Origin of the sequence: Xanthobacter sp. 126, assembly GCF_000526175.1 — a bacterium.
Lineage (GTDB): Bacteria > Pseudomonadota > Alphaproteobacteria > Rhizobiales > Xanthobacteraceae > Xanthobacter > Xanthobacter aminoxidans.
On the sequence record NZ_JAFO01000001.1, the window covers coordinates 4264192 to 4717639 of the forward strand.

The following is a 453448-nucleotide window of genomic DNA, read 5'->3' on the forward strand; positions in this document are numbered from 1 at the left end:
ATGACCGTCGATCCGATCCACCAGTTCGAGATCAAGCGCTACGTGGACCTGCTGAACCTCAGCAGCGTGCAATTCTCGTTCACGAACGCCGCCGTGTTCATGTTCGGCATCGTGGCGATCATCTTCTTCTTTCTCACCTACGCCACCCGCGGCCGCACGCTGGTCCCGGGCCGCGCTCAGTCGGCGGCGGAGATGAGCTACGAATTCATCGCCAAGATGGTGCGCGACAGCGCCGGCAACCAGGGCATGGTGTTCTTTCCCCTGGTGTTCTCGCTGTTCATGTTCGTGCTGGTGGCGAACGTGGTGGGCCTCATCCCCTACACCTTCACCGTCACGGCGCACCTGATCGTCACCGCCGCCCTGGCGCTGCTGGTGATCGGCACCGTCATCATCTACGGCTTCGTCAAGCACGGCACCCACTTCCTGCACCTGTTCGTGCCGTCGGGCGTCCCGGGCTTCCTGCTTCCCTTCCTGGTGGTGATCGAGGTCGTCTCGTTCCTCTCCCGCCCCATCAGCCTGTCGCTGCGTCTGTTCGCCAATATGCTGGCCGGCCATATCGCGCTGAAGGTGTTCGCCTTCTTCGTGGTGGGCCTCGCCTCCGCCGGTGTCGCCGGCTGGTTCGGCGCGACGCTGCCCTTCCTGATGATCGTGGCGCTCACCGCGCTGGAGCTTCTGGTGGCGGTGCTGCAGGCCTACGTGTTCGCAGTGCTCACCTCGATCTACCTCAACGACGCGATCCACCCGGGTCACTGACCCGGACCTCGCCTCGCCGTTCCGCCGTTTCCCCAACACTCGAGTTTTTGAAGGAGCAGTCCATGGATCCCGCAGCTGGTAAGTTCATTGGTGCCGGTCTCGCCTGCCTCGGCATGGGTCTCGCCGGCGTCGGCGTCGGTAACATCTTCGGTAACTTCCTCTCCGGCGCCCTGCGCAACCCGTCGGCTGCCGACGGCCAGTTCGCCCGCGCGTTCATCGGCGCGGCGCTCGCGGAAGGTCTCGGCATCTTCTCGCTCGTCGTCGCCCTCGTCCTGCTGTTCGTGGCCTGATTTCAGGTTCGCGACGGAAGAGGTCTCCCGGGCGCCAGGCGCCCGGGCGCAGTGATTGACTACCTGTGCTTGAGACACCCATGTCTTGACAGGTGCGAAGGCGGGCAAGCCATGATGAAGTCGTGGAAAGTGACTGTCGCGCTGGCGTTTGCGGGTGCGGTCCTGATGGGCGCTCCCGTTTCGGCGGCGAGCGATCCTGTCGGCAAGCCGGCCGTGGTTGCGCAGGCGGCTCCTCCCACCGGCGCCGCCGGGCACGGGACCCACGAGCCTGCCGCCGCAGCTCCCGGCACGGGACATGCGGATGCGGCCGGAGAGCACGGCAAGAAGAGCCACTTTCCGCCCTTCGACGGCACCACCTTCGCCTCGCAGCTGCTGTGGCTCGCCCTGAGCTTCGGCCTGCTCTATCTCCTGATGAGCCGTATCGCCCTGCCGCGCATCGGTCGCATCCTGGAAGAACGCCACGACCGCATCGCCGACGACCTTGAGGAAGCGGCGAAGCACAAGGCCGACAGCGAGGCCGCCCAGGCGGCCTACGAGAAGGCCCTCAACGAGGCTCGCGCCAAGGCCAACTCCATCGCCGGCGAGACGCGCAACCGTCTCAACGCCGAGCAGGATGCCAACCGCAAGTCGCTCGAGGCGGAGCTCGCCACCAAGCTCGCTGCCGCCGAGGAGCGCATCGCCTCCACCAAGACCGAGGCCCTCACCCACGTGAAGGGCATCGCCGTGGACGCCACCGGCGCCATCGTCTCCACGCTCATTGGCACGAGCCCTGCTCAGCACGAGGTGGAACAGGCCGTCGACGGCGCCCTCGCCAAGAAGGACGCGGCCTGAGTGTCGCGACACCCGCGCGCCTTCAGGGCAGCCGGGTTCTGGAATTTTGAACGCGCCTGACCGGTTCGCGTTCTCGACGAGACCCTGACGTTTCAACGTCGCGCAGGCCCGGACCGGGCGGACGCAGACGGACCCGAGGACCACGTTATGAACGAGATGTCACTGGCTGAACTTTGGGTCGCCATCGCCTTCGTGGTCTTCGTCGGCATCCTCATCTATGCCGGCGCCCACCGCGCCATCGCTTCCGCGCTCGACAGCCGCGGCCAGCGCATCTCCGCCGAGCTTGAAGAAGCGCGCCGGCTGAAGGAAGAGGCGCAGAAGCTCGTTGCCGAGTTCAAGCGCAAGCAGCGCGAGGCCGAGGCCGAGGCCGAATCCATCGTCACCGCCGCGAAGGCTGAGGCCGAGCGCCTCGCCGCCGAGGCGAAGGCCAAGCTTGAGGACTTCGTGTCCCGCCGCACCAAGATGGCCGAGGACAAGATCGCCCAGGCCGAGCACCAGGCCGTGGCCGATGTGAAGGCCATCGCCGCCGAGGCAGCCGCCAAGGCCGCAGAGGTTCTGCTGGGTCGTGCCGCTACCGGCGATGTCTCTGACCGCCTGATTTCCCACGCCATCGGCGAGGTCAGGACCAAGCTGAACTGAGCGCAATCAGCTCCGTTCCTCCGGAAGGCCGCCACTGGCGGCCTTTTTCGTTTTCGAAAGGCTCGGCGACGCGACCGATTTCGACGACGCCTCGCCATCTGCCCCGGCGGGGCGCCCGCTGCTCCCGGCCGCGAACCTGCCCCGGCGCCTCCCCGCTCCGCGGACGCCTTGATTGAGCCGCCGCGCTGGTCCATTGCTAGGATATGTGGCGCGCAGCGGAAACACGTTCTTCCCAGACCGGGCCGAGCCGGAGGCGAGGCCGTTTGTCCGTGCGGCTCAATCCCCTCGCCCTGCTGCTGCTCGCACTCCTCACGGGGATGGCGCTGGCCGCCGATTCGGCCCGCCCCGCCTTCGCGCAGAACGACTTCTTCTTCTTCCTGCGCCCCCCGGCCAACGTGCCACGCGGCAATCCCCAGCCCCAGCAGCGGCAGCAACAGCGCCCCCCGCAGAATTCCGGCTGGTGGCCGTTCCAGCCCCAGCCCGAGGTCCTTCCTCCGCCCCAGCAGGCCAAGCCCCAGGCGCCGGCCGAGCCGACTGGCGTCGTCTATGGCTCCGCCGATGCCGCGAGCCAGGGCAAGCGCGTCCCGCCCAGCCAGTTCGTGCTGGTACTGGGCGACCGCATGGCCGGACAGTTGGCGCAGGGCCTCGCCGATTCCTACGTGCCGGAACGCCAGCGCATCGCGATCATCGACAACACGGTTGACGAGAGCGGCTTCCTGCCGACGCCGGTGGACTGGCTCGCCCGCCTTCCCGATGCGATCGCGGTCGCACGGCCGTCAGTGACCGTGGTCGCACTCGGCGCCGACGACCTCCAGCCCATCAAGGATGGCGATGGCCAGGCCCAGCCGCTGACTGAGCGGTGGAGCGAGCTCTATGGCAAGCGCGTCGACGAGGTGCTCGCCGCGCTTCGCGAAAAGGCGGGCCGGGTGATCGTCGTCGGCCTTGCCCCCGTTGCCAACGGCCAGCTGTCCGATGACTACGCCAAGCTGAACGAAATCCTGCGTGCCCGCGTCGCCCGCGCGGGGCTCACCTTTGCCAACGTCTGGGACGGCTTCGTCGACGAGGACGGGAAATACATGGCGAACGGCCCGGCGGTGGACGGCCAGCGCAGGCGCCTGAGATTCAACGATGGCGTGCGGTTTACCCGCGCCGGCGGGCGAAAGCTGGCCTTCTTCGTGCAGAAGGACATCAACCGCATGCTGGAGGAGAGCGGCGGCGCCAAGGCATCTGCGACGCCGGACGCGACCAGCGGACCGGAGCGGCCCTCCGCCCTCGCCGGTGCGCCGGCGACAGGCCGCGAAACGCGCCCTGATGCGGTTCAGGTGTCCACCAGCGCTGCTTCCGCCGCGAAGGTGCTGAAGGACGGAGTCGCGCCGCCGCCCGTTCGCGGACGGGCCGACGATTTCACCTGGCCGCCCCCCGGCGCCGAGCCGGCCGCCGCTCCGCCGGCACGCTGACGCCTCCCGTCTTCCGGCGGCCTGACCACCTCTGCCGCAGCGCGGCAAAATCCGCTTTGCAAAGCCGGAGCGGCGCTTTACCGATTTCAGGGAAGAAATGCGGGCGCCGCCCGCTGCATCGGTCGAGGAGCCGTCATGTCCGAGGGAAATTCCGCCGCGTCCATCCGTCCGCGCCGCAGCGTCCTCTACATGCCCGGCTCCAACGCCCGCGCGCTGGAGAAGGCGCGCACCCTTCCGGCCGATGCGGTGATCTTGGACCTAGAAGACGCGGTTGCGCCCGACGCCAAGGTCGAAGCCCGCGGCCGCATCGTCGAGACGGTGAAGGCCGGCGGCTTCGGGCCGCGCGAGGTGGTCATCCGCATCAACGGCCTCGACACGCCGTGGGGACCGGATGATCTGGAAGCCGCCGCATCCGCCACACCCGACGCGATCCTGCTGCCCAAGGTGCAGTCGGTGGAACAGCTCGTCACGGTGGGCCGCCGCCTCAAGGCGCTCGACGTTCCCGCCACCACGCGGGTATGGGCGATGATCGAGACGCCGCTGGCGATCCTCGACATCAAGGCCATCGCCGCCGCCGCGCAGGACCCTCTGACGCGGCTTTCGGTGTTCGTGCTCGGCACCAATGACCTCGCCAAGGAAACCCGCGCCGCGCTCGTGCCCGGCCGCGCGCCCATGGTCGGCTGGCTGAGCCTCGTCATCGCCGCCGCCCGCGTCTATGGCGTGAACGTGCTGGACGGCGTGTGGAACCAGTTCCAGGACCTCGAAGGCTTCAAGGCCGAATGCGCCCAGGGCGTTGAATTCGGCATGGATGGCAAGACGCTGATCCACCCCAGCCAGATCGAGCCCTGCAACATCGCCTTCAGCCCCCCGGAGGCCGATGTGGCGCGCGCCCGGGCGATCATCGCCGCCTTCGCTTTGCCGGAGAATGCGGGCAAGGGCGTTATCACGCTGGACGGCCGCATGGTGGAGCTGCTCCACGCCGAGATGGCGAAGCGCACCGTCGCGCTGGCCGACGCCATCGCTGCCCGAAGCTGACCTCGCCATGACCACGCCCGCCGCCCCGACCGCACCCGCGCCCCTGCACATCGTCATGGTCGCCTATCCGGACATGACGCAGCTCGACCTCACCGGCCCGTTCGAGGTGTTCGCGCGGCTGCCCGGCGCGAAAATCGACATTGTCTGGAAGACGAGCACCAGGCCGGTGAAGGACGTGGCGGGGCTTTCCATCATGCCCACCGCCGCCTTCAAGGAAATCCACGACTGCGACGTGCTGTTCGTGCCCGGCGGGCCGGGCCAGCTCGAGTTGATGGAGGACCGGGAAACCCTCGGCTTCCTGCAGGAGATGGCGGCTGGCGCGCGCTACGTGACGTCCGTCTGCACCGGCTCGCTGATCCTTGGCGCTGCGGGGCTGCTCAAGGGCTATCGTGCCACCTGCCACTGGCTGTCTTTGCCGCAGCTGGCCCATCTCGGTGCCATCCCGGTGGAGGAGCGGGTGGTGATCGACCGCAATCGCCTCACCGGCGCCGGCGTCTCCTCCGGCATCGACCTGGCGCTGGCACTGGCGAGCGAGATCGCCGGCGAGGACGAGGCGCGGCGCATCACCCTCGCCATCGAATACCAGCCCGAACCGCCCTTCCCGCCCCGCGACAAGGAGGATCCCCGCCTCGTCGAGGAGGTCCGTGGCCGGACGCAGGGCTTCCAGGACAAGCGCGACGCCGTCGCCCGTCGCATCGGCGCGCGGCTCTGACACCCCGGGGGGAATGAACCATGAAGCTCTATCGCTATCTCACCGGCCCTGACGACGCCGCCTTCTGCAAGCGCGTGTCCGCAGCCCTCAACCGGGGCTGGCAGCTCCACGGTGCGCCCACGCTCACCTTCGACACCGTTCAGGGCCGCGTCATCTGCGGGCAGGCCATCGTGAAGGAAGTGGAAGGCGAGTGGTCGGACGAGGTGGTGCTCTCCGAGCACTGAGCCCGCGCCAAGGGAGCGCCGATCGGGGATCACCGATCGGAGATGCGCGACGGCGGATCAGACCGCCTTCGCCTCGGCAGAAGCGGCGTGGCCGGGCATGAGGACGATGGACACGTCCACCTCGTCGCCGGCCTCGCGGAACTCCCGCTTCACCGACTCGGTGAGCTTGGCCACCACGGTGCGGGCCCGGGCGACCGTCCAGTCGCTCTCGAAGCCGAGATGCAGCTCCACGAACATCTTGCCGCCGAACTGGCGGGTGCGGATGTCGCCCAGCTCGTCGAAGTCGTCGAAATGGGTGGTGAGCACCTTGAGGATGCGCAGCTGCCCCGCCTCGTCGATGGCCTGGTCGAGCAGGGAGGCCACCGAGTTCGAGAGCATGGCGTAGATGTTGTAGATCATGAACCCGATGACCACGAACGAGCCCAGCGGATCGAGGTAGTACAGGATCGGGATGTTGTTGAAGATCGACAGGATCACCGTGACCGTGAACACCGAGCCCGAGGCGATGGCCGAGACGAGGTGAACGCGGGCCTGGGCGGCCAGCACCGGGGAATGGGTCTCGTGGGCGAGGCGGGTCGCCTTGCGGTTCAGGATCACGTTGCCGATCACCGCCATGGCCGCCACGAACAGGCCCAGCTCGGCGCCATCCACGCCCTCCGGGTGCATCACGCGGATGATGGCGCGGGTGCCGGCGATGACCACCAGGATGGTCTGCAGCAGCGCGATCATCAGTTCGGCGAGATTTTCCAGCTTGCCGAGGCCGTAGGCATATTTGCCCGCATGGGCCTTGTGGGCGAGCTTCAGCACCAGCCAGCAGGCGGTGAGCGCCGTGAGGTCGAAGGAGGTGGCGAGGAGGTCGGTGAGGATCGCCGCCGAATTGGTGAGCGTCGCGGCGAGGATGTAGAAGGGAAACAGGCAGGCCGTGAAGATCATGGCCTTGAACGACAGATTCTGGCTCGCCGAACCCGACACGAATGCCCCCTCTTGCCCGCTGCGTTTTCCCGGAGCGGCCCAGCACCGCCTCGGAACGCCCCCATGAGGACTATTAGGGGGGTATGCGTCAAGCCGATCCCGCATCGCGGCCGAGATTCGGCACGTTCTCCCTTCGGCCTGTTGCGTCGCACCCACGGGCTCTGCAACATGCGGCGACGAATTGGGGGACCCTAGATGAGCAAGACCAACCGGGGCAATTTCTTCGAGGATTTCAGCGTCGGCCAGGTGATCCGCCACGCGACGCCGCGCACCGTCACGGTGGGCGATGTGAGCCTCTACAGTGCCCTGTATGGCACCCGCTTCGCGGTCCAGTCGGCCGACACCTTCGCCCAGGACATCGGCTATCCCGCCGCTCCGGTGGACGACCTGCTCGTGTTCCATACCGTGTTCGGTAAGACGGTCCCGGACATCTCGCTCAATGCCGTGGCCAATCTCGGCTATGCCGGCGGGCGCTTTCTTGCCCCGGTCTATCCGGGTGATACCCTCACGGCCGTCTCCGAGGTCATCGGCCTCAGGGAGAATTCCAACGGCCAGAGCGGCGTCGTCTATGTCCGCTCCGTGGGCTTCAACCAGGATGGCACCGAGGTGCTGGACTATGTGCGCTGGGTGATGGTGCGCAAGGCCGACCCGTCCCTGCCCGCGCCGGAGCCCGTGGTTCCCACCCTTCCGGCGGCGCTGGCGCCCGATGCCCTTGGCGGCGCCGTGCCCGTGCTCGACCTCGCCGGCTGGCGCGATGACCTGTCCGGCTCCGCCGCCCGCTTCAGCGACTATGCGGTAGGCGAGCGCATCGACCATGTGGACGGCATGACCGTGGAGGAGGCGGAGCACATGATCGCCACCCGCCTCTACCAGAACACGGCGAAGGTGCACTTCAACCAGTTCACCGAAGGCCAGGGCCGCTTCGGCCGCCGTCTCATCTATGGCGGGCATGTGATCTCCATCGCCCGCGCGCTCTCGTTCAACGGCCTCGCCAACGCCTTCCACATCGCCGCGATCAACGGCGGCCGGCATGTGGCGCCGCTGTTCGCCGGCCTCACCGTCCATGCCTGGAGCGAGGTGCTGGACGCGCAAGAACTGCCGGGCCGTGACGATGTGGGCGCGCTGCGCCTGCGTACCGTCGCCACCAAGGACCGGCCGACCGCCGATTTCCCATTCAAGGCGGAGAACGGCGATTACGACCCGAGCGTCATCCTCGATCTCGACTACTGGGCGCTGATCCCGCGCTGACCGGTCGCACCTGACGCCGCCGCCCCGGCAGAGGTCGCGGGCGGTGCAGCGCTCGCCCCCTGGGGCTTGGCAGCCGGCGACTTCGCTTCCGACGGCTTGCTTCCGTCGGCCGGCCCAGAGGTCGGTGCCGGCGGCTTTGCCGCTGCGCCTGAGGTGGCCGGCTTGGGCTTCGGCTTGCGCGGCGGCGCGGCCGGCGCCGCCGGTGCTGGAAGCCCGCCATAGACCGACATGAAGCGCCAAACCTCTTCGCCGGCATCGATGTCGTGGCTGCGCAGGCCGAGAAACGGCGTGGCGAGATCCGGCTTGGTCTCCACCATGGCCGGCGACTGGTGGCCACCGCGCTCGATGGTGATGAGCTCCACCGCGCTGCCATCCCGGCAGCCTTCCCAGCGGCGCAGCTCGGCGGTGGTGCCGTCGTCCGGGGCAAGGTCGGGCAGCTTGGTGCTGGTGGCCGGCCCGCATCCGTCCAGAGCGGCATAGAGGCGGGCGCTGTCGGGCGCGGAGAGGGTCGAGCCCAGCGGGGTCCAGAAACCGGCATAGCCGATCACCGAATCCGCCGTGCCGTGGATGAACTGGATGGAGACCGGCTTCGACGGCTGGCACTCCTCCTTATAGTTGGCCGGGGCGGTGGACATGATGGCCGAGTAGGCGGCGAACAGCTCGCTGTATTCGCAGGCCATGCGCTGCACCATGAAGCCGCCGTTGGAAATGCCGGTGAGATAGATGCGGTTCGGATCGGCGATGCCGTCCGCCGCCAGACGCCGCGCCAGGGCCACGAGGAACGCCACGTCGTCGCCCGGCCGCAGCATCATCTTGAGCCGCATGGCCGCCGGGCGGCCATCGTTCCACGTCCTCCCCTCCCCTTCCGGATAGACGGCAACGAACCCGTGCTTTGCCGCCGCGGCGTCGAGCCCGAAATAGGCGCGGAAGCTCTCCGGCGTCTGCGCCGCGCCGTGCAGCGCGATCACCGTGGGCGCCGGCGTGGTGATGCCGTCGGGTGTCACCACCACATAACGGCGGGTCTCCCCGTTGACCGAAAGCCTGAGGTCCTTGACCGATTCCGCATGGGCCGGAGCAAAAACCGACCAAAACAGGAACAAAAAGAGACTCGCAAGGAACATCCCGCTGCCAGCGGCGCCCCGCCGCAGCCACGATTGCCACACGTCTAAAGTCGAAGCGTCGGGGGCCGGGCGGCGGCGGACAAGGGCGGCAAGGACCGTCATGAGCGCAATAAGCCTCTTGAAACAAATAGAATTTAGCGCGAGGGCCGCCCCTGCCATCGCATCCAGGCTTGCCCTGCGAATACGGCGGCGGCGAGGCGGTGGTGTGTCATTGCGGCCACACACGCGGCAGCTCCGCCGCCAATTTGATCTAGATCAAACTGAACATCGCCTCGCAGGAGGAAGTGTTTCCTATCAGTTATCTCAAAGGGCTTGTGGGAGCGGGGCATGTCGAAGCTCGGACTTGGTATCATTTTCGCGGCGGGGCTCAGCGCCCTCGTTGCCGGCAGCGCAACGGCCGCCGATCTTTCCACCCCGGTCTACAAGGCCCCGGCGGTCGAAGAGCCGCTGAGCCCGTGGCAGATTCGCGTGCGCGCCCTCTACGTGCTGCCCGAGAACGGCGGCTCGGTGACCGGCGTCTGGGGGTCGGACCTGACCTATTCGAGCTCCGTCGTTCCCGAGCTCGACATCTCCTACTACTTCACCAAGAACATCGCCGCCGAGCTCATCCTCGGCGTGACGCCCCACAACATCTACGGCGCCGGCACCCTTGCCGGTCTCGGTCAGGTCGGCAAGGTGTGGCTGCTGCCCCCCACCCTCACCCTGCAGTACCACTTCACCGACTTCGGCCCGTTCAAGCCCTATATCGGCGCCGGCGTGAACTACACCGCCTTCTTCAGCCAGGAGTCGACCAACCCGGCCTTCTCCTCGCTGAAGGTCAACGACGCGTGGGGCCTGGCCCTGCAGGTCGGCTTCGACTGGATGATCGACCGTCACTGGGGCTTCAACGTCGACGTGAAGAAGATCTTCCTGCAGCCCGACTTCATGCTGCAGACCGTCGGCGGCGCCTATCTGCAGGGCGGTGCGGACCTCAATCCCTGGATCTTCGGTACGGGCGTGACCTACCGCTTCTGATCGACCGATCCAGTCGCGACCTATAGAAGAAGACGCCGGGCTTGCCCGGCGTTTTTTTTCGCCCGCCAGCCGGCACGCCCGCAACAGTTCTGCGTCGCGCCGATCCGCGAAGGCGTCACATTTCCTTGCGCGCGGGCCGATCCGGCCCCCGGTGGGGCGTTGGCACCGCAGCAATCGGCCGCTACAAGCGCGGATATAGGACGATCATCCAATTGCCGGCCACTGCGTAACGGTCTTTAAAGCGGCCCAAGGTGCTTTGGAATCGTTGCGAAGAGACGACGATTGAGATACCTGATCGATCGATTTTTCAGGAGGAGGCCCCATGGCCGACAGCCCTCAGCGCATTGATCGCCCCCTATCGCCACACCTACAGATCTACCGTCCGCTGTTCACGATGATGATGTCCATTGTGCATCGCATCACGGGCGTCGGCCTGTATTTCGGCATGGCGATCCTCGTATGGTGGCTGCTCGCGGCCGCGACGTCCCCCTCGGCCTACGCCACCTTCGCCGCGGTTGCGGGTTCGCCCATCGGCCTCCTCGTCCTCTTCGGCTTCACCTGGGCGCTGCTGCACCATGCGCTCGGCGGCATCCGGCACTTCATCTGGGACTTCATCCACGGCTTCGGTCCGGAGCGCGTTCTGCTCGCCAAGGCCACCCTGGCCGGCTCGGTGGTGCTCACCGTGGTCGTCTGGATCATCGGCCTCGCGCTGAAGGGCTGAGGAGAACGCCATGAGCACCCCCCATTCCGGCCCCGCGCCCGCACGTACCACCATGCGCACGCCCCTCGGCCGCGTCCGCGGCCTCGGCGCTGCGAAGTCGGGCACCGAGCACTTCTTCACGCAGCGCCTCACCGGCGCCGCGAACCTCCTGCTCTCCATCGCCTTCATCATCATCGTGATCTCGGTAGCCGGCCAGAGCTACGCCGCGGCCCGCGCGACGCTCGGTCATCCGCTGGTGGCGGTGATCATCCTTCTGACGCTGCTTTCCGTTACGACGCACATGCGCATCGGCATGCAGGTGGTCATCGAGGACTACGTGCACACGGAAGGCCTCAAGGTGCTGCTCATCGTGGCCAACACCTTCTTCAGCATTGCCGTTGCCCTCGCCGGCGCCTTCGCCGTGCTCAAGATCAGCCTGGGAGGCTGACACATGGCCGATACCGCAACGAACGGGGCCGCCGCGCCCGGCATCAACGGCGCCGCCTACCCCATCGAGGATCACACCTACGACGTGCTCGTGGTCGGCGCCGGCGGCGCGGGCCTGCGCGCCGTGGTGGGCTGCTCCGAGGCGGGCCTCCGCACCGCCTGCATCACCAAGGTGTTCCCCACCCGCTCACACACCGTCGCTGCCCAGGGCGGCGTCGCCGCCTCGCTCGGCAACATGGGCGACGACAAGTGGGAATGGCACATGTACGACACCGTCAAGGGGTCGGACTGGCTGGGCGACCAGGACGCCATCGAATACCTCGTGCGCAACGCGCCGGCGGCCGTCTACGAGCTGGAGCACTGGGGCGTGCCCTTCTCCCGCACCGAGGACGGCAAGATCTACCAGCGCCCCTTCGGCGGCATGACCACGCATTTCGGCAAGGGCACCGCCCAGCGCACCTGCGCCGCGGCAGACCGCACCGGCCATGCCATGCTGCACACGCTCTACGGCGCGGCGCTGAAGCACCAGGCCGAGTTCTTCGTCGAATATTTCGCCATCGACCTCATCATGGATGAGGAAGGCCGCTGCCGCGGCGTGGTGGCCATCAAGCTCGACGACGGCACCATCCACCGCTTCCGCGCGCACCTCACCGTGCTCGCTACCGGCGGCTATGGCCGCGCCTACTTCTCCGCTACCTCGGCCCATACCTGCACCGGCGACGGCGGCGGCATGGTGCTGCGCGCCGGCCTGCCCCTGCAGGACATGGAATTCGTGCAGTTCCACCCGACCGGCATCTACGGCTCGGGCTGCCTGATCACCGAAGGCGCCCGCGGCGAGGGTGGCTACCTGACCAATTCCGAGGGCGAGCGCTTCATGGAGCGCTATGCTCCCTCGGCCAAGGACCTTGCCTCGCGTGACGTGGTCTCGCGCTCCATCACCATGGAAATCCGCGAGGGCCGCGGCGTCGGCAAGAACAAGGACCACGCCTTCCTCCACCTCGACCATCTCGATCCCGCCATCCTCCACGAGCGCCTGCCCGGCATCTCGGAGAGCGCGAAGATCTTCGCCGGCGTGGACCTGACGCGCGAGCCGATCCCGATCCTGCCGACCGTGCACTACAACATGGGCGGCATCCCCACGAACTATTACGGCGAGGTGCTGGACAAGCGCCAGGGTGACCCGGACAAGGTGGTGCCCGGCCTGATGGCCATCGGCGAGGCCGCCTGCGTCTCGGTGCACGGCGCCAACCGCCTCGGCTCCAACTCGCTGATCGACCTCGTGGTGTTCGGCCGCGCCGCCGGCCTGCGTGCCGCCGAGCTGGTGAAGCCCGGCGAGAAGCACCGGCCCCTACCGGAAAACAGCGCCGAGCTGGCACTGGGCCGCCTCGACAAGTACCGCTACGCCTCCGGCGGCACACCCACCGCCGAGCTGCGCCTGTCCATGCAGAAGGTGATGCAGAACAACTGCGCCGTCTTCCGCACCGGCGAGGTGCTCGAAGAGGGCAAGAAGCTCATCCACGACGTGTTCAAGGCCTCGAGCGACATCGGCGTCACCGACCGCTCGCTGGTGTGGAACTCCGACCTCATAGAGACGCTGGAATACGAGAACCTCCTCTCGCAGGCCATCGTCACCATGGAGAGTGCGGCGAACCGTCAGGAAAGCCGTGGCGCCCATGCCCGCGAGGACTTCCCGGACCGCGACGACGTGAACTGGATGAAGCACACGCTGGCCTATTTCGACCCGGCCTCCGGTGCCGTTCGGCTCGACGACCGCCCCGTGCACACCTACACGCTGTCCAACGACATCCAGTACATCGAGCCGAAGAAGCGCGTGTACTGACGCCCCACTCGACCGCGCGCGCCGGGGGGAACGCCCGCCGCGCGCGGCCATGGCAAGAATTCCTGCGGGCGGTCACCGCTCCAGCGCTTCAGGACGTCCCATGGTTGAGCTCACTCTTCCGAAGAACTCGCAGGTCACGACCGGCAAGACCTGGCCGAAGCCCGCCGGCGCCAAGAAGCTGACCGAGTTCCGCATCTATCGCTGGAATCCGGACGACGGGAAGAATCCGCGCATCGACACCTATTACGTCGATCGCGAGGATTGCGGCCCGATGGTGCTGGACGGCCTGATCTACATCAAGAACAAGATCGACCCGACCCTCACCTTCCGCCGCTCCTGCCGCGAAGGCGTGTGCGGCTCGTGCGCCATGAACATCGGCGGCACCAACACCCTCGCCTGCACCAAGGGCATGGACGAGGTGCTGGTGAAGGGCATGGTCAACATCTATCCCCTGCCGCACATGCCGGTGGTGAAGGATCTGGTGCCCGACCTCACCAATTTCTACGCCCAGCACGCCTCCATCGAGCCCTGGCTCCAGACGGACACCGCCGCCCCCGAGAAGGAGTGGCGCCAGTCCAAGGACGACCGCGAGAAGCTGGACGGCCTCTACGAGTGCATCCTGTGCGCGTGCTGCTCCACCTCCTGCCCGAGCTACTGGTGGAACGGCGACCGCTATCTCGGCCCCGCCGCCCTCCTCCAGGCCACCCGCTGGCTGAAGGACAGCCGCGACGAGCGCACCGGCGAGCGGCTCGACTATCTGGAAGACCCCTTCCGGCTCTATCGCTGCCACACCATCATGAACTGCGCCCAGGCGTGCCCGAAGAGCCTCAACCCGGCCAAGGCCATCGCCGAGATCAAGAAGATGATGGTCGAGCGCCAGATCTGACGCTCACCGCATCTCCGGCCATTTCCGGGACCGCCCGCCTGATCGGCGCGGCGGTCCTTTTGCTTTCCGACGTGTCGCGCCCGCTTGCGGCCCTCCGGGACATCTGAGGCCTCGCACTCCGCCTGACGGGGCGGACCTGCCCGCATCTCCGGCTGAACCGGAGCGCTGCTGTCCGGCGTTGCGTACGCGCGATCCAGAGCTCCCTGCCCCCAAGAATTACGCCCGCGAATCACGTGCCCTTCAGGGCGCGGGACCGCAGACCCGCGCGCTTCTCAAAACGGTAAAATATATGTTAACGTTAATTCTATCTGTGACGAAAAGCCCCCGGACAGGTTCAGTCGGAGAAGCCGCCATGTCGATCGTTCGCGCCGTCTTTCCCGCCCTTATCGCCTTTGCGCTACTGTTCGGGGTTGTTACACATCCGTCCGAGATGTTCGTCGCGCTGGGCAGCCTCGTGCTCACGCTGAGCACCGCCAGCAGCATCGTCTTTTTCGGCTTCGTGCTGATGGCCGTGATCTTCGGCTTCGAGCGGACGTCTGGTCGTCACATGGTCCCTGCCGCCGCCGTCCACGTGCACCGCTCGCTGCGCGACGAAGTGGCGGCCTGATTTACGGTCAGGCCTCATCCTGGAAAGAACGTGCAGAGCGCGCCGCGATCCGGCGCGCTTCCGGACCGCGGGGCCGAGCGCGATCGGCCCGCATTCCGCCTCACGCGCGGGATAAGGAATGCGGTTCCCTATCCGGTAGGAAAGGCGCGCCGCATGCCGTCAAGGCCTGCAAGTGACGTAGGGCCAGGTGGCATGCCGATAGAACGGATAAAGATCGATCGCCTTCAGGCGACGCCACAGGTGACTATCCGGGGGCGGACACAGGCGCAGCATCGCGCCTGAAGGATTGCCGCTCCAGGAGTCCGGAACGAACACCTTCACCGAGAACACACCATCCTGCAGGAAGGGATCCGGCGCCCACCAGCCTTGAGGCAAATTGTCCCTCATGTAGGTCTTGATCGATTGGTAGGCGTCGAAAGGATAGGGGTCGGTATCAGGCCGCATGATCGGCCGTGCGCCCGGCAGCGAGTCCAGCCCCTGCATCGGCGACTGAGCCATGGCGCTCCCGCCCGAGATCAGGAACGTGGCAAGCTCAAGCAGGAGCAAGGCGCGCCGCCCCGCTGGGCCGGCCCGCCGCGTGGCGTTGCGTGGCGCGGGAGACGCCATCGCCTCCTCCCGTGCACTCCTCCCGCCGTGATCCATCCGCACCATGAATCGTCTCCCGAGCCAGTCCTGAAAGAGGTAGACGATTTGCTGGTGCTCGGGATATGCGGAAACATCTGGCCGTCGCCGCATGCGCGCGGCCTGCGAAGGTACGGGCACGTTTTGGCAACTCCTGGCGTGGTTCAATCCGGTGTCGCCGGGCGCGACCGATCTTCGGCATGATCGCGATGGATGAACTTCATCCGGCGCGATCTGGGCGAGCTGCAATGGCTGGTGCGGTGGTCCGGCCGAAGCTTGCTCTGCTCGTTTTCTGCCGGGAGATCGCGCCTGTCCTGATTGGGGTCCCGCCGTTTGGGCTTCTGGGACGGGACCCGCGGTTCGGCCTCGTCGCTTCCTCCCGCGGATCTCAATGACCACGATCTCCCTGCGCAACTTCAGGTCGCTCGCAGCCACCTATGGCGCCTATGTCGGCTCCATGTCCTCCCGCGGGCTCGAGCTCGTCGGCAAGCTCGGCCTCTACATGTTCGGCGCACGCGCGCTGGGCTTGCATGATTCCGGCTATTTCTTCCTGTGCCTCACCTGGATCGGGCTGATCTCGACGGTGGCGCGGGGCGGCTTCGACAAGGCGGTGCTGCGGCATATGGCGGCCGAGCTCGCGGTGGGGCGCGGCCAGGAGGCGCGCAGGGCGCTGCTCACCGGCTCCGCCATCGTCACTGCCGGCGGCACGCTGGCGACGTTGCTCACCGTCGCCCTCGCCGAGCCGCTCGCGGTCTATCTGTTCCACGATCCGCAGGTCGCGCATGCGCTGAGGCTCTCGGCCTACGCCATCCTGCCGCAGACCCTGTGCATTTTCGTCGGCTATGCGCTCGTGGGCTTCCATCGCGGGGCGGCGGGGCAGTTGGTGCAGAACGGCATCTGGCCCGTGCTCACGCTCGGCGCGCTTTTCGCCGGGGCCAATACGCTGGACAGCCTGCTCTATGCGCTGGCGGCCTCGCTCCTGGCTGCGACCGTGCTCGGCCTCGTCATGTTGGTGTCGGACCGGCACCGCCTCCTCGCCACCCCGTCTCCCGATGCCCCGGCCGACGCCCTGCCGGCCCTCTGGCGCACCGCCATGCCGCTGAGCGTCGTGGAGGTGGTGCAGATCTTCCTCAACTCGCTGCCGGTGCTGCTGCTCGCCGTGTTCGGCCAGCCTTCGGCGGTGGGCGCCTTCTCCGTGGCGAACCGCATCTCCATGCTCATCTGGGTGGTGGCGAACTCCATCGGCACGGTCGCGGCACCCTCGTTCGCCGCCCGTCACCGACAAGGACAGTGGGACGAGTTGCGCGCGCTCAACCGCCGCGTACGCCTCGCCGTCGCGCTGTTCGGCACGCCGGTGGTCGCCGTCATGGTGTTCTTTCCCAAGTCGATCCTGAACCTGGTGGCACCGGGATTCGAGGTGGCCGCGCCCGCGCTCATGGTCATGGGCCTCGGCCAGTTGGTGAACTGCCTCCTGCCTTGCCAGGACTTCATGCTGTCGATGACCGGCTATGGCAGCGTCCATCGCTGGCTGAACATCGCCCAGCTCGTGGTGTGCAGCGCGCTGTGCGCCGCTCTCATTCCCTTCTTCGGAATGATGGGGGCGGCGATCGCCACCGCCGTGTTCATCGCCCAGGGCGCCATCGGCACCACGCTCGCGGTGCGCCATCTCATGCCAAAGGCGCTGTGAGCGGGTGCCAGCCGGCTGGAACGCCTGAATTGACGTTGCGGTTAAAGCAAAATCAATTTCGCCAGTCGATTTTGATGACCGGCTGCGAAAACTTCACGGACGTGCCAGGGCTCGGCAAGGTGTCCGGGAAGCGGATCTGCCGGGCCAGCGGGCAAGCAAGGTGATGCTGAGATGAGTATGGCGCCGGCTTCGGGGACACCGGAGCAGTCGGAGAAGTTCATGGTGGTGCGCCAGGCGGACCCGAACGACGTGGACGTCGCTTCGGACGCGGGTTCCGGCACGGCCAACTTCACCCTGCGCGACTTCCTCATCGCCGCCTTCTACCACTACCGGATCATCCTGCTCGCCGCGGCCCTGCCGGCGCTCGTCGGCATCGTCGGCGCGCTCAGCGCCCGCACCGAATATACCGCCAGCAGTCTGCTGATGGTGATCGTGAGCCGCGAGGTCTCGACCGCGCAGAACGTGACCGACAGCGGTCCGAGCGTGCTCAGCATCGAGGGGCTCAAGCAGGTCGAGGCGGAAGTCCAGATCCTGCAGAGCGCGGAAGTGGCCCGCGCCGTGGTGGAGCAGATCGGCATCGACCGGCTGTTCCCGAAGGGCCGGCTTGCGACCCTGCTCGGCCTCGGGGGCTCAGACGATGATCTCGATCGCGCGATCGAGCGCCTGCAGGGCAGCATGCGCGCCGCCGTGCAGGCGAACTCCAACGTCATCAAGGTGAGCTACACCAACGCCGACCGCGCCCTCGCGGTGGAAACCACCAACGCCATCGTTCACAGCTATCTGGCGGTGCGCCGCCGGACGCTGGAGAACCCCACCTCCAAAATTCTCGTCCAGGAAGTGCAGCGCTTCAGCAACGACCTGTCCACCGTCGACAAGCAGATCGAGAGCCTGAAGAGCAAGGCCGGCATCATCGATTTCGCGCAGGACGCCGTCCTCGCCGCCAATCAGGTCGACAGCATCATCCAGCGCCAGCGCCAGGTGGGCGAGCGCGAGGTCGCGGTGACGGCGCAGCTCACCGAGGCCGAGAAGCAATTGGCGGCGTTGCCGAACTCGGTGTTCGAGTTCGCCGAGAACACCAATGCTGTGCCCGGTGACGAGGATCCCAATACCCTCACCAAGCTGTTGATGGAGCGCGACCGCATCGCCGCCCAGTACGCCCCCGGCAGCGTGCTGCTGCGCGAGCTGGACAAGCAGATCGCCACCGTCCGGGCCAAGATCAAGGTTCGCGAGGACCGACGCTACGTGACGGACCGGGCCTCGCGAAACCCGCAGATCAATTACGTGCAGACCATGGTGCTCAGCCTCCGGGTCGAGAAGGATTCGCTCTCCCGCCAGCAGGTGGAACTGGTGGAGCAACTCAAGGTAGCGCGCGAGCGTCTTGCCACCCTGCGTGCGGTCGAAACACCCCTCATCGAGCTGAACCGGCGGCGCGACGCGCTCAACGACGGCTTCCGCGAATATCAGCGGCGCGCCGTGGCGGCCTCCATCGAGGAAACGGCTGCGCAGTCGCGCCAGTCGTCGGTCCGCGTCGTGCAGGATGCCGGTGCGGCAGTGGTGAAGCGCTCACTCACCTTCCCGATCCTCGCGGGTGGCCTGTTCGCCGGCCTGCTCTTCGGTGCCGCCGCCGGCGCGCTCGCCTCCGCCATGCGGACCACGATGGTCACGCCGCACGAGGTGGAGAACCGGCTCGGCGTGCCCGTCGTCGCCGTCTTCGACATGGACCCCGACGAGATCGAGATCGATCTGTCGGAACGCGCCATCGGCACCTGCGCGACCGTGCTTCTGGATGCCCGAGTGGACGGCGAGCCGGTGCGCGTCTTCCACGTGCTCTCGCCGGACTTCGATGATTCGCTGCCGAAGTTCTCGCGGGACCTCGCCGAGGAATTCGCCCGCCAGCGCGGCCGCAGGACGCTGCTCATCGATCTCACCACTCCGCCTCCGCCGATCCCCTCGATGCGCGACGTGGAGGTGCGCGGTGGCGTCGCCATGATCGGTACGCCGGTTCCGAACCTGTGGATGTTCACGGACGTGCAGCCCTCGCCCCTGCTCGACCTGCGCATTCCGATCTCGGATGCCCTCAGGATGACCATGGAGCTGAAGACCAGCTTCGACCACGTCCTGATCGCCTCCAACCCCACCGTGGCGTCGCTGCTGAGCCAGCGATTCTGCCAGGTCGCCGATGGCAACCTCGTCGCCATCCAGGCGGAGAAGACGCGCACCCCCGCCGCGTCCCACCTTGTTGGCCAGGTCACCGAGTGCGGCGGATTGCTGCTGGGGGCGGTCCTGTTCGGCCGGCGGTACTACCTGCCCGACTGGCTGTATCACCGCACCTGATTACCGAATTTCAGGGATCGTCCCATCCCCCGGCACCGCGTATAAGCTGTCGTTAACCCTAACGAATTATAGCTTCCTTTGAAGTGTGGCGCTGCAACAGCCACATCTGCCTCCGCTTCGCTGGGGAGAGATGTGCTGGGGCATCGCCCGCCTCACGCGGATTTTTTACTTTGCCAAGGGTCGGTTGATGCCGCGAGCTGGGGCCAAAGGGCGGATGAGGATCGGGCGTCCCGCGTGGTGCTTCCACGCAGACAGTTGCCGGCCGGCCGCACACGCCGGAGCCATGCTTCGGCGTGTGTCTGCCCTCCTCCTCATCGTGCCTCTCGCACTGAATGGCTGCGCCGCCATCGCGACGTCGCAGAACACCGGCACGCCGCCCTTCACCACGGGTCACGAGCTGCGCTTCACCGAGACCAACAGCGACCGGTTCAAGCCCTGGACCGACCAGACCCCGTCCTATCGCCTCGGTCCCGGCGACAAGATCAAGATCAAGTATTTCCTCACCCGCGAAATGGACGAGGACTTGACGGTGAGCCCGGACGGCTCCATCGCGCCCCGCGCCATCGGTCAGATCCGGGTGGAGGGCTCGACGCTCTCCAGCGTGGAAAGCTACATCCGCACCGAATCCCGCAAGGAACTGGCGGACCAGAAGGTGGTCGTGGCGCTTGAGGAAGCGGTGTCGGCCAAGGTCTATGTGGGCGGCTCGGTGCCCCGGCCGGGGGCCTACAAGATCACCGACATGAACCTGAGCGCGCTCAAGGCCATCCTCCTCGCCGGCGGCTTCACCGACGAGGCGCGCACCGGCCAGGTGGCGCTGATCCGCCGGGGGCCGAAGAACGAGCCGATGCTGCGCCTCATCAACGTGCGCGACACCATCGAGACCGGCTTCGATGCCGACGACGTGCCGCTGATGAGCGGCGACATCATCTACGTTCCGAAGAGCTCCATCGCCGAGGTGGACCTGTGGATCGACCAGTTCATCAACAAGGTGGTGCCGTTCCAGCGCAGCTTCAGCTACACGCTGGGCAGCTATTCGACGACCACTGCGGGCGGCATTGTGCCGTAAGATCGAAGCGGGCGCGCCAGCGACTTCGCGGCGGCCGTTTCTCCGATGTAGGCGTCCGGGCGCAACAGCGCACCGCCCGGGGCCATGCGGGATCAACGCGCGCTCCTGAAGCGAAGCCATGACGTCCTCCTCACTGTCCCCCGATATCCCGCCCGGCCAAGAAGCGTCCACGACGCTGCCGTCCGTGACGGCTCCAGAGAAGCCGTTCGAGGAAATCGTCTTCCTGCGCGTTCCCTTCTCCATCATCTCGCTCGACGAGGCGTGCCGCCTCATCGCCGCGCGGCCGCCCGGCGCGCCGCTCGCCTATGTGGTGACGCCCAACGCCCAGAACCTGGTGCGTCACAGCCACCTTGAGGATCCCCGCTTCATCGCCTTCTATGAGAAGGCCTGGCTCCACCTCATGGATGGCAAGGTGCCGCGCGCCCTGGCGCGGCAGGTGTTCGGGCTCGACATCCCACTGGCGGCCGGCAGCGATCTCACCGCCCACCTGTTCGAGACCTACATCCGGCCGGACGATGCCATCACCATCATCGGCGGAGAGGTGGAGATGGTGGACAGCCTGAAGGCGCGCTTTCACCTGACCAACCTGGCCCACCACAATCCCCCCATGGGCTTCATCAACAAGCCGGACGAAGTGGAAAAATGCGTCCGCTTCATTCTCGACCATCCAGCCCGCTACATCTTCATGGCGGCCGGCTCGCCGCGGTCGGAATATGTGACGCAGTTGGTCGACCGGCGCGGTGGCGCGGTCGGCACGGCGCTGTGCATCGGCAGCTCGCTGAACTTCCTCACCGGCCACGCCAAGCGCGCCAATCCGGTGTTCCGCAAGCTCGGCCTCGAATGGCTCTACCGCCTCATCGTGAGCCCGCAGACCCATATCCGCCGGGTGTTCGTCGAATCCATGCCGGTCCTGCTGATGGTGGCCAAGGCTCGGATGAACCCCGCCCAATACGGCATGGACCGGGGCCAAGCCGGCACGGGGACGCAGAGCCGCAAGTGAGGAGCGCCATGGTGGACCGGTCATGACGGCTCAGGATGGCTTGCCTGCCCCGCGCGGCGTGCTGCGGCGCGTGACCATTCCGGCCATGGCCGCGAAGGTCCGCAGGACCCGGCTCAACCTGGGCGAGCGGTTTTCGCCCGGCCTCACCATGGCGGTGCTGCTCTTCATCCTGCCGGTCTTCGCCGAGTGCTTCCATTATTATTCGGAATTGCTGCCGCTCTACGCCTTGTCGAAGGCGTGGCCGATCCTCACTTTGCCGCTCACCATCCGCGGGCTCGCCAAGCTCGACCTGCCCTGCAAGTACATCTACGTGATCTTCCTAGCCTATGGCCTCGGCATCACGCCGCTCGTGTCGATCATGCAGCTGGGCAACGACTTCTTCGGCTCCATCGCCACGACCGTGAAGATCTGGCCGATCACCTATTATTTTGGCCTGTCGGTGATGCTCCTGTGGATCAGCCCGGTGCCCGACCGCGTGCGGCGCGCCTGCGTCATACTCGGCATCGCCACCTACGTGCTGATGCTGATGTTGTGGATCCTCATTCCGGATGCCTGGTACACGGACAATTCCTCCCAGGGAAAGCTGCTACTGACCGACGACGAGCGCGGCAACCGCATCTACATGCCCATGTTCTTCGGCATTCTCCTCGTCTTCTACCTGACGCGCTCCTTCATGCAGAAGCCGCACGTGGTGAAGGCGATCGGGATCGTGCTGGCCTTCGCGCTGATGCTGTGGATATACAAGCAGCGCGCCGCGATCGGCTGCAGCATTCTGATCTGCGGCTATGCCGCCTTCAGCTCGCTCTCCCCGCGGTGGAAGCGGGCGGCGCTCGCCGGCGTCCTGGTGCTGTTGCCGTTCGCCGTCATCGCCGCCGTCAGCCTGGGCGGCAATGCCGCCCAGGATCTCGGCGGCTCCCTGTCGGTGCGGCAGACGTCACTCGCCCAGGCCTTCGGCTTTCTCGGCGACCAGCCGCTGCGCTGGCTGTTCGGCGTCGGCGCCACCACCCGCTTCGGCACGGTGACGCTCGCGGACATTTTCCAGAATGCCGACTTCTACGTCTCGGACCTCGGCTGGGCCGGCGTCGCCTTCGAGTATGGTCTCGTCGGCTCCATCCTCATCATGACGCTTTTCATCACCGGCTTCCTCGCCGCGCGGACGGCGGCCAAGCGCACCGGGCACTGCCTCGACCTCGCCCTCAGCGACTACATCCTCTACATGCTGGCGACATCGGCGGTGTATCCGCTCACCTTCACCCCCGGCGAACTCTGCGTCGCCATGGGCCTCGCCATCTACATGAGCCGCTGGAAGCCCCCCGGCGAGGCACTGGCGAATGGAGGCGGCCGGCGCGTGGCCTTCCGCACCCATGTGGTCGAGATCGGCGGCAGCCGCCGGCGGCGACAGGTCGCCATCGGCAAGCTCAACGGGTGATGCGCGTCAGGCCGTCGCAGCCGCGCTGGCCGAGGGCGTCGCGGCAAGTCGGCCGGTGAGGTGCTTGGCCAGCCGCACGCCGAGAGTCACCGCCGTGAGGGTGGGATTGGCCTGGCTGGAGGTGGGGTAGACCGCCGAACCCGCGACGAACAGGTTGGACGAGCCGAACACCCGGCAGTCGCTGTCCACCACGCCGGTCCGTTCGCTCGCCGCCATGCGGGCGGTGCCGATCTGGTGGTGGCCGTCGTAGCACTGCTTGAGGATGTAATCGACGCGCTCCTCCGGCGGGACGAGCCACTCCATCCGGCCGGTCCCCGTGCGCTGCAACCAGTCCGCGAAGGCGTCGTGGGTGCGCAACAGCGGCTCGACGTCCGCCTTGGTGTATTTGAGATCCACCTTGAGGCGCGGCAGCCCGGTGACGTCGCGCGCGCCGGAAAGCGTCACCCGCGAGGTGGGGTCCGGCAGGTGCTCGGCGTGGAAGCGCACAGCGTAGCGCCGCCCGGCATTGCGCTGGAAAAAGCCTGGCTTGCGCGGGCGCGCGAAGTAGCGGCCATAGAAGAACGACGGCACGAAGGCGGCCGTCGACGGCAGATCCCGCAGGATGTTGAGGATGTGCGGCAGGCGGCGCACATCATGCCCCACATAGTGCTGGCGGATCGACTCGGCGACGATCTGGCGCCCGAGCGGAGGAACCGACAGCGCGAGATAGGCGAGCGACAGAATGCCGTTGCGGTGGATCGGGTCGCGGATCAGCGGATAGTCCGGCCACAGCGCGACATTGGTCAGCCCCAGACGCCGCTGCAGATCGGCGCTGGGCATGAAGCGCCGGCGCACGTAGTTCACGCCGTTGCGGAAGTAATCGATGCCTCCATCCACAGCGTCCGACGTCAGGGTCATCTCGGCGGCGATGGCGTAGAGGTGGCCCATGTAGAAACGGCCGAGCGGGCCCTCCTCGCCGCCGAACCGCGCCGGCGCATCGGCCTGGGCTGCGAGCAGCAGGCGGGTGCTCTCCAGCGCGCCGGCGGCCAGAACAACTGTCTTCGGCGCGAGCGCGGCGCGAGCCCCGCCGGGGGCCTCCACGTTGACGCGGGCCACCGATCCATCCTCGGCGAAGTCGATGCCAGTGGCGGTGGCGTTGAAGCGCAGATCGATGTTCCGCTCCGCCTTCAGCGTCTCGGCATACATCAGGTCGAAGCGCGGCTCGAGGCTCCAGCGCTCCAGGCGGCGGAAGGAGAAATCGTCGTCCTTCGGATCGAACCCCGGCAGATCGACGTCGAAGAGATTCTGCCCGCAGCCGATCAGGTCGCAGGCATCCTGCATGTGGGGCGCAATATCGCTGAAGGAGATGGGCCAGCCGCTGTGCGGGATGGCCGGACGGGTCTCGAAGTCCTGCGGGTCGAAGCTGACACAGCGGCCACCCCACAGGTTCGAGGCGCCGCCGAGGCTGCGCTGCACGCCGATTGCCATGCTGACGTGGGTGTTGGGATCGACGATCTCGGCGTCCGAGAGGGCCTGCGCCACCGGCTCCGGTGCCGGCCCGCCCGATTCGAGGAGGACCACCGAGCGGCCGGACCGCGCCAGCACCAGCGCCATGGAGATGCCCACCGGCCCCGCACCCACGATCAAGACGTCGGGGGTGGCTCCATCAAGTCCGGCAAGGCCCGTGGTAATCACGTGAAACTCCGTAAGCAAAAGGGGAGTGGAAACAGAACCCGGCCCCGCGACGGCGTTCCGGTGCGGGCGATCCGCCTGTCCCAGGCCGCGGACGGGAGGACAACCCAGATGTCGGGCGAAGAGGCGTCGAGCGAATTGATTTCAGGCAAACGAGGCGCATGGTTCGCGCCGGTCGAAAAGCGGCCGGGGAGGACGCCCAACGGCAAAAGCTGCCCGCGTACCCCGGCAGACATCCCGGACACGCCGTTCTCCCGCATTGCGCGGAGCGCCCCCGAAGCAGCGCCCCCGTCCCCCGACACGGCCAGAAATAGCAGACGAACCGTCCAGCACAAGGCCGCCCAATGTCTCGGTCGCAGTGTTCGCCAGCCTTCCGCGGCGAGGACTTACAACTTGTCGCAGGTGCGCGAAAAAGCCGACGTCCTGAGCGCGATCAACGGCCATAGTCACGTCTTGGTAAGAAGAATGACCTTCTAGATAGCCGCGCTCGTCCAGCCCATTTTGCGAAGGGGGTCGCGTACCATGGCAATCGGCGATGCGTTGAATGTGCGCGCCCGCGCACCTCTGCGCCTAGGTCTTGCGGGAGGCGGCACCGACCTCTCCCCTTATTGTGACGACCACGGCGGCAACGTGCTCAATGCCACCATCGACCGCTTCGCCTACGCCCATATCCGGGTGAACCGCATCGGCGCCCTGGTGCTGCGCGCCCGCGATGTCGGGACGGAGGAGGTGCTCGAGCCGAGCCTCGACCATCCGATCACCGAAGGCCTGATGCTGCATCGGGCCGTCTACACCCACATGATGAAGACCTATTGCGACGGCGTGGCGCTGCCGCTCACCATGTCCACGACGATCGACGTGCCGGCGGGCTCCGGCCTCGGCGCGTCCTCGGCCCTCGTGGTGGCGCTGATCGAGGCCTTCACCTACGCCCTCGGCCTGCCGCTCGGCCCCTATGACGTGGCGAAGCTCGCCTTCGACATCGAGCGCAAGCAGCTCGGCCTCGCCGGCGGCCGCCAGGACCAATATTCGGCGGCCTTCGGCGGACTGAACTTCATCGAGTTCCTGCCCTCGGACCGGGTGATCGTGAACCCGCTGCGCATCCGCCGCGAGCATCTCAACGAGTTCGAGGCGTCCCTCGTCATCTGCTTCTCCGGCCAGTCGCGCCGCTCCGACACCATCATCAAGGAGCAGGTGGCGGGGCTGAAGCAGATGGACGCCAAGACCATCGAGAACATGCACAAGCTGAAGCAGGACGCCATCGACATGAAGCTGGCCCTGCTGCGCGGCGACATCCGCGCCACGGCCAACATCCTCGGCCGCTCCTGGGTCTCCAAGAAGGCCACCGCCGCCGGCATCGCCACCGAGCAGGTGGACAAGCTCTACGACATCGCTCTCGCCTCGGGGGCATGGGCCGGCAAGGTCTCTGGCGCGGGTGGCGGCGGCTTCCTGATGTTCCTCACCGACCCGGAAACCCGGTACCAGCTCATCGGCGCCCTGAACGAGGCCGGCGGTCTCGCCAGCGCGGTGAAGTTCTCCATGGAGGGCGCCGAGGGCTGGCCCATCGGGATCTGATCCCGAACATCCCCGAGCATCCACGCACCGGCGCCCTTCGTCACCGCGGCGACACCCGCGGTGGCTTCCGCCGTGCTATGAGCCCCCAACGGAATTGCTGTGAGAGGAGCCGGCGTGACCGAGCAATGCGTCATCCTGCTGGGCGGGCTCGGCACCCGCCTCGGCGCGCTCACCAAGGACACGCCGAAGCCACTGCTGAAGGTCGGCGACGTCCCGTTCGTGGAGGTGCTGATCGCCGAGGCCCGGCGCCGCGGCTTCCGCAAGTTCCTGCTGCTCGCCGGCTACCGGGCCGAGGTGGTGGAAAACTACATCACCGGCACGGACGTGCCCGGCCGCTTCGACTGCACGGTGGACATCTCGCTGGAGGAGACGCCGCTCGGCACCGGAGGCGCGCTGGTCAACGCCCTGCCGCTGCTGGACGAGAGCTTCCTGCTCGTCAACGGCGATACCTGGTTCGACTTCAACTGGCTCGATCTCGTCGCCACGTCGCGGAAGAACGGCGCGGCCTTCGGCATGGGCCTGCGGCTCGTTCAGAACCCGGACCGCTACGAGACCATCGCGCTCGACGGCACCCGCGTCGCTGCCGTCCGCCCGCGCGGGGCGGGGCTGCCTGAGGCGCTCATCAACGGCGGCGTCTATTATGTCCGCCGCGACGTGATCGAGGGGCTAGGCATGCCCTCCTCGCTGGAGGGGGACCTCCTGCCGCGCCTCGTTGCGGAAGGCCGTGTGACCGGCGTCGCCTATGACGGCTTCTTCATCGACATCGGCATCCCCGAGACCTTTACGGCGGCCCAGACCAGCGTGCCCGCGCGCCGCCGCCGGCCGGCGGTGTTCCTAGATCGCGACGGCGTGCTCAACGTGGACACGGGCTATGTCCACGCCGCCGAGGACTTCACCTGGATCGAGGGCGCGAGGGAAGCGATCAAGCTGTTCAACGACCTCGGCTATTATGTCTTCCTCGTCACCAATCAGGCCGGCGTTGCACGTGGCTATTACGAGGAAGAGGCCATCCACGTCCTGCATGCCTTCGTGCAGGCGGAACTGCGCGAGATCGGTGCGGAACTGGACGACTGGCGCTACTGCCCGTTCCACCCCGAAGGCACGGTCGAGCGCTACCGCGGCTCCCATGCCTGGCGCAAGCCCGAGCCGGGGATGATCCTGGACCTGATGGCGAACTGGCCGGTGGACACCGCGCACAGCTTCCTCATCGGCGACAACCCAACCGACATCGCCGCAGCCAAGGCCGCCGGCATTGCCGGCCACCTGTTCCCGGGCGGCGACCTTCTCGCCTTTTCCCGCGCCATCCTCGCCACCTCCGCCGCGGAGCCACAGACATGACCGGCCAGACTACTGGTGCCGCGTCCCACCCTCTCGCCGACCTTGCGGCCGACGCCCGCGCCTGGATGTTCGGCGCCGCGGCGCCGCTCTGGTCGCGGGTCGGGCGCGATCCCAAGGGCCTCTTCGCCGAGCGGCTCGATGTGGCCGGCCAGCCCGACGACGCGCCGCGCCGCCTGTTCGTGCAGGCGCGCCACACCTATTCCTTCTGCGAGTTCGGCCGTCTCGGCTGGGACGGCCCGTGGCGGACGCTCGCGGGCGAGACGGTGGATTATCTCCTTGCCCACGGCCGGCGGCCGGACGGGCTGTTCATCCACCGCTTCACCACCGATGGCGCGGTGCTGGACGCGCGCGCCGACCTCTACGATCAGGCCTTCATGCTGTTCTGCCTCGGCCATGCCGGCAAGGCGCTGGAGCGGTCGGACCTCTATGACGTCGCCGACAGCCTCGCCGACGCCCTGGAGGCGGGTTGGCGACATCCGGCCGGCGGCTTCGTCGAGCACGACATTCCCCGTCCGCACCGCCACCAGAACCCGCACATGCATTTCTTCGAGGCCTTCTCAGCGCTCTATGCGGTGACCGGCGCGCCGCGCTGGAAGGCGCTGGCGGAAGAGATGGCGACGCTCTGCCGCGACCGCTTCATCGATCCCGCCACCGGCGCGCTGCTCGAATACTTCACCGACGACCTGAAGCCCGCGCCCGGCGTGGACGGCACCATCGTGGAGCCGGGCCACTGCTTCGAATGGGCGTGGCTGTTCGAGGGCCTCTCCGCCTGGGGCTGGCCGGGCGCTCAGGTGTCCGACCGCCTGACCGCCTTCGGCCGGCGCACCGGCATCGATGCGGTGAACGACGTCGCCATCAACGAGGTGCTGACCGACGGCACCGTCCACAAGCCCACAGCGCGCCTCTGGCCGCAGACCGAGCGGCTGAAGATCGCTCTCGCCCGCCTGCGCCGCACCGGCAGCGCCGAGGAGGCGGACGAGGCACGCAACGCCTATCGCGGGCTGAAGCTCTATCTCGACATGCCGGTGCCCGGCACCTGGCAGGACGTGCTGAACCCGGACGGCAGCTTCGTGCCCATGCCGGCGCCCGGCTCCTCGCTCTATCACATCACCTGCGCCATGGCCGAGCTGATGGACACGGTGGAGGGAAGGCGCTGAGCTCCTCAGGGGATCGTCGCCGCGCAGTCGGCGAGATCGAGGGTGACGCAGATCGCCACCATCATGGAGCGATAATCGGGATTGTCGGGGCCGGGTGGCCCCGGCGGCACCTCGGCGATCGCATAGAGCATGCCGCCGGCCTGCGGATCGTCCTTGATGGCCGACAGCAGGCGCGCCGTACGCTCTAGCGTGAAGCGCGCATCGCCGGCTTCTGACGGCATCACCTGGATGCCGAGGGCGAGCGGTCCCTTCCACACCCGCCGGTAGGCACGGAACGCCTGATCCGGGCGATATGTCGGGCCGCCGTCATAGGAGACGACGGACACGAGATCGATAGTCTGGGCCGCAGGCGAGCGCAGCATGGCCAGCATCATGCCCACATAGGGTCCGTTGCGCGGCTCGGCGCCGGCGAAGGCCCCCTCCCCGTATGCGCCCACATTCCAGCCCGCGAGCGAGAGAACCGCCGGGCGTGGAACGGCGCGGCGCAGGTCCGCCAGCACAGCCACCGAGCGTGCGTCGTCGGCGCATGCGACACGGCCATCGGCGCGGGTGCATCCGGGATTCTCGGTCTCGTAGTCGAGATCGACACCATCCGCGCCGAGGTCGGAGACGAGCCGGGCGAGGGCATCGAAATTGCGGGCATCCCAGCCGAAATGCTTCCAGCCGCCGACCGAGACCAGGACACGCAGGGCCGGATGCCGGCTCTTCAGGAGCGCGATGGCGTCCTTCAGCACCGGCCCCGAAAAGGGAAAGAGCAGCCCGGTGCCGGAAAGGTCGAGATTGCCCGTATAGGTGAGGTCCGGCCTGGCGAAACCCAATGCCACATGGGTGATGTAGCCGGGCAGCCGGGCAAGCCGCGTCTCGGCGGGATCGGTTGTCGAGACCTCCGTCCAGGAGGCGTGGTAGACGAGGAACGGGCGGCCCGCGCCGGCCGCCGGAGAGGCGGCTGGGCCCAGGACGGCCAGAGCGAGGGCCAGGAGAAGGGTCAGAAGACCGACGGACCCGCCATGCCCTTGGTGACGGTGAGCAGCATGATTCTGATGTCGAACCATATGGACCAGTGCTCGATATAGAAGAGATCGAGCTCGACGCCGCGCTCGGCCTTCTCCAGGGTGTTGATGCCCCCGCGCATGCCGTTGATCTGCGCCCAGCCGGTGATGCCCGGCTTCATGCGGTAGCGCGCCACATACTGGCTGATGGCCTCGTAGCGGACGTTGGTGGCGACCTTCATGTTCGGGACGTGGGGGCGGGGGCCGACGACGCTCATCTCGCCGCGCAACACGTTGATGAGCTGCGGCAGCTCGTCGATGGACGTGGAGCGCAGGAAGTTGCCGACCTTGGTGATGCGCGGGTCGTTCTTGCTGGTGCCCTTGGAGCCGTCGTCGCTGGGATCGACCCGCATGGTGCGCATCTTGTAACACTGGAACACGCGATTGTTCAGCCCCACGCGCGGCTGGCGGAACAGGATGGGCCCGGGGGAATCCAGCTTGATCGCGATGGCGGCGCCGATGAGGATCGGTGCCGTGAGCATGAGGCCGATGCTTGCCACCACATAGTCCTCCACCCCCTTCAGCAGGCCGAGCGAGCCCTTCAGCGGCTGCTGCTGCACCTGCAGGGCCGGCTCGCCGGCGATGCGGGTGAGGTTGGCGTAGTTGAGCGTGAAGCGGTCCGGATCCAGCTCGACGATGACGTCGGCCGCGATCTGGTACATCTGGTTGGCGATGGCGCTGATGGCGGCCGGGTCGTTCCAGCTCTTGGCGACAACCACGATGTCCACGGGGTTATGCTTCACATACTCCAGAAGGTCCTTCATGCCGCCGAGCACCGGCAGTCCGTCGGGACCGGGCGGCGGCAGGGGCGCGCCGTCCACGTGGCTGTCATCGAACAGGGCGGCGAAGTTGAGCAGGCCGGTGCCGCCCTCTTCCTCGCCATAGCGCCGGACGAGGTCACGGGCGCGGCCGAGATCGCCGATGGCCACCACGTTCCTGCGCAGCACCTCGTGGGTCTGCACCAGCGCCATGCCGATGCGCACCACCACGAGGCGGCCGAAGATGAGCATAAGGGTGGTGACAACGCCCCAGCCGAGAAGCGCCCACAGGTTCGTCTGCCCGATGGGGATCAGCGCGTAGTAGCAGATGGCGATGACAGCACCCGCGGGCACAACGCCGACGCCGATATGGCCGATCTGCCGCAATGGCCGGACATAGTGCTCGACCCGGTAGCCGCGGCCGATCTGCAGCACCTGCACATAGATGAAGATGCCGAACGCCCAGAGGATGGCGACTTGGCTCCAGGACAGGAATTCCCAGCGCAGATGCGCGATAATCGCGCCGAGCGCCGCCATGACGACGTCGCACGACTGGACAAGCCGATTGACCAGTCCATGGGTCCAGCGTGTCATCGTCCCCCGATCCCCCGGCCGCCGTCAGAATCCCAGGCTCCACGGTATGTGCTTCTGGTTAAGAAGTGGTGGGCAGTCAAGGATATGGCGCAAATTGTGGCGTGATGGATGTGCTAGTCGCCTTCGGATCGGGTGGCCTCGCGGTGCCACAACGAAAAAGCCGCCGGACCTTGCGATCCGGCGGCTTCGATCTCGTTCAAAATAATGGGCTCGTCAGTGGCCGAAGGCCTTCACCACATCCTCGGTGACCTTCTTGGCGTCGCCGAAGAGCATCATGGTGTTGTCCTTGAAGAACAGCTCGTTCTCCACGCCCGCGTAGCCTGCCGACATGCCGCGCTTGATGAAAAGAACGGTCTTGGCCTTCTCCACGTCGAGAATGGGCATGCCGTAGATCGGCGACTGCGGATCGGTCTTGGCCGCCGGGTTGGTCACGTCGTTGGCGCCGATCACGAAGGCCACGTCCGCCTGGGCGAACTCGGAGTTGATGTCCTCGAGCTCGAACACCTCGTCGTAGGGCACCTGGGCCTCGGCGAGCAGCACGTTCATGTGGCCCGGCATACGGCCCGCTACCGGGTGGATGGCGTACTTGACCTCGACGCCCTCCTCCTTGAGCAGGTCAGCCATCTCGCGGAGCGCGTGCTGGGCCTGGGCCACCGCCATGCCGTAGCCGGGCACGATGATGACCTTCTCGGCGTTCTTCATGATGTAGGCGGCGTCATCCGCCGAACCCTGCTTCACCGGGCGGGCTTCCGCCTGACCAGCCGCACCGGCCGCCGCGGCCGCCGCGGCGTCACCGCCGAAGCCGCCGAGGATGACCGAGATGAAGGACCGGTTCATGCCCTTGCACATGATGTAGGACAGGATGGCGCCCGAGGAGCCCACCAGCGCGCCGGTGATGATGAGCGCGGTGTTGCCCAGGGTGAAGCCGATGCCGGCCGCCGCCCAACCCGAGTAGGAGTTCAGCATCGACACCACGACGGGCATGTCCGCGCCGCCGATGGGGATGATGAGCAGGCCGCCGAGGATCAGCGCCAGCAGCGTGATGATCCAGAACAGCGTGATCGAACCATTGATCACGAAGGCGACGATGAGGATCAGCAGCAGCAGCGCTAGGCCGCCATTGATGAGGTGGCGCGACGGCAGCATGATGGGCTTGCCGCTCATGTTGCCGTTGAGCTTGGCGAAAGCGATGATCGAGCCGGTGAAGGTGATCGCGCCGATGGCGACGCCCAGCGACATCTCCACGAGGCTCGCCCCGTGCAGGTGGCCGGGATCGCCGATGCCGAAGGCGCGCGGCGCATAGAGCGCGGCCGCGGCCACCAGCACGGCGGCGAGGCCGACGAGCGAGTGGAAGGCGGCGACGAGCTGCGGCATCTGCGTCATGGCGATGCGCTTGGCCACCACCGCGCCGACGCCACCGCCGATACCGATGCCGGCCAGCACCAGCACCCAGCCGATCCCGTCGGACGGCGGGGAGAGCGCGAGCGTGGTGAGGACGGCGATGCCCATGCCCACCATGCCGAACAGGTTGCCCTGCCGCGAGGTGGTGGGGTGGGAGAGGCCCCGCAGGGCCAGGACGAAGAGAATGCCTGCAACCAGATAGAGCAGGGCGGCGAGGTTCGCGGTCATGTGCCTCGCCTCACTTCTTCTTGGAGTACATGGCGAGCATTCGGCTGGTCACCATGAACCCGCCGAAGATGTTCACCGAGGCAAAGACGAGCGCGACGAAGCCGAAGATGCGCGCGCCCCAGGCGTGGCTGGAATCGCCCACCGTGGTCACGCCGACGGCGAGCAGCGCGCCCACCACGATCACCGACGAGATGGCGTTGGTGACGCTCATCAGCGGGGTGTGCAGCGCCGGGGTCACCGACCACACCACGTAGTAGCCCACGAACACCGCGAGCACGAAGATGGAGAGGCGGAACACGAAGGGGTCGATGGCCCCTCCGGTCGCCGCATGTGCCGCCGCGCCGAGGGCGGAGGCCGCCTGGTCGGCATAGAGCTGCGCGGCTTCCGCTGCCTGCCGCGCGATCTCGGCGGCGGTGCGGGCCTGCATTGCGGCATCCGCCGCGGTCTGGGCTGTGGCGGGATTCATCAGGCCGCTCCCTCGCTGGTCGCTGCGGGATTCTTGGGTGCGAAGTTCGGATGCACGACGGCGCCGTCACGGGTGAGGAGCGTGGCCTTCACCAGCTCGTCGTCCCACTTGACGGCCAGCGCCTTCGACGCCTTGTCCACCATCGTCTCGAAGAAGTTGAACAGGTTCTTGGCGTAGAGCGGCGAGGCCGAGGCGGCGATGCGGCCCGGCACGTTGAGATGACCGACGATCTTCACGCCGTTCACCTCGACCACCTGCCCCGCCACTGCACCGGCGACGTTGCCGCCGCGCTCGACCGCGAGGTCGACCAGCACGGAACCCGGCTTCATGGAGGCCACCATCTCCGCCGTCACGAGGCGCGGCGCAGGCCGGCCCGGGATCAGAGCGGTGGTGATGACGATGTCCTGCTTCTTGATGTGCTCGGCGACGAGGGCAGCCTGCTTGGCCTGATACTCCGCCGACATGGGCTTGGCGTATCCGGCCGCGGTCTCGGCCTGCTTGAACTCCTCGTCCTCGACCGCGACGAACTTGGCGCCCAGCGAGGCGACCTGTTCCTTGGCGGCGGGCCGCACGTCGGTGGCGGTCACGATGGCGCCGAGGCGGCGGGCCGTCGCGATGGCCTGGAGGCCCGCGACGCCAGCGCCCATGACGAAGACGCGCGCGGCCGGAACGGTTCCGGCGGCGGTCATCATCTGCGGCAGGGCGCGGGTGAACTCGGCGGCCGCGTCGATCACCGCGCGATAGCCGGCGAGGTTCGCCTGCGAGGAGAGTACGTCCATCACCTGCGCACGGGTGATGCGCGGCATCAGCTCCATGGCGAAGGAGGCGATCCCGGCACTGGCCATGGCGGCGAGCGCCGCGTCATTGCCGTAGGGATCCATGATGGCGAGGACCAGGGCGCCGGGCTTGTACGACGAAAGTTCGGCTTCCGTCGGCCGGCGAACCTTCAGTACGACTTCGGCGCCGTTCAGCGCATCCGCCGTCGACGGGGCGATGGTGGCCCCTGCGGCCACGAAGTCGGAGTCGAGAATGCCGGACTTCACGCCCGCGCCGCTCTCCACGGTCACGGATGCGCCCAGTGCGACGAGACGCTTCACCGTATCCGGGGTCGCGCCAACCCTCGGCTCGCCGAGATCGATCTCGGCGGGAACAGCGATTTTCATTTCTTGATGTCTCCGGTGCTCCGGCCGCTCAGCGGGTCAGAGGAGGAAAATCCACATCAGGACGAGGATGGCAGCAACGCCGATGGTGCCCCACTTGGCGAGGGCAGTGAACATGGCGTAGGTGCGCTCGTGCTCGGGATAATCGTTACCGTCTGCCGTGGCGTATTCGATCGTGGCGTGTTCAGCCATCTTATCCCCCTGCTCCTAAGCGTCTTCTGACGCCTTTACCGGAGATGGGAATGTCTGGCAACTGCCTTCTGGTGTACAGTATGCCAGATTGAACGGCGCGGCCCGCGAGCCCTTTGCGTCGCACCACATGTTCTTGTTATGTTCCGTTTTCGGTGCTAGCTTTTTAAGCATGAGCCCCGCATCCGATTCCCACGGCCCGCGCACAGCCGCCCCGCCCGTTCCGGGGGGACCAATTGCCGCGCCGATCGCTCCCGCCCTGAAGGCCACCAGGACGGCATCGCCCAAGGCCGTTTCTGCCAAGGCTGTTCCTGCCAAGGCAGCTCCCGCCAAGGCGGCACAGCCCAAGACTGCATCCGGCGACGCCCGCATCGCCTCGCCGCCGGTGAAGACCCGGAGCGATCGGATCATGGGCCGGCTCGCCGAGGAACGCCGAGCGCCGCCCCCTGCCCTGCCGCCGCCGCTGGACGGCGAGGTCGGGACCGGCGTGGAGGCGGACCGGCGGCGCGGCCGGGGCGCGGTCTCCAACGCTGCTGGGCGCTTCGAGCCTGCCGCCCGCGTGCTGTTCGACGACGGCTGGCAGACGCTGGAAGACCTGCCGCCCTTCCGCACCGAGGTGACGGAGGAGCGGGCGCGCACCATCATCACCCGCAACCAGTCCCCCGACATCGCCTTCGATCGCTCCATCAACGCCTACAGGGGCTGCGAGCACGGCTGCATCTATTGCTTCGCGCGGCCCACACACGCCTATCAGGGCCTCTCCGCCGGCCTCGACTTCGAGACCAAGCTGTTCGTGAAGCCGGACGCGCCGGAACTGCTGGCTCGGGAGCTGTCGCACCCCTCCTACAAGCCGCGCGTCATCGCCATGGGGACCAATACCGATCCCTACCAGCCCATCGAGCGGCGCTATGAGCTGACGCGGCGAATCCTGGAGGTACTGGCGGACTTCGGCCATCCGGTTGGCATCGTCACCAAATCGGCGCTGGTGGTGCGCGACATCGATATCCTCGGGCCGATGGCGGAAAAGGGCCTCGCCAAGGTCGCCATCTCCATGACCACGCTCGACCCGCACCTGTCCCGCACCATGGAGCCGCGCGCCGCCAGTCCCCATGTGCGCCTCGGCACCATCCGCCGGCTCGCCGACGCCGGCATTCCCACCGCGGTCCTCACCGCGCCGCTGATCCCGGCGCTGAACGACATGGAGATCGAGCGCATCCTCGACGCCGCCAAGGCCGCCGGGGCATCCGAGGCCGGCTATGTGATGCTGCGCCTGCCGCTGGAGATCGCCGACCTGTTCCGGGAATGGCTGGTGGCCAATTTCCCGGACAAGGCCCGTCACGTGCTGAACCTCATCCGCCAGATGCACGGCGGCAAGGATTACGACTCCACGTTCGGCAAGCGAGGGCGGGGGGAAGGCCCATATGCCTGGACGGTGGGCCGTAGGTTCGAGATCGCCGCCCGCCGCCTCGGCCTCGCGGGGCGGGGACTGAAGCTGACCACCGCACACTTCCGCCACCCCAAGCAGGCGGGCGAGCAGCTCGACCTGTTCGCTTGAAGAGCCCAGCATGACTGCACCCGATCTCAGGCTCCACCTCGTCACGCTCGGCGTGTCCGACCTGTCGCGCGCCGCCGCCTTCTATCGCGCCCTCGGCCTTGTGGAGAGCAAGGCCGGAGAAGGAGAAGCCAGCAACGTCGCCTTCTTCCATGCGGGCAATGTGGTGCTGAGCCTTTTTCCGCGTGGGCGCCTCGCCGAGGATGCGACGCTGGCGGATACCCCGCCGCAGCCCTTCGCCGGCCTCACGCTGGCCTGTAATGTGGGATCGCCGGAGGAGGCCGAGGCCCTGATCGCTCGGGCGGAGGCGGCGGGCGGGCGCGTGGTGAAGCCGGCGCAGAAGGTGTTCTGGGGCGGAACGAGCGGCTATTTCGCCGACCCCGACGGGCATCTGTGGGAGGTCGCCCACAATCCCTTCTTTCCGTTCGATGCCGAGGGCCGGCTGATGCTGCCCGGCGCTTGACCTTCAGGGCGCCGTGCGGCGGTCGCTGCCATAGGCGCGCAGGAACACGCGGACGGCGCCGCGCACCGACTTCTCCACCACCGCCGGATCGGGCGCATCCGGTGCGCCGACGAGGACGGGAATGGTCACGCCATCCTTGCAGAGGGTGAGAAACTGGCTCGCCGCCTGGTTCACATCCTCGATGTCCAGCAGCCCCTGTTCCACCTTGGCCTTCAGGAACACCGAGAGACGGGTAATCCCCTCGCAGGGCCCCGCCTCGAAGAAGCGGCGGCCCACGTCCGGAAACTTGCCGGAGATGGAGATGACGGTCCGCAGAAGGGCGATGCTGCTGGGCCGCAGGATGGCGGTGACAAAGGAGCGGCCGATCTCGGTGAGCGCCGCCTCGATGTCCGCTTCGTCGGGATTCACCACGAACATGCGCTCGGCAGTCTCGCCGCATTCGCTGGAGACGAGCTCGGCGAACAGGTCTTCCTTGTTCTCGAAATAGACGTAGAGCGTGCCCTTGGAGACGCCGGCCGCGCGGGCGATGTCGCCCATGCTGGCGGCATCGAAACCGCGATCGAAGAACACCTGCCGCGCGCCGGAGAGGATCTGGCTGCGCTTCTCGGGGTCCTGGCCCGCGCCGGAGCCGGCTTCATGCGCATCACACGGGCCGCAATCCTCCCGGCCGGCCGCCTGTTGCGGCTTGAGTGCGATATCGCCTTCGCTGTCCGTCATTCCGCCGATCTCTTCCTCTTGTCTTCGTTCTCCGCGATCGCGCGGGCTCTGCGCAAGCACGTTGACGCCCTCCCGGCGCCTTCAGCCGCGGCCATGGCAACGATGACACACGCTGCCCTCCGCGAAGGCCCCGCCTTCCCTCGGGGAGGGGCGGGACACAACTTTTCTGACCGAACCGTTCAGTTCGTTCTTGCATGACCGAAAGCGGTGCGCTATGTCAATATTCATCGAACCAAACCGTTCGGTCATCGCTTGGAACCGCAACCCGCGCGCTGAACGAACCGAGGGAGGAGAGCAACGCCCCCGCTCTCCTCCCTTCCTTTCCCGCCGATCGGTTCGGTCATGACCCGGTGCCGCAACCCCGGTCCTGGCTGATGCGAGAGGGAGGAGAGCAACGCCCCCGCTCTCCTCCCTCTGTTTCCATCGGCCCCGCCTCCCGAATGTCCCGCCGGCCGCCCTTCCGCCCGAGCCGAAGCCGCCCCACCGCGACATTCCGCCACATCCCCTTTGGTGAACGAGCTAAAGCCCCTATTTCCTCGCTCACCGGTCCGGGCCCCTCTGGCGCAGGTCTCCTGCGTGATGTCGGATCAGGCGTGATCTACGCGCTCCGTCCAGAGGCCCCATGGTTCCCTCCGCATCGCCGAGACCCGTTTGACCATGACCGCACAAGGCCCGAAGAGCCGACGGCGTGCGCTGTTCATGGTCAATCCGCACGCCCGCAACGGCGCTCTGCCGCTCGATGCCGTGCGCGCCGTCCTTGAGACCGGCATCGATCTTCTCGAAGCCCCGCTGCCACCGACCGGCGAAGTCTCGGATGTGCTGCGCGCCCGTGCGCCCGAGGTCGATCTCGTCATCCTCGGCGGTGGCGACGGCACGCTCAATGCAGCGGCGTCCGGCCTCTACGACACCCAGCTTCCCCTGGGAGTGCTGCCGCTCGGCACGGCGAACGACTTCGCCCTCACCCTCTCCATTCCCACCGATCCGCTGGCGGCGGCGCGGGTCATCCTCGACCACGCGCCCCGCTTCATCGACCTGGGAGACGTGAACGGCCATCCCTTCCTGAACGTGGCAAGCATCGGCTTTTCCGCCGATCTTGCCCGCGCGCTCACGCGGGAGGCCAAGCGCTATTTCGGCGTGGTGGGCTACGGCATCGTCGCCGCCCGCCTGCTCATGCAATCGCGCCTGTTCACCGCCTACATCGAGCATGATGGGACGGCCGAAGCCGTGCGCACCCTTCAGGTATCAGTGGGAAACGGCCCGCCACTACGGCGGCGGCCTGACGGTGGAGGCGAGCGCCACGGCCGATGACGGCCAGCTCGATTTCTACAGCCTGGAGGTGGACCACTGGTGGCGCCTTCTGGCCCTCCTGCCCTCGCTCCGCGAAGGCACGCAGGGCCAGTGGGACGACGTGCGCGCCTTCCGCACGAAGAAGGTCGTTGTGCGCACCAGCCGTCCGCGCCCTGTGAATACCGACGGCGAACTCGTCACCTTCACCCCGGCGCATTTCAGCATTCGGCCCGCCGCCATCCGTGTCCACGCGCCGCCCCAGACCTGGCCCCAGACCGGCGGCCTCCAGAATTCATCGCAACCCCTCGCTGAAGGCACCCCCTAGATGGACTACCTCCTCCAACTCGCAGCCGATCCCGCCGCGTGGGTCGCCCTGGTGACGCTGGTGGCCATGGAAGTCGTGCTCGGCATCGACAACCTGATCTTCATCTCCATCCTCACCAACAAGCTGCCGGAGCAGTATCGCAGCAAGGCGCGGCGCATCGGCATCAGCCTCGCGCTCATCATGCGTCTCGCCCTGCTCGGCACCATCGCCATCATCGTGCGGCTGACGGCGCCCATCTTCGAGGTGTTCGGCCATGGCTTCTCGTGGCGCGACCTCATCCTCATCGCCGGCGGCCTGTTCCTGGTGTGGAAGGCCACCACCGAGATTCATCACAACGTGGACCCGCAGACCCATGCGGAAGACGTCAAGGACAGCAAGATCACCATCGGCTTCACCGCCGCCATCGTGCAGATCCTGATGCTCGACATCGTGTTCTCCATCGACAGCATCATCACCGCCGTGGGCATGACCGAGCACATCCCGATCATGGTCATCGCCGTGATCGCCGCCGTGACCTGCATGCTGCTCGCCGCGGACCCGCTGGCCCGCTTCATCGAGGGGAACCCCACCGTGGTGATGCTGGCGCTGGGCTTCCTCATCATGATCGGCATGACGCTGATCGCGGAAGGCTTCGGCGCACACGTCCCCAAGGGCTACGTCTACGCCGCCATGGGCTTCTCCACGGCCATCGAAGGCCTGAACATGCTGGTCCGCCGCCGCCGCACGGCCGGCGCAGGGCACTGAGCCGGGAAGGCCCCATGCAAGATGCGGCGCGCGCCGCGCCATCCGGTCGCGCCACCGCATTCCAACGCGCCGCGGGCATGGTTATGCTCGCGGGGCGGGCGGATCGGCCCGCGACTCAAAGGGGCGTCGCCGGCAGTCCGCCGCCCCGCATCCTGTGGCCGAGGTCGAGAATGGCTCATTTTTCCGCGTCCCGTTTCGCCGTCGCGCTGGTGCCGGCGCTGGTGCTGATCGCGTCTGCCGCCCCGGCGCGCGCGCAGGCCTGCCTGGAGCAGATCGTTACGGTTCAGGCAGCGCTCAAGGAGCGCCTGCCCCACCCCAAGAAGCCGCCGGAGCAGGACCAGTCCATCGCGGCGCAGACCGACCGCCAGGCCACGCCGGGCTCGCTCGCCGCGGCGGGCCTGACCCAGCCGGACTCCGGCGCCCTCGGCGCGCTCAACCAGGCCATCAACCTGCAGGCGGCGGGCGACGAGGCCGGCTGCCTCAAGGCGCTCGCCGAGGCCAAGCGGCTGGGTGGCCTGAACTGAGGCCGGGCGGGCTCAGAGCCGGTCGCGCAGGGCGTAGTAGCTGAGGCCCGCCATCATCAGCGGGGTGCGCAGCAGGGTGCCGCCGGGAAAGGGCGGCACCGGCAGGCGGCCGAGCAGATCGAACCGCGAGAGCTGGCCCTGCACCGCCTCGGCGAGAATCTTGCCGAACAGCGGCGCCAGCGCCACGCCCTGGCCGCTGTAGCCGGCCGAGACGAGGACGTTCGGGGAAACCCGCCGCACGAAGGGCAGGCGCGTCATGGTGATGGCCAGCACGCCGCCCCAGGCATAGTCGATGCGGGCTTCGCCGAGCTGCGGGAAGATGCGCAGCATGAAGGGCCGCACGAAGTCCGCCACGTCCGGCCGCAGCCCGCGGCGATAGCTTTCGCCGCCGCCGAACAGCAGCCGGCCGTCGGCGGAGAGGCGGAAATAGTTGATGACGAATCGGCTGTCCGCCACCGCCGCGTCGTTGGCGATGATCTCCTGCGCCAGCTCCCCCAGAGGTTCGGTGGCGGCGATATAGTTGCAGATCGGCATGACATGGGCGTCCACCCGCCGGTCGAGCCCGTCCATCAGTCCGTTGCCGCATTCGAGCAGGAAGTCGGCGACCACGCTGCCGCCGCCGTCGGTAGTGACGGTCACGCCGGCCTCGTCCGTGACCTTGACCGCGCGCGTCCCCTCGTGGATCTCGACCCCGGCCGCGATGGCGGCGGAGCCGAGGCCGAGAGCGAAGTTGAGCGGGTGCAGGTGGCCCGCGCCCTTGTCCAGCAGGCCGCCGTAATAGGCCGAGGTGCCGACCAGCGCGCGGATTTCGTCGCGTGAGAGCGGCTGGAGGGCATCGTAGCCGTAGTTCGCCGCGAGGAAGCGGGCATAGTCGTAGCTGTCCGGGACGTAGCGTGCCTTGTGGTCGGCGAGGATCAGGCCGTCGCGCAGGTCGCAGGGGATGTCGTGCCGGGCGATGAGGCTGCGCACCAGCGCCTTGCCCTCCTCCGCCAGGTCCCACAGCTTGCGGGCATCCTCGGTCCCCACGGTCTTTTCCAGGAAGTCCTGCCCGCGGCGCTGGCCGCTGTGGAGCTGTCCGCCGTTGCGCCCCGAGGCGCCGGAGCCCACCCGCGCGGCCTCCAGCACCACCACCTTGAACCCCGCCTCAGCCAGATGCAGCGCGGCGGACAGGCCCGTATAGCCGGCACCGATGATGCAGACGTCGGCCCGCACAGCGCCCTTCAGTGGCGAGAAGGCGGGGAATGCCGTGGCCGTCGCGGTATACCAGGACCGGGCGTGGCCGGCCGGATTGAGTGGCGCGGCGACCCGGTGCATGGCGCTTTCCTTCTTCTTGTTCTCTTGGTGCACCGGGGCGGCCTCACACGTTGAGCAGAAGGTACTCCCGCTCCCAGGGCGAGATCACCCTCATGAAGGTTTCGAACTCGGCCTGCTTCACCGCCGCGAAGGCGGAGACGAACCGCGCACCCAGCACCTCGGCCAGGGCCTCGTTGTCCTGGAACGCCGCAACCGCCTCGAGCAGTCCGCGGGGCAGGTCGAAATCAAGATTCTTCGCGTCGCCCTCGATCGGGTCCGTGGCGCGCAGGTTCTCGGTCAGGCCGAGATAGCCGCAGGCGAGGGAGGCGGCGATGGCGAGGTAGGGATTGGCGTCCGACGACGGCACCCGGTTCTCCAGCCGCCGCGCCTCGGGGGTGGACGGCGGCACGCGCAGCCCGGCGGTGCGGTTGTCGTAGCCCCATTGCAGGTTGATGGGCGCCATGGAGTCGCGCGTCAGCCGGCGATAGGAGTTCACATAGGGCGCCATGATGCACATGACCGCCGGCAGGTACTTCTGGTGGCCGGCGATGAAGGAGAAGAATTCCGGCGTCGGGTTCCCGTCCTCGTCCGAGAACAAATTGCCCCCGGTGGCGGTGTTGAGGATCGACTGGTGGATGTGCATGGCGCTGCCCGGCTCGTTGGCGATGGGCTTGGCCATGAAGGTCGCATAGATCTTGTGCGCGAGCGCCGCCTCGCGGATGGTGCGCTTGAACAGGAACACCTGGTCCGCCAGCACCAGCGGATCGCCATGGCGCAGGTTGATTTCCATCTGCGCCGCGCCGTCCTCGTGGATCAGCGTGTCGATCTCCAGCCCCTGGGCTTCGGAATAGTCGTAGATGTCCTCGAACAGGGCGTCGAACTCGTTGACCGCCTGGATGGAATAGGACTGGCGGCCGATTTCCGGCCGGCCCGAGCGGCCCACCGGCGGCTTCAGCGGGTAATCGGGATCGGTGTTGGGCTCGACGAGATAGAACTCGATCTCCGGCGCCACCACCGGCTTCCAGCCCTTCTTCTCGTAGAGCGAGATGACGTGCCGCAGCACCTGCCGGGGGGCGAGTTCCACCGGGCGCCCGTCGCGGTGGTAGGCATCATGGATCACCTGGGCGGTGGGGTCCTGCGCCCACGGCACCGAGCACAAGGTGGCGAGGTCCGGCTCCAGCACGAGGTCGCTGTCGGCGATCACCGAATCGACCAGCCCTTCGTAATCGGGATACTCGCCGGAAATGGTCTGGAAGAAGACCGATAGCGGCAGGTTCATCACGGGCGAGGAGAAGAACTTGGAGGCAGGCATGATCTTGCCGCGGGCGACGCCGGCCAGATCGGGAACGGTGCATTCGATCTCGGTGATGCCCCGGCTGGCCATCCAGGCCTTGGCTTCCGTCAGCGATGTCACACCCCGCGGGGCCGTTGCCTGAGCCTTCTGCGCACCCTTGCTGCGTTTCGACATGATGTCCTCGGGCGTGAACCGCTCACGCCCGATCAGGGAACACCTGCGCCGCCGTCAGTGTCAACGCGACGCGGTAGCGGCAAGGCTCACGTTCGGGAAAGATGCAGGAGCGGCGGCCATGTTCCGGTCTGGGACAGGCGCGCGGGCCGCCCCGGAACAGCCATCGAACGAATCACGATCGAATCGCAGCGCCGGCCGTGTTCCCGCTTCTCCCCCTACGAGATGTTGGGCCTCGGCCTCAGCGGTAGCGGATTCGGGGGGACCGCTCAGCGCGGCGCGTTCACCGGCACGGTGCCGGCCTTCGCCTCGGTCTCCAGCGAGGTGGCTTCCAGCAGGGCGGTGCCGATCATGGTCGCGACGGACACCCTGAACGGCGCCATCAGGCGCGTGCCGGCGATGGGCACCAGCCAGACGTAGATATCCTTGTTTTCTGCCATGTATTTGACCGTGTAGCGGGTAGGCCGGTGGCCGGCGACCGGCTGGTAGCGCACGGAACACACCACGGCCGAGCCGGCGTATCCCGCCACCTTCACCGTCTCGGTGCGCTGATAGGTCAGGACGAGATCGTAGCGCTGGCGGCCATCGAACACGGGGACCGAGCGGGCGCAGGCCGCGGCGGACACCATGTCGCCGGTGCCGGGCACATAGACGAAGGCGCCGCTCATGGGGTCGAGAATGTTCTGCAGCACCGCCTGCTCGATGGGGACGCGGTCGGCGGCCGGCTTGAACGGCGGCTCCACCTCCATCTCCTTCACCGCCCCCGAGGCCATGGCGAGGCGCGCGGTCTCCGCCTTGCCGTCGGCCTCGGCGTTGAGCGCGTAGACCTTCGGCACCAGCTTGCCGCCGGAGATGGTACCGCGCGAGGCGGCAACGCCCTTGCCCGACGACACGGCACGCAGCACGCCCGTGACGCGGGCGGAGCCGGAAATCTCGTAGGTCTGGTCCCCGGCCTCGACCTTGATGGACCCACGGCCAAGCTCGACCCCGCCCACGGAGAGCACATATTTGGCATTGAGCTGCCCGTCCGCACGGGCGGGACCGGCAAGGCCTGCGGCAAGGAAAAGGCCGGCCATGGCGGCACCGGCGCGGTGCCGGAAACGGAGCAAAGGAGTGGTCATCGGGGGCGTCGTCATTGCAGAATCCGGAAGGAGACGTCCGGGGGGCCGGCGGACCCGTGTCCCAGAGGCATGCACAGGGAAGGCGGCTGAACTGTGGCCCATCGCCGGACCGGCTGGCAGCCCCGCCGGACCGCCCGCGGGCGGAACCCGCCGGCAGCCGCCTCGGCAATGCCGCGCGAATCCGCATGGGTCATTGACTTTACGGCGGTTTGTCACGATCTTTCCAGCCTACCCTGAGAGGCGGGTTGCGCAGACGACGGCAAGGACCGGCGCCGCGGCCTGTCTACCTCGGGGGATCGTGTTGATTGCCAAGGAGCTGAAGCCATTCGCCGCCCTATGAGACCCGTCGCGCCGGAGAAGGATGGACCGCGCGTCAATGAGGAAATCCGCATCCGCGAAGTCCAGCTGATCGACCAGGACGGTCAGAACCGCGGCGTGGTAGCAATCCGCGATGCGCTGACATTGGCGCAGGAAGCCGGGCTCGATCTCGTGGAGATCTCCCCCAATTCCGCGCCCCCCGTCTGCAAGATCCTCGATTACGGCCGCTTCAAGTACCAGAACCAGAAGAAGGCCAGCGAGGCGCGCAAGAAGCAGAAGGTGGTCGAGGTCAAGGAGATCAAGCTCCGTCCCGGCATCGACGATCACGATTACGACGTGAAGATGCGGGCGATGCAGCGCTTCTTCGAGGAAGGCGACAAGGTGAAGGTCACCCTGCGCTTCCGCGGTCGCGAGATGGCGCATCAGGACATCGGCTACAAGCTGCTGCAGAAGCTCAAGGAAGAAGTTTCGACCGTCGCCAAGGTCGAGGCCGAGCCCATGCTCGAAGGCCGGCAGATGATTATGATTCTCGCCCCGCGTTGATGCGGGGGCACTAAAGAAAAAGCCCGGCGCAGTGCGCCGGGCTTTTCTCGTTTAGGCACCGGGTTTGCGACCCTTGGGCCGTCGGGATCGCGGCCGACAGTGCGGCCGCGCGTCCCTCACGGACAGGGGTGCTGGTACCCGTCGTAGCCGGTGTAGGTACCGGTCGCCGGGTTGTACGAGCGGAACCGCGACATGCAGTAGGCCACCGCATCGTTGGTGTAGACCGGCTCCGCATTGGCCGCCGCCACGGCGCCCAGGGCCAGACCGCTGGCGACGCCGAGTGCAATCCACGCGCCGGTATTGTTGTAGTAGCCCCAACCCCAGCCGGGACGATACCAGCCCCAGCCCGGACGCCACGGCCCCGGACCCCACGCGCCCGGCGGCGGGCGCCAGCCCGGATGACCCCAACCGGGACCACCGGGTCCCCACCCCGGACGGCCGGGACCCCAGCCGGGACGGCCCGGTCCCCAACCGCCCGCATAAGCGGGACGTACATAGCCGGGACGACCCACATAACCCGGGCGCCCCACGTAGCCGGGACGGCCGACATAGCCGGGACGACCGACGTAACCGGGGCGGCCCACGAAGCCAGGGCGGCCGACATAACCCCGACCACCATAGCCGACGCGAGGCCCGCCCATGCGCACGGCGCCCACGCGCGGGCCACCGCCGCCGCGCCAGGCCACCTGTTCCACTGTGCCCACATTGGCCATTGCGGGATTGGCAAGGCCAAGCCGCAGCGCTTGTGCATTCGCGACGGGAACCGAAAGCGAAAGCATGCCTCCCGCGACAGCCGCCGCGGCAAACAATGCCACCCTTCTTGTGCCGAACATGATCTTCACTCCCTCAACACTTTCTATCTTCAGCGGCCTTTGTGTCGAATGTTTCGCGGACGTAGCGGAACTTGCGGCTGGAAAGCGGCGAACTGGTGCATTTCCACGCACATCTGCCGTCGACGATCACGCATGCGTGACAGAAGGCATCCCTCCGTCCTCTGGGGCGTTGACCTGACATCACAAGGAGTTCGGTATGCCCCATCTGCTACGCAAGACCTTCCGGCGGATCACCGTCGGCCTCACCTCCGCGGCCCTCGTCGCTTCCAGCGTCGGTGTGGCCGCCGTGGCGACGGCACCGGCCGCTTCTGCCCAGGCGTTGCGGGCCGGTGCCGCATCGATGAACGTTCAGGCCGCCGCACCGGACGAAGTGCAGGCGCGACGCGGCGGACCCCACCGGGGCCCGGTTGTGCGTGGCCCCGGACGCGGTCCGGGACACGCCGTGCGCGGCCCGGTTCGGGGTCCGGGCTATGGTCGGCCCGGTTACGGCCGGCCCGGCTGGCATGGCCCCCGGCCCGGCTATCACGCCCGCTGGGGGCGGCCCTATTGGCGCAACGGCGGCTGGTACTATCGCAACAACAACGGCGCGTGGATCGCGGCCGGCATCGCGGGCCTCGCCATCGGTGCGGCGGCCGGCGCGGCAGCGGCGAATTCCGGCGGAAATGACGCGGTGTCCTACTGCGCCCAGCGATTCCGCTCTTACAACCCGGCGACCGGCACCTACACCGGCTATGACGGGCTTCAGCATCCCTGCCCCTGAGGCGATCGGCATGTGATAGAGAAGGTCGCCCGCCCAGCGCGGCGGCCTTTCAGGGCTCCCCTCCCCCCGCTTCGGCGGCCCGGCCCTTGCCTTTATGCTCCCGCTCCTGTAACGACTGCCGCCTTCGAACTCGCCGGCGATTAAGGGCTGCCGCGCGGGTTCATACCGCTCAACAGCAACAAGAGGCTGAGCGTCCACCGCCCTCGCGGGCGAGGACCCATGCCACGGAGAGCCAAATGCCCAAGATGAAGACCAAGTCGGGAGCGAAGAAACGCTTCCGTCTGACGGGTACGGGAAAAGTGATCGCGGGTCAGGCCGGCAAGCGCCATGGCATGATCAAGCGGACCAACAACCAGATCCGCAACCAGCGCGGCACGACCATCCTCGCCGAGTGCGACGGCAAGGTCATCCGCAAGTCGTTCCTGCCGAACGGCTGACGCCACTGCGATCTGAAGGAGCTTTTCCATGGCCCGCGTGAAACGTGGCGTTACCTCACACGCCAAGCACAAGAAGGTCTACAAAGCCGCAAAGGGCTTTTACGGCCGCCGCAAGAATACCATCCGCGCTGCGAAGTCGGCCGTCGAACGGTCGATGCAGTATGCCTACCGCGATCGCAAGGTGAAGAAGCGCAACTTCCGCGCGCTCTGGATCCAGCGCATCAACGCCGGTGTGCGCGCGCTCGATCTCGACCTGACCTATTCGCGATTTATCGATGGTCTCGGCAAGGCCGGGATCGAGGTCGATCGCAAGGTGCTCTCGGATATCGCCATCCACGAGCCCGACGCGTTCAAGGCCCTGGTGGAGAAGGCCAAGGCCGCTCTCGTCTGAGAGGCGGCACTCGCCTGAAACGCTGCCTTCGCTTGATCGGCGACAGCGCAGCGCTTTCTCCTCCCGTCTTTTCCGAGACCTTCAAGAGCCCCGTGCGGATCATCCGTCCGGGGCTTTTGCCATTGGGCGCGGCCCGTCTATAAGCGGCGCGACCCGACGCCGGCCCCTCCGCCGGCCTTTTCGTTTTCCGGGATAGGCCCATGTCCGCGACACCATCCGCCACCGATCCGAGCGCCCTTGAAGATCTTCAGGAGAGCCTCTCCGCCGCCATCCTGCGTGCGCAGGACGAGGCCGGCCTTGAGGAGGTGCGCATCGCCGCCCTCGGCAAGAAGGGATCGGTCTCCGAACTGCTGAAGTCGCTGGGCGGCATGAGCCCGGACGAGCGCAAGGTGATAGGCCCCGCCATCAATGGCCTGCGTGACGCGGTGCAGGGCCTCCTCTCCCACCGCCGCGCGGCGCTGAAGAGCGCCGCTCTGGAAGCGCGCCTCGCCACCGAGCGGGTGGACGTGACGCTGCCAGTGCGCGAGGCCCCCGCCGAGATCGGCCGCGTCCACCCCATCGCGCAGGTGACCGAGGAACTGGTCGCCATCTTCGCCGACATGGGCTTCTCGGTGGCGGAAGGCCCGGACATCGAGGACGACTTCCACAATTTCACCGCGCTGAACTTCCCCGCCGGCCACCCGGCCCGCGAGATGCACGACACCTTCTTCCTGCCCCCCGGCGCGGACGGCGAGCGCAAGGTGCTGCGCACCCATACCTCCCCCGTGCAGGTGCGCACCATGCAGGCGAAAAAGCCGCCCATCCGCGTCATCTGCCCCGGCCGCACCTATCGCTGCGATTCGGACCAGACCCACACGCCCATGTTCCATCAGGTGGAAGGGCTGGTGATCGACAAGGGCGCGCACCTCGGCCACCTCAAGTGGATCCTCGAGGAGTTCTGCAAATCGTTCTTCGAGGTGGAGGGCGTGAAGATGCGCTTCCGCCCCTCCTTCTTCCCCTTCACCGAGCCCAGCATGGAAGTGGACATCCAGTGCGATCGCTCCCGCCCTGGCGAGATCCGCTTCGGTGAGGGCAATGACTGGCTGGAAATCCTCGGCTGCGGGATGGTGCATCCCAACGTGCTCAGGAATTGCGGCATCGACCCGGACGAGTACCAGGGCTTCGCCTGGGGCATGGGCATCGATCGCATCGCCATGCTCAAGTATGGCATGAGCGACCTTCGAGCCTTCTTCGAGGCCGACGTGCGCTGGCTCTCCCACTACGGCTTCCGCCCGCTGGACTTCCCCACCCTCGCCGGCGGCCTGAGCGCGTAAGGAGCAGGACCCATGAAATTCACCTACTCCTGGCTCAAGGATCACCTCGAGCCCACCGCCAGCTTCGACCAGATCGTGGAGCGCCTCTCCCTCATCGGCCTTGAAGTCGAGGGCGTGGAGGACAAGGCGAAGCAGCTCGCGCCCTTCGTGGTGGGCGAGGTGCTGACCGCCGAGAAGCACCCGAACGCGGACAAGCTGCGCGTCTGCACCGTTTCCATCGGCAAGAGTGATCCCATCCAGGTGGTGTGCGGCGCGCCGAACGCGCGGGCGGGGCTGAAGACCGTCTTTGCCGCGCCGGGCACGGTCATCCCCACGTCGGGGCTGGAACTGAAGATCGGCAAGATCCGCGACGTGGAAAGCCGCGGCATGCTCTGCTCGGCCCGCGAGATGGGCCTGTCGGAGGAGCATGACGGTATCCTGGAGCTGCCGGAGGACGCCCCAGTAGGCGCGCCCTTCGCGGAGGTGCTTGGGCTGAACGACCCGGTGATCGAGATCGCCGTGACGCCCAACCGCGCCGACTGCCTCGGTGTCTCCGGCGTCGCCCGCGACCTCGCGGCCGCCGGCCTCGGCGAATTGATGGCGCCGCGGGTGAAGCCCGTCGAGGGCACGTTCCCCGCCCCGCTGAAGGTTACGCTGGAGTTCGGCGAGACCTCTCCCCTTTGCCCGGCCTTCGCGCTGCGCGTGGTGAAGGGCGTGAAGAACGGCCCCTCCCCCCAGTGGCTGCAGGATCGCCTGCGCGCCATCGGCCTGCGCCCCATCAACGCGCTGGTGGACGTCACCAATTTCATGACGTTCGACCGCAACCGGCCGCTGCACGTCTTCGACCTCGCCAAGGTCTCGGGCAACCTCGTGGTGCGCCGGGCCAAGGGCGGCGAGACGCTGCTGGCGCTCGACGGCAAGACCTACACGCTCGACGAGAGCATGTGCGTCATCGCCGACGACAAGGGCGTGGAGAGCCTCGCCGGCATCATGGGCGGCGAAGACTCGGGCTGCGATGAGAGCACCACCGACGTGGTGATCGAATCGGCGCTCTGGGATGCCATCAACATCGCCCAGACCGGCCGCAAGCTCAGCATCAATTCCGATGCCCGCTTCCGCTTCGAGCGTGGCGTGGATCCGGCATTCACCCTGCCGGGCCTCGACCTCGCCACCCACCTCATCCTTGAGCTGTGCAGCGGCGAGCCGTCCGAGATGGTGCTGGCCGGTGCCATTCCCGATCCCTCCCGTACCATCGCCTTCCCCCTCACCGAGGTGAAGCGGCTGACCGGGCTGGAAGCCTCCGAGGACGAGATTCGCGGCGTGCTGGAGAAGCTCGGCTTCGCCGTCTCCGGTGCGGCGCCGGTGCTCGATGTGGTGCCGCCCTCCTGGCGCGGCGACATCGAGGGCAAGGCGGACCTCGTGGAAGAGGTCGTGCGCATCCTCGGCCTGGAGCGCGTGCCCTCCACCGAGCTGCCCCGCGGGGCGGATGCCCGCAAGGCGGTGCTGACCACCCTCCAGCTGCGCGGCCGCAAGGCCCGCCGCGCGCTGGCGGCGCGCGGCATGGTGGAAGCGGTCACCTGGTCCTTCGTGTCCAAGGAGGCCGCCAGGCTGTTCGGCGGAGGCGCAGACGCCCTCGCTTTGTCGAATCCCATCGCCTCCGACCTCTCGGACATGCGCCCGAGCCTTCTGCCCGGCCTCATCAAGGCGGCCGGCGCCAATGCAGCGCGCGGCGCGGGCGACGTGGCCCTGTTCGAGGTGGGACAGGTCTTCCTCGGCGACGGCCCCGGCGACCAGCGCCAGGCCGCCTCCGGCATCCGCCGTGGCACGGCCAAGACCTCGGGCGGCGGACGCCACTGGGCGGGCAATGCGGCGGCGGTGGATGCCTTCGACGCCAAGGCAGACGCCCTCGCCGCGCTTGCCGCCTGCGGGGCGCCGGTGGCGAATCTGCAGGTCACCACCGATGCCCCCGGCTGGTACCACCCCGGCCGCTCCGGCACGCTGCGCCTCGGCTCCAACGCCATGGCCCATTTCGGCGAGATCCATCCCGCCGTGCTGGAGGCCCTGGACGTGACCGGGCCACTGGTCGCCTTCGAGATCGTGCTCGACAAGATCCCGGAGCCCAAGGCCAAGGCGACACGGGTGAAGCCGAATCTCGACCTCTCGCCGTTCCAGGCGGTGAAGCGCGACTTCGCCTTCCTCGTGGGCCGGGACGTCGCGGCGGCGGACATCCTCAAGGCCGCACAGGGGGCGGACAAGAAGCTCGTCACCGGCGTCGGCGTGTTCGACCTCTACGAGGGCAAGGGCATAGATCCCGACAAGAAGTCGGTGGCCGTGGAAGTCACGCTCCAGCCGCGCGAGCGCACGCTCACCGACAAGGAGATCGACGAGGTCGCCGGGCGCATCGTCGCGGAAGTGGCGAAGAAGACCGGCGCCACGTTGCGCGCCTGACGAGAAGTGCCGGCGACGCGTGTTGTCCCCATGCTTTGGATTGACGCGCGCCGCTGCTGCCCCTATAAGCCGAGCCCGAACTCAGGCGGCTGCGGCGGCCGGAGCCCAGCCTTCATTGCCGCTTGATCCTTATGGATCGGGCCGCAAGCCAGGCAGCAGCGAACCATCGCCGTCGCAGCGCCGCTGCTGGGGTCCGATCCGCAAGACGGCCTCAAGACATCTGGAGATTTGACCGTGAAGCGCACCTATCAACCCAGCAAGCTCGTGCGCAAGCGCCGCCACGGCTTCCGTGCGCGCATGGAGACCCGCAACGGCCGCAAGATCATTGCCGCCCGCCGCGCCCACGGCCGCAAGCGCCTGTCCGCCTGAGGGTGGACCCTCGCGGAGCTGCCCGACTTCGGGAGCCGTCCAACGTGGAACGCCCCTCGGACTTCAATCCGGATCGTCTCCGCCGGCTGGACCGTCTCAAGAAACGCCGTGATTTCCTCGCTGCGGCCAAGGCCGAGCGTGCCGGCGTCGCCTCCTTCCTCATGCAGGGCCGCGATCGCGGCGATGGGGCAGGTGTGCGCGTCGGCTTCACCGTGACCAAGAAGACCGGCAATTCCGTCGTGCGAAATCGCATCCGCCGCCGCCTCCGCGAGGCCGTGCGGCAGGTGCTGCCGGAAGCCGGGCGACCCGGCTTCGATTATGTGCTGGTGGCCCGCGAGGCCTCGCTGCGCACCCCCTTCGACAGCCTCGTGTCCGAGATGGAGCGCGCCGTGCGCAAGCTGCACGCGCCCAAGGCCCCCAAAGATAGGGCTCCAAAGGACAGGGCTTCCAAGGATACCCCCCCGAAAGACAAGGCGCGGTCCCGACAGGGCGCGCCGCGGGTCTTAAAAGAGTCGCTGCCGGCGTCTAAGGACGCGGCACGCTCCGCTGGCGATGCCGGCTTGCACACTCCCGATTTGACGATGCCGCCGACGGAGACCCTCCGGCATGAGTGAAAACCGCAACATGTTCATCGCCATCGGCCTGTCGATGGCGATCCTCATCGGCTGGCAGTTCTTCTTCGGCATTCCGCAGGCGGAAAAGCAGCGGCAGGCCGCCGAGCAGCAGCGAATCGTCCAGCAGGCGCAGCAGCAGGCCCAGTCCGACACCACGCCGGCACCGGGTGCCGCTCCGGGAACGACCCCCGCGGGCCTGCCCCAGACGGGCGCGCCGGGCGCAGGCCGGGCCCTGACCCGCGCCGAGGCCATCGCTGCCTCTCCCCGCGCGCCCATCGCCACCCAGCGCCTCAGCGGCTCGATCTCGCTGCGCGGCGCCCGCGCGGACGACCTGCTCCTGACCGAGTATCACGAGACGGTGGACCCCAAGAGCCCGAACATCGTGCTCCTGTCGCCGTCCGGCGGTCCCAATCCCTTCTATGCGGAATTCGGCTGGACCTCGGCCGCCGGCGCCGGCGTCGCCGTGCCCGGCCCGGACACGCTCTGGACCGCCCAGCCCGGCGCCACCCTGACCGAGAAGACCCCTCTCGTCCTCACCTGGGACAACGGGCAGGGCCTGACCTTCCGCCGTACCTTCACCATCGACGACCACTACATGTTCGCGGTGAAGGACGAGGTGGAGAATAAGGGTTCCGCCTCGGCCACCCTCTATCCCTACGCCCTCGTCTCGCGGCACGGCGTGCCGCACGTGGCCGGCTTCTACATCCTGCATGAAGGCCTGATCGGCGTCCTCGGCGACAACGGCCTGCAGGAAGTCACCTACGCCAAGATGGACAAGGAGAAGCCGCTCGCCTTCTCCGCCACCGGCGGCTGGCTCGGCATCACGGACAAATACTGGGCGGCGACCGTCATTCCCGACCAGAGCGTGAAGGTGGACGCCAAGTTCTCCTCCGCCATGATCAACGGCGTGCAGACCTTCCAGACCGACTATCTCGCCCAGCCCCTCACGGTGGAGCCGGGCAGCAAGATCGCCTCCTCCGGCCAGCTCTTCGCCGGCGCCAAGGTGGTTCAGGTGGTGGACGGCTACGCCGAGTCCTACAAGATCGACCGCTTCGACCGGCTGATCGACTGGGGCTGGTTCTATTTCATCACCAAGCCGCTGTTCCTCGTCATCGACTGGATCTATCGCGTCGTCGGCAATTTCGGCGTCGCCATCCTGGTGGTGACGGTGCTGCTGAAGGGCATCTTCTTCCCCCTCGCCAACAAGTCCTACGCCTCCATGGCGAAGATGAAGGCGGTGCAGCCGGAACTCACCTCCATCCGCGAGCGCTACGCCGACGACAAGGTGAAGCAGCAGCAGGCGATGATGGAGCTGTACAAGAAGGAGAAGATCAATCCGGTGGCGGGGTGCCTGCCCATCCTGATCCAGATCCCGGTGTTCTTCGCCCTCTACAAGGTGCTGTTCGTCACCATCGAGATGCGGCATGCGCCGTTCTTCGGCTGGATCCGCGATCTCTCGGCGCCCGACCCGACCACGGTGTTCAACCTGTTCGGCCTCATCCCGTGGGATCCCGGCTCCGTGCCGGTCATCGGCAGCTATCTCCTGCTCGGCGCCTGGCCGCTCATCATGGGCGTGACCATGTGGGTGCAGATGAAGCTGAACCCGGCCCCGCCGGACCCGACCCAGCAGATGATCTTCAACTGGATGCCCATCATCTTCACCTTCATGCTGGCGCACTTCGCCGCCGGCCTGGTGATCTACTGGGCCTGGAACAACACGCTCTCCGTCACCCAGCAGGCCGTCATCATGCGGCGCAACGGGGTGAAGATCGAGCTGTGGGACAACATCAAGGGCGCCCTCGGCTTCGGCAAGAAATCGGCGGCCAAGGGATAGCCTCCCGTCACCGCCCGGACATCAGGACGCCGCGCCCCGCAAGGAGCGCGGCGTCTTTCGTTTCGGGGCGCTCTCAAATCGGGTCGCGGGCTACAGCCTTCGCGGGGGTGCTGCCGGAGACGTGGTCCGGCAGATAGCAGCGGCCGCCCTCCCCGCCCGGCATCTGCGGCAGGAAGCTCGCCCCTTCGCGCTCGAGGAAATCCATCAGCGCCTGACCGGCCGGCAGCAGGCGCTTGTCGCGGGCGCGCACCGCCAGCCACTGGCGCACCACCGGCAGCCCCTCCACCTCCAGCACCCGCAGCCGGCCGTCAGCCACCTCCGCCGCCACCGTATGGGCGGAGATGAATGCGAGGCCGAGGCCGGCCATCACCGACTGCTTGATGGTCTCGTTGGAGCCGATCTCCATGGCGATGGGCGGGTTGGGCGCCCCCGCCTCCTCGAATACCCGCTCCATGAGGATGCGCGTGCCCGATCCCGGCTCGCGCACCAGAAGCGATTCGCGGGTGAGATCGGCCGGGGTGATTCGCTTGCGCCGCTTGAACAGGGGATGGTCGACGGGCGCCACGACGATGTGCGGATGGTCGCCGATCAGCCGCGTCTCCGCCTCGAGCGCCGGCGGTGGACGGCCCATGATGGCCACGTCGAAATCAAGGCTCACAATGCCCCGGATGATGTCCTCGCGGTTGCCGATGATAAGCCGAAGCTCGATTTCCGGCCGGCGGCGGCGGAAGGCGGCGAGCGCCATGGGAGCGAAATATTTGGCGGTGGAGACCACCCCCACCACCACAGAACCGCGCTCGGGGCTCTTCAGCGCCGCTATGGCCCGCTCCGCCTCCGACAAGGCACGCGCGATGCGCTCCTGAGCAGAAAGAAGCTCCTGTCCAGCGGCGGTCGGTCGCAGACGCCCGTCCACCCGCTCGAACACCGGGACGCCGATGTCCTCCTCCAGCGCCTTCATCTGAGCGGTGACGGCGGGCGGGCTCAAACCCATGTCCTGCGCGGCTTTGGCATAGGAGCCGGAGGCCGCGGCGAGGGCCACGAGGCGGAGCTGTCGAAGGGTCCAGTGGGGCGCCACTTCAGATTTCCTGAATGCCTACTTCATATCATTTAAATTTACCTGAAATCGGTGCGGGGGCAAGGTCACCTCAACAAACAGGAGGGCCGCCATCATGGGTGCCGACGCCGCCATCGGGCAGATCAAGGACGCCAAGAAGAGGTACGCCGCAGGCGTGCTGAAGTATGCCCAGATGGGCTATTGGGATGGCGACTACCAGCCCAAGGACACCGACATCCTCGCGCTGTTCCGCGTCACCCCCCAGGACGGCGTCGACCCGGTCGAGGCCGCCGCGGCCGTCGCCGGCGAAAGCTCCACCGCCACCTGGACCGTGGTGTGGACCGACCGCCTCACCGCCGCCGACATGTACCGCGCCAAGGCCTACAAGGTGGAGCCGGTGCCGGGCCAGCCGGGGCAGTATTTCTGCTGGGTCGCCTATGAGCTCGACCTGTTCGAGGAAGGCTCCATCGCCAACCTCACCGCCTCGATCATCGGCAACGTCTTCTCCTTCAAGCCGCTGAAGGCCTGCCGCCTGGAGGACATGCGCCTCCCCGTCGCCTACGTGAAGACCTTCCGCGGTCCGCCCACCGGTATCGTCGTGGAGCGCGAGCGCCTCGACAAGTTCGGCCGTCCCCTTCTGGGCGCCACCACCAAGCCGAAGCTGGGCCTGTCCGGCAAGAACTACGGCCGCGTGGTCTACGAAGGCCTCAAGGGCGGCCTCGACTTCGTGAAGGATGACGAGAACATCAATTCTCAGCCCTTCATGCACTGGCGTGACCGCTTCCTCTACTGCATGGAAGCCGTCAACAAGGCGCAGGCCGAGACCGGCGAGGTGAAGGGGCACTACCTCAACATCACCGCCGGCACCATGGAAGAGATGTACCGCCGCGCCGACTTCGCCAAGGAGCTGGGCTCCGTGGTGGTGATGGTGGACCTCATCGTCGGCTGGACGGCCATCCAGTCCATCTCCAACTGGTGCCGCGAAAACGACATGCTGCTGCACATGCACCGTGCGGGCCATGGCACCTATACGCGCCAGAAGGGCCACGGCATCTCGTTCCGCGTCATCGCCAAGTGGCTGCGCCTCGCCGGCGTCGACCATCTCCACACCGGCACCGCGGTGGGCAAGCTGGAAGGCGACCCCATGACCGTGCAGGGCTACTACAACGTCTGCCGCGAAGACGTGACGCGCACCGACTATACCAGGGGCATCTTCTTCGATCAGGACTGGGCGGGTCTGCGCAAGGTCATGCCGGTCGCCTCGGGCGGCATCCATGCCGGCCAGATGCACCAGCTCATCGACCTGTTCGGCGAGGACGTGGTGCTCCAGTTCGGCGGCGGCACCATCGGCCATCCCGACGGCATCCAGGCCGGCGCCATCGCCAACCGCGTCGCGCTGGAAACCATGATCCTTGCCCGCAACGAGGGCCGGGACATCAAGAACGAAGGCCCGGAAATCCTGGTCGAGGCCGCCAAGTGGTGCCAGCCGCTGCGCGCCGCCCTCGATACCTGGGGCGAGGTGACCTTCAACTACGCCTCCACCGACACGTCCGACTTCGTGCCCACCGCGTCCGTCGCCTGAGGAGAAGAGACATGCGCATCACCCAAGGCACCTTCTCCTTCCTGCCCGACCTCACGGCGGCCCAGGTCAAGGCCCAGATCCAGTATGCGCTGGACCAGAACTGGGCGGTCTCGGTGGAGTACACGGACGATCCCCATCCCCGGAACACCTATTGGGAGATGTGGGGCCTGCCCATGTTCGACCTGCGCGATGCCGCCGGCGTCTATGGCGAGGTCGAGGCCTGCCGCACCGCCCATCCCGGCAAGTATGTGCGGGTGAACGCCTTCGACTCCAATCGCGGGTGGGAGACGGTGCGCCTCTCCTTCATCGTCCAGCGTCCGGAGAAGGAAGACGGCTTCCGCCTCGACCGCACCGAAGGGCCGGGCCGCACCCAGCGCTACGCACTCCAGCACCGGTCCTACGCGGCCGGCTGATCTGACCACCCTTTTCGAGCTTCACCAGCGCGGCCGTTCCCACCGCGCCACTTAACGCCGAGGTTCGAGTCATGCTCGATGTTGCCACATCCGCACCGTCCGCCGCGTTGCCGGCTGAGGCTGCCGAGGGCAGGCTCGACCTCGGCGCTCTCTTCACCGAGAGCGAAGTCCCCGAATTTCTCGCCGAGCTGGACGAGGGCCTGATCGGGCTCAAGCCCGTCAAGCGGCGCATCCGCGAGATCGCCGCCCACCTCGTCATCGGCCGGGCCCGCGAAAAGCTGGGCCTCACCTCCGGCGCGCCGACGCTGCACATGGCGTTCACCGGCAATCCCGGCACCGGCAAGACCACGGTCGCCCTCAAGATGGCGCAGATCCTCCACCGCCTTGGATATGTGCGGCGGGGTCATCTTGTCTCGGTGACGCGGGACGATCTCGTGGGTCAATATATCGGCCACACGGCACCGAAGACCAAAGAGATTCTTAAGAAGGCCATGGGCGGCGTCCTGTTCATAGACGAGGCTTATTATCTTTACCGGCCCGAGAACGAGCGGGATTACGGTCAGGAAGCCATCGAGATTCTGCTCCAGGTGATGGAAAACCAGCGGGACGATCTCGTGGTGATCCTCGCGGGCTACAAGGACCGCATGGACCGCTTCTTCGAGAGCAATCCCGGCTTCCGCTCCCGCATCGCCCACCACATCGACTTCCCGGACTATGAGGACGCCGAGCTGGTGGAGATCGCCAAGACCATGGCGGCCGATGCCGACTACACCTTCAGCCCGGAGGCCGAGGTCGCGATCGAGGAATATGTGGCCAAGCGCCGGCTCCAGCCGAACTTCGCCAACGCGCGCTCGATCCGCAACGCCCTAGACCGCATGCGGCTGCGCCAGTCGCTGCGGCTGTTCGAGAGCGGCGGGCTTGCCGACCGCGCTGCCCTGTCGACCATTTCCGAGGGGGATGTCCGCGCCAGCCGGGTGTTTGCCGGCGGCATCGACGCCCCGGACTACAAACCCCAGACGGAATAATCCGCTTCGGGGACCGGAAGACGACCAAAAATAAAACCTGTGACGGCCCGCTGAACGGGCCGCGCGGAGGAGCCCTCAGGGAGATCTGCCATGTTGGAGCCGAACGCAGACCATCGGGCCGCAGTTGCCCAGGCTGCAGGTGTCGCAGCCTCGCGTATCACGCTCACCGTCATGCTCGACGAGTGGGCGGGTGCGGATGCCCGCCGCCGTGCCGTCGCGGATACCGTCTGCGCCCTCGCCACCGGTTGCGCGTCGCTGGCCGCAGCCATCGCCGAGGGGCCGCTCGCCGGCGATCTCGCCCGCACCCTCTCCTCCGGCGAGGCCGGCGAAGGCCAGAAGGCGCTGGACGTCATCTCCAACGACATCGTCATCGGCGCGCTGAAGGCGGCGCCGGTCGCGGCGGTCGCATCCGAGGAGAACGACGCCCCGGTCCTGCTCGATCCCACCGCGCCGCTGCTCGTCGCCATCGATCCGCTGGACGGCTCGTCCAACATCGACACCGACATCTCGGTCGGCACCATCTTCGCCGTCTTCCCGCGTCCCGAAGGCGCCGACGCGTCCGAACCCTCTGCCTTCCTGCAGAACGGGCGGGACATGCTGGCCGCCGGTTATGTGATCTACGGCCCCCACACCGCGATGATGCTGACGCTCGGCGCCGGCACCTGGCACTTCGCCCTCGACCGCGCCGGCCTCTTCCGCCTGGTCGATGCAGAGGTGAAGGTGAAGGAGGGCGCGGCCGAGTTCGCCATCAACATGTCCAACTACCACCACTGGGACGTGCCGGTGCGTGACTATGTGGATGACTGCCTCGCCGGCAAGAAGGGGCCGCGGGAGCGCGACTTCAACATGCGCTGGGTGGCCTCCATGGTGGCGGACGCGCATCGCATCTTCCAGCGCGGCGGTATCTATCTTTATCCGGGCGATGGCCGGAAGGGCTACACCCACGGCCGCCTGCGCCTGCTCTACGAGGCCTTCCCGGTCGCCTTCCTGATGGAGCAGGCGAGCGGTTCGGCAACCGACGGCCGGGGCGCCATTCTGGACCTTTCCGCCACCGGCCTGCACCAGCGCGTGCCGTTCATCTTCGGCTCCCGCGACGAGGTGGCCCGGGTCTCCCGCTATCACCTGGAGCCGAACGGCCATGGCGAGCGCTCGCCGCTGTTCGCGCGGCGCGGACTGTTCATCTGAACCGCGCCCCCTGATCTCCGAGATTCGAGCACACCATGTCCATCAAGCACCCCATCATTGTCGTCACCGGTTCCTCGGGCGCGGGAACGACCTCCGTGAAGCGGACCTTCGAGCAGATCTTCTATCGCGAGAAGGTCAAGGCGGCCTTCGTGGAAGGCGACAGCTTCCACCGCTACGATCGCTATGAGATGCGCGAGCTGATGGCCGCCGAGGCGGCCAAGGGCAACAAGCACTTCAGCCACTTCTCGCCCGAGACCAACCGGCTCGACGATCTGGCCCAGCTGTTCAAGGACTATGGGGCGACCGGCTCCGGCCGCTTCCGCCACTATGTCCACGATGCCGGCGAGGCGAAGCTCTACAACACCGAACCCGGCCGCTTCACCGACTGGGAAGACCTGGAGCAGGGCACCGACATCCTCTTCTACGAGGGTCTGCACGGGGCGGTCGTCACCGACGAACTGAACCTCGCCCAGCATGCCGACCTGAAGATCGGCGTGGTGCCCGTGATCAACCTGGAGTGGATCCAGAAGATCCACCGCGACAAGGCCACACGCGGCTACACCACCGAGGACGTGACCGACACCATCATGCGGCGCATGCCCGATTACGTGCGCTACATCTGCCCGCAGTTCACCGAGACCGACATCAACTTCCAGCGCGTGCCGACGGTGGACACCTCCAACCCGTTCGTCGCCCGCTGGATCCCGACGCCGGACGAATCCATGGTCGTGATCCGCTTCCGCGACCCGCACGGCATCGATTTCCCCTATCTGCTGTCGATGATCCACAACAGCTTCATGTCGCGGGCGAATTCCATCGTCATCCCGGGCAACAAGCAGGATCTCGCCATGCAGCTCCTTCTGACCCCGCTCATCATGAAGCTGATGGACAGGAAGCGCCGCGCCGGCTGAGCCGGGCGCGAAGCTCCCCTCCCCCGCGCCGGGGGGAGGGTGAGGGGGGAGGGCGGCACGTTCTTGAGCCCCGAAGCCCGGGCGACCTTGGACGCGTGGCTGCTGCCCTCCCCCCACCCTTTCCGGACCGGAGCCGAGCGCTTCTTCCGGCACGAGATGGCGCGCGTTTTGCGTAACTGACAATTGGCAGGCCCTTCCGACCACCCGGCGACGCCCGGGGTGTTGCGCGGGGTCACGAGCCGGAGGGAGAAAACAATGACCGCCCACGCCGCTGCACTCGCCGCTGCCGACGCTCCGGCGCCTGTCGACCGTTCTCCCGGCGCGCTCGGCTGGCCGGTTACGGCGGCCCTGCGCGCCCTCGCCATGGACGGCGTGGAGCAGGCGAAGTCAGGCCACCCCGGCGCGCCCATGGGCATGGCCGAGATCGCCGCCGTGCTCTGGCGCGAGCATCTGCGGCATAATCCGGCAGATCCCTCCTGGCCCGACCGCGACCGCTTCGTGCTCTCCAACGGGCACGGCTCCATGCTGATCTACGCGCTGCTTCACCTCACCGGCTACGATCTGCCCATCGCCGAGCTGAAGCGCTTCCGCCAGCTGCATTCGCGCACCCCCGGCCATCCCGAACTCGGCATGACGCCGGGCGTGGAGACCACCACCGGTCCGCTCGGCCAGGGCCTTGCCAATGCGGTGGGCATGGCCATCGCCGAAAAGACGCTGGCCGCCCAGTTCAACCGGCCGGGCCTCTCCATCGTCGATCACCGCACCTTCGTCTTCCTCGGCGACGGCTGCTTGATGGAGGGCGTGAGCCACGAGGCGTGCTCGCTGGCCGGGCGCCTCGGCCTCGGCAAGCTCGTCGCCTTCTATGACGACAACGGCATCTCCATCGACGGCAAGGTGGAAGAGTGGTTCCCGGACGACACCCCCGCCCGCTTCGCCGCCTATGGCTGGCACGTGATCCGCAACGTGGACGGCCACGATCCGGCCATGCTGCGCGATGCGGTTGAGGCGGCTCTGTCCGAGACCGGCAAGCCGACGCTGATCTGCTGCAAGACCACCATCGGCCGTGGCGCGCCCACCAAGGAAGGCCACCAGGACACCCACGGCGCCCCGCTCGGCGCCGAGGAGATCGCCCGCACCCGCGCCGCCATGGGCTGGGACCACGCGCCCTTCGAGGTGCCCGAGGACATCTACGCCCTGTGGGATGCCCGCCGTTCCGGCGCGGCCCGCCAGTCGGCCTGGGACGCGCGCATGGAAGCCTATGAGCGCGCCTATCCGGCGGAAGCGGCCGAATTCCGCCGCCGGCTCAAAGGAGACCTCTCCCCCGCCTTCGCTGCGACCTACGCGGCGGCCCTGAAGGCCACCGTGGAGAAGGCCGAGACGGTGGCGACCCGCAAGGCGAGCCAGCTGGCCCTTGCCGCCCTCGCTCCGGCGGTGCCGGAATTCCTGGGCGGCTCGGCGGACCTCGCCCACTCCAACCTCACCACCTTCCCCGGCGCCGTGCCGATCACCCGCGATCCCGCCGGCAACCAGATCTTCTACGGCGTGCGCGAATTCGGCATGTCAGCCATCGCCAACGGCATCGCCCTGCACGGCGGGTTCATCCCCTTCGTCGCCACCTTCCTCGTGTTCTCGGATTACGCCCGCAACGCCATGCGCATGAGCGCGCTCATGGGCCAGCGGGTCATCTACATCCTCACCCACGATTCCATCGGCCTCGGCGAGGACGGCCCCACCCACCAGCCGGTGGAGCATGTGGAGAGCCTGCGCCTCATCCCCAACCTCGACGTGTGGCGCCCCGCCGACACGGTGGAGACGCTGGCCGCCTGGCACGCCGCCTTGACACGCACGAATGGCCCGAGCGCCTTCATCCTGTCGCGGCAGAACCTGCCGTGCTGGCCGCGTGACGCGGCGCAGATCGAAGGTATCGAGGCCGGGGCCTACGTGCTGCGCGAGAGCGAGGGCCTCGCCCGTGCCGTGCTCGTCGCCACCGGCTCGGAAGTGAAGCTGGCAGCGGCGGCGGCGGACCTGCTCGACACCGCGGGCATTCCCACCCGCATCGTCTCCATGCCCTGCCGCGAGCGTTTCGAGGCGCTGACCGAGACCGAGCGCGCGGCCCTCTTCCCCAAGGGCGTGCCGGTGGTGGCGGTGGAAGCGGGCGTCACCCGCGGCTGGCGCGGCCTCTCCGGCACCCGCGCCGACGGCATCATCGCCATCGGCATCGACCGCTTCGGCGAATCGGCGCCGGAAAAGGACCTGTGGCCGCTGTTCGGCTTTACACCGGAAGCTGTGGCCGACGCGGTGCGCCGCGCGGTAGGGTGAGCGCCAATGAAGGCCTCTCCCCTGCGGGGGACGGCTGGGCGGGGCGCCACCGTACGAAGCTAGACCCGGCCCGCGCCGGGTCAGCCGGAGCGGTGAAGGGTATCGAACAGCAGCCAAGCGGCACCGTACATCCTCTGGACACTGCGGAGGACGACGGAGCGGACGGAACCATGGCGCGCGCATCGCGGCGCCGACCTGAACTTTGAAGAGGAGAGGACTATGGCCCTCGTTTCCATGCGCCAGCTGCTCGACCATGCGGCGGAGCATTCCTACGGACTGCCGGCCTTCAACGTGAACAACATGGAGCAGGTGAAGGCGATCATGGACGCCGCCCGCGCCACCTCGTCGCCCGTCATCCTCCAGGGCTCGGCCGGCGCCCGCAAATATGCCGGCGAGCCCTTCCTGCGCCATCTCATCGCGGCCGCCGTAGAGGCCTATCCCGAGATTCCGGTGGTGATGCACCAGGACCATGGCGCCTCCCCGGCCGTCTGCATGGGCGCCATCAAATCCGGCTTCTCCTCGGTGATGATGGACGGCTCCCTGAAGGAAGACGGCAAGACCCCGGCGGACTATGACTACAACGTCTCCGTCACCGCCAAGGTGGTGGAGCTGGCCCATGCGGTGGGCGTGTCGGTGGAAGGCGAACTCGGCTGCCTCGGCTCGCTGGAGACCGGCAAGGGCGAGGCCGAGGACGGCCATGGCGCCGAGGAGGCCCTCGACCATTCCAAGCTGCTGACCGATCCGGACGAGGCGGCCCAGTTCGTGAAGGCGACCCAGTGCGATGCGCTGGCCATCGCCATCGGCACCTCCCACGGTGCCTACAAGTTCACCCGCAAGCCCACCGGCGACATCCTCGCCATCGACCGCATCAAGGCGATCCACCAGCGCATCCCCACCACCCATCTGGTGATGCACGGCTCGTCCTCGGTGCCGCAGGAGCTGCTTGAGGAAATCCGCACCTATGGCGGCGACATCAAGGAGACTTACGGCGTGCCGGTGGAGGAGATCCAGGAAGGCATCCGCTACGGCGTGCGCAAGGTGAACATCGATACCGACATCCGCCTCGCCATGACCGCCGCCATCCGCCGCGTCGGCGCCAAGAACAAGAGCGAGTTCGACCCGCGCAAGTTCATGGCCGCCGCCATGGAAGAGGCGAAGAAGGTCTGCATCGCCCGCTTCGAGGCCTTCGGCTCCGCCGGCAAGGCGGAGAAGATCCGGGCCATCGAACTGGACGAGATGGCCAAGCGCTATGCGTCCGGCGAACTCGCGCAGGTGGTGCACTGACGTCGCTTATCCCGGAAGCAGGGCGCTGGTCTTGACTTCCGGGTCATGGCCGGGCTTGTCCCGGAAGTCGGCTGCTGCCGACGTCCGCCTCTAGGTACGGAATCCCCACATGCGGGTTCCGGCCACGTCGGGCCGGGCACGGTGTCGCGAGACTGTTCCCGGACCGACCACGTGGATGCCCGGCACAAGGCCGGGCATGACGACCGAAAGAACGCGCGATCCGATCTGATCGGGCTGCGCTTCCGACGACAGATCAGGAGAGATCCCATGGCCCGCGCCTATCCCATCATCGCCCCCTCCATCCTCTCGGCGGACTTCACCCGCCTCGGCGCCGAGGTGGATGCGGTGCTCGAGGGCGGCGCCGAGTGGATCCATTTCGACGTGATGGACAACCATTACGTTCCCAACCTCACTATCGGCCCGCTGATCCTCCAGTCGCTGCGCAAGGCGACCAAGGCGTTCGTGGACGTGCACCTGATGGTGAAGCCGGTGGACGGCATGATCGAGGCCTTCGCCGCCGCCGGCGCCGACCTCATCTCCTTCCACCCCGAAGCTTCCGAGCATGTGGACCGCTCGCTCCAGCTCATCCGCTCCAAGGGCGTGAAGGCCGGCCTAGTGCTGAACCCGGCCACCCCCCTCTCGGTGCTGGACTACACGCTGGATGCGCTGGACCTCGTGCTCGTCATGTCGGTGAACCCCGGCTTCGGCGGACAGGCCTTCATTCCCTCGGCGCTGGACAAGCTGAAGGCCATCCGCGAGCGCATCGACGCCTCGGGCCGCGACATCCGGCTCGAGATCGACGGCGGGGTGAAGGTGGACAATATCGGCGCCATCGCCGCGGCGGGGGCGGACACCTTCGTCGCCGGCAGCGCCATCTACGGCGCCAAGGACTATGCCGCGACCATCGCCGCCATGAAGCGCGAGATCGCCGCCGCCACGGGCACCGCCGCGGCGGCCTGACGAAGCGGGCTAAAGCCCGCGCGGCGTTAGAGCGACCCCACCCGGCACCGGTCCAAGACCGGGACCGTCGGTATCAGTGCCCCGGCCGGCGCGGCGCGACGATCTCGCCCCGCGCCCGCTCCGCCCGCTCGATCAGATATTTCGCCACCAGCGTGAACAGGGCGACGCCCGCCAGCACCGTCGCCGCGGCGAAGGCGGCGACGGCGTGGCTGTCCTGATAGAGCAGCTCGATCTGCAACGGCAGGGTCGAGGTCTGCCCTCGAATGTTGCCGGAGACGATGGAGACGGCGCCGAACTCGCCCATCACCCGCGCATTGCACAAAGCGGCACCGTAGAGCAGCGCGAATTTCACGTTGGGCAGGGTGACGAGCCGCAGCACGTCGAAGCCCGAGGCGCCGAGACTGACCGCCGCCTCCTCCTCGTCCCGCCCTTGCGCCATCATCAGCGGCACCAGTTCGCGCAGCACGAACGGCGCGGTGACGAACAGGCTGGCGAGGATGATGGCCGGCACGGCGAACATGATCTTGATGTCGTGTGCCTGCAGAAACGGCCCGAACAGCCCCTGCGCCCCATAGACGAAGAGATAGGCGACGCCCGCCACGATGGGCGAGATGGAGAAGGGCAGCTCCGCCACCGCCAGCAGCAGGTTGCGCCCGCGGAAGGAGAATTTCGTCACCGCCCAGGCGGCAGCGATACCGAACGCGGTGTTGAGCGGCACGCAGACGAGGGCGGTGAGCAGCGTGAGCCCTACCGCGTGCAGCGTATCCGGCCGGGCGAGCGCTTCGAGATAGGTGGGCAGGCCGCGCGCGAACGCCTCGGCGAAGATGACGGCCAGCGGCGCGATAAGCGCCAGAGCGGTGGTCGCCAGCACCAGGGTGAGAATCACCGAGCGCGTCACCGCGCCGTCGCCGACGCGCAGGCGGTGGCGGTTCACGGGATGCGCCATCAGACATCCCCCATGGCGAACTTCTGGTGCCACGCCTGCACGGCGTTCACGATCAGCAGCATGATGAAGGCGAGGGCCAGCATGGTGACGGCGATGGCTGCTGCGGCGGCGTAGTCATATTCCTCCAGCCGGATGAAGGTGAGCAGCGCCACGATTTCGGTGCGGAACGGCTGGTTGCCGGCAATGAACACCACCGCGCCGAACTCCCCGAGCGAGCGGGCGAAGGCCAGCGACGTGCCGGCGAGGAAGGCCGGGAAGATGGTCGGGAAGATGATGCGGCGAAAGATGGTGAGATCGCTGGCGCCCAGTGTCGCGCCCGCCTCCTCCAGCTCCGGTTCCATGTCCTCCAGCACCGGCTGCACGGTGCGCACGACGAAGGGGATGGAGGTGAAGGCCATGGCGCAGACGATGCCGGCCGGGGCGTAGGCCACCTGTATCCCCCACTGCGCCAGCGGCGCGCCGAACCAGCCGTTCTTGGCGAACAGCGCCGTCAGCGCGAGGCCCGCCACCGCCGTGGGCAAGGCGAAAGGCACGTCCACCATGGCGTCCAGCAGGCGCTTGCCGGGAAATTCGTAACGCACCAGCACCCAGGCGAGGGCGAGGCCGTAAATGGCGTTGAACAGCGCCGCCAGCGCCGCGGTGGTCAGCGTCACCTGGAAGGAGGCGAGCGTGCGCGGCGAGGTTATGATGGAGATGTAGCGCTCGAAGCCCACATCCGCCGCCTTCAGCAGCAGCGCGCCGATGGGCAGGAGCACGATGAGGCCGAGATAGAGCAGTGCGAGGCCGAGCGAGAGCCGAAAGCCCGGAATAACGCTACGGCGGGGCTGGCGGCTCAGCATCGGCAGCGCGAAGCGGGGGCGGGGCATGGGCTTTTAAGGGGCATCTTGCGCTGGAAGGTCGGGCCGACGTCGCGGCATAGGGCCGTTATGGCGCGCACAAGCGCAAATGTCATGCTTGGCCGGGATAAAAATTAAATGCCACGAAAACGCTGTGATTTCACCCCACAAAAAAGGGCCGCGAGGCGGCCCCTTCCGTCTTCTTCGGTAGCCTTGGCTCAGAAGCCCGGCAGGTCGAAGGCACCCGGCAGCGGCCAGCGCAGGCCGGTGATGGGGCCCGGGCCGGCGGCCGTGGGTCCATAGGTCGGGTAGAAGTAGCCGGGCGGCAGCGCGTAATCGAGGTACGACTTGGAGCCGGGCTTCACCACCGTTCCGGCATCGAGATAGGAGCGGCGCTCCACCACGATGCGGTTGCGCTTCTTGACCGTCTGCGCCTCGGCGCTGTCGGCGGAAGCGATGGAGAAAGCACCGGTGGTCGCCGCAATGGCTGCCGCCGCCAGCGACACCGAGAGCGCCGTCTTCAGGCCCGAACGGGCGAAAGCAGCGAAGGTGGTGAACGACGCGAAACCCATGGCATCCTCCCAGATCGGCGCAGGGCCGACCTTGACTGGATTAATAGACGTTTGTCCCCTGCGCAAGGAAACCCGCCTGCTTGGTGCCATGTTCCCGCCTTCTCGACGCCGGCGCGTTGCGTTGACGCAACAGTTGAATGCGCCGGTGCCCGGCCAGATCGCGAATCTTCGATTTGCAAGGCCAAGGGGTTCGGCCTAAAAGCACGGTCTTCGGCCGCATGGGCCGAGACATCCGAGGAACATCATGGGTTACAAGGTCGCCGTCGTCGGCGCCACGGGCAACGTGGGCCGGGAGATTCTCTCGATCCTCGACGAGCGGGGTTTCCCCGCGGACGAGGTCGTCGCGCTCGCCTCGCGAAAGTCGCAGGGCGTGGAGGTTTCCTACGGTGACAAAACCCTGAAGGTGAAGGCGCTTGAGACCTACGACTTCTCCGACACCGACATCTGCCTGATGTCGGCCGGCGGAGCGGTGTCGAAGGAGTGGTCGCCGAAGATCGGCGCGCAGGGCTGCGTCGTCATCGACAATTCCTCCCAGTGGCGCATGGACCCGGACGTGCCGCTGATCGTTCCCGAGGTGAATGCGGACGCCATCGTCGGCTTCTCCAAGAAGAACATCATCGCCAATCCGAACTGCTCCACGGCGCAGCTCGTGGTCGCGCTGAAGCCGCTGCACGACGCCGCGACCATCAAGCGCGTGGTGGTCTCCACCTACCAATCCGTCTCAGGTGCCGGCAAGGAGGGCATGGACGAGCTGTTCTCGCAGACCCGCGCCATCTTCGTCTCCGATCCGGTAGAGCCGAAGAAGTTCCCGAAGCGCATCGCCTTCAATCTCATCCCGCAGATCGACGTCTTCATGGACGACGGTTTCACCAAGGAAGAGTGGAAGATGGTGGCCGAGACCAAGAAGATTCTCGACCCCAAGATCAAGCTCACGGCCACCTGCGTCCGCGTGCCGGTCTTCATCTCCCATTCCGAGGCGGTGAACGTGGAGTTCGAGAAGGAGCTTTCGGCCGACGACGCGCGCAAGATCCTGCGTGAGGCGCCCGGCATCCTCGTCATCGACACCCGTGAGCCGGGCGGCTACGCCACCCCCCACGAGGCGGCGGGCGAGGACGCGACCTACATCTCGCGCCTGCGCGACGACCCGACCGTGGACAACGGCATCGCCTTCTGGTGCGTGTCGGACAACCTGCGCAAGGGCGCCGCGCTGAACGCGGTGCAGATCGCCGAGGTGCTGGTGAACCGCAAGCTCATCACCGCCCGTTCCAAGGCGGCCTGAGCCTTCCGGCATCTGGAAAATAACGAACGGCCCGCTTCGGCGGGCCGTTTGCTTTTGCGGGGTCAGCGCGGCCGCGAGCGGGTGCGCTGCGCCACCGCGACCACCAGCGCCACGCCCGCGGCGAAGGCCACGGTCTCCGCATCCGGCACTTCGCCATTGATGGGCCAGGCCAGCCCCACCGTCACGAAGGTCTGCAGCAGCTGCATCTGCCCGACGCGGGCGATGCCGCCCATGGCGAGCCCGGCATTCCAGAAGAAGAAGCCGATGAGCTGGCTGAAGAGGCCGAGATAGACCAGCGCCGCCCAGGAGGCGCCTGCCACGGCGCCCGCCCCACCCCATGGAAAGGTGAGGAGCGCGAGCGGCAGCGTCACCGGCAGGCAGAGGATCAGCATGAAGGCGATCACCTCCCAGCCCGACATGGTGCGTGCGAGGCCGCCGGAGACGGCGTAGCCGATGGCGCAGGCGATGACGCCGAGGAACAAGAGGCTGTCGCCCATTCCCAGCGCGCCGCCCGCGCCGTTGCGCAAGGCGAAGGCCACCACCAGCCCGGCCCCCACCGCGCTCGCGGCGAACAGGCCGAGGCCCGGCCGTTCCCCGGCCAGCAGCATGGCGGCGATGGCCGTGCACAGGGGCAGAAGGCCGAGCACGATGCCGCCATGGGCCGCCGGCACCGTCTGGGTGGCGACGCCGATGGCCAGCGGGAACACGAAGATCAGGCAGGCGGAGGATACGGCGAGGCGCCACAGCACCTTGGGCTGGCCGAATGGCCACGGCCGGCGCAGCGCCAGCACCAGCCCGAGCGCCGCAAAGCCAGCCAAGGCGGCGCGGCCGAAGCTGATGAACCAGGGGCTGAAATCGTGCAGCGCGAAGCGGGTGAGCGGCAGCGTCGCGCCGAACATCACGACCGCGACGAAGCCGAGAAGAAGCCCGAGGGCCAAGCGTCGATCCATTGGGCTCCCGAGGGCGCGATTCCAAGGCCGCTTCATTAGGGGCTGCGCCGGCGGAAAGACAGCGAAACCGCGTGATATGCCCATCAGTGGCCGTGATGTCGCGAAAATCACTGGTGAAAGGCCACCCCGCCGCCGCTATGGTGGCGCGCCGCGGACCCTTTGCCCTCGAAACGCGCGGCACCAAAGAGCGAGAACATGATCCAGTCCCAGCGTCCCGGCCACGACGTCGACCCCAAGCTGCTCGAAATCCTGGTCTGCCCCCTCACCAAGGGGCCGCTGGAATATGATCGCGAGCGCCAGGAGCTGATCTCCCGCGCCGCCCGCCTCGCCTATCCCATCCGCGACGGCATCCCGATCATGCTCGCCGACGAGGCGCGCCAGCTGGACGAAAGCGAACTCAACCGCTGAGGTCCGCCTCGTCCCGGGCGCCCCGCCTCTTGCAGTTCTGCGGCCGGCATGAGTAAATAACAGACACGGCCTGGGGTGCCGCGCATCATGCGCGGCTGAGATCACACCCATCGAACCTGTCTGGATCATGCCAGCGTAGGGAGATGCCGATGAGCGAGAGCTTGTCGCAGTTTACATTCGCACCTTCATCGCAAGCCGGCTCTGCACCGGCGGGCAAGGCGAAACCGCGTGTGGCTATCGTCGGCGGCGGCGTCATCGGCCTCGCCCTCGCCTGGCGCCTCGCCGACGCCGGCTGTCCGGTGGATTTGTTCGAGGCCGGCGAGACCGGGGAAGGCGCGAGCCGCGCCGCCGCCGGCATGCTCGCCGCCTGCGCCGAGGCCGAGCCCGGCGAGGAGGGCCTGCTCGCTCTCAACCGCGCCAGCCAGACCCTCTGGCCCGCCTTCGCGGCGGAGCTGGAGCGCGCCTCCGGTGAGGCGGTGGACCTGCGCACCGAGGGCACCATCACCATCGCCCTCACGGCGGACGATGTGGCGAAGCTGCGCCACCTTTACGCCTTCCAGCAGGGGCTGGGCCTGCCCGTGCAGTGGCTCACTGCCGCCGAGGTGCGCCGGCGAGAGCCCTATCTCGCGCCCCGCCTCGCCGGCGGCGTGCTGAGCCCCGAGGATCATCAGGTAGACAACCGCAAGGTTGCCGCCGCGCTGAAGATCGCCGCGCTGAAGACCGGCGCAACGATCCACCAGAACACGCCGGTCAGCCGCGTGGAGACGGCCGGCGGCCGCGCCACCGGCATCGTCACCGGCGAGACGCACCATGCTGCCGACGTGGTGGTGCTGGCGGCCGGGGCGTGGAGCCGGGGCGTGGACGTCGCCCCGGCGACGCCGCTGCCGGTGCGCCCCATCAAGGGGCAGATGCTGTCCCTGCGCATGGACCCGGCCGCGCCGATCCTTTCCCACGTCCTGTGGGCGCCCGGCTCCTACCTCGTGCCGCGGCGCGATGGCCGGCTCATCATCGGCGCCACCACCGAGGAGAAGGGGTTCGACACCGACCTCACGGCCGGCGGCCAGCTCGCTTTGCTCACCAATGCGTGGCGGGCGCTGCCGACGCTGGAGGAATTGAGCATCGTTGAGCAATGGGTCGGCTTCCGCCCCGGCAGCCGGGACGACGCCCCCATCCTCGGCCCGAGCCCGGAGGTGGACGGCCTCGTCTACGCCACCGGCCACCACCGCAACGGCATCCTGCTGCTGCCGGTGACGACCCAGGTGATCGCCGACCACATCCTGGGCGGCAAGATCGCGGACGTAGCCCTGCCCTTCGGCGCGGAGCGCTTCGGTCCGCCGCGCGCGGCGGCGGAGTGAGCGCCATGCTGGCCCTGAAGGTGAACGGCGCCGAGGAGGCGCATTCCGTCGCCACCGTTGCCGACCTGCTCGTCGCCAAGGGCCTCGAGCCGGAGCGTAAGGGCATCGCGGTGGCGGTGAACGGCGCGGTGGTACCTCGCCGCACCTGGACCGACGCGCGCCTTTCCGCAGGCGACGCCGTGGAAATCATCGAGGCCAAGCAGGGCGGCTGAGCCCTGGCCGAACAGAACAGAGCGCTCGTGAGCGGGCGCCGGGAAGAAGCACCATGAGCGCGTTCCAGAATCCCAACACCGATCCCCTCGTCATCGCCGGCCGCACCTTCTCGTCGCGGCTGTTCCTGGGCACGGCGGGCTATCCCAACCAGAAGGTGTTCCTCGATGCCCTCGCCGCCTCGGGCAGCGAGATGGCGACCGCCTCCATCCGCCGCATCAGCCTCGCCGGCTACGAGGAGAGCCTGACGGACCTCCTCACCGGCCGCGTCCACATCCTGCCCAACACCGCCGGCTGCCAGACAGCGAAGGACGCGGTGCTCACCGCCGAGCTCGCCCGCGAGGCGCTGGAGACGGACTGGGTGAAGCTGGAGGTCATCGGCGACCGCGAGCTGCTCTATCCCAATGTGGAGGAGCTGCTGAAGGCGACGGAAGAGCTGGTCTCGCGCGGCTTCGTCGTGCTGCCCTATTGCAACGACGATCCCGTCACCTGCCAGAAGCTCGCGGACCTCGGAGCCGCGACCGTCATGCCACTCGGTTCCATGATCGGCACCGGCCTCGGCATCGCCAATCCGCACATGATCGAGCTGATCTGCTCCCGCTCGCCCGTGCCGGTGGTGCTGGACGCGGGCATCGGCACGGCGTCCGACGCGGCACTTGCCATGGAGCTGGGCTGCTCGGCAGTGCTGCTCAACACCGCCGTCTCCAAGGCGCTCGACCCGGTGCGCATGGCCACCGCCTTCCGCCACGCGGTGGACGCCGGCCGCCTCGCCCGCCTCGCCGGCCGCATCCCGCGCAAGCTGCACGCGGAAGCCTCCAGCCCCGAGTTCGGCCTAGTCGGGAGCTGACCCTGCCCCCTCTGCCGACGCCGCCTCTGCTCCTGATTACCGACCGCACGCTGGCGCGAGGTGATCTGGCGGACGTGGTGGCCGCGGCCTGCGCTGGCGGGTGCAGATGGGTCAGCCTACGGGAGAAGGATCTGCCGGCCGCCGAGCAGATCGCCCTCTTCGCCCGCCTGCGGGCCGCGACCACGCCCTTCGGCGCCCGCCTGACGCTGCATGGCTCCCCCGAGCTGGCGCTGGCCGCCGGCGCGGACGGCGTGCACCTCTCCGGCGGCGGGGACGCGAAGGCCGCGCGGGCGCTTCATGGGCCGGGGGCGTTGATCGGCCTGTCCACCCACACCCTGGCGGAGGCCACCGCCGCCGATCCGGGCGCGCTCGACTACATCACGGCGAGCCCGGCCTTCCTCACAAGGTCCAAGCCGGGACACGGGCCGGCGCTGGGGCTTGAAGGGCTTTCAACCTTCGCCCGCACGAGCGCCGTGCCTGTGGTCGCGCTCGCCGGCATCGACGCCGAGACGGTGCCGGCCTGCCTCACCGCCGGGGCCAAGGGCGTCGCGGTCATGGGGGGAATCATGCGCGCGGACGATCCGCGAGCGGCCTTCGCCGCCCTGGCCGCAGCCGCGTCAGCCGCAATCTGATCCATCCCGGAACAGTATCGGCTTTTGCGTGTATCCCCAGCGCTGGTAAGCTTGGCCGCAGCGGGGGAACCGCCATACAAGGGGCAATTCAATGACCATCAATCGCCGCACGCTGCTTGCGGGCCTTGTCGCCTGCCCGGTCTGCGCTAGCGCGACCCGCGCGTCCGAGGGGGCGCACTGGACCTATGAGGGCCACGGCGGCCCGCAGGAATGGGGCTCTCTGGAGAAGGGCTTCTCGGCCTGCGCCATCGGCACCCAGCAGTCGCCCATCAATCTCGAAGGCGCGGTCAAGGCGGAGAGCGCCGGCCCCGTGCTCGCGTGGAAGCCGTTCGCCTACAAGGTCGTGAACAACGGCCACACCATCCAGGCGGACGTGACCGGCGACGGCGGCACCGCCACCATGGGCGGCAAGACCTACGCCCTCAAGCAGTTCCACTTCCACGCCCCGAGCGAGCACGCAATTGACGGCAAGCGCACCGCCATGGAAGCGCATTTCGTCCATGCGGCGCCTGAGGGCGGACTCCTGGTGGCTGGCGTCTTCATGGTGCCGGGTGCGGCCAATGCCGCCTTCTCCTCGCTCATGGCCGCCGCGCCGCGCAAGGCCGGGGACAAGACGCTCGCTGCGCCGCTTGATGCGGCCGGCTTCCTGCCGTCGGCGCGCGGCACTTATCGCTACGAGGGGTCGCTGACCACGCCGCCCTGCTCGGAAATCGTGGACTGGAACGTGTTCGGGGCGCCCATCGAAGTGGCGCAGGCGGACATCGACGCCTTCCGCGCCATCTTCCCCATGAACGCCCGCCCGCTACAGGCGGTGAACCGGCGCTTCCTGCTGCGTCTCAACTGAAGCAGCGACTGGGACAAGGGGCGCCGCCACAGCGGCGCGCCCACGCGCTTTTCACTGGGGGAGGAAGCCACGCCCTCCCCGGCCGCATCAGGCGCGGCGTGCAGTCAGCTTCACTTGGCGATGAGCAGCAGAAGCTGCTGGCCGGCGGGGGAATCCAGCTCGGCCTCGGTCAGCTTGCCGTCCTTGTTGGCATCGGCATCGTTGAAACGCTTGCGCACGATGATGAGCCACTCGTCCAGCTCCAGCGTCTTGTCGCCGTCCTTGTTGACGGCGGCCCAGTCCTCGTCGGTCAGGCGGCCCTTGGTCTCGGCGGCCTCGAGGGTCTTGTCCTTGTCCGGATTGATGGCCTTGAAGACCTTGGTGCCAAGGTCGATGGCCTCGACGATCTCGACGGTGCTGTCCTTGTCCTTGTTGTACTTGCGAAGGAACTCCTTGCCGGTGAGGGCGAAGGCCGAACCCGTGGCGGCGAGCGAGACCGCGGCGACGACGCCGAGGGAAATCATCCTGCGCTTCATGGCAAACCTCCCATTGACAACCAAGACTTGGATACTTCCGCGCTGGTCACGGCACAAGAACGCCGGTCGGCGTCCGAATGGCGCATGGGTTGAAAAAAGGGCCGGTGCAATGCACCGGCCCTTCGTTCTTCAGAGAAATCCGATCGCGTAGAGCGATCAGTCTTCCTTGTCCGCCTCCTCGGCGGTGTCGGCAGTGTCAGCGGCGCGCTGCTTCAGCGCGGCACCCAGGATGTCGCCGAGCGAAGCGCCCGAATCCTGCGAGCCGAACTGGGCCACGGCCTCACGCTCTTCCGCGATCTCCATCGCCTTGATGGAGACCTGCACCTTGCGCGCCTTGCGGTCGAACAGGGTGACGCGGGCGTCGAGCTTGTCGCCGACCGAGAAGCGCTCGGGGCGCTGGTCGTTGCGGTCGCGAGCCAGCTCGGAGCGCTTGATGAAGGCGGAGAGGTCGGTGCCGGTGAGCTTCACCTCGATGCCGCCGTCCTTCACGTCGGTGACTTCGCAGGTCACGACAGCGCCCTTCTTCACCTCGCCCGCGTCGGCGAAGGGATCGCCGGCCAGCTGCTTGATGCCGAGGGAGATGCGCTCCTTCTCGACGTCCACGTCGAGCACCACGGCCTTCACCATGTCGCCCTTGCGGTATTCGTCGATCACCTGCTCGCCCGGACGGTTCCAGTCGAGGTCGGAGAGATGGACCATGCCGTCCACATCGCCATCGAGGCCGAGGAACAGGCCGAACTCGGTCTTGTTCTTGACCTCGCCTTCCACCACGGCGCCGGGCGCATACTTCTCGGCGAAGGCCTCCCAGGGGTTCTGGAGGGTCTGCTTGAGGCCGAGGGAGATGCGGCGCTTGGCCGAATCCACTTCCAGCACCTGAACCTCGACCTCCTGGGAGGTGGAGACGATCTTGCCGGGGTGGACGTTCTTCTTGGTCCAGCTCATCTCGGAGACGTGGATGAGGCCCTCGATGCCGGGCTCCAGCTCCACGAACGCGCCGTAGTCGGTGATGTTGGTGACGCGACCCTTGAAGCGGGCCTCCACCGGATACTTGGCCTCGATGCCCTCCCAGGGATCACCCAGAAGCTGCTTCATGCCGAGCGAGATGCGGTGGGTCTCGTGGTTGATCTTGATGATCTTGACCTTCACCGTCTGGCCGATGTTGAGCACCTCGGTCGGGTGGTTCACGCGGCGCCAGGCGATGTCGGTGACGTGCAGCAGGCCGTCGATGCCGCCGAGGTCAACGAACGCACCGTAATCGGTGATGTTCTTGACCACGCCGTCGATGGCCTGACCCTCTTCGAGGTTCTGCACCAGCTCGTGGCGCTGCTCGGCGCGGGTCTCTTCCAGCACGGTGCGGCGGGAGACGACGATGTTGCCGCGGCGACGATCCATCTTGAGGATCTGGAAGGGCTGCTGGTTGTGCATCAGCGGGCCGACGTCGCGGATCGGGCGGATGTCCACCTGGGAGCGCGGCAGGAAGGCCACGGCGCCGTCGAGATCGACGGTGAAGCCGCCCTTCACCTGGTTGAAGATCACGCCGAAGACCTTCTCGTTGGCCGTGAAGGCCTTCTCGAGCTTGACCCAGCTCTCCTCGCGGCGCGCCTTGTCGCGCGAGAGGACGGCTTCGCCCATGGCGTTCTCGACGCGCTCGAGATAGACCTCGACCTCGTCACCCACCTTGATGGCGTTCTCGCGGCCGGGGCCGGCGAACTCGCGCAGGGCGACACGCCCTTCCGTCTTCAGGCCGATATCGATGATCGCCAGATCCTTCTCGATGGCGACCACGATGCCCTTGACCACCGAACCTTCATTGGTATCGGCACGGCCGAAGCTCTCGTCGAGCAGGGCGGCAAAATCCTCACGGGTGGTTTCTACGGCGGACATTCACGCTCCAGACTTGCTGCGCCGGCATCTCGTGTTGCGAGGCCCGAACCGCTCGGATGTCCGCCATTCAAGAAATGACGAACGGCCGCCGCAAAAGCGACGGGCCGGCGCGAAGGCCGGGCGGCACGGACGATGAATTGAGTGTCGATGCGCGCTCACAGAAAGCCAGGGCGGGCTGCCTCCGACGATCAGGACCGCGTATACCGCCGGTCCCTGCCCACCCGGGCGGCTCCCCGCTTGAGGGAACGCGGCCACGGACCGCGCTCACATAGTGCAAAAACCCCGATGGCGCAAGGGCTCGCGCAAGCCTGCCCGCGCAAGGCCGGCCGCCCGGAAGGCGCGTTCAGCGGCCGGGGGCGAAGAAGGCCGGGCTAGGCTCGGGCCATTCCACGCCACCGGTCGGGCTGGCCTGGATGGCGGGCGCCACCTCCTCCCGCACCACCAGCACGGGAATGCCGGAGTGGGTGAGCACCTTGGTGGTCTCGCTGCCCAGCACCACGGCGGACAGGCCCCGGCGGCCGTGGGAGGCCATCACGATCAGGTCGCAGCCCTCGGCTTCGGCGGTGGAGATGATGCCGTGGAAGGGCTGATCGTCCTCCACATGCACCCGCTTCGCCTCGACGCCCGCCGCGGCGGCGGTGTCGGCTGCACGGGCAAGCACGGCCTCGGCCTTCCGCCCGGTCTGGCGCCGATATTCGGCTTCCGTGTCGGCGATCTGGTCCGCCTCGGTGCTGAAGAGATGGAAGCGCTCGCTGGCGGTAACGATCACAAGCGCCGCGTGGAGCGCTGCGGCGAGCGCGACAGCATGGGAGACCGCAAGGTCCGACAGCGCCGAGCCGTCGGTGGCGACGAGAATTTTCTTGTACATGGCTCCCTCCCGCAACGAGAGCCGCGATCATAGCAGCGGGGGGCGGCATAGCGGCTTGCGCGCCATCAAATCGCCGGGAGCGGCGAATGGGGCATCCGCCCCTCAGTCGGCGATGATCTTGACCTTCTCGCCGTACTTCAGCCGGGCATTGGCATCGAGCCCGTTGAGGATGAGGAAGCGCTCCACCGGGCGGTCGGGCACCTGCATCTTGCCGGCGATCTTCTCCACATTGTCGCCGAGCCCCACCTGGACGATGCGCACGCGCAGCGGCTTCACCGTGTCCGCCTCGCCAGAGGAGACGCGGCGGAAGGTATCGGCGGCGGCGCGGAACTGCTTGTCCAGCTCCGGCGTCAGCTCGCGGGCGGCGAAGATGAGGCGATAGACGTCCGAGCCGAAGCGGATGGCGAACATGCGGAACGACCACTGGTCGCCGCGCGCCACCGCCGTCGCCGCGCTGAAGCCGTTCACGGTGAGCGATTCGACCGTGTTGATCTCCACCCCGTCGATCCAGCCGGAGGAGAGATATTGCCCCAGGGACTGGTCGGCGGGGATGCGTACCGCATCGAGCCGCAGCGCCTCGCGGCCGGTCTGGGTGGCGCCGAGCACCGCCTGGGAGGTGTTCTCCAGCGAGAAGCCCTCCGGTGCCATGAAAGTGAAGCCGAGCTTGGGGTGCAGGAACTTGCGGCCGCGGACGAAGCCTTCCTTGGGATCGTCGCCGTAGACCATGCCGTTGATGACGCTGAAATAGGCGCTGCGGTCCCGCTCGCCGTCCGACGGCCCCGCCGCCGGGGCATATTGGCGGGCATTGGCGATGGCGATGGAAATGCGCTCGGGCGTCGCCGGATGGGACGACAGGAAGTCCATGTCCGGCGTGGTCGAGGACGAGCCGGAGAAGGCCGTGCTCTTCATCTCCGAGAAGCGGCCCATGTCGGTCAGGAAGCGCGAGGCGCCATAGGGATCAAAGCCCGCGCGCGCGGCGATGCCGACGCCGATGGCATCCGCCTCCAGCTCCTGCCCGCGATTGAACGAGGCCAACGTGCGCCGGCTCTTCTGCATGGCGAGCGCGCCGAGGTCGGGGTCGTTCACCACGTCGGAGATGACGCGGCTCACCAGCACCGCCTGCTTCACCTGGTCCTCGCGGATGGTGGCGTGGCGGGCGATGACGTGGGCCATCTCGTGGGCGAGCACCGAAGACAGCTCGGACGTGTCGTTGGCTAGCGCCAGCAAGCCGCGCGTTACGTAAAGCGAGCCGTCCGGCAGGGCAAAGGCGTTGATGGCCGGCGAGTTCAGCACGGTGACGCGGTATTTCAGGTCCGGCCGCTCGGAGGCCGCGACGAGGCGCTCCACCACCTTCTGGATCAGCGCCTTGAGCTCGGGATCGTCATAGGCCCCGCCATAGCTCGCCACGAGCTTTTCATGCTCGCGCCGCTGGCTGGGCGACATATCGGCGAATTCGGATGCCGCGCCGGTGGAGGCGAGTGGCACGCTCACCTGATCGAGGTCGATGCCGGCGCACCCGGTGAGCCACAGGGGGAGCGCGACGACAGCACAGGCGAACAGCGCGCGCAGGCCGGAGCGCCGGGCAAGCGCGCGCGCAGGCGCTTCCGCCCGAACCCGCCTCGCCGCACCCTGCCCTCTCAGCGCCTCACCCACCCAGCACCTCATGCTTCCGTTCACCGCTCCCGGCGCCTTGACGGCAGCGCCTGAGCATCGGGCAGGTTTTCGACCTTGCCCTCGATGCGCAGCACCTCGCCCCGCCGCCGCGGCGCCATGGCCGGTCCACCTTCCTCGCGGACGACGCCCCTTACCTGGATAAGGGTTCCGCGCAAGATGGCAGGATCGAGCCTATCGCCCAAGATTGTGGCGAAATCCTCCCTCGTCAGCATGACAGTGAAATCTTGCTTCCAGCTTGCCCCAAAATTGAGAAAAATCCGGTCGCGTCCGCCGACGGCGAGCACCCGCCCTTCAGTAACGGAATAAAGGCCGCGCCGTTCCTCCATGGCCTTCTCGTCCCCGGCCGGGGCGACCGCCGTGGCCAAGCTCCAGATGCCCCGGCGGGCGCTGCGCGCTTCCGCTTCGGCCGAAAGGCGCTGGGTGGCACACGCGGTATCACCTTCCGCCGTGACATAGCCTGCCCCGGCCCGAACCAGCGCCGTGGCAAGATCCTCCCCCCGGGCCTCTCCCGCCGCCGGACAGACGAGCCGCGCCGTCCCGGCAAGCCGTCCGTGACGATCGAGCGTGGCCGTAACCGGCGCAACCGCGCAGCCATCGAGCACCGCAGCCGCCGCATCCGCGGCGACCGCGAGCATCTGCGGGTCGGGCGAGAGGCGGGTCGGCAAGGCGATGCCTTCCGGGGCGAGGCTCCGGCCGTCGGCAAGTGCGAGCGCCCCCGCATCGCTCCAGCGCGCGGCGCTCCCGGCCGCCTCGGCCCCGCCGCCTGCGCAATCGGTGGCCGCCGGGACGGCAGCCCTCTGCGCCGGGCGGGCGGCGGCAGGAGAGATGGTTTCGAGGATCAGCCCACCGGAAAGGGCCAGACCGCCCATCGCCAGAAGACGCGCCAGCGCCCGCAATGAATGCGTGTGGCTGCGCCTCCCTGCGCTCGCTGATGAATGGCCTAGCGTCATGCAGCAACGATAGCGGCAACCGCCCTCCGGATTGAAGGCCGACCCGATCAACTGTCCTTACGCCGCCTTACGCCGGCATCCGGCTCCCGCCTCGGACGGGGGAAGCCGCCATCCGGCCCCTTCCCTCCCGGCGTGCCGCGATTTAGAAGGAGGGCGTGTCCCGGTAGCTCAGCAGGATAGAGCAGCGGTTTCCTAAACCGCAGGTCAGGGGTTCGAATCCCTTCCGGGACACCATATTTTTCAATGATTTAATCACGTTTTGCGCATCAGCGAACAGGCCCGCCTCGGCTTGGCCTATGTCGGCCAGTTCGCAGACAGCGTGACGGTCAATGCCTTCCGGGCCAACCTGGCGCTCCGCATCCAGCTGACGATCTGCGTCCTTGCGTCATGCTACTTGGTCGCATAGTTCGCAACGTGCATAACGCTATGGTTGCATAGGCAAGGTAGGGGGCGAGAATGGGCAGGATCGGGCGCGTGGTGATCATGGCCGTAGTGCTGGCGGGTGTCGGCGGGTGCCAGCTCTCGAACCCGAGAATGATCGTGACTCCGCATGACCGGCCGTCGGGGCCGTTCCCCCAGCCGTGAACTGACGACCGGGCGTCCCCTCAGAAAGCGACCGTCGTGCGCAGGCCCACCACCCAGGCGTTTTCATTGACGGGCGAGGTGTAGCCGCCGGGATCGATGACGTATTGCAGCGAGGCCTTCAGGTTCAGCCAGCCCGTTGCCTGGAACCCGTAATAGGCTTCCAGCACGTATTCGTTGTGCTGCACGTAGCCCGGGCCGAGCCCCAGCCAGTTGGCCTCGGCCTGCGCGGTTGCGAGCCGTGGGTTGATGCCGGTCGTTCCGATGGCGAAACCCATGTCGTCATCGGGGCGGCTTGCGAACGTGCCGTGCTGCTGAATGCCCCACGCCACCTGATAGAGCTGCGTGGAGGTCCGCGGGTCGGCATAGGTGAAGTTGAAGAAGCTCCACAATCCCTGCTTCGGGTTCGGCCCCTGGGCATTGCCGGTCAGCTGCTGGATGAAGGAAACATAGAAGCCGTAGCGCCCGTAGTCCTGGGCATAGGGCAGCCCCGAGATAAGCTGGGGCTGTCCGTTGATGCTCGTGACGGCGTTATCCGCGGTCGCGGTATCGAACCATCCGCCGATCTTGTAGGTGCCCGACAGATTCCAGAGCGTCGGCGTCCATTTCAGCTCCAGGGGCACCAGCGCACCCTCGGAACCGGACGGCCAGCTGGGCAGCAGCGCCCATTTCGCCTGAACCGACAAATAGGTCTGGTTTTCGTCGTAGACGGCGGCTGAAAAGGTCAGGTCGTCGGTGAGATGGACCTTCAGGACGCCGCCCCACTGGCTCACCGGCCAGTTGAAGATGTAGTTCCCAGCTATATTTCCGGGAACCGAGCCGCAGAAGGTCAGATTGATGAAATCGCAGCGCTCGAAGCCGAAATCGGCGCCGACGGCGAGACGGCCGACCTTGATGTCTACGGCGCCGTCGAACAAGGCCTGATTGTAGTGGAAGTCCACGAGACGGACGATGTTGCCGCGGCCATAGACTTCATTCATCAGCATCAGCGCCGGAATGTTGGCGAGTTCCGCGAGGTTGTCGCCCCAGCGGCCCACGAGCGTGATGCCGAAGGTGCCGCCGGTGATGTTGGCCAGCTTCTCCATGTCGAAGAGGGCCTGGATGGAGGCCTGGCCCGCATTGGCGCCCGTCTGCTGCGTACCGCCCGACAGGTTCCCGACCGTCTCGTTGACCAGCCCGCCCGAGATGTCGATCCCCTGTTCCTTCAGCCGGCTCCGCCCCAGGTCCCCGAAGAGATAGGGGCGGGTCAGGAAATCGTCCGACGCGACGGTAGACGGCGCCGCGGTGCCGGCTGCCGCGAGATCGCCCGCAAGCCCCGGAGCTGCGGCGGATATCAAAAGCGCGGGAATGAGTGCGAGCCGCGCCTGCACCGTCCGGCCGCAGGCACGGCGGCGTCGATCGTCAGATCGCCTCGGTCGCCTCATCCGCCGTATTCCCATCCAGAGAGCCTACAGAAAACGCAGAATCGCCTGCGTAGAATGCACGCTTTCGCGCCTGTCGAACCGGTCTGAACGAAAAGAAGAGCTAAATACCAACGAAGTCGCCGCTCCGTTACCACTCCGGCCAAGCTTCGATGGTCGACCGCGGGTTCATGCCGCCAAAAATCACGGCGAACGTCCGTCACGCGCCCGTCCGGGGGCATCGTTTCACAGCCGCCTGAGGCTCACCTCGGCGACTTCGTGACGGCCCGCCTTGCGCAGGATGAGGTCGGCGCGCTGGCGGGTGGGCAGGATGTTGTCCTGCAGGTTGACGAGGTTGATCCGCCGCCAGATGGACAGCGCGGTCGCCTGCGCTTCGTCGTCGGAGAGCTGCGAGTAGCGGTGGAAGTAGGAGAGCGGGTCGGTAAAGGCGGTCTCGCGCAGGCGCATGAAGCGCTCCACGTACCAGCGCTCGATCACGTCCTCGTCTCCGTCGATGTAGACCGAGAAGTCGAAGAAGTCGGAGACGAAGGGGATCGCCTTGCCATCCTTCGGCGGGCGCGTGGTCTGGAGCACGTTCAGCCCCTCCACGATGAGGATGTCCGGCCGGTCGATCTCCACATACTGGTCGGGCATCACGTCGTAGAAGAAGTGCGAGTAGAGCGGCGCGCGCACCGGCCGGCGACCGGCCTTGATGTCGGTGAGGAAGCGCAGCAGCAGCGCGACGTCGTAGCTCTCGGGAAAGCCCTTCTTCTCCATCAGCCCCTCGCGCTCGAGGATGGCGTTGGGCAGGAGGAAGCCGTCGGTGGTCACGAGGTCCACCTTGGGCGTGTTGGGCCAGCGGGCGAGCAGCGCCTGCAGCACGCGCGCGGTGGTGGACTTGCCCACCGCCACCGAGCCGGCGACGCCGATGATGTAGGGCATCTTCTGCTCGCCCGCCGCCTCGCCCTCGCGGTGGTCGAGAAAGTGGCTCATGGCGCGGTAGAGCTTCTGCGTCGCCGCCACATAGAGCGACAGCAGGCGCGACAGCGGGAGGTAGATCTCCTCCACCTCTTTCATGGAGAGGCGGACGCCAAGGCCTTCCAGCCGTGCGATCTCGTCCGGCCGCAACGTCATGGGCGTGTCGCGGCGCAGCTTCGCCCACTCCTCGCGGGAGAAGGAGCGATACGGGGAGAGGCCGGGGTCGATGGGCCGGTCCATGATCGCGATGTCTCTGTCAGGCGGTGGGACGGGCGGCTTTTTCGGCGAGACCGGACTGGGCGGTCCTCCGCGCAAGCTCGGCATGGATGTCGGCGAGGCTCACGCCACGGGCCTTGAGCACCACCATCAGGTGGTAGAGGAGGTCGCTCGCCTCGCCCACGAGGTCCTTCTCGCTGCCGGAGACGGCGGCGATCACCGTCTCCACCGCCTCCTCGCCCAGCTTCTGGGCGCATTTGGCGACGCCCTTGTCGAGCAGGGAGCGGGTGTAGGAGGCGCCGGCGTCCGCCGATGCCCGCGCCGCGACGATGGCTTCGAGATCGGCGAGGGAGAAGCTGTCGCTCATCGGGTCGGCCCCACAAGACGGGTCAGGAACGAAGGCACTGAAGCATTTTCAGCGACTTGGGGAGCGGTTCGCATCAAGAAAATGCGAGAAACGGGTTAACCGGAAGCGCTGCGGCACCGCCGTTCCCGGCGCGGCTCAATCGAGCCGTACCGGAAGACCGGCCTCGGCCAGCCGGTCCTTGGCCTCGCGCACCGTGAAGGTGCCGAAGTGGAAGATCGAGGCGGCGAGCACCGCCGAGGCGCCGCCATCCCGGATGCCCTCCACCAGATGGTCGAGGATGCCGACGCCGCCGGAAGCGATGACCGGCACATGCACGGCATCCGCCACCGCCCGGGTCAGCGCGCAGTCGAAGCCCTGTCCGGTGCCGTCGCGATCCATGGAGGTGAGCAGGATCTCGCCGGCGCCGAGGTCCACGACCTCACGGGCATACTGGATGGCGTCGATGCCGGTGGGGTTGCGCCCGCCATGGGTGAAGATCTCCCAGCGGTCCGTCTCGCCCGGCTGCGACACCTTCTTGGCGTCGATGGCGACAACGATGCACTGCTCGCCGAACTTCTCCGCCGCCTCGCCCACGAAGGCGCGGCGGTTCACGGCAGCGGTGTTGATGGAGACCTTGTCCGCCCCGGCATGGAGCAGGGTGCGCACATCGTCCACCGTGCGCACGCCACCACCCACCGTGAGCGGCATGAAGCACTGCTCGGCGGTGCGGCGCACCACGTCGAGGATGGTGCCCCGGTTCTCGTGGCTGGCGGTGATGTCGAGGAAGGTGAGTTCGTCGGCCCCGGCGGCGTCATAGGCGCGCGCAGCCTCCACCGGATCACCGGCGTCGCGCAGGTCCACGAACTGGACGCCCTTGACCACGCGGCCGTCCTTCACGTCGAGACAGGGGATGACGCGGACCTTCAGCATGGCGCACCTATCGTCCCGCCACCAGCGCGAGGGCCTCGCGCGGGTCCAGCCGCCCGTCATAGAGGGCCCGGCCGGTGATGGCGCCTTCGAGCTTCTTCGCGCCCGGCGCGAGCAGTCCCTCGATATCCGCCAGGGAGGCGAGGCCGCCGGAGGCGATCACCGGCAGCGAGATGGCCTCGGCCAGCGCGATGGTGGCTTCGAGGTTCAGGCCCTTCAGCAGGCCGTCGCGGGCGATGTCGGTGTAGATGATGGCGGCAACGCCCGCATCCTCGAAGCGGCGGGCGATGTCCACGGCGGCAAGCTCGGACGTCTCCGCCCAGCCTTCCACCGCGACGTGCCCGTCGCGGGCGTCGAGGCCCACCACGATGCGGCCGGGATGGGCTTTCGCCGCCGCCTTCACGAAGTCCGGGTCGCGCACCGCGGCGGTGCCGAGGATGACGCGGGTGACGCCCTTCTCCAGCCAGCCTTCCACCGTGCGCATGTCGCGGATGCCGCCACCGAGCTGCACCGGGATGGAGACCGTCTCGAGGATGCGGTCCACCGCCGCCGCGTTCACCGGCTTGCCGGCGAAGGCGCCGTCGAGGTCGACGAGATGCAGGTAGCGGAAGCCGAGGCTCTCGAACTCCTCCGCCTGGGCGGCAGGGTCGCGATTGAACACGGTGGCCCGCGCCATGTCGCCCTGTTCGAGGCGCACGGCGAGGCCGTCCTTGAGGTCGATGGCCGGAAAGAGGATCACGGATGCCACTTCAGGAAATTGGCGAGGAGCGCGAGGCCGAGGGTCTGGCTCTTCTCGGGATGGAACTGGGTGCCGGCGACATTGTCCCGCGCCACCGCGGCGGTGATGGTGCCGCCGTAGTCGGTGGTGGCGAGGAGGTCGATGCCGTCCGCCGGCTTGAGGTGATAGGAGTGGACGAAATAGGCATGAAGCCCGGACGCGCCGGTGGGAATGCCGGCGAGCAGCGGGTGCTCGCGCGCGATTTCCAGCGTGTTCCAGCCCATGTGCGGGATCTTGAGGCCGGGATCGTTGGGGGTGATGCGGTCCACCTCGCCGCGGATCCAGCCGAGGCCCTCGGTGACGCCGTGCTCCAGCCCACGCTCGGCGAGAAGCTGGAGGCCCACGCAGATGCCGAGGAAGGGACGCCCCCTGCCCTTCACCGCCTCGGTCATGGCCTCCACCATGCCCGGCACCGCATCCAGGCCCGCCCGGCAGTCGGCGAAGGCGCCGACGCCCGGCAGCACGACGCGATCGGCGGTGCGCACCACCTCCGGGTCGCTGGTGACGACGACGCTCTGGCCGGCATCGTGGGCGAGGCTCTGCGCCGCGCGCTCCATGGCCTTGGCGGCGGAATGCAGGTTGCCGGAATTGTAGTCGATGATGGCGACGGTCACGCCTCAGGCTCCCGGAAAGGCGCCGATGACGCCGGATGAGCCGCCCGGAACCGGGAAGGACGGGCGAATGGCCGGAAGGGCGGAGGCGGCGCGGGCCGCAGGAAACAGGCCGTCCCATTCGGCAAAGAAGCGATGTTCCGCCTCGTCCCGGTCGGCGGCGACCACCACGGCGGTCTCCTCATAGCCGAGGCGCTCCAGCTTGCGCTGGCGCAGGCGCGGCAGTTCCAGGGCGAGGAGGACATGGAAGCCGATCATCACCGCGTTGCCGACCCCATCGGCGACGCCGACCCACACTTCCGCGAGGACCATGAGGACCATCACCGCCACATAGGCGGCGAACACCAGCCACAGGCGGAAGCGCAGCAGCACGATGGGGGCGAAGAACAGCGTCGCCCAGGAGAATTTCTCGCGCACGAACACGGTGCGCCCCGCCGCCTGCTCGGCGGTGTCGCCGGGGACGGTGCGGGTCAGAACGGTCCAGCTGGCCATGGCTGCCTCGTCTCCTGCCTCGGTTCCTGCCTCGTCTCTGCCCGCCTCAGGTGCCCAGGGCGCCCTTGGTGGAGGGGATCTCCCCCGCCGCCGCGGGGTCCACCGCCACCGCCGCGCGCAGCACCCGGGCGAGGCCCTTGAAGCAGCTTTCCGCGATGTGGTGCGCGTTCACCCCGTACAGCGTCTCCACATGCAGGGTGACGCCGGCATTGGAGGCGAAGGCCTGGAAGAATTCCCGCACCAGCTCGGTGTCGAATTCGCCGATCTTCGGCACCGCGAACTCGGTGCGGAAGACAAGGAACGGCCGGCCGGAAATGTCGATGGCGACGCGGGTCAGCGTCTCGTCCATGGGCAGGAGCACGTCGGCATAGCGCGTGATGCCGCGCATGTCGCCGAGCGCCTTCTTGACCGCCTGGCCGAGCACGATGCCCACATCCTCGGTGGTGTGGTGGAAATCGATGTGGAGGTCGCCCACCGCCTTGATATCGAGATCGAAACGGGCGTGACGGCCGAGCAGGTCCAGCATGTGGTCGAGGAAACCGACACCGGTGGCGACAGACGTCCGCCCCGTCCCGTCGAGGTCGACGGCGAGCGTGACGCTGGTCTCCTTGGTCTCGCGGACGATTTCGGCCTTGCGCATGGAACTCCTCCAAGGCTGCGGCTTCTATCAGCAACCTCGCTGCAACGCCATATGGCGATGAGATGACGGCGCGCGCGACGGAATGCTACGTCTTTCCCGGCGTCACCCGCCTCGCGCCGACGCACCAACTATGGCATAGCGCACCCGTCAACCCGACGGGGATCGCCGATGCCGACGACGCACAATGACGGGCTGGAGCTTGCTTATCAGGTCAGCGGCGAAGGCCCGCCCCTGCTCATCATCTCCGGCCTGTCGGCCGAGCGCTCCTTCTGGGCCCTGTCGCGCCCGCTGCTGAAGGGCTTCACCCTCATCGAGTTCGACAACCGGGACATCGGCAAGAGCCAGCGGGCCAAGGCGGCCTACACCGCAGCCGACATGGCCCGCGACGCCCTCGCCGTGCTCGATGCCTCAGGCTTCGAGAAGGCCCATGTCGTTGGCCATTCCATGGGCGGCATGATCGCGCAGGAACTGGCCATCGCCGCGCCGCAGCGGGTGAACCGGCTGGTGCTGTCCAACACCATCGCCCGCAACGATCTCTACACCACCGAAATCATGCGGCTGTTCAAGGAGCTGCGGCTCCAGCTCGACAACGAGCTGACGTTCGGCGCCGCGCTCACGACCTTCGTGCTCGGCATGCGCACGCTGAACAAGATCCCGCTTTTTGCGGCCGTCCAGCAGTCGCTGGACGCGGGCCTCTACCAGGAGAAGGACGCCTTCATCCGCCAGGTGGGGGTCTGCGTCGGCTTCGACAGCCTCGCCCGCATTGGCACAATCACCGCGCCCACCCTCGCCATCTATTGCGACGACGACCGCCTGTTCTCCCCGGCCATGGTGCGCGAGGTGGCGAACGGCATTCCCGGCGCGAAGCTTGACGAGATCATCGACAGCGGCCACTGCCCCATGGTGGAGGCGCCGGAGAACTTCTGCACCACCGTGCGCGCCTTCCTCAACGGAAGCTGAGCGGGAAGCGAGTTGCGTCAGCCGCGGAAGCGCATAAGTAAGCTCCAAGCGGAGCACTTCATGCATTCCCCTGATACCATTTACGGCACCACCATCGTCACCGTCCGCAAGGGCAACCGCGTCGCCATCGCCGGCGACGGGCAGGTCACGCTCGGCCAAACCGTGCTGAAGGCCAATGCGCGCAAGGTGCGCCGGCTGGGCCGGGGCGACGTGATCGGCGGCTTTGCCGGCGCCACCGCCGACGCCTTCACGCTGTTCGAGCGGCTGGAAGCGAAGCTGGAGCAGTATCCCGGCCAGCTTCAGCGCGCCGCCGTGGAACTCGCCAAGGACTGGCGGACTGACCGCTATCTGCGCCGGCTGGAGGCCATGATGATTGTGGCCGACGCCTCGGTCTCCCTCGTCCTCACCGGCACCGGCGACGTGCTGGAGCCGGATGCCGGCGTGGCGGGCATCGGCTCGGGCGGCATGTATGCCCTCGCGGCCGCGCGCGCGCTCCTCGATCGCGAGGAGGATCCGGAGGCGATCGTGCGCCGCTCGCTGGAGATCGCGGCCGACATCTGCGTCTACACCAACCGGAACATCGTCGTGGAAACCATCGGGTCCTGAGCAGCCCCGCCCCCCGCGATAAGGACAGCTGATTCCATGAGCGACTTTTCCCCCCGTGAGATCGTCTCCGAGCTTGACCGCCATATCGTCGGCCAGGGCAAGGCCAAGCGCGCGGTGGCCATTGCCCTGCGCAACCGCTGGCGCCGACAGCAGCTGGACGAAAAGCTGCGCGAGGAGGTTCTCCCCAAGAACATCCTGATGATCGGCCCGACCGGCGTCGGCAAGACCGAGATTTCCCGCCGCCTCGCCCGGCTCGCCGGCGCGCCCTTCCTGAAGGTCGAGGCCACCAAGTTCACCGAGGTCGGCTATGTGGGCCGCGACGTGGAGCAGATCGTGCGCGATCTCGTGGAGGTCGGCATCGGCCTGACCCGCGATGCCAAGCGCAAGGACGTGCAGGCGAAAGCCCACCTCAATGCCGAGAACCGCGTGCTCGACGCCCTTGTCGGCGCCACCGCCTCGCAGGCCACCCGCGACGCCTTCCGCAAGCGCCTGCGTGCTGGCGAGCTGGACGACAAGGAGGTCGAGATCGAGGTGGCGCAGGGCCAGCAGGGCATGCCCATGTTCGAGATTCCCGGCATGCCGGGCGCCCAGATGGGCGCCATCTCGCTGGGCGACATGCTCGGCAAGGCCTTCGGCGGCCGCTCCAAGCCGCGCCGCGTCACGGTGAAGGAGGCCCACCCCCTTCTTCTCACCGAGGAGGCGGACAAGCTGATCGACCAGGAGGCCATCACCCAGGAGGCGATCCACGCCGTCGAGAACAACGGTATCGTCTTCCTCGACGAGATCGACAAGATCGCCGGGCGCGAGGGCCGCTCGGGAGCGGACGTCTCCCGCGAGGGCGTGCAGCGCGATTTGCTGCCGCTCATCGAGGGCACCACCGTTTCCACCAAGCACGGGTCGGTGAAGACCGACCACATCCTGTTCATCGCCTCCGGCGCGTTCCACGTCTCCAAGCCGTCCGACCTGCTACCGGAGCTTCAGGGCCGCCTGCCCATCCGGGTGGAGCTTGAGGCGCTGACCCGCGCCGACTTCGTGCGCATCCTCACCGAGACCGAGGCGAGCCTCGTCAAGCAGTCGGTGGCGCTCATGGGGACGGAGGGCGTGACGCTGGACGTCACGGCGGACGCCGTGGAGGCCATCGCCGATGCCGCGGTGGAGGTGAACTCCAATGTGGAGAACATCGGCGCCCGTCGCCTGCAGACGGTGATCGAGCGCGTGCTCGACGACCTCTCCTTCTCCGCGCCCGACCGCTCCGGCGAGACGGTGGTGGTGGACGCGGAGTATGTGCGATCGCGCGTCGCCGACCTCGCGAAGAACGCCGATCTCAGCCGCTTCATCCTCTGAGGCGGCTCACGACAGGCGGGTGCGCTCGCCCCAGGCCAGTTTTTTGCGGTAGAGGGTCGAGGGGCTGAGGTCGAGAGCGGCGGCGGCGAGCGAGATGTTGCCGTCGAAGGCGGCGATTGCGGCCTCGATGGCGCGTCGCTCGATCACCGCCAGCGGCTCCACCCGGCCGTGCCACGCCAGGCCGTCGGACCAGCCCTGGATGAACACCTCGGGGCTCCGGCCGGGGGTGTCCGCCTCGGGCGCGGCAGGTTCGGCGAGGAAACCGGGAGGAATGGTGCCGCCTTCGCTCAGGATCACCACCTGCCGCATCAGGTTCTGCAATTCGCGCACATTGCCGGGGAAACGGCGGGCACGCAGCGCCTCCACCACCTCGGGCGTGAAGCGCGGCATGGGCCGGCCCTCCTCTCCGGCGAAGCGGGCAAGGAACGTCTCGGCCAGAAGCAGCACATCGTCGCCGCGCGCCCTGAGCGGGGGCAGCGCCAGCGGCAGCACCGCCAGCCGGTAATAGAGATCTTCCCGCAGGCGGCCGGCGCGCACCTCCTCCAGCGGGTCACGGCTGGTGGCGCAGACGAGGCGCACGTCTGCCTCCCGCTCCGCCACCTCGCCCACGGGGCTGAACCGGCCCGTCTCGACGAAGTGCATCAGCCGGGCCTGGCAGGCCGGGTCCATCTGGGTGATCTCGTCGAGGTGGAGGGTGCCGCTCTGGGCGCGGTCCATGGCGCCGGCGTCCTCGCGGCCGAACAGGGCGATTTCCATCAGTTCGGGGGGAATGACGGCGCAGTTGAGAGCGACGAACGGCGCATCGCGCCGCGAGGACGCGGCATGGACCGCCGCCGCCACCAGATCCTTCCCGGTCCCGCTCTCGCCGGTCACGAACACCGCCGCGCGCGAGGCGGCAAGGCGCTCGATCTGGGCGTAAACCGCCTGCATCGCCGGCGAACGCCCGGAGAGACCGCAAAAATCGCCCCCGCGCGGCAGGGGACGGGCCGCCCGGCGGCGGCGCTCGGGCCGGCGCGCCGGGGTCGCGGCGAGCAGGCGGTCCATCACCTCCTCGATCACGAGCGGCTTCTGCACCACGTCGTCGGCCCCCGCCCGCATGGCGGCGACAGCATCTGTCACCGAACCTTCGCTCAGCGCCACGACGAGCGTACCGGCATATCCGCTGGCGCGCACCCGCCGCACCACATCTTCCGGGTCCTCCGTCCCGAGGAGCACGGAGGTGCAGCGGGGCAGCAGGGTCAGCGCCGAGGCGATGTCGGTCGCCTCGATCAGATCGAGGGAATCACGTCGGGCAAGCGCCGCACGCACGGCCGCACGTGCGGTCGGGTCAGGATCGCAGATCATAAGGCGGGCCGGCCCGCCGGTACGCCGGGCGATGGAAAACTGGGACATGGACTGCGGATCGCGGGAAAAGAACATCCCTGGAAGTAGACGCCCGGCAGCGTAAAGGAAGCCTTGCCGCCCGCACAACCCATTCTCACGGTGTCACTTCCGCCCACCCGATCAGGCAAGCTCGCCGGTCAGCCCCGCGGCGGTTTGCCCGCACCAGCATCGGCGGAGAGGCCCGCGCTTTCCAGCGCCGCGAGCGCACGCGAGGCATGATCCTTGGAGGGCAGCAGGCGCGTCACCAGCCGGCGCACGCCATCGGCACCGTCGGAGGCCTGATGAACCATGAGGTTGACCACCTCCCGCTCCTCGCTGTGGCGCCCGAGGGCGTGAAGACTGAGGGCGAGCGCGATGCGGTTTTCCACCGTCGGATGCAACGTCAGCTGGGGCAGCATGGCCTGCGCCGCGATGAGATCGCCACGCAGGAAAGCGGCGAGCGCCAGATAGGAATCCCGGAACGGGGTCGCCACCGCCCCCTCGCGGCGGGCGTTGGCGAGCAGGGCCTCGCCCTCCGCGATCCGCCCGGCGCCGATGAACACCACGCCCACCGTGGCCGCCACGTCGAAATCGAGCGGATTGAGGCGCAAGGCGCGGTCCGCGGTCGTCACCGCCTCGTCCGGCTCCCCGGCGAAAAGCTGCACCAAAGCGAGCGCGCGGGCGGCATAGGCGCTGGCGGGGGCCAGTTCCACGGCACGCTCTGCCTCGTCCAGCATCACCTCAAGTTCGGCCTCCGAAGGGGCCGGCGTGTCGTCGTGCAGCGTGCGCTGGAGCTGGGTCTCGGCGCGCACCGCGTGGCCGAGAGCGAAGGCGGGGTCGCGGCGGGTGAGTTCCGCGAGGCACTCGTCCACATTGATGCCGCGCGTCTCCTGCCGGGTCTCGGCCTTCATTTCAGGCCGAGTCTCCTGGCTATCGCTGCGCCTCTGGGCGGCAGCGGCGGCGACGCAGCCGTAGCCGGAGGCCGGAGCACGGGCGAGGGCCTGCGCCCGTGCGCGGACCTGCACCACGCCATAGCCCTCCATCACCGCGACGGCCACGTCATGGATCACCCGCTGCTCGCTCTCCGCAAGCTTCCCGGCACCGGACAGGCCGTCCATCATGGTGGACCAGACGATGGAGCCGTCGCAGCGGTCGGTGAGGCGAACGGCAAGGGAGAAGGTGCCATCCGGCCGGCCTTCGGCAAGGCCGGCGAGGGAGAAGACCGAGCGCGGCACCTTGGCCGCACACGCTTCGGCGACAGCACTCTCATGGATATCGGCACCGGCGGCACGCACCTGGGTAAAATCGAAGCGGGCGAAGGCGTCGCGCATCCGCTCCTCGATGGCGCGCAGCTCGGTCATCGGCGGCGCACCGTCGCCGGACGCCTCGAAGGTGCGGACCTCGACCAGCGGAAGCCGGATGCGGTCCGCTGTCGCGGCGGCGGTTGCCGCATCGCGCGGCGCCTTGATGTCGGCGTCCCACAGGGCGAAGCCTAGGCCTGCCGTCACCACCACCGCGAGCCCCGCCGCCAGGGCCGGCAGCAGCCGACGGGGGCGGGTGATCTCGGCGGGGACCTCGGTCGATCCCGGCGGCACGGCGGATGTGTCGGGATCGGCCAGCGCCGCATCGTCCGGCCCGCGGGCGCGGAACTGAGGCACATAGCCGCCCTTCGGGACATCGATGATGACGGGATCATCGGCGCCGACGGTTGCGTAATACCGGTCAAGCGCACGCCGAAGCCGGGTCGCCTCCACCCGCACGATGGGATCGGACTGGGGATCGAACGATGGCGGGCGGCCCAGGGCCTCGACCGCGATGGTGTAGCCCTTCAGCGCGTCAGCACGCCCGTCCAGCGTCGATTCGACAACGAACCGCAGAAAGGCGGCGAGGCGGGGCGAGGACGCGAAATCGGCCGAGGCAAGCACGCGATCGAGGGCGGCGCGCACGCTGGCAGAGGCATCGGCCGTCTGGGCCACACCTTCCCCACCGGCTTCCACCGCGCTCTCTTCGCCTGCGTCTGCAGCGCTGCTTACCACGATACCGTCCTAACCTACGGTCACGACCTTTGTCGATCAGAACCCATGCACAAGCAAGAGGGCGGGATCAAGGTGAGCGCGCTCCCTGCGGCAAGCTTCCCGCGACGGTTCCCACCGGCAATGCGGACTGCTAGCCTTGCCGCGACGCGACCGCACCCGAGGCCGCCGGCCGGCATGTGCCGGCGGCGCGCGACCCGCACTGTGCGCGCTGGCGCGTTGTAAATCGGCGCCAAAGACAAGGCGCGCGGGAGAGGAACCATCATGGCTCTGGACGATCTGGTGACCGACGGCATGCGCGCGGACAGTGTTCCGAACGACCTCGAAGCCTTCTGGATGCCGTTTACCTCCAACCGGTCGTTCAAGAAGCGACCGCGGCTCGTGTCCCGCGCCAAGGACATGCACTATTATACGCCGGAAGGTCGCCCCATCCTCGACGGCTGCGCCGGCCTGTGGTGCGTCAACCCCGGCCACAACCGCGAGCCCATCGTCGAGGCCATCCGCGACGGCGCCGCCGAGATGGATTTCGGCCCGACCTTCCAATACGGCCACCCGAGTGCGTTCCGCCTCGCCACCAAGATCGCCGACCTCGCGCCCGGCGACCTCGACCATGTCTTCTTCTGCAACTCGGGCTCCGAGGCGGTGGACACGGCGCTGAAGATCGCCCTCGCCTACCAGCAGACCATCGGACAGGGCACCCGCACCCGCCTCATCGGCCGCGAGCGCGGCTATCACGGCGTCGGCTTCGGCGGCATTTCCGTGGGCGGCATGGTGGCGAACCGTCGCACCTTCGGCACCATGCTGGCCGGCGTCGACCACCTGCGCACCACCTACGACCGGGAGAATCAGGCCTTCTCAAAGGGCGAGCCGGAATATGGCGCGCATTTCGCCGACGAGCTGGAGCGCATCGTCGGCCTGCATGACGCCTCCACCATCGCCGCCGTCATCGTCGAGCCCATGGGCGGCTCCACCGGCGTGCTGCCGGCGCCGAAGGGCTATCTCAAGCGCCTGCGCGAGATTTGCGACAAGTACGGCATCCTGCTGATCTTCGACGAGGTCATCACCGGCTACGGCCGCCTCGGCTACGCCTTCGCCGCCGAGCGCTACGGCGTCATCCCGGACATGATCTGCTTCGCCAAGGGCATCACGGCCGGCGCCGTACCCATGGGCGGCGTCATCGCCCGCAAGCCCATCCACGACGCCTTCATGAAGGGGCCGGAGCACGTGGTGGAGCTGTTCCACGGCTACACCTACTCGGCGCATCCGCTGGCCTGCGCCGCCGGCCTCGCGACGCTCGACCTCTACGCGAAGGAGAACACCTTCACGCACGCCTTGGCGCTGGAGCCCTTCTTCGCCGATGCGGTCATGTCGCTGAAGGACAAGCCCGGCGTGCTCGACATCCGCACCGTGGGCATCACCGGTGCGGTGGACCTCGCCCCGCGCGCCGGCTCGCCCGGCCTGCGCGGCTACGAGGCGCTGGAGAAGGCCTTCCACGAGGAAGGCTTCATGATGCGCATCGCCGGCGACACGCTCGTCATCACCCCGCCCCTCATCATCTCGAAGGATCAGGTGGGCGAGCTGGTGGAGAAGCTCGGACGGGTGATCGAAAAGACCGCCTGAAGAACGCCGCGCGCGTCCGCCGCACCCTGGTGAGCGGCGGACGCCGACGGGCAACCCACACACCCTGGCCGCCAGCCGCAACGGGGTGCGGCCGACGGCCAGGCCGTGCGGGCCGCGAAGCAGGGGCGTCAAGCTCGCGGGCCGCACATTCGCGGTCTCGAGATGGAAGCAACTGGACGTGGAGATTTGCGCGCGCCTCACGCGGCCGGCACCGACCGGCCCAGCCAGCCGGCACCAGCCGCGAGGCCGCTAGAGCCGTCCTGTGAGTGCCAGCACGATCACGATGATCAGCAGCACACCCACGATGCCGCCGGGTCCATACCCCCACCCGGAGCTGTAGCCCCATCTCGGCAGCGCGCCGATGAGCAGCAGCACGAGAATGATGATGAGGATCGTGGACATCAGCGGCCTCCCAGTCTGTCGGGCGGAGCCACGCTCCGCCTCGCGCATCTGGTAACGCCCACGAGGCCTTGCAGTTCCTTGGCTTGTGGAGGAACGCCCGAAGCTCTGCGGGCGGTCCGGCCAACTTATAAAGCGCGATCCGAGCGGATTGAATCAATCCGCTCGGTGAATCGCCCTCTCACACTTGGCAAGAGAACGCGTGACCCGATCAGACTGCGATGCCATCTGATGGGCGCGTGCTCTAGAGCGGCGCCGTGGCTCCGGCGAGCCAGTCGACGCTGCTCTCATCCACCAGCGGCGCGAGGGTCGCGCGGACCTCGGCGTGATAGGCGTCCACCTGCGCCCGCTCGGCACCGGTGAGGAGACGAAGATCGATCAGCCGCCGGTCGTAGGGGACCAGCGTGAGGGTCGAGAAGCCGAAGCACGGCCGCTCGCCGGCCTCCACCGGGCGGTCCTCCACCAGGATCAGGTTCTCGATGCGGATGCCGTAGGCGCCGGTGCGATAGAAGCCCGGTTCGTTGGAGAGGATCATCCCCGCGGCCAGCGACAGGTGGCCGAGCTGGGAGATGCGCGCCGGCCCCTCATGCACGGAAAGCCCTGCGCCGACACCGTGGCCGGTGCCGTGATCGAAATCGAGCCCGTTCTCCCACAGGAACTGCCGCGCCAGCGGATCGAGCTGGGCCCCCGTGATCCCCTTGGGAAATACCGCGCGGGTGAGAGCCAGATGGCCCTTCAGCACCAGCGTGTAGTGGCGGCGCATATCTTCCGTCGGCGTGCCGACGGCGAGGGTACGGGTGATGTCCGTGGTGCCATCAGGATATTGCGCGCCGGAATCGAGGAGGAACAGCTCGCCCGGATGGATCGCCCGGTTGGTTTTGCGCGTGACCCGGTAGTGCACGATGGCGCCGTTCTCCCCCGCCCCGGCGATGGTCGGGAAGGAGATGTCGGTAAGACAGCCGGTGGCGCGGCGGAAGGTCTCCAGCGCCTCCACCGTGTCGATCTCGGTCAGTTTGCCGGTGGGCGCCTCCCGGTCGAACCAAGCGAGGAAGCGCACCAGCGCAGCGCCGTCGCGCACATGGGCCGCGCGCATCCCCGCGATCTCGGCCGGGTTCTTCGAGGCCTTGATGAGGGAGATGGGGTCGGCGCCCTTGTCGGCGATGCCGCCTGCCGTCTCGATGAGCGTGGCGAGGCGCACGGGCGCGGTGGCCTGATCGACGCGAATGCGCCGGCCCTTTCCGTCGCCCTTGCCCTCGCCTTTGGCGAAGGCAGCGAGCACGCGGTCGAGGTCGCCCACGCTGTGCAGACGGGCATGCCCCGCGAGGGCGGCGCGCACCTCGTGAGAGAGCTTCAGCGCCTCAAGGAAAAGGTCGGGCAGTCCCTCGCGCGGGATGATGCACCAGGCGAGCGGCAGCGGCGTGTGCGCCACGTCCCCGCCGCGCATGTTGAACAGCCAAGCAGCCCCGTGCGGATCGGAGACGAGCACGCCGTCGAGCTTCTCCTCGGCGAGCTTCTCCTGCACCCGCTGGAGCTTGGTGGCGGTGTCCTCGCCGGCGACGGAAAGGTCGAGCAGGCGCACCGGTTCACGGGGCGGTGCGGGCCGATCGGGCCAGATGGGATCGAACGGATCGGCATCCAGCGGCGCGAGGATGCCGCCCGCCGCCGCCACCGCCTTCACCAGCCGCTCGCGGCCATCGATAGTGGTGCGCCACGGATCGAAGCCGAGCCGGGCGCCACGCGGCAGATGGTCCTCGATCCACTTGTCCGGCCGCGTCTGCGACAGGGGCACCACGGTGAAGGCCGCCTCGTCCACCTGCGCCGGGGCCTGGAGGGTGTAGCGCCCGTCCACGAACAACGCCGCCTCCGTCGGCAGCACCACGCAGGTGCCGGCCGAGCCGGTGAAGCCGGTAAGGTACGCAAGCCGCTCCTCGCAGGCCGGCACATATTCGTTCTGGTGCGCATCCGCGCGCGGGATCACATAGCCGTCGAAGCCGAGGCGGGCGAGTTCCGCCCGAAGCGCCGCCAGCCGCGCCGGCCCCTCGGCGCCGTCAGCGAGATCGTCGAAGGTCTGGAAGTGCGCCTTGAACGGGGGATGGCCGTGGGAGGCCGGATGAAGCGGGGAATGGGCGGAAGAAGGGGACGTCATGGGCGGGGCGCCGGGCAATCGTTGAAATCCCTCCGACCATAGGAGCCCCGCCGGGCAACGGCAACGCAGTGGGTATTTCGCGAAACGCCCTTGATGGGCAACCCCGCATCCGATTATGGTCGGCGCCTGTGCGGGCGTAGTTCAGTGGTAGAACGACAGCTTCCCAAGCTGTATGTCGTGGGTTCGATTCCCATCGCCCGCTCCAGTTTCGCGAGCTATGACAAGAGCTTGTCGGCCTACCGTTGAACTCGGCGCTCCCCGTGGAGGTCTACCGCTTGTTCCGGTGAGCCGCCCGCATTTGGGCGACTTCGCTCCCGATGACGGGGCCGGACCGGCGGTCAGCCGGAATTTGGGATGGGAGCTGGATCACGAGCGGGGTCAGCTTGAGATCGTGACCAACGTCGACACCCGTCATGGTGGTTTCTTTCACCATAAGAAGGTCATCCGAGATGTGCGCCCACCTGAGACCCAAGGTGCAGCATCGGACGCAGGGTGCAGCTCCAGCTTCGACCTGCGCCGACCGGGTCGCTTGAATCGGATCTCATCGAGGATGCGGGCCAGCCGTCCGCACTTTTTGGGCTTGGCTATGACTCCATATCCCGGTAGACGGCGCATCATCGAGACGATGCCCTGCGCCTTTCGGACTCTTTCCTGCCCCCGGCCTTCTTCGGTCTATTCGCCTTATCGTACCCCCCCGGAAGCACGCTCGTGGCGTATGCTGTCGCCAATCGAGTTCGAACGGCAGTACAATGCCAAAGCTGACGGCGTCTAGAAACTCGGGGCAACTCAGCTTTTTGCTGCAGCGCGCGAGTTTGGCGACGCCCGACATGATGCGCGCGCTCCGCGAAAACGTGGAACCCGGTGAATTCGCGGCCACCAGCGACGCCATGCGGGATACTGGTCGCGTATGACAATGGCGACGTCTCGCATTCGCCGGGCGCCTCAAGGACGTCCGACGCGTCACCACACGATACGCCCCCGCCGTCAGCTTTCTCGCTGCCGTCGGCATCGCTTCGACCGTCAGCTACAGGTCATGAACATCGCCCCCAGGATTTTCTGGATCGCGGCCGGGACGGGCTCGACGATCCGGTCGGGAAAGCGCAGGCGCAGTCTTGCGGCGGCGTCGCTGAGTGGGCCACCTCCGATCACCACGGTGTCCGCGCCGTCCTGCTCGATGCAGGCGGTCGCCGCCGCAGCCAGGGCCTGGTCCTGCGCGGGAGGATCCGCCGCGAGCGAGATGGGATCACCATCCGGCACGCGAACGCCCGTAAATTGGCCCTGAAGGCCAAGGTCGCGGACGCCGGCCTCGATGGAGCGCACGAGATCCGGCGTCGTTGTGGCGATCCCGAAGCGGGATCCTGTCGCCGCGGCCTTGAGGACGGCCGCTTCGCCGATACCAACCACTGGAACCCGCAGGAGCGCACGCAGCCCCCCCACTCCCGGATTGCCGAAGGCCGATACGATGATCGCATCTACGCGCGATGCCTCCGCGAGCCCGATACGGACGACCTCGTCGGCGGCCTCGGCAAGGCCGGCCTCGTCCACGATCATGGAGGCCCCGCTCATGGCCGTCACCCCGCGCAGGGTGACGGCATCAGGCAGGAGAGGCCCCGCGACCGAAAGCATCATCTCGGTCGAGCGGGTGGAGGTATTGGGATTGATGAGGAGGATCGTTGTCACGGCAAGTTCCTGATACCCGGGCCGGACCTCGGCCCAGGGGAGAGGCGTCAGGCGGTCTGAAGCGGACGTTCGGCCGGCGCCGTCTCCGGCACGGCTTCCATCGACTTTCCGAAGGTCTCCGGCGCGAACTGCACGGCGATGGCGAAGATCGCGTACATGCCCGCCATCATGGTGAACATGCCGGCGACACCGGCCATGTCGAACACCCGGCCGGCAAGCAGCGGCATCCACGCGCCCGCCATGGTCCCGAGCGCGAGAATGAACGCCGTGCCGAAGCCGCGAACCCGGGTGGGGTAGTTTTCCGGCGCGAAGATCCAGATGGTCGTGTTCAGGAGCAGCACGAAAAACTGAAATGCGGCGCCGAACGCGAGGATCAGCGCGTCGGTCGTGGCCAGGAAGCCGAAGCCCAGCCCCGCCGCCACGGCGCACAGAGCGCCCGTCGTCAGCACGATCTTGCGCGGGACGCGCGCTGCCAGCACCGCCGCCGTGAGCGCGCCGAACAGGCTGCCACTCTGCAGGATGATCGTGTACAGGAAGCTCCGCGTGATCGTATGGCCCTGCGAGACGAGGATCGTCGGCATAAGGGTCAGCACGGTGAGCTGCGCGCCGAACGTCATCCAGGACGCGATCCCCACGGCAAGGGTGCGGCGAAGAAGGCCGCGGCGGAAGATGTCGGCCACGATCGCGCCGAGCCTGGGCGTCTCGATCACCGGCTGCGAGGTGACGTGATCGGTCACCTTGACGTTCTTGGTCGAGAAGGACCCGGTCGCGAGTTGCGACAACACGCGATTGGCTTCTGCCACCCGGCCTCGTGTGACCAGGAAGCGCGGTGTCTCCGGCACGAAGCGCCGATAGAACACGACCAGGACCGCCGGGAGCACGAGCGCGCCGAACAGCCACCTCCAGCCGTCCCCGCCCGGGAACAGGGTGAAGATCAGGAGGGCGAAGGCCGGGGCCAGCATGTTGCCGAGGCCGCCGCCTCCCACATTGATGAGCCCGACCGCCGTGCCGCGGAACTTGGAGGAGCAGAACTCGGCGAGCAGGGTGACTGCCGTCACGATCTCGCCGCCGAGCCCGAGGCCGACGATGAAACGGCCGATGGCCATCGTGGTATAGCCCGGCGCGAGAGCGCAGATCGCGGCGCCGACCGTGAACAACAGCAGGTTGACGTTCAGCATGAAGCGGCGGCCCACCCTGTCGGCCAGGACGCCGGAGCCGAGCCGCCCCATGGCGGCCGCGACGAAGGTCATCGTGTTGAGAAACCCGATATCGGCCGCGGAGAGATGCCACTGTTCCCGCAGGAACGGGGCGATCAGCCCCACGGTATTCTGCTCGAAGACGTCGAACATCACCCCGAACAGCACCAGCAGCACGATGAGCTTGTGCGCGGTGGTCACGCCGATCTTGTCGAGCGCCGTCTCGACCTGCACCGCCGCCTCGGACGCGGGGGCGGAAAGCTGCACGTTTTCCCCAGCCATGGTCAGTCCCTTCGTTGGTCCCCAAACCCGCAGGACGGCTGCGATTGAATTTTCAATATGCACGTTCTGCAAAATTTTTTTCAGCAACTTCCATGCCAGCGCAACGATCCGCATGGTGCCGCGCGGCGCTTTGGGTCATACAGGAGCTGGACCGCATGCCCGCGGCAGGCGGGCCGAACCGCGGTTCGGCTGACGGCACAAGATGATAGGAACAGGTGAGGCGCGGTGAGCACGACGATTTCGGCCAAGGACTCGCTGGTGGCGCGCATCACCCGCCACAGGGATGATCTGTCTCCGACCGAGAGGCGGCTCGCTGAATTCTTGATCGATTTTCCGGGCAATCTGCCTGCTTATACGGCAACCGAGCTTGCCAATGCCGCACGGGTCTCCAATGCGGCGGTGACCCGTTTTTTTCACCGGCTCGGGTATGAAAGCTATAACGACGCGCGGCGGCAGGTGCGGCTGGAGCAGAAGGCCGGCTCGCCGCTGATGCTGCTGAGCGGCGAGAGCCATGCCAGCGACACGTTGCGTGCCCACCTCGAACTCAGTGTCCAGAACCTGTCCGAGACCTACGGCGGGTTGTCCGACGAGATGATCGACCGGATCGCGCGGGCCATGCTCGCGGCAAAGCGGGTCTGGTTCGTGGGCTTCCGCAACAATCAGTCCTTCGCGGCCTATCTGCGCTGGCAGGTCTTCCGCGTCATCGAGACCAGCATCCTGCTGCCGGTTGCGGGGGAGACCATCGCCGAATATGCGGTAACCCTGAATAAGGGCGACGTCCTCATCGTCTTCGCCCTGCGGCGTTCGACGCTCGCCTCCTCCCACCTGATCACCCGGGCAGTCGAGGCCGGCGCGCAGGTCCTGTGCGTGGCGGATTCGGCCACGGAGAACCCGGGCCCGGCCACATGGCTCATCACCTGCCAGGCGCGGGCGGCCGGCCCGCTGGACAACCATGTGGCGGTGATCGGGCTTTCGCATTTTCTGGCCACCCGCGTCCTGGAACTCAGCGGCCGTGAAGGCCGGCGCCGCATGGCCGCGATCGAGGCAGCCCACGACGCCTTCGACGAGGAGCCCTAAGGCATTGAAAGGCAGAAGGCCGGAGAAGGTCCACATGGCCTGAGACGGCATCAACATGGCGCCCAACGCACACCAGAACCAGGCGTAGAAATGCTGCCAAGGGCGGACATTCACCTGGATAGAGCCGACAGGAGCACGAGATGCTCCCCCGTGTTCATTGCGGAGGCAGCCCCGGCGGCGATCGAAGTGCCTCAACCAGGCGCATGGCGCGTCGGAATACCGTGATGGCCGAACCAATCGCAATGATCCAGAGCGCCGCTGTCAGCACGTCATCTCGGCCGTTCCAGAGGGGCTCCAACAGACTGAGGAGGCCCGCCGCCGTGATTGTCGCCATGCGATGCTGCTTGGCCATTGGTCCGGAGAAGTCGGCGGCCGCGCCGCAAGCACGACCGAGTTCCCGCGTATAGGCGGTCAGAATGGCGAGAGCTGCCGCTGCCCAGCCGAGCCCGGGCATGCCGATGCCGTATCCCGCACCCACGAAGATCGCGAGATCCGCAATGCGATCGGGAAACTCATTCCAGAAGGCCCCATCGCGCGATTGCTTGCCGCCCTCGATCGCCACCATCCCGTCGAAAAGATTGCAGAGCAGCCGCAATTGGCAAAAGAGCGCCGCTGCAATTAACAGGGGAATGCGCAGCCAGCCATCCGCGAGGCCCGCCCCCCAGAACGACGCTCCGGCAAGCACACCCATCGCGATGCTCGCGATGGAGATCTGGTTCGGGGTGATACCGGCGGAGGTCAGGCGGCGTGCGGCGGCACGTGCCCAGCCCGTGTTGCGGCTTGCAAGGGGACGGCGATCGCTTCCAGTCGTCATGGCTCGCGTTTCCGTCGCTCCAGGTGTCGGGGTCGCCCCACGCAGAGAGTACCGCGTGCAGATTTATGAAACCGACCACCAGAAGCGCGTGATGTGAAAGAAGATCGGAGCGGAAAAAAGCACGGAATCAAGCCGGTCGAGGAAGCCGCCGTGACCCGCGATGAGGTGACCCCAATCCTTGACGCCGCGGTCGCGCTTGATCGCCGACATGACGAGGCCGCCGAAGAAGCCCATGACGACAATCACGAACGATATTCCCGCGGCTTCGATCGGGGAGAACGGCGTTATCCAGAAGAGGGCTGCACCGACCGCGGTTGCGCTCAGCGCGCCCCCAAGGAACCCCTCCAGCGTCTTTGATGGTGAGAGCTTCGGAGCGATCTTCCTGTGGCCGATCAGCTTGCCCCAGACATATTGCAGCACGTCGCTCGACTGGACGACGATGACCAGGAAGGCGATGAGCATCACATTGCGTCCGCCGAAGCCGGCAATATCGAGGCTGAGCAGGGCCGGCACGTGGGAGGTGCAGAAGACGCAGATCATCAGTGCCCACTGGGTCTCCGCGATGCGCGCGAGAAAATGGTCTGTGTCGCCACGCCATGCGGCAACGATGGGCATCAACAGGAAGGCATAGACCGGAATGAAGATGGCGTAGAGACCGTACCAGTCGATCCAGATCAGATAGTATTGAACCGGCAGGATGATGAAGAAGGCGATCGCAAGAGCCCAGTGATCGGCCCGGCGGGTGTCGGTCAGCGTGATGAATTCGCGCAACGCCGCGAAGGAGCAGAGGGCGAAGAATACGATTACGCCGGCTCTTCCGGTGGCCAGAGCGATCCCCATCAGGATGACCATCATCCACCAGGACCGGACGCGGTCATTCAGGTTTTCAATGACACTGTTGGACCCGTCGGCGGAAAAACGCCGTTTCAGCGCATAGCCGATGATTGACGCGACGCAGAGAAAACCGAGGAGCCCGGCAAGGACCGTCACGAGTTCTGAGGGAGGCATTGTCACGTCAGGGGTGCTTTCGCGGACAGGGCCAACAGGGCGGCTTCGGCCCGGGCGAGGAAGGCCGTCTTAGTCTCGCCGTCGCCAATTCGCAGCGGAAGCCCGAACGTGACGGTGCAGATGAGTGGGATGGGAATGACCTCGCCTTTCGGCAGAACACGGTTGAGGTTGTCGATCCAGGTGGGAACGAGACTGACGTCGGGGCGCGCTCGGGCGAGATGATAGAGCCCGCTCTTGAACGGCAAAAGAGGCGCGTCACTCAGATTGCGTGTGCCTTCCGGGAAAAGGATGAGCGAACTGCCGTCGTCGAGGGCCTGCACCATCTGCGTGATGGGATTTTCCGATTGCGTGAGCCGGTCTCGGGCAATGAGAACGGCGTTGAACACGTCGCAGCCGATGAAACGCCGGATGGCGGATTTGAGCCAGTAGTCGGCACCCGCGACCGGTCGCGTCCGCGCCCGCATCCGGGTCGGCAGAACCGCCCAGATGAGCACGAAGTCTCCATGACTGGCGTGGTTGGCGAAGTAGATCCGCTGTTCGTCGATGGGCGCCACACCCTCCCATTTGGCGCGAACGGCGGTGATGGCGTGGGCGAACAAAAGGACGACCGCGCTGGCCACTCTCGCGAGGGCGCGGTTCGCCGTCGCGCCTTGCGGACGCTTCGGCGCTGTCAGGTCGGGCGCTGATTCTGCCACGGACGCATCTTCCGCAATCATGTCATCGAGGCTGTTCTATCGCAGCGGAGGTCTCTGTCCACGGTGCGGCCGATCGCTCCTCCCTCAGGCTCTTCGATCCGATCGGGCCGCAGAGGAATCACGGTACGGCAGGCGTCGGGGGCGCCTCGTCCGGCAGGCCGGGCGCAGCAAGGGCGTCGGTCAGGTCGATCTCCACATGACGCACGCCATCGCGGTCCGGCTGCCCGGTGGTGGCGCGGGTCGCGCGCGTCTGCGTTTCCCCGAGCAGCGCAGCCACCGGATCCATGCCCCGGAAGCCGGCCTGCCTGAGGATTTCGTCCAGGATCGGCTTCTGGGCACCGAACTTCAGCAACTGGCTGCTGAGGTCGCCAATGGGGCCGCCGCCCGCGCCGTCGCCGGATGAGTTCCCGCCAAGGGAGCCGAGGAGATTGCCGGCGCTGAAGATCTTGATGTCCGAGATCTTCTCGATGGGCTTCAGCGCCTGCGCCAGCGCATCCGGCACGATGGCGACGCGCTGCTTCGCAAGCTCGAAGCCCAGGATGTGGCTCGAAAGGAGGTTCCGGGCTTCGTTGAGGGCCCGCTCGCGCCGGGCCTCGGCCTCGCCCAGCTCGATGATGCCGCTTGCCTTGATCTTGTTGGCTTCCGCTTCGGCGGTGGCCTGAGTGCGCAGCGCCTCGGCCAGATTGTCGGCGGCCTCGCGCTCGGCCTGGGCGTTCACGGTGACGCGGGTGGCGTCCCGCTCGGCGTCACGGCGAGCGTCGATGACGGCAATCTGCTTGGCACGGCTGGCGATCTCGACGGCCCGGGCCGTCTCCACCTTTTCCGCCGCGGTCACGGCTTCGGCCTTGGCTTCCTCGGCCTTCGCCCTGGCCTGGGATTCCGCCTCGCTCTTCTGGGCGATGGAAATGGCGGCGTCGATGCGGGCGGTCTCGGTCGCCTGCTTCGCGAGCGCCTCGCTCTGGGCGATGCGCTGCTCCGCCTCAATCCGGGCGGTGGAGGTGGCCTGCTTTGCCTCCGCCTCGTTCTGAGCGATGCCTCGCTCCGCATTGAGACGCGCGGTCTCCTCGGACAGGCGGGCGGACTGCTCCGCCCGCGCCTTCTCGGCCCGCGTCTCGGCGGTCTTGTTGGCGATGTCGCGCTCCTGGCTGAGCTCGGCGTCGCGCTGCTCGCGCTGGATGGTCAGGCGCTGAAGGGCCGCCTCCCGGTCCTTCGCCGCGATCGTCACCTCGGTGTCGCGGATGACGTCGTTGCGCTCGCGCCGGCGGGTCTCGGTGATGCGCGTCAGCGCGGTGAGGCCTTCCGCATCGAAGCTGTTGTTCTCGTTGAAGTGCTTGATGTCCGTCTGGTCGAGACGCGTCAGCGAGACGGTCTCGAGCTCAAGGCCATTCGACTGCAGGTCCGCCGCGACGGCCTCCTGCACGGATTTGACGAATTCGGACCGTTTCTCCTGCAGGTCCTTGAGCGACATGGTGGCTGCAACCGACCTCAGGGCATCGACAAACTTCGCCTCGACCAGCTTGCGCAGGAGATCAGCATCATTGGTGCGCTCGCCGAGGGTCTGCGCCGCCAGCGCGATGTTCTCCTCGTCCGGCTTCACCCGCACGTAGAATTCCGCAGCGATGTCCGCCCGCATCCGGTCGGCAGTGATGAGGGACTCGGCCTCGGCGCGCTGGACTTCCAGGCGCAGCGTGCTGAGCTGCACCCAGGCATAGGAGTGGAAGATGGGCAGGATCACGGAGCCGCCGTCGAGAACGACGCGCTTGCCGCCGAGGCCGGTTCGCACATACGCCTTGTCGCGCGTCGAACGCTTGTAGAGCGACGCCATGACGATGCCGATGCCGACGACGAGAGCGACCGCGATGCCGGCGATCGTCAGGATCGAGACGTAGTCCATGGATTGGCGTCCCCCTAGTTGGATGGTGGCCTTGCAGCGAGGTCTGCGGGTGCCGGGATGGCTTCGTAAAGCCCCGCCGCGCCGTCGACGACCAGAACGGCCGCGCCCTGGGCGATGACGTGCCCGGCAGCGGCCCTGGCCCGCAGGACGTGGATGTTGCCGTGCCGGTCCTTCACCCGCACGCGTCCGGGCTTGCCCTGGTCGAGGGGGCCTAGGACGACGGTTCCGAGAAGGCCGATCAGGTCCGCCTGGCTGACGACGGAGGTCTCCTCGCGCGGAATGATGTGCGCAAGCAGCCGTGACTGGGTTCGCGTGGCCGGCGTGGCGAGGACCGCCGCCACAAGGCCTGCCACCAGGGCGGGCAGCGGCGCCACCACCGCATGAGCCACCGCCTGTACGGCGAACCCGGCGATGGCGAAGGATGCGAGCCAGACCATCAGGAGCACCAGCAGCGGCACACCGCCGGCGTTCAGCCACGACATCCAGGCGCCCAGAGGTCCGTGATCCCCGCCGTGTGCCAAGCTGTCGTGGCCCAGATCGTGGCTGAGCAGAGAGGACATGGAGAATCCCACCAGCATCGCGCACAGCTCGACGGCCACGAGGCCGACGAGGATGAGCGCCGCGATGGTGAACGGATAAACTCCGGCTCCCGTCAAGGCGTCCATCAGTTGCGCGATCCCTTGTAGCTCAGCAGACGCTCCTGGATCTCCTTCTCCCGCTGCAGACGCGCCAGTTCCTCGACTTCGGACGCCGCCGTGGTCGGCCGCCCGGGAACGCCGGTGACGCGCACGATGGCGTCGAGCGAGCGGGCGAGCCGTTGCGCGTTGCGCTCCGATGCGCTTTCGTGCGCCACCGGAGCGCCGGCCGCCGGCTGCGTGCTCTTCTTCAAGGCGTTCAGGCGCGCGACGGCATCCTGCCGCGCGGAATTGATGGCCTGTAGCGCCTTGCCCGCCTCGTCGATACGGTCGGAGACCTCGGCGAGCGCGGTTTCCAGCGCGGCCTGCTGCGCCTCGAGATCGATCTGCAGACCGATCACCGGCTTGACCAGATCCTCCCGGGCTTCGGAGAGGCCGACCGCGATCTTGGCCGCGAGGTCGGCGATCTCCTCGTCGATCTCGGCGATCTTGGCCCTGATCCGGTGCTCCTCCGCCCGCGCCTTGCCGGCGCCGACGCGCGCCTCCTCGGCCATGGCGTCGATCTCCCGGATGGACTGTTCGACAGTCGCGATCGGGTTTGCGCCTTCCAGATTGTCGGCCGCCCCATGGGCGACGCCTGCGATGACTCGGCCGATGCGCGTCAGGATTCCTTCGGTGGCCATGCTGGTCTCCTTGGATTTTGCGGCGGTGGCGACGCCAACGAGGATCGATGTTTCTCCATTCCGGACGACGAGGCGCGCCTCGGCATGGTCAGGCCAGCCGGCCTGATATCCCGCGACGGCGTAGGCGATGAGCCTGCGTCCATCTACCGTCGCGAGGCTCAGGTGGGTCGGGCTCTTGATGGCGTAGAGCCGCCCGTCGAGCGGCAGTCCGTCGAATGTCACGCCGCCGCGCCGAGCAGCATGATCCCGCAGCCCCAGCGACACCAGCCGCGCCGGCAACCGCGTCTGCTCCCGGATGGGCGCATAGGCCTGCTCGTGCAGGGCGACGAGGTTGGCGCTCGCCCCGCGCTGCTGCGCGAAATCATCGAGCAGACGCATCAGCACCCCATAGTCGGCGAAGGTCGCGCGGATGGCGCGCTCGTCCTCTGGAGAGGGCGACAGCATGCACGTCATGGTGGACCGAAAGCGCACGCTCATGGCGTGAATTTATAAAGCACGGATTTTGTACATTCAAGCAAATCTCGCACGCATGGCGTGTCTGAACGGAGGCTTCACTTCGCCTCAAAGTCGAAGGCCGACTGGGCCACACCTCTCCGGGTCATCGGGCGACGAACCGGTCCATAGCGTGTCGCGACGGAGGGAACGTCCCCGACGTCGCCCCGAACTTTTGCATGGTCCATGCTGATCTTTCCAGGCCATCGCGTTCGCGACGTTCACCGGGGCCGGCTGGTTCAGGCATCGCCGGCTGTGCTGGAGCCCATCGGCACCACCATGCCGGCTGCAGTCGCGGAACCGGGGACCGCCTGCCAGCGGATCAGCGCCTCGCGCCCTGCCGGCGTGAGGCCGTAGATGCCGCGATCCACACGGGCAAACCAGCCATAGACATTGTCCAGAAGGATTTTTCCGGCGTTGGGCGCGAACGCACGCAGATCGCGCGGGCGTTTGGGGGTCTCCGCCATGGCCAGGGCACAGGCGAGCGCCTGCTGCCGATAGGCGGTCATGATGGGTGTACGAGAGCCGCCCCCCACCGCCGGATCGCCCAGCCGGCGCCGGTGCTCCTCCACGAGCCGCGACCTGCGGCGCGGATCCTTGCGCGGCATGGGAGACGTGGGGCTGACGAGGACCGTCACCTCGCCCCCAGACGAAACGCCGAGCATGCCGAAGCCGAGGCGCCGACACAGGTTACGGAAGCGCGCGTCGCTTTCCCGTCCGTTTCCGCGCACCGATGTGCGCGCTGCGAGCCAGACCTCGTCACAGGCGGAGGCACGGTCGACGGCCTGGAGGACGAGCTCCAGATTGAAGCTGAGCTTCAATTCCCCAATGACCACGATCGGTATTCCGTCTCCCGTAAGCGCAACCAGGTCGCAGCCGCCGACCTCGCCTTTGACGGCAAAGCCGAGGCCCTCCAGAAACGTCTTCACGGGCAGATAAAGGGAAGTCTCCAGGATCCGCCTCCGTCAGGCCGGCCTGTGCCGGGCGGGGCCGGGAGAGCGGACCTCCGGATTGGTGGCGATCCAGATGATGTGGCGCGCCCCCCCGCGCCCGCCATTGGCCCGCACGCGCGCCTCTTCGACGCCAAACCCGGCCTTGCGAACCCGCTGGGTGAAGTTCCGGTCCGGCCTCGACGACCAGACGGCCAGCACGCCGCCGGGCCGCAGCGCGGCCCTGGCCGTGTTGAGGCCGGCACTATCGTAAAGCTGGTCGTTGGCCGCGCGTGTCAGCCCCTCGGGTCCGTTGTCGACATCAAGCAGGATCGCGTCGAAAGCCGCCCGGCCGGCACGGATCAGGCCGACCACATCCTCTTCGCGGATGCTGACGCGCGGATCGGTCAGGCAACCCGCGAAGATCCCCGCCATGGGGCCCCGCGCCCACGCGACCACCGCGGGCACCAGTTCCGCCACGGTGACACGGGCATCGGGCCCGAGTTCGGCGAGCGCCGCGCGAAGGGTGAAACCCATTCCCAGCCCACCGATCAGCACATGCGGCCTGGGGCGGTCCTGAAGTCTGGCGCAGACCATCGTGGCGAGCGCCTCTTCCGACCCGCTGAGGCGACTGTTCATCAGCTCGATGGACCCGGCCATGATCGAGAATTCCGCGCCGCGCTGCATCAGGCGGAGGCGGCCGCCGCCATCGGGCACGTCCGCGGTGTCGAGTTGCGACCAGGGGATCACGGGTCACTCTTCGGTTGAGGATCGCATTTTGCGAGCGGCCTTATATAGGCCAAACCTCCGTCCCCTCGCTACCGTCCAGCAGACGACCGCGTGCCGCCGCGCGATGAGAAGGCTCGTGTCTCAAGTTGAGGGGCAAGGCGGATCTGCGGTCCGCCTTGCCCCTATTTCCGTGCCCGGAAACCGGCTTGTGGCCCAACAGCGGACATTCGGCCTAGCGCCTTGAGCTCAGCCATTGACCGTATGTTTCAATCCAACGGCTTGCGCCAAATTCCCAATCTGTATGTCGCGGGTTCGTTCCCCATCGTCCGGTCCGAGTGATCCCGCAGGCAAGGCGTTCGTCAGTCGTCCGTGACGTCGCCGGAATCGGGAAGGGTGGCTTGCAGCCGTTCCGCCGCTTCCTTGAGGTTTGGCACCAGCGCCCGCGCTTTCTCCAGCGAGAAGCGCGGCAGCGGGCCGTGGCAGGCCACCGCTGCCACCACGGTGCCGCGCCGGTCCTTCACCGGCACGGCGATGGCGACGAGGCCCTCCAGAAACTCCTGATCGTCCGTGCTGTAGCCATTCTTCGCGATGCGCTCCAGCTCGGCGTCGAGCGCCTCGACGGTGGTGATCGTGTTCGGCGTCTGCGCCTTCAGGTGCAGCGTCTCCAGAATGCGCCGCCGCTGGACGGGGCGCATGGCGGAGAGGAACAGCTTGCCGGAGGCCGTGCAATGCATGGGCACGCGCGAGCCCACCTCCAGATGCAGGCGCAGCGGCCAGGCCGCTTCCACGCGGTCGAGATAGATCGCTTCCGAGCCCACGCGGGTCACGAAATTGCAGGTCTCGCCCGCCACATCCACCAGCGCTTCGAGGATGCCGCGCCGCTCGGTGCTCACCGAATTGCGCAGCATGTCGAAGCCCATCCGCAGGAAGCGGGGACCCACCGCGAAGCGCCGGCCGTCCGGCTCGCGCAGCAGATAGGATTCCGCCTCCAGCTTCTGGCACAGGCGATGGACGGTGGGCTTGGGCAGGGAGAGCCGCACGCACAGCTCCGGCACGCCGAGGGGCGTTTCGGAGCGGGCGATCTCGCCCAGAAGATCGAGCGCGCGGAGCATGGCCGAGGCGTTGTCCCGCTCCTCGGGCTTCTCCGGCTTCTCCACGCTCTCCAGCTGCTGCTTCGCTGCCTTGGCCATCTGAATCGCCAGCCTCTCGCTGCGTGCAGCCTTAGCGGCTGGCAGCGGGGTGTCAAACGGAACGCAGGTGCACACAGCGCCCCTCGCACTGCACAACATAAATCTCATTAAATGAGACGATTCAGTTCAAAAAATGCATTGACTCATCTCATCCCTTCGTCGCATCGTCCGTTCCGCAGAGAGGAAACTGCCAATGCAAGGCGAGGAAAACTTCGACTTCGTCGTCATCGGCGCCGGGTCGTCGGGGTGTGTTCTGGCCAATCGGCTGAGCGAAGACGGCAAGAGCCGCGTCGCCCTGCTGGAAGCCGGGCCGAAGGACACGAACCCCTGGATTCACGTGCCCATCGGCTACGGGAAGACCATGTGGAATGATCGCCTCAACTGGCGCTTCCACACCGAGCCGGAACCCACCATGGGCGACCGGCGCATCTACTGGCCCCGCGGCCGCGTGCTGGGTGGCTGCTCCTCCATCAACGGCCTCATCGTCATCCGCGGCCAGCAGGAGGATTACGATGGCTGGGCGGCGCGCGGCGCCACCGGCTGGGGCTTCGAGGATGTCCTGCCCTACTTCCGCAAGCTGGAGGACAACCCTGCCTTCGCCGGTGATCCGCTCCACGGCACCGATGGCCCTGTGCGCATCAGCTCCATCCCGCGAAAGCACGAGCTGATCGAGGTCATCAAGGAGACCGGGCGCAAGCTCGGCGTGCCGGAGACGGCGGATTTCAACGGCGCCCGGCAGGAAGGCGTCGGCTATTACCAGCTGACCACCCGCAGCGGCTTCCGCATGAGCGCGGCAAAGGCCTATCTTGCCCCTGCCAAGGGCCGCGCCAATCTCTCCATCCTCACCGAGACGCAGGCCCGCCGGGTGCTGTTCGAGAACGGCCGCGCCGTGGGCGTTGAGGTCAGTGTCGGGGGCCGGGTGAAGGTCATCCGGGCGCGGCGGGGGGTGGTGCTGTCGGCGGGCGCGGTGCAATCGCCGCACCTGCTCATGCTCTCGGGCATCGGGCCGGCCGAACACCTGAAGGCCAACGGCATCGGCGTCCATGTGGACAGCCCCGGCGTCGGCGGCAATCTGCAGGATCACCTCCAGCTGCGCCTGCTCTATCGCTGCACCAAGCCCATCACCACCAACGATGCACTGAACTCCCTGTTCGGGCGCCTCAGGATGGGACTTGAATATCTCCTGTTCCGTGGCGGCCCGCTGGCCATCGGCATCAACCAGGGCGGCCTGTTCACGCGGGTGCTGCCGGAATCGAAAACTCCGGACATCCAGTTCCACATCGGCACCCTTTCGGCGGACATGGCCGGCGGCAAGGTGCATGACTATTCCGGCTTCACCCTCTCGGTCTGCCAGCTCAGGCCGGAGAGCACGGGCTGGGTGCGGCTCGGCTCTGGCGATCCGCTCCAGCCGCCGAAGATCAGCGCCAATTATCTGGCCACCGACACCGACCGGCGCTGCGCGGTCGCCGCCATGACATTCGCCCGCAAGCTCGCCGCCACCGAGCCGCTGAAGAGCTATGTGGCGGAAGAGAAGATGCCCGGCCCGGGCGTCGCCGACGACGAGGGCCTGCTCGCCTTCGCCCGCGAATACGGCGCCACCATCTTCCACCCCGCCGGCACCTGCCGGATGGGCCCCGACACCGACCGCGATGCGGTGGTGGACCCGCGCCTACGGGTCCGTGGCGTCGACGGCCTGTGGGTGGTGGATTGCTCCGTGATGCCGAGCCTCGTGTCCGGCAACACCAATATTCCCGCGATCATGATCGGAGAAAAAGCCGCCGACATGATCCGCGAGGACGTGATGAACAACAGGAATGGGCGAGACAACGCCCCAAATCAAATCAATGACGGGAGGACACAACAATGGCTGGGCAAGCAGGAGCTTCAAGTCGCGAGCTGAGGCGCGTGGTCGGCGCCAGCGTCATCGGCGCGACCATCGAGTGGTATGACTTCTTCCTGTACGGCATCGTCGCCGGCATCGTATTCAACAAGCTGTTCTTTCCGGGCGACGACCCGGTCGTCTCCATCCTGCTCGCCTATACCACCTTCGCGGTGGGCTTCGTGGCGCGGCCGGTGGGCGGGCTCATCTTCGGCCATTTCGGCGACAAGCTGGGCCGCAAGAGCATGCTCATCATCACACTGATGATCATGGGCGTGGCGACGGTGGCCATCGGCCTCCTGCCCACCTATGCGCAGATCGGCGTCGCCGCGCCCATCCTGCTGCTGCTCCTGCGCATCGCCCAGGGCATCGGCATCGGCGGCGAGTGGGGCGGCGCGGTGCTGATGGCGTATGAATACGCGCCGGAGGACAAGCGCGGTTTCTTCGCCTCCATCCCGCAGATCGGCCTCGCGCTCGGCCTGTGCCTCGCTTCGGGCGTCACTGCCATCGTCTCCATGCTGCCCGAAGAGCAGTTCATGGCCTGGGGCTGGCGTGTCGGCTTCATCGGCTCGGTCGTTCTCATCATCGTGGGCATGTATATCCGACTGAAAGTTCAGGAAACTCCGGAATTCGAGCAGGTAAAGGCCGCCAACAAGGCTCAGGCGATCCCTTTCGTCACGATGATCAAGGAGTATCCACGCAACATTCTGCTCGGCATGGGCGTGCGTTACATCGACGGCGTATTCTTCAATGTGTTCGCGGTGTTCTCGATCGTCTACCTCGCGAACTACGTGAAGGTGCCGCGCACGACGGCCCTCTGGCTGGTGACGCTCGCGGCCTTCGTCATGGTGTTCACCATCCCGATGTTCGGCAAGCTGTCGGATAAGTGGGGCCGCCCGCGCACCTATGCGGTGGGCTCCGCCTTGCTGGCCCTGGTGGTGTATCCGGCCTTCTGGATGTTCTCCACCGGGTCCCTGCCGCTGATCGCGCTTGGCATCGTGGTGCCGTTCGGCGTGCTCTACGCCATGTGCTACGGGCCGGAGGCGGCCCTGTTTTCGGACTTGTTCGACGCCCGGGTGCGCTACACCGGCATCTCGTTCGTCTACCAGTTCTCCGGAATCTTCGCGAGCGGCATCACCCCGATCATCGCCACTTACCTGCTCGCCCGTGGCGACGGGCAGCCCTGGCAGGTGTGCGCCTACGTGGTATTCGCAGCGCTCATCTCCATGCTCTCGGCCCTGGCGATCCGGGTGCCGGCCCCCGGCGCCCAGTTATCGAAGGCCACGCGCGCCTCGACCGAAACGGTACGCCAGCCAGCGCGCTGACGGGTTTCCGATCCGGAGGCGGCGCGCGGCCGCCGCCTCCCTCCCCCCGAATTGCAAGATCTCCAAGGTTCCAAGAGGATTTTTCCGTCATGAAGATGACCACCGAAGAGGCGTTCATCAAAGTCCTGCAGGCGCACGGTATCAACGAGGCCTTCGGCATCATCGGCTCGGCCATGATGCCGGTGTCCGACCTCTTCCCCAAGGCCGGCATCCGCTTCTGGGATTGCGCCCACGAGACCAATGCGGGCCTGATCTGCGACGGCTACACCCGCGCCACCGGCCGCATGGCCATGGCCATCGCCCAGAACGGGCCGGGCGTGACGGGCTTCGTCACCGCCATGAAGACCGCCTACTGGAACCACACCCCCATGCTGCTGGTGACGCCGCAGGCGGCCAACAAGACCATCGGGCAGGGCGGGTTCCAGGAAGTCTCGCAGATGGCGATGTTCCAGGACATGGTCTGCTACCAGGAGGAGGTGCGCGACCCCTCCCGCGTGGCCGAAGTGCTCAACCGCGTGATCGAGAAGGCCTGGCGTGCCTGCGCCCCGGCGCAGATCAACGTGCCCCGCGATTTCTGGACCCAGGTGATCGACATCGAGCTGCCGCAGATCGTGCGCCTCGAGCGTCCCGCCGGCGGCCGCAACGCCATCGCCGAGGCGGCGCAGATCCTGTCCGAGGCGAAGTTCCCGGTGATCCTCAACGGCGCGGGCGTGGTCATCGGCAACGCCATCGGCGAGGCCATGGCGCTGGCCGAGCGGCTCGATGCGCCCGTGTGCGCCGGCTACCAGCACAACGATGCCGCCCCCGGCAGCCATCCCCTCGCCGTCGGCCCGCTCGGCTACAACGGCTCCAGGGCCGCCATGGAGCTGATCGCGCAGGCCGACGTGGTGCTGGCGCTCGGCACCCGGCTCAACCCCTTCTCCACTTTGCCCGGCTACGGCATCGACTACTGGCCGAAGCAGGCCAAGATCATCCAGGTGGACATCAACCCGGACCGCATCGGCCTCACCAAGAAGATCACCGTGGGCATCTGCGGCGACGCCAAGGAAGTGGCCGGCCAGTTGCTCGGCCAGCTCGCCCCCGGCGCCGGCGATCAGGGCCGGGCGGAGCGCCGCGCGCTGATCCACCAGACCCGCTCGCGCTGGCTCCAGCAGCTCGCCTCCATGGACCACGAGGACGACGATCCCGGCACCCGCTGGAACGAGGACGCCCGCGCCCGCGACAAGGGCCGCATGTCGCCCCGTCAGGCGTGGCGGGCGATCCAGTCGGCGCTACCGAAGGATGTCATCATGTCCACGGACATCGGCAACAACTGCGCCATCGGCAATGCCTATCCGAGCTTCGAGATCGGGCGGAAATATCTCGCCCCCGGCATGTTCGGTCCATGCGGCTATGCCTTCCCGGCCATTATCGGCGCCAAGATCGGCTGCCCGGACGTGCCAGTGTTCGGCTTTGCCGGAGATGGCGCGTTCGGCATCTCCATCAACGAGATGACCTCCATCGGCCGCGAGGAATGGCCGCCGGTGACCATGGTGGTGTTCCGTAATTTCCAGTGGGGCGCCGAGAAGCGCAACACCACGCTCTGGTACGACAACAACTTCGTCGGCACCGAGCTGGACCCCAAGCTCTCCTACGCGAAGATCGCCGAGGGCTGCGGCTTCAAGGGGGTGCGCGTGGACACGCCGGAGAGCCTCAGGGAGGCCATCCACACCGCCGCCGAGGAGCAGAAAAAGGGCATCACCACCTTCATCGAGGTGGTGCTGAACCAGGAGCTCGGCGAGCCCTTCCGCCGGGATGCCATGAAGAAGCCGGTGCCGGTGGCCGGCATCGCCCGTGCCGACATGCGCGAGCAGATCGCGCGCTGACCGAGATACGGGCGGGGACGGCTCCTCGGCACGCCCCGCCCGGCCATTTCTGCCCCAGAGCGCGATCCGAGCGGATCGCTCTCTGACGTTTGGAATGAGAACGCGTTATCCGATCTGATTGCGATGCAATCAGATCGGCGCGTGCTCTAGCCCGAGATGCTGGCCATGCTCGCCCTCGACCGGATCATCGACGCCGCGCGTGCCGCCCCCCGCAGCATCGTCCTGCCAGAGGGGAGCGACCCGCGCATTGCCGCCGGCGCCCGTCGCGCCGCGCGGGAAGGGATTGCCCGGCCGATCCTCCTCGGTGCCCGCGAGGAGGTGATGGCGGCCCTCGATGGTGATGTGCGGGGCATTGCCATCGAGGATCCCGCCACCTCGCCACGCCTTCAGGCCTATGCCGAGGCCCTGCACCTCTTGCGCCACGCCAAGGGCATGGACCTAGCCACCGCCTGGCGCCGCATGCGCGAGCCGCTCGCCTTCGCCGCCATGATGGTGCGGCAGGGGGATGCCGACGGCACGGTCGGCGGCGCGGTGGCGACCACGGCCGAAACGGTGCGCGCCGCGCTCCAGATCATCGGCCTGGCACCGGGGGCGAAGATCGTCTCCAGCTTCTTCCTGATGATCCTGTGCGAGGACTATCACGAGCAGAAGGGGGCCTATGTGTTCTCCGACTGCGGCCTCGTCATCGATCCCGACGCGGCGGAACTCGCGGACATCGCCCGTGCCGCCGCCCATTCCTACACCGCCATGACCGGCGAGGCGCCCCGCGTGGCCATGCTCTCCTTCTCCACCAACGGCAGCGCGCGGCATCAGCGCGTGGACAAGGTGGTGGAGGCCGTGCGCCTGGTGCGGCAGGCCGAGCCGGATCTGGTGATCGAGGGGGAATTGCAGTTCGACGCCGCCTTCGTCGCCACGGTCGGCGCGGCCAAGACGGCGCCGGGATCGAAGATCCGGGGGGATGCGAACGTGTTCGTCTTCCCCAATCTTGATGCCGCCAATATCGGCTACAAGATCGCCCAGCGCATCGGCGGGGCGAAGGCCATCGGGCCGGTGCTTCAGGGGCTTGCGAAACCTGCCAACGATCTCTCCCGCGGCTGCTCGCAGGACGACGTGTTCCACATGATCGCGCTCACCTGCGCCCAGGCCGGCCGCACGCTTCCGGTCGCGATGTCTGGAAAGATCGACAGTGTCTGGCAGAACTCGCGGCCCGCCGCAGCCAGCCTCGGCGAGACGCGGGCCGGCTGAAAGGACGGGTCAGTTGCCCAGCTGCAGCATGGATTCGGAGGCCGCATAGGCCTCGCCCCACTGCGCGAGCGCCTTCGAAACGGCCGACAGCGAGACCGGCTGCCCGGCCGCGCGCGGTGCCGCGGCCGCAAACAGCGCCGCCACCAGCACAAGCGGCAGGAAAACCTTTCGCAATTCGTCTTGCGTGTTCATCTGGGGTCACGAGCGTCGTTTCAAGAGCCCATTATATCCCCAGCCGCATCCGTCGCCAAATGCGGCGCAACATCGCGCCTGCTGCGCCGCACAATGAGCGGAAAAACAAGGGGTGCCACGCTGTCCGACGGCGCCGCACCCTTCGCGTTGACTCTCCGTCAGCTTCCGGGCTTGTCGTGCACGTTGGGCAGGAAGAGGTCCTTCCAGCTCTGCGCCGTGGCGGCGATCATGCCGGTGCGGGTCATGAAGTCCGCATATTTCTGGATCGCCTGCGGGGTGGTCGTGAAGGTCACCTGCGGGTCGTTCAGGATACCCTCGATGAGCGCCACTTCGCTGCCGTCGCCGGCAAGGCGGACATAGTCCCGTGCGGCAGCCGACTTGTCGCGGTTGATGATGGCGATGGCCTCTTCGAGCGCGGCGAAGAAGGCGGCATAGATTTTCGGATTGTCGTTGGCGAAGCGCGTCGTCGTCCACACTACGTTGAAGGTGGACGGCTGGCCCAGCACGTCGAAGGTGTTGAGCACCGTGTGCACGCCGGGCTTCCTGAGTTCCAGCTCCTGAATGGGCGCGGCGGTGAAATGGGCGGTCACCTCATTGCCGGCCAGCAGCGCCGCCATGCCGTCCGGGTGGGAGAGCGTGACGGTCAATTTGTCGAGGTCGTTGCGGCGATCTGGGCCCAGCTCCTTCTCCGCGGCCATCTGCAGGAACATGGCCTGCACCGAGACCTTCACCGCCGGCAGGGCAATCTTGTCCTTCGCCGTGAAGTCCTTCAACGAGCGCACATTGGGGTTTGACGTGTTGAGCAGGAGCGGCATGGAGTTCATGGCGGCCGCCGCCTTCACCGGATTGGAGCCGTCCTTGGTCTTGGCCCACAGCAGCACCAGAGGCGGCACGCCCCCGGCGGCGAACTGGATGGCGCCGGACAGCAGGGCATCATTCATCGCCGCGCCACCGGCGAGCTTGATGTAGCGGGTCTTCAGGTTCGCCACGCCGCGCGTCGCCGCCTCCTTTTCCAGCAGGCCACGGTCTTCCATGATCATCAGCGGCAGATGGCCGAGGCTCGGCTGGCGGGCAATGGTCACATTGTCCACCTCCGCCGCCGCGACCGACGTCATGGCGGCGAGCAGCACGAGCGCGCCCGCCACTTTCCGTTTGAATGCGATCATCCTTGAGCCCTCCGTCTGTGTTTCCTCGCCCGTCTCGCGGGCATCGCCGGGTCTGATGCCCGGATCGGGTCTTGGGCGGCCTAAGGCTCAGCCGCGCCGGATGACCGGAGCGGGAACGCCCTCGATCATCACGTTGATCGCTGCGGGAAGCCCGCTCGCATGGGCCTCGGCGAGGGCGGCAGGCAGGTCGGCGGCATCGGTGACGAAAGCGCCGTATCCGCCCAGCGCCCCCACCACCTCGTCATAGCGGGTGGGCAGCAGATCGCAGTAGCGGGTCCGCTCGGCGCCGTAGGTGCGCAGCTGGATCTGGTGCTCGGCGTTCCAGCGGGCGTCGTTTCCGATGACCGCGATGAAGGGCGCACCGACGCGCAGGGCGGTGTCGAACTCCGCCATGTGGAAGCCGAAGGTGCCGTCCCCCATCACCGCCACCACCGGCGCCTCCGGCCGGGCGAGCCGGGCCGCGATGGCGAAGGGAATGGAGGCTCCGATGGTGCCGGACACGCCGTTGATGATGCGGTTCTGCGTCTTGACGCTGGCTTGCGGCCACTGGCCGATCTCACCGCCGTCGCACACGAGCGTCCCGTCAGAATGCCGGGCGAGGAAATCGCGCACCGCGACGCACAGCTCCACCGGATGGATACGCCCCGAGGCCGCCCGCGCATTCGCCCAGGCCGCCGGCAGGAAGGCCAGCGCCTCCCGCGCCCGCGCCAGCCAGGATGCACGGGCCGCTGCGGCGGCGGGCGGGGATGCGGCGAGGGCGGCGAGCACGCTGCCGGCCTCCCCTTCCACGCGCTCCACGAGGAGCGGACCCTTCGCCTTGGCGGCACGCGCCAAGAGGTCCGGGTCCGGGTCCACCACCGCGAAACGGCAGGACGCCGCCACCGCGGGCGGGGCGCCGAACCTCAGGGTGAAATCCAGCGCCTTGCCGAGCAGCAGCACCAGATCTGCCTCGGCCAGCAACTCCGCAAAAGCGCCGAGGCCGGGATCGTTCACCCCACGCGGGCTCTCCATGCCGATCACCGGAACGCCCGTGGCGGCCTCCAGCCGCGCCATGGAGCCCCGTCCACGCGGCGTGCACAAGGCGGGACCGCACAGGATGAGCGGCCGGTCCGCGCTCTCGAGCAGCGCCGCGAGGCGCCCTGCGATGGCCTGCGCGTCCGGCGCAGTCGGCGGCTCAATCGTCACGGGCGGCTGCGATGTGGTCAGCCGCTGCTCCAGAAGATCCACCGGCAGCGCGAGATGAACGGGGCCGGGCCGTCCCTCCCGCGCGATGCGGATGGCCCGGGCGATGTCAGCGCCGAGCGCTTCGGCGCTCTCCACCATCCACGAGGCCTTGGCCATGGGCCGCGCCACGGCCGCCTGATCCATCTCCTGAAAGGCGCCACGGCCCAATTCGCCGATGCCGGCCTGGCCGGACAGCAGAAGCACCGGGGATTCCGCCCCGAGGGCCGTGAACAAGGCGGCCGCGCCATTGGAGAGGCCCTGCCCGCCGGTGACTAGCGCCACCCCCACCTCCCCGGTCAGACGCGCATGGGCATCCGCCATATGCACCGCCGCCGCTTCCTGGCGTACGTGCACAAGGGCGATATCCGTGTCCAGCAGCGCATCATAGACGGGCATGATGTGGTTGCCGGACAGGGAAAAGATGCGCTTGACCCCATGCGCCTCAAGCGCGCGGACAACGAGGTCCGCACCGCGCGGAGCGAGGTCCTGCCCCGCGGCGGCGAGAGGGACAGCGGCAGTGGGGGCGGGTGCGGGGCTCATGCGACGTCCTTCAGCAGGCTCTGGCCGGGAGCGACGCGGGTGAAGGCCACCGCGGCCGTGGAAATGTCGAGGCGGCCCGCCTCCTGCCGCACCAGCGTGTAGCGCGAGGTATCAAGGTCCGACGTCTCGGGGAAGTCCTCACGGAAATGGGCGCCTCGGCTGTCCTCGCGGGCGAGCGCCGCGGCGGTGATGGCCTGGCTGACGAGCACCAGATTCTCGAGGTTCAGCCGGTCCATCCAGGTGAGGTTGTAGCGGCGTTCCCCATCCGGCGCGCCGGCGCGGGAGACCGCATCGCCGAGAGCACCCAGCGTCTCCTGCGCGCGCTTCAGCCCCTGCGCCGTGCGCAGGATGCCCACGTCATCCCACATGGCCTCGTAGAGCGCCTCGCGGATGGCGGGTAGATCCCGCGCATCGCGGCCCAGCGGAGAGAAGGCACGCTCCAGCGCGTGTTCCATGGCCGCCGGATCAGGATCGGCCAGGGTACGCCCGCGCTCCACCTCCCGCGCCATGGCGTCGCCGGCGATGCCGCCGAACACGGTGGAGTTGGCGACGCCGTTGCCGCCAAGGCGGTTGGCGCCGTGGACACCGCCCGTGTCCTCCCCAGCCGCGTAGAGACGGGGCATGGCGGTGCCGCAATTGCCGCCGAACACCACGCCGCCCATCATGTAGTGGGCGGTCGGGATCACCTCCACCCGACCTCCGGCGAGGTCGAAGCCGCAGTCGGCGCAGCGTTCCACCATGCCCTTAAAGGTCTTGCGCACATGGTCGGGGCCGAGATGCCCCATCTCGATGTGCACGCCGCCATGGGCGGTGGCATAGCCGTCGCGGATGCGGCGCATGATGGAGCGGCTGACGATGTCGCGGGTGGCCCGCTCGCCGCGCGGGTCATAGAGGTGCATGAACCGCGCGCCGGTGCGGTCGGTGAGCCAGCCGCCGGCGCCGCGCAGGCCCTCCTCCAGCACGGTGCCCGTCATGCGCGTGCCGGGGCCGGCGAGGAGGCCGGTGGGGTGAAATTGCACCATCTCCATGTCGCGCAGCGCGAGGCCGGCGCGCAGGGCCATGGCGAGCCCGTCGCAGGACTTGTCGCCGGAGGGGGTGTGGTACTTGTACATGGTCGGCCCGCCGCCGGTGGCGAGCAGTACCGCGCGCGCCTTCACCAGCACCGGAACGCCGGTGCGCATGTCCAGCATGAGCACCCCAGCGAGGCCCGAACCGTCCGCGGCGGGGATGAGGTCGAGGGCGCGGTGGTCCTCCATGCGGTTCACATCGCGCCGCCACACCTGCTCCATCAGGCGGTTGATGATCTCGATGCCGGTGAGGTCGCCCTTGTGGACGGTGCGATCGAAGGTCTGGCCGGCGAAGGCCTTCTGGTGGACGCTGCCATCCGGATTGCGGTCGAAGAAGCAACCGAGTTCGGTCTCCAGCTCGCGAATGCGCACCTGCGCCTCGGTCACCAGCGTCCAGGCGAGGTCCTGGTCGTTGAGCCACTTGCCGCCTTCCACCGTGTCCATGAAATGGCGCTCGACGCTGTCGCCGGGCGCCAGAGCCACGTTGTAGCCGCCCTGCACCATGCGGGTGCAGCCGCACTTGCCGATAAGCCCCTTCACCGCCACCGTCACGTCGAGGTCGGGCGCGGCCTTCTTGGTGTGAAGCGCGGCGAACAGGCCGGCTCCCCCCGAGCCGAGGATGAGGACGTCCGTCTCCCGGATCGCGACGGCGGGGGTCATTCGGAGGCTCCGATGCCGGCCAGCACCGCGTCCCGGCGGCTCGCGACATCCGCCTGCACCCGGTCGAACAGGGAGCCGCCATGGGCATCCATGCCCACCAGCAGCGGCCCGAAATCGCGGATGCGGAATTTCCAGAGGCTCTCGGGGTGGAGGTCATCCATGTCCACGTCCTCGATCTCCTCGATCCACGTGGTCTCCAGCGCCGCCGCCCCACCGACGATGGCAAGATAGGCGCCGCCCAGATCGCGGAAGGCCTCCAACGTCGCCGGACCCATGCCGCCCTTGCCGACGATGAGGCGCACCCCTTCCCGCTCCATCAGCGGGCGGGTGAAGCGCTCCATGCGCATGGAGGTGGTGGTGCCGATGCAGAAGGGCGTGTAGCCGGCGGGCGCGGCGGGGGATTTCTCCACCCGGTGCACGTTGGGCGCGGTGTGGATCACCGCATGCCCCTTGAGATCGAGGCGGGTGGTGCGGCCGCGGTCGAACATGTGGATCTGCGTGGCGTCGCGGATGCCGAACAGGGTGCGCTGGAGCGTCACCGTATCGCCGACCTTCAGGGCGCGGACCTGATCGGCATCAACCGGCATTTCAAGGACATGGTGGGCCATCGGGACGCTCCGGATCAGCTGAAGGCGATGCCGCCGGGGGTGAAGGTGGCCCGCGCGCGGCGGGCAGAATGGCACTGGATGTTCACCGCCACCGGGTTCTGGGTGATGTGGGTGGCGGCGACTTCCACATGGACGGCGAAGGACGTGGACCGCCCTCCGAGGCCCTGCGGCCCGATGCCCAATTCGTTCACCGCGCGGGACAGCTCGGCCTCGATCTTCGCGCCTTCGGCATCCTCGCACACCGTGCGCAGGGGCCGCGTGGCGGCGATCTTCGCGAGGTGCATGCACAGGTCCGAGGTGCCGCCGATGCCGACGCCGACGATGGTGGGCGGGCACACCCGGCCGCCCAGCTCGATCACCCGGTCCACCACGAAGCGCTTCACGGCGGTGATGCCGTCCGAGGGCAGCAGCATCTTGAGGAATGAACCGTTTTCCGAGCCCGAGCCCTTGGGGATCATCTCGATGGAGACGGTCTCCTCCCGGTCGTCGAAGTCGATGTGGATCACCGGCACGCGGATGCCACAGGAATTCTGGTCGTTCTTGCGGGTGATGGGATGCACCACCGACGAGCGCAGGGAGTTTTCCCTGGTCGAGCGCGCCGCGCCGCGGCGCACCGCCGCCTTCAGCCCTGCCCCGTCGAAGGCCACGTTGCGGCCGATGGTGATGTTGTAGATGGGGATGCCGGTGTCCTGGCACAGGATGTTGCGGGTGCGCTCGGCGACCTTGATGTTCTCCACCATGGTGCCGAGGATGGCCTGGCCGGTCGCGTCCGTCTCCGTGCGCTGGAGTTCCGAGAAGCCGGCCTTGATGTCCGGCGGCAGCAGCTGGAGCGCCCGCAGATAGAGGTCGGCGCAGATCTTTTCGACTTCGTCGAGGTTGAGGTCCATGGGGTGCTCCTAGAAGACCAGCGCCAGACCCGAGATCAGGATCATCAGCGACAGCATCTGCTTGAATGCCTTCTCGTTCAGGCGGCCGTAGATCTGGAGGCCGAGCACGCCGCCGATGGCAAGCGGCGGCAGGGCCAGGACGATGAGCAGCCAGGATTGGCCGTCTATGCCCACCACTCCCACGGCGGCCAGCGTCACCACGTGCGCGAACAGGATGAAGGGCTGGTACACCCCGCGCGCCACCTCCTTCGGCCAGCCGCGCAGCTGGGTCCAGATGGTAGGGACGACCCCCGAATAGCCCCCGAGGCCGCCGAGGATGCCCCCCACGAAGCCGATGCCCGCATTGGCCCACCGGCCACCGGCGACGATCACCGGAAGGCGCGGCGCGAGCAGCGCATAGAGGGCGTAGGCCGCCATGCCGAGGCCCAGAGCGAGCTTCAGCGGCGCGGGGTTCACCGCCGTGAGCACGAGGACGCCCAGCGGCACCCCCACCAAAGCGCCGACGAGGAAGGGCGCGAGGCGCACGCCGTCGATGGACCGGCGGATGGGCCAGACCAGCGTGAGATGCAGGATGCTGCCGCAGGCGACGATCAGAGCGGTGGTCTGGATCGGGTCGAGCGCGTGCAGCCAGATGGCGGAGGCGGCGAGGGCGAAGGCAAAGCCTGCCCCGCCCGCCGCCAGCGCACCGAGAAAGGCGCCGGCCCAGAGAATGGAAAGGGTCGCGAGCGGAATACCGAGCATGCTCACCACCCGCTCAGCAGGAAGAGGAGCCCCACGGCGAGCCCTGTCGCGATGGCACCCGCCACCACTCCGGCGGTGTGGCCACGGAAGGAGAACCACTCGATGGCCAGCACCCGGAGGCCGAGGGCCATATGCACGGCAAGGGCGCTCACGAGGCCCCATTCGGCGATTTTCACCAGCGGGCTGTGGGTGACGGACAGGAAGCTGTCGAGCGCGTTGGCGCCCGAGAGTGCGTTGCCTAGCGCGATGAAGTGCATGGGCAGAAACACCGCCAGCGCCACGCCCGACAGGCGATGGAGCAGCGCCGCGATGAAGCCCGGTTTCAGGTGGGAAGCCTCGCGCAGGCCGGGGCGGGTCGTGGAGGTGAGAGCAGACTGCTTCACGGTACCATTCCTCCCGGCTGGTAGACCGCCAGCGCCGCGCGCAGCCCCAGCACGATGATGACGGCCGAGAAGGCGAGCATGGCCATGTCGAGGGAGCGGGAGCGCCAGCCGGTCCATTCACGGATCACGCTGCGCAGGCCGATGGGGGCGTGAATGGCGGCGGCGCAGACGAACACACAGTAGAACGCGAGGAACCAGCCGTTGCCGGTCGTGCGCGACAGGATTTCCGCCGCGCTGAGCCCGCCGCGCACGGCATGCACCATGGTGGCGAGATGCACCGCCACCGCGACCGCCAGCACCACGGCCGTGCCGCGTTGGGCCATGTAGAGAAGGGGATTCATGACTTCACCAGCAGCGCGAGGAGGCGGCCGATCGGCGAGGGCGCGGTGGCGCGCTTGAGGCCGGCGATGGCGTAGGTGGGCGCCAGATCCTTGGGGCAGAACTCGGTGCAGCTCATGTGGCTGTGGCAGGAGTGGCAGCCCACGTCCCCGGACACGGCGGCGAGCCGCGCCGCATTGCCCCGGTCGCGCTCGTCATTCACCAGCGTCCAGGCGCGATTGAGGGCGGCCGGGCCGAGATAATCCTTGTTCCAGGCCACCACGTCGCAGGCGGAATAGCACACGCCGCAATTGATGCATTCGACGCCCGCGTCAGCGGCCTTCCGCTTCGGGCTGTCGGGCCGTACCGGCGCGAAATCTGAGGGCGGGGCCTCCCCCGGCTCGAAGGCGCCGTGAGCGTCGCGCCATTTCTCGAAGAAGGGGACCATGTCGACCGTCAGATCCTTGACGATCGGCAGGTTGCGCAGGGGCTCCAGCACGAGGATATCGCCGTCCACCGCTTCGGAGACGCGGGTCCGGCAGGTCCAGCGCGGCCGGCCGTTCACCACCATCGCGCAGGAGCCGCACATGCCGACCCGGCAGGCGAAGCGGTAGGAGAGCGTCGGGTCCTGCGCGCGCTGGATCTCCGTCACCACGTCGAGAACGGTCTGGCTGGCGCGGCGCGGCACCGCAAAGTCCTCGAAGGCGCCGTCGGCCTGGCCGCGCCACACGCGGACACGCAGGGTCTCCTCGGCCGGCGCTGCCGCCGGCCGCCCGTTCTGGCTCGTGCTGGTCATGTCGTTCGTCCTGAAGGCTTCTTGAGACGCCGCAGGCTGCCGCCCGCGACGGGAAGGCGCGTGATGGCCGCGCGCCCGGCCAAGGAGATATTCAGCCCCCCGGCGCGCCGTGAATGGCGGGGAAGAAGATGTCCTTCCAGTCCTTGGTGGTGGCGCCGACGAGGCCGGCCCGGTGCATGTAATCGAGATAGGACAGCACCTTCTTCGGGGTGGTGGTCCACTCGTTCTCCGGCGACTTGATGATGGCCACCGCCTCGTCGACGCTCATCTTGGAGCCCTCGGCCTTGATCCACAGCGCGGCCACGGCGGCAGGATCCTTGCGGATCAGGGCATTGGCCTCCTCCAGCGCGGCGAGGACGGCGGCGAGGGCCTTGGGGTTCTCGGTGGCGAACTTCTCGGTGGCCCAGATGACGTTGAAGGTGTGCGGCCCGCCGAGCACCTGATAGCTGTCCAGCACCTTGTGGGCGCGCGGGTCCTTCAGCTCCAGCTCTTGGAAGGGGGAAGAGCCGAAATGCGCGGTCACCTCGGACTTGCCGCCCATCATGGTGAGCTGGGCGTCCGGGTGGCCCATCGAGACGGTCAGGGAATCCAGCTTGTTCTGCTGGCCCGCGCCGAAGGCCTGCTCGGCGGCCATCTGCAGCGTCACCGCCTGGATGGAGGTCTTCACCGCCGGCAGGGCGATCTTGTCGGTGGAGGTGAAGTCCTTGATGGTCTTCACGTTCGGGTTCACCGAGACGAGGTAGAGCGGCATGGCGTTCAGCGCCGCGATGCCCTTCACCTTGAGATTGCCGCGCGTGCGGGCCCAGATGGTGAGCATCGGCCCAACGCCGCCGGCGGCGATATCCAGATTGCCGGAGATGAGGGCCTCGTTCATGCCCGAGCCGCCGGTGAAACGCAGCCATTCGGTCTTCAGCGCGAAGCCCGTGGCGCTCGCCTGCTTCTCGATGAGGTTCAACTCCTCCATCACCGTCATCGGCAGATAGGAGATGCCGAACTGCTTGGCGAGGCGGACCGTTCCGGTTTCCGCGCGCGCCGTCCCTGTGGCGAGCGACAGCGGAACGAGGGCAAGCGCTGCGGCGGCGAACACGGCCGCGCGTTTGAAGAAGAGACCCATTGCGTTCTCCCTGGTGGCAGACTCCCTGGCGCCTCGCAGCCGGCACGCCTGGGGCTGCCTTTGCCGCGCGCTCAAGGCGTGCGGTCTTGTTTTCGTTTCGGGATCAAAGGCCGATGGACATGTCCGCTCGGCTTCGATCCGGCGCGCGACCATTTTCCGATTGAGTGTCGGCAGGGGCAGAGTACCCTCGGCAAGACAGGTGTCAATAGTCTTAGGTCATATATATGACATCGGAATCCGTCCCCCCCACCAGCGCCCGTTCCGCGGCCATCGAGGCGCGGCCTCTCTACCAGCAGACGCGCGACCTGCTGCTGAAGCGCATCATCGACGGTGTCTGGAAGCCCGGAGGCTACCTGCCGAGCGAGCAGCAGCTCTGCGGCGAGCTGGGCGTGTCCATCGGCACCATCCGCAAGGCCACCGAGGAACTGGTGATCCACGGGCTTCTGGAACGCCAGCACGGACGCGGCACGCGGGTGGTGCCCCACTCCAGCGCCAAGTCGCGCTTCCGCTTCCTGCGCTTCGTGCATGGGGATGGACGCCCGCTCGATCCGGTGGCCCATCTCCTCACCCAGACCGTGCGCGCGGCCAGCGCCGAAGAGCGCCGGCAGCTCGATCTCGATGCCAACGGCAAGGTGCTGGCGCTCACCCGCATCCGCAGCGAGAAGGACCAGCCGCTGGTCTACGAGCGCCTGGCGCTTCCGGCGCAGACCTTCGCCGCGCTGGAGCTGGAGACCGGCGAAGATATCGTGGAGGAGGTGTACGTCTTCTACCAGGAGCGCTGCGGCGTCACCATCATGCGCACCGAGGATGAGGTGGGCATGGCGGTGGCGGATGCCACCATGGCGCAGCATCTCGGCATCGCGACGGGCGCCCCGGTTCTGGAGGTGCGGCGCGTCGCCCACGCCCTCAATGGGCGGCGCGTGGAATATCGCGAGAGCTTCACCGCCCACCTCAAGTACAGGACCGCCCTTGAGTAAGGGCGGTCCAAGCTTCACGCCTACCGAAACCGCTCAGGCCTGCATGCCCCAACGCTGGATGGTGTGGCGCTCGATGGTCTGGAAGATCAGGTTTTCCACCACGAGACCGATGAGGATGACTGTGAGCAGACCGGCGAACACGTTGGCGATATCCAGCATGTTCTTGTTCTCGAAGATGAACCAGCCGAGGCCGCCGGACCCGGACGACACGCCGAACACCAGCTCCGCCGCGATCAACGTGCGCCATGCGAACGCCCAGCCGATCTTCAGGCCGGTGAGGATGGAAGGAAACGCCGCCGGGATGAGGATGGTGGCGATAAAGCGCGGCCCCCTCAGCCCGTAGTTCCGGCCGACCATCTTCAGCGTCCGGCTCACCGAGAGAAAGCCGGAGTGGGTGTTGAGGGCGATGGCCCATGTCACCGAATGCACCAGCACGAAGACGAGGCTGGCGGTGCCGAGCCCGAACCAGATCAGCGCCAGCGGCAGCAGCGCGATGGCCGGTAGCGGATTGAACATGGAGGTCATGGTCTCCAGGAAGTCCGTGCCGATGCGCGAGGCGATGGCGAGCGCGGTCAAAGCCGCCGCCAGCGTGATGCCGATGGCGTAGCCCATGAGCAGCACCCGGAGCGAGCCCCAGGCACGTTCCGGCAGAACGCCGTTCATCACGTTGGTGAAGAAGGCGGATACGGTGGCGCTGAAGGTTGGAAACAGCAGGTCGTTGTCGAGAACGCGCCCGTAGATCTCCCAGGCCAATGCCAGCGCGGCGAGAATGATGAGCTTGCGGAAGAAGCTCCAGTTGTAGAGCAGCTCCCAGGTGGAAAGCGGCTTTTCCACCACCGTCATGGCGTCGGCCGGCATGTCCTCGCGATAGATTTCCGGACGCGGCTCGGTGATGGGAATGACCTTCAGGGTGGCGACCTCAGGCATCGATGATCTCCTTCGCCTCGTCGGCGAACAGCATGTGCTGGATACGCTGCTCGAGGAGCGCGGCGTCCTTGGGATCGGTGGTGCTGTTGATCTCCGCCTTCACCCGGCCGGGATGGGGCGAGAGCAGGAGGATTCGGTTGCCGATCTTGATGGCCTCGGCGATGGAATGGGTGACGAACAGCACGGTGAAGCGGGTGTCCGCCCACAATTGCAGCAGCTCGTCCTGCATCTTCCGGCGCGTCAGCGCATCGAGCGCGGCGAAGGGCTCGTCCATCAAGAGGATGTCGGGTTCCATGGCCATGCCGCGGGCGATGGCCACGCGCTGCTTCATGCCGCCGGAGAGCATGTGCGGATAGGTATCCGCGAACTTGGTGAGGTTGACCTTCTCGATATAGTGCATGGCCCGCTCGTCCGCCTCCTTGCCCTTCAGCTTGCGGGCGGCGGTGAGGGCGAAGGCCACGTTCTGGCGCACGGTCTTCCAGGGCAGCAGCTGGTCGAATTCCTGGAACACCATCATGCGGTCCGGCCCGGGGGCGCGGATCACCTGCCCCTTGAGGCGCATCTCGCCCTCCGTGGGCGTGATGTAGCCGCCGACGGCCTTCTGCAGGGTGGACTTCCCACAGCCGGACGGCCCCAGCAGGATGAAGCGGTCTCCCTCGAGAACGTTGAAATCCACCCTGTAGGTGGCGGTGACGAGTAGATTCGGCGTCTTGTACTGCAGCGTTACGCCACTCACCTCCAGAAGAGGTTTCTGCGAACCCATGCATCCCTCCCTTGGGACCTGTCGCCGCGGCCTTTATTGGCCGTTCTGGCGAGGCGTCGTTTCTGCTCCCGGTCTTCATGGTGCCTGCCCCCCTTGGCGGGGCGGCAGGCCTTGTCGTGTCTGTTGGGATCCCGCGGTCGGGGCGAGCGAAATGGCGCATCCGCCCCGCCGTTCTTCGGCTCTTCCTGCTGGCTGCGGACGCCTGTCGCACCGCCTCAGGTGTGATGACGATAGACAAGGCCGGTAGGCCTGTAAAGGCCATCTACTATCATATATAAGACATAAGTTTTGTCGCGCCACTCCCACGGCCACCTCACGCCGCAAGATCCATTCGTATCAATGATTTGTGAAAATCAGGTCAGGTCGGAGAGATAGTGGAAACCGGCTGTCAGGCAGAAGCTGATGCGCCATTCCACCGGCGTGCCGTCGAGCGAATAGGCGAGACGGTCGATGAGCAGCACCGGCGCGCCGGGCTCCACATTGAGCATGACCGCAGTATCGGCATCCGCGCCAACGGCCTTCAGCTGTTCCCGCGCCCGCGCCACGGTGATGCCGTAGCGCTGCGCATAGAGGCCGTAGAGATTGTTCGGCACGGGCGCATCGGCGAGGCCGGGAAACATCTGGTCGGGCAGGATCAGGCTCTCGATGATGAGCGGCGCGCCGTCGAACGTGCGCAGGCGGCGGATGCGCAGGACGCGTCCGTTGCGCGGCAGAGCAAGGGCGGCGCATTCGGCGGCCGTGCCCTTGGCCCGCTCGATGCCGAGCACCCGGCTTTCCGGGAAGTGGCGCTCGCCGTCATCCCCCACCAGCTTGAAGAACTGGAACAGGATGCGCTCCTCGTCGTGGCGCGCGACGAAGGTGCCCCGGCCCTGCCGGCGCACCACGATGTTCTCCGCCGCCATCTCGTCCAGCGCCTTGCGCACCGTGCCCTGGCTGACCCCGAGTTCCGCGGCGAGCTGGATCTCGCTGGGCAGCGGCTCTCCGGGGGCCCACACGCCATCCACCATGCGGCGGATCAGGGTCTCGCGGACCTGCCGGTAGAGCGGCTTGGATTCAAGTCCTTCGCCCTCGCCGCGATGGGCGGCGCCGGCCGGGCTTCTTTCCTGCGCCCTGCGGGGCTCGGCCCCGGCGGCAATGCTTGGCTTGCTCACGATGGTCTTGCCCCCTGGTCCGGCGCGTCCGTCTCCGACGCTTATAGGTGCGGCTGGCCCGGCTTGCATCTCCCCCCGTGGAGCTTGCAACACCCGTCAGTCTCATATCTTATATATGATAACGGAATAGAAGCGCACGCAATGCCCTCGTTCCGCGCCCAGAACGACAATATCCGAAAACGACAACCGGAAACGCCCATGCCCGACATCGTCGTCACCGAGTTCATGGACGAGGCGGCGCTCGCCGAGCTGCGCGACCGTCACGCGGTCCATTACGATCCGGCGCTGGTGGACCAGCCCGATGCCCTCCACAGCCTCCTCAAGGATGCGCGCGCCCTCATCGTCCGCAACCGGACACAGGTGCGCGGAGCGCTGCTCGCGGCGGCGCCCCGGCTGGAGGTGGTGGGGCGGCTCGGGGTCGGCCTCGACAATATCGATGTGGAGGCCTGTCGCGCCCGCGGCATCGCCGTGCGCCCGGCCACAGGAGCCAACGATCTGGCGGTGGCCGAATATGTCATCTGCGGCGTGATGATGCTGCTGCGCGGCGCCTACCACGCCTCCGCCGAGGTGGCGGGCGGCGCCTGGCCGCGCACACGCCTCATGGGGCGGGAAACATCCGGCCGCACTCTCGGCCTCGTTGGCTTCGGCGCAATCGCCCGAGAGACGGCGCGGCGCGCCGTGGCGCTGGGCATGGACGTGATCGCCCACGATCCCTTCCTCGATGCCGGCAATCCCGCCTTCGTCGCAAACGGCGCGCGCCCGGCATCGCTCGACGCGGTGCTGCGGGAAGCCGATGCGGTGAGCCTCCATGTGCCGCTGACCGCCGAGACGCGCGGCCTCATCGGCGCCGATGCCCTCGCCTGCATGCGGCCGGATGCGGTCCTCATCAATGCCGCGCGCGGGGGTGTGGTGGACGAGGCGGCTTTGGCCGAGGCGCTGAAGGCGGGGCGGCTCGCCGGCGCCATGCTGGACGTGTTCGAGACGGAGCCCCTGCCCGGCGGCGGCCCGCTCGAGGGCGTGCCCAACCTCATTCTCACCCCGCACATTGCGGGCGTCACCGTGGAATCCAACGTGCGCGTCAGCGAGGCGGTGGCCATCGCGGTGGCGCAGGTGCTTCAGGAGAAGGCGGCATGAGCGAGCAACTTTCCCTCCACGCGGCCCGCGCCCTCGCCCGCGCGGTGCTGATCGCGGCCGGCGCTGGCCGCACGGCGGCGGATGCGACCGCCGAGGCCCTGGTGGCGGCAGACGCGGACGGCATCGCCAGCCACGGCCTCTCCCGCCTGCCGGCCTATGCGGACCAGATCCGCTCCGGCAAGGTGAAGGGCCAGGCGGAGCCGGCGCTCGAATGGACCTCCGTCTCCACCCTGCGGGTGGATGCGCGCGAGGGCCTCGCCTTCCCCGCCATCGCCGCCGGCCTCGATGCCGCCGCCGGCCGCATCGCCGAAAGCGGCATCGTCGCGGTATCGGTGTTCGCCTCGCACCACGCGGGCGTCATGGGCCATCACGTGGAGCAGATGGCGGAGCGGGGGCTGGCGGCCCTCGCCTTCTCCAACTCGCCGCAGGCCATCGCGCCGTGGGGCGGGCAGGCCGGAGTGTTCGGCACCAATCCCATCGCCTTCGCCACCTCGCGCAAGGATGCCGCGCCCCTCGTCATCGACGCCTCCCTCAGCAAGGCGGCGCGGGGCAAGATCATGGTGGCCGCCCAGCGCGGCAATGCCATTCCCGACGACTGGGCGCTCGATGCGCAGGGCAACCCCACCACCGATCCCAAGGCTGCTTTGGCCGGCACCATGCTGCCCATCGGCGATGCCAAGGGAGCGGCGCTGGTGCTGATGGTGGAAATCCTCGCAGCCGCGCTGACCGGCGGACAGTTCGGCTTCGAGGCAGCCTCCTTCTTCACCGCCGAGGGTCCCTCCCCCGCCATCGGCCATCTGTTCCTGGTGATGGACCCGGTGCAGCTGGGCGGGCCGGATTATCTCGTCCGGCTCGAACGGCTGCTTGACGCCATCCTGGGGCAGGAGGGAACGCGCCTGCCCGGCGAGCGGCGGCTGAAGGCGCGGGCCGTGAGCGAGGCCGAGGGCATCACCATCCCCGCCGATCTGCTGGAAGACCTCCAGCGCCGCTCCGCCATCTGAGATCGGGAAACAGAAAAGGGCCGCCGGCATATCCTGCCGGCGGCCCTTTTTCGTGCAGGGCGAAGGCGGCCGCTCCCGGCCGCCCTGCCATCACGCGCTGCGGTAGAGCTTGGTCATCACGAACTCGCGGTGGCCGAGGGATTCAGCCGCCGTGAGGCGCCCGTTGGCGGTGCGCACGATCATGTCGATGAGCGCGTCGCCGGCCTCCGGAATGGTCATCTCCCGGCGCAGCACGCCCGACACGTCCACGTCGATATGCTCGCCCATGGTGCGGATGGTGCGCGGGTTGCCCGAGATCTTGATGACCGGGACGATGGGATTGCCGATCACGTTGCCCTGCCCGGTGGGGAAGGTGTGGATCACATAGCCCGCCGCCGCCATCAGCGTCACGCATTCGGCCGCCGCGGAGGAGGTGTCCATGTAATAGAGGCCGGGACCCTTGGCCGGAGCCTCGGCGGGCTCGAGGGCATCGATGTAGCGGCACTCGCGGCCGATCTTCTCGAGATTGCCCAGCGCCTTCTCCTCGATGGTGGTGAGGCCGCCGGCGATGTTGCCCTTGGTAGGCTGGCTGTCGGAGAGATCGTCGGTCTTGTGGGCCTCGATCACGTCGTCCTGGTAAGACTTCCACATCTTGAACCACTTCTCGGCCACTTCCGGCGTGGCCGCGCGCTCCTTGCACAGGTGCTCGGCGCCGGTGATTTCCGAGGTCTCGCCGAACACGCCGTAGATGCCGTGCGGGATCAGCTTGTCGTACATGTTGCCCACGGTGGGGCAGGAGGAGAGGCCCGTGGTGGTGTCGCTCTCACCGCACTTGGTGGAGATCCACAGGTCGGAGAGGGGGCAATCCTCCTGCGGCAGCTCGTTGGCCCACTGCACGAAGCGCTTGGCCTCGTAGGAGGCCTTGGCCACGGTGGCGATGTCGCCGTTCAGCTCGATGCCGAAGCCCACCACCGGCTTGCCGGTCTTGGCGATGCCCTCGACCACGCGGTTGGTCCACTGGTCCTCGATGCCGATCACCACCACGGCAGCGACGTTCGGGTTGGAGCCGATGCCGATGAGGGTGCGGAAGTGGATTTCCAGATCCTCGCCGAACTGCAGGCGGCCATAGGCGTGGGGCAGCGCCATGGTGCCCTTCACATGGGCGGCCACGGCCTCGCAGGCGGCGTTGGAGAGATCGTCGAGCGGCAGGATGACGACGTGGTTGCGCACGCCCACCCGGCCGTTCTCGCGGCGCCAGCCGCGGACGGTGGCGTTGGCATAGTCGGCCGAGGCGAGCGCCTTGGGAGTCGCCTTGGTGATGAGCTGGTCGGGCGCGCCGCCGCGAAAGGGGTTGGGCGCGGTCTGGGCGTGGAACATGGCGATGTTGGACATTTCTTCCCTCACCAGCGCTTGGTCTTGGCATTGTGGATGTGGACGTGCTCGCCCTTGACGATGTCGGCCTTGGCGATGCCGATGTCCTGGCCGTACTTCCAGATGGTGTCCCCGGCCTTGATGTCCGTGAGGGCGACCTTGTGGCCGATGGGCACGTCCATCTTGGAGGTGAGGTGGAACGCCGAATTGTCGTGCGTCACCACGCACAGCATGTCGGTGCCGGCCTTCAGGCCTTCCACCACGACGACACCCACGGTGTCCTTCTTCTCGTGAACCAACAGTTGCGGCGCACTCACGCTTGCCTCCTCCTTGTCGTCTCGGCCGGCCTGTGTCGGCCAAGTCTTATATAAGATATAGTACATAAAACTGCGAACAAAACCCTGTCAAGCGGTCCGTCGGGTCCCGGCGTTCTTTCTGTTTTTTCGAATGAAGAGCGGGCCTGGCCGCGCGGCACCGGCGCCTGCGCCGGTGCCGCAGGCGGGGATGGGATCTAGGGATGAGGAAAGCGCCCCGGACCGGCCGGGGCGCGTCGGCGGTCAGAGCCGCAGGACGATCTTCGCCGCGCCGGTCCGGCCGGCATCGATGTCGGCGAAGGCGGAAATGGCCTCCGCGAATCCGCGCTCCTCGATCCAGCCGAGGGAACCGAGGCGCCCAGAGGCGAGAGCATCCACCGTCGCCCGGAAGTCGGCGGGCGTGTAGCAATAGGTGCCGGAGACGATGATCTCCTGAAGCGTGATGCGGCGGATGTCGAGCCCCTCCGTACCGGGCAGAAGCCCCGCATGGACGATGACACCCCCCGGCCGCACGAGACGGCAGGCCGCGGCGCGGGTCGCGACCGCGCCCACCGCATCGATCACGAGATCGATGCTGCCGTCCTTCGGCTCTCCGCCCTGCTCCGGCGCGTAGCAGCGGAAACGGCCGGCGCGCTCCACCGTGGCCCGCCGCGCCGCGTTGTGTTCGGCGACGAAGATCTCGGCGGCTCCCTGCATGGCCATCACCAGCGCCGCCGCAAGGCCGATGGCCCCACCCCCGAGCACGAGGCAGCGGGCGGCGGACAGGGGCATGCCCAGGAGGCGCGCGCCCTGGTTCACCGCGTGGTAGCTCACCGCCACCGGCTCGGCGAGCGCGGCATGGGCGACGGGGAAATCGTCGGGGATAGGCACCAGATTGCGCTCCGGCACCCGCACCAGCTCGGCGAAGGCGCCGGGGCGCGACGGCATGGAGAGGATCTGCCGGTCGGGGCACAAATGCGCGCGCCCCGCCTCGCAAGCGGGGCAGGTGCCGCAGGTGACCAGCGGATTGACGGTGACGCGCTGTCCCGCCCGCGGCCCGGAGGCGATGCGCCCCGCCGCCTCGTGGCCAAGCACCAGCGGTGCCGGGCGCCGCGCGTCGTGGCCGTGATAGGCGTGCATGTCCGAGCCGCAGACACCCACCGCCTCCACCCGCACCAGCACCTCGTCGTTGGCGGGCAGAGGCTCGGGCTCGCTGCGGAACTCCAGCCGGTAGGGGCCAGTATAGACCAGAGCTTTCATGATCGGGCTTTCATCTCGGGGCGCTATTTGGCGGTGAAGCCGCCGTCCACCGCCAGCACCTGGCCGGTGACGTAGGCCCCGGCGTCGGAGGCGAGGAACACGGCGGGACCCACCAGATCCTCCAGCCGCCCATTGCGGCCGATGGCAGTCTGGGCCGCATTGTGGGCGGCGCGCGCCTCGTCCTCGAACACCGCCTGGGTGAGCGCGGTGGGGAAGAAGCCCGGGGCGATGGCGTTGGCGGTAATGCCATGGCGGGACCATTCCTCCGCCATGGCCCGCGTGAGCTGGGCGATGGCGCCCTTCGCCGCGCCATAGGGCGCGGAATTGGGAAAGGCGCGGAAGGATTGCAGCGAGGCGATATTGAGCACGCGCCCCCACCCCCGCCCCGCCATGGCCGGCGCGAGTTTCTGCACCAGCATGAACGGCGCGCGCACATGCACGGCCATGTGCAGGTCGAAGGCCTCCCGCGTCACCGCGCCGAACGGCTGGCGCAAATTCATGCCGGCGGCATTGACGAGGATGTCGATGCCCGCGCCGGCCGCTTCGGCCAGAAGCTCGGCCCCGTCATCCGCCGCAAGATCGGCGACGATGGCGCGGGCGGCGATGCCGTTGCGGGCGAGATCGGCGCAGGCGGCGTCCAGCTCCGCCGCGCGGCGGGCGGCGAGGACCACGCCGGCCCCCGCCTGCCCCAGCCCCGCGGCGATGGCGAGGCCGATGCCGGAACTTCCGCCCGTCACCAAAGCGGTGCGGCCGGACAGGTCGAACAGAGAAGACAGATTGAACATGGCTCAGGCGTCCACCGGCACGCCCATGTCGAAATTGTGCCCGGGGAAGTATTTGGCGAGACGGTAATCCCCGGTGCGCGCATGCGCCTCCATACCTTCCAGCCGCGAGATCCGGGCCGTGACCTGGGCGATGGTCTTGCAGGCGTCGCGGCTCATCTGCTGCCAGGTGAGCGGCTTCAGGAACTTGTGCACCGACAACCCGGCCGAATAGCGGGCCGCGAACTTGGTGGGGAGGATGTGGTTGGGGCCGGATGTCTTATCGCCGAACGCCACGGTGGTCTCCTCGCCGAGGAAGAGCGAGCCGTAGTTGGTCAGGGCCTCGCGCCACCAGCCGAGGTCGGCGGCGTGGACCTCCAGATGCTCGGAGGCGTAGCGGTCCGACACCTCCACCAGCTCCTCGCGGGTGTCGCAGACGATCACCTCGCCATAGTCGCGCCAGGCGGCGGCCGCCGCATCGCGTGCGGTGGGCGGCAAATCGGCGATGAGGCCGGGCACGCTGCGCATCACCTCATCCGCCAGCGCGCGGGACGAGGTGAAGAGCCATGCGGGGCTCTCGTGGCCGTGCTCGGCCTGGCCCACGAGGTCCACCGCCACCATCAGGGGATCGGCGGTCTCGTCGGCGATCACCGCCACCTCGGAGGGGCCGGCGAACACGTCGATGCCCACCTTGCCGAACAGCATGCGCTTCGCCTCGGCGACGAACTTGTTGCCGGGGCCGACGATGATGTCCGCCGGCTTGCCGGTGAACAGGCCGTAGGCCATGGCGGCGATGGCCTGCACCCCGCCGAGCGTCATCACCACATCCGCACCGGCCACCATCATGGCATAGAGCACATAAGGATGGATGCCGCCTGCCCGGTAGGGCGTGGAGCAGGCGACCACGGTGCCGACGCCCGCCGCCTTCGCCGTGGCGACGGACATGTAGGCGGACGCGATGTGGGCATAGCGCCCGGTGGGTACGTAGCAGCCGGCGACATTGCAGGGCACCAGCTTCTGCCCCGCGGTGAGGCCGGGCAGAAGCTCCACCGAGAAGTCCTTCACGCTCTCGCGCTGGGCGTCGGCGAAGCGGCGGACCTGATCGGCGGCGAAGGCGATGTCGCGGCGCACCTGATCGGGCACCTCCCGGGCGCGGCGCTCCATCTCCTCGCGGGTGACGAGGATGGGGCCGTCCCACTTGTCCAGCTTGAGGGCATACTCGCGGACCGCCTCCTCGCCCCGGCGCTCGATCTCGCCCAGCATGGCGGTGACGACCTCGCGGGCCGTTCCCGTCTCGGTCTCGGGGGTCTTGCTCGCGCGCTTCAGGTATTCGATGGCCATTTCAATGCTCCATGGCGCCGGGGAGGAGACGTCCTGCCGTCCGGGCTCTAGTTGGTCGTGTCGAATTCGGTGGCGAAGGCCTTGAGCTTGGGGTCGGCCGCGACCCTCCGCATGAAGCTGTCGTCCACGTAAGACTTCGCCTCGGGTGCCGCGGGAATGGTGCCTACCTCCGCCATGAAGGCGCCGATCCGGCCGAGCCAGCCGTCGAGGGCGGACGGTCCCTTGGTGCGATCCATGAGGCGGAGCTGTTCGGTGAGCGCGAAGGTCGGCCGCAGGGCGAACTCCTGGTCGATGGCGGAATCCGAGGCCTCGACGCCGCCGATGGCATAGAAGGCCTTGGTCATGGCGTGCGCCTCCTTCGGATGCGCCTTGGCCCAGCCCCAGGCCCGCAGGTAGACGGCGGCCACCTTGGCCACGAGGTCCGGGTGCTCCTTGGCGAAGGCGGGACGCACCACCAGCGCGCCGGGCACGATGGCGCCGGCATCCGCACCGGAGCACAGCACCTTGGCGCCGGCCTTTTCTTCCAGCGTGTAGGTGTAGGGCGCCCATACCCCCACCACCTCGGAAGTGTTGGCCATGGCGGCGGAGATGATCTGCGCCTGGCCGAGATTGACGAACTGCATGTCGGAGGATTTCAGCCCCCATTTGGCGAGGCAGTTGCGCGCCGCATAGTCCGCCGTGGAATTGGTGGTGAGCAGCAGCTTCTGCCCCTTCAGGGCGGAGGGATCCTTCTGCAGCGCCGCCACTTTGTCGGCGCGGGTCATCAGCGCGTTGGTCTTGGATTCGTCGTTGGTGATGCCCACCGTGACGAGCCCGAAACGCGCGGCGCCCAACACCGCCGGAACCGAGCCGGTGCCGCCCACGTCCCACGAGCCCGCCTGCGCCGCCGCCACCTGCGGTGCGCCCGCCGGGAAGGTGACGAAGGTCGCGTCGAGCCCCACCTCCTTCCACCATCCCTTTTCGGCGGCGATGTAGAAGGGCAGAGCCCAGTAGAGCGAGGGCTGGTAGGAGATGCTGATCTTGGTCAGCCCCTCCGCCCGTGCCGGTGCGGCCGGAGCGACCAGGGTTGCCGAGAGGGTGGCGAGCGCCGCCGCGAGGAAGGCGTGCCTGCGCGCGGGGCGTTTGAACGGCGTGTCCTTGACCTTGGTCATGCGTGTCTCTCCCTGGTGTTGCCGGTGGTCCGGCCTGTTCTGGAGCGCGCGCCGGGGCGCCCTGCTCCCTTTTTCGACGCCGTCAGTGCGCGACGCCGGTCTTTTCCTCGCGGAGCGATCGCCAGATGTGGGTGCGCAGGTGGACGAAGGATTCGAGGTCCATCACGTCCTCGATGCGGCTGTAGCGCTCCCAGCCCTCGGCCTCGCGGATCGACTTCACGTCCACGATCTCCTTCAGGCGGCCGGGGCGGCGGGTCATGATCGCCACGCGATCGGCGAGATAGACCGCCTCTTCCACGCCGTGGGTGATGAACAGCACCGTGCGCGGATTGCGCCGGGCGAGGCGCACCAGCTCTTCCTGCATCACCACGCGGGTCTGCGCGTCGAGGGCACCGAAGGGCTCGTCCATCAGCAGGACCTGGGGATCGAGCACATAGGCGCGGGCGATGGCCACACGCTGCTGCATGCCGCCCGAGAGCTGGTGCGGATAGGCGCCCTCATAGCCATTGAGGCCGATCAGCTCGACCGCCTCCATGACGCGGATGCGCCGCTCCTCGCGGGGCATGTTCCGGTTGCGCAGGCCCAGCTCGATATTCTCGACCACCGTCTTCCAGGGGAAGAGGGCGAACTGCTGGAACACTACAGCCCGGTCCGGCCCCGGCTCGCGCACCTCGGCATTGCCCACCAGCACGCGGCCGGAAGTGGGAAACTCGAAGCCCGCGGCGAGCCTCAGGCAGGTGGTCTTGCCGCAGCCGGAGGGGCCGACGATGGCGACGAATTCCTTGTCGGCGATGGCAAGGTCCACGTCGTCCAGCGCCTTCACCTGGCCGGCGCCGAAACTCTTGCTCACGGCATCGAAGCGGATGGAGCTCATCTTGTCCTCTCAGGCTCGCTCGAGGCGGTTGTGGATGCGCGCCTCGAGGGCACGAAGGGCGATGTCGATGAGGACGCCGACGAGGCCGATGGCCGCCATGCCGACCATCACGGTCGCGGTGGCGACGCCGCTCTGGGCCTGCACCATCATGTAGCCGACGCCGGTGGAGGCCACGATCAGCTCGGCCCCCACCAGAGACTGCCAGCCGAGACCGGCGCCGATCCTGAGGCCCGCCACGATGGAGGGGGTGGCCGCCGGCAGCAGCACTTCCAGGATCAGGCGATGGGTCGGCGTGCCCAGCATCTCGGCGGCCTCGATGTAGCGCGGCTCCACCTGGCGGGCACCGCGATAGGCGTTGAGCAGGCAGGGAGGAAAGGCGCCGGAGAAGATGATGAGGACGGGGCCGCCGAAGCCGGTGCCGAACCACAGCGCCGCGAACGGCACCCATGCGATGGGGGCGATGAAGCGCAGGGCGTCGAACAGCGGCGAGACGATATCGTCGAGCAGCCGGAAGCGCCCCATGAGCAGGCCCAGCGGCACACCCACCGCCGCCGCCAGCAGGTAGCCTGCGGAAAAGCGCTGGAGGCTGGAGGCGAGATGCTGCGGCAGCGTGCCCCCCGCGAACGAAGTGTGGAGCAGCGTCACGAGCCGTTCGGCCACCTCCAGCGGGCCGGGAAGGAAGGCCTTGCCCACAAGCCCGCTCGCCGCAACCAGCGCCCACAGGCCGAAGAAGCCGACAAGACCGGCGAGGCCCAGCACCATGCGCCTGGCAGGGTCCAGCGCGCCGGTCATGCCGTCTCTCCCTTGATGCGGACCCAGGTCAGGGTGCGGCGCTCGACGAGGCCCAAGAGAGCGGTGGTGAGCGCGCCGAAGATGGCGACACAGATCATGCCCACGAGGATCATGCCGGGATAAAGGTCCTGCTGGGCGAGGTTGAGCAGGTGGCCGAGCCCGGCGAGGGCGCCCACCAGCTCGGCCGCCACCAGCGTGGTCCAGCTCGCCTGCAATGACAGGCGCAGGCCGGTGAAGATCATCGGCGCCGCGCCGGGCACCACCACCTCGCGGATGAAGCGGCCGTGCGGCGTGCCGAGCATGCGCGCCGCCTCGATGAGGGGGCGCTCGATGGTGCGCACGCCGGCCTGGGTATTGATGACCGAAGGCACGAAGGCGGCGAAGAAGATGACCATGATCTTGGCCGTGTCCCCGAGCCCGAACCACAGGATGGCGAGCGGGATCCAGGCCAAAGGTGGAATGGGGCGCAGCAGCATGAACACCGGGTTCAGCACCGCCTCGGCCGTTGCGCTGGTGCCCATCAGGAGGCCCAGCGGCACCCCGACCGCCACCGACACCACGAAGCCCAGCGCCACCAGCTTCAGCGATTGCAGCACATGCACGACCAGCGTCGCGTCGCCGTAGCCCCGCCCCGTGGCCTGCAGCGCGGCCGTCCACGTATCGGCCGGCGTCGGGAAGCGTCCCGGTGAGATCAGCCCGTTGGCGCCGGTGGCCATGAACCACGCGAGCACCAGCAAGCCGAGCGTCGTCACGCCGATGGCGGACCTGCGCCCGAGCGGCATTCGTCTCCTCCCGTCATTGCGTGCTCCATCTGCGGGAGCATCGGCAGGCTGCATCTCCTCCTCGTTGGCGGATAATGCAAGCGCTTACATTAAAGCTATCATCGAGACCCCGAGTGTCAAGCGGCGATCGGTCAGAGATCTCTATATTCACTGCTGCATTGCGGTAATTGCCTTGCGGGCACAGGCTGCAAGCGCATTCATCTCTGTTCATTCCGGCCGCCTGCTGGCATGATGACAACCATGAATCGCAAGGCGCGGGCGACGCTTCAGGATGTGGCTCAGCTGGCCGGGGTCTCCACGGCCACGGTCTCGCGCGCCCTCTCGCGCCCGGACCTGGTGCAGGCGGAGACCCTGGCGCGCGTGAGCGACGCCATCGCGCGGCTGAACTACGTGCCGGGCGGCGCGGCCCGCGCCCTCGCCTCCGGCAAGACGCTGACCATCGGCGCGGTGGTGCCCACCCTCGATCACGCCATCTTCGCCCGCGCCATCCAGGCCATGCAGACCGAGCTTGCGGGCAACGGCTATCAGCTCCTCGTCGCCGCTCACGATTATGCCCCGGCGCAGGAGGCGGCGGCGGTGCGGGCGATGCTGGCGCGCGGCGTCGACGCGCTGATGGTGGTGGGCGCCGACCATCTGGAGGAGACCTGGGCGCTGCTCACCACGGCTTCCGTGCCGGTTGTCCTGTCCTGGTCTTTTGATGCGCGCCTGCCCGCCATCGGCTTCGATAACGAGAAGGCGGGGCGGCTCATCGCCGATCACCTGCTCGACCTCGGCCACCGCCGCTTCGGAATGATCTCCGGCTTCACCCACGCCAACGACCGCGCCCGCTCCCGCGTCGCGGGGGTGCGCGCCGCCCTCGCCGCACGGGGGATCGAGCTGCCCTCGTCCTGCGTGGTGGAGGCCCCCTTCACCCTTGCCGGCGGCCGCGCGGGGCTCGCCGAGCTGATGGCGCGGGCGACGCCACCGACGGCGGTGGTCTGCGGCAACGATCTTCTGGCGGCCGGCGCGTTGTTCGAGGCCCAGGCGAGCGGCATCGCCGTGCCCGGCGCGCTCTCGGTCGTGGGCATCGACAATCTGGAAATCGCCGCCCACCTCGCCCCGCCGCTGACCACGGTGCACCTGCCCACCACCGAGCTTGGGCGCACGGTGGCGCGCCATCTGCTCGCCCGCCTCCGCGGCGAAGCGCAGCCCCAGCGCGTGGAGCTGCCCATCGAACTGGTGATCCGCCGATCGGCCACGGCGCCGGCCACAAGTCCGGCTCTCGCCCGGGAACCGTCATAGAGCCAGCCGGCGGTCCGCGCGCCTCATCCGGTCGGTTCGGCCTGTCCCGGCGCCCGGGGCGAACATGCGGCCCGCAGTGCCGCGCGCAGCCATCGGTGGGCGGGGTCGGCATCGAAACGGGGATGCCAGGCAAGGGACACGGCGAGCGCATCCGTCTTCACCGGTAGGTCGAAGGTGTGGAGGCCGGCACGCCCCGGCTCCGTCAGTCGCGCCGGCACCGCGGCAACGTGATCCGAGGTGCGCACGATGGCGAGCGCATCACTGAAATTGGCCACCGCAATGGCCACGAAGCGCTTCAATCCCAGCGCTGCCAGCGCCACGTCAATGGGGCCCGAGAAACGGCCCCGGCGCGAAACGGAGACATGGGGAAAGGCCACGAACCGCTCCGGCGTCACGTCTCCGGCGAGCGGATGGCCGGGCCGCACGACACCCACGAACCGATCATGGAACAGCGCCTGCAAACGGATCTCCGGCCCCATGGCGCCGATGACGCCCACATCGGCGTCGATCCGGCCCTCCCGCAGGGCCTCCACATCCTCCTTGTCCTGATGGGCGAAGCGCAGCCGGACCAGGGGCGCCTCCTGCGCGGCCAATGAGGCCAGTGCCGCGCCGAAGGTGCCGACGAACCCGTCATTGGCGCGGATGACGAAGGTGCGCTCCAGCCTGAGAAGATCGATCTCGTCGTCGCCGCGCACCAGCGCCTCGGCCTCGGCCACGAGGCCGCGCAGCCGCTCGCGCAGGCCCTCGGCACGCGGGGTCGGCACGAGCCCGCGCCCCGCGCGAACCAGCACCGGATCACCCAGGAGGTGACGGATGCGCGCGAGCTGGCGGCTCATGGCCGGCGCGGAGAGGTTCAGCCGCTGCGCGGCACCCACGACGCTGCCCTCCGAGAGAAGCGCGTCGAGCGTCACCAGCAGATTCATGTCGAGCGGCGGCACGTGGCGCGTCACGAGCCGCGTCACCTGGCGCAGCGTCGGTTTGGCAGCCAAGGGAGGTGCCTCCGCATTAGTGCATCCAATGCAATCATATAATAGCGACATTGCACTGTATGCAAACAAGTCCGCCCCCTATCGAAAGACCAGTTCAACGCGCCTGCGCGCTGCTTTCGACAGGACCCCACATGACACGACAAACCTCCTCCCCCACCGCCCAGCCGCACGCCGCGGCCGCGCACCGGCCCGTCCGTTCCGGCATGGTGCTCACCGGGCTTTCCCTTGCCATCCTGCTGTCGCAGCTCGGCACCAACATCATCAACGTCGCCCTGCCCACCTTGGTGAAGAGCCTCGGCGTGGACTTCGGGGCCGTCCAATGGGTGGTGGTGAGCTATCTGCTCGTCGTCACCGCCCTCATCGTCGGCGTCGGGCGTTTCGGCGACCAGCTCGGCAAGAAGCGGCTCTATCTGTGGGGGCTCGCCGTCTTCATGGCGGCCTCGGTGCTGTGCGCCCTCTCCACCAGCCTGCCGCTGCTGATCGCCGGCCGCGCCGGCCAGGGGCTTGGCGGCGCCATCCTGATGGCGCTCTCCTTCGCCTTCGTCGGGGAGGTGTTCCCCAAGGAGCGCACCGGCTTCGCCATGGGGGTGCTCTCCACCATGGTGTCCTTCGGCATCGCCCTCGGCCCGTCCCTCGGCTCGCTGGCGCTGGCCGCCTTCGGCTGGCAGGCGGTGTTCTGGGTCAACCTGCCGTTCGGGCTTCTGGCCTTCCTTCTGGTCTCGCGCTATCTGCCCAACGCCATCGATGCGCCGAAGCATCCTGTCCCCGCGGCGCGGTTCGACTGGCTCGGCACCATCCTCCTCGCCCTGACGCTCGGCGCCTATGCGCTGGCCATGACCTTGGCCGGCAAGCAGGGCTTCGATGCACCGCTCGTGCTGCAGCTCGGGCTCGGCGCGCTCGTCGGCCTCGCATTGTTCCTCGCGGTGCAGGTCAAGGCGCGGGCGCCGCTGCTGAAGCTCTCCATGTTCGGCAACGCGCTGCTCTCCACCAGCATGGTCATGAGCGTGCTGGTCTATGCGGTGATGATGGCGACCCTGGTGCTGGGGCCGTTCTTCCTGTCGAAGGCGCTCGGCCTCGACACCCGCATGGTCGGCCTTGTCATGACGGTCGGTCCCCTCGCCGCTGCCATCATGGGCGTGCCGGCCGGCACCCTTGCCGACCGCATCGGCGCGAGGCTCGCCATGGTCATCGGGCTGGCGCTGTTCACCGTCGGGGCCTTCGTGATGTCCTGGGTGTCGCGCGACGGCGGTGTCGCCATCTACATCGTCGCCATCCTGTTCATCAGCGTCGGCCTCGCTTTCTTCCAGACGCCGAACAACACCGCCGTCATGACCGATGCGCGCCCCGAACAGCGCGGCCTCGTTTCCGGCCTGCTGGCCCTCGCCCGCAATCTCGGCCTCATCACCGGCGCCTCGCTCATGGGCGCGCTCTTCGCCAGCGTCGCCGGCGATACGGCCACCGCCACCCCGGACCTCGTGACGGAGGCCATGCGCTTCGCCTTCCGCATCGCGGCGTCCATGGCCGCCGCCGCCTTCCTCCTCTCCCTCACCACGCTGCGCCGGCGTCGCGCCTGACCCGGCTGCCAAGGACCCTTCCGATGAAACAGACAAACACACCCCTCGCGGGCGCCGAACGCCCGGTCCCGCCCGAACGCCGCCTGAGGATCGCCGAGGTCCGCAAGGTCATCGAGGTGAGCCCGCACATGCGGCGCATCACCCTCGCCTCGGCGGCGCTCATGGACTTTCCCGTCCGCCGCCCCGCGCAATGGGTCAAGGTCTTCGTGCCGACGGCCGACGGCGAGAAGCCGAGCGGACGCGCCTACACCATCCGCCATTTTCGCGAGGCGCTGTGCGAGATGGACATCGATTTCGTTCTGCACGGAGGCGGCCCCTGCTCCACCTGGGCGCAGAACGCGGCACTTGGCGACGTGGTCCAGATCGCCGGCCCGCTCGGCGGCTTCCGGCTCGATCCGGACATCTCGCATTTGCTGATCGGAGGCGACGAGACCGCGCTTCCGGCTATCGCTTCCATCCTCGAATCCCTGCCGACCGGACTTGCCGTCGATGCCTTCGTGGAAGTTCCCTGGGATGACGACGCCCAGATCCTCGCCTCGACAGCCGACGTGGAAATCACCTGGCTCCCCCGCAACGGCCGGAACGTCGGCACCAGGCTCGCCGAGGCGATGATGGGGGCGGAACTGCCGCCGGATACAGGTGCGGTCTGGTTCGCCGCGGAAGCCTCGATCGTCCGCGCGGTCCGTCGGCACTTCCAGCTCGACCGCGCCTTTCCGCGCGGCAGGCTCGTGATGTCCGGGTACTGGAAGCGGGGAGAAACCGACTTCAGGGACAGCGAAGGGGATCAATGAGGGCACCGCGCGTGCCGGTGCCGAGATCGACAAGACAGATGTTGACCACTTCGGCGGTTCGGTGAAGTTTGAGTCAGGTCGCCGGCGCAAGGGTGGCGGCCTGTATCGGTGCCAGGAGCGATCTGCCACCCGTCGGGCTGTTCGGAAAAGCTCGGATAACGCCGGACGAAAGCAGATCCCGGACCAACCGGGCTGCAAGGGAAGGGAAACGGGGAATGATCACAAGGCGGCAGGCGTTGCGTTCGGTCGGAGGCATGGCCCTCGGGGCCGGGGCCGGGCTCATGGCGGGGTCCCGTTTCGCGGCACTGGCTGCGGAAACGATCACGCTTCCCTTTGGTAATGGCGAGCGCCCGCTCGTGGTCTATCCCGGCAAACGCGCCCTGATTGGCCTGACCGCGCGCCCCCCTCAGCTGGAAACCCCGTTCTCCGTTTTCAACGACGGCATCCTGACGCCGAACGATGCCTTCTTCGTGCGCTATCACCTTGCCGACATTCCGCTCGACATCGACCCCACCGCCTTCCGCGTGGAGGTCAAGGGCAAGGTCGCGACGCCCCTTTCGCTTTCTCTCGATGATTTGAAGACCAAGTTCGAGCCGGTGGAATTCGTCGCCGTGCATCAATGCTCGGGTAACAGCCGGGGCTTCTTCCAGCCGCGCGTGGGCGGAGGACAGGCGGGCAACGGGCTGATGGGCAATGCCCGCTGGAAGGGCGTGCCGCTGAAGGCCGTGCTGGAAAAGGCGGGCATCGCGAGCGGGGCCGTCGAGGTCGCCTTCAGCGGGCTCGACCGTCCCGCCATGCCGCAGACGCCGGCCTTCGCCAAGTCCCTGAAGCTCGATCATGCGCTCGATGGCGAGGTGATCCTCGCCTACCAGATGAACGGCACGGATCTGCCCTGGCTGAACGGCTTTCCCCTGCGCCTCGTCGTGCCCGGCTACTTCGGCACCTACTGGGTGAAACACCTCAACCAGATCACCGTGCTCGACAAGCCGCTCGACAATTTCTGGATGGCCACGGCCTATCGCATTCCCGACAACGAATGCGCCTGCGTGCCCCCCGGCGGGAAACCGGAAAAGACCGTGCCGATCGGCCGCTTCGTCGTGCGGTCCTTTCTCACGAACGTCCTCGACGGCGCGAAGGTCGCGGCGGGCAAGCCCCTGCCCTTGCGCGGCATTGCCTTCGATGGCGGCTCGGGCATCGCGCGCGTCGAAGTCTCCGCCGATGGCGGCAAATCCTTCGCGCCGGCAACGCTGGGCGAGGATCTCGGCAAGTACTCGTTCCGCGAATGGCGGACAAGCGTGACCGTGCCGCCGGGAGACCACGCGATCCTGGTGCGGGCCACCAATGTGCTCGGCAAGAGCCAGCCCATGGAGGCGACCTGGAACCCCTCCGGCTATATGCGCAACGTCGTCGAAACCACCCGTATCGTGGCCGCGTGAGGGACATTCCGATGACCAGCCATCCCAAGACCCTCGCCGCCGCCCTCGTCACCGCCGCCGCCCTGGCCTGTGCCGGCACCTTCGCCGGCTTCGCGGTGGCGCAGCCCATGTCCTATGTGCTTCCGCCGGAAACCGCCGTCTTCAAGCCAGGTCCAGGGGTCGAGGCCGCGGAGAACAATTGTGCGGCGTGCCATTCGGCCGACTACATCCTCACGCAGCCGCCCAAGATGGGACGGCCGTTCTGGGATGCCGAGGTCCACAAGATGATCTCCGTCTACGGCGCCCCCATTGATGAGAAGGACGCCAAGGCGATCGTCGACTATCTGACGGCCACCTACTAGGGCCCGACGTCACAGACGTCTACATGCCATCCTGGCGAAGGGCCGCGCGGACCAGCCGCGCGGTCAGCCGGAAATGCTCCATCAGCAGCTCGACGGCCTCGTTCTCGCGTCGGGCGATGGCGGCCTGCGCGATGGCCCGGTGCTCGTCCTGCTCGTTGCGGCCGGCACGCGGGACGGTCCGCGCCGCATGGCGGTAGCGTTGCGCCGCGACATACAGCTGCGTGCAGAAATCGTTGATCCAGGACGATCCCGACGCCGCCACCAGCGCCGCATGGAAGGCGCCGTGGGCCTGCTCCCATGCGGGATTGCGTTCGGTGGTGTCGTCGGAGAGATAGCGCGGGATGGCCTCCAGCCGCTGAAGCGCCGAGGTCACGCCCTCTTCCCAGGCCAGCCCCCCGCTGCGGATCGAATTGCGCAGCCCGACCTCGTTGGCCCAGCATCGCGCCAGGATCAGCTCGTCGAGGTCCTGGAGGGTGACCGAGTGGACCCGGAACCCGCGCTGGTCGCGATGATCGAGCAGCCCCTCGCTGGCGAGCCGGTTCAGCGCCTCGCGGACCGGGCTGGCACCGATGCCATACTGATCGCAGATGGTACGAATCTTGAGCTTGGCGCCCGGCTTGATCGCCCCATCGATGATGTCGCTCCGCAGCCGTCCATAGGCCTCGCTGGCCAGGGTTGCGCTCTTCGTCATCAACAGTGCCGCGCTCCGTTCTTCGCCCACGAACCTTGGATGATCATAGCCGCTTCGTAAAGCCTGAATGATCGATAATATTGCGATGCAAAATAAAAAAATCGATATTTAAGTTGACCGACTCGGAAAATCGATATTTTTTGACGGCAGGAGAACTGCCGATGAAACTGGTCACCTTTGTTCGCAAGCCGTCCGCCGATCAGCACCTGGGTGTGGTGCTCGATGACGCCGTGTTCGACCTTACGGCAACCGGCAAGCCCGAATTCGAGAGCATGCTCTCGCTGATCCGCGCCGGCGCCGTCGATGCCGCGAAGGCTCTGGCCGAGGCCGCCCGGGGGGTGGGTAGCGGCGTGCCTGGTCTCGTCCCGCTGGAAGACGTCACGCTGCTGGCGCCGATCCCGCGCCCGGCCAAGAACATCTTCTGCGTCGGCCGCAACTACATCGATCACGTCACCGAGGGCTACAAGGCGCGCGGGCTGGACCTGAAGCTGCCGGAATTTCCCCAGTTCTTCTCCAAGCCGCCGACGACCGTCATCGCCACCGGCGACACCATCCCGCTGCACGAGGGCATCACCAACCTGCTCGACTACGAGATCGAGCTTGCCATCGTGATCGGCCGCGACGGCCGCGATATTCCGGCTGCCGACTGGCGCAAGTACGTGTTCGGCTACACGGTGCTCAACGACATCACCGGCCGCGACCTGCAGCGGCGCCACGATCAGTGGTTCAAGGGCAAGGGCCTCGACGGCAGCTGCCCCATCGGCCCCTGCATCGTCACCGACGACGCCATCGCCGATCCGCAGAAGCTCGACCTCTGGCTGGAGGTGAACGGCGAGCGCCGTCAGGCCGCCAACACCTCGCAGATGATCTTCGACCTGCCCCGCATCATCGAGGACCTCTCGCGCGGGATGACGCTGGAAGCGGGCGACATCATCGCCACCGGCACGCCCTCCGGTGTCGGCTATGCCATGACGCCGCCCCACCCGCTTCAGCGGGGTGACCTCGTGACCTGCCACATCGAGGGCATCGGCACGCTCCAGAATCGTATCGGCTGAACGAACCGCGACACTTGAAAGGGCGCGCCGCATGACCGCAGCAACCTCCACCCCCGTCGCCTGGCCCCTGGACCGTCCGCTCGCCCTTTCGGTCAGCGTGATGCTCGAAGCCTGGAGCGACGATTCCGCGCCGGGCATCGGCCCCATGGGCAACCCGCTCAAGGCCGGCGTGCTCGACCTGCAGGGCCGCTCCTGGGCCGACTACGGCCCCAAGGTCGGCACCTGGCGCATCCTCGACGCACTCGCCGCTGCCGACGTGAAGGCAGTGTTCTATGTCAGCGGCATTCTCGCCGAGCGCTACCCGGACCTGATGAAGGCCATCGTCACGGCCGGGCACGACATCGCCGCCCATGCCTGGGCGCAGAACATCGTGCCGGCCTACCAGACCGAGGCCGAGGAGCGCGCCGACCTCCTGCGCTGCGTCTCCACCATTGAGGCGACCTCAGGCCGCCGCCCGGCGGGCTGGATCAGCCCGCGCTGCACCCCCAGCGCCGTCACCTCCGCTTTGCTGGCGGAGCAGGGTTTCGCCTGGCATTCCGATATCTTCGACACGGATGTGCCCTACAAGCTGGAAACGCCGCGGGGCAGCGTCGTCGGCGTCCCGTTCACCATGGAGGTGAACGACATGCCGCTCTACATCCGCTACGGCAACGAGCCGCGCGCCTTCACCCAGATCCTGGAGCGCCTGCTCGCGAACTGGCCGGACGCCCCCAAGCGCCCCTGCTGCCTGGACATCACCGTGCACGCGCATGTGTTCGGCCGGCCCTACGGGATCATCGAGCTGATCGAGTCGCTGCGCCTCGCCCGCCGCTACGAGGCGCTGGCGCGTCTGACCACCCACGCCGAACTCGCCGCTCTGTGTGCCTGAGTCACGCCCCCGCACCGGCACGACCGGCGCGGGGGATGGCGGGCCAGAGCTTTTGACACGCATCCGAGCAGCAGGAGGCGCGCCATGGCGGCGCCAGGGCCGGTCGTTGCCATCGAGGAGCATTATCTCGATGCGGAGGTGTACGCCATCGCCGGCGGTGCCCGCGGGAGCCTCGGCACCCGCATGCGCGATCTCGGTGCCCAGCGCCTGCGTGAGATGGACGAGGCGGGCGTCGACATCCAGGTGCTCTCCCATGCGCCGCCCGGGCTTCAACGGGTTCCGGCGGCATCGGCGGCCGACGTCGCCCGGCGCGCCAACGACCGGCTCGCCGAGGTGGTGGCCGCGCACCCGACCCGCTTTGCAGCCTTCGCCTCGCTGCCCACGGCCGTTCCAGATGCCGCCGCGGGGGAACTGGAACGCGCCGTGCGGGAGCTGGGCTTCAAGGGCGCCATGATCCACGGGACGACGGATGGGCTGTTTCTGGACGACGCCCGCTTCTGGCCGATCCTGGAACGCGCCGAGGCGCTGGATGTGCCGCTCTACATCCATCCGGCCTTGCCGATGGCAGCGGTGCGGCAGGCCTATATGGGAAAATATGCCGAAACCCATCCGACCTTCGCCACGGCCGCGTGGGGCTTCACCATCGAGACCGGCACCCATGCCATGCGCCTCGTTCTATCGGGGGCGCTGGAGGCGTTTCCCCGTCTCCAGCTCATTCTCGGGCACCTCGGCGAGGGAATCCCGTTCCTCATGGCCCGCATCGACGAGGCCCTGAGCCGCGACACGCCGACGAAGGCCTTCCGCAAGCTGTTCACCGACCATTTCCACGTGACGACGAGCGGCTTCTTCTCCGACCCCGCGCTTGCCTGCTGCATCGCGGAGATGGGCGTGGACCGCATCCTGTTCTCCATCGACTGGCCCTTCGTGGAGAACGCGCCGGGCGTGGACTGGCTGCGGACGTTCGAGCTCGGCGACGCCGACAAGGCAAAGATTTTCGGCGGCAACGCCAAGAGGCTGTTGAAGCTGGCGTGAGACCGGCAGCGGCGAGGACGCGTGCCGGCGATCGGCGCGCTCCCTCATCAAGAACACAGATCAAAGCAATGCCGGGGAGGTGATTGGATGACGAACATCAGTATGGGCAAGTCCGACAGCGCGCATGCGGAGGTGATCCGCGACGTCGCCGCGCGCATCGAGCGCCTGCCGTTCTCGCGCTGGCACCTGAAGGCCCGCATCCTGATCGGTACGGCCACCTTCTTCGATGCGTTCGACGCGCTCACCATCGCCCAAGTGCTGCCGGTGTTGCGGCCGCTCTGGAAGCTCAGCGGGCCGCAGGTCGGCTTTCTCATCTCGACCGGCTATCTCGGCCAGCTTGTCGGCGCGCTCGTGGCCGGCATGTGCGCCGAGCGCTTCGGCCGCCTGCCGACCATGATTGGCGCCATCTGCATCATGTCGGCGATGAGCCTCGCCTGCGCGTTCGCCTCCGACTACGAGACGCTCCTTGTCTTCCGCACCATCCAGGGCCTCGGCCTCGGCGCGCAGGTGCCGATCGCGGCGGTGTACATCAGCGAGATCGCCAAGGCGCACAAGCGCGGACGCTTCTTCATCCTCTACGAATGCGTCTTCACCTTCGGGCTGTTCGCCTCCGGCCTGATCGGCTCCTTCGTGGTGCCGCACCTGGGCTGGCAGGCCATGTTCTTCATCGGCGTCTTGCCGATCATCATCGGCGTGAGCCTCGGCTTCCTGCTGCCGGAATCGCCTCGCTGGCTCGCGAGCCGCAACCGGGTGGCAGACGCGAAGGCCGCCATGGCGCGCATCGAGAGCGAGATCGAGGCCTCCACCGGCCAGAAGCTCGCCCCGCCCACCGAATGGGTCCCCGCGGACCCGCGCAGGTCGTCCTGGCGTGACCTGGTCGGCCCCGACTATATCAAGCGCACGGTGGTGGTGTGGGTGATCTGGTTCTCCACCTTCCTCATCACCTACGGCCTCGGCACTTGGCTGCCGACCCTGTACCGGAGCGTGTTCAACCTGCCGCTCGAAACCGCGCTGCGTTTCGGCACCATCGGCAGCCTGATGCAGCTGGCCGGCGGACTGACGGCGGGCTTCGTCATCGACCGGATCGGCCGGCGCAGACTGTTCATGGTCGCCCTGTTCGGGGCCGCGGCGGCGCTCCTCTCCATCTGGTACGTCGGCCTCACGTCGGTGCCCCAGTTCGTGGTGCTCAGCGGCATCGCCTATTACTTCGCGGGCCTGTCGGTGCTCGGCATCTATCTCTACACGCCGGAGATCTACCCGACCCGCGCCCGGGCCATCGGCACCGCCCTCGGCACCGCGTGGCTGCGGCTGGCGTCCATGGTCGGCCCGCTGATCGTGGGCTTCTTCGTAGCCGACGGCATCGGCATGGTGTTCCTCGTCTTCGCTGCGGCAGCGATCGTCGCCGGCATCGTCGTCTCGGCTCTGGCCATCGAGACCACCAACCGGTCGCTCGAAGACATCTCCCGCTGAAACCGGCGCCGGCCAGCCCGTGATGGGGCTGGCCGGTGCACTGCCGTGTCCGGCTTCCTTCGGGCATGGCGACCGATGAGGAAGGCCCGACATGGGAACAGCATCGCTCGATCTCGTCACCACCCGCTGGTCCTCGACGAATGCCGAGGACCGCTTTCCCGTCGATAACCCCGCCACCGGCGAAGTCTTCGCCATGGTGCAGGGCGGGGGCACGGCGGAAGTGGACGCGGCGGTGCGGTCGGCCCACGCGGCCTTTCTCGGCTGGCGACGCGTCCCTGCGCGCGAGCGCGGGCTTGCCCTTCTCCAGGCCAGCCGCAAGCTCTCCGAACATGCCGACGAACTTTCCGAGCTGCTCTGCCGCGAGAACGGCAAGCCGGTCCGTGACGCCAAGGCCTTCGACGTCTCCGCCCTGATCCACGCCTTCGCCTATTTCGGCAGCCTCGCCGACAAGATGAGCGGCGAGACGCTGGACATGGGCAACGTCTATTCGGTCACAGTGCGCGAGCCCTATGGTGTCGTGGCCGGCATCATCCCTTTCAACTGGCCGCCCATCCATACCGGCGCGAAGATCGCGCCGGCGCTGGCAGCCGGGAACACCATCGTTCTGAAGCCGGGCGAGCAGGCGCCGCTGACCATCATGCACATCGTCGAGATCATCAACACGGTGCTGCCGCCCGATCTCGTCCATGTGGTGCCCGGCCCCGGCGCGACCGGCCGGGCGCTCACCGCGCATCCGCTGATCCGCAAGATTTCCTTCACCGGCGCCCCCTCCACCGGCACGGCGGTGCTCAAGGCGGCGGCGGAGCGGCACGTTCCGGTGCTGCTGGAACTCGGGGGCAAGAACCCCTTCATCGTGTTCGAGGATGCCGTTCTCGACCGGGCCGTGCGCGATGCGGTGGATGCGGCCTTCTTCAACAAGGGCGAGGCCTGCACCGCGGGCTCGCGCATCCTCGTTCACGCCGACATCCACGATGCCTTCGCCGAGCGCTTTGCCGCATTCGTCCGCCGGCTGCGGCTGGGCGAGGGAACGGACCCGAAGGTCCATGTCGGCCCGCTGATCTCGAAGCCCCAGCAGCAGAAGGTCCTGGACTATATCCGCACCGGCCTGGAGGAAGGCGCCACCATCCTCGCCCAGGCCCCGCTGCCGCAGGAAGAGCGGCTGCGGAACGGCTATTTCGTCCAGCCTACCGTCTTCACCGGCGTCGCGCCGCATATGCGCATCGCGCAGGAGGAGATCTTCGGCCCCGTCACCGCGCTGATGAGTTTCCGCACCGAGGAGGAGGCCATCGCCATCGCCAACTCCACTGATTTCGCGCTGGTGGCTGGCGTCTATTCACGCGATCAGGCCCGAGCGAATCGGGTGGCCCGGGGGGTGGAGGCGGGAATCGTCTTCATCAACAATTACAACCGCGGCGGCAACGGCACCCCCTTCGGCGGCACCAAGTCCAGCGGCTACGGGCGCGAGCGGGCGGCCATGACGCTGAACGAATTCACCTATGTGAAGGCCCTGCGCATCCCCACCGGCTTCGGAGACGTGCCCCAATGGAGCGCGCTCGACGACATCGCCGAGAAGATCTGAATCGGCGGTTCCCCCGGCTTTCGTCGGCGATCCTGACTGAACGAGTGGCTGAAGTCGTCATCCCTCCGACCCATGCCCGACTTCTCTGTCATGGCAGTTGTCAGATTTGGACGAGGCTGGACCGCCCCTAGGTTCCCGGACGCCTTCTTCTCCAAGTTCGAGGCAAGGAGGCTTCGATGGGCAAAGCGAACTTCACCGAGGACTTCAAGCGCACCGCGCTTTACAGTTCGGACACAGAGAGATAGCGATCATCCGCCGGCTACGGCGAAAACCGTTTCAGATCAGGAATCCGAAACGGTGAAACCGCCGTAAGTTTTGATTTTAATGGTGGGCGCACTAGGGCTCGAACCTAGGACCCGCTGATTAAGAGTCAGCTGCTCTACCAACTGAGCTATGCGCCCGTCCGGGGTGGCCCCCGAAGGAGGCGTTCGTGTAGCAAATGAGTTTCGGGCTGGCAAGGGCCTCGGTCGGCGCAGCGGGGAAGATTTCCACAGGTCCTTTCCGCCGCCGCGTCGTCGCTTGTGGATTTACTCCTTGAACGCCTCCTCGCGACCCTTCTGCACCGATGGCAGCAGCACCACCACCAGCGCGGCCGCGGCGAGCAGCAGCAGCACGGCCGAGATGGGGCGGGTGACGAACACGGTGGGGTCGCCGCGCGAGATCAGCATGGCCCGGCGCAGGTACTCTTCCAGCATGGGGCCGATGACGAAGCCGAGCAGCAGCGGGGCGGGCTCGCAATCGAGCTTCACCAGCGCGTAGCCGAGCAGGCCGAACAGGGCCATGGTGTACACGTCGAACGTGTTGTTGTTCACGCTGTACACGCCGATGCAGCAGAACGCGATGATGGCCGGGAACATCACGTGGTAGGGCACGGTGAGCAGCTTCACCCACATGCCGATGAGCGGCAGGTTGAGCAGCACCAGCATGAAGTTGCCGACCCACATGGAGGCGATGACGCCCCAGAACAGGTCGGGCTTCTCCGTAACCACGTTGGGGCCGGGCGTGATGCCCTGGATGATGAGCGCGCCGATCATCAGCGCCATCACCGGGTTGGAGGGGATGCCCAGCGTCAGCATGGGGATAAAGGAGGTCTGCGCGCCGGCGTTGTTGGCGCTCTCCGGCCCCGCCACACCCTCGATGGCGCCGCGCCCGAATTCGCGCGGGTACTTCGAGATCTTCTTCTCGATGGAATAGGAGGCGAAGGAGGACAGCATGGCGCCGCCGCCCGGCAGGATGCCGAGGAAGGAGCCGATCACCGTGCCACGCAGGACCGGCGCGATGATGCGCTTGAACTCCTCCTTCGTGAGCATCAGGCTCTTCACCTTGGCCGCCACCAGCGAGCGCTGGTGTTCGTCCTCCAGATTGCGGATGATCTCGCTGATGCCGAACATGCCCATGGCCAGCGCAACGAAGTCGAAGCCGTCGGAGAGTTCCTGCATGTCGAAGGTGAAGCGCGGCGTGCCGGTGTAGATGTCCTGGCCGGAGAGGCCGAGGATCAGCCCCAGCACGATCATGGCGATGGCCTTGACCACCGAGCCCGAAGCCAGCGTCACCGAGGCGATGAGGCCGAGCACCATCAGCGAGAAATATTCCGGCGGCCCGAACTGCAGCGCGAGGTTGGCGAGCGGCGGCGCGAACAGGGCGAGCAGGAGGGTCGCCACGGAGCCGGCGAAGAAGGAGCCCAGCGCCGCCGTGGCGAGCGCCGCGCCCGCCCGGCCCTTGCGGGCCATCTGGTGGCCATCGATGGCGGTGACGACCGACGAGGATTCGCCCGGCAGGTTGATGAGAATGGCGGTGGTCGAACCACCATACTGGGCGCCGTAATAGATGCCCGCGAGCATGATGAGGGCGGAGACCGGCGGCAGGCCGAAGGTGAGCGGCAGCAACATGGCGATGGTCGCCACCGGGCCGAGGCCGGGCAGAACGCCGATCAGCGTGCCGAGTAGCGCGCCGACGAAGCAGTAGAAGACGTTCTGCAGCGACAGCGCGACCGAGAAGCCGAGGGCGAGATTGTCGAGAAGGTCCACGGGCGCCTCCTCAGTATCCGCCGAGCCACGGGCCGAGCAGCGGCAGCGGCAGGCCGAGCCCCTTGATGAAGACGGCCCAGGCGAACACCACCATCACGGCGGTGTTCAGCAGCGCCGTCCGGAAGGTGAACAGGCGCGAGGCCAGCGCCGAGACGAACACCGAGATGCCGAGGGCGGGCAGGAAGCCGAGGGGCCGCACACCGAAGCCGAAGAACACCACCGCGCCGGTGATGACGAGCACCGCCCGCCAGGCGATGCCACTCGGCATCTCGCCAGGGAAGCGCAGCCCGTTGACGAGGATGATGAGCCCGAGCAGGCCGAGCAGCGCCGAAAGCACGAGCGGGAAGTAGCCCGGCCCCATGCGCACCGCCGTGCCCATGGGCAGGTCCTGCGTCTGCCAGCCGAACAAGAGCCCGAGGGCGATGAAGAGGAGGCCCGAGAGGACGTCCTTCGGATTGCGGATGATGTTCATGTCCCCCCTCGGTGCCGGCGCGTTTTGGTTGCGCTCTGACAGGTGGCCTGCTGTGGGAAGGCCCGCGCGGCTGGCGCCGACCGCGCGGGATGCGTTCCTGAAGGCTCGCCGGCGCGGTCTTGAACCCCGCCGATATCAGCTGGGGCGTCGGGCCGGCATGCTGCGGCCACGACGCTGGATGCCGCGGTGGGTGGTCAGTCGGCGTAGACGCCGGCGCCCTGGATCACCGGCTTCCACTTGGCGATCTCGGCGATGACGAAATCCTTGTGGAAGGCTGGGCTGCGGCGGTCCTTCGGCTCCGGCTCGGTGCCGAGGTCGGCGAAGCGGGCGATCACCTTGGGATCGTTGAGGGCGACGTCGAGGGCGGCGTTCAGCTTGTCGACAATGGCCTTGGGCGTGCCCTTGGGGGCATAGATGCCGTGCCACACCGCCACTTCGAAGTCCTTGAGGCCGCTCTCCTGCATGGTGGGCAGGTCGGGCAGCGACTTCACGTGGCCCTTGGTGGTGACGGCATAGGCCTTCACCTTGCCGCCCTTGATCTGGCCGGTGGTGTTGGTGGTCTGGTCGCACATGAGGTCGATCTGGCCGCCGACGAGGTCGTTCATGGCCGGCCCCGTGCCCTGATAGGGAACGGTGGTCATCTGGGTGCCGATCGACGACATGAACAGCATGCCGCACAGGTGCGAGGCGGAGCCGACGCCGGCATTGCCGTAGGTCACCTTGTCCTTGTTCGCCTTCACATAGTCCACGGCCTCGGCCATGGTCTTGGGGGCGAAGCCGGGCTTGGCGATCATGGTCATGGGCACGGCGGTGACGAGGCCCACCGCCTCGAAGTCGGTCGCGGGATTGTAGGGCAGCTTGCGGTAGAGCGTCGCCGCGGTGGCCTGGCCGATATGGTGGAGCAGGATGGTGTAGCCATCGGGCGCGGCCTTCGCCACCTGGCCCGCGCCGCGGGTGCCGCCGGCGCCGCCCACGTTCTCCACGACGACCTGCTGGCCCAGCGTCTTCGACATGGATTCGGCGACGAGACGCGCCACCGTGTCGGTCGGGCCACCGGCCGCGAAGGGAACCACCATGGTGATCGGCCGCGTAGGATAGTCCTGCGCCGTCGCCGTCGCAGACAATCCGATCGCCGCGGCGAGCGCGAGGGCGGCCGAGAGCATACGCATGGGCATTCTCCTCCTTGAGGGATCCTTTGGCGTCCCCTTCTGAACCCTTTTGAAGGTCGCGGCGGCCGCTGCGTCAAGCCCGAACTTCCGTAGGGTTGTCGGCAGCATGGCACCTCACCGGCTCCCGCCTCGCCACCTTCTGGCCGCATCACGGCCACGCTGGGTCACACAAGCATCTGGCAAAGCACGGTTTTTCCAGGCGATTTCCGCGAGGAACAAGCGCGGGCCGGGCCGGTTCTCTTGAGACGACTCTTGAAAGGAGACGCCATGAGAATCTCGCGCTCGCCCCTCACCCGAGCCCTGCTCTCCACGGCGGCGCTCGCGCTCGCGGTTCCCGCCGTCGCTTCGCTCGCCTTTGCGACGCCGGCAACCGCGCAGCAGGCCCAGAAACGGAGCCAGGGCCAGCCGCAGCAGGCCGGCCGTGAGCGGGTAGACATCAACATCTTCTACGAGCCGCTGGCCGAGCACGGGAGCTGGGTGCGCCATCCCGACTATGACTACGTCTTCGTGCCCTCCGGGCTCGACGCGTCTTGGCGGCCCTATCAGGAGGGGCGCTGGCTTTGGACGGACGACTACGGCTGGTACTGGGATTCGGCCGAGCCATTCGCCTGGGCCACCTACCATTACGGCCGCTGGGGCTATGAGCCCGCCTATGGCTGGTTCTGGGTGCCCGGCGACACCTGGGCGCCGGCCTGGGTGACGTGGCGCAGCGGCGGCGGCAAGACCGGCTGGGCGGCCATCGCCCCCGATTCCCGCGGCTATGCCTATGGCGCGCCGCGGGTGATGGACCCGCCGGTGGCGGAAAGCTGGGTGTTCGTGGACAACCGCTACCTCGCCGCGCCGGAGCTGGCGCTGCATGTGGCGCCCATCGCGCAGATCGCCGTGTGGCTGTCGCGGGACAATCCGCGCGTCTACCAGCCGCTCTATCGCGACGGGGTGGTGACGACCCGCTTCGTCGACCGCAACGACTATGCGAGCGTGATCGAAGGCGGCATCCCCTCCCGCCGGGTTGTCTTCGTGGACAATTACCGGGACGAGTTCGTCGATCGCGGCGGCTATGTGGGCATTTACGGCCCGCGCGTCGCCCGCGCGAACCGCGTTCCCCCGCCGCCGCGCTTCGAGCGCGAGCTGCCGCAGGACCGACGCATCCTGGTGCGCAACTATGTGGGTGAGCGGGTGCCGGGGCTGGCCGCGCCGTCGGCCGCTTTGCTCTCGGTCATCGACGACAGCCAGCGGCGCCAGCTGCGCGAGCAGCGCTGGTCGGGCAACAACCGCGCCTATGAGCGGGAGATCGACCAGCTGCGCGAGCGCCAGCGCGACCGCATCCAGAAGACCGTGGAGGAAGCAAACCGCAACGCCGGCGAGATGCAGGAAAAACGCCTGGAAGCCGTCAAGGCGCGGAACGAGAAGCTGCAGCAACGCGTGGAGCAGCGCCAGGAGCGGGCGCAGCAGGTGATGGACAAGATCCGGCAGGAGCGGCCCAACACCCTGCCCGCCCGCGCCACCGACGACGCCCGACCGGGCGCCCCCGGCGCTCGCCCCGGCATGCCGAACGTGCCGCCGCCCGGCGCCGGCGATGCCGCCCGTCCCGGCGCGCCCGGTACGCCGCCGGGCACCCCGCAGCGCAATCCCGATGCGCCGACCACGCCGCCGGACCGCACACCGCCCAATGCGGCGCGTCCCGACACGCCGCGCAGCGGCCAGCCGGAGCGCAGCGAGCGGCAGGCCGAGCCGGACCGCGCCCGTCAGCCGGATGCGGCGTCGCCGGCGAGCCCCGCCGAGCGTCAGGACAGGCGGACCCAGCCCGATCAGGGCCGCCAGCCGGAAACGCCGCCCAACCGGCCGGGCACCCCGGCGCAGCCGAGGCCAGACGGCAACGCGCGTCCGGAGCAGAACAGTGCGCCGAACCGCCCTGCCGTGCCCACCAACCCGGATCGGGGCCGCGAGGATCGCCCGTCTCCCGGCCAGATGGACCAGCCGAAGAACGCCCCCTCCCCGCGCGCCGACCGTGAGCGGCCGGAGCGCCCCAGCCGCGATCAGCCCCGCCCCGTGGATCGGGCGGCCACGCCCGACCGCGCTGCCCCCGACCGTCCCGCGCCCCAGCGCGCCGCGCCGGCCGAGCGGCCGGCCAACCGGGCGCAGGGTGATGGCCCGGCGCGCGAGCCCGCCGCCCCGGCGGCCCGCGAGCGCGCCCAGCCGGGCCCGACGCCGGGCGGAGCCGCCGCCGGTGCCGCGCGCCCCGGTCCCGCGACCCCGGCCGCCCGGACGGGCGGCGCAGGTAGTCCCGGTGGGGCCGCGGGCGCGCCCGGTGGCGACGGCCCCGGTCGCAACTGATCCCCGCAACGAAAAAGGCCGCCCCATGGGGCGGCCTTCTTTGCTTGTGACGGGCGGGAGGCCTCAGCTCAGCCTGCGGCGCTCTGGGCGTTCATGCTCTGGCGCTTCATCTGCAACTTGTTCAGCGCGGTGATGTAGGCCTGCGCCGACGCCACCAGCGTATCGGGATTGGCGGCGCGGGCGGTCACCACCTTGCCATTCTCCTCGAGGCGCACGGACACCTCGGCCTGCGCATCGGTCCCCTCGGTGACGGCATGGACCTGATAGAGGTCGAGCTTGGCCTGATGCGGCACCAAAGCCTTGATGGCGTTGAAGGTGGCATCCACCGGGCCGTTGCCCTCGGCCTCCTCGGTGATGACGCGGCCGTCCACCTCGACGCGCATGGTGGCGCGCTGCGGGCCGTGTGTGCCGGCGATGACCGACAGAGACAGGAGCTTGATGCGATCGTGGGAAACCGCGATCTCCTGATCCACCAGCGCCTCGATGTCCTCGTCGTAGACCACCTTCTTGCGGTCGGCGAGGTCCTTGAAGCGGGTGAACGCATCGTTGAGCGCGTTCTCGCCCAGTTCGTAACCCATGGCCTTGAGCTTGTCGCGGAAGGCGGCCCGGCCGGAATGCTTGCCCATGACCAGCGAGGTCTTGGAGACGCCCACGCTCTCGGGCGTCATGATCTCGTAAGTCTGGGTATGCTTCAGCATTCCATCCTGATGGATACCGCTCTCGTGGGCGAAGGCGTTCCGGCCGACGATGGCCTTGTTGTACTGCACCGGGAAAGATGTCACCGCCGAGACCATCTTGGAAACGCGGGTGAGCATCTTGGAATTGATGCCGGTGCGATAGGGCAATACGTCCGAGCGGGTGTCGATGGCCATCACGATCTCTTCGAGCGCGGCATTGCCCGCACGCTCGCCGATGCCGTTGATCGTGCATTCGATCTGCCGCGCACCGCCGGCGAGGCCGGCCAGAGAATTGGCGACCGCCATGCCGAGGTCATTGTGGCAATGGACGGAGAAGATGGCCTTGTCCGAATTAGGCACGCGCTCGCGCACGGTGCGGAAGAGCGCCTCATATTCGCCGGGGGTTGTGTAGCCGACCGTGTCGGGGATGTTGATGGTGGTGGCGCCGGCCTTGATGGCGGCCTCCACGCACCGGCACAGGAAGTCGATCTCGGTGCGGGTGCCGTCCTCCGACGACCACTCCACGTCTTCCACGTGGTTGCGGGCGCGGGTGACCGAGGCCACCACCATCTCCAGCACCTCGTGCGGCTCCTTCTGGAGCTTGTACTTCATGTGCACGGGCGAGGTGGACAGGAAGGTGTGGATGCGCCCGCGGCGGGCGTGCTTCACCGCCTCGGCGCAGCGGTCGATGTCGTTCAGGGCCGCGCGGGAGAGGCCGGCGATTGTGGCGTTCTTGGTGCGGCGGGCGATCTCCGCCACGCTCTCGAAATCACCGATGGAGGCGATGGGGAAGCCCGCCTCGATCACGTCCACGCCCATCTCGTCCAACACCTCGGCCACTTCGAGCTTCTCCTCGAAGGTCATGGAGGCGCCGGGGCACTGTTCGCCGTCGCGCAGGGTGGTGTCGAAGATGATGACGCGGTCGTTGGCGCCGACGGTGTTGCTGGCAGTCATGGGAGCGGTCCTTCTGGCATCCGGCGCGGCCCGTCTGGGGGCATGTTGTCCGGATCATAAGCCGAAAACAGGCGCCGGGTCTTCAGGCCCAGCGGCGGCGGTTCCCCTGAGTGCCCAGGCGCAAGCCCGGCCGGCCCTCAGGGGCGGCTAAGGAGAAGAAGCGCGCGCAGAATGAGAGCGTTGCCCGGAACCTTGATGGTCCGGGGCTGAGAGGCGGCGGTCTTGGTCGTGCGGGACGACACGGGGCGCTCTGCTCTTCGCTCACGAGTACGGGAGGCTGCTCATAGCCGAATGGAACGGCCGAAGCAAGGGGGCGTGGGGTTAGGTGGGCTGCCTCCCGCTGGCTCCCCGTTCTCCTACTGGACAGGCAGAATGCGCTTTCCGGTCCGCGCAGCCTCATCATAGATGCGGGTGTCGCCCGGCTTCAGGGAATAGCAGGTCTGGGCGATCACCGGCGTGCCGGCGGCGAGGAGCTGGCCCACGGTGGCGAAGCGGTAGCCCTTGGCGCGCAGCGCGGGGATGAGGATCTTCAGCGCCTCGGCCGTGTGCTTGCCGCGACCGTTGGCGTGCATCAGCACGATGGAGCCGGGCTTGATGCCGCGGAGCATGTCGTCGGCCATGCCCTTGGCGCCGATGAAGGCGGGATCGCCGGAATCAACGTCCCACTGGATGGCGAGGTGGCCGGTGTCGTTCACATAGTTCAGGGATTCGGCGCTGCACGAGCCATAGGGAAAGCGAAACAGGCTGATGGCCTGCGGCTTGGGCAGCATGCAGCCCTTCGCCTCCGCCTGCTTGCGGCCGAGGGCGAGGCCGATGTCGGCGTCATCCACCTGCCGGCGCATGGCTTCGCCTGTCTTCACGGTGAGATTGGCATGGGACCAGGTGTGGTTGCCCATCTCGAAGCCGGGATCGGCGGTGAGCTGCCCGCCACGCTCGGGATGGCTCACCATCCACTTGCCGCCGGCGAAGAAGGTGGCGGCGATGCCCTCGCTGCGCAGGTAATCCACGAGGGCGCCGTCATAGCCAGAGGTCTCGCTGGAGGCCTCGCACAGATCGAAGGTGAGGGCGACCATCTTGACCCCCGCCGGGAGGTCCACCCGGCGGATGGAGCCGCGCAGCGCGGCCGGCACCGGCGCCGAGGTGGGCACCGAGATGTCCGGCAGCTGACCCGGCCCACCGGTGTGCGGCCGCACGATCTCCTCGCCCGGCTTCGCCGCCAGCGCCTGGGGCGGATAGCAGGCCGGGCCAGCGGCGTGCGCAGGCGCGCAGAGGCCGGCGAGCAGGAGCGCGGCAAAAAGCGAACGGAGCGGCAGTCGGATCGAGGGCAAGGCGTCACCGGCACAAAGCATCGCCATCGGGCGGCGGCGCACCGGCTTAGCCCTGCGCGCGGCGCATTTCCAGTGGCCGCACGGCTCGGTTGCGGTCACTTGCTGTTGCGCGGGGAAACATGGGCGTCGAACGAATGGCGGCCCTACGGGTCCCATCAGCGTCGCGTGACGGCCGATCAACAGAATCCATTTGAATGCAGGCGGCCTGACGGAGTACGCGGCGAGGGCGGGCCGATGGCCCCCCTGATCCGGGACGTCCCATGAACATCCTCTCCATCCAGTCGCACGTCGCCTACGGCCATGTGGGCAACGCTTCCGCCGTGTTCCCGCTGCAGCGTCTGGGTGTGGAGGTGTGGCCCATCAACACCGTGCAGTTCTCCAACCACACCGGCTACGGCGCGTGGCGGGGACAGGTGTTCGAGGCGTCCGTGATCGGCGATCTGGTGGAGGGCATCGCCGAGCGCGGAGTGCTGTCGCGCTGCGACGGCGTGCTCTCCGGCTACATGGGCTCGGCCGATATCGGTGCCGCCATCCTCGATGCGGTCGAGCGGGTGCGGGCGGCGAACCGCAACGCCGCTTATTGCTGCGACCCGGTGATCGGCGACGTGGGCCGCGGCATCTTCGTGCGTCCGGGCATCCCGGAATTCATGCGCGAGAGGGCAGTGCCCGCCGCCGACGTCATCACACCCAACCAATTCGAGCTGGAGCTTCTCACCCGCCGCACCTGCACGACGCTCCCGGAGGCCATCGCCGCCTGCGACGCGCTGCACGCGCTGGGACCGAAGGTGATCCTCGTCACCAGCCTGCATGTCAGCGAAACGCCGTCCGATTCAATCGATCTCCTCGCCTCAGGGCCGGATGGGCGATTCCTGGTGCGCACGCCGCGCCTCGCCCTCTCGCTCAACGGCGCGGGCGACGCCATCGCCGCTCTGTTCTTCTTCCACGTGCTGCGCACGGGCTCCACCGCGCAGGCGGTTTCCCTTGCCGCATCCTCCATTTACGGGGTGCTGTCGCGGACCGAAAAAGCACAGTCTCGGGAATTGCTGCTGGTGGAAGCGCAGGAGGAGTTCGTTACCCCTTCCCGGCTCTTCCCGGCCTCGGCGATCTGAGGCTAAATTGTGGCAAGTAAGTAAAGAGGCCGGCGTGGGGGCGCGGGTGCTCTTGTAGCGTTCGAGAGCTGAGATGCCGCGCCGGTACGTGACCCTGGACGTGTTCACCACCCGCCCTTTCGGCGGCAATCCGCTTGCCGTGGTGCTCGACGCCCAAGGGCTCGACGACGCGGCCATGCAGCAGATCGCGCGGGAGTTCAACGTCTCAGAGACGGTGTTCGTGCTGCCGCCGAAGAACAAGGCGAACCGCGCCCGCATCCGCATCTTCACCGTCGCCCACGAAATGCCGTTCGCCGGCCATCCCACCGTCGGCGCCGCCGTGCTCCTTGCGCTGGAGGACAAGCTCGCCACGGGTACCCTGCGCATCGAGGAGACCATCGGCACAATCACCTGCGAGGTGACGACGCAGGGCGCCACGCCGGCCGGCGCGCGCAAGGGATCGGCCGTGTTCACCGCGCCACGCAAGGGCGAGATCGAGGAGGTGAACATCTCCCGCGCAGCCTGCGCCGAGGCGCTGAACCTGGACGAGGGCGACATCGGCTTCGACGCCCACCGGCCCATCGTCGCCAATGCCGGCGTGCCCTTCCTGTTCGTGCCGCTGGCCGACCTGACGGCGCTCGCCCGCGCGCGGCCGGACGAAGCGGCCTTCATCGCCTCCCTCGGCGGCTTCGGCGAAGCGCTTTACCTCTACACGCTGGACGAGGAAGGCGACGCGGACTTCCGCGCCCGCATGTTCTCCCCCGGCCTCGGCACGGAGGAGGACCCGGCCACCGGCTCCGCCGCCGCCGCTTTCCCCTGGGTGCTGCTTGACGCCGAGAATAGGGTGGACGGCCACCACAAGGTGCGCATCGACCAGGGCTTCGAGATGGGCCGGCCGAGCCGGGTCGACCTCGGCTTCACCGTGAAGGGTGGGCAGGTCACGGGCGCCACCATCGGCGGCGGTGCGGTGGTGATCGCCGAGGGCGTGCTGCATATCTGAAAGACGCCAATGGGTAAGGTACCATACTTGAGCACGGCCAATAGGTGGCATTGAAACAACTCACGCTCGTGGGCCGGATTTGAGCCTGCTTTCGCGTGCGGCCGGGCTTGGCAGTGGCTTGATCGCGCCTATGTCTGCCGCATCGCAGCACTCCCGGCCCCACGCCAGAGGTTTCCTTTCATGAGCGCGACTTCCCTGTTCGAACCCTTCCGCCTCGGCGAACTGACGCTGCCGAACCGCATCGTCATGGCGCCCCTCACGCGCAACCGTGCCGCCGCCGGCTTCGTGCCGAGCGACCTCGCGCCGCAATATTACGCCCTGCGCGCCGATGCCGGCCTCCTCATCACCGAGGCCTCGCAGATCTCCCAGCAGGGCCAGGGCTATCAGGACACGCCCGGCATCTATTCCGACGCCCAGGTCGAAGGCTGGAAAAAGGTAACGGACGCGGTGCACGCCAAAGGCGGGCGCATCTTCATCCAGCTCTGGCATGTGGGCCGCGTCTCCCACACCTCGCTGCAGCCGAACGGTGGCGCGCCGGTGGCGCCTTCCGCGCTCACCGCGGCCACCAAGACCTTCGTGAACAACGGCTTCGCCGAGACCTCCGCGCCGCGCGCGCTGGAGCTGTCCGAAATCCCCGGCCTCATCGCGGACTATCGCCGCGCCGCCGCCAACGCCATCAAGGCTGGCTTCGACGGCGTGGAGGTCCACGGCGCCAACGGCTATCTCATCGACCAGTTCCTGAAGGACGGTTCCAACCAGCGCACCGACGCCTATGGCGGCTCCATCGAGAACCGCGCCCGCTTCCTGCTGGAGGCGATGGACGCCATCATTGCCGAGATCGGCGCCGCCCGCACGGGCCTGCGCCTGTCGCCCGTATCGCCGGCCAACGGCATCTCCGAGAGCAACCCGCAGGCGCTCTTCAATTACGTGATCGACGAACTGGAGAAGCGCCACCCGGTCTATATCCACGTCGTTGAGGGCGCCACCGGCGGCCCGCGCGACGTGGCGCCGGACTTCTCCTTCGAGGAGCTGCGCAAGCGCTACAGCGGCGCCTGGATGGTGAACAACGGCTACGACCTCGCCCTCGCGAACGCCGTGCTGGCAGAAGGCAAGGCGGACCTCGTGGCCTTCGGCAAGCCGTTCATCTCCAATCCCGACCTCGTGGAACGCCTGCAGCGCAACGCGCCGCTCAACGAGCTGGACCGCGACACGCTCTATGGCGGCGGCGCCAAGGGCTATATCGACTACCCGACCCTGAAGGACGCCGCCGCGTGAGCGGCGGCTGGGGTCAGGACTGGACCGTGGACCGGCGCATCGCGCCGGTCCATCGGCTTGATCTTGCCTTCGAGCCCGGCGGCTGGACCGAGATGGCCCCCCGCCGCGCCGAGATCGAGGCGTATTTCGCCCGCCGCGCGGCCGACAATCCGCATCTGTGGAACGGGCCGATCCTGCTCCTCGCCCGCCATGGCTTCGCGGACGGCGTGCTCTCCGGCGCCTTCCGCCAGACCGATTTCGCCGCCTTCACCTTCTGGCGCGACGAGGGCTGGAAGGATGAGGGCATGGTCAATGCCTTCGCTCTCGCCGCCATCGAAGGCTCGGACGGCGGCTTCGTGCTCGGCGTCATGGGGCCGCACACCGCCTCGGCCGGCCGCATCTATTTTCCCGGCGGGACGCCCGACCCGTCCGATATCACGGCTGACAACCGCGTGGACCTCCACGCCTCCATGCTGCGCGAGCTGACCGAGGAGACCGGGCTCCGGCCCGCCGACATCCTGCGCGACGAGGGCTTCACCGGCCTGTTCGACGGGCCGCGCGTGGCCCTCATGGGCCGCCTCGTGTTCGATGCCCCCGCCGAGGACCTCGCCGCCCGCATCCGCACCTTCCTCGCAGCGGAAACCCAGCCGGAACTCGCCGATGTGGCGGTGGTGAAGAGCGAAGCCGACCTCACCCCCGCCATGGCCCCCTTCGCGGTGGACTACATGCGCTGGCGCTGGGCGGGAAACTGAGAGCGCGGCAGCGCCGGGCGGCGCCCTCGCGGGAGGCCTGTCCGCCCGCGCCATTAACGTCCGGTTCACCAAACGTTAAGCTTCACGCAACCATAAGGACCACAGTGACGTTGTGATCACGGCTCTCGATGGAGGATCAGGGGCATGAACACGGTCATTGCGTTTCCCGATACGGCCCGCCAGCCGGCGCGGCGCGGATCGTCCCGTGCGGATCGCGGCGCAAGCCGGCCGGAAGGGGCGGAGATCGTCATCCTGCCGGTGGTGCGCATCGAGCGGCACGTTTCGGCCCTGCCCGGCCCGACGCCCGAGGCAGAAGGCGTCTTCCGCCCGCGCCGCAGCCACTGACGTCAGGCGAACGCGCGTTCAGTTCAACGGCGAGCAGGTCGCCGCCTCGAGTTGCCGGCGCACGAGTTCCCGCATCCCGCGCTCGCGCACGAAGGCGCGCACGGCCACGATGCCTTCCCGCGAGGGAGATTCGATCACCAGCCGGTCGGCGGCGGTGATTTCCTCGTCTTCCGGTAAAGCCGCCTTCTGCTTGCTGGTCATCAGATCCAGCTCGATCACCTTGCCCGCCGCCTGGTCGCTCAGCGCGTAGAAGGCGAGCGCTTCCGAGGTGTAGAAGGAGACGGAGGTGTAGTCGGCGGTGGCCGGCACACGCACCTTCAGCGGCGCCCCTGACAGATCATAGAGGCAGATGGCCGAGATGAAGGCCGGGTCCGTCATGGGCAGCGTCTGCTCCTGCGGGGTCGGATCCGGCAGCAGGGTCAGGACATTGGAATCCATCAGCTCCGAGAGCCGCGCATAGGCATTGCGCTCGGCGAGCGCCGGCATGGCGAGGATGGACACGATGTGGGCGATGGCGCCCAGCACCACCGAAAAGGCGATGAACAGCAGCAATTGCCCGGGCGTGCCGAGGCGCGGCCGCACGAAGCGGGGACGCGCGACGTGGGGGCGCGGCAGCCGCGAGAAGAACCGGCCCAACAGCCGCCCGCCACGCGCCGCGACCTCGGATGCCTCCCCGCGCAGATCGTCGAGGGTGGTCACAGGCAGGCCTCCCGCGTGATGCGGGGCAGCACGGCGGCATCCGCACCCGAGGTGAAGGAGAAGGGCGCGTCATAGAGCCGGAGCGCCACCTTCAGCCGCGGCCGGGCGCCGGTGGGGAGCCAGTTTCCGGTGCGCGCGCGGGGCGAAAGGCGCACGTCGATGGCGCCATTGTCGCGATAGACCACCTCGGCGCTGGTGAAGCCGAAGCGTCCGGCGTCGTTGGGGATCAGGTTGCCGTCCTGGTCGGTGACGGTCAGCGTCCACAGCCGCGCCTGCGGCAGCACGCCGACGATGCGCGTCTCGCAGCGCCCGTCCAGCGGGTTGCCGGCATCATCCGTCGTGGCGAGGAAGAGCAGGCCGTCGGCAAGCTCCAGCGGCAATTCCCCCGAGCGGGCGACAAAGGCGCGGGCGTACGGGTCGGCCTTGGAGGTGCCGGACCGCGGCCAGCCTTCCCAGGAGCCCACGCGCACGTTGTCCAGCCCCCGCGAGTGGGTCACGGAAAACCAGGTGACGCCCAACCCGAGGATGGTGGCGATGAGAAGCGTGAAGGCGAGCGGCAGTAGGCGCACGGGAGGTCCGAAGCTATCCGCCTCTATCTAGCCCACAAAGCCGGCGCGGGCAAAAGCCGGCGCCGGGATGGCCCTCGTGGGCTCATTTGCCCTCGAAGCGCGGTGGCGTCTTCTGCACGAAGGCTTTCACGCCTGCGGCGAAATCCTCTGTGCGGGCGCTGGCGATGAAGGCGTCGCGCTCGGCATTGAGCTGCTCGGAGAGGCTGTGGCCGAAGGAGGAGCGCAGAAGGTGCTTGATGCGGCCATAGGCCAGCGTCGGCCCCTCCACGAGGCGCTTCGCCAGCTTGTCCGTCTCCGCCGCGAGTTCGGCCGCGGGCACCACCTTGTTCACGAGCCCGAGCCGCAGCGCCTCCTCCGCCTCCACGGTATCGGAGAGAAGCGCGATCTCCATGGCCTTGCGCAGCCCCACCACGCGCGGCAGCGAGAAGGTGGAGGAGCCGTCCGGCGAGGTGCCGATTCGGGTGTAGGCGAGAGTCATCTTCATGTCGTCGGCGGCAATGGCGAGGTCCGCCGCCAGCGCTACCGAGACGCCCGCCCCCGCCACCGCGCCGTGCAGGCTGGCGATCACGGGCGCCGGCATGGCGGCCAAAGCCAGGATGGCGTGGTGAAATGGATCGATGATGGCGCTCACCACCTTGGGCGCATCCGGCCCGGCAGCGTGGAATCGCGCCACATCGCCGCCGGCGAGGAAGGCCCGCCCCTCCCCCGAGAGCACCACGACGCGCACGGTCTCGTCCCGACTCACCTTGTCCACGGCCGCCGCGAGAGCCAGCACCGAGGCCTCGTCCAGCGCATTCAACACGTGCGGACGGTTGAACCGGATGCGGGCGATCCCGTCCGCGATGTCGAGGCGGACAGGGCTGTTCTCGGGGGTCATGGGCGTTCCTCGCGCGATTCTTGAGCGGCCGCGGGGGACGCGAGCCGTGCCGCCAAGCTGCCAAAGGTATCAACGCGCAGCAAGCCGGGCCGGCGCCCCGGAACGGAGCACCTTTTAAGTCTACTAATTCAGTCGAATTTACAATGTCGTGTGTGGGTTATTTCCCTATTGCGCATCAAAACGCGGTAATTTAGATTAAGACATAAGTTTTCTGGATAATTAGCGCTCTCCCGCTGTGAGTTGGGAATATGGGCGCACGGAGATCGCCATGACCTCGCCTTTGCAGCGCAAACTGAAGATCGCCGGCCCCACCGTCGTCACCGCCAACCGGCTCGCCGATGGCGCAGTCGTGTGGCTGAGCGCCACGGGCGGCTGGACTGACCGCATCGGAACTGCGGCCGTGGGCGCCACCTGCGATGAAGTGCTGCGCCTGCTCGACATCGCCCATGGCGACGAGAACACCGCCGTGGGCGCCTACCCGGCCCCGGTCCGCATCGGTGCGGACGGCAGGATCGAGCCGGCGAACCTGCGCGAGCGCATCCGCGCGGGCGGCCCCACCGTGGCGCTGCCCACCGGTGTCCTCCCGGCGGCTGCCGCCAAGGCCGCCTGACGCCCGTTCCCCGCGCCTGCCGATATCGAGCCCCGAGCCCCATCATGTATGTCTATGACGAGTTCGATCGCGCCTTTCTTCAGGAGCGCGTCGCCGAGTTCCGCGACCAGGTGGAACGCCGCCTCGCGGGCGAGCTGAACGAGGAGGAGTTCAAGCCGCTCCGTCTCATGAACGGCGTCTATCTCCAGCTCCACGCCTACATGCTCAGGGTGTGCATTCCCTACGGCACCCTCTCCGCGCGCCAGTTGCGCGCCATGGCGGCGGTTGCGCGCAAGTACGACCGGGGCTACGGGCATTTCACTACGCGGCAGAACATCCAGTTCAACTGGATCAAGCTCGCCGAGCTGCCGGATGCCATGGCCGACCTCGCCGAGGTGGGTATCCACGGCATCCAGACTTCTGGCAACTGCATCCGCAACACCACCACCGACCCATGGGCCGGTGCAGCCGCCGACGAGGTGGAGGACCCGCGCCTCTATGCCGAGGTCATCCGCCAGTGGTCCACGCTGCACCCGGAATTCACCTACCTGCCGCGCAAGTTCAAGATCGCCATCACCGCGGCGAAGCACGACCGCGCCGCCATCCGCGTCCATGACGTCGGCCTGCGCCTCTACAAGCGCGACGGCAAGACCGGCTTCGAGGTGAGCGTGGGCGGCGGGCTCGGCCGTTCGCCCTATATCGGCAAGACCATCCGCGACTTCCTGCCGGAGGAGGACCTGCTCTCCTATCTGGAAGCGATCCTGCGCACCTACAATCTCGGCGGCCGGCGCGACAACATCTACAAGGCGCGCATCAAGATCCAGGTGCACGAGATGGGCGCCGAGGCCTTCGCGCAGAAGGTCGAGGCCGAATGGGCCGAGATCCGCGACGGCGCGCTGAAGCTGGACAAGGCGGCGCTCGACGCCATCCGCGACCGCTTCCTCAATCCGGCGCTGGAAGATCTGGAAGATGCCCCCGCCGTGCTCGCCGCGGCGCTGGCGGACCCGGACTTCGCCCGCTGGCACGCCAATTCCGTCGCCCCGCACAAGGCGAAGGGCCATGCCATCGTCACCCTGTCGCTGAAGCCCGTGGGCGCCCCGCCCGGCGACGCAACGGCCGACCAGATGGACGCCATAGCCGACCTCGCGGATGAGTATGCGTACGGCGAAATCCGCGTCGCCCACGAGCAGAACCTCACCCTGCCCTATGTGCGCCAGAAGGATCTTCCGGCCCTGTGGGCGAAACTGAAGGCCATCGGCGTCGCCACTCCCAATGTGGGGCTCATCTCCGACATCATCGCCTGCCCCGGCCTCGATTATTGCTCGCTGGCCAATGCGCGCTCTATTCCCGTGGCGCAGAAGCTCACCGAGCGGTTCGCGGACGACGCGCGCATCGCCGACATCGGCCGACTGCACCTCAACATTTCCGGCTGCATCAATGCCTGCGGCCACCACCATGTGGGCCACATCGGCATCCTCGGGGTGGAGAAGAAGGACGAGGAGTTCTTCCAGATCACTCTCGGCGGCAAGGGCAATTCCAAGGCCCGCATCGGCGAGCTGATCGGCCCCGCCGTCTCCGAGGGCGAGGTGGTGGACGTGGTGGAGCGGCTCGTCGAGACCTATCTCGACCTGCGCACCTCGCCCGCCGAGACCTTCATCGCCGCGGTCCAGCGGCTCGGCACCGACCCCTTCAAGGAGCGCGCCTATGCCCCTCGTTAAGAACGGCGCGCCCGCCGAGGACCTCTTCACCACCGTCACCGACGACGCCGCGTTGCCGGATGGTCCGGTGCTGGTTTCCGCCGAGCGCTTCCTGAAGGAGGCCGAGACGCTTGTCGCGCGCAACGGCGAGATCGGCGTCCTCTGGCCCAACGCCCGGGACGTGGCGGAGCTGAAGCCCTACCTCTCCCGCCTCTCCGTGGTGGCGCTGACCTTCCCCAAGTTCCGCGACGGCCGCGCCTACAGCCAGGCGCGCCTGCTGCGCGAGCGTTACGGCTTCAAGGGCGAGCTGCGGGCGGTGGGCAACGTGCTGCGTGACCAGGCGCTGATGATGGCGCGTGCCGGCTTCGATGCCTTCGCCTTCGAGAAGGCGGCGGATGCCGAGGCCTTCAACACGGCGCTCGCCACCTATTCCCATTTCTACCAGCCGACCGGCGACGGGCGGGCCACGGCCCGGGACGTGCGGGTCGCGCATGCGGGCGTTGCGCCCGTGGAGGGATGACCTGATATGAACGCCCTTGAGCGGGCCGCTCCCCGCCTCGACATCGACGCGCTGAATGCGCGGCTGGAAAACGCCTCGCCGCTGGATGTCATCGCCGCCGGCCTGGCCGCCTTTCCCGGCCGGATCGCCGCCGTGTCCTCCTTCGGCACCGAATCGGCCGTGCTGCTGCACATGATCGCCCAGGTGGATCAGGCAACGCCGATCCTCTTCCTCGATACCGGCCACCTGTTCGAGGAAACGCTGGCCTATCGCGACACGCTGGCCGGCCATCTCGGCCTCACCAACGTGCAGACCTTCTCGCCCGATCCGGCAGCGCTCGCCGCACGTGATCCGGAGCGGGGCCTGTGGTCCGACAATGCGGACGCCTGCTGCGCCCTGCGCAAGGTGGAGCCGCTGGCCCGTGCGCTCGCGCCCTATGGCGCGTGGTTCAATGGCCGCAAGCGCTACCAGGCCGCCACCCGCACGGCGATCGGTCTGGTGGAGCAGGACGGGGAGCGGGTGAAGTTCAATCCCCTCGCCGCCATGGGCCGGGAGGAACTCGTCGGCTACATGGACACCCACGGCCTGCCGCGGCACCCCCTGGAAAAGCACGGCTTCGCCTCCATCGGCTGCATGCCCTGTACCTCCCGCGTCCAGCCGGGCGAGGACCCGCGCGCCGGCCGCTGGCGGGGCAAGGCCAAGACCGAATGCGGTATCCATTTTGGCGAGGGCATTTGAATTTAATTCCATAGAACTTGTGATATATGGGTTGACCACTCGTCAGGCGGCTGCGATTGTTCGCTATATCGAACGATTGATCTGATTGACGAACGAACTCGCCGGAGGTCTTCCCATGTCGTCTCGCCGCACGTTCCTGCGCGCCGGCCTTGCCGCCGCCACCGCGCTCGCGCTTTCGGCCGGCGCCGTCGCCGCAGCCGACATCACGCTGCTGAACGTCTCCTACGACCCCACCCGCGAGCTGTATGTGGACGTGAACAAGGCGTTCGCGGCCGAGTGGGCGAAGGCGCACCCCGGCGACACCGTGAAGATCAACCAGTCGCACGGCGGCTCCGGCAAGCAGGCGCGCTCCGTCATCGATGGCCTCGAGGCGGATGTGGTGACGCTGGCCCTCGCCTACGACATCGACGCCATCGCCGAGAGGGGCTACCTCGCCAAGGACTGGCAGAAGCGCCTCCCGGATAACGCCTCGCCCTATACCTCCACCATCGTCTTCCTCGTCCGGAAGGGAAATCCCAAGGGCATCAAGGACTGGGACGATCTGGTGAAGCCCGGCATCAAGGTGGTCACGCCCAATCCGAAGACCTCCGGCGGCGCCCGCTGGAACTATCTCGGCGCCTGGGGCTACGCGCTGAAGAAGAACGGCGGCGACGAGGCCAAGGCCAAGGACTTCGTGAAGGCGCTCTACAAGAACGCCCCCGTGCTCGACACCGGCGCCCGCGGCGCCACCGTCACCTTCGTGGAGCGCAACATCGGCGACGTGCTCATCGCCTGGGAGAACGAGGCCTATCTCTCGGTGAACGAACTCGGCCCCGACAAGTTCGACATCATCACCCCCTCCGTCTCCATCCTCGCCGAGCCGCCCGTGGCGGTGGTGGACAAGGTGGTGGACAAGAAGGGCACCCGCGCCATCTCGGAAGCCTATCTGAAGTTCCTCTACACCCCGGCCGGACAGGAGATCGCGGCGAAGAACTATTACCGCCCGCGCGACGAGCAGGTGGCGGCCAAGTACAAGGACAAGTTCGCCAAGGTGGACCTCTTCACCATCGATCAGGTCTTCGGCGGCTGGCAGAAGGCGCAGAAGACCCACTTTTCCGACGGCGGCGTGTTCGACCAGATCACCGGCAACTGATCCGCCCCTCAATCCACCCTGCGGCCGCCGCCCTCGGGATCCCTCCTGACGGCGGTGGCCGCGGCCTTTAGAGCGAGCGACGCAGAAGCGTCGCCGGACTATAAACCTTCCATGAGCGCCTCATCGTCCCGCCTCAGATTCCGGCAGCCGAGCGTGATCCCCGGCTTCGGCCTCACGCTGGGCCTTACCCTGACGTGGCTGGGGCTCATCGTCCTGCTGCCGCTGTCGGCGCTGTTCATCAAGACGAGCGAGCTGTCGCTGGAGCGCTTCATCGCCATCGTCACGGCGACGCGCACGCTCCATGCGCTGCAGGTGTCGTTCGGCCTCGCCTTTGCCGCCGCGCTGGTCAACATGGTGTTCGGCGCCATCGTGGTGTGGGTGCTGGTGCGCTACGACTTCCCCGGCAAGAAGATCGTCGACGCGCTCATCGACATCCCCTTCGCGCTGCCCACGGCGGTGGCCGGCATCGCGCTGACCTCCCTCTATGCGGAGAACGGCTGGGTCGGCTCACTGCTCGCGCCGCTGGGCATCCAGGTGTCGTTCACGCCGCTCGGCATCCTCGTCGCCCTCGTCTTCATCGGCCTGCCCTTCGTGGTACGGACCGTGCAGCCGGTGCTGGCGGACCTCGACCAGGAGCTGGAGGACGCCGCCGCGAGCCTCGGCGCCACGCGCGGCCAGACCCTCGTGCGGGTGGTGCTGCCCTCGGTATGGCCGGCGCTGCTCACCGGCTTCGCCCTCGCCTTTGCGCGGGCGGTGGGCGAATACGGTTCCGTCATATTCATCGCCGGCAACCTGCCCGGCATTTCCGAGATCGCGCCGCTGCTCATCGTCATCCGGCTGGAGGAGTTCCGCTATGCGGACGCCACCGCCATCGCCACGGTGATGCTGGTCGCCTCCTTCGTCCTGCTCCTCATCATCAACCGCCTCCAGCGATGGGCGGAGCTGCGCGGGAGCAAGCACGGATGAACGCCCTCGACCAGACGTCGGGCCATGCCGTCGCCCACGGCGCCAGCGAGGGCCTGCCCTCCGCGCTGGAGCAGTCGCACGCCTATGCGACGCACCGAGGCCGGCCGGTGCGCACCGAGCCGCGGGCCGTGCGCATCATCCTGACGGTGATCGCCCTCGCCTTCGTCGGCCTGTTCATCGGCCTGCCGCTGGTGACGGTGTTCTACGAGGCCTTCAAGCGCGGCTGGCAGGCCTATGTTGCAGCGTTGGTGGCCCCCGATGCGCTGGCCGCGATCCAGCTCACCCTCATCGTCGCCGCCATATCGGTGGTGGCGAACCTGCTGTTCGGGCTCGTGGCGGCATGGTCCATCGCCAAATTCGAATTTCCCGGCAAGACCTTCCTCATCACCCTCATAGACCTGCCCTTCTCGGTCTCGCCTGTCGTGGCGGGCCTCGTCTATGTGCTGCTGTTCGGCTCGCAGGGCCTGTTCGCCGCGTACCTCCAGGCGTGGGACATCAAGATCATCTTCGCGCTGCCGGGCATCGTGCTCGCCACCATCTTCGTCACCTTCCCCTTCGTGGCGCGCGAACTGATCCCGCTGATGCAGGAACAGGGCACGGCGGAGGAAGAAGCGGCCATCTCGCTTGGCGCTTCCGGCCTTTCCACCTTCTTCCGGGTGACGCTGCCCAACGTGAAATGGGCGCTGCTCTACGGCGTGCTGCTGTGCAACGCGCGCGCCATGGGTGAATTCGGCGCGGTCTCGGTGGTGTCCGGCCATGTGCGCGGGCTCACCAACACCATGCCGCTGCACATCGAAATTCTCTATAACGAGTACCAGTTCGTCGCCTCCTTCGCGGTGGCGTCGCTGCTGGCGCTGCTGGCGCTCGTGACGCTGATCGCCAAGACCATTCTCGAACACCGCCTCGCCGAGGAAGACAGATGACCATCGACGTCGTCGGCGTCACCAAGCGCTTCAAGACCTTTGCCGCGCTCGACAATGTGAGCCTCACCATCCGCACCGGCGAGCTGGTCGCTTTGCTCGGCCCCTCGGGCTCGGGCAAGACCACGCTCCTGCGCATCATCGCCGGCCTCGAATGGCCGGATTCCGGCGAGGTCCGGTTCGACGGCGAGGATGCGCTCTCCCGCTCGGTGCGCGAGCGCAATGTGGGCTTCGTGTTCCAGCACTACGCATTGTTCCGGCACATGAACGTGTTCGAGAACGTGGCCTTCGGCCTGCGCGTGCGCCGGGGCGCGGACAAGCTGCCCGAGGCGGCCATCCGCGCGAAGGTCAACGAGCTGCTGCATCTCGTGCAGATCGACTGGCTGGCCGAGCGCTATCCCGCCCAGCTTTCCGGCGGCCAGCGCCAGCGCGTGGCGCTCGCCCGCGCGCTGGCCATCTCCCCCAAGGTGCTGCTGCTGGACGAGCCGTTCGGCGCGCTCGATGCGAAGGTTCGCAAGGAACTTCGCCGCTGGCTGCGCCACCTGCACGAGGAACTGCCCGTCACCTCCGTGCTCGTCACCCACGACCAGGAAGAGGCGCTGGAGCTGGCCGACCGGGTGGTGGTAATGGGCCATGGGAAGATCGAGCAGGTGGGTTCGCCCGGCGAGGTCTATGACAATCCGGCCACCGCCTTCGTGCATGACTTCATCGGCGAGACCATCGCGCTGCCCGGCGAGGTGAAGGGCGGCGCCCTCTATCTCGGCGGCCGTGCGCTGGGGCTCGATCCGCAGGGCGTGGCAGACGGGCCGGCCCGCATCCTCGCCCGGCCGCACGACGTGGACCTCGCAGATCCGTCGGCGAGCGCCATCTCCGGCAAGGTGCTCTCGGTGCGCACCTTCGGCCCCACCCGCCGCGCCGACGTGCAGCTCAACGGCAGCGCCGGCCCGGTGGTGGTGGAAGCCGCCGTGCCCCACGGCCAGGATCTCGCGCCGGGCACCGAGGTCGGCCTCAAGCCGCGCCGCTACAAGGTGTTCGCCGCCTGAGCAGACGGCCGTGGCACGTTTTCGCCATCACCGCGTGGTGACGTACCGTGCATGGGGCGCGCAATCGCGCCTCGCTGACCGGAGTTTGCCGCCGTGCCGCCGTTCGTCGTCGTTGCCCTGGGCGCCCTCGGCGCCGTGGCGCTTGCAAAGCTGATCTCGTCGGAGACGCGGCGCGTCAACGAGGCGCTGGACCGCCGCCGCAAGGCGGAGACCGGCGACCTGAAGACGGTGCGGCTGGAGCGGGATCCCGCCACCGGCGAGTACCGCCCGCGCGGCTGACGCGCCGCGCCGTCATCTGTCCTGCTTTGAGGTCAATCCCGCGAGGGCGCGCAGGCCGCGGCCGGCTGGCAAGTCCCGGTGGCGCGCGAGCCCGTGGCGAGTCCGACGACACCGGTCTTCCGGTCGTCCCGCGCCGCGCGCCGCGCCGCCCGGCTCTTCGCGTGCTCACGCTGGATGGCATAGAGGCCCGCCCCCACCACCAGCGCCATGCCGACGCTGGTCCAGGCATCCGGCAGATCTCCGAACACGAAGTAGCCGGAGATGAGCGCCCCGAACACCAAGAGGTAGCGCATGGGCGAGAGCGAGGCGATGGGCGCGTTGCGGAAGGCGAACACCAGCAGCAGCGTGCCGCCGCCGAACGACACGGCGGACGCGACCACATAGGCGAGCACCGGGGTCGAAGGCACCTTCCAGCTTTCGAATGGCGCGATCAGAGTCGCGGCGAGGCAGAAGACGACCGAGCCGGTGAGGCCCACCACTGCGCCGGGAATCTCCGACCCGATGCTGCGGGTGGAAATATCCCGCGCCGCGCCGGTGAAGGCGGCCATGAGCGGCAGCAGGGCGATGAGGCTGAAAGTGGCCGGATCCGGCCGCGTCACGATCACCGCGCCGCAGAAGCCGATGATGATGGCCGACCAGCTGCGCCAGCCCACCTTCTCGCCCAAGAGCGGCACGGCCAACGCGGTCGTGATGAGCGGCGTCGCCATGTAGATGGTGGTGGTGGACGCGATGGGCATGGCCGCCAGCGCGGCGACGTAGACGAAGGTGGTGACGGTATCCAGCGAGGAGCGCACCAGCACGCTGCGGCGGAACATGTGGCGCAGCGCGAGGAGATCGCCGGACGCCACGATGAGGCCGAGGAACAGGAAGCTCACCATCACGGTGCGCAGGCCGAGGCCCTCGCTGAGGGGCACCTCACGCAGCGCAAGCTTCATGAAGGTGTCGTTGGTGATGAACAGGGCCATGGAGCCAACCATGGCGACGAGGCCCTTGACCGCCGAGACCGGCACATGGGCGACAGGGCGCTGCGCGGCAGCCTGGATGCTCATGCCGTTGCTCCTGCGCCGGAAAGGCGAAGGGAACGAACGATGGCGCCGGCGCAATCCCGGGGCAGTGTCACGTCGAACCTCGTAGATGTCGGGCGTCGCGGTGCGCGCCAAAACCGGCTTCAGGCCGTTGATTGATCTTCTGGGCCAGATGTAGCTGATTTCGGGTAAAGACGCCCTGCGCTTTGCGCCGGCTCTCGCGCACGAGCCCCCCGCCTGCGGCATGGCCCGGCCACGCCTTCGCCTCAATCTCCGGGCCGCGCCCCGCCCCGCTTCAGCCGCCGGTGGTGCTCATGTGCCGCCCAACCGCCGGCTGGCGGGTCTTGCGGTCGATCACGAAGTCATGGCCCTTGGGCTTGCGGAAAATGGCGTCGTCGATGGCCCGGTGCAGCAGGGCATCATCGCCGGAGGCCCGCAGCGGCGCCCGCAGGTCGGCAGCGTCCTCCTGGCCGAGGCACATGTAGAGCGTGCCGGTGCAAGTCACGCGCACCCGGTTGCAGCCCTCGCAGAAATTGTGCGTCAGCGGCGTGATGAAGCCCAGCCGTCCGCCGGTCTCCTTCACCTCCACATAGCGGGCGGGGCCGCCGGTGCGGTAGGCGATGTCGGTGAGGATGAAACGCTCGGCGAGCTGTTCGCGCACGGCGGAGAGCGGCAGATACTGGTCCACCCGCTCCTCGCCCACTTCGCCGAGGGGCATCACCTCGATGAGGGAGAGGTCGTGGCCCTCGCCGTGGGCCCACTCCATCATGGAGGCGATCTCATGCTCGTTCACGTCCTTGAGCGCGACGGCGTTGATCTTCACCCGGATGCCGGCCGCCTGCGCGGCCTTCACGCCTTCCAGCACGCGGGCGAGATCGCCCCAGCGGGTGATGGCGCGGAACTTGGCCGGGTCCAGCGTATCGATGGAGACGTTGATGCGCTTCACCCCGCAGGCGGCGAGGTCTGCCGCGTGGCGGGCGAGCTGGGAGCCGTTGGTGGTGACGGTCAGTTCGTCCAGCCGGCCGCTTTCGATATGGCGGGAGAGGCTGCGGAACAGGGTCATCACGTCCCGCCGCACCAAGGGCTCGCCGCCGGTGAGGCGCAGCTTGCGCACGCCGCGCAGCACGAAGGCGCTGCACAGGCGATCCAGCTCCTCGAGCGACAGGAGATCCTGCTTGGGCAGGAAGGTCATGTGCTCGGACATGCAATAGACGCAGCGGAAGTCGCAGCGGTCGGTGACGGAGACGCGCAGGTAGGTGACGGCGCGGCCGAACGTATCCACGAGCGGGCCGGCCTGCTGCGCGGCGGCGACACCCGGACGGTCGATCAGATCCCTGAAAAGATCACTCACCACGCCACTCCCGAACCAGCCTTGCGTCTCCCGCGCCTTTCCCCGTCCGCCGGCTTGTGCCGGTCTTGAGGCAAGCCCAGCGCCCCGGATGCGGCCGACGGCGGGCTTCGACGCTTGCCCTATATATCGTATGCAAGAGGAAGATGGATAGGGTCGCCGCCCGAACACGATGCCGTGTGAAATCAAAAGGCTCGGCCTTTCGCCCGATCGAAAAAGGACATCACGCAATGGCTCCCGCGTCTGCCCCCGCCGCCGCCCCCTGGCCCACCGAACTGCGCGTCATCGACGATCGCCACACGCTCTCCGTCACCTTCGAGGACGGAGCGAAATTCACCCTCCCCGCCGAGTATCTGAGGGTGGAAAGCCCCTCCGCCGAGGTGCAGGGCCACCAGCCGGAGGAGAAGATCACGGTGCCCGGCAAGCGGCAGGTGCGCATCACGCAGGTGGAGCCGGTGGGCAATTACGCCGTCCGCCTCATCTTCGACGACGGTCACGGCACCGGCCTCTACACCTGGGACTTGCTCTACAGCTACGGCGTGAACCAGGAGCAGAAGTTCGGCGCCTATCTCAAGGCTTTGGAGGCGCAGGGGCTCTCGCGGGGGTGACGGACGCCTGCACGATGCCGTGAGGGCGTAACCCGCGGGCGCCGCAGGACGAAGGAGGACCGGGAGCGCCCGGTGGAAGCCTCATGCGGGCGGCATCCCGCAGGAGCCCCGCGCCATGGCCGAATCCCCGTCCGCCGCCTCGCCACCCGCGCACGAGCCGCGCCGTTCACCGCACACGAAGCGGGCTGCCCTCGCCGCGGGCGCGGCCGTTCTGGCGCTCCTTTCGGGCGGCCCCGCCGCCGCCGAACCGCGCCAGAAGCTCACGGTGGTGGAGCTGTTCACCAGCCAGGGCTGCTCCTCCTGTCCGCCGGCGGACGCCAACCTGATCGCCCTCACCCGCCGCCCGGACGTGCTCGCCCTGAGCTTCAGCGTGACCTATTGGGACCGCCTCGGCTGGCGCGACACCTTCGGCAAGCCGGAATTCACCCAGCGCCAGTACACCTACGAACCCATGCTGGGCGAGCGCGGGCCGTTCACGCCGCAGATGGTGGTGAATGGCCGCCTCAGCCGCGTGGGCTACAGCCTGTCGGACATCGAGCACGCGATCTCCGCCGCTGGACCCGTCGCCGGCCCGGAGGTGGTGATCGGCGCGCATGAGGTCGCGGTGGGGCCAGGCACCGCCCCCTCTGCAGCTGCGGACGTGTGGCTCGCGGAATACGAGCCGGGCGTGATCGAGGTGCCCGTCCGACGCGGCGAGAATGCCGGCCGCACTCTGCCCCACGCTCGCGTGGTGCGACGCCTGGAGCGGCTCGGCGGCTGGACCGGCACGCGGGCCCATTACCCCCGGCCGGAAGCCGCGCCGGGCCTGCGCACCGCCATCCTCGTGCAGGCGCCGGCCGGCGGACCCATCCTCGCCGCCGCCACCGAATGAAAACGGGCGGCCCCAAGGCCGCCCGCTGCATCGTTCAGCCCTGAAAGCTGCGCCTCACTTCACCCGTTCGAGGATGGAGACGTAGTTCGCGACGGCCGCGCCGCCCATGTTGAAGACGCCGGCCACCTTGGCTCCGTCGATCTGCATGTCGCCGGCCTCGCCCATGAGCTGCATGGCCGAGAGGACGTGCATGGAGACGCCGGTGGCGCCGATGGGGTGGCCCTTGGACTTCAGGCCGCCGGAGGCGTTCACCGGCAGCTTGCCGGTCTTCTCGGTGATGCCTTCGCGCACCACCTTGTAGGCTTCGCCGGGCTTGGCGAGGCCCATGGCCTCGTACTCGATCAGCTCGGCCACAGTGAAGCAGTCGTGGGTCTCGACGAGGCTGAGATCGTCCAGCGTCAGGCCGGCCTTCTCCAGCGCCTTGGCCCAGGCGCGGCGGGCGCCCTCGAAGGCGATGGGATCGCGGCGCGACAGCGGCAGGATGTCGTTGACGTGGGCGCGCGCGCGGAAGGTGATGGCGCGGCCGAGCGTCTCCGCCACGTCCGCCGAGGCGATCACCAGCGCCGCGGCGCCGTCGGACACCAGCGAGCAGTCGGTGCGGCGCAGGGGGCCGGCGACGTAGGGATTCTTCTCGGAGATGGTGTTGCAGAACTCGAAGCCGAAATCCTTGCGCATCTGCGCATAGGGATTGGAAACACCGTTCTTGTGGTTCTTGGCGGCGATGCGGGCGAGCTCTTCCGAGCGGTCGCCGTAACGCTGGAAATAGGTCTGCGCGATGCGGCCGAACACGCCGGCGAAGCCGCCTTCGATGTCCGCCTCTTCCTTGCGGTAGGAGGCGTTGAGCAGGATGTCGCCGACCTCGGCGGTGGGCTTGGCCGTCATCTTCTCGGCGCCGACCACGAGGGCGATGCGGCCCTGCCCGCTCTCGATGTAATTGAGCGCGGAATGGATGGCGGCCGAGCCGGTAGCGCAGGCGTTCTCGACGCGCACGGCCGGCACATGGGCCAGTTCCGGCACGGAGAGGGCCGGCATGGCGCCCTGGAAATCCTGCTTCTGGAAGCCGGCGTTGAACACGCCCACGTGGATCGAATCCACATCCTGCGGGGAGAGGCCCGCATGCTCGATGGCAGCGCCGGCCACCCGGCTCATCAGGGCCTCGGTATCCGCATCCTCGAGCTTGCCGAAGGGCGAGTGCGCCCAGCCTACGATGGCGGCCTTGCTGTCCATGTTCGTCTCCCGCGGCGTGACACCGCTCTGGTTTTGATGGCGTTCAGATGGGAATGCGCGGCGCCTTGTGCCACCGCCGCGTGTATCAGGACAAGCCGGCGATGAAACCGTCCGGCATGACGAAAATGTCTTGGGCGGCCGGTGTTGAGGGCAGGCCCGGCATGGTCATGATGTCGCCGGCGAGCGCAACCACGAAGCCCGCACCGGCGGACAGGCGCACCTCGCGGATGGGCAGGGTGTGGCCCGTGGGCGCGTTGCGCGCGGTGGGATCGGCGGAGAAGGAATACTGCGTCTTCGCCATGCACACCGGCAGGTCGCCGAAGCCCGCCAGTTCGTATTCCTTGAGCTTCGCCATCGCGGCAGACGAGAACTCGACCCGCTCCGCACGGTAGATCTCGCGGGCGATGGTCTCGATCTTCTCCCTGAGCGGCAGTTCGGAGGGATAGAGATATTCGAACTTCGGCCGGCGCGCGAGGAGGTCGAGGACGGCTCGGGCGAGGTCCAACGCTCCCTCCCCGCCCCGGGCCCAATGCCCGCACGGGAAGACATCGACGCCCTCGGCCGCCAGCGCCGCGCGCACCGCTTCCAGTTCCTCCGGCGTATCGCCGGTGAAATGATTCAGCGCCACCACCACCGGCAGACCGAACTTCTTCAGATTCTCCACATGCCGCTTGAGGTTGCCGCAGCCGAGCGCCACGGCCGCCGCATCCGGCGTGCCGAGTTCCTTGAGCGGAACGCCGCCATGCATCTTCAGCGCGCGCACAGTCGCCACCACCACGGCGGCCGAGGGTACGAGCCCGGCCTGACGGCACTTGATGTCGAGGAACTTCTCGGCCCCGAGGTCGGCGCCGAAGCCCGCCTCCGTCACCACCACGTCGGCAAGGCCAAGGGCGGTGCGCGTCGCCATCACCGAATTGCAGCCGTGGGCGATGTTGGCGAACGGCCCGCCATGGACGAGGGCAGGAGTTCCCTCCAGCGTCTGGACCAGGTTCGGCTGGAATGCGTCCTTGAGCAGCGCCACCATGGCGCCGATGCCGCCCAGTTCCTCCGCGCGCACCATGCGGCGGCCGCGGGTCTGGCCGATCACCATGCGCGACAGCCGCGCCTCCAGATCGGCGAGGCTGTCGGCGAGGCACAGGATGGCCATCACCTCGCTCGCCACCGTGATGTCGAAGCCGTCCTCGCGTGGATAGCCGTTGGCCGGGCCACCGAGGCCGACGGTGATCTGGCGCAGCGCCCGGTCGTTGAGGTCCATCACCCGCCGCCAGCTGATGCGCCGGGCGTCGAGATCGAGGGCGTTGCCCCAGTGGATGTGATTGTCGATCAGCGCCGAAAGCAAATTGTGCGCGGCGGTGATGGCGTGGAGGTCGCCGGTGAAATGCAGGTTGATGTCCTGCATGGGGATGATCTGCGCCCGTCCGCCGCCGGTGGCGCCGCCCTTGGCGCCGAACACCGGGCCGAGGGACGGCTCGCGCAGGCACACGGCCGTCGAGGTCCCGAGCCGCGAGAGGGCGTCGCCGAGGCCGATGGTGGTGGTGGTCTTCCCTTCCCCCGCCGGGGTGGGATTGATGGCGGTGACGAGCACCAATTGCCCGCGTGGCCGCGATTCGGCCTCGGCCACGAAATCGAGGCTGATCTTCCCCTTGTGCGGGCCGTAGCGATAGAGCGCGTCCGCCGGGATGCCGAGGTCCGCCGCCACATCCTCTATGGGACGCGGCGTGACGCTCGCGGCGATGGCCGCATCGGATGTGGGATCGAGCGGTCGAGCGCTTCTGTCATGCATGGATTGGTTCCCGAACGGGCGCCGACCCTAACGGCTCGGCCCGCGGCTGAAAAGCGCGGGCCGAGGCAAAATTGCCTTGCTTCGACGCTTCGGAAGGTGCCGAAGCGCCATTTCGGGGAGATTCAGGCGGCCTCAGCCGCCCTTCTGCTGCTCCTCGGCCTTGCTGACCGGCGGCGGCTGATCGACCGAATCAAGACCCTTGTCGATCTTCTGCACAATCTTGGCGAGGTCGTCCGGCTCGGGCTTCAGGTCGCGCGCGTGGTTCCACTGGAACCCTGCCTCAAGCTTGCGGCCCACCTTCCAGTAGGCATCGCCCAGGTGGTCGTTGATGACCGGGTCCTGCGGCATCAGTTCGATGGCGCGCTCAAGCTGCACCACGGCGTCCTCGTAGCGCCCGGTGCGATAGTAGGCCCAGCCGAGGCTGTCCACGATGGGTCCGTCGTCGGGCCGCAGCTTGGCCGCCTTGCGGATCATGTCGAGGCCCTGGTCCAGGTTGGTGCCCTGGTCCACCCACGAATAGCCGAGATAGTTCAGCACATGGGGCTGATCGGGATTGAGCTCCAGCGCCTTTTTCAGGTCCGCCTCGGCAGCCGGCCAGTTCTTCGAGCGCTCGTTGCACACGCCGCGGAAGTAGAACAGGGCCCAGTTGCCACGCGCGGGCTGCGGGATGAGGGCAATCGCCTTGGAATAGGTGCCCGCGCACTCGGAGAACATCTTGCGCGTCTGCTGGATCTTGCCCAGCGCGATGATGGCCTCGATGTCCTTGGGATCGGCGGCGATCATCTTCTCGAGCTGCTTGCGGGCCTCATTGTAATGGTCCGTGGCGTCGAGGTTGACGGCCAGCTGCACCTGCGCGTTGCGCTTTAGCGGCGAGGAGTCCGGCACGGTCTCGTAGACCTCGATGGCCTTCGCCGGCTGCTTCAGCTGCTCGTAGAGGTCGGCCAGCGTCAGGCTGGCGAAGGGGTGCTCGGGATAGAGCCAGATGGCGAGCTGGAGATAGACGAGGGCGAGATCCTCGCCCCCCTGCCGCCCGAGCGTCGCGCCGAGGCCGTAGAGCACCTCGGAGGAGCCCTCCTGCGCGGTCTTCACCAGCGGCGGCAGCTGCTTTCCGGCCTTCAGCTCCTTGATGGCCGCGAGCACGATGGGGTGGTTCGGCAGCTGCTTGTCGAATGCGGCATAAGCGGCGAGCGCCGCCTCGGTATTGTCGTTGCGCGAGGCCCAGCGGGCATAGGCATCAATGGCGCGCAGGGAGCCGGGATCGGCCTTCATGGCCGCCTCAAGACGGCGCCCGGCCTCCTTCTTCTGCCCGGCGGCGTCGAGGATGAGGCCGGCGTGCAGCTCCTTCATGGGCGCGTACCAGTCCGGCCCCTCAAGCCGGTCGATCAGTTCCACCGCGCCCTTGGTGTTGCCGGAGCCGAAGAAAGTCCAGGCGGCGAGCAGCGTGGCCGTGAGATCGCCGATGGGACCGCGCACCGAGAGCGCGAGATTGGTGCGCGCCGTCTGGTAATGGGCCTTCTTGATGGAGCGCACGGCGAGCGCGAGGCGGGCGACGCGATGGGTGCGGTCGATCTTCACCAGACGATCGGCGAGCTTCATCGCGTCGTCGATCTGGCCGTCCATGAGCATGGCGAAGAAGGTCCGTTCCAGGATCTCTTCGTTGCGCGCATCGAGCTTCATCAGGTTGCGCAGATAGACGACGGCGGCGTCCTGGTCGCGCTCAGTGCTCGCCAGCCGGGCGGCGAGGTAGTTACCCGCGAGCGAGGTATCGAAGTCAGGCACGGCCTCGGCCCGGGCGAGGCCCGGCGACAGAGTGAGCACCGCAGCAAGGCCGGCCGCCAGGGCCGCGGAGAAGGTGGGGCGTCGTGTCGTCACCGATGATCTGTCCTGAAAGCCGGGCCCTGCGGGCGTGGTAACGCGAAATCCAAGCGGGGCGAGATGGCGTGAGGATGGCGGCTTTCCTGTGGCACCGCAAGTTACGTGGGAGTCATGAATCAGCGGTGTTCGCGAGGGCCGGTTGCGGCGACGTGTGCGGCGCGGCATAAGCCGCCTTATGGAAACCTTGCGGACGCGCGCTCCGGCGAAGATCAACCTGACCTTGCGCATCGTCCGGCGGCGCACGGATGGGTTTCACGATCTCGCGAGTCTCGTGGTCTTTTCCGGCGCGGCGGATCTCCTCTCGCTCACGCCTGACGCTGCGCTATCGCTTGCCGTGAAGGGGCATACCGCTGCGGCAGCAGGACCGGATGCGGACAATCTGGTGCTGCGCGCGGCGCGCGCCTTCGCCGCCGAGGTGCCGGGGGCGCGGCTCGGTGCCTTCCTTCTGGAAAAGCGGCTGCCGGTGGCGGCGGGGCTCGGCGGCGGCTCGTCCGATGCCGCTGCGGCACTGCGCCTGCTGGGCCGCCTGAATGGCCTCGCCCCCGATGACCCGCGCCTGTTCGCCGCAGCCCGCGCCACCGGCTCCGACGTGCCGGTGTGCCTCGATCCGCGTCCGCGGCTGATGGAAGGGGTCGGCGATGTGCTCTCCTCGCCCCTCACCTTGCCCCCGCTCGCCGGAGTGCTGGTGAACTGCGGCGTGGCGGTGCCCACGGCCGCCGTGTTCCGCCAGCTTGGCTTGTCGCCCGGCGCGACATTCGACGGGCCGTCCCTGCCTGCCGTTTTGCCCTCTGGCCGGGCGGAGCTGATGGCCGCCATCGCCGCCGTGCCCAACGATCTGGAGCCGCCGGCCGTGGCCGTCGCGCCGAAGATCGCCGAGGTCATCCACCGCCTCACGATCCAACCGGAGGCGCGGCTGGTCCGCATGTCCGGCTCGGGCGCCACGGTCTTCGCCTTGACGGACGATTGCCGGGCCGCTGCTGCGCTGGCACGGCGGGTGTTTGCCACAGAACCGGACTGGTGGGTGAAGCCCACCATCCTGCGATGACGGTTCGGAGGGGGTGAAAACCATGGCGCTGCCGCTGTCGACGCTCATCGCCTTCGTGGTCGCCGCCGTGTGCGAGATCGCCGGGTGCTTCGCCTTCTGGCAGGTGGTGCGCCATGGCGTGACGCCGCTCTGGCTGCTGGCGGGGCTCGTGAGCCTCGCCGCCTTCGCCTGGGCCCTCACATTCGTGGATTCGGAGGCCGCCGGGCGCGCGTTCGCCGCTTATGGCGGCATCTACATCATCGCCTCTCTGGCGTGGCTGTGGAGCGTCGAGGGCGTGCGGCCGGACCGCTGGGACGCAGCCGGCGCGCTCATCTGCCTTGCGGGGGCGGCGGTGATCGTGTTCGGCCCGCGCGGGTGAGGCTGCGCGGCATGGGCGCCGGTCAAAGCCCGCACGGCACTTGAGCGAGGCCAACCCGCGCGGCGCTTGAGCGAAGCACCGCGCCGAAGCAACCCGTCACGCCGAAGGCGGTCCCCCCGGCGCCGCTGCCACCTTCTCCCGCGCCAGCAGGCGCTGATAGACCCAGCCCATGGCCACCAGCACCAGCCCGAGGCCGATGAAGGACACGGCGCGCAGGACGCCTTCCAGATCCGCCATGTCGGAGAGGAAGACCTTGAGCACGGTTGCCACCATCACCGCGGCCGAGGCGAGGCGCAGCGTGCGCGAGCCGCGCCACAGGCCAAGCGCCAGCAGCACCATGCCGAACACCAGCCACGCCGCCGACCACGCATACCATTCGGCGGAGGAGATGGCGTCGCCCGCCAGCACCGGCCCCTGGAACAGGCGGCTCACCTCCAGCGTGACATAGGCGAGCGCGAGCACCCCGGCGATCACCCATCCCGCCGTCCGCACGCGCGGCCGCGTCACGGGCTGGCCGGCCGCGAAAGCCACGGCGAGGCCAGCCGGCAGGGCATAGGCGATGAGGAGATCGTTGAAGATCGGCCCTCCCACGGCCTCGCCGGTCGCGAACGGATTGGTCTCGATCAGGCCGTTGAGGGCGCAGACGGTCGCCGCCGCCGCCACGATGTCCGAGAACAGCCGGTAGAAGCCGCGCCCGGTGACGTTGGCGAGGCGTGACAGCCCCACCGCATAGGCGCCATAGACCACCGCCAGCAGGCCGGTCTCGAACAGCCGGGTGCCGACCGCATAGATGTCGCCGCCATGGGCGAGGTGGCGCACTTCGGTGGCCGCCAGCAGCATGGCGAAGATCAGGGCGAGGCACTCGTGCACCCGCCGCGCCCAGTCGTCCCTGCTCCTGGCGAGGAAGAAGGCGGCCGCGGCGAATGCCAGCGCCGGCACGCCATAGCCCCACAGCAGCCAGTTGAAGATGGGCGTCGTGCCCGGATCAACGGCAATGGTGGGCAGCCAGACGATGCGGGAGAGCACCACGACGCCCAGCGCCGCCGAGAACTGCCGCAGCCCCGGCAGCGGGCGGATGGTGGAGACCCAGGCGACGCCGCAGGCGGCGAGCGCGAGGCTCACCGTGAGCCAGCCCTTTTCCAGTGCAAAGGTGAGCGCCAGCGACAGGCTCACCACGCCGGCCGCGGCGAACACCGTGGCCGCATGGGTGCGCGCGCCTTTCAGCAACCGCTCGGCACCGAGGGTGAAGAGGAAGGCGAGCGCCAGCGCGAGCGCCGCGAAGGGCAGGCTGCGCTCCAGCTCCGTGAGTCGCGCATAGGCGGCGATCAGCATCAGCACCGGGCCGACCGTCCCCGTCACCGCCCAGCCGAGCACCGTGCGGCTGCGCCCGCCCCGCCCGGCGCCCAGCGCACCGGCGGACAGCATCAGCGCGCCCATTGCGAAGGCGAAGACCATGAAATGGCCGATGGAGAGACGCTCCGGCTCGGCCACCGCCCCCGCCATGGGGCCGGCCGGCGCGAGGGTCGAGCCGGCATCGGGCGGGAACACCCATTGGGTGAGGATGGCGGGGGCCAGCAGTGCCACCGCGAAGGTGGCGAACGTCATCGGCCGCACCCGCCACGCCAGCGCGAGCACGCCCACGGCGCCCACGACGAACACGGCCAGCGGCCCGGCGGCGACATTCCCGTCCACCGCTGCGGCGGCCATAACGGCAAGCGCGCCCACCGCGCCGAGGATGGAGACCGGCTCCGGCCGCTCCCCCGCCTCGGGTCCCCACAAGAAGCCCGGCGCGAGCAGCGCGGCGGTGAGCGCCAGCAGCACGAGGCCGAGCGCACCGGAGGCGGTCACCGCCTGCGGCACCTCGAAGGCGATAAGGGTGAGCCCCCAGGCCACCATGCCGGCGATGGCGAGGAGCGCGAGCCCCTTCCAGCGGCGGATGCGCGCGACGCCCAGCGCACTCGCCCCGACCACGGCGATGAGCAGGGCCACGCCCCAGGCATTGGGCGAACTGGTGGTGACGAGGAAGGGCGTCAGCGCCGCGCCGACGAAACCGAGCGCGCCCAGGGCCGGTCCGTGCAGCAGGGCCGCCAGCAAAGTGGCGACACCGGTGGCGGCGAGCAGCAGGAAGGCGGCCTGCGGCGGGATGAGATGGTAGAGCTCATAGGCGGCGAAGATGCTGCCGAAGGCGGTCATGGTGCCGGCGGCGGTGAGGATGCTCGGCACATCCGGCACCAGCCCGCGCAGGCTGGTGATGGGTGCGGCGGGGTCCTTGCCCTCGCGACGGCGCAGCCATTCGCCGGCACCGAGCAGGAAAAGAGCCAGCAGCAGGCCAAGGCTGACCCGCAAGCCCGGCCCGATCAGATCCTGCTCCACCGCGAAACGCACGAGGAACACCCCGCCCAGCGCCAAAGCAAGGCCGCCGACCCACACCGCCCAACGTGCGCCGACCTTCTCCTCGAAGCCGGCAAGCCGCTCCTTGAGCCTGGCGGCATCGATGGCAGGCGGGGGCGGCGCGGGGGGAGCGGCCGGGGCATCCGCCTCGGGCGCGGGAAACAGAGGCGGCGGCGCAGCGGGCGGCTCGCTTCCCGCATCGATCGGCTCGGGCGGCCGTGCGAGGCGCGCCAGCGGACTTTCCTTCGCCTGCGGCATGGCGGCCGGTGGCGTGTGGGTCCAGGCTGGAACGGACGCAGCGGCCGGCGCCAGCCCTGCTTGAGCCTCCAGCGCCGCGACCCGCGCCTCCAGCACGCGAATGCGGCCCCGGCTCTTCAGCGCCATGATGAAACCCACCAGGGCCATCACTGGAAAGGCGAGAACCACCAGAACAAGAAGCGCCCACTCATCCATCGCGACCAGCCCGGTTGTATCCGGCGCAACCGTAACGTCAGCGCCGCCCCGTGGCTAGACACCTCCGGCTAAGTCCGCACAAGGAAAAGAAAAATCTGGAAGACCATGGGGGCGGTAGGATTGCGCCTCCCTCGCGCGTTCAGGCGGCGAGGAAGGCGAGCCGCGGGTCCGTGCGGCCGGGTGCGATCTCGATGATCTCCGCCGCGACCACGCCATCGGCGACGAACGGGTCTTCCGCGATCCGGGCCTCGACCTCGGCGCGGGAGGCGGCGGTGGCGAGGATGGCGCCGCCGGCCTTGGGCTCGATGCCGCCCGCGAGCAGGAAGCTTCCCTCGTCGAAGCCCTTCCGCAGCCAGGCATTGTGCCCGTCCATCAGGCGCGGGGCGGCGGCACGGTTGGCGGCAAAGCGCAGCAGGACGACGAACATGGTTTCCCCCTCTTCAGGCGTGAGCGGCGGGACGGCGATGGATGGCGACGAAATTGCGCATCTCGGCCACTTCGGCGTCGATGAACGCCTCGTCGCCGATGGAACTGGCGAGCGTCGCCACCCCCTGGCTGCGGGCGAGGAGGTGCATGGCGAGGCGGGCGGCCTCGTCTTCCCCGTGCCCGAGAGCGCGGAACTGGCGTGCCAGCCAGTCGCGGAAAAGCGTGAAGAGCCGCGCGGCGTCGGCGCCGGCGGCATGATCGAGCTTCGCCAGCTCGTTGCAGAGCGTGCCAACCGGGCAGCCGAAACGCATGATCTTGGCGCGATTGGCGATGAGGATGCCGACGAAGCTGAGGATGCGCGCCTCCGCATCGTCTCCCTCGTCTTCCCACTGCGCGAGGAGCTTCCGGGTACGCTCCAGCCGCAGCGCGATCATGGCCGCGAGGATCTCGTCCTTGCTCTTGAAATGATAATAGAAATTGCCGCGCGAGAGCTTCACTGCCGCGGCAATGTCGGCGAACGAGGTGGAGGCGAAGCCGGTCTCGTAGAACAGTCGGTCCGCCGCCTCGACGATGGCGGCGCGGGTGTCGCTCGCAGGCATGGGAACCGCCTAGGTCAATTGTCCTATGACCAGAATTAGGACGACTGACCTAGGCCCGTCAAGCGCTGGTCGGGCTATTCTTCGCGGAAACGGTTGGTGATGGGATAGCGGCGGTCGCGGCCGAAGTTGCGCCCCGTCACCTTCACCCCCGGCGCGGCCTGACGGCGCTTGTATTCGGCACCGGTGAGCAGGCGTGACACGCGGGCCACGATGGCGGCATCGAAGCCGTCGGCGACGATCTCGTCCACCGAACTCTCGCCCTCCACCAACCGGGCGAGGATGGTGTCGAGCATCGGATAGGGCGGCAGCGCGTCCGCGTCCGTCTGGCCCTCGCGCAGTTCCGCGCTTGGCGGCTTGTCGATGAGGCGATCGGGGATGACGACGCCGTCCGGCCCCAGCGCCTCCGCCGGCTTCCAGCGGTTCCGCAGGCGGGCGAGGCGCACGACCTCAGTCTTGTACAGGTCCTTGATGGGATTGAAGCCGCCGTTCATGTCGCCATAGAGCGTGGCATAGCCCGTGGACATCTCCGACTTGTTGCCGGTGGTTAGCACCATGGCGCCGAACTTGTTAGAGACGGACATGAGCAGCGTGCCGCGCACGCGGGCCTGCAAATTCTCCTCCGTCACGTCCCGTTCGGTGCCCGCGAACAGCGGCGCCAGCACCGCTTCCAGCCCCTCTACCGCAGGCGCGATGGGCACGACCTCGTAGCTGACGCCCAGCGCCTCGGCCACGGCAGCTGCGTCCTTGAGGCTGTCGTCCGACGTGAAGCGGTAGGGCAGCATCAGGCAGCGCACCCGCTCCGGCCCCAGGGCATCCACCGCCATGGCCGCGCACAAAGCGGAATCGATGCCACCTGAGAGGCCCAGCACCACACCGGGAAAGCCGTTCTTGGTCACATAGTCCCGGAGCCCGACGACGCAGGCGGCATAATCGGCCTCGTCGCCCTCGAAGGCCTCCACGAGATTGCCGCCGAGGCAGCGCCAGGTGTCCTCGAAGCGCTGCCAGCGGGAGAGGCGCACCCGCTCGACGAAGCCGGGGAACTGCAAGGCGGGGAAGCGGTCGGCGTTGAGGACGAAGGAGGCGCCGTCGAACACCAGTTCGTCCTGCCCGCCCACCTGATTCACGTAGAGCAGCGGCAGGCGGCTCTCCACCACACGGGCGACGGCGATGTTCTCGCGCTCCGCATAGACCGAGCGGCGATAGGGCGAGCCGTTGGGAACGATGAGGATTTCCGCGCCCGTCTCGGCGAGGCATTCCACCACGTCCGGCCCCCAGATATCCTCGCAGATGGGCACGCCGAGGCGCACGCCCTTGAACGGTATCGGTCCCGGCAGAGGGCCGGCGGCGAACACGCGCTTCTCGTCGAACACGCCGTAATTTGGCAGATCCACCTTGTGCCGCACGGCGGAGATCTTCCCCTCCTCCAGCAGCAGCACGGAGTTGAAGAGCCGCCCCTCCTCCATCCACGGCGCGCCGATGAGCACCGCGGGGCCGGTGGCGGTCTCGGCAGCGAGCGCCTCCAGCGCCTCCTGGCAGGCCGCGAGGAAGGCCGGTTTCAGCACCAGATCCTCGGCCGGATAGCCGGCGATGAAGAGCTCGGGAAAGACCACGAGGTCCGCCCCCGCCTCGCCCGCGGTCTGCCGGGCGCGTCGGGCGATGGCGAGATTGCCGGATACATCGCCGACCGTCGGGTTGAGCTGGGCGATGGCGATGAGAAGGGTATCGGCGGGCTCGGTCATGCTTCGGATGTAACCCCGCCCCGCACAAGGCGAAAGGGCAAGAAACGGGCATGCGCCCGTTCTGCCTGATCAATCGGCAACCAGCCTCTCGCCCCGGCCGCCGGGCAGGCGACGGCTACAGCCCGAGCCGGCTCCACAGCGCGCGTTCCTCCACCGCCGCGCCGGCGCCCAGCGCCGCTTCGCGGGCGAGCGCGCCGGCAAAGCCCGTGGGGCGCTTGGGCAGGAACCCGGTGGAGCCCTGCACCAGCTTCAGCGTCGTGTCCGTGCCGTAGCGGGCTTTCAGGATGCCGCGCACGTCGCCGAGACCATCCACGAGGCCGAGGCCCACGGCCTGCGTGCCCAGCCAGAACTCGCCGGAGAACAGCGTCTCGTCGTCGCCCATCAGCGCATCGCCGCGGCGCGACTTCACGAGGTCGGCGAATACGGTGTGCAGCTCCTTCAGCAACTGGTCGAGCCGCTCCACGTCCTCCGGCTGGGTGGGACGGAAGGGGTCCAGCGTCACCTTGCGCTCGCCGGCTGTGTAGACGCGCCGCTCGATGCCCAGCTTCTCGATGGCCCTGTCGAAGCCGAAGCCCGCCGTCACCACGCCGATGGAGCCGACGATGGAGCAGGGATCGGCGAAGATCTCGTCGGCCGCGCAGGCGATCATGTAGCCGCCCGAGGCCGCCGCATCCTCCACGAAGGCGAAGACATGCTTCTCCTTCTCCTCCGCCAGCGCGCGGATGCGGCGGAAGATGAGATGGGACTGCACCGGCGAACCGCCCGGCGAATTGATGAGCAGCGCCACGGCGGGCGCCTCCTTCATGCCGAAGGCCTTCTCCAGCGCCTGCGCCGTGCTGGCGAGCGACATGCTGCGCGAGAAGGGCGAGGTCATGCCGATGGGGCCGGACAGCCGCACCACCGGCACGAGGGGCGCATCGGTGCACCATTTTCTGGGAAGGAGACCGCGGGCGCGGCGCGACAGGGAGGAAAGAAATTCGGCCATGCCCGAGATGTAGGGCCTCCCCATGGCGCCCTCAAGGCGCCATTCCTTGTCGAGACCGCGCCCTCAAGGCGCCATTCCCCGCAAAGGCCGCCCCCCTGATCGCGCGTCAGCGCAGCGCGCCGCCGTCGCGCAGAACCGCCTCGGCCTCCGGCGTCGGCGAGCCGTCCGCCCCGGCCAGCACGAGGCCGGGCAGGAGCGCGGGCGGCGTGCGCCGCCCCTTCACCGCCCTCACCAGCAGCCGCACCGCCGGCCGGTCGGCACGCGGATGAACGGGCAGGATCTCGATGGCCCCGAATCCTTTCGCCAGCGCGGCGAGAATGTCCGCCAGCGCCTCGGGGCGATGGATCAGGCAGAGCACGCCTTTCGCGCCGAGGCAGCGGTCAGCGGCGCGAACCCATTCGGCGAGAAGGTCGGCATCCGCCATGTGGGCGCGGGCACGGGCCTCATCGGGAGAGGTGCGGTGGCGGGTGTCGGCATTGAAGGGCGGGTTGGCGAGCACCAGGTCCGCCGCGCCCTTCCCCGGCACATCCGGCCCCGCAGGCCGCCCGAGGGTAGCCACATCCGCCGTCACCACCTGCGCCCGCCCGTCCAAGCTGTTGAGCGCCGCATTCTCCGCCGCCAGCACAGCGAGGGAGGGATCGATCTCCACCAGCGTGGCGCGCGCCTCCGGAACACGGGCGAGGAAGGCGAGGCCGGCGCTGCCCACTCCCGTCCCGAGGTCCACCGCCGTCCGCCGGTCCGCCGGCGCGAAGGCGGCAAGCAGCAGCGCGTCGTGTCCGACGCGGTGGCCCGAAACCATTTGCCGCAGCGTCAATCTCCCACCGAGCACGCTGTCGGTGGACAGGGCAACGGCTTCAGCCGGCATCACGCAGGGCCGAGCCGAATCCCGCCTCCGTCAGCAGGCGACGCGCGCGCGGCACGTCCTCGTCCACAACCAGCAGGCGACGGGGAAAGACGCCGATGGAGCCTTCCAGGACGCTCATATGGGCATCCGCGACCATGTGACCGATATCGGCCGACGTGAGCAGCGCCTCTATGGCGCCGAGCAGCACCAGATCGTTGGTCCGCACCATCTCCTGCATCGTACAGACCTCCGATCGCGGCGACTGGCGCGCCCGGTGCAACCAAAGGCGATCTGCCAGAGCTTGCACGGAACCCATCCGCATCCCTATGGTGCGCCCCAAAGATTGACAAGCGGGAGCTTTTCTTGGCCGTCGTCCTTCCGTTCGAGCCCAACGAGCCGTCGCTCGAGGCACTGGTCGCCTTGGTGAAGACGGACATGGAGCGGGTCAACGCCGTCATCCTGGCGCGGACCGGCTCCGACGTGGCCATGATTCCCGAGGTGGCGAACCACCTCATCTCGTCCGGCGGCAAGCGTCTGCGGCCGATGCTGACGCTCGCCTGCGCCGCGCTCGCGGGCTACCGGGGCGACGGCCACGTGAAGCTCGCCGCTTCCGTGGAGTTCATGCACACCGCCACCCTCCTCCATGATGACGTGGTGGACGAGAGCGACATGCGCCGGGGCAAGCTCGCCGCGCGCAAGCTCTGGGGCAACGAGGCGAGCGTGCTGGTGGGCGACTTCCTGCTGGGCCAGGCGTTCAAGATGATGGTGGAGGTGGGCTCCATGACCTGCCTCGACATCCTTTCCACCGCCGCCTGCGTCATCGCCGAGGGCGAGGTGATGCAGCTCGCCGCCGCCAAGAACACCGCCACCTCCGAGGACGACTATCTCGCCGTCATCCGCGGCAAGACGGCCGAACTGTTCGCCGCCGCCTGCGAGGTCGGCGCCGTCCTCGCCCAGCGCCCGAAGGCCGAGCAGGCGGCCTGCCGCTCCTACGGCATGAATCTCGGCATCGCCTTCCAGCTGGTGGACGATGCCCTCGACTATGGCGGCTCGCAGGCCAAGCTCGGCAAGAACGTGGGCGACGATTTCCGCGAGGGGAAGATCACCCTGCCGGTGCTCCTCGCCTTCCGCCGCGGCGACGAGAAGGAGCGCGCCTTCTGGCAGCGTTGCCTGGAAAACAGCGAGGCGAGCGCCGCGGACCTCGATCAGGCTATCGGCCTGATGACCAAGCATCGCGCCATTGCCGACACGGTGGAGCGCGCCCGCCATTACGGCGCCATCGCCAAGGATGCCCTCGCGCTCTTCCCCGCCGGCCCCGCCAAGGCGGCGTTGATGGAGGCGGTGGACTTCTGCCTCTCCCGCGCCCACTGAGAGCGGCACCATTCACTCAAAAAGGCCGGCCCCTCGCGGAGCCGGCCTTTTTTGTTGGACCTTGAATGTCAGGCCACCGCGGCACGGCTGGTGGGCAGGAGCGCGGCGGGCTTCACCGCGAAGGCGCCTTCGCCGGCCAGCGCCAGCACGATCTGGCCGACCACGAGGAAGGCGGGATATTCCCAGCCGCCGCCGGGCGCGGAGAAGACCCAGCCGTTGGGCAGGTGATAGCTGAGCGCGCCAAGCATCATAGGGATGAGCAGGATGGCGACCTGCCGGGCATAGACGCCGCCGATGAGCAGCAGACCGCCCACGATCTCGATGGCGATGAAGGGAATGGCGAGGGCGCCGGGCAGGCCCATCTTGCTGGACAGGAAGCCGGCGAAGCCGGGAACGGTGAAGATGAAGATCTTCATCAGGCCGTGCGAGAGCCACATGATGCCGAGGGCAAGACGCAGGATGAAGAGGCCGTAGGGAGCGGTGCGGGTGTCAACCATGGGAGTGAACTCCGGTTTGAGGTGACGCCACATCTAGCTTTCGCGCCTATGCACGGCCATACTCATCAAATCCATATCGAGTTTGCATCTGCGCAAATCACTTTCCCGAGGGTCGCCTCTCCATGATACCGTGGGACGATTTCCGGCTGGTCCGGGCCATTGCCGAAACCGGCTCTCTGGCGGGTGCCGCCGAGCAACTGGCGGTCAACCACTCCACCGTCTTCCGCCGCCTCGGCACGCTGGAGCAGCAATTGGGCGCCCGGCTGTTCGAGCGCGCGCGCGCAGGCTACGTGCCCACCCCCATGGGCGAGGAGATGGTGCGCCTCGCCGAGCACATGGCGGACGAGGTGCTGGCGGTGGAGCGCCGCATCACGGGCCAGGATCTGCGCCCCTCCGGCGAACTGCGCGTGACCACCAACGACACGCTGCTGGTGCACATGCTCACGCCCATCTTCGCCTCGTTCCGCGCGGCCTATCCAGAGATTCGCCTCGACGTGGTGATCTCCAACCAGTCGCTCAGCCTTTCCAAGCGCGACGCGGACGTGGCCATCCGCGCCAGCGACCGGCCGGGCGACACGCTGGTGGGGCGGCGCATGGCCTCCATCGCCTGGGGCATCTATGGCAGCGCCGCGCAGAACATCGCCGGCCCGCTCGATCCGGCGGATCTGCGGCGCTACGACTGGATCGGCTTCTCCGACAATCTCGGCGCCATCAAGCCCGCCAAATGGCTGCGCGAGCGCGTGGGCGAGGAGAAGATCATCTATCGGGTGAATACGGTGCTCGGCCTTGCCGAGGCGGCGGCGGCTGGCATGGGGCTGGCGCTGCTGCCCTGCTTCATCGCGGCGGTCACGCCGGGTCTCGTCCAGCTCATGGGACGGCAGGGGGAGCTGGAATCCGGGCTGTGGCTGCTCACCCATCCCGACATCAAGGCCACGGCGCGGGTGCGCACCTTCATGGAGCATGCGGGCCGGGAGATCGGCAAGCTCAGGGGGCGGATCGAGGGGATGGAGGATCAGCCCGCGACTGCGGGCTGACGGGAAAAAGCTCAGTCCGCGGAGGCTTCCGTGGTGCGCTTGGACTTGGAGCGGCGTGAGGCCACCTGCTGGCCTTCGCCGCTGGCGCCGACGAATTCGCACCACATGGTCTGAATGCCGGCCAGCGAGCCGCGGAAGGAGTTCTGCCCGGTCTTCACCAGATCGAAGCAGGGCTCGAAGGTCATGCCCTTCACGAAGCCGCACACATTCTCGCCGCGCACGCGCAGGGTGTTCGGCGGCAGGCGCACGAAGCGCGGCGGCGCGTCGCGCAGGGTGATCATGCCGGCAACCGAGCCATCGGCATAGACGCGCCCGGCGCCCTTGGAACCTTCAAAGCAGGTGAACGAGAAAGTGCGTCCGACCACGAACTCGCGCGCCTGATCGGCCGAGAGCTGCTGGGCGGCTGCGGGCGCCGGCGCCAGAGCGGCCGGGAGGAGTGCGGCAAAGCCCAAGGCCGCGACGAGAATGCTGCGCATGGCTTGTTCGCGATTATCCATCTGATCTTCGTTCACGTTGCGCAGACACCACCGGCCATTGTCAATAGCAGGAACAGCTAGGGAACACCGGCGCCGTGCGCACGATGCCGAATCTTCCGGCACCGTGCTCTGAGAGTCGCGCTCATACGGTTACCGGCCGATGAACAGGACGTTCCCTTATGGGCAGATTGATGGCCGCGGAGGCAAAAGACAGCGCCACGGACAGCCACCACAGCCAGTCGTAGCTCTTGGTCGCCTCATAGATCTCGCCGCCGAGATAGACGCCGAGGAAGCCGCCCACCTGATGGGAGAAGAAGGCGAACCCATAGAGCATGGCCATGTAGCGCGTGCCGAACATGAGCATCACGAGGCCCGAGGTCGGCGGCACGGTGGAGAGCCACAGGAAACCCATGGCAGCGCCGAACATGTAGCAGCTCGTCGCCGTGATCGGGGTCATTACGAACACCGCGATGACGACGCCGCGCGCGGCGTAGATGACCGACAGCAGCACCTTGCGCGGCATGCGGTTGGAGAGATAGCCGGCGGTCAGCGAGCCGAGGATGTTGAACAGGCCGATCAGCGCCAGCGTATAGGCGCCTACCGACAGGCTCATGCCCTTGTCCACCAGGAAGGCCGGCATGTGGACGGTGACGAAGGCGAGCTGGAAGCCGCAGGTGAAGAAGCCGAGCACCAGCATCACGTAGCTCGGATGCCTGAGCGCCTCGCTCAGCGCCGCGCCGATGGTCTGCTGCGGCGCCTGTGCGGCACCGGTGGCGGACGGTGCGGACGCGCGGGTGGCGAGCGCCAGCGAGAACGGCAGCACGATGAGCAGCGAAGCGCCGAACACCAGCAGGGTCTGGTGCCAGCCGATGGTGTCCATCAGCCCGCGGGTGAGCGGCGGGAACAGGAACTGGCCGAACGATCCGGCCGCGGTGGCGAGGCCGAAGCCGATGGACTTCCACTCGTTGGGCAAGAGCTTGCCGAAGGCCGCGAGCACGAGGTTGAACGAGGCGGCGGACAAACCGAAGCCGATGAGCACGCCGGCGGACAGGTGCAGCAGGCCGGGCGTCGTCGCATAGGCCATCAGCGCGAGGCCGGCGGCATAGATGAGCGCGCCGCAGCACAGCACCCGTACCGTGCCGAAGCGATCGGCCAGCGCGCCGGCAAACGGCGAACCCACGCCCCACAGAAGGTTCTGGATGGCGACGGCGAAGCCGAACACGTCGCGGCCCCAGCCGAACTCCTGCGACATGGGCAGCAGGAACAGACCGAAGACGGAGCGCGGACCGAAGGTCAGCAGCGCCACCGCCGAGCCGGCGATGAGAATGAGGATGGCCGGAACGGTGCCGCTCCGGCCAGGATTGGCCGTCGGTGAGGATGGGGCGGACATGAGGGTCGTCTCGCGTTGGGAGATGCACCCACGGGTGCATGTTGGACCCATTCTACGAGCAGCCCACGTCCTTTGGAAAATCAATAATCGTCAACGGCTCCATGAGCAGCTCTCATGGATCGGTCGCATATTACCTCAAGACAATCGCAAAGCGGGGCGGCCTTGGCCGCCCCGCCGTGTCTGCCGGAGGTCCCCAGCGTCAGCCGCGACGCGGGCCATCCGCATTCGGGCCGCCGTGCGGGCCGTGATGCCAGCCGCCCATTCCGCCACCCATGCCGCGGAATTGCTGGTGCAGCACCATGTTGAGGCGCTGCTTCTGCGCCGTGTCGAGGGTCTTGTAGAGCGGGTCCGCCGCATCGGCGATCTTTCGCAGGTCGTTGGCGCGGGCATCCATGCGATCGGCGGCGGTGCGCATGCGGGCGATGGGATCAGCCGGCGTGCCGGCCTGCCGCGCCTCGCGGGCAGCCTTGCGGTCGGCGGCCATCTGCTCCCGGCGCTGGGCCGCATCCTTGGCCACGGACTTCAGCGTCTGCTCCACGCCCGGCCACAGCTTCTCCTGATCAGGCGTGAGCTTCAGCGCGGTCTTGAGCGCGACGATGCGGGCATCGGTGAGGATGGCGCGATCCTCGGCGGTCGGCTGCCAGCGGTGCGACGCATCCCCTGCGGCGGGGGTGTTCGCGGCATAGGTGGCCGCGGAACCGGCGATCAGCGCAGCGGCGGTTGCGGCGAAAAGAGCGCGTTTCATGTCGTGAGTCCTCCTTCAGGGACGAAGGAAGCATCGCCCCCAAACCCACGTCCGGCAACTTAAACTTCGGTAATAGACATCTTGATACAACTTGTTGCAAATAGATTTTTCGTGTGACCTCGTGCGGAACAATACCACCATTTCGCCACGACTTTCAGGCAAAACCTTCCGATCCGACGAGTACTTTCGCTTCCAGGCTCGAAACTCCCTGCGTATCCCGGGAATATCCGCGCCGTTCCATTTCGCAGCGCCATGCACCGGCTCCGCCGGAGATCCGGTAGAGGCAATAGCCGCCGGCGCCGCGCTCATCCTGCGGCCCAGCCGAGGCGGAGGGCACCCCCACCACGGGGATGCGGCCGGCTGCCGACGGGATGTAGCCGAGGGAGGCGCGATGGTCGTGCCCGTGCAGCACCAGTTCCGCCCCCGCCTGCGCGAGCACCGCCCGCACCTCCTCCGCATCGCGCAAGTCGCGGTGGAAGGGGCGCTCGCCCACGGGGGGATGATGGATCATCACCACCCGGAACAGCCCTTCCGCCTTCAGCCGCTCCAGCAGCGCCGAGAGCCGGCCCAGCTGCGCACGCCCCGCCTTGCCGCTGGCGAGGAACACCGCCGTGGGGATCGCCGTCGAGACGCCCACGATCGCCACCTCGCCCCGCCGCCGGACGTAGGGGAAGGAATCCACGTCCACCGGCGTGTGGGGATGGCTGTCGTCTCCGGCGAGGAAGGGCGCCCAATGTTCCAGATGGTAGTGCATGGCCGAGCGCACATAGGCGTCGTGATTGCCGGGAACCACGCTCACCTTGTCGGGCTCCCCGAGGGAGGCGAGGAAGGTGGCGCCGGTGTCGAACTCGGCCGGCAGGCTCACATTCACGAGGTCGCCAGTGACGCAGATATGGTCCGGCTGCTGGGCGAGGAGGTCCTCCGTGAGCGGCGCCAGCGTCGATGCGCCGAAATTGCGACGCCGCGCGCCGATCCAGTTCATCATCCCGAAGAAGCGCTTGCCCAGAAGCTCGGAGACGCGCGCCTCCGGGATTGGGCCGAGATGCGGGTCGGAAAGGTGGGCGATCACGGGCATAGGCGGACCTTGGTGCAGCGAGAAGTGCGGCGGGAACGCGGCGCTTATAGCAGATCGCGCCACACCCGCCGCGGTTCCCTGTTTGCGATGCGGCAAGGCGCGGCGGCTGCGCCGGGTTGATGTTGCAGAAGCCATCCCGCACGCTGCATGCTGCAATGCATCGATGTCCTCAGGCCAATCGCGAGTGAAGTCCGTGCGTCACGTTTTCGTCCTCCTTCTGCTTGCGCTCGCGCTTTCGCCTGCCCTCGTGGGGCAGGCTCATGCCTCCCAGGTGGCGGTGCGCGGAACTGAGATCCTGGTGGACGGCAAACCCTTTGTTCCCCTCGGTGCCAGCGGCGAGACGCGCTTTCCCGATCTGAAGGCGCTGGGCGCCAACACCATCCGCACCTATGGGCAGGAGCCGGGGGAGATTCTCGACGCGGCGCAGCGGGCGGGGCTCAAGGTGATCGTGGGCTTCTGGCTCGGCCATCCCCGCCTCGGCTTCAATTATGCCGACCGTGCGGCGGTGACGGCCCAGCTGGAGGCGCTGCGCCACATGGTGGAGCGCTATCGCACCCATCCGGCTCTGCTCATGTGGGGCATCGGCAACGAGGTGGAGGTCGAGCTTTCCCCGGAAGAGGCGCAGGCCGTGTGGCCGGCCATCGAGGAGGCCGCGCGGCTGGTGAAGACACTGGACGGCCAGCACCCCACCATGGCGGTGCTCGCCGAAGTGGGACAGGACAAGGCTGCCATCCTGAAGCGCCATGCGCCAGACATCGACGCGCTCGGCATCAACGGCTATGGCGACGGCCTTCTCACCGCCGCCGGTCGCGCGCGGGCGCAGGGCTGGACCGGCCCTATCATCCTCACCGAGCTCGGCGCGCAGGGCCATTGGGATGCGCCCAAGGCACCGTGGGGCGCGCCCATGGAGCCGACCTCCTCGGACAAGGCCGCCCGCGTGCGGCGCTATCTGATGGGGGCGAAGCAGGCGGGCGTCGGCGCCATGCCCTTCCTGTGGGGGCAGAAGCAGGAGGTGACGCCCTCCTGGTATTCGCTGCTGCTGCCCACCGGCGAATGGACCGAGACGGTGGAGGTCATGGCCGATCTGTGGGGCGGGAAGGTGCCCGGCGGCCCCAACCGGGCGCCACGCATCCTCGCCCTCTCCCTCGTCGGACCAGCCCGATTCTCTACCGACGGGCAGACCCTGGTGCGCCTCTCCGCCACCGATCCCGACGGCGACCCGCTGAAGGCCGAATGGCAGATCATGGCCGAGACCACCGCCCGCAGCGTCGGCGGCGATCCCGAGCCGGTGCCGCCCAACTTTCCCGCGGGCCTGCACGATCCCGCCCCGACAGGCGTGCGCATCTTCGGCCTGCCGCCCGGCCGCTACCGCGTGTTCGTCACCCTGCGCGACGGGCGCGGCGCGGCGGCCACCGGCAACATCCCTTTCGAGATCCAGTAGCGCTTTTCAGCACGCCTTTTCAGCACAGCATTTTGCGGAGGATTTCATGCCCAGGATCGACCGTCTTCTGGTGGGAGAGGCCCTGGTGGGCGACGGCAACGAGGTGGCGCACATCGACCTCATCATGGGTCCGCGCGGCTCTTCCGCCGAGATCGCCTTCGTCAACGCCCTCACCAACAACAAGGACGGCTTCACCGCTTTGCTCGCCGTGGTCGAGCCCAATCTGATGGTGAAGCCCGCCACCGTCCTCTTCAACAAGGTGACGATCAAGGATGCCCGCCAAGCGGTGCAGATGTTCGGGCCGGCGCAATATGCGGTCGCCAAGGCGGTGGCGGATTGCGTGGCGGACGGCATCATCCCCGTGGAGGAGGCCGACGACATCTTCATCTGCGTGGGGGTGTTCATCCACTGGGACGCCAGCGACGATGCGCGCATCCAGGCCTTCAACCACGAGGCCACCCGCCTTGCCATCACGCGGGCCATCAGCGGAACGCCGAGCCCGGCGGAGGCCATGACGCACCGGGAAACGGCGCGTCACCCCTTGGCTGTAGACTAACCGCGCCGGGAAACGGCGCGTCACACTCTGGCGGTAGACTGACCGCGGGACGCGCTATTGCGCGCCGTCCCCGCTCTCATTCGACAGATCGAGGGAGAGGCCACGGGCGAACCAGGCGCCGGTGCCGGCGATCGCGGCGCCGGCCATGAAGGCCAGACCGGGCCAGTGCGCTGCGGCGAGGCACAGCCCCACCAGCAGGCCCGAGAACGAGCAGGCCATGGCCACGATCATGACCGAGGCACGCTCACGCGCGCCCGCGTCCCGGGCCGCCATGCTTTGCGCGGCCAGCTGGCTGTGTGCTGTGAACTGCCCCAGAGGGCCCCCCGCAGGGCCCGCAGAGGGCGGGCGCGACCGACCCTTCGCTTGAAATGCCACGATGTTCCTCCCGCGCCGCCGACTGTCCGGCGGTCATTTGGAGTGAGAGTAAAGCAGAAAAGCTTGACCTCTTCATCAGGCTGAGACGGTGCTGGCTAAGTTTTTCTTGCCGCAGCGTCATTGCACTGCAGCGAAGGCCCAAGTTGTGCCCTAAAAGCGAGCATGAGCAAACCGGCGGCGAGCACGATGGCCGCCAGCGCCATGAAGCCGACATCGAAGCGGCCGGTCGCCTCCCGCACGAAACCGACGAGATAGGGGCCGGCGAAGCCGCCGAGATTGCCGACCGAATTGATGAGCGCGATGCCGGCCGCCGCCGCTGTGCCGCGCAGGAATTGTGGCGGCACCGACCAGAACGGCCCGAGCGCCGCATAGATGCCCATGGAGGCGAGGGAGATGGCGGCGATGGCCGCCATATGCGTGGGCGCGACCACGCTGGCGACCAGCCCCGCCGCTCCGGCGACCGCCGGAACCGCCACATGCAGCACCCGTTCACCGCGCTGGTCGCTGTGGCGGCCCACGGCGAGCATGGCGAGGGCACTCAGCGCATAGGGGATGATGAGGATCAGCCCCACCTCGTGGGTGGAATAGCCCATGGCACGCACGATCTGCGGCAGCCACAGGCCGATCCCGTAGAGCCCCACGACGAGGCCGAGATAGACGAGGCAAAGCACGACGACCCGTGCATCCTTCAGCGCTGGCAGCCAGGCCTCGTGCGTTCCGGCGGGATGGGCGGCCTGATGCGCCGCATCATGGGTGAGGTGATCGGCCGCGAGACGCGCGGCGATGGCGGCCTTCTCCTCGGCCGTCAGCCAACGAGCCTGCTCCGGGCCGTCGGGCAGCAAGGCGAGCACCACGAGGCCGAGCACCACCGCCGGCAGCCCCTCGATGATGAACAGCCATTGCCATCCGGCGAGGCCAAGCAGGCCGTGGGTGTCGAGGATCCAGGCGGACAACGGCGCCCCGAGCGCGCTGGAGATCGGCACCGCCGCCATGAACAGCGCCACGTAGCGCGCCCGCACCGACAGCGGGAACCAGTAGCCGAGATAGAGGATCATCCCCGGCAGGAAGCCCGCCTCGGCAGCGCCGAGGAGGAAGCGGGCGATGAAGAAGCCGGTCGCGCCCGTCACGAAGGCGGTCGCCGCCGAGATCAGGCCCCACGTCACCATGATGCGGCAGATCCACAGCCGCGCGCCCACCTTCTGCAGCACCAGATTGCTCGGCACCTCGAACAGGAAATAGCCGAGGAAGAAGATGCCGGCGCCCCAGCCATAGACCTCGGGCGAGAAACCCAGGTCCGCATTCATGGTCAGCGCCGCGAAGCCCACATTCACGCGATCGAGGAAGCTGACCACATAGAGCACCATCATCAGCGGGATCAGCCGCCGGACCGCCTTGGCGAAGGCGCGCGTCTCCACCGTCTGCCTCTGCGCCACCACGCGCCCCTCCCCCGTCTTTGCGCGGTTTGTGGCGGCGGGCGGCACGGGCGTCAACTGCCGCAGGCCGGGCAGACCCTTGCGCCGTTTGACTTTCGTCATATTGACGTCGGCGACCGGGTGCAAAGAGGGTGGAGAACCGCAACGCACGAGGGCGCGCGCATGTTTTCGCTGAAGGGCCAGAAGGCGCTGGTGGTGGGCGTCGCCAATGACCAGTCCATCGCCTGGGGCTGCGCGAAGGCATTTCGCGAGCAGGGTGCCGACGTTGCCGTCACCTATCTCAACGAGCGCGCCGAGGCGCATGTGCGACCGCTCGCCGAATCCATCGGCGCCGAGTTGATCCTCCCCCTCGACGTGAGCATTCCCGGCCAGCTCGAAGCCGTATTCGCCGAGATCACCGCGCGCTGGGGCCGGCTCGATACCCTGCTCCACTCCATCGCCTTCTGCCCGAGGGAGGATCTGCACGGCCGCGTGGTCGACTGCTCGGCAGAAGGCTTCTCCAAGGCCATGGACGTCTCCGTCCACTCGTTCCTGCGGATGATCCGCCTCGCGGAGCCGCTGATGGGTGCGGGGGGCACCTGCATGACCGTCTCGTTCTACGGCGCAGAGAAGGTGGTCGAGCACTACAACATCATGGGGCCGGTGAAATCGGCGCTCGAATCGGTGGTGCGCTATGCCGCCGCGGAACTCGGCGAGAAGCGCATCTCCGTCCACGCCCTCTCGCCCGGCCCGCTGAAGACCCGCGCGGCCTCCGGCATCGCCGATTTCGACGAACTCCTGAACGAGGCCGCCGCGCGCGCACCGACTCATCTCCTCGCCTCCATCGAGGATGTGGGCGCCTTCGCGGCCTTCCTCGCCAGCCGCGAGGCCGCCAACGTCACCGGCGGCGTCCACCAGATCGACGGCGGCTACAGCATCATCGGCTGAAAGACGCCCGCCCTGACGTATGGGAGCGCTTCCCTCCGGCTGAAGAGCGCACTACCGTTCCCCCGCGGGCCCCACCCGCCACGGCCGGACAGCAACGATCCGGCCGAAGACAACCGGCGATGGCCGGACGGAGGAACGCTCCAGCGCATCGGCCCGCCCGACGGGCACGCGCGTGCGCACGTCTTCGCCCGGCTTCCGCAAGGAAGGAGAGCGACCCCATGAATCTCGCAGCCAAGCTCCGGGCCCGCGCGGCCGAGGGGCGGCCGGTGCGCGTCGGCCTCGTCGGTGCCGGCAAGTTCGGCTCCATGTTCCTGTCGCAGGTGCGCACCACCGTGGGCATGCACCTCATGGGCATCGCCGATCTCTCCGCCGCCCGGGCGAAGGATGCCCTCGCCAACACCGGCTGGCCGGTGGACGAGGCCCTCGCGACCGATTTCGACGACGCGCGCCGCACCGGCCGCACCGTCATCACCGAGGATGCCGAGGCACTCATCAAGGCCGATGGCATCGAAGTGATCGTGGACGCCACCGGCAGCCCCGCGGCGGGCCTCAGGCACGCGCTCCTCGCCATCGCCGAGCGCCGCCACATCGTGATGGTGACGGTGGAGGCGGACGTGCTGGCCGGTCCACTCGTTGCCCGCAAGGCGGCCGAGGCCGGCGTTGTCTATGCCGCCGCCTATGGCGACCAGCCGGCGCTGGTGTGCGAGATGGTGGACTGGGCGCAGACCTGTGGCTTCAACGTCGTGGCCGCCGGCAAGGGCACGAAATACCTGCCCGCCTACCACGCCTCCACGCCGGACGACGTGTGGCGCAACATCGGCCTCACGCCCGAGCAGGCGGCCATCGGCGGGATGAACCCGCAGATGTTCAACTCTTTCGTGGACGGCACGAAATCCTCCATCGAGATGGCCGCCATCTCCAACGCCACCGGCCTCAAGGCGCCGCGCGACGGGCTGCTCTTCCCGCCCTGCGGTGTGGACGATCTGCCCACCATCTTGCGCCCCCGCGACGCCGGCGGGCTGCTGGAGGAGGCCGGGCAGGTGGAGGTCGTCTCCAGCCTGGAGCGGGACGGACGGCCCGTGTTCCGGGATCTGCGCTGGGGCGTCTATGTGGTGATCGAGGCCGATCCCTCGGCGCGCGGCGACTATGCGCGCCGCTGCTTCCGCGAGTACGGCATGGCCACCGACCCGAGCGGTCGTTACACGGCACTCTATCGCCCCTACCACATGATCGGGCTCGAACTCGGCATCAGCGTCGCCGCAGCAGCGCTCAGGAACGAGGCGACGGGCGCGCCCATCGGCTTCTTCTCCGACGCCGTGGCGGTAGCGAAGAAGGACCTCATGCCCGGCGAGATGCTGGATGGCGAGGGCGGCTATACCGTGTGGGGCCGCATCATGCGGGCGGAGGAGTCCCTTGCCCGCGGCGCCCTGCCCATCGGCCTCGCCCACAAGGTGCGCCTCACCCGGTCCATCGCCCGCGGCGAAGTGGTCGGCTGGGCGGACGTGGAGATCGGCGACAGCGACACCGTGCGTCTGCGCCGGGAGATGGAGCGCCAGTTCACCGCCCCGGCCTCCTGCTCCGCAGCGGCCTGAGAGGCGCCCCGGCGCCCGGCGCCGGTGGACGTTAGCCGTCCGCCGGCGCGGCGCGAGGCCGCACCGGAATGGCCCGCCTGCGGCGAATGGGATTATTGATCCAGATCAAATGTCCGGTGAAGGTTCGGCCTGTCCCGCAGTGCGGGATGAACCTCGATACATTTCACCGGACCCTGCCCCATGCGAACCGCCGCGCGCGCCGTGCTTCACGTCCCCTTCTTCGGCTGGCTTCTCCGCGATGCCATCTACGGCCTGCCCGACGCCAAGTATTTCTTCATCGCGAACCTGATTTTCGCCTTCGGCTATCTCACCTATTTCTTCGGCTATGCCTTCATCATCATCTACGCGCTGACGGCGACCGCGCTCGCCCTGACCGCGCTCGTCATTCTCACCGCGTCCGATCTCCTCGCCACCATGGCCAAGCGCAAGGCCGCGCGGCTGGCGCGGGGCCGGTAAGGCCAGACAACAGCCTCCGCCGCCCCGGCGCACGACGTCGGGGCGGAACATGAGCCGCGGCCAGAAATCGGCCGCGGCTGGAAGGGCGCCCCCTCAGAACTGGTACGTCACCCGCGTGTTGAACGAGCGGCCCATGCCGGCCACCGAATAGCCCCATGCTGCCGACGTCCCCATCATCGACGACACCTGGTAGTTCACCAGGTTCGCCCCGCCCAGCGGCAGGTCGTAATTGGTGTCGAAGATGTTCTCGATGCCGAAGTCGAAGCGGAACTGCTGCCACTGGTAGCTGGTGCGGAAGTTGAGCAGAGCGTAGGCGGAGGTCTCGACCTCGTTGCGCACCTGGCTCACCAGCACCTTGGCCGCCACCATCTGCAGTTCGAGGCTGTTGGTCCAGTTACCGAGCTTGTGGTCCACCGCGATGACGCCGTTGAGCGGCATCATGTGGTAGAGGTTGACGCCGTCGGTGCGCTGGCCCTGCACGAAGTTGAGGTTGCCGCGGAACACGCCCTGCCCCCAGGCGAGGTCATTCCACAGCTCCATCTTGCCGTCGATGTTCACGCCATAGAGCCACGCATCGTGGTTGGCGAACTGTAGGAAGACGAAGTTGTTGGTGACATAGGCATTGTTGGGCTGGCTGGCGAGGCAGCCCGCCAGCAGGCAGCGGTCGGCGTCGATATAGTTGACCACGTAGCTGTAATAGGGCGAGACGCGCAGTTCCCAGGCATTGCGCACCGGATCGTGCCAGGTGGCGGTGAAGCTCGCGGTATGGGCGGCCTCGGGCTTGAGGTCCAGATTTCCCACATAGCCGTTGCCGTCGCCGAACCAGCCGATCATGTCCATGGCCATGGCGTTGGTAGACCAGGCATAGCGTTCGTAGAAGTTTGGCGAGCGGGTTTTTCTGGCGAGGCCGAACTCGTAGGTGCTCGCGGCGTTCGCATCGTAGCGCAGGATGGCCGAGGCATCGACATTGAAGTCGGTGCGGGCGTGGCTCTGGGCGTTGAAGAGCGCGGCATCCGCGCCGTACATCATGTCATTGTAGCCCTGCACGTCGCCCGTGTTCATCCACACCACGTCGTTGCGCACGCCCAGCACCGCCGTCCACCGATCGTCGATGCGCCGCTCCCACTCACCATAGATGCCGAAGCGCAGCTTCTGGCCGTCGTTGATGTTCTGGAATGTGTCCGGCCCCATCATCATGGAGCCGGCGACGGGCGGCCACCAGTCGTCGAGAGTGTTGTAGTAGAGTTCATTGCCGATCCGCAGCGTATCGCGGGCGGAGAGCGCCATCGTGCCCTTCAGCGAATAGCCGATGTCCGTCGCCTTCGTGTCCATGGGCATGTCGCCGGTCTTGTCCGGCGCGACGAAGCCCATGGTGTGGCGGATCTGGTTGGCGAAGACGTTGCCTTCCAGCTGGCCCCAGTCGAACTCGCCGAGATAGCGGCCGAACGCGTTGAGGCTCTTGTTCTCGACGAGGTCCATATACTGGTTGGGGTAGCCCTCGTAGGGGATGAACTGGCCGCCGATGCCCACCGTGAACAGCTGGTCGGCGACCTTCTTCGAGATGGTCAGCGCGTGGTTCTGGGTCTCGTACAAGGTGGACTTGATGGTGGTGCCGTCGCCCGCCACATAGTCGCTCGCCTTGGCCCAGCCTCCGGTATAGGTCACGCTGGTGTCGGCATTGGAGACGGTGGCCGTGGCGTCCACGCCGTAGCTGTTGTTGTTGCTCCGATAATAGCCGGAGATGCTGCCGGAGACAGTGAGCTGCTCGCCCTCGGTGAACTTCGGGGGCGCCACCGTCACGTTCACCCGCGCGCCCGTATAGTCGCCGCCGACGCTCACCGGCGCGGTGGCCGTATAGACCTTCACGTTCGCGATCATCGCAGGATTGACGAAGGAAAAGGGCGGATTCATCTGGTTCGGGCAGGCGATGCCGAACAGCATGCCGTTGACCGCGACCTGGACCCGGTCCGCCCCCATGCCGTTCACCGCCGGCAGGCTGGAAACCCCGCCCGCGCCCCACGCCGCGCCGCCGGGGATGCGGCTGAGGAGCGAGCCCGAATCGCTGGTCCACAGCGTCGCCGCCTGCGCCTCGCTGCCGGAGATGAGCGCGATGTCCGCCGGGGAGAAGTTGCCCGAATCCGTCGCCGGTGCGCCGGAGGCCGTCGCCGCCGGCGTGGCGGCCCGCACGGTCACGGGGGGCAGTTCGGTGGCCGGCTGCGGGCTGGTCTGCGCCATGGCGGGCGCGATGAACGCCGGCATCAGGACAAGCGCGAGCGCGGACGGCGCAAAGAGGGCGGTGCTGCGCGCGAAGCTGCCGCGCAGCCGGGACAGGGTCCCGGCAGGGAGAAGGGGGGATGGCATTTGCGTGTCCTCGCGCTCGAAGGCCGGCGGCATGAGGCGCGGCAGAGCGGAATTGTTTTTGGGTAGGGGTAGACCTCGGCCGCGCCGACGCGGACCCGTCTGCTTGCCTTGCAAGCTGACCGGTCGAAGCATTCCCTGTGTTGAAACGGGAGAACGCACGGGCCGTGGGACAGCGCGCCCGGCCCCGCACCGCGTCAGCGACGAGACCGGACGACTTCAGGCCGCCGCGGGAGGTGCACGCGCCCGGAAGGCGCTCAGGACATGGGTGCGAAGCGGTGCGGAGGGCGCGCCGAAATCGAGCCGGAGCACGCCGGTGAGCGGCGCGAGGTCCGGCACCGGCGGTGGTGGCGGTAGAGCGGGCAGATCGGCCCGCGCGAGACAGGCCTGGCACTGGCGATGCTGCGCCGGGACGCCGTCATGCCCGCCATCCGAATCTGTCGTGCCGGCGGAAACCGCACTCAGGCACAGGTCCGGATCCATCCCGATGGGCACGGATCCGAGCGCGAAGCCCGAAAGGACCACCTGAAGAAGGAGGACGTAGGCGAGAGCCCAGCCGGCAACACGCGCCGCGACCCGGCCCGCGGCCCTTTCGGCCGCGCGTCGCGCGAATGCGTTGATGCCCCTGCGTCCAGCCATGTGCCGCTCCCGCCACAGGAGTACCATTCCTCACGGGAATGTGTAACGGCGGAATGGGCTGCCGACCCAATGGAAGGCAGCCCTGACGCACGGTCCATTAACACTGTTGCAAACTTGCCGCAGATTTCGCTTATCGGGGGCGCCGAGGCGCCCCCTTTCGAGGCTGCCCCTGCTCAGATGCGGCTGCTCATAGTCAGCAGCTCGTAGCGGGCCACGGTGTCGCCATCCTGGTTGAACACCTCCGCATCCCAGCGCACCTCGCCATATTCCGGCTTGCGGGCGGGCTGCTTGTTCTTGACCGTCAGCCGCACGCGGATGGCGTCCCCAGGCGACACGGGCTTCAGGAAGCGGAGCGAATCGAGCCCGTAATTGGCCAGCAGCGGCCCCGGCGCGGGATCGACGAACAGGCCCGCCGCAAACGACAGGATGAGGTAGCCGTGGGCGACTCGGCCGGGGAAGAAGGGGTTCGCCTTCGCCGCTTCTTCGTCCATGTGCGCGTAGAAAGTGTCGCCGGTAAAGTGGGCGAAATGCTCGATGTCCTCCAGCGTGATGGTGCGCGAGGCCGTCTCCACCGTGTCGCCCACGCTGAGCGCATCGAACTTGCGCTTGAAGGGATGCTCCGGCGTGACCGGCGCGGGCGCGCCGGAAAGCCAGGTGCGCGTCAGCGCCGAGAGGCGGGCGGGCGAGCCCTCGATGGCTGTGCGCTGCATGTAGTGGAACACGCCGCGCAGGCCACCCATCTCCTCGCCGCCGCCGGCCCGTCCGGGGCCGCCATGGACGAGACCGGGGAGTGGCGAGCCGTGGCCGGTGGATTCCTTGGCGCAATCACGGTCGATCAGCACGAGGCGGCCGTGATGGGCGGCGATGCCGAACACCAGTTCCTCCGCCACCGCCGGATCGTAGGTATAGACCGAGGCGACGAGGCTGCCCTCGCCCTTGGCCACCAGTTCCAGTGCATCGGCGATGGCTTCATAACCCATCACTGTCGCGACTGGACCGAAGGCTTCCACCGCGTGCGGTGCCTTGGCCTTGAGCGGTTCGGGGCAGCGCAGCAGCACCGGGGCCATGAAGGCGCCGGTGGCGGCATCCGCGCCCAAGGGCTCCACCTTGTCCGGATCGCCGAACACGATCTCCGCCTCGGCCGCTATCTCCCTCACCGCCTCCTGCGTGGCGGTGCGCTGGGCGCGGCTGGCGAGCGGACCCATGCGCACGTCCTCGCGGCGCGGATCGCCCACGGCGATGGCGGCGAGGCGGGCGGAGAGCGCGGCGATCACCGCATTTTCCTGCGCCTTCGGCACGATGATGCGGCGGATGGCGGTGCACTTCTGGCCCGCCTTCACCGTCATCTCGCGCACCACCTCGGCGATGAAGAGGTCGAACTCCGGCGTGCCCTCCACGGCATCCGGGCCGAGCACGGCGGCATTGAGCGAGTCCCGCTCGGCGATGAAACGCACCGCATTGCGCGAGACCGCCGGATGGTCGCGCAGCGCCTGCGAGGTCGCGGCAGAGCCGGTGAAGGAGAGCACGTCCTGCCCCGTGAGATGATCGAGCAGGTCACCCGTCGATCCGGCGACGAACTGCAGCCCCCCCGCCGGCAGGATGTTCGCCTCGATGATAAGCTTCACCACGGCCTCGGCCACGTAGGCGGTGGCGGTGGCCGGCTTGGTGATGACCGGCATGCCCGCGAGGATGGCCGGCGCGAGCTTTTCCAGCATGCCCCAGCAGGGGAAGTTGAAGGCGTTCACATGCACCGCGACGCCGTGGAGCGGGGTCAGCACATGGAGGCCGATGAAGGTGCCGTTCTTCGACAGGGCCTCCGGCGCGCCTTCCACCACGAAACGCTCGCCCGGCAGTTCGCGCCGCCCGCGGGAGGCGTAGGCGTAGAGGGTGCCGATGCCGCCATCGATGTCGAAGAAATTGTCCCGCTTGGTCGCGCCGGTGTCGGCGGCGAGCGCGTAGAGCGCATCCTTGTGGGCGGTGAGATGGGCGCCGAGGGCTTTGAGCATGTCGGCGCGCTGATGGAAAGTGAGACGCCGCAGCGCCGGCCCGCCCACGTCGCGGGCATGGCGCACCATGGCCGCGAAGTCGAGCCCACGGGTGGAGGCCCGCGCCACCATGCGCCCGTCGATAGCGCTCGGAATGTCCACCAGTCCGGCCTCGGGGGTGAACCAGCGGTCGAGGGCGTAGCTGTCGAGGATATGGGTCACTTATTCCCTCCCTTGGGAGCGCTGGCCTTGTGCCAGTCTGTGAATGTCCTGCCCTCTCGTGCGAGCTGGGCGAGGAGTTCTGCGGGCTCTGATCCTGCGCCGCCGGTTTTGTGGGCGGCTTTGATCTCGGTGAGGATGGCGGCGAGGCCGAGGGCGTCGCCGGCGTGCATGGGGCCGCCCTTCAGGCGCGGGAAGCCGTAGCCGTTGACGAAGGCGAGGTCGATGTCGGACGGACGTAGCGCGATGCCCTCGGCGAGTTCCTTCGCGCCCTCGTTGGCCATTACCGCCAGAAGCCGAAGGTGGATCTGCTCCTGCGTGAAGGCCCGCGGCTGGATGCCCTTGGCCGCGCGGGCTTCCGCGATGATCTGCGTGACGGCGGGGTCAGGCGTGCGGTTGCCGGCGGCGTCGTAGGCGTACCAGCCGCCATTGGTCTTGCGGCCCAGCCGACCCGTTTCCACCAGCGTATCGGCGATGGAGACGTAGCGCTCGTTGGGGTCGCGCGTTGCCGCCCGGCGCTTGCGCATGGCATAGGCGATGTCGAGGCCGGACATGTCCGACACCGCGAAGATGCCCATGGCGAAGCCGAACGCCTCCAGCGCCGCATCCACCTGTTCGGGGCTGGCCCCGTCCTCCACCAGATATTCCGCGTGGCGGCGGTAGACCGCATAGATGCGGTTGCCGATGAAGCCGTCGCAATTGCCCGCCACAACCGGCTGCTTGCCCATGCGCTTCGCCAAAGCGAGAGCGGTCGCCAGCGCCTCCGGCGCGGTGCGGGTGGCTTTGACCACCTCCAGCAGCTTCATGATGTTGGCCGGCGCGAAGAAGTGCAGGCCCACCACGTCCTCAGGCCGCGACGTGGTGGTGGCGATGGCGTCGAGATCGAGATAGGAGGTGTTGGTGGCGAGCACCGCGCCCGGCTTCGCTATGCTGTCGAGACGGCGGAAGATGTCGGTCTTCACGCCCATGTCCTCGAAGGCGGCCTCGACGATCAGGTCGACATCGGACAGCGCCGCATAGTCGGAGGCCGGGAGGAGGCGGGCGAGGCGCTCGGCCTTCTGCGCCTCGGTGATGCGATTGCTCTTCACCTGCCTGCCATAGAGGCCATTGATGCGCGCGACGCCGGCCTGCGCGGCTTCGTCGTCGCGCTCCACCAGAGTGACGACATAGCCCGCATCCAGCAGCGCCACGGCAATGCCCGCACCCATGGTGCCGGCGCCGATGACGGCAGCGGATGCGATCGCCCGCGCCTTCGCGCCCTCCAGCCCCGGCACCTTCACCGCCTCGCGCTCGGCGAGGAAGAGGTGGCGCAGGGCTTTCGCTTCCGGGCTCTCGCGCAGGGCCAAAAACGCCGCGCGCTCAAGGGCGAGGCCGGAGGCGAAGTCGGCATCCTTCGACGCCGTGATGACGCGGATGGCCTCGGCGATGGCCGGCACGCCCTTCGCGCCCTTGAGGGCCTTGGCGGCTGCCGCTTCCTCCCCGACCGGTTCACCCGCGGGGACCGGTAGGGCCGAAAGCCGGCGCTTCAACACCGCCGGCGCGCGGGCGATGGCTTCGGCGAGGAGATCGCCCTCCACCACCGCATCAACGAGGCCAAGGTCCAGCGCCTCGTCCGCCTTCAGCACCCGGCCCTCGCAGACCAGACCGATGGCCTGCGCGACCCCCACCAATCGCACCAGCCGCTGGGTTCCGCCCGCGCCGGGGATGATGCCGAGCCGCGTCTCGGTGAGCCCCACCAGCGCCTTGGCCGACCCGAGCCTGAGATCGCAGGCCAGCGCGATCTCGCATCCGCCGCCCAGCGCCGCGCCATCCAGCGCCGCGACCACGGGCTTGCTGCAGGCATCGATCGCCCCCACCACCTCGGGCAGGAAGGGCGCGTCCGGCGGCAGCGCCATCTCGCGCAAATCCGCCCCCGCGATGAACCGCCCCGGCCCACCGCTCAGCACGAGCGCCGAGACCGACACATCCCCATCCAGCTCCCGCACCGCATCGATCACCCCCTGACGCACGCCACGCGACAGCGCGTTCACAGGCGCATGATCGATGTGGACAACCGCCACAGCGCCGTGGCGCGTGATCGTGATGGGGGAAACCTGCGCGTCCACCGCTCAGACCCGTTCGATGAGGGCGGCGATGCCCTGGCCGACGCCGATGCACATGGTGGCAACCGCGCGCTTGCCGCCGCGCAGTTCGAGCGCGCTCACCGCCGTCATGGCGAGGCGCGCGCCGGACATGCCGAGGGGATGGCCCAGAGCGATGGCGCCACCATGCGGATTCACATGCGCCGCGTCGTCCGGCAGGCCAAGCTGGCGCAGCACCGCCAGCGCCTGCGAGGCGAAAGCCTCGTTCAGCTCGATCAGGTCGATGTCGGAGAGGGAGAGGCCGTTCTTCGCCAGCAGCTTCTGCGTGGCCGGGGCCGGGCCGATGCCCATGATGCGCGGCGGCACGCCGGCCTGTACCACGCTGACCACGCGGGCGCGGGGCGTGAGGCCATATTTTTTCGCCGCGGCCTCCGAGGCGAGGATGAGGGCGCCCGCCCCGTCATTGACGCCCGAGGCGTTGCCCGCCGTCACCGAGCCGCCCTCCTTGCGGAAGGGCGTCTTCAGCGCCGCCAGCTGCTCCAGCGTGGTGTCGCCGCGCGGGTGCTCGTCGCGATCCACCAGCACCGAGGACTTCCTGCCCTTCACCTCTATGGGAGCGATCTCGCGGGCGAAGAAGCCCGCCTCCTGCGCCGCTTTCGCCCGCTGCTGGGAGCGATACGCGAAGAGGTCCTGATCGGCGCGCGAGATGGCGAAATCGGCGGCGACGTTCTCGCCGGTCTCCGGCATGGAATCGACGCCGTACTGCGCCTTCATCAGCGGGTTGATGAAGCGCCAGCCGATGGTGGTGTCGTAGATCTCCGCCTGACGCGAGAAAGCTGCTGTCGCCTTGCCCTGCACGAAGGGGGCGCGGGTCATGCTCTCCACGCCGCCGGCAATGATGAGGTCCGCGTCGCCGGTCATGATGGCACGGGCGCCGATGCCCACCGCATCGAGGCCGGAGCCGCATAGCCGGTTGACGGTGGTGCCCGGCGCGCTCACCGGCAGGCCGGCGAGGAGCGCCGCCATGCGGGCCACGTCGCGATTGTCCTCGCCCGCCTGATTGGCGCAGCCGAGGATCACGTCGTCCACGACATCCCAGTCCACGCCGGGATTGCGCGCCTTGAGCACGCGGATGGGATGGGCGGCGAGGTCGTCCGCCCGCACGTCCTTGAGGGCGCCGGCATAGCGGCCGATGGGCGTGCGCGCGAAATCGCAGATGAAGGCGTCAACCATGATGATCTCCGAAGAATGGGCTCAGGCGGCGGCCGGGCGGCGCACGCACACGACGCGGAAGCGGCCCGCCACGAAGGCCGCATCGGTCAGACAGGCATTGCCGGCGGGATTGGCGCCGGAGACGTGGTAGTCGCTGAAGGCTGCGCTCTGGTTCACATAGATGCCGCCCGTGAGGTTCACGGAGAGCGCCACGCTGGCGCGGGCATAGGCCGGCACCGCGCCGGCGATCTCGGCCTCGTCGGTGGAATAGAGGGCGGCGGTGATGGCGCCCTTCTCGCGGGCGGCACGGGCGGCGCGGGCCACCCCATCGGCCGCATCGGCCACCGCGACGACGAAGGCGATGGGGCCGAACCGCTCTTCGAGATAGGCCGCCTCATCGGTGGCATCCACCGCCAGCAGCAGCGGCGTCGCCGTCCGCGCGCCCTCCACTTGCAGCGCCGCACTGTCGCGTACGATGCGGCCGAGGCTGCGGGCTTGCTCGATACGGGCGAGGGTCGCCGGATTCTGGATTGCGCCCAGCACCGCCCCGGCGCGGGCGGGCTCGGACAGGAGCGCATCGATGGCAGAAGCGATGCCGCCCGCCACCTCGTCAAAACTCTTGTGCCCCGCCTCGGTCTCGATGCCGCCCGCCGGCACGAAGATGACCTGCGGTGCCGTGCACATCTGGCCGCTGTAGAGCGAGAGCGAGAAGGCGATGTTCTGGCACATGGGGCCGAACGCGGCGGTGGAGGCGATGACGATGGTGTTGACGCCCGCCTCCTCGGTGAACACCAGCTTGTCCTTCACGTTCTCCCTGAGCCAGCCGCCAAACTGGGAAGAGCCGGTGAAGTCGACGATGCCGACGGCCGGGTGGGTCGCCAGTTCCTTGGCGATGGGCGCCTCTGAAGTGTCGGGGGCGAGCTGGATCACATCCGGATCGAAGCCCTCCTGTGCCAACACTTCGCGGGCGATGCGCACGGTGAGGGCCAGAGGCAGGATGGCGGCGGGGTGCGGCTTCACGATCACCGCGTTGCCGGTGACGAGATCGGCGAACAGCGCGGGATAGCTGTTCCAGGTGGGGAAGGTGGCGCAGCCGATGACGAGGCCGATGCCGCGCGGCACCACGTGGAAATCCTTGTCGAGACGGATGGCGGAGCGGCCCATGGGCTTCTCCCACAGCACCGCGCCGGGCACGCGGGACATCTCCTCATAGGCGTAGGCGACTGCCTCCAGCCCGCGATCCTGCGCGTGCGGGCCGCCGGCCTGGAAAGCCATGGGGCCAGCCTGCCCGGTGGTGTGCTCCACCGCTTCCGCGATGAGGAAGCTCGCCGTGTTGAGGCGGACGAGGATTTCCAGCGCGATGCCCGTGCGCCGGGCGACGGAGGCGGCGGCCCATGCGGCGCCGGCGCCCTCCGCGCGAGCGATCAGATCATCCACGGCACGGGCGCGATAGGTGATGCCGAGGACGGGACCAAAGGGAGAAACCTCGGCGCCGATCAGAGGCGCGGCATCACCCGCGGCAAGCTCGAACGGGTGGTTTTTCAGGGCCGCGAACGTCGCCTTGGCCTCGGCGGCACCACCTTCGGGATAGGCCTTGGGATTTTCCGGGAAGGCCGCCCAGAAGCCCCGCCCGCGCGCTGCGGCAACGGCGGATTCGAGCAGCGCGGCGTGGGCCGCGAACAGGTCAGCCATGGTCCTCTCCCTATGCCGGGACGCTGTGCGATGATGTTGACAAGCCCATCCCTTGCGCTAATGATTAACCGATCGTCCGGTTAATTCAAGAGGCTCCGAAAGAGCCCTGAAGTGGGAGGACCAAGTGGAGGCGCATGTGAACGAAGCCGTGCTGACCGTCACGGACCATGGCGGCTGGACGGAGCTGACGCTCAATCGTCCCGACCGCCTCAATTCCTTCAACGAGGAGATGCACGGCGCGCTTGCGGCCGCACTGGACGACGCCGCCGATGAGAGCTGCCGCGCCGTGCTGCTGACCGGCGCCGGCCGCGGCTTCTGCGCCGGGCAGGATATCTCCGCCCGCGCCAACGCGGAAGGTCCCCTGGACCTAGGCTCGACCATCGAGGCCTTCTACAACCCGCTCATCCGCCGCATCCGAGGGCTCAACAAGCCCGTCGTTTGCGCGGTGAACGGCGTGGCCGCCGGGGCCGGTGCCAACATCGCTCTGGCCTGCGATATCGTTCTGGCTGCGCGTTCCGCCAAGTTCATCCAGGCGTTCTCGAAGATCGGCCTCGTGCCCGATTCGGGCGGCACCTATTTCCTGCCACGCCTCATCGGCGATGCGCGGGCGCGGGCGCTGATGCTGCTGGCCGAGCCGCTCGCGGCCGAGACCGCGGCCGAGTGGGGCCTGATCTGGAAGGTGATCGACGACGCCGCCCTCATGGACGAGGCCCGCGCGCTCACCGCCCGCCTCGCCACCCAGCCGACGCAGGGCCTCGCCCTCACCAAGGCGGCGCTCAACGCCTCCGGCGGCAACAGCCTCAACGACCAGCTCGATCTCGAGCGCGACCTGCAGCGCGAGGCCGGCCGCACGCCGGATTATCGAGAGGGCGTGAAGGCCTTCATGGAAAAGCGCGCCCCGAACTTCACGGGACGCCGCTCGTGACCGCCGCCGAAACCGTGGCGCCGCTCTCTCCGGAAGAGATCGCCCGCCGCTCCGCTGACGCCATGTGGGCGACCGACCATGCGAGCCAGGGGCTCGGCATGGAGATCGTCAGCATCGGCCCCGGCACCGCGACCCTCGCCATGACGCTCACCGAGCGCATGTGCAACGGCTTCGGGATGGGCCATGGCGGCTTCATCTTCGCTTTGGCCGACAGCACCTTTGCCTTCGCCTGCAATACCTATGACGAGCGCACCGTCGCCCAGCACTGCTCGGTGACGTATCTGCGCCCCGGCACCCGCGGCAAGCGCCTTGTGGCGCGGGCGCGCGAGGTGAGCCGCAGCGGGCGCTCCGGCATTTACGATGTCGAAGTTTCGCAGGACGATGTGGTGATCGCCCAATTCCGCGGCCACTCCCGCACCATCGGCGGGCGCATCACCCAAGCGGATGAGAGCGGGTCCGGAAAGCCCGCAGACAAGAAATCCTGATCTCGCAGAAGATCCATCTGGAGGAGACGATGAACATGGCTCTGCCGGCACTGTCCCCGGGCCGTTCCTTCGAGGGTGGCCTCGATCCCGCCGAGCGCGCCTCGCGCGACGAGATCATGTCCCTGCAGCGCGAGCGCCTCGCCTGGTCGCTGCGCCACGCCTATGAGAATGTGCCCTTCTACCGCCAGGCCTTCGACAACGCGGGCGTGCACCCCTCCGACCTGCGCGACCTCTCGGACCTCGCCAAATTCCCCTTCACGGTGAAGACGGACCTGCGCGACAACTACCCCTTCGGCCTGTTCGCGGTGCCGAAGGAAAAGCTGATCCGCGTGCACGGCTCGTCCGGCACCACGGGCAAGCCCATCGTGGTGGGCTACACCAAGGCCGACATCGACATGTGGGCCGACGTGATGGCCCGCTCCATCCGCGCCGCGGGCGTGCGGCCGGGCATGATGGTGCATGTGGCCTATGGCTACGGCCTGTTCACCGGCGGCCTCGGCGCCCATTACGGCGTCGAGCGTCTGGGCTGCACCGTGGTGCCCATGTCCGGCGGCATGACCGAGCGCCAGGTCCAGCTCATCCACGATTTCAAGCCCGACGCCATCATGGTGACGCCGAGCTACATGCTTGCCCTCATGGACGGATTCGCCAAGGCCGGGCTCGACCCGCGCGAGACCTCGCTCAAATATGGCATCTTCGGCGCCGAGCCGTGGACCAATGCCATGCGGCAGGAAATCGAGCGCGATTTCGCCCTTGATGCCACCGACATCTACGGCCTCTCCGAAGTCATCGGCCCCGGCGTCGCGCAGGAGTGCGTGGAGACCAAGGACGGCCTGCACATCTGGGAGGATCATTTCTACCCGGAGGTGATCGACCCGCTCACCGGCGAGGTGCTGCCCGATGGTTCGAAGGGCGAATTGGTGTTCACCTCGCTGACCAAGGAAGCCTTCCCCATCATCCGCTACCGCACCCGCGACCTCACCCGCCTGCTTCCGGGCACGGCGCGGCCGGGCATGCGGCGCATGGAGAAGGTAACGGGCCGCTCGGATGATATGATCATCCTGCGCGGCGTCAACGTCTTCCCGACCCAGATCGAGGAGATCCTGCTGGCGGTGGAGGCCTGCTCCGGCCACTACCAGATCGAGCTGACCCGCGACGGCCGCATGGACGAGATGACCGTGCACGCCGAGATCCGCGAGGAGGTCTATGGCGAGGTGGACGTGGACGCCACCGGCAAGCGCATCCTGAAGCGCATCAAGGACACCATCGGCATCACCACGCGCATCTCCCTGCACGAGCCGGGCGGCATCGAGCGCACCGCCACCGGCAAGGCCAAGCGCATCGTGGACCGCCGGCCCAAGGAGTGAGCGGGAGGGCCAAACGCCCTCCCCTGCCCCAACAAAAAAGGCCCGGCGCAATGCCGGGCCTTTTTCTTGTCTGTCGCCGATCTCAGTCGAGCCCGAGCGGCGCGAGGCGGTCGGTGACGAGGCGCTCCCACTCCGCCAGCAGCACCTCGTTGGGCGTGTGACGCAGGCCGAGGCGGCGCAGCGTGTCGTAACGGGCGGAACCGGCCACGCCGAACGTGGCGGCGACGCGGGGACGCCAATAGGCAAGGCTCGCCCGAGCGCCGACCCGCCCGACCTCGGTGGCGGCGATGCGTTCCAGCCCTTCAAGCCCCAGCTCCGCATGGCGGGCCTCGCGCGGGGCGATCTCGCGGAAGACCTCGGCGAGCGGCGCGTAGGACACCCGCGACAGCTCGGCGAGCTGCACGCCGGTGGCAAGACCCATGAGCACGTTCATCGCCACCGCGTCGGTCCATCCCGTGATGGGATAGTGGAAGACCGAAAGCCGCATGTCGTTGCCGTGCCGCACGGCGCCGAGGTCGGCATCGCGCGCCACCCGCGCCGCCCAGTCGTGCTGCGCCTGATAGCGGCCGGTATCGGTGCCGAAGGCGCCCATCAGGCCGAGCACCCGCTCGGCATGGTCCGCCTTTTCAAGCGTGATGCGGCTCGCCGCGATCCGCGCCTTGATGCCGGGCGCGAAATTGATGGAGGCGGCAAAGCCGGCCGAGCCGGCGAGCTGGCTGTCCACGAAGGAGGACATGAGCCGCAGAAGCTCGCCGCGATAGCGCGGCGGCACGTTGTCAGGCGAAGAGAGCACGCCGCCCTGGGCGAGATAGTCGTCGATGGCGATCACGTCGGACATGTGTCTTCCCCTTACTCGTCGTAGGTGACGACGAGTTTTTCGGTGAGCGGGAAGCACTGGCAGGTGAGCACGTAGCCGGCGCGCACCTCGTAATCCTCCAGCGCATGGTTGACCGCCATTTCCACCTCGCCCTCCACCACCTTGGCGCGGCAGGTGGAGCACACGCCCGCCTTGCAGGCGTAGGGCGCATCGAGATTGGCGGCGAGCGCGGCGTCCAGCAGGCTCTGGCCCTCGCGCGGCATGTGGAAGGTGCGGGTGGCACCATCCAGCGTCACTGTCGCGGTGGTGCCGGCGCCGTTGGCGGCGACGTTCGCGGACACGGCCTTGGCCTTCGCCCGGCCCGGCTGGCCGGAGGCGAACAGCTCAAACTTGATCTGCGCGTCGCTGAGACCGTGCTCGCGCAGCGCGGCGGCAATCGCCAGCATCATGGGCTCGGGGCCGCAGATGAAGGCGGTGTCCACCGACGTCGCGTCGATCCAGTGCTTGAAGAGACCTTCCATCTTCTCCGCATCGACGCGGCCGGTGAACAGGTCGATCTCCTGCGCCTCGCTCTCCAGCACATGCAGCACAGAAAGGCGGCCCAGATAGATGTTCTTCAGGTCCTCCAGCTCCTCGCGGAACATGATGGAACTGATCTGCCGGTTGGCATAGACGAGGGTGAAGCGGGACCTGGGCTCGCGCGCCAGCACCGTCTTGATGATGGACAGCAGCGGCGTGATGCCCGAGCCGCCGGCAAAGCCGAGATAGTGGCGGTCCAGCTCCGGGGCGATCGGCACGAAGAACTTGCCCATGGGCGGCATGGCTTCGAGGACGTCGCCAGGGGACAGGTTTTCATTGGCCCAGGTGGAGAAGGCGCCGCCCTCCACCTTCTTGATGCCCACCTTCAGACAACCCTCATCCTTGCCGGCGCAGATGGAATAGCTGCGGCGCAGTTCCTCGCCATCGAAATCGCGGCGGAAGGTGAGGTATTGGCCCTGCGTGAAGTCGAACGCCGCGGCGTCCTCGGGGCGGGGCTTGAGGGTGACGACGACGGCATCGCGCGTCTCGCGCCGCACGTCGACCACCTCCAGGGAATGAAACCGTGCCATGCGGCGCTCCTCGGGATTTTTTATATTCAGATGCACTTGAAGTAGTCGAACGGCTCCAGGCACGAGAGGCAGCGATAGCTGGCCTTGCAGGCGGTGGAGCCGAACTGGCTCACCTTCTGCGTCTGCGCCGAGCCGCAGCGCGGGCAGGCCACCGTGAGGTTGGAGCCGGAGGCGAGCCGGCGCGCGAGCGCCAGCGAGCGGCCGTCGGCGGCGGTGTCGTCCACCGGCGGTGCGATGCCGTAGGCCCGCAGCTTCTCGCGGCCCTCGGCGCTCATCCAGTCGGTGGTCCAGGGCGGCGAAAGCCGTCGCTCCAGCCGCACCTTGGCGACGCCGCGCGCGTTCAGTTCGCGCTCGATGTCGAGATTGATGATGCCCGTCGCCGGGCAGCCGGAATAGGTGGGCGTAACGGTGACGACGAGGGTGTCGTCGTCCCACGCCACCTCGCGGACGATGCCGAGATCGACCAGCGAAAGCACCGGGATTTCCGGGTCCGGCACCTGCGACAGCCAGTGCCAGACCTCGTCAAGGGATGGCAGGGTGGCGGTCGCCATGTCCGCCCCCTACCAGGTCGCGCCGGGATAGGCACGCTGCAGGAACTGCATGTCGGCGAGGATGTAGCCGAGATGCTCGGTATGCACGCCGCGCCGGCCGCCCTTGTGGACGTAAGCCGAGGTCGGCGCCTTCAGCGTCGCCTCGCGCAGCACCTCGGAGACGATGGCCTCCCATTCCGGCTTGAGGCTCGCCGGATCGGGCGCGATGCCGGCGGCAGCTACAGCGCGGTCCGCGTCGTCGGCGATGAAGAGTTCGCCCACGTAGGACCACATGTCGTCGAGCGCGCGCTGCATCCGCGCGTGGCTCTCATCGGCGCCGTCGCCAAGGCGGATCACGAGGTCGCTGGAGCGCTCCAGGTGATAGGCCGCCTCCTTCACCGCCTTGGCGGCAATCTCGGCGACGCGCGGATCGGCGGATTTGGTCAGCGCCGTCAGCATCACGTGGTGCCAGGCATCGAACAGGAACTGCCGCATCAGCGTCTGGCCGAAATCGCCATTGGGGCGCTCCACCAGCAGGCAGTTGCGGAAGGCCGCCGCGTCACGCAGGAAGGCGAGCGCGTCCGCATTGCGGCCCTTGCCTTCCACCTCGCCGGCGAGGCCGAGCCAGAGCTGGGTCTGGCCGATGAGGTCCAGCGCCGTGTTGGCGAGGGCGATGTCCTCTTCCAGCACGGGGGCGTGGCCGCACCACTCGGATACGCGATGGCCGAGGATGAGGGTGTTGTCCCCCATCCGGGTGAGGAATTCGAACAAGGCGGCGCGATCGACCGCGATTTCGGCGCTGGCCATCACATGTGCCCCACTTCTTCGGGAATCTGGAAGAAGGTGGGGTGGCGGTAGACCTTGGAGTTGGACGGCTCGAACAGCGGCCCCTTGTCCGAGGGGCTGGAGGCGGTGATGTCCACCGACTTCACCACCCAGATGGAAACGCCCTCGTTGCGGCGGGTATAGACGTCCCGCGCATTCTTGATGGCGAGTTCCGCGTCGGGCGCGTGCAGGCTGCCCACATGGCGGTGGTTGAGGCCGTGCTGGCCGCGGATGAAGACTTCCCACAAGGGCCATTCGCTGGACATGGTTGTTCCTCCCGTTCCGGGCCGGACGGCCAAGCCGTCCGGAAGATGCGCTGTTGTTATGGTACGCCCTGACTGGCGATGACTTTGGCGCGGCTATTCCGCGGCCACACGGGCTGCGGCGCGACGCGCCTCGGCCTTCTCGGCATGGGCGAGGAGGCCGTCGCGGAACCAGGCGCCGTCTTCCCAGGCCTTCACGCGGGCGCCGAGGCGCTCCTTGTTGCAGGGGCCGTTGCCCGCGATCACCTCGAAGAATTCCGACCAGTCCGGCTCGGAGAAGTCGTAGCCCTTCTTCTCCTCGTTCCACTTCAGGTTCGGATCGGGGATCTTGAGGCCGAGATATTCCGCCTGCGGCACCGTCTGGTCGACGAACTTCTGGCGCAGCTCGTCATTGGTGTTGATCTTGATCTTCCACGCCATGGACTGGGCGGAGTGCACCGAATCCTTGTCGGAGGGACCGAACATCATGAGGGCGGGATACCAGAAGCGGTCGAGGGCATCCTGCGCCATGGCCTTCTGCTCGGCCGTGCCCTGCGCCATCTTCATCATGATGTCGTAGCCCTGGCGCTGGTGGAAGCTCTCCTCCTTGCAGATGCGGATCATCGCGCGGCTGTAGGGGCCGTAGGAGGTCTTCTGCAGCTGAACCTGGTTCATGATGGCGGCGCCATCCACCAGCCAGCCCACCGCGCCGATATCGGCCCAGTTGAGAGTGGGATAGTTGAAGATGGACGAATACTTCATGCTGCCGTCGTGCAGCTTGGCGAGCAACTGGTCACGACTGACGCCCAGCGTCTCGGCGGCGCAATAGAGGTAGAGGCCGTGGCCGGCCTCATCCTGCACCTTGGCGAGCAGGATGGCCTTGCGCTCCAGCGTGGGCGCGCGGGTGATCCAGTTGCCTTCGGGCAGCTGGCCGACGATCTCGGAATGGGCGTGCTGGCCGACCTGGCGGATCAGAGTCTTGCGGTAGCCCTCCGGCATCCACTCCTTCGGCTCGATCTTCTCGCCGCGGTCGATGCGCTCCTGGAAGGCGCGCTCCTCCGGCGAAAGCTCGGCGGCGGACTTCATGCCCTCGGACTTCACGAGCTGTGCGTACATGCTGTGTCCTCCCCGTAAGACCTGTTGGATCGGCCGTCTCATGCGCGGCTTCGGGCGGCGGGTGAAGTAGGCGCTCCGGCCGCTGCCGCCGGTCCTGGCAGGCAGCATGCTGCCCACTGTCCGGTACCTTGCGAACGTTTATATATTACAGAAAATAGTGTTTCAAGTTATTTTCGTAACATTTAAAAGCCAGAGGCTGCGGCCGACTATCGCCTACCCCTCTAAGCCCTGAATCTGCTCGTGATTTTCGGGTGACCCGGCAGTGAGGCGCCGTCCTCGCCCACGGCATTCTCGTCCAGCCAGCGCTCGGAGGCCTCCACCAGACGGCCGTAGATGTCGGCGCACACCGCGCGGGCGGCAAGGCCCGGCCAGTCCTCCGGCAAGATAGCGGAGGGCAGGATGGGATCGCGCAGCACGATCCGCCGATAGTCATGGATGAGCAGCACGCGGGCGACCATCGCCTCGAGGTCGGTCAAGGCGGCGCCGGCCTGCAGCTCCGCCGCCAGCGGCTCGAAGGTGGCGATGAAGCGCCGATAGGCCTCCGCCGTCTGCTCCAGCGGCCAGGCGCGGGCGGCCAGCGCCCTCTGCTCCTCCGCGCTGCCGGAGACATCGAGCCGAAGAGCGGAGGCGGCCTCCTCCGGCACGCCGGTTCCGGCGGGGGCCACGAAGACGCCGGGCAGCGGCATGCCGAAGCCCGCTGCCTCCAGCGCCGACCGCGCCCCTTCGCGGGCGCCGGTCTCGATGAGCAGCATGTCAAAGTGCCCGTGCCATTCCGGCGGGCGATGGCGATAGATGTGCTCGGTGGCGCGGGCGAAGGTCTCGCGGCCCTTTTCCGCCAGGCGATAGAAGCTGTTGCGGCCCACCCGCGTGCGCGTCAGCCAGCCATCGGCGGCCAGACGCGACATGGCGGTACGCACCACCCCATCGGCCACATCCAGCCCGCGGAAGAAGGCGAGCAACGTGCCGAGCCACACCGAGCCGCCGCGCGGCACGATGGCATCACCATAGATGGTGACGATGATGGACCAGGTGCGCGAAGGCTCGGCGCGGACGTGGTCGAGGATGAGGTCGAGGGCGCGGCGCGGCATGGCCGTTCCTTAAAGCGTTTTCGGCCGCGATCCTATTCCGCGGGTCGCCGCGCCTTCGTCGCGCGGGGCGCCTCGGCGGCGGCGGGCGCCGTGCGGCGGCGCGGGGCGGAACGGGGCTGCGCGGGCTTGCCCTCCGGCGGCCGGGCATCGGCGGCCTTCGCCTCGGGCGCGAACATGCCCCGCACCGCCTCCTCCGCCCCCGCCATGATGAGGCCGGTGACGAGGCGGGCATAGTCGGCGCGAGTCAGGCCCTTGCCGTCGCGAAACCAGAGATACTGCCAGTTGAGCATGCCGAAGGCCGACATGGTCACGGGCTTCAGCATGGGCCCGCGCCCGACGGACGGCACCTCCTCGGCGATGGCGTCGGCGAGCAGCGTGACGAGCTTTCGCTCCAGCGCGCGCAGGGCCTCCTGCCGGTCACTGTTCAGCAGCTTGAGATTGGCGATCTGCACCTGATGCTCGGCGTCGGCATCCTTGTAGGCGTCGAGCAGCGAGGCCGACATGGCGTAGATGCGCCCGCCGTCCGGCGCGGCGGCGATCGCCTTCTCCGCGCCGGCGATCAGCTGCTCCAGATGCGAGGACAGGATGTCGAAGAGCACCGCCTCCTTGTCAGGATAGTAATGGTAGAGCAAGGCCTTGGAAGCGCCGCAGGCGTCCGCGATCATCGTGATCGAGGTGCCGGAATAGCCGTATTGCGCAAACAGCTCCGCCGATTTGTGGAGGATGGCCTCCCGTTTGGCCTCGTAATCCTGTGCACGCGTGCGAGCCATCTTGCCTGTCCATCTCGACCGCCACCCGACACGGGCCTGCTGCGATCATCCGCCATCATCGGGAAGGAGGTTGAGATATCAAATATTGTCCGCCCGGTCGATCAATCATCCCGCGCAAGCGCGCCCTCGGCAAGCGTGCAACGAAGCCGCACGCGATCAATTGACCATCCGGCCGGTTAATTATATGGTTCGGGTCTCGCCGGTCGAATGGCCAGCGAATGGAGGCGGGACAACCCGCTCCTCGGCCCGAAATGGACCTTTAGGAGGAACGCTTCATGGATACGCCCGCACGCCTGCGGCCGATGCTGCGCGCGGCTGCCATCATGCTCGCGACCGCGGTCGCCGGCCCGGCGCTCACCAGCCCCGCCTTTGCCGCCGATCCCATCAAGATCGGTTCGGTGGTCTCGGCCACCGGCCCCGCCGCCTTCCTTGGCGATCCCGAAGCCAAGACGCTCAAGCTCTATGTGGACGAGCTGAACAAGAAGGGCGGCCTCCTCGGCCGGCCGGTCGAGCTGGTGCTTTATGACGACGGCGGCGACGCCAACAAGGCGCGCACCTTCGCCACCCGCCTTGTGGAAGACGACAAGGTCGTCGCCATGGTCGGCGGCACCTCCACCGGCGCCACCATGGCCATGATCCCGGTGTTCGAGGAAGCCGGCATCCCCTTCGTCTCGCTGGCCGGCGGCATCGAGATCATCGAGCCGGTGCGCGCCTTCGTCTTCAAGACGCCGCATACTGACAAGACGGCCTGCCAGAAGATCTTCGAGGACATGAAGGCGCGCGGCATCACCAAGATCGGCATGATCTCGGGCACGGACGGCTTCGGCAAGTCCATGCGCAACCAGTGCCTGAAGGTAATCGGCCAGTACGGCATCACCGTCGTCGCCGACGAGAGCTACGGCACCACCGATTCCGACATGACGCCCCAGCTCAACAAGATCAAGAACACCGCGGGCGTCGAGGCGGTGCTGAATCCCGGCTTCGGCCAGGGTCCGGCCATCGTGACGCGCAACTACGCCCAGCTCGGCATCAAGCTGCCGCTCTACCAGAGCCACGGCGTCGCCTCGAAGAGCTTCATCGAGCTCGCCGGCCCCGCCGCCGAGGGCGTGCGCCTGCCCGCCCCGGCCATCCTGATCGGCGACAAGCTGGCGGACAACGATCCGCAGAAGCCGGTGGTGGCGCAGTACAAATCTTCCTACGAGAAGACCACCGGCCAGCCGGTCTCCACCTTCGGCGGCTACGGCTATGACGGCATCCAGCTCGTCGCCCGTGCCATCGAGAGCGCCAAGTCCGCGGACCCGAAGAAGATCCGCGACGCGCTGGAGGCCACCAAGGGCTATGTGGGCGTCACCGGCATCTACACCTTCGCCCCCGCCGACCATCTCGGCCTCGGCACGGATTCCTTCCGCATGCTGGTGATCCGCAACGGCGACTGGGCGATCGAAGCGCCCGCCCGCTGATCGTTTTCCACACCCGATCCCCACCGTGGCGGCGCCACCACCGGCGCCGCCGCACAGACGGCGTGAGGACATGTCCGAATTTCTCCAGCTCGCCTTTTCGGGGCTGACGGTGGGCGCCATCTACGCGCTCATCGCCCTCGGATTCACGCTGATCTACAACGCCTCCGATGTGATCAATTTCGCCCAGGGCGATTTCGTCATGATCGGCGGCATGGGCACCGTCTTCCTCATGGCGGCCGGCCTCGCGCTGCCAGTGGCGGCACTGATCGCGGTGGTCGCCGGAGTTCTGGTCGGCCTGCTTCTGCATCGCCTAGCCATCGAGCCCGCGCGCGGCGCCTCGCCGGTGACGCTCATCATGATCACCATCGGCGCGTCCATCTTCATCAAGGGCGTGTCACAGATCATCTTCGACAAGCAGTTCCATTCGCTGCCCGCCTTTTCGGGCGACACACCCATCCCGGTCGGCGGCGCCACCATCCTGCCGCAGAGCCTCTGGGTGATGGGCACCGCGCTCGCCCTCGTGGTGGCGCTCTACCTGTTCCTGGAGCACACGCTGGTGGGCAAGGCGGTGCTGGCCACCGCCGCCAACCGGCTGGCGGCGAAGCTGGTGGGCATCAACGTCGCCCTCGTGCTCGCCCTCGCCTTCGGCCTCTCGGCCGCCATGGGCGCGCTCGCCGGCGTGGTGGCGACGCCCATCACGCTGACCCGCTACGACATCGGCACCCTCTTCACCCTGAAGGGCTTCGCCGCGGCCATGCTGGGCGGCATGGGCAATCCCTTGGGCGCGGTGGTGGGGGGCCTCCTCATCGGCCTCATCGAGACCTTCGCGGCCGGCTACCTCTCCTCCACCTACAAGGACGCGGTGGCGTTCCTGATGATCCTCGTCGTCCTGCTGTTCATGCCGCGCGGCCTGTTCGGCAGCCGGACCGTGGAGCGCGTGTGATGAAGACCATCCTGCGCTCGCGCCTCACCCCGCTCATCGCCCTCGCGCTCATCATGGCGCTGGTGCCGATGATCGCCCCCACCTCCTTCCACCTGCGTGTTGCCGCGCTGGTGTGGATCTTCTCCCTCGCCGCCCTCGGTCTCACCATCCTCATGGGCTATGCGGGACAGGTGAGCCTCGGCCACGCCGGCTTCCTCGGCATCGGCGCCTATGCGGTGGCCATCGGGCCGGCGCGGCTCGGGCTCGATCCGCTGCTCTGCCTTCTGCTCGGAGCGATGCTCTCGGGCGTCATCGCCTGGCTGGTGGGCCGGCCGATCCTGAAGCTGAAGGGCTATTACCTCGCCATCGCGACGCTCGGCTTCGGCGTCATCGTCGCCCTGATCCTCCACAGCGAGACCGAGCTGACCGGTGGCCCGGACGGCATGTCCGTGGCGCGCATCACCCTGTTCGGCTGGCGGGTGACGGGGGCGCTGAACTGGTACTGGGTCTCGGCCGGAGCGCTGCTCATCGGCGCGCTCATCGCCCTCAACATCGCCGCCAGCCCCACGGGGCGGGCGCTCCGCGCGCTGCATGACAGCGAGGTTGCGGCGGCCGGCGCGGGCATCGACGTTAGCGCCAAGAAGCTCGCGGCCTTCGTGGTGGCGGCGGTCTACGCGGCGGTGGCGGGCGGGCTGCTGGCGGCCATGAACGGCCTCATCACCCCGGAGGCGGCGAGCTTCTCCCACTCGGTGGAGCTGGTCGCCATGGTCATCATCGGCGGGCTCGGCTCGGTGTTCGGCACAGTGCTCGGCGCCGCCTTCCTGGTGGTGCTGCCGCAGACGCTCACCGCTTTCCAGGAATACGAGCAGGCGGTGCTGGGCCTCCTCATCATGGTGTTCATGATCTTCCTGCCCCAGGGCATCGTGCCGTCGCTGCGCGCGCTGATCGAGGAGCGCCTGCCGTGACCAGCAAGACGCCCCTTCTCGACGTGAGCGGCATCGGCATCTCCTTCGGCGGTCTCAGGGCCGTGGACGAGGTGAGCTTCAAGGTCGGCGCCGGCGAAGTCTTCTCCATCATCGGGCCGAACGGGGCGGGCAAGACCACCCTGTTCAACCTCGTCACCGGCATCTACCGCCCCTCGCGCGGCAGCGTGCGGCTCGACGGCGCGGACATCACCGCCGTCCCGCCCCACCGGCGCGTCAGAAGCGGCATGGCGCGCACCTTCCAGAACCTGCAGATCTTCTTCCGCATGACCGCGGTGGAGAATGTGATGGTGGGGTGTGCCCTCTCCGAGCGCACCTCCTTCCTCGCCGACATGCTCGGCTTGCCGTCTGTCTTCCGGCAGAACCGCGTCACGCGGGAGAAGGCGCTGGCGCTGATCGAGCGGGTGGGTCTCGCCGACATCGCCGACGCGCCCGCCGGCGCCCTACCCTATGGCGCGCTGAAGCGCCTCGAGATCGCCCGCGCCCTCGCCGCCGACCCGAAGATCCTGCTGCTGGACGAGCCGGCCGCCGGCTGCAACGCGGTGGAGACCGAGGCCATCGACCACCTCATCGCCGAGATCGCCAAGGGCGGCATCGCGGTGGTGCTGATCGAGCACGACATGAAGCTGGTCATGAAGATTTCCGATCGCGTGCTGGTGCTGGCCCAGGGCCGCCCGCTGGCGGAGGGGCCGCCGCGCGCGGTGCGGGAGAACCCGCAGGTCATCGCCGCCTATCTCGGGGACATCGGATCGCGGGAGGCGGATCGTGCTCACGGTTGAGGCTCTCTCATCCTCCTACGGCCGCATCATGGCCCTGCGCGAGGTCTCGCTGGAGGTGAAGGCCGGCGAGATCGTCGCGCTGGTCGGCTCCAACGGCGCCGGCAAGACCACGCTCCTGCGCGCCATCTCCGGCGTGCAGCCGGTACGCGGCGGGCGCATTGTCTTCCAAGGCGAGGCCATCGAGCGGATGGAGCCGCATCTGCGGGTGGTGCGCGGCATCTCGCAATCGCCGGAGGGCCGGCAGGTGTTCGGCCCCCTGAGCATCGAGGACAATCTGAAGCTCGGTGCCTACCGGCGGCAGGATGCGAAGCGGCAGGCGCGGCTCGATCACGTCTACGGCCTGTTCCCCGTGCTCGCCGAGCGGCGCCGGACGCCGGCCATGAGCCTCTCCGGTGGGCAGCAGCAGATGCTCGCCATGGGTCGCGCGCTGATGGCGGGGCCGAAGCTGCTGTTGCTGGACGAGCCCTCCCTCGGCCTCGCGCCTTTGCTGGTGGACCAGATCCTCGCCGCGGTCACGTCATTGCGCGCCGAGGGCATCACCACCCTGCTGGTGGAGCAGAACGCCTCCGCGGCGCTGGCCATCGCCGACCGGGGCTACGTGCTGGAGACCGGCCATATCGCCATGGAAGGCACGGGCGCGGCCCTGCTCGACGATCCGAAGGTGCGCGCGGCCTATCTCGGCCTGTAGAGGCACTTCCGTAACGAAACTGGATCAACAGAGCCGACACGAACTGGCTCTAGGTGGTTGTGCAACTCCAGATAATCATGATGGGGCTTGCTCCAAGCCCTGACCGGAGCCGGCTGATCGGGCGGTGTCCTCCGGGACGCCGCCCGAAATCGTTCCGGGACCGATCGTTCCTGACCCGACGATGCCCAGCATGTCGGCAGGCGCGCCGCGCGCGACGATGCGGCCGCCATCCATCACGATGATCTCGTCCATCGCCTCAAGCCCGGCGCGGCGGTGGGTGATGAACAGAAGCGCCTGATCGCGGGTCGCGCCCAGAAGGGTCTCCAGCACACGGCGCTCGGTCTCGCCGTCGAGCCCTTCGGTGGGCTCGTCGAGGATCAGGATCGGCGCCTCCTTCAGAAGGGCGCGCGCCAACCCGAGCCGCCGCGCCTCGCCGCCGGAGACTTTCGCCCCATTCGCGCCGAGGAAGGTATCCAGCCCGTCCGGCTGCGCCGCGACGAAGGCGAGGACGCCGGCCCGCTCCAGAGCCGCTTCCAGCTTCTCCGGCGATGCATCGGGATCGGCGACAAGCAAATTCTCCCGGATGGTTGCCGTGAACAGGTGATCGTCCTGGGCCAGTACCGCCATGCGCCGCCGCAGGTCATCGGAGCTGAAGTCAGCGATGCTCGAACCGGCGAACGTCACCTCCCCTGGGGCAGGGGCGCGGAACCGGAGCGCCAGGGCGACGAGGCTCGACTTGCCCGAGCCGCTCGACCCGACGACGCCGATGCGCCGGCCGGGGGCCAGCGCGAGATCGATGTCGGTGAGGGCCGCGCTCGCCGCACCGGGATAGGTCAGCCCCGCATGGGCGAACGCCAGCGTGCCGGCCTCCGGCACCGGCTTCGGCGCGGCAGGCTCCTCCACCGGCGGCGGACGGTCGATGAGGTCGAAGATGCGGCGAGCCGAGGCGAGCGTCGCCGGCAGGGTCTGGAAGGCCAGCGGCAGCGGCGCCACCGCCTCGAACAAAGAGAGCGCGAGCAGCGCCAGCATGGGCAGGTCGGCGCCCGGCAGCGTGCCCGCCAGCACCCGCGGCGCGCCGAAGAGCAGCACCAGCACGAGGGAGGATTGCGCGAACAGCCCGACGCCCGCACCTGCAAAGCCGAGGATGCCGGCGAGTCGGTGTTCGCGGGCGATGAGCGTGTCGCTGGTCTCATCCAGCGCGGCGCGGTGGCGGCGGCCGGGATCGTAGATGTCGAGTTCCGCCCGCCCTTCCAGATGGTCCACCAGCAGAGCGTTGAGCTGCGCCGTGCCGGCCGTCACCTCCCGCGACGCCCGTGCCCCGAGGCGATGGACGAGAAGCGGCAGGGCGAGCCCGGCAAGCAGCGCGGCGAGGCCGATGCCCACCGCCATTCCGCTATCGTGGAGCGCGAGGACGGTGAGCCCGACGGCCAGCACCAGAACCGCAGCAAGACCGGGCGAGAGGATACGCAGGAAGGCGAATTCCAGCCGGTCGATGTCGCCCTTGAGCCGGGCGAGGAGATCGCCGGAGCGCTGGTCCTCCAGCGCCGCCGGAGCGAGCGGGATCAGCCGCGCGAAGAACCACGGCCGCAGCGCCGCCACGAATTTCAGCGTCGCCTCGTGGCCGACGATCCGCTCACCGTAGCGCCCGACGGTGCGGACGACGGCATAGGCGCGGATCGCCGCCGAGGGCGTAAAATAGTTCACGCTCGCCCCGGCCGCGCCGGCCAGCGCCATGGCCGCGATGAACCAGCCGGAGGTGGCCATAAGCGCGATATGAGCGAGGGTCGCCAGCGCCGAGACGAGCACGGCCAGCCCCATCCAGCCGGCATGGGGCGCCATCAGGCGCAGGAGGCGGAGCGCGTCCTTCATCTCACCGCCTCCGCGCTTCCGGGAGCCGGGGCCAGATCGGGCACGAGGTCGCCATCGAGCCGGCCATCCAGCCTCCCATGGCGCAGGAGGTCTGCGGGCGTGCCCTCGGCGACGATCCGCCCGCGCGCGAGCACGATGATGCGGTCCACACCGGCGACGCTCGCCAGGCGGTGGGCGGCGACGAGGCCGGTGCGGTCGGTGAGGAGACGGGAGAGGGCGGCCTGCACGTCGGCCTCGCTCTCCCGGTCGAGATGGGCGGTGGGCTCGTCCAGCACAACGAAGGGGGCGGCACGGTAGAAGGCACGGGCCACCGCGAGGCGATGGGCCTGACCGCCAGAGAGGCCAGCGCCGCCTTCACCCACATCCGCCGCGACGCCGCCGGACAGGCCCGCCACCACATCGGCGAGGCCGGCATCGGCCACCGCGCGGGCCAGCCGGGCGGGGTCCGGTGCCGCCTCGCCGGGGGCGATGTTGGCGGCGAGCGTGCCGGCGAACAGGCGCGGGCGCTGGGGCACGTAGGCGATGCGGCGCCGCACCTCGGCAAGGTCCAGCTCTGCCAGCGGCACCCCATTCATCAGCACCCGGCCGGAGGTGGGGCGCACGAAGCCGAGCGCGAGGCTGAGGATGGAGGACTTGCCGGCGCCGGACGGCCCGACCAGCGCCACCGTTTCCCCCGCACCAATGGTGAAGCTCACGCCATCCAGCGCGACGCGCCCGTCCGGGAAGGCGAGGCGCACATCCTCGAAGCGGATGGAGATGGCGTCAGGGATGGGCAGCGGCGTCGCGCCACCGCTCTCGGCGAGGGCCGGCATCTCCTCCAGCGCGACGAGGCGCTCGGCGGCACCGATGGCCTCCATGCGGGCGTGGTAGGCCGTGCCCATGGCGCGCAACGGCGCATAGAATTCCGGCGCCAGCAGCAGCACGAACAGGCCGGGGAAAAACGCCATCTCGCCCCACAGCAGCCGGAAGCCGATGAAGATGGCGATGAGGGCGATGGACACGGTGGCGAAGAATTCCAGCACCGCCGACGACAGGAAGGCGACGCGCAGCACCGCCATTGTGTCCCGCCGGTAGTCGTCGGCGACGGCGGCCACCTCCGTCACCATGCGGCCGGCGGCGTTGAACGCCTTCAGCGTGGCTAGGCCCTGCACCGCATCCAGCAGGTGACCGGACATGCGGGCGAGCCGGCGCCACTGCTTCTGGTTCAGCGCCTCCGTGCCCTTGCCGATGAGGATCATGAAGACGGGGATGAACGGCGCGGTCGCGAGCAGGATGAGACCGGACACCCAATCGAACGGGAACACCGCCACCAGCACCGCGACAGGCAGCATCACCGCCAGCAATGAGGCGGGAATGTAGCGCGAATAATAGGGCTCGACGGCCCGCACGCCCTCCGCCAGCGCCGCCACCAGCTCGCCGGTGCGGGCCTCGGCAAGGCCCACGGGGCCGATGGCCTCCACCCGGTCGAGGAGCCGGGCGCGCAAGGCGCGCATCACCTTCGCGGCGGCGGCGAAGCCAAAATACTCGCTCGCCCATACCGCGCCGAAGCGCAGCAGGATGGCGCCGACAAGGGCGGCAAGCTCAAAAGCGTGCGCGGAGAGCGCCTCGTGGCGGAACAGCACGGCATCGATGATGCGGGCGACGAGAAAGGCCTGCGCAATAACGAGGAGGCCGGTTGTCGCCGATGCCGCGAGGGATCGGCCGAGGTCCGCCCGCGCCGTGCCGCGAAAGCCCGACAGGAAGGCGGAGAGGCGCTTGCGATCCGTGGCGATTACGTCCCCTCCCCTCGTTCGTGGCCGGGCGGCAGCCCCGCCGAGGCAGAGGGAGATACCACACGCGCCCGCCGCCCACACTGCGATGAAGGCGCTCAGGCGGGGCGCCGGTTGCCGAAGAGCCTAGGCGGGGACGGACCTTCAGTCTTCCGCATTCGCCCGCGCGGCGAGGCCCTGATGGAGCAGGTCCACCACCTCCTGCGGCAGGTCCAGGGCGAGGGCGGCGGCGTGGCCCTCCTCGGACATCTTGCTCCAGGTCTTGGCGAGGATGCCGGCCACCTTCTCCGGCTCGGGGCGGTGCTTCAGGAGGAAAGCGTCCAGCTCGTAGGTGAGGAAGACGAGCACCGCCACGTCCTCCAGCACCTGCATATCGGCATCCTGCTTCAGCCGGTCCTTGCGGACGATCTTGCCCACGCGCTCGGAGAATGCCGTCTCGAAGCCGAGGCCGCGCAGGATCTCGGAGATGCGCCGCTCGTGGACGTTTTTCAGCTCCGTGCGCCAGCGGAAATAGCCCGCCTTGCCCGCCGGATAGGTCTCGCGCGGGATGGTGAAGCGCTCGATGTGCTGGCCGCGCGCGGCGATCTTCAGCGCGTCGGAAGCATCGGGCCTGAAGCGGTCGAGCACCTGCGTCATCCGTTGCCCGTAGAGCACCGCCGCTGGCACGCTCCGGCCGTCCACCTGCACCCGTGCGGGATCGGCGGCGTTGGCCGCGTCGATGGCGGCGTAAGCCGTCTCCAGCATGGCGGCGGGAATCGCGTCGCTCGTCATCGCGTCTCCTGTGAATACATCTGGCGGCCATCATGGCCGCGGATGCGCCCGTGTCTAGCGCAAGCGCAGCCGCGCCCAGCGCCACAGCGCCCGCACCCGCCGCTTCAGCTCGGCGAGCCTCAACCATTCCGACACCGAGCGATGCACGGAAGCCGCCGTCTCGATGACATAGGCCATCCACCGGACCGTCATCAGCTGGGCCTTGCCGGCGGTGAAGATGCGCTCGATGAGGACGAAACTCACCAGATGCGCCAGCAGGAACAGGAACGTGCCGGTGCGGACATGGCCGTTGGCGATGTGGATGAGCGCCAGGAACTTCACCGGCTCCACCACGCCGTAGGGCACGGCGATGAGCACCAGCACGGCATAGGCCGGCAGGGCGCCAACCCACGCCTCGAACCGCTGCACCAGCTTCAGCGCGGCGAGCCAGTCCAGCAGCGGCCGATAGAGCGGACGGACCAGCTCGTCGAGCAGGATGACGATCCCGACCACCACCCGGAAAGCAAAGCGCAGGGCGACCCGCAACGGATTGCGCGGGCGGGGCGGACGGGGTGGAACGGAGGAATCGGCCATGCCGCGATGATGCCGGGGAATTCGCGCCCGCGATATGTGCCGCAGCGGCAAGAGGAATTGGCCGTCGCATCCCCTGGCTTCGCGGAGGCACATCCCGGGGCCGGCTCGCGTAGGGCCGGGACCGGCGCGCTACCGCGCCGACGGTCGGCTTTCCGGACCACGGCGGCCGGAAATGCCGGAGCGAGTCTGGGCCGGGGTGGCCGTCGACTGGCGGGGGATCAGGGTGGGGGCGGCGATGCGCAGGCGATCGGCGCGCGTCACGGGGCCTCGCATCAGCAGGTCCAGCGCGTCGGCGGCGATCTGGTCGAACGGCACGCGCACGGAGGTGAGCGGCGTGGGCAAACGGCTGACGATGGGAATATCGTTGTAGCCAACGACCGAGACGTCGCCGGGCACCGAGAGACCGAGGCGGGCGAGCGTCGAGAGGGCGCCGATGGCGGTGTTGTCGTTGACCGCGAAGAGCGCCGTGGGCGGCTCGGCCGCGCTCATCAGCCGCTCGGCCGCATCCGCCCCCGAATCGATGCCGAAGGTGGATTCGACCACGAGCGCCGGATCATCGGCGATGCGGGCCTCCGCGAGCGCCTGCCTGTATCCCTCCACGCGTCCCCGGCTGCTGGACGCATAGGCAGGGCCGGCGATGAGACCGATGCGGCGGTGGCCGAGATCGATCAGGTGCCGCGTGGCGAGATATCCCCCCAGCCGGTCGTCGCCCACTGAGGCGAGGCTGCGCCCGTCGCTGCGCAGCGCGAGCACATAGGGCACGCCACGGTCGGCGAGTTCCTGGGCAAAATCGTCGCCTTCGCGGGCGGTGGACAGGACGAGGCCGTCGACGCCCCGCTGGAGCAGCGTCTGCGCCGCCTTGCGGTCGGCGCGCGGCTCGTCGTCGGTGGTGGCGACGATGGCGAATTGGCCGGTGCGGGTGCAGGCGCGGGCCAGCGCCTCGTAGAGCATGGCCATCACCGTGTCCGTCAGCCGGGGAACGATGACGCCGATGGTGTTGGTCTGGCCACGCCTGAGGCTCGCGGCGGAGACGTCGCGGACATAACCGAGGCTTTCCGCCACCTGTCGCACCCGCCGGGCGGTCGCATTCTCCGAGCGCGGCAGGCGCTCGTCGAGGATGCGCGAGACGGTCGACTTGGACACACCCGCTGCAGCCGCCACGTCAAGGATGGTGACGCGTCCCTGCCGCTCGTGCGGTTCGTCATCGTTCAACGGCTTGTGTCCTTCGATCCGGCATTTGGCGACAGGTTAGCGATTGACAGGAGACGGACACAAGGGCAATTATGGGAACGTTCCCGCTAACGATCCAACAAAAACTGCGGGTCGGAGGAGGCGGGACCGGATTTTCGGTCTGAACGATCCCAAGGAAGGAACTCGAACCATGGCTATCGACTGGAAGGGCCTGAACCCCGCCCCCGTCACCCTCTTCAAGGCCAACGGCGACGTCGACTTCGACGGCAACGCCCGCCTCGCCAAGTGGCTGGCCGCCATTCCCGGCGTGAAGAGCCTCGTCATCCTCGGCCATGCCGGCGAGGGCACCTTCCTGACCTTCGACGAGCAGATCGAGCTGATCCGCGTCTACAAGGACGCGACCCCGCTCCCCGTCATCGCCGGCATCACCGGTGAAGGCACCAAGGTCGCCGAGATCGAGGCGAAGAAGAAGTTCGACGCCGGCGCGAGCGGCGCGCTCGTGTATCCGAACCACGGCTGGCTGCGCTTCGGCTACCAGAAGGGTGCCCCGCAGGACCGCTACAAGGCCATCGCCCAGTCCGGCCTCGAGTGCATCCTGTTCCAGTACCCGGCCGTGACCAAGGCCAATTACGACCTCGACACCCAGCTCGAGATCGCCGCCATTCCGGGCGTGACCGCCACCAAGAACGGCGTGCGCGACATGAAGCGCTGGTACGATGAAATTCCCGCCCTCAAGAAGGCGTTCCCGAACCTCGCCGTCATGTCCTGCCACGACGAGTGGCTGCTGCCCACCATGTTCGACGTGGACGGCCTTCTGGTCGGCTACGGCAACATGGCACCCGAGTTGCTCATCGAATACCTCAAGGCCGGCAAGGCACAGGACTACACCCTCGCCCGCAAGTATCACGAGCAGCTCCTGCCCGTGACCCGCGCCGTCTATCATCGCGGCTCGCACATGGAGGGCACCGTCGCCCTCAAGCATGCGCTGCGCGCCCGCGGCCTCATCGACAACGTGAACATCCGCGAGCCCCTGAAGCCCCTCGGCGAGGCGGCTGACGCCGAGATCCGCGCGGCGGTGAAGGCCTCCGGCCTCACCGTGGTCGCGGACGCCCTCGCGGCCTGAGTTTCACGCCCCCGGAGGCGGCCCATGCCGCCTCCGCCCCTAGCGGGTGACAAGCGCGTCCCGGCTCCAGGCCGGGACGCGCCAAATCCGGGTGCCTCTGGCCACCGGCAAAAAGAAAAACCAAGATCATCCCTGGAGGAAACCCAATGCTCATGCAGACGCCGCGGCACCTCGGTGCTAGCGGGGCAACCGACTTGCGCAGAGATGCCGAGCGCCAAGCCGACATCAGCGCCCGCCTCGAACGACTCCCGATCACCCGACGCGTGTTCTGGACCCGCAACATCATCGGCGCCGCCACCTTCTTCGATGGCTACACCGTCATCGCCATCGCCTATGCCATGCCGGTGCTGGTGCGCGAGTGGGGGCTCAAGCCCGAACAGACGGGCATGATCCTTTCCATGGGCTACCTCGGGCAGCTCATCGGCGCGGTCTTCTTCGGCTGGCTGGCCGAGCGCATCGGCCGCCTCTCCGTGCTGCTCTTCACCATCCTGCTGTTCGTCAGCATGGACATCGCCTGCCTGTTCGCCTGGGGCGCGGCCTCCATGATGGCCTTCCGATTCATCCAGGGCATCGGCACCGGTGGCGAGGTGCCTGTGGCGAGCGCCTACATCAATGAATATATCGGCTCCAAGGGGCGCGGCCGCTTCTTCCTGCTCTATGAGGTGATGTTCCTGTTCGGCCTCGTCGGGGCCGGCCTCATCGCCCGCGCATTGGTGCCGATCTATGGCTGGCAGGCCATGTTCCTCGTCGGGATCGTCCCCGCCGCCATCCTCATCCCGCTGCGCTTCTTCATGAAGGAATCGCCGCGCTGGCTCGCCGCCAAGGGCCGCTATGCGGAGGCCGACAGGATCGTGTCGGACCTGGAACACAGCGCCACCACCCAAGGCCATGTGCTGGCCGAGCCGAAGCCGGTGGCCATGAAGCCGGTCGAGCGTTCGGGCATCCGTGAGCTGTTCTCCGGCATCTATCGCCGGCGCACGCTCACCATCTGGTCCATGTGGTTCTGCTCCTACCTCGTGGCCAACGGCATGATCGCCTGGCTGCCCACCCTCTACCGGCAGACCTTCAACCTGCCGCTGGAAACGGCGCTGCTCTACGGCCTCCTGACCTCGGTGGCCGGCGTGGTGGCGTCCATCGCCTGCGCCCTGCTGATCGACAAGGTCGGCCGCAAGCGCTGGTATACCTTCGCCTTCCTCGCGGCACCGATCCCGCTGCTGGCCCTGGCGTGGATGGGGGCGACCTCCCCGACCGAGGTTCTGGTCCTCGCTGGCCTCGCCTACGCGATCGTGCAGACCATCACCTTTTCACTCTACCTCTACTCAGCGGAACTCTACCCGACGCGCCTCAGGGCGATCGGCACCGGCCTCGGCAGCGCGTGGCTGCGGCTCGGCTCGTCGGCCGGCCCCATCGTGGTCGGCACCATCATGGGCGCGGCGGGCATCCAGTATGTGTTTGCCACCTTCGCCGGTGTCCTCGTGGTGGGTGCGCTCGTCACCATGTTCTTCGCCATCGAGACGAAGGGCCGGGTTCTGGAGGAGCTCTCCCCGTAGGCTGCCCGCCGCATGGCATCACAGGGACAGGCCGCTGGCGGGCGAATAGGCCCGGCAGCGGCACCTGTGCGAGGTCGGTCCGGTCAGACCGCGTGGCCGACCAGCGTGCCGATGGCCGCCGTCGCGGCCATGGCGATGGCGCCCCAGAAGGTCACGCGGATGGTCGGCTTCCAGATGTCCGCGCCGCCCGCCCGCGCACCCAGCGCGCCGAGCACCGCGAGGCAGACCAGCGAACCACCCGAGACGATCGGCGCGATCTGGGCGGTGGGCGCCACCAGCGAGATGATGAGCGGGATCGCCGCGCCCAGCGCGAAGGTCACCGCCGATGTCAGTGCTGCCTGGATGGGGCGCGCAACCACATGCTCGGCCAGCCCCAGTTCGTCACGGGCGTGGGCGGTGAAGGCATCCTTTGCCGTCATCTGCTCGGCCACCTGCCGCGCCAGCGCCGGCTCGACGCCGCGCCGCACATAGATCTGCGTCAGCTCGGCCAGCTCGCTTTCGGGATCCTCGGCGAGCTCGCGCCGCTCCTTCTGCAGGTCGGCATTCTCGGTATCGGCCTGCGAGCTCACCGAGACGTATTCGCCCGCCGCCATGGACATGGCGCCGGCGACAAGGCTCGCCACGCCCGCGACGAGGATTTCCGACGAATTGGTCGAGGCCGCCGCGACGCCTACCATGAGGCTCGCCGTCGAGATGATGCCGTCATTGGCACCGAGGACGGCGGCGCGCAGCCAGCCGATGCGTTCGATCAGGTGGTTTTCGCGGTGCAGAGGCTTCATGGCGATACCTTCTTGAAGGAACGGATCGGCGCGGTACAGGCTGCGACGCAGGGGAGCGTGCTACAGATTGGAGTTGATCTAATCTGTTGCGGTGCGCAGGCCAAGCGGCGCTTGGTCGCGTCCCCTTCTGCCGGGGGCGACAGGCGGAAAACGTTTCCGGCTCAATGCTTCGTGGCGCTCCCGGGGCCGGCTCGGCTCCCGGATCTGCCCTATCGCGCAGGCTCGTCGGGCGGCACGGGTGGCACCCAGGCGGCGATGCGGGCGCTGCCTTCGGGCGACATCTGCCCGGCCGCGTCGATGATGACGTCGTGAACGATGGACCAGACTTCCCTGCGGGCGTCACGCAGGCCGGACAATGCGGCCCGCGCCGCCGCCGGATCGAAGGGCCTCGCAAGGAAGGTCTCGCGGGCGCGCTCCTGCGCCGCGCGGGAGGCCGCCTCGGCGTCCACCAGCCGTCCGTTGGCGGCGGCGAAGCGGGCCAGCAGAAGGCGGGCGTCGGCCATGGGTAGGGTCGCCGCCAGCCGGTCGATGCGCACCCGCGGACTGCGGTCCTCCACATTGGGGGCCGGCAGGAAGACGGGCTTGTGCGGCGCACGCATCACCACAGCCAGCGCCACGCCCGCGAAGAACAGGTTGAGCGCGAGGGAGGCGATCAGCAGACGCCGCGGCGCGGAGGCGAGGCCCGAAAAGCCGGATAGCGGGCGCGACAAGGGGCTCACAGCACGCCCTCACCGATGGGTCCCGGCTCGAACACCACCGCGCTGACATCGGTGGTCACGCCCGCCCGCGCGGCCGGGCCGATGCTGACGAGCGTGTCGCTCGACCCCACCATGAAGCCGAGCAGCGCCATGCCGGCGAGCGCGGCGATGCTCGGCCAGGCCGGCCGCAGGTCGAGCGCGATGAGCCAGTCCGGCAGCCAGAGCACCGGGTGGCGGCGGGACTGGCGCGGCAGCGGCGCGTTGGCGAGCGCGAGCGTGACACGCCGCGCCGGCCGCATGTCCGCCTCGCTCGCAAGCCGCGCTGCGCCGGCGAGCCGCCGCTCCAGCGCGATCTCGTCGGCCAGCAGCGCCCGCGCCGCCACGTCCGTCGCGAGCAGCGCCTCGGCGGCAATGCGGGACGCAGGCGGCCACAGCGCGACATCCGTGCCGTGGCGGATCAAGAGGTGCTCGAATTCCTCACGTGTCATCGCCCTGTCCTTCTTTTCGTGCAGCACCCAGGCTCAGGCGCAGGCTGCGCCGGGCGCGGACGAGCAGTGTCTCCACGCCGGAAACCGAGGTGCCGAGAATCTCCGCAGCGTGGGCGTTGGAGACCCCCTCCCAGTAGGTAAGCAATATGGCCACGCGCTGCCGTTCGGGAAGCGCAGCGACCGCGGCGAGCAAGGCCCGGTCCTCCTCCTGCCGCTCCATGACGGCGAGCGCGTCGGGCGCCGGATCAGCCCGCTCGCCGGCCACGTCGAGGCCGAAGAACGGCAGGCGGCGGCGGACATTGAGGCACAGATTGATGACGATGCGGTAGAACCAGGTGCCGAAGGCCGCATCCGGCCGCCAGCGGGGCGCCGCCCGCCAGACCCGCAGCAGGGCCTCCTGGGCGATATCTTCCGCATCGCTGCTGTTGCCCACGAAGCGCCGGGCGAAGGCGACGGCCCGCACCGCATAGCGCTGGCAGAGCGCGCGGAACGCGGCTTCATCGCCGGCGGCGATGGCCGACATGAGATCCTCGTCGCTCGGCTCGCGCATGCGCGTCCAACTGCCCGCCTGTGTCCCGGCCCGTTCCGCCCGCAACATGGCACCATGATGCGAACTCCCTTCAAGTCCATCGCCGCCGGATTGTTCGCAGGAGCGGCCACGGTAGCCGGTCCGCAGTTCGCCGGACGTTGGCAATTGAACACCCGGGCGCGCTAAACCCTGCGCTCCGCCCCACTCATCACAGAGACGTGAGCTTTGCTGCAGCGCGCGCAGGGTTCCGGCAGCGCGGGTGTTCAAGGGGGCATCGACTATTGCCGCAGGACGGCCTGATGCGTGTCTTCCCCTTCGTCATTTCATCGATCGTTGTCGTCGCCGGCGCCCTCGCCTGGCAGCAGGGACTGATCGGAGCCGCAGCGCAGGCGCCGAAGCCCAAGGCACCACCCCCGCCCATCCCGGTTATCGCCACGGCGGTGAAGGTGGAGGACGTGCCGGTCTATGGCGAGGGCATCGGCACGGTGCAGGCCTCCAACACCATCCCCGTGAAGGTCCGCGTCGACGGCGAGCTGACCAAGGTGGTGTTCAAGGAGGGGCAGGAGGTGAAGGCGGGCGACATCCTCGCCCAGATCGACCAGCGCCCCTTCGCCGCCGCCCTCGCCCAGGCCAAGGCAGCGCGGGCCAAGGACGAGGCCCTCCTCGCCAACGCCAAGGCGGACTACGACCGCTACAAGGTTCTGGTGCCCAAGCAGGCGGCGTCCCAGCAGCAGCTCGATACCCAGAGCGCGCTGGTCGCCCAGTATCAGGCGCAGATCGCGGGCGACGAGGCCGCCATCGACACCGCCCAGATCCAGCTCGACTACACCACCATCTGCGCACCCATCTCCGGCCGCACCGGCGTGCGGCTGGTGGACGAGGGCAACATCGTCCACGCCAATGACGAGGGCGGGCTGGTGGTCATCACCCAGCTGAAGCCCGTCGCCGTGGTCTTCACCCTGCCGCAGGACCGGCTCGATGACATGCAGGCGGCGCTGGCGCGCGGCCCGGTCTCGGCCCTCGCCTTCCGCCGCGACGGCGTGACGAAGGTGGGCGAAGGCACGGTGGCGCTGATCGACAACCAGATCAGCTCCGACACCGGCACGCTGCGCATCAAGGCCATGTTCCCGAACGACGACCTCAAGCTCTGGCCCGGCGCCTTCGTGAACGTGAAGGTGCTGCTCGACACCCACCACGACGTCGTCACCATCCCCGCGCAGGCGATCCAGCGCGGGCCGGACGGCTTCTATGTCTATGTGGTGAAGCCGGATGACACGGTGGAGAAGCGTTCCGTCACCACGAGCGGGATCAGCGCCGGCACCGCCTCCATCGCCACCGGGCTGGCGGCGGGCGATCAGGTGGTGATCGACGGCCAGTACAAGCTCACCCCCGGCGCCCGCATCACCGTGCGTCCGCCGCCGGCCGCGCCGCCTGCGAGGAGCGTGTCGGTGGGGGCGCCGGCATGAACGTCTCAGCGCCCTTCATCCGGCGGCCCATCGCCACCACGCTGTTGATGGCGGCACTGCTGCTGGTCGGCCTCGTGGCCTATCCGCTGCTGCCCGTGGCACCCCTGCCGCAGGTGGACTTCCCGACCATCCAGGTCTCCGCAAGCCTTCCGGGCGCCAGCCCCGAGACCATGGCATCCTCGGTCGCGACGCCGCTGGAACGACAGTTCAGCCAGATCGCCGGCGTAACGCAGATGACCTCCACCAGCGCGCTGGGCGTCGCCTCCATCACCATCCAGTTCGATCTCGGCCGCAGCATCGATGCCGCCGCCCAGGACGTGCAGTCCGCCATCAACGCCGCGTCCGGCCAGTTGCCGAAGAACCTGCCGAGCCCGCCCACCTTCCGAAAGGTCAATCCGGCGGACGCGCCCATTCTCATCCTGTCCGTTCAGTCGGACCTTCATCCCCTCACCAAGCTCGACGACGCGGCCGACACTATCCTCGCCCAGCAGATGAGCCAGATTCCCGGCATCGCGCAGGTGGCGATCACCGGCGAGCAGAAGCCGGCGGTGCGGGTGCAGGTGGACCCCGCCAAGATCGCGGCGCTGGGCATGAGCCTGGAAGACGTGCGCGCGGTGCTCACCGCCGCGACCGTGGACCAGCCCAAGGGCAGCTTCGACGGGCCGGCGCAGGGCTTCACCATCTATGCCGACGACCAGCTGCTCACCGCCCTGCCCTGGAACGAGGTGGTGGTCGCCTACAAGAACGGCGCGCCGGTGCGCATCCGCGACATCGGCCGCGCGGTGGACGGACCGGAAAATGCCCGCCTCGCCTCCTGGCAGAACGGCAAGCGCGGCATCCAGCTCATCGTGTTCAAGCAGCCCGGCGCGAACGTCATCGATGCGGTGGACCGGGTGAAGGCGGCCATCCCGCGGCTGGAGGCGTCGCTCCCCCCCGGCATCACGGTGAAGATCATCGGCGATCGCACCGAGACCATCCGCGCCTCGGTGGACGACGTGCAGCTCACCATGCTCATCACCATCGCGCTGGTGGTGGCGGTGATCTTCGCCTTCCTGCGCAGCCTCTGGGCCACCATCATCCCGAGCGTCACTGTGCCCATGGCGCTCATCGGCACCTTCGCGGTGATGTATGTGGTTGGCTACAGCCTCGACAACCTCTCCCTCATGGCCCTCACCATCGCGGTGGGCTTCGTCGTGGACGATGCCATCGTGATGCTGGAGAACATCTATCGCTACATCGAGGAGGGCATGCGCCCGTTCGATGCGGCGCTGAAGGGGGCGGGCGAGATCGGCTTCACCATCATCTCCATCAGCCTGTCACTGGTGGCGGTGTTCATCCCCGTGCTGCTCATGGGCGGCATTGTCGGGCGCCTTTTGCGCGAGTTCGCCGTCACCGTCACCATCACCATCCTCGTCTCGGTGGTGGTGTCGCTGACGCTGACGCCCATGATGTGCTCCCTGTTCCTCAAGAACGAGCACGGCGTGAAGCACGGGCGTGCCTACATGGCGGCCGAAGCCTTCTTCGACGGGATGCTGAAGGTCTATGACACCGGCCTGAAGTGGGTGCTGAAGCACCAGTTCCTCACCCTGATGAGCCTCCTCGCAACCGTCGCCGCCACCGGCTGGCTCTATGTGGCCATTCCCAAGGGCTTCTTCCCGCAGCAGGACACCGGCTTCATCCAGGGCTTCTCCGAGGCGGCGCAGGACATCTCCTTCTCGGCCATGACGAGCAAGCAGATGGCGCTGCTCGACATCGTGGCGCGCGACCCCGCCATCGAGAACGTCTCCGGCTCGGTGGGCGCCACCGGCGGCTCACAGACCATCAACACCGGCCGCGTCTGGATCACCCTGAAGCCGAGGAGCGAGCGCGACGTGACCGCCGACGAGGTGATCCACCGCCTGAGGCCGCAGCTTGCGAAGGTGGAGGGCATCGCTTTGTTCCTGCAAGCCTCGCAGGACATCAACGTGGGCGGGCGCGCCTCCCGCACCCAGTATCAATACACATTGCAGGACGCCAATCTCGACGAGCTGAACGCCTGGGGCCCGCGCATGCTGGCCAAGCTGAAATCCCTGCCGGAGCTGACCGACGTCGCCACCGACCAGCAGACCAACGCGCCCACCGTCTCCCTCACCATCGACCGCGACACCGCCGCCCGCTTCGGCATCCTGCCGCAGGTGATCGACGACACGCTTTACGATGCTTTCGGCCAGCGGCAGGTGGCGCAATACTTCACCCAGCTCTCGCAATACCACGTCATCCTGGAGGTCGATCCCAAGCTCCAGACCGACCCCGGCGCGCTGGACAAGGTGTACGTGCGCTCGCCGCGCACCGGCGAGGAGATCCCGCTCTCCGCCTTCGTGAAGGTGGACAATTCCAAGACCGCCTATCTCTCCATCTCCCACCAGGGCCAGTTCCCGGCGGTGACGCTCTCCTTCAACCTCGCGCCGGGCGTCGCGCTGGGGCAGGCGGTGGACGCCATCAAGCAGGCGGAGCAGGAAGCCGGCATGCCGCAGACGCTGATCGGCACCTTCCAGGGCACGGCGCAGGCGTTCCAGAACTCGCTCCGCACCCAGCCCTACCTGATCCTCGCCGCCATCGTCGCCGTCTACATCATCCTCGGCGTGCTCTATGAGAGCTTCATCCACCCGCTCACCATCCTCTCCAGCCTGCCCTCGGCGGGGGTGGGGGCGCTGCTGGTGCTCTATGTGGCGGGTTATGACCTCTCCGTCATCGCCCTCATCGGCATCCTCCTGCTCATCGGCATCGTGAAGAAGAACGCGATCATGATGATCGACTTCGCTCTGGTGCGGGAACGCGAGGGCAAGTCGCCGGAAGACTCCATCTATGAAGCGTGCCTCATCCGCTTCCGGCCCATCATGATGACCACCATGGCGGCGCTGCTCGGCGCCCTGCCGCTGATGCTGGGGACGGGCACCGGCTCGGAGCTGCGCCGCCCGCTGGGCTTTGCCATCGTCGGTGGTCTCATGGTGAGCCAGGTGCTCACGCTCTACACGACGCCGGTGGTCTATCTCTACATGGTCCGGCTCCAGCGCTGGCTCACCCGCAAGCGCGAGAAGCCCGCCGCCCCGGTGCGCCTCGCCCCGGTGCCGCATCTCGACGAGGCGGCGGAGTAGCGGAGCCCCCTTGACCTTCAGGCCGGAAGGAGGCCCATTTCCGGCCTCTTCCCCCAGAAGGAACCCCAAAGATGAGCGCGCCGGTCAAGATCGTGGTCCTTCTCTCCGCCCGCCCGGGCAAGGCGGAAGCGTTGCAGGCGCTGCTCACGGGCATGGCGCGCGCCACCCGCGCCGAGCCGGGCAACCGGCGCTGGGACTTCTGGCGCGATCAGGCCGAGCCCACACGGTTCGTCATCGACGAACTCTATGTGGACGCCGCGGCCGTCACCGCCCATCGCGAGACGCCGCACTTCGAGAATTACTTCGCGCACATCAACGACCTCGCCGAGCGCACTCCCTTCGTGCTCGATCCGGTCGACGTGGTGGCCTGAGCCACGCTCGGGCGCTGCGCGGGCTTGACCAGCCTCAGAGCGCCGCCCGCCGCTCCGGTCGCGGACGGCGCGGCGGCCGCGCGATCTCGGCGAGGGCCACAGCGATGAGACCGAAGGCACCGCCGATGAGCACGTTCTCCACCCGCTCGGTGGCGATGCCGCTACCCGTCCCCGCAAACGCGGACGCGAGCGCGATGAAGAAGCAGCGCGCGCCGAAGCCGACCACGTAGCGCCAAAACGCGATCAGCGTGAGCATGGCTCCGAGCACGCAGAAGGAATAGCCCACGTCGCTGACCGGCAGCACCAGCCCGATCAGCAGCCCGAGCGGCGCGCCGACCAGCGCGCCTAGGGCGCGCAGCTTCAGCTTGCCGGTGGAAGCGGAAAGATCGCCCACCACGACGCTCGCCGCCGACCAGATGAGCCACTGGCCCTCGCGGATGTCGAACATCTCCACCAGCAGCGCCGCCGCGAACACGGCGGCCGCCGTCGCCACCGCCCGCACCAGCCAGTCGCCGGAGGGTGGCCCGAAGATCTCGGATCGCTCCAGCGTCCGCCGCCGCCCGTCCAGCGCCTGCACCACGCAGACGAGGGTGAGGCCTACCGGGGAGAGCCCGAGCAGCACGCCCGCCTGCCACAGCGCCGCCTCGCCCAGCGCGCCCTCGCGGATGTCGAGCGCCAGATAGACGGCGGGGATGAACACCCAGTTGCCCAGCGTCCGCATCAGCGTGCCGAAGCGCGTCACGGCCGCGGCCATGAAGCCGGTGACGGCCGCCAGCACCACGAACAGGGGCGGGATGGGCGCCGCCAGGAACAGCAGCGCGAAGGTGGTGACGATGACGAAATATTGCACGATCACCGCCGCCGGGCTGAGGCGCAGCTTCAGCGCCGGGATCAGCAGGGAGACGGTGAGCAGGCAGAGATTGACCAGCGCGGGTTCGCCGGAGAGGAGATAGGCGATCACCAGCGGACCGATCACCGCCAGCGCCCGCACGATGGCGCCGAGATGAAGTTCCTGCGCCAGCCACAGGCGCAGTCTCTCGATGGGGCCGCTCACCGGCGCCCCCATGTGTCGCCGCGCGGCTCCCGCGGACGGCCCGCACCCGCGCGCGCTGTGACGATCCCGCCCATTTCTGTGCCCTTCCCGCCCTCATCCTACAACGGTCGCGAGAGGTGCGGGAGCGTCACGCAGGACGGATGGAGAGCCGCGTCGCCGACAGGGCCCGATAGGCTGAGGCCCGGCAGCTCAGCACCAGCACCTGCATGCGGCAGGAGGCTTCGGAGAGGATCTCCATCATGGTGTCGAAGCGGTCGTCGTCGGCGAAGACGAGGGCATCGTCCAGCACCAGCGAGGCGGGCTGGCCCTTGTCGATGAGGAGATCGGCGAAGGCGAGGCGGGTGAGGATGGCGATCTGCTCCTGCGTGCCCTTGCTCAGCATCTCCGCCGCCTCCTCGCGGCCGGCGCGGGTGAGGAGCTGGGGCTTCAGATCCTCGCCGAAGGACAGACTGGCCGAGGGCAGTAGGCGCCGCACATAGGGCTCGATGCGCCGGGTGACGGGGGCGAGATAGCGGCGCGCCGCTTCTTGCTGCGCCTCCTTGAGCACCTTGAGCAGCAGCGCCAGCGTGTCCGCCTCGCTTTTCAGCCGGGCGTGGGCGGCGACGGCGGCCTCGGCCTCCTCGTCGGCGGCGGCCTTGCGGCTCGCCGGGCCTTCCCCGCCCAGCGTGCGCGCCTGCTCCTCCAGCCGCGCCACCGCGCCGGCCAGTTCCGGCAGTTGGGATTGCAGCGTGTCGCGCTTCTTGCGCAGGGCATCGCGGCGGCGGATGAAGCCGTCCGCGTCCAGTCCCTCGGCGGCGCGGCGGGCGGTGTCGCAATCCACCAGCGCGCGGGCCTCGGCGGCGCGCGCGTCCTCCAGGGCGGCGGCGAGATCTTCGTCCGCGAGCGCGGCGCGGTCGGCCGCAAGGTCGGTGGCGAGCCGCGCCCGCTCGGCCTCGGCCCGCTCCAGCGCGGCAGCGAGCGCGACTTCCTTGAGTTCGCCCGCCTTCAGGCTGTCCAACGCGGCCTCCCGGCGGGCAGCGGCCTCCGTCTCGGCGGCGCGGGCGGCGCGATAGGGGGTCTCCACGTCGGCGGCGGGGAATGCGGAATCCTTGGTTTCCGGCGCCGGCCGCTCCACGGCAGCGAGCGCACCGCGCAGGGGATCGAGGCCGGCGGGGATGCCGAGGGCGGCATCCGCCGGGCATTCGGCCTTGAGCCGGGTTCTCAGGCCCAGAAGCTCGGCCTCGTCGATAGCCCGCGCCCGGCCCGCGGTGCGGGCGGCCTGCTGCGTGTCGTGGCCCACGCCTGCGAGGAAATCGGCGAGATCGCGCCGCGCCGCCCGCAGCCGCGCCAGCGCCGGCTCGCCCGAGGGTGGCGGGGCGAAGGCGATGGTGCCGACGCCGGGAATGGCGATGGTGCGCGGCCGGCTGAGGCGGAGGGCGCCCTCGGTCAGCGGCGTGCCGTCGAGGAGTATCTCAGGCGCGCCCGGCTCGAGGGTCACGGTCAGCGTGGCGGCGCCAGCCTCCGCCTGGGCGCGCGCGGCGCTCTCCGCATCCTCCAATTGGCGCAGGCGATCCACGGCAGCGGCATCCATGCGGGAGGCCGCGATGCGCGTTTCCCGCTCGCGAATGTTCGTGGCATGGACCTCGGCACGGTCTAGCCGGGCGAAGGCGGCAGCCAGCGCAAGGCGGCGCTCGGCGGCGGCGCGCTCGGCGACGGACTGGTCTCGCCGGGTCTCCGCCTCGCGCAGGGCTGAGCGGGCGGATTCCAACGCAACCGCCACTGCTTTTTCGGCAGAGCGGGCGCGGCCGATCACCTCGGCATGGGCGCCCACGGCCTCCGTGGCGCCCGCCACCTTCCCCTCGGCGGACTGAAGCTGGCCCGCGAGCTTCTCGCGCCCGGCCCGGCGCTCCTCCAGCGCGCTGCGGCGGGCGGACTGCTCGCGCACGGCGAGGGTGGCGATCTCCAGCGCCTGTCCGGCGGCGCGGGCGCGGGCGATGTCCTCGTCCAGCTTCTTCAGATCGGCGTCGGTCTGCGGGTCCTCGATGTCGCGCACGAGCCGGCGGCGCTCGTTGCGCCTGTATTCGAGCTGCTCCAGCACGCCCTCGAACTGCTCCAATTCCCGCGCGCGCTCGGTGGCGGCAAGGCGCGCAGCCTCGGCCGCCTCCATCGCCTGCTTCAGCCGCTTGGTTGGCTTGCCACCGGGAGTGAGGAAATCCTCCAGCGCCTTCTCCACCTGCGCCACCACCGCCTTGGCGCGACGGCCGCCGGTGACGGCGCCGATCTCGCCGGCCAGAGCCTCCTCCAGCGTGCGGCGGGCGGTCTCGCCCGGACTGCCGAGGAGGAAGGACTGGCCCTGCTCCACCCAGAGCAGACCGAGCGCGCCGCGACTGTCATCGTCAGCGCCGCGATTGCCCGCACGGGCGAAGCCGAGGAGGCCCTGCAGTTTTTCCTCGGCCACATCGGAGGCGAACCGCCCCTCCGGCCCCTCCAGCGTCACGGAGGGGGAGAGCAGGAACCGCTTGGTGAGGCGCCATTCCTCGCCGTTCACGTCGAAAGCGAGTTCCACGCTCGGCGCCACCTCGTCGCCTTGCGGACGGAAGGAGCGGATGCGGTCGCTCTTGGCGCTGTGGCGCTCGAACAGGGCCGCGCGCAGGGCGTCCAGTACCGTGGATTTGCCGGTCTCGTTTGGCTCGCAGACGAGGTTCAGCCCGTCGGTGAAGCCGTCCACCACCACGGGGGCGCGGAACTTGCGGAAATTCTCGATCCTGAGGCGACGAACCCGCATCACGCTTCCCCCGCCCTTTGGGCGCGCATCTGCTCCACATAGAGGCGTTCCAGCGCCTGGGCGGCGAGCCGCCCCTCGGCCCCGCCTTCGCCCATCATCGCCCGAAGGCGCACGGCGGCTGTATGCAGCTCGCCCTGGGCGTCGATTTCGGAGAGGTCGGTGTCGGTGGGCCGCGTCACGAGATCTTCGGCGATCAAGTCCAGCCAGCGTACCTCGTGCGCCAGCTCGTCCTCCAGACGGCGGCGTACCGCCACCCGCTCAGCCAGCGTGACGAGGCCGGAGAGCCGGAGCCGGCAGACGAGATCCTGCCGTGCCACGCCCGGCGCGAGGCCGGCGATGCGGGCGTCGAGGTCATCCGCGCCGGAAAGGGACCAGCCCTCCTCCAGCCAGTGGTGGCGGCCGATGGGCAGCTCCGTCACCTCAGGCGGGGCATTGCCGGACACATCCACCAGCAATGCGACGCCGGTGACCTCGCGGCCGAAATCGTCCGGCTCGGGCGTGCCGCTGTAATAGGTGCGCTCGTCGATCCGGATGCGGCCGTGCCAGTCGCCGAGTGCGAGATAGGCGAGGCCGGCGCGACGGGCGCGGTCGACGGCGACGAGGTTGGGGTCGGCATCGCCGCCGAAGGTCTGCACCGAGCCGTGGGCGAGCCCGATGCGCAGGGCGCCCGGAGGCGTCTCCGCCCCATCGAACCATTGGGTGGGGTCGGCCACGCTGCGCTTGTGGGAGAGCGGGGCCGGCAGCAGCACGGCCTGTTCGCCATCTCCGGTGCCGAGATCCACGGGCAGCGCCTCAATGAGGGCCGAGACATTGGCCGGCGTGTCGGCGGCAAGCCGACTCCATAGGCCGTCCGCACGCAGGGGATCATGGTTGCCCGGCAGCAGCAGGAAGCGCACATCGGCCTGCGCCTTCATGCGATTGAGCGCCTGCCGGTAGACCCGATCCCCCGGCTCCGGGCTGTCGAACACGTCGCCGGCCACCAACACCAGCGGCGCCCCGTTCGCACGGGCCGCGGCGGCGAGGCGGTCGATGGCGTCGAGCCGCGCCTCCCTCAGAACGGTGCGCGCCTCTTCGGGCACGCGGCCGAACGGCTTGCCCAATTGCCAGTCAGACGTGTGAATGAAACGCATGCCCGCCTCCGCGCGCTGGTTTGGCGCAGGCGCGGCGGCGGCGCAAGGTCCGGCTTGAGCGGAAGCCTCAGGCGGCCTCGGCGTAACGGGCGACGGAGAGGTCGGACGTGTCGATCTCCGGCGCGCGGCCGCCGATGATGTCGGCGAGCACGCGGCCCGAGCCGCAGGCCATGGTCCAGCCCAGGGTGCCATGGCCGGTGTTGGTGAAGAGATCGGCGAAGCGCGTGGCTCCGACGATGGGCGTGCCGTCCGGCGTCATGGGGCGCAGGCCGGTCCAGAAGGTCGCCTTCTCGATGTCGCCGCCGGCCGGGAAGAGATCCCCCACCGAATAGGCCAGCGTCGCCCGGCGCGGCGCGCGAAGCGAGAGGTTGAAGCCGGCGAGTTCCGCCGTGCCACCCACGCGGATGCGGTCGCCGAGGCGGGTGATGGCCACCTTGTAGGTCTCGTCCATCACGGTCGAGCGCGGCGCCGCGTCCGGATCGACGATGGGCAGTGTCAGGGAATAGCCCTTCACCGGATACACGGGGAGACGGATGCCCAGCGGCGCGAGCAAGGCCGGCGTGTAGCTGCCCATGGCCGCCACATAGGCATCGGCCGTGAGCACCTCGCCGCCCGACAGAGCGACGCCGGTGATGCGCCCGCCGTCCTGCCGCAGCGCATCGACGGTGACGCCATATCGGAAGGTCACGCCCTGCCGCGCGCAGATCTCGGCGAGGCGCTGGGTGAAGAGGTGCGCGTCGCCCGTCTCGTCCCCCGGCAGCCTCAGGCCGCCCACGAACTTGCCGCGGACGCGCGCCAGCGCCGGCTCAGCGCGGATGCAGCCTGCGGGATCAAGCAAATCATAGGGGACGCCGTGGACATCCAGCACCTCGGTGTCGGCGTGCACGTGGTCGAGCTGCTTCTGGGTGCGGAACAGCTGGAGCGTGCCGAGCGTGCGTTCGTCATAGGTGATGCCGGTGTCCTTGCGCAGCTCGTCCAGCGCGTCCCGGCTGAATTCGGCGAGGCGGACCATGCGCGCCTTGTTGCGGCGATAGGCGGCCTCGGTGCAGTTGGCGAGCATCCGCGCCAGCCAGAAATAGAGCTTGGGGTCGAGGCCCGGCCACACCACCAGCGGGCGATGGTGCATGAGCAGCCACTTGACGGCCTTCACCGGAATGCCCGGCCCGGCCCAGGGTGAGGAATAGCCCGGCGAGACCTGCCCCGCATTGGCGAATGAGGTCTCCATGCCGGCCGCCGGCTGGCGGTCGAGCACCGTCACCTCATGTCCGGCCCTGGAGAGATAATAGGCGGATGTCGTGCCGACGACGCCGCTGCCGAGAATCAGAATGCGCATGGCCTTGCACCCCACGCCGCCGGCCGAGGGGGTCGCTGGCCCGGCCGGATGGTTAGCGACAATTCTACGCCGGAAGACGGCGCATTTGCCCTCAGGCTGGCAAGATCCGTGCCCTCAGACAGCGACGAATGCGGGCGCATCCGAGCCCATTCACAACAACGTGCTGTGTCGTCCGCAAGGGTGGAGCCCGATGCACGCGTCTTTCGCCAGCCGCACCGATGCCAGCGGCCGGACCACCGCGTGACATCGGCTGCGGCATTCGGTCTTTCGATACCGACGCACAAAATTTGATCGCGATCAAGGAATGGGCGCCGGCCCCTGCTTAGCGTTTCGGGATTGCGGGGGCTTTCCGGGGCCGGCCGGGTTGCAAGAGACAATCCGGCGGTTCCTCCGGCAGCGGCATCGGGGCGTGTCCGGCGTTTCAGGGCAGGCCTCCGGGAAGGTGCCTGCAGCGCTTTTCTTGATCCCTTCCAGAGGAGACCTTGTGATGAATGCCCTTGCCCAGCCCATCGCGGCGGCCGTCGAAGCTTCCGCCACCGATGACGTGCTGATCCACGTCCGCTTCGCGCCCAACGCCGATATCTTCACCATTGACCGCCTGCCCGAAGGCCAGAGCGGCAAGGCTTGGTTCGAGCATCTCTATCTCAACGCGTCGTCCTACTACCGGGCCTTTGCCAACGGCCGCGGCTTCTTCCGCATTCCGGCTTCCGTCTTCGCGACTCTCTGAGCGCGCTCCCTCAGGACCAGAATCCTCCGGGTTCGACCTTCGGGTCGAAACGAGAGGCCGGCGCCAGCTCTCCGGCGCCGGCCTTTTTGTTTGCCTTGTGCGCCGTTCTGCGCGTCTCGTGGAGGTGTGAACGCGAGCGGGGCCGGAAAGAGTTGATATCGGACAACGACGCCGCTTCGCTCATGGAGAAACTGCGGCCGGACCGCATTTCCAAACGGAGACGACCCATGCCCCAGGTAGCGCAGCAGAATACCACGCTGGGCGACGAGAGCTTCATGAGCGCGGACGACCTGCGCACGTACATGATGGAAATCGAGAAGTCGAAGCTGTCCAAGGAGTTCTCCGCCATGGACCGGGCCGACAAGGCCCGCGAGGAGCTCATAAAGACGCTGTCCCAGCCGCTCGATCTCACGCCCGAGACGCTGCATGAGATCGCCCAGAACCTCCTCACAAAGATCCGCCTTGCCGCCCAGCGCGGCGAGACCGAGATCATGGTGATGCGCTTTCCCAACGTGCTGTGCAGCGACAAGGGCCGCGCCATCAACAATGCGGAGGAGGGCTGGCCCGACACGCTCACCGGCCGCCCGCGCCAGGCCTACGAGCTGTGGCGCGACTACCTCCGGCAGGGCCACTACAAGCTCAAGGCCATGATCGTCGACTGGCCGAACGGCATGCCCGGTGACGTGGGCTTCTTCCTCAGCTGGGCCTGACCCGCCCCGTCTCAAGGGAGCGGTTTTTAGGGAGGACGCCGCCATGGCGCACAAGCACAAGAAGAAGCACAAGACCCAGGCGATCCTGCCCGCGTCCGGCACGGACGGCGGCAGCCCCGCCGCCCCGCTCTCGCGCAAGGAATACGAGGCCGAGCTGAAGCACCTGCATGCGGAGCTGGTGAAGCTTCAACTCTGGGTGAAGCACACGGGCGCGAAGATCTGCATCGTCTTTGAAGGCCGCGACGGGGCGGGCAAGGGCGGCGTCATCAAGGCCATCCTGGAGCGGGTGAGCCCGCGCATCTTCCGCGTGGTGGCCCTGCCCCCACCCACGGACCGCGAGAAATCGCAGATGTTCATCCAGCGCTACGTGACGCACCTGCCGGCTGGCGGCGAGATCATCGTCTTCGACCGCTCCTGGTACAACCGCGCCGGTGTCGACCGGGTGATGGGCTTCTGCACGGAGGAGCAGGCGAAGAAGTTCCTGGAGAGCGTGCCCTATGTGGAGCAGACCATCGTCGAATCGGGCGTGATCCTGCTCAAATACTGGCTCGAAGTGTCCGAGGAGGAGCAGACTCGGCGGATGGAGAGCCGCATCGACGATCCCCGCAAGATCTGGAAGCTCTCGCCGATGGACCTCGAATCCTACGCGCGCTGGTACGATTACTCCCGCGCCCGAGACGCCATGTTCGAGGCGTCCGATACCATGTGGGCGCCGTGGTTCGTGGCCTTCTCCGACGACAAGAAGCGTGCGCGCCTCAACATCATCTCACACCTTCTCTCCCGCATCCCCTACGAGGAGGTGCCGCGGGAGAAGATCAAGCTGCCCAAGCGCCAGAAGGACCCCGATTACGTGGAGGCGGACTATGCCCGCCATCGCGTGCCGGAAAGGTTCTGAGGGCGCAGCCGCTCAATCGGGAGGATAATCAGGGCGGCGCTTTCCGCGACCGCCCTGCCTTCCGTGTCACATCATCCGGCGCTGGGCGTCGGGAGACAGGCGCATGGCATCGGCGAAAGTCTCGAACGCCACCCAGGCCCGGCGCTGAAGCTCGGGCAGGCGGGCGGCCTCCATCTGATCCACCAGCATCTCGGCGTGCTCCCCCACGGGGTGGGAGCGCATCAAACCGATGGCATCGTCCAGCGAGCGCAGGACGATGCAGGAGCCATCGATGCAGATCTTGAGCGGGTGGCGGGCGGCATCGAACATGGGCGGTCCTCCGTGTCGGCTGTGGGGCAGCTGGGGCTTCGCGTCAGGTTCTGCCGGCCAACGGCGCTGGGCGCCTCCCGCATATTGGGGAGAGCGGCAAACGCGCGACGCATGACCGGAACGGGGGCGGACTCGTATGAGCCCACCACGACCGTCGAAACGCGGTTCGGTCCCAAAGGTTCCATCCCTCGCGAGAAAAAAATTCTCTGCCGACATCCTTCATTTTCGGGATGCCGGCGGCGCCCCTTCGCGCGAAACAGGACGGGCGCCGATATTGCCACGGCAAACTGACGCGCCAGCCGGACGGCATTCCCCCGCATGCCGTCCGGCTGCCCCAATTGTCCCCTGAACTCTCCCTGACAGACCGGAACCGCCACGCTCCAGCCGCGTTAGGCAAGCGTGGCCACTCACCCGGCGCGTCCGCTGCGAATGCGATGCGCCGGCCGGGTCGCCTGTCCCTCCACGACGGTTCAAGGGAGCACCGTGCCTTTCTGCCCCGCCCCGATCTCGTCCGCCCCGGCCGCCCTGCGTGGCCCAAAGCCCTCCGGAACCGGGAGCCTCGGCCATGCCTGAGCCCGTCACCGCTGGCGACAACCCTCTGTGGTACAAGGACGCCATCGTCTACCAGCTGCATGTGAAGTCGTTCTTCGATGCCAATGACGACGGCATCGGCGACTTCCGCGGGCTGATCTCCAAGCTCGATTATATCGCCGACCTCGGCGCCACCGCCGTCTGGCTCCTGCCCTTCTACCCCTCGCCCCGGCGCGACGACGGCTACGACATTGCGCTCTATGAGGGCGTGTCGCCGGATTACGGCACCATGGACGAAGCGCGGCGCTTCATTGCCGAGGCGCATGCGCGCGGGCTGCGTGTCATCACCGAGCTGGTCATCAATCACACAAGCGACCAGCACCCCTGGTTCCAGGCCGCGCGGCGCGCGCCCAAGGGCAGCCCGGAGCGCAACCTTTATGTCTGGGCGGACGACGACAAGGGCTATCCCGGCGTGCCCATCGTGTTCTGCGACGTGGAGAAATCCAACTGGAGCTGGGACGAGGTGGCCGGCCAGTTCTACTGGCACCGCTTCTATGCCCACCAGCCGGACCTCAACTTCGACAATCCCGAGGTGCTCGAGCGCGTCCTCTCCGTCATGAGCTTCTGGCTGGACATGGGGGTGGACGGCCTGCGGCTCGACGCCGTGCCCTATCTCGTGGAGCGCGAGGGTACCGACTGCGCCAACCTGCCCGAGACCCACGCCATCCTGAAGAAGATCCGCGCCCATCTCGATGCCCACTACAAGGGCCGGATGCTGCTCGCCGAGGCCAATCTCTGGCCGGAGGACACCCAGCAATATTTCGGCCCCAACGCGGATGAATGCCACATGGCATTCCACTTCCCGCTGATGCCGCGCATGTACATGGCCATCGCCAAGGAGGACCGGTTCCCGGTCACCGACATCCTGCGCCAGACGCCAGCCATCCCGGCAACATGCCAGTGGGCCATCTTCCTGCGCAACCACGACGAGCTGACGCTGGAGACCGTCACCGACGCCGAGCGGGACTATCTCTGGAGCATCTACGCCTCTGACCGGCGCGCCCGCATCAACCTCGGCATCCGCCGCCGCCTCGCGCCTTTGCTGGAGCGGGACCGGCGGCGCATCGAGCTGATGAACTCCCTGCTGCTCACTCTGCCCGGAACGCCCGTCATCTATTACGGTGACGAGATCGGCATGGGCGACAACATCCATCTCGGCGACCGCGACGGCGTGCGTACGCCCATGCAGTGGTCGCCGGACCGCAACGGCGGCTTTTCCAGGGCCGATCCTGAGAAACTGGTGCTGCCGGTGATCCAGGATCCGCTCTATGGATTCCCGGCGGTGAATGTGGAAGCGCAGTCGCGCGATGCCCATTCCATGCTGAACTGGACACGGCGCTTCCTCGCCGTGCGCAAGGAGCAGCCGGCATTCGGGCGCGGCACCTTCCGCCTCGTGTTCCCGCGCAACCGGCGCATCCTTGCCTATCTTCGCGAATTTGAGGGCGAGGCGGTGCTGTGCGTCGCCAACCTCGCCCACACCTTGCAGGGGGTGGAGCTGGACCTCGCCGAGTTCGAGCGGCGCGTGCCGGTGGACCTCGTGAGCGGCACCAGCCTGCCTGCGCTGGACCGCGCGCCCCTCGTGCTCACGCTGCCGCCCTACGGCTTCTACGCCTTCCGTCTCTCCACCACGGCGGCGGAACCCGCCTGGCGCGATCCCGCGCCGGAGATGCTACCGGAATTCGCTACCCTCGTGGTCCGCGACGGGCTGATGGGTGCCCTCTCCGACGCTCATCGCGCGGTCATCGAGACCGAGGCGCTGCCGCAATATCTGGCGCGGCGGCGCTGGTTTCCCGGCACGGCCAAGGACATCGGCGCGGTGCGCATCGGCTGGGTCATGCGCCTGCCGGGCACCGAGCGGGACGTGGCCATGGCGGAGATCGAGGCCGATCTGGCCGGGCGCACCGAGCGCTTCCTCATGTCCTTCTGCGTGGCGTGGGAGGACCAGCACCCCCCCGCCATCGCCGAGCAGCTGGCCCTGACCCGCGTGCGGCAGGGCCGGCGCGTGGGCTTTCTCACTGATGCCATGGTGCTGGACGGGCTGCCCGCCGGCGTGCTGCGCGCGCTGCGGCAGGCCGAGCCCGTGCCCCTGCCCGACGGCGGCGCGCTGGTGTTCTCGCCCACCGACCGGCTCGATGGCCTCGACGTGGAGCGAGGAGCCCTGTGCGAGCTCGCCGACGCCGACGAGCCGGCGGCAAGCCTCGTCGTCACCGACAAGGTGGCGGTGAAGCTGTTCCGCCACATGGAGTTCGGCTGTACCGGCGAGATGGAGATGGCGCGCCACCTCACCTCCCTCGACTTCCCCCACGTGCCGCCGCTGATCGGCGCCATCACCCGTACCCGGCCGGAAGGCGGATCGGCCCAGGTGGCGCTCGCCTATGGCTTCGTGCGCAACCAGGGCAATGCCGCCGGCTGGACCCTGGCGCAGGTGCAGCGTGCGCTCGATGCCGCAGCCCTGCCCGATGGCGGCCACCAGCATTTCGAGGAGGAGGTGGCGGGCGTGCTCCGGCTGCTGCGCGCCAGCGCCCGGCGGCTGGCCGAACTGCATGCCGTCCTTTCGGCCCCCGCCGCCGATCCGGCCTTCGCGCCGGGCGTCGCCTCTGCCGATGAGATCGACGGCTGGCTTCGCGAGACCATGGACGCCGTGCGTGCCGCGCCGGACGCCCTTTTCGGTGTCGATCGGGATTGGCTGGGGGCACAAATGCGGGAGCGCATCGCCGGCCCGCTCTCCGGCACGGACGTGCCGGTGATCCGCACCCACGGACGCTTCGACCTCGACCATCTGCTGGTGTCCGGGAGCGATGCGGTCATCACCGGCGCTCAGGGCGAGCGGGCGAACGGCTGGCGCGATGTCGCCGAACTGCTCGCCTCCCTTGTGTACACCCTCGCGCGCGTCACTGCCGGCGAGGCTGGCATCGCCCGCGACGCGTCGGAACTGCGGGCGGAGTTGCTCTCCGCCTTCCGCTCCCGCGCCGAGCGCGCGGTGCTCGCTGCCTATGCGGAGGGGGCGCCGGACAGCGGCCGTGGCCGGCCCCTGCTCGATCTCTTCCTCATGGAAGCGCTCGCGCGCCGCCTGCAGACGGGAACGGACCTGCGCCCGGGCGAGCGCCGGGAGATCGCCGCCGGCCTTGAGCGTGTCGCCGCCCGGCTCGCGCGGCAGGAGGCTGCCCTTGATGCGTGAGGCGGCATGGCGGAAGGGAACGGGCGGCTCTGCCGTTCGTTGATGGTGCAGAGGAGATCGATGCCATGACCCCCGCTGCCTCCACCGCGTCCCCCCGCACCGCCACGCTCGACCAGCGACTCGACGAGGCGCTGGAAGAGTCCTTCCCGGCCAGCGATCCCCCGTCCGTCACCCGCGCCCCGAAGGCGGACGGCGAGCCGCGGGACGCCGCCGCGCGCGAAAACGAGCGTGTCTCCGACGAACTGGACGAGGCGCTTGAGGATTCCTTCCCCGCCAGCGACCCGCCCTCCCTCACCCGCGCGTCGAAGCCCGAAGGCGGCGACGCGGCGGCGGATACGGAAGACGGTGCGCACGAGAAAAGGAAGGCCTCCGACCGCCTGGATGAAGCGTTGAAGGAGAGCTTTCCCGCCAGCGACACCCCAGCGCAGATCCAGCCTGGCAAGGCTTGAGCACGCGCGCAAGGGCGCGCCGTCCCCGGCCCCTCAGCCCCGCGGGCTCTGAGGGCGGGGCCGGCCGGCGCCATCTTCCGGCGCGGGGATGAACTCGTCGTGGTCCATGGGGATGAGGTCAAACCGGCCTTCCCGCCATGCGGCCTTGGCCGCGTCCAGCCGATCGAGACTCGACGACACGAAATTCCACCAGATGTAGCGCGGCCCCTCCAGCGGCTCACCGCCCACCAGCATCAGCCGCGCCGGGGTCCGTGCCCGGACGGAGGTGGCAACGCCGCGCCGGATCACCAGCATCTGGCCGGGTGGAAAGGCGGTGCCGTCCACCTCCACCTCGCCCTCCAGCGTGAACAGAGCGCGGTCCTCGTGGGTGGGATCCACTGGCACATGCGCGCCCGCAGCCAACTGGATTTCCACATAGGTCGCGGGCGAGGCGAGCGCGACGGGCGACGTCGCCCCGAAGGCGCTCCCGAGAATCACCCGCGCCTTGATCCCGCCGTCCGCCACCACCGGCAGCGCCGCGCTGTCCGCATGGAGGAAGTCCGGGCTGGTCTCTTCCAGCGCCCTGGGCAGCGCGATCCAGCTCTGGATGCCGAACAGCGGCCCCCCGCGCGCCTTCACGGAGGCGTCGTGCCGCTCGGAATGGACGATGCCGCGCCCGGCGGTCATCAAATTCACCGCGCCCGGCTCGATCACCCGCTCGGAGCCGAGGCTGTCGCGGTGGATCATGCTGCCTTCGAACAGGTAGGTCACGGTGGCGAGGCCGATGTGCGGGTGCGGGCGCACGTCCTGCGCCTGCGCCGCAGAGAATCGCACCGGCCCCATCCGGTCGAAGAAGATGAAGGGGCCGATCATCTGGCCTTGCACGGAGGGCAGCACGCGGGCCACCTCCATGCCGCCGATGTCGTGGGCGCGGGGGACAATCACGGTCTCAACGGCCGCGCAACTCGCGGCATCGCCGGGGACGGGATCGGGTGTCGGGGAGAAGCTCATGGCGGGAGCTTGCCGGCCTCCGGCGCCGCCGTCAAAGGGCGATCCGCGCCCCCGGCGTCAAAGACGCGCGAGCGGAACCGTTAACCTTTCAAGCAACCGGCACGCGCAGTGGACGTTCTCGGCCGCGGTTTTTTACTTCCCCGCAAGGGGGCCGCCCTAGCGTCGGCTCTGCCACGGCAACCCCGTCGCGGCATCCAAGTTGCGGCCCGCCGTTGCGGCGGTCACGCGCCGCCATTGACCGGATTTGAGCCATGAAGCTTCTGTTCTCGCGCTTCATCAAGGAAGAGGACGGCTCCACCGCCCTCGAATACGGCCTCATCGCCGCCGGCCTCTCCATCGCCATCGTCACGGTGCTGGTGCAGATCGCCTCCACCTTCGCCCGGCTTCAGGCCTCCTCGGCCGCCGCCGGGAACTGACCGCACGATGGGGATGGGCCACATCGGGATCGCCGAGCTTCTGCTGCTCGGCCTCTATCCGGCATTGCTGTGCGCGTCGATCGGCGCGGACCTCGCCCGCCGGATCATCCCCAATGCCGTGGTCGTCTGCCTGATCGCCGCCTTCGCCGCCGTCACCCAGTTCACGCCCGTCCCGGACCTCATCTTCCGCCTCGCTGCCGCCGGCGCCGTCACGGCGCTGGGCTTCTCCCTGTTCGCGGAGGACATCATCGGCGCGGGAGATGCCAAACTGGCCGGCGCCATCGTGCTGTGGGTGGATCCGCTGCACCTGCCCCTGTTCGTGCTCGCCACCGGAACCATCGGTGCCCTGCTCGGCATCGCCGCCGCCGCGCGCCATCGCCTCGCGGGCCCGGCCGGCGCCGAACTTCCCGACCGGCACCGCACCAGCCTGCCCTATGGCGTGGCGCTGGCGGGCGCCGGCCTCCTCATCCATCCCCTGTCCAGCCTGCTGCATCCCTGACCGACTCCGCCTGGGGCGGCGGCTCTGCGGGGCATCTTGCAGGCGATCGCGGCGCGGACCACCATGCGCCGGCTGCGCGGTGCCGGATGGCGGAACCATTGCCTGTCCCCCCGGCGCGGCGCGAGGAGTTCCGTTGATGATTGATTGCTTTGCCCCGTCGTCCGCCGTCAGCCTGCCCGTCTGGTGCGTCACCAAGGACACCTTCGCCTCCGCTCCCATTCCCGAGGCCGCGCGCCGCTTCGCCGAGGCGGCCGGCTTCTCCGGCGCCGCCGGCAAGCTGCTGCTGCTGCCGAACACCGACGGCGGACTGGCCGGTGCCCTGTTCGGCATCGCCCCCGCGCCCAAGGCCGACGCCTTCGCCACCGGCGCCCTGTCCGGCCTGCTGCCCGAGGGCACCTGGCGGCTGGAAGGCGAGGTGCCGAGCCCCCGCCTCGCCGCCCTCGCCTTCGCGCTGGGCTGCTACCGCTTCTCCACCTACCGCGCTGCCAAGGCCCCCAAGGTGCAGCTCGTGGTGCCGGAGGGGGTGGACGCCGCCCAGCTCCGCCGCACGGTGGAGGCGATCACGCTCACCCGCGATCTCGTGAACACCCCGGCCAATGACCTCGGCCCGGCCGAGCTGGAGGATGCGGCCCGCAGCCTTGCCGCCCGCTATGGCGCGCGCTTCCGCTCCATCGTCGGTGACGCACTGCTGGCGCAGAACTTCCCCCTGATCCATGCGGTGGGCCTTGCCGCCGCCCGCGCCCCGCGCCTGATCGAGATCCGCGCCGGCGATCCCAGCCACCCGAAGGTGACGCTGGTGGGCAAGGGCGTGTGCTTCGACACGGGCGGCCTGGATCTCAAGCCCTCCTCGGCCATGCTGCTGATGAAGAAGGACATGGGCGGCGCCGCCAATGCGCTGGGGCTCGCCCACATGCTGCTGTCGCGCGGCGCAAAGGTGAATTTGCGCGTGCTCATTCCGGCGGTGGAGAATTCCGTCTCCGGCGTCGCCTTCCGTCCCGGCGACGTGCTGCGCAGCCGCAAGGGCATTTCAGTGGAGATCGGCAACACCGACGCCGAGGGCCGGCTGGTGCTGGCCGATGCCCTCGCCCTCGCGGACGAGGAAGCGCCCGACCTCATGATCGACTTCGCCACCCTCACCGGCGCCGCCCGCGTCGCTCTCGGTCCGCAGCTTCCGGCCGCCTTCACCGACGACGAGGACTTCGCCGCTGACCTCTCCCGCCACGCCATGGTGGAGGCGGACCCGCTATGGCGCCTGCCCCTGTGGGCGCCCTACGCGGGCATGCTCGATTCGAAGGTGGCCGACATCAACAACGTCTCGTCCGGCGGCTTCGCCGGCGCCATCACCGCAGCCCTGTTCCTCGCCAAATTTGTGGAGAAGGCGCGCTCCCATCTCCACCTCGACCTGTTCGCCTGGAACCCCAGCAGCCGGCCGGGCCGGCCCGAGGGCGGCGAGGCCCAGACCATCCGGGCGCTCGACGCCCTCATCGCCGAACGGTTCGGCTGACGAGTGGGGCTGAGCTATGGCCTTCTCCTTGCCCCCGGGCCTCGATCCGCGGCTGACCCCCGCCCGTGCCGACCTCGCTGCCACAAGCCTCAAGGGGCTGGTGGACGTGCCCCGCTTCGTGGAAGGCGAGATGCGGTGCGTGGCCGTGCCCGTCGCCCCCCTGCGCCGCCGCCCCGCCAGCGACGCCCCGCTCGAGACCGAAGCGCTGTTCGGCGAGCGGGTGCGCCTGTTCGAGGAGGATGCGGAAGGCTGGGCCTGGGTGCAGCTGGAGGCGGACAATTACGTGGGCTACATGCCCGCCGAAGCCCTCGCCCCGGACGGGACCGCGCCCGCGCACAAGGTATCGGCGCTGCGGACCTTCCTGTTTCCGGGCCCGGACATCAAGCTACCGCCCCGCGACGCGCTGGTGTTCGGCAGCCGCGTGGTGGTGCGCTCCACCTCCGGCGGCTTCGCCCTGACGACGGACGGCTGCCTGCCGGCCGTCCATGTGGTGCCCGCGGACGAGCGCGAGAGTGATTTCGTCGCCGTCGCCGCCCGCTTCCTCGGCGTGCCCTATCTGTGGGGCGGCCGCTCCAGCCTCGGCATCGACTGCTCGGGCCTGGTGCAGACCGCGCTCGTCGCCACCGGCGTCCGCGCGCCGCGCGACAGCGACATGCAGGAAAAGGCCATCGGTACAGCGATCCCGCTCGATGCCCCCATCAAGCGGGGCGATCTGCTGTTCTGGCCGGGGCATGTGGGCATCGCGGAGGACGCGGAGACGCTCCTCCATGCCAACGCCTTCCACATGGCGGTGGCGCGCGAGCCCCTCGCCGGCGCGCTGGAGCGCATCAAGGCCGCGGGGCTCGACCTCAGGACGATCCGCCGGCCGGGCTGAGGGCTTCCCGCATCAGCCATCCACGCATCAGCTATGCGCGATCACCCGGTCACGGCCGGCGCGCTTGGCTTCGTAGAGCGCGGCATCCGCGGCGGCGATGAGGGCGTCCGGGCCGCCCTCCGCCGTCGGCACAACGGACGCGACGCCGAAGCTCGCCGTCACCCGACGGCGCGGCGCGGCGGGATGCTCGATGGCGATTTCGGTGAGGAGGCGCCGCACGTCCTCCGCGAAGGCGACGCCGGCGTCGACGTCGGCGCCCGACATGAGCACCACGAATTCCTCGCCGCCGTAGCGCGCCACAAGGTGCGACGTGCCGGCCGCCGCCGCCGACAGCATCCGCGACACCGCCCGCAGCGCCTCGTCGCCCTGGAGGTGGCCGCGCGTGTCGTTGAAGGCCTTGAAGTGGTCCACATCCAGCATCACCAGCGTGAGCGGCATGCCCTCGCCGCGCGCCCGCACCCAATCCTGCGAGAATTGCACGTCGAAGGTCCGCCGGTTGGCGAGGCCGGTGAGCCCGTCGGTCCGCGCCAGCGAGGCGAGGCGGCCGTTCATGGTCCGCAGTTCGTTGTTGCGCTGGGAGAGGCGCCGCGCCATCTCGTTAAAGGCGTTGACCAAAGGAGAAAATTCCGCGACGCCCATGTCGTTCACATGGTCCGCCTCGCCGCGCCCCACCGCCGCCACGGCCCGGGTGAGACGGGCGATGGGCGCGATCACGATCCGCTCCTCGGCAATCCAGGCGAGCAGCAGGAAGCAGGCGAGCGCGATGAAATAGGCCAGCGCCGTCGAGCGCACCTTGCTGTCGATGGGTCCCACCGCTTTCGACGTCTCGATGCCCACGGCGATGCTGATGGGCAGGTGGCCGAAGCCCTCGAACGCGAAGATGCGCTCCGTGCCGTCGAAACCCGGAACCCTGACGATGCCGGACTCCTTCGCCCGTACGGCCCGCGTGAGGGGATGATCGGGGAAGCTGTGTTCCACGATGTCCGGCATCGTGGGGTAACGCACCAGCACGGTACCGTTCCGCCCGATGAGATCCACCACCACGCCCAGTTCTACCGCGCTGCCGGCCGCGATCCGCGACAGCCATTGCAGGTCGAGCACGACGCCGGTCACGGCCCGCACCGCATTGCCCGGGCCGCGCTCCGCCCGCATCAGGAACACCGAATTTCGCCCGCTGACCCGCGAGACGAACATCTCGGTCATCACAACCCCGTCGGCGACGAGCGCATCGCGGAAGTAGTCCCGCTCGGAGATGTTCACGCCAAGAGCGAGCGGCGCATGGGCACAGCGGACGAGGCCCGCCGCATCCGCGACGAACGCGCCCTGGATGCCGGCCACCTCGTCGGCGAGGCGGGACAATTGCCGGCTGCAGGCGACGGGGTCCGCCAGCATGCGGTCGGCCATGCGGGACAGCACGTCGAGCACCGTCAACGCCCGAGACATGCCTTCCATCTGGGCGAGCTTGGCGCTGCGGGCGAAATTCCGCACATCCTCCTCGAGCGCGGAGACCTGCTCCTGACGCTCAGCCACGAGCGCAAGCATCCTCTCCACCGACAGGGGCACGGCCACCAGGCAGACCAGGAACAGGACACGCAGGCGCAAGCTCGAGCGCCGCCCGGGAGCTGCCGCCCCGCCTCCCCCGTTACGCTCGACCATACCGGCCAGCCCCCCTGCCGCTCGGTAGCTTCACCCGAGCCGCTCGCTTCTTCTACCTGCTTCTTGATTGGAAAGGGAGATCGGTTCATGTCCTCGGCGCGGGCAAGGACCCGGCGCAACGGCGGGAGCAGGATCATGAACGACGGCGGAACGGCGCCCGAAAGCACGGCACGGCTCGAAGCGGTGCGCCGCGATATCGCCGAAAGCTGTGCGGAATGCGGCCGTTCGGCCGATCAGGTGACGCTGGTTGCAGTTTCCAAGACCTTCCCGGCCGAGGACATCCTGCCCGTGCTTGAGGCCGGCCAGCGCGTGTTCGGCGAGAACCGGGTGCAGGAGGCGCGTGACAAATGGCCCGGCCTCAGGGAGCGCTACGGCGATGTGGAGCTCCACCTCATCGGCCCGCTCCAGTCCAACAAGGCGCGGGAGGCCGTGGCCCTGTTCGACGTGATCCACACCGTCGACCGGCCGAAAATCGCCGCCGCCCTCGCCGAGGAAATGGCCCGGCAGGAGCGCCGGCCGCGGTTGTTCGTGCAGATCAACACCGGCGCCGAGCCGCAGAAGGCGGGCGTGCTGCCCGAGGAGGCCGACGCTTTCATCGCCCAGTGCCGCGATATCCACAGGCTGGAGATCGCCGGCCTCATGTGCATTCCGCCGGCCGAGGACGTGCCCGACCCGCACTTCGCCCTGCTCGCCGAAATCGCGGCGCGCAACGGTCTTTCGGGCCTTTCCATGGGCATGAGTGCCGACTTTTCCGCCGCCATCCGCCAGGGCGCCACCCACGTCCGGATCGGCAGCGCCATCTTCGGCCATCGGCCGAGCCCGAAGGAGGCTTGAAGTCCCCCGCATTCGCCGCTATAGAGCCCTCCTCCTCGCGAGATGCTCCCATCGTCTAGCGGTCTAGGACGTCGCCCTCTCACGGCGAAAACAGGGGTTCGAGTCCCCTTGGGAGCGCCACGCCTTCTTCAAGGCCTTGATCCAGCGAAGAAATCAGCATAGCCAACAGCTTGCGTCGGCCCGGTGCTACATGCACGTGCTACATGGGCCGCATAGTGATGGCGTTCATGACGTACCTGATCCGGCGTGGAGCGACTTGGCATTTCCGCTTCCGCCTGCCTGACGATCTGAGGGGCAAGATCGCGCCCACTCGCATCCCCGATCACCTCGGCAAACTGGTGAACCGGAAGGCGGGCAGCTTCAAACACGAGATCACCGTGTCGCTGCGAACCTCTGACAATTCGATCGCTCGCGCCCGTGTCGGAGTGCTCATTTCCGACAGCGAGTTCCTTGTGCGTGACGCTCGTCGGTTTCTCACCGAAGGGGCACCACGAACGCTCTCTCCCGAAGTGGTCGAATACCTCGCCACGCGGCGGGTTCATGAGCTTCTCGCGCACGATGATGCGCTGCGCGTGAAGGGACTGGGCCTCGATCTTCGGCCGATGCGGCATGCTGCTCTTGCCGGGCTGACAATCGGCGGCTCGCCACCAGAAACCATTGCAATGACCGGCGTCGCGGCGAAGCCCCAAGGCATGACGGTGGACGACTGGGAACTGCTCTCCTTCGCCACGGATCGGGGCAACGATCAGTTGATGGTCGGAGTGGCCTTCGGCCGGGCGCCCGACTGGGTGCAACAAGCCTTAGCCGAGGCTTTGGCAGATCGCGGTGTTCTCATCGACCCGGACTCCGCGGAATGGCGCGAGCTGGAGCGGGCGTTTCTTGGAGCCACGCAGCAAGCCTTCCAGGCGATGCAGTCCCGGAACAGCGGGATATTCACTCCCACCCCTTCTAAGCCGCTCGATCCGGCGGAAAAACTGGGGCCACATCTGTCGGAGGCCTTCGCGGCCTGGAAGACAGGCGCCCTCGTCCCCGGCGCGAAAGCTCCCGCTGCCAACAGCGCTGCTGAGGCTGAATATGCGGTCCGGCGGTTTCGCGAGCTTTTCGGCGATGTCCGGGTCGGAGCCATTACGCGGGAGCAGGCGCGTGGTTTCCGGGATTCGCTCTGGCGTTTACCGACCCGGCTACCCGAGACGATCGAGCGGCTTCGCTTGCCGGACATTCTTGCGAGGAGCGACATCGGCCGCTTCCCTCGGCGGGCGACGGGAACGCTCGGCAAGCACATCACGCTCATCTCCTCGATCGTCGAGAAGGCGGCTCGCGCACATGACCTCGCATTCAAGGGTACCGGCTGGGCGAACCCGTTCAATGGCCTGCGGCCCGAAGTACAAAGCGAGCGTGAGCGGCAGAGCTTCCAGCCTCAGGAACTGGAGGCATTATTCGGCTCTCCGATCTACGCAACCGGTGCTCGCCCACGCGGTGGGGCCGGAGAAGCATCCTTCTGGCTGCCGCTTCTGGGACTGTTGACAGGCGCCCGCCTTGGTGAGTTGTGCCAGCTCCGGCTTTGCGACGTGAAGCTCAACGGGCAAGCCGGCCTTTATCTCGACATCGGTACTTCAGGCGGGAGAACCGTCAAGACGGCAACCTCACGCCGCCGCATCCCGTTACACCCGGCGCTCATGGAAATCGGATTTCCACCTCCGAACAGACCACAGAGAACCAGCGTCGCGAGCTTCAGGCCCTGGCGGAGAAGGCGGGATGGGAGGTGGTGGCCGTGTTCGAGGATGCCGGCATCTCCGGCGCCAAGGGCCGCGACCAGCGCCCTGGCTATGACGCCATGCTGAAGGCCGTGACCCGTCGCGAGGTGGACATGGTGGCCGCGTGGTCGGTGGACCGGCTGGGTCGTTCGATGGCGGACCTCGTGGCATTCCTCGGCGAGCTTCACGCCCGCGGCGCCGACCTCTACCTGCACCAGCAAGCCCTCGACACCACCACGCCCTCCGGCCGGGCTATGTTCCAGATGATGGGCGTATTCGCCGAGTACGAACGGGCCATGATCCGGGAGCGGGTCAACGCGGGGCTGGCGCGGGCGAAGGCGGAGGGCAAGAAGCTGGGGCGGCCCACGGTGGGCGCCGAGACCGAGGCCCGGATCAAGGAGCTTCGGGCGCAGGGCATGGGGATGCTGAAGGTGGCGAAGACGCTGGGGGTGGGCGTGTCGTCGGTGCAGAGGGTGGTGGGGAGCGGGAGCATGGGAGAACGCAGAGGCACCGCCGATTTTCCGCAGTTCGGGAGAGCGTCTTGCGTTAATTCGTGAACTCGCACGGTGCGTGGGTTCAAGCGTAACACCGACATTCGAAGACCACAGACGAGATGGCGGACAGCCTCTTCGCCCCTTCCCACTTGATGGACAGCCGGACCAGGACTTCCCACGGTGACGAGCTGTGAACGTCTGGCAGGTAGACGCCAGACGCTCACCATAAGACCACGCCACTTACGACGGTGACGTGGACGACTTTTGCCGCGACGGCAACTTAAGCTTCCACCGGATCATATCTCCCAAGATGGGGTAAATGTCGTTGTGTTTAGCACCGAAACGCATGACGCCACCCTGGAAGCCACCCAGGTCGCGGTTCCCGCCATCGTCGTCCGGCAAGTAAGCGGCGAGGCCGCCCAGTCCATGAGCCTCGCGTTCCTGACCACTCAGGCTGTAATACCTCCACATCGGATTTCCATGGCTAAAGTCGACATCATTCAGCGAAGAAAGCAGACGCTCGGTGAGATCGTCACCATCATCTGGTCGACGATTACTGAAACTGAAATCGAACACCAATTTTGCAAGCGCCTTCAGAACGACAGGCTGTGCTGCAACGGTTTTTTCTCGAGCCCTCTCTTCGCCAAAGCCATCGATCTCGCGAATTGCACTCCAGAACCAATATGCAGTATCAATTCTCCCTTCGATCGCCTGAGACGTTGCCCCGTTAATGTTAGTACGGTTGAGAAGCAGTATTGCGTTGACGCTGACCAGATCCTTTCTCACCACTCGCCCATCGTCATCCGACCAGCTCTTTACGTCGGCTTCAACAACGCCGAGGCCAAGCTCGTCGATGAGACGCTCTTTGATAAAAAGGTTCACCGGATTTGAGTTGTCGAACTGAAGCGCCAAGTTCGTATCGACCTTCTTGCCTAGCCGGTTGAGATCGTGGAACAGTTGACGCTCTTCGTCAGGCTTCAAGCCTAGATGAACCTCGACCGCCACGGTGCAAAAAGTCCGAGCACGCTCAAAGCATTCCTCCCAGATCTTGGCGTCCTCCGGACCCACTGCCTCACCATCGCCAAACGGAACCAAGTTTCCCTTTTTTGGATACGTTCGCGTTGAACGAAGCTGTTCGAGAAAGGCGAACACCATATGCATAGCCATGCGTCGGTGCTGCCCATCCACCACCCAAAGCACATGGCGCTGCGACAGAAAGACTTTGAAGCCGGTAGTCTCTTCCGTCTGTTTGTCGATTAAACGGACGCCACGAATATCCTCACCACGGACATTGCAGTCTCGGATATTCACCACGACCGGCTGCAATGAAAGATAGGGCTGAGGGCCGATCTTCTTAAGCATAGCCCGCATCGCATCAGAGACAGGTTGGCTCCGGGCTTCGCGATAGTCGATAGCGGCCGAAAGAAGCCCCTTGAGGATATAAGTTGCCAGCTTTTGGGCATGGGCTGGATCGAGCTTACGTTGAGCGAGCGTCTCTCCGTCGCGGGTAGGTTCGTTCGCGACTTCCGACATTCCGTAAAACTCATGCATCGGCAGCTGCATCAAAAAGGTGCGGTTACCGAGGTTGTGGCCAATGAAAACTTTGACCGGCTTCTCAGACGTGTCTCCGCCGGCGAAAACGTCATCGAGGGAAGCGAGCGGAGTAGGCAAGCCATTGGTCGATGGGATCATTATTCCGGTCCTTTCGGTGAGCGGCCCGAATTGCCGCGGCAATGAGTTATTACGCTCCAGGCATATCCATGTAAATATCCCTGGAGAATTTTTTTGCGCCAAATTTTCCATCTAAATTTAATCCAGGAACATTTTTAGCCACCCCCCCGGCGGGAGTGCTGGGCAATCGCCGACGATCCTCCTCCGGCGGCATACATGGCCACCGATTGAACGGGCACTTCCGCTGAAGAGGGATTATTTCACCGGCCCGCCTATCCCCATCTGTTTCTTGCTCGGCGTTGCCGCGAGCCCCGTGCTCGTGCTACATACGCTTCCACAATCCGGCGCAGCTATGGTCGCATTTCTGCTGCTGGATCAAGGCCTTCAGCGTCACTCGCGCGGTGGCGCCAGCGTCTCCCCTTGGGAGCGCCATTCTTTTCAATGATTTAGCCCCGCCCGTCGCGGGGCTTTTGTGTTTCTGGGAAGAATTTGGGGAGTATGCGTCTGCGGACGCGGGCGGATTTTGGCGGGATTGGGCGAGTCGGTGGGGGCGGGGCGAATGTCGCGCGCTCTGGGCCTCACTGGAGCGCACCCGATCCGCGATGCGGTGGCTCCGCGTACAACTGCGCCGAAAGTAGCCGGTTTCTCCATCCGATCAGCAAGCAGGAAGACTGCGCGGTGCTTAGCACTTCCTTCTGGCTGGGGTTGACCCTTAGCTGACCTTGGGAATGTCCGCTCCCGGGGCGTGGCCCGAGCCTAGGTTCAGGACCTATTAATCTGCCTTGAGATGTGATTCACAGTCTCCCTTGAGGAGACTGGCATGGGTGATTTGTTCCTGCTGAGCGAGCGGCAGATGGCTCGGATCTCGCCCTTCTTTCCGTTGGCCCATGGCGTGCCGCGCGTCGATGACCGCCGGGTGGTGAGCGGCATCGTCTATGTGATCCGCAACGGCCTGCAATGGAAGGATGCGCCGAAGGACTACGGCCCGCACAAGACGCTGTACAACCGCTTCATCCGCTGGAGCCGGCTCGGGGTCCGCGCAATCGTATCCACGCCCTTCATCCGTGAGCATTTCCATCCTCTGGTCGGGATGCAGGGACTGGTCCCTGAACTCCGGTGCAATCGACGGGTCGAACACCAGTTCGATGGGCTCCGGTTCTTCCTGAAAGAACCCGAATGAGCGCTCCGCACAGGCGCGCAGGCTGAAGCCCTCCGGGCGGCTCGCCCGCTCCTCCAGTTCAGCAACGGAGTCGATGCGGTCCAGTCGGAGCTGGTGGGGCTGGTCGTTTGCGGGAAAGCCCACCACCAGATAGTGGGACCGCCCGAAGATCAGCCCATAGGGGATGGCCCTATAGCTCCGCGGTGTTTCGTCCCCGACTTTCCGATACCGGATTTCGAGCAGACGGGCGGCGAGGATGGCATGTCGGATGGCCGTTAGGACCTCAGGCTTGCAGAGCTGTGCCGGCCCCGGTGTATGCGCCCAGACCTCGGTTTCCAGATGCAGTTCGATGTCCGCCTCAAGGCGACGGCGGTCCGCCGCGCGCAGGCCTGCGCTGATCTTCCGGGAGAGGCTGTCCAACAGGCTCGCCAGGGCAGGCCTTGCCCATGTGGTGGGCGGCGCCACCGATCGTGCCTACCGCAGCGGGGATGCGCTGGAGAAGCGTGAGGTGGGGCGCCCCTCAGCTTGCGATACATGTCCCCTGCTAGGCCCTTCGGTTGAGGTGCGCCTCAGATGAGGCAACCCGAATCAGAAATGGCGGCGCTCCGGAAGCGATAAGAAGAAATAATTCTGCTGAATTATTCTAATATTGATAATTTACTCAAATATTAAACGGAATGAAATTTGTTTTACATTTAGGCGACCCGCCTGCGAGCCGCCCAGGAGAGGCATTTATAGTCCCGTTTGATCTGGAATTATCAGAGCAGCCACTGCCAAGTTTTTCTCGATCTCCCTGCTGCCATCCGCCAGCCTTCACAGTACCTTGATGACCTGCATAAGCGCAAAGAGCATCTGGCGAGGGCGAATGGCGAAAGATGACGTCAAGGGAGATGCTCTCGACGCCCCTATTCTGCTGGCGGAATGGGAGATGCCCCTGCACCGCGAGGCCAGCCTGATCGAACGGCTCTCGGAGGTGGATCAGGCCATCGTACGGATGCATGGGCGGGAGATGCTCCTGTCAGCCGGCGAGCCCCTATTTCGTCAGGGCGAGCACCACGACGGCATCGTGGTGATCGAAGACGGGCAGATCCGCAGCTTCTATGTGGCGCCCTCGGGACGCGAGATCACGCTGGCCTATTGGTCCAAGGGCCATTTCGTCGGCGGGCCGGACGTGTTCGGCGGCGGCACGCACATGTGGGCCGCGACCGCCATGCGGCCGAGCCGGCTGGTGTTCCTGCCCGGCGCGGGCCTCCGACAGCTGGCGCGGCAAGTGCCGGATCTCGCCATCGGCATCATCGACGCCCTTGTCTTCAAGGCCCGCTGCTACTCCGCCTTCGCGCAGATGTTGGGGACGCGGTCCGTCGCGCAGCGGCTCGTGCAACTGCTCCAGCACCTCGCCCAGACCTATGGCGTGAAGGACGAGCGCGGCATCCTCATCGCCGCTGCCTTCACCCATGCCGATCTGGCAGCGCTCATCGGCGCCACACGGCAGTGGGTCACGGTGCAGCTCGGCCGGATGCAGCAGGAGGGCATCCTCACCAACCGGCGCGGCCTGATGGTCATCCTGAAGCCCGAAGCGCTCACCTCGCAGCTGGAACACGCCGAGGGTCGGTGACCGCCTGTTTCAGAAGGATGGCTTCTGGAGCCCACGAAAACTCAAGCAATAAATTACCTTTACATAAATAATGTCGATTTGATAAATTAATGGCCGCCTGATTGAGCGCGCTCCGGAATTCGGGCGCGAAAATGAGCGGGCACCGCTCAAAGGCAATTCCTTTGCAATGGCGAAACCGCCAGTCTCTTCAATGCGATAACGTTCATCCCGGCAATTGGCATCCCGCTTGCTCAGCTCTGTTGTGCTTTCGAGGATGCCATGACCGTCGCACTGTCTCCCCAGCCCGCCGCAGCCGCCCCGCGCGATGCGGTTATGTCCTTCATCACCGAAAAGGCGTGGCTCGATCTCGCCTGCGAATTGATCCCGGCTGGTCAGCCGGAGGCGGAAAATCCGCTGGATCCCGATCTGCCCGGCGGCAAGGAAGAGGGCATCGCCCTCCTGCTCGCCGACAAGCTCACGGCGCTCGGCTTCGAAGTGGACCTGAAGGCTCGCACGCCCCACCGGCTCAACGTCATCGCCGATCTTCCCGGCGCCCAGGAGGTGCCATCCCTCATCCTCAACGATCACCTCGACACCTACCCCGCCGGCGATTGGGCGGCGTGGACCATGACCGGCGGCCATCCCTTCCGGCCCACGCGCCACGGCGACCTGCTCTATGCCCGCGGAACCTCCGATACCCGCGGCAACCTCGCCTGCACGCTGCTGGCGGTTGAAGCCATCCGGGCGGCAGGCGTGCGCCTCAAGGGCACGCTGAAATGCGTCTACACGGCGGACGAGGAGAAGAACGGGCCGGACGGCTCCATCTTCCTGCTCGACGAATGCGGGCTTGCCGCCGACTACACCATCGTCTGCGAGCCCACGGCCTGGACCGCGCCCGATGGCAGCTGGGGCATGGGCATCGCCATCGCTAATTGCGGCAACTTCCTCGTGGAGGTGGAGACAACAGGCATCAAGACCCATCTGTGGCGGCCCGATACCGGCGTCAATGCCATCACCAAGATGATGGAATTGCTGCCGCAGCTCGAAAAGATGAGCTTCGCCCACACCGCTGCCCCGCACGCGGGCGGCACGCCGCCCATGGTCACGGTGCTGCGCATCGCCGGGGGCGTGCCGCGCGAGATGCAATTCACGCCGGACAGCTGCAAGGCGGTGCTGGGCGTGGTGGGCATCCTCCCGGGCATGACGCGGGACAGCGTGATGGCCGATATCAACCGCGTGATTGCCGGCGCGCTTGCCGCCGACCCGACCCTGAAGGCCGAAGCACGGCCTTTCCCCGGCGCCCTGTTCGTGGACGGCACCGGCGAGCAGGAGGCGGATGCCGAGCCCGTCCGCGCCCTGCGCAAGGCTTACGGCGAGGTCCTCTCGGGCGAGCCGAAGCTCTACCGCAAGAACGCCTTCAACGACACCATCCGCTTCTCCGAGCGCGGCTTCAAGGCGGTCACCTTCGGCCCCGGCGAAGATGGCTGGGCGCCGGTTAACGAGAGCATCCACATCGGCAAGGCGGTCGCGGCGACCCGCATCCTCGCGCTCACCGTCATGGACCTTCTCGGAGTGGAGGAATGAGCGTCGTGGAAACGGCACGCGAGCCCGCGCAGAGGGCCGCCCGGCCCAGGCTGCTGCCGGCTCGGCTGCGGGCGGCCCTGCCCCGCACACGGCTCCTCACGGCGCTGACCGCCGCCACGCTCTTCGCGCTGTGGTGGCTCGCGGCCCACTATGCGTGGGTGAACCCACTCTTCCTGCCCTCGCCGAAGGCGGTGTGGGACGCTTTCGTTCGCACCGCGACCGTGGGCTACCAGGGCAGCCTCCTGCACGAGCATCTCATCGCCAGCCTCTACCGGGTGCTGGCGGGATACACTCTCGCATGCCTCGTGGGCATCCCGCTTGGCATCGTCATGGGCCTCAGCCGCGACGTGAAGGCGGTGTTCGATCCGGTGATCGAATTCTACCGGCCCCTGCCGCCGCTCGCGCTCTACACGCTCATCGTCATGTGGCTTGGCATCGGCGATGCCTCCAAGGTCGCCATCCTGTTCCTGGCTGCGCTGCCGCCCCTGACCATCAGCTCCATGCACGCGGCGGCGAGCGTCGATCCGCGCTACGTGAAGGCGGCGAAAAGCCTCGGCGCCAACTCGCGCCAGCTGTTCCGGCATGTCTTCCTGCCCGCCTGCCTGCCCGGCATCTGCACCGGCATGCGCATTTCCCTTGGCTTCACCTACACGGTGCTGGTGGCCGCCGAGATCGTCGCCGCCACCGCCGGCCTCGGCTGGATGATCTGGGACGCGAGCAAGTTCCTGCTCGGCGACATCGTGATCATGGGCCTGTTCGTCCTCGCCTTCACCGGCATGGCGCTCGATTTTCTCATCCGCCTCACCGAGCGCGCCCTCACCCCCTGGCGCTTCCGCTGATCCCCTTCGCCGACTGGAGACTGAGATGACATCGCTTCGACGCACGGCTTCCCTTCTGCTTGCCGCCGCCGCCCTCTCCCTCGGCCTTTCGGCTGGCGCGCAGGCGCAGCAGAAGCCGGAGGGGATCACCATCGGCTATCTCAACCTCGTCAATGCCCAGCTCGTCACCAAGGCGCTGGGCCTGCATGAGAAATCCGGCGTTCCGATCAAGTGGGTCAAATTCGGCTCGGGCGGCGACATGAACCGCGCCGTGGCGGCGAACCAGGTGGATTTCGGCGGCGTCGGCAATCCGCCCTTCACCCTCGGCGCCACCCGCGCTTTGCCCTACAAGGGCATCTTCGTGCTCAACATGCTCGGCCCGGTGGAATCTCTGGCCGTGCGGTCCGACAAGAACATCAAGTCCCTGAAGGACCTCGCCGGCAAGACGGCGGCCGTCCCCTTCGGCTCCACCACCCATTATCTGTTCATCGCGGCGCTGAAGGAGGCGGGGGTGAACCCCACCGACGTGAAGCTCATCGATCTGTCGCCCTCCGATGCCGTCGCCGCCTGGCTGCGCAAGGACATCGACGCGGCGTGGATCTGGGAGCCCAACCTCGACAAGATCGTGAAGAACGGCGGCGAGATCTTCCTCACCAGCGGGGAAATGGCGAAGCGCGGCTATCCCACATGGGACGTGGGCGTGGTGATGAACGACTTCGCCGCCAAATATCCCGATCAGGTGGTCGCCTACGTGAAGGCGGAATGCGAGGGCATCGACTACTGGCTGAAGCACCCGAAGGAGACGGTGGACATCATCGCCAAGGAATTGTCCCTGCCGCCCGAGGATGCCGAGCGCATGATGAAGGGCACCACCATGGTGCCCTGCCCCGAGCAGATCACGAAGGACTATCTCGGCACGCCCGGCCAGATCGGCCAGTTCGCCGACACCATGCTCGCCACCGCCACCTTCCTGAAGGACCAGGGGCGGCTCCCCTCCGTGATGGACCGGGCCGGCTACGCGGCCTTCATCGATCCGTCCTACCTCGCGAAGGCGCTCGGCAAATGAGCGGCGTCCGGGAGGCCATCTCCATGGCCCCGCCCCCTCCCCTGCCCACGCACCTCGCCCCCGCACCGGGGCGAGGCCGGCTGCAGCTGAAAGACCTCTCCATCGCCTATGGCGAGGGCGCGGCGCGGCGGACGGTGGTGGAGCGCTTCGACCTCGATGTGGAGCCGGGCGAATTCGTCTGCGTGCTCGGTCCGTCCGGCTGCGGCAAGTCGACGGTACTCAATGCGGTGGCGGGCTTCGTGCCCGCCGTGCGTGGGCTGCTGGAGGTGGACGGGGAGACCATCCGCGGCCCCGGCGCAGACCGGGGCATGGTGTTCCAGCAGGCGACTTTGTTCCCCTGGAAGAGCGTGCTGGACAATGTGGCCTTCGGCCCGCTCATGTCCACCGGGAGCACCTCGACGGCCGAGCAGACGGCGCGGACCTTCCTGTCCCTCGTGGGCCTTGCCGCGTTCGAGAAGCACTATCCGTCCGAGCTGTCGGGCGGCATGCAGCAGCGGGTGGGCATCGCGCGGGCGCTCGCCAACTACCCGCGCGTGCTGCTCATGGACGAGCCGTTCGGTGCGCTGGATGCCCAGACGCGGGCGATGATGCAGGAAGCGCTCCTGAACATCTGGGCGGAGTTCCGCACCACGGTGTTGTTCATCACCCACGACATCGAAGAGGCCATTTTCCTCGGCGACCGCGTGGTGGTGATGAGCGCCAATCCCGGTCGCATCGTCGCCGACATCCGCGTGGACATTCCGCGCCCGCGCACGCCGGAAGTGCAGTTCTCGGAGGCGTTCCTCGCCATCAAGCGGGAATGCTTCGCCCATATCCGGTCGGAAACGCTGAAGGCCTTCGCCCACCAGCAGAACGGCGCCGCGCCGGTGGGGTGATCCCTCGGCGCGGGAGGGGCAGGGTTACACCTGCCGCTGGAACTGCCGGGCGAGCCCCGAAACGACACCATCCTGCCCGGCGAGCCCGATGAAGCTGAGCGATGAGGGCAGGCCTGCGCGTGCCGGAGCGCCCGGCGCCGCGATGGCGCACAGGTCCATGGGCCCGACGAAATAAGTGTAGGTGCCCATCACCCCATTGCGCACCATCGGGTCGGCCAGCATCTCGTCGATGGTGTAGATGGTCGGCACCGTTGGCACCACGAAGGCGGCAAAATCGGCGAGCGCGATTTCGGCCGCGTGCTTAAGCTCGCGCATCCGGTACAGCGTCTCGAACGCCTGCTTGGCGGAATAGCCGCGCCCCGGCTCGATGGCGGCGAGCGCGGCCGGGTGAATGGCGTCGCGGTGGGTGGTGATGATCTCCTCGTACTCGACGAGGCGCTCGGCCACCAGCGCGGACTGGAACACCAGCCGCCCTGCCTCCTCGAACGGCGCGAAATCGATCTCCTCCAGCGTGAAGCCGAGCCCACGCAGGCGGTCGAGATTGGCGGCGAAGGCAGCCTCCGCATCAGCATCGCCGAAGAAGCGCATCTGGTCCCGGCGCGGGATGGCGAGGCGCGCGGACGACGCCGGCATCGGCGCGGTTCCGATGGCGTCCGCATCGCGGCGGCTCCAGGGATCGAGCGGGTCATAGCCGGCGATCAGGCCGAGAATCTCGCTCGCGTCGTCCACATTGGTCGCGAAGATGGGGATGCAATCGAGCAGGCGGCTGTTGTAGACGGCACCGCGCGTGCTCACGAGCCCGAGGGATGGCCTCAGCCCCACGATGCCATTGCAGGCTGCCGGAACACGTCCCGACCCGCCCGTGTCGCTCCCCAGCGAGAAGGAGACGATGCCGGCCGCCACGGCCACGCCGGAGCCGGAGCTGGACCCGCCGGGGATGAAGGCGGGGTCGAGCGCGTTGCGACACAGGGGCTCGGGGCTGCGCGTGCCGTTCAGGCCCGTCGCAAACTGGTCCAGGGTGTTCTTGCCGATCAGCACGGCCCCGGCCGCCTCCAGACGGGTGATGGCCAGCGCGCTTTCCTGCGGCGCCATGGAGACCACGGGGCAGTTGAGCGTCGTCGCCATCCCCGCCACATGCAGATTGTCCTTCACCGAGAAGGTGAGGCCGAGCAGCGGGAGCGCCTCGCCGGCCCGCGCGCGGGCGGCGGCGGCAGCGGCCTTCCGCTCCACCTCTGCACGAGGGACCAGAGCGGTGAAGATGCCATCTCCTGCCGCCGCCTGGGCGCGATCCGCCGCATCAAGCGCCAGCGCCACCGGATCGGCGCCGTCGGCGAGAGCGGCACGGGCGGTTGCGAAGCCGCTTCGCGGAGAGCGGACCGTTGGGGCAACCTTGTCAAGCATCGTGGGTCCCTTCGAAGGCCTTCTGGCTCTGCTGTCGGATGAGGTCGAGACACTCCCGGCGAAGCGCCTGGAAGCGGGCACCCAGCGTGGTCTCAATGGCGCGCGGCCGCGGCAGGTCCACGGCGAGGTCGCGGACGATGCGCCCCGGCCCCGCCGACATGACAAGCACGCGGTCCGCCAGCAGCACGGCTTCATCGATATCGTGCGTGACGAAGAGGATCGTGGTGTCCAGCTGCGCCCACAGCCTGAGCAGGCCCTCCTGCATCACCGTGCGGGTCTGGGCATCCAGCGCGCCGAACGGCTCGTCCATCAACAGGATGTTCGGCCGGTTGGCGAGCGCGCGGGCGATGGCGACGCGCTGCTGCATGCCGCCCGAGAGGGTGTGCGGAAGGGCCTTGGCGGACCGCGAAAGACCGACCATCTCGATCAGTTCGTCGGCGATGGCCCCGGCGTCGGCGCGTGATTTGCCGGCCATGCGCGGGCCATGCGCCACGTTCGCCCGCACCGATTTCCAGGGGAACAGCCGGGGCTGCTGGAACACGACGCCGCGATCCGGTCCCGGTCCCGTGACGACCTTCGTGCCCACCACCACCTCGCCCTCATAGGGCGTCTCGAAGCCGGCGACGGCATTGAGGAGGGTGGACTTTCCGCAGCCGGACGGCCCCAGCAAGCAGATGAACTCGCCCCGGCGCACCTGAAAGGACACCCGGTCGACGGCGGGCACGAGTTCGCCGCCGTCCCGCTCGAACGCGATGGTGACATCGCGCACGTCGATTTCCACCTCGCCGGCCTCCCTCACCGGGACAGGCACGGGCTTGCGGATCATGGAAATGATGCTCATCGCCACCACACCAGGCGCTGCGCCAGCATCGCGAAGCAGCGATCGGCGATGAAGGAGATCAGGCCCAGCGCCGCGAGGCCGGCGAAGACGAGGCCCGTCTGCATGTTCTGCTGGGCCAGCTGGATACGATAGAAGATGCCGGCGAACGCGCCCGCCAGCTCCGCCGCCACCAGCGTGTAGAAGGAAATGCCCACCGCCGTGCGCAAGCCCACGACGATGAACGGCAGCGCGCTCAGCAACACCACCTCGCCCACGAGCCGGCGGCGTGGCGTGCCCAGCATCTGGGCGGCGCGCACCAGTCCCTGATCCACCTTCTGGACGCCGAGATGGGTGGACAGCCAGACGGTGAAGAACACACCCCAGACGATCAGGAAGACCTTCCCGCCCTCCGACAGCCCGAACCACAGGATGACGATGGAGACGAAGGCGATGGGAGGGATGGGCCGCAGCACCTGGAACAGTGGGCCGAGCAGTCCGGAGAAGAAGGCGGAGCGACCGGTGAGCAGGCCGCATCCCACGCCGACGACGGACCCGACGAGATAGCCGGTGGCCACACGCTTCAGGCTCGCCACCGCGTCCTCGACGAACAGGCCGCTCGTGACCCATTCCATCGCCGCGCGTGCAACTTCGGTTGGCGCGGGAAAGAGGATGGGATTGACGATCCTCGCCTGCGCGATCAGTTGCCAGACCATCAGAAAAAGCGGGATGGAGACGAGCCCCACCGCCATGTTGATCCGCTGGCTCAGCCGGGCATTGCGCCGCCGTTTCGCCCCCGCGGCGGGGAGCGCGCCACCCCCGCGTGGGGAGAGCGCCGCGGAGGTGGAGATATCAGCCATGACGCCGGCGCTTCAGTTGAGCTTGTAGGTGATGCGGGCGGCATCCAGCTTGCGCAGGGGCTCGGGAAAGAGAACCACTGCGAAGTCCGGCACGCCAGTTACGCCGGGCGGGTGGTTCTTCGTATCGAGACGCCACTGGGCATGGGCCTTGAGGGCATCGATCTGCTTCGCCCCGATGCCGACCTGATAGACATAGTCGGTCCAGATCGGCTTCAGATCCTCCGGCTTCATGCCCACGGCCTTTGAGACGACCTCGATCGCCTCTTCGGGATGCGCCTTCACCCACGCTTCGGCGGCGATGAGCGCGGCGAGGAATTTGGAGACGATCTGCGGATTGGCCTTCAGGTAATCCTGCATCACCACGATGTTGAAGGTCTCGGAATAGACGCCCTTGGTGTCGAGCAGCGCGACATCATCGCCGAGCGCCTTCCGGCCGTTGGCGATGTGCGGCTCCCAGGTGTCGTAGGCGTCGATGCTTCCGGCCGCCAGGGCGGGCAGCATCTCCTGGGGCTTCAGATTGACCAGCGTGACGTCCTTGCTGGTGAGGCCCGCCTTCTTCAGCAGCTCGGTTGTGTAGACCTCGCTGCCAGTCCCGGCGGTGTAGGCGATCTTCTTGCCCTTGAGATCGGCGAACGACTTGATGGCCGCCTTCTTCGCCGTCAGCGTCTTGATGTCCGAATATTCCATGCCCGCCACGAAGGCGATGGGTTGGCCGGCCATGGCGGCCGCCGTGACCGGCGCTTCTGCCGTGGTGGCAATGTCGGCGCCGCCCCCGATCACCGTGTCGAGGGCCTGCTTGCCACTGGTGAAGTTGCTTACCGAGACATTGAGGCCTTCCTTCTCGAACAGGCCCTGCGCCTTGGCGACGATGGTCAGCGCCGAGATGGGGGCGAGGTTCTGTGCGAGGCGCGCCTTCACAAGCTCTGCCGCTCCTGCGCTCGACACGGGCCCCAGGAGAATTGCAGCGGCGATGATGCTGCAGAACTTGAAATGCTGCATGGCCCGGTCTCTTTGCTGCTGTGCACGAATGACCCCATCGAGCGCGTCCTGGCCGCGCTTTAGAAGCAATTAATTGCTGACTGCAGAGGCCTTGGGGGGTCCTAGAGGGCAAGAGCCGTCGCCTTGGACGGCGCCATGGTGGACGAGCTGGCGCGGACGTCCATGGCCAGCTGATCGAGCCCGTCGCTGCCGCGACCCACGCCGCTCCATTTTTCCGGCGACGTACCGAGCGGAGAAAGATCATGCCGATGCCGGTGGATGCCGTCCGGCAGAAGGCGGAAAAGTCGCCTGCGTGAGTAGAGGTGGGCACTCCTTTGCACGCCAGCGCGAGGGAGTGCCACTAACGCCATTGCCCGCCGAGAATGGCCGTGAGCTCCTGTCCGGCGGCCACGAGCACGGGGGACATGATGGCGATCTGAGAGGGGGTGAAGCGGGTGCGCGGGCCGGAGATCGTCAGCGCGCCCGCAAGAGCGATGCCGCCGGAAAAGACCGGCACCGAGATGGCCGCGGTTTCCGTGTCACGTTCCCCCTGAGACACCAAGGGCAGCTTCGCGAGCAGCGCCCGCCGCTCCGCCACGTCCCGGGTGCGCGAGAAGGCCGTCAGCACGTGCCCGGCGGCGCCCTTGTCGAGGGCAAGCACGTCGCCCTCGCGGATATGGTCGCGGATGGGCTGATTGGAATCTTCCCGGAACAGGCAGACCCGCACCGGCCCGTCGCGATGGAAGAACGAGGCGCTCTCCCCGGTCTCCCGCACCAGCTCGCGCAGGATGGGGCGGACGTGCCGGTCGAGCCTGAAACTGCGCTGGTAGAGGCTGCCAAGCCGCATCACCTCGAAGCCAAGCGCATAGGTCTTGTCCGGCATCCGCACCAGGCATCCGGCGCGCTCCAGCGAGACGGCAAGGCGCAGGAGGGTGCTCTTGTAGAAACCTGTCCGCTCGGAAAGTTCGTGCAGGCTGAGCGCCGTGTCGCCATCCCGGAACGCCCCGAGGATGCGGAAGGCGCGGTCCACCGCCTCCACCCCGCCCGCGGACTTCGCGTGCTTCTCCACGTCTGAAGACATCCCGCCCCCGTTCACGCCGACGCACGCCTCCGCGGCGGTTGACACGCCTGATCCGTGGCGATAGTTCTATCAGAAAGAAACTAGTTCTGTCTAGCAGAATTTTTGGGAGGCGAGAGTGGAGCGCTACCAGCTCTTTATCGACGGCACGTGGTGCGATCCGGCATCGGGCGCGTGGTTTGAGACCAGCGAGCCCTTCTCGGGAGAGGCTTGGGCGCTGATCCCCCGCGGCACAGCCGCCGACGCCGACCGCGCCATCGAGGCCGCCCACCGCGCCTTCCTCTCGCCGGAATGGTCCTCGCTCACCGCCACCCAGCGCGGCGCGTTGCTGCGCAAGCTCGCCGGCCTGATCGAGGACAATGTGGACCTGCTCGGCAGGGTCGAGCAGCGCGACAACGGCAAGCTGATGGCCGAGGTGTCCGGTCAGGTGCGCAACGTGGCGCAGTGGTTCCACTATTATGCGGGGCTCGCCGACAAGGTCGGCGGCGACGTGGTTCCGATCAACAAGGCGGACGTCTTCAACTATACGAAGCTCGAGCCATTGGGCGTGGTGGTGGCCATCACCCCATGGAACTCGCCCCTCGCGCTCACGACCTGGAAGATGGCACCCGCGCTGGCGGCCGGAAACACCATCGTCATCAAGCCCTCGGAATACACCTCCGCCTCGCTGCTGGAGCTGGCGAAGCTGGCTGAGCAGGCGGGCTTTCCGAAGGGCGTCGTGAACGTGGTGACAGGCTTCGGCCCCGAAGTGGGAGAGCCTCTGGTCCGCCACCCGCTCACCGCCAAGGTCGCCTTCACCGGCGGCGATATCGGCGGGCAGAAGGTGAACGAGGCGGCCGCCCCCGGCCTCAAGAAGGTGACGCTCGAACTCGGCGGCAAGTCCCCCAACATCGTGTTCGATGATGCCGACCTGGAGCAGGCGGTGAAGGGCGCGGTGGCCGGCGTGTTCGGGGCCTCAGGCCAGACCTGCATGGCAGGCTCCCGCCTGCTGCTGCAGGAGAGCATCCACGACGCTTTCCTCGCCCGCCTGATCGAGGTGGTGAAGGACGCGAAGATCGGCGATCCCGCGCTCATGGAGACGCAGGTCGGCCCCATCGCCACCCGCGCCCAGTTCGAGAAGATCCTGCGCATGATCGAGATGGGCAAGGAGGACGGCGCCACCCTCGCGCTCGGCGGCCATGCCCTGTCCGGCCCGGGCTACGGCCAGGGGCAGTTCGTAGTGCCCACCATCTTCACCGGCGTGCGCAACGACATGCGCATCGCCCAGCAGGAGGTCTTCGGGCCCGTGGTGTGCGTGCTGAAGTTCAAGGACGAGGACGAGGCGCTGGCCATCGCCAATGACGTGCCCTTCGGCCTCGCCGCCGGCGTGTGGACGAAGGACCTGCACCGGGCCCTGTGGTGCGTCGACCGCCTGAAGGCAGGCACGGTCTGGGTGAACAACTATCGCTCCACCAGCTTCGCCACCCCCTTCGGCGGCTACAAGCGCTCCGGCCTCGGCCGCGAGGGCGGCGTGGAGGCGATCAAGGAATATCTGCAGACCAAGAGCGTGTGGATCACCACCAAGCCCAACCGCTCCAATCCCTTCATCCTGGGCTGAGGGCGCGCCGTGGCCCCCTCTTCCGATCCCGGCCAGTGGTGGCGCACCGCCATCATCGACATCGCGCCCGGCGCCATCCGCGTGCGTGGCTATGCCATTGAGGACCTCATCGGCGCCATCTCTTTTCCGCAGATGATATGGCTGATGCTGCGCGGCGACCTGCCGAGCGCCGATCAAGCGGCGCTGCTCGGCGCGGTGCTGGTGGCGGCGGTGGACCATGGCCCGCAGGCGCCCTCCATCGCCATCGCCCGCATGGCCATGACCTGCGGCGTCGGGGTGAACAACGCCATGGCATCGGCCGTGAACGCGCTCGGCGATATCCATGGCGGCGCCGGCCAGCAATGCATGGAGCTGTATGCCGCCGTCGATGGCCGGGCCGGACACGGCATCACCCTCGATGCCGCCGCCGGTGCCGAGATCGGTACCCGCCTGTTGCGGCGCGAGCATGTGCCGGGCTTCGGCCACCGCTTCCATCCGGTGGACCCGCGGGCGGGGCGGCTGCTCGCGCTGGTGGACGACGCGGTGGCGCGGGGCGCTGTCACGGGCCGTTTTGCCGCCATCGGCCGCGCGGTGGAGGATGCGCTCGCGACGGCCAAGGGCAAGCGCCTGCCCATGAATATCGACGGTGCCACCGCCGTCGTGCTGTCCGAGCTCGGCTTCGCGCCGGAGGAGGGCCGCGGCCTGTTCATCCTCTCCCGCTCGGTGGGCATCCTCGCCCACGCCATGGAGCAGAAGGCGCAGGGCGGCCGCATCAAGGGGCCGATGCCGCCTGCGGTGCCCTACGCCTACGACGGCGCGGGGCCGCGTGCCCTCCCCCGCACGACCACCAAGGCGGGAGGGACCACGCCATGATCCGTGAGAAGCACCTGCCCCTCGCCGGCATTCGCGTGCTCGACTTCGGGCATACGGTCATGGGCCCGTCCTGCGCCATGATCCTCGCCGATCTCGGCGCAGACGTGCTGAAGATCGAGCCGGCTCCGGGCGGAGACCCCACCCGCCAGCTCCAGGGCTTCGGCATGGGTTATTTCGGTTATTTCAATCGCAACAAGCGCTCGCTGGCGGTGGACCTGAAAAGCAATGCGGGCCGCGAGATCGCCCGCCGCCTGATCAAGGGCGCCGACGTGCTGGTGGAGAACTTCGCCCCCGGCACCATGGGTCGCCTCGGCCTCGATGCGGAGGCCGCCACCGCCCTCAACCCCCGGCTCGTCTATGCCAGCCTGAAGGGGTTCCTGGATGGCCCCTATGCCCATCGCCTCGCCCTCGACGAAGTGGTGCAGATGATGTCCGGCCTCGCCTACATGACCGGGCCGAGCGGCCGGCCTCTGCGTGCCGGAACATCGGTGGTGGACATTGCGGGCGGCATGTTCGCCGTCATCGCCATCCTCGCCGCGTTGCGCGAGCGGGAGGCCACCGGTGAGGGGCAGGTGGTGGAGGCCGCGCTGTTCGAGACCACCGTATTCCTCATGGGGCAGCACCTCGCCTATGCGGCGCAGACCAATGAGCCCATCCCGCCCATGCCCGAGCGCGTCTCGGCATGGGCTGTCTATGAGCCATTTGCTCTCAAGGATGGGCGGCAGATGTTCGTCGGCATCACCACCGACGGGCACTGGCAGCGCTTCTGCGCGCTGGTCGGCTGGCAGGACATGCTCGCCGACGCCAGCCTCGCCACCAATAACGGTCGTGTCGCTGCGCGCGGACGCATCCTGCCGTGCTTCGCCTGCCTGTTCGGCTCGCTGACGCAGGACGAGGCCGTGGCGCTCTGCGAGAAGGCCCGCATTCCCTTCGCGCCCATCGCCCGGCCGGAGGACCTGTTCCACGATCCGCACCTCGCCGCCACCGGCGGCCTGATGCCGACGCGCCTGCCCAACGGCGTGGAAACGAGCCTGCCACGCCTGCCCATTCACATGGGCGAGGCGGACCTCTCGCTGCGCAGCGACCCGCCGGAGGTGGGAGCCGACACGGCCGATGTCCTCGAAGCCCTCGGCTATGCGCCTGACGCCATCGCGGCACTGGCGCAGGAAGGCGTGGTGGCCATGGGCACCGCCGCGTCCCGCTGAAGCCGAACAAAGACAATCAAACTCCGGGAGGAGACCATGCCAGTGACAGCAAAAGGCCCGGACCTGCTCGTGGTGGGCTGCGGCATCGCCGGGCTCAGCGCGGCCGTATCCGCCCTCGAAGGTGGGCTTTCGGTGACGCTGCTCGAGCGTGCGCCGGAAGAGGAATTCGGCGGCAACACGCGCTGGACCGAAGCCTATATGCGCATGAAGAACGACAGCGAGATCTCCGACGATTTCGAGGAGCATTTCGCCGCCAATGCCGGCCCCAATCTCGATCCCAACGTCCTGACCGAAGTGGCGCGCCCCTATGCGGACTGGCCGGCGGTGGTGAAGGCCCATCCCTTCCCTGACCCCGAGGTCATCTCCACCTTCGCCGCCGAGGTCCCGCCAACCATCGCCTGGCTGAAGGGCTTCGGCCTGAAGTTCGGCCCCCAGCCCATCTATCTCCTCACCCAGAACACCACACGCATCGCCGCGCAGGGCGGCGGCCTCGCGCTGATCGAGCGGCTGATGGCCGAGGCGAAGCGCCTCGGCGCCGAGGTGCGCTTCCGCACCACCGCCACCGCTTTGCTGCGCGATGCGGACGGGCGCATGGCGGGCGTCGCCGTCACCGGTCCGGATGGGCGGCGGGAGGAGATCCGCGCGGGTGCCACCGTGTTCGCTTCGGGCGGCTTCCAGGGCAATCCGGAGATGATGACCCGCTATATCGGCCAGAAGGCGGCCAACATCCGCCCCGTGGCCCGCGGCGGCTACTACAATCGCGGCGAGGGCATCCGCATGATGCTGGAGGCGGGCGCGGCCCCCGCCGGGGAGTTCGGCTCCTACCACGCCGAGCCGGTGGATCCCCGCTCGCTCCAGGCCGAGGCGGTGGTGTTCATCTATCCCTACGGCGTGCTGGTGAATCGCGACGGACGGCGCTTCCTCGACGAGGCCCCCGGCACGGTGGATGCCCACTACGACAATATCGGCCGGGCTATCGCCGACCAGCCCGGCGGCATCTCCTGGGTCATCTTCGACGCCAAGGTGGAGGACATCCCGCGCTGGCGCACCTCCATCCGCTCGGATGTTCCGGCGGTGGAGGCGCCCACGCTGGAAGCGCTGGTGGAAAAGCTGGCGCTGCCGGCCGAGACCCTCGCCACCCTCGCCGCCTTCAACGCCGCCTGTCCCGACGAGAGCGGCGACTTCACGCCCTTCGCCATCGACCACCGCGCGACCACGGGCCTTGAGCCCCGCAAGTCGCACTGGTGCCGGCGGATCGAGACGGCGCCATTCCGCGCCTATCCGATCATCTCGACAGCCTGCTTCACCTTCGGCGGGGTGAAGGTGAACGCCTCGGCCCAGGTATTGGATGGCGACGGCAAGGTCATCCCCGGCCTCTACGCCGCAGGCGAGACGGTAGGCCTCTATCACCAGGTTTATACGGGCTCGACCTCCGTGCTGCGCGGCGCCGTGTTCGGCCGCCTCGCCGGCCTCGACGCCGTAGCCCGCCTTGCGCCGCGCCTGAAGACGGCGCTCTGAACCAGATAAAAGAGGGAGGACAACAATGAAAAAGACGATGCTGGCGGCCGCATGCGCGGTGGCCATCGCCCTGCCGCTCGCCGGCGCCCAGGCCCAGTCCCAGTCCCAGTCCCAGTCCTATTCGGACGGGGTGGTGAAGATCGGCATCCTGACGGACCTGTCCGGCCAGCTGTCCGACTCCACCGGTGCCGGCTCCATCCTTGCGGCGGAAATGGCGGTGGCGGACTTCGGCCCCATCGAGGGCACGAAGGTGGAGATCATCTCCGCCGACCACCAGAACAAGGCCGACATCGGCGCCGCGACCGCGCGCAAATGGTACGAGGTGGATGGCGTCGACGCCATCATGGACGTGCCCAATTCCGCCGTGGCGCTGGCCGTGCAGCAGATCACGCGGGAGAAGGACCGCATCGCCATCTTCTCTTCGCCGGCCTCCTCGGACCTCACCGGCAAGGCCTGCTCGCCGAACGGCATCCACTGGACCTATGACACCTACGCCCTCGCCCATGTGACCGGAGATGCGGTGGTGGCCTCGGGGCTGAAGAACTGGTTCTTCCTGACCTCCGACTATGCCTTCGGCCATGCGCTGGAGCGTGACACCGGCGCGGTGGTGCAGACGGCGGGCGGCAAAGTCTACGGTTCGGTGCGCATGCCGGCCAATGCGCCGGACTTCTCATCCTTCCTGTTGCAGGCCCAAAGCTCCAAGGCCGAGGTCGTCGCCCTCGCCACGGCCGGCCTCGATACGCAGAACGCCATCAAGCAGGCCGCGGAGTTCGGCCTTGCGGAATCGGGCAAGACCATTGCCGCCCTGCTCCTCGCCGATACGGAGGTGCACGCCCTCGGCCTTAAAGCCACGCAGGGCATCCGCCTCACCGCCCCCTTCTACTGGGACATGAATGACGGCACCCGCGCCTTCGCCAAGCGCTTCTACGAGAAGCGCAAGGCCATGCCCACCTTCTACCAGGCTGGGGTTTACGGCGCCGTGACGCACTATCTGAAGGCCGTGAAGGCGGCGAAGACGGATGCGGCCGGCCCGGTGATGGCGAAGATGAAGGACACGCCCATCAACGATTTCATGACGAAGGACGGCAAGGTGCGCGAGGATGGCCGCGTCATCCGCGACATGTACCTCTTCCAGGTGAAGACTCCGGCGGAGTCCAAGGCGCCGTGGGACTATTACAACCTCGCCGCCACCGTGCCGGGAGACCAGGCCTTCCGCCCCCTCGCCGAAAGCGAATGTCCGCTGGTGAAGAAGATGTAGGGCGCTGGCCCTAAGGGTTACCGGCCCCCGTTCCGCTCTTGCCCGTTCCGGGCGTTTGGAGTTGCACCCCGTCAATCCGGCGGGGTGCCAGGAAGTGCAAAACCAATTGTCGATCTTGGCAACCGGCACGCCTCAGGACTTCCGACGTCGTTCTTCGTCCAAAACAGACGGCATCGCCAGGAGCGGTCATTAGGGCTTCGCCGCGGAAGCGGTCATTGCGTCCCCAAGCAGCCCCGGCATCTGGCATGTCCCGTACCCCCATCCGCTGCGCGGATCGCGGGCTCCGCTGTTCCGGCAGTACTGCTTCTGGCAGGAAACACCAGTCGCCGGCGAGGCCCGGCGCTGGAATTGGAGCCTCTGGCGAACCCTTGGTACCTGCACATCGACAGTTCTCTTGCCCGCAGCCTGGGCTTTCGCGCCAGTGTTCGGACCGTTCATCAGGCGCCGCAAGAGGGTCCGATGTAACATAAACTACTGAAAATACTTTTATAATTTTTTGATGAGAATTGCACAAAGACCCACAGCGAACTCAGCTGTCATTCGGATGTGAAAATTAGGCAACGTCTGGCCGCCCGATCAGACCTCCCCTACCGCAATGACACTTTCAGCAGCCGCCAGAACGACTTCTTCTCCTGCCAGAGAGGTCGAGCAAGGCCCTCTCGTGCCTCAGCCGGAAGAGGCACGGCGCGCTGCGGCGCCTGCGCTCTCAGGCCCCTATCGCAGGATCTTGCGGATTTCCCCCTGCACGCGAACCAGCGCTGGAAGATAGCGGGCCGACAGCGTTTCCACGTCCCCCGCGAGGGCGGGCAGGCCGAGGTTGAGCGCCGCCACGGCGACGCCTCGCGCATTGAGAAGGGGCACCGCGATGGAGCACAGGCCGAGTTCCACCTCCTGGTCGATCACCGCATATCCCCGCTCCCGCGCGCCCTTCACTTGCACCATCACCGCCTCGGGATCGGTCAGCGTCAGCGGCGTGCGGACCGCGAGCGGACGCAGGCGCAGGAGACGCAGGGCTTCAGCTTCCGGCAAGGCGGCGAGCAGCACGCGGCCCATGGAGGTGCAATAGGCCGGCAGCCGCGAGCCGGGCATGAGGGCGATGGACATCAGCTTGCGCTGCGCCGCGCGCGCCACATAGACGATCTCATCCTCATCGAGGACGGAAACGGATGAACTCTCCCCCAGTTCCTCGGACAGCCGGTCGAGCCAGGGCTGCACCATCTGCGGCAGCGGCATTGCCGCGAGGCACGCCGTGCCGAGCCTGAGCACGCGGGGCGTCAGGGTGAAGAACTTGCCGTCGTAATCCGCATAACCGAGATGAGCGAGGGTGAGCAGGCAGCGCCGCGCCGTCGCCCGGTCGAGGCCGCTCGCCGCCGACACCTCGGCGATGGACTGGCGCGGGCGCTCGGCGGTGAAGGTCTCGATCACCGAAAGCCCCTTGGCGAGGCCGCCCATGGTGTCGCGCTGAGAAATACCGGTCACCGGCCACCCTTCCATTTGTGCGATATGTCAACAAATCTCTTATATCGCACAAACCGGATTGAAGTCGAGGCCAACGTTTTTTATTCGTCGGGTATCGAAAGGGGCGCCGCCCCAGGCGCAACAGGGATGTCCATGGACAAGACGATCGCCACACCCGCGGAGGCGGTGGCCGACATCGGCGACAACGCCACGGTGATGATCGGAGGCTTCGGCGGCTCCGGCGCGCCCATCGAGCTGATCCACGCCCTCATCGACCGCTTCGTGAAGACCGGCTCGCCGCGCAACCTCACGGTGGTCAACAACAATGCCGGCAACGGCCATGTGGGCCTTGCCGCCATGATCGAGGTGGGCATGGTGGGCAAGCTCATCTGCTCCTTCCCCCGCTCGGCGGACCCGCGTGTCTTCACCCAGAAGTACCTCGCCGGGGAGATCGCGCTGGAGCTGGTGCCGCAGGGCACGCTCGCCGAACGCATCCGCGCGGGCGGCGCCGGCATCCCGGCCTTCTACACGCCCACCTCCTACGGCACCGAGTTGGCGAACGGAAAGCCGACCGCCGAGTTCGACGGCCGCCCCTATGTGCAGGAGCGCTGGCTGAAGGCCGATTTCGCGCTGGTGAAGGCGCATCTCGGCGATCGCCTCGGCAACCTCACCTACAACAAGGCGGCCCGTAATTTCGGCCCGCTCATGTGCTCGGCCGCGCGGCACGCCATCGTGCAGGTGTCGCAGCTGGTGCCGCCCGGCACCATCGACCCGGAACACGTCGTCACCCCCGGCATCTTCGTCTCGCGCGTGGTCGAAGTGACCAACCCCGCCCAGGAAGAGCTGCTGAACCGCGCCGGAGCAACCTATCCATGACCGCCAGCGACGATACCAAGCTCTCCAACGCCCAGATCGCCTGGCGCGCGGCGCAGGACATCGCCGACGGTGCCTATGTGAACCTCGGCATCGGTTTTCCCGAGATGGTCGCGCGCTATCAGCCGGCCGGCCGGGAAGTGATCTACCATACCGAGAACGGCATCCTCGACTTCGGCCAGGAGCCGCCCGCGGGCGAGGAAGACTGGGACCTCATCAATGCCGGCAAGAAGGCGGTGACGCTGAAGCCCGGCTCGGCCTTCTTCCACCATGCGGACAGCTTCGCCATGGTGCGCGGCGGCCATCTCGACGTGGCCATCCTCGGCGCCTACCAGGTGGCGCAGAACGGCGATCTCGCCAACTGGAGCGTCGGCGCCAAGGGCGTTCCGGCGGTGGGCGGAGCCATGGACCTCGTGCATGGCGCCAAGCGCGTCGCGGTCATCACCGAGCACGTCACCAAGTCCGGCGAGCCGAAGCTGCTGGACCGCTGCACCCTGCCCCTCACCGGCGTCGGCTGCGTCACGCGGGTCTATACCAGCCTCGCCGTGGTGGACATCGAGGGCGGCCGCTTCGTGCTGCGCGAGAAGCTGCCCACCATCACGCTTGAAAAGCTCCAGTCCCTCACCGGGGCCGAGCTGGTCATCGCCGGCCCCGTGGCCGATCTCGTTGTCCCCGAGCTGTAGGAGCACGCAATGAAGGACGTCTTCATCTGCGATTATGTCCGCACGCCCATCGGCCGCTTCGGCGGCGCGCTCGCCTCGGTGCGGGCGGACGATCTCGGCGCGGTGCCGCTCAAGGCGCTCATGGCGCGCAATCCCGGCGTGGACTTCGCCGCCGTGGACGATGTGATCTTCGGCTGCGCCAATCAGGCGGGCGAGGACAATCGCAACGTCGCGCGCATGTCGCTGCTACTCGCCGGGCTGCCGGTCGGCGTGCCCGGCACCACCATGAACCGGCTGTGCGGCTCCGGCATGGATGCGGTCATCACCGCCGCCCGCGCCATCAAGGCGGGCGAGGCCTCGCTGATGATCGCCGGCGGCGTGGAATCCATGTCCCGCGCCCCGTTCGTCATGCCCAAGGCGGATACCGCCTTCTCCCGCCATGCCGAGATCCACGACACCACCATCGGCTGGCGCTTCGTGAACCCGCTGATGAAGGCGCAGTACGGCGTCGATTCCATGCCGGAGACGGGCGAGAACGTGGCCGAGGATTTCGCCATCAACCGCGCCGATCAGGACGCTTTCGCCTTGCGCTCGCAGGCCAAGGCTGCCGCCGCGCAGGCGAACGGGCGGCTGGCGCGGGAGATCGTTCCGGTGGCCATCCCCCAGCGCAAGGGCGACCCCATCCTCGTGGAGCGGGACGAGCATCCGCGCGCCACCACCATCGAGGCGCTGGCCAAGCTCTCCACCCCATTCCGCAAGGGCGGCACGGTGACGGCCGGCAACGCCTCGGGCGTCAATGACGGTGCCGCCGCGCTGATCCTCGCCGACGCGGAAACCGCGGCGAAGTATGGCCTCACCCCCATCGCCCGCGTGCTGGGCGGGGCTGCGGCCGGTGTGCCGCCGCGCATCATGGGCATCGGCCCGGCGCCGGCCTCCAGGAAGCTGATGGCGCGCCTCGGCCTCACCCCGGCCGATTTCGACGTGATCGAGCTGAACGAGGCCTTCGCCTCCCAGGGCCTCGCCACCCTGCGCGACCTCGGCATCGCCGACGACGACGCGCGGGTGAACCCCAATGGCGGCGCCATCGCGCTCGGCCATCCGCTGGGCATGTCCGGCGCCCGCATCACCGGCACGGCGGCCATCGAACTCTCGCTGACCGGCGGCAAGCGCTCGCTTAGCACCATGTGCATCGGCGTCGGCCAGGGCATCGCGGTGGCGCTGGAGCGGGTGTAATCGCCCCTTCCGGCAGGCAACAAAAAAGCAGCGGCGAGGGGCCATGCCCCTCGCCGCTGCCGTTTCAGAGGCAGGTCAGCTTCAGGTCAGCGCAGGCGCTCGGTCCAGGCGGCAAGCGCGGTCAGCAGCTGGCGGATGAAGTCCGCCGTCGCCTCGTCCGTCAGGGCGCCTGAGGCGTCGAACTTGGTCTGGGCGGCGCCGATCATCACTTCCGGCTTGTTCAGCGGGAAGGCGTTGAGGAACACCAGCATCTGCCGCAGCTGATACTGCGCCCGCGCCGTGCCGAGCACGCCCATGCTGGCGCCCATGATGGCCACGGGCTTGTTGTCGAACGGCTGGCTCGGCGGGCGCGAGGCCCAGTCGATGGCGTTCTTCAGCACGCCGGGGATGGAGTAATTGTACTCCGGCGTCACGAACAGGATGGCGTCCGCTGCCGTCAGCTGGGCACGGAAGCGCTCCACCTCCGGCGGATAGCCGGCGAGGCGCACATCGTCATTGTAGTGCGGCAGATCGCCGATCTCGGCCGCCTCGATGGTCATGCCTTCGGGCGCGAGGTCCATGGCCGCCTTGAGGGCCATCGTGTTGTAGGAGCCCTTGCGCAGGCTGCCGGAAATTCCCACAACCCGGATCGGGCGGGCATCGCTGGACATGTGTCGTCTCCTTGAAATGAGATTGGGCGCTCAACCCTGGCGACGCAGGAAGCCGGTGATGGTCACGCGCTCCCAGATGTCCGCCTTCTTGAAGGGATCGGCCGCGTTGAACGCCTCGACGGCGGCGCGGTCCGGCGCCTCGATGAGGAACAGGCTGCCGATCATCGTGGTTCCGTCATCCGCCACCAGCGGGCCGGACATGACGATCTCAACCCCGAGCGCGGAGGTGTCGGACAGGAAGGCCTTGTGCGCCTCGTAATGGGCGAGGCGGGTGTCGAGCGCGCCGGGGCGATCGACACCGTGGATGGCGAACAGCATGAGAGAGGCTCCTTCACGATCGGGGCGGCACGCGGCCTCAAAGCCGGTGTCGCCCCGTCCGGGTGATAACACGCCGTCTTCTCAGAACGGCGTCAGGTGATCAGTTGGTCTTGGTGGGCGCCTTGGTGGCCATGGCGGCGGCGGCCGCCCAGCTCGGGCAGGTGCGGGCCTCCAGCGGCACGTCGTAGGGCTGGTAATTGGAGGCGTTGACCACGGTCGGCTTCAGCACCACTTCGTTCACGATGGCCTCGTTGCGCAGGGAGCGGATGGCGACCATGGTGCCGATGCAGCCCTGCACGAAGCCGTTGTAGTCGCCCGAGGCGAGCAGCTTGCCGGCCTTGATGGCGTCGATCGCCTCCTTGGTGCCATTGATGCCAATGACCTTGGCCTTGCGGTTGGCGCCGTCCAGCGCCTCGATGGCGCCGATGGCCATGGCGTCGTTGGCGGCGAGCACGCCATCGATCTGCGGATGGGACTGCATCAGGTTTTCCATCACTTGCAGGCCCTGTAGGCGCTGGTAGTTGGCGGGCTGGCTCGCCAGCAGCTTCACGTCCTTGTTTTCCTTGATGGCGTCATTGAAGCCGCGCACCCGGTCGATGTTGGTGAGCGAGCCCTTCACGCCCTCCAGGATCACCACATTGCCCTTTCCGCCCATCTCCTTGAGCAGGTAGCGGCCGGTCTCCAGACCGAGGCTGTAGTCGTCGGCGCCGACGAAGGCGAGGAACTTGCCGCCGGCCGAGCGGTCGGTGACATTCACCACCGGGATCTTGGCGTCGTTGATCTGCTCCACGCCCGGCACCATGGCCTTGTAGTCCACCGGCACGAAGACGATCGCGCTCGGCTTTTTCACGATCACGTCCTCGATCTGGCTGAGCTGCTCGGGGATCGAGTCCGGCTTGGTGGGAATGTAGTGCACCACCTTGGCGCCCATGGACTTCGCCGCAGCCTCGGCGCCCACGCGCACGGTCTGGAAATAGGGATTGGTCTGGTTCTTGGTGAAGACGGCGATGGTCTCGTCCGCGGCCAGCGCGCCGGTGGACAGGAGCGCCACGGGCAGTGCCGCGGCGATGAGCTTGAGGTTGGACTTCAACGTCTTCATGGGGTCTTCCTCCGATTCTTGATATTTGGCTTTTTGACTTGGATTACGCTTCAGGACCGCTTGCGCCCGACCATGTCGAGCCAGACGGCGAAGATGACGATCACGCCCGTCACCAAAGGCTGCCAGCTGGCGTTCACGGCGAGCAGGTTCATGCCGTTCAGCACCAGCGTAAGGATGAGCGCGCCGACGAAGGTGCCGAACACGCTGCCCACTCCGCCGAAGAGCGATGCGCCGCCGATGAGCACCGCCGCGATGGCCGGCAGCGTCATCGCCTCGCCAATGTCCCCCTCGGCCGAGTTCAGTCGGGCGAGGAAGACGATGGACGCGACGCCCGCCATAGCGCCGGAGAAGGCGTAGACCAGGATCAGGCGCCGATCGACCGGGATGCCCGAAAGCCGTGCTGCCACGGGGTTCGCGCCGATGGCATAGATCTGCTGGCCCCACACGGTGCGCTGGGCGAAGACGGTGCCGGCGATGAGAAAGCCGATCATCAGGTAGACGGGGATCGGGATGCCGAGGAAATAGCCCGAACCGATATGGCGGAAGCCGGGCGGGAAGCCGTGAATGGTCTCGCCGGCCATGTAGTAATAGGTGACGCCGTGCAGCACCCACAGCATGCCGTAGGTGGCGATGAAGGAGGGGATGCGCAGCTTCGCCACCATCAGCCCGTTGCAGATGCCGATGGCGCAGCCCGTGGCGAGCCCCGTCAGCGTGCCGAGCGCCGGCGAGCCGGTTGCCTTGATGACGGTCGCCGCGAGGCAGGCGGAAAGCCCGATGTTCGCGCCCACCGAGAGGTCGAGCCCCCCGGTGAGGATCACCAGCGTGAGCCCCGAGGCGAGGAAGAACAGAAGGCTTGCCTGCCGCAGGACGTTGAGGATGTTGTTGGTGGTGAAGAAGGCGTCCGTCGCGACGCTCAGCGCCACGCACAGGAGGCCTGCCGCCAGCAGCCGGTAGATGAGCTGCTGCATGTCCTTGGACAGGTGGATGCGGGGCGTGCCCGCGGAGATGTCGCCGGCGAGGCTCATGACTTCTTGCTCCGCATGCCGTCGAGGAAGAGGGCGAAGATGACGAGGACGCCGATGCAGGCCACCTGCACCGAGGAGGGCACGGCCATGAGGTTCAGCCCGTTGCGCAGCACGCCCACAGTGAGCACGCCCATGAGGGTGCCGAAGATCCAGCCGTTGCCCTTCTCGAAGGAGGTGCCGCCCAGCGCCACGGCGGCGATGGCATCGAACTCCATGCCGATGGCGGCGGTGGGATGGCCGGCATTCATGCGCGCCGTCATCAGCAGGGCCGCGACGCCGGCCATGGCCCCGCCCAGCATGTAGACGGAGATGAGCAGCCGCTTCCACTTCACGCCGGCCAGCGTCAGCGCCTCGCGGTTGCCGCCCAGGGCGCAGATGTAGGTGCCGAAGCGGGTGTGGTAGAGCAGCACATGAAACAGGGCGTAGAAGCCCGCGCCGATGAGGATGGGGTTCGGGATGCCCGCCACCTCGCCGGAATAGACCAGCCGCACGAAGCGCGGGATGCCGACCACACTCTGCCCGTCCGAGACGATGAGCGCGAGCCCCTGCGCCGCCCCCAGCGTACCGAGGGTGGCGACGAAAGGCGGGATGCCCAGCGACGCCACCAGCCAGCCGTTGGTGAGGCCGAAGGCGAGGCCCACGCACAGCGCGCCGGCGAGCCCCAGCATCAGCGACTGGGTGGCCACCACGATCAGCGCCAGTACCAGCGAGGCGAGGGTGAGCACCGCGCCCATGGAGAGGTCGAGCCCCTCCGTCATGATGATGAGCGTCATGGGCAAAGCGAGGAGCAGCAGGATCACCGACTGCACCAGGATGTTGGAGAGATTGCCGGCGGTGAGGAAGCCGGGGCTCGCCACCGCGAACAGCACGCTGAGGCCGACGAGCGCCACGGCGACGCCGGGCACGGCGGGGATGCGCGGCCGCGCGGGGGCAGAGGGGGAGAGGGCGTGGTCACTCATCGTGCATCCCCATTCGGACGATGTTCTCTTCGGAGAGGTCGGCGCGGCCGAGTTCGCCGACGATGCGCTTGCCGCGCATGACGTAGGCGCGGTCGCAGACATGGACGATCTCCGCCTGCTCGGAAGAGATCATGAGCACCGCCGCCCCTTCGGCCACCAGTTGGTCGATGAGGGCGAAGATCTCTGACTTGGCGCCCACGTCGATGCCGCGGGTGGGTTCGTCGAAGATGAACAGGCGCGTGCCGGCGGCAAGCCACTTGCCGATCACCACCTTCTGCTGGTTGCCGCCGGAGAGGACGGCGACGCTCTGGTTCGGCGAGGGCGTGGCGATGCGCAGGCGCTGGATCAGCTCCTGCGCCGAGCGCCGGGCCTTGCCGGGCGAGAACATCATGTTGGGGAAGAGCTTCGGCAGGCCGGCCACGGCGAGGTTGTCGCTGACCGTGCGGATGAGGGCGAGGCCCTCCGCCTTCCGGCTCTCCGGGATGAGGCCGACGCCGGCGAAGGCCGCGGCGTCCGGGCCGCCGGTCCTCGGCTTGCCGAAGATGCGCACCTCGCCCGACGTCACCGCGTCCGCCCCGAAGATGGCGCGGGCCACCTCCGTGCGGCCGGAGCCGACGAGGCCGCACAGGCCGACGATCTCGCCGGCTCGCACCTTGAGGTCGATGTCGCGGATGCCGTTGGTGGAGGAAAGGCCCTTGGTCTCCAGCACCACCTCGCCCGGCTCCGTGGCGAAGCGGCGGGGATAGGACATGTCCACGTTGCGGCCGACCATCATCCGCACCAGTTCGTCCGGCGTGGTCTCGCCGGGGAGCGCGCGGCCCACCAGCTTGCCATCGCGCAGCACGGTGATGCGATCGCCGAGGGCGAACACCTCGGCCATGCGGTGCGAGATGTAGACGAGGGCGACGCCCTTCGCCTGCAACTGCCGCATCACCTCGAACAGGCGCTCGGTCTCGCGGTCGGAGAGCGCGGCAGTGGGCTCGTCCATCACGAGAATGCGGGCATCCTGCGACAGCGCCTTGCCGATCTCCACCATCTGCTGCTGGGCGACGCCGAGCTGATGCACCTTGGTGCGCGGGTCCACCTCCAGCCCGATCAAGTCGAGCACCTTCTGCGCCTCGCGATAGAGGCGGCGGCGGTCCGTCAGGCCGGGGATGCGCGAAGAGAATTCACGGCCGAGGAAGATGTTCTGCGCCACGTCCAGATAGGGGACGAGGGAGAATTCCTGGAAGATGACCGCGATGCCGAAGCGCCGCGCGTCGGCGGGGGAGCGGATCTCCACCTTCTCGCCGTTGTGGAAGTATTCGCCGGCATCCGCCTGATAGGCGCCGCACAGCACCTTCATGAGCGAAGACTTGCCGGCGCCGTTCTCGCCGAGGAGCATGTGCACCTCGCCCGGCCAGACGGCGAAGGACACGTCGTCCAGCGCCTTCACGCCTGGGAAGGTCTTTGAGATGCCCTTCAGTTCAAGGATCGGGGTGCCGGGCACGGCCGGGGGCGCGGCCAGCTCAAGGCGAGGCGATGGTGCCATGACCGCCCTCATGGTGCATCTCCTTGCTGTCTGTCTCGGGGCCGGAAGATCTTGCCGGGATTGAGGATGCCGTCGGGATCGAGCGCACCCTTGACGAGGCGCATCACGTCCACCGCATCGCCCAGCTCCAGGGGCAGAAAGTCCATCTTGCCGACGCCGACGCCGTGCTCGCCGGTGCAGGTGCCCTCCAGCGCGATGGCGCGGCGGGCGAGGCGGTCGCAGAAGGCCTTGGCACGGGCCAGTTCCTCGCTGCTGGCGGGATCGATCAGCACCAATAGGTGGAAGTTGCCGTCGCCCACATGGCCGACCACCGGGGCGGTGAGGCCCGTCTGCGCGATATCCGCCGCCGTCTCCACCAGGCATTCGGCGAGGCGCGAGATGGGCACGCAGACATCGGTGATCATCGCCTTCGCGCCGGGGCGCAGCGCGAGGCCGGCATAGAGCGTGTTGTCACGGGCGTGCCAGAGGCGGCCGCGCTCCTCCGGTGTCGTCGCCCACTGGAAGCCTTCGCCGCCGAACTCGGTCGCCAGCGCTTCGGTGGTCTCGGCCTGCTCGGCCACATAGGCCTTCGAGCCGTGGAACTCGAAGAAGAGATGCGGCACCTCGGGCAGGCCGAGCTTGGCGTGCAGGTTCATGCCACGCATCATCACCGCGTCGAGCAGTTCCACCCGCGCCACCGGCACGCCGGACTGGATGACGGCGATGGCCGTGTCCACCGCCGCCTTGAGGTCCGGGAAGGCGCAGACGGCGGAGGAGACGGCCTCCGGTTGCGGATGCAGCTTCAGCGTCACCTGCGTGATGACGCCGAGCGTGCCCTCCGCCCCCACGAACAGGCGGGTGAGATCATAGCCGGCGGCGGACTTGCGCGCCCTTTGCGCGGTACGGATGACGCGGCCGTCGGCCAGCACCACTTCCAGCGCCAGCACATTGTCCTTCATGGTGCCGTAACGCACCGCCATGGTGCCGGAGGCGCGCGTGGAGGTCATGCCGCCGATGGAGGCGTCGGCGCCGGGATCGATGGGAAAGAACAGGCCCGTGTCGCGCAGCTGGGCGTTGAGCTGCTTGCGGGTGATGCCGGGCTGGACGGTCACGTCCATGTCCTCCGCATTCACCTTCAGCACCGCATTCATCCGCCCCATGTCGAGGCAGACGCCGCCATGCAGCGCCGCCGCATTGCCCTCCAGCGAGGTGCCGGCTCCGAACGCGACGACCGGCACCTTCAGCTCGCGGCACAGGCGCACGACCGCCTGCACCTCGGCTGTCGTCTCGGGAAACACCACCACGTCCGGCGGTGTCGCCGCGTGATGGGCTTCGCTGCGGCCATGGTCGGCGAGCACTCCGGGCGCGCGGGTGGCCCGATCGCCGACGATCTCGGCGAGGCGTGCCAGCAGGCCATCCATGGGATGCGCCGCGATGGGCATATGGGCAGACATGCGTTCCTCCCTTCGCGCGTCCCGTTGGCCGGGCTTGCTGCGCGTCTGTCCGTCCCGTTACGCCGCTTGCGAAGCCGCGGCGGAGACGGGGTTGAGCTTGAAATCGTAGGTGAGCTGGCACCAGGGCTGGTCCATCCCCCGGCCGTCCGGCGCGACACCCGGCGCATGGGTGGTGAAATCGCGGATGAGTGAGTCCTTCACGCCGAACACCGCATCGCTGTCGAGATAGGTGTCGCCGGCGACGAACACATGGGTCACGAGCTTTTCGTGGCCGGGCGCCTCGATCATGAAATGCACATGGGCTGGCCGCCACGGATGGCGGCCCTGCGCCTCCAGCATCTTGCCCACCGGCCCGTCATGCGGGATGGGATAGGCGGCGGGCTTGATGGACCAGAAGGCGAAGCCGCCCTGATCGTCCGTGCGCAGGCGGGCGCGGGCCACGAGGCCATTCTCCTCGTGCTGCACGTCGTAATAGCCGTCCACGTCCGAGTGCCAGACATCGACGATGGCGTTCGCGAGCGGCGTGCCATCCAGCGTCGCGACCGAGCTGGAGACGAACATGGGCTCGCCCTCCAGATGCCCGGAAATATCCGTGCCGTTCGCCACCTCCGGCGGGCCCTCCACATAGAAGGGGCCGAGCACGGTGCTCTCGGTGACGGCGGTCTGGTGGTCGTGGTTGATGGCGTCCACCAGCATGGAGACACCAAGCGTGTCCGACAGCAGGATGAACTCCTGACGCGTGCCGGTGCACATGTGTCCGGTGTCCGTGAGGAAGGCGATGCCCTTCTCCCATTCCGCCTGGGTGGGGCGCACCTCGCGGATGAAATTGTGCAGGTGGCGGACGAGCGCCTCGCTGATCTCGCGGACGCGGGCATCAGGCGCGTTGGCGACGCGCTCCAGCACCGCCTGCGTGATGGAAAACTGGTCGAAATTCCTCATGCGAGCCTCCCGTCATTCTTGTCGAGATCCGGCTCGCCCAGTCCGGCGAGCCATTCGGCAAGGCGGACCGGTGCAATGAAGTCCGCCTCCCCGTCGCCGCGCCCGATGAGCGCGCCGTAGATCTCCCGCGTGAGCGTGGCGAGGGGCATGGCCATCTCGGCGGCGTGGCCGGCCCCGACGATGAGGTCGAGGTCCTTGGCCATCTGCCGGCAGGAGAAAGTGGAATTGAAGTCGCGCGTCTCAAGGCTCTTGGCCTTGTAGTGGACCATGGGCGAGCCCACCGCGCTGTTGGTGAGCACGTCGAGAATGTCCTGCCAGGCGAGGTTGCCCTTGCGGGCGAGCACGATGCTCTCGCCCATCATGGCCGCCGAGACCGCGATCATCAGGTTCACGGAGAGCTTGGCGTAGCGCGCCTCTTCCTGCGTCCCGAGATACTTCTGGGCGCGGGTGAAATCCTTGGCCACCGGCTCGAAAGTGTCGAACGCCGCGCGGGGGCCGGAGACGAAGCAGGTGAGGTTGCCGGTGTGGGCGATGGCGGCGTTGCCGGAGACCGGCGCGCGCAGATAGTGGATGCCCGCACGCTCCGCCGCGGCGCCCAGCTCGGCGGAGATGCCGGGGCTGACGGTGGAGGTCTCCACCAAGATCGCGCCCTTGCGCATGGCGGAGAGCAGCGGCCCCTCCAGCGCGACAGCCCTGAGTGCCTTATCGTCCGGCAGCGAGGTGAAGACGATGTCGCGGCCGGACGCATCCTGAAGCGTCGCGGCCGGGGTGACGCCGCCGGCGGCGGCCTCGGCGATGCGCTCCTGGTCGCGGTCGAAGCCGGCGATGTCGCGGTCCGCGCCGGCGAGGCGGGTGGAGATGGGCAGGCCCATCTTGCCCAGTCCGATCCAGCCGAGGGTCAAAGTGTCAGCCATCATCCTCTCCTCACGCCGCCTTTTTGCCGAGGCCGAGCTCATCGACGATGCGCGCGCCCGAGGCGGTGAGCCGGGCGAGGGTCTCGTCGAGGCCGGTGGCGAGCAGCGTCCTGTTCTTCTTCATGAAACGGCCGGCGATCATGACCGCCTCCACGTCGCCGCGCCCCGCCTGCATCACCACGGTGGCGACGGGATCATGCACCGGCTGGAGATGCAGCGCGCGGGCGTCGATGAGCACGAGGTCCGCCTGCTTGCCGGGGCTAAGGGAGCCGATGCGGGCGTCGAGGCCCAGCATCCGCGCGCCCTCGATGGTGATCCATTCCAGCGCCTGCCGGACCCGCACCGTGGACGTGGGCGGGATGACGCCGGTCTCGCGGCGGCTGTCCGTATTGTCGAGCACCCGCTGCATGCCGAGCGCGATGCGCGCGACACCCATCATGTCGCCGGCCAGCACGCTTTCGAGATCCACCCCGAGGGAGGGCGCGGCGCCGCGCTTCAGGAGGCGGCCGGTGACGGGGAAGCCGTGGCCCTGCGTCATCTCGTTTTCCGGCGTCACCGAGAAGGAGGCGCCGAGGTCCACGAGGCGGGAGAACAGTTCGTCGGAGAGATCGTTGCCGTGGACGATGTTGATGCCGGGGCCGACCAGCCCCTCGGCGATCAGCGTCTCCCAGCCGCCCGGCGTCTTCGCCGCGCCGCCGCCCTGATGCATGGAGGCGACGAGGCCGAGCTCGCGGGCGAGCCTGAAGTCGGCGCGGGCGGCCTCCATGGTGGAATAATGGGGGCCGAGGATGGCGAGGCCCAGCGTCAGCAGACCGTCGTCGCTGGCGAACGGTCCCCGCCGCAGGCGCTCGATCTCGGCGCGGGGATGCGGCACTTCGGAGAAATGCGGCTCGCCGGGCTTGGGATCGGGCTTGGGGGAGCCGTGGAAGAAGGCGGCGCGGATGCCGCTCTCGGCGAGCGCTTCCACCGCCGCGTCGGTGTGGTCGGGCGTGGGGTTGTTGTGGCACCAGTCCACCAGCGTAGTGGTGCCGGCATCGATCTGCCCGAGCGCGCCCACCAGCGTCGCGATGCCGATGTCCTCCGGCCGGAAGCGGGTGGCGAGGCCGGCATGCACCCAGCGGAAATACTCCAGCAGCGTCCAGTCGGCGGCGAGGCTCCTGAGGCCCGTCTGCCAAGTATGCATATGCGCATTGACGAAGCCGGGCACGCAGATGCGCCCTGCCCCATCCACCCGCTCCGCATCCGGCGCGTCGATGGCGAGAGCGATGGCGGCGATGCGGCCGTCCTCAATCAGGATGTCGCCCTTCGGCAGATCGCCGATGGCGGGCTCCATCGACAGGATGGTGGCGCCGGATATGAGGATGCGGGCGCCCATCAGGCCGCCTCCTCCGCTGGCACCGCCGCCACCGGCCGCTCGCCGGAATAGGCGCGTGCGATGAGGTCGCGGATGCCGTCGCGCGTCACAGGACGCGGGTTCCAGTAGGGGTTCTCCACCGCGATGTCGGCGGCGGTCTCGATGCCGTCCGCCGGCATGCCGATGTCCGAGAGCGCGCGCGGCACGCCCAGCGCCCGCACCAGATCGAACAGCCCCTGCGCCGCATCCGGCGCACCGAGCGCGCGGGTGATGGCGGCCATGGCCTCCGGCGCGGCGGGCGCGTTGTAGGCCACCGCGTGGGGGAGAACGATGGTGTGCGTCTCAGCATGCGGCAGGTTGAAGGTGCCACCGAGCGTGTGGCAGAGCTTGTGGTGCAGCGCCATGCCCACAGCACCGAGGCAGCAGCCGCAAAGCCACGCGCCGTAGAGCGCCATGGTGCGGGCCTCGATATTCGCCGGCTCATGGATGAGGATGGGCAGAGCGGAGGAGAGGGTGCGGATGCCGTCTTCCGCCATCAGCGAGATCACCGGATTGCGGTCGCGGGCGTAGAGCGCCTCCACCGCATGGGCGATGGCGTTGACGCCGGAGGTGGCGGAGAGGCCGGCCGGCAGGGTGAGCGTGAGGTCCACGTCGTAGATCACGGCTTCCGGCAGCACGTCCAGCGAGCGGATGGTGGTCTTGCGCCCCTCCTGCGTCTCGCCGAGGATGGGCGTCATTTCCGAACCAGCATAGGTGGTGGGGATGACCAGTTGCGGCACGCCGGTGCGCAGCGCCAGCGCCTTGCCGAGGCCCGTGGTGGAGCCGCCGCCAAGCGCGACGACGCAGTCCGCATCGGCGGCCTTCAGCGCATCCAGGGCCTGCTCCGTCACCTCCACCGGCGTGTGCATGGTGGCGCCGGGAAAGACGCCCGCGCACGCTTCGCCGATGAGCCCGCCGATGCGCTCGCCCTCGCCCGCCTGCTGCGGCGTGGTCAGCACCAGCGCCCGTCGCGCGCCGAGCCGCGCCACCTCGGCGCCAACCTCGGCGACGGTACCGCGACCGAAGCGGACGCGGATGGGCAGGGCCTCGTAGGTGAAGCTCTCGATCATGGTTCAGATCCGTTCGCGACGCACCGGAGGCGCGCCCTGAGGTCACTCGCCCGCAAGGAGGGCGCCGCGGGGATGCGGGATCGGGGCAGCGGCGGGATGACGGGTCTCGATGGCGCCGAACGCGGCATCCTCGACCACATAATCCACCTGGAAGCGCGCGATGCGCAGGTCCGCCAGTTCCTGACGCACGCGCAGATGCTCGGGATGGGAGGCGTAGGCGGCGAGATCGGCGGCGGTGGCGAATTCGGATACCAGCACCACGTCGCAGGCATAATCGACGTCGGAAATGTCGAGGCCGATCTCGACGCGGGTCATGCCGGCGACGCGGCCGCGCAGGCCCTCGAACGCAGCCTTGACCTTCTGGCGGGCGGCGGCGCGCTCCTCGCGCGTCTCTCCGCTCACGCGCCACATCACGATGTGGCGGATGGGTCCCATCATTGGCGTTTCCTCGACCTATTGGTCTTTCGTTGGATGCGAGTTTTGACTTGCGCACAGCGGAAATAAACGGGATTTTCTGGAACTGTCTTTTGCGTAAAGTGAAAATATGGATCGCCTGACCCAGATCGAGGTGTTCGTGAAGACCGCCGAGCTGCGCAGCCTCTCGCGGGCGGCGGAGGCACTGGGCATGTCCAATGCGGCGGTGAGCCGGCATCTCGCGGCGCTGGAGGAGCGCCTCGCCGCACGCCTCGTGGAGCGCAACACCCGCCGCCTCTGGCTGACCGAGGCGGGGCAGGAATTCTACCAGCGCAGCGGCACGCTCCTCACAGAGCTGGCGGAGGCCGAAGAGGCGGTAAACGAGCACACCCTCGCCCCGCAGGGCCTGCTGCGAGTGACGAGTTCGCTCTCCTTCGCCACCATCTATCTCGCGCCCATGCTGCCGGGATTCCGCAAGCTCTATCCCAAGCTCAACGTCCATATCGCGGTCGCCAACCGCTACCTCGACTTCATCGAGGCGGGCATCGACGTCGCCATCCGCACCCGCCTGCACGAGCCGGACACCAACATCATCGTGCGCCGCCTCGGCCGGATGCGGCGCGTGCTGGCCGCTTCACCTGCTTATCTGGAAGGGCACGGCCGCCCACGCGAGCCGGCCGACCTCACGCGGCACGACATGCTGGTCTACAATTTGGCGCAGGACCCGTTCTCCCTGCGCCTCACCAAGGGCGACGCGGAGCGCACCGTGCGCATCACCGGCGCGCTGGACTGCAATGACGGGCAGGTGATCCGACAGGCGGCCCTCTCAGGCCTCGGCATCCTCATCCAGCCGCTCTACATCGTGCAGGACGACCTCGCCTCCGGGCGCCTCGTTGCAGTGATGCAGGATTGGCAATTGCCCATGCTGACCATGAACATCGCCTACCAGAACCGCGAACGCCTGCCGGCGAAGATCCGCGTGTTCACCGACTATCTCGTCAATTACGTCCGGCAGGTTTCGAGCAGCGGCATCTGGTCGGCCTGACCCGGCGCGTGTTGCCGGGGCGCAGGGTTTCGCCATGATGGGGTGATCCGACACCCCTTGCCTTCCGGGCGGCCCATGCAGCACATCCTCGGTGCCTTTTCAGCTCTCGATCCGCTCATTGCGCTCGGGGTGTTCATCGCCACGGCCGCCACCGACGCCTGCTACGTGGCCTTCACCTCGGCCGTGGTGGCGCGCCGACGCCTCTCGGCGGCCAACTGGTCGAGCGTCTGGTACATGCTCTCCTCGTTCGCCGTCATCAGCTACACGGAGAACTGGGTCTATGTGGTGTTCGCGGCAGCGGGCTCGTGGATCGGTGCCTTCCTGTCGCTGACCCTGCTCCACCGCCCCGGCGGGAAGGTGGCGCCTGTCGGCTCCTCCCCGCCGGAATAGCGATTGCGGCCGCGATCCTCAGCCGGCCGCGGCGGCGTCGACCTCACGGAACACCTCCTGCGCGATGCGCGAGGTCTCCAGCGCCACCGGAACACCGCAATAGATCGCGATCTGCAGCACCACCTCGCGGATCTCGTCGCGGGTGACGCCGTTGGTCAGCGCCCCCTTGACGTGAAGCTTCAGTTCGTGCGGACGATTCAGCGCCGACAGCATGACGATGTTGAGCATGCTCCGCGTCTTGCGCTCCAGCCCCGGCCGGCCCCAGATCGCGCCCCAGCAATATTCGGTGACCAGTTCCTGCAGGGGGCGGGCGAACTCGTCCACATTGGCCATGGAGCGCTCCACATGGGCGGCGCCCAGCACCGCCTTGCGGATCTCCATGCCCTTGTGCAGCAGGCTGGCGGCTTCGGTCGTTTCGGTCATCTGACTATTCCTGGATGAATGGGCGTGACGTGAAGGGGTGCAGGTCAGGATTTCGGCTTGCCGACGATGAGGCGCTTCTCGACGAGGGTCACCGCAAGGTCGAGCACCAGCGCGAAGACGGTAAGGACGATAATGCCGGCAAAGACGGCATTCACATCGAACGTCGCCTCCGCCTGGAGGATCAGGTAGCCGACGCCCCGGGCCGAGCCGAGATATTCGCCCACCACCGCGCCGACGAAGGCCATGCCCACCGACATGTGCAGGCTGGAGAACACCCAGCTCAACGCCGAGGGGATATAGACGGTGGTGAGAAGCTGGCGCCGGTTCGCACCCAGCATCCGCGAATTGGCGAGAATGACCGGGTTCACCTCCCGCACGCCTTGGAAGACGTTGAAGAAGACCACGAAGAACACCAGCGTCACGCCCAGCGCCACCTTGGAGCCGATGCCGAGGCCGAACCAGACGATGAAGATGGGGCCGAGGATGACCCGTGGCATGGCGTTCAATGCCTTGATGTAGGGATCGAACAGCGCTGCGGTGAGCGGCGAGAGGCCGAGCCACAGACCGATGCCGATGCCCGACGCCACGCCGAGCAGAAAGGCGAGCAGCGTCTCGATCAGGGTGGTCGCGAGATGGACGAAAATCTCGCCCGTCACGAACCAGCTGACGATCTGCTGGAACACCAGCACCGGATCGCCGAAGAAGAAGACCGGCAGGGCCTTGGACCGCACCAGCGCGTACCAGGCGATGATGAGGGCGGCGAACAGTGCCGCCTGCAGTGCCGTGAGGACGATGGGACCCGGCATCACGCGCCGGCGGGACCGTCGTTGCGGGCGGGCGGCGGGGCGGCCGGGGGCAGTGCGGCCGGAGGCGCTGGGATCGGCGATCACGGCGTCAGTCCGCAAGTTTGCGCTGATTTCGCTCATAGGCTTTCAGGACCTCTTCCTTCATGGCGTCCCAGATCTGGTGGTAGAGCTCGACGAAGCGCGGCGTCATGCGGATCTCGGCGACGTCGCGCGGCCGCGGCAGGTCGATGCGGAACTCGGCGATGGGGTGCGTAGAGGGGCCGGCGGACAGGATGATGACCCGGTCCGACAGGGAGATCGCCTCTTCCAGGTCATGGGTGATGAACAGCACCGACTTGCGATAGGTGGTCCAGAGCTGGAGCAGCTCGTTTTCCATCAGCACGCGCGTCTGCACGTCCAGTGCGCTGAACGGCTCGTCCATGAGCACGATCTTGGGATCGCGAATGAGCGTCTGCGCCAGCGCGACGCGCTTGCGCATGCCGCCGGACATTTCGTGCGGGAAGCGCTCGCCATGTCCGGAAAGCCCGACGCGGACGAGCCATTCGTTCCCCAGCCGCTCGGCCGCCTTGCGCTGCGTCCCCGCATATTCGAGGCCGGTGATGACGTTGGACAGCGCGGTTCGCCACGGCATCAGCGCGTCCGCCTGGAAGAGATAGCCGGCATCCGCATTGATGCCCTCCAGCGACCGGCCATAGACGCAGATATCGCCCTCCGAGGGCTCGAGCAGGCCCGCGGCGACATTCAGCAGGGTGGACTTGCCGCAGCCGGTGGGACCGACGATGGAAACGAACTCGCCATCCCCCACGTGCAGGCTGGCGTCGTCCACCGCCGTATAGGCGCCGAAGCGGACCGAGACGTGATCGAACCGGAGGGCGGGCGGCGGGCCGGCGTGAGCCGAGAGGTCGTGAGCCGAGAGGTCGCCGGCGGGCGCGCGCATGCGGGCGGGGCCGGCTTCCGGTTGAAGGCCGAAGGTCATGGAACGTCTCCCTGGAGGCGCGGGAACTGGGGGGCGCGGGACCGAGGGGCCGGCATCGGCCCCTCGGAGACGCGTCAGTGCTTCGCGGCCGGGCCGTATTTCTTGAGCGCACGCTCCACGAGGCCGTTGTCGTAGGTGCGCGGGATGTCGAGGCTGGCCGATTTCAGCGCCGGCTCCATCACCGAGATGGTGGCGAGCACGTTTTTCGCCGCCTCCGGCGTCACGATGCCGTCCCACTGGAAGGCGGAAAGGTTCTGCTGCAGCGATTTGCGGTAGAGCGCTTCGTCGGCCTTGTAATATTCGGCCGGAACCGAGGCGATGATGTCGTCGATGCTTGCGGTCTTCAGCCACTGCATGGCCCGGACCAGCGCATTGGACACGGCCTGCGACGTGTTCGGATTGGCCTTGATGAAGTCGGTGCGGGCGTAGAGGCAATCGGCGAGGTAAGGGCCCCCGAAGGCGATCTGCGAACCTTCAGCGTTCCGGCTGTCCACCAGCACCACCACTTCCTTCGCATCGGTGAGCGAGGTGATGGCGGGATCCAGATTGACGATGGCATCAAGCTCGGTGCCGGTGCGAATGGCGGCGACCGCGCTCGGGCCGGTGCCGATCGAGATGAAGCTCGCATCCTTCCAGTTCACGCCGGCCCGTTCCAGCAGCTGGGCGACGAAATTCTGCGTGGAGGCGCCCGGCGCCGAGATGCCGATCTTCTTGCCCTTGAGATCCTTGACGCCCTTGATGCTGTCCGCCTTCGTCGCGCGCACGGCGAGCACATTGCCTGGATAGCGACCGAAGACGGTGATGCAGGTGAGATCCTGCCCCTTGGACTGCAGCCGCAGCATGTGCTCGTAGGCCCCTTCGCCGATGTCGGCGCCGCCGGCGACCACGGCCTGGAGGGCTGCGGTGCCCGAGCTGAAGGCCGTGGAATCCACCGTAAGGCCTTCGTCCTCGAAGTATTTCTTATTTAGCGCGACGAAGTACGCGATCTTGTTCATCTGGCTGATGGAACCGCCGACCGCGATCGAGATCTTCGGCTTCTCGAGGCCCGCGGCCCCGGCCGCTCCCGGCAGGAGGGCGAGGCCCATCCATCCGGCGGCGATGATGCTTCTGACGATGGACATTAGCTTCCTCCACGGATGCGACATTTGCTTGGCGGCGTCGCTTGAGGGGCGCTTGGCGCCCTCTTCATATTCTGACTTATTGTATGACAATATGGCCAATGAAATGGATGTCAACCATGTCCGACTGACTTTCCGTCATCCGGCCCTCCAGCGGAAAGCCACCGCTACTTTCCCCTGTTCAGAATCCCGTCCAGCGTCTCGCGGTCGACCTTGATCGCGACGCCGGCGCGCTCTTCCTGCACCAGCATGGCGACGCGGGAATCCCTCTTTCCCCAGCCCCGGTTGCGGGCTTCCGTCATCTCGGCCAGCGTCATCTCGGTGAATCGCGCGGGAACGCCGACCTCCAGCGCGAGGGCCGCGGCCAGCGACACGTCCTTGAACGCGAGATCAAGGGCGAAGGACACCTCGTCGAAGGCCGCCGGCAGGAACTGGTCGGCGAGACGGTCCACCACATTCTGGCGCCCGAGCGATCCTTCCCGGATCGCGGCGAACAGGGTGGCGGGGTCCACACCCGCCTTGACGCCGATGGTGATGACCTCCGCCAGAACCATCTGGATGCCGTAGTTCGCGCTGTTGTGGACCAGCTTCGCCGTGGTGGCCGCGCCGAGCGCGCCGAGGAACATCACCCGGTCGCCCAGCAGGTCGAGAAGGGGCCGGCAGGCCTCGAAAGCGTCCTCGCTGCCGCTCACCCAGATGGCCAGCCGGCGCGTGCGCGCGCCCTTGGGGCCGCCGCTCACCGGCGCATCCAGCAGGGCGACGCCACGGGCCGCGAGGCGCTCCCCCAGCGCGCGCACCGCTGCCGGCGCGCTGGTGGTCATGTCGATGAGCGTCGCGCCGGCCGAGAGCCCCTCGGCGAGGCCGTCGTTGCCGAACACCACCGCCTCGACCTCGGCCGGACCGGGCAGCATGGTGAAGATCACGCGGGCCCTTGCCGCGACATCGCGCGGCGACGGCACCCACAGAGCACCCAGCGCCTCGAAGGGCGCCGCGGCTTCGCGCCGGCGCGTATGGATGACGAGTTCCTGGCCGGCTTCGAGGAACCGCGTCGCCAGCGGAGCGCCCATGGCGCCGAGGCCGATGAAACCGATGGGCACGGACGTCACCTCCTGTTGCGCGGTGTCAGAGACCGTTGAGGAAGGCGAGAAGCCGCCGGTTCACCGCGTCCGGAGCTTCCAGCGGCGCCATGTGCGAGGCGTCGGGAATGATCTCCAGCCGCGCGCCGGGGATGCCGCGCGCGATGACCTCGGATGCCGCGACGGGCGTCGTCGGGTCCTGCTCGCCCACCATCACCAGTGTTGGCTTCGCGATTTCGCCGAGGCGCGGCGCGACGTCGAGGGTCGAGATCATGTCCCACATGGCGGCATGAACATGGGGATCGGCCGCGCGCAAGGTCTTCGCGACCCGGTCGAGCACGTCCGGCCGCCGGGCGGAGAAGCCGGGCGTGAACCAGCGCTCCAGCGTGGGCGCGACGATCGCCTCCATGCCGCCCGCCCGCACCTGCGCGGCACGCCCGCGCACGGCCTCCCGTCCCGCATCGGCGAAGGTGCTGACCGTATCCATGAGGCACAGCGCGCGGACAAGATCGGGGCGCGCGAGCGCCAGCGTCTGGGCGATCATGCCGCCAACGGACAGCCCCACCACGCAGGCCGGCCCCGCCCCTGCCGTTTCGATGACCCCGGCGAGATCGGCGGCCGCATCGTCGAACCCCAAGGGCAGGCGAGGCGCGGGCGAGGCGCCGTGGCCGGCAAGGTCGTAGGCGATCACGTCGAAGACCTCGGCGAGCGCGCCGATCTGCCGGTCCCAATAGGTCAGATCGAGGGCGACGGCATGGATGAGCACCACCAGCGGGGCGCCGCGGCGTCCGGCGCGCACCTGGTGAAGTGCCGGGGCGGTCCTCGAAAACGGCGAACTTGACGGGTCGGTATGGGGCATCACGCAAGCTCCTTCGGCGGCCCACGCTGGGCGTGCGCCATCAATCGCGCGCTCGGGGCGGCTGCACGGGTGTTCTCAACGGAACAGGCGCGACCACCGCGCCTGAAGGCGGACTAAATGCGGGCGAGACGCGGCTCGCCCGCGGCCGGAACGGCGGCCCCCTTGTCCCTGGCGGATGCGTCCTTCGTGCCCCGCTTGCGGACCGGACGATCGCGCTCGGCCTCCTTGGCGGTGAGCACCGCATCGGCGATGGCGGCGGCGTTCATCACGTGGCGGCGGCAGGCCTGTCCGGCCGCCTCGGGATCGCGCCGGGCGATGGCCTCCATGATGTCGCCGATTTCGCCGAGGCTCTTCGCCAGCCGTCCCGGCTGGGACAGCGTATGGGCGCGCAGCATGGTGACCCGCCAGTGGATCATGCGCAGCATGTCCTCCAGCATCGGATTGTGCGCGCCGGCCGTGAGCGCGGCATAGAAGGCCGTCTTCACCAGCAGGAGATCACTGCCCGGCTTGCCGCGGCTGGCTTTCCTGAAGGCGGCGAAGGCGCTCTCCAGCGCCTTGTGCTCGGCCTCCGTGGCCCGCTCCGCGAAACAGCGGCCTGCCATCTCCTCCAGCGTCGCGCGCAGCTCATAGATCGAGCGCGCGTCCTCGGCGGTATAGATGGCGACGATGGGGCCGCGATGGGGAATGATCTGCAGAATCCCTTCCGCTGCGAGCTGGCTCAGGGCCTCCCGCAGCAGGGTTCGGCTCACCTGGAACATCTCGCAGATCTCACGCTCCACCAATCGGTCGCCCGGCTGGAAGCGCCCCTCGAGAATGGCGGTGCGCAGGGCCTCGATCACCTGCTTCTTGAGCGATGCCGCCTGGTGCATGGCCGCAAGGCTGGCTGGCGTGGTCATTGCTGGCTTCCTTGGCTCGCGGCCCCGATGGATTCGATGCGCTGTGTCCACTGACGAAATCAGATGACGGGCGGCTCGTCGAGCCGCACGACGATGCCGTCCAGTTCCGGCTTCGGCGGCCGGTAGCGCTTCATCACCAGCGGATCGTGCCCGGGGATGATGTGGTCCGGCGAGGGCGCGGCGGCCTTCAGCCGGTCGAAGCCCTCCAGCATGCATCCCACGTGGAAGGCGGTGACGAACGGACGCTCGGTGTCCATGTTCTCGTAGAAATGGGTCACGTCCGACGCCAGCACCACCGGTCCGCGGCGGGTATTGACCCGCACGAACTGGAGCCCGGCGGAATGCCCGGGCGCGGGGTGCAGCGTCACGCCCGGCGCGAGTTCCGCACCGCCGTCATAGAAGTTGACGCGACCGGCATAATTGGCGCGGACCATGCCCACCACATCCTCCACCTCGAAGGAATGGCGCAGGCGGCGGTAGCGCATGTAGCGTCCCACCGCAAAGTGCATCTCCGCCTCCTGCAGGTGGAAGGTCGCGGCGGGAAAGAGGTCAAAATTGCCCACATGGTCGTAGTGCAGGTGGGTGAGGATCACATCCTGCACGGTCGCCGGATCGAGCCCCACCAGCTTCAGCGCCTCTGCCGGGCAACGCAGGAAATCGCGCTTGCGGCGGGCTGCGACCTCGGCATTGAAGCCCGTATCCACCACGAAACTACGCGCCTCGCCCACGATGGCCCAGACGTAATAGTCGAGCGGCATGGACGCATCGTGGGGATCCCCGCCGATGAAATTGTCCGCCCGTTTCGCATCTCGCGTGGCGTAGCGGATGGCGAAGACGTCGTAGGTGGGGATCGCCTGTGCGCTCATGCCGCCTGCCCCTTCGGGTGAGACCCGCTCGCGCCGGCGAAGGCGCGGTAGCGCTCCGCATAGTCGCGGATGCCCTGTTCCAGCGTGAATTCCGGCGCCCAGCCGAGCACCGCGCGGGCTGCGGAAATGTCGAGAGAGGCGCGCATGCGCGCATTCACCTCCTCCAGGGGCGACAGCGCGTCACCGATCTCGATATCGGCGCCCGGCACGACCTGCCGGACGATCCGCGCCACCTCTACGGCCGCCGTCGCCTGTCCAGCCGCCACGTTGAAGATGCGCTGCGCGCCCTCGGCCGGGGCCGGAACGGCGAGAGCGCGCACGACCGCCCTGGCGCAGTCCGGGACGTAGGTGTAGTCGCGCTTCATCGGGCCGCCGGTCACGAACCGCACGGGCCGACCCAGCACCGCCCCCTCCACCATGGGCTTGATGAACATCGGCGTGCGCATGCCGAGGCCGTAGACGGCGGTCACGCGCAGCGCCAGCACATCGAGTGCGTGGAAGGAGGCATAGGCGAGGCCGATGGCCTCGCAGGCCATCTTGGTGGTGCCGTAATGACCGGCGGGGTTGCCCCGCACCACCGAGAAGACCGGGTCTGTCTCCTTCAGCGGCGAGCCGTCGCCGCCATGGTATGCGGCGTTGCTGGACAGGTAGACGAGCCGCGCCATGCCGAGCTGCCGTGCCGCCTCGCACACATTCACCATGCCGGTGATGTTGGTGTGGTAGGTCGCCGCCGGCTGGGAGAGGGAGGTCTCCAGCCCCACGATGCCGGCGCTGTGGACGATGGCCTCGATCCGCCCTGTCCGGCACACGTCCATGAGACGCGCAAGGTCGGTGGTCTGGCCCGTGGCATGGACGACGTCGCCAGCCTCCGCGGCGGCGAGCGTGACGAGGGCTTCGGGCCCCGGCGCGGCCATGTCGTAGCTGGCCACGCCATGTCCGGCCTTGGCGAGCGCCGCCGCCACATGGCTGCCGAGAAAGCCGGACCCTCCCGTCACCAGCACGCGCATGGGGCTGCCTCCCGAACCGGCCTCAGCCATGGGCCTTCTGCGCCCGCTCGGCGAGCAGGACGCTCATGAGCGAGACCGCGTATTCGCTGCACTGCGGATCGGAGAGCCCGGCGGCCTCGCGGCCGAACTTGCGCAGCAGGGTGATGGACATGGGGTCCTGGGCGGCGACGAAATCGGCGACACGCAGCGCTTCGGCCAGCGCGGCGCCGGGTGGGACCACCGATGTGACGATGCCGTAACCCTCTGCGTCCGCAGCGGAAATTTCCCGGCTGGACAGGGACAGCTCGAAGCCCCTTTTGTAGGAGACGAAGCGGAACAAGTAGGACAGCACGATCAGCGGCGGCATGCCGTGGGACATTTCCGGCAAGGCGAAGCGGGCATTCTCGGCCGCGACCACATAGTCCGCCTGGGCCGACATGCCGAAGCCCCAGCCGAGCGCAAGGCCTTCCACCGCAAGGATTGTCGGCACTGGCAAGGCGGCGAAGGCGGCATTCACCTTGAGGATGGCGTTGAGGTCTTCCGCGACATCGGATGCCCGGGTCAGGCCCTTCTTGCCGACACGGCCGCCGCAGAAGTTGGCGCCCTGCCCGGCGACCACCAGGGCCCGCATACCGGGTTGATTTGCAAGGGTTTTGGCCGTCTCGGCGAGGTCCAGCAGGGCCTCGGTGTCCAGATGGTTCGGCTCGCCTTGTCCCACCAGCGTCAACACGATGACGCCATTGCCTTTTTCCTCGACGCGAACGGCCATTCCCGGGGCTCCCTGCGCGGTCCTCTGGCGGGCCGCCTTGTTTTTCATCGGGAGGGAGTGTGGCACCGCGGCCGAGGAATGTAAACTGATTGTACGACAATAATCTGCACAGACAAACAGACAGCCGGGGCCCCGCGCGCGGAGGCGGGGACCGCCCCGAAGGGCCACGGTCAGCGCGATGCGGACTTCGCGCCGGTGGCACCAAAAGCGTTTGAAAACAAGGCCTCGAAGCGTTCCGGAGGCAGCGGCCGGCTCCAGAAATAGCCCTGCCCGAAGGTGCAGCCGTTGGCGACGAGGAAGGCCATCTGCGCGGCCTCCTCAACCCCCTCCGCCAGGATCTCGATGTCGAGCGCCCGGGCCATGGCGATCATGGCCCGGACCAGTTCACCGTCGACCGCGGAGGCGGGCAGGTCGCGCACGAAACTCTGGTCGATCTTCAGCCGGGAGATGGGGAAGCGCTTGAGGTAGGCGAGGGAGGAATAGCCGGTGCCGAAATCGTCGATGGCGATCCTGACACCCAGTTCCGCGATGCGTTTCAGCTTCGATTCAGCACCGGAATCGGCGCCGAAAAGCATGCTTTCGGTGATTTCGAATTCGATGCTGTCAGCCGGCACCCCGGCGGCGGCGAGCGCCGCCTCGGTCTTCGCGCAGATGTCGGTGGCGTTGAGCTGCCCGGCGGAGATGTTCACGGCGACGAACGCGCACGGCAGCCCGGCTGTCCGCCAGCGCGCCATCTGGGTGCAGGCGGTCGCCAGCACGAAGTCGCCGAGGGGGACGATGAGGCCGGTTTCCTCGGCCACCGGGATGAAACGGTCGGGGCCGATCATCTCGCCCTCGGGAGTGACCCAGCGCACCAGCGCCTCGGCGCCGACGATGGTCTGGTCTTCGAGGCGGACGATGGGCTGGTAGTGGACGGTGAATTCGTGCTCCGCCAGCGCCCGGCGCAGGTTCGCCACCAGTTCCACGCGCGCCCGCGCATCGCGGGTCAGGGCGTCGGTGTAGAAGGCATAGGTCCGCCCGCCCCGGCTCTTGGCCTGGTAGAGCGCGGAATGAGCGTGCTGGAGCAGGGTCTCGGCGTCGCTCGCGTCCTCGGGGTAGAGGCTGATGCCGATGGTGGCATTGATGAAGAGATTGCTCACGCCCTCTGCCGCGAACGGCACGCCGAGGGCGTCGATGAGCCGGTCGGCGAAGCGGATGGCCTCCTTCGGCCCCTCGCAGCCGTCGATCAGCACCACGAACTCGTCGGCGCCGTAGCGGCCGATGGTGGCATCCTCGGGCACCGCCTTGCGCAGGTGCTGCGCGGCCGCCCGCAGCACCTCGTCGCCGGCGGCGAAGCCAAGACTGTCGTTGATGGTCTTGAGATGGTCGATGTCGATGTAGAGCACCGCGCACTGGGTGTCCGGGCGGGTCAGCTCGTGCTCGATCAGGGAGAAGATGAGGGTGCGATTGGGCAGGCCGGTGAGCGGATCGTAGCGCGTCAGGCGGTCCACCTCGAGCTCGGACTTGCGCGCCTGGGTGATGTCGTTGAAGGCGCCCACATAGCTTTCCGGCGCGCCGGTGCGGCCGTAGACCGTGCTGATGACCGTCTGCTGCAGGTAGAGCGCGCCGTCCTTGCGCCGGTTCCAGATCTCGCCGCGCCAGACGCCGTTGTCCTTCAGGGCGGCCCACAGCAGCTGATAGAATAGCCGGTCGTGCCGCCCGGAGCTGAGGAACCGCATGGTCTGGCCGAGCACCTCGGCCTCCCCGTGGCCGGTGATGGCGACGAAGGCCGGATTGACCGCCGTGATCCGTCCGGCGAGGTCCGTCACCACCAGCCCCTCCTGGGTGTTGGTGAAGACGGCCTCCGCCAGCGTCAGGTGATGCTCCGCCACGATGCGGGCGGTGGCATCGGAGGCCATCAGGATGATGTAGCCCTCGCCTTCCGGCGTGTCGCGCGCGATGGACTGGACGCACGACAGCCAGATCTCCTTGCCGGCACGGGTGAGGTGGGGCTGGTCGCTGCGCGCCTCGACGACCGTCCCCGAGGGCAGCGACCAGACGGCCTCGCGGCTGGTGCTGCCCCCCGCCCCGGCCCGGATGTTCGGCCGCACGTCGGCATAGCTGCGCCCGAGCAGGTCCGCCCGGCCATAGCCCAGGAGGGCGCAGAGGGTTTCGTTGACCCTGAGGAAGCGCCCGTCGAGGTCGAGATGGGCGATGCCCTCGGCGGCCTGTTCGAAGGTCGCCCGGAAGCGCTCCTCCGCCGCATGGAGCGCGGCCTTCTGGTCGGCTTCGGCCAGCGCGACGCGCAGCCTCTGGCGCTGGACGAAGAGCAGCGTGAGGACACCCGCCACCAGCAGGCAGGCGGCGGCGGTGATGGCGGAGAGGAAGGCGACGCCGCGCACGTCGTCCACCACGTCGGCCGTGGCGACGGTCGCGATGAGCACCGCGTTGGCCGCGGGCACCATCGCCGCCGCCACCAGCAGCGGCACGTCGTCCGGCGGGGTGATGACGTCGTCGGCGAGGCCGGCCGCGCCGGCGGTGGCGAGGGGGACCAGGGCGTCGGGCAGCGCCTGCTGGGCCCCGGCGATCATCCATCGCCCGTCGCTGCCGGTCTTGGTGGCGATGAGCACCCGGCCGCTGTCGCCCATCAGGCCGGCGAATTCCTGCAGGCGGCTGAAGCCGGCGCTGCCGTCGGTGACGATGGCGAGGAGGGCCGCCTGCGGCTGTTGCGGCGCTTGCGGCGTCGCATCCAGCATCCCCCGCGCCACTTCCGCATCGATGGACCGGGCCACCGCCTCGGTCATGAATTCGAGCTGCCCCCTGCGCTCGCCGAGCAGCGTGTCGGAGGCCGACCGGAAGACCGCATAGCTGATGAGCCCCACCGGCAGCGTGAGCAGCGCGAGGAGCGCGAACAGCACCCAGCTCCGGAACGCGAGGACCGGCCGGGCCTCGTCCGTGCCATGGGCGGCGGCATGCAGCGCGAAATAGAGAAGGGCGGTCGTGACCGCGACGAACACGAACCCCTTGAGGGTGGAGAAAACGCCGAAGCCGATGGAGCCCCCGACGCCTTCGATGAAGCGGTCGGAGAAGTAGATCCACAAAAGCGCGCCGACCGCGTAGGCGATCGTCACGGACGCGATGTACGAGCGGCGTTTCATCGGCGCGCTTCTTTCCGAAGCCAGCATCCGTCCATAGCACATATCCGGAGCTGAAAGTGCGGCCGGGCTCGGGATTGCGTGTCAGCCCAGCAAAAAAATACGCCCCCGCAAGGGGGTACGATACACCAGCCATACGGTCGAGCCCCACGGCGCGTTGGGGCGGACCGGCTCAGGGGATGGGCGCGACCACGTTGTCGAAGCTGATGACGACGTCGGTCTGCTGCTGCTTGGAGGTCATGCGGATCGGCAGGCCGCTGTCCACCGCGATCCACACCCGCTGGGGATCGAACGCGGGGGCTCCCGGCATGGGCGGCGGCGTGTAGTCGTAGGCCACCGCATTCTTGCCCTGCACCGTCTCCGGGCCGACGCGCCGGCAGTCCTTGAGGCTGGAGGCGCCGGGAATGACCTTCTTCTGCATCTCCACGCGCCCGCCCGGTCCAAGCGGCATCTTGGTCCACTTGGCCCCATGCTTGACGTACATGACGTCGCCGACGATCACGGCTTCCATCAAGGGCGCGCCGGCCATCGCGGCCACCTGCCTGTAGGCCGGAACCTTGCTGAGCCGATCATAGGCGTCCGCCACGCTTTGGCAGTCATCGGCGCGCGCCGACGAGAGCGGCGCGACGAAACAACCCAGCACCAGGACCGCTGTGGCGGCGTGCATGACGTTTCCTTTCAGATCGGGCGCGCGAGCTTAGGCCTCGCCATGCGGCTGCACAATCAACCGTCAGGACGTGGGACAAACCTGCCATGTCCCTACCACTGATAGCGCACCCCGCCCCGCGCGTTCGCCGCCGCGTAGCCTTCGCCGAACTTGAGGCTGGCGGTGGTGAAGCCGTTCCAGCCGTTGCCCTTGGCGAACACGTTGAAGCCGCCGCCGATCTCGCCGAAGGCGCCGTTGAAGTCGTCGGCGACGGTCAGTGGCAGCCCAGGATTGTAGATGGTCACCGTGTTGTCCCCAAGGAACTCGTACCAGAGTCGCGCATTCAGATTGGCCTCGATGCGCAGCGACGCATTGTCGTAGACCGGCCCGCCCACGCGGGCGCCGAGGCCCACCCTCAGGCTGTCATTGCTGCCGAAGTCCGCCGCCGTGCCGGCGAGGAGCGGCAGGCTGTTGATGCGGGTGGAGACATAACTCAACGTTGCAATGGGCTCGAAGAAGCCGGTGGCGCCGAGCTTCGCCCGGTATCCGGTGTCGAGGGTGAAGCCAAGGCTGGTCGCCCGCACGCTCTGCCCGTAGGCCGCCGGGCCGCCGAGCGTCGGCGCGGTGTAATCCATGGAGAGGATGTCTGCCTTGAACAGGCCGTCCACGAACCAGTTGCGGTTGAGGTAGGTGGCATAGGCCCCCACCGTGCCGCCGGAATAATTGGCGGAGGTCGGCGAGGCATCGAAGCCGAGCTGGGAGGTGACGTAGCCGCCCATGACGCCGAACATCACCGCATCCTTGCCGGACGCCGAGACATTGGTCTTGCCGAAGTCGGCGCCGGCGATGAAGCCGTAGGTGTCCTGCGAATAGCCCATGTCGTAGGTGTAGGCCCCGCCCGGCACCGTGGCGGTGGTGGACGAGTCGCGCAGGCCCCAGCTACCGACCGCCTTGGCCCACACGCCCGGCGTCACGCTCTGCGATCCGACGGCGGGGGCCTTGCCGACGATGGCGCCGTTGCCCCCATTGAGATAGGTGCGCAGGTCCGCCTGCCGGTCCAGCCAGCCGCCGCTGGTCTCGTACCAGATGCTCTGCGCGCCGGTGACGAGGCGCGGTAGCTCGTAGGCCTCCCGGTCGGGCACGCCGACGAGGTAGGTGTCGTTGCCGCGCATCACGAGGTCGTAGAAGAACACGCCCTTGTCGATGACGCCGCCGAAGCGCGGATCGTAGCCGGCCGACTGGGAGGAGATGACGAAGCTCGCCTCCTGGGTGCCGGACTTGCCGTAGGAGGCGGCGTCGGGGTTCACCACCTCCACCACCATCATGCCCTTGGGGTTGTAGCCGCCGGCGCTGCCGCTCACGTCGTTGATGACGATGGCCGTCTGCCCCTGCGTCGCCACCGTGCCGGCGGGCAGAAGGTTGCCGTTGGCATCGAGGCCTCCCACCACCAGTCTGTCGGCGGTTGAGCCGGGGCCGCCGAGCCAGGCGTCGATGCCGAGGCGGCTGTTGCCCTGCCCCACGAACACGCCGCTCACATAGGTCACGTCGCGGGCGCCGTTATAGGCGGTCTGGCCGGGCGTCTCGTCGATCATGGTCAGCAGCCCGGCGTCGGTCGAAACGAGGCTGCCGTTGACGAAGGTTTCGAGGCCCGTGAACGTGGTGGTCTCCCCCTGCGCGCCGTTCAGGGCGGTGACGGTAAGGCCCACGTTGTTCACCTGGTCGATGCCGCCGCCGAAGCTGTTGGCGCCCACCGTGACCCAGGTGTTGGAGCTTCGATTATTGAAGGTGTCGTTGCCGTCGGCCAAGCTCACCCGGCCCACCACGGTGCCGTTGTTGGTGACGGTGGTGGAGCCCGCATCGGCCCGGATCGCCACGCGTCCGGCGGCGCTGGCGAGGTCGCCATTGGCCGCGTAGGTCCATGAGCTGACCAGCGAACCCGTGCCGATGTCGATGGTGGTGCCGGTGCCGCTCGACACGCGGATCACCGCCTCGTCTTCCGATGCGCCCGAGCCGGACACCACGCTGAAGGCGCCGATGCCCACCGCGACGGTGCCCGTCCCGTCGGCGCGGATGCCGTTGCCGGTGCCGACCTGCTCGGAGTCGCCATAGATGCGCGCGCCGGTGCCGAGGGTGACGGTAGCGGCACCGCCGCCGCCCGCCAGCGTCTGGACGCCTGTGCCGCCGGAGAGGACGCGGACACCGTCCGCCAGCGCGACCGTTACGTCACCGGTGCCGGCGGTCTGCGCGACGACGCCGGTGCCGGCGCTGCTGATGTCCGCGCCCACGTCGACCCGGACGGCGCCCGTCCCACCGGAGGTCGCGCCCACGCCGAAGCTGCCGCCCGCCGTGATCTTGCCCGCGACCGTGACCGTGGTGGCGCCGCCGGTGTTGAGGGCGAGGATACCGGAGCCCGTCGCGTCGATCTCCGCCGTGTTCTTCACCGTCACCGTGCCCCCGGCGCCGGAGAGGCCGGCATCGATGCCGATGCCGCCCGCCGTGACCTTGGCGTTGGTGGTGACGTTGACCGTGCCGCCATCGCCCGTGAGCGCGGCGAGGATGCCCGCGCCGCCCGCCTTCACGAGGCCGTCCGTGGTGACGGTGACGCTCATGCCCGTGCCGGTGGCGCTGGCGTCGATGCCCTGCGCCCCGGAGGTGATGGCGCCGTCCGCCGTCGTCGTCACCGTGGCGGAGCCGCCGGCGCCGGTGGAAACGGCGCGCACGCCGAAGCCGGAGACGGTGATGGCATTCTCCACCTTCACCTCGGTGGTCGCCGTGCCCGCCGCCGTGGCCGCGGCATCGGCGCCGCTGGCGCTGTCGGTGATGGCGCCGCGCAGGGTGAAGCGGCTCACGGCGTCGCCCGTCGTCGAGGTGGCAAGCCCCTTCACCGCCGTGCCGGTGCCGCCCTTCACGGTGGCGTCGGTGGTGATGAGCGTGGTGGCGTTGCCCTTGGTGCTGGTGGCGTCGGCGACGATGCCGCCGACATTGCCCGTCACCGCGCCGGAGACGCCGATCTTGGTCTGGGTCGTCCCCTCCACCGAGGAGACGGCGGCGATGGCCGCACCGCCGCTGCTGCTGACGGTGCCGGCGGTCGTCACGTCCACATTGCCGGAGGTGCCGGTCTTGTCGATGCGGATGCCGCCCACCGCGCCCGACACCGAGGTGCCGGCTGCCGTCTCCACCACGATGTCCCCGGTGCTGCCCGCATCCGACGATACCCGGAGGCCGACGCTGGAGCCCTTCACCTCGGTGGTGTCGCCGAGGTTCACCGCGACCTTGCCGCCCATCTGCTTCAGGAACACGCCGTCCGCCGTGCCTTCGATGGACGCGCTGCCTGACGTGGTGAAGGTGATGGTGCCGGTGGCCTCGCCATAGAGGCCGAACCCGCCCGCCGCGGTGGACTTCGCCGTGCCGGAGAAGTTCTGGATGGAGAGGTCGCCGCCGGTGGCATTGAAGAAGGCGCCGTACTGCCCGCCCGAGGCGCTGCCGCTGAAAGTGTCGGCGGTGACGCTGCCGCCCAGCGTGCGCGCGAACACGCCCGCCCCGGTGCCGCCCGTCGCCGTGCCGGAGAAGCCGGAGACGGTGATGTTCCCGCTGGTGCCCGCCTGCGCGAAGATGCCGTACTGCCCGCCCGAGGTGCTGGCGGCGAAGTTCTTCACGCTGATGGCGCCGGTGTCGGTGAGCAGCATCACGCCGTTGGCGCCGCCGACGATGTTGGGCGAGCCGGCGGAGCCGGCGGTGAAATTGTCGGCGGTGATGGCGCCGCTGGTGGTGCGGCCATAGACGCCGTAGTCGCTGGTGCCCGTGGCCGAGCCGGAGAAGCCGGAGACATTGACGCTGCCCGCCCCGGTCTGGGCGAAGATGCCATATTGCCCGCCCTGGGCGCTGGAGCCGAAATTCTGGATGCTGATGGCGCCCGACGTGGACAGCGCCTGAATGCCGGCGGCGGCGCCGGTGAGGAACGGTCCGCTGCCCGTGCCGGGGGTGAAATTGTCGGCGGTGATGGCGCCTGATGTCGTGGAGAGCAGGAGGCCGCTGCCACCCGTGCCCTTCGCCGTGCCGCTGAAGCCCGAGGCATCGATGGTGCCTGACGTGGCGAAGGCGAGGATGCCGTTCTGAGTGCCCGTGGCGCTGCCGCTAAAGGTCTTCAGCGAGATGTCACCGGTGGTCACCACCTGGGTGAAGATGCCGTTGGCGGCGGAGCTGTCCGCCGTGCCGCTGAAGCCGGAGAGGTCGATCTGGCCGGCATTGGCCTGGGCGAAGATGGCGTTCTGGCCCGCCGTGGCGCCGCCGCTGAAGTCGCGGATGTTGACGTCGCCCGTCCCGGTCACCTGCGCGAACACACCGCTGGCGCCGGTGCCATCGGCGGTGCCGGTGAAGCGATCGATGGTGATGGTGCCGTTGCTCGACTGGGCGAACAGGCCGTTCTGGCCGCCCGTGGCGCTCCCGGCGAAATCGTTCACCGTGATGTTGCCGCCCGCGATGAGGGTGAGGCCGTCCGAGGTCGTGCCCTTGAAGGTGCCGCCCTCGGCCGCGATGTCGATGTTGCCGGTGGTGGAGGCGAGCACGCCGCTTGACCCGCCGGTGAGGCTCGCGCCCGCCAGCACGCGGACGCTGGCATTGGTGGCGGGGAGGAGCGTGAGCGCGTAGCTATCCGCCTTCACCGTGGCGCCGATGCCGGTGCCGGACGCCTGCGAGATGGCGCCGCTCGAAATCAGCACGATGCCGTCGGTGGTGGCCGTGAAGCTGCCGCCGATGTTGTTGAGCACAATGTCGCCGCCGCCGAGGCCGGAGCCGACGACCACCGAGATGGGTGCGGCCGCCGTGATGCTCGTGTCGTCCGCCGTGGTGACGGTGATGGTGTTGCCCGTGACCACCGCGGCGGCCGAGCTTGCGCCCGAGCAATCCAGCGCCGTGGGGTTGCCCACCGGCCCGGAGGTGACGCAGGCGCCGTAGGCGACCGTCGCCGGCATCAGCCCCGCAAGCACGGTGGCGAGCGCCGATCCCGAGAGAAGCGCGCGCATGAGGCGCGCGCGCCGATGGGTCCCGGTGATGACCCGGCCAGGCCTGTGCCCGTGCGTGGGGCCGAACATGCGCTTGTCCTCCCTCCCGGTCCCGGACGCGCCCCCTTTAGCGCGGCACAAGGACTCCGGCGCACGTTCGCGCACGCGACCGGCCCGCCAGAGGGGCGCCGGTCGGCGACAGCGAAGCAGCCGTTTCGGGTGGGGACAGAATTTCCCATCATGGTTAACCTTGAGTTACATAGCGCAACAAATGCTCGCAAGGTCTTCCCGAGGCTCTCGCCGGCATTCTTCGCGCCCTGAGGGCTACACCCCTGAGGGCTACACCTGCCGCCACAGCAGCGCGAGCAGCACCGCCGCGCCGAGCCACAAGGCGATCAGCGCCGAGAGCACCGCGCCCGCCCCGCCGGCCGTCAGCAATTGCGCTGCACCGAGCGGCGCCAGCGCCTGCGCCAGCAAGGCCGGCCGGGCGAGGCGGCCGGCGAGGACGGGATAGCGCTCCGCCCCCAGCACGGCCAGCGGCACCGTGCCCTTGGCAATGGAGAAGATGCCGTTGCCTGCGCCGTAAGCCACCAGCGCCACCGCGACGATGGGAAAGCCCGCCGCCAGCAGCACCAGCCCCAGCCCCATCAGCGCCACCGCCCAGATCATCGTCCAGAGCGGATGGTGACGCCCGCCGGACGCCTGCTCGATGATGCGCGCGAAAACCTGCGCCGGGCCGATGAAGGCCCCGGCGGCCACCGCCTCGGCGAGGCTCAGGCCGCGCGACTGGAGCAGCGCCAGCACCTGAACCGACATGGCGGAGGCGATGGTGCCGATGAGGGTGACGATGCCGGCCATGAGCAGGAAGGAAATGCGCTCGGGCCCGCCCAGCACCACCGGCCCGCCCCGCGCCGGCCGGCCGGTCTCCGCCCGCAGCGCGATCGCCGGCATGAAGGCCAGCACCAGCGGGATCGATACGGCCAGATGCAGGCCGGCATAGACGAGGCAGGTCGCCCGCCAGCCCAGATGCGCATCGAGGAAGGCGGTGATGGGCCAGCACACCGTGCTGGCGAACCCGCCCCACAGGGTGAGCATGGTGATGGCCCGCCGTGCCCCCGCGCCATAGAGCCGCCCGAGGGCGGCGAAGGCCGCGTCATAGAGGCTCGCCGCCATGCCCGCGCCGGCGATGCACCAGCCCAGCATGAACATCGCCGGCCCCTGCGCCAGCGCCAACAAGGCCAGACCGCAGGCCAGCAGCGCGCATCCGCCCGCCAGCACCGGCCGCCCGCCGCGGGCATCGATCAGCGCGCCCACCTTCGGCGAGACGAGCCCCGCCACCAGAAGCCCCACGGAGAGGCTGCCGACGATCCATTGCAGGGGCCAGCCCGTATCCCTGGAAATCGGCCCCGCCAGCACCGTGAGCAGATAGAAGGACGAGCCCCAGGTGAGGATCTGCACCACGCCCAGCGCCGCGATGACCGAACGGCCGGCACCCTCCCTCCCGGCGGGTGAAGTGGCCGCGCTCACCGCACGGCCGCGTCGAGGGCGAGCCGCGCCTCCAGCGCCTCGGCCGCTTCCTTGCGCTCGCTGTAGCGGTCGGTGAGATAGGGGGAGATGTCGCGCGTCAGCAGCGTGAACTTCACCAGCTCCTCCATCACGTCCACCACCCGGTCGTAATAAGCGGAGGGCTTCATCCGCCCCGCCTCGTCGAACTCCTGATAAGCCTTGGCGACGGACGACTGGTTGGGAATGGTGAGCATGCGCATCCAGCGGCCGAGTATGCGCATCTGGTTCACCGCGTTGAAGGATTGCGAGCCGCCGCACACCTGCATCACGGCCAGCGTGCGCCCCTGCGTGGGGCGGATGGCGCCCAGCGCGAGGGGGATCCAGTCGATCTGCGCCTTCATCACCGCGCTCATGGCCCCGTGCCGCTCCGGGCTGCACCAGACCTGCCCCTCGGACCAAAGGGTGAGTTCACGCAGTTCCGCCACCTTGGGGTGCTCCACCGGGGCGCCATCCGGCAAAGGCAGGCCATCCGCGTGGTAGACCCGCGTTTCCGCGCCGAGCCGGTTCAGCAGCCGCTCCGCCTCCAGCGTCAGCAGGCGGGAATAGGAGCGCTCGCGCAGGGAGCCGTAGAGCAGCAGGATGCGCGGCGGATGGCGCGACGGCGCGGCCGGGAGCAGCCGGTCGAGGCTCGGGACGTGAAACAGGGCCTCGGTTACGTTGGGGAGGGTGTCGTCGGTCACGGGGGCGTCCTCGCCTAGGCTAGCTCCGGCGCTCTCATAGCAGGCCCGCGCACGGCTCACAGCATCGATCCACTCCCGGCGGCGTTGCGCCGCGCGGGAGCATCTGCACGCGGCTTGAGCAGCGCGAAAGTCAAAATATCATCACAAGTACAAATACCGCGCACGTTTAGGCGGAGCACAGCATCACGCTCCAATCATTCTGCCGCGATCCGAACTATTCGATTGACGCCGCGCGCGGCCGTCCGAATATATCCCGAGGCATTCGCGGCCCCGTATCCGCTTCGCAACCGGGAGATTGCTATGGGTCTTCAGTCCATGGGCGATTTCAAATGGCCCGGCCTCATGCAGCCGGATGGCGCGCCCATCGCCCTCAATCGCGACGCCTTCATCGCCATCGATCGCTACAAGGACATCAGCTACGATCCGGTGTACCGGCCGCAGGCGCTCTATCACCGTGCGCTGGAAGGCCTCCACGCCAATAACGGCGCCTTCCTGCTGCAGGAGGTGGCCACCAACCTGCCCATCTACCGCGACGACACGGGGCCCACCGACTTCCACCTGCACCTGCCGCCCGGCGGCTTCCAGCTGGTGCTCGTCACCTCCGGCATGTTCACCTTCGACTATGACGGCAAGGTCCATTACGTGGGGCCGGGCGCGGCGATGCTGCAGAGCGCCATCGTCCACCGCCAGCTCTTCTACACATGGTCCGGCCTCTCCACCGAAGAGAATCTGAAGACGCCGCAGACCGTGGTGCCCGACCCTTTGTGCATGGGCTATTCCGGCAAGTTCCTCGAAGCCTTCATCACCGATCCCTCCACCTTCCCGAATCCCACAGTGGTCGGCCCGGACAAGATCCGCGAGGACGAGACGCCCCGCACCGCCTGGAAGCATCCGCTGCACAACCGGCCGGCGGGCGCGGGCTTCTGGGTTCAGGACCCGCTCGCCCTCGACGCCCTCTTCCGTCCCTATCCGGCCGATGCGCTGGGGGCGGTGGCTTCCCCCATGCCGGTGCATGTGCGTGACCTCGGCATCGAGGCGCCGAGCGGCCATCTCGTCGCCGGCCACATCATCGCCACCGATCCGCGCGGCGGCGCGGTGCTGCCCAAATCGGCGATGGCGGCGGACGCGAAGGGGCTGGCGAAGGGTGAGGTCGTGGTCTACCGCATCATCCGCGGCACCGCAGGTTTCACGGACGGCGCGGGCAAGATCATCGAACTTGCCACCGGCGATACGGTGACCGCCGGCAAGGACGCCATCCGGCTCGCGGAGGTCGGCGAGGACACGCAGGTCCTGCGGCTCGGTCTCCTCAACGGCTTCGATGCCCTGAAGATGTGGACGCCCGGTCAGCGGGACGAGATCGACGCCCTCGCCGGCCAGATCATCACCCGCGCGGACCTGCGCAGCGACCGCCTCGCCGGCAGCCCGGTGGGCTATCTCTACGAATAAAGCGGGCGCCGCTCAGCCGAACATGCCGGCGACCATGGCGCGGTACCAGTCGGCATTTTCCTCAAGCTGGCGACGGCGCAGGGCCGGCGGCTCGCGGGCAGCTGAGACGGTGCCCTCCACCTCGCGGATGCGGCCGTCCTCCGGCCGGTAGAGCCCGCTCACCTTCACCGCGTCGTCGGCCGTAATGAGGCTCCAGCAGGTGCTGGCATAGCTGGCCGACGGGGCAGCCTCGCCGAACAGGCCGGCGAGCAGCGCGCGCGCCGCCACCTGCGCCTGGCTGCCGGCGGCGAAGGCGGATTTCGGGATCTCGCCGCCGATGGCCGCATCGCCGATGACGAAGACGGCCGGGTCCAGCGCCGAGGCCATGGAGCCGGCGTCCACCGGGCACCAGCCCGAGGCGTCCGCGAGCCCCGCCTGCCGCGCGATGACGCCGGCCTTCTGCGCCGGGATCACGTTCACCAGCGCCGCCTCTTTATAGGTCTCGAAACCGGTGACGACGGTGCCCGTGGCCGGGTCCACCGAGACGAGGCCGTCGGAGATATCAGGCGCCATCCATTCCACCATGCCGGGATAGTGCCCCTCCCAACCCTCCTGGAAGAGGCCCTGCATTGAGAATTTCGGCTTCGGGTCGACGATGACGATGCGCGCCCCGCCGCGCCCGGTGCTCTTCAGGCGGTGGGCCATCATGGAGGCGCGCTCATAGGGCGCCGGGGGGCAGCGGAAGGGGTTGGGCGGGGCGGTGATGACGATGAGTCCGCCGTCGGGCACCTGATCCAGCCGCTCCTTCAGGAGGCGCAGCTGGGCGCCGCCCTTCCAGGCGTGGGGCATCACCGTCTCGGCGGCCCGACTCCAGCCGGGCACGCTGTCATAGTCGAGATCGATGCCGGGGGAGAGGATGAGGCGGTCGTAGGGAATGCGCCCGCCATCGGCGAGCCGCACCTCCCGCCGCTCCCGGTCGATGGCCTGCGCCCTTTGCGGCACGACGCGCACGCCCGCCCGCGCGAGGCTTTCATAGCCGAATTCCAGCGCGACGAAATCGATGAGGCCGCCGAGCCAGAGATTGGAGTGGAACACCGCCACGTAACGCGGCTCCGGCTCCACCAGCGTGACCTCCACCCGGCCATCGCGCAGCAGCGCCCGTGCGGCATTCGCCCCGCCGGCGCCGCCGCCCACGATCACCACGCGCGGCCGCGCCTGCGCGGCGACGTGCGGCGCGCAGAGCAGCGCCGCTGCCAGCGCCGAACGGCCCAGCAGCGCCCGCCGCGAGACGCCCGCGCGTGTCATGTCGTCAGCCGACCTTAAGGTAGCCGAACCCCTTGCCCTGCAACGCGCCGGCGGTGGCGATGCCGGAGGGCACGAAGGCGATGAAGGCCTCATCGCGCGCCTTCTCCTTGGGCACATGGTTGCGCTCGAAGGTGTAGGCGCACAGGTAGACCTTCAGCCCGTTCTTGGCGAGGGCGGCAATCTTCTCGGCCAAAGTGGGATCGAGCGTCTCCTTCTCCCACATGGTGCCGTTGAGATTGTCGAGGAAGAACTTGATGCCGCCCGCATGGGCCACCATCACGATCTGCAGCGCGAAGGGATCCGCGCCATAGGAGGCGTAGTGGTTGTTGATGTTGTTCAGCGTCTGGGCGAACCGGGCATGGTCACCATAGTCCACGTGATAGACGCAGGCGGTGTCCGCTTCCTTCTTGATGTCGGCGAGCTGGAGCGACTGCACGGCGGCATGGGCCGACGTTGAAGCCGCGATCGGCGCGGCGCCCGCAAGCGCCATGGTGCCGAGGAAGGCCCGGCGGTCGAACTGGGGCATGGTTTCCTCTCCCGTCATCGGCGTCTGGCGCGCCGTGTGCTTCGGACTGTGCCACCCACCGCCCCCGCTCCGCAACGGCGCGGCGGGCCGGCGCGCGAACTACTTCTTCGAGCCGTCCGGCTTGAACTGGGCCAGGAAGGCGATGAGATCCGCGCGCTCCTGCTCGTTCTTGACGCCGGCGAAGGCCATCTTGCCCTTGGGCGCGAGGTGCTTGGGGTTTTCGAGATAATCGTTGAGGCTGGCCTCGTCCCACACCTTGCCGGCGGCGGCGCCGTCCTTGATGTCCTGGGAATACGCATAGCCCTCGAAGTGCGCCCACTTGGCGCCGACGATGCCATTGAGCGGCGGCCCGACCTTCACCTTCGCGTCAGGGCCGATGGCATGGCAGGCCATGCACTTCTTGAAAACCGTCTCGCCCTTGGCGATGTCCGGGTCGGCGTGCGCCGGGGCAGCGGCGACGCCGAGCAAGAGGGCGACCATCACGGGGATGCGCACGATCCTCGTCCTTTCCATTGGAGGGGCTGTGTGGTGTCCCGGCCGAGGCGGCCGGGACCCTTCCTTGGTGTCACGACGGGCGGCTTACTCCAGATTGCCTTTGGGCGGATCGCCGTCCGGCGTCACGTTGAGGATCTGGGCGCGGGCGGTGACATGAACTTCGCCGCTGCAGTCCTTCATGCAGGGGTTCTTCTTCCAGAAGGCCTTTTCCGAAGTCTCCCGGTCGTCGTCGTAGAAGTTGGCCTCGTTGGGCAGGTCCACCTTGGGGAAATTCTCCTTCGAGAGCACGTAGTCCTCGGGCACGAGATCGTTGAGGTTCAGAAGATACGCGACGATGGCGTAGGTCTGGTCCGGCGAAAGCGACATGTTATTGCCGAAGGGCATGGCGCGGTGCACGTAGTCGTAGACCGTGGAGGCATAGGGCCAGAAGGAGCCGATGGTCTTTTCCGGCCGCTCGGATTTCAGGGTGCCGCGCCCGCCGGCCAGCACCGGCCAGCGGCCCGCGCCCTCGCCGAACTCGCCGTGGCACTGGGCGCAGTTCTGCAGGAACAGCTCCTCGCCCTCCTTCACCGAGCCCTTGCCCGGCGGCAGGCCCTCGCCATCGGCGCGCACGTCGATGTTCCAGGCGGCGATCTCCTCGGGCAGCGCGGGGCGGCCGAGGGCGATGGTCTTGGCTGTAGCCTGCGCGGTCGTAGAGGCGGGAGCCGCCACGTTCACCGCCTGCCGGGCCTTGTCCGAGCCCATCTTGTCCGCGCCCGCCTTGTCCTTCTCGGCCTTTGCCGCGGGCTTTGCGGGCTGGGGATCGGCCACGGCCATGCCGGACGCGGCCAGAGCGCCGGCGAGCAAGGCGGAAGCGAGGAGCGTCTCAGCCGACTTCCACATTTTCCGTCTCCCCGTTGGAGCGCACCAGCCACGTCTGGATGCCGTTGTTGTGATAGATGGAATTGGTGCCGCGGATGGCCCGCAGCTCCTGCTTGGTGGGCTGGACATAGCCGGTGTCGTCCATGGCGCGGGACTGCACCATCAGCTCCTGCCCGGCCCAGTCGAAATCGAGATAGAAGCGCGTCATGGACATGGGCGTCGCGGGCCCGTCGAGGCGCGCGGTGGTCCAGTTGCGCCCGCCGTCCAGCGAAACGTCCACCCGCGCGATGGTGCCGCGCCCCGACCAGGCGATGCCGGAGAGCACGTTCGGCCCCTTGTGCTTCAAGGGCGCCTGCGGGCTCGGACTCGTCACCACGGATTTCGCGTCCATCACGAAGGTGAAGCGGCGCGAGCGGCCATCGGCGAGGAGGTCAGTGTATTTCGACGTCTCCTCGCGCTGCTGCCAAGGCTGGTCGCCTATCTTGAGGCGGCGCAGCCACTTGACCCACATATTGCCTTCCCAGCCCGGCACCACGAGCCGCACCGGATAGCCTTGCTCGGGCCGGAGCGCCTCGCCGTTCATGCCGAAGGCGACGAGGCAGTCGTTCATGGCCTTTTCGAGCGGGATGGAGCGCGTCATCACCGCCGCGTCGGCGCCTTCGGCGAGCACCCATTTGCCCTTGGGATTGACGCCGGCCATATCCAGCAGCGTCTTCAGCGGCACGCCGGTGTAGAAGAGATTGTGGATCATGCCGTGGGTGAACTGGCAGCCGTTGAGCTGCGCGCCGCGCCACTCCATGCCGGAATTCGCGGCGCATTCGAGGAAGTAGGGGCGGTTCACCCGGCCCGGCATCCGCTTCAGATCTTCCAGCGTGAAGACGAGCGGCTTGTCCACGAGGCCGTGGATCATCAGCCGATACTTGTCCGGGTCGATCTCCGCCTGCCCGCCATGGTGCCGCACGAAGCACAGGCCGTTGGGCGTGATGACGCTGTCGAGGGCATAGAGCGGCGTGAAGCTGACCGAGCTTTGCGAGCTGGCGGTGAGCCACGTCACCTCGCGGCGCACCACGTCCTTCTCGAACACGGACGGCTTGCCATACGGATTCTCGTTGACCGGCGCGCCCAGCGTCTTGGTCCAGTCGGGCACCGGCACGATGTTGGGATCTGGCGTGCCGGCGGCCGGGGCGGCAAGGGCGGAACCTCCTCCGGCGGCAACGGCGCCCGCGCCCATTCCGGCAAGGTTGAGGAAGCGCCTCCGGGAAAGCGACGGCTTCGAGAGCGACGGTTTGGCGCCGGTCGCGCGTTCCGTCGGGGGCAGACTGGTGTCGGACATGGGCGTCCTCCCTGATATTCTTTTATTCGTAGATTTGAATATTTTGATTGGAATCGTGTGCTGGAGGGGCCTTGAGCCTCACGCGCCCGTCACCTTCACCGAGGCGTTGGGGGCGATCTTCACGGACTTGGTGTCGGTCACGTAGCGCTCCACCAGCTCCCACACCGGCGGGCCTTCCACATTCTGGGCGATGGACGCCCAGCCGGCGACCGTATAGGCCTTGTCGGCCTCCAGCGGCTTGCCGGTCTTGAGGAAGGTGAGGTCGGAGATGCGCTGGCCGGAGCCCTTCGACACGTCGATGGCGTAGCCCACGCCGCCGACCCGCACCATGTCGCCGCCGCCCTGGAAGTAAGGATCGGGATTGAAGATGTTGTCGGCCACGTCCTCCAGTACGTCCTTCAGCTGCTTGCCGGTCATGGTGTTGCGGTAGCAGGCGGGATAGGTGATGGCGGTGGCGTTGGCCACGGCATCGAAGGTGATGGGATCGCCCGGCAGCAGCGTGCCGCCCCAGCGGAAGCCGGGGGAGAGGGCGATTTCCGCATCGCGCTCCTTCATGATCGCATCGCAGATCATGTCGTCGAACGTGCCGTTGAAATTGCCACGGCGGTAGAGCAGGCTGTCGGCGCGGCCGAGTTCGCGGGACAGATCCTTCGCATAGGGTGCGCGGATGTCCGTCACGAGCTTCGCCATCTCCGGGTCCGGCGCGATGACGTCCGAGAACACCGGGATGAGCTGGAAGCGATAGCCGGTGACCTTCCTGTCCTTCACGTCGAGATCGAGGCGGGACACGAACTTGCCGTGGGAGCCGGTGGCCACCAGCAGCGTCTTGCCCACCTCCACCGCGCGCGGCATGGCATCATGGGTGTGGGCAGTGAGGATCACGTCGATGCCGGAGACGCGGGACGCCATCTTGCGGTCCACGTCGAAGCCATTGTGGGAGAGCACCACCACCGCATCGGCCCCGCCGGCGCGGGCGGCGTCCACCTGCTTCTGCATGTCCTCCTCGCGGATGCCGAATTCCCAGTCCGGGATCATCCAACGCGGGTTGGAGATGGGGGTGCGGGGGAAGGCCTGGCCGATCACCGCCACCTTCGCGCCGCCCTTCTCGAAGGTCTTCGCTGCGTCGAACACCGGCTCCTGCCACTCAGCCGAGCGCACGTTCTGCGCGAGGAAGGCGAAGGGCGCCTTCTCCTTGATCTCGGTCACGCGGTCGGCGCCGTAGGTGAATTCCCAGTGGCCGACCATGGCGTCCGTGCCGAGGGCGGAGAACACCTTCACCATGTCCTCGCCCTGCGTCTTCAGGGAGGACCAGGAGCCCTGGAGCCCGTCACCGCCGTCCAGCAGCAGCACCTTGTCCGCGCCGCGCTCGGCCCGGATGGCCTTCACCAAGGTGGCGATGCGGTCCACGCCGCCCATGCGCCCATAGGTGTGGGCAAGCTGGGTGAAGTCTTCGGAAGTGAGGGAATAGGCGTCGCGGGTGCCGCCCTTCAGGCCGAAATACTTGAGGAAGGCTGCGTCGGTGAGGTGCGGCGGCACGCCCCGCGCCTCGCCCACGCCGAGATTGATGGAGGGCTCGCGGAAATAGAGCGGCACGAGCTGGGCGTGGATGTCGGTGATGTGCAGGATGGTGAAGGTGCCGGCATTGCCGAACTTCAGCAAATCCGCCTGGCTCAGCGCCTGCGCGCCGACCGCCTGCGCCAGCCCGGTGCCGGAGGCAGCGAGCAGGCCGGCGAGGGCCGTTCCGGCGGACAGAAAATCGCGCCTTGAGATCATGAGGGCCACGCTTTCTCAGGTCATGGCGGGAGCGCCCACCGGATCAGCCGATCCGATGGCACGTCCACCGACAACAACGGAACAATGCGAGGGGCGTCGCCTCAGGCGACGGTGAGCTTCGCGGTGGCCTTCTGCTCGGCGCCGCCGTCATCCTTCCAGGTGAAGGTGAACTCGCCGCTCTCCTTCGCCTTGAAGAAGAAGGACTGGTAGGGGTTCGCCGAAATGGAGGTGAACCACTCCGCGGTGAAGAAGGGCTTGCCGTTGAAGGCGGCCTGGAAGTTGTTGATGATGTCGCGCGGCACGGTCTTGCCGGCGGCGTCCTTGCGCTGGCCGCTTTCCATCTCGTGCGAAATCAGGGTCTTGATCTCGATGATCTCGCCCGCCTTGGCCTGGGCAGGCACGCGCACGCGCGGCTGGGACTTGAGGGCCATGGGTTTCCTCCGGTTTCTGCTCGGCGGCGCTCCGGCGCGCGCCTGTTCTGTTCTTTTGTGTGTTCGGGCCGTGATTCGACTGTCGTATCAGCCGCCGCAGCCGCCGATGGTGACTTTCACCTGCACCTTAGCCGAATAAAGCTGTCCGCTGGACATCTCCGCCACGGCGATGACGTTCTGCGTCTGCGCGAGGCGCATGCGGGTGGAGGCGGACGCCTTTCCGCTCTCGGGGGTGAAATGATAGCTCACCACCTGCGGCAGCGGATTGCCGTCGGCGAAGACGTGGACGGACTTCACGAAATCCGTCTCGGTCATCGGGCTTTCCACATCGATGTTGATAGGCACGACGAGGCCGTTCTCGGCGATCTCGGGCATGTCGAGCTTGATCTTGCCTTCGCCCATGGGCTTGCCGGCGAAAAGCTTTTTCATTTCGTCCGCCACCTGCGCCTCGGTGGCGAGCGCCATGCGCGGTGCCAGCACGGCCGCGAATGCGGCGAGGCCGGCGAGCTTCAGCGCGCGGCGTCGCGTGGAGACAAGGGTGACGTCGAGACGGGGCGGCATGCGTTTTCCTCCTGGCACGACCGGCGCTTGAGGGCCGGCTTTTGGCGTTGTTCTTGTTGAATCTCGTCCCCGTGACGGCGGTGGTCGCGGCGGATCAATTTCACATATTGTGATATCGAATTTTTTGAATGTAAAGTAGCTCCTATCCGCCGATCGCATCCATCTATGAGGGATGGAGCGTCGCAGGTGGATCGCCGCGGCTCAAGGGCTTCAACGAGAAGGCCCCAGGCCCCGGACGTCTCGCTGGGGAGGATACATGCGACCCAAAGCCACGTTTCTCACATGCCTGTGCGCCCTCGCTCTGGCGCTCTTGCCCTTCGTCACGGCCCGCGCGCAGGAGGACGCGAGCGAAAAGGAGATCGAGCGCTACCGCGCCATGATCAACGATCCCATGGCCAATCCCGGCTATCTCGCCGTGGACCGCGGCGAGGCCATCTGGGCCGATCCGCGCGGCACCAAGAACGTCTCGCTGGAGGCCTGCGACCTCGGCCAGGGGCCGGGCAAGCTGGAAGGCGCCTATGCCGCCCTGCCGCGCTATTTCGCGGATGCCGGCAAGGTCATGGATCTCGAGCAGCGGCTGCTGTGGTGCATGGACAAGATCCAGGGCGTGGACATCAAGCCGATCATGGCCAAGCCCTTCTCCGGCCCCGGCCGTGGCTCGGACATGGAGGATCTCGTCGCCTTCATCGCCAACAAGTCCAACGGCATGAAGATCGACATCCCGCTTGCCCATGCCAAGGAGAAGGAGGCCTATGCCATCGGCGAGGCGCTGTTCTACCGGCGCTCGTCCATCAACGACTTCTCCTGCTCCACCTGCCACGGCGACCCCGGCAAGCGCATCCGGCTCCAGGGCCTGCCGCAGCTCGACAAGCCGGGCAAGGATGCCCAGCTCACCATGGCCTCCTGGCCCACCTACCGCGTCTCCCAGAGTTCGCTGCGAACCATGCAGCACCGGCTTTGGGACTGCTATCGCCAGATGCGGATGCCCCCGCCGGACTATGCCTCGGAAGCCGTCACCGCGCTCACCGTCTTCCTGCAGGCGCAGGCGGCCGGGGGCGAGCTGAACGTGCCGTCCATCAAGCGCTGAGGGGAGGAAGAGCCATGAAGACAATCATCATCGCCGCGGCGCTTCTTCTTCCGCAGATCGCCCCCGGAATCGCGCTCGCCCAGCAGATCCCCCCTGCCCCGCCCGCCGTGGTGGACAAGGTGGTGAAGGAGAGCTTCACCAAGCTGCCCGACGGCTGGGCCGCGCGGCTCGTGCCCGACGAGACCATGGAAATCTGCTCGGTCACGCGCAACCAGCCCTCCGCCAAGCAGGCCGAGGCCATCATGGCCCGCGAGGCCAAGACGGTGAAGTATCCGCAAGGCAGCGTGCTCGGCGACTGGAAGAAGGGCGCGGAAGTCGCGCAGAACGGACGCGGCGGCCAGTTCTCCGATCCGCCCGGCACAGTGAGCGGCGGCAATTGCTATGCCTGCCACCAGATGGACCCGAAGGAAGTCAGCTACGGCACCCTCGGCCCGAGCCTCGTCAACTATGGCGCGGAGCGGAAATTCTCAGCCGAGGATGCCAAGGCCGCCTATGCCAAGGTCTACAACGCGCAGGCCGTGTTCGCCTGCTCGCCCATGCCGCGCTTCGGGCACAATGGCGTGCTCAGCGAAGAGCAGATGAAGGACGTGGTGGCCTATCTGTTCGATCCCAACTCGCCGGTGAACAAGCCGGCGAAATGAGGTGACAGGCGGGGGCGCTCCGGTGCCCCCGCCTTTTCCTTTTCAGCCCTTGCCCTGCTTGCCGAGCCACGCATCGAAGGGCTCGCGCGCATAGGCACCTTCCGCCACATAACGGAACAGCGCGGAGAATTCCGGCCGTGGCAGCAGGCCTGGCATACGCGCCACCTCCTTCGGCTTTCCATCCACCTCGGCGAAGAACTGGAAGGTGGGCGTGGCGCGGATGCGCTCGCGCTGGCCGAGCGCCTTTTCGGTGAGCCGCGCGCCGTCGAGGAAGGTCACCTCCCGCGCGCCGAACAGATCCAGATGCACGATGTCGAACGCCTCCCTGACGGGCGTCTCGATGGCCGGATCGGCGAAATAAACGGTGTGCAGTTCCTTGCAATAGATGCAGCCGCGCTGGCTCCACTGCAGCGCGAAGCCCCGCCCCTTCCCGCGCGCGGCGGCGAAATCTTCCGGCAGGTCGAGGAAGCTGTCCACGTACCAGTCTTCGGTATAGAGCCCGTCGTCGCCGAGGTGCGCCTTGGCCTGCGCGGCGGCGGGAACGAGCGCCGCGAGCCCCGCCGAGGCCTTCAGGAGGCGCCGGCGGCTGAGCGTGGGGTCTGCCATGGGGAGGTCCTCCTGTCCTATCCGATGGTGCCGAGGCCGGGCGCGGCATCGAGCAGCCATTGGGCGATCTCGGGCATGAAGCCGGTCATGAAGGCGATGCCGGTGAGGATGAGCAGCCCGCCAGCGATCTTCTCCACGAGGCCGAGCCGGCTGCGCGCCGCCCGCGTCCAGGCGAGGAACCGCTCGGTGAAGGCCGCGGCGATGAGAAAGGGAATGCCGATGCCGGCGGCATAGATGGCGAGCAGCAGCATGCCCCGCCCCACCGACGCCTCGGCCCCGGCGATGAGCAGGATCGCCGCCAGCACCGGCCCCACGCAGGGCGACCAGCCGAAGCCGAAGGCGAGCCCCACCACATAGGGCCCGATCAGTCCCGCCGGCCGTGCCATGGGCTCCAGCCGCGCCTGCCGGTAGAGCAGCGGGATGCGGATGAGCCCCGTCATGTGCAGCCCGAACACCACCAGCAAGGCACCGGAGAGCAGCGTCAGGGTCTCGATATGATCCATCAGCACCCGCCCCAGCGAAGAGGCGGTGGCCCCGAGCAGGATGAAGACGGAGGCGAAGCCGAGGACGAACAGCAAGGCCGCGCCGAGGATGCTGCGCCGCGCGGGCGCGGCGCCCTCCCCGTCCTCCGCAGCCGCACCCGCGAGGAAGCCGAGATAGGCCGGCACCAGCGGCAGCACGCAGGGCGAGGCGAACGAGAGGAGGCCGGCAAGGAACGCCCCTGCGAGGCTGACATCGAGAGACATGCTCCTCCCCGATCGTTGGAAACCGCGTCGGTTCAAGGTGCGCGGATTGGTCCTTGCCCAAGATATATGCGAATGCGATAATATGTCTTGTGAAATCCACGTCTGGATTGTGAATTCATGCGCCCTTCAGCGGTCCTGATGCTCGCGGCCGGCCTCATCCCGGCCGGTCTTTCGGTATTTCTCGCGCCTGCTGCCTCGGCGCGGGAGCTGCTGATGTTCGAGCGCAAGGGCTGCGCCTATTGCCTGAAGTTCGACCATGACGTGGCGCCCATCTACGAGAAGACCGACGAGGGGCAGCGCGCGCCGCTCCGCCGGGTGGACCTCTCCAACGGTGCGCCGAGCGACGTGGTGCTGGCCGCGCCGGTGCGCTTCACGCCCACCTTCGTGCTGGTAGACGAGGGGCGCGAAGTCGGGCGCATTACCGGCTATGCTTCAGATGAAGCATTCTGGGGCCTGCTGGGCTCGATGCAGAACACGATGCGGGACACGATACAGGACAGGATGGCAGGCGCGCGGCCGTAAGGTCGCCCCGCCAGGATTGAGAAGGCAGGCACATGTCGATCGTTTCCAGGCGCCTTGAGGACGAACTGCGGGAAGGCCCGGAGATTTCGCCCGAGCTCGACCGCCTCATGCGCAACGCCCGCAAGGCGAGCGACTTCCTCAAGGCGCTCTCCCACGAGAACCGCCTGCTGCTCCTGTGCCTGCTGGCGGAGGGCGAGCGCTCGGTGACGGAGCTGGAGAACATCCTGTCCCTGCGCCAGCCCACGGTCTCCCAGCAGCTGGCGCGCCTGCGCCTCGACGATCTCGTCACCACGCGGCGCGACGGCAAGACCATCTATTACAGCCTCGCCAACGATGATGTCCGCCGGGTGATCTCGGTCATCTACGACATGTATTGCGGCACGCCCGCATCGGACGCAAAGTAAGCTCAGTAAAAAAATGCGCCGGGCCGGCGACGGGACGCTCCATAAGTCCCGCTCCGGCCATCTCAGGGAGGAAGGCGCGCAATGGATGTTTCAAGCCCCTGGTGGACCGCGCTCGCCGGTCTCGCCGTGGGCGGGGTGGTCGGCTTCGCCGTGTTCCGCGCCCGCCTGTGTACCTTCGGCGCGCTGGAAGACGCCATGGTGGGCCACGACTGGCGCCGCATGAAGGTGTTCGCGCTCGCCCTCGGCCTCGCCGTGTTGGGCACGCAGGCCCTCACCATGGCCGGCATTCTCAGCCCCGACCGCACGAACTACGTCACGACTGCCCTACCCTGGCTCGGCATCCTCACCGGGGGCGTGCTGTTCGGCCTCGGCATGGCGCTGGTGGGCACCTGCGCCTTCGGCTCGCTGGTGCGCCTGGGCTCGGGCGACCTGCGCAGCCTCGTCGTGCTGCTGGTGTTCGGCGCGGTCGCCTACGCGACCTTGCGCGGCATCTTCGCCGGCATCCGGGTGGACGGGCTGGAGCGCGTCGCCCTTCTGCTGCCGGCCGGTACCGCCAGCGACCTGCCCTCCATCATGGGGCGCCTCACCGGGCATGATTTCAGGGGCATCCTCACCGCCGTCGCGGGCGTCGCGCTGGTGGCGCCGGCCTTCGCCGACCGCAGGCTGCGCCGCGCCGGACGGCTGATGACGGCGGGGGTGATGCTGGGCCTCGGCGTGGTCGCCGGCTGGCTCGCCACCACCTGGCTGGTGGACGAGTTCGCCCACCCCATGGCGCCGCAGAGCCTCACCTTCGTCTCGCCGGTGGCGCGCGCCCTGTTCGGCGTGCTGTTCGAGCCCACGAGCCTCGCCGAGTTCGGCGCCGGCAGCGTCTTCGGCGTCGCCCTCGGCGCCTTCGCCGCCGCCAGGCTCGCGGACGAATTCCGCTGGGAAGCCTTCGACGACCCGCGCGAGATGAAGCGCCATCTGCTCGGCGCGGTGCTCATGGGCTCCGGCGGCATCCTCTGCGGCGGCTGCACCATCGGGCAGGGCCTGACGGCCGGTTCCCTCTTCGCCTTGTCCTGGCCGCTCGCGGTGGCGGGCATGGCGGTGGGCGCGCGGCTCGGCATCGCGCTGCTGATGGAAGGCTCTCTCACCGGCTTCGTGCGCCAGAGCGTGGCCGGCCGCTTCGGCTTCCACAACAAGCCCTGACGGTGTGCCTCAGGCGGCGGCGCGCGGCCACACGATGGTCGCCCTCAGGCCGGCGCCATCGCGACGGTTCTCCAGCGTGAGCCGGGCACCGGCGCGGGCGGCGGCCATGGTGGCGATGGTGAGCCCGAGGCCGCTTCCCGCCCCGCTGCGGCTGCGGCCCCGGTAGAAGCGGCGCGTCACCAGCGGCAGCTCATCCTCGGGAATGCCCGGCCCCTCATCCTCCACGCACAGCCCGCCGGCGCAGGGACGCCAGGCAATGGTGCCGCCGGCCGCATGTTCGACGGTGTGCTCCACCGCGTTCTCGTGCAGGTTCCGCAGCATCAGATGCAGCGCCTCGCGGTCGCCCTTCAGCTTCACCGCGTCGAGGGCGTCGTCCACCACCACAAGCGCCGTGCCGGGCTTCGCCGTCTGGCGCACGATGTCGCGCAGCAGCGCCCCGGCCTCCGTCTCGCCGGAGGCTTCCAGCGGCGGGGACGGTGTGCCTTCCAGCTTGGCCAGCGCCAGCAACTGCCGCACGAGGCGGGTGGTGCGGTCCACGGAGACGAGGATCTGCCGCAGCGCGCCTTCCCGCGTCGGCGCGTCGTGCGCCGCCAGCGCGATCTGGGCCTGCGTCTTCAGGCCGGCGAGGGGCGTGCGTAATTCGTGGGCGGCGAAGGCGGTCACGTCGCGCTCCTGCCGCCGCGCGGCCTCCACCTTGGCGAACAGGCCGTTGATGGCCTCCAGCAGCGGGCGGATCTCGGCCGGGGCCGCGGCGGGCGCCACAGGGCGCATGTCCTCGCCGTCGCGGGCGGCGATGTCGCCGGCCACTGCATGAAGCGGCGCGAGCCCCCGGCCGACGCTGATCCAGATCAGCAAGCCCAGCAAGGGCACGATGAAGATCACCGGCGCCAGCAGTCCCGCCACCAGATCGCGCACCAGCCGGTCGCGCAGGCCGATGCGGTCGCCCACCATCACCCGCACGCCCTTGTCCGGATCGAGGATGGTGTAGACCCGCCAGGGCTCGCCGTTCACCGTGCGCTCGGAGAAGCCTTCCGCGGGCCCCGCCAGCGCCTCCTCCGGTGCACCGCCGGATTTCGCGACGAGGCGGCCATCCAGCGACCAGATCTGGCACGAGAGCTGGCGCTCGTAGCCGGCCTCCGGCGGAGTAGTCGCCTGCGCCACGGCCTCGGCGGCCGCGATGTTGCCGCCGGCCACCAGCGAATGGACCATGCGCGCCGCCTCCTGCAAGCGGGTGTCCAGCACATGCTCCAGCTCGCTGCGGCTGGAGGCGTAGATCCAGCCGGTGGCGCACAGCCAGATGACGCCGGTTGCCGCCAGCAGGATCAGCACCAGCCTGCGCTTGAGCGAACTCATGCCGGCCCCCTGACGCGATAGCCGAGGCCGCGCACGGTCTCGATGGTCTCGCGGCCGACCTTGGCCCTCAGATTGTGGATGTGCACCTCGACGGCGTTGCTCTCCACCTCCTCCTGCCAGCCGTAGAGCCGCTCCTCGATCTCCATGCGGGAGCGGATCACGCCGGGCCGCTCCATGAGCGTGGAGAGCACCGCGAATTCCCGGCGCGAGAGGGCGATGGACTGCCCGTCCAGCGTCGCGGCGAGGGTGGCGGGATCGAGCACCAGCGCGCCCACCTTGAGCAGCGGGCCGGCCCGGCCGTGGCCGCGGCGGGCGATGGCACGCACCCGGGCGTTCAGTTCGTCGAGGTCGAAGGGCTTGCCGAGATAGTCGTCGGCGCCGCCATCGAGGCCGCGCACCCGGTCGGGCGCCTCATCGAGGGCGGTGAGCAGCAGCACGGGCGTCGCATCGCCTTGCGCGCGCAGGCCGGCGAGCATGTCGAGGCCGGAGCCGTCCGGGAGCATCACGTCGAGCACCACCGCATCGAAGCGCGCGGCCGCGAGCGCCGCCCGCGCATCGGCGCAGGTCGTCGCATCATCCACCGTCGCCCCGGCGAGGCCGAGCCCCACCTTGAGGCCGTCCATCAGGATCGGATCGTCCTCGACGACCAGTATGCGCATCACCGCTCTCCTTGCCCCTTCCCTTCTACCCCGACCTTAAGGCCCGCTTAAGGTGGGCATCCGAGGGAGCGGTCATGGCCGCGAACACGCTCCGCTCTCCCCTCTCCCCCCTCCGCCGCGCGCTCGCCGTGCTGGCGCTGGCCGTGCTGTCGGCCACCGGCGCCGGCTCCGCGCTGGCGCAGGGCCGCATCCTGAAGGCGGACGAGGCCTTCACCGTCTCGGCGACACGGGGGGCGGACGGCGACCTCTCCCTGAGCTGGCGCATCGCGCCGGGCACCTATCTCTATCGCGAGCGCCTGAAGGCCGGGAAGGACGGCGCCGCCGTGCCCCTCGCCTTGCCGCCGGGCGAAGAGAAGGATGATCCGAATTTCGGGCCGGTGGAGATCTATCACCGGTCCGTCACTGCGCAGGCCACCGGCCTGCCGGCGACGGGGGCGCTGGACATCTCCTTCCAGGGCTGCGCCGAGCAGGGGGTCTGCTACCCCGCCGTGACGCGGCGGGTCGATCTCGCGACCCTCGCCATAACCGCCGCCCCTCCGCGCGCCGAAGCCGCGCCCGTGGAGCAACCGGGGACCGCCGCCTACCCGGCCGCAGTGCCCGAGGCCCCGGCGCCCGAGACCCAGGCGCAGCCCGGCGCCATGGATGCGCTGTTCCACGGGGGCCTGCTGCCCCTCCTCGGGGCCTTCTTCGGCCTCGGCCTGCTGCTCGCCTTCACACCCTGCGTCTTCCCCATGCTGCCGATCCTCTCCGGCATCCTCGCGGGCGGCGGAGCGAAGCCGACGCCGGCCCGCGGCCTCGCCTTGTCCGGCGCCTATGGCCTTGCCATGGCCGCCGCCTACGGCGTGCTCGGCATGGGCGCCGCCTGGACCGGCGCGAACCTTCAGGCGGCGCTGCAGACGCCGTGGGCCATCGGCCTGATGGCCGCCGTGTTCGTCGTGCTGGCGGGCGCCATGTTCGGCCTCATCGATCTCGCCGTCCCCTCCGCGCTGGCGGCGCGGCTGCCGTCGGGTGGGCGCGGCTCCATCGCGGGGGCGGCGGGCCTCGGCTTTGCCTCGGCGCTGGTGGTGGGGCCCTGCGTGACGCCGCCGCTCGCCGCCGCCATGCTCTATGCGGCGCAGACGGGCGATGCCGCGCGCGGCGCCTCCGCTTTGTTCATGCTCGGCCTCGGCATGGCGGCGCCGCTGGTGGCGGTGGGGGCGTTCGGCGCGCAGATCCTGCCCCGCTCGGGGCGCTGGCTTCTCGCCATCAAGCAGGGTTGCGGCGTGCTCTTCCTCGCCATCGCCGCATGGCTCGCGGCGCGCGTGCTGCCCGATGCCGTCGGCCTTGCCCTCTACGGCCTTCTCGCCATCGGCCTCGGTGTGTTCGCCGGCGGCTTCGATACGCTGGCCTCCGACGCCGACGTCCGCCGCCGCATCGGCAAGACGGCGGGCATCGCCGCCGTGGCGGGCGGGCTCCTGCTGCTGGTCGGCGCGGCCGGCGGGGCCAGTGATCCGCTGCGGCCCCTCGCCTTCCTCGCCGCGCCGGCCCGCCCGGTCATCGCGGAAGCGCGGGAGGTGCGGGTGTCGTCTCCTGCGGCACTGACGCGGGCCCTCGCCGCCCGCCAGGACGGCCGCCCCACCCTCGTCTCCTTCACCGCCGACTGGTGCACGGTCTGCAAGTCCAACGAGACGGCGATGGCGGCCCCAGCCGCAGCCGCCCGCCTGTCCGGGCTGGATCGGATCGCCGTGGACGTGACCCGGTATGGCGACGGCGCGCAGGCCCTGATGGGCCGCTACGCGGTCATCGGCCCGCCCACCCTGTTCCTCCTCGATCCCGCCGGGCGCGAGGTGCCGGGATCGCGCCGCGTGGGCGCGCTGACCCTCGCCGACATCGACCACCTCGCCATTGAGGCAGGGCTCTGATCCCATGACCGAAGGACACCCCATGCAACGCAGGGACTTCATCCGCATCGCCGCCCTCGCGGCCCTGATGCCGGCCGTACTGACGCGCGCAGGCACCGCCTGGGCGGAAGGCGTCGACGTCAACGCCATCCTCCGCGACCCGGCCGCGCCGACCTTCGGCAATGCGGACGGCGACGTCACCATCGTCGCCTTCCTCGATTACAACTGCCCCTTCTGCAAGAAATCGGCGCCGGACCTCGCCCGCGTGGTGAAGGAGGACGGGCACATCCGCCTCGTCTACAAGGACTGGCCGGTGCTCACCGAGGCTTCGGTCTACGGCGCGCAGCTGGCGCTGGCGGCGACCTATCAGGACCGCTACGAGGCCGTCCACAACGCGCTGATGGCCATCCCCGGCCGCCGCATCGACGAGCCCACCATGCTGAAGGCGGTGGCCGGCTCGGGCGTCGATCTCGACCGGCTGATGGCGGATCTCAAAGCCCACATCGCCGACATCGGCGCGCTCCTGAAGCGCAACGCCGCGCAGGCGGACTCGCTCGGCCTCAGCGGCACGCCCACCTATCTGGTCGGCCCGCTGCTCGCCTCCACCCTTGACTACTCAAGCTTCAAGCGCGCCGTGGCCGAAGCCCGCCGCCGCCAGACCGCAGGGGAGTGAGCCGGCCTTGGATTCCCTTCCCGCGTCCCCCCTGCTGTCCCGCCGCGGTCTGTTCACGACCCTCGTCCTGCCTCTGGCTCTCGGCGCCTGCGTGACCACGCAGGACGAGATGCCGGTGAAGGCACCGCGCGTCGCCCCGGCCGATGCCGCGCGCTATGGCGCGCTGGAGGACGGCGGCTTCCGCATTCCCGCCGCCGACCCGGACGACATCAAGCCGCGCAACGTGCGCCAGCTGGTGAACAACCCCACCGGGCAGGAGCCGGGCACGCTGGTGGTCGATCCGAAAAACCGCTTCCTCTACCTCGTGCAGGAGAACGGCAAGGCGCTGCGCTATGGCGTGGGTGTCGGCCGCGAAGGGCTGGAATTCTCCGGCACGGCGAACGTGGGCAACAAGCGCGAATGGCCGAGCTGGCGGCCCACCGACGCCATGATCGCGCGCGAGCCCGCCAAGTATCGCCCCTGGACCGGTGGCATGGCGGGAGGCGAGACCAATCCCCTCGGCGCCCGCGCGCTCTATCTGTTCAAGGACGGCAAGGACACGCTCTACCGCATCCACGGCACCAACGAGCCCTGGACCATCGGCGAGGCGGTCTCCTCCGGCTGCATCCGCATGATGAACCAGGACGTGATCGACCTGTACCGCCGCGTGCCCAACGGCACGAAGGTGGTGGTGCTTCCCGTCTGAGTTCTCCAAGCCCGCGCGGCGTTTGAGCGAAGGCAACGCAACACTCTTTCCACCCGTCCATTGTCCCGCGACGGGGGGATGCGCGAGCGCCCGGACCCTGCACGGTCCGGGCGCTCGTTGTTTCAGGGGGTCAGTAGCGGGCGTCCGCCGGCTTCTTGTCCTTCGGCCAGTCGTTCACCTTGGGGGCGAAGTCCGGCCGCGGCATGTGGCTGAAGTATTCGGCCACATCCACCGCCTCCTGATCGGTGAGGCCGCCCTGGCCCAGCGGGAAGCCGCCGTGGAAGCCGATGGGCATGTTGCGCTTCACGAACGCCGCTGCCGTGTAGGTGCGCGCCATGCCCGCGCCGATGTTGAAGGACTGATCGCCCCACAACGGGGGATAGACGAAGGCGCCGGTAGCGTCCTTGATGCCCTCGCCGTTCGAGCCGTGGCAGACGGCGCACTGGGCGGCGTAGACCTTGGCGCCGTTCTCGGTGTCCGGCTTGATCTGCCCGCTGATCTTGCCTACGCCGCGGCCCTCCACCTTGTCCTCGGGCTTGGTCTCCCGCTTCATCCAGTCGAAATAGGCGACCATGGCCTTCATGTCGTCGCCGTCCTTGGCGAGCGGTTTGCCGTTCATGGAGCGCAGGAAGCAGCCGTTGATACGGTCTTCCAGCGTGATCTCCCGCCCGGCCCGTGGCGCATAGCTGGGGAAGAAGGCGGAGACGCCCACATAGGGCGAGCCGTCGGCCACCGTGCCGGCATTGAGGTGGCAGCTGGAGCAGTTCAGCACGTTGCCGACATTCTTCGGCAGCAGAGTGTGCGTCTCGGTGTTGAGACGCATGCCACGCACCAGCTGGGTGGCGTTGGGCTCGTTGAGCACGTCGGCGATGCGCGGGGTGTCGAAGGGCCGGGTGTCCACCTTCGGGTCGAGGGTGGCGCGCGCCGCCTTCACCTCGCCGGCCGTGACCGGCGCCGCCCCGCCGCCCCAGCTGGCGCGGACGAAGGAGAGGATGTCGGCGATCTCGTCGTCCCCCAGACGTGCGAAGCCGGGCATGGTGAAGACGCGGGCATGGGCCTGCGTCTGCGCCGTCGCCCAGCCGGTCAGGGTGATGTGGACGAGCGTCGAAGGGTCCTTGGCCGCCACGGTGGGATTGCCGGCGAGCGGCGGGAACACCTTGGCGACGCCGGCGCCGTTGAGGCGATGGCAGTCGGCGCAGAACTGGGCATAGGCGAGCCCGCCCCGGCTGGTGAACATGGCGGCGGGAACTGCCGAGGCCACGCCTATGTCTGGCGTCGCCTGGCGCGGTGCGCGCGGCTGGTCGTTGGGCAGGCCGCCGAGATAGGTGGCGATGGCCACAAGATCAGGGTCGGTGAAGTTCTGGGTGGAGTTGTGGATCACTTCGGTCATGGAGCCGGAGACGGTGCCGAAGCGGTTCTGGCCGGTCTTCAGCAGCTCCACCGTGTCATCCACGTCGCCGAGGCCGCGCAGATTGACCGCATTCCACTCCTCCACCTTGGAGCCGGAGAGGAACTTTTCGCCGCCGCCATCCGTATCGGACATGGCGCGTTCCTGGAAGCCGATGCCCCGCGGCGTATGGCAGGCGCCGCAATGGCCGAGCCCCTGCACCAGATAGGCGCCGCGATTCCACACCTCGCCTTTGCCGGCATCGGCGACGAAGGGGTGGCTGTCGAGGAACATCTCGTTCCAGAAGGCGAGCGTCCAGCGCTGGTTGAAGGGGAAGCCGATGCCGGACGGCCGGTTGAGACTGTCCACCGGGGCCACGCCGTTCATGAGATAGACGTAGAGCGCATACATGTCGTCCGGCGACATCTTCGCGTAGGACGGGTACGGCATGGCCGGGTACATGTGGGTGCCATCGGCGGTCACGCCCTTGCGCATGGCGCGATCGAAGGCGCCGAAGCTGTAGCGGCCGATGCCGGTCTTCGGATCGGGCGTGATGTTGGTGGAATAGAGCATGCCGAACGGCGTCTCCAGTCCGCGCCCGCCGGCCATGGGCTTGCCGTCCGCCGTGGTATGGCAGGCGACGCAGTCGCCCAGCTCGGCGATGTACTTGCCGCGCGCAACCAGTTCCGCGTCCGCCGCCTGCGGCAGCGCGCGGCCGCCATCATCAATGCGCGGCGGGGTGACGACCCACCAGAACACGGCCGCTCCAACCACCGCGACGCCGGCTGCGGCCGCCGCGAGTGTCTTCAATCGCGGCCTGCGCCGGATTGTCCCTTCGTCGTTCATGGAACGACCTCCTGTCATGGCCGGCGCCCCGAACGCGCGCACGAACCCCTCCGGAAAAACGGCATCCCGTCCCTCCGGCGAGTCGCGGCTGCTTTCGCACCGCCTTCCAAGTCCCGCGCCACGACACTACAGCTGCACCGCAGCAGGGCATTGACGCACCGCAACTGTGAAATTCCCGCCCTCGCCTTGCGGCGCCGCCACGGCCGCCTATCTGGACGGGAGAAAGGAGCGGCCACAGGCGAACCGGATCCGGCGCCGGGCGGCCGTCATCGACATCATGTCCGACAAGATCATCATCCCCTGCCCCCATTGCGGGCAGCTCAACCGCCTGCCCGCCGAGCGGCGCGGCGGCGGACGGTGCGGTTCGTGCGGGCAGGCCCTGTTCACGGGCCATCCCGTGACGCTCACCACGGCGGCGTTCGACCGGCAGATCGGCTCGGACGACCTGCCGGTGCTGGTGGATTTCTGGGCCGGCTGGTGCGGCCCCTGCCGCGCCATGGCCCCGGCATTCGAGGGCGCCGCCGCGACGCTGGAGCCCCGCGTGCGGCTGGCCAAGGTAGACACGGAGGCCGAACCGCAGCTCGCCGCCCGCTTCCAGATCCGCTCGATCCCGACGCTGATCCTGTTCCGCGGCGGCCGGGAAATCGCCCGCCAGAGCGGCGCCCTCTCCGGCGCGCAAATCCGCGCCTTCGTGGAGCAGCACGCCGCCGGCGCGACGGGCTGAGCCATGGCGGAGCGCACGCGGTCGGAACCGCGCTCAGTGGCAGGTTCCGGCCTGATCGCGGCCCGCCGATTTCGCCACACGAACGATGGCCTCCGCCACCACGCGGTGGAGGCTCGCCGGCACATGGTGCCCCATGCCGTCGACCAGCAGGAATTCGGCACCGGGGATCGAAGCCGCGGTGTCGGCGCCGCAGGCCGGCGGGATCAGGGGATCGCAGGCGCCGTGGATGACCAGCGCGGGCCCGGCGATGGTGGCGAGCCGGGCGCGGCGGTCCCCCGCCACGGCCATGGCGGCGAGCTGCCGGCCCGCGCCGCCGGGATCATGGGCGCGTCTCGCCTCCTCCAGCACGAGGCGGCCATGCGCGCCTTCGTCCACCGGATGCGCCGGGCCGGCGATGCGGCGGGCGAAGGCGAGGCTGTGGGCCACAAAGCCGGCTTCGTCGCGGGCCGGATCGGGCGCGGGGCGCATCATCAGCGCCATCACGTCCGGCTCGGCCTGAGGCAGCGCCGGATTTCCGGTGCCCGACATGATCGAGGTGAGGGACAGCACCCGTCCGGGGTGCTCGCTCGCCATGATCTGCGCGATCATGCCGCCCATGGACAGGCCGACCACATGCGCCCGCGGAATGGCCAGGGCATCGAGCAGGCCCACCGCGTCGGCCGCCATGTCGGCGAGGGTATAGGGAACCTCCGGCCGCCGCCCCGCCATCAGCGCGGCGACGAGGCCGCCGAGATCCGGCGGCGCGTGCTGGCCGAGATGGGTCGAGCCACCGGCATCGCGATTGTCGAAGCGGATCACGCGAAAATCGTGCCCCGCGAGGGCCGCACAGAAGGGCTCGGCCCAGCGGATCCTCTGAACGCCGAGACCCGCGACCAGCAGGATCGCTTCGCCGTCCTGCGGGCCGAAGCTGTCGAAGGCGATGTCGAGACCGTTGGCTTTCACGAGGGGCATGGCGACATCCGGGAGAACGCCCCAATTAATACCCGGACAAAATTATAGTCAATATTACCCGGATCAAATTTTCGGACTGGCCTGTCCCAGCACCATCGCCAGCGTATCGGCGACGCTCCGCTCAAGGGTGCCGCCCGGTCCTTCCGAGAGGGCCGGAAGCTCCAGCACGTCGCGCAGGATTCCGACCCCCATCAGCAGCGCCGCCGCCAGCGCCGCACGCTGCGTGGCGTTGGTGTCGAGATGCGCGCCCAGCGGCGTCACGAACTCCTCCATCACCGCCGTACGCAGCACCGCCGCCGCCTTCGGGCTGGTCAGGGACCGGATCAGGATGTCCATGGGCCGGACGGTCGCGTCCGGCTCGTCTTCAGCCAGCAGATGGGCTGCCAGCATCCGGGCCGGGTCGGCACCGAGAGCGTCGAAGATCTTGTCCATCTGCACGGCGCACTTCAGCGCTTCGTGAAACAGCTGCTCCTTGGAGCCGAAGGCGCGGTGCACGTAGGCGACGTCCACGCCCGCGTCGGCGGCGATCTCGCGCAGCCCGGTCTCGTCGTAGGACTGCCGCGAGAAGCGCGCGACAGCCGCCGCCAGAATGCGCTCCCGCCCGGAGGCGGGCGCCGAGCTGTCACGGGTCTTGGTCATCACATCCGTCCTCATCCGGCCTCAAGGCGTAGGAGGCCGCGGGCATCTGGTCAACACTCGTTGACTTTCACCCGTGGCTCGCGCTACAGGGATAGCAGAACCGAGGGGCGCAAGGTTCCGGAGCGGAGATTTTCATGCCTGTGCACCGGCGCGCGCCCCCCGGGACATACGTCCCCTCGAGATGAGCCTCTTGGACATCGGTCCCTTGGACATCGGTCCCTTGGAGATCTGTACCCAGGACACTTGCCACCCGATGGCGCCGCAGGGCGCGGCGGCGGCGCGGTGCGCCGGGTCTTGAACAGAACGGCCTGATTTCTCATGCAATTCCCGTATCGCGCGCCGGCGGCGAACACCGGAGCGGGCTTTCGTTCGCCTGCGCGACGGCCGACGGCCGCGCTGATCTGCATCTTCGCCCTCTCGGGCCTGCTCGCCGCCTGCGACGGACAGGGAACGCCGAAGGACGCGTCCCACCCCACGCCGGACGCAGGTCGGCCCGCGTTCGTGGTCCGGGCCACGGCCGTCGCGGTCACGAACCGCACCACCTCCGTCTCGCTGACGGGGGATGTCGAGGCCAAGGTCCTCACCCAGCTGTCCTTCCGGGTCGGCGGGCGGGTCACGGAACGCCTGGTGGACGTGGGCGCGCACGTCGCCGCCGGAGACCTGCTGGCGCGCATCGATCCCACCGAGCAGCAGGCTGAACTCGACGCCGCCACGGCCGCCGTGTCCGCCGCCGAATCCCGGCTGCGCGTCGCCAACGCCAATTTCCAGCGGCAGTCGACGCTGCTCGCCAAGGGCTACACCACCCGCGCCGCCTACGATCAGGCGACGGAGACGGCCGGCGCGGCGGAAAGCGCGCTGGAGACCGCGCGCGCCCAGCTGGGAACGGCGCGGGATGCGCTGGGCTATGCCGAGCTGCGGGCCCGCGCGGCCGGCGTCATCACCGCCCGCACCATCGAGGTGGGGCAGGTGGTGCAGCCCGCCCAGCCAGCGTTCACGCTGGCCGAGGACGACACGCGCGACGCGGTGTTCGACGTCTACGAGACCTTCTTCCACAACAGCGGCACCGACCGCATCAGGGTCTCGCTCGTCTCCGATCCCAAGGTCGTCGCGGACGGGCGCGTGCGGGAAGTCTCGCCGGTCATCGATGCGGCCACCGGCACCGTGCGGGTGAAGGTGGCCATCGACGCGCCGCCCGAAGCCATGCCCCTCGGCAGCCCGGTGACCGGAACCGTGATGTGGAAGGCGAAGCCGCGCATGGTCCTGCCCTGGAGCGCGCTGGCCTCCGATGGCGGAGACCCCGCGGTCTGGCGGATCGATCCGAAGACCCATGCGGTCTCCCTCGCCAAGGTCGTCGTGGACGCCTTCGAGACCGGCTCCATCGTGATCTCCTCCGGCCTCGCGCCGGGAGACCTCGTGGTGGTGGACGGCGCCAAGCGCCTCAGCACCGGCCAGACCGTCGACTACACACTGGAGAGCGGCTCGTGAGACACGCCCGCCTGATGCTGCTGCTTGCTTCCGCGGCCGCCCTCGCCGGCTGCAGCGAGCAGGCCGCCGCCCCCGCCGTTCCGCCCCGCCCGGTGCTAACGGCGGTGGTGCAGCCCATGTCCCGCGATGTCCTCGAAGTGGCCGGCACCATCGAGCCGCAGGTGCAGACGGACCTCAGCTTCCGCGTGCTCGGGCGGCTGCTCGCGCGGTCGGTGAACGTGGGCGATGTGGTCACGAAGGACCAAGTCGTCGCGGCCATCGACGACACGGCTTTGAAGCTCGGGGTGCGCTCCGCCCTCGCGGAGGTCGCCAACGCCCAGGCCCAGCTCACCAACGCATCCGGTACGGAGGACCGCCAGCGGACCCTGCTGGAGACCGCCGCCACCAGCCGGGCGACGTTCGAGACCGCCGAGCAGGGCCGCGCCGCCGCCGAGGCATCGCTGGCCCGCGCCCAGGCGAACCTCGTCAAGGCGCGCGAGCAGCTGGGCTACGCGCAGCTCAAGGCCGAGTTCGCCGGGGTCGTCACGGCGGTCGGCGCGGAGTTGGGACAGGTGGTTTCCCCCGGGCGCAGCGTCGTCACCATCGCGCGGCCCGACATCCGCGAGGCGGTGGTGGATATCGGCGAGGACTTCATCGGCGATATCAGGATCGGATCGCCGTTCCAGGTCAGCCTCCAGCTCGATGGGGCGCCCGTCGTGACCGGCCGGGTGCGGGAGATCGCGCCCCAGGCCGACAGCGTGACCCGCACCCGCCGCGTGCGCATCACCCTCGACAACCCGCCCGAGGCCTTCCGGCTCGGCGCGACCGTCGCGGCCCGCCCCGTCGGCAGCCTCGCGTCGGATCTGTTCATTCCCGGATCCGCCGTGTTCACCCGCGACGGCAAGTCCTTCGTCTGGCGCGTCACGGCGGAGGACCGGACGGTCCACGCCCAGGAGATCACCGCGTCCGCCGCTTCCGGCGACAAGGCGCGGGTGACCGCGGGACTGGAAGCGGGAACCCGCCTCGTGACGGCCGGCGTGCACAGCCTGTCCGAGGGTCAGAAAGTCCGTCTAGCGCAGGATGCCCAGCCGTGAAGTCGTTCAACCTGTCCGACTGGGCGCTCGAGCACCGCTCGCTCGTCTGGTACTTCATGCTCGCCTTCGTGCTCGCGGGCTTCCTGTCCTACCTGCAGCTCGGCCGCGAGGAGGACCCCGCCTTCACCATCAAGACCATGGTGATCCAGGCGCAATGGCCCGGCGCGTCGGCTCAGGAGATGACGCGGCAGGTCACCGACCGCATCGAGAAGAAGCTCGAGGAGCTTGAGGCGCTGGACTACACCCGCAGCCTCACTGTGCCGGGCCAGACGACGATCTTCGTCAACCTGCGCGACACCACCAAGGCGCGCGATGTGGTGCCCACCTGGCTGCAGGTGCGCAACATGGTCAACGACATCCGCGGCACCTTCCCGCAGGGGGTGACGGGGCCGCAATTCAACGACCGGTTTGGCGACGTCTACGGCAACATCTACGCCTTCACCAGCGACGGGCTCACCCAGCGCCAGCTGCGCGACCGGGTGGAGGAGGTGCGCGCGCAAGTGCTGACCGTGCCCAATGTCGGCCGCGTGGAAATCATCGGCGCGCAGGACGAGGTGATCTTCCTCGAATTCTCCACCCGCAAGATGGCCGCCCTCGACATCGACCAGCGCGCCGTCCTCACCTCGCTCCAGGCGCAGAACGCGCTGGTGCCCTCGGGCGTGCTGCAGGCCGGGCCGGAACGCATCGCCGTGCGCGTCAACGGGCAATTCACCTCCGAGGAGAGCCTCAAGGCGATCAACCTCCGGATCAACGGCCGCTTCTTCCCCCTCACCGACATCGCCACCATCCGGCGCGGCTATGTGGACCCGCCGCAGGCGCTGTTCCGCTTCAACGGCGAGCCGGCCATCGGCCTCGCCATCGGCATGAAGGCCGGCGCCAACCTGCTTGAGTTCGGCGAGGCCCTGAAGGCGGAGATGGCGCGCATCGAGGCCGACCTGCCGGTGGGGGTCGGCGTGCATCTCGTCTCCGATCAGCCGCAGATCGTGGAGGAGGCCGTGGGCGGCTTCACCCGCGCGCTGATGGAGGCGGTCATCATCGTGCTCGCCATCAGCTTCGTCAGCCTCGGGCTGCGGGCGGGACTGGTGGTGGCGATCTCTATCCCGCTGGTGCTCGCCATCACCTTCATGGTGATGGCCTATACCGGCATCTCGCTCCAGCGCATCTCGCTCGGCGCGCTCATCATCGCCCTCGGCCTGCTGGTGGACGACGCCATGATCGCGGTGGAGATGATGGTGGCGCGGCTGGAGGCCGGCGACACGCTCAGGAAGGCCGCCACCTACGTCTACACCTCGACGGCGTTTCCCATGCTCTCGGGCACGCTGGTGACGGTGGCCGGCTTCATCCCCATCGGCCTCAACAGTTCCAACGCCGGCGAATTCACCTTCACCCTGTTCGTGGTCATCGCCGTGTCGCTGCTGGTGTCGTGGCTGGTGGCGGTGCTGTTCACGCCGCTTCTCGGCGTCGCGATCCTGCCGAAGAGCCTGCCCCATCACAAGGAAGGCGGCGGCCGCTTCGCCCGCGCGTTCGCATGGATCCTGAAGCGCGCCATGCTGTGGCGCTGGACCACCATCGGCGTGACGGTGCTGGTCTTCATCCTCTCCCTCGCCGGCATGGGCCTGGTGCAGCAGCAGTTCTTCCCGTCGTCCGACCGCCGCGAGCTGATCGTCGACTGGAACCTGCCGCAGAATGCCTCCATCGCCGAGACCAACGCCCAGATGGCGCGCTTCGAGCAGGAGGCGCTGAAGGGCAATCCCGACATCGACCACTGGTCCACCTATGTGGGCACGGGCGCCCCGCGCTTCGTGCTGCCGGTGGACGTGCAGCCGGCGGATGTGGCGTTCGGCCAGACGATCATCGTCACCAAGGGGTTGGAGGAGCGCAACCGCCTGAAGGGGCAGTTCCAGGCCTATCTCGACAAGGCCATGCCGGGCACCGACGCCTTCGTCCACGTCCTCGACATCGGCCCGCCCGTCGGCCGTCCGGTGCAGTACCGGGTGAGCGGGCCGGACATCCAGCAGGTGCGCACCACCGCCCTGGACTTCGCCAGCGTCATGCGCGGCAACCCGCACCTAGGCAACGTGGTGTTCGACTGGATGGAGCCCGCCCGCGTCATCAAGGTGGACGTGCTTCAGGACAAGGCGCGCCAGCTGGGCGTGACCTCCGAGGACATCGCCGGCGCGCTCAACGGCGTGCTGGACGGCACGGCCATCACCCAGGTGCGGGACGACATCTATCTCGTGACGGTGCTCGGCCGCGCCAATGCGCAGGAACGCCAGTCCATCGAGACCCTGCGCGACCTGCAGCTGCCCGGCTCGGACGGGCGCTCCGTGCCCCTCGCGGCGGTGGCGACCCTGCGCTACGAGATCGAGCAGCCCACCATCTGGCGGCGCTCGCGGCTGCCGACCATCACGGCGAAGGCCGGCATCATCGATGCGGTCCAGCCGAACACGGTGGTGGAGCAGCTGACGCCCGCCGTCGCGGCCTTCAACGCGAAGCTGCCGCCCGGCTATCGCGTCGTCATCGGCGGCGCGGTGGAGGAGAGCCAGAAGAGCCAGGCCCCCATTCTGGCGGTGATGCCGCTGATGCTGTTCATCATGGCCACCATCCTGATGATCCAGCTCCAGAGCTTCCAGCGGCTGGTGCTGGTGTTCGCCGTCGCCCCGCTGGCGCTCATCGGCGTGGTTGCCGCGCTGGTGCCGAGCGGCGCGCCACTGGGCTTCGTCGCCATCCTCGGCGTGCTGGCGCTCATCGGCATCCTCATCCGCAACTCGGTGATCCTGATCGTCCAGATCGAGCATCTGCGGGCCGAGGGCCACCCGCCGTGGGAGGCGGTGCGGGAGGCGACGGAGCACCGCATGCGGCCCATCATGCTCACGGCGGCGGCGGCGAGCCTCGGCCTCATTCCCATCGCCCGCGAGGTGTTCTGGGGACCCATGGCCTACGCCATGATGGGTGGCATCATCGTGGGAACGGTGCTGACGCTCCTGTTCCTGCCGGCGCTCTATGTGGCCTGGTTCCGCATCCCCGCACCGAAGGCCGGGGATGGCCCGCAAGGCCCCGACGCGACCGGCGCGCACACCGGGTGAGCCGGGGGGCGGCGCATCATCGGGCCACCGGACCGGCCGGCCCGATGCGCTGTCCCGAACCCGGATCGAACAGGTGCAGCCGCTGCGCCGGGCAATGGAAATCGAGGCGCGTTCCCAGCGCGAAACTCGCCGGCAGCGTGCGCACCGAGAATGCGGCGCCGGTGTCGAGGCGCCCCACCAGCAGCACCTCGGCGCCCATCGGCTCCACCGTGTCCGGGGTGAAGCCCAGGGCCAGCCCATCACCCTCGGGACGCCCGCCCGCCACATCCTCGGGACGGATGCCAACGAGCACCGGCCGTCCGTTCCCCGTGTCGCCAGTCTCCAGTCGCACCCGGCCATCGGCATCGAGCCATCCGGGAAGCAGGTTCATGGGCGGATCGCCGATCAGCTCCGCCACGGCGGTGTCGGCCGGGCGGGCGTAGATCTCCATGGGCGGTCCGAGCTGCGCCGGACGGCCCTCGTTCAGCACCAGAATGCGATCGCCGAGGCTCATCGCCTCATGCTGGTCGTGGGTCACATAGAGGCTGGTGACGCCAAGGCGGCGTTGCAGGCGCTTGATCTCGGCGCGCATGGAGGTGCGCAGCCGCGCATCGAGGCTGGACAGGGGCTCGTCGAACAGGAACAGGCGCGGCTTGCGCACCACCGCCCGGCCGATGGCCACGCGCTGGCGCTGGCCGCCGGACAGCTCGCGCGGCTTGCGGCCCAGCAGCGGCGCGATGTGCAGCATCTGCGCGGCTTCCTCGACGCGCGCGGCGATCTCGGCGCGCGGCAGGCGTCGCACCTTCAACCCATAGGCCATGTTGTCGAACACGCTCATGTGCGGATAGAGCGCATAGTGCTGGAACACCATGGCGATGTCCCGCGCGGCGGGATCGCGCGAGGTGATGTCCTCGCCATCCAGCGTGATCCGGCCGGAACTCGGCTGCTCCAGACCGGCGACGAGCCGCAGAAGCGTGGACTTGCCGCAGCCCGACGCCCCGACGACCACCACCATTTCGCCCGGCGCCACATCGAGATCGATGCCCCGCAGCACCTCGGTGCGGCCGAAGCTCTTGCGCACCTGATCGAGGACCAGCCCGGCCATCAGCGTTCGCTCTCCGTAAGGCCCTTCACGAACCATCTGAGCATGGCCAGAACCACCAGCGTGGGCGGCAGCATCGCTAGGATGGCGGTCGCCATCACCTCGTTCCAGGCGGTGCGGGATTCCGGGCCGATCATGCGCACGATCCCCACCGTGATGGTGTCGAGCCGCGGGTCCGTGGCCACCACCAGCGGCCACAGATACTGGTTCCAGCCGTAGACGAACAGGATCACGAACAGCGCCGCCATGTTGGTGCGCGACAGCGGGATCAGCACGTCCCGGAGAAACCGCCAGGGACCGGCTCCATCCATGCGGGCGGCCTCCACGAGTTCGTCGGGCACCAGCACGAAAGCCTGCCGGAACAGCAGGGTCGCCGTCGCCGATGCGGTGAGCGGCAGGACCAGGCCGGCGAAGGTGTTCACCATGCCGAAATCCGCCACCACCGCGAAGGTGGGGATGATGCGCACCTCCACCGGCAGCATGAGGGTGATGAACAGCAGCCAGAAGCACAGCATGCGGCCCGGAAAGCGGAAGAAGGCCACCGCATAGGCCGAGAGCAGCGAGACCGCGATCTTGCCGACGGCGATGGCGAGCGCCATGGCGAAGGAGAGGGTCAGCATGCGCCACACGGGTACCCCGCCCGGCGCCGGGTCGAGCAGACGCGGATAAATGGAGAGGCCTTCGAGGCGCGGCAGGAGGCCGATCTCGCCCCGGTTGATGGCGCCGCTGTCCAGCGTCGATCCCACGAACACCAGCCAGATGGGCAAAAGGAACAGGGCCGTGCCCATGAGCAGCACCGCATGGGCCAGAAGGTTTCCGGCCAGGAGGTTTCCCCGCATGAGGGCGCGCAGGGCCGGAGCGCTCATCGCTCGCCCCGCCGCCGAAGGAAATGGAACTGCAGCGCCGTCAGCCCCATGACGAGGGCCATCAACACCACCGACTGGGCCGCGGAGGCCCCGAGATCGAGATTGACCACGCCGTCGCGATAGACCTTCACCATCAGGGTCTGCGTCGCCCGGCCCGGCCCGCCCTGCGTCAGGGCCTCGATGGTGCCGAAGGTCTCGAAGGCGGAATAGACGAGGTTCACCACCACCAGGAACGCAAGCGTCGGCGCGAGCATCGGCAGGAGGATGGTGCGGAACCGCCGCCAGCCGCGCGCGCCGTCCATCCGCGCCGCATTGATGATGGTGCGCGGGATGGATTGGAGGCCCGCGAGGACGAAGATGAAATTGTAGCTCACCTGCCGCCACGCGGAGGCGCCGACCACGGCGATCATGGCCTGCGTGTCGTTGAGCTTGTAGTTCCAGGCGATGCCGAGATGCTTCAGGAGGCCGGCGACGCCGCCGATCTGCGGATGGAGCAGCAGCGCCCAGATCACGCCCGCGGCTGCCGGCGCGACCGCATAGGGCCAGACCAGCGCCGCCCGGTAGGCGCCCCGCCCGCGGATGTCCGCGTCGGCGAACACCGCCAGCAGGACCGCGAGACCGAGCGCCAGCCCCGTCACCGCCCCACAGAACACCAGCGTGCGCCCGATGGCGGCGAGATAGAGCGGATCGGTGAAGAGCGCGGTGAAATTGTCGAAGCCCGCGAAGGTCTCGCTGAGGCCGAACGGATCGGCGCGCATGACGCTCGCGCGCACCGCCACCGCCGTCGGCCACAGGAACAGCAGCACGGTCAGCGCCATCTGCGGCACCAGCAGCAGCGCGGGCGTCGCCCAGCCCGGAAAGATCGTTCGCCGCTCCATGTCCGGGCCGTGCTCCGCAGGACCTATCTGGATACGGACTTCTCGAACTCGCGCAACACCTTGTTGCCGCGTGCCACGGCCGTGTCGAGTGCGGCCCCGGCATCCTGCTTGCCCTGCAGGGCGGTCTCGAACTCTTCCTCGACGATGGCCCGGATCTCGGTCAGCCGCCCGAGGCGCAAGCCCTTGGAATTGACCGTGACCTCGCCGCGGTTGAGCTGGCGGATGGGAATGTCCGCGCCCGGATTGCGGGCATAGTAGCCCTGGGCGAGCGAGAGGCCCGCGCCGCCCAGCGTGACCGGGACATAACCCGTGCGCTGGTGCCAGGACGCATCGGTGTCCGGCCGCGCGAGGAAGGCGAGGAAGCTGGCGACGGCCTTGTATTCCGCCGCCGACCGGTCGGGCGCCGTCATCGTCCACAGGCTCGCGCCGCCGATGATCGAATTGTTGGGGGTGGCCCGCACCGCCGGGTCATAGGGTAGTTGCGCCGCCATGGGGCGGAAGCGGGCGTCGCGCACCACGGCAGCGCGTATCCCGGACGAGTTGAAGGAGATGCCGGTGTCGCCGGCCGGGTAGAGGCTGTCGCCGGCGGCGCCGCGGCCGGCATAGGTGAAGGTGCCCGCCTTCGCCATTTCGAGAAGGCGGGTGATGTGGCTGCGCATGGGCGGGGAATTGAACACCAGCTCGGCGTCGAGCCCCTCGAAGCCGTTGGCCTTTGTGGCGAAGGGCACATCATGGATGGCGCCGAAGCATTCCAGATGCACCCAGGTCGGCCACGCGGTGGTCATGCCCACCTTGGCGCCGCCCTTGGACCGCAGCGCCTCGGCCGCCGTCACCACCTGCTCCCAGGTCTCCGGCGGCCGCTCGGGATCAAGGCCGGCGCGCTCGAACAGGTCCTTGTTGCACCACATGATGGGCGTCGACGAATTGAACGGCATGGAGGCCATGCGGCCATCCGGCAGGCTGTAGTAGCTGCGCACCGCCGGCATGTAGATGGCCGGATCGAGCCGGACGCCGGTCTCGTCGGCGAGCTGCCAGACCTGCTTCACGGCCGCGCCGGCGGCCAGCATGGAGCCGGTGCCGACCTCGTACATCTGCACCAGATGCGGCGCCTTGCCGGCGCGAAAGGCGGCGATGGCGGCGGTCATGGTCTCGGGATAGGTGCCCTTGAACACCGGTTCCACCACCACCGCCTTATGGGCGGCGTTGAAGGCGTCGCAGAGCCGCTTCAGTTCCTCGCCGAGGGGGCCGGCCATGGCGTGCCAGAAGGTGATTTGGACCGGCGCGCCTTGCGCAAAGGCGAGGTGCGGCACCAGCGCGAGGCCGGCAGAAGCGGCGGTTCCGGCGAGCAGTTCGCGGCGATTCATCGACACCTCCTGGACGCGGACGGGCGCGAGCGCGGCTCGGCGCGGTTCAATTGTGGAGAAAGGCGCGCGACCTTGCCAAGGGGGGATGACGCCCGCGTGACTTTCCGGCGAAGCAGCCATCCTCAGACGGCATGCTGTACCTCCGTGCAGTTCCGCCCCGAGCTTTTGGCCCTGTAGAGCGCCTCGTCGGCGATGCGGATCAGCCCGGCCATGCTGGCCCCCCGCGGGGCGCGCGCGATGCAGAGGCCGATGCTGACGGTCACCGCGTCGAGGCCCGGCGCCACCGCCGACCACGGCTCCCGCTTAAGATCGTTGTGGATGCGCTCGCAGAGCGCCTGCCCCTGCGCTGCGGAGGCATTGGGAAGCAGAAGAACGAACTCTTCCCCGCCGTAGCGGGCCGCCAGCCCGGCTCCGGGCGGCAGATTGGCCTTGATGACCATCGCCACCCGCTTGAGACATTCGTCCCCGGCGAGATGCCCGAAGGTGTCGTTGACCGCCTTGAAGCGATCGATATCCACCATCGCAAGGCACAGCCCCAGCCGCTCGCGCCCGGCCCGGTGCCATTCCTCATCGAAGATGGCCTCGAAGCGGCGCCGGTTCGCAAGGCCGGTCAACGGATCGCTGCCGGCAATGAGCGCCAGTTCCTCGTGCGCCCGCTTGAGCGCCCGCTCCGCGAGCACCCGTTCGCGGGCATCGCGCAGCGAGCAGATGAAGGCGATATCGGCTCCGTCGAGCGTCGTCTCCTGAACCGCTCCGATGGAGGCTTCCATCCACACCCAGTCGTCATGGCGGGCACGCACCCGGCACACGAAAGCGGCGCTGCGGCCCAGACCGCTTCCCTCGCCGGCGCCCAGCGCCGCCAGGAACAAGGGCTGCTCATCGGGGTGCAGGAAATCGATCACGTCGCGGCCCAGCATGTCGGGGGGCCCCCAGCCGAGGATTCGGCTGCAGGCCGGCGACATGAAGCGGATCTTCCGGTCGCCGGAGATCGCGGCGATCACGTCGGTCGAGTTCTCCGCGAGCAGGCGATAGCGACGCTCTCCCTCCCACGCGCGGCGTTCCGCCACCAGCAGGTCCGCCTGCTGGCGCTTGAGGAGGGAGATGTCCGAATGCGTGAAATATCCGATGCCGTCGCTGGTCCGGCGGGCGATGACACGGCGCCACTGATCGCGCGGCAGCTCGATCTCGAACGGCGATCCGGCGAAGCGCATGTTGTCGAGAAGCACGGGCTCCAGCTGCTCGTCGGGCCTGCCGGCCGCCGCCCAGGCCCGACGGACCACGGCGGCGAACGTCTGGCCGACGACCGTCTCGCCCGGCCGCACACCGTACATCCGGCGGAATTCGTCATTCGCGGCGATGATGAGGTCGTTCTGGTCGAGCACCATGGCCCCGTCGGGAATATGGTCGAGCAGGTCGATGGAGAAGCCGCGCTGCGCGTCGCTCCGTTCGGACTCTGCCGGCTCCTGCACGAGCGCCTGCCAGATGCGGATGCGGTTGCCATCGGGGTCCGTCAAGGCATTCACGCGCAGGCGCCGGCCGCGATGGTCGAAGACGAAGGGGCGTGATTGGGTCCGATGCCGCAGGACCCCGTCGCGGATGTAGCGCTCGATGTTGGCCAGCTCCGAAGCGTCGAGCCGGGCGGCGTAGAAGCGCCGGAGGTTCGCCTCGTAGGGCTCGCCCACATGGACGTGGCCGTCATGCTCCGGAAAAAACTTCAGGAATGTGTTGTTCCACGACAGGCAGCGGTCGTCCGCATCGAAGAGGCACAGCCCCATGTCCATGCCGTCGAGCAGGTCGGCGAAGAAATCATAATGCCGGCCGGTCACCGCAACACTCCGCTGGAGCTCATGACGGATCGAGCCGCCCCTGAGCTTCGACGCGAATCTTTTCCTCCGCGCAATCACTTTAAAGGGAAAGATCGAAATCGCCTATGGTCAGCCACGCGGGGCTCCGGCGATGCGGAATGACAAGTCTAAGCTTGCCGATTACCCTTCATGATACCGCCAACGGGGATCGGGAAAAGGGCGCGGCCGCCGGATGGCGGGAGGTCGTCACGCCGGGATCTTCACGCTCCCCTGCGGGGAGGAGCGCCGGCGGGCCGCGCCAGTTGCCCACCATCCATCGGAGGATGGCCCGGCGTGGTCGCGCCATCGCCTAGCTGGTGGGATTGCTTGAAAGCCGGGAGAGTTTCCGACGGGTGGCCGGTCGGCCGCCGTCACTTCACACGCTCAAGCTCCAGATGCGGCACGAATTGCCGGCCGCTCGGATCGGCGATGGGCGCGGACCTGACCTTAAGATGGTCGCCGTCCAGTTGCTCGATAGTGCGCACGAGCGTCTGACCCTGCCACTGGGGGAAGGTGGACTGCCAGACCGTGTTCGCGAAGGTGCGCGCCTGTTCGTCCACGCTGTAGGCGCCGGAATAGGCCAAGGCCGGCCCCACGGGCTCGGAGGGCACCGAGCCCGGCTTCGGCTGGCGGTCCCGGCCGACGATGATGGCGCTGAACTGGCCGCCGGGCGTGAAGACGACGAGGCCCTGCGCGCCGGGTCCCCAGGTGTCGCGCCGCGACCCGTCGGGGAACGTGTCGTACACGCTCACGATCTTCCACGCGCCCACGAGCCGGGCGCCGAGCGTATCCGCGGCCAGGGCCGCGCCGGCGTTGCACGCAGCGAGCGCTACAATGACAGCGGGAATGAAGGTCCTCATGCGCATGGCTGTTCTCCAGTCCTTCGGGGCAATCAGGGTTTCAGGGACGCCGCATAGGCGGCGAGCGCGACCATCTCCGGCTCGTTCATCTCTTCGGTGTTCGCGCGCATGGGCGCGGCCAAGGGGCCGTTCCGCAGGCCGTGCTTGAACTCGTAGAGCTGGCGCACGAGATAGGACGGTGAGCGGCCGGCGAGCGGCGGGATGTCGCCGATGCCCTTCAGTCCCTCGCCATGGCAGGCGACGCAGGCCGGGATGCGCGCGCCGAGCCCCTCATTCGCAATGCGCTCGCCCAGCGCGACGCTGCCGCGCGGGACATAGGCGGTGAAGGTCACGTGGTAATCGCGGTTGACGAAATTCTCCTCGTCGTCCGGCATCTCGATGATGCGGCCGGCGAGCGGCTCGGATGTCCCGTCCTTTTTGGGCGTGTAGTACCAGGAGGGGACCGTGCTCGCGGGAACGGTGTCGGTCTCCACCACCGTGATGCGCGGCGGCAGCTTCTGCGCGGCGTAATAGGTGACGGCCTCGGCGATCTCCTGCTCGCTCAGGCTCCTGAGGGCGGCGATCATGCGGAAGACGTGGGTTCGCGCCTTGACCCCGGTGGAGCGGGCGCCGCTGCGGAAGTCATCGATCTGCCGCAGCATGTAGTCGGCCGGCAGACCCGCGAGGCTCGCATTCTCCGGCCCGCCGACGCCCTCGGGCCGGTGGCACACGCCGCAGGGCCGGGTATCGGGGTGGCGCCCCTCCGCCACCACGGCGGGCATGGGCGGATGGGCGTCGGGAAACCAGTCGCGGGCCACGAAGAGGTCGCGGATCTCGGTCAGCGTATAGCCCCGGCTGCTGCCCGGCACATGGCGCACCGTGCCGTCGTCCTTCGGCGGCACGGTGTCCGGCGGCGCGATGGGATAGGCCCAGACGGGCGGCGCCTCGTCGGCCCCGGCGGCCGAGGCGAGGAGGCAGGCTGCGGCGACGATAACGCCCCGCGCCAGCCGGCATGGAAAAAACATCTGCGGCCCCGATGAGTGCGAGATCGGCAGCCACCCCCTGATGCGGCGCCGCGCAGATTATTATCGGGGCCACGGGCGTGATGGACGGCAAAGTTTGCGTCTATTGACGGGCGGATGCGTCCGCCCGGCGCGCACGATCACGCCTGCTTCACCCATACCGTATCGGCAGGTTCCGCCGGGTCGCATGGCTGTGCGGCCAGCTCTGCCGAGGCGCGCAGAAAGGCGATGTCGCGCAGCCGGGCGCCGACGCCGTGGCCGATGGCATCGCTGCGCCAGAGCCGGGGCAGGATCTCCACCGCCCGCCCGCCGCGGCCATGCAGGCGGATGAAGCCGGCCGCCTCCGCATCCTGCATCACCCCGCGCACGTGGGAGCGCGACAGGCCGAAGCGATGGGCCACGTCGCCGAAGACGAACGGACACTCCCGGCCATCGGGGGAGGACAAGGCAGCCTCGAACAGGGCCTCCAGCACCATGAGCCCGCCGGGCCGGCTGAAGAACAGGAGGAAATCAGTCTGCTCGCAGAGCAGGCGCGCACCCTCGGGCAGCAAGGCGAGGGACTGGCGCCGGATGGCGGCGTGGACCGCCGGGTCCCGGTTGCGCACGCCGGCATAGCCGTTCCTGGGGCACAGGGTGTCGAGGATGATGTAGTCCGTGGCCATCCACTCCCGGTCGTGGGCCAGCATCCTGTCCGTGAGGCGGAGCAGCTTCACCCGGCGATCCCGCGGGGCTTGGCTGATCTCGACGAAGCCCACCGCCTGCATCCGCTCGATGAGGTGGTCCACATGGCGCGGGCTCGTCATGCCGAAGGCGGCCATCTGCTGCTTCAGCCGCCCCACCGAGAACCAGGTCTCCCGCCGGTCCCCATCGTGATTGGCGTTGAGGATCACCGAGAGCGTGAACAGGAGGTAGCGGCTGGAATCCGTCAGCAGGCGGATGAGGAACGGGTTGCGGTCGAACAAAGCGAGGAAGCTGTCGCAATAGAGCTTCCGCGCCCGCAGATAATCGGGATGATCGGCGACCTCCTCCACCGTCACCGGCACTCGCCCCAGCATTTCCATACCACCGCCCTGCAACATGACTCCCCCGACGCCACCTTGACGCAGCGACAACCGCAATTCGACTGCGCGGAAACGTGAGGAGGGCAGCGGCGGCATCGCGAAAACAGGCGACTATACCATTGCGAACCATCATCCGCAGCGCGGAGAGCAGAACGATTACCTACCGCAACGGCATCGCCGATGGCGCCGCGACGAGAGGGAGCTTGAGCGTCTCCGTGTTGCCTTCGCCTTCCCGCGCATGTACGCCCCCGCCACGCCGCGCCACATGCGTCACGCGGAGGGGGGCGCGGCCCGGCGACGACATCGGGCGGGCCGCAACAGGGGGAGAGCGGGCATGAGCGAGCGGAATCCGAAGGCCGAGGGGACCGCCAGCCGGGCCGCGGCGCTGAAGGGGATGGCCATCCGGCAGGCCCGCAGCTTCGTGGTGCTGTTTCTTTATCTGTGGGTTCTGCTCGGCCTGTTCGTGCTCAATCAGGCGCTGGTGGAGCGCGCGCACGGCGATACCGTCACCTTCCAGGGCTTCGCCTTCCTCAACGCGCTGGTGCTCGCCAAGGTGATGCTGGTGATCGAGGAGCTGGAGGTCGCCCGCTGGCTCAGGGGCCGGCCGCTGATCCTGGTCATCTTCTACGAGGCGGCGATCTGCACCCTGTTCTTCCTCGTCTTCCACGTCATCGAGCGGTCGGTGATCGCCAAGTTCAGCGGCCATGCCATCACCGCCCACGACATCGAAGTCGGCGGCGGCGGGCTGGTGGGGGCGCTGATCGTCTCGATCATCCTGTTCGTGTCGCTGCTGCCCTTCTTCGCCTTCAAGAACGTCACGCGCGCCATCGGCCCAGACCGGATGCGGCAGATCCTGTTCAGCCGCCACGCCGCCACCGACTGAGGCGGCGGACGCCGCCTAGCTGTGCGAGCGCTCGACGCTGCTGAGGGTCGCCGCCACGTCCTGGTCGAGGTTCGCCTTCAGGAAGTGTTCGGTCTCGGGCAGGATGAGGTGGAAGTCGGTCAGGTTCTCCACCGCGATCTTCAGCGGCCCCGCCTCCACCTCCAGCACGTGCCCGCCCTGGCTGCGGTCGTCCGAGAGGAAGTGGAAGTGATAGCCCTCGACGCTGAACTCGGCGGAATAAGCGGGCGACCAGATGCCCACCAGCGTGCCGTCCACATCCTCGAAGGTGAATTCGCTCTGGGTCTTCGCCGCATCGGCCAGCAAGGTGCCCGGCTCGGGCGGGCACACGGCGCGGGCCTTCACGCGCTTGAAGCGCCCGTCGAGCCGCACGGCGTGGAAGATGTTGTTGGAGGAGCGAAAGCAGTCGCAGGCGGCGCCGAGGCCGTCGAAGCTGGAGACGCCCTCGGTCTCGCCCACCTGATCGGCGGAAAAGCGCGTCACCACGGCGAAGGGCGAGCCCGCGTCAGCCGGCGCCTCATGCACCTCGCCGCCGGCCCGCGCCTGGAAGGCCTTGCCATCCAGCACCACCATCTCGCCGTCGAGCCCGGCGAAGGTGCCGAGGCCGAAATCGCCATGCTCCAACAGCGCGCCGACGCTGACCTCCCGGTCATAGACCCCCGCCACCAGCGCGCCGGAGGTGGAGATCTGGAACACGGTGTGCACCTCGGCCTTGAGGTGATCGGCGAGGATGGCGCGTATGTGCGCGCCGAGGTCCTTGCCCGAGCGGGCCGCCTCCTGTTCCAGCGCGGTCTTGAGGGAGAGCGGAAGATCGATCTCTATGCGCGGCATGGGTCCGTCTCTCCGGCCGTCTCAGAGGCAACCGCCCTCCAAGAGCAGATTCAGGGGGCCGAGGCAAACGGGGGCGCGCCGGCAGAACGCCAGCTCGGACGGGGCCATTCTTGATTCGGCGGGCGGGCGAACCCATACTGGCGGCATTGCCATCGCCAGCGGATTTTTGCCATGCCTTTGAAGGAAGAGGATATTCAGCCCGGCAAGTGCTACAAGACGAAGGGCCTCGACAATTACAAGGTCATCTCCATGACCCGGGGCATCGTCACCTACCAGACCTGGACCTCGCCTTTGCGCATCAACGTGGGCGTGAAGCAGTTCGCCGACGCGGTCTACAAGGAAGTGCCCTGTCCGAAATAGCGTAGCCGCCGGGTTCGGATGACGCATCCGCCAGGAATGTTGCATTGCGGCATCGACGTGGCACGTCGGTAGAGGTATAGCTGGGAAACGCCCTGTGAGAACGTTTCCCGTGCTGTCCGCCGTCATCGCAACGCACAATTCCGAGCGCCGGCTCGTCCCGGTGCTGTCCGCGCTCGTGCAGGGCGTGACGGCCGGCGTGCTGAGCGACGTGACCCTGGCGGATTCCGGCTCCACCGATGGCACGGCCACCATCGCCGATGCCGCCGGCTGCAATTTCTTCAAGGGCGCGCAGGATCTCGGCCTCCGGCTGAAGCAGGGCGCGGCGCAGGGCCGGGGCTCCTGGCTCCTCTTCCTCACCGACGGCTCCATGCTGGAGGAAGGCTGGCCCCGCGAGGTGCTGGCCTTCATCGAGACCGCCCAGCGGCGCGGACAGGCGGACCGGCTCGCCGCCACCTTCCGCCTCGCCGTGGATGGCTACGGCCTGCGTCCCCGTCTCGGAGAAGCCATGGCCGCCGCCCGCCTCGCCGTCATCGGCCTGCCGGCACCGGGACAGGGCCTGCTGATCTCCCGCCGCTACTACGACAGGCTCGGCGGCCATCCCCAGGGGTCCAAGGCCGAGCGCCGCCTCGTCGCCCGCATCGGCCGCCGCCACATCCACGTGCTGCGCCCCCGCGTGCTGCTGCCGGAGACCGGCAAGGCGCCCGAGCTTATCCCGGCCTGATCTCACTCCAGAAAGCTGAAGCCCATGGTTCGGGCGTGATAGTGCAGCCCGCCATCCTGCACGATGAGGAACAGCGCGCGTTCGCTGCCCGCATTGTGGTGCGAATGCGGGGCGCCGGGCGGCGTCACCAGCGTCGCCCATTGGCGCCACGGGCAGCGGGCGCCGTCCACCATGGAATGGCAGGTCTCGCCCTGCAGCACGAGGGTGATGGCCGCCGAATTGTGCCGGTGCGCCCTTTGGTGCTCGCCGGGCGGCAGCGTGTTCAGCGACAGGGTGAGGCTCGGCAGGATGTTGCGCGCCGCCGCCTGCGGCTCCGACGAGAAGATGAGGGCGATGCCCGAGGTCTGATTGTTCTGGGCGTGGTCGTAAATGATGTCGATCTGCCGGGCGATCTCGGCGGCGGGATAATGCACCACAGCGACCGGCCGGCGCGCCTCGTCCGGCGGCAGGTCGCCGTTGAGGGCGAGCTGCGGCTCGTTGGAGACCACCCACAGCACGAGCCTTTCCGCCCCGGCGGTGATGCGCACGGGCGAGCCCGGCAGCAGGAACACGTCGCCCGGCGCGACGGCGAGGCTCTCGCCGAGGCAGTCCACCTGCCCCCGCCCCGCGATCACATACCAGATGGAGCCGGTCGCCCTGAGGTCCACGGTAAAGCGCGCGCCCGCCGCCACCACCGCATAGCGCGCCAGCATCAGCGGCGTGGTGGCGGGGAAGGCGCAGGCCATGGCGTCCGACTGGTCGCAGGGGATGAAGCCGGTGGTCGCGCCGTCCGCCAGCGCCCGCGCCGGTTCCTGCGTGAACAGGCGGCTCGGCACCGGCGGCAGCTTGATGTTGAAGGCATTGCCGGAATTGAAGTAGCGCGCCCGCGCCTCGGCCGGGCTGTTGGGCGCGGCGGGCATCTGGGCCGGCAGATCGGCCATATCGGGTTTCTGAAGCACGGCGGCGGGCTGGCTCATGATGCGGTCTCCTCGCGGACCAGCTCGCCCAGCACGTCGGCCAGCACCTGCGTGCCGGCGGCGATGTGGGCGGGCTCGGCGAATTCATGCTCGGCGTGGGACACGCCATCGCGGCAGGGAATGAAGATCATGGCGCTGGGGCACACCTTGGCGAGGTGGCGCGCGTCGTGTCCCGCGGCCGACAGGATGGGCATGGCGGGAATGGCGTGGCGCTCCGCCGCAGCCGTGATCTTCGCCATCAACCCGGCGTCGAAGCCGTTGGGTGGCGCATCCACGAGGGGGGTGAGGCTGAGGCCGCAGGGCGCCGCCTCCTCCGCGCAGATGGCCTCGAAGCGGGCGGCCAAGAGGTCCAGCGCCGCGCCATCCGGATGGCGCAGATCCACCCGGAAGGTGACGCGGGCGGGCACCACGGAGGGGGCGTTGGGCTCCATCACGAGCCGGCCGATGGTGAACATCACCTGATCGTCATGGCCGCCCACCTCGGGATAGAGCCGGTGGGCCATGCGGGCGAAGGCGGCGAGCGCATCGCGCCGCTCGGCCATGGCCAGCGTGCCGGCATGGCCGGGGGCGCCTTCGATGACGGCTTCCCACGTCTTCTTGCCCTGGATGCCGGTGACGACGCCCACCACCTTGCCTTGCGCCTCCAGCACCGGCCCCTGCTCGATGTGCAGTTCCAGATAGGCGGCGACGGGAAAGCCCAGCGGCCGGCGCGGCAGATCGGGGAAGGCAGCGTGGAGCGCATCGAGCGCCGTGGCAACGCTCACGCCCTCCGCATCCGTCACGGCGCGGATTTCGGCGAGGCTGCGCACGCCGGCGAAGGCTTCCGAGCCCATCATGCCGGGGGCGAAGCGGGAGCCTTCCTCGTTCATCCAGGCGACGACGGTGAGGTCGCGGCGGGGCGTCCCGCTGGCGCGCTTCAGCGTCACCACCGCCTCCAGCGCCGCCATCACGCCGGCCGCACCGTCATATTTGCCGCCGGTGGGCTGGGTGTCGATGTGGCTGCCGGCGAGGATGGGCGCGAGTGTCCGGTCTGCGCCGGGCAGGGTGAGGAAGAGGCTGCCGGCAGCGTCGCACGCCGCCTCCAGCCCTTCCTCCCCGGCCCATGCCAGGATGAGCCGCCACGCTTCGGTCTCGCCCGGCGTGAGCGCCTGCCGGTCTACCCCGCCATTGGGCAGCGCGCCGATCTCGGCGAGCCCCATCAGGCGAGACATCAGGCGGTCCGGGGAGATGGATGGTGTCGTCATCATGCGGAGCCTCGCGTCCCGGCCGACTGGAGCGGAGCGCAAGGAGAGCCGGGACCCAGCGCAAGAACGTGCCGAAGGCGCGACACCCCTGCCGCCGCAGGGGTCTTGACCGCTGCGCGGACGTCTCTCCTGGGTCCCGGCTCGGCGCTCCGGCTATGCCGTCGCTGGTCCGGGAGGCGTGTGCGCGCACCGTCCATCATCACCTCACGACGTGCGCATGATCTGGCCGGGGATGGCGCGCGGGTCGCGCGGCAGCCACTTGCCGGCTTCCACCTGCGCGATGAACTCTGCGAGCTGGGCGTTGAACAGCGCCGGCTCCTCGAGATTCAGCGTGTGCCCGGCCTTGGGGAAGACGCTGAGGCCGCAGGCGGGGATCATCTTCTTGAGATAGATGCCCGGCTGGAGGCAGTGGTCGTCCTCGTCGCCCACCATGACGAGGGTGGGCACCATCATCTTCTTCAGGCCCTCTTCCAGATCCCAGAAGGAGGGTCGGCGCGCCTGCACACCGCGCATGGTCATGGCCGCGCCGACGTCCGAATGGGTGGCGAGGCGGTCGGCGAACTCGCGCCAGCCGCGCGGGTCCTTCACCTCGAACTGCACGCGGCTCGCGCCCAGCGCATAGATCTTGGAGAATTCCTTCGCGCCCAGCTTCTCGAAGTTTTCCGCAACCGCGAGGGAGACCCCGCGGAAATACTCCTCATGCTCTTTCTCGCAGCCGTATCCGGCGCCGGCCACTGTGAGGGAGAGCGCGCGCTCGGGCGTGCGCAGGCCGAAATGCACGGTGCAGAAGCCGCCCATGGAGAGGCCGACGATATGCGCCTTCTCGATGCCGAGGCCGTCCAGCACCGCCACGGCATCGTCCGCTGCGATGGCCTGCGAATAGGCCTCCACATCGGTGGGGATGTCAGAGGGGGCATAGCCGCGCGCGGCGTAGGTGATGCAGCGGTGGCGGCGGGCGAAGAACCGCATCTGCGGCTCCCAGCTCATGTGATTGCCGCCGAATTCGTGGACGAAGAGGATGGGCGTGCCCTGCCCCGCCTCCTCCACATGGAGCTTCACGCCGTCCTTGGCGGGAATTTTGTGGGTGGCGGTGAGGTTTTTGTAGGTCATGGCAATGGTCCCTTGAGGGGGAATATTCAATTCTAGCGCACCGTCATGGCCGGGCTTGTCCCGGCCATCCACGTCGTACTGCCGGGAACATTCACCCGGCGAGTGTCCCATCGGCCCGACGTGGATGCCCGGCACGAGGCCGGGCATGACGGCGTGACCGGAAATCCACCGTCAGAACTGCGCCGGCACGTCGTTGAGCGTGCGGGCCTCGGCCACCAGCGCCGGCAGCATTTCCACGAAGCGGTCGGCCCACTCTTCCGGCACCGAGGTGGAGACCTTGATGAAGCGGTCGCCGAAGCGGGCGGTGTGGTAGGTGCCCTGGCGGATCATCAGGTCCTTGCGGCGGGCCGCCTCCACCAGCGCCTCCGGGCGGATGCCGGCGGCCTCGGTCTCGATGACCAGGAAGTTGCCGTGGGAGGGATAGACCGGGATGCTGAGCCCCTCGATGGCCAGCGCCGCGTCATGGATCTTGGCCTTGTTGGCGCGGTCGATGCGGCGCACCGTCTGCATCCACTCGCCCTTCACCTTGAGCCCCGCCTCCGCCGCGCGCTGCGCCAGCACGCTCGCCCCCAGAACGGAGGTGGTGCGGGCGGAGCAGGCGTCCAGCAGGTCCGGCGCGCCGACCAAAGCGCCGATGCGCATGCCGGCGAGGCCCAGCCACTTGGAGAAGGAGAGCGAGACCAGAGCCCGGTCCGGCGCCGCCAGCAGAGCGGGATAATGGCCATCGGCGAAATCGCGATAGGTGCAGTCGTGCACCAGCAGCGCGCCGCACTCCTTGGCGATCTCGCAGAACGCCTCGATCTCCTCGCGGGTGTAGCGGATGCCGAGGGGATTGTTGGGGTCCACGAGGTAGATGATGGCGGTGCGCTCATTCACGTTGGCGCGCAGCGCCTCGGGGGTGAGCTTGTAGTTCACGGCCGGGTCGTAGATCGGGATCTCGATCACCTCGGCGCCCATCTGGCTGGCGAACAGGCACGGCCACTTCCAGGTGGGATCGGTGGTGACGAAGGTGGTGCCCGGCCGGCAGTGGGCGCGGCACACGAGGGCCAGCGCATTCACCCCGCCTTCGGTGATGAGGGCTTCCGCGCCCGGCGTGCCGAGGTCGTCCACGATGGCGGCGCGCAGCGCCTCGAAGCCCAGCGGGGGCGCGTAGGCATTGTATTCCTGCGCGCGGATGGAGGCGATCATGGCCTCCTCGACGGCGGGATGGGCGGCGATGTGGTTGGTGTTCTGCCCCATCCACATGAGGCCGGGGGTGGAGAACAGGGTATCGAAATAGCGGTTGCGCAGCCGGGCGGAGGACATGAAGACAGTTTCCTCGAAAGGGGGGCCGGCGCCCGCCGTCGCGGCGGCGCCGGCAAACGGATGCGTCAGATGACCGAGCCGCGGGCGGAGATGCCGCCGTCGATGGTCACGTTGGTGCCGGTGATGTAGCCGGCGCGCGGCGAGGCGAGGAAGGCGACGAGATCGGCCACCTCTTCCGCCGTGGCGGGGCGCTTGCCGGGATACTTGTCGAACAGCTCCTCCCAGCGCTCCTCGGCGCCGAGCATGTCGATGGCCTTGCGCTTCATGATCTTGAGCATGCGGTCGGTGGCGACGGGGCCGGGGTTCACGCCCACCACGCGCACGCCGTCATTGAGGCTCGCGCCGCCGAGCGCCTTGGTGAAGCTCATGAGCGCGGCATTGCCGGTGGAGCCGGCGATGTAGCTCGCATCCCAGTTCTCGCCGGAATTGCCGATGACGTTGACGATCACGCCATCCTTGCCGCGCATGCGGGCGTAATAGGCGCGCGAGAGGGTGATGTAGCCGAACACCTTGAGGTCGAAGCCACGCCGCCAGGAAGCATCGTCCACCACGTCCAGCGAGCCGGCCGGGATGTCGCCGGCATTATTGACGAGGATGTCCACGTCGCCCACGTCCGCCGCCAGCTTCTCCATGGCTTCCGTGGAGCCGAGGTCCACCGGATAGATCCACACCTTCACGCCGTGGGCGGCCTCGATCTCGGCCTTGGCCTCGGCGAGGGCCTCGCCGTTGCGGGCGGCGAGATGGAGATGGCAGCCTTCAGCCGCGAACACGCGGGCCGTCGCAAGGCCGATGCCCTTGGAGGCGCCGGTGATGAGGGCGGTCTTGTCGGTGAGGTCGAGCTTCAAGTTTGCATCTCCGATGGGCAGGTGGCGCCGAAGGGGTCGCCAAATTGGATATACAAACTCTAGCAATATGCATACCAAGAAATTCAAAAAACGCTCAGGAGCGGGTCACCCATAGGCGGCGAGGAAGTCCAGAAGATCGTCCCCCAGCAGATTCACATGGTCCCGCATGGCGCGCTGGGCGGCCTCGTCATCGTGCACGCGAATGGCAGCGATGACCTCGCCATGCTCTTTCAATGTCTTGGGAATCCGGCTCGGGCGGTGGGTCACGCGGCGGCGATAGGCGGCCACTTGGTTGCGCAGGCGGCGCGTCTGGTCGGCGAGAAAGCCGTTGCAGGAGGCCTCGTAGACCGCCTCGTGGAACTCCTGATTCACATCATAGAAGAGATCCACGTCGCCGGACGTGCCAACCTCCTCCAGGCGCTTGTGAATCGCTTCGATTCGGCCGAGCTGCGCGGGATTGGCGCGGCGCGCGGCGAGGCGCGCGCATAGGCCTTCCAGCTCGGCCATCACCTGGAACATCTCGATCAGGATCTGCGCGGAAATGGTGCGCACGACGGCACCTTGCCGGCCGCGTAATTCCACCAGATGGCTCGCGGCAAGCAGCCGGAACGCCTCGCGCACGGGGGTGCGGGACACGCCGAACTGCTCGGCAAGCTCTTGTTCGTCCAGCTTCGAGCCCGGCTCCAGCCGGCCAGAGGAAATATCCGCCTCCAGCGTGCGGCGGATGCGATCAGCCAGGGTCTCGCCGGGCAGGCCGGAGCGACCATTCTGATCAAGCGGCAGGCAGGTGCCGCCTTCTTGTGCACTCATGATAGCCATTTGCATTCTCGAAATTGCAGTTCAGTATACATCAACGCAACCGCGGCATCCATCCAAGGGCCTCCGGAACGCGCAATGTCCCGTTACCTTCAGTGGTTGACGCCCGGCATGCGGTCCATAGAGTGTCCTTGCAAGAAGTGTGGCATGTCGATTGCTAGTAGGGAAGGCATGACCACCGTTCTTTCGCATGCGCCGATGGGCGCTCATTATACAAAGAAGAAAGAGGCAGGCTTGCCGGTTTCCATCCAAGGTTCCGGCGAGGCCGCCCCCGCCGCCAAGGCGGCGGGGGCGTCCGACGCCGCGCAGATTCTCTCCCTCACCGGCGTCACCAAGACGTTCGGGGCCACCCGCGCCCTCGACGGCTTCACGGCGACCATCGACAAGGGCGAGTTCGTCACCGTGGTCGGCCCCTCCGGCTGCGGAAAGAGCACGCTCTTCAACATCGTCGCCGGCCTCGAGGAGCCGGACCCCGGCTGCGCCATGCGCTTCGAGGGCAACAGCGTGATCGCCGCCGACCTGCTCGGCCGCGTCTCCTTCATGCCCCAGCGCGACCTGCTGCTGCCGTGGCGCACGGTGATCGACAACGCCATCCTGGCGCTGGAGGTGGAAGGCGCTCCCCGCAAGGAGGCCCGCGCCCTCGCGGAGAAGATGTTGCCGGAGTTCGGCCTCACCGGCTTCGGCCAACAGTATCCGCACCAGCTCTCCGGCGGCATGCGCCAGCGCGTGGCGCTCATGCGCACCTTCCTGTTCAAGCGCGACCTGATGCTGCTGGACGAGCCGTTCGGCGCGCTGGACGCCCTCACCCGCACCATGATGCAGCGCTGGCTGCTGGACGTGTGGCAGAAGCACCAGCGCACCATCCTCTTCATCACCCACGACGTGGACGAGGCCCTGTTCCTCGGCGACCGCGTGCTGGTGATGAGCGCCCGCCCCGGCAAGGTGAAGCTGACACAGAAAGTGGACCTGCCCCGCCCCCGCCCGGCGGAGATCGTCATCTCCCCGGAATTCATCCGCCTCAAGCGCACGCTTCTGGAGGCGATCGAGGAGGAAGCCATGAAGTCCTTCACCGCGGAGGGCAAGTGATGACCACTCAAGTGATGACCACTCAAGTGATGGCTGCTCTTGCTGAAAAGCCCGCCTCCATGGAGGCCTCCGAGTGGGAGGCCCGCGTCGCCCTTGCCGCCTGCTACCGCATGGTGGCGAAGCTCGGCATGGACGATCTCATCTACAATCACATCTCCATGCGGGTGCCGGGGCATGAAGAGCAGTTCCTGCTCAACCCCTACGGCCTTCTCTTCGACGAGATCACCGCATCGAGCCTGGTGAAGATCGACATCGAGGGACGCAAGATCGACAACACGCCCTACGAAATCAATCTCGCCGCCTTCGTCATCCACGCCGCGATCCACAAAACCGGCTCGGACGCCGCCTGCGTGCTGCACACCCATTCGGACGCGAGCGTCGCCGTCTCGGGGCAGGAAGAGGGCCTTCTGCCGCTCTCCCAGTTCGCCATGCGCTTCTACAACCGCCAGGCATTCCACGATTACGAGGGCGTCGCCATCGACATGGACGAGCAGGCCCGCCTCGTGGCGGACCTCGGCACGAACAAGGTGATGCTGATGCGCAACCACGGCATCCTCACCGTGGGACGCACGCCGGGCGAAGCCTTCATGCTGCTTTATTATTTCGAGCGCGCCGCGCGCATTCAGCTGGCCATGCAGGCCGCCTGCGCCTCCGGCGTGAAGCTGGTGATGCCGCCCCACGAGGTGTGCGAGAAGGCCGCCCGTCAGTTCTGGGAGATGCAGGGCGATATCCTCGTTCCCGGCGAGCGCGAATGGCCCGCCCTCATGCGCCAGCTCGACCGCGCCGACCCGAGCTACCGGAGCTGAGCGGCATGGCCGGTTCCCGCCGCGCTGTCATGCCCCGGCTCGTCCGGGGCATCCACCCCGCCGCCCGTCGGCTGGCGGGCGCCCCGGAGCCGGCCCGGCCGTTCCGTGGATCCCCCGGACAAGCCGGGGGATGACGAGCGGATAGAGCCAGACGACCCTTACAAAAACACCAAGAACGCACCCTTCCAGCGGAGACCACCTGATGATCCCTCGCCGAACCTTCCTCTCCACCCTCGCGGCCGGCGCCGCGCTTCTCTCCACCGCCGTCAGCGCCCTGCCGGCGCTCGCGGCTGATCCGGTGCCCGCCACGCTGCGCCTCAAGTGGCTGCCGCAGGCCCAGTTCGCCGGCTTCTACGTCGCCGTGGCCAAGGGCTACTACAAGGCCGAGGGCATCGACCTCACCATCAATCCGGGCGGCCCGAACATCCTCGCGGAAAACCTCGTCGCGACCGGCGCCGACACCTTCGGCCTCTCCGGCGGCCTCGACAGCGTGTTCGCCGCCCGTGACAAGGGCCTGCCGGTGGTGTGCGTCGGCATCTCCCACCAGCTGACGCCCTTCGTCTTCGTGGTGCGCGCCGACGGTCCCATCAAGACCATCCAGGACTTCAAGGGCAAGAAGGTCACCACCTGGTTCACCGGCGCGAACCACGTGCTCAAGGCCATGCTGACGAAGAACGGCGTCGATCCCGCGCTGGTGGACATCCAGCCCCAGCAGGTCAGCGTGACGCCGTTCGTGGACGGGCAGGTCGATGTCATCACCGCCACCCGCTACAACGAGTACTACACCATCAAGACCCGCATGGGCGAAGAGAAGCTCCGCACCTTCGTGGCGGAGGATTCCGGCATCACCTTCCCGCGTGACACGCTGATCGTCTCCGAGCAGACCGCCAAGGAGAAGCCGGAGCTGGTGAAGGCCTTCCTGCGCGCCTCCATCAAGGGCTGGAAGGATGCCTTCTCCGATCCCAAGGGCGCGGTGGACACCATCATGAAGGCCGCCCCCACGCTGGACCGCGCCCATCAGGAATTCCAGCTCGCCGAGGTGCAGAAGCTGATGACGGCCGGTAAAGTGAAGGAGGACGGCCTGTTCTGGATCGACATGGACGCGGTGAAGATCACCCAGCAGCTCTTCCTCGACGCCAAGGTCATTTCCAAGCCCGTCGACCTCGCCGCCACCTTCAACCGCTCCTTCCTTGAAGCCATCCCGGTGGCGGACCGCCGTCCGTGAGCGCGACAACCCTCCAGTCCCCGGCCACACGGCCGGGGACTTCCCCGCTCGTCACGGCGCTCTTCCGCGCCGTGCGCGGGCTCGCCATCCTCCTCGCCGTGCTGGCGGCGGTGGAAGGACTCGTCATCGTCCTCAATGTGAAGCCCTGGTACGTGCCGCGGCCGACCCTGGTGCTGAACGCCATCCTCGCCACGCCCGAGCCCTATGTGCAGGGTTTCCTGCGCACCCTCACCGAGACGCTGATGGGCTTCACCTCGGGTGCGATCTTCGGCGTGGGCATCGCCGTCGTCTTCTTCCGCGCGCGGGTGCTGCGCGAACTCATCTTCCCGGTGTTCGTGGTCTCGCAGACCATCCCGGTCATCGCCTTCGGCGCGCTGGTGGTGCTGTGGTTCGGCAACACGCTCATCGCCAAGGCTGCCATCTCCTTCTACCTCACCTTCTTCCCGGTGACGGTGAACGCTTTGCTGGGCCTCGAAAGCGTGGACCCGCGTCAGGAAGCGCTGATGCGCTCCTTCGGCGCCAGCCGCTTCCAGATCCTCACCCGGCTCCAGCTTCCGGCGGCGCTGCCGCAGATCTTCGTCGCGCTGCGCCTCGCCTCGGCGCTGTCGCTGGTGGGCGCCATCGTCGGCGAATGGTTCGGCGACACGGTGGGCCTCGGCGTGCTGCTGCTGCAGGGCATGTACAACGAGAACGTCGTCGCCATCTGGGCCGCCATCGCCATGTGCGCGCTGCTGGGCACCGGCTTCTATGCCGTGGTCGCGGCGGCCGAGCGCGCCCTCGTCTTCTGGGGGGCCGAGCAATGAGTGCAGCCCAATCCTCCCGCGCGATCCAGCGCGGCGCCCTCGGCATGGTGCTGCTGGTCGTCGCCTGGGAAGGCGTCGCCCGCGGCTTCAATCTGCCGGCCTATACGCTGCCCTCGGTCAGCGCCATCCTCGGCAGCATCTTCGACCACCGCACGACGCTGTTCCTCGCCGGGGCCTACACCTTCGCGGAAGCGTTCTCCGGCTATGTCATCGGCGCCGTCATCGGCATCGCGCTGGCGGTCGTCATCACCCTCATCCCGATGACGCGCAACGCCATCGTGCCGGTGGCCACCTCCATCAATTCGGTGCCGGTGGTGGCCTGGTCGCCGCTGATCCTCCTGTGGTTCGGCATCGGCATGCCGTCGAAGGTGGTGATGGTGGCGCTTGCCGTCTCCTTCACTGTCTTTCTGTCGGCCCTCGCCGGCCTCGACCGGGTGGACCGCCGCTCCGTGGACCTGATGCGCTCGTTCGGGGCGGGACGGCTCGCCATCCTGTTCCGGCTGCGCCTTCCCACCGCGCTGCCGCTGATCGCTGCGGGCCTGCGCGTCTCCACCGTGCGCGCGGTCATCGTCGCCATCGTCACCGAGATGCTGGGCGCCTATGACGGCCTCGGCTGGGTGATCTATCAGGCGGTACTGCAGGTGGATTTCGTGAAGGTGTGGTCGGCCATCTTCATCGCCTCGGCCGCAAGCCTCGCCTTCTTCGGCCTCGTCGGCCTCGCCGAACGGCGGCTGGTGTTCTGGAAGTAGAGAAAATGACCCGCAAGATGCATTTCGGACTGTTCCTGCTCGGAACGGGGAGCCACATCGCCGGCTGGCGCGTGCCGGGGGCCGTCGACACCTTCGAGGACATCGAGGCGGTGCGGCAGATCGCGGCCACCGCCGAGCGCGGGCTGTTCGACCTCATCTTCATGGGCGACAACCTCAACGCCGACCCCGCCGCGCACCCCTCCTACACGGCGCGCCTCGAGCCGCTGACGTTGCTCTCCGCCGTTGCCGGCGCGACGAAGCACATCGGCCTCGGCGGCACCGTCTCCACCACCTATTCCGACCCGTACACGGTCGCCCGCGCCTTCGCCTCGCTGGACCACATCTCCGGCGGGCGCGCGGTGTGGAATGCGGTGACGACGGCGGCGCCGGCCGCCGCCGCGAACTTCGGCACCCAGCACCCGGACCATTCCAAGCGCTACGAGATCGCCGGCGAATTCCTCGACGTGGTGAAGGGCCTGTGGGACTGCTGGGCGGACGACGCCATCGTCGCCAACCGGGAGACCGGCCTCTACATCGACCCCGCCAAGGTGAAGGCGCTCGATCATGAGGGCGCGTTCTTCAAGGTGAAGGGGCCGCTCAACATTTCCCGGTCCCCGCAGGGCCATCCCATCATCTCGCAGGCCGGCGGCTCGGAGCCGGGCCAGCAGCTCGCCGCGCGGACGGCGGATATCGTGTTCGCCGTGGTGCAGGACATGGCGGAGGCGCAGGCCGGGTACAAGTCGCTGAAGGATCGCCTGCCCGCCCTCGGTCGCAAGCCGGAAGATGTCTGCGTGCTGCCGGGCGTCATGCCGGTGGTGGGCCGCACGGCGCAGGAGGCACGCGAGAAGCTCGCCGAGCTGATGCGCTTCGTGGATGCGAAGAACGCGCTGGGCATGCTCTCCGAGCGGTTCGGCACGGACATGAGCGCCTACGACCTCGACGGCCCCATCCCGGACCTGCCCGAGGCGGACACCTACAAGTCGTTCACCGGCGTCATGCTCGCCAAGGCGAAACGCGAGGGCGGCACCCTGCGCGACGTGTACAACATGGTCGCCGCCGCCCGTGGCCACTGGGTGCTGGTGGGCTCGGCGGAGGAAGTCGCCGACACGCTCCAGCTCTGGTTCGAGAGCGGCGCGGCGGACGGCTTCAACGTGATGCCGCCCTATTTCCCCGGCGCGTTCGACGATTTCGTCGATCTCGTCATCCCGCTCCTGCAGGAGCGCGGCCTGTTCCGCACCGCCTATGAGGGGCCGACCCTGCGGCACCTTCTGGGGCTGGAACGGCCGGTCAACCCGAACTTCTGAACGGCAGGCAGACGACTGCCTTTCCTTCGCCGCGGCGATCGGCCAAACAGGCCCATTGCCGCGCCGCAGGGTTGTCCCATGTCCTTCGTTCCTCCCCGCGCGGTCCTCGACCGGCTCCGGCCGGAAGGCCCGCTGCTGAAAGCGCTCGCTGCCGCCTGCTGCCTCGTCATCATCGTGCTGTCGCTGCTGCCGGGGAACGAGCGGCCGCACACCGGCTTCTCCGGCAATATCGAGCATGTGGTCGCCTATGCCGGAACAGCCTGCTTCGTCGCGCTGGCGCTGCTGCGGCGGCCCGTGGCGGTGCTGGTGATCGCCTTCTCGGCGGCCTCCGCTTTCTTCGAGATCTGCCAGATCTGGATTCCCGGCCGCTCCGCCGGGTTCGACAACTGGTTCGCGAGCACGCTCGGGGCGCTGATCGGCGTCGCCGCCGCCCGCTATATCGTGCTGCCGCGCCTTTCGGCGTGGCTCGCCCGCCGGTGAGAGCGGGCGGGCGCCTCACTGCCCCAGCGGGTGGTGCATCTTGTCGATGGCGGTCGCCCCGATCGCCTCGATCTTGTACTGGATCTTGACCTTGCCGGCCTTCTCGAAGGTGAGCGTCGCGTCCATCATCTCGCCCTCCTTGAGTTGCTCCTTCAGGTCGACGAAGACGAGGTGATGGCTGCTCGGCTCGAGCACGAGGGTGCCACCGGCCGGGATCTCCAGCCCGCCCTTGATGGGCATCATGCGCATCAGACCATCCTTCATGGTCATCTCCTGCAGTTCGACGCGCCGGGCGAAGGGCGCGAAGGCGGAGATCAGGCGGTCGGGCGTCGCGCCTGAATTGTGGATCGCGACATAGCCGGCGCCCATGTCCGATCCGAGCGGGGTCGCCCGCGCCCAGGGATGGTCGATGAGCAGGTCGCCGACCTTGTATTCATGGGCCAGAAGCTGCTGCGCCGAGACGAGCAGCAGGCAGAGCGCGAAGAGCGTCGCGGCAAGGATTTCCTCGCCATAGAAGCGGCCAGCAAGGCGGCTGCGCCGCAGGTGCGGACGTTGGGTCATGTTTCCTCCGGAGATGCGATCCGCCTGGGCGGACGTTTGCGTCTGGTCAGCGACCGAAGCGGTTGACGCATCACACCGGGGGCGCACGCGCGGGCGGGAGCGATCGCCCCGGAGCCAGACGAACGGAGACGCCATCGGCGCTCCGGTGGACCAGCGCAGCCCGACGTTCAGGAAGGTGAGGACAAGGCGGCGGGGGGCCTTCCAGCGCATCGAGGATAAGGCAAGCGCCGATGCAGCAATCGTCGCCGGAAACCGCGTGGCCAGACGCCGCGCCGCTGCCCGGGCCGGCGGCCGAGACAGCGCACAGCGCCCCATCCCCCGTGTCGACGAACGCGCCGCCCGCCAGCCCCACCAGCAGAAGCTGAAGGACCAGCACATAGGCGCTCAGGATCGCAATCGTCTCGCGCGCGGCGGGACGCGGGGCAGCCATGATGGAGGCCTCAGGCGGCGCTGATCGCGCGCAGGGAACTCGCGCGCCTATCGAGCTTGCCACCGCCTGCGGCCGACGAAAAGCGCCGTCGTTACGGCATCTTGCTGCGCGCCTTGACGCACGCCCCAATCGTTCTATTGATACATTATATCAATTCATGCGCCGCACCTGCGCGCGCTCGTCCGGAGCCTGCCCATGATCCCAATCCGCCGCGACGTCACCGACGCCCGCACCGATGCCCGACTGCCCACCACCGTGCTCTCCGGCTTCCTCGGGGCCGGCAAGACGACGCTGCTCAACCACATCCTCGCCAACCGCGAGGGGCTGCGCGTCGCCGTCATCGTCAACGACATGAGCGAGGTGAACATCGACGCCGAACTGGTGCGCTCCGGCGGCGCCAACCTCTCCCACACCGAGGAGAAGCTGGTGGAAATGACCAACGGCTGCATCTGCTGCACGCTGCGCGACGACCTCCTCACCGAGGTGCGCCGCCTCGCGCAGGACGGGCGCTTCGACTATCTCCTCATCGAATCCACCGGCATCGCCGAGCCCTTGCCGGTGGCCGCCACCTTCGATTTCCGCGACGAGGACGGCCAGTCCCTCTCCGACGTGGCGCGGCTCGACACCATGGTGACGGTGGTGGACGCGGCGAACCTGCTGAAGGACTTCGGCTCCCGCGACTTCCTGCGCGACCGGGGCGAGGTGGCCGGCGAGGAGGATCAGCGCACGCTGGTGGACCTTCTCACCGACCAAATCGAGTTCGCCGATGTCATCATCCTCAACAAGGTGTCGAGCATCGACGACGAGCGGCTGAAGATCGTGCGCGGGGTGGTGAAGTCGCTCAATCCCGATGCCCGCCTGATCGAGACCGACCAGTCCCGCGTGCCACTCGCCGAGGTGCTGGGCACCGGCCGCTTCGATTTCGAGAAGGCCAGCACGCATCCCGTCTGGTTCAAGGAGCTGAACGGCTTCAAGGACCATGTGCCGGAGACGCAGGAATACGGCGTGTCGAGCTTCGTCTATCGCGCCCGCCGCCCGTTCCATCCCGAGCGCTTCCAGGCCTTCCTGGCGCAGACCTGGCCGGGACTGGTGCGGGCGAAGGGGTTGTTCTGGCTGGCGACGCGGCCGAAGCGCGTGGGCGAGATGAGCCTTGCAGGCTCCATCTGCCAGACCGGCACCGCCGGGCGCTGGTGGGCGAGCGTGCCGAAAGAGCACTGGCCGACCCAGCCGGACTGGCGCTCGTGGCTGCGCTCCCACTGGGTGCCGGGCTATGGCGACCGGCGGCAGGAACTGGTGTTCATCGGCATGGGGCTGGACGAGGGCGCCATGCGCGCGGCGCTCGACGCCTGCCTCGTCGGCCCGACGGACCCCAAGAGGTTCGACGCCAGCGCCTTCAAGAATTTGCCGGACCCGTTCCCGAACTGGGAAGCGGTGCCGGCCTAAGCCAAAAGAGAAAGGGAGGAGCCTGAGACCCCTCCCCTCGGCTCACGTCATGCAAGGACGGGAGGGGCGCGCGGCCCCTCCCTTTGGCCTCACTTCATGGTGGGCATCACGAACTCGGCGCCGGCACGGATGCCGGTGGGCCAGCGGGTGGTGATGGTCTTGAGACGCGTGTAGAAGCGCACGCCCTCCGGCCCGTGCATGTGGTGATCGCCGAACAGGGAGGCCTTCCAGCCACCGAAGGAGTGGAACGCCATGGGCACCGGGATCGGCACGTTGATGCCGATCATGCCCACCTTGATGCGGTGCGCGAACTCGCGGGCGGCATCGCCGTCGCGGGTGAAGATCGCCGTGCCGTTGCCGAACTCGTGCTTGTTGATGAGGTCGGCGGCGGTGTCGTAGCTGTCGGCGCGCACCACGGAGAGGACGGGTCCGAAGATCTCCTCCTTGTAGATGCGCATGTCCGGCGTCACGTGGTCGAACAGGGTGCCGCCGATGTAGTAGCCGTCCTCATAGCCCTGAAGCTTGAGGCCGCGGCCGTCCACCACCAGCTTGGCGCCTTCCGCGACGCCCTGGTCCACATAGCCCGACACCTTGTCGAGGTGCTGCTGCGTCACCAGCGGACCCATCTCGGACTCGGGGTCCGTGCCGGGGCCGACCTTGAGCGCGCGCACCCGCGGCTCCAGCTTCGCCATCAGCGCTTCGGCGGTGGCCTCGCCCACCGGCACGGCCACCGAGATGGCCATGCAGCGCTCGCCGGCCGAACCGTAGGCAGCGCCCATCAGGGCGTCCACGGCCTGGTCCATGTCCGCGTCGGGCATGACGATCATGTGGTTCTTGGCGCCGCCCAGCGCCTGGCAGCGCTTTCCGGTGCGCGCCGCGGTCTCGTAGATGTAGCGGGCGATGGGGGTGGAGCCCACGAAGCTCACCGCCTGGATATCCGGATCGTCGAGCAGCGCGTCAACAGCGGTCTTGTCGCCGTGGATGACGGTGAACACGCCGTCCGGCAGGCCGGCTTCCCTCAGCCACTGCGCGAGCAGCAGGGAGGCGGAGGGATCGCGCTCGGAGGGCTTGAGGATGAAGCAGTTGCCACAGGCCAGCGCCACCGGGAACATCCACATGGGCACCATGGCCGGGAAGTTGAACGGCGTGATGCCGGCGACCACGCCGAGGGGCTGGCGCACCGCGTGGCTGTCGATGCGGGTACCCACATCCTCGGTGATCTCACCCTTCAGCAACTGCGGGGCGGCGGTGGCGAACTCCACCACCTCCATGCCGCGCTGCACTTCGCCCTTGGCGTCGGAGAACACCTTGCCGTGCTCGGCGCTCACCACCTCGGCGATCTGGTCCACGCGCTCTTCCAGGATGCGCAGGAAAGCGTTGAGGATGCGCGCGCGGCGCAGCGGCGTGGTGGCGGCCCAGCCGGGGGCGGCCTTGTTGGCGATCTCCACCGCCGCGCGGACTTCGGCGGCGGACGCGAGCGGAACCTCGCCGGTCTGCGCGCCGGTGGCGGGATTGTAGACCGGCGCCGTGCGGCCGCTGGTGCCGGCAACGAGCTTGCCGCCGATGAAGTGGGAAATCTGCGTGGGCATGATGCGCCTCCCGTTTGAATTGCCTCCGTGATGGCGCTTCAAACGACGCGTAGCAATGCTATAGTCAGAGCAGCTGTTGTGCGAAAATTGTAGTCCATGGATCTCCCTCTCGACTGGGACCACCTGCGCGTCTTCCTCGCCGTCGCCCGGCGCGGGCAGTTGCTGGCTGCCGCGCGGCAGCTGGCGTTGAACCACGCCACCATCGCCCGCCGGCTCGATGCGCTGGAGGCGGCGCTGGGCAGCCCGCTGTTCGATCGCCGTCCCACCGGCTGCGTGCTCACCCAGGCGGGCGAGCGGCTGCTGCCGGCGGCGGAACGGGTGGAGGCGGAGATGCTGGGCATCGCCGAGCGCTTCCGCAAGGAAGAGGCGGAGGTCTCCGGCACCGTGCGCATCGGCGCGCCGGACGGGCTGGGCAATTATTTCCTCGCGGCCGAGCTGGGACGGCTCGCGCTGCTCCATCCCCATCTGGTGGTGGAGCTGGTACCGCTGCCGCGCACCTTCTCTTTGTCCCGGCGCGAGGCGGACCTCGCCATCGTGCTCGACCGGCCCACCGAGGGCCGCCTGACGGTTTCGCGCCTCACCGACTACACGCTGGGCGCCTATGCCGCCGCCAGCTACATCGCGGCTTTCGGCGCACCGGAGAGCGAGGCGGACCTGGCCGGCCGGCGGGTCGTGACGGGGGTGGAGGACCTCGCTTATGCCTCGGCGCTGGACTATTCCGGTGTGTTGGAGAAGCATGGCGGCCAGCCCTTCCGCTGCGCCAGCGTCACCGGCCAGATGGAGGCGGTGCGCTCCGGCGCCGGCATCGGCGTGCTGCATGATTTCGCCGCCGCTTATTATGGCGACGCGCTGGTCCGCATCCTGCCGCGCATCGCCTTCCGCCGCAGCTATTTCCTGCTCGCCCATCCCGACACGGTGGAGGTGCGCCGCATCGCCACCGTGCGCAGCTTCCTCGCCCGCCGCTTCCGCGAGGAGCGCGCCCGCTTCATCGCCGAATGAACTGCGCGCGGTCCACCCGCACAGCGGCGGTGATGGCATCGAGCACCGCCCGCACCCGGGCGAGGTGGGCGAGATCATCATGCACGGAGAGCCAGTAGCTGCGGGTGAGGCGCACCTGCTCGTCCAGCAGCGGCAGAAGGGCCTCATGGGGCGCCGCGAGGAAGGCCGGCAGCACGCCGATGGCGGCGCCGGACAGCACCGCATTCACCTGCGCGATGACGCTGGTGGAGCGGATCACCGGCTTCAGCTCCACCCCCGGCCCCAATTGCGAGAAGTCGAGGGCGCGGGTGAAGAGGAGTTCGGGGATATAGCCGGCGAGCACATGGTCCTTGAGATCATCAGGCGTTTCCGGCCGCCCGCGCCGGTCGAGATAGGCCTGAGTGCCATAGAGTTGCAGCGCGTAGTCGGTGAGCTTGCGCACCTTGACCTGCCCGGCGATGGGGCGGTCCAGCGTGATGGCGATGTCCACCTCCCGGCTCGCCAGCGAATAGGAGCGCGGCAGGGCCACCAGCTCCGTCTCCAGCCTGGGATTGTCGGCGGAGAGGGCGGCGAGCCGCGCCGCGAGATAGCCTACCCCCAGTCCCTCCGGCGCGCCGATCCGTACCCGCCCGGTGGGCTGGCGCTCGCCCTCGCCGAGGCCGGTGATCTTGCGCAGCACGAGGGATTCCATCTCCTCCGCCGCCTGCGCCAGCTTCTGCCCCTCCTCGGTGATGAGGGTGCGCCGCCCCGCGCGGGTCACGAGGGGCGCGCCCACCGCCGCCTCCAGCCGCGCGACGCGCCGGCCCACCGTGGTATCGTCCAGCCCCAGCGCCCGCCCGGCGCCGGCCATGCGCCCGGTGCGGACAAGCTGGAGGAAGATGCGCAGGTCATCCCAATCCATGATGCGGTGAAGTCCCTGCGCGTATTGAGCCCATTCCTGCAAAATTGCAGGATGGATCGGAAACTATCGTTCTTGCGTGCAGAAATTCAAGCTGGGATCACCAGCGGAGAGAAACAAGCGGGAGGCGCCGGTGGAACGGCTCGAAGGGGATTACGACTATATCGTCGTCGGCGCCGGCACGGCCGGCTGCATCGTCGCCAACCGCCTCTCAGCCGATCCGCGCACCCGCGTGCTGCTGCTGGAAGCCGGCGGGCGGGACAACTGGATCTGGTTTCACATCCCCGTCGGCTATCTCTTCGCCATCGGCAATCCGCGTGCCGACTGGATGTTCAAGACCGACGCCGAGCCGGGGCTGAACGGCCGCGCGCTGAACTATCCGCGCGGCAAGGTCATCGGCGGCTGCTCGGCCATCAATGCCATGATCTCCATGCGCGGCCAGGCGGCGGACTATGACCACTGGCGCCAGCTCGGCCTCTCCGGCTGGGGCTGGCCGGACGTGCTGACGGCCTTCAAGTCGCTGGAGGACCATTTCCTCGGCGCCAGCGATATCCACGGGGCCGGCGGCGGCTGGCGCATCGAGCCCCCGCGCATCGAATGGCCGGTGCTGAACGCGGTGGCCAATGCCGCCACGGAGCTGGGCATCCGGAAGGTGCCGGACTTCAACACCGGCGACAACGAGGGCGTCGGCTATTTCCATGTGAACCAGAAGTTCGGCCGCCGCTGGTCCTCCGCGCGCGGCTTCCTGAAACCCGCCCTCGGCCGCCCCAACCTCCGGCTGGAGACGGACGTACTCGCGGATCGCCTCATCATCGAGAACGGCCGCGCCGTGGGCGTACGCTATCGCCAGAACGGGCGTTGGATCGAGGCACGCACACGCGGCGAGGTCATCCTGACCGCGGGCTCCATCGGCTCGGTGCAGATCCTCCAGCGCTCGGGCGTCGGGCCGGGCGAGTGGCTGGCCGAACGCGGCGTCGAGACGGTGCTGGACCGGCAGGGGGTGGGGCGCAATCTGCAGGATCATCTGCAGCAGCGGGCCATCTACAAGGTCTCCGGCATCCGCACCCTGAACGAGACTTATTATTCCCTGCCCCGCCGTGCCTTGATGGGCGTGGATTATGCCCTGCGCCGGCGCGGGCCGCTCACCATGGCGCCCTCGCAGCTCGGCATCTTCACCAGGTCCGATCCGCATCAGGAGCGGGCGAACATCCAGTTCCACGTGCAGCCGCTCTCGCTGGACAAGTTCGGCGAGCCGCTGCACCGCTTCCCGGCCATCACGGTGGCGGCGTGCAACCTGCGCCCCACCTCGCGCGGCATCGTGCGCATCACGGGGCCCGATCCCGAGGCGAAGCCGCAGATCGCGCCGCATTATCTCACGACGGAGGAAGACCGGCAGGTGGCGGCCGACGCCATCCGCGTCACCCGCCACCTCATGCGCCAGCAGGCGCTGGCCCCCTACCGGCCGGAGGAATATCTCCCCGGCCCCTCCGTCGGCGACGACGATGCGTCCCTCGCCAAGGCGGCGGGCGACATCGGCACCACCATCTTCCATCCCGTCGGCACGGCGAAGATGGGCCGGGTGGACGATCCCATGGCGGTGGTGGACGAGCGCCTGCGCTTCATCGGCCTCGGCGGCCTGCGCGTGATCGACGCCTCCATCATGCCCACCATCACCTCAGGCAACACCAACACGCCCACGGCGATGATCGCGGAGAAGGGCGCGCGGCTGGCGCTGGAGGATGCGCGGGCGGGGGCCTCTTCGGCGGCAGCGTGAGGGCGGGAGCGGATGCCGCCCCTACCCCCTCAGCGCGCGGCGCATCACCTTGCCGGAGCCGGTGCGGGGCAGTTCCTCGATGAAGACATAGGCGCGGGGGCGCTTGTATTCGGCGAGGTGCTCCGCGGCCCAGGCTTCGAGCGCCGCCGCATCGGCCTCGCCCCCCGCCTGCAGCACCACGAACGCGGTAACGAGGGAGACGTCGCCCGATAGCGTCTCCGCCACCGCCACTTCCGCCACATCCGGATGGGCGGCCAACGCCCGCTCTACCTCTTCCGGCGCCACGCGATAGCCGAAGGCGTTCATCTGGTCGTCGGCGCGGCCCTCGTACCAGAGGTAGCCGTCCGCATCGAAGCGGGCGAGGTCGCCGGTGAGGAACCACTCGCCGCGCAGCACCGCCGCCGTCTCTTCGGCCAAGCCCCAATAGCCCAGCATCAGGCCGGGGTCGGAGCGATGCACGGCGAGCACGCCGGTATCCCCCGCCGGAAGGGGGTGGAGCGCGTCCGGCGCCTCACCCTCCGGCGGCAACACCACCACGCGCCGCCCCGCCTGCGGTTTGCCGGGACTGCCCGGCCGGGTCGGCACGGCGGGGCCGGAGGAGACGTAGGTGGAAATCTCGCTCATCCCCAGCGCCTCGTAGAGCGGGCGCCCGGTTGCCTCCACCCATTCGCCATGCAGGGCCGCTTTGAGTGCCTCACCGGCGGTGAGGCCGTGGCGCATGGCGGGAAAACGGTCGGGCGTGATGCGGGCGTATTTCAGGATGCGCCGGTAGAGGCCGGGCACGGCGGCGAACTGGGTGGCGCCGGTCTCTTCCAGAAGGTCGGGCCATGCGCCGGGCGGGCGATCGCCCAGATGGACGATGCTGGTCGCCCCCACGGCCCACGGGTCCATGAGGCCGACGCCCAGCGTATAGGTCCAGTTGAAGGCCCCGGCGTGGAACAGCAGGTCGTCGCCCTTCAGGTCGTGCCAACCGGCGCGCATGGGAATGCGTCCGAGCCCCACCCTCTGGGCATGAGCGACGCCCTTGGGCCGCCCGCTGGTACCGGAGGTGAAGACCATGAAGGCGAGGTCGTCCGTGGCCGTATGGGCGAAATCGATGGCGGAGGCCGCGCCGAGCCGCGACATGCCGGCGGCATCGATGATGGAAACGCCCACGCGCGGCATGGGCATCACGCCCGAACCGTCACCCACCACCAGCGCCACGCCGGAATCATCGAGGATCATCTCCACCTCGTGCGCCGTGAGCATGGTGGAGGTGGGGATGGGCGCGAGCCCGGCGGCGATGGCACCGAAGAACATCAGCGGGAATTGCGCGGTGTTGCCCACCCGCAGCAGCACCCGCGACCCGCGCGGCAAACCGTATCCGGCGAAGCCGCCTGCCACGCGCAGCACGGCTTCCCTGAGTTCACCGAAGCTCCACCGTTCGATGATGCGTCCCTTCGGTCCCTCGGCCACCAGCAAGGCCGGCTTGTCCGCCGCCGCGCCCGCCCCGGTGAGGCAGAAGCGGGCGAGGTTGAAGGGATGCGGGGCAGCCTGATTCACGGTCTCGGTCATGGTGCGATCATGGATGGCGCGCCCCGCCCGCGCCAGCGCGATTGCAGAGGTTCAGCTCGGCCACCAACCGAAGGGCGGGGGCCTGACATCCGCCGCGTCGTTCCATCCGCCCGCCAGAGCAGTCACGCCGAGAGCAGCCCCATCGCCGTCACGGCGGCGAGGAGGTCCTTCACCCTCTCAGAGCGGTCTCACGCCCGCGCCAGCAGAAGTGCCCGGTGAGGTTGCTCCAGCCGGATGCCGCCGACGTCCGCGACACCCCATCGGGCCAGCAGCGCCTCCACTGTGCCGCGATGCTGCTCCGCCGCCGCAGCCCGCGCGGGATCGACCGCAACCGCACGCGCGAGAAAGCCATCCACCCCGGCGACACGACGCACGTCGTCGTAATCGAGCCGACGCACCGCCTGTGCCGCGCCGCTTGCGAGGCAGGCAGAGAGGGCCTTCTGGGCGAGGGCGCGGATGGCGGTTTCGTCTTCCACCGGCCGCAGCGCTTCGAAGTAGCTGCCCTCCGCCAGCGGCTCCACCACCAGCACCGGCCCACGGCTGACCCGGAGCGCCTCGCCGAGCGCCGCCGCCATCAGGCCCGCCGGCACATGATGCAGGCTGTTGAGGAAGATCCCGGCATCGAAACTCCCGTCCGCGAAGGGCAGCGCCTCGGCCCCCGCCTCGGTGAACGTCGCCTCCGGCACCGCCGAACGGGCCGACGCGATGGCCTCCGGCCCGGGATCGATGCCGTGGACGCGGGCGCCCTGCGCCGTCAGAGCCCGCGCCAGCGCGCCATGGCCGCAGCCGATGTCGAGGATGGACCGACCGGCCAGCGGCCCCAGCCAGTCCTCGATCACCGCCAGCGCCGTGCCCTGCGGCCGCCCCGCCGCCTCTGCCTGCTGCCCGCTCATTCCGCTTTCTCCCTGCCGCCTACAGCGCGCCGCGCAGGCGGTGAATGCCTGCTTCGATCTGCTCCTCGGCGAGGGAGGCATAGCCGAGGAGGAGCCAGTCGTTGCTCACATCGGCGCTGCCGTATTCATGCCCGCCGCCGTTCTGGATGGTGTAGAGGCCGACATTGCGGCTCTTCGCCAGCGCCGCCATCTGGTGCGCGCGGGGCATGCCGGGCGGCAGCTTCCAGGCGAGATGGGTGCCGGCTTCCGTGCCGCGCAGTTCCACCCGCCCGAAAGCGTCGCGCAGGGCGGAGACCAGCACGTTGCGCCGCTGCTGGTAGCGCAGCCGCACCCGCCGCAGGTGACGCACGAAACCGCCGGTGTGGAGGAATTCCGCGAGCGCCGCCTGCTCCAGCCAGACATGGCCGTTGTCGAGCAGCGCCTTCGCCGCCCCCGCCGCCGGGGCGAGGTGATCGGGGAAGATGGCAAAGCCCGTGCGCAGCCCCGCGCCCAGCGATTTGGAGAAGGTGCCGAGATAGATCACGTTTTCCGGGCTCATGGCTTTGAGCGCCGGCAGCAGCATCCCGCCATAGTGGAACTCGCTGTCGTAATCGTCCTCGATGAGATAGGCGCCGGTACGATCGGCCCAGGCGAGCAAGTGCTGGCGCCGCTCCAGCGAGAGCACGCCGCCCATGGGATACTGGTGGGAGGGCATGACATACGCCAGCTGCGCCGCCACCCCGGCGAGGCGCGACGTGTCGATGCCGTGCTCGTCCACCGGCAGCGGGTGGGGGTGCATGTTGACGCTCTCGAACAGATAGGCGGCGCCCTGGCTGCACGGATTCTCCACCACCACCGCGTCGCCCTCCCGCGCCAGCACCCGCAGCGCGAGATTGAGGGCGAGTTGGGCGCCGGCGACGATCACCACCTGTTCGGGACGCACATGGATGTCGCGCATCACCGCCACATGGTCGGCGATGGCGGTGCGCAGAGCCATGAGGCCGCAGGGGTCGCCATATTCGGTCAGGTTGTGCCCCGCCACGGCGAGGGCATGCAGCACGAGACGGCGCCACGTCTTTAGCGGGAAGGCGCGCGGATCGGTGCGCTGGGGCCAGAAATCGATGGGGATGCGGCTGGTGTTGAGGATGGAATGGGGCCGGCCGGTGAAGGCGGCGGGCGCCAGCTTCTCGGGAGAGCGCCGCTCCGCCGGGGCCGGCGCCTCCGCGCGCACCGACACAGCCGAGGCAGACGCGCTCACCGACGCGCTCATGGCTGTTTCGGGAACCACCGCCGCCACATAGGTCCCGACCATGGGGCGGGTGACGAGGTAGCCCTCGTTGATGAGCCGCTCATAGGCGAACGTCACCGAGTTGCGCGAGACGCCCAGTTGCTGGGCGAGATGGCGGGAGGACGGCACCGCCGACTCTGCCTTCAAACGCCCGTCGAGGATCTGCTGACGGATCTGTTCGAAAAGCTGTTCCTGGAGACTCAAGGCGGAGGCGCGGTCGAGGGAGATCAGCACGGGGTCGCATCTCTTTGGTCCGGGCAACGCCGCATGTTGGCACCTGTTGGGGCCAGTTGCGAGAGGGCCAGTCGCTGACGGCGTTTTGGGGCCACCCCTGCCGCTTGCTTGACTTGACCGGTGGGGGACAACCATTTTCACCGTCGACGCGCGTGCTTTGCTGAATTGGAGCCGTGCCCGCATCTGAGGCGACACTTATGCCCGACACCGCTTTGCTCCAGGCGGACGAAACCCTGTTTCCCGCGCCCCTCCTCAGCCTCGCCGCAGATGTGCTGGCGGCCGCGCGGGCACGGAACATCCGGCTTGCCGCCGCCGAGACGGTGACGTCCGGCCTTGTCGCCGCCTGCCTCACCTCGGTGTCCGGCGCCTCGGAGATCTTCGAGCGGGGCTATGTGCTCTACCATTCCTCGGCCAAGGCCACCGGCCTCGACGTGCCGGCCGCAGTCTCCGCCGCCCATGGCGCGGTGAGCGCGGAGGTCACGCGCGGCCTCGCCCAGGGCCTGCTCGGCCATTCCGAGGCCGGTGCCACCGTCGCCATCACCGGCTATGCCGGGCCGGGCGGGGGTAATGCGGTGAACCCCGTGGGCACCATCTTCATCGCGGTCGCCACCCGCGACGGCGGCCTCGCGGAAGAGCGCCACGTCTTCCCCGGCAGCCGGGACAACGTGCGGCTCTGCGCCGTGCAGGCGGCGCTCGCGCTGCTCAAGACCCAGCTCGGCTGACGCGCCGCGCATGAGCGACATTCCGGTCGTCCTCGTCACTGGTTTCCTCGGTGCCGGCAAGACGACCCTGCTCAACGATCTCCTGAAGCGCCCGGCCTTCCGCGACACCGCCGTCATCATCAACGAGGCGGGCGACGCGGGCATCGATCATGCGCTCATCGAGACAGGCAGTGACGAGGTGATGCTGCTGGAAGGCGGCTGCATCTGCTGCCGCATGAAGGGCTCGCTGAACGCCACGCTCAACGGCCTGCTGCGCCGCCGCGCCATGGACGACTTCGCCTTCCGCCGGGTGGTGGTGGAGACGAGCGGCCTCGCCGATCCCGCGCCGGTGCTCCATGCGCTGATCGCCGATCCGCTGTTCAACCGGCATTTCTCCATCGCCGGCGTGACGACGGTGGTGGATGCGGCGAACTTCGCCGCCACCCTCGCCCACCATCCCGAGGGGATGACGCAGGTGGCCCTCGCCGACCGCATCCTCATCAGCAAGGCGGACCTTGCCACGCAGGACCAGCTCGCCGCCGCCGAGCGCGAGGTGGCCATGCTCAATCCGCTGGCGGAATGCCATGTGCTGCCGGCATCGGCGCGCGACGGCACGCTTCTGTGGATCGACCCGCGCGAGACGCCCCGCCCGCTCAGCCGCCGCTTCTCGGCCACCGGCGTCGGCCATGCGGTGACCACAGCCTCCCTCGCCTTTCCCGGACGTCTCACTCAGGACCAGGTGGATGCCTGGCTCGACCGGGTGAGCGACCTGTTCGGCGCCGCCTTGCTGCGCCTCAAGGGCATCCTGCATCTGGAAGAAGTGTCGCAGCCGGTGGTGCTGCACGGCGTGCAGGGGCTGGTCTATTCCCCCGGCCTCGTCGCCACCGCGGCGGGGGACGAGAACCGCATGGTGCTCATCGCCCGCGGCATCGAGGAGCAGGACCTAGCCGACGCGCTGACGCTTCTTGCCGGAATGGCGCGCCCGGCTGAGTGACACCGAAAGCGCCCGGGCTTGGCCAGCTCGGCCTCGATCGAAGACCGAGGCCGACGGCACGGGTCACCCGCCGTTGGCCTGGACGCACTGGTTGACGCGGTCCCACGCCTGCTTGGCGCTCTTGCCGAGATTGACCGTGCCCATATCCTCGGAATCCGGCAGGGAGAACTGGTAGGCCCCGGCGGCCACGATATGGTCGATCGCCACGAAGGGCATGATGAACCACATGCGGTTGCCATCTGCACCGCCCGGCACCGTCCATTCCAGCATGCCGCGCGGCTTGCCGGGGACGTTGATGATGGTGCCCTTGAAGTCGCCCTTGCGGCCCTCGGCCTTGACGCTCATGTAGACGTGGCCGTCGGTGCGCCGGGCGATGAGATCGTCGCGGTTGCCGACTTTTCGGACGGCGCGGCAATTGATGATGCCGGATTTCTCCGTGGTGGCGGTGAAGGTCCAGCCATCGAAGCCCGTTCCATAGGGCTTGACCTGAGCCTGCGCCCCCCCGGTGGAGGCGATCGTGGCGGCAACGGCGAGCGCGGCGAGAATACCCGTCTTCATGGGCGGCCCTCTTGGGTCGGAGATGAGGGGTGCATGTGGGCGTCGCGCCCTGCCGGCTTGCCCCCCGGTCAAGCTCCAGCAGGGCCATGTGTATGAAATATCGAGTGAATGCAAGCTGAACCAAGCGTGGCCGAAAGCGGGCACGACGCCGACGGAACGCGGGCGACCGCGCGGACCGTCGCCACTGGCCCCATGCTCCGGACTGGCCCCATGAGCCCGCCACGAGCCGGCGCTACCGTGAGCGGCGCCCCGCCCGTAGCGTTCGGGAACAGGATGGAAACGAGCGAGACCGTGATGGCCAGCACTTTTTCGGCGAAGACCTTTTCCGGCACCGTGGGCATCGTCCCCGCCCTCGACATCGAGACGCAGGAGAAGTTCGATGCGGTGGTGAAGGCGACGAGCGGCGTCCCCGGCGTGGCCGGCTACAAGCTCGGGCTCACCAGCGTGCTGCGCCATGGCCTGAAAGAGTCCATGCGGCGCGTGCGTGACCTCACCGATCTGCCCATTCTCTACGACCACCAGAAGGCCGGCCCGGACATGCCGGACATGGCGAAGAAGTTCACCGCTTTGTGCGCCGAGGCCGAGGTGGACGGGCTCATCCTGTTCCCCGTCGCCGGCCCCACCGCCGTGGACGGCTTCGTCGGTGAAGCGCTGAAGGCCGGCATTGCGCCGGTGGTGGGCGGCGAGATCCCCGTCGCTGACTACGGCGTCTCCGGCGGCGGCTACCTCCTCGACAATGCGCTGGACCTCATCCTCGCCCGCTCCGTGCAGGGCGGCGCCGATCATTTCGTGCTGCCGGCGCACGATGCCGCCAAGGTCACGCGCTGGTCGCGCTGGATCGCGGCGAACGTGAAGAACCCGCTGGTGTTCCTCACCGGCTTCGGCTCGCTGGGCGGCACCATCGAAGGGGCGTTCGCCGCCGCCGAGGCCTGCCCGCGCCGCTTCGCCATCGTCGGCCGCCTTATCACCGAGGCGAAGGACCCGGCCGCCGCCGCCACCGTCCTCTATGAGAAGATGCAGGCGCTGGAGGCGACGGCACCATGAAGGCCCTGCTGCCGGCCCTCCACCGCGAGCCCTTCGTGGGCGGGCGCTTCGTGCCCGCCATGGGCGGCGACGTCGAGGCGCTGGTCGATCCCTGGACCGGCACGCCCCTCACCGAGGTTGCGCTGGCGGGTCCGGTGGAGGTGGAGGCGGCGATCCGCACGGCGCGCCATGCCTTTGATGCCGGCGACTGGCCCCATCTTCCGCCCGTCGACCGCGGCGCGGTGCTCCACCGCATCGCCGCCGGGATCACGGCATGGCAGGACCAGTTCGCGCAGATCGAGGCGGTGAACGCCGGCAAGCCCATCTCCGGCGCCTTGCGCGAGGTGGAAGGGGCGATCCGCGTCTTCACCTATTATGCCGGGGCCATGGACAAGGTGTTCGGCGACACCATTCCCCTCGGCAAGGACCTTCTGGATTTCACCCTGCGCGAGCCCCTGGGCGTGGTGGCGCAGATCGTGCCGTGGAATTTCCCGCTGCTCGGCGCCTCGTGGAAGCTCGCGCCGGCCCTCGCCGCCGGCTGCGCCGCCATCCTGAAGCCGGCGCCGCTGACGCCGCTCACCGCCCTGCTGCTGGCCGAGGTGTGCCGCGAGGCGGGCGTGCCCGACGGGTTCCTCTCCGTGTTGCCCGGCGGCGCGGACGTGGGGCGGCGGTTGGCGGAGGACCCGCGCATCGACGGCATCTCCTTCACCGGCTCCACCGCCGTGGGGGCGGAAGTGATGCGGCTGGCCTCCGCTTCCATCAAGCGCGTGGCGCTGGAACTCGGCGGCAAGAACGCCGCTTTGGTCTTCGCCGATGCCGACATGGAGAAGGCAGCAGCGAGTGCTGTGGCCTCGGGCTTCGGCAATGCCGGCCAGTCCTGCTCCGCCCGCTCGCGCCTTCTGGTGGAGCGCGGCGCGCTGGAGCCCTTCGCCCGCGCCTTCGCCGCCGCGGCCGCCAAGCTGAAAACCGGCAAGGCGCTGGACCCCGCGACCAATCTCGGCCCGCTCATCTCCGCCTCGCACCGCGATGCGGTGGACCGCACCGTGGCGCAGGCGCGCGAGGCGGGCGCGGACCTCGTGAGCGGCGGGGTGATGCCCGAGGGCGACGGCTTCTTCTACCCGCCGACCATCCTCTCGGGCGTTGGTCCGGACAATCCCGCCTTCAGCCGGGAAATCTTCGGCCCGGTCTGCTCCCTGACGCCGTTCGACAGTGAGGCCGAGGCCATCGCGCTGGCCAATGACAGCGACTATGGTCTCAATGGCTCCGTCTGGTGCCGCGACATCGGCCGCGCGCTCCGGGTGGCGCGGGCCATGCGCACCGGCATGGTCGCGGTAAACGGCCTGCCCAGCGCCTCGAAGACCAGCGTGTTCGCACCTTTCGGCGGCTACAAGCGCTCCGGCATCGGCCGCGAGCTTGGCCTTCAGGCGCTGGATTTCTACTGCGAGATCAAGAACGTGGTGGTGGACCTCACGTAGCGGAAGATAAAAGGAGCCACCGGCGGCGGGCTGGACCCATCGTTGCGTCGGCGGCTGGCTCTCAATGCCTGGCAAATGGCGTTGCTAACTTTTTGAACAGAGCGAAAGGCAAGGCGCGTATGGCCATCGCAATCGTCGGCGGAACCATGATCGACGGCACGGGGGCGGACCCGGTGCCGAATGCGGTCGTGGTGATCGAGGAAGGGCGCATCGTCGCCGCCGGCCCCGAGAGCCGGGTGAGTGTGCCAGCCGGCGCCCAGAAGCTCGACGCGGCGGGGCGCACCGTGCTGCCCGGCTTCATCGACACCCATGTCCACGGCACCTACCGCGCCCGCGACATGCGCCAGCACCTTTTGAACACGCCCACCTACAACGTCTTGAAATCCATCGAGGTGTTCCGCGAGACCATCGCCTGCGGCATCACCACCGCCCGCGACATGGGCGGCGCCGATGCCGGCTTCCGGCAGGCCATCGAGGAAGGCATCATCGACGGGCCGCGCCTGTTCATCTCGCTGGGCATGGTCTCGCAGACAGGCGGCCACGGCGACTACTGGCTGCCCGCTGGCATGCGCATCCAGAAACGCGCCTGGCTCCCCCACACGGTGGCGGACGGCGTGGAGGAGATCCGCCGGCTGGTGCGCGAGCTGCTCATGCGCGGCGCCGACTTCATCAAGATCTGCGCCACCGGCGGCATCACCTCGGTGACCGATAGCTGGGACGAGCCGCAATTCACCATCGAGGAAATCTCCACCGCCGTCTCCGAGGCCGCCGCCAAGGGCAAGCGCGTGGCCGTCCACGCCGAGGGCCTCGCCGGCATCAAGAATGCGGTGAAGGCCGGCATCCACTCGCTGGAGCACGGCTGGTTCATGGATGAGGAGAGCGTCGACCGCATGATCGCGGGCGGCATCTGGTGGGTGCCGACGCTGGCGCTGGTGCCGCTCTCCATCGAGCACCGCCGCAAAAACACCGCTTGGGCCAGTCACCAATTGGGCCAGGAGGACGTGAAGGACGCGCAGATCTATTCGCTGATGCAGACGCAGATCCCCCTCTGGAAGGAGGCGGTGAAGCGCGGCGTGAAGGTGGCCATGGGCACCGACCAGTCGCACCGCCTGCTGGTGGGCGAGAACATGGCCGAGCTCGCCTTCATGGTGGACTGGCTCGGTATGTCGCCCATGGAGGTGATCGTCGCCTCCACCACCAAGGCGGCCGAGTGCATCGAGCAGCCGAACCTCGGCGCGCTGAGGGCCGGCTGCATGGCCGACGTGCTCGTGCTGGACGGCGACCCGCTCGCTGACATCCGCATCCTCGAGCAGCGCGATCGCCTGCATCTGGTGATGAAGGGCGGAAAGGCCTTCACGAACCGGCTCGACGGCTGAGCGCTGTCGATAAAATGATTTTGTCAATTGATGTAGTAGAAAACAGCTGCTAGGCAGCATCACAGAGCCGGGCCGGGAGCGCCCCAGGAGCCGTGTAATGAAGTTGAACCGCTTTATGATCCGGCCTCTCGTCGAGCTGGGCCTTCGCGAGGAGTTAAGCTCCGGCGATACAACCGGAGGCTTTCTCGTCGGCGACGATCCGGTTCAGACGGCCAATATCTACGCCAAGGCGAACGGGATCGTCTGCGGCATGCTGTTCGCCGACGAGACCATCCGCTCCATCGAGCCCGATGCACGCATCGAATGGCTGGTGGAAGACGGCGCCACGGTGGAGCCCGGTACCGTGCTAATGCGGGTGCAGGCGCGCGCCTCCACCTTCTTCGTCATCGAGCGCTCGGCCCTCGACTGGCTGCAGCAGATGAGCGGCATCGCCACCAAGACGCGCCGCTACGCCGAGCTGGTGAAGCACACCGGCGTGCGCATCACCGACACCCGCAAGGGATGGCCGGGCCTGCGCATGGTGCAGAAATACGCCGTGCGCGTGGGCGGCGCCCACAACCACATCTTCAACCTCGCCAATTGCGTGCTGGTGAAGGACAACCACATCAAGATCGCCGGCTCCATCACCGAAGCGGTGAAGATTCTGCGGGCGAGCGCGCAGCACACCTTCAAGTTCGAGGTGGAGTGCGAGAGCCTAGAGATGGTGCAGGAGGCGCTGGACGCCGGCGTCGAGATCATCATGTTCGACAACATGGACCTCGACGAAATGCGCGAGGGCCTCAAGCTGACCAAGGGCCGCGCCATGACCGAGGCGTCCGGCGGCATCAACGAGACCACCATCGTACCCATCGCTGAGCTGGGGGTGGACGTGATCTCCATCGGCGACCTCACCCACACGGTGAAGGCCCTCGACATCAGCCTCGATGTGCGGGACATCAAGCCGAGCGCTCAGCGGACCATCGACCGCCTCAAGCAGCTCTCGAACTGAACACAGGCGGGCCATGCGCGGGGACATGCCCTTTCGTCTGAGGCCGGGAACGGAGACCTTCGTCTTCGACCTCGACGATACCTTGTACCCGCGCTCCGCCGGCCTGCACGGCCAGATGCTCGCCCGCGTCTGGCTGTTCATCCAGGAATTGACCGGCTGCACGCCGGAAGAGGCGGCGGCGCTGCACGCGCACTATTACGAGACCTACGGCACCTCCCTCGTCGGGCTCCAGCGCCACCACGCGGTGAAGCCGCAGGATTTCCTCGCCTTCGTCCACGAGATCGACCTCTCCGTGCTGGCGGAAAACGCCGAGCTGCGCCTCGCGCTGGAAGCCCTTCCTGGCCGGCGCCTCGTCTTCACCAACGGCTCGCGCGCCCATGCCGAGCGGGTGCTGGAGCGCCTTGGCATCGCCGACCTGTTCGAGGGCGTGTGCGACATCGCCGCCTGCGACTATATCGGCAAGCCGGAACGCGCCGCCTACGACACGCTTGTCGGCCGGCACGGCGTCGCACCGGACCGCGCCATCATGTTCGACGACCGCGCGGTGAACCTCGCCGTGCCCCACACGCTCGGCATGCAGACGGTGCTGATCGGCGACCACGGCCTCCCCGAGACGCCGGACGCCGCGCACGTCCATTTCCATTCCCTCGCGCTCGCGCCCGTGCTCGCCCAGATCGAGCCGCGCACGCCTCCGAGACCAACGCCAAAGGCCGCACAAAGCCTCCATAAGGGCCCGCAAAATAAGGGCTCATCAACGACCGACCTTCCTCAGGAGCCATGATGATGCACGCCCGTCTCACGCGCCTACTCATCGCCGCCACCGCCATCTCGCTCGCCGCCGCGCCTGCCCTCGCGGCGGATGTGAAGCTCGGCATCGTGCAGTCCACCTCGGGCGGCTCGGCCGCGCTCTACGGCACCATGCAGAAGAATGGCGCGGAGCTGGCCGCCGCCGAGATCAACGCCTCCGGCAAGCTCGGCGACCTCAAGCTGGTGCCCATCCATCAGGACGACGCCGGCGATCGCGGCCAGACCGTCAACATCTTCCAGCGGCTCATCAACCAGGACAAGGTGACGGTCATCTTCGGGCCGACGCTGACCACCTCGGCCTTCGCCGCCGACCCCATCGCCAATGCCGCCAAGGTGCCGGTGATCGCCTCGTCCAACACCGCCCCCGGCGTGCCGGCCATCGGCGAATACATTTTCCGCACCAGCGCCCCCGAGGCAGCGGTGTTCCCCGGCGTGCTCGCCTATGCGGTGAAGCGCTACCAGCCGAAGACCGCGGCGCAGATTTACGGCATCGACGACGTGCTGATGAAGGCCGCCTATGGCGTGCACAAGGCCGCCCTCGACAAGGCCGGCATCAAGGTGGTGGCCACCGAGACCTTCCAGAAGGGTGACGTGGACTATTCCGCGCAGCTCACCAAGATCAAGGCGGCGAACCCCGACATCATCGTCGTCGGCGGCCTCGCTGAAGAGACTGCCAACATCGTGCGGCAGGCGCGCCAGCTCGGCATCCCGCAGTCCACCGTCTTCCTCGGCGCCAACGCCGCCATCTCCACCAAGCTCAACGACCTCGCCGGTCCCGCCGCGCAGGGCTTCCTCGTGGGCTCGGGCTGGTTCATCGACTTCGACACGCCCGCCAACAAGGCGTTCGTCGAGGCCTACAAGGCCAAGTACGGCAACGCCCCCGACACCTTCGCCGCGCAGGCCCACGCCGCCGTCACCATCTTCGCCGATGCGGTGAAGCGCGCGGGCGGCGTGTCCGATCCGGCGAAGCTGCGCGCCGCCATCGCCGACACCAAGGACCTTGAGACCGTGCTCGGCCCCTTCTCCTTCGACAAGGACCGCGAGCCGGTGCTGGTCGCCAAGGTGCTGGAGCTGAAGGACGGCAAGTTCCAGCTCGCCCAGTGATCCTCCACCGGCTCCGGCCCTGACCGGAACCGGATGGATTGGCGCGCCGTGCCGCGCGGGTATCCGCAGCTGCACGATGCATGGACCGGTTCCGGCACAAGCCTGAACCGGGCGCCGCGCGGGCCAGACAAAAGCCCATGAGCCAAACTCACGGGCCTCTGGCATGATCCGCGGGCACGTCCGGGGGATCAGTGCATGACCACGTTTTTGCAGCAGGTCGTGAACGGGCTTTCGCTCGGCTCGATCTATGCCGTCTTCGCCATCGGCTGCACGCTGATTTTCGGCGTGCTGAACATCGTGAATCTGGCGCAGGGCGCCTTCTTCATGGTGGGCGCCTATCTCGGGCTGGAGATCGCGCTCCTCGGCCTGCCGTTGCCGCTGGCGCTCGTCGTCGCGCTGGTGGGCGGCGGCGTGCTTGGCATGGCGTCCGAGCTTCTGGTGTTCCGCGTGCTCCGGCTGCGCGGCGGGCACAAATGGATGGGCCTCGTCGCCAGCCTCGCCCTCGCCCGCCTGCTGGTGGGCATCGCGCAGGAGGTGTTCGGCACCGCCGTGCACGGCTATCCACCCAACCCCTTCACCGCCATCGTCTGGGAGATCGGCGGCGTGCGTGTCCAGTTGCTCCAGGTCATCGTGGTGGTCACGGCGGTGATCCTGATGGGCATCCTCGGCTTCACCCTGCAGAAGACCTCGGTGGGCCGCGCCATCCGCACGGTGGCCTTCTCCGAGGATGTGGCGCGCATCGTCGGCGTGGAGGTGGGGCGCACCATCCTCATCACCTTCTTCATCGCCGGAGCGCTCGCCGGGGCGGCTGGCGTGCTGCTGGGCCTGCTCTTCAACGTGGTCTCCCCCTTCATGGGCGAGCACATGCTGGTGAAGGGCCTCACCGTGATGATCCTCGGCGGCCTCGGCAACATTCCCGGCGCGGTGGCCGGCGGGTTCCTCCTGGGGCTCGTGGAGGTGTTCTCCGTCGCCTACGTGTCGTCCGCCTTCCGGGATGCCATCGGCTTCGGGCTCATCTTTCTGATCCTGCTGGTGAAGCCCACGGGCCTGTTCTCCGGCTTCGAGGAGCGCCGCGCATGATGGCCGCCCTCGATGCCTTTCTCGCCAGCTACGGCAACCTCGTGAATTTGTGCCTGCTCAACACCCTCCTCGCCTACGGGGTGTGGCTGGCGCTGGCGGCCAACATGTTCACCTTGGGTACCGGCGGCTTCATGGCGGTGGGCGCCTATTGCAGCGTCTACCTCACCATGCAGCTCGGCGCGCCCTTCGCCGTGGCGGTGGTGGCGGGCGGGCTGCTGGCAGCGGCGGTCGCGCTCGTCATCGGCGCGCCGGTGCTGCGGCTGAGGGGCGATTATTTCATGCTCGCCACCTTCGCCTTCACCGAGGTGGTGCGCGTGATCGCGCTCAACTGGGACGCCGTCACCGGCGGCGCCATCGGCATCTACGGCATCCCGCGCTACACCGAGACATGGCAGCTGGTGCTGCTGGTTCTCATCGCCCTCTATTTCGTCTTCGCCTTGCGACGCTCTTATTTCGGCCGGTCCATCGCGGCCATCCGGCAGGACGACGTGATGAGCGAGGCCATGGGCGTCAACGTGTTCGGCCAGCGCCTTTCGCTGTTCGTCGCCTCCGGCTTCGTCAGCGGCGGCGTGGGCGGCCTTGCGGCACATCTCAACTTCTTCGTCGGCCCCTCCGATTTCGGCCTGCTCAGGAGCGTGGATGCCCTCGCCTATCCCATTCTAGGCGGCGTGAATGCGCTGCTGGGGCCGCTCGTGGGCGCCATCTTCACCACCCTGCTGCCGGAGCTGCTGCGCTTCTCCAGCCAGTGGCGGGAGATCCTGATGGGCCTTCTCATTCTCGCGGTGGTGCTGTTCCTTCCGGGGGGCGCCATGTCGCTGCTCAGCTGGCGCCCGCGTAAGGCGGCGGGTACGCGGCGCGCCGCGCCTGAAGGAGCGAAGTGATGGCGGCGGCGCAGCTCGAACTCTGGCAGGTGGCCAAGCGCTTCCAGGGCGTGGTGGCGGTGGACAGCGTGTCGCTGACCGCCACCGCCGGACAGGTGACGGCCCTCATTGGCCCGAATGGCTCCGGCAAGACCACCACCATGAACATGATCACCGGCCTCTATCCCACGGACGCCGGCCATATCCACCTCGACGGCGTGGACATCGCCCGCCTCGCCCCGCACAAGGTGGCGGCGCTGGGGGTGGCCCGCACCTTCCAGAACATCCGCCTGCTGGCGAGCGAGACGACGCTGGCCAACGTGCTCCTGGGCGCCCACCGCCACCAGTCGGCGAGCCTCCTCGACGTGCTCTTCGGCCTGCCGGCGGTGAAGCACAGCGAGACGCGCGAAAAGGCGCGCTGCGAGGCGCTGCTGGACCTCGTGGGCATCGCCGCTCTGCGCGACGTGGCCGTGGGCGGCCTCTCCTACGGCGACCGGCGCCGGGTGGAGATCGCTCGCGCCCTCGCCACGAGGCCGCGCCTGCTGCTGCTGGACGAGCCGGCGGCGGGCATGAACTTCGCCGAAAAGCGCGCGCTCGCCGACCTCGTGCTCGCCATCCGGGACATGGGCATCACCGTGCTCCTCATCGAGCACGACATCGAATTCGTGGCACGTGTGAGCGACCATATCGTGGTGCTCAATTTCGGCCGCGAGATCGCCGCCGGCACGCCGGAGGAGGTGCGCCGCATGCCGAGCGTGATCGAGGCCTATCTGGGGACCGAGGATGCTTGAGCTCGTCAAGGTCACCTCCGGCTACGGGTCCGTCGCCGCCGTCGAGGACATCGACATTTCCGTCCCCGCTGGTGCCTGCGTCTGCCTCATCGGCGCCAATGGCGCGGGCAAGACGACGACGCTGCTCACCATCTGCGGCCTCGTGCGCGCCTTCTCCGGCACCGTGCGCATCGAGGGGCGGGACATGACCGCCCGCCCCGCCGACAAGATCGTCCGTGCGGGCGTCTCTCTGGTGCCCGAGGGGCGGCGGGTGGTGGCCTCCATGTCGGTGGAGGACAATCTCAAGGTCGGCGCCTATGTGCGCGGCGGCGACCCCGCCATCGCCGACGACATGGATCTCATCTACACCCGCTTTCCCCGCCTCAAGGAGCGCCGCTTCCAGTATGCCGGCTCCCTCTCCGGCGGTGAGCAGCAGATGCTGGCCATGGGCCGGGCGCTGATGGCGCGGCCGAAACTGCTGTTGCTGGACGAGCCCTCCATGGGCCTCGCCCCCCATGTGGTGAACGACATCTTCGCCACCATCGCCGACATCAACGCCAAGGGCACCACCGTGCTCCTCGTGGAGCAGAACGCCCGCAAGGCGCTTTCCGTCGCCAGCTACGGCTATGTGATGGAGCACGGCCGCATCCTGTTCGCCGACACCGCCGACGCGCTCGCCCGCGACCCGCGCGTGATCGCCGCCTATCTCGGGATGCGTGCGGCGGAGACGGCTGCGGGCTGATCGCAGCCTTCGCTCAAGCGCCGCGCGGGCTTGGGGCCTCCCCGCTCGCCTCGAAGGCGCGATAGGCGTCGTCCAGGTCGTCGAAGATCATGTCCGGGCCGATTTTATCGAGCAGCCCTGCGCGGTCGAGGAGGGTGCGCACCTCGTCGTGCATCTCGGCGATGCCGAACTTGAGGCCGCGCCGCTCCAGTTCCGCCCGCACCTCTTCCAGCGCCGCGGCGGCGGTGGAATCCACCTGCGTGATTGCGCTGGCGTCCAGCACCAGCCAGCGGGTGCCGTCGACCAGATTGTCGGCGATGGCGTCGATGCGGCCCTGCATGCGGTCGGCGTTGAAGAACAGCAGGTCGCCCTGGATCAGCACGATGGCGAGCCCCGGCACCTGCCGCGCATCGGCCCGCCGGTGCAGCTTGTAGAAGCCCTCGTGGCCCGGCACCCGCCCGAGCAACGCGTCGCGCGGATACATCATCTTGTGCAGGAGGTAGGCGAAGGTCGCGCCGATGGCGATCAGCACGCCATTCAGCACCCCGAGGCTGATGGGCGCGAACAGCGCGATCATGGCGAAGACGAACTCGAAGCGGCTGATGCGCCAAAGCTCACGCAGCGCGGGGATGTCCACGAGGCTCAAAGCGGCCGAGATCAGGATCGCCCCCAGCGCTGGAATGGGCAGGATGGCGAGCGCCGGCTGCAGGAACAGCACGATGGCGAGCAGCGCGAGCGCCGCCACCACGCTGGCCAGCTGCGAGCGTCCGCCAACGCTGGCATTCACCGCCGTGCGGGAATCCGAGGCGGTGATGGGGAAGGCGGCGAACAGGCCGGCCGCGATGTTGGCGGCGCCGAAGCCCACCATCTCGCGGTTGGCATCCACCGGATAGCCGCCGCGTTCGCCGAAGCTGCGCGCCGTGACGATGCCGGCCGCGAAGCTGACAAGGAAGATCGCCGCCGCGCCGATGAGCAACTGGTCGATCGCCGCGCCACCCCCGGCCGGCAGCGCCAGTGCCGGGAGGCTGGAGGGGATCGCCCCCACCACGGCGATACCGTGCCCCGCGAAATCGAACAGCGCCGAGAGCGCCACCGACAGCACCACCACCACCACCTGCCCCGGCACCGGCAGGCGCGCGCGACGCACGAGGTGCAGCACGGCGAACATGCCGAGCGCCAGCAGCAGCGAAGGCCAGTGCACCTCATGGGCCTTGCGCACCAGCTCGATGACCGGCGCGATCAGCCCGTCCCCGACGATGGGAATGCCGGTGACACGCTTGAGCTGCCCGACGAGGATGGACAGCGAGATACCGGCGAAGAAGCCCACCAGAATCGGCCGCGACAGGAAGGTGGAGAGCACCCCGAGCCCCACCAGCCGCGCCGCGAAATAATAGCCGCCCACCACGAGGGCGATGAGGGCGGCCACCCCCGGCTTGTCCACGGCCGCAAGGTCCGGCATGCCGGCGAGCACGGCCGCGAGCACGGTGATGGTCGCCGCGTCCGGCCCCACCACCAGCTGGCGTGATGGGCCGAACACCGCATAGGCGATCAGCGGCGCGATGGAGGCATAAAGCCCGGTCTGCGGCGGCAGGCCGGCGATGGCGGGATAGGCGATGGCGCTGGGCAAACCCACCGCGGCGATGGCGAGCCCCGCGGCCACATCCGTCTTGATCCAGCCCGGCCGATATCCGGCGAAACTCGCCAGCAGCGTCCGTGGGGCTTCTTGGGAGGACGCACCGTCCGCTGCCACCGGTCAATCTCCGTCCGCCGGCATGAACTCCGCCGGGCTGGCGGGACCATGCCACAGGCAGGGATGGCCCGGAAAGTCCGTCAAAACCCGGCGTCGCCATCTCGCGCGGCGCGCCTTGCGTCACGGGCTGCCGCTTCTAGAATCGCAGCAGGTGCCGCATCAACGCGGCCAGGCGGGGGCAGGAACGATGGTTCTGATCCGGCTGTGCAAGATCGGCCTTGTGGTGACGATCGCCGTCTTCTTCTCGCTCGTCGCCTTCGGCAACGTCGCGGCCTACGGGACGAACTGGGCCTTCGTCCAGCACGTGCTGGCGATGGATACGATCTTCCCGGATTCCACGCTTCGGTGGCGGGCGATCACCGACGAACGGCTCCAGACCGCCGCTTATGTGGTGATCATCACCACGCAGGCCGCCATCGCCCTCGTGCTGTGGGCCGGCGTCTTGCGGATGCTGGCTGCGCTCCGCACACCCGGCTTCCGCCGCGCGCGGACGACGGCCGTGCTCGGCCTCACGCTGGGCATCCTGCTATACGGGGCCGGCTTCGTCGTCATCGGCGGCGAATGGTTCGCCATGTGGCAGTCGAAAACGTGGAACGGACAATCCACCGCCTTCGCCTTCATCGGCTGGATCTCCGCCGTGCTCATCATCCTCCTCCTGCCGGAGCAGGAGGAGGAGCGCTGACGACGCGCGGCATGCCGTCGGCATCGGCCTGCGGCCGATGCCAAGCGGGCCTCGCTCAGGCGCCGCGCGGGCTTGGTCTTACTTCACCAGCGGGCAGTTGCCGGCCGCGATGGGGCGGAAGGCCTTGTCGGCGGGAACGGTGGCGATGAGCTTGTAGAAGTCGTAGGGTCCCTTGGATTCCGCCGGGCTCTTCACCTCGAACAGATACATGTCGTGGATCGCGCGGCCGTCCGGGCGCACCGCGCCCTTGCCGAAAAGGGGATCGTCCGTGGGAATGGCCTTCATGGCCTCCACCACCTTGGCGCCGTCCTTGGCGCTGCCCACCTTCTCCACCGCCTTCAGATAATGCAGCAGCCCGGCATAGACGCCGGCATGGACCATGTTGGGATAACGCCCGCCATTGGCTTCGGCGAAGCGCTTGGCGAAGGAGCGGGTCTGGTCGTTCAGGTCCCAGTAGAAGGCTTCCGACAGGAACAGGCCCTGCGCCGTCTCCAACCCCAGCGCACTGATGTCGTTAAGCACCATCAGCATGGCGACGAGCTTCTGCCCGGCCTTGACGATGCCGAACTCGGACGCCTGCTTCACCGCGTTGATGGTATCCGCCCCGGCGCTGCCGAGGCCGATCACCTTGGCTCCGGAGGCCTGGCCCTGGAGCAGGAAGGAGGAGAGGTCAGAGGTGCCGAGCGGGTGCCGCACGGTGCCGAGGATCTTGCCGCCGGCCGCCTTGATTGCCTCGCCCGCGTCGCGTTCCAGCGCATGGCCGAAGGCATAGTCCACCGAGATGAAGTACCAGGTGTTGCCGCCCGCCTTGGTCACGGCGGTGCCGACCGTATTGGCCTGCGCCCAGGTGTCGTAGGTCCAGTGGACGGTGTTGGGCGAGCAGTCCTTGCCGGTGAGGTCGGAGGTGCCGCCGCCGGAGATGATCGCCACCTTGTTCTTCTGCCTGGCGATGCCGCTGACGCCCAGTGCCACGGCGGAATTCGGCACGTCCAGCACCGCATCCACGCCGTCCGTGTCGAACCACTGGCGGGTGACGTTGACGCCGATGTCGGCCTTGTTCTGGTGATCGGCGGCGACCAGCTCGATGGGCATTCCGGCGACCTTGCCGCCGAAATCTGCGATGGCCATCTTCGCCGCCACCACCGAGCCGGCACCGGCGAAGTCCGCCTGCACGCCAGCCTGGTCGTTGAGCACGCCCACCTTCACGCTCTCGGCGCTCGCGCCGCCGGCAAAGGTGGCGCAAACGAAAGCGGCGAGCGCGGTCGAGGCCAGAGCGGCCCTCAACGTCCCGGACTTTGCTGTCTTCCCGGACATTTCAGTCTTCTTGGGCATTTCAAACCTCCCGATCCTGTCAGTTCGTTCTTGTTGTCGTTTTCGTTCAGGGCCGCCTTATTTGTCGTCGGCCCTCAGGGCCGCATGGGCTTCAGCACGGCGCCCTTGGAGAGCGGCTGCACCATGGCCGCATACTGGCCGAGCCAGCCGCGAATCTGGCTGTGGTCCGGCGCGCGCCACACGGCGCGGCGGGCGGCCAGTTCGCTCTCGGAAACGTCGAGATCGACGCGGCGGGCGCCGATATCGATGGAGATGACGTCGCCCTCGGCGACAAGGCCCAAAGGCCCGCCTTCCGCCGCCTCGGGCATCACCTGGCCGATGGTGATGCCGCTATTGAGGCCGGAGAGTTCGCCATCGGTCACCACCGCAACGCCTGCTCCCAAGCCGGCCCCGATCAGCGCCGCCATGAAGCTCGCGGCGAACACGGTGCCCGGTCCGCCCTTCGGCCCGAGGCCGCGCAGCACCACCACGTCGCCGGGCTTGATGGAGTGGGTCTCCAGTGCCTTGATGGCGATCGCCTCGTCCTCGAACACCCGCGCCTTGCCGGAGAAGGTGCGCACTTCGGCGGGCACGGCGGAAACCTTCACCACCGCCCCGTCCGGCGCGAGGCTGCCGCGCAGGATGGTGAGGCCCGGCTCGTGACGGAAGGGGTCCGCCAGCGGACGGATGAAGGTGCGGTCGGGCTCCGGCACGTCGGCGAGGTTCTCGCCCAGCGTCTTGCCGGTGACGGTCATCACCGCGAGGTCGAGCACCTCGGAAAGCTCGCGCATCACGCCCCGGCAGCCGCCGGCCTTGTCGAGATCCTCGATGCGATGGGGGCCGTTGGGCCGCACGGTGGTGATCTGGGGCGTGTCGTTCAGCGCCTCCAGCTCGGCCACGATGTCGATGTCCATCTCGGCTTCCGAGGCGGTGGCCGCGAGGTGGCGCACGCAGTTCACCGAGCACCCCGTCGCCACCGCCACGCGCAGCGCATTGCGGAAGGCGGCGGGGGTGAGAATCTGCCGCGGCCGGATGTCCTTGAGGATGAGATCCACAATGGCCGCACCAGCGCGCGCAGCGTTCTCCATCAGCGCCTGCGAGCCGGCGCGGATGGGCGCGCTGCGCGGCAGGGCCATGCCAAGGGCCTCGGAGAGCACATGCATGGTGTTGGCGGTGGCGAGGCCCGCGCACACGCCCGGACCGGTGATGGCGGTACAGGTCATTGCCTTGAGATCGGCCAGCGAGATGGACCCCGCCTTCAGCGAGCCGACGCTCTTGTAGACCTCCTCGATGTCCACTTCCTTGCCCGCGCAATGGCCGCCAAGCTGGTAGCCGCAGGGCAGCACCACGGAGGGTACGTTGAGCCGCGCCGCGGCCATGAGCTGGCCGGGGGTGGTCTTGTCGCAGGAGGCGAGCAGCACCATGCCGTCCAGCTCCGCGCCTTCCACCTGTACCTCGATGTCGTTCACCAGCAGGTCGCGGCTCGGCATCAAATAGCGCGCCTGCCGGCCCGCGCTGGTGACGAAATCGGACGGCGCGACGGTGCGGATCTCGAAGGGCAGGCCGCCGGCATCGCGGATCGCCTGCTCCACCACGCGGCACACGTCGTCGAGATGCGCGTAGCAGACCGACAGCTTGCTGGAGCTGTTGACGATAGCGATCTTCGGCTTCAGCAGGTCTTCCTCGCTGTAGCCCATGGCGAGCCACTGGGCCCGGCGCACCGCCCAGCGGGTGGTGCCGGGCTCGAAATTGCTGCGCAGCGTGGGCTTCTTCTGTTCGGCGTCGGACATGAAACGTCCCTGTCTCGTCAGTTGAGCTGGGCGCCGAGCGCGTTCAGCGCGGCGCGGATGTCGGAGCCGGACGGCAGCGCCGCCGGGTCGTCGCAGAGCTGGTCGGCGACGAGGCCCATGGCCTGCCCGTAGCCGAAGCACTGGGCGGTGACGCGGGCCGAGGCCATGGCCTCATGCTCCGCCGAGAGGCAGCGCCCGGCCATCACGAGGCCGGTGCCAGTGGCCGGCAGGAAGCAGCCGAGGGGGATCTCGTAATAGTCGTCGAGGATCCAGTGCAGCTTCGGCTTCTCGCCGGAATGCAGCTCGATGGGCCAGGGCGAGCGGCAGATACCGTCCGCGCGCTTGCGGGCGGAGGTGACATCCTCGTTCTTCAGCAGGTCGCGGCCGACGATCTGCCAGGTCTGGCGGATGCCCACCTGCACGCCGGTGTCGTTGACGAAGGAGGCCTCGCAGCCAGTGATATGGTCGCGGATGAAGCGGGCGTATTCGCGCACCTGCTTGCGCCCCTCGATCTCCGCCTCGCTGAGGTCGGCCATGCGGGTGGCGTCCAGCTCGCGTCCATCGGCACCCACGATGCGGGTGGCGTTGCAGATCAGCTCGCCGGGGCGGGGCGTGGGGAAGAGGAAGATCTTGGCGCGCGGCAGGCGGTAGGCGCCGGAGGCGTTCAGCTCCTGGATGAGCTTCATCACCCGCTCGTCGAGGATGGAATCCGGCCCGTGCGCGGCGAGGAAGCGCGCCATGTCCACGCCGAGGATGCGGAAGATCATGGTGGGGTTCTGGATGGCGCCGTCGCGCCCCTTGGTGAGCGTGCGCCCCGCCATGGCCGCCACGTCCGCATCGCCCGAGGCGTCCACGGTGATCCTGGCGCGAACCTCCAGCGGCCCCTGCTTGGTGAAGGCGGTGACACCCCGCACATGGTCGCCCTCGGCGAGAACGCCGGTGACGGTGACGTGGTAGAGCACGCGGACGTTGCCCTCGGCGCCAAGCAGCGCGTCGCTCGCCTCGCGCCAGACCAGCGGATCGTGAACCCGCACGTAGGTCTTGCCGTATTGCACTGGGCCGGTGAGCCCGCCCCGGGCTTCCATCGCCGCGATGAACTCGTCCACGAAGCCGTGCACCACCTGCTCCGGCTCGGCGTTGCGGCGGTCGGACGCCGCATAGAGGCCGCAGATGGTGCCGGAGAGGCCAGCCACCGCGGCGCCGCCGCTGAAGCCGTAGCGCTCCAGCAGGATGACGCGCCGCCCCTGCCGCGCTGCCGCGACCGCGCAGGCAAGGCCCGCCGCACCGCCGCCGACCACCAGCACGTCCGTTTCCAGAACCTCCGCGGACCTGACGTCGGGCATTTCCACCCATCCTTGTTTTTAATTGTTAGCGCTATCATCTGTTAGCGCTAACCAGTCTCTATTGTCAAGCGGCCGGCAGGCCATATGGTGAGCCGGGGCCAGTGGTGACGGAATCGGCGATGCGGCAGAAAAGGGGAGGACGGGCGGCGGGCGTCACCATGGAGGATGTCGCGCGGGTGGCGGGCGTCTCCGCCATGACGGTCTCGCGCGTGCTGCGCCAGCCGACGCTGGTGAACGCCGACCTCAAAGCCAAGGTGGAAGCGGCGATCCGCGAGACCGGCTACATCTACAATCTGGTCGCCTCCTCCCTCGCCTCCCAGCGCAGCGGCATCATCGCGCTGATCCTGCCGACGGTGGCGTCCTCCATCTTCACCGACAGCGTGAAAGGGGTCTCGGACGTCGCCCGCACCCACGCGGTGCAGATGATCATGGCGGAAACCAACTATTCCCCGGCGGAGGAGGAAAAGGTCATCGAGGCGCTGCTGCGGCGCCGGCCGGACGGCTTCGTCATCGTCGGCGTCTCCCACACCCGCGCCACGCGGGCGCTGCTGGAAAAATCCGGCGTGCCCGTGGTGGAGACGTGGGATAGCACGCCCACGCCCATCGACAGCCTCGTGGGCCTCTCCAATTTCGATGCCATGAAGGCCATGACCGAGGCGCTGGTGGCGCAGGGCTTCCGCCGCATCGCCTTCGTCGGCACCGCCACCCGCGACCGCCGCGCCCAGATGCGCGCCAAGGGCTACGAGGCCGGCATCGCCGAGGCCGGGCTCGGCGCGCCGCTCATCCTCAATGCGGACGATCTCACGAGCATGGAGTCCGGCCGCATCGTCGCCGAGCGGGTCGCAGCACTGCATCCCCGCCCCGACGCCCTGCTATGCCTCAACGACGTGCTCGCGGCCGGCGCGCTGCTGGCGTTCCAGCGCATGGGCCTCGCCGTGCCCGGCGACATCGCGGTCGCCGGCTTCGGCGGGCTCGATTTCTCCAGCCACCTCAACCCGTCGCTCTCCACCGTGGACATCCCGCGCTACGAGATGGGCCAGAGGGCCGCCGAGATGCTGATCGGCCGCATCGCCGGCACCGCCGCGCAGGGCGGCACCTGCGAGATGGGCTACCGGATCGTGCTGCGCGAGAGCACGGGGGGCAGCCGCCCGGCCGAGGCTCAAGCCTCTTAGCCAGGGCGTCCTGATCCCGCCCTATCGCGGCGGATCGACCCCGATCCAGTGGCGCACCACCGGCGGCGCATCGCCCTGGTGGAACGACAGCACCTCCGCCTGCACATCGGCATCGGCACGGGAGACCCGGCGATGCTGGCGCCGGTGCTCGGCCCAGGATTCCACCATGAACCACTCCAGCATTTCCTCCGGATTGGCGGAATCCTCGCTGATGCCCCAGGCATACGCCCCATCCCGGCGCCGGGCGGCAGAAAGGCGCTCCAACGCCTTCAGGAAGGCTTCCCGGTCCGCCCGCGCCACCCGGTACTCGATCAGGATCAGCACCGGCCCCCGGTCGTTGGGGATGGGCTCGGCCATGGCCGGCTCGGGCCAGTGCATGGAGGGCGTCAGATCGGCCTCGCCCGCGGGCAGCGGCACGCGGTGCATGATGAGGCCGACCACCGCGAGACCGCCGGCCGCGATCACCAGCGCCGCCTGCAGCCCCACCGCCTGCGCCACGAGGCCCCAGGCGATGCTGCCGCCCGCCATCGCGCCGTTGAAGACCGTGAGATAGACGGCGAGCGCCCGCCCCCGCACCCAGTTGGGCAGGATGGACTGGGCCGTTGCGTTCAGCGTCGTCAGCGCGGTGATCCATGCCGCGCCCATGGCGAGCAGGATGGGCACCGCCAGCCAGCGCGGCGGAGCCAGCGCAAGGGCGACCGTCGCCACGGCGGTGACGAGCGAAGCGGCGAGGATGAGCCCGTCCGCCGACAGGCGGCCGCGCAGCCGCGGCATCAGCAGCGCCCCGCCGATGGCGCCGACACCCACCGACCCGAGCAGCAGGCCGTAATAGGCCGCATCCCCCTTGAGCAGCCCGCGCGCGACCAGCGGCAACAGCGCCCAGACCGCGCTGGCGAAGGCGAAGAAGAAGGCCGAGCGCAGGAGGACGACATGCATCTCCTTGCTCGACCGCGCATAGCGCAGCCCGGCACGGAAGGCGCCGGGGAAGCGCTCGCCCAGTTCGTCCTGCGGGGTCGCGGGCCGGCGCCACCAGACAAGGGCGGCGATCACGAAGACGTAGCTCGCCACGTCCGCCCCATAGGTCACCGCCGCGCCGAAGGCGGCGAGCAGCACACCGCCCAGCGCCGGGCCGATGGAGCGGGAAATGTTGATGCCGAGCGAGTTGAGCGCCACCGCGCTCTTCAGGTCCGACCGCGGCACCAGCTCCGGCACGATGGACTGCCAGGTGGGCGCCATCAGCGCCGCGCCGATGCCGCCGAGAAAGGTGAGCGCGATCAGCGAGGACACCGTCATCAGCCCGGTGAGCGACAGCAGCATCAGGGCGCCGCTGACGCACGCCAGCCCGATCTGGATGGCGATGAGAAAGCGCCGCCGGTCAAGGATGTCGGAAAGCACCCCGGCCGGCATGGCGAGCAGGAACACCGGCAGCATGGCCGCCGCCTGGATGGTCGCCACGGCGGCGGGCGAGGCGGACAGGTCCGTGACGATCCACGCGCTGGCCACGTCGCGCATGAAGCTGCCCGTGTTGCCAAGCACGGTCGCCACCCACAGCACGGCGAAGACCGGCCCCTTCAGGGGCGCGAAGGCACCGGGGGTGAACGGCGGGGATGGGGGATTTTCGCTCATGCTCGCTGTCCCTCCGTTTTGCCCGCAAGATCGTACCACGCCACCAGCACGAAGGCCCCGGCGAGGCCGAGATGCTCGAAGAAGGCGTTGGCGGCGGCGAACCGCTCGGCTCCCGCCATGCCCCAGAAACGGTTGGCGAGCAGGCTCGCCGCGACCGTGAATGCGGCGAGTGCCATCGCCCCGGCCCAGCGCAGCAGGCCGGAGAGCACCATGATCGGCGCGATGATCTCCAGTGCGATAACGGCGGCGGCGAGCGGGGCCGCGGGGGCGAGGCCGAAATGGGTCATCTCCGCGACGGCGCTCGGGAAATCCAGCGCCTTCGTGAGGCCGCCCTGCAGATAGGCCGAGGTCAGCGCGAGCAACGCGAACGCCCGCACCGGGCGCGGCGACAGAAACGGCCTGATGGACGCTGCGAGGCGGTCGGGAATGTCCGGTCCCATCCCTCAGAACGCCCAGCAGGCGCAGCCCAGCGCGCCGAAGAAGCTCTGCTGGTCTCCCACAGGCACGCTCGCGCCCCACGCCCCGGCATGGGCATGACCGTGGACGCCGCAGGCCTTGGCGCAGCCGCAGGCGGCGGCGAAGGCGTATTTCTGCGCACTGTCCGCCTTGCGGGGTTGGTAGCCACCGAAGGTGCGCACCGGCGACCAGTCCGGCATGGCCGGCGGCAGCGGCGGGGCGAGATCGCGGAAGGCGCCATCCCCATGCACCGGCACGCCGCCGAGCAAGGTGAGGACGGAGGTGATGTCCTGGATGCGATCCTCGGAGACGGAGAAATAGTCGTCCGAAAGCACCACCAGATCGGCGAGCTGGCCGTCCTTGATCTGCCCCTTCTTGCCCGGCTCGCTGGAGAACCAGGTGTTGGCCTCGGTCCACAATCTCAGCGCATCTTCCCGGTCCAGCCGGTTCGCCGGCGGATAGAGGGAGAGCCCGCCGAGCGTTCGGCCCGTCACCAGCCAGGAGAGCGAGATCCAGGGATTGTAGGAGGCTACGCGGGTGGCATCCGTCCCCGCGCCCACCGGAATGCCGGCCTCCAGCATGCGGCGGATGGGCGGGGTGCGCTCGGCCGCCTTGGCGCCGTAGCGATCGACGAAATATTCGCCCTGATAGGCCATGCGGTGTTGCACGGCGATGCCGCCGCCCAGCGCCGCGATGCGGTCGATGTTGCGGTCGGTGATGGTCTCCGCATGGTCGAAGAACCAGTTGAGGCCCTTGAGCGGGACGTCGGAATCGACCTTCTCGAACACGTCGAGGGCGCGCGAGATGGTCTCGTCATAGGTGGCGTGCAGGCGGAACGGCCAGCGGTTCTCGGCCAGCAGCCGCACCACCGGCTCGAGGTCGCCCTCCATCGCGCCGGGAAGGTCCGGCCGCGCCACCTGGAAGTCCTCGAAGTCGGCGGCGGAATAAACCAGCATCTCGCCCGCGCCATTGTGGCGATAGAGGTCGTCGCCCTGCCCCGGCGTGACGGTCTTCGACCAGCCGGCGAAGTCCGCCAGTTCCGACTTCGGCTTCTGGGTGAAGAGGTTGTAGGCGATGCGCACGGTGAGGTTCCCCTCGCGGTGCAACTCCTCGATGACGGAATAGTCTTCCGGATAGTTCTGGAAGCCGCCGCCCGCATCGATGACGGAGGTAACGCCGAGGCGGTTCACCTCGCGCATGAAGTGGCGGGTTGAGTTCTTCTGGTATTCGGGCGGCAGCTTCGGCCCCTTGGCCAGCGTCGCATAGAGGATGGTGGCGTTGGGCTTCGCCACCAGCAGGCCGGTGGGATTGCCGTGGGCATCGCGGATGATCTCGCCGGCGGGCGGATCGGGCGTGTCCTTGGTGTAGCCCACCACGCGCAAGGCGGCCGCATTCAGCAGGGCGCGGTCATAGAGGTGCAGGATGAAGACCGGCGTGTCCGGGGAGACCGCGTTGATCTCCTCCAGCGTCGGCAGGCGCTTCTCGGCGAACTGGTGCTCGGTGAAGCCGCCCACCACGCGCACCCATTGCGGGGCGGGCGTGACGGCCACCTGGCGCTTCAGCATGTCCATGGCGTCAGCGAGCGAGCGCACGCCGTCCCAGCGCAGCTCCATATTGTAGTTCAACCCGCCCCGGATGATGTGCATGTGGCTGTCGATGAGGCCCGGGATCACGCGCCGGCCACCCACATCGATGATCTTCGTCGTCGTCCCGGCGAGCCGCATGGCTTCGTTGGTGGGGCCGGCGAACATGATCACGCCGTCGCGCACCGCCACCGCCTCCGCCGTGGGATTGGTGCGGTCGAGGGTGGTCATCTTGCCGTTGAACAGGATGAGGTCGGCGATCTCGCTCATGGTGCGCGCCTTCTGTGTGCGGGGCGTCAGGAAAGCTCAGGATTTCGGAGGGTTTGTGTCGCCCGGGGGGCTCGGCTCGGCCGCGTCCCGCCGGCCCGGCAGCTGGCCGAGCACATGGTCCTTGCAGTCGGCGAGGCCGATGGCGCGGGCGAGGCCATCGCCGTTCATCAGATGGCGGGCGACGGGCAGGATCTGCTCGCCCACGAGGATGCCGAGCAGCCCCAGCAGCGCCACCACCGGCGGTGCCGGGGAGCGCACGTTGATGAGGCTGTAGACGATGCCGACCAGAAGGCCCGCGCCAAGCGAGGCGAGATAGAGCTTCATGCGCCCTCCGCAAATGCAGGAGCCGGCGCCGGCCGGGGGAAGGCCGGCGCCGGATGGGGTCACGCCTTGATGAAGGCGAGGAGGTCGGCGTTGATCACGTCCGCATGGGTGGTGCACATACCGTGCGGATAGCCGGGATAGACCTTCAGCGTGCCGTGCTTCAGCAGCTTGGCGGAGAGGAGCGCGCTGTCGGCGATGGGGACGATCTGGTCGTCATCGCCGTGCATCACGAGGGTGGGCACCTCGCAGGCCTTGAGATCGGCGGTGAAATCGGTCTCGGAGAAGGCCTTGATGCCGTCGTAGTGGGCCTTGGCGCCGCCGGTCATGCCCTGCCGCCACCAGTTCCAGATGGCGCCCTGGGAGACCTGCGCGCCGGGCCGGTTGAAGCCGTAGAAGGGGCCTGTGGGCACGTCGAGGAAGAACTGGGCGCGGTTGGCGGCGAGTGCCTTGCGGAAGCCGTCGAAGACTTCCATGGGCAGGCCGCCGGGATTGGACTCGGTCTTCAGCATGATGGGCGGCACGGCGCCGATCAGCACCAACTTCGCGACGCGCGCCTTGCCATACTTCACGGTGTAGTGCAGCGCCTCGCCGCCGCCGGTGGAATGGCCGATATGCACGGCGTTCTTGAGGTCGAGATGGTCCATCACCGCCGCGGCGTCGGCGGCGTAGTGGTCCATGTCGTGACCGTCGCTCACCTGGGTGGAGCGGCCGTGGCCGCGGCGGTCGTGGGCGACCACGCGATAGCCGTTGTTCACGAAGAACAGGAGCTGCGCGTCCCAGTCGTCCGAGGACAGGGGCCAGCCATGGTGGAAGACGATGGGCCGGGCGGTCTTCGGACCCCAGTCCTTGTAGAAGATCTCGACGCCGTCCTTGGTGGTGACGCTGGGCATGGGTTGAACTCCGTCGGGGTGGGAGGCTGCGGGGTGGGAGGCTGCGAAGGCCGCGACGGGAACGTCGAGGCCGAGGGCGGCGGCGAGAGCCGCGGTGGCGCCAACACCGAGCACGGTCCGGCGCGAGACAAGGGGAATCTGTTCCGGGAGGCGGTCGCCGCCCGGTGCATCATTTTCGGTCATGGTTTCGGACCTCAGTGGGCTTCGGAGGCGCCGAACATGGTCTTGGCGTAGATGATGCCGAGGCCGTAGGCGCCGCCGTAGGTCTTGGCGATGCCGGTGGTCATCTCGTAGGTCTCGGTGCGGGCCCAGTCGCGCTGAAGCTCCAGCAGATACTGCAGCGAGGTCATGGGCCGCGCGCCGGCCTGGATCATCCGCTCCATGGCGCGCTCGTGCGCCTCGTCGGAGACGTCGCCGCAGGCGTCGGCGATCACGTAGACTTCAAAGCCCTGCTCGAGGGCGGAGAGGGCCGGACCGACGATGCACACGCCGGTCCAAAGGCCGGAGAGCACGATGCGGCCCTTGCCGATCTCGTTGACACGGGCGATGACGGCTTCATCCTCCCAGGTGTTCATGGAGGTGCGGTCGAGCAGTTTCTCGCCCGGAAACGCCTCGGTGATCTCGGAGAACATGGGGCCGGAGAAGCTCTTCTCGGCCACCGTGGTGAGGATGGTGGACACCCCGAAGCCGGCGGCGGCGCGGGCGACCAGAGCCGCGTTGTTGCGCAGATTCACGGCGTCGATGGACTTGGTCGCGAAGGACATTTGCGACTGAAAGTCGATCATGATGAGCGTATGATCCTTCGGCGAAAGAAGCATACTGCCGGGGGCGGCGACAGCGTGGGGCACGGTTGCATCTCCTGTGTGAAAGCCGGGGCAAAGCTAGCGCCCGTTACGGGCTGAGACCATTAGTTACCGGCGGGATACCGGGCACATCCATGAATTTCCAAGACAAGATCGATCCTCAGGCAGACAAGGCGTGCATGGCCGAGCCTCTCCTGAAGTTCTTCGCTCAGGAGTGGATGGCTCATGTGGTCGCGGTACTGTCGCGCCACGGCACGTTGCGGTTCGGGCAGCTCCGGCGAAGCTTGCCGGGGCCGATTTCGGCGCGCGTTCTCTCTGCCCGGCTCAAGGCACTTGAGGCCGGGGGATATGTGACACGTCGGGAGATCGAGGGGCGGGTCCGTCAGGTGGAATACAGGCTGACGGACTCGGGTCGCGCCATCGACCTTCTTCTGGTGCAGGCGGAATCTGCGCTGTACCTGGAAGGCACGGTGGGCGCGCTGACTAACGAGCGCTGACCGCACCCACCCTTAGCGGTGGATCGCAGCATGTGGAGAACTTGAGCGAGGCAGTGCTCATCGGTTCGATCCCTTGCCGGAAGGCCCGAAGCGGGGCTGATGGGGCGGACTATGGCGTTGCAGCTGGAGCCCGTCTTGCCGAAAAGCCCGCATCCTTGAACGATGGGATTTCCCGAAGGCGCCCCCGCTCGCTCAATGGCCGCGCCGCCACAGGCCCGGAGCCGACCCGGTGAGGCGCGTGAAGGTGCGCGTCATGTGGCTCTGGTCGGAAAATCCGCAGATGATGGCGATATCCGCCAGCGGCAGCCGGGAGCCGACGATGAGGTCCCGCGCCCGCTCCACCCGCAGGTGAAGCATCCACTGGTAGGGCGTGAGCCCCGTTTCATCCCTGAAGCACTTGATGAAATGGCCGCGCGAGACGCCGCAGGCGGTAGCGATGTCGGAGATCAGCACGTTGCCGTCGAGCCCCGCGGCGAGCCGCTCCTTGGCGATGGCGAACTGGCGTGGCGAGAGACCGCCGGGAATGCGCACCGCAGCGCCGTGATAGCGCGTGGCGAGATGGGTCTGGATGGCCGAGACCACCTGATCCAGGAACAGAGGCACCTGCCGCTCCGGCGCATCGAGCATGGGCAGAAGCGCCCGAGAGAGGTGCGCCAGCACAGGGTCTTGCGTGCCAGGCGTGCAGGAGACGCACTCCGCCAGCGGCAGGCCCATCTCGCTGAAGGTCTGGTGCAGCGCCGCGTGGGAGATCTCCAGCAGGAAGAAGTCGAACCCCGTCTCGATGTCGGCGCGATAGGTGTCGGAGAAGGAGCGGGCATAGCAGCTGTCCGGCTCGAAATCGTAGGCGGTCGCCGCGCCGTCGCCGAAGATGCGGCGGCGGTGCCCGCCGGAGAGGGCAACACCCATCAGCAGGCCACGGCCGCTCGGCGGGGTCTCGACGCGGCTGGTGACCGCGCCATCATGCTGCTTGCGGTAGACGACGAAGCCGGTGCCGACCAGCTCCCTCTCGTCTTCCAGCGCGGCGACGGAACAGCCGAGACTGTCGCGTCGGGTGATTCCGCCGGGTGCCGCCGTGTCTAAACGGACCATCTGAAGCCTCGGGGCTGGCTTGCTGGTGCGCGAACCTACACCAGAAGCGGGACAGCGGGAAATCCGCCGCCGCCCACACCCGCCAGCGCGCGCGAGGCCTACGCCCGCAGATCCTGCCACCCGGGATGGCGGCGGAACTGCGTGGCGACGTATGAACACAGCGGGGTGATCTTGAAACCTTCCGCGCGGGCATCGGCGATGAGGGCATCCACCAGACGCGCGGCGATGCCGCGTCCCTCGAAGGCCGGCGGCACGCCCGTATGGGTGACGACGAACGGGCCGTCGCCGCAGCGCTGGTAGCTCAGTTCCGCTTCCGCACCACCGCCGAGGCGGATGACATAACGGCCTCCGCCCGGCCCCTCCTCGCGCTGTATCTCGTGGCTGGCGTCGCTCATCTTGCCTCCGTCGGTGGTGCTGCTCCCACCATAACGGCGATGCTATCCCATCAGTTCACTCGGCGCGCCTCAAGCCCGCGAGCGTGCGGAACGCGTCTGCGAGCTGCTCCTTGGACAGCGGCTGCACGAAGTTGCGAATATAGGGCGCTGTCTCCCAGGACACGGAAACGATGCCGTCCACCACGGCCTCGGTCTCGACGCCGAAATCCTCCAGCGCGCGCGGCAGGTTGAGGCGGGCGTAGAAGGCCAGCATGTCCGCCATGAAATCGGCGTCCCGGCCTTCCGCCAGCAATTGCACCAGAAGCCCGAGGGCCACCTGCTCGCCATGCAGCGCGCGCGCCACCTCCGGCACCGTGGAGAAGCCACGGGTCAGCGAATGGGCGATGGACAGGCCCCCGCTCTCGAAGGCAAGGCCGGAGAGGAGGATGGTCGCCTCCACCACGCGCTCCACCGCTTCGTCCGCCGTCTTGCGGGCGACGGCGGCCACCGCCGCCTCGCCATCCGCGCGGATGGCACGGTAGCAGGCCTCGGCGATAGTGACGGCGAGCGTGGTGGGGCGGCCCTTGAAGAAATTCAGCCCGCCGGCGGCGGCGCACTGCTCCACCTCGAACTTCTTGGACAGGGCATCGCCGATGCCCGCCACGAAGAAGCGCGCCGGCGCCTGGACGATGACGGACGTATCCACCAGTACCGCATCGGGATTGGCATCCATCAGCCGCACTTCGCTCAGCACGTGCTCGGCGGTGTAGACCACCACGAGGCGGGAGGTGGGGCTGTCGTTGGAGGCGATGGTCGGCACGATCACGAGCGGCGTGCGCAGCGCGATGCGCACGCCCTTGGCGGTGTCGATGGCCTTGCCGCCGCCGACACCGATCACCACGTCCGCGCCCGCCGCCCGCGCGGATGCGGCCAGCTTGTCGATCTCCGCCGCCGTGCATTCCCCGCCGAAGGTGGCGAAGGTGACCGCTTCGGCCTCAGCCATCGCGGCCTTCAGGCGCGCCCCGAGCAGATCCATCACGATGGCATCGGCCACCACGAAGGGCCGGCGGCCGTGCAGGCGCACGAGCGCGCCCAGTTCACTCAGGGCGTCCGGCCCCTGGATGTAGCGGGCCGGAGACCCGAACGCGCGCACGCTCATGCGTCACCCCAGTGGAAATCGCGCTTGCCGCCATCCATGCAGATCAAGGCGCCGTTGATGAAGGCCGCGTGCGTGGAGCACAGGAAGGCGACGAGCGCGCCCACCTCCTCCGGCTGGCAGAAGCGGCCGACGGGATTCTGTCCGGTGATCACCGCCCGCTTCTCCGGCGAGAAGGTGGCGATGAAATCGGTGGCCACATAGCCGGGGGCGATGGCGTTCACGGTGATGCCGTCCGCCCCCACCTCCTTCGCCACCGTGCGGGTGAAGCCGAGCACGCCAGCCTTGGCCGCCGAATAATTGGCGACGCCCGGCCGCCCGCCGCCGGTGACGTTCATGGACGAGGTGTTGACGATGCGGCCGAAACCGTTCGCGCGCATCAGCGGAATAGCGTGTTTGCTGCACAGGAAGGTGCTGCGCAGGTGGGTGGAGACGATGATGTCGAAGTCGTCGATCTCCATCTCCGCCACACGCCGCCCGAGATGGCGCCCGCCGGCCCCGGCATTGTTCACGAGAATATCGAGCCGCCCGAAGGCGACCGCCGCCGCTGCCACCACGCCGGCCGCACCCGCCTCGTCGGCCACGTCGCCCGGCGCTGCCGCCGCCTCGTGCCCGGCCTGCCGCAGCTCCTCGGCGCAGCGGGCGGCGGCGTCCGCATCGATGTCGTTGATGACGATGCACGCGCCCTCGGCGGCGAGCCCCAGCGCCTCCGCCCGGCCGATGCCGCGCGCCGCGCCGGTGACAAGGGCGACCCGCCCTTTCAATCCCAGATCCATCTTGGTCTCCGATCAGCCCTTCACCGCGCCCGCGCCGAGCCCCTGGATGAAGTATTGGCTCAGCAAGGCGAAGGCGCCGAACAGCGGCAAAGCGATGAGGGTGGAGCCGGCCATGATCTCGCCCCAGCGCAGATCAAACGAGCCGACCATGGAGGCGAGCCCCACCGGAACGGTCTTGTTGGCGTCGGAGCCGATCATGATGAGGGCGTAGGTGTAGTCCGTCCACGACAGGAGGAAGGAGAAGATGGCCACCGTGATGAGCCCCGGCAGCGACAGCGGCAGCACCACCCGCAGGAAGGCGCCGAGCCGCGTGCAGCCATCCACCATGGCCGCCTCCTCCAATTCGAACGGCATGCTCTTGAAGAAGCCCCACAGGAACCACACGCCGAGCGGCAGCGTGAGGGTGAGGTGGGAGACGATGACGCTCGCCAGCGTGTCGCCGAGACCGAGCTTGGCGAAGATGGAGAACATGGGAATGGCGATGAGCAGCGGCGGGAACATGTAGGCGTAGAGCATCGCCCCCACGATGAGCCCCTTGCCGCGGATGCGGTGGCGCGTGACCGCATAGGCGATCATGATCGAGAACACCATGGTCACCGCCACCGTCACCGCCGCGACGATGAGCGAGTTCAGGAACTGGGTGGGATAATCCGTCAGCTCCAGAAGGTTGGTATAGTATTCCCAGGTGAACGGGCCCGGCAGCAGCGACGTGGAATTGATCAGCGCCTGCGGCGCGCGGGTGGAGGACACCACCATCCAGTAGATGGGGAAGGCCGAATAGACCGCGATCAGCGTTGCGGCGCCATAAAGTGCGATGCGGCCGGCGAGCGAGCGGGGGGCGCGGGACATCGCGGCATCACTCCGTATCGAGCGGGAACAGGCGGAAATAGATGAACACCACCAGCGAGAGGATGGCGAAGGAAATGGTCGCCACCGCCGCGCCGCCGCCGATGTCGAACTGCCCGAAGGCCTGGCGATAGGAGAGGATGGCGAGGTGCTCCGTAGCGCCCACAGGGCCGCCCTGTGTGAGCAGCCAGATGACGTCGAACTTGTTGAACATCCACACCGCGCGCAGCAGCACGATCACGGTCAGGATCGGCTTCAGCATTGGCAGGGTGATGTGAAAGAAGCGCTGCACGGCGTTCGTGCCATCCACCTTCGCCGCCTCGTAGAGCGAGGACGGCACCGTCTGCAGCGCGGCGAGGAAGGTGGTGGTGACGAAGGGCGTCCACATCCACACGCTCACCAGGATTACCGACGCCATGGCCGCGCCCGGGCTCTCGAACCACTGCACCTGTGGCAGGCCGACGGCGGACATCATGGTGGTGAGGACGCCGATGGAGCCGTCCACCATCCATTTGAAGGTCAGTACCACCACCACGGTCGGCAGCAGGTAGGGCAGGATGGAAAGGCCGCGCACGATATTGCGGCCGGGGAAGACCTGGTTGAGTACCAGCGCGAAGCCGATGCCCAGCACCACCTGGAAGACGATGGTGCCGAACGAATAGATGAACCCGTTGATGAGCGCGCGCCAGAACACCCATTGCGACAGCATGCGCGTGTAATTGTCGAGCCCGGCCCATTTGGGCGCGCCGACGAAGGAATCCATCTGGTAGAAGCTCAGCGACACCGCATAGACCACCGGCGCCACGATGAGCAGCGCGGTCACGGCGAGGCCCAGGATGAGGAAGGAATAGATCGTCGCTTTGGAGCTCACCTGCGGCGCCTCGCTGGAGCGGCTTGTGACCCGTCAGGGCCAGCACGGAAACGCCCGGCCTGAGGGCCGGAACTGTGTGGAAGGAATGGCCGGCAGGCCACGATCAGGGCAGAGCCTGCCGGCCTTGCGTCTTCGGACGAAACCCTCAGGACGCAATCATGTGGCGATGACCGCTCACGAAGGGGTGACCTGCCGCATGCGGTCGGCCGCGGTCTTCACGCACTCGGCGGAGGACATGCCCTTCAGCACCTTGTTCTGGAGCATCTCCGGGAACACGAAGGCCTCGAAGATCTTGCCGGGCTTCAGGCTCGGCGACGGGCCCTGGGTGTCGATGGAGGTGAGGATCATGTTCTTGTCGGTGAGGAACGACTTCATCATCTCCACGGCCGCATTGTGCTTCTCGATGAGCGGATGAGCCCGCCAGCGCGCATCGTCATAGACATCGAGGCGCGGCGGCTGGAAGTGCAGCGGGGCGGTGTGCAGGAAGTTGATGTACTGGTTCTCCGTGAACCACTTCATGAACTTCATGGCCTCGTCGGACTGGGGCGTCTTCAGCACCACCCAGCCGTCATAGCCGTGATTCACCGCCTGGTGCTTCCCGGCGGAATCCATGTAGGGCATGATGCCGTACTTGTCGGCGAGCGCGGGGTTGTTGCGCTCCAGCACCTCGATGATGCGGCCGGCATAGGCGGTGTGCGCCACCTTGCCCGAAGTGAAGTTCGACAGCACCTCGCCGAAGCTCGCCTGGCTGGTGCCGGACGGCATGGTCTTGTAGAGATCGCCGAAGAAGTCGAGATAGCGGCTCGCGCGCGGCGCCATGTCCGCATTGTCGAAGATGATGTTCCACTTGTCGTCGAACAGCTGGACACCCTCGGCCCACATGAAGCCGGGGGAGAGCCAGTTGGTGGCGCCGTTCGAGCCGATGGGGAACAGGGAGCCGGACGTGCCGTCGCCGTTGAGCGCCTGGCTGTTTTTCAGGAAGCCGTCCCAGGTCTTCGGCACGTCGAGCTTGTTTTTCTCGTAGAGATCCTTGCGGTAATAGATCCAGGCGAGGTTGTAGTCGTAGGGATACCAGTAGACCTTCCCGTCCACCGGGAACAGGATGTTCGGCCCCCACTTGTACTTGTCCGTCAGCTCGTTGAGCGGCATCAGCTGCCCCTCGGAGGCGAGGATCAGCACGTGGCCGATGAAGGCGAAGGTGGCGATGTCATAGGGCGTGCCGCCGCGCAGCGACGTGGTCACCTTGGTGAAGATGCCGTCCAGCGGAACGGAATCCACCACCACCTTGGTGCCGAACTGCTTCTCGTATTCGGCCGCCGCCACCTTCAGCGCGCGGATACTGTCGATGGAGGTCTCGGCATTGAGGAAGCGGATGGTCTTGGTGCCCTGCGCGCGCACCACGGCGGGGGCTGCGAGCCCACCCGCGGCGATGCCGGCACTCAAGGCTCCGGCGCCCTTCAATAGGGTCCGGCGTGACAGCCCGTCCTTCTTGATCTCGTCCATGGCGTTCTCCCGATCGTCTTGTTCTGCGTTCTTGTTTTCACTCGGCAAATTCAGGCGGCGGGGCGCTGGCCCAGGTCCGCTTCGGCGCGGTTGATCCGCGCTCCGGTTTCCTTGGAGAAGACATGCAGCCGGCCGGGCCGGAACTGAATGGGCAGTATCGTGCCGCTGCGCACGGCATCGGTGCGGTCCAGCATCACGCGCAGGCGCACGCCCGCCACCTCGCCGATGCAAAGCGTCTGCGCGCCGAGTTGCTCGATCACCGCCACCTGGAAGGCGTGCGCGCCCGGCGCCTCGCCGACGCCGATATGCTCGGGCCGCACGCCCAGCACCAGCGGTGTGCCCTCGGCGGCGGCGACGCCCGGCGGCAGCTCGATGGTGAGGGCGCCGGCGCGTAGCGTGCCGCGCTCCAGATGCCCCTCGATGAGGTTCATCTCGGGCGAGCCGATGAAGCCGGCCACGAACAGGTTCGCCGGCCGGTCGTAGACCTCCAGCGGCGCGCCCACCTGCTGCACATGGCCGTCGCGCATGATCAGGATGCGGTTGGCGAGCGTCATCGCCTCCACCTGGTCGTGGGTGACGTAGACCATGGAGGTTCCCACCTCCTGGTGCAGCCGGGCGATCTCCTCGCGCATCCGCACGCGCAGCTTCGCGTCGAGGTTGGAGAGCGGCTCGTCGAGCAGGAACACGTCAGGGTCGCGCACCAGTGCCCGGCCCAGCGCCACGCGCTGCATCTGCCCGCCCGACAGCTGCTTGGGCTTGCGCTCCAGATAGGGGTCGAGCCCCAGCATGGCGGAGGCGGACTTCACCCGCCGGTCGATCTCCGCCCGGTCCATCTTGCGCATGCGCAGGCCGAAGGCGAGGTTCTCGTAGATGGTCTTGTGCGGGTAGAGCGCATAGTTCTGGAACACCATGGCGATGTTCCGGTCCTTCGGCTCAAGGCGCGTCACGTCGCGCCCGCCGATCTCGATGGTGCCGGTGGTGATCTCCTCCAGCCCCGCGATCATGCGGAGCGTCGTGGACTTGCCACAGCCGGACGGGCCGAGGAACACCACGAACTCACCGTCGCGGATATGGAGGTCCACCCCATGCACGGCCACCTGGCCGCCATAGGCCTTGCGGACGGTGTTGAGCCTGACTTCAGCCATGGGTGACCTGCTCCGGGCGCGCGGCGGCGATGGATCGCTCGTCCTCGACGAAGGCGTGGATGCGGTGGTTGATCGGGGCGAGCGCCGCCTGGATCTCGCAATAGAGTCCGTGCCCGCGGGCATAGAGCGCCGCGCGCTCGGGATCGGGCGTGGCGGTGGAGACGATGGCGACGCGCCGCGCCGCATCCGCTTCGTCGGCATACGCCCCGACGCCGACGCCAGCCAGCAGCGCTGCGCCGAAGGAGGCTTCCGCCACCGCGGGCAGCTCCACCTTCACATCCAGCACGTCGGCCACGATCTGCCGCCACAGGGCGCTCTTCGCCCCGCCGCCGGTGAGGCGCGCGGTGGAGAAGTCCAGCCCTTTGGCGCGCAGGGCGACGAGGCAGTCCTTCAGCGAATAGGCGATACCCTCATAGAGCGCCCGCACGAAGTGGCCCGACCCGTGGTTGAAGCCGATGCCCACGAAATCCGCCCGCAGCAGCGGGTCCCAATGGGGGCTGCGCTCGCCGTTGAGATAGGGATGGAAGAACAGGCCCTCCGCCCCCGGCCGCACGGCGGCGGCAAGCCGGTCCATCTCGGTGAACACCGCGCCCCCATCCTCGCCCGCGCGCTTGAAAAAGGTGTCGCGCAGCCATTTGTGGGCCGAGGCGCAGGAATTGGTCGCCGCGATCACATACCAGTGGTCCGGCATGATGTGGGGGTAGTTGATGACGGTGAAGTCCGGCCTCGGATGGCGCGAGAGCACGCTCACCGTCGCCGCCGTGGCGAGCTTCACCACGCCGAGCCCCTCGCCCGTCATGCCCGCGCCATAGGTCTCGGCCGCCGTGTCGGAGGTGCCGCACACCACGGGCGTGCCCTCGGCAAGGCCCGTCTGCCGCGCGGCTTCCGCCGTCACGGTGCCCACCACGGTCTTCGGCGCCACGATGGGCGGCAGCGTCTCCAAGGGCCAGCCGATCATGGCGCACAATTCGGGCGACCAGCCGCCGGTTGTGGCATCGGCCATCAGCGTGCCGACGGCGTCGATGGTGTCCGTCTCCCAGGTGCCGGTGAGGCGCGAGCGCAGCCAGTCCTTCGCCACGTAGAGCCGGCGCACGCGGGCGAAGGCGGACGGCTCGTGCCGGCGCAGCCACAGCATCTGCGGCAGGGTCCAGGTGGGATTGGCGCGGTTGGCGCCGATCTCCAGGATGCGGTCGTCCCATTGCCGGCGCAGGTCCGCCGTTTCGGGGCCGGAGCGCTGGTCGTTCCACAGGATCGCGGGGCGGATCACCGCGCCGTCCGCATCCTCCAGCACCTGGGTATGGGCACCGGCGGAAAAGGAGATGCCGAGCGCATCCCGCGGCGACGCGCCGGCGACGGCGAGCGCGCGGGGCACGGTCTCGCACACCGCGCGCCACCAGTCGTGCGGGTCCTGCTCGCTCCAGCCGGGATAGGGCGCGGAAGTGCCGATGGGCGCGGACGCCTCGCCCGCCAGCGTGCCGTCGATGCGGATCACGCTGGTCTTCAGCGCCCCCGCGCCGAGATCGATACCGATGAGGAGATCAGCCGCCACGGCGCACGTCCACCGCTCCGGCGGCCGGGCGCAGGCCCAGCTTGCCGGGATTCATGAGGTTGCCGGGATCCAGCGTGTCCTTGATGGCCTGCAGGACGTCAAGGCCGACGCCCAGTTCCCGTGCCAGCCACGGGTTGCGGAACACGCCGACGCCGTGATGGTGGGCGATGGAGCCGCCGTGGTCCAGCGTCAGCGACTGGATGGCCTCCCACAGGCGCGCATGGAGCGGCAGCGCCTCGGCTTCCGGCATGGGCGGCAGACGGATGGTCATGTACTGGCAGGCGCCCTCGGGGTAGATGTGCGACCAGTGCGCACCGAATTGGATGTTCGGGTAGATGGCCCGCACCGCCGCTTCCATGGCGGCATACATGCCGGGAAGCGCGGACCAGTTGCCCGTCACCTCGATGGTGTCGTTGTAATAGCCCGCCGCCTGCCACTTCTGCGAATAGGCGACGTAGCGGTTTTCCTTCCAGTGGTGGTACGGCCCCTCCGGCGCGATCACCGCGCCCTGCGCCTTGGCGATGGCAAGGCTCATCTCCTGTTCCGCGCTCACCATCGGCTCGGTACCGGAGAAGGCGAAGATGCCGAGAATGGGCCGCGTGGCGAACGCCTCCAGCCCCTGCGTGCGCTCCGCGCTCTCCGCCGCGTCGTAGAGGCGGGCGATGGTCGGGCGCAGTTCGGCCTGCATGATGAGGCGGGCGGTCTCCCACGCCGCTTCCAGCGAGGGGAAGGCCAGCACCACGCCGCGCTCCACCTCGGGCTTCTTCCACATGCGCAGCGTGACCTCGGTGATGATGCCGAAGGCGCCTTCGCCACCCACCATCAGGTCGCGGATGGAGGGGCCCACCGAGCGGCGAGCGAGCGGGCGCACCTCCAGCAGGCGGCCGTCCGGCAGCACCGCCTTGAGGCCGAGCACGATGTCCTCGATCTTGCCGTAGCGGCTGGAGGCCTGCCCGCCGCCGCGGCAGGCGACCCAGCCGCCGACCGTCGAAATCTCGATGGATTGCGGGAGGTGGCCGCAGGTGAAGCCCTCGGCATTCAGCGCCGCCTCGAACTCGGCGCCGTTCATCCCGGCCTCCACGGTGACCATGGCGTTCTGCGGATCGACCGAGACGATCCTGTCCAGCCGGCGCAGGTCCACCATCACCTCATGGGCGAGCGGGATGGCCCCGCCCAGCACGCCGGAGCCGTTGCCGAACGGGATGAGCTGGATACCGTTCTGCCGGGCATGGCGCACGATGGCGGCCACCTCTTCCGTCGAACCAGGACGCACCGCGAGGCGCGGCATGACGCCGGCGAGCCGGCCGGAGCGGGCGCGGAAATTGGCGAAGGGCAGGCGGTCATGGGCATAGGCGCGCCGGTCTTCTTCGCCTGTCAGCACGTTGTCGCGGCCGACCAGCGCGGCAAGGGCCTCCACCAGCCCCGCATCGGCACCCGGCGCGTGGGAACCTTCAGCTTCGGCGATGTTGGTTTGGACGGCAGCTGGACCGGTCATAGGCACCTCTTTGGGCGAGAGGCACGGCGATGCGATCCCTTGCGGGCTCCCATGCTGGTGTCCTCCCATCGTCGTTTTCGATCTTGAACAATCGTTTGTTCAAAGCTGTCAGAGAAAGCCGGAGGCGTCAAGCGGGGATGTTCAGAGGGGTGCGGGGCCGGTGGAGCCGCGCACCACGAGGGCGCCGGGCGGCAGCGGCGCGACCGGGGCCGGGTCTTCCCCGCCGAGGGCGCGGATGAGGAGGCCGGCGGCGACGCGGCCCATCTCCTCGGTGGGCATCGCGACGCTGGTGAGGGCAGGATAGAGCATGCCGGCGACCGGCGCGTCGTGCAGGCCGATGACGGAAATGTCCTCAGGAATGCGCAGGCCCGCCTCGTGCAACGTCGCCATGGCGCCGGCGGCCGAGACGAGGGTGGCGGCCAACACCGCGGTGGGATGTTGCGGCAGCAGCGCCCGCATGGCCTGCGTGCCGCCTTCGGCGGTGTAGCCCGCCACGCCCACCAGCGCTTCATCGAAGGCGATGCCGGCCGCCTCCAGCCCGTCGCGATAGCCCTGCAGGCGCTCGCGGGCATTGAAGCCGCCCTCGCGGCCGGCGAGGTGGGCGATGCGGCGGTGGCCCAGCGCGGTGAGATGCTCCACGCCCTTGCGCGCGGCAGCGCGGCTGTCCAGCACCACGGAGAGCGGCGCACCCGGCAGGATGCGGTTCATGAGCACGAAAGGCACCCGCGCGGCGGCCAGATCCGTGCGCAGCACCTCGTCATCGTCGAGGCTCGCGACCAGAAGGCCGTCCACCCGGTTGGTGCGGGAAATCTTGGCGATGGTGGTGGCCGTCTCCCCCGGCTCGCGATGGGAGATGAGCAGCGAATAGCCGCGCTCGGCCGCCTCCAGCTCCGCCCCGCGGATGGCTGAGGCGAACACCGGGTTGTCGAGCTGGGGCACCACGATGCCGAGCGTGTCCGTGCGCTGGGTCCGAAGACCGCGCGCCAGCGGATTGGCGAGGTACTGCATCTCCTCGGCGATCTTCAGGATGCGGACGCGCGTCTCCTCGCGCACCCGCTGGCTGGCCTCGCCCCTGAGCACGCGCGAGGCCGTCGACATGTCGACGCCCGCCGCCCGCGCCACATCCGCCAATGTCACCCGCGCCATTCCGCCGGAGCCCCCTGCCAGCTCTCCCGCGCCCACCATCCTCCAGGCACGGGCGTCTTTGCAAGGCGGGCGAAATGCCCCGCCGACCGGGCCGGCGGGGCGGAGCGGCTCAGTGGCCGAGAGACCAGCGCCGCTCGATGGGGGCGGGCTGCTTCTTGCGGGTGGCGCAGAGCGAGCAGCCACAGCCGGCCAGATGCTCGCGCTTGACCACCTTGGGCTCGGCGGAGGTCTTCTCCGAGCGATCGATCGCCCGGCGCAGCTTGCCGTTCATGGTGCTGAGGCGGGGCATCGCCATCTCGCGCGGCGCCTCGCCGCTGCAATTGGGGCAGCAGGCGGGCTGTTCGGCCGCGCTCATGGAGCCCCAGTCGTCGAAGGGGCCGCAGGCCTCGCAGGAGTAGGTATAGAGGGGCATCGTCTGTCTCCCAGGGGGAAACGGGCGGCCCACGGGCCGCCCGGATGGAGTGTCAGGGGTTGAGCCAGCCCTGCAGCAGCGAGAGGCCGGGCACCCAGCCGGTGAGAATGCCGATGAGCACGGTGAAGGCGCCGGTGAACTTCAGGATCGGCTGCTTCATCGTCAGCAGCAGGAAGTAGCAGAACCAGAGCAGGCCCCAGCCCACCCAGTTCCACCCCATCCAGACCCCGATGGGGCTGTCCGCCCCGCGCAGCGACTGGATCGCCACCGGCGCCACGGTGATGGCCACGAACAGGCTGAACCAGCCGAGCCCCCGCCCGTCCACCTTGGTCACGCGGTTGTAGGCCACCCAGAAATAGGTGGCGGTGAACAAGAGCGTCAGCGCGGCGCCCTTGATGGAGGCCGCATCCGCCGCCGGGTTGAAGGCCCAGAACAGCGAGATGGCGAGCGTCACCACGCCCGACACCACGTTCACGACGATGATCTCGCGGTCCTCGATCTTGCCCAGCAACCAGAGGCCGTTGAGCACGAGCACGGCGCCCACATAGAGCAGGCCAAGTCCAAGCAGCATGATGGATCTCCTCAGCCCCGGCCGATGGCTCGGCCGGGGCGCCAGGGGTTGTTCCGAAGGTGCCTGGACTTCAGCTCGCGCGGGCGACGTCGACGCCCGAGACCTGCCGGGTGGGCCCGGTGGAGTTCGGGTTGATGTCGAAGTCGAAGATCTTGGTGGGGATCGCCACCGTGGCGCACACGTTCGGGATGTCCACGATGCCGGCGATGCGCCCCTCCACGGGCGCGGTGCCGAGGATGGTGTAGGCCTGCTCGCCGGAATAGCCGAATTTCTTCAGGTATTCGATGGCGTTCAGGCAGGCGCGGCGATAGGCAACGTGGGCGTCGAGATAATATTGCTCGCCGGTGTGCTCATCCACCGAGATGCCCTCGAAGATGAGATAGTCGTCGAAGTGCGGGTCGATGGGGCTCGGCTTGAAGATGGGGTTGATGACCCCGTATTTCGCCATGCCACCCTTGATGAGGCCGACGCCGATGTCGATCCAGCCGGCCATCTCAATGGCGCCGCAGAAGGTGATCTCGCCGTCGCCCTGCGAGAAGTGGATGTCGCCCATGGAGAGGCCGCCGCCCTTCACATAGACCGGGAAGTAGCAGCGTGAGCCGCGCGACAGGTTCTTGATGTCGCAATTGCCGCCGTGCTCGCGGGGCGGCACGGTGCGCCAGCCTTCCGCCGCCGCCTTGTCGCGCATCGCGCCGGTCATCTGGCCCATCAGGGCGGTGTCGGCATAGGGCAGCGCCGCGAGCGGCGGCACGCGCTGCGGATCGGTGGCGACGAGGGCGGCCTCGCGGCGGTTCGCCTCGGCCATCAGCTTGTGGTCGGGCAGGCAGCCGATCAGGCCGGGATGGATGAGGCCGGGATAGCGCACCCGGGGCACGTGGCGGGAAGTGGTGTAGATGCCGTGGAAATCCCAGCAGGACTTCACCGCCTCGGGATAGTGCTCGGTGAGGAAGCCGCCGCCGTTCTGCTTGTCGAACAGGCCGTTGAAGCCCCATTCGGAACCTTCGATGGGGCCGATGTCGAGGATGTCCACCACCATCAGGTCGCCCGGCTCGGCGCCCTCCACGCCGAACGGACCGCTCAGATAGTGCACCTTGGTGAGGTCCACGTCGCGCACGTCGTTGGCGCTGTCGTTGTTGCCGATCTGCCCGCCGGTCCAGTCGTAGCATTCGACCCGGAACTCGTCGCCCGGCTTGAACATCTCGACCATGGGCAGGTCCGGATGCCAGCGATTGTGCGTCTTGATGGTCTGCTGCTCGGGCTTCTTGTTGAGGTCGATCTTGAAGACGGTCTTTGCCATGGGGCTTCCTCCTTGGAGGGTGCCGCGGCTTTCGCGCCGCTCTACGGGCAGCCTTGAAGCCGCCACGCCCGCACCCTGCCCAGGAAAGCTAGGAAGCCTGTGTAAGCGGCTTAGGCGCTTCGTGGGCCGCGCATGTAAAATTTTGTAAGCGGCCGTGGCTCGGGCGCGCATCGCCCGCCGGTCGCGCTATGATCCTGAGGCGAAGCAACGAAGCAGAAGCTCAGCGCGAGGGTGCACGGCGGGATGATGAACGAGGCTGCGCGCAATCCGAAAATCCTGATGGTGGACGACGACCGCCGGATGTGCGGCTTCGTCACCAAATTTCTGGCGCGGGAAGGCTTCTGCGCCGATTTCGCGCTGGACGGCAGCGCCATGCGCGATGCGCTGGCGGCGACGCGCTTCGACCTCATCATTCTCGACCTCACCTTTCCCCGCGGCGAAGACGGACTCTCCCTCGCCCGCGCGGTGCGCGCCGGCTGGGACATGCCGCTGCTCGTGCTATCGGCCAAGTGCGAGACGGTGGACAAGATCGTCTGCCTGGAACTTGGGGCGGACGACTACGTGACCAAGCCGTTCGAGCCGCGCGAGCTGCTCGCACGGGTGCGGGCGCTGCTGCGGCGCGCCAATGGCGCCATCCGCACCGCTCCCCCCTCCCCTGCCCCCGCCGGGTCGTCCGGCCATCATCTGGCGTTCGGCGTCTTTCGGCTCGACCTCGACCGCCGCGAGCTGACCCGACAGGATGGCACCCGCGTGGCGCTGACCAGCCACGAATTCCGCCTCCTCGCCGCCCTCGCCGAGCGGCCCGGCCGGGTGCTCACCCGTGACCAAATGCTGGATCTCGTCGCCAACCGGCAGTGGGCGCCATTCGACCGCAGCATCGACGTGCTGGTCGGCAAGCTCCGGCGCAAGCTGGAGGATGGCGGCGGCGCCGAGATCATCAAGACCGTGCGCGGGGAAGGCTATGTCTTCACCCCGCCCGCGCCCCACTGATGCGTCGTCTCAAGCGTCGCGCGTGGCTGCCGGCAGCAGCAGCGTGACGCGGGAGCCGGCGCCCGGCTCGCTCTCGATGATCAGGTTGCCGCCGGACTGCCGCGCGAAGCCGTAGACCGTCGCGAGGCCAAGGCCGCTGCCGCTCTCCGCCGGCTTGGTGGAGAAGAAGGGATGGAATGCCCGCTCCACCACGTCCGGCGCCATGCCGCAGCCGGCATCCTCCACCACCAGCGCCACGTAGGCGCCGGGCGGCATGTCATCCAGAAGCACGGCCGCACCGGGGGAGATTTCGCGCGGCTCGGCGCCGAGGCGGATGGCGCCCTGCCCGTCGAGCGCATCGCGGGCGTTGAGCATGAGATTGAGCAGGCTCGCTTCCAGCTGGCGCGCGTCGACGATGGCGTGGCACGGCTCACGCGCGACCTGCCGATCCAGCGTGATGCCGGCGCCCAACGCGGCATTCGCCTGGTGGATCACCTGGTCGAGCACATGATCGAGATCCACAAGGCGGGGCAGCAGCGGCTGCGCCCGGCCGACGGCGAGCAACTGGCGGCTGGCGGCGATGCCTTCCTCCACCGCGCCGAGCGCATCCGCCACCAGTTCGCGCATCACCGCGCGATCGCCAGGCGGATCGCGCAGCACCTCCTCCTGCAACAGCTTGAGATTGCCGCCGACCACCGCGAGGAGATTGTTGAAGTCGTGGGCGATGCCCGCCGAGAGCCGCCCGATGGCCTCCAGCCGCCGGCTGCGGCGCAGCAGTTCCTCCGCCTGCGCCCGCTCGTGGGCCAGCGCGTGGCGATCGAAGCAGCGGCCGAGGGTCGCGAGAAGATCGTCGGGATCAAACGGCTTGCAGACATAGTCATAGGCGCCGGCCTGCAGCGCCCGGATCGCGGTGGGTACGGAGGCATAGGCCGTCACCATCACCACCAGCAGGTCCGGCCGGATGCGACCGAATTCGGTGGCGAGGGCCACGCCGTCCTCCCGTCCGAGGCGGATGTCCACCAGCGCGACGCCCGGCGCCTCAGGCGCCATGGCTTCCACCCGCGCTCTGGCACCGGCGCCGTCATGGGCGACGGCGATCACATAACCTTCCATCTCCAGCAGCGCGGCGAGGCTGCCGGCGAAGTCCTGGTCGTCGTCCACGATCAGGACGCGTCGTTCCGCCCTACGCGGCATCGGCATGCTCCCCGGCAGCCGGCAGCGTGATGTCGACGCGCGTGCCCCTGCCCGGCTCGGAGCTGATGGAGACGCTGCCGCCGTGGCGCTCGGTGATGCGCTTGACCAGCGCGAGGCCGAGGCCGAGGCCGAACGGCTTGGTGCTGAACAGCGGCTCGAACAGGCGCCGGCGCACCTCATCATCCATGCCCACGCCATTGTCGGTGACGGTGATGCGCACCCGCTCGCCCTCCGCGGCCGTCGCGATGGCGACGCGTCCCGGCGGCGCCCCGGCGGGGCGTTCCAGCACGGCCTGCATGGCGTTCTGCACCAGATTGACGAGCACCTGCCGCAGCCGCTCGCCGTCCGCCTCGATGATGCGGTCGCAGTCGAGGTCCAGCGCCAGCTCGACGCCGGACAGGGCCCGCAGGTCCGACGCCTGCTCGGTGATCCAGGCATCAAGCGCCAGCGGCACCATGCTGACGTCTGGCCGGCGGGAGAATTCCAGCAGATCCTCGATGATGCGCACGCAGCGCCGCACGTTGCGCTGGATGCGGTCCAGTTCCCCCCGTTCGCGCTCGCCGGCGAGGGTGCCCGCCCGCTGCAGCACCGCCACCGAGGTCGTGAGCGTTCCCAGTGGGTTACGCAGCTCGTGGCTCACCGTCGCGGTCAACTGGCCGATGGCGGCAAGGCGCTCGCTGCGTGTCAGCTCCTCCCGCGTCTCGTTCAGCTTCTCCAGCGAGCCGACGAGGTTGCGCTCGGCAAGTTCCCGGCTCTCGTTGGCGAGCACGATCCACCATGCGCTGATGGCGAGCAGCGGCAGCATGGCGAGGAACACGCGCAGCAGCAGCCCGCCATTGTCCAGATGGGGCGTCTCCGCCCCCGGATCGATCAGCCGGTAGGTGAGCAGGAACAGCGCCGCGGTGACCACCGTGAGGGCGACGAGCACGCCGCCGACCTTGAGAAGGCGCTGCGGCATGTGCGGCGCGATGCGCCGCCGGAACCCCTCGCCGAAATAGCGCGAGCGCGAGCTTTCGAGGTCCTGGTGGGACTTCTTGCAGGCGTCGTGGCAGTGCGCATCGAGGCTGCAGCAGAGCGAGCAGATGGGGCGCTCGTAGAAGCTGCAATAGGCCATGTCGTCCCGCTCGTAGCCGTGATCGCAAATCTCGCAGCGCAGGACGGGTCCGGTGCCCTGCGCCAGCGAGGCATCGACCGGCGGGCGGGCGAGGTAGTAGCGCCCGCGCGTGGCGAAGCCTATCGCGATGGCGGTGAGGAAGGCGACGAGGAAGGAGAGCGGCGCCGCATAGGCTTCGACGGCCGAACCAAAGACCCCGGTGAAGGCGAGGAGGGAGACGAGAGAGCCCGCCGCCATGCCGCCACAGCCCACCGGATTGAAATCGTGCAGGTGGGCGCGCTTGAACTCGATGAAACCGGGGCTGACCTTCACCGGCTTCAGCACCAGCAGATCGGCGATGATGGCGCCGACCCACGCCATGGCGATGTTGGAATAGACCGCCAGCACCACATCCAGCGTATCGAAGATGCCGAGCAGCATCAGCAGCAGCGAGATCAGGATGTTGAACACCAGCCACACCACCCGCCCGGGATGGTAGTGGGTGACGCGGGAGAAGAAGTTCGACCACGCCAGCGAGCCGGCATAGGCGTTGGTCACGTTGATCTTCACCTGCGACACCAGCACGAACAGCGTGGCGCAGAACAGGGCCAGTGCCGAGTTGTCGAAGACGTGCTGGTAGGCGACGAGGTACATGTAGATGGGCTCGAGCGCCGTCTGGTGCGGCAGGCCGGCGCCGAGGACGAGCACCGCGAGCAGGCCGCCGGCGAGGATCTTCAACCCGCCGATGACGATCCAGCCCGGCCCCGCCATCACCACCGCTCCCCACCAGGCGAGCCGGTTCGAGGCCTTCTTCTCGGGCAGGAAGCGCAGATAGTCCGCCTGCTCGCCGATCTGCACCACCAGCGAGCACATGACGCTCACCGCCGCGCCGAAGGCGAGCGCATCGAACCCGGACGATCCGGTGTCGCGGCCGACGAAGCGGGTCCACGCCGCGACCTCGTCCGGCGCCTTCAGCCAGATCATCACGAAGGGCAGCACCATCATCGCGAGCCAGAGCGGCTGCGTCACCATCTGCAGCCGCGAGATCATGGTGATGCCCATGAGCGTGACAGGGATGATGACGAGAGACGACAGGATGTAGCCGAGCACGAGCGGCAGATCGAAATAGAGCTTCAGCGCCTGCGCCATGATGGCGCCTTCCAGGGCGAAGAAGATGAAGGTGAAGCTCGCATAGATCAGCGAGGTGATGGTCGAACCGATATAGCCGAACCCCGCCCCCCGTGTGAGCAGATCGAGGTCGATTCCGTATTTGCTGGAGTAATAGGCGATGGGCAGGCTGGTGACGAAGATGAACACCGACACCACGAGGATGGCGAGGCTCGCGTTCGTGAAGCCGTAGCTCAGCGTGATCGAACCGCCGATGGTCTCCAGCGCCAGGAAGGAGATGCCGCCGAGCGCGGTGTTGGCGATGACGAAGGGCGACCAGCGACGGAAGGACCGCGCCGTGTAGCGCAGCGAATAGTCCTCCAGCGTCTCGTTGGCGATCCAGGAATGATAGGACCGCAGAGCGGGCAGTTCGGGCGTTTCCAACGCGTTTTCACCTTGTTATTGCCTCCAAGGCTAGAGGTTCGCGCGCGGAGAGGCCAGCCCCGCCGTCCGCGTGTCGCGCCGGTGCCCTCAGCCACCGACGGCGACGGCGGTCCAGACGGCCTCGGCGCGGACGGCGGTCACGCCTCCGCGCCGCATATGACACCTGCTTTTTGCAGGTCCTGATAGTCCCCGGGGCTCATCCCGATCTCATCAAGCAATTCGCGGTTGTGCTGTCCCAGCCGGGGCGCCGCCAGCCGGATCGATCCGGGCGTTTGGTCCAGCCGTGGCACCACATGGTGCATTGGCAGGAGACCCATCTCGGCGTCGGGATAGTCGGTGAGCAGTTCGCGTTCGGCGACATGGGGATCGGCCATGATCTGCGGCGTGTCGTAGATCGGCCCGATGGTGACCTCGGCCTTCTCGAAGAAGGCGACGTTTTCCGCTTGCGTGCGGGCACCGATGAAGGCCCCGATGATGCGATCCAGCTCATCGGCATGCTGCAACCTGTCCGCATTGGTGCGAAAGCGGGGATCACCGACCAGTTCAGGACGCCCGATGGCCCGGAACAGCCGCTCGGTCATCTTCTGGGTGGAGCCGGACAGGCTGACATAGGATCCGTCGCTGCACCGATAGGCGTTGCGGGGCGCGGAATTGGTCGATCGGCTGCCGGTGCGCGGCTTCACCTTGCCGGTCAGGCGGTAGTTTGCCGCCTGCGGGCCGAGGATGGCGAACAAAGGGTCCAACAGGGGCAGGTCGATCACCTGGCCGCGGCCGCCCTTCACCTCCACCTCACGCAGGGCGATCATCGCGGCGGAGGCGCCATAGATCCCTGCAACGCCGTCGGCGAGATACATGGGCGGCAGGACCGGCTCGCGATCGGCGAAGCCGTTGATGGCGGCAAAGCCGGACAGGCCTTCGATAACGGTGCCGAAGCCCGGCCGCTGCGCATAGGGCCCGTCCTGTCCCCATCCGGAGATGCGGATGATGACCAGCGCGGGATTGATCGCGTGCAATTCCCGGGGCGACAGCCCCATCTGCTCCAGCACGCCGGGGCGAAAGCTCTCGATGAAGATCTGCGCCGACGGCACCAGCCTGCGGATGATCTCGATGGCCCGCGGGTCACGCAGGGAAAGGGCCAGGCTCTTCTTGTTGCGCCCGTAGATCTTCCAGTGCGTCTCGATCCCCTGCGCCTTCCAGGCGCGCAACGTGTCGCCTTCCGGCGGTTCGATCTTGATGACCTCGGCGCCGAAGTCGCCGAGAATCTGCGTCAGCACGTTTCCCGCAAACAGGCGCGACAGGTCGAGGACACGAATGCCGTCCAGCGTTCCACGCGCCTTAGGCTGATAGTCGAGGGTACGAAGCTTGCTCATAGGGTCCTTTAGACCGGATCATGGTCTGCCAGACGCACGACCGCGCGGGCGCGCTCGACGAAGGGCTTGTCGATCATGTGACCGTCGACCAGATAGGCGCCGATGCCGCGCGCCTCGGCATCGGAGGCGGCCGCAACCACCTTTCGCGCCCAAGCGATCTCGTCGGCGTCCGGCGTGAAGATTTCGTTGGCGGTGGCGATCTGGCTGGGATGGATACAGCTCTTGCCGGAAAAGCCGTGATGCCTGGCGGCGATGCATTCGGTACGGTAGCCGTCGCGATCGCTGACGGCGGCGAAGGCGCCATCATAGGCGGCGATCCCGGCTTCCGCCGCGGCGAGCCGGACCGCGAGCCGGACATGCGCGAGCGCTGCCCCATCACGGCGTGCGATGCCGCAGGGTTCCAGCAAGTCCCCGTAGCCGACCTGCAAGCCCATCACCCACGGATGCGCCGCGGCGAGTTCGGCCGCCTTGCGCAGCCCCCTGGGCGTCTCGATGTTGAGCAGGATCTTCGGGCTGCGGTCCGGCGCGACGCGTGACCGGGAACCTGCGATCCGGGCGATGGCCTCACCAACGGCGCCCGCGTCCTCCGCCATGGGCAGGTTGACCACGTCGACGTGGAGACTGCCCAGAACCGCCATATCCGCGTCGAACGCCTCGGTGCCAAAGGCATTGACCCGCACCACGATGGTCTTGGCCGTGGCCGGTCGGCATTGAAGGAACGCGGCGAGATTGGCGCGGGCCTGCGATTTCTGGTCCTGGGCCACCGCATCCTCGAGATCGAACGCCACGGCGTCGGCCTTTGACGCGATTGCCTTCTCGAACAATTCAGGGCGGGAGGCGGGGACGAACAGCTTGCTTCGCATCAACATGGCCTCGTCCTCCCTGTGCCAAGTCAAAGGGTGTGGTTCTGCCGATGCGCTGGGCGTTCCGGATGCGGCCGATCTTGCGGGTCGGTCGATGTCGCGTAAAATGCATTAATCGCAATTTTTCATGAGTTTTCTGCATGAAAATCCCCATCGACGGCGTTCAGGCCTTCGTGCATGTCGCCGAGCTCGGGAGCTTCCATCGGGCCGCAGAGCATCTCTTCATCACCCAGACCGCGCTCACCCGCCGGATCCAACGCCTCGAGGCCTTTGTCGGATTGCGGCTGCTGGACCGGACGACGCGCTCGACCACCTTGAGTCCCATGGGCAAGGAGTTCCTGCCCATGGCGCGCCGCATCATCGATGATCTCGTCGATGGTCTTGACCGGCTGCGCACCTCGTCTCGGCTCGGAGTGGGGGATGTCACCGTGGCGACCCTGCAGTCCGTCGCCTTTCGACACCTGCCGTCGGCGCTGCGCACCTATGCCCGCGCGCACCCGGACAATCGTGTCCAGGTGCTGGAGCGTTCCGGGGCGCTCGTCACCGAGGCGGTGCTGCAGGGGCATGCGGACTTCGGCATTCACATTCAGCAGGATCCCCACCCGGACCTGACCGAAGACATGCTGATGCGCGACCCGTTCGTGCTCGTGTGCAGCCGGTCACATCCCGTGGCCAAGGCAAAGGGAGTGGCCTGGTCGGATCTGAAGGGCATCGACCTCATCACGCTCGGCGGCGCGAGCGGCAATCGCCGCAGCGTCGAAGCCCAGTTGGCCAAGGCCGGTCTGAACACCCGTGGCCGGTTCGTGGTCGAGAGCACGCCCAGCGCCATCGCGCTTGCCCGGGAGAATGTAGGCGCGGCGATCCTTCCGGCCGCCATGACCAAGACGCTGGCGGCCGGCCTCGTGGAGGTGCCGCTGGTCGAGCCGGTCGTGTTCCGTCTGATCGCCCTGGTGAAACGGAAGAACGAGACGCTTTCCCCTGCCGCCAGCGCGCTCTACGCCGTCATCAGGAACGAACTCTCTCACGCCCGCACAAAGACGCCGGCAGGACGCGCATAGCGGCCCATCGCCGCGTCACAGCGCCCGGGCGACCTCCCGCACGGCATTGAAGAACAGCTCCACCTCCGGCGTGGGTCCATGCCCGGCCCGGGTCGTGAGGCCGACCGGACCGCCGGAAATGGAGGTGGACAGAGGCAGGCGCACGAGGGTGCCGTCTTCCAGATCACTCGCCACCACGCCCTGGGAGATGACCCAGACCGCATCGCTGGCCAGAACGTGGGCGCGTGAAAAGCTCGGGTCGGTGGTCTCGATCCGTTCGGCCGGGGTCCTGATGCCTTCCAGCAGAAACAGGCGATCAATCTCCGGGCGGATGATGGAGCCCGTCCCCGGCAGGATGAGGGGATGGCGGATGATCTCGGCAAGCGCCACCGGATGGCCGGTCTGCGCCGGGTGGTGCGGCCGGGCGACGAACACGATGGGTTCCGAATAGAGGTGCTCGAACGCCAGCCCCATCATCACCGCCCGGCCGGCAAGGCGGCCGACCACCAGGTCCAGCCGCCCCTGCTTGAGTTCCTCCAGCAGCCATCCGTTGGGGCCGGCCTCGATGGCGATGGCGCCGGCAAGGCCCGCCGCCCTCGCCCGCTGCACCGCGCGGGGCATGATGCGCGCCGCCACCGTGGGCAGGGCGCCGACGCTCAGGGTGGCCACCATGCCGGACTGGGGATGGCGCAGGGTGTCGATGCCGCGATTGAGCTCCGCGAAGGCCGCGCCAGCGTGGATCCGGAAGGCGCGGCCCTCGGCCGTGAGCGAGGCCCCGCTGCGGCCGCGATCAAACAGCGCCGCGCCGAGGATCTCCTCGAGCTCCGCGATCGCCCGTGAGACGGCCGGCTGCGTGAGGTTCAGCGCCTCGGCCGCACGCCCGAAGCCGGCGCGGGCCGCCACCTCAAGGAAGCAGGAGATGTGGCGGAGCTTGATTCGGCCGTCGATCATGGCGCGTTACATATCAAAAACGCATGAGAGGATACGAAACTATCATTTTCCATATCGAAATGCACATGAGAGCGTGACCTAGGGTGTACCGCAGCGACCGTTGCGGCACGCCGCTCCGAAGCCATGCAGAGGCATGGCGCATCCCTGTTTCCGCCCACCCACCCGCAAAGAGGCGCCATGTCATCCCCCGCCGGTCAATCGCAGCGTTGGACCACAGGCATGGCGACCCGTCGTGCGGTGCTCGGGGACGCCCATGTGGAAGCGGCGACGGCCCGCGCCACCCCGCTGGACGAGGCGTTTCAGACCTTCATCACCGAAGGGGCCTGGGGGTCCGTGTGGTCGCGTCCCGGCCTGAGCCGGCGCGAGCGCTCGATCATCACCATCGCGCTGCTCGCTGCCCTCGGCCACGACGAGGAGCTGGAGATGCACGTCCGGGCGACGCGCAATACCGGGGCCAGCGCCGAAGATGTGTCCGAGGCCCTGATGCATGTCGCGGTCTATGCCGGCGTGCCGGCAGCCAACCGCGCCTACAAGATCGCCAAGGGGGTCTACGCCGAAGCCAACTCGCATGGAGACCATGGCTGAGACAGGCGGATTCGAAGGCGGGAGATATGTCTCCGCCCGGTGAGAAGTCCCGCGCGCTGCGTCGGCCGTGACGGGGCGCTAACCGCTCGACAGCGGCGTCGCCGACTGCGCGTGTGCCCTCCAAGAATTCGAGAAAACAGGGAAGAAACGTATGACCACCCAAGACGCCGCCGCTCCCCCGCGCCCTCGCCGAAGCTTTGTGGCCGGATCAGTCTATCTGTTCGAGCGCCTCCTCCCCGATCCCTTCGTCATCGCCATCGGCCTGACGTTCGCGGTGGCGGGCGCGGCGCTGCTGTTCGCCCCAAAAGGCGACCTCGTGACGGTGGTGACGTCCTGGTATACGGGCGTCTTCGGCATTGTCGGCTTCGCCTTTCAGATGGTCATGATCCTCGTGACGGGCCATGCCGTCGCGCACGCCCCCGTCGTCCAGCGCGGCCTCAAGACGCTGGTGGCGACAGTTTCCACGCCCAATCAGGCCGTCGTCCTGACATTCCTGGTCGCGGCCGCGGCATCCTGGCTCAACTGGGGATTTGGCCTGGTCGTCGGCGCGATCCTGGCGCGGGAGGTTGCCAAGCGAATCCATCTCGATTTCGGATGGCTTGTCGCGGCCGCCTATTCGGGATGGGTCATCTGGGCCAGCGGCCCGTCGAGCTCCATCGCCCTGTCGCAGGCCACGCATGGCAACGCCCTGAATATCGTCGAAAAGCTGACGGGCAAGTTGCTTCCGTTCGGTGACACCGTCTTCACGACCTTCAATCTGGTCCCGACCGTTCTGGTGGTCATCCTGGTGCCTATCGCCTTCATTCTTCTCAAGCCCCGCGAGGATGAGATCGTCGCGTTCGTTCCCGGGCCCGATGAACAGGCAGCGCCCGCTTCGGCGAAATCGGCCGGCACCTTCGCCGACAAGGCCAACCGCTCGCGGATGGTGAGCCTTTTCCTGGTTCTGCTCGGCGTGGCCTATCTCGGCGTGTCCTGGAGCACGAAGGGCGTCAAGTTCGACGTCAATACCGTCATCCTCATCTTCCTGATCCTGGGTGTCGCCCTTCATGGCACCCCGGTTGCTTATTCCGACGCCATGAAGAACGCGGCGAAGCAGACCGGATCGATGATCCTGCAATATCCCATCTATGGCGGCATCATGGGCATGATCGACGCCACCGGGCTTGCCGCGATGATCTCGAAGTTCTTCGTCGTGGTGTCGACCGCCCACACCTTGCCGTTCTGGACCTACATCGCCTCGCTGTTCATCACGTTTCTCGTCCCCAGCGGCGGCGGACACTGGGCCGTGCAGGGACCTTTCGCCATACCGGCGGCGGTTGAACTTCACGCCTCCATTCCGGCGGTGACCATGTCTGTCGCCATGGGCGAGCAGGTCTCCAACATGATGCAGCCGTTCTGGGCCCTGCCCGTCGTGGCGATGGCCGGCATCGGCATTCAACGGGTGCTCGGCTTCACGGTGGTGACGTTCTTCCTCGCGGGCATCATCTACGGTGCCGCGCTGCTGCTGCTCCCGTGACAGGCGTGCCGCATTCCGCCGGAACCGCGCGGCCGTCCGCGGCCGCGCCGACGGGCGCCTGCGATGCCCATTGCCATATCGTCGCCCCCCGCTTTTCCCCCTCCGGGACCGGCGAGGTGGCCGGCGGGCCGGCTGGCATGGCGATCGAGGACTATCAGCAGCTCCAAAGGCGGATCGGCACCACACGGGCGATCTTCGTACAGGCGAAGTCCCACGGGATCGACCATGCCTGTCTGCTTGATGCCATCAGGCGCCTCGATGGCAACGCCCGTGGCATCGGCGTGCTCCATCCCTCTGTCACCGACAGCGAGCTGAAACGGCTCGATGCCGGCGGCATTCGCGGGCTTCGCTTCAGCCTCTGGAAGCCCGCCGATGCGGTCGTCACGATCGACATGATCGAACCGTTGGCGAAGCGGATCGCTGACCTCGGCTGGCACGTCCAACTCCACCTGTCGGGAGATCAGATCGTCGAGGCGGCGGCGCTGCTCGCCCGGCTGCCCTGCCCGATCGTGTTCGACCATATGGGACGGCTGCCGCCGGACCGCGGCCCGGATCACCCGGCGTTTGCCGTGATCGTCGACCTCGTGCGCAAGGGGCAGGCGTGGGTGAAGCTCGCGGGCGCCTATCTCAACACTAGGCAGGGACCGCCCTATGGCGATGCCACCCGGATCGCCCGGGCCTATGTGGCGCAGGTGCCCGAGCGGCTCGTGTGGGGCAGTGACTGGCCTCATGTCACCGAGACGCACAAGCCGGACGACGCGGAGCTTTTCGATCTGCTTGCGGTCTGGGCCGGCAGCGATCGCGTGCGCGACCTCATCCTGATCGAAAACCCCGCAGAGCTTTACGGCTTCCGGTAGGGACCGAGCGTGCAGGCCGGACGGACGCCAGAGGCGCCCGTCCGGCTCTCGCCTTCGCCGCGAAACCTGCGGCGGGGGCCGTTATTTCGCGGCCGGATGGGCGATGGGATCAAGGCCCGTCTTGCTGATGACGGGAGCGGCCTGCGGGGAGGCGAGGAAGGCGGTGAGCTCCGCGCCGGCCTTGGGCGATCCGGCCTTCGAGGACATTCCCGCGGAGAAGATCGTGATCTTCTGCACGCTCTCGGGAATGGGGCCGACCACGTCCACGCCCGCCACGGGCAGAAGCTCGCTGATCTGCTGGAAGCCCAGCTCGGCTTCGCCGCGCGCCACCACCGCGGCCACGGGCTCAGCCGGGATCATCCGCGCCGTGCCCTTCATCTGCTCCTCGATGCCGAGGCGCTTGAACAACTCATTCTCCACATAGACGCCGCTCGCGCTGTCCGAATAGGCGACGGACTTGGCGTTGAGCAGCGCCGTGCGCAGGGCATCCACGGTGGAGATATCGGGCTTCGGCGCGCCCGCGCGGACGGCGACGCCGATGGGCGAGCGGGCGAGATCGACGCGCGAGTCCTTGTCCGCCTTCCCCTGCTCGGTCAGTCCGGTGAGAGCCTCGCCCACCATGATGAGCACATCCACCGGCTCACCCCGGTTGAGGCGCACCGGAATGGCGTTCTCCGTGCTGCCCATGGACGGCCCGTAGGCGGTCGACACCTTGTGCCCGGTCGCGCCTTCGAACTGCGGCACCAGCTGCTTGTAGGCAGCCGAGAAGCCACCCGAAATCATGACGCGCACCTCGTCGGCGCGCGCCGAGGCCGGCAGCGCCAGAGCGGCGCCGATCAGCAAGGCGGAAACCTAGCGTCGTGAGATCGTCATTGTCTTTCCTCCCGAGATCGATGTCTTGATTTTTTCGGTCCTGCCGGCCGCATGAGCGACGGCCGCGCCCACCGGATCGCGTCGCCCTAGGTCGCGTCCTTTGGCGTCAGGCGCAGCCCGAGTGCTCCTCGACGGAGCGAACAATCATTTTGCAGGTGCGGCGGATTCAGGGACCGCCACCCGATATGCGGACGCGGCGCCCGGGGGGCGCCGCGTCCTTGCCTTCAACCTCGGGAGAGGGAGGCGTTGCGACCGCGATAGATGAGGATGGTCGCGATGAGGCCCGAGGCGGCCGCCGCCATGAGCCAGAAGCCGGGGGCCGCGCGGTTGCCCGTCATGTCGATCAGCCAGGTGGAGACCAGGGGCGTGAACGTGCCGAACAGGGCGGCGGCGAGAGCGAAGGCGAGCGAGAAACAGGTGGTCCGCACATGCGCCGGCACTTCTTCCGACAGGGCGGCCACCATGGCGCCGTTGTAGACGCCGAAGCACATGGAGAACCACAGCTCCACCATCAGCATCTTGTTGAAGGTCGGCTCCACCACCAGCCACGCAAGGGCGGGATAGGCCGTCGCCAGCGCCAGGATGGCGATGGTCAGCAGCACCGGACGGCGCCCCACGCGGTCTGAGATGGCGCCGCCGATGGGCAGCCAGATGAAGTTGGTGGTGGCCACCAGCAGCGTGACCAGCAGACTGTCGGTAATGGACAGCTTCAGCACGTTCCTGCCGAAGGTCGGCGTGTAGACGGTGATGAAATAGAAGGTCACCGTGGTCATAGCCGTCAACATCATGCCGAGCACCACGATCTGCCAGTTCGCCAGCATCGCGGCGAAGACCTCGCTCTGGGTCGGGTGCTTCTTCTGCTTGAGGAACTCGGGGGTTTCCTCCAGCGTACGGCGGATGAAGAAGATGAAGGGGATGATCGCGCAGCCGATGAAGAAGGGAATGCGCCAGCCCCAGGCGGTGATGGTCTCGGCCGGCATCAGCTGGCTCAGCGAGAAGCCGATGATCGCCGCGAAGAAGATGGCGACCTGCTGGCTGGCGGACTGGAACGAGGTGTAGAAGCCCTTGTTGCCGGGCGTCGCGATCTCGAACAGATAGATGGAGACGCCGCCCAGCTCCACGCCCGCCGAGAAGCCCTGCAACAGGCGCCCGAACAGCACGATGAGCGGCGCGGCGATGCCGATCTGCGCATAGGTCGGGCACACGGCGATCAGCACGGTGCCGGCGGCCATGATGCCCAGCGTCACGATCAGGCCCTTGCGGCGGCCGATGCGGTCGAGATAGGAGCCGAGCACGATGGCGCCGACGGGCCGCATCAAGGCGCCGAGCCAGAAGGTGGTGAAGGTGAGGAGCAGTTCCGTGACTTCATTTCCGGTGGGGAAGAACGCCTTGGAAATGGACGTCGCGTAGAAGCCGAAGAGGAAGAAATCGAACTGCTCGAGGAAGTTGCCGCTGGTCGAGCGCAGGATGGCTGCGGTTCTCGATTTGATGGCAGGCACCTGTGTGCCCGCAGCGGATGGAACGGCGGCTGCCGAAGGCCCGACCATGCGTTGTCTCCCATGCCGGCACAGCCGCTCGCGGCGTCTCTGCGCTGCTTCTTGTTGCTTCGTCCGGCCGTCTGCAGCCGGCCAGTCCCTCGGCGGGAATCTGGCGCAGCTCATCGCATGACGGCATCGGCGGGAGCCTAGGGGGGAGAACCTGTCAAGAACCTGTCACGTCTTCCGCGACGTTGGTCTGATGCGCTCAGGCGATCATTCGCCTTCCAGCGCCTTCCGCCATGCGCGGAAGAAGATGCGGCGCCGGGACTGGTCCTGATAGGCCAGAAGCTCGGGGCCCACATGGATCGGGCGTAGCCTGGCGGGATCGGCTCCAGCTTCCGCCGGCGGCGGCATGTCGAGCCGGACGGTACCGAAGGCCCGGCGCGCGAGGTCCTCCTGGCCTTCCCGGGACAGGAGGAAATCCAGAAAAAGATGGGCCTGCTCGGGATGCGGCGCCTGTTTGGGAATGAGGGCGATGCGCGTCATCACCAGCGTATAGTCCTCGAAAGCCACGACGCCGATGGCCGGCTCCTCCCGCGCCCGCGCCCGGGCATAGGACGAGATGGTGTTGTAGGCGAACAGCTGGTCGCCATCGGACACGCGGTCGAGCATGGTGTGGGCGAAGAAATAGAGCTTCGGTCCCGTCTGCCCCATGGCCCGGACCAGCTGCCAGGTGTCCGCGGTGATGCGCACATCGCTGTTCCAGAACAGAAAGCCGGTCCCGCTGCGCTCCGGGTCGTAGGCCGCGACCTTGCCCCGGTAGGCTGCGCCCTTCTCGCGCAGGAGGCGGATGAAATCGGCATGGGTGCGCGGCACGTCTTCCGGCGGCACCCGCATCTTGACGAGGACGATGGGTTCCGCCGTGACCCCGAAGGCCTCGTTGCGCCACACCGCCCAGGGCGGCAGCATCGCCGTGGCGGGGGACTCGTGGCGCGCGGCATAGCCGTCGTTCACCAGCTTGATCTGGAGATCCATGGCGGAACTCCAGGCGATATCGGGACATGGGCGGGTGTCGTTGCACTCCGCCACGTCGGAATAGACGTACAGCGAATTCTTGTGCCGGTAGGTCAGCTTGATGTCGGGATAGCGGGCCCGCCAGTGCTCCAGCAGTTCGCCCATCTCCACGAGATCGATGGAAGACACGACGGTGAGTGAACCGGCGGCGCCGGTACCGACCGAGATGTCATCCGAGCGGGACTGCGCTCCAGCCGGGCGTCCCGCGTCCGCGAGGGCCCCTGCGATGACGAGCGCCACAGCCAAGGCGATCCCGCTCATGCGCCCTGCAACCGCCCGAAAGCGCCGCCCCGCGGACGGCACGGCGATCCGCCCCCAGTCGCTGCCCGTCGGGGCCATCCACCCGCCTCCCGCACGCACGTCCGCACCGTCTCTTGCACTTGCTTCCGTTAGCCGGTCTAAATTATGCGATGCGACGGGTGTGGTCACGTATGGGGCATCCTTCCAGCTCCGAACCTGGGGCTTTCATGCCTTGCGGCCGGTTGCAGCCCGGCCGGGAGCCGGCTTGATGCGTATCCTTATCGTGGAAGACGACCGGGCGCTTGCGAGCGGACTGAAGCGTTCGCTCGCCTCGCTTGGCTACGCGGTCGATCACGAGGCCGATGCGGCGGATGCGGTCGGGCTGGCAACCCGCGAGGCGTACAATCTGGTCGTGCTCGATCTCGGCCTGCCCAACGGCAGCGGATATGACGTGCTCAGGGCGATCCGCCGCGCGGGCCTCAAGACGCCGGTGATGATCCTCACCGCGCGCGACCATGTGAGCGAGAAGGTGAAGGCGCTGGACCTCGGCGCGGACGATTATGTGAACAAACCATTCGCCCTCGCCGAGTTCGAAGCGCGGGTGCGGGCGCTGGTGCGCCGGGGCTTCGGCGTCAGCGACGCCCTGATCGAGTTCGGGCCGCTGCAGTTCGATACCGTGCAGCACGTGGCGCGCCTGGAGGGCACACCTCTCGATCTCCGGCGGCGGGAGCTTGCGGTTCTGCACCTCCTTCTGGTCCAGGCGGGCAAGCTCGTGCCCAAGGCACGCCTCATCTCGGAAGTGTTCGGACTGGACGATGCGGTCGGGCCCAACGCCCTGGAATTGTACATCGCCCGCCTGCGCAAGAAGCTCGGGGCCGGCGGGTTGCGCATCCGCACCGTCCGCGGGCTCGGCTACATGCTGGAGAAGGACTGATGCGCGGCGCCCGCCGCTCGCTGAAGCGCGCGGTTCTCCTCAATCTGCTCGCGCCGGTGCTGCTGCTGGCGGTGGCCATCGGAGCCGGCGGCTATCTCACCATCACGTCGGTGGTGGAGAGTTCCCACGACCGCCTCCTCGACGGCTCCCTGATGGCCATCGCCGAGCGCCTCGCGGTGGAGAGCGGCGAGGTGGTGGTGGACATGCCGCAGGTTGCCCTCGGCATGCTCGAAACCAAGACGCAGGACAATGTCTACTATCTCGTCACCTCGGACGCCGGGCCGGTGACGGGCTATCCCGACCTGCCGCTCGGCCGGATGGCAGCGGCCTCGCCCGGCCAGCCGGCCCACTGGAACGACACCTACCGCGGCAACGCCGTGCGCCTCGCCGCGGTGGCGCGCCGCGTCTATGGCGTCGAGCGTCCGGTGATCGTCGCTGTCGCCGAGACCCGGCTCGCCCGCAACCAGCTGCGCAACGAGATGCTGCGCAACCTGGGGCTGGCGGAGGCCGCCCTGATACTGGCCATCGGGGTTCTGGCGTGGGTTTCCGTCGAGCGCGGGTTGATGCCGCTCGCCGACCTCAGCCGGCAGATCGACACCCGCGCCGTCACCGACTGGCGCGATCTGCGGCCGCTCGATCTGTCCGAGGTGCCGCAGGAGGCGATGGCTCCCGCCACCGCCATCAACGCCATGTTCGAGCGCCTGCGCTCGGCCACCGAGCTGCTGCGGCGCTTCACCGCCGACGCCTCCCACCAGATGCGCACGCCGCTGGCCATCGTCAGGATGCATGTTGACCTGCTGCGGCGGGAAAGTGCGGATCCCGAGCTGAGGGGCAGCGCGCTGGCCGAGCTGGACCAGGGTGCCGAGCGGCTGGAGCGGCTCATCACCCAGCTTCTCACCCTGGCCCGCGCCGACGAAAGCGCGGTTTCGGCCGCAGGCGGCACGCCCTGCGATCTGGGCGACGTGATCGAGCACGTCATCGCCGAGCGCATCGCCGGCATCCCGCCCGACACCCAGCTCTCTTGCCTCATCCGGCAGCGCCCGTTGCCGCTTGTGTCCGATACCGTGCTGCTGTCCGAACTGCTGGGCAATCTTCTCGACAATGCGGTGAAATATTCCGGCGCCGGTGGCCAGGTGGTGCTGTGCGCCGACCGCAGCGGCGATGCAGCCGTCGTGACCGTCGAGGACAGCGGCCCCGGCATTCCCGAGGCCGAGCGCGAGCGCGTGTTCCAGCGCTTCTACCGTGCGCCCAACCGGGCAGACGTCCCGGGCAGCGGCCTCGGCCTCTCGATCGTGAAGGTGATCGCGGACCTGCTGCACATCACGATCACCCTCGACAGCAGCCCCGATCTGGGCGGCCTGCGGGCCACGCTCCGCATGCCGCTGTCGACCCGGACACCGCCTGACGCCTGAGCCCTTCAGGTCGGCGGGATGGCCTGAAAGGAGATGATCGAGGCGCGGCACAGACATGGAACGTCAGCACCAAACCATGCTGCCATACGGCCCCGCCCGAGCGATTTCGGCCCGCTCGATCTCACGCACGGCGTGCTCTGACCCTCATGTGACGTGCCAGCCTAACCGGCGAAATGGTGCAGGAGCCGGAGCAGGACCGAAGTCGCGTGGAGCAGCGCCACCGCGAGAACGACCATGCCCGTGACAGCGGCAAGCCGGCGGCTTGGCTCGGCGACGACCTCGTCCGTGCCGTCTTCGTAGCGGGATCGCTGGTGGCCGCGATACAGCAACAGGCCGGACGTCCCGCTCAGCAAAAGCGCCGCCAAGAGCTGGCTGAAGGAAAAATGGGAGAGGCCGCCGCGC

General features: G+C 68.1%; 420 protein-coding genes, 4 tRNA genes, 5 pseudogenes and 1 riboswitch (1 of these 430 cut by a window edge). Of the genes and pseudogenes, 193 read left to right on the plus strand and 236 right to left on the minus strand.

From position 1 onward, the window contains the following. From XAN126_RS0120170 to XAN126_RS0120205, 8 genes are all read left to right on the plus strand, one after another. Complete coding sequence (locus tag XAN126_RS0120170) at positions 1-753, plus strand: F0F1 ATP synthase subunit A (RefSeq protein WP_024280370.1); 753 nt, start codon at positions 1-3, stop codon at positions 751-753. Positions 754-815: 62 nt separating this feature from the next. Continuing rightward, positions 816-1043: a F0F1 ATP synthase subunit C gene (locus tag XAN126_RS0120175; RefSeq protein WP_024280371.1), complete on the plus strand. Its 228-nt coding sequence runs from the start codon at positions 816-818 to the stop codon at positions 1041-1043. A gap of 111 nt (positions 1044-1154) precedes the next feature. Continuing rightward, the gene (locus XAN126_RS0120180) at positions 1155-1874 is read left to right on the plus strand and encodes a F0F1 ATP synthase subunit B (protein WP_245272301.1); all 720 of its coding nucleotides are present in this window, start codon (positions 1155-1157) and stop codon (positions 1872-1874) included. A 147-nt stretch (positions 1875-2021) separates the two neighbouring features. Further along, a complete protein-coding gene (locus tag XAN126_RS0120185) occupies positions 2022-2513 on the plus strand; it encodes an ATP F0F1 synthase subunit B (protein WP_029555300.1) in 492 nt (163 codons plus the stop codon). Positions 2514-2782: 269 nt separating this feature from the next. Next, entirely contained in the window at positions 2783-3970 is a 1188-nt protein-coding gene (locus XAN126_RS0120190) for an SGNH family hydrolase (protein ID WP_348550923.1), read from the plus strand. Between the two features lie 135 nt (positions 3971-4105). After that, a complete protein-coding gene (locus XAN126_RS0120195; protein ID WP_024280375.1) occupies positions 4106-5005 on the plus strand; it encodes a CoA ester lyase in 900 nt (299 codons plus the stop codon). A gap of 7 nt (positions 5006-5012) precedes the next feature. After that, positions 5013-5717: a DJ-1/PfpI family protein gene (locus tag XAN126_RS0120200; protein WP_024280376.1), complete on the plus strand. Its 705-nt coding sequence runs from the start codon at positions 5013-5015 to the stop codon at positions 5715-5717. A gap of 20 nt (positions 5718-5737) precedes the next feature. After that, positions 5738-5941 (plus strand): DUF1737 domain-containing protein, encoded by a 204-nt coding sequence (locus XAN126_RS0120205; RefSeq protein ID WP_024280377.1) that lies wholly within the window; start codon positions 5738-5740, stop codon positions 5939-5941. Positions 5942-5998: 57 nt separating this feature from the next. On the opposite strand, the gene XAN126_RS0120210 is transcribed toward XAN126_RS0120205, so the two are convergent. Next, entirely contained in the window at positions 5999-6913 is a 915-nt protein-coding gene (locus XAN126_RS0120210) for a cation diffusion facilitator family transporter (RefSeq protein ID WP_024280378.1), read from the minus strand. Between the two features lie 195 nt (positions 6914-7108). Here XAN126_RS0120210 and XAN126_RS0120215 point away from each other — a divergent pair, with 195 nt between their 5' ends. After that, the gene (locus tag XAN126_RS0120215) at positions 7109-8161 is read left to right on the plus strand and encodes a MaoC family dehydratase (RefSeq protein WP_024280379.1); all 1053 of its coding nucleotides are present in this window, start codon (positions 7109-7111) and stop codon (positions 8159-8161) included. On the opposite strand, the gene XAN126_RS27325 is transcribed toward XAN126_RS0120215, so the two are convergent. After that, the gene (locus tag XAN126_RS27325) at positions 8137-9261 is read right to left on the minus strand and encodes a PHB depolymerase family esterase (RefSeq protein ID WP_197024073.1); all 1125 of its coding nucleotides are present in this window, start codon (positions 9259-9261) and stop codon (positions 8137-8139) included. The two genes, XAN126_RS0120215 and XAN126_RS27325, sit on opposite strands and share 25 nt — an antisense overlap. A gap of 348 nt (positions 9262-9609) precedes the next feature. On the opposite strand from XAN126_RS27325, the gene XAN126_RS0120225 reads away from it, so the two are divergent. The 6 genes from XAN126_RS0120225 (at position 9610) to XAN126_RS0120250 (ending at position 14776) form a co-directional block, all read left to right on the plus strand. Beyond that, positions 9610-10296 carry an OmpW family protein gene (locus XAN126_RS0120225; RefSeq protein ID WP_024280381.1) on the plus strand — a complete coding sequence of 229 codons (687 nt, stop codon included), beginning with the start codon at positions 9610-9612 and terminating at the stop codon, positions 10294-10296. A 322-nt stretch (positions 10297-10618) separates the two neighbouring features. Next, positions 10619-11017 carry a succinate dehydrogenase, cytochrome b556 subunit gene (gene sdhC, locus XAN126_RS0120230; protein WP_024280382.1) on the plus strand — a complete coding sequence of 133 codons (399 nt, stop codon included), beginning with the start codon at positions 10619-10621 and terminating at the stop codon, positions 11015-11017. A gap of 10 nt (positions 11018-11027) precedes the next feature. After that, positions 11028-11444, plus strand: a complete 417-nt coding sequence (gene sdhD, locus XAN126_RS0120235) for a succinate dehydrogenase, hydrophobic membrane anchor protein (RefSeq protein WP_024280383.1) — start codon at positions 11028-11030, stop codon at positions 11442-11444. 3 nt (positions 11445-11447) lie between these two features. Next, positions 11448-13283 (plus strand): succinate dehydrogenase flavoprotein subunit, encoded by a 1836-nt coding sequence (gene sdhA, locus XAN126_RS0120240; protein ID WP_024280384.1) that lies wholly within the window; start codon positions 11448-11450, stop codon positions 13281-13283. Positions 13284-13383: 100 nt separating this feature from the next. Beyond that, positions 13384-14169, plus strand: coding sequence for a succinate dehydrogenase iron-sulfur subunit (locus XAN126_RS0120245; protein ID WP_024280385.1), 786 nt, complete (start codon positions 13384-13386; stop codon positions 14167-14169). Positions 14170-14521: 352 nt separating this feature from the next. After that, positions 14522-14776, plus strand: a complete 255-nt coding sequence (locus XAN126_RS0120250) for a hypothetical protein (protein WP_024280386.1) — start codon at positions 14522-14524, stop codon at positions 14774-14776. 159 nt (positions 14777-14935) lie between these two features. On the opposite strand, the gene XAN126_RS0120255 is transcribed toward XAN126_RS0120250, so the two are convergent. Then, a complete protein-coding gene (locus XAN126_RS0120255) occupies positions 14936-15427 on the minus strand; it encodes a hypothetical protein (RefSeq protein ID WP_024280387.1) in 492 nt (163 codons plus the stop codon). 361 nt (positions 15428-15788) lie between these two features. Between XAN126_RS0120255 and XAN126_RS0120260 the strand changes: the two genes are divergently transcribed. The 5 genes from XAN126_RS0120260 (at position 15789) to XAN126_RS0120280 (ending at position 22913) form a co-directional block, all read left to right on the plus strand. Further along, complete coding sequence (locus tag XAN126_RS0120260; RefSeq protein ID WP_024280388.1) at positions 15789-17084, plus strand: oligosaccharide flippase family protein; 1296 nt, start codon at positions 15789-15791, stop codon at positions 17082-17084. A 171-nt stretch (positions 17085-17255) separates the two neighbouring features. Beyond that, positions 17256-19418: a lipopolysaccharide biosynthesis protein gene (locus tag XAN126_RS0120265; protein WP_245272302.1), complete on the plus strand. Its 2163-nt coding sequence runs from the start codon at positions 17256-17258 to the stop codon at positions 19416-19418. A gap of 295 nt (positions 19419-19713) precedes the next feature. Continuing rightward, the gene (locus XAN126_RS0120270) at positions 19714-20484 is read left to right on the plus strand and encodes a polysaccharide biosynthesis/export family protein (RefSeq protein WP_245272303.1); all 771 of its coding nucleotides are present in this window, start codon (positions 19714-19716) and stop codon (positions 20482-20484) included. Between the two features lie 118 nt (positions 20485-20602). Beyond that, positions 20603-21484 (plus strand): WecB/TagA/CpsF family glycosyltransferase, encoded by an 882-nt coding sequence (locus XAN126_RS0120275; RefSeq protein ID WP_024280391.1) that lies wholly within the window; start codon positions 20603-20605, stop codon positions 21482-21484. A gap of 22 nt (positions 21485-21506) precedes the next feature. Next, positions 21507-22913, plus strand: coding sequence for a hypothetical protein (locus tag XAN126_RS0120280; RefSeq protein WP_024280392.1), 1407 nt, complete (start codon positions 21507-21509; stop codon positions 22911-22913). 6 nt (positions 22914-22919) lie between these two features. Here the strand turns inward: XAN126_RS0120280 and XAN126_RS0120285 are convergent, their stop codons facing one another. Further along, the gene (locus XAN126_RS0120285; protein ID WP_024280393.1) at positions 22920-24587 is read right to left on the minus strand and encodes a GMC oxidoreductase; all 1668 of its coding nucleotides are present in this window, start codon (positions 24585-24587) and stop codon (positions 22920-22922) included. A gap of 519 nt (positions 24588-25106) precedes the next feature. On the opposite strand from XAN126_RS0120285, the gene XAN126_RS0120290 reads away from it, so the two are divergent. The 3 genes from XAN126_RS0120290 to XAN126_RS0120300 all read left to right on the plus strand — a co-directional run bounded on the left by XAN126_RS0120290 (position 25107) and on the right by XAN126_RS0120300 (position 28651). Beyond that, positions 25107-26156 carry a dehydrogenase gene (locus tag XAN126_RS0120290; protein ID WP_029877492.1) on the plus strand — a complete coding sequence of 350 codons (1050 nt, stop codon included), beginning with the start codon at positions 25107-25109 and terminating at the stop codon, positions 26154-26156. 114 nt (positions 26157-26270) lie between these two features. Then, positions 26271-27494: an HAD-IIIA family hydrolase gene (locus tag XAN126_RS0120295; RefSeq protein WP_024280395.1), complete on the plus strand. Its 1224-nt coding sequence runs from the start codon at positions 26271-26273 to the stop codon at positions 27492-27494. Continuing rightward, positions 27491-28651 (plus strand): AGE family epimerase/isomerase, encoded by a 1161-nt coding sequence (locus tag XAN126_RS0120300; RefSeq protein WP_024280396.1) that lies wholly within the window; start codon positions 27491-27493, stop codon positions 28649-28651. The genes XAN126_RS0120295 and XAN126_RS0120300 overlap by 4 nt, the downstream gene beginning before the upstream one ends. Before the next feature lie 5 nt (positions 28652-28656). On the opposite strand, the gene XAN126_RS0120305 is transcribed toward XAN126_RS0120300, so the two are convergent. From XAN126_RS0120305 to XAN126_RS0120330, 6 genes are all read right to left on the minus strand, one after another. Then, the gene (locus XAN126_RS0120305) at positions 28657-29703 is read right to left on the minus strand and encodes a glycosyl hydrolase family 18 protein (RefSeq protein ID WP_024280397.1); all 1047 of its coding nucleotides are present in this window, start codon (positions 29701-29703) and stop codon (positions 28657-28659) included. Then, positions 29637-31052: an exopolysaccharide biosynthesis polyprenyl glycosylphosphotransferase gene (locus XAN126_RS0120310; RefSeq protein ID WP_024280398.1), complete on the minus strand. Its 1416-nt coding sequence runs from the start codon at positions 31050-31052 to the stop codon at positions 29637-29639. Before XAN126_RS0120310 ends, XAN126_RS0120305 begins: the two co-directional genes overlap by 67 nt. Positions 31053-31265: 213 nt before the next feature. Then, complete coding sequence (locus XAN126_RS0120315; RefSeq protein ID WP_024280399.1) at positions 31266-32681, minus strand: NAD(P)(+) transhydrogenase (Re/Si-specific) subunit beta; 1416 nt, start codon at positions 32679-32681, stop codon at positions 31266-31268. Between the two features lie 10 nt (positions 32682-32691). Continuing rightward, positions 32692-33147, minus strand: a complete 456-nt coding sequence (locus tag XAN126_RS0120320; RefSeq protein ID WP_024280400.1) for a proton-translocating transhydrogenase family protein — start codon at positions 33145-33147, stop codon at positions 32692-32694. Beyond that, a complete protein-coding gene (locus XAN126_RS0120325) occupies positions 33147-34310 on the minus strand; it encodes a Re/Si-specific NAD(P)(+) transhydrogenase subunit alpha (protein ID WP_024280401.1) in 1164 nt (387 codons plus the stop codon). Before XAN126_RS0120325 ends, XAN126_RS0120320 begins: the two co-directional genes overlap by 1 nt. Positions 34311-34346: 36 nt before the next feature. Then, the gene (locus XAN126_RS0120330) at positions 34347-34499 is read right to left on the minus strand and encodes an aa3-type cytochrome c oxidase subunit IV (RefSeq protein WP_024280402.1); all 153 of its coding nucleotides are present in this window, start codon (positions 34497-34499) and stop codon (positions 34347-34349) included. A 169-nt stretch (positions 34500-34668) separates the two neighbouring features. Here XAN126_RS0120330 and XAN126_RS0120335 point away from each other — a divergent pair, with 169 nt between their 5' ends. Together XAN126_RS0120335 and XAN126_RS0120340 are read left to right on the plus strand one after the other, a co-directional pair. After that, entirely contained in the window at positions 34669-36051 is a 1383-nt protein-coding gene (locus XAN126_RS0120335; RefSeq protein ID WP_245272304.1) for a PA0069 family radical SAM protein, read from the plus strand. Between the two features lie 10 nt (positions 36052-36061). Then, positions 36062-36511: a VOC family protein gene (locus XAN126_RS0120340; RefSeq protein WP_024280404.1), complete on the plus strand. Its 450-nt coding sequence runs from the start codon at positions 36062-36064 to the stop codon at positions 36509-36511. Positions 36512-36514: 3 nt separating this feature from the next. Here XAN126_RS0120340 and XAN126_RS0120345 read toward each other — a convergent pair whose 3' ends face one another. Beyond that, a complete protein-coding gene (locus tag XAN126_RS0120345; protein ID WP_024280405.1) occupies positions 36515-37228 on the minus strand; it encodes a TetR/AcrR family transcriptional regulator in 714 nt (237 codons plus the stop codon). Positions 37229-37885: 657 nt separating this feature from the next. Between XAN126_RS0120345 and XAN126_RS26585 the strand changes: the two are divergent. From XAN126_RS26585 to XAN126_RS0120360, 3 genes and pseudogenes are all read left to right on the plus strand, one after another. After that, positions 37886-38840, plus strand: a pseudogene (locus XAN126_RS26585) (lipid kinase). After that, positions 38841-39584, plus strand: a complete 744-nt coding sequence (locus tag XAN126_RS0120355; protein WP_024280406.1) for a TerC family protein — start codon at positions 38841-38843, stop codon at positions 39582-39584. 170 nt (positions 39585-39754) lie between these two features. Beyond that, the gene (locus tag XAN126_RS0120360) at positions 39755-40108 is read left to right on the plus strand and encodes a hypothetical protein (RefSeq protein WP_024280407.1); all 354 of its coding nucleotides are present in this window, start codon (positions 39755-39757) and stop codon (positions 40106-40108) included. 12 nt (positions 40109-40120) lie between these two features. Here XAN126_RS0120360 and XAN126_RS0120365 read toward each other — a convergent pair whose 3' ends face one another. The 3 genes from XAN126_RS0120365 to XAN126_RS0120375 form a co-directional block, all read right to left on the minus strand. Then, positions 40121-41422 carry an FAD-binding oxidoreductase gene (locus XAN126_RS0120365; protein WP_024280408.1) on the minus strand — a complete coding sequence of 434 codons (1302 nt, stop codon included), beginning with the start codon at positions 41420-41422 and terminating at the stop codon, positions 40121-40123. Positions 41423-41465: 43 nt separating this feature from the next. Then, positions 41466-42869, minus strand: a complete 1404-nt coding sequence (locus tag XAN126_RS0120370; RefSeq protein ID WP_024280409.1) for a glutamine synthetase family protein — start codon at positions 42867-42869, stop codon at positions 41466-41468. Positions 42870-43135: 266 nt separating this feature from the next. Then, positions 43136-44002 (minus strand): DUF3108 domain-containing protein, encoded by an 867-nt coding sequence (locus XAN126_RS0120375; RefSeq protein ID WP_155982363.1) that lies wholly within the window; start codon positions 44000-44002, stop codon positions 43136-43138. 321 nt (positions 44003-44323) lie between these two features. Between XAN126_RS0120375 and infC the strand changes: the two genes are divergently transcribed. Next, on the plus strand, positions 44324-44848 hold the full coding sequence (gene infC, locus XAN126_RS0120380; protein ID WP_024280411.1) for a translation initiation factor IF-3: 525 nt from the start codon (positions 44324-44326) through the stop codon (positions 44846-44848). Between the two features lie 116 nt (positions 44849-44964). On the opposite strand, the gene XAN126_RS28480 is transcribed toward infC, so the two are convergent. Then, positions 44965-45378, minus strand: coding sequence for a BA14K family protein (locus XAN126_RS28480; protein WP_155982364.1), 414 nt, complete (start codon positions 45376-45378; stop codon positions 44965-44967). 499 nt (positions 45379-45877) lie between these two features. Here XAN126_RS28480 and XAN126_RS0120385 point away from each other — a divergent pair, with 499 nt between their 5' ends. The 8 genes from XAN126_RS0120385 to yidC all read left to right on the plus strand — a co-directional run bounded on the left by XAN126_RS0120385 (position 45878) and on the right by yidC (position 53826). Continuing rightward, on the plus strand, positions 45878-46441 hold the full coding sequence (locus XAN126_RS0120385) for a BA14K family protein (protein ID WP_024280412.1): 564 nt from the start codon (positions 45878-45880) through the stop codon (positions 46439-46441). A gap of 236 nt (positions 46442-46677) precedes the next feature. After that, positions 46678-46878 (plus strand): 50S ribosomal protein L35, encoded by a 201-nt coding sequence (rpmI, locus tag XAN126_RS0120390; protein WP_024280413.1) that lies wholly within the window; start codon positions 46678-46680, stop codon positions 46876-46878. 28 nt (positions 46879-46906) lie between these two features. Beyond that, complete coding sequence (rplT, locus tag XAN126_RS0120395) at positions 46907-47269, plus strand: 50S ribosomal protein L20 (protein WP_024280414.1); 363 nt, start codon at positions 46907-46909, stop codon at positions 47267-47269. A gap of 200 nt (positions 47270-47469) precedes the next feature. Then, positions 47470-48582, plus strand: coding sequence for a phenylalanine--tRNA ligase subunit alpha (gene pheS, locus XAN126_RS0120400; RefSeq protein WP_024280415.1), 1113 nt, complete (start codon positions 47470-47472; stop codon positions 48580-48582). Positions 48583-48594: 12 nt separating this feature from the next. Then, on the plus strand, positions 48595-51009 hold the full coding sequence (gene pheT, locus XAN126_RS0120405) for a phenylalanine--tRNA ligase subunit beta (RefSeq protein ID WP_024280416.1): 2415 nt from the start codon (positions 48595-48597) through the stop codon (positions 51007-51009). 234 nt (positions 51010-51243) lie between these two features. After that, complete coding sequence (gene rpmH / locus XAN126_RS0120410; RefSeq protein WP_024280417.1) at positions 51244-51378, plus strand: 50S ribosomal protein L34; 135 nt, start codon at positions 51244-51246, stop codon at positions 51376-51378. A 44-nt stretch (positions 51379-51422) separates the two neighbouring features. Continuing rightward, on the plus strand, positions 51423-51992 hold the full coding sequence (gene rnpA / locus XAN126_RS27995) for a ribonuclease P protein component (RefSeq protein WP_245272305.1): 570 nt from the start codon (positions 51423-51425) through the stop codon (positions 51990-51992). Next, on the plus strand, positions 51985-53826 hold the full coding sequence (gene yidC, locus XAN126_RS0120420) for a membrane protein insertase YidC (RefSeq protein WP_024280419.1): 1842 nt from the start codon (positions 51985-51987) through the stop codon (positions 53824-53826). Before rnpA ends, yidC begins: the two co-directional genes overlap by 8 nt. 73 nt (positions 53827-53899) lie before the next feature. Here yidC and XAN126_RS0120425 read toward each other — a convergent pair whose 3' ends face one another. Then, positions 53900-54901: a LysR family transcriptional regulator gene (locus XAN126_RS0120425; RefSeq protein WP_024280420.1), complete on the minus strand. Its 1002-nt coding sequence runs from the start codon at positions 54899-54901 to the stop codon at positions 53900-53902. A gap of 94 nt (positions 54902-54995) precedes the next feature. Here XAN126_RS0120425 and XAN126_RS0120430 point away from each other — a divergent pair, with 94 nt between their 5' ends. The 8 genes from XAN126_RS0120430 to rpe all read left to right on the plus strand — a co-directional run bounded on the left by XAN126_RS0120430 (position 54996) and on the right by rpe (position 64559). Beyond that, a complete protein-coding gene (locus tag XAN126_RS0120430) occupies positions 54996-56462 on the plus strand; it encodes a form I ribulose bisphosphate carboxylase large subunit (protein ID WP_024280421.1) in 1467 nt (488 codons plus the stop codon). Positions 56463-56473: 11 nt separating this feature from the next. Next, positions 56474-56875, plus strand: a complete 402-nt coding sequence (locus XAN126_RS0120435) for a ribulose bisphosphate carboxylase small subunit (RefSeq protein ID WP_024280422.1) — start codon at positions 56474-56476, stop codon at positions 56873-56875. Positions 56876-56946: 71 nt separating this feature from the next. Continuing rightward, the gene (gene cbbX, locus XAN126_RS0120440) at positions 56947-57900 is read left to right on the plus strand and encodes a CbbX protein (protein WP_024280423.1); all 954 of its coding nucleotides are present in this window, start codon (positions 56947-56949) and stop codon (positions 57898-57900) included. Positions 57901-57990: 90 nt separating this feature from the next. Next, complete coding sequence (locus XAN126_RS0120445) at positions 57991-59085, plus strand: class 1 fructose-bisphosphatase (protein ID WP_029877497.1); 1095 nt, start codon at positions 57991-57993, stop codon at positions 59083-59085. Between the two features lie 35 nt (positions 59086-59120). Further along, positions 59121-59996 (plus strand): phosphoribulokinase, encoded by an 876-nt coding sequence (locus tag XAN126_RS0120450; RefSeq protein WP_024280424.1) that lies wholly within the window; start codon positions 59121-59123, stop codon positions 59994-59996. A gap of 255 nt (positions 59997-60251) precedes the next feature. Further along, positions 60252-62315, plus strand: a complete 2064-nt coding sequence (gene tkt / locus XAN126_RS0120460; protein WP_024280425.1) for a transketolase — start codon at positions 60252-60254, stop codon at positions 62313-62315. A 219-nt stretch (positions 62316-62534) separates the two neighbouring features. Then, entirely contained in the window at positions 62535-63599 is a 1065-nt protein-coding gene (fba, locus tag XAN126_RS0120465) for a class II fructose-bisphosphate aldolase (RefSeq protein WP_024280426.1), read from the plus strand. Between the two features lie 267 nt (positions 63600-63866). Then, the gene (rpe, locus tag XAN126_RS0120470) at positions 63867-64559 is read left to right on the plus strand and encodes a ribulose-phosphate 3-epimerase (RefSeq protein WP_024280427.1); all 693 of its coding nucleotides are present in this window, start codon (positions 63867-63869) and stop codon (positions 64557-64559) included. Positions 64560-64632: 73 nt separating this feature from the next. On the opposite strand, the gene cysW (XAN126_RS0120475) is transcribed toward rpe, so the two are convergent. The 3 genes from cysW (XAN126_RS0120475) to XAN126_RS0120485 form a co-directional block, all read right to left on the minus strand. After that, on the minus strand, positions 64633-65505 hold the full coding sequence (cysW, locus tag XAN126_RS0120475) for a sulfate ABC transporter permease subunit CysW (protein WP_024280428.1): 873 nt from the start codon (positions 65503-65505) through the stop codon (positions 64633-64635). Next, positions 65505-66371, minus strand: coding sequence for a sulfate ABC transporter permease subunit CysT (gene cysT / locus XAN126_RS0120480; protein WP_024280429.1), 867 nt, complete (start codon positions 66369-66371; stop codon positions 65505-65507). The genes cysW (XAN126_RS0120475) and cysT (XAN126_RS0120480) overlap by 1 nt, the downstream gene beginning before the upstream one ends. A 188-nt stretch (positions 66372-66559) precedes the next feature. Next, the gene (locus XAN126_RS0120485; RefSeq protein ID WP_024280430.1) at positions 66560-66913 is read right to left on the minus strand and encodes a hypothetical protein; all 354 of its coding nucleotides are present in this window, start codon (positions 66911-66913) and stop codon (positions 66560-66562) included. A 244-nt stretch (positions 66914-67157) separates the two neighbouring features. Here XAN126_RS0120485 and XAN126_RS0120490 point away from each other — a divergent pair, with 244 nt between their 5' ends. After that, the gene (locus XAN126_RS0120490) at positions 67158-68192 is read left to right on the plus strand and encodes an aspartate-semialdehyde dehydrogenase (protein WP_024280431.1); all 1035 of its coding nucleotides are present in this window, start codon (positions 67158-67160) and stop codon (positions 68190-68192) included. Positions 68193-68254: 62 nt separating this feature from the next. On the opposite strand, the gene XAN126_RS0120495 is transcribed toward XAN126_RS0120490, so the two are convergent. Beyond that, positions 68255-69142 carry a DMT family transporter gene (locus XAN126_RS0120495; protein WP_024280432.1) on the minus strand — a complete coding sequence of 296 codons (888 nt, stop codon included), beginning with the start codon at positions 69140-69142 and terminating at the stop codon, positions 68255-68257. Positions 69143-69337: 195 nt separating this feature from the next. Between XAN126_RS0120495 and XAN126_RS0120500 the strand changes: the two genes are divergently transcribed. The 6 genes from XAN126_RS0120500 to XAN126_RS0120525 all read left to right on the plus strand — a co-directional run bounded on the left by XAN126_RS0120500 (position 69338) and on the right by XAN126_RS0120525 (position 73438). Then, the gene (locus XAN126_RS0120500; RefSeq protein ID WP_024280433.1) at positions 69338-69550 is read left to right on the plus strand and encodes a Trm112 family protein; all 213 of its coding nucleotides are present in this window, start codon (positions 69338-69340) and stop codon (positions 69548-69550) included. A gap of 61 nt (positions 69551-69611) precedes the next feature. Beyond that, a riboswitch (TPP riboswitch) is annotated at positions 69612-69711 on the plus strand. Between the two features lie 69 nt (positions 69712-69780). Beyond that, on the plus strand, positions 69781-70905 hold the full coding sequence (gene thiO / locus XAN126_RS0120505; protein ID WP_038225331.1) for a glycine oxidase ThiO: 1125 nt from the start codon (positions 69781-69783) through the stop codon (positions 70903-70905). Between the two features lie 5 nt (positions 70906-70910). Further along, complete coding sequence (thiS, locus tag XAN126_RS0120510; protein ID WP_029555348.1) at positions 70911-71117, plus strand: sulfur carrier protein ThiS; 207 nt, start codon at positions 70911-70913, stop codon at positions 71115-71117. A 53-nt stretch (positions 71118-71170) separates the two neighbouring features. After that, positions 71171-71962, plus strand: a complete 792-nt coding sequence (locus tag XAN126_RS0120515) for a thiazole synthase (protein ID WP_024280436.1) — start codon at positions 71171-71173, stop codon at positions 71960-71962. Between the two features lie 35 nt (positions 71963-71997). Next, positions 71998-72594, plus strand: a complete 597-nt coding sequence (locus XAN126_RS0120520) for a thiamine phosphate synthase (protein WP_280938304.1) — start codon at positions 71998-72000, stop codon at positions 72592-72594. A 91-nt stretch (positions 72595-72685) separates the two neighbouring features. After that, a complete protein-coding gene (locus XAN126_RS0120525; RefSeq protein ID WP_024280437.1) occupies positions 72686-73438 on the plus strand; it encodes a carbonic anhydrase in 753 nt (250 codons plus the stop codon). Between the two features lie 110 nt (positions 73439-73548). Here the strand turns inward: XAN126_RS0120525 and XAN126_RS0120530 are convergent, their stop codons facing one another. The 5 genes from XAN126_RS0120530 to XAN126_RS27330 form a co-directional block, all read right to left on the minus strand. Then, on the minus strand, positions 73549-73953 hold the full coding sequence (locus tag XAN126_RS0120530; RefSeq protein ID WP_024280438.1) for a hypothetical protein: 405 nt from the start codon (positions 73951-73953) through the stop codon (positions 73549-73551). Between the two features lie 156 nt (positions 73954-74109). Then, positions 74110-75837 (minus strand): 30S ribosomal protein S1, encoded by a 1728-nt coding sequence (rpsA, locus tag XAN126_RS0120535; RefSeq protein WP_024280439.1) that lies wholly within the window; start codon positions 75835-75837, stop codon positions 74110-74112. 343 nt (positions 75838-76180) lie between these two features. Further along, positions 76181-76705, minus strand: a complete 525-nt coding sequence (locus XAN126_RS0120540) for a universal stress protein (RefSeq protein ID WP_024280440.1) — start codon at positions 76703-76705, stop codon at positions 76181-76183. 102 nt (positions 76706-76807) lie between these two features. Beyond that, positions 76808-78370, minus strand: coding sequence for a M48 family metalloprotease (locus XAN126_RS0120545; protein WP_081762727.1), 1563 nt, complete (start codon positions 78368-78370; stop codon positions 76808-76810). A gap of 8 nt (positions 78371-78378) precedes the next feature. Further along, positions 78379-79380, minus strand: coding sequence for a thermonuclease family protein (locus XAN126_RS27330; protein WP_155982365.1), 1002 nt, complete (start codon positions 79378-79380; stop codon positions 78379-78381). 106 nt (positions 79381-79486) lie between these two features. Between XAN126_RS27330 and XAN126_RS0120555 the strand changes: the two genes are divergently transcribed. Beyond that, positions 79487-79563 (plus strand) — tRNA-Arg (locus tag XAN126_RS0120555). A gap of 371 nt (positions 79564-79934) precedes the next feature. On the opposite strand, the gene XAN126_RS0120565 is transcribed toward XAN126_RS0120555, so the two are convergent. The 8 genes from XAN126_RS0120565 to hisB all read right to left on the minus strand — a co-directional run bounded on the left by XAN126_RS0120565 (position 79935) and on the right by hisB (position 86299). Beyond that, positions 79935-81335, minus strand: a complete 1401-nt coding sequence (locus XAN126_RS0120565; RefSeq protein ID WP_081762728.1) for a carbohydrate porin — start codon at positions 81333-81335, stop codon at positions 79935-79937. A 222-nt stretch (positions 81336-81557) separates the two neighbouring features. Beyond that, positions 81558-82529 (minus strand): type I pantothenate kinase, encoded by a 972-nt coding sequence (gene coaA / locus XAN126_RS0120570; RefSeq protein ID WP_024280444.1) that lies wholly within the window; start codon positions 82527-82529, stop codon positions 81558-81560. A gap of 16 nt (positions 82530-82545) precedes the next feature. Further along, entirely contained in the window at positions 82546-82872 is a 327-nt protein-coding gene (locus XAN126_RS0120575) for a phosphoribosyl-ATP diphosphatase (protein ID WP_024280445.1), read from the minus strand. Between the two features lie 135 nt (positions 82873-83007). Beyond that, the gene (gene hisF, locus XAN126_RS0120580) at positions 83008-83781 is read right to left on the minus strand and encodes an imidazole glycerol phosphate synthase subunit HisF (RefSeq protein WP_024280446.1); all 774 of its coding nucleotides are present in this window, start codon (positions 83779-83781) and stop codon (positions 83008-83010) included. Between the two features lie 7 nt (positions 83782-83788). After that, the gene (gene hisA, locus XAN126_RS0120585; protein WP_081762729.1) at positions 83789-84526 is read right to left on the minus strand and encodes a 1-(5-phosphoribosyl)-5-[(5-phosphoribosylamino)methylideneamino]imidazole-4-carboxamide isomerase; all 738 of its coding nucleotides are present in this window, start codon (positions 84524-84526) and stop codon (positions 83789-83791) included. Beyond that, positions 84514-85113: an imidazole glycerol phosphate synthase subunit HisH gene (gene hisH, locus XAN126_RS0120590; protein ID WP_245272394.1), complete on the minus strand. Its 600-nt coding sequence runs from the start codon at positions 85111-85113 to the stop codon at positions 84514-84516. Before hisH ends, hisA begins: the two co-directional genes overlap by 13 nt. 60 nt (positions 85114-85173) lie before the next feature. Continuing rightward, positions 85174-85659, minus strand: coding sequence for a DUF2628 domain-containing protein (locus XAN126_RS26595; protein ID WP_024280449.1), 486 nt, complete (start codon positions 85657-85659; stop codon positions 85174-85176). A 46-nt stretch (positions 85660-85705) separates the two neighbouring features. Further along, the gene (gene hisB / locus XAN126_RS0120600; protein WP_024280450.1) at positions 85706-86299 is read right to left on the minus strand and encodes an imidazoleglycerol-phosphate dehydratase HisB; all 594 of its coding nucleotides are present in this window, start codon (positions 86297-86299) and stop codon (positions 85706-85708) included. A gap of 168 nt (positions 86300-86467) precedes the next feature. Here hisB and XAN126_RS0120605 point away from each other — a divergent pair, with 168 nt between their 5' ends. From XAN126_RS0120605 to hslU, 3 genes are read left to right on the plus strand one after another with little or no spacing between them, the layout of a single operon-like run. Then, on the plus strand, positions 86468-87259 hold the full coding sequence (locus tag XAN126_RS0120605) for an alpha/beta fold hydrolase (RefSeq protein WP_024280451.1): 792 nt from the start codon (positions 86468-86470) through the stop codon (positions 87257-87259). Between the two features lie 60 nt (positions 87260-87319). Further along, complete coding sequence (hslV, locus tag XAN126_RS0120610; protein WP_024280452.1) at positions 87320-87865, plus strand: ATP-dependent protease subunit HslV; 546 nt, start codon at positions 87320-87322, stop codon at positions 87863-87865. A gap of 36 nt (positions 87866-87901) precedes the next feature. After that, the gene (gene hslU / locus XAN126_RS0120615) at positions 87902-89209 is read left to right on the plus strand and encodes an ATP-dependent protease ATPase subunit HslU (RefSeq protein ID WP_024280453.1); all 1308 of its coding nucleotides are present in this window, start codon (positions 87902-87904) and stop codon (positions 89207-89209) included. Positions 89210-89215: 6 nt separating this feature from the next. On the opposite strand, the gene XAN126_RS0120620 is transcribed toward hslU, so the two are convergent. Together XAN126_RS0120620 and XAN126_RS0120625 are read right to left on the minus strand one after the other, a co-directional pair. Then, positions 89216-90601 (minus strand): sigma-54 dependent transcriptional regulator, encoded by a 1386-nt coding sequence (locus XAN126_RS0120620; protein WP_197024074.1) that lies wholly within the window; start codon positions 90599-90601, stop codon positions 89216-89218. Between the two features lie 128 nt (positions 90602-90729). Then, positions 90730-92607, minus strand: coding sequence for a hypothetical protein (locus tag XAN126_RS0120625; protein WP_155982366.1), 1878 nt, complete (start codon positions 92605-92607; stop codon positions 90730-90732). 261 nt (positions 92608-92868) lie between these two features. Between XAN126_RS0120625 and XAN126_RS0120630 the strand changes: the two genes are divergently transcribed. Beyond that, positions 92869-94224 (plus strand): aspartate aminotransferase family protein, encoded by a 1356-nt coding sequence (locus tag XAN126_RS0120630; RefSeq protein WP_024280456.1) that lies wholly within the window; start codon positions 92869-92871, stop codon positions 94222-94224. A gap of 249 nt (positions 94225-94473) precedes the next feature. Here the strand turns inward: XAN126_RS0120630 and XAN126_RS28000 are convergent, their stop codons facing one another. Continuing rightward, positions 94474-94629: a DUF3309 family protein gene (locus tag XAN126_RS28000; RefSeq protein WP_197023048.1), complete on the minus strand. Its 156-nt coding sequence runs from the start codon at positions 94627-94629 to the stop codon at positions 94474-94476. Positions 94630-94867: 238 nt separating this feature from the next. After that, positions 94868-96769, minus strand: a complete 1902-nt coding sequence (locus tag XAN126_RS0120640) for an aminopeptidase P family protein (RefSeq protein WP_024280457.1) — start codon at positions 96767-96769, stop codon at positions 94868-94870. A gap of 130 nt (positions 96770-96899) precedes the next feature. Between XAN126_RS0120640 and XAN126_RS0120645 the strand changes: the two genes are divergently transcribed. Then, positions 96900-96974: transfer RNA gene (locus XAN126_RS0120645), tRNA-Gly, on the plus strand. Between the two features lie 730 nt (positions 96975-97704). Next, positions 97705-97806 (plus strand): annotated as a pseudogene (locus XAN126_RS28485) (IS5/IS1182 family transposase); the annotation flags it as partial. Here the strand turns inward: XAN126_RS28485 and XAN126_RS0120655 are convergent. Both XAN126_RS0120655 and XAN126_RS0120660 read right to left on the minus strand, forming a co-directional pair. Next, positions 97790-98449, minus strand: a complete 660-nt coding sequence (locus XAN126_RS0120655) for an aspartate/glutamate racemase family protein (RefSeq protein WP_024280458.1) — start codon at positions 98447-98449, stop codon at positions 97790-97792. The pseudogene XAN126_RS28485 and the gene XAN126_RS0120655 sit on opposite strands and share 17 nt — an antisense overlap. 47 nt (positions 98450-98496) lie before the next feature. Continuing rightward, positions 98497-100041: an MFS transporter gene (locus XAN126_RS0120660; protein WP_245272307.1), complete on the minus strand. Its 1545-nt coding sequence runs from the start codon at positions 100039-100041 to the stop codon at positions 98497-98499. A gap of 111 nt (positions 100042-100152) precedes the next feature. On the opposite strand from XAN126_RS0120660, the gene XAN126_RS0120665 reads away from it, so the two are divergent. Then, positions 100153-101004, plus strand: a complete 852-nt coding sequence (locus XAN126_RS0120665; RefSeq protein ID WP_029877506.1) for a MurR/RpiR family transcriptional regulator — start codon at positions 100153-100155, stop codon at positions 101002-101004. Between the two features lie 154 nt (positions 101005-101158). Here the strand turns inward: XAN126_RS0120665 and XAN126_RS0120670 are convergent, their stop codons facing one another. The 9 genes from XAN126_RS0120670 to XAN126_RS0120710 all read right to left on the minus strand — a co-directional run bounded on the left by XAN126_RS0120670 (position 101159) and on the right by XAN126_RS0120710 (position 110073). Then, complete coding sequence (locus tag XAN126_RS0120670) at positions 101159-101818, minus strand: CDP-alcohol phosphatidyltransferase family protein (RefSeq protein ID WP_024280461.1); 660 nt, start codon at positions 101816-101818, stop codon at positions 101159-101161. Between the two features lie 63 nt (positions 101819-101881). After that, positions 101882-102832 (minus strand): phosphatidate cytidylyltransferase, encoded by a 951-nt coding sequence (locus tag XAN126_RS0120675; RefSeq protein ID WP_024280462.1) that lies wholly within the window; start codon positions 102830-102832, stop codon positions 101882-101884. After that, positions 102829-103542, minus strand: a complete 714-nt coding sequence (locus XAN126_RS0120680) for a lysophospholipid acyltransferase family protein (RefSeq protein WP_024280463.1) — start codon at positions 103540-103542, stop codon at positions 102829-102831. The genes XAN126_RS0120675 and XAN126_RS0120680 overlap by 4 nt, the downstream gene beginning before the upstream one ends. A gap of 97 nt (positions 103543-103639) precedes the next feature. Beyond that, a complete protein-coding gene (locus tag XAN126_RS0120685; protein WP_081762730.1) occupies positions 103640-105415 on the minus strand; it encodes a flotillin domain-containing protein in 1776 nt (591 codons plus the stop codon). A gap of 14 nt (positions 105416-105429) precedes the next feature. Continuing rightward, positions 105430-106080 (minus strand): OB-fold-containig protein, encoded by a 651-nt coding sequence (locus tag XAN126_RS0120690; protein WP_024280464.1) that lies wholly within the window; start codon positions 106078-106080, stop codon positions 105430-105432. Further along, complete coding sequence (locus XAN126_RS0120695) at positions 106080-107111, minus strand: PspA/IM30 family protein (RefSeq protein WP_155982367.1); 1032 nt, start codon at positions 107109-107111, stop codon at positions 106080-106082. The genes XAN126_RS0120690 and XAN126_RS0120695 overlap by 1 nt, the downstream gene beginning before the upstream one ends. Before the next feature lie 353 nt (positions 107112-107464). Then, entirely contained in the window at positions 107465-108178 is a 714-nt protein-coding gene (locus XAN126_RS0120700) for a DUF2161 family putative PD-(D/E)XK-type phosphodiesterase (protein ID WP_024280466.1), read from the minus strand. Between the two features lie 12 nt (positions 108179-108190). Continuing rightward, positions 108191-108904 carry a spermidine synthase gene (locus XAN126_RS0120705; protein ID WP_024280467.1) on the minus strand — a complete coding sequence of 238 codons (714 nt, stop codon included), beginning with the start codon at positions 108902-108904 and terminating at the stop codon, positions 108191-108193. Positions 108905-109242: 338 nt separating this feature from the next. After that, a complete protein-coding gene (locus XAN126_RS0120710; protein WP_024280468.1) occupies positions 109243-110073 on the minus strand; it encodes an IclR family transcriptional regulator in 831 nt (276 codons plus the stop codon). A 193-nt stretch (positions 110074-110266) separates the two neighbouring features. On the opposite strand from XAN126_RS0120710, the gene XAN126_RS0120715 reads away from it, so the two are divergent. From XAN126_RS0120715 to pta, 4 genes are all read left to right on the plus strand, one after another. After that, positions 110267-111973: a GMC family oxidoreductase N-terminal domain-containing protein gene (locus tag XAN126_RS0120715; protein WP_024280469.1), complete on the plus strand. Its 1707-nt coding sequence runs from the start codon at positions 110267-110269 to the stop codon at positions 111971-111973. After that, positions 111937-113277 (plus strand): MFS transporter, encoded by a 1341-nt coding sequence (locus XAN126_RS0120720; protein ID WP_024280470.1) that lies wholly within the window; start codon positions 111937-111939, stop codon positions 113275-113277. Before XAN126_RS0120715 ends, XAN126_RS0120720 begins: the two co-directional genes overlap by 37 nt. An 89-nt stretch (positions 113278-113366) precedes the next feature. Beyond that, complete coding sequence (gene xsc, locus XAN126_RS0120725) at positions 113367-115142, plus strand: sulfoacetaldehyde acetyltransferase (RefSeq protein WP_024280471.1); 1776 nt, start codon at positions 113367-113369, stop codon at positions 115140-115142. Between the two features lie 165 nt (positions 115143-115307). Continuing rightward, on the plus strand, positions 115308-116387 hold the full coding sequence (gene pta, locus XAN126_RS0120730) for a phosphate acetyltransferase (protein ID WP_024280472.1): 1080 nt from the start codon (positions 115308-115310) through the stop codon (positions 116385-116387). 9 nt (positions 116388-116396) lie between these two features. On the opposite strand, the gene XAN126_RS0120735 is transcribed toward pta, so the two are convergent. The 11 genes from XAN126_RS0120735 to XAN126_RS0120785 form a co-directional block, all read right to left on the minus strand. Beyond that, positions 116397-116579 carry a hypothetical protein gene (locus XAN126_RS0120735; protein ID WP_024280473.1) on the minus strand — a complete coding sequence of 61 codons (183 nt, stop codon included), beginning with the start codon at positions 116577-116579 and terminating at the stop codon, positions 116397-116399. A gap of 158 nt (positions 116580-116737) precedes the next feature. After that, positions 116738-117745 (minus strand): ABC transporter substrate-binding protein, encoded by a 1008-nt coding sequence (locus XAN126_RS0120740; RefSeq protein WP_029877514.1) that lies wholly within the window; start codon positions 117743-117745, stop codon positions 116738-116740. A gap of 87 nt (positions 117746-117832) precedes the next feature. Next, positions 117833-119509 carry a thiamine pyrophosphate-binding protein gene (locus XAN126_RS0120745; protein WP_024280475.1) on the minus strand — a complete coding sequence of 559 codons (1677 nt, stop codon included), beginning with the start codon at positions 119507-119509 and terminating at the stop codon, positions 117833-117835. Continuing rightward, positions 119506-121236, minus strand: a complete 1731-nt coding sequence (locus XAN126_RS0120750; RefSeq protein ID WP_024280476.1) for an FAD-binding protein — start codon at positions 121234-121236, stop codon at positions 119506-119508. The genes XAN126_RS0120745 and XAN126_RS0120750 overlap by 4 nt, the downstream gene beginning before the upstream one ends. Continuing rightward, the gene (locus XAN126_RS0120755; protein WP_024280477.1) at positions 121233-121844 is read right to left on the minus strand and encodes a fumarate hydratase C-terminal domain-containing protein; all 612 of its coding nucleotides are present in this window, start codon (positions 121842-121844) and stop codon (positions 121233-121235) included. The genes XAN126_RS0120750 and XAN126_RS0120755 overlap by 4 nt, the downstream gene beginning before the upstream one ends. Before the next feature lie 14 nt (positions 121845-121858). Then, complete coding sequence (locus tag XAN126_RS0120760; protein WP_024280478.1) at positions 121859-122731, minus strand: fumarate hydratase; 873 nt, start codon at positions 122729-122731, stop codon at positions 121859-121861. Between the two features lie 9 nt (positions 122732-122740). After that, positions 122741-123472, minus strand: a complete 732-nt coding sequence (locus tag XAN126_RS0120765; RefSeq protein ID WP_029877516.1) for a sulfite exporter TauE/SafE family protein — start codon at positions 123470-123472, stop codon at positions 122741-122743. Between the two features lie 2 nt (positions 123473-123474). Next, positions 123475-123855, minus strand: coding sequence for a succinate dehydrogenase (locus XAN126_RS0120770; protein WP_038225333.1), 381 nt, complete (start codon positions 123853-123855; stop codon positions 123475-123477). Continuing rightward, the gene (locus tag XAN126_RS0120775; RefSeq protein WP_024280481.1) at positions 123852-124196 is read right to left on the minus strand and encodes a succinate dehydrogenase; all 345 of its coding nucleotides are present in this window, start codon (positions 124194-124196) and stop codon (positions 123852-123854) included. The genes XAN126_RS0120770 and XAN126_RS0120775 overlap by 4 nt, the downstream gene beginning before the upstream one ends. Then, positions 124193-124969: a succinate dehydrogenase/fumarate reductase iron-sulfur subunit gene (locus XAN126_RS0120780; RefSeq protein ID WP_024280482.1), complete on the minus strand. Its 777-nt coding sequence runs from the start codon at positions 124967-124969 to the stop codon at positions 124193-124195. The genes XAN126_RS0120775 and XAN126_RS0120780 overlap by 4 nt, the downstream gene beginning before the upstream one ends. A 91-nt stretch (positions 124970-125060) precedes the next feature. Continuing rightward, positions 125061-126083 carry an ABC transporter substrate-binding protein gene (locus XAN126_RS0120785; protein ID WP_024280483.1) on the minus strand — a complete coding sequence of 341 codons (1023 nt, stop codon included), beginning with the start codon at positions 126081-126083 and terminating at the stop codon, positions 125061-125063. Positions 126084-126307: 224 nt separating this feature from the next. Between XAN126_RS0120785 and XAN126_RS0120790 the strand changes: the two genes are divergently transcribed. Next, complete coding sequence (locus XAN126_RS0120790) at positions 126308-127060, plus strand: GntR family transcriptional regulator (protein WP_024280484.1); 753 nt, start codon at positions 126308-126310, stop codon at positions 127058-127060. A 33-nt stretch (positions 127061-127093) separates the two neighbouring features. Here the strand turns inward: XAN126_RS0120790 and XAN126_RS0120795 are convergent, their stop codons facing one another. The 3 genes from XAN126_RS0120795 to XAN126_RS0120805 form a co-directional block, all read right to left on the minus strand. Next, positions 127094-127918 (minus strand): ABC transporter permease subunit, encoded by an 825-nt coding sequence (locus tag XAN126_RS0120795; protein ID WP_245272395.1) that lies wholly within the window; start codon positions 127916-127918, stop codon positions 127094-127096. 61 nt (positions 127919-127979) lie between these two features. Next, positions 127980-128750, minus strand: a complete 771-nt coding sequence (locus XAN126_RS0120800; RefSeq protein WP_024280486.1) for an ABC transporter ATP-binding protein — start codon at positions 128748-128750, stop codon at positions 127980-127982. A 353-nt stretch (positions 128751-129103) separates the two neighbouring features. Continuing rightward, on the minus strand, positions 129104-129901 hold the full coding sequence (locus XAN126_RS0120805) for a GntR family transcriptional regulator (RefSeq protein ID WP_024280487.1): 798 nt from the start codon (positions 129899-129901) through the stop codon (positions 129104-129106). A gap of 198 nt (positions 129902-130099) precedes the next feature. On the opposite strand from XAN126_RS0120805, the gene XAN126_RS0120810 reads away from it, so the two are divergent. Together XAN126_RS0120810 and XAN126_RS0120815 are read left to right on the plus strand one after the other, a co-directional pair. Beyond that, positions 130100-131035, plus strand: coding sequence for a hydroxyacid dehydrogenase (locus XAN126_RS0120810; protein ID WP_024280488.1), 936 nt, complete (start codon positions 130100-130102; stop codon positions 131033-131035). Continuing rightward, the gene (locus XAN126_RS0120815) at positions 131032-132036 is read left to right on the plus strand and encodes an Ldh family oxidoreductase (protein WP_024280489.1); all 1005 of its coding nucleotides are present in this window, start codon (positions 131032-131034) and stop codon (positions 132034-132036) included. Before XAN126_RS0120810 ends, XAN126_RS0120815 begins: the two co-directional genes overlap by 4 nt. A 90-nt stretch (positions 132037-132126) precedes the next feature. Here XAN126_RS0120815 and XAN126_RS0120820 read toward each other — a convergent pair whose 3' ends face one another. The 9 genes from XAN126_RS0120820 to XAN126_RS0120860 all read right to left on the minus strand — a co-directional run bounded on the left by XAN126_RS0120820 (position 132127) and on the right by XAN126_RS0120860 (position 140640). Further along, positions 132127-133407: a UxaA family hydrolase gene (locus XAN126_RS0120820; RefSeq protein ID WP_024280490.1), complete on the minus strand. Its 1281-nt coding sequence runs from the start codon at positions 133405-133407 to the stop codon at positions 132127-132129. Positions 133408-133415: 8 nt separating this feature from the next. Continuing rightward, positions 133416-133703 carry a UxaA family hydrolase gene (locus XAN126_RS0120825; protein WP_024280491.1) on the minus strand — a complete coding sequence of 96 codons (288 nt, stop codon included), beginning with the start codon at positions 133701-133703 and terminating at the stop codon, positions 133416-133418. A gap of 240 nt (positions 133704-133943) precedes the next feature. Continuing rightward, positions 133944-134939, minus strand: a complete 996-nt coding sequence (locus XAN126_RS0120830) for an alcohol dehydrogenase catalytic domain-containing protein (protein ID WP_024280492.1) — start codon at positions 134937-134939, stop codon at positions 133944-133946. A gap of 23 nt (positions 134940-134962) precedes the next feature. Then, a complete protein-coding gene (locus XAN126_RS0120835; RefSeq protein WP_024280493.1) occupies positions 134963-135724 on the minus strand; it encodes an SDR family oxidoreductase in 762 nt (253 codons plus the stop codon). Between the two features lie 3 nt (positions 135725-135727). Next, the gene (gene hisD / locus XAN126_RS0120840; RefSeq protein ID WP_024280494.1) at positions 135728-137041 is read right to left on the minus strand and encodes a histidinol dehydrogenase; all 1314 of its coding nucleotides are present in this window, start codon (positions 137039-137041) and stop codon (positions 135728-135730) included. Positions 137042-137088: 47 nt separating this feature from the next. Further along, the gene (locus XAN126_RS0120845; protein ID WP_024280495.1) at positions 137089-138192 is read right to left on the minus strand and encodes an ABC transporter substrate-binding protein; all 1104 of its coding nucleotides are present in this window, start codon (positions 138190-138192) and stop codon (positions 137089-137091) included. An 82-nt stretch (positions 138193-138274) separates the two neighbouring features. Continuing rightward, positions 138275-139066 (minus strand): ABC transporter ATP-binding protein, encoded by a 792-nt coding sequence (locus XAN126_RS0120850; RefSeq protein WP_024280496.1) that lies wholly within the window; start codon positions 139064-139066, stop codon positions 138275-138277. Between the two features lie 9 nt (positions 139067-139075). Beyond that, the gene (locus XAN126_RS0120855) at positions 139076-139858 is read right to left on the minus strand and encodes an ABC transporter permease (protein WP_024280497.1); all 783 of its coding nucleotides are present in this window, start codon (positions 139856-139858) and stop codon (positions 139076-139078) included. Beyond that, on the minus strand, positions 139855-140640 hold the full coding sequence (locus XAN126_RS0120860) for an ABC transporter permease (protein WP_024280498.1): 786 nt from the start codon (positions 140638-140640) through the stop codon (positions 139855-139857). The genes XAN126_RS0120855 and XAN126_RS0120860 overlap by 4 nt, the downstream gene beginning before the upstream one ends. Positions 140641-140880: 240 nt before the next feature. On the opposite strand from XAN126_RS0120860, the gene XAN126_RS0120865 reads away from it, so the two are divergent. Beyond that, a complete protein-coding gene (locus XAN126_RS0120865) occupies positions 140881-141921 on the plus strand; it encodes a LacI family DNA-binding transcriptional regulator (protein WP_024280499.1) in 1041 nt (346 codons plus the stop codon). A 23-nt stretch (positions 141922-141944) separates the two neighbouring features. Here XAN126_RS0120865 and XAN126_RS0120870 read toward each other — a convergent pair whose 3' ends face one another. Continuing rightward, positions 141945-142859 carry a LysR family transcriptional regulator gene (locus tag XAN126_RS0120870; RefSeq protein WP_024280500.1) on the minus strand — a complete coding sequence of 305 codons (915 nt, stop codon included), beginning with the start codon at positions 142857-142859 and terminating at the stop codon, positions 141945-141947. Between the two features lie 182 nt (positions 142860-143041). On the opposite strand from XAN126_RS0120870, the gene XAN126_RS0120875 reads away from it, so the two are divergent. The 4 genes from XAN126_RS0120875 (at position 143042) to XAN126_RS0120890 (ending at position 147052) form a co-directional block, all read left to right on the plus strand. Continuing rightward, entirely contained in the window at positions 143042-144484 is a 1443-nt protein-coding gene (locus XAN126_RS0120875) for an MFS transporter (protein WP_024280501.1), read from the plus strand. Positions 144485-144507: 23 nt separating this feature from the next. Further along, complete coding sequence (locus XAN126_RS0120880) at positions 144508-145275, plus strand: siderophore-interacting protein (protein WP_024280502.1); 768 nt, start codon at positions 144508-144510, stop codon at positions 145273-145275. Positions 145276-145490: 215 nt separating this feature from the next. Then, on the plus strand, positions 145491-146711 hold the full coding sequence (locus XAN126_RS0120885; RefSeq protein WP_024280503.1) for a molybdopterin-dependent oxidoreductase: 1221 nt from the start codon (positions 145491-145493) through the stop codon (positions 146709-146711). Between the two features lie 11 nt (positions 146712-146722). After that, positions 146723-147052, plus strand: a complete 330-nt coding sequence (locus XAN126_RS0120890) for a sulfite:cytochrome C oxidoreductase subunit B (protein ID WP_024280504.1) — start codon at positions 146723-146725, stop codon at positions 147050-147052. 19 nt (positions 147053-147071) lie between these two features. Here XAN126_RS0120890 and XAN126_RS0120895 read toward each other — a convergent pair whose 3' ends face one another. After that, entirely contained in the window at positions 147072-147743 is a 672-nt protein-coding gene (locus XAN126_RS0120895) for a GntR family transcriptional regulator (protein WP_024280505.1), read from the minus strand. Positions 147744-147904: 161 nt separating this feature from the next. Between XAN126_RS0120895 and XAN126_RS0120900 the strand changes: the two genes are divergently transcribed. The 5 genes from XAN126_RS0120900 to XAN126_RS0120920 all read left to right on the plus strand — a co-directional run bounded on the left by XAN126_RS0120900 (position 147905) and on the right by XAN126_RS0120920 (position 153747). Further along, positions 147905-148798, plus strand: a complete 894-nt coding sequence (locus XAN126_RS0120900) for a fumarylacetoacetate hydrolase family protein (RefSeq protein WP_024280506.1) — start codon at positions 147905-147907, stop codon at positions 148796-148798. Positions 148799-148829: 31 nt separating this feature from the next. Further along, positions 148830-149666 (plus strand): polysaccharide deacetylase family protein, encoded by an 837-nt coding sequence (locus XAN126_RS0120905; RefSeq protein WP_024280507.1) that lies wholly within the window; start codon positions 148830-148832, stop codon positions 149664-149666. Positions 149667-149750: 84 nt separating this feature from the next. Further along, positions 149751-150698: an amidohydrolase family protein gene (locus XAN126_RS0120910; RefSeq protein ID WP_024280508.1), complete on the plus strand. Its 948-nt coding sequence runs from the start codon at positions 149751-149753 to the stop codon at positions 150696-150698. Positions 150699-150785: 87 nt separating this feature from the next. Further along, the gene (locus tag XAN126_RS0120915; protein WP_024280509.1) at positions 150786-152168 is read left to right on the plus strand and encodes an MFS transporter; all 1383 of its coding nucleotides are present in this window, start codon (positions 150786-150788) and stop codon (positions 152166-152168) included. A gap of 91 nt (positions 152169-152259) precedes the next feature. Then, positions 152260-153747, plus strand: coding sequence for an aldehyde dehydrogenase family protein (locus XAN126_RS0120920; protein WP_024280510.1), 1488 nt, complete (start codon positions 152260-152262; stop codon positions 153745-153747). Positions 153748-154072: 325 nt separating this feature from the next. Here the strand turns inward: XAN126_RS0120920 and XAN126_RS0120925 are convergent. From XAN126_RS0120925 to XAN126_RS0120940, 4 genes are all read right to left on the minus strand, one after another. Beyond that, positions 154073-154148: transfer RNA gene (locus tag XAN126_RS0120925), tRNA-Lys, on the minus strand. A gap of 126 nt (positions 154149-154274) precedes the next feature. Then, entirely contained in the window at positions 154275-155774 is a 1500-nt protein-coding gene (locus XAN126_RS0120930) for a tripartite tricarboxylate transporter permease (RefSeq protein ID WP_024280511.1), read from the minus strand. Positions 155775-155784: 10 nt separating this feature from the next. Further along, positions 155785-156246 (minus strand): tripartite tricarboxylate transporter TctB family protein, encoded by a 462-nt coding sequence (locus XAN126_RS0120935; protein ID WP_024280512.1) that lies wholly within the window; start codon positions 156244-156246, stop codon positions 155785-155787. A gap of 194 nt (positions 156247-156440) precedes the next feature. Beyond that, on the minus strand, positions 156441-157415 hold the full coding sequence (locus XAN126_RS0120940; RefSeq protein WP_024280513.1) for a tripartite tricarboxylate transporter substrate binding protein BugD: 975 nt from the start codon (positions 157413-157415) through the stop codon (positions 156441-156443). 267 nt (positions 157416-157682) lie between these two features. On the opposite strand from XAN126_RS0120940, the gene XAN126_RS0120945 reads away from it, so the two are divergent. After that, a complete protein-coding gene (locus tag XAN126_RS0120945) occupies positions 157683-159749 on the plus strand; it encodes a DUF6600 domain-containing protein (protein WP_024280514.1) in 2067 nt (688 codons plus the stop codon). A gap of 68 nt (positions 159750-159817) precedes the next feature. Here the strand turns inward: XAN126_RS0120945 and XAN126_RS0120950 are convergent, their stop codons facing one another. Continuing rightward, positions 159818-161380 (minus strand): 2-isopropylmalate synthase, encoded by a 1563-nt coding sequence (locus XAN126_RS0120950; RefSeq protein WP_024280515.1) that lies wholly within the window; start codon positions 161378-161380, stop codon positions 159818-159820. A 356-nt stretch (positions 161381-161736) separates the two neighbouring features. Then, entirely contained in the window at positions 161737-162708 is a 972-nt protein-coding gene (locus XAN126_RS0120955) for a polysaccharide deacetylase family protein (RefSeq protein WP_197024076.1), read from the minus strand. 260 nt (positions 162709-162968) lie between these two features. Between XAN126_RS0120955 and pdxY the strand changes: the two genes are divergently transcribed. The 5 genes from pdxY (at position 162969) to XAN126_RS0120980 (ending at position 167147) form a co-directional block, all read left to right on the plus strand. Continuing rightward, positions 162969-163817, plus strand: a complete 849-nt coding sequence (pdxY, locus tag XAN126_RS0120960) for a pyridoxal kinase PdxY (RefSeq protein ID WP_024280517.1) — start codon at positions 162969-162971, stop codon at positions 163815-163817. Between the two features lie 73 nt (positions 163818-163890). Continuing rightward, positions 163891-164796, plus strand: a complete 906-nt coding sequence (locus tag XAN126_RS0120965; protein WP_024280518.1) for a PhzF family phenazine biosynthesis protein — start codon at positions 163891-163893, stop codon at positions 164794-164796. A 180-nt stretch (positions 164797-164976) separates the two neighbouring features. Beyond that, entirely contained in the window at positions 164977-166071 is a 1095-nt protein-coding gene (locus XAN126_RS0120970; RefSeq protein ID WP_024280519.1) for an alkene reductase, read from the plus strand. Further along, the gene (locus XAN126_RS0120975) at positions 166068-166802 is read left to right on the plus strand and encodes a hypothetical protein (RefSeq protein WP_024280520.1); all 735 of its coding nucleotides are present in this window, start codon (positions 166068-166070) and stop codon (positions 166800-166802) included. The genes XAN126_RS0120970 and XAN126_RS0120975 overlap by 4 nt, the downstream gene beginning before the upstream one ends. 144 nt (positions 166803-166946) lie before the next feature. Further along, the gene (locus tag XAN126_RS0120980; protein WP_024280521.1) at positions 166947-167147 is read left to right on the plus strand and encodes a hypothetical protein; all 201 of its coding nucleotides are present in this window, start codon (positions 166947-166949) and stop codon (positions 167145-167147) included. Positions 167148-167165: 18 nt separating this feature from the next. Here the strand turns inward: XAN126_RS0120980 and XAN126_RS0120985 are convergent, their stop codons facing one another. From XAN126_RS0120985 to XAN126_RS0120995, 3 genes are all read right to left on the minus strand, one after another. After that, entirely contained in the window at positions 167166-167846 is a 681-nt protein-coding gene (locus tag XAN126_RS0120985) for a DUF1254 domain-containing protein (RefSeq protein WP_245272308.1), read from the minus strand. Then, the gene (locus XAN126_RS0120990; RefSeq protein ID WP_024280523.1) at positions 167843-168415 is read right to left on the minus strand and encodes a DUF1214 domain-containing protein; all 573 of its coding nucleotides are present in this window, start codon (positions 168413-168415) and stop codon (positions 167843-167845) included. Before XAN126_RS0120990 ends, XAN126_RS0120985 begins: the two co-directional genes overlap by 4 nt. Before the next feature lie 82 nt (positions 168416-168497). Beyond that, a complete protein-coding gene (locus XAN126_RS0120995) occupies positions 168498-169292 on the minus strand; it encodes an enoyl-CoA hydratase-related protein (protein ID WP_024280524.1) in 795 nt (264 codons plus the stop codon). Between the two features lie 268 nt (positions 169293-169560). Here XAN126_RS0120995 and XAN126_RS0121000 point away from each other — a divergent pair, with 268 nt between their 5' ends. From XAN126_RS0121000 to XAN126_RS0121040, 9 genes are all read left to right on the plus strand, one after another. Further along, on the plus strand, positions 169561-169902 hold the full coding sequence (locus XAN126_RS0121000) for a DUF2849 domain-containing protein (RefSeq protein WP_024280525.1): 342 nt from the start codon (positions 169561-169563) through the stop codon (positions 169900-169902). Between the two features lie 44 nt (positions 169903-169946). Continuing rightward, a complete protein-coding gene (locus XAN126_RS0121005) occupies positions 169947-171599 on the plus strand; it encodes a nitrite/sulfite reductase (RefSeq protein ID WP_024280526.1) in 1653 nt (550 codons plus the stop codon). Further along, complete coding sequence (locus tag XAN126_RS0121010) at positions 171586-172098, plus strand: DUF934 domain-containing protein (RefSeq protein WP_024280527.1); 513 nt, start codon at positions 171586-171588, stop codon at positions 172096-172098. Before XAN126_RS0121005 ends, XAN126_RS0121010 begins: the two co-directional genes overlap by 14 nt. 6 nt (positions 172099-172104) lie before the next feature. Then, on the plus strand, positions 172105-172815 hold the full coding sequence (locus XAN126_RS0121015; protein ID WP_024280528.1) for a phosphoadenylyl-sulfate reductase: 711 nt from the start codon (positions 172105-172107) through the stop codon (positions 172813-172815). A 115-nt stretch (positions 172816-172930) separates the two neighbouring features. After that, positions 172931-173947 (plus strand): sulfate ABC transporter substrate-binding protein, encoded by a 1017-nt coding sequence (locus XAN126_RS0121020; RefSeq protein ID WP_024280529.1) that lies wholly within the window; start codon positions 172931-172933, stop codon positions 173945-173947. 111 nt (positions 173948-174058) lie between these two features. Next, the gene (cysT, locus tag XAN126_RS0121025) at positions 174059-174913 is read left to right on the plus strand and encodes a sulfate ABC transporter permease subunit CysT (RefSeq protein WP_024280530.1); all 855 of its coding nucleotides are present in this window, start codon (positions 174059-174061) and stop codon (positions 174911-174913) included. Continuing rightward, positions 174910-175836 carry a sulfate ABC transporter permease subunit CysW gene (gene cysW, locus XAN126_RS0121030; protein WP_024280531.1) on the plus strand — a complete coding sequence of 309 codons (927 nt, stop codon included), beginning with the start codon at positions 174910-174912 and terminating at the stop codon, positions 175834-175836. Before cysT (XAN126_RS0121025) ends, cysW (XAN126_RS0121030) begins: the two co-directional genes overlap by 4 nt. After that, positions 175833-176876, plus strand: coding sequence for a sulfate/molybdate ABC transporter ATP-binding protein (locus XAN126_RS0121035; RefSeq protein WP_024280532.1), 1044 nt, complete (start codon positions 175833-175835; stop codon positions 176874-176876). Before cysW (XAN126_RS0121030) ends, XAN126_RS0121035 begins: the two co-directional genes overlap by 4 nt. Positions 176877-176969: 93 nt before the next feature. After that, complete coding sequence (locus tag XAN126_RS0121040; RefSeq protein WP_024280533.1) at positions 176970-177155, plus strand: hypothetical protein; 186 nt, start codon at positions 176970-176972, stop codon at positions 177153-177155. A gap of 32 nt (positions 177156-177187) precedes the next feature. Here the strand turns inward: XAN126_RS0121040 and XAN126_RS0121045 are convergent, their stop codons facing one another. Continuing rightward, a complete protein-coding gene (locus tag XAN126_RS0121045) occupies positions 177188-178204 on the minus strand; it encodes a DMT family transporter (RefSeq protein ID WP_024280534.1) in 1017 nt (338 codons plus the stop codon). A 271-nt stretch (positions 178205-178475) separates the two neighbouring features. Beyond that, complete coding sequence (gene moaA / locus XAN126_RS0121050) at positions 178476-179510, minus strand: GTP 3',8-cyclase MoaA (protein WP_029877530.1); 1035 nt, start codon at positions 179508-179510, stop codon at positions 178476-178478. A 248-nt stretch (positions 179511-179758) separates the two neighbouring features. Between moaA and XAN126_RS0121055 the strand changes: the two genes are divergently transcribed. Together XAN126_RS0121055 and XAN126_RS0121060 are read left to right on the plus strand one after the other, a co-directional pair. Further along, positions 179759-180136 (plus strand): DUF971 domain-containing protein, encoded by a 378-nt coding sequence (locus XAN126_RS0121055; RefSeq protein WP_024280536.1) that lies wholly within the window; start codon positions 179759-179761, stop codon positions 180134-180136. Between the two features lie 115 nt (positions 180137-180251). After that, on the plus strand, positions 180252-181007 hold the full coding sequence (locus XAN126_RS0121060) for a DUF1223 domain-containing protein (RefSeq protein WP_024280537.1): 756 nt from the start codon (positions 180252-180254) through the stop codon (positions 181005-181007). 54 nt (positions 181008-181061) lie between these two features. Here XAN126_RS0121060 and XAN126_RS0121065 read toward each other — a convergent pair whose 3' ends face one another. The 3 genes from XAN126_RS0121065 to XAN126_RS0121080 all read right to left on the minus strand — a co-directional run bounded on the left by XAN126_RS0121065 (position 181062) and on the right by XAN126_RS0121080 (position 185889). Next, positions 181062-182234, minus strand: coding sequence for an acetyl-CoA acetyltransferase (locus XAN126_RS0121065; RefSeq protein ID WP_024280538.1), 1173 nt, complete (start codon positions 182232-182234; stop codon positions 181062-181064). A gap of 85 nt (positions 182235-182319) precedes the next feature. Then, entirely contained in the window at positions 182320-184017 is a 1698-nt protein-coding gene (locus XAN126_RS0121070) for a formate--tetrahydrofolate ligase (protein ID WP_081762736.1), read from the minus strand. A gap of 132 nt (positions 184018-184149) precedes the next feature. Further along, complete coding sequence (locus XAN126_RS0121080) at positions 184150-185889, minus strand: tetratricopeptide repeat protein (RefSeq protein WP_024280539.1); 1740 nt, start codon at positions 185887-185889, stop codon at positions 184150-184152. 178 nt (positions 185890-186067) lie between these two features. On the opposite strand from XAN126_RS0121080, the gene XAN126_RS0121085 reads away from it, so the two are divergent. Both XAN126_RS0121085 and XAN126_RS0121090 read left to right on the plus strand, forming a co-directional pair. Beyond that, the gene (locus tag XAN126_RS0121085; protein ID WP_024280540.1) at positions 186068-186937 is read left to right on the plus strand and encodes a 4-(cytidine 5'-diphospho)-2-C-methyl-D-erythritol kinase; all 870 of its coding nucleotides are present in this window, start codon (positions 186068-186070) and stop codon (positions 186935-186937) included. 22 nt (positions 186938-186959) lie between these two features. Then, positions 186960-187295, plus strand: coding sequence for a YnfA family protein (locus XAN126_RS0121090; RefSeq protein ID WP_029877534.1), 336 nt, complete (start codon positions 186960-186962; stop codon positions 187293-187295). A 96-nt stretch (positions 187296-187391) separates the two neighbouring features. On the opposite strand, the gene XAN126_RS0121095 is transcribed toward XAN126_RS0121090, so the two are convergent. The 7 genes from XAN126_RS0121095 to XAN126_RS0121125 form a co-directional block, all read right to left on the minus strand. After that, positions 187392-190139, minus strand: a complete 2748-nt coding sequence (locus tag XAN126_RS0121095; protein ID WP_024280542.1) for a DUF2339 domain-containing protein — start codon at positions 190137-190139, stop codon at positions 187392-187394. A 139-nt stretch (positions 190140-190278) separates the two neighbouring features. Continuing rightward, positions 190279-190566, minus strand: a complete 288-nt coding sequence (locus tag XAN126_RS0121100) for a YciI family protein (protein WP_024280543.1) — start codon at positions 190564-190566, stop codon at positions 190279-190281. Between the two features lie 13 nt (positions 190567-190579). Next, positions 190580-191164: a TetR/AcrR family transcriptional regulator gene (locus XAN126_RS0121105; RefSeq protein WP_024280544.1), complete on the minus strand. Its 585-nt coding sequence runs from the start codon at positions 191162-191164 to the stop codon at positions 190580-190582. A 74-nt stretch (positions 191165-191238) separates the two neighbouring features. Beyond that, on the minus strand, positions 191239-192903 hold the full coding sequence (locus XAN126_RS0121110) for an NAD+ synthase (RefSeq protein ID WP_024280545.1): 1665 nt from the start codon (positions 192901-192903) through the stop codon (positions 191239-191241). A 115-nt stretch (positions 192904-193018) separates the two neighbouring features. Then, a complete protein-coding gene (locus XAN126_RS0121115) occupies positions 193019-193912 on the minus strand; it encodes a S49 family peptidase (protein WP_245272309.1) in 894 nt (297 codons plus the stop codon). Positions 193913-193994: 82 nt separating this feature from the next. Beyond that, positions 193995-194753, minus strand: coding sequence for a methyltransferase (locus XAN126_RS0121120; protein ID WP_024280547.1), 759 nt, complete (start codon positions 194751-194753; stop codon positions 193995-193997). Further along, a complete protein-coding gene (locus XAN126_RS0121125) occupies positions 194743-194970 on the minus strand; it encodes a DUF2007 domain-containing protein (protein WP_024280548.1) in 228 nt (75 codons plus the stop codon). The genes XAN126_RS0121120 and XAN126_RS0121125 overlap by 11 nt, the downstream gene beginning before the upstream one ends. Positions 194971-195095: 125 nt before the next feature. Between XAN126_RS0121125 and XAN126_RS0121130 the strand changes: the two genes are divergently transcribed. Further along, positions 195096-196103: a polyprenyl synthetase family protein gene (locus XAN126_RS0121130; RefSeq protein ID WP_024280549.1), complete on the plus strand. Its 1008-nt coding sequence runs from the start codon at positions 195096-195098 to the stop codon at positions 196101-196103. 68 nt (positions 196104-196171) lie between these two features. Here the strand turns inward: XAN126_RS0121130 and XAN126_RS0121135 are convergent, their stop codons facing one another. Further along, positions 196172-196600 (minus strand): DoxX family protein, encoded by a 429-nt coding sequence (locus XAN126_RS0121135; protein ID WP_024280550.1) that lies wholly within the window; start codon positions 196598-196600, stop codon positions 196172-196174. A gap of 122 nt (positions 196601-196722) precedes the next feature. Here XAN126_RS0121135 and XAN126_RS0121140 point away from each other — a divergent pair, with 122 nt between their 5' ends. Next, positions 196723-197634: a LysR family transcriptional regulator gene (locus XAN126_RS0121140; protein WP_024280551.1), complete on the plus strand. Its 912-nt coding sequence runs from the start codon at positions 196723-196725 to the stop codon at positions 197632-197634. Between the two features lie 11 nt (positions 197635-197645). Here the strand turns inward: XAN126_RS0121140 and XAN126_RS0121145 are convergent, their stop codons facing one another. The 4 genes from XAN126_RS0121145 to XAN126_RS0121160 all read right to left on the minus strand — a co-directional run bounded on the left by XAN126_RS0121145 (position 197646) and on the right by XAN126_RS0121160 (position 201320). After that, a complete protein-coding gene (locus XAN126_RS0121145) occupies positions 197646-198110 on the minus strand; it encodes a hypothetical protein (protein ID WP_024280552.1) in 465 nt (154 codons plus the stop codon). Positions 198111-198252: 142 nt separating this feature from the next. Further along, the gene (locus tag XAN126_RS0121150; RefSeq protein WP_024280553.1) at positions 198253-199500 is read right to left on the minus strand and encodes an MFS transporter; all 1248 of its coding nucleotides are present in this window, start codon (positions 199498-199500) and stop codon (positions 198253-198255) included. Between the two features lie 199 nt (positions 199501-199699). After that, positions 199700-200245, minus strand: coding sequence for a Spy/CpxP family protein refolding chaperone (locus XAN126_RS0121155; protein WP_024280554.1), 546 nt, complete (start codon positions 200243-200245; stop codon positions 199700-199702). A 154-nt stretch (positions 200246-200399) separates the two neighbouring features. Next, on the minus strand, positions 200400-201320 hold the full coding sequence (locus tag XAN126_RS0121160) for a metallophosphoesterase (protein ID WP_024280555.1): 921 nt from the start codon (positions 201318-201320) through the stop codon (positions 200400-200402). A 193-nt stretch (positions 201321-201513) separates the two neighbouring features. Here XAN126_RS0121160 and XAN126_RS0121165 point away from each other — a divergent pair, with 193 nt between their 5' ends. Both XAN126_RS0121165 and fae read left to right on the plus strand, forming a co-directional pair. Further along, entirely contained in the window at positions 201514-202761 is a 1248-nt protein-coding gene (locus tag XAN126_RS0121165) for a glycoside hydrolase family 2 TIM barrel-domain containing protein (protein ID WP_029877537.1), read from the plus strand. A gap of 46 nt (positions 202762-202807) precedes the next feature. Further along, positions 202808-203317 (plus strand): formaldehyde-activating enzyme, encoded by a 510-nt coding sequence (gene fae, locus XAN126_RS0121170; protein WP_024280557.1) that lies wholly within the window; start codon positions 202808-202810, stop codon positions 203315-203317. A gap of 54 nt (positions 203318-203371) precedes the next feature. Here fae and XAN126_RS0121175 read toward each other — a convergent pair whose 3' ends face one another. Both XAN126_RS0121175 and XAN126_RS0121180 read right to left on the minus strand, forming a co-directional pair. Further along, positions 203372-203590: a hypothetical protein gene (locus tag XAN126_RS0121175; RefSeq protein ID WP_024280558.1), complete on the minus strand. Its 219-nt coding sequence runs from the start codon at positions 203588-203590 to the stop codon at positions 203372-203374. 197 nt (positions 203591-203787) lie between these two features. Then, positions 203788-205128, minus strand: coding sequence for an MFS transporter (locus tag XAN126_RS0121180; RefSeq protein ID WP_245272310.1), 1341 nt, complete (start codon positions 205126-205128; stop codon positions 203788-203790). Positions 205129-205287: 159 nt separating this feature from the next. On the opposite strand from XAN126_RS0121180, the gene fabI reads away from it, so the two are divergent. The 3 genes from fabI (at position 205288) to XAN126_RS0121195 (ending at position 208100) form a co-directional block, all read left to right on the plus strand. Next, the gene (gene fabI, locus XAN126_RS0121185; RefSeq protein WP_024280560.1) at positions 205288-206052 is read left to right on the plus strand and encodes an enoyl-ACP reductase FabI; all 765 of its coding nucleotides are present in this window, start codon (positions 205288-205290) and stop codon (positions 206050-206052) included. A 218-nt stretch (positions 206053-206270) separates the two neighbouring features. Continuing rightward, entirely contained in the window at positions 206271-207644 is a 1374-nt protein-coding gene (locus XAN126_RS0121190; protein ID WP_024280561.1) for a flagellar basal body P-ring biosynthesis protein FlgA, read from the plus strand. Between the two features lie 180 nt (positions 207645-207824). Then, entirely contained in the window at positions 207825-208100 is a 276-nt protein-coding gene (locus tag XAN126_RS0121195; protein ID WP_024280562.1) for a hypothetical protein, read from the plus strand. 93 nt (positions 208101-208193) lie between these two features. Here XAN126_RS0121195 and XAN126_RS0121200 read toward each other — a convergent pair whose 3' ends face one another. From XAN126_RS0121200 to paaN, 6 genes are all read right to left on the minus strand, one after another. Beyond that, positions 208194-210461 (minus strand): TonB-dependent receptor, encoded by a 2268-nt coding sequence (locus XAN126_RS0121200; protein WP_197024077.1) that lies wholly within the window; start codon positions 210459-210461, stop codon positions 208194-208196. A 216-nt stretch (positions 210462-210677) separates the two neighbouring features. Then, positions 210678-211097, minus strand: coding sequence for a hypothetical protein (locus XAN126_RS0121205; protein WP_024280564.1), 420 nt, complete (start codon positions 211095-211097; stop codon positions 210678-210680). A gap of 173 nt (positions 211098-211270) precedes the next feature. Then, a complete protein-coding gene (gene paaZ / locus XAN126_RS0121210) occupies positions 211271-213304 on the minus strand; it encodes a phenylacetic acid degradation bifunctional protein PaaZ (protein WP_024280565.1) in 2034 nt (677 codons plus the stop codon). Beyond that, positions 213301-215406, minus strand: a complete 2106-nt coding sequence (locus XAN126_RS0121215) for an FAD-dependent oxidoreductase (protein WP_024280566.1) — start codon at positions 215404-215406, stop codon at positions 213301-213303. Before XAN126_RS0121215 ends, paaZ begins: the two co-directional genes overlap by 4 nt. Before the next feature lie 3 nt (positions 215407-215409). Then, the gene (pcaF, locus tag XAN126_RS0121220) at positions 215410-216615 is read right to left on the minus strand and encodes a 3-oxoadipyl-CoA thiolase (protein WP_024280567.1); all 1206 of its coding nucleotides are present in this window, start codon (positions 216613-216615) and stop codon (positions 215410-215412) included. A 21-nt stretch (positions 216616-216636) separates the two neighbouring features. Further along, the gene (gene paaN / locus XAN126_RS0121225) at positions 216637-218286 is read right to left on the minus strand and encodes a phenylacetic acid degradation protein PaaN (RefSeq protein WP_024280568.1); all 1650 of its coding nucleotides are present in this window, start codon (positions 218284-218286) and stop codon (positions 216637-216639) included. Between the two features lie 136 nt (positions 218287-218422). Here paaN and paaG point away from each other — a divergent pair, with 136 nt between their 5' ends. Genes paaG through paaK form a run of 3 tightly spaced genes read left to right on the plus strand, consistent with a single transcriptional unit; the run spans position 218423 to position 221063 of the window. After that, on the plus strand, positions 218423-219211 hold the full coding sequence (gene paaG / locus XAN126_RS0121230; RefSeq protein ID WP_024280569.1) for a 2-(1,2-epoxy-1,2-dihydrophenyl)acetyl-CoA isomerase PaaG: 789 nt from the start codon (positions 218423-218425) through the stop codon (positions 219209-219211). Beyond that, positions 219208-219696: a hydroxyphenylacetyl-CoA thioesterase PaaI gene (paaI, locus tag XAN126_RS0121235; protein ID WP_024280570.1), complete on the plus strand. Its 489-nt coding sequence runs from the start codon at positions 219208-219210 to the stop codon at positions 219694-219696. The genes paaG and paaI overlap by 4 nt, the downstream gene beginning before the upstream one ends. Positions 219697-219731: 35 nt before the next feature. Then, positions 219732-221063, plus strand: a complete 1332-nt coding sequence (gene paaK / locus XAN126_RS0121240; protein ID WP_024280571.1) for a phenylacetate--CoA ligase PaaK — start codon at positions 219732-219734, stop codon at positions 221061-221063. 82 nt (positions 221064-221145) lie between these two features. Here the strand turns inward: paaK and XAN126_RS0121245 are convergent, their stop codons facing one another. From XAN126_RS0121245 to XAN126_RS0121280, 8 genes are all read right to left on the minus strand, one after another. Next, complete coding sequence (locus XAN126_RS0121245; RefSeq protein ID WP_024280572.1) at positions 221146-221901, minus strand: Phenylacetic acid catabolic protein; 756 nt, start codon at positions 221899-221901, stop codon at positions 221146-221148. An 11-nt stretch (positions 221902-221912) separates the two neighbouring features. Beyond that, positions 221913-222989, minus strand: coding sequence for a 1,2-phenylacetyl-CoA epoxidase subunit PaaE (gene paaE, locus XAN126_RS0121250; RefSeq protein WP_024280573.1), 1077 nt, complete (start codon positions 222987-222989; stop codon positions 221913-221915). Between the two features lie 26 nt (positions 222990-223015). Then, on the minus strand, positions 223016-223540 hold the full coding sequence (gene paaD, locus XAN126_RS0121255) for a 1,2-phenylacetyl-CoA epoxidase subunit PaaD (RefSeq protein WP_024280574.1): 525 nt from the start codon (positions 223538-223540) through the stop codon (positions 223016-223018). 9 nt (positions 223541-223549) lie between these two features. Beyond that, positions 223550-224326: a 1,2-phenylacetyl-CoA epoxidase subunit PaaC gene (gene paaC, locus XAN126_RS0121260; RefSeq protein WP_024280575.1), complete on the minus strand. Its 777-nt coding sequence runs from the start codon at positions 224324-224326 to the stop codon at positions 223550-223552. Beyond that, positions 224326-224610: a 1,2-phenylacetyl-CoA epoxidase subunit PaaB gene (gene paaB / locus XAN126_RS0121265; protein ID WP_024280576.1), complete on the minus strand. Its 285-nt coding sequence runs from the start codon at positions 224608-224610 to the stop codon at positions 224326-224328. Before paaB ends, paaC begins: the two co-directional genes overlap by 1 nt. Positions 224611-224703: 93 nt before the next feature. Next, the gene (gene paaA, locus XAN126_RS0121270) at positions 224704-225702 is read right to left on the minus strand and encodes a 1,2-phenylacetyl-CoA epoxidase subunit PaaA (protein ID WP_024280577.1); all 999 of its coding nucleotides are present in this window, start codon (positions 225700-225702) and stop codon (positions 224704-224706) included. A gap of 221 nt (positions 225703-225923) precedes the next feature. Beyond that, entirely contained in the window at positions 225924-226790 is an 867-nt protein-coding gene (gene paaX, locus XAN126_RS0121275; RefSeq protein WP_024280578.1) for a phenylacetic acid degradation operon negative regulatory protein PaaX, read from the minus strand. Positions 226791-226822: 32 nt separating this feature from the next. Then, positions 226823-227560, minus strand: coding sequence for a TetR/AcrR family transcriptional regulator (locus XAN126_RS0121280; RefSeq protein ID WP_024280579.1), 738 nt, complete (start codon positions 227558-227560; stop codon positions 226823-226825). Between the two features lie 323 nt (positions 227561-227883). Between XAN126_RS0121280 and XAN126_RS0121285 the strand changes: the two genes are divergently transcribed. The 5 genes from XAN126_RS0121285 (at position 227884) to XAN126_RS0121305 (ending at position 232392) form a co-directional block, all read left to right on the plus strand. Then, positions 227884-229020 (plus strand): ABC transporter substrate-binding protein, encoded by a 1137-nt coding sequence (locus XAN126_RS0121285; RefSeq protein WP_245272396.1) that lies wholly within the window; start codon positions 227884-227886, stop codon positions 229018-229020. Positions 229021-229090: 70 nt separating this feature from the next. Further along, complete coding sequence (locus XAN126_RS0121290) at positions 229091-229963, plus strand: branched-chain amino acid ABC transporter permease (RefSeq protein WP_024280581.1); 873 nt, start codon at positions 229091-229093, stop codon at positions 229961-229963. Next, entirely contained in the window at positions 229963-230907 is a 945-nt protein-coding gene (locus XAN126_RS0121295) for a branched-chain amino acid ABC transporter permease (RefSeq protein WP_024280582.1), read from the plus strand. The genes XAN126_RS0121290 and XAN126_RS0121295 overlap by 1 nt, the downstream gene beginning before the upstream one ends. Beyond that, positions 230904-231704 (plus strand): ABC transporter ATP-binding protein, encoded by an 801-nt coding sequence (locus XAN126_RS0121300; RefSeq protein WP_024280583.1) that lies wholly within the window; start codon positions 230904-230906, stop codon positions 231702-231704. Before XAN126_RS0121295 ends, XAN126_RS0121300 begins: the two co-directional genes overlap by 4 nt. After that, entirely contained in the window at positions 231691-232392 is a 702-nt protein-coding gene (locus XAN126_RS0121305) for an ABC transporter ATP-binding protein (RefSeq protein ID WP_024280584.1), read from the plus strand. Before XAN126_RS0121300 ends, XAN126_RS0121305 begins: the two co-directional genes overlap by 14 nt. 75 nt (positions 232393-232467) lie before the next feature. Here the strand turns inward: XAN126_RS0121305 and cydC are convergent, their stop codons facing one another. From cydC to XAN126_RS0121330, 5 genes are all read right to left on the minus strand, one after another. Further along, positions 232468-234261: a thiol reductant ABC exporter subunit CydC gene (gene cydC / locus XAN126_RS0121310; RefSeq protein WP_024280585.1), complete on the minus strand. Its 1794-nt coding sequence runs from the start codon at positions 234259-234261 to the stop codon at positions 232468-232470. Next, positions 234258-236114, minus strand: a complete 1857-nt coding sequence (gene cydD / locus XAN126_RS0121315) for a thiol reductant ABC exporter subunit CydD (protein ID WP_024280586.1) — start codon at positions 236112-236114, stop codon at positions 234258-234260. The genes cydC and cydD overlap by 4 nt, the downstream gene beginning before the upstream one ends. A gap of 60 nt (positions 236115-236174) precedes the next feature. After that, on the minus strand, positions 236175-236801 hold the full coding sequence (locus XAN126_RS0121320) for a DUF4202 domain-containing protein (RefSeq protein WP_024280587.1): 627 nt from the start codon (positions 236799-236801) through the stop codon (positions 236175-236177). Between the two features lie 54 nt (positions 236802-236855). Next, complete coding sequence (locus XAN126_RS0121325) at positions 236856-237374, minus strand: hypothetical protein (protein WP_024280588.1); 519 nt, start codon at positions 237372-237374, stop codon at positions 236856-236858. A gap of 129 nt (positions 237375-237503) precedes the next feature. After that, positions 237504-238586, minus strand: coding sequence for a LacI family DNA-binding transcriptional regulator (locus tag XAN126_RS0121330; RefSeq protein WP_024280589.1), 1083 nt, complete (start codon positions 238584-238586; stop codon positions 237504-237506). A 169-nt stretch (positions 238587-238755) separates the two neighbouring features. On the opposite strand from XAN126_RS0121330, the gene XAN126_RS0121335 reads away from it, so the two are divergent. Further along, a complete protein-coding gene (locus XAN126_RS0121335) occupies positions 238756-239688 on the plus strand; it encodes a dihydrodipicolinate synthase family protein (protein WP_024280590.1) in 933 nt (310 codons plus the stop codon). A 194-nt stretch (positions 239689-239882) separates the two neighbouring features. Beyond that, positions 239883-241238 carry an MFS transporter gene (locus XAN126_RS0121340; protein WP_029877546.1) on the plus strand — a complete coding sequence of 452 codons (1356 nt, stop codon included), beginning with the start codon at positions 239883-239885 and terminating at the stop codon, positions 241236-241238. A gap of 83 nt (positions 241239-241321) precedes the next feature. On the opposite strand, the gene XAN126_RS0121345 is transcribed toward XAN126_RS0121340, so the two are convergent. From XAN126_RS0121345 to XAN126_RS0121360, 4 genes are all read right to left on the minus strand, one after another. After that, entirely contained in the window at positions 241322-242017 is a 696-nt protein-coding gene (locus XAN126_RS0121345; protein ID WP_024280592.1) for a VIT family protein, read from the minus strand. Positions 242018-242226: 209 nt separating this feature from the next. Continuing rightward, positions 242227-242727: a periplasmic heavy metal sensor gene (locus XAN126_RS0121350; RefSeq protein WP_197024078.1), complete on the minus strand. Its 501-nt coding sequence runs from the start codon at positions 242725-242727 to the stop codon at positions 242227-242229. 5 nt (positions 242728-242732) lie between these two features. After that, on the minus strand, positions 242733-243203 hold the full coding sequence (locus XAN126_RS0121355; RefSeq protein WP_024280594.1) for a hypothetical protein: 471 nt from the start codon (positions 243201-243203) through the stop codon (positions 242733-242735). After that, entirely contained in the window at positions 243193-243753 is a 561-nt protein-coding gene (locus XAN126_RS0121360) for a sigma-70 family RNA polymerase sigma factor (RefSeq protein WP_024280595.1), read from the minus strand. The genes XAN126_RS0121355 and XAN126_RS0121360 overlap by 11 nt, the downstream gene beginning before the upstream one ends. 278 nt (positions 243754-244031) lie before the next feature. Between XAN126_RS0121360 and XAN126_RS0121365 the strand changes: the two genes are divergently transcribed. From XAN126_RS0121365 to XAN126_RS0121375, 3 genes are all read left to right on the plus strand, one after another. After that, a complete protein-coding gene (locus tag XAN126_RS0121365) occupies positions 244032-245198 on the plus strand; it encodes an efflux RND transporter periplasmic adaptor subunit (protein ID WP_024280596.1) in 1167 nt (388 codons plus the stop codon). Continuing rightward, entirely contained in the window at positions 245195-248332 is a 3138-nt protein-coding gene (locus XAN126_RS0121370) for a multidrug efflux RND transporter permease subunit (protein ID WP_024280597.1), read from the plus strand. Before XAN126_RS0121365 ends, XAN126_RS0121370 begins: the two co-directional genes overlap by 4 nt. Before the next feature lie 71 nt (positions 248333-248403). After that, positions 248404-248703 (plus strand): putative quinol monooxygenase, encoded by a 300-nt coding sequence (locus XAN126_RS0121375; protein ID WP_024280598.1) that lies wholly within the window; start codon positions 248404-248406, stop codon positions 248701-248703. Between the two features lie 34 nt (positions 248704-248737). Here the strand turns inward: XAN126_RS0121375 and XAN126_RS0121380 are convergent, their stop codons facing one another. From XAN126_RS0121380 to XAN126_RS0121395, 4 genes are all read right to left on the minus strand, one after another. After that, positions 248738-249769: an FUSC family protein gene (locus XAN126_RS0121380; protein WP_024280599.1), complete on the minus strand. Its 1032-nt coding sequence runs from the start codon at positions 249767-249769 to the stop codon at positions 248738-248740. 115 nt (positions 249770-249884) lie between these two features. Next, positions 249885-252521, minus strand: a complete 2637-nt coding sequence (locus tag XAN126_RS0121385) for an AAA family ATPase (RefSeq protein ID WP_024280600.1) — start codon at positions 252519-252521, stop codon at positions 249885-249887. Then, positions 252521-253651, minus strand: a complete 1131-nt coding sequence (locus tag XAN126_RS0121390) for a metallophosphoesterase (protein ID WP_024280601.1) — start codon at positions 253649-253651, stop codon at positions 252521-252523. Before XAN126_RS0121390 ends, XAN126_RS0121385 begins: the two co-directional genes overlap by 1 nt. Before the next feature lie 67 nt (positions 253652-253718). Beyond that, complete coding sequence (locus XAN126_RS0121395) at positions 253719-254999, minus strand: D-amino acid dehydrogenase (protein ID WP_280938295.1); 1281 nt, start codon at positions 254997-254999, stop codon at positions 253719-253721. Between the two features lie 472 nt (positions 255000-255471). Here XAN126_RS0121395 and XAN126_RS0121400 point away from each other — a divergent pair, with 472 nt between their 5' ends. The 3 genes from XAN126_RS0121400 (at position 255472) to ppk2 (ending at position 257316) form a co-directional block, all read left to right on the plus strand. Further along, positions 255472-255711, plus strand: a complete 240-nt coding sequence (locus tag XAN126_RS0121400; RefSeq protein WP_024280603.1) for a hypothetical protein — start codon at positions 255472-255474, stop codon at positions 255709-255711. A 227-nt stretch (positions 255712-255938) separates the two neighbouring features. Further along, positions 255939-256421, plus strand: coding sequence for a hypothetical protein (locus XAN126_RS0121405; RefSeq protein WP_024280604.1), 483 nt, complete (start codon positions 255939-255941; stop codon positions 256419-256421). A gap of 43 nt (positions 256422-256464) precedes the next feature. Next, the gene (gene ppk2, locus XAN126_RS0121410; protein ID WP_024280605.1) at positions 256465-257316 is read left to right on the plus strand and encodes a polyphosphate kinase 2; all 852 of its coding nucleotides are present in this window, start codon (positions 256465-256467) and stop codon (positions 257314-257316) included. Positions 257317-257382: 66 nt separating this feature from the next. On the opposite strand, the gene XAN126_RS0121415 is transcribed toward ppk2, so the two are convergent. Beyond that, a complete protein-coding gene (locus tag XAN126_RS0121415) occupies positions 257383-257625 on the minus strand; it encodes a hypothetical protein (protein ID WP_024280606.1) in 243 nt (80 codons plus the stop codon). A gap of 565 nt (positions 257626-258190) precedes the next feature. Here XAN126_RS0121415 and treS point away from each other — a divergent pair. Both treS and XAN126_RS28800 read left to right on the plus strand, forming a co-directional pair. Then, positions 258191-261394 carry a maltose alpha-D-glucosyltransferase gene (treS, locus tag XAN126_RS0121420; RefSeq protein ID WP_024280607.1) on the plus strand — a complete coding sequence of 1068 codons (3204 nt, stop codon included), beginning with the start codon at positions 258191-258193 and terminating at the stop codon, positions 261392-261394. A 65-nt stretch (positions 261395-261459) separates the two neighbouring features. Further along, positions 261460-261843 carry a hypothetical protein gene (locus XAN126_RS28800; RefSeq protein WP_024280608.1) on the plus strand — a complete coding sequence of 128 codons (384 nt, stop codon included), beginning with the start codon at positions 261460-261462 and terminating at the stop codon, positions 261841-261843. Positions 261844-261876: 33 nt separating this feature from the next. Here XAN126_RS28800 and XAN126_RS0121435 read toward each other — a convergent pair whose 3' ends face one another. Continuing rightward, positions 261877-262833, minus strand: coding sequence for a pirin family protein (locus tag XAN126_RS0121435; RefSeq protein WP_024280609.1), 957 nt, complete (start codon positions 262831-262833; stop codon positions 261877-261879). Positions 262834-263084: 251 nt separating this feature from the next. Here XAN126_RS0121435 and XAN126_RS28005 point away from each other — a divergent pair, with 251 nt between their 5' ends. The 4 genes from XAN126_RS28005 to XAN126_RS0121455 all read left to right on the plus strand — a co-directional run bounded on the left by XAN126_RS28005 (position 263085) and on the right by XAN126_RS0121455 (position 266126). Continuing rightward, the gene (locus XAN126_RS28005) at positions 263085-263249 is read left to right on the plus strand and encodes a Flp family type IVb pilin (protein WP_081762738.1); all 165 of its coding nucleotides are present in this window, start codon (positions 263085-263087) and stop codon (positions 263247-263249) included. Between the two features lie 13 nt (positions 263250-263262). After that, positions 263263-263748, plus strand: a complete 486-nt coding sequence (locus XAN126_RS0121445; protein ID WP_024280610.1) for a prepilin peptidase — start codon at positions 263263-263265, stop codon at positions 263746-263748. Positions 263749-263884: 136 nt separating this feature from the next. Beyond that, entirely contained in the window at positions 263885-265252 is a 1368-nt protein-coding gene (locus tag XAN126_RS0121450) for a leucyl aminopeptidase family protein (protein WP_024280611.1), read from the plus strand. Positions 265253-265268: 16 nt separating this feature from the next. Next, positions 265269-266126: a C40 family peptidase gene (locus tag XAN126_RS0121455; protein ID WP_024280612.1), complete on the plus strand. Its 858-nt coding sequence runs from the start codon at positions 265269-265271 to the stop codon at positions 266124-266126. A gap of 27 nt (positions 266127-266153) precedes the next feature. Here the strand turns inward: XAN126_RS0121455 and XAN126_RS0121460 are convergent, their stop codons facing one another. Next, the gene (locus XAN126_RS0121460) at positions 266154-267728 is read right to left on the minus strand and encodes a diguanylate cyclase (protein ID WP_024280613.1); all 1575 of its coding nucleotides are present in this window, start codon (positions 267726-267728) and stop codon (positions 266154-266156) included. 189 nt (positions 267729-267917) lie between these two features. Between XAN126_RS0121460 and XAN126_RS0121465 the strand changes: the two genes are divergently transcribed. The 4 genes and pseudogenes from XAN126_RS0121465 to XAN126_RS0121475 all read left to right on the plus strand — a co-directional run bounded on the left by XAN126_RS0121465 (position 267918) and on the right by XAN126_RS0121475 (position 270927). Next, positions 267918-268616, plus strand: a complete 699-nt coding sequence (locus XAN126_RS0121465; RefSeq protein ID WP_024280614.1) for a YggS family pyridoxal phosphate-dependent enzyme — start codon at positions 267918-267920, stop codon at positions 268614-268616. Between the two features lie 44 nt (positions 268617-268660). Further along, positions 268661-268736 (plus strand) — tRNA-Glu (locus XAN126_RS0121470). A gap of 107 nt (positions 268737-268843) precedes the next feature. Continuing rightward, positions 268844-269071, plus strand: a pseudogene (locus tag XAN126_RS29395) (DUF6538 domain-containing protein); the annotation flags it as partial. 1232 nt (positions 269072-270303) lie between these two features. After that, on the plus strand, positions 270304-270927 hold the full coding sequence (locus tag XAN126_RS0121475) for a recombinase family protein (RefSeq protein ID WP_051460952.1): 624 nt from the start codon (positions 270304-270306) through the stop codon (positions 270925-270927). 177 nt (positions 270928-271104) lie between these two features. Here the strand turns inward: XAN126_RS0121475 and XAN126_RS0121480 are convergent, their stop codons facing one another. Continuing rightward, positions 271105-272556 (minus strand): DNA sulfur modification protein DndB, encoded by a 1452-nt coding sequence (locus tag XAN126_RS0121480; protein WP_024280616.1) that lies wholly within the window; start codon positions 272554-272556, stop codon positions 271105-271107. Between the two features lie 799 nt (positions 272557-273355). Here XAN126_RS0121480 and XAN126_RS28500 point away from each other — a divergent pair. The 6 genes and pseudogenes from XAN126_RS28500 to XAN126_RS0121510 form a co-directional block, all read left to right on the plus strand. After that, positions 273356-273571: pseudogene (locus tag XAN126_RS28500) on the plus strand (transposase); the annotation flags it as partial. Between the two features lie 988 nt (positions 273572-274559). After that, positions 274560-275309 carry a Crp/Fnr family transcriptional regulator gene (locus XAN126_RS0121490; protein ID WP_024280618.1) on the plus strand — a complete coding sequence of 250 codons (750 nt, stop codon included), beginning with the start codon at positions 274560-274562 and terminating at the stop codon, positions 275307-275309. A 258-nt stretch (positions 275310-275567) separates the two neighbouring features. Further along, the gene (locus tag XAN126_RS0121495; RefSeq protein ID WP_024280619.1) at positions 275568-276872 is read left to right on the plus strand and encodes a M20/M25/M40 family metallo-hydrolase; all 1305 of its coding nucleotides are present in this window, start codon (positions 275568-275570) and stop codon (positions 276870-276872) included. Beyond that, positions 276869-277711, plus strand: coding sequence for an ABC transporter permease (locus tag XAN126_RS0121500; protein ID WP_024280620.1), 843 nt, complete (start codon positions 276869-276871; stop codon positions 277709-277711). Before XAN126_RS0121495 ends, XAN126_RS0121500 begins: the two co-directional genes overlap by 4 nt. Positions 277712-277736: 25 nt before the next feature. Further along, positions 277737-278756, plus strand: coding sequence for an aliphatic sulfonate ABC transporter substrate-binding protein (locus XAN126_RS0121505; RefSeq protein WP_024280621.1), 1020 nt, complete (start codon positions 277737-277739; stop codon positions 278754-278756). Positions 278757-278779: 23 nt separating this feature from the next. Then, entirely contained in the window at positions 278780-279631 is an 852-nt protein-coding gene (locus XAN126_RS0121510; protein WP_197024079.1) for an ABC transporter ATP-binding protein, read from the plus strand. Positions 279632-279655: 24 nt separating this feature from the next. Here the strand turns inward: XAN126_RS0121510 and XAN126_RS0121515 are convergent, their stop codons facing one another. From XAN126_RS0121515 to XAN126_RS0121540, 5 genes are all read right to left on the minus strand, one after another. Next, positions 279656-281032 (minus strand): amidase family protein, encoded by a 1377-nt coding sequence (locus XAN126_RS0121515; protein ID WP_024280623.1) that lies wholly within the window; start codon positions 281030-281032, stop codon positions 279656-279658. Then, complete coding sequence (locus XAN126_RS0121520) at positions 281025-281873, minus strand: ABC transporter ATP-binding protein (protein ID WP_081762864.1); 849 nt, start codon at positions 281871-281873, stop codon at positions 281025-281027. Before XAN126_RS0121520 ends, XAN126_RS0121515 begins: the two co-directional genes overlap by 8 nt. Further along, the gene (locus XAN126_RS0121525) at positions 281870-282709 is read right to left on the minus strand and encodes an ABC transporter permease (RefSeq protein ID WP_024280625.1); all 840 of its coding nucleotides are present in this window, start codon (positions 282707-282709) and stop codon (positions 281870-281872) included. The genes XAN126_RS0121520 and XAN126_RS0121525 overlap by 4 nt, the downstream gene beginning before the upstream one ends. Before the next feature lie 12 nt (positions 282710-282721). Next, positions 282722-283708 carry an NrtA/SsuA/CpmA family ABC transporter substrate-binding protein gene (locus XAN126_RS0121530; RefSeq protein ID WP_024280626.1) on the minus strand — a complete coding sequence of 329 codons (987 nt, stop codon included), beginning with the start codon at positions 283706-283708 and terminating at the stop codon, positions 282722-282724. A 340-nt stretch (positions 283709-284048) separates the two neighbouring features. After that, positions 284049-284768, minus strand: coding sequence for an IclR family transcriptional regulator (locus XAN126_RS0121540; protein ID WP_024280627.1), 720 nt, complete (start codon positions 284766-284768; stop codon positions 284049-284051). 115 nt (positions 284769-284883) lie between these two features. Here XAN126_RS0121540 and XAN126_RS0121545 point away from each other — a divergent pair, with 115 nt between their 5' ends. Genes XAN126_RS0121545 through XAN126_RS0121565 form a run of 5 tightly spaced genes read left to right on the plus strand, consistent with a single transcriptional unit; the run spans position 284884 to position 291195 of the window. Beyond that, the gene (locus XAN126_RS0121545) at positions 284884-286362 is read left to right on the plus strand and encodes an aldehyde dehydrogenase (RefSeq protein WP_024280628.1); all 1479 of its coding nucleotides are present in this window, start codon (positions 284884-284886) and stop codon (positions 286360-286362) included. A gap of 9 nt (positions 286363-286371) precedes the next feature. Further along, positions 286372-287214: a citryl-CoA lyase gene (locus tag XAN126_RS0121550; RefSeq protein WP_024280629.1), complete on the plus strand. Its 843-nt coding sequence runs from the start codon at positions 286372-286374 to the stop codon at positions 287212-287214. Then, positions 287211-288419, plus strand: a complete 1209-nt coding sequence (locus XAN126_RS0121555) for a CoA transferase (protein WP_024280630.1) — start codon at positions 287211-287213, stop codon at positions 288417-288419. Before XAN126_RS0121550 ends, XAN126_RS0121555 begins: the two co-directional genes overlap by 4 nt. Before the next feature lie 36 nt (positions 288420-288455). After that, entirely contained in the window at positions 288456-289937 is a 1482-nt protein-coding gene (locus XAN126_RS0121560; protein ID WP_024280631.1) for an FAD-dependent oxidoreductase, read from the plus strand. Between the two features lie 25 nt (positions 289938-289962). Continuing rightward, positions 289963-291195: an ABC transporter substrate-binding protein gene (locus tag XAN126_RS0121565; RefSeq protein WP_024280632.1), complete on the plus strand. Its 1233-nt coding sequence runs from the start codon at positions 289963-289965 to the stop codon at positions 291193-291195. 714 nt (positions 291196-291909) lie between these two features. On the opposite strand, the gene XAN126_RS0121570 is transcribed toward XAN126_RS0121565, so the two are convergent. Beyond that, the gene (locus XAN126_RS0121570) at positions 291910-292689 is read right to left on the minus strand and encodes an IclR family transcriptional regulator C-terminal domain-containing protein (RefSeq protein ID WP_029877558.1); all 780 of its coding nucleotides are present in this window, start codon (positions 292687-292689) and stop codon (positions 291910-291912) included. Between the two features lie 117 nt (positions 292690-292806). Between XAN126_RS0121570 and XAN126_RS0121575 the strand changes: the two genes are divergently transcribed. Genes XAN126_RS0121575 through pcaF (XAN126_RS0121585) form a run of 3 tightly spaced genes read left to right on the plus strand, consistent with a single transcriptional unit; the run spans position 292807 to position 295421 of the window. Further along, positions 292807-293529 carry a 3-oxoacid CoA-transferase subunit A gene (locus tag XAN126_RS0121575; protein ID WP_024280634.1) on the plus strand — a complete coding sequence of 241 codons (723 nt, stop codon included), beginning with the start codon at positions 292807-292809 and terminating at the stop codon, positions 293527-293529. Then, positions 293526-294209, plus strand: a complete 684-nt coding sequence (locus XAN126_RS0121580) for a 3-oxoacid CoA-transferase subunit B (protein ID WP_024280635.1) — start codon at positions 293526-293528, stop codon at positions 294207-294209. The genes XAN126_RS0121575 and XAN126_RS0121580 overlap by 4 nt, the downstream gene beginning before the upstream one ends. A gap of 9 nt (positions 294210-294218) precedes the next feature. Continuing rightward, the gene (gene pcaF / locus XAN126_RS0121585; protein WP_024280636.1) at positions 294219-295421 is read left to right on the plus strand and encodes a 3-oxoadipyl-CoA thiolase; all 1203 of its coding nucleotides are present in this window, start codon (positions 294219-294221) and stop codon (positions 295419-295421) included. A gap of 86 nt (positions 295422-295507) precedes the next feature. Here pcaF (XAN126_RS0121585) and XAN126_RS0121590 read toward each other — a convergent pair whose 3' ends face one another. The 12 genes and pseudogenes from XAN126_RS0121590 to XAN126_RS0121645 all read right to left on the minus strand — a co-directional run. Continuing rightward, a complete protein-coding gene (locus XAN126_RS0121590) occupies positions 295508-296071 on the minus strand; it encodes an NADPH-dependent FMN reductase (RefSeq protein ID WP_024280637.1) in 564 nt (187 codons plus the stop codon). A 30-nt stretch (positions 296072-296101) separates the two neighbouring features. Beyond that, entirely contained in the window at positions 296102-296389 is a 288-nt protein-coding gene (locus tag XAN126_RS0121595) for a YciI family protein (protein ID WP_024280638.1), read from the minus strand. Positions 296390-296489: 100 nt separating this feature from the next. Then, positions 296490-297488 carry a sugar ABC transporter substrate-binding protein gene (locus XAN126_RS0121600; RefSeq protein WP_029877559.1) on the minus strand — a complete coding sequence of 333 codons (999 nt, stop codon included), beginning with the start codon at positions 297486-297488 and terminating at the stop codon, positions 296490-296492. Between the two features lie 50 nt (positions 297489-297538). Continuing rightward, the gene (locus XAN126_RS0121605) at positions 297539-298513 is read right to left on the minus strand and encodes an ABC transporter permease (protein ID WP_024280640.1); all 975 of its coding nucleotides are present in this window, start codon (positions 298511-298513) and stop codon (positions 297539-297541) included. Continuing rightward, a complete protein-coding gene (locus tag XAN126_RS0121610; protein WP_024280641.1) occupies positions 298510-299472 on the minus strand; it encodes an ABC transporter permease in 963 nt (320 codons plus the stop codon). The genes XAN126_RS0121605 and XAN126_RS0121610 overlap by 4 nt, the downstream gene beginning before the upstream one ends. Then, a complete protein-coding gene (locus XAN126_RS0121615; protein WP_024280642.1) occupies positions 299465-301003 on the minus strand; it encodes a sugar ABC transporter ATP-binding protein in 1539 nt (512 codons plus the stop codon). The genes XAN126_RS0121610 and XAN126_RS0121615 overlap by 8 nt, the downstream gene beginning before the upstream one ends. An 8-nt stretch (positions 301004-301011) precedes the next feature. Then, positions 301012-302436, minus strand: a complete 1425-nt coding sequence (locus XAN126_RS0121620; RefSeq protein ID WP_245272311.1) for an FAD-linked oxidase C-terminal domain-containing protein — start codon at positions 302434-302436, stop codon at positions 301012-301014. Positions 302437-302493: 57 nt separating this feature from the next. Then, the gene (locus XAN126_RS0121625) at positions 302494-303375 is read right to left on the minus strand and encodes an intradiol ring-cleavage dioxygenase (RefSeq protein WP_024280644.1); all 882 of its coding nucleotides are present in this window, start codon (positions 303373-303375) and stop codon (positions 302494-302496) included. Then, on the minus strand, positions 303372-304289 hold the full coding sequence (locus XAN126_RS0121630) for an NAD(P)-dependent oxidoreductase (protein WP_024280645.1): 918 nt from the start codon (positions 304287-304289) through the stop codon (positions 303372-303374). Before XAN126_RS0121630 ends, XAN126_RS0121625 begins: the two co-directional genes overlap by 4 nt. A gap of 10 nt (positions 304290-304299) precedes the next feature. After that, complete coding sequence (locus tag XAN126_RS0121635) at positions 304300-305664, minus strand: amidohydrolase family protein (protein WP_024280646.1); 1365 nt, start codon at positions 305662-305664, stop codon at positions 304300-304302. After that, a complete protein-coding gene (locus XAN126_RS0121640; protein ID WP_024280647.1) occupies positions 305664-306752 on the minus strand; it encodes a maleylacetate reductase in 1089 nt (362 codons plus the stop codon). Before XAN126_RS0121640 ends, XAN126_RS0121635 begins: the two co-directional genes overlap by 1 nt. Positions 306753-306878: 126 nt before the next feature. Further along, positions 306879-307190, minus strand: a pseudogene (locus XAN126_RS0121645) (Dabb family protein); the annotation flags it as partial. A 106-nt stretch (positions 307191-307296) separates the two neighbouring features. Here XAN126_RS0121645 and XAN126_RS0121650 point away from each other — a divergent pair. Together XAN126_RS0121650 and XAN126_RS0121655 are read left to right on the plus strand one after the other, a co-directional pair. After that, on the plus strand, positions 307297-308211 hold the full coding sequence (locus XAN126_RS0121650) for a LysR family transcriptional regulator (RefSeq protein ID WP_024280649.1): 915 nt from the start codon (positions 307297-307299) through the stop codon (positions 308209-308211). Between the two features lie 75 nt (positions 308212-308286). Further along, positions 308287-308601, plus strand: coding sequence for a hypothetical protein (locus XAN126_RS0121655; protein ID WP_024280650.1), 315 nt, complete (start codon positions 308287-308289; stop codon positions 308599-308601). Between the two features lie 18 nt (positions 308602-308619). Here XAN126_RS0121655 and XAN126_RS0121660 read toward each other — a convergent pair whose 3' ends face one another. The 15 genes from XAN126_RS0121660 to arsH all read right to left on the minus strand — a co-directional run bounded on the left by XAN126_RS0121660 (position 308620) and on the right by arsH (position 328402). After that, positions 308620-309024, minus strand: coding sequence for a carboxymuconolactone decarboxylase family protein (locus XAN126_RS0121660; protein ID WP_024280651.1), 405 nt, complete (start codon positions 309022-309024; stop codon positions 308620-308622). A 44-nt stretch (positions 309025-309068) separates the two neighbouring features. Beyond that, positions 309069-309830, minus strand: a complete 762-nt coding sequence (locus XAN126_RS0121665; RefSeq protein WP_024280652.1) for an ABC transporter permease — start codon at positions 309828-309830, stop codon at positions 309069-309071. Between the two features lie 88 nt (positions 309831-309918). Next, entirely contained in the window at positions 309919-310806 is an 888-nt protein-coding gene (locus XAN126_RS0121670; RefSeq protein ID WP_024280653.1) for an ABC transporter ATP-binding protein, read from the minus strand. 74 nt (positions 310807-310880) lie between these two features. Continuing rightward, a complete protein-coding gene (locus XAN126_RS0121675; RefSeq protein WP_038225343.1) occupies positions 310881-311927 on the minus strand; it encodes an ABC transporter substrate-binding protein in 1047 nt (348 codons plus the stop codon). A gap of 164 nt (positions 311928-312091) precedes the next feature. Then, positions 312092-313021 (minus strand): NAD(P)-dependent oxidoreductase, encoded by a 930-nt coding sequence (locus tag XAN126_RS0121680; RefSeq protein WP_024280655.1) that lies wholly within the window; start codon positions 313019-313021, stop codon positions 312092-312094. A gap of 25 nt (positions 313022-313046) precedes the next feature. Beyond that, a complete protein-coding gene (locus tag XAN126_RS0121685) occupies positions 313047-313859 on the minus strand; it encodes an alpha/beta fold hydrolase (RefSeq protein WP_081762742.1) in 813 nt (270 codons plus the stop codon). A 113-nt stretch (positions 313860-313972) separates the two neighbouring features. Continuing rightward, the gene (locus XAN126_RS0121690) at positions 313973-314755 is read right to left on the minus strand and encodes a GntR family transcriptional regulator (RefSeq protein WP_024280657.1); all 783 of its coding nucleotides are present in this window, start codon (positions 314753-314755) and stop codon (positions 313973-313975) included. A 59-nt stretch (positions 314756-314814) separates the two neighbouring features. Next, positions 314815-315621, minus strand: coding sequence for an N-acyl homoserine lactonase family protein (locus tag XAN126_RS0121695; protein ID WP_024280658.1), 807 nt, complete (start codon positions 315619-315621; stop codon positions 314815-314817). After that, complete coding sequence (locus tag XAN126_RS0121700) at positions 315618-316658, minus strand: NAD(P)-dependent oxidoreductase (protein ID WP_081762743.1); 1041 nt, start codon at positions 316656-316658, stop codon at positions 315618-315620. The genes XAN126_RS0121695 and XAN126_RS0121700 overlap by 4 nt, the downstream gene beginning before the upstream one ends. Then, entirely contained in the window at positions 316651-317376 is a 726-nt protein-coding gene (locus XAN126_RS27345) for an enoyl-CoA hydratase/isomerase family protein (RefSeq protein ID WP_024280660.1), read from the minus strand. The genes XAN126_RS0121700 and XAN126_RS27345 overlap by 8 nt, the downstream gene beginning before the upstream one ends. 170 nt (positions 317377-317546) lie before the next feature. Next, positions 317547-320513, minus strand: a complete 2967-nt coding sequence (locus tag XAN126_RS26605) for an EAL domain-containing protein (RefSeq protein ID WP_024280661.1) — start codon at positions 320511-320513, stop codon at positions 317547-317549. A 169-nt stretch (positions 320514-320682) separates the two neighbouring features. Beyond that, a complete protein-coding gene (locus XAN126_RS0121715) occupies positions 320683-321177 on the minus strand; it encodes a hypothetical protein (protein WP_024280662.1) in 495 nt (164 codons plus the stop codon). Positions 321178-321269: 92 nt separating this feature from the next. Beyond that, positions 321270-326246: a hypothetical protein gene (locus XAN126_RS0121720; RefSeq protein WP_024280663.1), complete on the minus strand. Its 4977-nt coding sequence runs from the start codon at positions 326244-326246 to the stop codon at positions 321270-321272. A 249-nt stretch (positions 326247-326495) separates the two neighbouring features. Continuing rightward, complete coding sequence (locus tag XAN126_RS0121725) at positions 326496-327683, minus strand: MFS transporter (protein WP_024280664.1); 1188 nt, start codon at positions 327681-327683, stop codon at positions 326496-326498. Continuing rightward, the gene (gene arsH, locus XAN126_RS0121730) at positions 327680-328402 is read right to left on the minus strand and encodes an arsenical resistance protein ArsH (protein ID WP_024280665.1); all 723 of its coding nucleotides are present in this window, start codon (positions 328400-328402) and stop codon (positions 327680-327682) included. Before arsH ends, XAN126_RS0121725 begins: the two co-directional genes overlap by 4 nt. A gap of 300 nt (positions 328403-328702) precedes the next feature. Between arsH and XAN126_RS0121735 the strand changes: the two genes are divergently transcribed. After that, on the plus strand, positions 328703-329848 hold the full coding sequence (locus XAN126_RS0121735; RefSeq protein WP_024280666.1) for a hypothetical protein: 1146 nt from the start codon (positions 328703-328705) through the stop codon (positions 329846-329848). 12 nt (positions 329849-329860) lie between these two features. On the opposite strand, the gene XAN126_RS0121740 is transcribed toward XAN126_RS0121735, so the two are convergent. The 8 genes from XAN126_RS0121740 to soxY form a co-directional block, all read right to left on the minus strand. Further along, on the minus strand, positions 329861-331132 hold the full coding sequence (locus tag XAN126_RS0121740; protein WP_024280667.1) for an NAD(P)/FAD-dependent oxidoreductase: 1272 nt from the start codon (positions 331130-331132) through the stop codon (positions 329861-329863). A 4-nt stretch (positions 331133-331136) separates the two neighbouring features. Continuing rightward, positions 331137-331658, minus strand: a complete 522-nt coding sequence (locus XAN126_RS0121745; protein WP_024280668.1) for a DsrE family protein — start codon at positions 331656-331658, stop codon at positions 331137-331139. Positions 331659-331757: 99 nt separating this feature from the next. Beyond that, on the minus strand, positions 331758-332138 hold the full coding sequence (locus XAN126_RS0121750) for a cytochrome c family protein (protein ID WP_029877567.1): 381 nt from the start codon (positions 332136-332138) through the stop codon (positions 331758-331760). Positions 332139-332237: 99 nt separating this feature from the next. Continuing rightward, complete coding sequence (locus XAN126_RS0121755; RefSeq protein WP_024280670.1) at positions 332238-333035, minus strand: cytochrome c; 798 nt, start codon at positions 333033-333035, stop codon at positions 332238-332240. Further along, complete coding sequence (soxC, locus tag XAN126_RS0121760; protein WP_051460959.1) at positions 333019-334245, minus strand: sulfite dehydrogenase; 1227 nt, start codon at positions 334243-334245, stop codon at positions 333019-333021. The genes XAN126_RS0121755 and soxC overlap by 17 nt, the downstream gene beginning before the upstream one ends. Before the next feature lie 180 nt (positions 334246-334425). Beyond that, positions 334426-336120 (minus strand): thiosulfohydrolase SoxB, encoded by a 1695-nt coding sequence (gene soxB, locus XAN126_RS0121765; protein ID WP_024280672.1) that lies wholly within the window; start codon positions 336118-336120, stop codon positions 334426-334428. A gap of 101 nt (positions 336121-336221) precedes the next feature. Further along, positions 336222-336551 carry a thiosulfate oxidation carrier complex protein SoxZ gene (soxZ, locus tag XAN126_RS0121770; protein ID WP_024280673.1) on the minus strand — a complete coding sequence of 110 codons (330 nt, stop codon included), beginning with the start codon at positions 336549-336551 and terminating at the stop codon, positions 336222-336224. Between the two features lie 87 nt (positions 336552-336638). Continuing rightward, a complete protein-coding gene (gene soxY, locus XAN126_RS0121775; protein ID WP_024280674.1) occupies positions 336639-337112 on the minus strand; it encodes a thiosulfate oxidation carrier protein SoxY in 474 nt (157 codons plus the stop codon). A gap of 256 nt (positions 337113-337368) precedes the next feature. Here soxY and soxA point away from each other — a divergent pair, with 256 nt between their 5' ends. Together soxA and soxX are read left to right on the plus strand one after the other, a co-directional pair. Continuing rightward, positions 337369-338199, plus strand: coding sequence for a sulfur oxidation c-type cytochrome SoxA (gene soxA / locus XAN126_RS0121780; protein WP_024280675.1), 831 nt, complete (start codon positions 337369-337371; stop codon positions 338197-338199). 14 nt (positions 338200-338213) lie between these two features. Next, on the plus strand, positions 338214-338840 hold the full coding sequence (soxX, locus tag XAN126_RS0121785) for a sulfur oxidation c-type cytochrome SoxX (protein WP_024280676.1): 627 nt from the start codon (positions 338214-338216) through the stop codon (positions 338838-338840). A gap of 42 nt (positions 338841-338882) precedes the next feature. Here the strand turns inward: soxX and XAN126_RS0121790 are convergent, their stop codons facing one another. Next, positions 338883-339446: a thioredoxin family protein gene (locus XAN126_RS0121790; protein WP_024280677.1), complete on the minus strand. Its 564-nt coding sequence runs from the start codon at positions 339444-339446 to the stop codon at positions 338883-338885. A gap of 17 nt (positions 339447-339463) precedes the next feature. Then, positions 339464-340192: a cytochrome c biogenesis protein CcdA gene (locus tag XAN126_RS0121795; protein ID WP_024280678.1), complete on the minus strand. Its 729-nt coding sequence runs from the start codon at positions 340190-340192 to the stop codon at positions 339464-339466. Between the two features lie 117 nt (positions 340193-340309). On the opposite strand from XAN126_RS0121795, the gene XAN126_RS26610 reads away from it, so the two are divergent. The 3 genes from XAN126_RS26610 to XAN126_RS0121810 all read left to right on the plus strand — a co-directional run bounded on the left by XAN126_RS26610 (position 340310) and on the right by XAN126_RS0121810 (position 342306). Then, positions 340310-340714: a thioredoxin fold domain-containing protein gene (locus XAN126_RS26610; RefSeq protein WP_024280679.1), complete on the plus strand. Its 405-nt coding sequence runs from the start codon at positions 340310-340312 to the stop codon at positions 340712-340714. A gap of 32 nt (positions 340715-340746) precedes the next feature. Continuing rightward, positions 340747-341118 (plus strand): metalloregulator ArsR/SmtB family transcription factor, encoded by a 372-nt coding sequence (locus XAN126_RS0121805; protein ID WP_024280680.1) that lies wholly within the window; start codon positions 340747-340749, stop codon positions 341116-341118. Between the two features lie 81 nt (positions 341119-341199). After that, the gene (locus XAN126_RS0121810) at positions 341200-342306 is read left to right on the plus strand and encodes a YeeE/YedE family protein (RefSeq protein ID WP_024280681.1); all 1107 of its coding nucleotides are present in this window, start codon (positions 341200-341202) and stop codon (positions 342304-342306) included. A gap of 9 nt (positions 342307-342315) precedes the next feature. Here XAN126_RS0121810 and XAN126_RS0121815 read toward each other — a convergent pair whose 3' ends face one another. After that, on the minus strand, positions 342316-343659 hold the full coding sequence (locus XAN126_RS0121815) for an ATP-binding protein (protein WP_024280682.1): 1344 nt from the start codon (positions 343657-343659) through the stop codon (positions 342316-342318). Next, positions 343656-344318, minus strand: a complete 663-nt coding sequence (locus tag XAN126_RS0121820) for a response regulator (protein ID WP_024280683.1) — start codon at positions 344316-344318, stop codon at positions 343656-343658. The genes XAN126_RS0121815 and XAN126_RS0121820 overlap by 4 nt, the downstream gene beginning before the upstream one ends. 74 nt (positions 344319-344392) lie before the next feature. On the opposite strand from XAN126_RS0121820, the gene dsbD reads away from it, so the two are divergent. From dsbD to XAN126_RS0121835, 3 genes are read left to right on the plus strand one after another with little or no spacing between them, the layout of a single operon-like run. Further along, on the plus strand, positions 344393-346219 hold the full coding sequence (gene dsbD, locus XAN126_RS0121825) for a protein-disulfide reductase DsbD (protein ID WP_024280684.1): 1827 nt from the start codon (positions 344393-344395) through the stop codon (positions 346217-346219). A gap of 22 nt (positions 346220-346241) precedes the next feature. After that, the gene (locus XAN126_RS0121830) at positions 346242-346871 is read left to right on the plus strand and encodes a DsbA family protein (RefSeq protein WP_024280685.1); all 630 of its coding nucleotides are present in this window, start codon (positions 346242-346244) and stop codon (positions 346869-346871) included. Positions 346872-346878: 7 nt separating this feature from the next. After that, positions 346879-347556 (plus strand): L,D-transpeptidase, encoded by a 678-nt coding sequence (locus XAN126_RS0121835; RefSeq protein ID WP_051460658.1) that lies wholly within the window; start codon positions 346879-346881, stop codon positions 347554-347556. A gap of 130 nt (positions 347557-347686) precedes the next feature. On the opposite strand, the gene XAN126_RS0121840 is transcribed toward XAN126_RS0121835, so the two are convergent. Continuing rightward, the gene (locus XAN126_RS0121840) at positions 347687-349789 is read right to left on the minus strand and encodes a c-type cytochrome (RefSeq protein WP_024280687.1); all 2103 of its coding nucleotides are present in this window, start codon (positions 349787-349789) and stop codon (positions 347687-347689) included. Between the two features lie 277 nt (positions 349790-350066). Between XAN126_RS0121840 and trxC the strand changes: the two genes are divergently transcribed. After that, positions 350067-350513 carry a thioredoxin TrxC gene (trxC, locus tag XAN126_RS0121845; RefSeq protein WP_024280688.1) on the plus strand — a complete coding sequence of 149 codons (447 nt, stop codon included), beginning with the start codon at positions 350067-350069 and terminating at the stop codon, positions 350511-350513. Between the two features lie 33 nt (positions 350514-350546). Here trxC and XAN126_RS0121850 read toward each other — a convergent pair whose 3' ends face one another. Beyond that, a complete protein-coding gene (locus XAN126_RS0121850) occupies positions 350547-351464 on the minus strand; it encodes an alpha/beta hydrolase (RefSeq protein ID WP_024280689.1) in 918 nt (305 codons plus the stop codon). Positions 351465-351527: 63 nt separating this feature from the next. Beyond that, entirely contained in the window at positions 351528-352103 is a 576-nt protein-coding gene (locus XAN126_RS0121855) for a TetR/AcrR family transcriptional regulator (protein WP_024280690.1), read from the minus strand. Between the two features lie 318 nt (positions 352104-352421). On the opposite strand from XAN126_RS0121855, the gene XAN126_RS0121865 reads away from it, so the two are divergent. Genes XAN126_RS0121865 through XAN126_RS0121875 form a run of 3 tightly spaced genes read left to right on the plus strand, consistent with a single transcriptional unit; the run spans position 352422 to position 357747 of the window. Continuing rightward, the gene (locus XAN126_RS0121865) at positions 352422-353588 is read left to right on the plus strand and encodes an efflux RND transporter periplasmic adaptor subunit (RefSeq protein ID WP_024280691.1); all 1167 of its coding nucleotides are present in this window, start codon (positions 352422-352424) and stop codon (positions 353586-353588) included. A 14-nt stretch (positions 353589-353602) separates the two neighbouring features. Further along, positions 353603-354661 (plus strand): efflux RND transporter periplasmic adaptor subunit, encoded by a 1059-nt coding sequence (locus XAN126_RS0121870; RefSeq protein ID WP_029877571.1) that lies wholly within the window; start codon positions 353603-353605, stop codon positions 354659-354661. Further along, positions 354658-357747 (plus strand): efflux RND transporter permease subunit, encoded by a 3090-nt coding sequence (locus XAN126_RS0121875; RefSeq protein WP_024280693.1) that lies wholly within the window; start codon positions 354658-354660, stop codon positions 357745-357747. The genes XAN126_RS0121870 and XAN126_RS0121875 overlap by 4 nt, the downstream gene beginning before the upstream one ends. A 16-nt stretch (positions 357748-357763) precedes the next feature. Here XAN126_RS0121875 and ugpC (XAN126_RS0121880) read toward each other — a convergent pair whose 3' ends face one another. From ugpC (XAN126_RS0121880) to XAN126_RS0121920, 8 genes are all read right to left on the minus strand, one after another. Beyond that, positions 357764-358831, minus strand: coding sequence for a sn-glycerol-3-phosphate ABC transporter ATP-binding protein UgpC (gene ugpC / locus XAN126_RS0121880; RefSeq protein ID WP_024280694.1), 1068 nt, complete (start codon positions 358829-358831; stop codon positions 357764-357766). Further along, positions 358831-359667: a sn-glycerol-3-phosphate ABC transporter permease UgpE gene (gene ugpE / locus XAN126_RS0121885; RefSeq protein WP_024280695.1), complete on the minus strand. Its 837-nt coding sequence runs from the start codon at positions 359665-359667 to the stop codon at positions 358831-358833. The genes ugpC (XAN126_RS0121880) and ugpE overlap by 1 nt, the downstream gene beginning before the upstream one ends. 23 nt (positions 359668-359690) lie before the next feature. Next, complete coding sequence (locus XAN126_RS0121890) at positions 359691-360572, minus strand: ABC transporter permease subunit (RefSeq protein ID WP_024280696.1); 882 nt, start codon at positions 360570-360572, stop codon at positions 359691-359693. 23 nt (positions 360573-360595) lie between these two features. Continuing rightward, positions 360596-361936, minus strand: coding sequence for a sn-glycerol-3-phosphate ABC transporter substrate-binding protein UgpB (gene ugpB / locus XAN126_RS0121895; protein WP_024280697.1), 1341 nt, complete (start codon positions 361934-361936; stop codon positions 360596-360598). Between the two features lie 122 nt (positions 361937-362058). Continuing rightward, positions 362059-363762: a diguanylate cyclase gene (locus XAN126_RS27350; RefSeq protein ID WP_024280698.1), complete on the minus strand. Its 1704-nt coding sequence runs from the start codon at positions 363760-363762 to the stop codon at positions 362059-362061. A gap of 389 nt (positions 363763-364151) precedes the next feature. Further along, a complete protein-coding gene (locus tag XAN126_RS0121910) occupies positions 364152-364646 on the minus strand; it encodes a lipocalin-like domain-containing protein (RefSeq protein WP_024280699.1) in 495 nt (164 codons plus the stop codon). Between the two features lie 26 nt (positions 364647-364672). Further along, positions 364673-365644 carry a c-type cytochrome gene (locus tag XAN126_RS0121915; protein WP_024280700.1) on the minus strand — a complete coding sequence of 324 codons (972 nt, stop codon included), beginning with the start codon at positions 365642-365644 and terminating at the stop codon, positions 364673-364675. 137 nt (positions 365645-365781) lie between these two features. Next, on the minus strand, positions 365782-366696 hold the full coding sequence (locus tag XAN126_RS0121920; RefSeq protein WP_155982372.1) for a hypothetical protein: 915 nt from the start codon (positions 366694-366696) through the stop codon (positions 365782-365784). A 340-nt stretch (positions 366697-367036) separates the two neighbouring features. On the opposite strand from XAN126_RS0121920, the gene XAN126_RS0121925 reads away from it, so the two are divergent. After that, on the plus strand, positions 367037-367585 hold the full coding sequence (locus XAN126_RS0121925; RefSeq protein ID WP_024280702.1) for a hypothetical protein: 549 nt from the start codon (positions 367037-367039) through the stop codon (positions 367583-367585). A 15-nt stretch (positions 367586-367600) separates the two neighbouring features. Here XAN126_RS0121925 and budA read toward each other — a convergent pair whose 3' ends face one another. Then, positions 367601-368434: an acetolactate decarboxylase gene (gene budA / locus XAN126_RS0121930; RefSeq protein WP_024280703.1), complete on the minus strand. Its 834-nt coding sequence runs from the start codon at positions 368432-368434 to the stop codon at positions 367601-367603. Between the two features lie 171 nt (positions 368435-368605). Between budA and XAN126_RS0121935 the strand changes: the two genes are divergently transcribed. Both XAN126_RS0121935 and XAN126_RS0121940 read left to right on the plus strand, forming a co-directional pair. After that, positions 368606-368794, plus strand: a complete 189-nt coding sequence (locus XAN126_RS0121935) for a hypothetical protein (RefSeq protein ID WP_024280704.1) — start codon at positions 368606-368608, stop codon at positions 368792-368794. Positions 368795-368888: 94 nt separating this feature from the next. Continuing rightward, positions 368889-369515 (plus strand): glycosyltransferase, encoded by a 627-nt coding sequence (locus tag XAN126_RS0121940; protein WP_245272312.1) that lies wholly within the window; start codon positions 368889-368891, stop codon positions 369513-369515. Between the two features lie 2 nt (positions 369516-369517). Here the strand turns inward: XAN126_RS0121940 and XAN126_RS0121945 are convergent, their stop codons facing one another. The 6 genes from XAN126_RS0121945 to XAN126_RS0121970 form a co-directional block, all read right to left on the minus strand. Next, positions 369518-370471, minus strand: a complete 954-nt coding sequence (locus XAN126_RS0121945; RefSeq protein WP_024280706.1) for a cupin domain-containing protein — start codon at positions 370469-370471, stop codon at positions 369518-369520. Further along, positions 370468-371718, minus strand: coding sequence for a Zn-dependent hydrolase (locus XAN126_RS0121950; protein ID WP_024280707.1), 1251 nt, complete (start codon positions 371716-371718; stop codon positions 370468-370470). Before XAN126_RS0121950 ends, XAN126_RS0121945 begins: the two co-directional genes overlap by 4 nt. A gap of 201 nt (positions 371719-371919) precedes the next feature. Beyond that, positions 371920-372825, minus strand: a complete 906-nt coding sequence (locus tag XAN126_RS0121955) for an alpha/beta hydrolase (RefSeq protein ID WP_024280708.1) — start codon at positions 372823-372825, stop codon at positions 371920-371922. Between the two features lie 171 nt (positions 372826-372996). Beyond that, positions 372997-374130, minus strand: a complete 1134-nt coding sequence (locus XAN126_RS0121960; RefSeq protein ID WP_024280709.1) for a pyridoxal phosphate-dependent aminotransferase — start codon at positions 374128-374130, stop codon at positions 372997-372999. Positions 374131-374195: 65 nt separating this feature from the next. After that, positions 374196-374975, minus strand: a complete 780-nt coding sequence (locus XAN126_RS0121965) for an SDR family oxidoreductase (protein WP_024280710.1) — start codon at positions 374973-374975, stop codon at positions 374196-374198. Positions 374976-375080: 105 nt separating this feature from the next. Next, complete coding sequence (locus XAN126_RS0121970; protein WP_245272313.1) at positions 375081-375785, minus strand: GntR family transcriptional regulator; 705 nt, start codon at positions 375783-375785, stop codon at positions 375081-375083. A 240-nt stretch (positions 375786-376025) separates the two neighbouring features. Here XAN126_RS0121970 and XAN126_RS0121975 point away from each other — a divergent pair, with 240 nt between their 5' ends. The 7 genes from XAN126_RS0121975 to XAN126_RS0122005 all read left to right on the plus strand — a co-directional run bounded on the left by XAN126_RS0121975 (position 376026) and on the right by XAN126_RS0122005 (position 382244). Beyond that, complete coding sequence (locus XAN126_RS0121975) at positions 376026-376877, plus strand: ABC transporter ATP-binding protein (protein ID WP_245272314.1); 852 nt, start codon at positions 376026-376028, stop codon at positions 376875-376877. Continuing rightward, positions 376877-377683 (plus strand): class II aldolase/adducin family protein, encoded by an 807-nt coding sequence (locus XAN126_RS0121980; RefSeq protein ID WP_245272315.1) that lies wholly within the window; start codon positions 376877-376879, stop codon positions 377681-377683. Before XAN126_RS0121975 ends, XAN126_RS0121980 begins: the two co-directional genes overlap by 1 nt. Before the next feature lie 202 nt (positions 377684-377885). After that, positions 377886-378908 carry an ABC transporter substrate-binding protein gene (locus XAN126_RS0121985; protein ID WP_024280713.1) on the plus strand — a complete coding sequence of 341 codons (1023 nt, stop codon included), beginning with the start codon at positions 377886-377888 and terminating at the stop codon, positions 378906-378908. Then, entirely contained in the window at positions 378905-379711 is an 807-nt protein-coding gene (locus tag XAN126_RS0121990) for an ABC transporter permease (RefSeq protein WP_024280714.1), read from the plus strand. Before XAN126_RS0121985 ends, XAN126_RS0121990 begins: the two co-directional genes overlap by 4 nt. Further along, entirely contained in the window at positions 379708-380460 is a 753-nt protein-coding gene (locus XAN126_RS0121995; protein WP_024280715.1) for an ABC transporter permease, read from the plus strand. The genes XAN126_RS0121990 and XAN126_RS0121995 overlap by 4 nt, the downstream gene beginning before the upstream one ends. A 5-nt stretch (positions 380461-380465) precedes the next feature. Beyond that, positions 380466-381764, plus strand: a complete 1299-nt coding sequence (locus XAN126_RS0122000) for an LLM class flavin-dependent oxidoreductase (protein WP_024280716.1) — start codon at positions 380466-380468, stop codon at positions 381762-381764. Positions 381765-381842: 78 nt separating this feature from the next. Further along, the gene (locus XAN126_RS0122005) at positions 381843-382244 is read left to right on the plus strand and encodes a VanZ family protein (protein ID WP_024280717.1); all 402 of its coding nucleotides are present in this window, start codon (positions 381843-381845) and stop codon (positions 382242-382244) included. Between the two features lie 15 nt (positions 382245-382259). On the opposite strand, the gene XAN126_RS0122010 is transcribed toward XAN126_RS0122005, so the two are convergent. Both XAN126_RS0122010 and XAN126_RS0122015 read right to left on the minus strand, forming a co-directional pair. Continuing rightward, positions 382260-382805: a copper chaperone PCu(A)C gene (locus XAN126_RS0122010; protein WP_024280718.1), complete on the minus strand. Its 546-nt coding sequence runs from the start codon at positions 382803-382805 to the stop codon at positions 382260-382262. A gap of 70 nt (positions 382806-382875) precedes the next feature. After that, the gene (locus tag XAN126_RS0122015) at positions 382876-383235 is read right to left on the minus strand and encodes a hypothetical protein (RefSeq protein WP_024280719.1); all 360 of its coding nucleotides are present in this window, start codon (positions 383233-383235) and stop codon (positions 382876-382878) included. Positions 383236-383430: 195 nt separating this feature from the next. Here XAN126_RS0122015 and zigA point away from each other — a divergent pair, with 195 nt between their 5' ends. Continuing rightward, positions 383431-384678: a zinc metallochaperone GTPase ZigA gene (gene zigA / locus XAN126_RS0122020; RefSeq protein ID WP_024280720.1), complete on the plus strand. Its 1248-nt coding sequence runs from the start codon at positions 383431-383433 to the stop codon at positions 384676-384678. Positions 384679-384767: 89 nt separating this feature from the next. Here the strand turns inward: zigA and XAN126_RS0122025 are convergent, their stop codons facing one another. Beyond that, positions 384768-386267 (minus strand): CoA-acylating methylmalonate-semialdehyde dehydrogenase, encoded by a 1500-nt coding sequence (locus tag XAN126_RS0122025; RefSeq protein WP_024280721.1) that lies wholly within the window; start codon positions 386265-386267, stop codon positions 384768-384770. A gap of 96 nt (positions 386268-386363) precedes the next feature. On the opposite strand from XAN126_RS0122025, the gene XAN126_RS0122030 reads away from it, so the two are divergent. After that, the gene (locus tag XAN126_RS0122030) at positions 386364-387266 is read left to right on the plus strand and encodes a LysR family transcriptional regulator (RefSeq protein ID WP_024280722.1); all 903 of its coding nucleotides are present in this window, start codon (positions 386364-386366) and stop codon (positions 387264-387266) included. Here XAN126_RS0122030 and XAN126_RS0122035 read toward each other — a convergent pair. Beyond that, on the minus strand, positions 387253-388146 hold the full coding sequence (locus XAN126_RS0122035) for a LysR family transcriptional regulator (protein WP_024280723.1): 894 nt from the start codon (positions 388144-388146) through the stop codon (positions 387253-387255). The genes XAN126_RS0122030 and XAN126_RS0122035 overlap by 14 nt on opposite strands. A gap of 130 nt (positions 388147-388276) precedes the next feature. Here XAN126_RS0122035 and XAN126_RS0122040 point away from each other — a divergent pair, with 130 nt between their 5' ends. Then, positions 388277-389917: a GMC family oxidoreductase N-terminal domain-containing protein gene (locus tag XAN126_RS0122040; RefSeq protein WP_024280724.1), complete on the plus strand. Its 1641-nt coding sequence runs from the start codon at positions 388277-388279 to the stop codon at positions 389915-389917. A 21-nt stretch (positions 389918-389938) separates the two neighbouring features. Here the strand turns inward: XAN126_RS0122040 and XAN126_RS0122045 are convergent, their stop codons facing one another. The 3 genes from XAN126_RS0122045 to XAN126_RS0122055 all read right to left on the minus strand — a co-directional run bounded on the left by XAN126_RS0122045 (position 389939) and on the right by XAN126_RS0122055 (position 393865). Further along, positions 389939-391471 carry an AMP-binding protein gene (locus XAN126_RS0122045; RefSeq protein ID WP_024280725.1) on the minus strand — a complete coding sequence of 511 codons (1533 nt, stop codon included), beginning with the start codon at positions 391469-391471 and terminating at the stop codon, positions 389939-389941. 188 nt (positions 391472-391659) lie between these two features. Continuing rightward, positions 391660-392364 carry a class I SAM-dependent methyltransferase gene (locus XAN126_RS0122050; protein ID WP_024280726.1) on the minus strand — a complete coding sequence of 235 codons (705 nt, stop codon included), beginning with the start codon at positions 392362-392364 and terminating at the stop codon, positions 391660-391662. 19 nt (positions 392365-392383) lie between these two features. Continuing rightward, the gene (locus XAN126_RS0122055) at positions 392384-393865 is read right to left on the minus strand and encodes a PLP-dependent aminotransferase family protein (protein WP_051460660.1); all 1482 of its coding nucleotides are present in this window, start codon (positions 393863-393865) and stop codon (positions 392384-392386) included. A gap of 197 nt (positions 393866-394062) precedes the next feature. Here XAN126_RS0122055 and XAN126_RS0122060 point away from each other — a divergent pair, with 197 nt between their 5' ends. Both XAN126_RS0122060 and XAN126_RS0122065 read left to right on the plus strand, forming a co-directional pair. Further along, positions 394063-394587, plus strand: coding sequence for a CinA family protein (locus tag XAN126_RS0122060; protein WP_081762747.1), 525 nt, complete (start codon positions 394063-394065; stop codon positions 394585-394587). Positions 394588-394597: 10 nt separating this feature from the next. After that, the gene (locus XAN126_RS0122065; RefSeq protein WP_024280728.1) at positions 394598-395560 is read left to right on the plus strand and encodes a GTP-binding protein; all 963 of its coding nucleotides are present in this window, start codon (positions 394598-394600) and stop codon (positions 395558-395560) included. A gap of 63 nt (positions 395561-395623) precedes the next feature. Here the strand turns inward: XAN126_RS0122065 and XAN126_RS0122070 are convergent, their stop codons facing one another. Further along, positions 395624-396118: a hypothetical protein gene (locus tag XAN126_RS0122070; RefSeq protein ID WP_024280729.1), complete on the minus strand. Its 495-nt coding sequence runs from the start codon at positions 396116-396118 to the stop codon at positions 395624-395626. A gap of 294 nt (positions 396119-396412) precedes the next feature. Between XAN126_RS0122070 and XAN126_RS0122075 the strand changes: the two genes are divergently transcribed. From XAN126_RS0122075 to XAN126_RS0122120, 10 genes are all read left to right on the plus strand, one after another. Then, the gene (locus tag XAN126_RS0122075; RefSeq protein WP_155982375.1) at positions 396413-397162 is read left to right on the plus strand and encodes an orotidine 5'-phosphate decarboxylase / HUMPS family protein; all 750 of its coding nucleotides are present in this window, start codon (positions 396413-396415) and stop codon (positions 397160-397162) included. Then, positions 397159-398616 (plus strand): aldehyde dehydrogenase family protein, encoded by a 1458-nt coding sequence (locus tag XAN126_RS0122080; RefSeq protein WP_024280731.1) that lies wholly within the window; start codon positions 397159-397161, stop codon positions 398614-398616. The genes XAN126_RS0122075 and XAN126_RS0122080 overlap by 4 nt, the downstream gene beginning before the upstream one ends. Positions 398617-398735: 119 nt before the next feature. After that, positions 398736-399992 carry an amidohydrolase family protein gene (locus XAN126_RS0122085; RefSeq protein WP_024280732.1) on the plus strand — a complete coding sequence of 419 codons (1257 nt, stop codon included), beginning with the start codon at positions 398736-398738 and terminating at the stop codon, positions 399990-399992. A 97-nt stretch (positions 399993-400089) separates the two neighbouring features. Then, positions 400090-400980, plus strand: a complete 891-nt coding sequence (gene nadC, locus XAN126_RS0122090) for a carboxylating nicotinate-nucleotide diphosphorylase (RefSeq protein WP_024280733.1) — start codon at positions 400090-400092, stop codon at positions 400978-400980. A 25-nt stretch (positions 400981-401005) separates the two neighbouring features. Then, a complete protein-coding gene (locus XAN126_RS0122095; RefSeq protein ID WP_197024080.1) occupies positions 401006-401761 on the plus strand; it encodes a pyrimidine 5'-nucleotidase in 756 nt (251 codons plus the stop codon). Between the two features lie 2 nt (positions 401762-401763). Next, positions 401764-402891 carry an ABC transporter substrate-binding protein gene (locus XAN126_RS0122100; protein ID WP_024280735.1) on the plus strand — a complete coding sequence of 376 codons (1128 nt, stop codon included), beginning with the start codon at positions 401764-401766 and terminating at the stop codon, positions 402889-402891. Positions 402892-403086: 195 nt separating this feature from the next. Continuing rightward, a complete protein-coding gene (locus XAN126_RS0122105) occupies positions 403087-403971 on the plus strand; it encodes a branched-chain amino acid ABC transporter permease (RefSeq protein ID WP_024280736.1) in 885 nt (294 codons plus the stop codon). Continuing rightward, positions 403968-404852, plus strand: coding sequence for a branched-chain amino acid ABC transporter permease (locus tag XAN126_RS0122110; protein ID WP_051460662.1), 885 nt, complete (start codon positions 403968-403970; stop codon positions 404850-404852). The genes XAN126_RS0122105 and XAN126_RS0122110 overlap by 4 nt, the downstream gene beginning before the upstream one ends. Next, positions 404852-405622, plus strand: coding sequence for an ABC transporter ATP-binding protein (locus tag XAN126_RS0122115; protein WP_024280738.1), 771 nt, complete (start codon positions 404852-404854; stop codon positions 405620-405622). Before XAN126_RS0122110 ends, XAN126_RS0122115 begins: the two co-directional genes overlap by 1 nt. Continuing rightward, positions 405615-406343, plus strand: a complete 729-nt coding sequence (locus tag XAN126_RS0122120) for an ABC transporter ATP-binding protein (RefSeq protein WP_024280739.1) — start codon at positions 405615-405617, stop codon at positions 406341-406343. Before XAN126_RS0122115 ends, XAN126_RS0122120 begins: the two co-directional genes overlap by 8 nt. Positions 406344-406356: 13 nt before the next feature. On the opposite strand, the gene XAN126_RS0122125 is transcribed toward XAN126_RS0122120, so the two are convergent. Beyond that, positions 406357-408072, minus strand: a complete 1716-nt coding sequence (locus tag XAN126_RS0122125; RefSeq protein WP_024280740.1) for a SulP family inorganic anion transporter — start codon at positions 408070-408072, stop codon at positions 406357-406359. A gap of 187 nt (positions 408073-408259) precedes the next feature. On the opposite strand from XAN126_RS0122125, the gene XAN126_RS0122130 reads away from it, so the two are divergent. Continuing rightward, positions 408260-408754, plus strand: a complete 495-nt coding sequence (locus tag XAN126_RS0122130; protein ID WP_024280741.1) for a DUF2165 domain-containing protein — start codon at positions 408260-408262, stop codon at positions 408752-408754. A 78-nt stretch (positions 408755-408832) separates the two neighbouring features. Here the strand turns inward: XAN126_RS0122130 and XAN126_RS0122135 are convergent, their stop codons facing one another. From XAN126_RS0122135 to XAN126_RS0122145, 3 genes are all read right to left on the minus strand, one after another. Further along, complete coding sequence (locus XAN126_RS0122135; RefSeq protein ID WP_245272316.1) at positions 408833-410086, minus strand: ABC transporter substrate-binding protein; 1254 nt, start codon at positions 410084-410086, stop codon at positions 408833-408835. Between the two features lie 74 nt (positions 410087-410160). Then, entirely contained in the window at positions 410161-411855 is a 1695-nt protein-coding gene (gene ilvD / locus XAN126_RS0122140; RefSeq protein WP_024280743.1) for a dihydroxy-acid dehydratase, read from the minus strand. Between the two features lie 17 nt (positions 411856-411872). Then, positions 411873-413198: an FAD-dependent oxidoreductase gene (locus XAN126_RS0122145; protein ID WP_024280744.1), complete on the minus strand. Its 1326-nt coding sequence runs from the start codon at positions 413196-413198 to the stop codon at positions 411873-411875. A 119-nt stretch (positions 413199-413317) separates the two neighbouring features. Here XAN126_RS0122145 and XAN126_RS0122150 point away from each other — a divergent pair, with 119 nt between their 5' ends. Beyond that, entirely contained in the window at positions 413318-414370 is a 1053-nt protein-coding gene (locus XAN126_RS0122150) for a LacI family DNA-binding transcriptional regulator (protein WP_038225349.1), read from the plus strand. A gap of 21 nt (positions 414371-414391) precedes the next feature. On the opposite strand, the gene XAN126_RS0122155 is transcribed toward XAN126_RS0122150, so the two are convergent. From XAN126_RS0122155 to XAN126_RS0122180, 6 genes are read right to left on the minus strand one after another with little or no spacing between them, the layout of a single operon-like run. After that, positions 414392-415996 carry an MFS transporter gene (locus XAN126_RS0122155; protein WP_024280746.1) on the minus strand — a complete coding sequence of 535 codons (1605 nt, stop codon included), beginning with the start codon at positions 415994-415996 and terminating at the stop codon, positions 414392-414394. Next, positions 415993-416436 carry a DoxX family protein gene (locus XAN126_RS0122160; protein WP_024280747.1) on the minus strand — a complete coding sequence of 148 codons (444 nt, stop codon included), beginning with the start codon at positions 416434-416436 and terminating at the stop codon, positions 415993-415995. The genes XAN126_RS0122155 and XAN126_RS0122160 overlap by 4 nt, the downstream gene beginning before the upstream one ends. Positions 416437-416439: 3 nt before the next feature. Next, positions 416440-418305 carry an amidohydrolase gene (locus XAN126_RS0122165; RefSeq protein WP_024280748.1) on the minus strand — a complete coding sequence of 622 codons (1866 nt, stop codon included), beginning with the start codon at positions 418303-418305 and terminating at the stop codon, positions 416440-416442. Positions 418306-418341: 36 nt separating this feature from the next. Beyond that, entirely contained in the window at positions 418342-418629 is a 288-nt protein-coding gene (locus XAN126_RS0122170) for a XapX domain-containing protein (protein ID WP_024280749.1), read from the minus strand. A gap of 59 nt (positions 418630-418688) precedes the next feature. Then, entirely contained in the window at positions 418689-419702 is a 1014-nt protein-coding gene (locus XAN126_RS0122175) for an alpha/beta hydrolase (protein WP_024280750.1), read from the minus strand. 11 nt (positions 419703-419713) lie between these two features. Then, positions 419714-420337, minus strand: coding sequence for a hydrolase (locus XAN126_RS0122180; protein WP_029877593.1), 624 nt, complete (start codon positions 420335-420337; stop codon positions 419714-419716). A gap of 119 nt (positions 420338-420456) precedes the next feature. Between XAN126_RS0122180 and XAN126_RS0122185 the strand changes: the two genes are divergently transcribed. After that, entirely contained in the window at positions 420457-420819 is a 363-nt protein-coding gene (locus XAN126_RS0122185) for a helix-turn-helix domain-containing protein (protein WP_024280752.1), read from the plus strand. 192 nt (positions 420820-421011) lie between these two features. On the opposite strand, the gene XAN126_RS0122190 is transcribed toward XAN126_RS0122185, so the two are convergent. From XAN126_RS0122190 to fmdA, 14 genes are all read right to left on the minus strand, one after another. Further along, positions 421012-421908: an AraC family transcriptional regulator gene (locus tag XAN126_RS0122190; protein ID WP_024280753.1), complete on the minus strand. Its 897-nt coding sequence runs from the start codon at positions 421906-421908 to the stop codon at positions 421012-421014. 98 nt (positions 421909-422006) lie between these two features. Beyond that, complete coding sequence (locus XAN126_RS0122195; protein ID WP_024280754.1) at positions 422007-422303, minus strand: GNAT family N-acetyltransferase; 297 nt, start codon at positions 422301-422303, stop codon at positions 422007-422009. Between the two features lie 55 nt (positions 422304-422358). Continuing rightward, a complete protein-coding gene (locus XAN126_RS0122200; protein WP_024280755.1) occupies positions 422359-423441 on the minus strand; it encodes a glycerol dehydrogenase in 1083 nt (360 codons plus the stop codon). Continuing rightward, the gene (locus tag XAN126_RS0122205; RefSeq protein ID WP_024280756.1) at positions 423438-424214 is read right to left on the minus strand and encodes an SDR family NAD(P)-dependent oxidoreductase; all 777 of its coding nucleotides are present in this window, start codon (positions 424212-424214) and stop codon (positions 423438-423440) included. Before XAN126_RS0122205 ends, XAN126_RS0122200 begins: the two co-directional genes overlap by 4 nt. A gap of 12 nt (positions 424215-424226) precedes the next feature. Next, positions 424227-425063: a carbohydrate ABC transporter permease gene (locus XAN126_RS0122210; RefSeq protein ID WP_024280757.1), complete on the minus strand. Its 837-nt coding sequence runs from the start codon at positions 425061-425063 to the stop codon at positions 424227-424229. A 7-nt stretch (positions 425064-425070) separates the two neighbouring features. Further along, a complete protein-coding gene (locus tag XAN126_RS0122215; RefSeq protein WP_024280758.1) occupies positions 425071-425931 on the minus strand; it encodes a sugar ABC transporter permease in 861 nt (286 codons plus the stop codon). Between the two features lie 174 nt (positions 425932-426105). Next, complete coding sequence (locus tag XAN126_RS0122220; RefSeq protein WP_029877595.1) at positions 426106-427434, minus strand: extracellular solute-binding protein; 1329 nt, start codon at positions 427432-427434, stop codon at positions 426106-426108. Positions 427435-427484: 50 nt separating this feature from the next. Next, positions 427485-428579 carry a sn-glycerol-3-phosphate ABC transporter ATP-binding protein UgpC gene (gene ugpC / locus XAN126_RS0122225; RefSeq protein WP_024280760.1) on the minus strand — a complete coding sequence of 365 codons (1095 nt, stop codon included), beginning with the start codon at positions 428577-428579 and terminating at the stop codon, positions 427485-427487. Next, positions 428572-430128, minus strand: a complete 1557-nt coding sequence (locus XAN126_RS0122230; protein WP_024280761.1) for a xylulokinase — start codon at positions 430126-430128, stop codon at positions 428572-428574. The genes ugpC (XAN126_RS0122225) and XAN126_RS0122230 overlap by 8 nt, the downstream gene beginning before the upstream one ends. Next, positions 430118-431623: an FAD-binding oxidoreductase gene (locus tag XAN126_RS0122235; RefSeq protein ID WP_024280762.1), complete on the minus strand. Its 1506-nt coding sequence runs from the start codon at positions 431621-431623 to the stop codon at positions 430118-430120. The genes XAN126_RS0122230 and XAN126_RS0122235 overlap by 11 nt, the downstream gene beginning before the upstream one ends. 141 nt (positions 431624-431764) lie before the next feature. Next, entirely contained in the window at positions 431765-432760 is a 996-nt protein-coding gene (locus XAN126_RS0122240; RefSeq protein WP_245272317.1) for a LacI family DNA-binding transcriptional regulator, read from the minus strand. Positions 432761-432878: 118 nt separating this feature from the next. Beyond that, positions 432879-433181, minus strand: coding sequence for an FmdB family zinc ribbon protein (locus tag XAN126_RS0122245; RefSeq protein ID WP_024280764.1), 303 nt, complete (start codon positions 433179-433181; stop codon positions 432879-432881). A gap of 52 nt (positions 433182-433233) precedes the next feature. Further along, the gene (locus XAN126_RS0122250) at positions 433234-433752 is read right to left on the minus strand and encodes an AmiS/UreI family transporter (protein ID WP_024280765.1); all 519 of its coding nucleotides are present in this window, start codon (positions 433750-433752) and stop codon (positions 433234-433236) included. A gap of 70 nt (positions 433753-433822) precedes the next feature. Then, the gene (gene fmdA, locus XAN126_RS0122255) at positions 433823-435049 is read right to left on the minus strand and encodes a formamidase (protein WP_024280766.1); all 1227 of its coding nucleotides are present in this window, start codon (positions 435047-435049) and stop codon (positions 433823-433825) included. A gap of 243 nt (positions 435050-435292) precedes the next feature. Between fmdA and XAN126_RS0122260 the strand changes: the two genes are divergently transcribed. Then, the gene (locus XAN126_RS0122260) at positions 435293-436039 is read left to right on the plus strand and encodes a response regulator transcription factor (protein ID WP_197024081.1); all 747 of its coding nucleotides are present in this window, start codon (positions 435293-435295) and stop codon (positions 436037-436039) included. A 9-nt stretch (positions 436040-436048) separates the two neighbouring features. On the opposite strand, the gene XAN126_RS0122265 is transcribed toward XAN126_RS0122260, so the two are convergent. From XAN126_RS0122265 to XAN126_RS0122280, 4 genes are all read right to left on the minus strand, one after another. Next, entirely contained in the window at positions 436049-437212 is a 1164-nt protein-coding gene (locus XAN126_RS0122265) for a response regulator (protein WP_024280768.1), read from the minus strand. Continuing rightward, positions 437202-439856: an ATP-binding protein gene (locus XAN126_RS0122270; RefSeq protein WP_024280769.1), complete on the minus strand. Its 2655-nt coding sequence runs from the start codon at positions 439854-439856 to the stop codon at positions 437202-437204. The genes XAN126_RS0122265 and XAN126_RS0122270 overlap by 11 nt, the downstream gene beginning before the upstream one ends. Before the next feature lie 137 nt (positions 439857-439993). After that, complete coding sequence (locus XAN126_RS0122275) at positions 439994-441226, minus strand: CoA transferase (protein ID WP_024280770.1); 1233 nt, start codon at positions 441224-441226, stop codon at positions 439994-439996. A gap of 8 nt (positions 441227-441234) precedes the next feature. Beyond that, on the minus strand, positions 441235-442095 hold the full coding sequence (locus XAN126_RS0122280) for a CoA ester lyase (protein ID WP_245272318.1): 861 nt from the start codon (positions 442093-442095) through the stop codon (positions 441235-441237). 134 nt (positions 442096-442229) lie between these two features. On the opposite strand from XAN126_RS0122280, the gene XAN126_RS0122285 reads away from it, so the two are divergent. After that, on the plus strand, positions 442230-443147 hold the full coding sequence (locus tag XAN126_RS0122285) for a LysR family transcriptional regulator (protein WP_024280772.1): 918 nt from the start codon (positions 442230-442232) through the stop codon (positions 443145-443147). A gap of 15 nt (positions 443148-443162) precedes the next feature. On the opposite strand, the gene pcaQ is transcribed toward XAN126_RS0122285, so the two are convergent. Continuing rightward, positions 443163-444077 (minus strand): pca operon transcription factor PcaQ, encoded by a 915-nt coding sequence (gene pcaQ, locus XAN126_RS0122290; RefSeq protein ID WP_024280773.1) that lies wholly within the window; start codon positions 444075-444077, stop codon positions 443163-443165. A 177-nt stretch (positions 444078-444254) separates the two neighbouring features. Here pcaQ and pcaC point away from each other — a divergent pair, with 177 nt between their 5' ends. From pcaC to XAN126_RS0122305, 3 genes are all read left to right on the plus strand, one after another. After that, entirely contained in the window at positions 444255-444662 is a 408-nt protein-coding gene (gene pcaC / locus XAN126_RS0122295; RefSeq protein ID WP_024280774.1) for a 4-carboxymuconolactone decarboxylase, read from the plus strand. 151 nt (positions 444663-444813) lie between these two features. Then, the gene (locus XAN126_RS0122300) at positions 444814-446178 is read left to right on the plus strand and encodes a TIGR00366 family protein (protein ID WP_024280775.1); all 1365 of its coding nucleotides are present in this window, start codon (positions 444814-444816) and stop codon (positions 446176-446178) included. Between the two features lie 5 nt (positions 446179-446183). Continuing rightward, on the plus strand, positions 446184-447035 hold the full coding sequence (locus XAN126_RS0122305; protein WP_038226775.1) for an amidohydrolase family protein: 852 nt from the start codon (positions 446184-446186) through the stop codon (positions 447033-447035). Positions 447036-447116: 81 nt separating this feature from the next. Here XAN126_RS0122305 and XAN126_RS26615 read toward each other — a convergent pair whose 3' ends face one another. From XAN126_RS26615 to XAN126_RS0122320, 3 genes are all read right to left on the minus strand, one after another. Continuing rightward, complete coding sequence (locus XAN126_RS26615) at positions 447117-447878, minus strand: substrate-binding domain-containing protein (protein ID WP_245272319.1); 762 nt, start codon at positions 447876-447878, stop codon at positions 447117-447119. A gap of 254 nt (positions 447879-448132) precedes the next feature. Beyond that, a complete protein-coding gene (locus XAN126_RS0122315) occupies positions 448133-449455 on the minus strand; it encodes an MFS transporter (RefSeq protein ID WP_029877598.1) in 1323 nt (440 codons plus the stop codon). Positions 449456-449659: 204 nt separating this feature from the next. Continuing rightward, a complete protein-coding gene (locus XAN126_RS0122320) occupies positions 449660-450799 on the minus strand; it encodes an ABC transporter substrate-binding protein (protein ID WP_155982376.1) in 1140 nt (379 codons plus the stop codon). 169 nt (positions 450800-450968) lie between these two features. On the opposite strand from XAN126_RS0122320, the gene XAN126_RS0122325 reads away from it, so the two are divergent. Beyond that, positions 450969-451634, plus strand: coding sequence for a response regulator (locus XAN126_RS0122325; RefSeq protein ID WP_024280779.1), 666 nt, complete (start codon positions 450969-450971; stop codon positions 451632-451634). Further along, positions 451634-453046 (plus strand): sensor histidine kinase, encoded by a 1413-nt coding sequence (locus XAN126_RS0122330; RefSeq protein WP_024280780.1) that lies wholly within the window; start codon positions 451634-451636, stop codon positions 453044-453046. Before XAN126_RS0122325 ends, XAN126_RS0122330 begins: the two co-directional genes overlap by 1 nt. Positions 453047-453207: 161 nt before the next feature. Here the strand turns inward: XAN126_RS0122330 and XAN126_RS0122335 are convergent, their stop codons facing one another. Beyond that, positions 453208-453448, minus strand: the 3' portion of a protein-coding gene (locus tag XAN126_RS0122335; protein ID WP_024280781.1) for a DUF202 domain-containing protein. The gene runs 89 nt beyond the window's last position; 241 of the gene's 330 nt are visible here — the last part of the coding sequence; its start codon lies off the right edge, out of view; the stop codon is at positions 453208-453210.

Coding starts and splice junctions, on each gene's coding strand:
- XAN126_RS0120185 (WP_029555300.1), top strand. CDS start 2,022: ATGAACGAGATGTCACTGGCTGAACTTTGGGTCGCCATCGCCTTCGTG.
- XAN126_RS0120180 (WP_245272301.1), top strand. CDS start 1,155: ATGATGAAGTCGTGGAAAGTGACTGTCGCGCTGGCGTTTGCGGGTGCG.
- XAN126_RS0120680 (WP_024280463.1), bottom strand. CDS start 103,542: ATGATTGCGGAAGATGCGTCCGTGGCAGAATCAGCGCCCGACCTGACA.
- coaA (WP_024280444.1), bottom strand. CDS start 82,529: ATGGACCGGCCCATCGACCCCGGCCTCTCCCCGTATCGCTCCTTCTCC.
- XAN126_RS0122120 (WP_024280739.1), top strand. CDS start 405,615: ATGCTTGAGCTCGTCAAGGTCACCTCCGGCTACGGGTCCGTCGCCGCC.
- XAN126_RS0121435 (WP_024280609.1), bottom strand. CDS start 262,833: ATGAGCTTCTCCCCGACACCCGATCCCGTCCCCGGCGATGCCGCGAGT.
- XAN126_RS0121650 (WP_024280649.1), top strand. CDS start 307,297: ATGGATCGCCTGACCCAGATCGAGGTGTTCGTGAAGACCGCCGAGCTG.
- XAN126_RS0122025 (WP_024280721.1), bottom strand. CDS start 386,267: ATGCCCACGCAGATTTCCCACTTCATCGGCGGCAAGCTCGTTGCCGGC.
- XAN126_RS0120225 (WP_024280381.1), top strand. CDS start 9,610: ATGTCGAAGCTCGGACTTGGTATCATTTTCGCGGCGGGGCTCAGCGCC.
- XAN126_RS0122265 (WP_024280768.1), bottom strand. CDS start 437,212: ATGCCGCGTAGGGCGGAACGACGCGTCCTGATCGTGGACGACGACCAG.
- XAN126_RS0121370 (WP_024280597.1), top strand. CDS start 245,195: ATGAACGTCTCAGCGCCCTTCATCCGGCGGCCCATCGCCACCACGCTG.
- XAN126_RS0120935 (WP_024280512.1), bottom strand. CDS start 156,246: ATGAACATCATCCGCAATCCGAAGGACGTCCTCTCGGGCCTCCTCTTC.
- XAN126_RS0120290 (WP_029877492.1), top strand. CDS start 25,107: ATGGCAATCGGCGATGCGTTGAATGTGCGCGCCCGCGCACCTCTGCGC.
- XAN126_RS0121890 (WP_024280696.1), bottom strand. CDS start 360,572: ATGGAGCGGCGAACGATCTTTCCGGGCTGGGCGACGCCCGCGCTGCTG.
- XAN126_RS0120900 (WP_024280506.1), top strand. CDS start 147,905: ATGAAACTGGTCACCTTTGTTCGCAAGCCGTCCGCCGATCAGCACCTG.
- XAN126_RS0120790 (WP_024280484.1), top strand. CDS start 126,308: ATGACATCGGAATCCGTCCCCCCCACCAGCGCCCGTTCCGCGGCCATC.
- XAN126_RS0121595 (WP_024280638.1), bottom strand. CDS start 296,389: ATGCTGTTCGCCATCCACGGTGTCGATCGCCCCGGCGCGCTCGACACC.
- XAN126_RS0120280 (WP_024280392.1), top strand. CDS start 21,507: ATGACGGCTCAGGATGGCTTGCCTGCCCCGCGCGGCGTGCTGCGGCGC.
- XAN126_RS0121110 (WP_024280545.1), bottom strand. CDS start 192,903: ATGACCGAGCCCGCCGATACCCTTCTCATCGCCATCGCCCAGCTCAAC.
- soxB (WP_024280672.1), bottom strand. CDS start 336,120: ATGATCTCAAGGCGCGATTTTCTGTCCGCCGGAACGGCCCTCGCCGGC.
- rplT (WP_024280414.1), top strand. CDS start 46,907: ATGGCCCGCGTGAAACGTGGCGTTACCTCACACGCCAAGCACAAGAAG.
- XAN126_RS0121510 (WP_197024079.1), top strand. CDS start 278,780: ATGGCCCCGCCCCCTCCCCTGCCCACGCACCTCGCCCCCGCACCGGGG.
- XAN126_RS0121655 (WP_024280650.1), top strand. CDS start 308,287: ATGCAGCACATCCTCGGTGCCTTTTCAGCTCTCGATCCGCTCATTGCG.
- cbbX (WP_024280423.1), top strand. CDS start 56,947: ATGCTCGATGTTGCCACATCCGCACCGTCCGCCGCGTTGCCGGCTGAG.
- XAN126_RS0120365 (WP_024280408.1), bottom strand. CDS start 41,422: ATGCACCGGGTCGCCGCGCCACTCAATCCGGCCGGCCACGCCCGGTCC.
- XAN126_RS0120360 (WP_024280407.1), top strand. CDS start 39,755: ATGGCTCATTTTTCCGCGTCCCGTTTCGCCGTCGCGCTGGTGCCGGCG.
- hisB (WP_024280450.1), bottom strand. CDS start 86,299: ATGCGCAAGGCCGAAATCGTCCGCGAGACCAAGGAGACCAGCGTCACG.
- XAN126_RS0122130 (WP_024280741.1), top strand. CDS start 408,260: ATGGTTCTGATCCGGCTGTGCAAGATCGGCCTTGTGGTGACGATCGCC.
- XAN126_RS0122245 (WP_024280764.1), bottom strand. CDS start 433,181: ATGCCCCTCTATACCTACTCCTGCGAGGCCTGCGGCCCCTTCGACGAC.
- XAN126_RS0120435 (WP_024280422.1), top strand. CDS start 56,474: ATGCGCATCACCCAAGGCACCTTCTCCTTCCTGCCCGACCTCACGGCG.
- XAN126_RS0122080 (WP_024280731.1), top strand. CDS start 397,159: ATGAAGGCCCTGCTGCCGGCCCTCCACCGCGAGCCCTTCGTGGGCGGG.
- XAN126_RS0121540 (WP_024280627.1), bottom strand. CDS start 284,768: ATGTCTTCAGACGTGGAGAAGCACGCGAAGTCCGCGGGCGGGGTGGAG.
- XAN126_RS0121005 (WP_024280526.1), top strand. CDS start 169,947: ATGTATGTCTATGACGAGTTCGATCGCGCCTTTCTTCAGGAGCGCGTC.
- paaD (WP_024280574.1), bottom strand. CDS start 223,540: ATGGCGACCGCCACCCTGCCATCCCTTGACGAGGTCTGGCACTGGCTG.
- ugpE (WP_024280695.1), bottom strand. CDS start 359,667: ATGCGGGGAAACCTCCTGGCCGGAAACCTTCTGGCCCATGCGGTGCTG.
- paaX (WP_024280578.1), bottom strand. CDS start 226,790: ATGCCGCGCCGCGCCCTCGACCTCATCCTCGACCACGTCCGCGCCGAG.
- XAN126_RS0121280 (WP_024280579.1), bottom strand. CDS start 227,560: ATGGCTCGCACGCGTGCACAGGATTACGAGGCCAAACGGGAGGCCATC.
- rpsA (WP_024280439.1), bottom strand. CDS start 75,837: ATGTCCGCCGTAGAAACCACCCGTGAGGATTTTGCCGCCCTGCTCGAC.
- XAN126_RS0121665 (WP_024280652.1), bottom strand. CDS start 309,830: ATGCCGGGTCCCATCGTCCTCACGGCACTGCAGGCGGCACTGTTCGCC.
- XAN126_RS0120815 (WP_024280489.1), top strand. CDS start 131,032: ATGAGCGAGCAACTTTCCCTCCACGCGGCCCGCGCCCTCGCCCGCGCG.
- XAN126_RS0120485 (WP_024280430.1), bottom strand. CDS start 66,913: ATGGGTTTCGCGTCGTTCACCACCTTCGCTGCTTTCGCCCGTTCGGGC.
- XAN126_RS0122285 (WP_024280772.1), top strand. CDS start 442,230: ATGAAAATCCCCATCGACGGCGTTCAGGCCTTCGTGCATGTCGCCGAG.
- XAN126_RS0121360 (WP_024280595.1), bottom strand. CDS start 243,753: ATGCGCGAGCCGAGCGACGAGGATCTCATGTCGGCCATCGCCGCCGGC.
- XAN126_RS0120330 (WP_024280402.1), bottom strand. CDS start 34,499: ATGGCTGAACACGCCACGATCGAATACGCCACGGCAGACGGTAACGAT.
- sdhA (WP_024280384.1), top strand. CDS start 11,448: ATGGCCGATACCGCAACGAACGGGGCCGCCGCGCCCGGCATCAACGGC.
- XAN126_RS0120850 (WP_024280496.1), bottom strand. CDS start 139,066: ATGAGCTCCATCCGCTTCGATGCCGTGAGCAAGAGTTTCGGCGCCGGC.
- XAN126_RS0120915 (WP_024280509.1), top strand. CDS start 150,786: ATGACGAACATCAGTATGGGCAAGTCCGACAGCGCGCATGCGGAGGTG.
- XAN126_RS0121095 (WP_024280542.1), bottom strand. CDS start 190,139: ATGGATGAGTGGGCGCTTCTTGTTCTGGTGGTTCTCGCCTTTCCAGTG.
- XAN126_RS0122210 (WP_024280757.1), bottom strand. CDS start 425,063: ATGTCCCGCGCCCCCCGCTCGCTCGCCGGCCGCATCGCACTTTATGGC.
- XAN126_RS0121615 (WP_024280642.1), bottom strand. CDS start 301,003: ATGGCACCATCGCCTCGCCTTGAGCTGGCCGCGCCCCCGGCCGTGCCC.
- XAN126_RS0120695 (WP_155982367.1), bottom strand. CDS start 107,111: ATGCGTCTGCTCGATGATTTCGCGCAGCAGCGCGGGGCGAGCGCCAAC.
- paaK (WP_024280571.1), top strand. CDS start 219,732: ATGGCTCTGCCGGCACTGTCCCCGGGCCGTTCCTTCGAGGGTGGCCTC.
- XAN126_RS27345 (WP_024280660.1), bottom strand. CDS start 317,376: ATGGCCGTTCGCGTCGAGGAAAAAGGCAATGGCGTCATCGTGTTGACG.
- XAN126_RS0120375 (WP_155982363.1), bottom strand. CDS start 44,002: ATGACGACGCCCCCGATGACCACTCCTTTGCTCCGTTTCCGGCACCGC.
- ilvD (WP_024280743.1), bottom strand. CDS start 411,855: ATGTCCGACGCCGAACAGAAGAAGCCCACGCTGCGCAGCAATTTCGAG.
- XAN126_RS0121450 (WP_024280611.1), top strand. CDS start 263,885: ATGATTGATTGCTTTGCCCCGTCGTCCGCCGTCAGCCTGCCCGTCTGG.
- XAN126_RS0121160 (WP_024280555.1), bottom strand. CDS start 201,320: ATGCCCGTGATCGCCCACCTTTCCGACCCGCATCTCGGCCCAATCCCG.
- XAN126_RS0121015 (WP_024280528.1), top strand. CDS start 172,105: ATGAACGCCCTTGAGCGGGCCGCTCCCCGCCTCGACATCGACGCGCTG.
- xsc (WP_024280471.1), top strand. CDS start 113,367: ATGAAGATGACCACCGAAGAGGCGTTCATCAAAGTCCTGCAGGCGCAC.
- XAN126_RS0122060 (WP_081762747.1), top strand. CDS start 394,063: ATGCCCGACACCGCTTTGCTCCAGGCGGACGAAACCCTGTTTCCCGCG.
- pheT (WP_024280416.1), top strand. CDS start 48,595: ATGAAATTCACCTACTCCTGGCTCAAGGATCACCTCGAGCCCACCGCC.
- XAN126_RS0121415 (WP_024280606.1), bottom strand. CDS start 257,625: ATGTTCGATGCCGCCCGCCACCCGCTCAAGATCTGCATCGATGGCTCC.
- XAN126_RS0120300 (WP_024280396.1), top strand. CDS start 27,491: ATGACCGGCCAGACTACTGGTGCCGCGTCCCACCCTCTCGCCGACCTT.
- XAN126_RS0121690 (WP_024280657.1), bottom strand. CDS start 314,755: ATGACCACGCCAGCCAGCCTTGCGGCCATGCACCAGGCGGCATCGCTC.
- XAN126_RS0121245 (WP_024280572.1), bottom strand. CDS start 221,901: ATGTCCGACGTGATCGCCATCGACGACTATCTCGCCCAGGGCGGCGTG.
- XAN126_RS0120325 (WP_024280401.1), bottom strand. CDS start 34,310: ATGAAAATCGCTGTTCCCGCCGAGATCGATCTCGGCGAGCCGAGGGTT.
- pta (WP_024280472.1), top strand. CDS start 115,308: ATGCTCGCCCTCGACCGGATCATCGACGCCGCGCGTGCCGCCCCCCGC.
- XAN126_RS0120620 (WP_197024074.1), bottom strand. CDS start 90,601: ATGTCCCAGTTTTCCATCGCCCGGCGTACCGGCGGGCCGGCCCGCCTT.
- XAN126_RS0121100 (WP_024280543.1), bottom strand. CDS start 190,566: ATGTTCGTCGTCCTGCTGCGCTTTGCCGCCAACCGTGCCGCCGCCCCG.
- paaE (WP_024280573.1), bottom strand. CDS start 222,989: ATGGCACGGTTTCATTCCCTGGAGGTGGTCGACGTGCGGCGCGAGACG.
- XAN126_RS0121335 (WP_024280590.1), top strand. CDS start 238,756: ATGGCTATCGACTGGAAGGGCCTGAACCCCGCCCCCGTCACCCTCTTC.
- XAN126_RS0121660 (WP_024280651.1), bottom strand. CDS start 309,024: ATGACCGAAACGACCGAAGCCGCCAGCCTGCTGCACAAGGGCATGGAG.
- XAN126_RS0122165 (WP_024280748.1), bottom strand. CDS start 418,305: ATGAGCGAGATCGCCGACCTCATCCTGTTCAACGGCAAGATGACCACC.
- XAN126_RS0121815 (WP_024280682.1), bottom strand. CDS start 343,659: ATGAGTTCGCTCAAGCGCAGGCTGGTGCTGATCCTGCTGGCGGCAACC.
- XAN126_RS0121950 (WP_024280707.1), bottom strand. CDS start 371,718: ATGATGACGACACCATCCATCTCCCCGGACCGCCTGATGTCTCGCCTG.
- XAN126_RS0121685 (WP_081762742.1), bottom strand. CDS start 313,859: ATGCCCCATACCGACCCGTCAAGTTCGCCGTTTTCGAGGACCGCCCCG.
- XAN126_RS0121560 (WP_024280631.1), top strand. CDS start 288,456: ATGCCAGTGACAGCAAAAGGCCCGGACCTGCTCGTGGTGGGCTGCGGC.
- XAN126_RS0121820 (WP_024280683.1), bottom strand. CDS start 344,318: ATGCGCATACTGGTCGTCGAGGACGATCCGATCCTGATGGACGGCCTC.
- XAN126_RS0120855 (WP_024280497.1), bottom strand. CDS start 139,858: ATGACCGGCGCGCTGGACCCTGCCAGGCGCATGGTGCTGGGCCTCGCC.
- XAN126_RS0121515 (WP_024280623.1), bottom strand. CDS start 281,032: ATGCTTGACAAGGTTGCCCCAACGGTCCGCTCTCCGCGAAGCGGCTTC.
- XAN126_RS0120565 (WP_081762728.1), bottom strand. CDS start 81,335: ATGAGGCGACCGAGGCGATCTGACGATCGACGCCGCCGTGCCTGCGGC.
- XAN126_RS0121945 (WP_024280706.1), bottom strand. CDS start 370,471: ATGAGCCAGCCCGCCGCCGTGCTTCAGAAACCCGATATGGCCGATCTG.
- XAN126_RS0120320 (WP_024280400.1), bottom strand. CDS start 33,147: ATGAATCCCGCCACAGCCCAGACCGCGGCGGATGCCGCAATGCAGGCC.
- XAN126_RS0121400 (WP_024280603.1), top strand. CDS start 255,472: ATGAATGCCCTTGCCCAGCCCATCGCGGCGGCCGTCGAAGCTTCCGCC.
- XAN126_RS0121405 (WP_024280604.1), top strand. CDS start 255,939: ATGCCCCAGGTAGCGCAGCAGAATACCACGCTGGGCGACGAGAGCTTC.
- XAN126_RS0121455 (WP_024280612.1), top strand. CDS start 265,269: ATGGCCTTCTCCTTGCCCCCGGGCCTCGATCCGCGGCTGACCCCCGCC.
- XAN126_RS0122160 (WP_024280747.1), bottom strand. CDS start 416,436: ATGGGACCGGACATTCCCGACCGCCTCGCAGCGTCCATCAGGCCGTTT.
- XAN126_RS0120685 (WP_081762730.1), bottom strand. CDS start 105,415: ATGGACTACGTCTCGATCCTGACGATCGCCGGCATCGCGGTCGCTCTC.
- rpe (WP_024280427.1), top strand. CDS start 63,867: ATGGCCCGCGCCTATCCCATCATCGCCCCCTCCATCCTCTCGGCGGAC.
- XAN126_RS0121145 (WP_024280552.1), bottom strand. CDS start 198,110: ATGCGCAGCATTCTCGTCGCGGCCTTGGGCTTTGCCGCACTCCTCCCG.
- XAN126_RS0121605 (WP_024280640.1), bottom strand. CDS start 298,513: ATGAGCCTCGCCGGCGACATCTCCGCGGGCACGCCCCGCATCCACCTG.
- fba (WP_024280426.1), top strand. CDS start 62,535: ATGGCCCTCGTTTCCATGCGCCAGCTGCTCGACCATGCGGCGGAGCAT.
- XAN126_RS0121935 (WP_024280704.1), top strand. CDS start 368,606: ATGCCTTTGAAGGAAGAGGATATTCAGCCCGGCAAGTGCTACAAGACG.
- XAN126_RS0121715 (WP_024280662.1), bottom strand. CDS start 321,177: ATGCACGCCGCCACAGCGGTCCTGGTGCTGGGTTGTTTCGTCGCGCCG.
- soxX (WP_024280676.1), top strand. CDS start 338,214: ATGAAGACAATCATCATCGCCGCGGCGCTTCTTCTTCCGCAGATCGCC.
- hisF (WP_024280446.1), bottom strand. CDS start 83,781: ATGCTGAAGGTCCGCGTCATCCCCTGTCTCGACGTGAAGGACGGCCGC.
- XAN126_RS0120920 (WP_024280510.1), top strand. CDS start 152,260: ATGGGAACAGCATCGCTCGATCTCGTCACCACCCGCTGGTCCTCGACG.
- sdhC (WP_024280382.1), top strand. CDS start 10,619: ATGGCCGACAGCCCTCAGCGCATTGATCGCCCCCTATCGCCACACCTA.
- XAN126_RS0120995 (WP_024280524.1), bottom strand. CDS start 169,292: ATGACCCCCGAGAACAGCCCTGTCCGCCTCGACATCGCGGACGGGATC.
- XAN126_RS0122200 (WP_024280755.1), bottom strand. CDS start 423,441: ATGAGCGTGCGCGCGTTCGGGTCTCCGGCCCGCTACATCCAGGGGCCG.
- pheS (WP_024280415.1), top strand. CDS start 47,470: ATGTCCGCGACACCATCCGCCACCGATCCGAGCGCCCTTGAAGATCTT.
- XAN126_RS0121970 (WP_245272313.1), bottom strand. CDS start 375,785: ATGAGTGCACAAGAAGGCGGCACCTGCCTGCCGCTTGATCAGAATGGT.
- XAN126_RS0120810 (WP_024280488.1), top strand. CDS start 130,100: ATGCCCGACATCGTCGTCACCGAGTTCATGGACGAGGCGGCGCTCGCC.
- XAN126_RS0121590 (WP_024280637.1), bottom strand. CDS start 296,071: ATGTCCAGCGATGCCCGCCCGATCCGGGTTGTGGGAATTTCCGGCAGC.
- XAN126_RS0121140 (WP_024280551.1), top strand. CDS start 196,723: ATGATACCGTGGGACGATTTCCGGCTGGTCCGGGCCATTGCCGAAACC.
- pcaF (WP_024280567.1), bottom strand. CDS start 216,615: ATGGTTGACGCCTTCATCTGCGATTTCGCGCGCACGCCCATCGGCCGC.
- XAN126_RS0121065 (WP_024280538.1), bottom strand. CDS start 182,234: ATGGACAGCAAGGCCGCCATCGTAGGCTGGGCGCACTCGCCCTTCGGC.
- paaN (WP_024280568.1), bottom strand. CDS start 218,286: ATGGCTGACCTGTTCGCGGCCCACGCCGCGCTGCTCGAATCCGCCGTT.
- XAN126_RS0121555 (WP_024280630.1), top strand. CDS start 287,211: ATGATCCGTGAGAAGCACCTGCCCCTCGCCGGCATTCGCGTGCTCGAC.
- XAN126_RS0122150 (WP_038225349.1), top strand. CDS start 413,318: ATGCGGCAGAAAAGGGGAGGACGGGCGGCGGGCGTCACCATGGAGGAT.
- XAN126_RS0121125 (WP_024280548.1), bottom strand. CDS start 194,970: ATGCAGGAGATGGTGCGGACCAACGATCTGGTGCTGCTCGGCGCCATA.
- XAN126_RS0121480 (WP_024280616.1), bottom strand. CDS start 272,556: ATGATCCCATCGACCAATGGCTTGCCTACTCCGCTCGCTTCCCTCGAT.
- XAN126_RS0122085 (WP_024280732.1), top strand. CDS start 398,736: ATGGCCATCGCAATCGTCGGCGGAACCATGATCGACGGCACGGGGGCG.
- XAN126_RS0122325 (WP_024280779.1), top strand. CDS start 450,969: ATGCGTATCCTTATCGTGGAAGACGACCGGGCGCTTGCGAGCGGACTG.
- hisD (WP_024280494.1), bottom strand. CDS start 137,041: ATGGCCATCGAATACCTGAAGCGCGCGAGCAAGACCCCCGAGACCGAG.
- XAN126_RS0121850 (WP_024280689.1), bottom strand. CDS start 351,464: ATGCCCCTCGTGAAAGCCAACGGTCTCGACATCGCCTTCGACAGCTTC.
- XAN126_RS0121735 (WP_024280666.1), top strand. CDS start 328,703: ATGGGTCTTCAGTCCATGGGCGATTTCAAATGGCCCGGCCTCATGCAG.
- XAN126_RS0120905 (WP_024280507.1), top strand. CDS start 148,830: ATGACCGCAGCAACCTCCACCCCCGTCGCCTGGCCCCTGGACCGTCCG.
- XAN126_RS0120795 (WP_245272395.1), bottom strand. CDS start 127,918: ATGCCGGCCGACGCCATGACGGTGGTGGAAAAGCCGCTTTCCACCTGG.
- XAN126_RS0121830 (WP_024280685.1), top strand. CDS start 346,242: ATGCAACGCAGGGACTTCATCCGCATCGCCGCCCTCGCGGCCCTGATG.
- zigA (WP_024280720.1), top strand. CDS start 383,431: ATGATCCCAATCCGCCGCGACGTCACCGACGCCCGCACCGATGCCCGA.
- XAN126_RS0122005 (WP_024280717.1), top strand. CDS start 381,843: ATGTCCTTCGTTCCTCCCCGCGCGGTCCTCGACCGGCTCCGGCCGGAA.
- XAN126_RS0120490 (WP_024280431.1), top strand. CDS start 67,158: ATGGGTTACAAGGTCGCCGTCGTCGGCGCCACGGGCAACGTGGGCCGG.
- XAN126_RS0121920 (WP_155982372.1), bottom strand. CDS start 366,696: ATGCTGGGGCGAGTGCCGGTGACGGTGGAGGAGGTCGCCGATCATCCC.
- XAN126_RS0121380 (WP_024280599.1), bottom strand. CDS start 249,769: ATGGGGGCGCCGGTGAGCGGCCCCATCGAGAGACTGCGCCTGTGGCTG.
- XAN126_RS0120500 (WP_024280433.1), top strand. CDS start 69,338: ATGATCCAGTCCCAGCGTCCCGGCCACGACGTCGACCCCAAGCTGCTC.
- hslV (WP_024280452.1), top strand. CDS start 87,320: ATGCATTCCCCTGATACCATTTACGGCACCACCATCGTCACCGTCCGC.
- XAN126_RS0121495 (WP_024280619.1), top strand. CDS start 275,568: ATGACCGTCGCACTGTCTCCCCAGCCCGCCGCAGCCGCCCCGCGCGAT.
- XAN126_RS0121150 (WP_024280553.1), bottom strand. CDS start 199,500: ATGTCCGCCCCATCCTCACCGACGGCCAATCCTGGCCGGAGCGGCACC.
- XAN126_RS0120865 (WP_024280499.1), top strand. CDS start 140,881: ATGAATCGCAAGGCGCGGGCGACGCTTCAGGATGTGGCTCAGCTGGCC.
- XAN126_RS0120965 (WP_024280518.1), top strand. CDS start 163,891: ATGCCGCGCCGGTACGTGACCCTGGACGTGTTCACCACCCGCCCTTTC.
- XAN126_RS0121490 (WP_024280618.1), top strand. CDS start 274,560: ATGGCGAAAGATGACGTCAAGGGAGATGCTCTCGACGCCCCTATTCTG.
- soxC (WP_051460959.1), bottom strand. CDS start 334,245: ATGGGCGCGGGCGCCGTTGCCGCCGGAGGAGGTTCCGCCCTTGCCGCC.
- XAN126_RS0122070 (WP_024280729.1), bottom strand. CDS start 396,118: ATGAAGACGGGTATTCTCGCCGCGCTCGCCGTTGCCGCCACGATCGCC.
- XAN126_RS0120785 (WP_024280483.1), bottom strand. CDS start 126,083: ATGGGTCTCTTCTTCAAACGCGCGGCCGTGTTCGCCGCCGCAGCGCTT.
- XAN126_RS0122010 (WP_024280718.1), bottom strand. CDS start 382,805: ATGACCCAACGTCCGCACCTGCGGCGCAGCCGCCTTGCTGGCCGCTTC.
- XAN126_RS0120175 (WP_024280371.1), top strand. CDS start 816: ATGGATCCCGCAGCTGGTAAGTTCATTGGTGCCGGTCTCGCCTGCCTC.
- XAN126_RS0120195 (WP_024280375.1), top strand. CDS start 4,106: ATGTCCGAGGGAAATTCCGCCGCGTCCATCCGTCCGCGCCGCAGCGTC.
- XAN126_RS0122095 (WP_197024080.1), top strand. CDS start 401,006: ATGCCCTTTCGTCTGAGGCCGGGAACGGAGACCTTCGTCTTCGACCTC.
- XAN126_RS0121870 (WP_029877571.1), top strand. CDS start 353,603: ATGCTGCTGCTTGCTTCCGCGGCCGCCCTCGCCGGCTGCAGCGAGCAG.
- XAN126_RS0120345 (WP_024280405.1), bottom strand. CDS start 37,228: ATGACGGACAGCGAAGGCGATATCGCACTCAAGCCGCAACAGGCGGCC.
- XAN126_RS0122015 (WP_024280719.1), bottom strand. CDS start 383,235: ATGGCTGCCCCGCGTCCCGCCGCGCGCGAGACGATTGCGATCCTGAGC.
- XAN126_RS0122190 (WP_024280753.1), bottom strand. CDS start 421,908: ATGGTCCGTTTAGACACGGCGGCACCCGGCGGAATCACCCGACGCGAC.
- budA (WP_024280703.1), bottom strand. CDS start 368,434: ATGCCGCGCATAGAGATCGATCTTCCGCTCTCCCTCAAGACCGCGCTG.
- XAN126_RS0121060 (WP_024280537.1), top strand. CDS start 180,252: ATGGCCGAATCCCCGTCCGCCGCCTCGCCACCCGCGCACGAGCCGCGC.
- XAN126_RS0122185 (WP_024280752.1), top strand. CDS start 420,457: ATGAATTTCCAAGACAAGATCGATCCTCAGGCAGACAAGGCGTGCATG.
- XAN126_RS0121600 (WP_029877559.1), bottom strand. CDS start 297,488: ATGAAGACGTTGAAGTCCAACCTCAAGCTCATCGCCGCGGCACTGCCC.
- cysW (WP_024280428.1), bottom strand. CDS start 65,505: ATGGCGCATCCCGTGAACCGCCACCGCCTGCGCGTCGGCGACGGCGCG.
- XAN126_RS0122115 (WP_024280738.1), top strand. CDS start 404,852: ATGGCGGCGGCGCAGCTCGAACTCTGGCAGGTGGCCAAGCGCTTCCAG.
- XAN126_RS0121465 (WP_024280614.1), top strand. CDS start 267,918: ATGAACGACGGCGGAACGGCGCCCGAAAGCACGGCACGGCTCGAAGCG.
- XAN126_RS0120945 (WP_024280514.1), top strand. CDS start 157,683: ATGAGAATCTCGCGCTCGCCCCTCACCCGAGCCCTGCTCTCCACGGCG.
- XAN126_RS0122250 (WP_024280765.1), bottom strand. CDS start 433,752: ATGCTGCTTGGACTTGGCCTGCTCTATGTGGGCGCCGTGCTCGTGCTC.
- XAN126_RS0120640 (WP_024280457.1), bottom strand. CDS start 96,769: ATGACGTCCCCTTCTTCCGCCCATTCCCCGCTTCATCCGGCCTCCCAC.
- XAN126_RS0120170 (WP_024280370.1), top strand. CDS start 1: ATGACCGTCGATCCGATCCACCAGTTCGAGATCAAGCGCTACGTGGAC.
- XAN126_RS0120275 (WP_024280391.1), top strand. CDS start 20,603: ATGACGTCCTCCTCACTGTCCCCCGATATCCCGCCCGGCCAAGAAGCG.
- XAN126_RS0122205 (WP_024280756.1), bottom strand. CDS start 424,214: ATGGATCTGGGATTGAAAGGGCGGGTCGCCCTTGTCACCGGCGCGGCG.
- XAN126_RS0121670 (WP_024280653.1), bottom strand. CDS start 310,806: ATGACCTTCGGCCTTCAACCGGAAGCCGGCCCCGCCCGCATGCGCGCG.
- cydC (WP_024280585.1), bottom strand. CDS start 234,261: ATGAAGGACGCGCTCCGCCTCCTGCGCCTGATGGCGCCCCATGCCGGC.
- XAN126_RS0121375 (WP_024280598.1), top strand. CDS start 248,404: ATGAGCGCGCCGGTCAAGATCGTGGTCCTTCTCTCCGCCCGCCCGGGC.
- XAN126_RS0121755 (WP_024280670.1), bottom strand. CDS start 333,035: ATGTGGAAGTCGGCTGAGACGCTCCTCGCTTCCGCCTTGCTCGCCGGC.
- XAN126_RS0122135 (WP_245272316.1), bottom strand. CDS start 410,086: ATGCCCAAGAAGACTGAAATGTCCGGGAAGACAGCAAAGTCCGGGACG.
- ugpC (WP_024280760.1), bottom strand. CDS start 428,579: ATGGCTGAAGTCAGGCTCAACACCGTCCGCAAGGCCTATGGCGGCCAG.
- XAN126_RS0120245 (WP_024280385.1), top strand. CDS start 13,384: ATGGTTGAGCTCACTCTTCCGAAGAACTCGCAGGTCACGACCGGCAAG.
- XAN126_RS0121865 (WP_024280691.1), top strand. CDS start 352,422: ATGCAATTCCCGTATCGCGCGCCGGCGGCGAACACCGGAGCGGGCTTT.
- XAN126_RS0121390 (WP_024280601.1), bottom strand. CDS start 253,651: ATGCGTTTCATTCACACGTCTGACTGGCAATTGGGCAAGCCGTTCGGC.
- XAN126_RS0122000 (WP_024280716.1), top strand. CDS start 380,466: ATGACCCGCAAGATGCATTTCGGACTGTTCCTGCTCGGAACGGGGAGC.
- XAN126_RS28800 (WP_024280608.1), top strand. CDS start 261,460: ATGACCCCCGCTGCCTCCACCGCGTCCCCCCGCACCGCCACGCTCGAC.
- XAN126_RS0121810 (WP_024280681.1), top strand. CDS start 341,200: ATGGATGTTTCAAGCCCCTGGTGGACCGCGCTCGCCGGTCTCGCCGTG.
- XAN126_RS0120255 (WP_024280387.1), bottom strand. CDS start 15,427: ATGGTGCGGATGGATCACGGCGGGAGGAGTGCACGGGAGGAGGCGATG.
- XAN126_RS0120970 (WP_024280519.1), top strand. CDS start 164,977: ATGAGCGCGACTTCCCTGTTCGAACCCTTCCGCCTCGGCGAACTGACG.
- XAN126_RS0121640 (WP_024280647.1), bottom strand. CDS start 306,752: ATGATCGAGAGCTTCACCTACGAGGCCCTGCCCATCCGCGTCCGCTTC.
- XAN126_RS0121855 (WP_024280690.1), bottom strand. CDS start 352,103: ATGACCAAGACCCGTGACAGCTCGGCGCCCGCCTCCGGGCGGGAGCGC.
- XAN126_RS0122105 (WP_024280736.1), top strand. CDS start 403,087: ATGACCACGTTTTTGCAGCAGGTCGTGAACGGGCTTTCGCTCGGCTCG.
- pcaF (WP_024280636.1), top strand. CDS start 294,219: ATGAAGGACGTCTTCATCTGCGATTATGTCCGCACGCCCATCGGCCGC.
- XAN126_RS0121795 (WP_024280678.1), bottom strand. CDS start 340,192: ATGTCTCTCGATGTCAGCCTCGCAGGGGCGTTCCTTGCCGGCCTCCTC.
- soxY (WP_024280674.1), bottom strand. CDS start 337,112: ATGCCGCCCCGTCTCGACGTCACCCTTGTCTCCACGCGACGCCGCGCG.
- XAN126_RS0120515 (WP_024280436.1), top strand. CDS start 71,171: ATGAGCGCGTTCCAGAATCCCAACACCGATCCCCTCGTCATCGCCGGC.
- XAN126_RS0121575 (WP_024280634.1), top strand. CDS start 292,807: ATGGACAAGACGATCGCCACACCCGCGGAGGCGGTGGCCGACATCGGC.
- XAN126_RS0120370 (WP_024280409.1), bottom strand. CDS start 42,869: ATGTCGAAACGCAGCAAGGGTGCGCAGAAGGCTCAGGCAACGGCCCCG.
- XAN126_RS0121365 (WP_024280596.1), top strand. CDS start 244,032: ATGCGTGTCTTCCCCTTCGTCATTTCATCGATCGTTGTCGTCGCCGGC.
- cysW (WP_024280531.1), top strand. CDS start 174,910: ATGAACGCCCTCGACCAGACGTCGGGCCATGCCGTCGCCCACGGCGCC.
- XAN126_RS0120895 (WP_024280505.1), bottom strand. CDS start 147,743: ATGACGAAGAGCGCAACCCTGGCCAGCGAGGCCTATGGACGGCTGCGG.
- XAN126_RS0120910 (WP_024280508.1), top strand. CDS start 149,751: ATGGCGGCGCCAGGGCCGGTCGTTGCCATCGAGGAGCATTATCTCGAT.
- XAN126_RS0122315 (WP_029877598.1), bottom strand. CDS start 449,455: ATGGTCGGGCCTTCGGCAGCCGCCGTTCCATCCGCTGCGGGCACACAG.
- XAN126_RS0120880 (WP_024280502.1), top strand. CDS start 144,508: ATGAAACAGACAAACACACCCCTCGCGGGCGCCGAACGCCCGGTCCCG.
- XAN126_RS0120250 (WP_024280386.1), top strand. CDS start 14,522: ATGTCGATCGTTCGCGCCGTCTTTCCCGCCCTTATCGCCTTTGCGCTA.
- XAN126_RS0121700 (WP_081762743.1), bottom strand. CDS start 316,658: ATGGCTGAGGCCGGTTCGGGAGGCAGCCCCATGCGCGTGCTGGTGACG.
- paaC (WP_024280575.1), bottom strand. CDS start 224,326: ATGGCCAGCGCCGAAATCGCGGTCGATCGCGCCGCCTTGTTCGAATTC.
- XAN126_RS0121915 (WP_024280700.1), bottom strand. CDS start 365,644: ATGTTTTTTCCATGCCGGCTGGCGCGGGGCGTTATCGTCGCCGCAGCC.
- XAN126_RS0120340 (WP_024280404.1), top strand. CDS start 36,062: ATGACTGCACCCGATCTCAGGCTCCACCTCGTCACGCTCGGCGTGTCC.
- soxZ (WP_024280673.1), bottom strand. CDS start 336,551: ATGGCCCTCAAGTCCCAGCCGCGCGTGCGCGTGCCTGCCCAGGCCAAG.
- XAN126_RS0121630 (WP_024280645.1), bottom strand. CDS start 304,289: ATGGCTGACACTTTGACCCTCGGCTGGATCGGACTGGGCAAGATGGGC.
- XAN126_RS0120530 (WP_024280438.1), bottom strand. CDS start 73,953: ATGAAGCGCAGGATGATTTCCCTCGGCGTCGTCGCCGCGGTCTCGCTC.
- XAN126_RS0121790 (WP_024280677.1), bottom strand. CDS start 339,446: ATGGCAGACCCCACGCTCAGCCGCCGGCGCCTCCTGAAGGCCTCGGCG.
- XAN126_RS0122275 (WP_024280770.1), bottom strand. CDS start 441,226: ATGAGCAAGCTTCGTACCCTCGACTATCAGCCTAAGGCGCGTGGAACG.
- nadC (WP_024280733.1), top strand. CDS start 400,090: ATGAAGTTGAACCGCTTTATGATCCGGCCTCTCGTCGAGCTGGGCCTT.
- treS (WP_024280607.1), top strand. CDS start 258,191: ATGCCTGAGCCCGTCACCGCTGGCGACAACCCTCTGTGGTACAAGGAC.
- paaB (WP_024280576.1), bottom strand. CDS start 224,610: ATGTCCAGCGAATGGCCCTTGTGGGAAGTCTTCATCCGCGGCCAGCAC.
- XAN126_RS0120630 (WP_024280456.1), top strand. CDS start 92,869: ATGGCTCTGGACGATCTGGTGACCGACGGCATGCGCGCGGACAGTGTT.
- XAN126_RS0122320 (WP_155982376.1), bottom strand. CDS start 450,799: ATGGCCCCGACGGGCAGCGACTGGGGGCGGATCGCCGTGCCGTCCGCG.
- XAN126_RS0121925 (WP_024280702.1), top strand. CDS start 367,037: ATGAGCGAGCGGAATCCGAAGGCCGAGGGGACCGCCAGCCGGGCCGCG.
- hisH (WP_245272394.1), bottom strand. CDS start 85,113: ATGGAGCGCGCGGCGCAGAGCCTCGCCCACGATGCCGGCCAGAGCGTC.
- XAN126_RS0121190 (WP_024280561.1), top strand. CDS start 206,271: ATGAATCTCGCAGCCAAGCTCCGGGCCCGCGCGGCCGAGGGGCGGCCG.
- XAN126_RS0120835 (WP_024280493.1), bottom strand. CDS start 135,724: ATGTTCAATCTGTCTTCTCTGTTCGACCTGTCCGGCCGCACCGCTTTG.
- XAN126_RS0121500 (WP_024280620.1), top strand. CDS start 276,869: ATGAGCGTCGTGGAAACGGCACGCGAGCCCGCGCAGAGGGCCGCCCGG.
- XAN126_RS0121020 (WP_024280529.1), top strand. CDS start 172,931: ATGTCGTCTCGCCGCACGTTCCTGCGCGCCGGCCTTGCCGCCGCCACC.
- XAN126_RS0120260 (WP_024280388.1), top strand. CDS start 15,789: ATGACCACGATCTCCCTGCGCAACTTCAGGTCGCTCGCAGCCACCTAT.
- XAN126_RS0121960 (WP_024280709.1), bottom strand. CDS start 374,130: ATGTCCTCCGCCCGGCTGCGCAACCGCTATTTCGATACCCTGTTCTCC.
- XAN126_RS0120745 (WP_024280475.1), bottom strand. CDS start 119,509: ATGAGCCCCGCACCCGCCCCCACTGCCGCTGTCCCTCTCGCCGCCGCG.
- XAN126_RS0121285 (WP_245272396.1), top strand. CDS start 227,884: ATGCTCGCGACCGCGGTCGCCGGCCCGGCGCTCACCAGCCCCGCCTTT.
- XAN126_RS26595 (WP_024280449.1), bottom strand. CDS start 85,659: ATGGCCAGCTGGACCGTTCTGACCCGCACCGTCCCCGGCGACACCGCC.
- XAN126_RS0121325 (WP_024280588.1), bottom strand. CDS start 237,374: ATGGCCGATTCCTCCGTTCCACCCCGTCCGCCCCGCCCGCGCAATCCG.
- yidC (WP_024280419.1), top strand. CDS start 51,985: ATGAGTGAAAACCGCAACATGTTCATCGCCATCGGCCTGTCGATGGCG.
- rpmI (WP_024280413.1), top strand. CDS start 46,678: ATGCCCAAGATGAAGACCAAGTCGGGAGCGAAGAAACGCTTCCGTCTG.
- XAN126_RS0121610 (WP_024280641.1), bottom strand. CDS start 299,472: ATGAGTGACCACGCCCTCTCCCCCTCTGCCCCCGCGCGGCCGCGCATC.
- pdxY (WP_024280517.1), top strand. CDS start 162,969: ATGAACATCCTCTCCATCCAGTCGCACGTCGCCTACGGCCATGTGGGC.
- XAN126_RS0121120 (WP_024280547.1), bottom strand. CDS start 194,753: ATGCCGGCTGAAGCCGTTGCCCTGTCCACCGACAGCGTGCTCGGTGGG.
- XAN126_RS0122045 (WP_024280725.1), bottom strand. CDS start 391,471: ATGACCGAGACCGTGAATCAGGCTGCCCCGCATCCCTTCAACCTCGCC.
- XAN126_RS0122035 (WP_024280723.1), bottom strand. CDS start 388,146: ATGGATTGGGATGACCTGCGCATCTTCCTCCAGCTTGTCCGCACCGGG.
- fabI (WP_024280560.1), top strand. CDS start 205,288: ATGTTTTCGCTGAAGGGCCAGAAGGCGCTGGTGGTGGGCGTCGCCAAT.
- XAN126_RS0121175 (WP_024280558.1), bottom strand. CDS start 203,590: ATGGCGGCCCGGGACGCGGGCGCGCGTGAGCGTGCCTCGGTCATGATC.
- XAN126_RS0120335 (WP_245272304.1), top strand. CDS start 34,669: ATGAGCCCCGCATCCGATTCCCACGGCCCGCGCACAGCCGCCCCGCCC.
- XAN126_RS0121070 (WP_081762736.1), bottom strand. CDS start 184,017: ATGCATGACAGAAGCGCTCGACCGCTCGATCCCACATCCGATGCGGCC.
- XAN126_RS0121090 (WP_029877534.1), top strand. CDS start 186,960: ATGGCGCTGCCGCTGTCGACGCTCATCGCCTTCGTGGTCGCCGCCGTG.
- XAN126_RS0120205 (WP_024280377.1), top strand. CDS start 5,738: ATGAAGCTCTATCGCTATCTCACCGGCCCTGACGACGCCGCCTTCTGC.
- XAN126_RS0120750 (WP_024280476.1), bottom strand. CDS start 121,236: ATGACCCCCGCCGTCGCGATCCGGGAGACGGACGTCCTCATCCTCGGC.
- XAN126_RS0122110 (WP_051460662.1), top strand. CDS start 403,968: ATGATGGCCGCCCTCGATGCCTTTCTCGCCAGCTACGGCAACCTCGTG.
- XAN126_RS0120430 (WP_024280421.1), top strand. CDS start 54,996: ATGGGTGCCGACGCCGCCATCGGGCAGATCAAGGACGCCAAGAAGAGG.
- XAN126_RS0120800 (WP_024280486.1), bottom strand. CDS start 128,750: ATGGGTTCGCAGAAACCTCTTCTGGAGGTGAGTGGCGTAACGCTGCAG.
- XAN126_RS0121695 (WP_024280658.1), bottom strand. CDS start 315,621: ATGAGCGCACAGGCGATCCCCACCTACGACGTCTTCGCCATCCGCTAC.
- XAN126_RS0121055 (WP_024280536.1), top strand. CDS start 179,759: ATGGCTCCCGCGTCTGCCCCCGCCGCCGCCCCCTGGCCCACCGAACTG.
- XAN126_RS0121955 (WP_024280708.1), bottom strand. CDS start 372,825: ATGACCTACAAAAACCTCACCGCCACCCACAAAATTCCCGCCAAGGAC.
- XAN126_RS0122280 (WP_245272318.1), bottom strand. CDS start 442,095: ATGTTGATGCGAAGCAAGCTGTTCGTCCCCGCCTCCCGCCCTGAATTG.
- XAN126_RS0121345 (WP_024280592.1), bottom strand. CDS start 242,017: ATGAAGCCTCTGCACCGCGAAAACCACCTGATCGAACGCATCGGCTGG.
- XAN126_RS0121805 (WP_024280680.1), top strand. CDS start 340,747: ATGTCGATCGTTTCCAGGCGCCTTGAGGACGAACTGCGGGAAGGCCCG.
- XAN126_RS0120715 (WP_024280469.1), top strand. CDS start 110,267: ATGCAAGGCGAGGAAAACTTCGACTTCGTCGTCATCGGCGCCGGGTCG.
- cysT (WP_024280429.1), bottom strand. CDS start 66,371: ATGCCCCGCCCCCGCTTCGCGCTGCCGATGCTGAGCCGCCAGCCCCGC.
- XAN126_RS0120940 (WP_024280513.1), bottom strand. CDS start 157,415: ATGCGTATGCTCTCGGCCGCCCTCGCGCTCGCCGCGGCGATCGGATTG.
- XAN126_RS0121295 (WP_024280582.1), top strand. CDS start 229,963: ATGAAGACCATCCTGCGCTCGCGCCTCACCCCGCTCATCGCCCTCGCG.
- XAN126_RS0121740 (WP_024280667.1), bottom strand. CDS start 331,132: ATGACACGCGCGGGCGTCTCGCGGCGGGCGCTGCTGGGCCGTTCGGCG.
- XAN126_RS0122050 (WP_024280726.1), bottom strand. CDS start 392,364: ATGAGCGGGCAGCAGGCAGAGGCGGCGGGGCGGCCGCAGGGCACGGCG.
- XAN126_RS0120720 (WP_024280470.1), top strand. CDS start 111,937: ATGGCTGGGCAAGCAGGAGCTTCAAGTCGCGAGCTGAGGCGCGTGGTC.
- infC (WP_024280411.1), top strand. CDS start 44,324: ATGAGACCCGTCGCGCCGGAGAAGGATGGACCGCGCGTCAATGAGGAA.
- XAN126_RS0121910 (WP_024280699.1), bottom strand. CDS start 364,646: ATGCGCATGAGGACCTTCATTCCCGCTGTCATTGTAGCGCTCGCTGCG.
- pcaQ (WP_024280773.1), bottom strand. CDS start 444,077: ATGATCGACGGCCGAATCAAGCTCCGCCACATCTCCTGCTTCCTTGAG.
- XAN126_RS0120830 (WP_024280492.1), bottom strand. CDS start 134,939: ATGAAAGCTCTGGTCTATACTGGCCCCTACCGGCTGGAGTTCCGCAGC.
- XAN126_RS0120450 (WP_024280424.1), top strand. CDS start 59,121: ATGTCCATCAAGCACCCCATCATTGTCGTCACCGGTTCCTCGGGCGCG.
- XAN126_RS0121750 (WP_029877567.1), bottom strand. CDS start 332,138: ATGGTCGCCCTCTTGCTCGGCGTCGCCGCTGCCCCGGCGCACGCCGAC.
- XAN126_RS0120315 (WP_024280399.1), bottom strand. CDS start 32,681: ATGACCGCGAACCTCGCCGCCCTGCTCTATCTGGTTGCAGGCATTCTC.
- XAN126_RS0122260 (WP_197024081.1), top strand. CDS start 435,293: ATGATGAACGAGGCTGCGCGCAATCCGAAAATCCTGATGGTGGACGAC.
- dsbD (WP_024280684.1), top strand. CDS start 344,393: ATGGCCGCGAACACGCTCCGCTCTCCCCTCTCCCCCCTCCGCCGCGCG.
- XAN126_RS0121290 (WP_024280581.1), top strand. CDS start 229,091: ATGTCCGAATTTCTCCAGCTCGCCTTTTCGGGGCTGACGGTGGGCGCC.
- paaA (WP_024280577.1), bottom strand. CDS start 225,702: ATGTACGCACAGCTCGTGAAGTCCGAGGGCATGAAGTCCGCCGCCGAG.
- ppk2 (WP_024280605.1), top strand. CDS start 256,465: ATGGCGCACAAGCACAAGAAGAAGCACAAGACCCAGGCGATCCTGCCC.
- XAN126_RS0121745 (WP_024280668.1), bottom strand. CDS start 331,658: ATGCCCCAGTTCGACCGCCGGGCCTTCCTCGGCACCATGGCGCTTGCG.
- XAN126_RS0122030 (WP_024280722.1), top strand. CDS start 386,364: ATGGATCTCCCTCTCGACTGGGACCACCTGCGCGTCTTCCTCGCCGTC.
- XAN126_RS0120605 (WP_024280451.1), top strand. CDS start 86,468: ATGCCGACGACGCACAATGACGGGCTGGAGCTTGCTTATCAGGTCAGC.
- XAN126_RS0120860 (WP_024280498.1), bottom strand. CDS start 140,640: ATGCCGCTCGGGCGCAGGTCCGCCATCGGCGTGACGACGCTCGGCTTG.
- XAN126_RS0120445 (WP_029877497.1), top strand. CDS start 57,991: ATGTTGGAGCCGAACGCAGACCATCGGGCCGCAGTTGCCCAGGCTGCA.
- XAN126_RS0121580 (WP_024280635.1), top strand. CDS start 293,526: ATGACCGCCAGCGACGATACCAAGCTCTCCAACGCCCAGATCGCCTGG.
- fae (WP_024280557.1), top strand. CDS start 202,808: ATGCCCAGGATCGACCGTCTTCTGGTGGGAGAGGCCCTGGTGGGCGAC.
- tkt (WP_024280425.1), top strand. CDS start 60,252: ATGACCGCCCACGCCGCTGCACTCGCCGCTGCCGACGCTCCGGCGCCT.
- XAN126_RS0121045 (WP_024280534.1), bottom strand. CDS start 178,204: ATGAGCATCCAGGCTGCCGCGCAGCGCCCTGTCGCCCATGTGCCGGTC.
- XAN126_RS0121105 (WP_024280544.1), bottom strand. CDS start 191,164: ATGCCTGCGAGCGACACCCGCGCCGCCATCGTCGAGGCGGCGGACCGA.
- sdhD (WP_024280383.1), top strand. CDS start 11,028: ATGAGCACCCCCCATTCCGGCCCCGCGCCCGCACGTACCACCATGCGC.
- XAN126_RS0120690 (WP_024280464.1), bottom strand. CDS start 106,080: ATGGACGCCTTGACGGGAGCCGGAGTTTATCCGTTCACCATCGCGGCG.
- XAN126_RS0121720 (WP_024280663.1), bottom strand. CDS start 326,246: ATGTTCGGCCCCACGCACGGGCACAGGCCTGGCCGGGTCATCACCGGG.
- XAN126_RS0121355 (WP_024280594.1), bottom strand. CDS start 243,203: ATGACACGTGAGGAATTCGAGCACCTCTTGATCCGCCACGGCACGGAT.
- XAN126_RS0121840 (WP_024280687.1), bottom strand. CDS start 349,789: ATGAACGACGAAGGGACAATCCGGCGCAGGCCGCGATTGAAGACACTC.
- XAN126_RS0121570 (WP_029877558.1), bottom strand. CDS start 292,689: ATGGAAGGGTGGCCGGTGACCGGTATTTCTCAGCGCGACACCATGGGC.
- XAN126_RS0120305 (WP_024280397.1), bottom strand. CDS start 29,703: ATGGTTCGACATCAGAATCATGCTGCTCACCGTCACCAAGGGCATGGC.
- XAN126_RS0121035 (WP_024280532.1), top strand. CDS start 175,833: ATGACCATCGACGTCGTCGGCGTCACCAAGCGCTTCAAGACCTTTGCC.
- pcaC (WP_024280774.1), top strand. CDS start 444,255: ATGTCATCCCCCGCCGGTCAATCGCAGCGTTGGACCACAGGCATGGCG.
- cysT (WP_024280530.1), top strand. CDS start 174,059: ATGAGCGCCTCATCGTCCCGCCTCAGATTCCGGCAGCCGAGCGTGATC.
- XAN126_RS0122155 (WP_024280746.1), bottom strand. CDS start 415,996: ATGAGCGAAAATCCCCCATCCCCGCCGTTCACCCCCGGTGCCTTCGCG.
- XAN126_RS0120525 (WP_024280437.1), top strand. CDS start 72,686: ATGACCATCAATCGCCGCACGCTGCTTGCGGGCCTTGTCGCCTGCCCG.
- XAN126_RS0121205 (WP_024280564.1), bottom strand. CDS start 211,097: ATGGCTGGACGCAGGGGCATCAACGCATTCGCGCGACGCGCGGCCGAA.
- XAN126_RS0120740 (WP_029877514.1), bottom strand. CDS start 117,745: ATGATCGCATTCAAACGGAAAGTGGCGGGCGCGCTCGTGCTGCTCGCC.
- XAN126_RS0120575 (WP_024280445.1), bottom strand. CDS start 82,872: ATGAGCGACAGCTTCTCCCTCGCCGATCTCGAAGCCATCGTCGCGGCG.
- XAN126_RS0120950 (WP_024280515.1), bottom strand. CDS start 161,380: ATGACTGCCAGCAACACCGTCGGCGCCAACGACCGCGTCATCATCTTC.
- XAN126_RS0121985 (WP_024280713.1), top strand. CDS start 377,886: ATGATCCCTCGCCGAACCTTCCTCTCCACCCTCGCGGCCGGCGCCGCG.
- XAN126_RS0121085 (WP_024280540.1), top strand. CDS start 186,068: ATGGAAACCTTGCGGACGCGCGCTCCGGCGAAGATCAACCTGACCTTG.
- XAN126_RS0121995 (WP_024280715.1), top strand. CDS start 379,708: ATGAGTGCAGCCCAATCCTCCCGCGCGATCCAGCGCGGCGCCCTCGGC.
- XAN126_RS26610 (WP_024280679.1), top strand. CDS start 340,310: ATGCGCCCTTCAGCGGTCCTGATGCTCGCGGCCGGCCTCATCCCGGCC.
- soxA (WP_024280675.1), top strand. CDS start 337,369: ATGCGACCCAAAGCCACGTTTCTCACATGCCTGTGCGCCCTCGCTCTG.
- XAN126_RS0121000 (WP_024280525.1), top strand. CDS start 169,561: ATGACCTCGCCTTTGCAGCGCAAACTGAAGATCGCCGGCCCCACCGTC.
- XAN126_RS0120765 (WP_029877516.1), bottom strand. CDS start 123,472: ATGCTCGGTATTCCGCTCGCGACCCTTTCCATTCTCTGGGCCGGCGCC.
- XAN126_RS0120540 (WP_024280440.1), bottom strand. CDS start 76,705: ATGTACAAGAAAATTCTCGTCGCCACCGACGGCTCGGCGCTGTCGGAC.
- XAN126_RS0120775 (WP_024280481.1), bottom strand. CDS start 124,196: ATGAATCCCCTTCTCTACATGGCCCAACGCGGCACGGCCGTGGTGCTG.
- XAN126_RS0120545 (WP_081762727.1), bottom strand. CDS start 78,370: ATGAGGTGCTGGGTGGGTGAGGCGCTGAGAGGGCAGGGTGCGGCGAGG.
- XAN126_RS26605 (WP_024280661.1), bottom strand. CDS start 320,513: ATGAAACGCCGCTCGTACATCGCGTCCGTGACGATCGCCTACGCGGTC.
- XAN126_RS0121525 (WP_024280625.1), bottom strand. CDS start 282,709: ATGGCTGATATCTCCACCTCCGCGGCGCTCTCCCCACGCGGGGGTGGC.
- XAN126_RS0121980 (WP_245272315.1), top strand. CDS start 376,877: ATGACCACTCAAGTGATGACCACTCAAGTGATGGCTGCTCTTGCTGAA.
- XAN126_RS0122220 (WP_029877595.1), bottom strand. CDS start 427,434: ATGGACGAGATCAAGAAGGACGGGCTGTCACGCCGGACCCTATTGAAG.
- XAN126_RS0120980 (WP_024280521.1), top strand. CDS start 166,947: ATGAACACGGTCATTGCGTTTCCCGATACGGCCCGCCAGCCGGCGCGG.
- ugpB (WP_024280697.1), bottom strand. CDS start 361,936: ATGAATCGCCGCGAACTGCTCGCCGGAACCGCCGCTTCTGCCGGCCTC.
- XAN126_RS0121320 (WP_024280587.1), bottom strand. CDS start 236,801: ATGACGAGCGACGCGATTCCCGCCGCCATGCTGGAGACGGCTTACGCC.
- XAN126_RS28005 (WP_081762738.1), top strand. CDS start 263,085: ATGAAGCTTCTGTTCTCGCGCTTCATCAAGGAAGAGGACGGCTCCACC.
- XAN126_RS0120755 (WP_024280477.1), bottom strand. CDS start 121,844: ATGGCCCACCATGTCCTTGAAATGCCGGTTGATGCCGATCAGGTCCGC.
- XAN126_RS0120710 (WP_024280468.1), bottom strand. CDS start 110,073: ATGGCCAAGGCAGCGAAGCAGCAGCTGGAGAGCGTGGAGAAGCCGGAG.
- XAN126_RS0121530 (WP_024280626.1), bottom strand. CDS start 283,708: ATGCAGCATTTCAAGTTCTGCAGCATCATCGCCGCTGCAATTCTCCTG.
- XAN126_RS0120735 (WP_024280473.1), bottom strand. CDS start 116,579: ATGAACACGCAAGACGAATTGCGAAAGGTTTTCCTGCCGCTTGTGCTG.
- XAN126_RS0121385 (WP_024280600.1), bottom strand. CDS start 252,521: ATGCGGGTTCGTCGCCTCAGGATCGAGAATTTCCGCAAGTTCCGCGCC.
- XAN126_RS0120495 (WP_024280432.1), bottom strand. CDS start 69,142: ATGGATCGACGCTTGGCCCTCGGGCTTCTTCTCGGCTTCGTCGCGGTC.
- XAN126_RS0121200 (WP_197024077.1), bottom strand. CDS start 210,461: ATGCCATCCCCCCTTCTCCCTGCCGGGACCCTGTCCCGGCTGCGCGGC.
- XAN126_RS0121115 (WP_245272309.1), bottom strand. CDS start 193,912: ATGGGGAGGCCCTACATCTCGGGCATGGCCGAATTTCTTTCCTCCCTG.
- XAN126_RS0120875 (WP_024280501.1), top strand. CDS start 143,042: ATGACACGACAAACCTCCTCCCCCACCGCCCAGCCGCACGCCGCGGCC.
- XAN126_RS0121135 (WP_024280550.1), bottom strand. CDS start 196,600: ATGGTTGACACCCGCACCGCTCCCTACGGCCTCTTCATCCTGCGTCTT.
- fmdA (WP_024280766.1), bottom strand. CDS start 435,049: ATGGCAAAGACCGTCTTCAAGATCGACCTCAACAAGAAGCCCGAGCAG.
- XAN126_RS0122235 (WP_024280762.1), bottom strand. CDS start 431,623: ATGACCGGTCCAGCTGCCGTCCAAACCAACATCGCCGAAGCTGAAGGT.
- XAN126_RS0122075 (WP_155982375.1), top strand. CDS start 396,413: ATGGCCAGCACTTTTTCGGCGAAGACCTTTTCCGGCACCGTGGGCATC.
- XAN126_RS0122300 (WP_024280775.1), top strand. CDS start 444,814: ATGACCACCCAAGACGCCGCCGCTCCCCCGCGCCCTCGCCGAAGCTTT.
- XAN126_RS0120670 (WP_024280461.1), bottom strand. CDS start 101,818: ATGACGACTGGAAGCGATCGCCGTCCCCTTGCAAGCCGCAACACGGGC.
- XAN126_RS0122100 (WP_024280735.1), top strand. CDS start 401,764: ATGCACGCCCGTCTCACGCGCCTACTCATCGCCGCCACCGCCATCTCG.
- XAN126_RS0120215 (WP_024280379.1), top strand. CDS start 7,109: ATGAGCAAGACCAACCGGGGCAATTTCTTCGAGGATTTCAGCGTCGGC.
- XAN126_RS0120890 (WP_024280504.1), top strand. CDS start 146,723: ATGACCAGCCATCCCAAGACCCTCGCCGCCGCCCTCGTCACCGCCGCC.
- XAN126_RS0122170 (WP_024280749.1), bottom strand. CDS start 418,629: ATGAAGCTCTATCTCGCCTCGCTTGGCGCGGGCCTTCTGGTCGGCATC.
- XAN126_RS0121635 (WP_024280646.1), bottom strand. CDS start 305,664: ATGGGCGCCCGCATCCTCATATCCGGCGCCACCATCCTGTCGATGGAG.
- XAN126_RS0121155 (WP_024280554.1), bottom strand. CDS start 200,245: ATGAAACGCGCTCTTTTCGCCGCAACCGCCGCTGCGCTGATCGCCGGT.
- hslU (WP_024280453.1), top strand. CDS start 87,902: ATGAGCGACTTTTCCCCCCGTGAGATCGTCTCCGAGCTTGACCGCCAT.
- XAN126_RS0120310 (WP_024280398.1), bottom strand. CDS start 31,052: ATGACACGCTGGACCCATGGACTGGTCAATCGGCTTGTCCAGTCGTGC.
- XAN126_RS0121675 (WP_038225343.1), bottom strand. CDS start 311,927: ATGTCCATCGTCAGAAGCATCATCGCCGCCGGATGGATGGGCCTCGCC.
- XAN126_RS0122065 (WP_024280728.1), top strand. CDS start 394,598: ATGAGCGACATTCCGGTCGTCCTCGTCACTGGTTTCCTCGGTGCCGGC.
- XAN126_RS0120355 (WP_024280406.1), top strand. CDS start 38,841: ATGGACTACCTCCTCCAACTCGCAGCCGATCCCGCCGCGTGGGTCGCC.
- XAN126_RS0122145 (WP_024280744.1), bottom strand. CDS start 413,198: ATGCCCGACGTCAGGTCCGCGGAGGTTCTGGAAACGGACGTGCTGGTG.
- XAN126_RS0122330 (WP_024280780.1), top strand. CDS start 451,634: ATGCGCGGCGCCCGCCGCTCGCTGAAGCGCGCGGTTCTCCTCAATCTG.
- XAN126_RS0122195 (WP_024280754.1), bottom strand. CDS start 422,303: ATGAGCGACGCCAGCCACGAGATACAGCGCGAGGAGGGGCCGGGCGGA.
- XAN126_RS0120760 (WP_024280478.1), bottom strand. CDS start 122,731: ATGGACCTCAACCTCGACGAAGTCGAAAAGATCTGCGCCGACCTCTAT.
- XAN126_RS0120820 (WP_024280490.1), bottom strand. CDS start 133,407: ATGTCCAACATCGCCATGTTCCACGCCCAGACCGCGCCCAACCCCTTT.
- XAN126_RS0121625 (WP_024280644.1), bottom strand. CDS start 303,375: ATGAGGAATTTCGACCAGTTTTCCATCACGCAGGCGGTGCTGGAGCGC.
- XAN126_RS0121010 (WP_024280527.1), top strand. CDS start 171,586: ATGCCCCTCGTTAAGAACGGCGCGCCCGCCGAGGACCTCTTCACCACC.
- XAN126_RS0120200 (WP_024280376.1), top strand. CDS start 5,013: ATGACCACGCCCGCCGCCCCGACCGCACCCGCGCCCCTGCACATCGTC.
- XAN126_RS0120385 (WP_024280412.1), top strand. CDS start 45,878: ATGCCCCATCTGCTACGCAAGACCTTCCGGCGGATCACCGTCGGCCTC.
- XAN126_RS0120885 (WP_024280503.1), top strand. CDS start 145,491: ATGATCACAAGGCGGCAGGCGTTGCGTTCGGTCGGAGGCATGGCCCTC.
- XAN126_RS0121195 (WP_024280562.1), top strand. CDS start 207,825: ATGCGAACCGCCGCGCGCGCCGTGCTTCACGTCCCCTTCTTCGGCTGG.
- XAN126_RS0121520 (WP_081762864.1), bottom strand. CDS start 281,873: ATGAGCATCATTTCCATGATCCGCAAGCCCGTGCCTGTCCCGGTGAGG.
- XAN126_RS0122180 (WP_029877593.1), bottom strand. CDS start 420,337: ATGCTTCTTTCGCCGAAGGATCATACGCTCATCATGATCGACTTTCAG.
- XAN126_RS0120265 (WP_245272302.1), top strand. CDS start 17,256: ATGAGTATGGCGCCGGCTTCGGGGACACCGGAGCAGTCGGAGAAGTTC.
- XAN126_RS0122175 (WP_024280750.1), bottom strand. CDS start 419,702: ATGACCGAAAATGATGCACCGGGCGGCGACCGCCTCCCGGAACAGATT.
- XAN126_RS0120780 (WP_024280482.1), bottom strand. CDS start 124,969: ATGACCAGCACGAGCCAGAACGGGCGGCCGGCGGCAGCGCCGGCCGAG.
- thiS (WP_029555348.1), top strand. CDS start 70,911: ATGCTGGCCCTGAAGGTGAACGGCGCCGAGGAGGCGCATTCCGTCGCC.
- XAN126_RS0121505 (WP_024280621.1), top strand. CDS start 277,737: ATGACATCGCTTCGACGCACGGCTTCCCTTCTGCTTGCCGCCGCCGCC.
- XAN126_RS0120845 (WP_024280495.1), bottom strand. CDS start 138,192: ATGACCAAGGTCAAGGACACGCCGTTCAAACGCCCCGCGCGCAGGCAC.
- XAN126_RS0121565 (WP_024280632.1), top strand. CDS start 289,963: ATGAAAAAGACGATGCTGGCGGCCGCATGCGCGGTGGCCATCGCCCTG.
- XAN126_RS0121445 (WP_024280610.1), top strand. CDS start 263,263: ATGGGCCACATCGGGATCGCCGAGCTTCTGCTGCTCGGCCTCTATCCG.
- ugpC (WP_024280694.1), bottom strand. CDS start 358,831: ATGGCCGGGCTGGTCCTCGATCAGGTGCGCAAGAGCTTCGGCCGCACC.
- XAN126_RS0121620 (WP_245272311.1), bottom strand. CDS start 302,436: ATGTCTGCCCATATGCCCATCGCGGCGCATCCCATGGATGGCCTGCTG.
- XAN126_RS0120660 (WP_245272307.1), bottom strand. CDS start 100,041: ATGCGGATCGTTGCGCTGGCATGGAAGTTGCTGAAAAAAATTTTGCAG.
- trxC (WP_024280688.1), top strand. CDS start 350,067: ATGTCCGACAAGATCATCATCCCCTGCCCCCATTGCGGGCAGCTCAAC.